Origin of the sequence: Aestuariivirga sp., from assembly GCF_047600585.1 — a bacterium.
In the GTDB taxonomy this organism is placed as follows: domain Bacteria; phylum Pseudomonadota; class Alphaproteobacteria; order Rhizobiales; family Aestuariivirgaceae; genus Aestuariivirga.
In genome coordinates this window covers 2,585,367-3,040,200 of sequence record NZ_JASGKP010000001.1, presented here as the reverse complement: position 1 = coordinate 3,040,200, position 454,834 = coordinate 2,585,367, and the positions used below count along the sequence as shown (strand labels likewise).

Annotated in this window: 411 protein-coding genes, 5 tRNA genes, 1 other RNA gene and 5 pseudogenes (2 of these 422 only partly in view); 250 read left to right on the top strand and 172 right to left on the bottom strand. The window is 63.4% G+C overall.

The annotated features are described in order from the left end of the window. The 4 genes in view from yihA to rpmH are tightly spaced (at most 18 nt apart) and all read right to left on the bottom strand, a layout consistent with a single transcriptional unit that may run on beyond the window. A protein-coding gene (gene yihA, locus QM801_RS14990; protein WP_415020015.1) for a ribosome biogenesis GTP-binding protein YihA/YsxC crosses the window boundary here: on the bottom strand, positions 1-330 show its 5' portion. 309 nt of this gene lie to the left of the window's left edge; only the first 330 of its 639 coding nucleotides appear in the window; its start codon is at positions 328-330; its stop codon lies off the left edge, out of view. Positions 331-335: 5 nt separating this feature from the next. After that, a complete protein-coding gene (yidC, locus tag QM801_RS14985; protein WP_415020014.1) occupies positions 336-2,147 on the bottom strand; it encodes a membrane protein insertase YidC in 1,812 nt (603 codons plus the stop codon). Continuing rightward, positions 2,144-2,500 (bottom strand): ribonuclease P protein component, encoded by a 357-nt coding sequence (gene rnpA, locus QM801_RS14980; RefSeq protein ID WP_415020013.1) that lies wholly within the window; start codon positions 2,498-2,500, stop codon positions 2,144-2,146. The genes yidC and rnpA overlap by 4 nt, the downstream gene beginning before the upstream one ends. Positions 2,501-2,518: 18 nt before the next feature. Beyond that, the gene (rpmH, locus tag QM801_RS14975; RefSeq protein WP_415020012.1) at positions 2,519-2,653 is read right to left on the bottom strand and encodes a 50S ribosomal protein L34; all 135 of its coding nucleotides are present in this window, start codon (positions 2,651-2,653) and stop codon (positions 2,519-2,521) included. Between the two features lie 265 nt (positions 2,654-2,918). On the opposite strand from rpmH, the gene QM801_RS14970 reads away from it, so the two are divergent. The 4 genes from QM801_RS14970 to QM801_RS14955 all read left to right on the top strand — a co-directional run bounded on the left by QM801_RS14970 (position 2,919) and on the right by QM801_RS14955 (position 6,761). Next, positions 2,919-3,698, top strand: a complete 780-nt coding sequence (locus tag QM801_RS14970; protein WP_415020011.1) for a TVP38/TMEM64 family protein — start codon at positions 2,919-2,921, stop codon at positions 3,696-3,698. Then, complete coding sequence (locus QM801_RS14965; protein WP_415020010.1) at positions 3,695-5,101, top strand: dihydrolipoyl dehydrogenase family protein; 1,407 nt, start codon at positions 3,695-3,697, stop codon at positions 5,099-5,101. The genes QM801_RS14970 and QM801_RS14965 overlap by 4 nt, the downstream gene beginning before the upstream one ends. Before the next feature lie 12 nt (positions 5,102-5,113). Then, entirely contained in the window at positions 5,114-6,580 is a 1,467-nt protein-coding gene (locus QM801_RS14960) for a sensor histidine kinase (RefSeq protein WP_415020009.1), read from the top strand. Positions 6,581-6,683: 103 nt separating this feature from the next. Then, a tRNA-Arg gene (locus tag QM801_RS14955) sits at positions 6,684-6,761 on the top strand. Positions 6,762-6,918: 157 nt separating this feature from the next. Here the strand turns inward: QM801_RS14955 and QM801_RS14950 are convergent. After that, a complete protein-coding gene (locus QM801_RS14950; protein ID WP_415020008.1) occupies positions 6,919-7,137 on the bottom strand; it encodes a hypothetical protein in 219 nt (72 codons plus the stop codon). Between the two features lie 380 nt (positions 7,138-7,517). Between QM801_RS14950 and QM801_RS14945 the strand changes: the two genes are divergently transcribed. Next, positions 7,518-9,119 carry a tetratricopeptide repeat-containing sulfotransferase family protein gene (locus QM801_RS14945; RefSeq protein ID WP_415020007.1) on the top strand — a complete coding sequence of 534 codons (1,602 nt, stop codon included), beginning with the start codon at positions 7,518-7,520 and terminating at the stop codon, positions 9,117-9,119. A 142-nt stretch (positions 9,120-9,261) separates the two neighbouring features. On the opposite strand, the gene QM801_RS14940 is transcribed toward QM801_RS14945, so the two are convergent. Further along, positions 9,262-10,548 carry a porin gene (locus tag QM801_RS14940; protein ID WP_415019789.1) on the bottom strand — a complete coding sequence of 429 codons (1,287 nt, stop codon included), beginning with the start codon at positions 10,546-10,548 and terminating at the stop codon, positions 9,262-9,264. Positions 10,549-11,175: 627 nt separating this feature from the next. Here QM801_RS14940 and QM801_RS14935 point away from each other — a divergent pair. Further along, entirely contained in the window at positions 11,176-12,069 is an 894-nt protein-coding gene (locus tag QM801_RS14935) for a LysR family transcriptional regulator (RefSeq protein WP_415020006.1), read from the top strand. Here QM801_RS14935 and QM801_RS14930 read toward each other — a convergent pair. Beyond that, complete coding sequence (locus QM801_RS14930; protein WP_415020005.1) at positions 12,066-13,205, bottom strand: serine hydrolase domain-containing protein; 1,140 nt, start codon at positions 13,203-13,205, stop codon at positions 12,066-12,068. The genes QM801_RS14935 and QM801_RS14930 overlap by 4 nt on opposite strands. Positions 13,206-13,564: 359 nt before the next feature. Here QM801_RS14930 and QM801_RS14925 point away from each other — a divergent pair, with 359 nt between their 5' ends. After that, positions 13,565-15,385 (top strand): methyl-accepting chemotaxis protein, encoded by a 1,821-nt coding sequence (locus tag QM801_RS14925; RefSeq protein ID WP_415020004.1) that lies wholly within the window; start codon positions 13,565-13,567, stop codon positions 15,383-15,385. 123 nt (positions 15,386-15,508) lie between these two features. On the opposite strand, the gene QM801_RS14920 is transcribed toward QM801_RS14925, so the two are convergent. Then, positions 15,509-16,942, bottom strand: coding sequence for an NCS1 family nucleobase:cation symporter-1 (locus QM801_RS14920; protein WP_415020003.1), 1,434 nt, complete (start codon positions 16,940-16,942; stop codon positions 15,509-15,511). 167 nt (positions 16,943-17,109) lie between these two features. Here QM801_RS14920 and QM801_RS14915 point away from each other — a divergent pair, with 167 nt between their 5' ends. Beyond that, positions 17,110-17,994: a DMT family transporter gene (locus QM801_RS14915; protein ID WP_415020002.1), complete on the top strand. Its 885-nt coding sequence runs from the start codon at positions 17,110-17,112 to the stop codon at positions 17,992-17,994. Between the two features lie 17 nt (positions 17,995-18,011). Here the strand turns inward: QM801_RS14915 and QM801_RS14910 are convergent, their stop codons facing one another. Continuing rightward, positions 18,012-18,236: a hypothetical protein gene (locus QM801_RS14910; RefSeq protein WP_415020001.1), complete on the bottom strand. Its 225-nt coding sequence runs from the start codon at positions 18,234-18,236 to the stop codon at positions 18,012-18,014. 307 nt (positions 18,237-18,543) lie between these two features. Between QM801_RS14910 and QM801_RS14905 the strand changes: the two genes are divergently transcribed. Continuing rightward, complete coding sequence (locus tag QM801_RS14905) at positions 18,544-18,687, top strand: hypothetical protein (protein WP_415020000.1); 144 nt, start codon at positions 18,544-18,546, stop codon at positions 18,685-18,687. A 424-nt stretch (positions 18,688-19,111) separates the two neighbouring features. Continuing rightward, positions 19,112-20,014 (top strand): helix-turn-helix domain-containing protein, encoded by a 903-nt coding sequence (locus tag QM801_RS14900; RefSeq protein ID WP_415019999.1) that lies wholly within the window; start codon positions 19,112-19,114, stop codon positions 20,012-20,014. On the opposite strand, the gene QM801_RS14895 is transcribed toward QM801_RS14900, so the two are convergent. Continuing rightward, the gene (locus QM801_RS14895) at positions 20,004-20,354 is read right to left on the bottom strand and encodes a hypothetical protein (RefSeq protein WP_415019998.1); all 351 of its coding nucleotides are present in this window, start codon (positions 20,352-20,354) and stop codon (positions 20,004-20,006) included. The genes QM801_RS14900 and QM801_RS14895 overlap by 11 nt on opposite strands. Positions 20,355-20,727: 373 nt before the next feature. Between QM801_RS14895 and QM801_RS14890 the strand changes: the two genes are divergently transcribed. Continuing rightward, positions 20,728-21,858 carry a SagB/ThcOx family dehydrogenase gene (locus QM801_RS14890; RefSeq protein ID WP_415019997.1) on the top strand — a complete coding sequence of 377 codons (1,131 nt, stop codon included), beginning with the start codon at positions 20,728-20,730 and terminating at the stop codon, positions 21,856-21,858. Positions 21,859-21,923: 65 nt separating this feature from the next. Beyond that, on the top strand, positions 21,924-22,280 hold the full coding sequence (locus tag QM801_RS14885) for a hypothetical protein (protein ID WP_415019996.1): 357 nt from the start codon (positions 21,924-21,926) through the stop codon (positions 22,278-22,280). Between the two features lie 6 nt (positions 22,281-22,286). Here the strand turns inward: QM801_RS14885 and QM801_RS14880 are convergent, their stop codons facing one another. Next, positions 22,287-23,987, bottom strand: a complete 1,701-nt coding sequence (locus QM801_RS14880) for a glycerol-3-phosphate dehydrogenase/oxidase (RefSeq protein ID WP_415019995.1) — start codon at positions 23,985-23,987, stop codon at positions 22,287-22,289. 274 nt (positions 23,988-24,261) lie between these two features. Between QM801_RS14880 and QM801_RS14875 the strand changes: the two genes are divergently transcribed. The 7 genes from QM801_RS14875 to QM801_RS14845 all read left to right on the top strand — a co-directional run bounded on the left by QM801_RS14875 (position 24,262) and on the right by QM801_RS14845 (position 31,875). Then, positions 24,262-25,800, top strand: coding sequence for an FGGY-family carbohydrate kinase (locus tag QM801_RS14875; RefSeq protein ID WP_415019994.1), 1,539 nt, complete (start codon positions 24,262-24,264; stop codon positions 25,798-25,800). A 42-nt stretch (positions 25,801-25,842) separates the two neighbouring features. Beyond that, positions 25,843-26,946, top strand: a complete 1,104-nt coding sequence (locus QM801_RS14870; protein WP_415019993.1) for an ABC transporter ATP-binding protein — start codon at positions 25,843-25,845, stop codon at positions 26,944-26,946. Between the two features lie 9 nt (positions 26,947-26,955). Next, positions 26,956-28,026, top strand: a complete 1,071-nt coding sequence (locus QM801_RS14865; RefSeq protein ID WP_415019992.1) for an ABC transporter ATP-binding protein — start codon at positions 26,956-26,958, stop codon at positions 28,024-28,026. A gap of 3 nt (positions 28,027-28,029) precedes the next feature. Then, positions 28,030-28,896 carry a carbohydrate ABC transporter permease gene (locus tag QM801_RS14860; RefSeq protein WP_415019991.1) on the top strand — a complete coding sequence of 289 codons (867 nt, stop codon included), beginning with the start codon at positions 28,030-28,032 and terminating at the stop codon, positions 28,894-28,896. Between the two features lie 8 nt (positions 28,897-28,904). Further along, positions 28,905-29,786: a carbohydrate ABC transporter permease gene (locus QM801_RS14855; protein ID WP_415019990.1), complete on the top strand. Its 882-nt coding sequence runs from the start codon at positions 28,905-28,907 to the stop codon at positions 29,784-29,786. A 12-nt stretch (positions 29,787-29,798) separates the two neighbouring features. Then, entirely contained in the window at positions 29,799-30,080 is a 282-nt protein-coding gene (locus QM801_RS14850; protein WP_415019989.1) for a DUF2160 domain-containing protein, read from the top strand. A 73-nt stretch (positions 30,081-30,153) separates the two neighbouring features. Continuing rightward, positions 30,154-31,875 carry an ABC transporter substrate-binding protein gene (locus QM801_RS14845; protein ID WP_415019988.1) on the top strand — a complete coding sequence of 574 codons (1,722 nt, stop codon included), beginning with the start codon at positions 30,154-30,156 and terminating at the stop codon, positions 31,873-31,875. A gap of 90 nt (positions 31,876-31,965) precedes the next feature. Here QM801_RS14845 and QM801_RS14840 read toward each other — a convergent pair whose 3' ends face one another. After that, positions 31,966-32,883 carry a MurR/RpiR family transcriptional regulator gene (locus tag QM801_RS14840; protein ID WP_415019987.1) on the bottom strand — a complete coding sequence of 306 codons (918 nt, stop codon included), beginning with the start codon at positions 32,881-32,883 and terminating at the stop codon, positions 31,966-31,968. A 476-nt stretch (positions 32,884-33,359) separates the two neighbouring features. Here QM801_RS14840 and QM801_RS14835 point away from each other — a divergent pair, with 476 nt between their 5' ends. The 6 genes from QM801_RS14835 (at position 33,360) to QM801_RS14810 (ending at position 39,631) form a co-directional block, all read left to right on the top strand. Then, positions 33,360-34,346, top strand: a complete 987-nt coding sequence (locus QM801_RS14835; protein WP_415019986.1) for a thiamine pyrophosphate-dependent dehydrogenase E1 component subunit alpha — start codon at positions 33,360-33,362, stop codon at positions 34,344-34,346. A 23-nt stretch (positions 34,347-34,369) separates the two neighbouring features. Further along, positions 34,370-35,374: an alpha-ketoacid dehydrogenase subunit beta gene (locus QM801_RS14830; protein ID WP_415019985.1), complete on the top strand. Its 1,005-nt coding sequence runs from the start codon at positions 34,370-34,372 to the stop codon at positions 35,372-35,374. Positions 35,375-35,397: 23 nt separating this feature from the next. Beyond that, a complete protein-coding gene (locus QM801_RS14825; RefSeq protein ID WP_415019984.1) occupies positions 35,398-36,618 on the top strand; it encodes a transaldolase family protein in 1,221 nt (406 codons plus the stop codon). A gap of 14 nt (positions 36,619-36,632) precedes the next feature. Next, positions 36,633-37,943 carry an acetoin dehydrogenase dihydrolipoyllysine-residue acetyltransferase subunit gene (locus tag QM801_RS14820; protein WP_415019983.1) on the top strand — a complete coding sequence of 437 codons (1,311 nt, stop codon included), beginning with the start codon at positions 36,633-36,635 and terminating at the stop codon, positions 37,941-37,943. A 69-nt stretch (positions 37,944-38,012) separates the two neighbouring features. Next, complete coding sequence (gph, locus tag QM801_RS14815; protein ID WP_415019982.1) at positions 38,013-38,693, top strand: phosphoglycolate phosphatase; 681 nt, start codon at positions 38,013-38,015, stop codon at positions 38,691-38,693. Between the two features lie 11 nt (positions 38,694-38,704). Further along, on the top strand, positions 38,705-39,631 hold the full coding sequence (locus QM801_RS14810) for a sugar phosphate isomerase/epimerase family protein (protein ID WP_415019981.1): 927 nt from the start codon (positions 38,705-38,707) through the stop codon (positions 39,629-39,631). 119 nt (positions 39,632-39,750) lie between these two features. Here the strand turns inward: QM801_RS14810 and QM801_RS14805 are convergent, their stop codons facing one another. Beyond that, positions 39,751-40,110 carry a type II toxin-antitoxin system PemK/MazF family toxin gene (locus tag QM801_RS14805; protein ID WP_415019980.1) on the bottom strand — a complete coding sequence of 120 codons (360 nt, stop codon included), beginning with the start codon at positions 40,108-40,110 and terminating at the stop codon, positions 39,751-39,753. Next, positions 40,104-40,346 carry an AbrB/MazE/SpoVT family DNA-binding domain-containing protein gene (locus QM801_RS14800; protein ID WP_415019979.1) on the bottom strand — a complete coding sequence of 81 codons (243 nt, stop codon included), beginning with the start codon at positions 40,344-40,346 and terminating at the stop codon, positions 40,104-40,106. The genes QM801_RS14805 and QM801_RS14800 overlap by 7 nt, the downstream gene beginning before the upstream one ends. 144 nt (positions 40,347-40,490) lie before the next feature. Here QM801_RS14800 and QM801_RS14795 point away from each other — a divergent pair, with 144 nt between their 5' ends. The 9 genes from QM801_RS14795 (at position 40,491) to QM801_RS14755 (ending at position 51,528) form a co-directional block, all read left to right on the top strand. After that, positions 40,491-41,513, top strand: a complete 1,023-nt coding sequence (locus QM801_RS14795) for a LacI family DNA-binding transcriptional regulator (RefSeq protein ID WP_415019978.1) — start codon at positions 40,491-40,493, stop codon at positions 41,511-41,513. Positions 41,514-41,546: 33 nt separating this feature from the next. Continuing rightward, positions 41,547-43,007 (top strand): xylulokinase, encoded by a 1,461-nt coding sequence (gene xylB / locus QM801_RS14790; protein WP_415019977.1) that lies wholly within the window; start codon positions 41,547-41,549, stop codon positions 43,005-43,007. Continuing rightward, a complete protein-coding gene (gene xylA / locus QM801_RS14785; protein WP_415019976.1) occupies positions 43,004-44,311 on the top strand; it encodes a xylose isomerase in 1,308 nt (435 codons plus the stop codon). Before xylB (QM801_RS14790) ends, xylA begins: the two co-directional genes overlap by 4 nt. 27 nt (positions 44,312-44,338) lie before the next feature. Continuing rightward, positions 44,339-45,397, top strand: coding sequence for a sugar phosphate isomerase/epimerase family protein (locus QM801_RS14780; protein ID WP_415019975.1), 1,059 nt, complete (start codon positions 44,339-44,341; stop codon positions 45,395-45,397). Positions 45,398-45,408: 11 nt separating this feature from the next. After that, positions 45,409-46,578, top strand: a complete 1,170-nt coding sequence (locus QM801_RS14775; protein WP_415019974.1) for a Gfo/Idh/MocA family protein — start codon at positions 45,409-45,411, stop codon at positions 46,576-46,578. 444 nt (positions 46,579-47,022) lie between these two features. Further along, entirely contained in the window at positions 47,023-48,618 is a 1,596-nt protein-coding gene (locus tag QM801_RS14770; protein WP_415019973.1) for a phytoene desaturase family protein, read from the top strand. A gap of 244 nt (positions 48,619-48,862) precedes the next feature. Then, complete coding sequence (gap, locus tag QM801_RS14765; RefSeq protein ID WP_415019972.1) at positions 48,863-49,876, top strand: type I glyceraldehyde-3-phosphate dehydrogenase; 1,014 nt, start codon at positions 48,863-48,865, stop codon at positions 49,874-49,876. A gap of 84 nt (positions 49,877-49,960) precedes the next feature. Beyond that, positions 49,961-50,629 carry a ribulose-phosphate 3-epimerase gene (gene rpe / locus QM801_RS14760; RefSeq protein ID WP_415020934.1) on the top strand — a complete coding sequence of 223 codons (669 nt, stop codon included), beginning with the start codon at positions 49,961-49,963 and terminating at the stop codon, positions 50,627-50,629. Positions 50,630-50,928: 299 nt separating this feature from the next. Next, positions 50,929-51,528, top strand: a complete 600-nt coding sequence (locus tag QM801_RS14755) for a L,D-transpeptidase (protein WP_415019971.1) — start codon at positions 50,929-50,931, stop codon at positions 51,526-51,528. Between the two features lie 194 nt (positions 51,529-51,722). Here QM801_RS14755 and QM801_RS14750 read toward each other — a convergent pair whose 3' ends face one another. Both QM801_RS14750 and QM801_RS14745 read right to left on the bottom strand, forming a co-directional pair. Further along, positions 51,723-52,703: an alpha/beta hydrolase gene (locus QM801_RS14750; protein WP_415019970.1), complete on the bottom strand. Its 981-nt coding sequence runs from the start codon at positions 52,701-52,703 to the stop codon at positions 51,723-51,725. Positions 52,704-52,789: 86 nt separating this feature from the next. Then, entirely contained in the window at positions 52,790-53,362 is a 573-nt protein-coding gene (locus QM801_RS14745; RefSeq protein WP_415019969.1) for a GcrA family cell cycle regulator, read from the bottom strand. A 337-nt stretch (positions 53,363-53,699) separates the two neighbouring features. Here QM801_RS14745 and QM801_RS14740 point away from each other — a divergent pair, with 337 nt between their 5' ends. From QM801_RS14740 to QM801_RS14730, 3 genes are read left to right on the top strand one after another with little or no spacing between them, the layout of a single operon-like run. Beyond that, the gene (locus QM801_RS14740; protein WP_415019968.1) at positions 53,700-54,881 is read left to right on the top strand and encodes an aspartate aminotransferase family protein; all 1,182 of its coding nucleotides are present in this window, start codon (positions 53,700-53,702) and stop codon (positions 54,879-54,881) included. Between the two features lie 20 nt (positions 54,882-54,901). Then, positions 54,902-55,822: an ornithine carbamoyltransferase gene (gene argF / locus QM801_RS14735; RefSeq protein WP_415019967.1), complete on the top strand. Its 921-nt coding sequence runs from the start codon at positions 54,902-54,904 to the stop codon at positions 55,820-55,822. Next, positions 55,819-56,751 carry an Hsp33 family molecular chaperone gene (locus QM801_RS14730; RefSeq protein WP_415019966.1) on the top strand — a complete coding sequence of 311 codons (933 nt, stop codon included), beginning with the start codon at positions 55,819-55,821 and terminating at the stop codon, positions 56,749-56,751. Before argF ends, QM801_RS14730 begins: the two co-directional genes overlap by 4 nt. A 70-nt stretch (positions 56,752-56,821) precedes the next feature. On the opposite strand, the pseudogene QM801_RS14725 reads toward QM801_RS14730, so the two are convergent. The 3 genes and pseudogenes from QM801_RS14725 to apaG form a co-directional block, all read right to left on the bottom strand. Continuing rightward, positions 56,822-57,217 (bottom strand): annotated as a pseudogene (locus QM801_RS14725) (YccF domain-containing protein); the annotation flags it as partial. Positions 57,218-57,542: 325 nt separating this feature from the next. Continuing rightward, positions 57,543-58,694 (bottom strand): acetylornithine deacetylase, encoded by a 1,152-nt coding sequence (gene argE, locus QM801_RS14720; RefSeq protein WP_415019965.1) that lies wholly within the window; start codon positions 58,692-58,694, stop codon positions 57,543-57,545. 8 nt (positions 58,695-58,702) lie between these two features. Beyond that, the gene (gene apaG / locus QM801_RS14715; RefSeq protein WP_415019964.1) at positions 58,703-59,095 is read right to left on the bottom strand and encodes a Co2+/Mg2+ efflux protein ApaG; all 393 of its coding nucleotides are present in this window, start codon (positions 59,093-59,095) and stop codon (positions 58,703-58,705) included. Between the two features lie 88 nt (positions 59,096-59,183). Between apaG and QM801_RS14710 the strand changes: the two genes are divergently transcribed. Beyond that, on the top strand, positions 59,184-60,317 hold the full coding sequence (locus QM801_RS14710; RefSeq protein WP_415019963.1) for a 2'-deoxycytidine 5'-triphosphate deaminase: 1,134 nt from the start codon (positions 59,184-59,186) through the stop codon (positions 60,315-60,317). Positions 60,318-60,330: 13 nt separating this feature from the next. After that, positions 60,331-60,405, top strand: a tRNA-Gly gene (locus QM801_RS14705). Positions 60,406-60,411: 6 nt separating this feature from the next. Here QM801_RS14705 and QM801_RS14700 read toward each other — a convergent pair. Then, positions 60,412-61,797, bottom strand: coding sequence for a PLP-dependent aminotransferase family protein (locus tag QM801_RS14700; protein WP_415019962.1), 1,386 nt, complete (start codon positions 61,795-61,797; stop codon positions 60,412-60,414). A 101-nt stretch (positions 61,798-61,898) separates the two neighbouring features. Here QM801_RS14700 and QM801_RS14695 point away from each other — a divergent pair, with 101 nt between their 5' ends. Together QM801_RS14695 and QM801_RS14690 are read left to right on the top strand one after the other, a co-directional pair. Continuing rightward, a complete protein-coding gene (locus tag QM801_RS14695) occupies positions 61,899-62,768 on the top strand; it encodes a DMT family transporter (protein ID WP_415019961.1) in 870 nt (289 codons plus the stop codon). A 114-nt stretch (positions 62,769-62,882) separates the two neighbouring features. After that, on the top strand, positions 62,883-64,532 hold the full coding sequence (locus tag QM801_RS14690; RefSeq protein ID WP_415019960.1) for a dihydroxyacetone kinase subunit DhaK: 1,650 nt from the start codon (positions 62,883-62,885) through the stop codon (positions 64,530-64,532). Here the strand turns inward: QM801_RS14690 and hemW are convergent, their stop codons facing one another. From hemW to rph, 3 genes are read right to left on the bottom strand one after another with little or no spacing between them, the layout of a single operon-like run. Then, positions 64,533-65,672: a radical SAM family heme chaperone HemW gene (hemW, locus tag QM801_RS14685; protein WP_415019959.1), complete on the bottom strand. Its 1,140-nt coding sequence runs from the start codon at positions 65,670-65,672 to the stop codon at positions 64,533-64,535. Beyond that, complete coding sequence (gene rdgB / locus QM801_RS14680) at positions 65,669-66,283, bottom strand: RdgB/HAM1 family non-canonical purine NTP pyrophosphatase (RefSeq protein ID WP_415019958.1); 615 nt, start codon at positions 66,281-66,283, stop codon at positions 65,669-65,671. Before rdgB ends, hemW begins: the two co-directional genes overlap by 4 nt. 11 nt (positions 66,284-66,294) lie before the next feature. Beyond that, positions 66,295-67,011 carry a ribonuclease PH gene (gene rph, locus QM801_RS14675; RefSeq protein ID WP_415019957.1) on the bottom strand — a complete coding sequence of 239 codons (717 nt, stop codon included), beginning with the start codon at positions 67,009-67,011 and terminating at the stop codon, positions 66,295-66,297. An 82-nt stretch (positions 67,012-67,093) separates the two neighbouring features. On the opposite strand from rph, the gene hrcA reads away from it, so the two are divergent. The 5 genes from hrcA to QM801_RS14650 all read left to right on the top strand — a co-directional run bounded on the left by hrcA (position 67,094) and on the right by QM801_RS14650 (position 70,276). Continuing rightward, positions 67,094-68,182 (top strand): heat-inducible transcriptional repressor HrcA, encoded by a 1,089-nt coding sequence (hrcA, locus tag QM801_RS14670; RefSeq protein WP_415019956.1) that lies wholly within the window; start codon positions 67,094-67,096, stop codon positions 68,180-68,182. A 1-nt stretch (position 68,183) separates the two neighbouring features. After that, positions 68,184-68,780, top strand: coding sequence for an NAD(P)H-dependent oxidoreductase (locus tag QM801_RS14665; protein WP_415019955.1), 597 nt, complete (start codon positions 68,184-68,186; stop codon positions 68,778-68,780). A gap of 101 nt (positions 68,781-68,881) precedes the next feature. Continuing rightward, entirely contained in the window at positions 68,882-69,460 is a 579-nt protein-coding gene (gene grpE / locus QM801_RS14660) for a nucleotide exchange factor GrpE (protein ID WP_415019954.1), read from the top strand. A 4-nt stretch (positions 69,461-69,464) separates the two neighbouring features. Beyond that, entirely contained in the window at positions 69,465-69,854 is a 390-nt protein-coding gene (locus tag QM801_RS14655) for a GFA family protein (RefSeq protein ID WP_415019953.1), read from the top strand. Positions 69,855-69,970: 116 nt separating this feature from the next. Further along, complete coding sequence (locus QM801_RS14650) at positions 69,971-70,276, top strand: DUF1508 domain-containing protein (protein WP_415019952.1); 306 nt, start codon at positions 69,971-69,973, stop codon at positions 70,274-70,276. Between the two features lie 297 nt (positions 70,277-70,573). On the opposite strand, the gene QM801_RS14645 is transcribed toward QM801_RS14650, so the two are convergent. Both QM801_RS14645 and QM801_RS14640 read right to left on the bottom strand, forming a co-directional pair. Next, the gene (locus QM801_RS14645; RefSeq protein ID WP_415019951.1) at positions 70,574-71,149 is read right to left on the bottom strand and encodes a DUF4893 domain-containing protein; all 576 of its coding nucleotides are present in this window, start codon (positions 71,147-71,149) and stop codon (positions 70,574-70,576) included. Positions 71,150-71,169: 20 nt separating this feature from the next. After that, positions 71,170-71,793 carry an alpha-ketoglutarate-dependent dioxygenase AlkB family protein gene (locus QM801_RS14640; protein WP_415019950.1) on the bottom strand — a complete coding sequence of 208 codons (624 nt, stop codon included), beginning with the start codon at positions 71,791-71,793 and terminating at the stop codon, positions 71,170-71,172. A gap of 53 nt (positions 71,794-71,846) precedes the next feature. Here QM801_RS14640 and QM801_RS14635 point away from each other — a divergent pair, with 53 nt between their 5' ends. The 12 genes from QM801_RS14635 to QM801_RS14580 all read left to right on the top strand — a co-directional run bounded on the left by QM801_RS14635 (position 71,847) and on the right by QM801_RS14580 (position 91,187). Beyond that, entirely contained in the window at positions 71,847-72,218 is a 372-nt protein-coding gene (locus tag QM801_RS14635; RefSeq protein WP_415019949.1) for a cupin domain-containing protein, read from the top strand. Positions 72,219-72,415: 197 nt separating this feature from the next. Beyond that, positions 72,416-74,341, top strand: coding sequence for a molecular chaperone DnaK (gene dnaK, locus QM801_RS14630; protein WP_415019948.1), 1,926 nt, complete (start codon positions 72,416-72,418; stop codon positions 74,339-74,341). A gap of 161 nt (positions 74,342-74,502) precedes the next feature. Continuing rightward, the gene (dnaJ, locus tag QM801_RS14625; protein WP_415019947.1) at positions 74,503-75,669 is read left to right on the top strand and encodes a molecular chaperone DnaJ; all 1,167 of its coding nucleotides are present in this window, start codon (positions 74,503-74,505) and stop codon (positions 75,667-75,669) included. A gap of 164 nt (positions 75,670-75,833) precedes the next feature. Then, positions 75,834-76,445 (top strand): SCO family protein, encoded by a 612-nt coding sequence (locus tag QM801_RS14620; RefSeq protein WP_415019946.1) that lies wholly within the window; start codon positions 75,834-75,836, stop codon positions 76,443-76,445. A 188-nt stretch (positions 76,446-76,633) separates the two neighbouring features. Continuing rightward, positions 76,634-77,863, top strand: coding sequence for a polyhydroxyalkanoate depolymerase (locus QM801_RS14615; protein ID WP_415019945.1), 1,230 nt, complete (start codon positions 76,634-76,636; stop codon positions 77,861-77,863). Positions 77,864-77,870: 7 nt separating this feature from the next. Next, complete coding sequence (locus QM801_RS14610) at positions 77,871-78,620, top strand: M48 family metallopeptidase (protein WP_415019944.1); 750 nt, start codon at positions 77,871-77,873, stop codon at positions 78,618-78,620. A gap of 587 nt (positions 78,621-79,207) precedes the next feature. Beyond that, positions 79,208-80,182, top strand: coding sequence for a hypothetical protein (locus tag QM801_RS14605; protein ID WP_415019943.1), 975 nt, complete (start codon positions 79,208-79,210; stop codon positions 80,180-80,182). An 18-nt stretch (positions 80,183-80,200) separates the two neighbouring features. Further along, positions 80,201-84,949 (top strand): beta strand repeat-containing protein, encoded by a 4,749-nt coding sequence (locus QM801_RS14600; RefSeq protein WP_415019942.1) that lies wholly within the window; start codon positions 80,201-80,203, stop codon positions 84,947-84,949. Beyond that, complete coding sequence (locus tag QM801_RS14595; protein ID WP_415019941.1) at positions 84,946-88,401, top strand: TonB-dependent receptor; 3,456 nt, start codon at positions 84,946-84,948, stop codon at positions 88,399-88,401. The genes QM801_RS14600 and QM801_RS14595 overlap by 4 nt, the downstream gene beginning before the upstream one ends. Positions 88,402-88,505: 104 nt before the next feature. Continuing rightward, on the top strand, positions 88,506-89,756 hold the full coding sequence (locus QM801_RS14590) for an L-lactate dehydrogenase (protein WP_415019940.1): 1,251 nt from the start codon (positions 88,506-88,508) through the stop codon (positions 89,754-89,756). Further along, the gene (locus QM801_RS14585) at positions 89,756-90,340 is read left to right on the top strand and encodes a hypothetical protein (RefSeq protein WP_415019939.1); all 585 of its coding nucleotides are present in this window, start codon (positions 89,756-89,758) and stop codon (positions 90,338-90,340) included. The genes QM801_RS14590 and QM801_RS14585 overlap by 1 nt, the downstream gene beginning before the upstream one ends. A gap of 1 nt (position 90,341) precedes the next feature. Next, positions 90,342-91,187, top strand: coding sequence for a fumarylacetoacetate hydrolase family protein (locus tag QM801_RS14580; RefSeq protein WP_415019938.1), 846 nt, complete (start codon positions 90,342-90,344; stop codon positions 91,185-91,187). A gap of 476 nt (positions 91,188-91,663) precedes the next feature. On the opposite strand, the gene QM801_RS14575 is transcribed toward QM801_RS14580, so the two are convergent. Next, positions 91,664-91,924, bottom strand: a complete 261-nt coding sequence (locus tag QM801_RS14575) for a DUF1127 domain-containing protein (protein ID WP_415019937.1) — start codon at positions 91,922-91,924, stop codon at positions 91,664-91,666. Positions 91,925-92,038: 114 nt separating this feature from the next. Here QM801_RS14575 and QM801_RS14570 point away from each other — a divergent pair, with 114 nt between their 5' ends. Beyond that, the gene (locus QM801_RS14570) at positions 92,039-93,427 is read left to right on the top strand and encodes a PLP-dependent aminotransferase family protein (RefSeq protein ID WP_415019936.1); all 1,389 of its coding nucleotides are present in this window, start codon (positions 92,039-92,041) and stop codon (positions 93,425-93,427) included. Here the strand turns inward: QM801_RS14570 and QM801_RS14565 are convergent. Further along, complete coding sequence (locus tag QM801_RS14565; protein WP_415019935.1) at positions 93,411-93,911, bottom strand: MarR family transcriptional regulator; 501 nt, start codon at positions 93,909-93,911, stop codon at positions 93,411-93,413. The two genes, QM801_RS14570 and QM801_RS14565, sit on opposite strands and share 17 nt — an antisense overlap. 365 nt (positions 93,912-94,276) lie before the next feature. Continuing rightward, on the bottom strand, positions 94,277-96,241 hold the full coding sequence (locus tag QM801_RS14560) for a hypothetical protein (RefSeq protein ID WP_415019934.1): 1,965 nt from the start codon (positions 96,239-96,241) through the stop codon (positions 94,277-94,279). Between the two features lie 136 nt (positions 96,242-96,377). Here QM801_RS14560 and ffs point away from each other — a divergent pair. The 5 genes from ffs to QM801_RS14535 all read left to right on the top strand — a co-directional run bounded on the left by ffs (position 96,378) and on the right by QM801_RS14535 (position 100,618). Then, positions 96,378-96,477, top strand: an RNA gene (gene ffs / locus QM801_RS14555) — signal recognition particle sRNA small type. A 91-nt stretch (positions 96,478-96,568) separates the two neighbouring features. Beyond that, positions 96,569-98,278, top strand: a complete 1,710-nt coding sequence (locus tag QM801_RS14550; RefSeq protein WP_415019933.1) for a DNA polymerase III subunit gamma/tau — start codon at positions 96,569-96,571, stop codon at positions 98,276-98,278. After that, the gene (locus QM801_RS14545) at positions 98,262-98,585 is read left to right on the top strand and encodes a YbaB/EbfC family nucleoid-associated protein (protein ID WP_415019932.1); all 324 of its coding nucleotides are present in this window, start codon (positions 98,262-98,264) and stop codon (positions 98,583-98,585) included. The genes QM801_RS14550 and QM801_RS14545 overlap by 17 nt, the downstream gene beginning before the upstream one ends. A gap of 10 nt (positions 98,586-98,595) precedes the next feature. Next, positions 98,596-99,198: a recombination mediator RecR gene (recR, locus tag QM801_RS14540; protein WP_415019931.1), complete on the top strand. Its 603-nt coding sequence runs from the start codon at positions 98,596-98,598 to the stop codon at positions 99,196-99,198. Between the two features lie 166 nt (positions 99,199-99,364). After that, a complete protein-coding gene (locus QM801_RS14535) occupies positions 99,365-100,618 on the top strand; it encodes a vWA domain-containing protein (RefSeq protein WP_415019930.1) in 1,254 nt (417 codons plus the stop codon). 7 nt (positions 100,619-100,625) lie between these two features. Here the strand turns inward: QM801_RS14535 and QM801_RS14530 are convergent, their stop codons facing one another. Together QM801_RS14530 and QM801_RS14525 are read right to left on the bottom strand one after the other, a co-directional pair. After that, positions 100,626-101,783 (bottom strand): DNA recombination protein RmuC, encoded by a 1,158-nt coding sequence (locus QM801_RS14530; protein ID WP_415019929.1) that lies wholly within the window; start codon positions 101,781-101,783, stop codon positions 100,626-100,628. Between the two features lie 168 nt (positions 101,784-101,951). Further along, on the bottom strand, positions 101,952-102,635 hold the full coding sequence (locus QM801_RS14525) for a winged helix-turn-helix transcriptional regulator (protein WP_415019928.1): 684 nt from the start codon (positions 102,633-102,635) through the stop codon (positions 101,952-101,954). Positions 102,636-102,804: 169 nt separating this feature from the next. Here QM801_RS14525 and QM801_RS14520 point away from each other — a divergent pair, with 169 nt between their 5' ends. Next, positions 102,805-103,635: a class I SAM-dependent methyltransferase gene (locus QM801_RS14520; protein WP_415019927.1), complete on the top strand. Its 831-nt coding sequence runs from the start codon at positions 102,805-102,807 to the stop codon at positions 103,633-103,635. 333 nt (positions 103,636-103,968) lie between these two features. On the opposite strand, the gene QM801_RS14515 is transcribed toward QM801_RS14520, so the two are convergent. Together QM801_RS14515 and pip are read right to left on the bottom strand one after the other, a co-directional pair. Next, complete coding sequence (locus QM801_RS14515; protein WP_415019926.1) at positions 103,969-104,094, bottom strand: hypothetical protein; 126 nt, start codon at positions 104,092-104,094, stop codon at positions 103,969-103,971. An 83-nt stretch (positions 104,095-104,177) separates the two neighbouring features. Beyond that, complete coding sequence (pip, locus tag QM801_RS14510; protein WP_415019925.1) at positions 104,178-105,155, bottom strand: prolyl aminopeptidase; 978 nt, start codon at positions 105,153-105,155, stop codon at positions 104,178-104,180. Between the two features lie 44 nt (positions 105,156-105,199). On the opposite strand from pip, the gene QM801_RS14505 reads away from it, so the two are divergent. After that, the gene (locus QM801_RS14505; protein ID WP_415019924.1) at positions 105,200-105,886 is read left to right on the top strand and encodes a response regulator transcription factor; all 687 of its coding nucleotides are present in this window, start codon (positions 105,200-105,202) and stop codon (positions 105,884-105,886) included. A 2-nt stretch (positions 105,887-105,888) separates the two neighbouring features. Here QM801_RS14505 and QM801_RS14500 read toward each other — a convergent pair whose 3' ends face one another. Continuing rightward, positions 105,889-109,431, bottom strand: a complete 3,543-nt coding sequence (locus QM801_RS14500; RefSeq protein WP_415019923.1) for a NahK/ErcS family hybrid sensor histidine kinase/response regulator — start codon at positions 109,429-109,431, stop codon at positions 105,889-105,891. A 199-nt stretch (positions 109,432-109,630) separates the two neighbouring features. On the opposite strand from QM801_RS14500, the gene mscL reads away from it, so the two are divergent. The 3 genes from mscL (at position 109,631) to QM801_RS14485 (ending at position 112,450) form a co-directional block, all read left to right on the top strand. Further along, positions 109,631-110,053, top strand: coding sequence for a large conductance mechanosensitive channel protein MscL (gene mscL, locus QM801_RS14495; protein ID WP_415019922.1), 423 nt, complete (start codon positions 109,631-109,633; stop codon positions 110,051-110,053). Positions 110,054-110,121: 68 nt separating this feature from the next. Continuing rightward, a complete protein-coding gene (locus tag QM801_RS14490; protein ID WP_415019921.1) occupies positions 110,122-111,327 on the top strand; it encodes a pyridoxal phosphate-dependent aminotransferase in 1,206 nt (401 codons plus the stop codon). Positions 111,328-111,727: 400 nt separating this feature from the next. After that, entirely contained in the window at positions 111,728-112,450 is a 723-nt protein-coding gene (locus tag QM801_RS14485; protein WP_415019920.1) for a hypothetical protein, read from the top strand. Here the strand turns inward: QM801_RS14485 and QM801_RS14480 are convergent. Both QM801_RS14480 and acs read right to left on the bottom strand, forming a co-directional pair. Next, positions 112,440-113,063, bottom strand: a complete 624-nt coding sequence (locus QM801_RS14480) for a MarC family protein (RefSeq protein WP_415020933.1) — start codon at positions 113,061-113,063, stop codon at positions 112,440-112,442. The two genes, QM801_RS14485 and QM801_RS14480, sit on opposite strands and share 11 nt — an antisense overlap. Positions 113,064-113,579: 516 nt before the next feature. Further along, positions 113,580-115,523: an acetate--CoA ligase gene (acs, locus tag QM801_RS14475; RefSeq protein WP_415019919.1), complete on the bottom strand. Its 1,944-nt coding sequence runs from the start codon at positions 115,521-115,523 to the stop codon at positions 113,580-113,582. Between the two features lie 105 nt (positions 115,524-115,628). Between acs and QM801_RS14470 the strand changes: the two genes are divergently transcribed. Then, positions 115,629-116,531 (top strand): DMT family transporter, encoded by a 903-nt coding sequence (locus QM801_RS14470; protein ID WP_415019918.1) that lies wholly within the window; start codon positions 115,629-115,631, stop codon positions 116,529-116,531. Here QM801_RS14470 and QM801_RS14465 read toward each other — a convergent pair. Genes QM801_RS14465 through tsaD form a run of 5 tightly spaced genes read right to left on the bottom strand, consistent with a single transcriptional unit; the run spans position 116,500 to position 119,873 of the window. Next, a complete protein-coding gene (locus QM801_RS14465) occupies positions 116,500-117,150 on the bottom strand; it encodes a class I SAM-dependent methyltransferase (protein WP_415019917.1) in 651 nt (216 codons plus the stop codon). The genes QM801_RS14470 and QM801_RS14465 overlap by 32 nt on opposite strands. Then, positions 117,147-117,581: an EVE domain-containing protein gene (locus QM801_RS14460; RefSeq protein WP_415019916.1), complete on the bottom strand. Its 435-nt coding sequence runs from the start codon at positions 117,579-117,581 to the stop codon at positions 117,147-117,149. Before QM801_RS14460 ends, QM801_RS14465 begins: the two co-directional genes overlap by 4 nt. Beyond that, positions 117,581-117,865: a YciI family protein gene (locus tag QM801_RS14455; RefSeq protein WP_415019915.1), complete on the bottom strand. Its 285-nt coding sequence runs from the start codon at positions 117,863-117,865 to the stop codon at positions 117,581-117,583. Before QM801_RS14455 ends, QM801_RS14460 begins: the two co-directional genes overlap by 1 nt. 14 nt (positions 117,866-117,879) lie before the next feature. Next, the gene (locus QM801_RS14450; protein ID WP_415019914.1) at positions 117,880-118,782 is read right to left on the bottom strand and encodes an NAD(P)H-dependent glycerol-3-phosphate dehydrogenase; all 903 of its coding nucleotides are present in this window, start codon (positions 118,780-118,782) and stop codon (positions 117,880-117,882) included. Beyond that, positions 118,779-119,873, bottom strand: a complete 1,095-nt coding sequence (tsaD, locus tag QM801_RS14445) for a tRNA (adenosine(37)-N6)-threonylcarbamoyltransferase complex transferase subunit TsaD (RefSeq protein ID WP_415019913.1) — start codon at positions 119,871-119,873, stop codon at positions 118,779-118,781. Before tsaD ends, QM801_RS14450 begins: the two co-directional genes overlap by 4 nt. Positions 119,874-119,947: 74 nt before the next feature. Between tsaD and hemC the strand changes: the two genes are divergently transcribed. From hemC to QM801_RS14420, 5 genes are all read left to right on the top strand, one after another. Beyond that, positions 119,948-120,868, top strand: coding sequence for a hydroxymethylbilane synthase (hemC, locus tag QM801_RS14440; protein ID WP_415019912.1), 921 nt, complete (start codon positions 119,948-119,950; stop codon positions 120,866-120,868). A gap of 5 nt (positions 120,869-120,873) precedes the next feature. Beyond that, complete coding sequence (locus QM801_RS14435) at positions 120,874-121,584, top strand: uroporphyrinogen-III synthase (RefSeq protein WP_415019911.1); 711 nt, start codon at positions 120,874-120,876, stop codon at positions 121,582-121,584. A gap of 11 nt (positions 121,585-121,595) precedes the next feature. Next, positions 121,596-122,768 carry a COG4223 family protein gene (locus tag QM801_RS14430; RefSeq protein WP_415019910.1) on the top strand — a complete coding sequence of 391 codons (1,173 nt, stop codon included), beginning with the start codon at positions 121,596-121,598 and terminating at the stop codon, positions 122,766-122,768. A 2-nt stretch (positions 122,769-122,770) separates the two neighbouring features. Further along, on the top strand, positions 122,771-124,216 hold the full coding sequence (locus tag QM801_RS14425; protein WP_415019909.1) for a heme biosynthesis protein HemY: 1,446 nt from the start codon (positions 122,771-122,773) through the stop codon (positions 124,214-124,216). Positions 124,217-124,275: 59 nt separating this feature from the next. Then, positions 124,276-124,351, top strand: a tRNA-Thr gene (locus QM801_RS14420). 37 nt (positions 124,352-124,388) lie between these two features. Here the strand turns inward: QM801_RS14420 and QM801_RS14415 are convergent. The 5 genes and pseudogenes from QM801_RS14415 to epsC all read right to left on the bottom strand — a co-directional run bounded on the left by QM801_RS14415 (position 124,389) and on the right by epsC (position 130,412). Continuing rightward, a complete protein-coding gene (locus QM801_RS14415) occupies positions 124,389-125,720 on the bottom strand; it encodes an FAD/NAD(P)-binding protein (protein WP_415019908.1) in 1,332 nt (443 codons plus the stop codon). Positions 125,721-125,732: 12 nt separating this feature from the next. Continuing rightward, entirely contained in the window at positions 125,733-126,926 is a 1,194-nt protein-coding gene (locus QM801_RS14410) for a trans-sulfuration enzyme family protein (protein WP_415019907.1), read from the bottom strand. A gap of 70 nt (positions 126,927-126,996) precedes the next feature. After that, positions 126,997-128,676 (bottom strand): annotated as a pseudogene (locus QM801_RS14405) (family 2A encapsulin nanocompartment cargo protein cysteine desulfurase); the annotation flags it as partial. Beyond that, complete coding sequence (locus QM801_RS14400; RefSeq protein WP_415019906.1) at positions 128,615-129,532, bottom strand: family 2A encapsulin nanocompartment shell protein; 918 nt, start codon at positions 129,530-129,532, stop codon at positions 128,615-128,617. The gene QM801_RS14400 and the pseudogene QM801_RS14405, both read right to left, overlap by 62 nt. Further along, the gene (gene epsC, locus QM801_RS14395; RefSeq protein ID WP_415019905.1) at positions 129,522-130,412 is read right to left on the bottom strand and encodes a serine O-acetyltransferase EpsC; all 891 of its coding nucleotides are present in this window, start codon (positions 130,410-130,412) and stop codon (positions 129,522-129,524) included. Before epsC ends, QM801_RS14400 begins: the two co-directional genes overlap by 11 nt. A 261-nt stretch (positions 130,413-130,673) precedes the next feature. Here epsC and QM801_RS14390 point away from each other — a divergent pair, with 261 nt between their 5' ends. The 6 genes from QM801_RS14390 to QM801_RS14365 are packed head-to-tail and all read left to right on the top strand — an operon-like array spanning position 130,674 to position 136,220. Further along, entirely contained in the window at positions 130,674-131,717 is a 1,044-nt protein-coding gene (locus QM801_RS14390; RefSeq protein ID WP_415019904.1) for an isopenicillin N synthase family dioxygenase, read from the top strand. Positions 131,718-131,741: 24 nt separating this feature from the next. Further along, positions 131,742-133,085 (top strand): O-acetylhomoserine aminocarboxypropyltransferase/cysteine synthase family protein, encoded by a 1,344-nt coding sequence (locus tag QM801_RS14385; RefSeq protein ID WP_415019903.1) that lies wholly within the window; start codon positions 131,742-131,744, stop codon positions 133,083-133,085. Between the two features lie 20 nt (positions 133,086-133,105). Continuing rightward, on the top strand, positions 133,106-134,140 hold the full coding sequence (locus QM801_RS14380) for an ABC transporter substrate-binding protein (RefSeq protein ID WP_415019902.1): 1,035 nt from the start codon (positions 133,106-133,108) through the stop codon (positions 134,138-134,140). 10 nt (positions 134,141-134,150) lie between these two features. Next, positions 134,151-135,143, top strand: a complete 993-nt coding sequence (locus tag QM801_RS14375; RefSeq protein ID WP_415019901.1) for an ABC transporter permease — start codon at positions 134,151-134,153, stop codon at positions 135,141-135,143. Beyond that, positions 135,140-135,910: an ABC transporter ATP-binding protein gene (locus QM801_RS14370; protein WP_415019900.1), complete on the top strand. Its 771-nt coding sequence runs from the start codon at positions 135,140-135,142 to the stop codon at positions 135,908-135,910. The genes QM801_RS14375 and QM801_RS14370 overlap by 4 nt, the downstream gene beginning before the upstream one ends. After that, a complete protein-coding gene (locus QM801_RS14365; protein WP_415019899.1) occupies positions 135,894-136,220 on the top strand; it encodes a hypothetical protein in 327 nt (108 codons plus the stop codon). Before QM801_RS14370 ends, QM801_RS14365 begins: the two co-directional genes overlap by 17 nt. A gap of 52 nt (positions 136,221-136,272) precedes the next feature. Here QM801_RS14365 and QM801_RS14360 read toward each other — a convergent pair whose 3' ends face one another. Together QM801_RS14360 and QM801_RS14355 are read right to left on the bottom strand one after the other, a co-directional pair. After that, positions 136,273-136,839 (bottom strand): CHAD domain-containing protein, encoded by a 567-nt coding sequence (locus QM801_RS14360; RefSeq protein WP_415019898.1) that lies wholly within the window; start codon positions 136,837-136,839, stop codon positions 136,273-136,275. Next, positions 136,778-137,869 (bottom strand): CYTH domain-containing protein, encoded by a 1,092-nt coding sequence (locus QM801_RS14355; protein ID WP_415019897.1) that lies wholly within the window; start codon positions 137,867-137,869, stop codon positions 136,778-136,780. The genes QM801_RS14360 and QM801_RS14355 overlap by 62 nt, the downstream gene beginning before the upstream one ends. Before the next feature lie 197 nt (positions 137,870-138,066). Between QM801_RS14355 and QM801_RS14350 the strand changes: the two genes are divergently transcribed. The 5 genes from QM801_RS14350 (at position 138,067) to QM801_RS14330 (ending at position 144,294) form a co-directional block, all read left to right on the top strand. Beyond that, positions 138,067-139,278 (top strand): MFS transporter, encoded by a 1,212-nt coding sequence (locus QM801_RS14350; protein WP_415019896.1) that lies wholly within the window; start codon positions 138,067-138,069, stop codon positions 139,276-139,278. A gap of 11 nt (positions 139,279-139,289) precedes the next feature. Then, the gene (locus tag QM801_RS14345) at positions 139,290-139,958 is read left to right on the top strand and encodes an adenylate/guanylate cyclase domain-containing protein (RefSeq protein ID WP_415019895.1); all 669 of its coding nucleotides are present in this window, start codon (positions 139,290-139,292) and stop codon (positions 139,956-139,958) included. Between the two features lie 76 nt (positions 139,959-140,034). After that, the gene (locus QM801_RS14340; RefSeq protein WP_415019894.1) at positions 140,035-140,751 is read left to right on the top strand and encodes an ABC transporter ATP-binding protein; all 717 of its coding nucleotides are present in this window, start codon (positions 140,035-140,037) and stop codon (positions 140,749-140,751) included. Beyond that, complete coding sequence (locus tag QM801_RS14335; protein ID WP_415019893.1) at positions 140,748-143,111, top strand: ABC transporter permease; 2,364 nt, start codon at positions 140,748-140,750, stop codon at positions 143,109-143,111. The genes QM801_RS14340 and QM801_RS14335 overlap by 4 nt, the downstream gene beginning before the upstream one ends. 1 nt (position 143,112) lies before the next feature. After that, on the top strand, positions 143,113-144,294 hold the full coding sequence (locus tag QM801_RS14330) for an efflux RND transporter periplasmic adaptor subunit (RefSeq protein WP_415019892.1): 1,182 nt from the start codon (positions 143,113-143,115) through the stop codon (positions 144,292-144,294). A gap of 6 nt (positions 144,295-144,300) precedes the next feature. Here the strand turns inward: QM801_RS14330 and QM801_RS14325 are convergent, their stop codons facing one another. The 3 genes from QM801_RS14325 to QM801_RS14315 are packed head-to-tail and all read right to left on the bottom strand — an operon-like array spanning position 144,301 to position 146,103. Further along, on the bottom strand, positions 144,301-144,930 hold the full coding sequence (locus QM801_RS14325; RefSeq protein ID WP_415019891.1) for an SOUL family heme-binding protein: 630 nt from the start codon (positions 144,928-144,930) through the stop codon (positions 144,301-144,303). A 58-nt stretch (positions 144,931-144,988) separates the two neighbouring features. Next, the gene (locus QM801_RS14320; protein WP_415019890.1) at positions 144,989-145,402 is read right to left on the bottom strand and encodes a GFA family protein; all 414 of its coding nucleotides are present in this window, start codon (positions 145,400-145,402) and stop codon (positions 144,989-144,991) included. 14 nt (positions 145,403-145,416) lie between these two features. Continuing rightward, the gene (locus QM801_RS14315) at positions 145,417-146,103 is read right to left on the bottom strand and encodes an aspartate/glutamate racemase family protein (protein ID WP_415019889.1); all 687 of its coding nucleotides are present in this window, start codon (positions 146,101-146,103) and stop codon (positions 145,417-145,419) included. A gap of 427 nt (positions 146,104-146,530) precedes the next feature. Here QM801_RS14315 and QM801_RS14310 point away from each other — a divergent pair, with 427 nt between their 5' ends. From QM801_RS14310 to hydA, 12 genes are all read left to right on the top strand, one after another. Continuing rightward, the gene (locus tag QM801_RS14310; RefSeq protein ID WP_415019888.1) at positions 146,531-146,983 is read left to right on the top strand and encodes a spore coat protein U domain-containing protein; all 453 of its coding nucleotides are present in this window, start codon (positions 146,531-146,533) and stop codon (positions 146,981-146,983) included. Between the two features lie 92 nt (positions 146,984-147,075). After that, positions 147,076-147,543, top strand: a complete 468-nt coding sequence (locus QM801_RS14305) for a spore coat protein U domain-containing protein (protein WP_415019887.1) — start codon at positions 147,076-147,078, stop codon at positions 147,541-147,543. An 82-nt stretch (positions 147,544-147,625) separates the two neighbouring features. Beyond that, positions 147,626-148,351, top strand: a complete 726-nt coding sequence (locus QM801_RS14300) for a molecular chaperone (RefSeq protein WP_415019886.1) — start codon at positions 147,626-147,628, stop codon at positions 148,349-148,351. Further along, positions 148,317-150,965 (top strand): fimbria/pilus outer membrane usher protein, encoded by a 2,649-nt coding sequence (locus QM801_RS14295; protein ID WP_415019885.1) that lies wholly within the window; start codon positions 148,317-148,319, stop codon positions 150,963-150,965. Before QM801_RS14300 ends, QM801_RS14295 begins: the two co-directional genes overlap by 35 nt. Further along, positions 150,956-151,909, top strand: coding sequence for a spore coat U domain-containing protein (locus QM801_RS14290; protein ID WP_415019884.1), 954 nt, complete (start codon positions 150,956-150,958; stop codon positions 151,907-151,909). Before QM801_RS14295 ends, QM801_RS14290 begins: the two co-directional genes overlap by 10 nt. Positions 151,910-152,098: 189 nt before the next feature. Continuing rightward, entirely contained in the window at positions 152,099-153,091 is a 993-nt protein-coding gene (locus tag QM801_RS14285) for an ABC transporter ATP-binding protein (RefSeq protein WP_415019883.1), read from the top strand. A 47-nt stretch (positions 153,092-153,138) separates the two neighbouring features. After that, positions 153,139-154,428 (top strand): ABC transporter substrate-binding protein, encoded by a 1,290-nt coding sequence (locus QM801_RS14280; RefSeq protein ID WP_415019882.1) that lies wholly within the window; start codon positions 153,139-153,141, stop codon positions 154,426-154,428. An 80-nt stretch (positions 154,429-154,508) separates the two neighbouring features. Continuing rightward, positions 154,509-155,393, top strand: coding sequence for an ABC transporter permease (locus QM801_RS14275; protein ID WP_415019881.1), 885 nt, complete (start codon positions 154,509-154,511; stop codon positions 155,391-155,393). Positions 155,394-155,395: 2 nt separating this feature from the next. Beyond that, complete coding sequence (locus QM801_RS14270; protein WP_415019880.1) at positions 155,396-156,268, top strand: ABC transporter permease; 873 nt, start codon at positions 155,396-155,398, stop codon at positions 156,266-156,268. Positions 156,269-156,272: 4 nt separating this feature from the next. Further along, complete coding sequence (locus QM801_RS14265; RefSeq protein WP_415019879.1) at positions 156,273-157,004, top strand: aspartate/glutamate racemase family protein; 732 nt, start codon at positions 156,273-156,275, stop codon at positions 157,002-157,004. 12 nt (positions 157,005-157,016) lie between these two features. Beyond that, entirely contained in the window at positions 157,017-157,856 is an 840-nt protein-coding gene (locus QM801_RS14260) for a GNAT family N-acetyltransferase (RefSeq protein WP_415019878.1), read from the top strand. A gap of 4 nt (positions 157,857-157,860) precedes the next feature. After that, positions 157,861-159,306, top strand: coding sequence for a dihydropyrimidinase (hydA, locus tag QM801_RS14255; protein ID WP_415019877.1), 1,446 nt, complete (start codon positions 157,861-157,863; stop codon positions 159,304-159,306). 3 nt (positions 159,307-159,309) lie between these two features. On the opposite strand, the gene QM801_RS14250 is transcribed toward hydA, so the two are convergent. Continuing rightward, positions 159,310-160,071, bottom strand: coding sequence for an IclR family transcriptional regulator (locus QM801_RS14250; protein ID WP_415019876.1), 762 nt, complete (start codon positions 160,069-160,071; stop codon positions 159,310-159,312). Positions 160,072-160,162: 91 nt separating this feature from the next. Here QM801_RS14250 and QM801_RS14245 point away from each other — a divergent pair, with 91 nt between their 5' ends. From QM801_RS14245 to QM801_RS14230, 4 genes are read left to right on the top strand one after another with little or no spacing between them, the layout of a single operon-like run. Then, positions 160,163-160,999, top strand: a complete 837-nt coding sequence (locus tag QM801_RS14245; protein ID WP_415019875.1) for a cyclase family protein — start codon at positions 160,163-160,165, stop codon at positions 160,997-160,999. Continuing rightward, complete coding sequence (locus QM801_RS14240) at positions 160,999-161,349, top strand: cupin domain-containing protein (protein ID WP_415019874.1); 351 nt, start codon at positions 160,999-161,001, stop codon at positions 161,347-161,349. Before QM801_RS14245 ends, QM801_RS14240 begins: the two co-directional genes overlap by 1 nt. Continuing rightward, entirely contained in the window at positions 161,346-162,149 is an 804-nt protein-coding gene (locus tag QM801_RS14235; RefSeq protein ID WP_415019873.1) for an SDR family NAD(P)-dependent oxidoreductase, read from the top strand. Before QM801_RS14240 ends, QM801_RS14235 begins: the two co-directional genes overlap by 4 nt. Beyond that, on the top strand, positions 162,146-163,042 hold the full coding sequence (locus tag QM801_RS14230) for a 3-hydroxyacyl-CoA dehydrogenase family protein (RefSeq protein WP_415019872.1): 897 nt from the start codon (positions 162,146-162,148) through the stop codon (positions 163,040-163,042). The genes QM801_RS14235 and QM801_RS14230 overlap by 4 nt, the downstream gene beginning before the upstream one ends. Positions 163,043-163,046: 4 nt before the next feature. Here QM801_RS14230 and QM801_RS14225 read toward each other — a convergent pair whose 3' ends face one another. After that, entirely contained in the window at positions 163,047-163,826 is a 780-nt protein-coding gene (locus tag QM801_RS14225; protein WP_415019871.1) for an IclR family transcriptional regulator C-terminal domain-containing protein, read from the bottom strand. Positions 163,827-164,070: 244 nt separating this feature from the next. Here QM801_RS14225 and QM801_RS14220 point away from each other — a divergent pair, with 244 nt between their 5' ends. The 14 genes from QM801_RS14220 to urtE all read left to right on the top strand — a co-directional run bounded on the left by QM801_RS14220 (position 164,071) and on the right by urtE (position 179,438). Then, on the top strand, positions 164,071-165,330 hold the full coding sequence (locus QM801_RS14220) for an ABC transporter substrate-binding protein (RefSeq protein ID WP_415019870.1): 1,260 nt from the start codon (positions 164,071-164,073) through the stop codon (positions 165,328-165,330). Positions 165,331-165,384: 54 nt separating this feature from the next. After that, entirely contained in the window at positions 165,385-166,104 is a 720-nt protein-coding gene (locus tag QM801_RS14215) for an ABC transporter ATP-binding protein (protein ID WP_415019869.1), read from the top strand. Beyond that, on the top strand, positions 166,097-166,801 hold the full coding sequence (locus tag QM801_RS14210) for an ABC transporter ATP-binding protein (protein ID WP_415019868.1): 705 nt from the start codon (positions 166,097-166,099) through the stop codon (positions 166,799-166,801). Before QM801_RS14215 ends, QM801_RS14210 begins: the two co-directional genes overlap by 8 nt. A gap of 6 nt (positions 166,802-166,807) precedes the next feature. Then, positions 166,808-167,674 (top strand): branched-chain amino acid ABC transporter permease, encoded by an 867-nt coding sequence (locus tag QM801_RS14205; protein ID WP_415019867.1) that lies wholly within the window; start codon positions 166,808-166,810, stop codon positions 167,672-167,674. Beyond that, complete coding sequence (locus QM801_RS14200) at positions 167,671-168,684, top strand: branched-chain amino acid ABC transporter permease (RefSeq protein ID WP_415019866.1); 1,014 nt, start codon at positions 167,671-167,673, stop codon at positions 168,682-168,684. Before QM801_RS14205 ends, QM801_RS14200 begins: the two co-directional genes overlap by 4 nt. Continuing rightward, positions 168,681-169,712: a maleylacetate reductase gene (locus tag QM801_RS14195; RefSeq protein WP_415019865.1), complete on the top strand. Its 1,032-nt coding sequence runs from the start codon at positions 168,681-168,683 to the stop codon at positions 169,710-169,712. The genes QM801_RS14200 and QM801_RS14195 overlap by 4 nt, the downstream gene beginning before the upstream one ends. A 13-nt stretch (positions 169,713-169,725) precedes the next feature. Beyond that, entirely contained in the window at positions 169,726-171,480 is a 1,755-nt protein-coding gene (locus tag QM801_RS14190; protein WP_415019864.1) for an FAD-dependent oxidoreductase, read from the top strand. A 98-nt stretch (positions 171,481-171,578) separates the two neighbouring features. Continuing rightward, complete coding sequence (locus QM801_RS14185) at positions 171,579-172,445, top strand: intradiol ring-cleavage dioxygenase (RefSeq protein WP_415020932.1); 867 nt, start codon at positions 171,579-171,581, stop codon at positions 172,443-172,445. Then, entirely contained in the window at positions 172,442-173,281 is an 840-nt protein-coding gene (locus tag QM801_RS14180; RefSeq protein ID WP_415019863.1) for a 3-keto-5-aminohexanoate cleavage protein, read from the top strand. Before QM801_RS14185 ends, QM801_RS14180 begins: the two co-directional genes overlap by 4 nt. Positions 173,282-173,499: 218 nt before the next feature. Then, the gene (urtA, locus tag QM801_RS14175) at positions 173,500-174,798 is read left to right on the top strand and encodes an urea ABC transporter substrate-binding protein (protein WP_415019862.1); all 1,299 of its coding nucleotides are present in this window, start codon (positions 173,500-173,502) and stop codon (positions 174,796-174,798) included. Between the two features lie 65 nt (positions 174,799-174,863). Beyond that, on the top strand, positions 174,864-176,810 hold the full coding sequence (gene urtB / locus QM801_RS14170; protein WP_415019861.1) for an urea ABC transporter permease subunit UrtB: 1,947 nt from the start codon (positions 174,864-174,866) through the stop codon (positions 176,808-176,810). Position 176,811: 1 nt separating this feature from the next. Next, positions 176,812-178,002 (top strand): urea ABC transporter permease subunit UrtC, encoded by a 1,191-nt coding sequence (gene urtC / locus QM801_RS14165; protein ID WP_415019860.1) that lies wholly within the window; start codon positions 176,812-176,814, stop codon positions 178,000-178,002. Further along, positions 177,999-178,739, top strand: a complete 741-nt coding sequence (urtD, locus tag QM801_RS14160) for an urea ABC transporter ATP-binding protein UrtD (RefSeq protein WP_415019859.1) — start codon at positions 177,999-178,001, stop codon at positions 178,737-178,739. The genes urtC and urtD overlap by 4 nt, the downstream gene beginning before the upstream one ends. Before the next feature lie 3 nt (positions 178,740-178,742). Continuing rightward, positions 178,743-179,438, top strand: a complete 696-nt coding sequence (urtE, locus tag QM801_RS14155; RefSeq protein ID WP_415019858.1) for an urea ABC transporter ATP-binding subunit UrtE — start codon at positions 178,743-178,745, stop codon at positions 179,436-179,438. On the opposite strand, the gene nikR is transcribed toward urtE, so the two are convergent. The 9 genes from nikR to QM801_RS14110 form a co-directional block, all read right to left on the bottom strand. After that, positions 179,435-179,974: a nickel-responsive transcriptional regulator NikR gene (gene nikR / locus QM801_RS14150; RefSeq protein ID WP_415019857.1), complete on the bottom strand. Its 540-nt coding sequence runs from the start codon at positions 179,972-179,974 to the stop codon at positions 179,435-179,437. The genes urtE and nikR overlap by 4 nt on opposite strands. A gap of 18 nt (positions 179,975-179,992) precedes the next feature. Beyond that, positions 179,993-180,853, bottom strand: a complete 861-nt coding sequence (locus QM801_RS14145; RefSeq protein ID WP_415019856.1) for an energy-coupling factor ABC transporter ATP-binding protein — start codon at positions 180,851-180,853, stop codon at positions 179,993-179,995. Next, positions 180,850-181,647, bottom strand: coding sequence for a cobalt ECF transporter T component CbiQ (gene cbiQ / locus QM801_RS14140; RefSeq protein ID WP_415019855.1), 798 nt, complete (start codon positions 181,645-181,647; stop codon positions 180,850-180,852). The genes QM801_RS14145 and cbiQ overlap by 4 nt, the downstream gene beginning before the upstream one ends. Before the next feature lie 5 nt (positions 181,648-181,652). Beyond that, on the bottom strand, positions 181,653-182,711 hold the full coding sequence (cbiM, locus tag QM801_RS14135) for a cobalt transporter CbiM (protein ID WP_415019854.1): 1,059 nt from the start codon (positions 182,709-182,711) through the stop codon (positions 181,653-181,655). Positions 182,712-182,851: 140 nt separating this feature from the next. After that, on the bottom strand, positions 182,852-183,913 hold the full coding sequence (locus QM801_RS14130) for an ABC transporter ATP-binding protein (protein WP_415019853.1): 1,062 nt from the start codon (positions 183,911-183,913) through the stop codon (positions 182,852-182,854). After that, entirely contained in the window at positions 183,913-184,701 is a 789-nt protein-coding gene (locus QM801_RS14125; protein WP_415019852.1) for an ABC transporter permease, read from the bottom strand. The genes QM801_RS14130 and QM801_RS14125 overlap by 1 nt, the downstream gene beginning before the upstream one ends. Then, a complete protein-coding gene (locus QM801_RS14120) occupies positions 184,698-185,597 on the bottom strand; it encodes an ABC transporter permease (protein WP_415019851.1) in 900 nt (299 codons plus the stop codon). The genes QM801_RS14125 and QM801_RS14120 overlap by 4 nt, the downstream gene beginning before the upstream one ends. Before the next feature lie 51 nt (positions 185,598-185,648). Then, positions 185,649-186,767 carry an ABC transporter substrate-binding protein gene (locus QM801_RS14115; RefSeq protein ID WP_415019850.1) on the bottom strand — a complete coding sequence of 373 codons (1,119 nt, stop codon included), beginning with the start codon at positions 186,765-186,767 and terminating at the stop codon, positions 185,649-185,651. Between the two features lie 365 nt (positions 186,768-187,132). Beyond that, positions 187,133-187,843 carry a hypothetical protein gene (locus QM801_RS14110; protein ID WP_415019849.1) on the bottom strand — a complete coding sequence of 237 codons (711 nt, stop codon included), beginning with the start codon at positions 187,841-187,843 and terminating at the stop codon, positions 187,133-187,135. On the opposite strand from QM801_RS14110, the gene QM801_RS14105 reads away from it, so the two are divergent. Continuing rightward, entirely contained in the window at positions 187,842-188,105 is a 264-nt protein-coding gene (locus QM801_RS14105; RefSeq protein WP_415019848.1) for a hypothetical protein, read from the top strand. The genes QM801_RS14110 and QM801_RS14105 overlap by 2 nt on opposite strands. 174 nt (positions 188,106-188,279) lie before the next feature. On the opposite strand, the gene QM801_RS14100 is transcribed toward QM801_RS14105, so the two are convergent. Beyond that, the gene (locus tag QM801_RS14100) at positions 188,280-188,648 is read right to left on the bottom strand and encodes a hypothetical protein (RefSeq protein ID WP_415019847.1); all 369 of its coding nucleotides are present in this window, start codon (positions 188,646-188,648) and stop codon (positions 188,280-188,282) included. A 166-nt stretch (positions 188,649-188,814) separates the two neighbouring features. Between QM801_RS14100 and QM801_RS14095 the strand changes: the two genes are divergently transcribed. The 6 genes from QM801_RS14095 (at position 188,815) to menA (ending at position 193,953) form a co-directional block, all read left to right on the top strand. Next, positions 188,815-189,651 (top strand): UDP-2,3-diacylglucosamine diphosphatase, encoded by an 837-nt coding sequence (locus QM801_RS14095; RefSeq protein ID WP_415019846.1) that lies wholly within the window; start codon positions 188,815-188,817, stop codon positions 189,649-189,651. Between the two features lie 145 nt (positions 189,652-189,796). Beyond that, positions 189,797-190,693, top strand: a complete 897-nt coding sequence (locus tag QM801_RS14090; RefSeq protein ID WP_415019845.1) for a LysR family transcriptional regulator — start codon at positions 189,797-189,799, stop codon at positions 190,691-190,693. A gap of 327 nt (positions 190,694-191,020) precedes the next feature. Beyond that, positions 191,021-191,242: a hypothetical protein gene (locus QM801_RS14085; RefSeq protein ID WP_415019844.1), complete on the top strand. Its 222-nt coding sequence runs from the start codon at positions 191,021-191,023 to the stop codon at positions 191,240-191,242. A gap of 175 nt (positions 191,243-191,417) precedes the next feature. After that, positions 191,418-192,278 carry a bile acid:sodium symporter family protein gene (locus QM801_RS14080; protein WP_415019843.1) on the top strand — a complete coding sequence of 287 codons (861 nt, stop codon included), beginning with the start codon at positions 191,418-191,420 and terminating at the stop codon, positions 192,276-192,278. After that, the gene (locus tag QM801_RS14075) at positions 192,275-193,048 is read left to right on the top strand and encodes a ubiquinone/menaquinone biosynthesis methyltransferase (RefSeq protein ID WP_415019842.1); all 774 of its coding nucleotides are present in this window, start codon (positions 192,275-192,277) and stop codon (positions 193,046-193,048) included. The genes QM801_RS14080 and QM801_RS14075 overlap by 4 nt, the downstream gene beginning before the upstream one ends. Then, entirely contained in the window at positions 193,045-193,953 is a 909-nt protein-coding gene (gene menA, locus QM801_RS14070) for a 1,4-dihydroxy-2-naphthoate octaprenyltransferase (protein ID WP_415019841.1), read from the top strand. The genes QM801_RS14075 and menA overlap by 4 nt, the downstream gene beginning before the upstream one ends. A 67-nt stretch (positions 193,954-194,020) precedes the next feature. Here menA and QM801_RS14065 read toward each other — a convergent pair whose 3' ends face one another. Continuing rightward, complete coding sequence (locus QM801_RS14065; RefSeq protein ID WP_415019840.1) at positions 194,021-194,227, bottom strand: hypothetical protein; 207 nt, start codon at positions 194,225-194,227, stop codon at positions 194,021-194,023. A 630-nt stretch (positions 194,228-194,857) separates the two neighbouring features. On the opposite strand from QM801_RS14065, the gene QM801_RS14060 reads away from it, so the two are divergent. Beyond that, complete coding sequence (locus tag QM801_RS14060; protein WP_415019839.1) at positions 194,858-195,604, top strand: Crp/Fnr family transcriptional regulator; 747 nt, start codon at positions 194,858-194,860, stop codon at positions 195,602-195,604. 15 nt (positions 195,605-195,619) lie between these two features. Here QM801_RS14060 and hemN read toward each other — a convergent pair whose 3' ends face one another. Together hemN and QM801_RS14050 are read right to left on the bottom strand one after the other, a co-directional pair. Then, the gene (gene hemN / locus QM801_RS14055) at positions 195,620-196,984 is read right to left on the bottom strand and encodes an oxygen-independent coproporphyrinogen III oxidase (RefSeq protein WP_415019838.1); all 1,365 of its coding nucleotides are present in this window, start codon (positions 196,982-196,984) and stop codon (positions 195,620-195,622) included. Next, positions 196,981-197,466: a hemerythrin domain-containing protein gene (locus QM801_RS14050; protein WP_415019837.1), complete on the bottom strand. Its 486-nt coding sequence runs from the start codon at positions 197,464-197,466 to the stop codon at positions 196,981-196,983. Before QM801_RS14050 ends, hemN begins: the two co-directional genes overlap by 4 nt. Positions 197,467-197,642: 176 nt before the next feature. Here QM801_RS14050 and ccoN point away from each other — a divergent pair, with 176 nt between their 5' ends. From ccoN to irrA, 9 genes are all read left to right on the top strand, one after another. Further along, positions 197,643-199,265, top strand: a complete 1,623-nt coding sequence (ccoN, locus tag QM801_RS14045; RefSeq protein WP_415019836.1) for a cytochrome-c oxidase, cbb3-type subunit I — start codon at positions 197,643-197,645, stop codon at positions 199,263-199,265. A 14-nt stretch (positions 199,266-199,279) separates the two neighbouring features. Continuing rightward, complete coding sequence (ccoO, locus tag QM801_RS14040; protein ID WP_415019835.1) at positions 199,280-200,026, top strand: cytochrome-c oxidase, cbb3-type subunit II; 747 nt, start codon at positions 199,280-199,282, stop codon at positions 200,024-200,026. Positions 200,027-200,037: 11 nt separating this feature from the next. Then, entirely contained in the window at positions 200,038-200,190 is a 153-nt protein-coding gene (locus QM801_RS14035; protein WP_415019834.1) for a cbb3-type cytochrome oxidase subunit 3, read from the top strand. A 4-nt stretch (positions 200,191-200,194) separates the two neighbouring features. Continuing rightward, a complete protein-coding gene (gene ccoP / locus QM801_RS14030) occupies positions 200,195-201,076 on the top strand; it encodes a cytochrome-c oxidase, cbb3-type subunit III (protein ID WP_415019833.1) in 882 nt (293 codons plus the stop codon). 32 nt (positions 201,077-201,108) lie between these two features. Next, on the top strand, positions 201,109-202,683 hold the full coding sequence (gene ccoG, locus QM801_RS14025; protein ID WP_415019832.1) for a cytochrome c oxidase accessory protein CcoG: 1,575 nt from the start codon (positions 201,109-201,111) through the stop codon (positions 202,681-202,683). Next, positions 202,680-203,159 carry a FixH family protein gene (locus tag QM801_RS14020; protein WP_415019831.1) on the top strand — a complete coding sequence of 160 codons (480 nt, stop codon included), beginning with the start codon at positions 202,680-202,682 and terminating at the stop codon, positions 203,157-203,159. The genes ccoG and QM801_RS14020 overlap by 4 nt, the downstream gene beginning before the upstream one ends. Positions 203,160-203,181: 22 nt before the next feature. Next, positions 203,182-205,485: a heavy metal translocating P-type ATPase gene (locus QM801_RS14015; protein ID WP_415019830.1), complete on the top strand. Its 2,304-nt coding sequence runs from the start codon at positions 203,182-203,184 to the stop codon at positions 205,483-205,485. Then, positions 205,482-205,634, top strand: coding sequence for a cbb3-type cytochrome oxidase assembly protein CcoS (ccoS, locus tag QM801_RS14010; protein WP_415019829.1), 153 nt, complete (start codon positions 205,482-205,484; stop codon positions 205,632-205,634). The genes QM801_RS14015 and ccoS overlap by 4 nt, the downstream gene beginning before the upstream one ends. A gap of 69 nt (positions 205,635-205,703) precedes the next feature. Beyond that, the gene (gene irrA, locus QM801_RS14005) at positions 205,704-206,111 is read left to right on the top strand and encodes an iron response transcriptional regulator IrrA (protein WP_415019828.1); all 408 of its coding nucleotides are present in this window, start codon (positions 205,704-205,706) and stop codon (positions 206,109-206,111) included. Positions 206,112-206,366: 255 nt separating this feature from the next. Here irrA and QM801_RS14000 read toward each other — a convergent pair whose 3' ends face one another. Continuing rightward, positions 206,367-206,990, bottom strand: a complete 624-nt coding sequence (locus QM801_RS14000) for an SH3 domain-containing protein (RefSeq protein ID WP_415019827.1) — start codon at positions 206,988-206,990, stop codon at positions 206,367-206,369. 174 nt (positions 206,991-207,164) lie between these two features. Between QM801_RS14000 and QM801_RS13995 the strand changes: the two genes are divergently transcribed. The 5 genes from QM801_RS13995 to QM801_RS13975 all read left to right on the top strand — a co-directional run bounded on the left by QM801_RS13995 (position 207,165) and on the right by QM801_RS13975 (position 212,350). After that, the gene (locus QM801_RS13995; RefSeq protein WP_415019826.1) at positions 207,165-208,154 is read left to right on the top strand and encodes a 2-hydroxyacid dehydrogenase; all 990 of its coding nucleotides are present in this window, start codon (positions 207,165-207,167) and stop codon (positions 208,152-208,154) included. Positions 208,155-208,255: 101 nt separating this feature from the next. Further along, on the top strand, positions 208,256-209,455 hold the full coding sequence (locus tag QM801_RS13990; protein ID WP_415020931.1) for an ABC transporter substrate-binding protein: 1,200 nt from the start codon (positions 208,256-208,258) through the stop codon (positions 209,453-209,455). A gap of 27 nt (positions 209,456-209,482) precedes the next feature. Continuing rightward, the gene (locus tag QM801_RS13985) at positions 209,483-211,099 is read left to right on the top strand and encodes a hypothetical protein (RefSeq protein ID WP_415019825.1); all 1,617 of its coding nucleotides are present in this window, start codon (positions 209,483-209,485) and stop codon (positions 211,097-211,099) included. Continuing rightward, complete coding sequence (locus tag QM801_RS13980; protein ID WP_415019824.1) at positions 211,066-211,743, top strand: ATP-binding cassette domain-containing protein; 678 nt, start codon at positions 211,066-211,068, stop codon at positions 211,741-211,743. The genes QM801_RS13985 and QM801_RS13980 overlap by 34 nt, the downstream gene beginning before the upstream one ends. Beyond that, complete coding sequence (locus QM801_RS13975; protein ID WP_415019823.1) at positions 211,736-212,350, top strand: CDP-alcohol phosphatidyltransferase family protein; 615 nt, start codon at positions 211,736-211,738, stop codon at positions 212,348-212,350. The genes QM801_RS13980 and QM801_RS13975 overlap by 8 nt, the downstream gene beginning before the upstream one ends. On the opposite strand, the gene QM801_RS13970 is transcribed toward QM801_RS13975, so the two are convergent. Continuing rightward, complete coding sequence (locus QM801_RS13970) at positions 212,339-213,202, bottom strand: DUF817 domain-containing protein (protein WP_415019822.1); 864 nt, start codon at positions 213,200-213,202, stop codon at positions 212,339-212,341. The two genes, QM801_RS13975 and QM801_RS13970, sit on opposite strands and share 12 nt — an antisense overlap. Positions 213,203-213,591: 389 nt before the next feature. On the opposite strand from QM801_RS13970, the gene QM801_RS13965 reads away from it, so the two are divergent. Beyond that, positions 213,592-214,725, top strand: coding sequence for a type III PLP-dependent enzyme (locus QM801_RS13965; protein WP_415019821.1), 1,134 nt, complete (start codon positions 213,592-213,594; stop codon positions 214,723-214,725). Between the two features lie 105 nt (positions 214,726-214,830). After that, on the top strand, positions 214,831-215,361 hold the full coding sequence (locus QM801_RS13960; RefSeq protein WP_415019820.1) for a GNAT family N-acetyltransferase: 531 nt from the start codon (positions 214,831-214,833) through the stop codon (positions 215,359-215,361). On the opposite strand, the gene QM801_RS13955 is transcribed toward QM801_RS13960, so the two are convergent. The 6 genes from QM801_RS13955 to QM801_RS13930 form a co-directional block, all read right to left on the bottom strand. Continuing rightward, the gene (locus tag QM801_RS13955) at positions 215,358-216,776 is read right to left on the bottom strand and encodes an FGGY family carbohydrate kinase (RefSeq protein ID WP_415019819.1); all 1,419 of its coding nucleotides are present in this window, start codon (positions 216,774-216,776) and stop codon (positions 215,358-215,360) included. The genes QM801_RS13960 and QM801_RS13955 overlap by 4 nt on opposite strands. After that, the gene (locus tag QM801_RS13950) at positions 216,773-217,669 is read right to left on the bottom strand and encodes an FAD-dependent oxidoreductase (RefSeq protein ID WP_415019818.1); all 897 of its coding nucleotides are present in this window, start codon (positions 217,667-217,669) and stop codon (positions 216,773-216,775) included. The genes QM801_RS13955 and QM801_RS13950 overlap by 4 nt, the downstream gene beginning before the upstream one ends. Next, on the bottom strand, positions 217,656-219,014 hold the full coding sequence (locus QM801_RS13945) for an NAD(P)/FAD-dependent oxidoreductase (RefSeq protein ID WP_415019817.1): 1,359 nt from the start codon (positions 219,012-219,014) through the stop codon (positions 217,656-217,658). Before QM801_RS13945 ends, QM801_RS13950 begins: the two co-directional genes overlap by 14 nt. Positions 219,015-219,085: 71 nt before the next feature. After that, entirely contained in the window at positions 219,086-220,816 is a 1,731-nt protein-coding gene (locus QM801_RS13940; RefSeq protein ID WP_415019816.1) for an amino acid permease, read from the bottom strand. 271 nt (positions 220,817-221,087) lie between these two features. After that, positions 221,088-221,855: an SDR family NAD(P)-dependent oxidoreductase gene (locus tag QM801_RS13935; RefSeq protein WP_415019815.1), complete on the bottom strand. Its 768-nt coding sequence runs from the start codon at positions 221,853-221,855 to the stop codon at positions 221,088-221,090. Then, on the bottom strand, positions 221,852-223,402 hold the full coding sequence (locus QM801_RS13930; RefSeq protein WP_415019814.1) for an amino acid permease: 1,551 nt from the start codon (positions 223,400-223,402) through the stop codon (positions 221,852-221,854). The genes QM801_RS13935 and QM801_RS13930 overlap by 4 nt, the downstream gene beginning before the upstream one ends. 229 nt (positions 223,403-223,631) lie before the next feature. Between QM801_RS13930 and QM801_RS13925 the strand changes: the two genes are divergently transcribed. The 4 genes from QM801_RS13925 (at position 223,632) to QM801_RS13910 (ending at position 227,544) form a co-directional block, all read left to right on the top strand. Then, positions 223,632-224,528: a LysR substrate-binding domain-containing protein gene (locus QM801_RS13925; protein WP_415019813.1), complete on the top strand. Its 897-nt coding sequence runs from the start codon at positions 223,632-223,634 to the stop codon at positions 224,526-224,528. Between the two features lie 94 nt (positions 224,529-224,622). After that, complete coding sequence (locus QM801_RS13920; RefSeq protein ID WP_415019812.1) at positions 224,623-226,173, top strand: trimethylamine methyltransferase family protein; 1,551 nt, start codon at positions 224,623-224,625, stop codon at positions 226,171-226,173. A gap of 107 nt (positions 226,174-226,280) precedes the next feature. Next, entirely contained in the window at positions 226,281-226,823 is a 543-nt protein-coding gene (locus QM801_RS13915; RefSeq protein ID WP_415019811.1) for a L,D-transpeptidase, read from the top strand. 76 nt (positions 226,824-226,899) lie between these two features. After that, positions 226,900-227,544 carry a L,D-transpeptidase gene (locus QM801_RS13910; protein ID WP_415019810.1) on the top strand — a complete coding sequence of 215 codons (645 nt, stop codon included), beginning with the start codon at positions 226,900-226,902 and terminating at the stop codon, positions 227,542-227,544. Here QM801_RS13910 and QM801_RS13905 read toward each other — a convergent pair. Further along, positions 227,531-228,301 carry a helix-turn-helix domain-containing protein gene (locus QM801_RS13905; protein ID WP_415019809.1) on the bottom strand — a complete coding sequence of 257 codons (771 nt, stop codon included), beginning with the start codon at positions 228,299-228,301 and terminating at the stop codon, positions 227,531-227,533. The two genes, QM801_RS13910 and QM801_RS13905, sit on opposite strands and share 14 nt — an antisense overlap. Positions 228,302-228,399: 98 nt before the next feature. Here QM801_RS13905 and QM801_RS13900 point away from each other — a divergent pair, with 98 nt between their 5' ends. Continuing rightward, the gene (locus QM801_RS13900; RefSeq protein ID WP_415019808.1) at positions 228,400-229,338 is read left to right on the top strand and encodes a dihydrodipicolinate synthase family protein; all 939 of its coding nucleotides are present in this window, start codon (positions 228,400-228,402) and stop codon (positions 229,336-229,338) included. A 3-nt stretch (positions 229,339-229,341) separates the two neighbouring features. Further along, positions 229,342-230,274 carry a proline racemase family protein gene (locus QM801_RS13895; protein ID WP_415019807.1) on the top strand — a complete coding sequence of 311 codons (933 nt, stop codon included), beginning with the start codon at positions 229,342-229,344 and terminating at the stop codon, positions 230,272-230,274. A gap of 166 nt (positions 230,275-230,440) precedes the next feature. Here the strand turns inward: QM801_RS13895 and QM801_RS13890 are convergent, their stop codons facing one another. Continuing rightward, positions 230,441-231,178, bottom strand: a complete 738-nt coding sequence (locus QM801_RS13890; RefSeq protein WP_415019806.1) for an extensin family protein — start codon at positions 231,176-231,178, stop codon at positions 230,441-230,443. An 81-nt stretch (positions 231,179-231,259) separates the two neighbouring features. Here QM801_RS13890 and sdhC point away from each other — a divergent pair, with 81 nt between their 5' ends. The 4 genes from sdhC to QM801_RS13870 are packed head-to-tail and all read left to right on the top strand — an operon-like array spanning position 231,260 to position 234,687. Further along, the gene (gene sdhC / locus QM801_RS13885; RefSeq protein WP_415019805.1) at positions 231,260-231,667 is read left to right on the top strand and encodes a succinate dehydrogenase, cytochrome b556 subunit; all 408 of its coding nucleotides are present in this window, start codon (positions 231,260-231,262) and stop codon (positions 231,665-231,667) included. Next, positions 231,664-232,056 (top strand): succinate dehydrogenase, hydrophobic membrane anchor protein, encoded by a 393-nt coding sequence (gene sdhD / locus QM801_RS13880; protein ID WP_415019804.1) that lies wholly within the window; start codon positions 231,664-231,666, stop codon positions 232,054-232,056. Before sdhC ends, sdhD begins: the two co-directional genes overlap by 4 nt. After that, positions 232,056-233,900 carry a succinate dehydrogenase flavoprotein subunit gene (gene sdhA, locus QM801_RS13875; protein WP_415019803.1) on the top strand — a complete coding sequence of 615 codons (1,845 nt, stop codon included), beginning with the start codon at positions 232,056-232,058 and terminating at the stop codon, positions 233,898-233,900. The genes sdhD and sdhA overlap by 1 nt, the downstream gene beginning before the upstream one ends. A 10-nt stretch (positions 233,901-233,910) precedes the next feature. Next, positions 233,911-234,687 carry a succinate dehydrogenase iron-sulfur subunit gene (locus QM801_RS13870; protein ID WP_415019802.1) on the top strand — a complete coding sequence of 259 codons (777 nt, stop codon included), beginning with the start codon at positions 233,911-233,913 and terminating at the stop codon, positions 234,685-234,687. A 12-nt stretch (positions 234,688-234,699) separates the two neighbouring features. Here the strand turns inward: QM801_RS13870 and QM801_RS13865 are convergent, their stop codons facing one another. Continuing rightward, entirely contained in the window at positions 234,700-235,254 is a 555-nt protein-coding gene (locus QM801_RS13865; protein WP_415019801.1) for a hypothetical protein, read from the bottom strand. 253 nt (positions 235,255-235,507) lie between these two features. Here QM801_RS13865 and acnA point away from each other — a divergent pair, with 253 nt between their 5' ends. The 5 genes from acnA to QM801_RS13840 all read left to right on the top strand — a co-directional run bounded on the left by acnA (position 235,508) and on the right by QM801_RS13840 (position 242,483). Next, the gene (gene acnA, locus QM801_RS13860) at positions 235,508-238,249 is read left to right on the top strand and encodes an aconitate hydratase AcnA (protein WP_415019800.1); all 2,742 of its coding nucleotides are present in this window, start codon (positions 235,508-235,510) and stop codon (positions 238,247-238,249) included. A gap of 101 nt (positions 238,250-238,350) precedes the next feature. Further along, positions 238,351-238,668 (top strand): hypothetical protein, encoded by a 318-nt coding sequence (locus QM801_RS13855; RefSeq protein WP_415019799.1) that lies wholly within the window; start codon positions 238,351-238,353, stop codon positions 238,666-238,668. 36 nt (positions 238,669-238,704) lie between these two features. Further along, positions 238,705-239,433, top strand: a complete 729-nt coding sequence (locus QM801_RS13850; protein ID WP_415019798.1) for a DUF1223 domain-containing protein — start codon at positions 238,705-238,707, stop codon at positions 239,431-239,433. Between the two features lie 152 nt (positions 239,434-239,585). Continuing rightward, entirely contained in the window at positions 239,586-240,131 is a 546-nt protein-coding gene (locus QM801_RS13845; protein WP_415019797.1) for a fasciclin domain-containing protein, read from the top strand. 279 nt (positions 240,132-240,410) lie between these two features. After that, positions 240,411-242,483, top strand: coding sequence for an FAD-dependent oxidoreductase (locus QM801_RS13840; RefSeq protein ID WP_415019796.1), 2,073 nt, complete (start codon positions 240,411-240,413; stop codon positions 242,481-242,483). A 133-nt stretch (positions 242,484-242,616) separates the two neighbouring features. Here the strand turns inward: QM801_RS13840 and QM801_RS13835 are convergent, their stop codons facing one another. The 3 genes from QM801_RS13835 to QM801_RS13825 are packed head-to-tail and all read right to left on the bottom strand — an operon-like array spanning position 242,617 to position 244,973. Then, a complete protein-coding gene (locus QM801_RS13835) occupies positions 242,617-243,312 on the bottom strand; it encodes a formylglycine-generating enzyme family protein (RefSeq protein ID WP_415019795.1) in 696 nt (231 codons plus the stop codon). A 5-nt stretch (positions 243,313-243,317) separates the two neighbouring features. Next, a complete protein-coding gene (nirK, locus tag QM801_RS13830) occupies positions 243,318-244,466 on the bottom strand; it encodes a copper-containing nitrite reductase (protein ID WP_415019794.1) in 1,149 nt (382 codons plus the stop codon). Positions 244,467-244,493: 27 nt separating this feature from the next. Next, positions 244,494-244,973 (bottom strand): plastocyanin/azurin family copper-binding protein, encoded by a 480-nt coding sequence (locus tag QM801_RS13825; RefSeq protein WP_415019793.1) that lies wholly within the window; start codon positions 244,971-244,973, stop codon positions 244,494-244,496. A gap of 124 nt (positions 244,974-245,097) precedes the next feature. On the opposite strand from QM801_RS13825, the gene QM801_RS13820 reads away from it, so the two are divergent. Next, positions 245,098-245,535 (top strand): RrF2 family transcriptional regulator, encoded by a 438-nt coding sequence (locus QM801_RS13820; protein ID WP_415019792.1) that lies wholly within the window; start codon positions 245,098-245,100, stop codon positions 245,533-245,535. A gap of 58 nt (positions 245,536-245,593) precedes the next feature. On the opposite strand, the gene QM801_RS13815 is transcribed toward QM801_RS13820, so the two are convergent. Continuing rightward, the gene (locus tag QM801_RS13815; protein WP_415019791.1) at positions 245,594-246,631 is read right to left on the bottom strand and encodes an aspartate-semialdehyde dehydrogenase; all 1,038 of its coding nucleotides are present in this window, start codon (positions 246,629-246,631) and stop codon (positions 245,594-245,596) included. Between the two features lie 469 nt (positions 246,632-247,100). Here QM801_RS13815 and QM801_RS13810 point away from each other — a divergent pair. Together QM801_RS13810 and QM801_RS13805 are read left to right on the top strand one after the other, a co-directional pair. After that, positions 247,101-247,190, top strand: a tRNA-Ser gene (locus QM801_RS13810). A 150-nt stretch (positions 247,191-247,340) separates the two neighbouring features. Then, positions 247,341-248,612 carry a tyrosine-type recombinase/integrase gene (locus QM801_RS13805; protein WP_415019790.1) on the top strand — a complete coding sequence of 424 codons (1,272 nt, stop codon included), beginning with the start codon at positions 247,341-247,343 and terminating at the stop codon, positions 248,610-248,612. Between the two features lie 92 nt (positions 248,613-248,704). On the opposite strand, the gene QM801_RS13800 is transcribed toward QM801_RS13805, so the two are convergent. Continuing rightward, positions 248,705-249,991, bottom strand: coding sequence for a porin (locus tag QM801_RS13800; RefSeq protein WP_415019789.1), 1,287 nt, complete (start codon positions 249,989-249,991; stop codon positions 248,705-248,707). A 603-nt stretch (positions 249,992-250,594) separates the two neighbouring features. Between QM801_RS13800 and QM801_RS13795 the strand changes: the two genes are divergently transcribed. After that, on the top strand, positions 250,595-251,491 hold the full coding sequence (locus tag QM801_RS13795) for a LysR family transcriptional regulator (RefSeq protein ID WP_415019788.1): 897 nt from the start codon (positions 250,595-250,597) through the stop codon (positions 251,489-251,491). A gap of 38 nt (positions 251,492-251,529) precedes the next feature. Here QM801_RS13795 and QM801_RS13790 read toward each other — a convergent pair whose 3' ends face one another. After that, positions 251,530-251,718, bottom strand: a complete 189-nt coding sequence (locus QM801_RS13790) for a ribbon-helix-helix protein, CopG family (RefSeq protein ID WP_415019787.1) — start codon at positions 251,716-251,718, stop codon at positions 251,530-251,532. 117 nt (positions 251,719-251,835) lie between these two features. On the opposite strand from QM801_RS13790, the gene QM801_RS13785 reads away from it, so the two are divergent. From QM801_RS13785 to QM801_RS13755, 7 genes are all read left to right on the top strand, one after another. After that, positions 251,836-252,153, top strand: a complete 318-nt coding sequence (locus tag QM801_RS13785; protein WP_415019786.1) for a hypothetical protein — start codon at positions 251,836-251,838, stop codon at positions 252,151-252,153. 50 nt (positions 252,154-252,203) lie between these two features. Then, positions 252,204-252,689: a hypothetical protein gene (locus tag QM801_RS13780; RefSeq protein ID WP_415019785.1), complete on the top strand. Its 486-nt coding sequence runs from the start codon at positions 252,204-252,206 to the stop codon at positions 252,687-252,689. Positions 252,690-252,786: 97 nt separating this feature from the next. Then, a complete protein-coding gene (locus tag QM801_RS13775) occupies positions 252,787-254,637 on the top strand; it encodes a hypothetical protein (RefSeq protein ID WP_415019784.1) in 1,851 nt (616 codons plus the stop codon). 118 nt (positions 254,638-254,755) lie between these two features. Continuing rightward, positions 254,756-254,947, top strand: coding sequence for a helix-turn-helix domain-containing protein (locus QM801_RS13770; RefSeq protein ID WP_415019783.1), 192 nt, complete (start codon positions 254,756-254,758; stop codon positions 254,945-254,947). Between the two features lie 199 nt (positions 254,948-255,146). Beyond that, the gene (locus QM801_RS13765) at positions 255,147-255,701 is read left to right on the top strand and encodes an HNH endonuclease signature motif containing protein (protein WP_415019782.1); all 555 of its coding nucleotides are present in this window, start codon (positions 255,147-255,149) and stop codon (positions 255,699-255,701) included. Further along, the gene (locus QM801_RS13760) at positions 255,698-256,492 is read left to right on the top strand and encodes a hypothetical protein (protein WP_415019781.1); all 795 of its coding nucleotides are present in this window, start codon (positions 255,698-255,700) and stop codon (positions 256,490-256,492) included. The genes QM801_RS13765 and QM801_RS13760 overlap by 4 nt, the downstream gene beginning before the upstream one ends. 208 nt (positions 256,493-256,700) lie before the next feature. Beyond that, positions 256,701-257,219, top strand: a complete 519-nt coding sequence (locus QM801_RS13755; RefSeq protein ID WP_415019780.1) for a hypothetical protein — start codon at positions 256,701-256,703, stop codon at positions 257,217-257,219. 327 nt (positions 257,220-257,546) lie between these two features. Here the strand turns inward: QM801_RS13755 and QM801_RS13750 are convergent, their stop codons facing one another. Then, a complete protein-coding gene (locus QM801_RS13750; RefSeq protein WP_415019779.1) occupies positions 257,547-257,876 on the bottom strand; it encodes a hypothetical protein in 330 nt (109 codons plus the stop codon). Between the two features lie 353 nt (positions 257,877-258,229). On the opposite strand from QM801_RS13750, the gene QM801_RS13745 reads away from it, so the two are divergent. From QM801_RS13745 to QM801_RS13710, 8 genes are all read left to right on the top strand, one after another. Further along, positions 258,230-259,117: a hypothetical protein gene (locus QM801_RS13745; protein ID WP_415019778.1), complete on the top strand. Its 888-nt coding sequence runs from the start codon at positions 258,230-258,232 to the stop codon at positions 259,115-259,117. A gap of 15 nt (positions 259,118-259,132) precedes the next feature. Further along, the gene (locus tag QM801_RS13740) at positions 259,133-260,527 is read left to right on the top strand and encodes a class I adenylate-forming enzyme family protein (protein WP_415019777.1); all 1,395 of its coding nucleotides are present in this window, start codon (positions 259,133-259,135) and stop codon (positions 260,525-260,527) included. 700 nt (positions 260,528-261,227) lie between these two features. After that, a complete protein-coding gene (locus QM801_RS13735; protein ID WP_415019776.1) occupies positions 261,228-261,935 on the top strand; it encodes a GNAT family N-acetyltransferase in 708 nt (235 codons plus the stop codon). 84 nt (positions 261,936-262,019) lie between these two features. Further along, entirely contained in the window at positions 262,020-262,358 is a 339-nt protein-coding gene (locus QM801_RS13730) for a YciI family protein (protein ID WP_415019775.1), read from the top strand. A 295-nt stretch (positions 262,359-262,653) separates the two neighbouring features. Then, positions 262,654-264,279 carry a tetratricopeptide repeat-containing sulfotransferase family protein gene (locus QM801_RS13725; RefSeq protein WP_415019774.1) on the top strand — a complete coding sequence of 542 codons (1,626 nt, stop codon included), beginning with the start codon at positions 262,654-262,656 and terminating at the stop codon, positions 264,277-264,279. Beyond that, positions 264,279-264,626: a hypothetical protein gene (locus QM801_RS13720; RefSeq protein WP_415019773.1), complete on the top strand. Its 348-nt coding sequence runs from the start codon at positions 264,279-264,281 to the stop codon at positions 264,624-264,626. Before QM801_RS13725 ends, QM801_RS13720 begins: the two co-directional genes overlap by 1 nt. After that, complete coding sequence (locus QM801_RS13715; protein ID WP_415020930.1) at positions 264,623-264,985, top strand: zinc-binding dehydrogenase; 363 nt, start codon at positions 264,623-264,625, stop codon at positions 264,983-264,985. The genes QM801_RS13720 and QM801_RS13715 overlap by 4 nt, the downstream gene beginning before the upstream one ends. Positions 264,986-264,996: 11 nt before the next feature. Next, entirely contained in the window at positions 264,997-266,589 is a 1,593-nt protein-coding gene (locus tag QM801_RS13710) for a tetratricopeptide repeat-containing sulfotransferase family protein (protein ID WP_415019772.1), read from the top strand. A 178-nt stretch (positions 266,590-266,767) separates the two neighbouring features. Here QM801_RS13710 and QM801_RS13705 read toward each other — a convergent pair whose 3' ends face one another. Together QM801_RS13705 and QM801_RS13700 are read right to left on the bottom strand one after the other, a co-directional pair. Continuing rightward, positions 266,768-268,360, bottom strand: coding sequence for a sulfotransferase (locus tag QM801_RS13705; protein ID WP_415019771.1), 1,593 nt, complete (start codon positions 268,358-268,360; stop codon positions 266,768-266,770). A gap of 184 nt (positions 268,361-268,544) precedes the next feature. After that, positions 268,545-270,152: a tetratricopeptide repeat-containing sulfotransferase family protein gene (locus QM801_RS13700; RefSeq protein ID WP_415019770.1), complete on the bottom strand. Its 1,608-nt coding sequence runs from the start codon at positions 270,150-270,152 to the stop codon at positions 268,545-268,547. A 564-nt stretch (positions 270,153-270,716) separates the two neighbouring features. On the opposite strand from QM801_RS13700, the gene QM801_RS13695 reads away from it, so the two are divergent. Further along, positions 270,717-271,124: a hypothetical protein gene (locus QM801_RS13695; RefSeq protein WP_415019769.1), complete on the top strand. Its 408-nt coding sequence runs from the start codon at positions 270,717-270,719 to the stop codon at positions 271,122-271,124. An 83-nt stretch (positions 271,125-271,207) separates the two neighbouring features. On the opposite strand, the gene QM801_RS13690 is transcribed toward QM801_RS13695, so the two are convergent. The 9 genes from QM801_RS13690 to QM801_RS13650 form a co-directional block, all read right to left on the bottom strand. Next, on the bottom strand, positions 271,208-271,456 hold the full coding sequence (locus QM801_RS13690) for a hypothetical protein (protein ID WP_415019768.1): 249 nt from the start codon (positions 271,454-271,456) through the stop codon (positions 271,208-271,210). A gap of 111 nt (positions 271,457-271,567) precedes the next feature. Further along, on the bottom strand, positions 271,568-271,909 hold the full coding sequence (locus QM801_RS13685) for a hypothetical protein (RefSeq protein ID WP_415019767.1): 342 nt from the start codon (positions 271,907-271,909) through the stop codon (positions 271,568-271,570). Between the two features lie 117 nt (positions 271,910-272,026). Continuing rightward, positions 272,027-272,731 (bottom strand): VIT family protein, encoded by a 705-nt coding sequence (locus tag QM801_RS13680; RefSeq protein WP_415019766.1) that lies wholly within the window; start codon positions 272,729-272,731, stop codon positions 272,027-272,029. A 100-nt stretch (positions 272,732-272,831) separates the two neighbouring features. Then, positions 272,832-274,163 carry an ankyrin repeat domain-containing protein gene (locus QM801_RS13675; RefSeq protein ID WP_415019765.1) on the bottom strand — a complete coding sequence of 444 codons (1,332 nt, stop codon included), beginning with the start codon at positions 274,161-274,163 and terminating at the stop codon, positions 272,832-272,834. Beyond that, positions 274,150-275,445: an NAD(P)-binding domain-containing protein gene (locus tag QM801_RS13670; protein WP_415019764.1), complete on the bottom strand. Its 1,296-nt coding sequence runs from the start codon at positions 275,443-275,445 to the stop codon at positions 274,150-274,152. The genes QM801_RS13675 and QM801_RS13670 overlap by 14 nt, the downstream gene beginning before the upstream one ends. A gap of 6 nt (positions 275,446-275,451) precedes the next feature. Further along, positions 275,452-276,987, bottom strand: coding sequence for a c-type cytochrome biogenesis protein CcmI (gene ccmI, locus QM801_RS13665; RefSeq protein WP_415019763.1), 1,536 nt, complete (start codon positions 276,985-276,987; stop codon positions 275,452-275,454). A gap of 2 nt (positions 276,988-276,989) precedes the next feature. Beyond that, positions 276,990-277,475, bottom strand: coding sequence for a cytochrome c-type biogenesis protein (locus QM801_RS13660; protein ID WP_415019762.1), 486 nt, complete (start codon positions 277,473-277,475; stop codon positions 276,990-276,992). After that, positions 277,472-278,011 carry a DsbE family thiol:disulfide interchange protein gene (locus QM801_RS13655; RefSeq protein WP_415019761.1) on the bottom strand — a complete coding sequence of 180 codons (540 nt, stop codon included), beginning with the start codon at positions 278,009-278,011 and terminating at the stop codon, positions 277,472-277,474. The genes QM801_RS13660 and QM801_RS13655 overlap by 4 nt, the downstream gene beginning before the upstream one ends. Before the next feature lie 3 nt (positions 278,012-278,014). Continuing rightward, positions 278,015-280,009: a heme lyase CcmF/NrfE family subunit gene (locus QM801_RS13650; RefSeq protein WP_415019760.1), complete on the bottom strand. Its 1,995-nt coding sequence runs from the start codon at positions 280,007-280,009 to the stop codon at positions 278,015-278,017. 301 nt (positions 280,010-280,310) lie between these two features. Here QM801_RS13650 and QM801_RS13645 point away from each other — a divergent pair, with 301 nt between their 5' ends. From QM801_RS13645 to QM801_RS13615, 7 genes are all read left to right on the top strand, one after another. Then, positions 280,311-281,183 (top strand): hypothetical protein, encoded by an 873-nt coding sequence (locus QM801_RS13645; protein WP_415019759.1) that lies wholly within the window; start codon positions 280,311-280,313, stop codon positions 281,181-281,183. A gap of 70 nt (positions 281,184-281,253) precedes the next feature. After that, positions 281,254-282,564 carry a cytochrome c3 family protein gene (locus QM801_RS13640; RefSeq protein WP_415019758.1) on the top strand — a complete coding sequence of 437 codons (1,311 nt, stop codon included), beginning with the start codon at positions 281,254-281,256 and terminating at the stop codon, positions 282,562-282,564. Between the two features lie 262 nt (positions 282,565-282,826). Next, positions 282,827-287,044, top strand: coding sequence for a hypothetical protein (locus QM801_RS13635; RefSeq protein ID WP_415019757.1), 4,218 nt, complete (start codon positions 282,827-282,829; stop codon positions 287,042-287,044). 140 nt (positions 287,045-287,184) lie between these two features. After that, positions 287,185-289,380 (top strand): hypothetical protein, encoded by a 2,196-nt coding sequence (locus QM801_RS13630; RefSeq protein ID WP_415019756.1) that lies wholly within the window; start codon positions 287,185-287,187, stop codon positions 289,378-289,380. 56 nt (positions 289,381-289,436) lie between these two features. Beyond that, the gene (locus tag QM801_RS13625) at positions 289,437-290,840 is read left to right on the top strand and encodes a sensor histidine kinase (protein ID WP_415019755.1); all 1,404 of its coding nucleotides are present in this window, start codon (positions 289,437-289,439) and stop codon (positions 290,838-290,840) included. Between the two features lies 1 nt (position 290,841). Beyond that, a complete protein-coding gene (locus QM801_RS13620; protein ID WP_415019754.1) occupies positions 290,842-291,504 on the top strand; it encodes a response regulator in 663 nt (220 codons plus the stop codon). Between the two features lie 313 nt (positions 291,505-291,817). Continuing rightward, entirely contained in the window at positions 291,818-293,854 is a 2,037-nt protein-coding gene (locus QM801_RS13615) for an EAL domain-containing protein (protein WP_415019753.1), read from the top strand. 12 nt (positions 293,855-293,866) lie between these two features. Here QM801_RS13615 and QM801_RS13610 read toward each other — a convergent pair whose 3' ends face one another. Both QM801_RS13610 and QM801_RS13605 read right to left on the bottom strand, forming a co-directional pair. Beyond that, positions 293,867-294,112: a hypothetical protein gene (locus QM801_RS13610; protein ID WP_415019752.1), complete on the bottom strand. Its 246-nt coding sequence runs from the start codon at positions 294,110-294,112 to the stop codon at positions 293,867-293,869. 141 nt (positions 294,113-294,253) lie between these two features. Then, complete coding sequence (locus QM801_RS13605; protein ID WP_415019751.1) at positions 294,254-294,487, bottom strand: hypothetical protein; 234 nt, start codon at positions 294,485-294,487, stop codon at positions 294,254-294,256. 356 nt (positions 294,488-294,843) lie between these two features. Between QM801_RS13605 and QM801_RS13600 the strand changes: the two genes are divergently transcribed. Together QM801_RS13600 and QM801_RS13595 are read left to right on the top strand one after the other, a co-directional pair. Then, positions 294,844-295,566 carry a Crp/Fnr family transcriptional regulator gene (locus QM801_RS13600; RefSeq protein ID WP_415019750.1) on the top strand — a complete coding sequence of 241 codons (723 nt, stop codon included), beginning with the start codon at positions 294,844-294,846 and terminating at the stop codon, positions 295,564-295,566. Between the two features lie 112 nt (positions 295,567-295,678). After that, positions 295,679-295,945 (top strand): hypothetical protein, encoded by a 267-nt coding sequence (locus QM801_RS13595; protein ID WP_415019749.1) that lies wholly within the window; start codon positions 295,679-295,681, stop codon positions 295,943-295,945. 4 nt (positions 295,946-295,949) lie between these two features. On the opposite strand, the gene QM801_RS13590 is transcribed toward QM801_RS13595, so the two are convergent. Continuing rightward, positions 295,950-296,159, bottom strand: a complete 210-nt coding sequence (locus QM801_RS13590) for a hypothetical protein (protein ID WP_415019748.1) — start codon at positions 296,157-296,159, stop codon at positions 295,950-295,952. A 343-nt stretch (positions 296,160-296,502) separates the two neighbouring features. Between QM801_RS13590 and QM801_RS13585 the strand changes: the two genes are divergently transcribed. After that, the gene (locus QM801_RS13585) at positions 296,503-297,192 is read left to right on the top strand and encodes a DUF2268 domain-containing putative Zn-dependent protease (RefSeq protein WP_415019747.1); all 690 of its coding nucleotides are present in this window, start codon (positions 296,503-296,505) and stop codon (positions 297,190-297,192) included. A gap of 15 nt (positions 297,193-297,207) precedes the next feature. Here QM801_RS13585 and QM801_RS13580 read toward each other — a convergent pair whose 3' ends face one another. Both QM801_RS13580 and QM801_RS13575 read right to left on the bottom strand, forming a co-directional pair. Beyond that, positions 297,208-298,521 carry a TRAP transporter large permease gene (locus tag QM801_RS13580; RefSeq protein WP_415019746.1) on the bottom strand — a complete coding sequence of 438 codons (1,314 nt, stop codon included), beginning with the start codon at positions 298,519-298,521 and terminating at the stop codon, positions 297,208-297,210. A gap of 15 nt (positions 298,522-298,536) precedes the next feature. Further along, a complete protein-coding gene (locus QM801_RS13575) occupies positions 298,537-299,025 on the bottom strand; it encodes a TRAP transporter small permease (protein WP_415019745.1) in 489 nt (162 codons plus the stop codon). Between the two features lie 463 nt (positions 299,026-299,488). Between QM801_RS13575 and QM801_RS13570 the strand changes: the two genes are divergently transcribed. Together QM801_RS13570 and QM801_RS13565 are read left to right on the top strand one after the other, a co-directional pair. Further along, complete coding sequence (locus tag QM801_RS13570) at positions 299,489-299,863, top strand: hypothetical protein (protein ID WP_415019744.1); 375 nt, start codon at positions 299,489-299,491, stop codon at positions 299,861-299,863. 67 nt (positions 299,864-299,930) lie between these two features. After that, entirely contained in the window at positions 299,931-301,043 is a 1,113-nt protein-coding gene (locus QM801_RS13565; protein WP_415019743.1) for an NAD(P)/FAD-dependent oxidoreductase, read from the top strand. On the opposite strand, the gene aroQ is transcribed toward QM801_RS13565, so the two are convergent. The 6 genes and pseudogenes from aroQ to QM801_RS13535 form a co-directional block, all read right to left on the bottom strand. Continuing rightward, positions 301,029-301,466 (bottom strand): type II 3-dehydroquinate dehydratase, encoded by a 438-nt coding sequence (gene aroQ / locus QM801_RS13560; RefSeq protein WP_415019742.1) that lies wholly within the window; start codon positions 301,464-301,466, stop codon positions 301,029-301,031. The genes QM801_RS13565 and aroQ overlap by 15 nt on opposite strands. Before the next feature lie 24 nt (positions 301,467-301,490). Next, entirely contained in the window at positions 301,491-302,222 is a 732-nt protein-coding gene (locus QM801_RS13555; protein ID WP_415019741.1) for a peptidase, read from the bottom strand. Between the two features lie 22 nt (positions 302,223-302,244). Further along, positions 302,245-302,868 carry a transglutaminase-like domain-containing protein gene (locus QM801_RS13550; RefSeq protein WP_415019740.1) on the bottom strand — a complete coding sequence of 208 codons (624 nt, stop codon included), beginning with the start codon at positions 302,866-302,868 and terminating at the stop codon, positions 302,245-302,247. A 115-nt stretch (positions 302,869-302,983) separates the two neighbouring features. After that, positions 302,984-303,055: pseudogene (locus tag QM801_RS13545) on the bottom strand (hypothetical protein); the annotation flags it as partial. A gap of 11 nt (positions 303,056-303,066) precedes the next feature. After that, positions 303,067-304,014: an alpha-E domain-containing protein gene (locus QM801_RS13540; protein WP_415019739.1), complete on the bottom strand. Its 948-nt coding sequence runs from the start codon at positions 304,012-304,014 to the stop codon at positions 303,067-303,069. Next, complete coding sequence (locus QM801_RS13535; RefSeq protein WP_415020929.1) at positions 304,014-305,408, bottom strand: circularly permuted type 2 ATP-grasp protein; 1,395 nt, start codon at positions 305,406-305,408, stop codon at positions 304,014-304,016. The genes QM801_RS13540 and QM801_RS13535 overlap by 1 nt, the downstream gene beginning before the upstream one ends. 192 nt (positions 305,409-305,600) lie before the next feature. Here QM801_RS13535 and QM801_RS13530 point away from each other — a divergent pair, with 192 nt between their 5' ends. The 9 genes from QM801_RS13530 (at position 305,601) to QM801_RS13490 (ending at position 314,241) form a co-directional block, all read left to right on the top strand. After that, complete coding sequence (locus QM801_RS13530) at positions 305,601-306,299, top strand: HAD family hydrolase (protein ID WP_415019738.1); 699 nt, start codon at positions 305,601-305,603, stop codon at positions 306,297-306,299. Beyond that, positions 306,289-307,245, top strand: coding sequence for a sugar-binding transcriptional regulator (locus QM801_RS13525; protein ID WP_415019737.1), 957 nt, complete (start codon positions 306,289-306,291; stop codon positions 307,243-307,245). The genes QM801_RS13530 and QM801_RS13525 overlap by 11 nt, the downstream gene beginning before the upstream one ends. A gap of 167 nt (positions 307,246-307,412) precedes the next feature. Next, the gene (locus QM801_RS13520; protein ID WP_415019736.1) at positions 307,413-308,714 is read left to right on the top strand and encodes an ABC transporter substrate-binding protein; all 1,302 of its coding nucleotides are present in this window, start codon (positions 307,413-307,415) and stop codon (positions 308,712-308,714) included. A 95-nt stretch (positions 308,715-308,809) separates the two neighbouring features. Continuing rightward, positions 308,810-309,718 carry a carbohydrate ABC transporter permease gene (locus tag QM801_RS13515; protein WP_415019735.1) on the top strand — a complete coding sequence of 303 codons (909 nt, stop codon included), beginning with the start codon at positions 308,810-308,812 and terminating at the stop codon, positions 309,716-309,718. Positions 309,719-309,721: 3 nt separating this feature from the next. Continuing rightward, entirely contained in the window at positions 309,722-310,552 is an 831-nt protein-coding gene (locus QM801_RS13510) for a carbohydrate ABC transporter permease (RefSeq protein WP_415019734.1), read from the top strand. A gap of 1 nt (position 310,553) precedes the next feature. Next, positions 310,554-311,555: an ABC transporter ATP-binding protein gene (locus QM801_RS13505; RefSeq protein ID WP_415019733.1), complete on the top strand. Its 1,002-nt coding sequence runs from the start codon at positions 310,554-310,556 to the stop codon at positions 311,553-311,555. Further along, positions 311,555-312,325: an L-iditol 2-dehydrogenase gene (locus QM801_RS13500; protein ID WP_415019732.1), complete on the top strand. Its 771-nt coding sequence runs from the start codon at positions 311,555-311,557 to the stop codon at positions 312,323-312,325. Before QM801_RS13505 ends, QM801_RS13500 begins: the two co-directional genes overlap by 1 nt. A 4-nt stretch (positions 312,326-312,329) precedes the next feature. Then, the gene (locus QM801_RS13495; RefSeq protein ID WP_415019731.1) at positions 312,330-313,799 is read left to right on the top strand and encodes a mannitol dehydrogenase family protein; all 1,470 of its coding nucleotides are present in this window, start codon (positions 312,330-312,332) and stop codon (positions 313,797-313,799) included. Positions 313,800-314,037: 238 nt separating this feature from the next. Beyond that, on the top strand, positions 314,038-314,241 hold the full coding sequence (locus QM801_RS13490; protein WP_415019730.1) for a DUF2892 domain-containing protein: 204 nt from the start codon (positions 314,038-314,040) through the stop codon (positions 314,239-314,241). On the opposite strand, the gene QM801_RS13485 is transcribed toward QM801_RS13490, so the two are convergent. Continuing rightward, positions 314,242-314,544: an ArsR/SmtB family transcription factor gene (locus QM801_RS13485; RefSeq protein ID WP_415019729.1), complete on the bottom strand. Its 303-nt coding sequence runs from the start codon at positions 314,542-314,544 to the stop codon at positions 314,242-314,244. A 68-nt stretch (positions 314,545-314,612) separates the two neighbouring features. On the opposite strand from QM801_RS13485, the gene QM801_RS13480 reads away from it, so the two are divergent. The 3 genes from QM801_RS13480 to QM801_RS13470 are packed head-to-tail and all read left to right on the top strand — an operon-like array spanning position 314,613 to position 320,174. Beyond that, a complete protein-coding gene (locus QM801_RS13480; protein WP_415019728.1) occupies positions 314,613-315,611 on the top strand; it encodes an efflux RND transporter periplasmic adaptor subunit in 999 nt (332 codons plus the stop codon). Further along, positions 315,608-318,874: an efflux RND transporter permease subunit gene (locus QM801_RS13475; RefSeq protein WP_415019727.1), complete on the top strand. Its 3,267-nt coding sequence runs from the start codon at positions 315,608-315,610 to the stop codon at positions 318,872-318,874. The genes QM801_RS13480 and QM801_RS13475 overlap by 4 nt, the downstream gene beginning before the upstream one ends. A 10-nt stretch (positions 318,875-318,884) precedes the next feature. Next, on the top strand, positions 318,885-320,174 hold the full coding sequence (locus QM801_RS13470) for an NAD(P)/FAD-dependent oxidoreductase (RefSeq protein ID WP_415019726.1): 1,290 nt from the start codon (positions 318,885-318,887) through the stop codon (positions 320,172-320,174). Between the two features lie 83 nt (positions 320,175-320,257). Here the strand turns inward: QM801_RS13470 and xsc are convergent, their stop codons facing one another. Continuing rightward, positions 320,258-322,036, bottom strand: coding sequence for a sulfoacetaldehyde acetyltransferase (xsc, locus tag QM801_RS13465; RefSeq protein ID WP_415019725.1), 1,779 nt, complete (start codon positions 322,034-322,036; stop codon positions 320,258-320,260). 203 nt (positions 322,037-322,239) lie between these two features. Here xsc and QM801_RS13460 point away from each other — a divergent pair. Next, positions 322,240-322,316, top strand: a tRNA-Arg gene (locus QM801_RS13460). A 65-nt stretch (positions 322,317-322,381) separates the two neighbouring features. Here QM801_RS13460 and mgtA read toward each other — a convergent pair. The 4 genes from mgtA to QM801_RS13440 all read right to left on the bottom strand — a co-directional run bounded on the left by mgtA (position 322,382) and on the right by QM801_RS13440 (position 327,530). Then, on the bottom strand, positions 322,382-324,961 hold the full coding sequence (gene mgtA, locus QM801_RS13455; protein WP_415019724.1) for a magnesium-translocating P-type ATPase: 2,580 nt from the start codon (positions 324,959-324,961) through the stop codon (positions 322,382-322,384). A gap of 161 nt (positions 324,962-325,122) precedes the next feature. Then, the gene (locus QM801_RS13450) at positions 325,123-325,500 is read right to left on the bottom strand and encodes a c-type cytochrome (RefSeq protein WP_415019723.1); all 378 of its coding nucleotides are present in this window, start codon (positions 325,498-325,500) and stop codon (positions 325,123-325,125) included. A gap of 204 nt (positions 325,501-325,704) precedes the next feature. Continuing rightward, on the bottom strand, positions 325,705-326,775 hold the full coding sequence (fba, locus tag QM801_RS13445) for a class II fructose-bisphosphate aldolase (RefSeq protein WP_415019722.1): 1,071 nt from the start codon (positions 326,773-326,775) through the stop codon (positions 325,705-325,707). 95 nt (positions 326,776-326,870) lie between these two features. Beyond that, the gene (locus QM801_RS13440) at positions 326,871-327,530 is read right to left on the bottom strand and encodes a DUF3750 domain-containing protein (RefSeq protein ID WP_415019721.1); all 660 of its coding nucleotides are present in this window, start codon (positions 327,528-327,530) and stop codon (positions 326,871-326,873) included. Positions 327,531-327,684: 154 nt separating this feature from the next. Here QM801_RS13440 and QM801_RS13435 point away from each other — a divergent pair, with 154 nt between their 5' ends. Together QM801_RS13435 and QM801_RS13430 are read left to right on the top strand one after the other, a co-directional pair. Continuing rightward, entirely contained in the window at positions 327,685-328,947 is a 1,263-nt protein-coding gene (locus tag QM801_RS13435; protein ID WP_415019720.1) for an aconitase X, read from the top strand. Next, on the top strand, positions 328,944-329,351 hold the full coding sequence (locus QM801_RS13430; protein ID WP_415019719.1) for an aconitase X swivel domain-containing protein: 408 nt from the start codon (positions 328,944-328,946) through the stop codon (positions 329,349-329,351). The genes QM801_RS13435 and QM801_RS13430 overlap by 4 nt, the downstream gene beginning before the upstream one ends. Here the strand turns inward: QM801_RS13430 and QM801_RS13425 are convergent. Together QM801_RS13425 and QM801_RS13420 are read right to left on the bottom strand one after the other, a co-directional pair. Next, positions 329,341-330,552, bottom strand: coding sequence for a hypothetical protein (locus tag QM801_RS13425; protein WP_415019718.1), 1,212 nt, complete (start codon positions 330,550-330,552; stop codon positions 329,341-329,343). The two genes, QM801_RS13430 and QM801_RS13425, sit on opposite strands and share 11 nt — an antisense overlap. A gap of 8 nt (positions 330,553-330,560) precedes the next feature. Beyond that, positions 330,561-331,016, bottom strand: a complete 456-nt coding sequence (locus tag QM801_RS13420) for a GyrI-like domain-containing protein (protein ID WP_415019717.1) — start codon at positions 331,014-331,016, stop codon at positions 330,561-330,563. 220 nt (positions 331,017-331,236) lie between these two features. Here QM801_RS13420 and ffh point away from each other — a divergent pair, with 220 nt between their 5' ends. From ffh to QM801_RS13390, 6 genes are all read left to right on the top strand, one after another. Further along, positions 331,237-332,844: a signal recognition particle protein gene (ffh, locus tag QM801_RS13415; protein WP_415019716.1), complete on the top strand. Its 1,608-nt coding sequence runs from the start codon at positions 331,237-331,239 to the stop codon at positions 332,842-332,844. A 34-nt stretch (positions 332,845-332,878) separates the two neighbouring features. Further along, the gene (rpsP, locus tag QM801_RS13410) at positions 332,879-333,247 is read left to right on the top strand and encodes a 30S ribosomal protein S16 (RefSeq protein WP_415019715.1); all 369 of its coding nucleotides are present in this window, start codon (positions 332,879-332,881) and stop codon (positions 333,245-333,247) included. A 113-nt stretch (positions 333,248-333,360) separates the two neighbouring features. Then, positions 333,361-334,458 (top strand): pyridoxal phosphate-dependent aminotransferase, encoded by a 1,098-nt coding sequence (locus tag QM801_RS13405; RefSeq protein ID WP_415019714.1) that lies wholly within the window; start codon positions 333,361-333,363, stop codon positions 334,456-334,458. A gap of 88 nt (positions 334,459-334,546) precedes the next feature. Continuing rightward, positions 334,547-336,529 (top strand): putative bifunctional diguanylate cyclase/phosphodiesterase, encoded by a 1,983-nt coding sequence (locus QM801_RS13400; RefSeq protein WP_415019713.1) that lies wholly within the window; start codon positions 334,547-334,549, stop codon positions 336,527-336,529. Between the two features lie 131 nt (positions 336,530-336,660). Continuing rightward, entirely contained in the window at positions 336,661-337,308 is a 648-nt protein-coding gene (gene upp / locus QM801_RS13395; RefSeq protein ID WP_415019712.1) for a uracil phosphoribosyltransferase, read from the top strand. Positions 337,309-337,412: 104 nt separating this feature from the next. Beyond that, entirely contained in the window at positions 337,413-338,207 is a 795-nt protein-coding gene (locus QM801_RS13390; protein ID WP_415019711.1) for a response regulator, read from the top strand. A gap of 127 nt (positions 338,208-338,334) precedes the next feature. Here the strand turns inward: QM801_RS13390 and QM801_RS13385 are convergent, their stop codons facing one another. After that, positions 338,335-338,493 carry a hypothetical protein gene (locus QM801_RS13385; protein ID WP_415019710.1) on the bottom strand — a complete coding sequence of 53 codons (159 nt, stop codon included), beginning with the start codon at positions 338,491-338,493 and terminating at the stop codon, positions 338,335-338,337. 272 nt (positions 338,494-338,765) lie between these two features. On the opposite strand from QM801_RS13385, the gene QM801_RS13380 reads away from it, so the two are divergent. Together QM801_RS13380 and QM801_RS13375 are read left to right on the top strand one after the other, a co-directional pair. Next, positions 338,766-339,224, top strand: coding sequence for a c-type cytochrome (locus QM801_RS13380; protein WP_415019709.1), 459 nt, complete (start codon positions 338,766-338,768; stop codon positions 339,222-339,224). Between the two features lie 44 nt (positions 339,225-339,268). Continuing rightward, on the top strand, positions 339,269-340,144 hold the full coding sequence (locus QM801_RS13375) for a c-type cytochrome (RefSeq protein WP_415019708.1): 876 nt from the start codon (positions 339,269-339,271) through the stop codon (positions 340,142-340,144). A gap of 180 nt (positions 340,145-340,324) precedes the next feature. On the opposite strand, the gene mutT is transcribed toward QM801_RS13375, so the two are convergent. Genes mutT through QM801_RS13360 form a run of 3 tightly spaced genes read right to left on the bottom strand, consistent with a single transcriptional unit; the run spans position 340,325 to position 343,009 of the window. Further along, positions 340,325-340,723 carry an 8-oxo-dGTP diphosphatase MutT gene (gene mutT / locus QM801_RS13370; protein ID WP_415019707.1) on the bottom strand — a complete coding sequence of 133 codons (399 nt, stop codon included), beginning with the start codon at positions 340,721-340,723 and terminating at the stop codon, positions 340,325-340,327. Continuing rightward, positions 340,723-341,958, bottom strand: a complete 1,236-nt coding sequence (argJ, locus tag QM801_RS13365; RefSeq protein WP_415019706.1) for a bifunctional glutamate N-acetyltransferase/amino-acid acetyltransferase ArgJ — start codon at positions 341,956-341,958, stop codon at positions 340,723-340,725. The genes mutT and argJ overlap by 1 nt, the downstream gene beginning before the upstream one ends. Before the next feature lie 31 nt (positions 341,959-341,989). Next, entirely contained in the window at positions 341,990-343,009 is a 1,020-nt protein-coding gene (locus QM801_RS13360; RefSeq protein ID WP_415019705.1) for a peptidylprolyl isomerase, read from the bottom strand. A 354-nt stretch (positions 343,010-343,363) separates the two neighbouring features. On the opposite strand from QM801_RS13360, the gene secA reads away from it, so the two are divergent. Both secA and QM801_RS13350 read left to right on the top strand, forming a co-directional pair. Then, a complete protein-coding gene (secA, locus tag QM801_RS13355) occupies positions 343,364-346,117 on the top strand; it encodes a preprotein translocase subunit SecA (RefSeq protein WP_415019704.1) in 2,754 nt (917 codons plus the stop codon). A gap of 184 nt (positions 346,118-346,301) precedes the next feature. Continuing rightward, entirely contained in the window at positions 346,302-347,195 is an 894-nt protein-coding gene (locus tag QM801_RS13350) for a B12-binding domain-containing protein (protein WP_415019703.1), read from the top strand. A gap of 18 nt (positions 347,196-347,213) precedes the next feature. Here the strand turns inward: QM801_RS13350 and QM801_RS13345 are convergent, their stop codons facing one another. Beyond that, entirely contained in the window at positions 347,214-348,980 is a 1,767-nt protein-coding gene (locus QM801_RS13345) for an EAL domain-containing protein (RefSeq protein WP_415019702.1), read from the bottom strand. 310 nt (positions 348,981-349,290) lie between these two features. Between QM801_RS13345 and QM801_RS13340 the strand changes: the two genes are divergently transcribed. After that, the gene (locus QM801_RS13340) at positions 349,291-350,133 is read left to right on the top strand and encodes an FkbM family methyltransferase (protein ID WP_415019701.1); all 843 of its coding nucleotides are present in this window, start codon (positions 349,291-349,293) and stop codon (positions 350,131-350,133) included. Between the two features lie 15 nt (positions 350,134-350,148). Here the strand turns inward: QM801_RS13340 and QM801_RS13335 are convergent, their stop codons facing one another. The 3 genes from QM801_RS13335 to QM801_RS13325 all read right to left on the bottom strand — a co-directional run bounded on the left by QM801_RS13335 (position 350,149) and on the right by QM801_RS13325 (position 352,020). Next, the gene (locus QM801_RS13335) at positions 350,149-350,451 is read right to left on the bottom strand and encodes a putative quinol monooxygenase (protein ID WP_415019700.1); all 303 of its coding nucleotides are present in this window, start codon (positions 350,449-350,451) and stop codon (positions 350,149-350,151) included. A 58-nt stretch (positions 350,452-350,509) separates the two neighbouring features. Next, positions 350,510-351,247, bottom strand: coding sequence for a phytochelatin synthase family protein (locus tag QM801_RS13330; RefSeq protein WP_415019699.1), 738 nt, complete (start codon positions 351,245-351,247; stop codon positions 350,510-350,512). Between the two features lie 95 nt (positions 351,248-351,342). Next, positions 351,343-352,020 carry a gamma-glutamylcyclotransferase gene (locus QM801_RS13325; RefSeq protein WP_415019698.1) on the bottom strand — a complete coding sequence of 226 codons (678 nt, stop codon included), beginning with the start codon at positions 352,018-352,020 and terminating at the stop codon, positions 351,343-351,345. A 174-nt stretch (positions 352,021-352,194) separates the two neighbouring features. On the opposite strand from QM801_RS13325, the gene crcB reads away from it, so the two are divergent. Further along, entirely contained in the window at positions 352,195-352,575 is a 381-nt protein-coding gene (gene crcB, locus QM801_RS13320) for a fluoride efflux transporter CrcB (protein WP_415019697.1), read from the top strand. A 1-nt stretch (position 352,576) separates the two neighbouring features. Here crcB and QM801_RS13315 read toward each other — a convergent pair whose 3' ends face one another. Continuing rightward, positions 352,577-353,686, bottom strand: a complete 1,110-nt coding sequence (locus tag QM801_RS13315; protein WP_415019696.1) for a phosphatase PAP2 family protein — start codon at positions 353,684-353,686, stop codon at positions 352,577-352,579. A gap of 169 nt (positions 353,687-353,855) precedes the next feature. Between QM801_RS13315 and mbfA the strand changes: the two genes are divergently transcribed. Next, positions 353,856-354,812: an iron exporter MbfA gene (gene mbfA / locus QM801_RS13310; RefSeq protein ID WP_415019695.1), complete on the top strand. Its 957-nt coding sequence runs from the start codon at positions 353,856-353,858 to the stop codon at positions 354,810-354,812. Between the two features lie 69 nt (positions 354,813-354,881). Here the strand turns inward: mbfA and QM801_RS13305 are convergent. Next, a pseudogene (locus QM801_RS13305) lies at positions 354,882-357,852 on the bottom strand (NAD(P)-dependent oxidoreductase). A 149-nt stretch (positions 357,853-358,001) separates the two neighbouring features. Further along, positions 358,002-359,279, bottom strand: coding sequence for an NAD(P)/FAD-dependent oxidoreductase (locus tag QM801_RS13300; protein WP_415019694.1), 1,278 nt, complete (start codon positions 359,277-359,279; stop codon positions 358,002-358,004). Between the two features lie 96 nt (positions 359,280-359,375). On the opposite strand from QM801_RS13300, the gene QM801_RS13295 reads away from it, so the two are divergent. Together QM801_RS13295 and QM801_RS13290 are read left to right on the top strand one after the other, a co-directional pair. Next, positions 359,376-360,725: a glutamine synthetase family protein gene (locus QM801_RS13295; protein WP_415019693.1), complete on the top strand. Its 1,350-nt coding sequence runs from the start codon at positions 359,376-359,378 to the stop codon at positions 360,723-360,725. 50 nt (positions 360,726-360,775) lie between these two features. Beyond that, the gene (locus QM801_RS13290; protein WP_415019692.1) at positions 360,776-362,383 is read left to right on the top strand and encodes a L,D-transpeptidase family protein; all 1,608 of its coding nucleotides are present in this window, start codon (positions 360,776-360,778) and stop codon (positions 362,381-362,383) included. A gap of 7 nt (positions 362,384-362,390) precedes the next feature. Here the strand turns inward: QM801_RS13290 and QM801_RS13285 are convergent, their stop codons facing one another. From QM801_RS13285 to QM801_RS13265, 5 genes are all read right to left on the bottom strand, one after another. After that, the gene (locus QM801_RS13285; RefSeq protein WP_415019691.1) at positions 362,391-363,554 is read right to left on the bottom strand and encodes a GNAT family N-acetyltransferase; all 1,164 of its coding nucleotides are present in this window, start codon (positions 363,552-363,554) and stop codon (positions 362,391-362,393) included. Positions 363,555-363,677: 123 nt separating this feature from the next. Further along, positions 363,678-364,607, bottom strand: coding sequence for an SRPBCC family protein (locus tag QM801_RS13280; RefSeq protein ID WP_415019690.1), 930 nt, complete (start codon positions 364,605-364,607; stop codon positions 363,678-363,680). An 11-nt stretch (positions 364,608-364,618) separates the two neighbouring features. Then, entirely contained in the window at positions 364,619-365,449 is an 831-nt protein-coding gene (locus QM801_RS13275) for a phosphoenolpyruvate hydrolase family protein (RefSeq protein WP_415019689.1), read from the bottom strand. Further along, the gene (locus tag QM801_RS13270) at positions 365,446-366,657 is read right to left on the bottom strand and encodes a Tm-1-like ATP-binding domain-containing protein (RefSeq protein WP_415019688.1); all 1,212 of its coding nucleotides are present in this window, start codon (positions 366,655-366,657) and stop codon (positions 365,446-365,448) included. The genes QM801_RS13275 and QM801_RS13270 overlap by 4 nt, the downstream gene beginning before the upstream one ends. Before the next feature lie 3 nt (positions 366,658-366,660). Further along, positions 366,661-367,509, bottom strand: coding sequence for a sugar phosphate isomerase/epimerase family protein (locus QM801_RS13265; RefSeq protein ID WP_415019687.1), 849 nt, complete (start codon positions 367,507-367,509; stop codon positions 366,661-366,663). Between the two features lie 107 nt (positions 367,510-367,616). Between QM801_RS13265 and QM801_RS13260 the strand changes: the two genes are divergently transcribed. The 3 genes from QM801_RS13260 to QM801_RS13250 are packed head-to-tail and all read left to right on the top strand — an operon-like array spanning position 367,617 to position 370,339. After that, positions 367,617-368,372, top strand: coding sequence for a type 1 glutamine amidotransferase domain-containing protein (locus tag QM801_RS13260; RefSeq protein ID WP_415019686.1), 756 nt, complete (start codon positions 367,617-367,619; stop codon positions 368,370-368,372). Between the two features lie 31 nt (positions 368,373-368,403). Then, entirely contained in the window at positions 368,404-369,750 is a 1,347-nt protein-coding gene (locus tag QM801_RS13255; protein ID WP_415020928.1) for an ActS/PrrB/RegB family redox-sensitive histidine kinase, read from the top strand. 37 nt (positions 369,751-369,787) lie between these two features. Further along, positions 369,788-370,339, top strand: a complete 552-nt coding sequence (locus tag QM801_RS13250; protein ID WP_415019685.1) for an ActR/PrrA/RegA family redox response regulator transcription factor — start codon at positions 369,788-369,790, stop codon at positions 370,337-370,339. 5 nt (positions 370,340-370,344) lie between these two features. Here the strand turns inward: QM801_RS13250 and QM801_RS13245 are convergent, their stop codons facing one another. From QM801_RS13245 to rpmB, 3 genes are all read right to left on the bottom strand, one after another. Continuing rightward, the gene (locus tag QM801_RS13245) at positions 370,345-370,809 is read right to left on the bottom strand and encodes an MmcB family DNA repair protein (RefSeq protein ID WP_415019684.1); all 465 of its coding nucleotides are present in this window, start codon (positions 370,807-370,809) and stop codon (positions 370,345-370,347) included. Further along, the gene (locus QM801_RS13240; protein WP_415019683.1) at positions 370,799-371,449 is read right to left on the bottom strand and encodes a DapH/DapD/GlmU-related protein; all 651 of its coding nucleotides are present in this window, start codon (positions 371,447-371,449) and stop codon (positions 370,799-370,801) included. The genes QM801_RS13245 and QM801_RS13240 overlap by 11 nt, the downstream gene beginning before the upstream one ends. 67 nt (positions 371,450-371,516) lie before the next feature. Continuing rightward, complete coding sequence (rpmB, locus tag QM801_RS13235; RefSeq protein WP_415019682.1) at positions 371,517-371,813, bottom strand: 50S ribosomal protein L28; 297 nt, start codon at positions 371,811-371,813, stop codon at positions 371,517-371,519. A gap of 707 nt (positions 371,814-372,520) precedes the next feature. On the opposite strand from rpmB, the gene QM801_RS13230 reads away from it, so the two are divergent. The 4 genes from QM801_RS13230 to QM801_RS13215 all read left to right on the top strand — a co-directional run bounded on the left by QM801_RS13230 (position 372,521) and on the right by QM801_RS13215 (position 377,434). Continuing rightward, positions 372,521-375,598 (top strand): helicase-related protein, encoded by a 3,078-nt coding sequence (locus QM801_RS13230; RefSeq protein WP_415019681.1) that lies wholly within the window; start codon positions 372,521-372,523, stop codon positions 375,596-375,598. Next, entirely contained in the window at positions 375,577-375,906 is a 330-nt protein-coding gene (locus QM801_RS13225) for an RNA-binding S4 domain-containing protein (RefSeq protein WP_415020927.1), read from the top strand. Before QM801_RS13230 ends, QM801_RS13225 begins: the two co-directional genes overlap by 22 nt. Positions 375,907-375,942: 36 nt before the next feature. Next, on the top strand, positions 375,943-376,278 hold the full coding sequence (fdxA, locus tag QM801_RS13220) for a ferredoxin FdxA (RefSeq protein ID WP_415019680.1): 336 nt from the start codon (positions 375,943-375,945) through the stop codon (positions 376,276-376,278). Between the two features lie 289 nt (positions 376,279-376,567). After that, entirely contained in the window at positions 376,568-377,434 is an 867-nt protein-coding gene (locus QM801_RS13215) for a CarD family transcriptional regulator (RefSeq protein WP_415019679.1), read from the top strand. 71 nt (positions 377,435-377,505) lie between these two features. Here the strand turns inward: QM801_RS13215 and QM801_RS13210 are convergent, their stop codons facing one another. The 3 genes from QM801_RS13210 to QM801_RS13200 all read right to left on the bottom strand — a co-directional run bounded on the left by QM801_RS13210 (position 377,506) and on the right by QM801_RS13200 (position 382,591). After that, positions 377,506-380,601, bottom strand: a complete 3,096-nt coding sequence (locus QM801_RS13210) for an efflux RND transporter permease subunit (RefSeq protein WP_415019678.1) — start codon at positions 380,599-380,601, stop codon at positions 377,506-377,508. 8 nt (positions 380,602-380,609) lie between these two features. Beyond that, on the bottom strand, positions 380,610-381,800 hold the full coding sequence (locus QM801_RS13205) for an efflux RND transporter periplasmic adaptor subunit (RefSeq protein WP_415019677.1): 1,191 nt from the start codon (positions 381,798-381,800) through the stop codon (positions 380,610-380,612). A 125-nt stretch (positions 381,801-381,925) separates the two neighbouring features. Continuing rightward, entirely contained in the window at positions 381,926-382,591 is a 666-nt protein-coding gene (locus QM801_RS13200) for a M15 family metallopeptidase (protein WP_415019676.1), read from the bottom strand. Positions 382,592-382,862: 271 nt separating this feature from the next. Here QM801_RS13200 and groES point away from each other — a divergent pair, with 271 nt between their 5' ends. Continuing rightward, complete coding sequence (groES, locus tag QM801_RS13195) at positions 382,863-383,150, top strand: co-chaperone GroES (RefSeq protein ID WP_415019675.1); 288 nt, start codon at positions 382,863-382,865, stop codon at positions 383,148-383,150. A 55-nt stretch (positions 383,151-383,205) separates the two neighbouring features. Next, complete coding sequence (gene groL / locus QM801_RS13190; RefSeq protein WP_415019674.1) at positions 383,206-384,840, top strand: chaperonin GroEL; 1,635 nt, start codon at positions 383,206-383,208, stop codon at positions 384,838-384,840. Positions 384,841-384,905: 65 nt separating this feature from the next. On the opposite strand, the gene QM801_RS13185 is transcribed toward groL, so the two are convergent. From QM801_RS13185 to QM801_RS13170, 4 genes are read right to left on the bottom strand one after another with little or no spacing between them, the layout of a single operon-like run. Beyond that, on the bottom strand, positions 384,906-385,637 hold the full coding sequence (locus QM801_RS13185) for an ABC transporter permease (protein WP_415019673.1): 732 nt from the start codon (positions 385,635-385,637) through the stop codon (positions 384,906-384,908). Then, on the bottom strand, positions 385,634-386,338 hold the full coding sequence (locus tag QM801_RS13180) for an ABC transporter permease (protein ID WP_415019672.1): 705 nt from the start codon (positions 386,336-386,338) through the stop codon (positions 385,634-385,636). Before QM801_RS13180 ends, QM801_RS13185 begins: the two co-directional genes overlap by 4 nt. A gap of 6 nt (positions 386,339-386,344) precedes the next feature. Then, on the bottom strand, positions 386,345-387,139 hold the full coding sequence (locus QM801_RS13175; RefSeq protein ID WP_415019671.1) for a transporter substrate-binding domain-containing protein: 795 nt from the start codon (positions 387,137-387,139) through the stop codon (positions 386,345-386,347). Positions 387,140-387,191: 52 nt separating this feature from the next. Further along, entirely contained in the window at positions 387,192-388,502 is a 1,311-nt protein-coding gene (locus QM801_RS13170) for a flavin monoamine oxidase family protein (RefSeq protein WP_415019670.1), read from the bottom strand. A gap of 89 nt (positions 388,503-388,591) precedes the next feature. Here QM801_RS13170 and QM801_RS13165 point away from each other — a divergent pair, with 89 nt between their 5' ends. Next, positions 388,592-389,872 carry a DUF2130 domain-containing protein gene (locus QM801_RS13165; protein ID WP_415019669.1) on the top strand — a complete coding sequence of 427 codons (1,281 nt, stop codon included), beginning with the start codon at positions 388,592-388,594 and terminating at the stop codon, positions 389,870-389,872. Between the two features lie 72 nt (positions 389,873-389,944). On the opposite strand, the pseudogene QM801_RS13160 reads toward QM801_RS13165, so the two are convergent. The 9 genes and pseudogenes from QM801_RS13160 to QM801_RS13120 form a co-directional block, all read right to left on the bottom strand. Next, positions 389,945-390,661: pseudogene (locus QM801_RS13160) on the bottom strand (sulfate/molybdate ABC transporter ATP-binding protein); the annotation flags it as partial. A 15-nt stretch (positions 390,662-390,676) separates the two neighbouring features. Next, the gene (cysW, locus tag QM801_RS13155) at positions 390,677-391,549 is read right to left on the bottom strand and encodes a sulfate ABC transporter permease subunit CysW (RefSeq protein WP_415019668.1); all 873 of its coding nucleotides are present in this window, start codon (positions 391,547-391,549) and stop codon (positions 390,677-390,679) included. After that, positions 391,542-392,399, bottom strand: a complete 858-nt coding sequence (gene cysT / locus QM801_RS13150; RefSeq protein WP_415019667.1) for a sulfate ABC transporter permease subunit CysT — start codon at positions 392,397-392,399, stop codon at positions 391,542-391,544. The genes cysW and cysT overlap by 8 nt, the downstream gene beginning before the upstream one ends. A gap of 10 nt (positions 392,400-392,409) precedes the next feature. After that, a complete protein-coding gene (locus QM801_RS13145) occupies positions 392,410-393,444 on the bottom strand; it encodes a sulfate ABC transporter substrate-binding protein (protein ID WP_415019666.1) in 1,035 nt (344 codons plus the stop codon). Between the two features lie 287 nt (positions 393,445-393,731). After that, complete coding sequence (locus tag QM801_RS13140) at positions 393,732-394,166, bottom strand: RrF2 family transcriptional regulator (protein ID WP_415019665.1); 435 nt, start codon at positions 394,164-394,166, stop codon at positions 393,732-393,734. 27 nt (positions 394,167-394,193) lie between these two features. Then, positions 394,194-395,324, bottom strand: a complete 1,131-nt coding sequence (locus QM801_RS13135) for an ABC transporter permease (protein ID WP_415019664.1) — start codon at positions 395,322-395,324, stop codon at positions 394,194-394,196. After that, positions 395,321-396,253, bottom strand: coding sequence for an ATP-binding cassette domain-containing protein (locus tag QM801_RS13130; protein WP_415019663.1), 933 nt, complete (start codon positions 396,251-396,253; stop codon positions 395,321-395,323). The genes QM801_RS13135 and QM801_RS13130 overlap by 4 nt, the downstream gene beginning before the upstream one ends. Continuing rightward, positions 396,250-397,218: an HlyD family secretion protein gene (locus QM801_RS13125; protein WP_415019662.1), complete on the bottom strand. Its 969-nt coding sequence runs from the start codon at positions 397,216-397,218 to the stop codon at positions 396,250-396,252. Before QM801_RS13125 ends, QM801_RS13130 begins: the two co-directional genes overlap by 4 nt. Further along, positions 397,215-397,844 (bottom strand): TetR family transcriptional regulator, encoded by a 630-nt coding sequence (locus QM801_RS13120; RefSeq protein WP_415019661.1) that lies wholly within the window; start codon positions 397,842-397,844, stop codon positions 397,215-397,217. Before QM801_RS13120 ends, QM801_RS13125 begins: the two co-directional genes overlap by 4 nt. Positions 397,845-398,026: 182 nt before the next feature. Between QM801_RS13120 and QM801_RS13115 the strand changes: the two genes are divergently transcribed. Continuing rightward, positions 398,027-399,109 (top strand): hypothetical protein, encoded by a 1,083-nt coding sequence (locus QM801_RS13115; protein ID WP_415019660.1) that lies wholly within the window; start codon positions 398,027-398,029, stop codon positions 399,107-399,109. Here the strand turns inward: QM801_RS13115 and QM801_RS13110 are convergent, their stop codons facing one another. The 6 genes from QM801_RS13110 to QM801_RS13085 are packed head-to-tail and all read right to left on the bottom strand — an operon-like array spanning position 399,110 to position 402,335. Beyond that, positions 399,110-399,589 carry a VOC family protein gene (locus tag QM801_RS13110; RefSeq protein ID WP_415019659.1) on the bottom strand — a complete coding sequence of 160 codons (480 nt, stop codon included), beginning with the start codon at positions 399,587-399,589 and terminating at the stop codon, positions 399,110-399,112. Between the two features lie 24 nt (positions 399,590-399,613). Further along, on the bottom strand, positions 399,614-399,970 hold the full coding sequence (locus QM801_RS13105; RefSeq protein ID WP_415019658.1) for a GFA family protein: 357 nt from the start codon (positions 399,968-399,970) through the stop codon (positions 399,614-399,616). A 24-nt stretch (positions 399,971-399,994) separates the two neighbouring features. Continuing rightward, a complete protein-coding gene (locus QM801_RS13100) occupies positions 399,995-400,450 on the bottom strand; it encodes an SRPBCC family protein (protein WP_415019657.1) in 456 nt (151 codons plus the stop codon). A gap of 55 nt (positions 400,451-400,505) precedes the next feature. Further along, positions 400,506-401,264 (bottom strand): VOC family protein, encoded by a 759-nt coding sequence (locus QM801_RS13095; protein ID WP_415019656.1) that lies wholly within the window; start codon positions 401,262-401,264, stop codon positions 400,506-400,508. A 40-nt stretch (positions 401,265-401,304) separates the two neighbouring features. Next, the gene (locus tag QM801_RS13090; protein WP_415019655.1) at positions 401,305-401,709 is read right to left on the bottom strand and encodes a VOC family protein; all 405 of its coding nucleotides are present in this window, start codon (positions 401,707-401,709) and stop codon (positions 401,305-401,307) included. A 5-nt stretch (positions 401,710-401,714) separates the two neighbouring features. Next, complete coding sequence (locus QM801_RS13085) at positions 401,715-402,335, bottom strand: TetR/AcrR family transcriptional regulator (protein ID WP_415019654.1); 621 nt, start codon at positions 402,333-402,335, stop codon at positions 401,715-401,717. Between the two features lie 213 nt (positions 402,336-402,548). Here QM801_RS13085 and QM801_RS13080 point away from each other — a divergent pair, with 213 nt between their 5' ends. The 3 genes from QM801_RS13080 (at position 402,549) to QM801_RS13070 (ending at position 406,036) form a co-directional block, all read left to right on the top strand. After that, entirely contained in the window at positions 402,549-403,586 is a 1,038-nt protein-coding gene (locus QM801_RS13080) for a substrate-binding domain-containing protein (protein WP_415019653.1), read from the top strand. Positions 403,587-403,701: 115 nt separating this feature from the next. Next, positions 403,702-405,108 (top strand): sugar ABC transporter permease, encoded by a 1,407-nt coding sequence (locus QM801_RS13075; protein WP_415019652.1) that lies wholly within the window; start codon positions 403,702-403,704, stop codon positions 405,106-405,108. A gap of 169 nt (positions 405,109-405,277) precedes the next feature. Beyond that, positions 405,278-406,036: an ATP-binding cassette domain-containing protein gene (locus QM801_RS13070; RefSeq protein ID WP_415020926.1), complete on the top strand. Its 759-nt coding sequence runs from the start codon at positions 405,278-405,280 to the stop codon at positions 406,034-406,036. An 85-nt stretch (positions 406,037-406,121) separates the two neighbouring features. Here the strand turns inward: QM801_RS13070 and QM801_RS13065 are convergent, their stop codons facing one another. Genes QM801_RS13065 through QM801_RS13045 form a run of 5 tightly spaced genes read right to left on the bottom strand, consistent with a single transcriptional unit; the run spans position 406,122 to position 414,521 of the window. Continuing rightward, on the bottom strand, positions 406,122-406,880 hold the full coding sequence (locus tag QM801_RS13065; RefSeq protein WP_415019651.1) for a hypothetical protein: 759 nt from the start codon (positions 406,878-406,880) through the stop codon (positions 406,122-406,124). Next, entirely contained in the window at positions 406,877-408,187 is a 1,311-nt protein-coding gene (locus tag QM801_RS13060; RefSeq protein WP_415019650.1) for an aspartate aminotransferase family protein, read from the bottom strand. The genes QM801_RS13065 and QM801_RS13060 overlap by 4 nt, the downstream gene beginning before the upstream one ends. Before the next feature lie 9 nt (positions 408,188-408,196). After that, positions 408,197-410,599, bottom strand: coding sequence for a GcvT family protein (locus tag QM801_RS13055; protein ID WP_415019649.1), 2,403 nt, complete (start codon positions 410,597-410,599; stop codon positions 408,197-408,199). Further along, positions 410,596-412,989, bottom strand: a complete 2,394-nt coding sequence (locus QM801_RS13050; RefSeq protein ID WP_415019648.1) for a GcvT family protein — start codon at positions 412,987-412,989, stop codon at positions 410,596-410,598. Before QM801_RS13050 ends, QM801_RS13055 begins: the two co-directional genes overlap by 4 nt. Next, positions 412,989-414,521 carry a trimethylamine methyltransferase family protein gene (locus tag QM801_RS13045; protein WP_415019647.1) on the bottom strand — a complete coding sequence of 511 codons (1,533 nt, stop codon included), beginning with the start codon at positions 414,519-414,521 and terminating at the stop codon, positions 412,989-412,991. Before QM801_RS13045 ends, QM801_RS13050 begins: the two co-directional genes overlap by 1 nt. Before the next feature lie 95 nt (positions 414,522-414,616). On the opposite strand from QM801_RS13045, the gene QM801_RS13040 reads away from it, so the two are divergent. Next, a complete protein-coding gene (locus QM801_RS13040) occupies positions 414,617-415,606 on the top strand; it encodes a LysR family transcriptional regulator (RefSeq protein WP_415019646.1) in 990 nt (329 codons plus the stop codon). Between the two features lie 6 nt (positions 415,607-415,612). On the opposite strand, the gene hutU is transcribed toward QM801_RS13040, so the two are convergent. The 6 genes from hutU to hutI are packed head-to-tail and all read right to left on the bottom strand — an operon-like array spanning position 415,613 to position 423,137. Further along, complete coding sequence (hutU, locus tag QM801_RS13035; RefSeq protein ID WP_415019645.1) at positions 415,613-417,295, bottom strand: urocanate hydratase; 1,683 nt, start codon at positions 417,293-417,295, stop codon at positions 415,613-415,615. Between the two features lie 12 nt (positions 417,296-417,307). Next, the gene (locus QM801_RS13030; RefSeq protein ID WP_415019644.1) at positions 417,308-418,468 is read right to left on the bottom strand and encodes an acyl-CoA dehydrogenase family protein; all 1,161 of its coding nucleotides are present in this window, start codon (positions 418,466-418,468) and stop codon (positions 417,308-417,310) included. Beyond that, positions 418,465-419,604 (bottom strand): CaiB/BaiF CoA transferase family protein, encoded by a 1,140-nt coding sequence (locus QM801_RS13025; protein WP_415019643.1) that lies wholly within the window; start codon positions 419,602-419,604, stop codon positions 418,465-418,467. Before QM801_RS13025 ends, QM801_RS13030 begins: the two co-directional genes overlap by 4 nt. Beyond that, entirely contained in the window at positions 419,597-420,400 is an 804-nt protein-coding gene (hutG, locus tag QM801_RS13020) for an N-formylglutamate deformylase (protein ID WP_415019642.1), read from the bottom strand. The genes QM801_RS13025 and hutG overlap by 8 nt, the downstream gene beginning before the upstream one ends. Continuing rightward, positions 420,397-421,935 (bottom strand): histidine ammonia-lyase, encoded by a 1,539-nt coding sequence (gene hutH, locus QM801_RS13015; protein WP_415019641.1) that lies wholly within the window; start codon positions 421,933-421,935, stop codon positions 420,397-420,399. Before hutH ends, hutG begins: the two co-directional genes overlap by 4 nt. Continuing rightward, positions 421,932-423,137, bottom strand: coding sequence for an imidazolonepropionase (hutI, locus tag QM801_RS13010; protein WP_415019640.1), 1,206 nt, complete (start codon positions 423,135-423,137; stop codon positions 421,932-421,934). The genes hutH and hutI overlap by 4 nt, the downstream gene beginning before the upstream one ends. A gap of 87 nt (positions 423,138-423,224) precedes the next feature. Here hutI and QM801_RS13005 point away from each other — a divergent pair, with 87 nt between their 5' ends. From QM801_RS13005 to QM801_RS12965, 9 genes are all read left to right on the top strand, one after another. Continuing rightward, positions 423,225-425,306 (top strand): formimidoylglutamate deiminase, encoded by a 2,082-nt coding sequence (locus QM801_RS13005; protein WP_415019639.1) that lies wholly within the window; start codon positions 423,225-423,227, stop codon positions 425,304-425,306. 71 nt (positions 425,307-425,377) lie between these two features. Continuing rightward, entirely contained in the window at positions 425,378-426,346 is a 969-nt protein-coding gene (gene deoC, locus QM801_RS13000) for a deoxyribose-phosphate aldolase (protein ID WP_415019638.1), read from the top strand. Positions 426,347-426,355: 9 nt separating this feature from the next. Beyond that, complete coding sequence (locus QM801_RS12995) at positions 426,356-428,749, top strand: aldehyde dehydrogenase family protein (protein WP_415019637.1); 2,394 nt, start codon at positions 426,356-426,358, stop codon at positions 428,747-428,749. Further along, positions 428,746-430,479 carry an adenine deaminase gene (ade, locus tag QM801_RS12990; protein ID WP_415019636.1) on the top strand — a complete coding sequence of 578 codons (1,734 nt, stop codon included), beginning with the start codon at positions 428,746-428,748 and terminating at the stop codon, positions 430,477-430,479. Before QM801_RS12995 ends, ade begins: the two co-directional genes overlap by 4 nt. An 85-nt stretch (positions 430,480-430,564) precedes the next feature. Beyond that, the gene (locus QM801_RS12985) at positions 430,565-432,214 is read left to right on the top strand and encodes a Na/Pi cotransporter family protein (protein WP_415019635.1); all 1,650 of its coding nucleotides are present in this window, start codon (positions 430,565-430,567) and stop codon (positions 432,212-432,214) included. Between the two features lie 163 nt (positions 432,215-432,377). After that, positions 432,378-433,949, top strand: a complete 1,572-nt coding sequence (locus QM801_RS12980) for a sugar ABC transporter ATP-binding protein (protein WP_415019634.1) — start codon at positions 432,378-432,380, stop codon at positions 433,947-433,949. Beyond that, a complete protein-coding gene (locus QM801_RS12975; RefSeq protein ID WP_415019633.1) occupies positions 433,946-434,926 on the top strand; it encodes an ABC transporter permease in 981 nt (326 codons plus the stop codon). The genes QM801_RS12980 and QM801_RS12975 overlap by 4 nt, the downstream gene beginning before the upstream one ends. Next, positions 434,923-435,864 (top strand): ABC transporter permease, encoded by a 942-nt coding sequence (locus tag QM801_RS12970; protein ID WP_415019632.1) that lies wholly within the window; start codon positions 434,923-434,925, stop codon positions 435,862-435,864. Before QM801_RS12975 ends, QM801_RS12970 begins: the two co-directional genes overlap by 4 nt. Before the next feature lie 69 nt (positions 435,865-435,933). After that, the gene (locus QM801_RS12965; RefSeq protein ID WP_415019631.1) at positions 435,934-437,037 is read left to right on the top strand and encodes a substrate-binding domain-containing protein; all 1,104 of its coding nucleotides are present in this window, start codon (positions 435,934-435,936) and stop codon (positions 437,035-437,037) included. Between the two features lie 62 nt (positions 437,038-437,099). Here the strand turns inward: QM801_RS12965 and QM801_RS12960 are convergent, their stop codons facing one another. The 5 genes from QM801_RS12960 to QM801_RS12940 all read right to left on the bottom strand — a co-directional run bounded on the left by QM801_RS12960 (position 437,100) and on the right by QM801_RS12940 (position 442,260). After that, the gene (locus QM801_RS12960; RefSeq protein ID WP_415019630.1) at positions 437,100-438,158 is read right to left on the bottom strand and encodes an ABC transporter ATP-binding protein; all 1,059 of its coding nucleotides are present in this window, start codon (positions 438,156-438,158) and stop codon (positions 437,100-437,102) included. Positions 438,159-438,165: 7 nt separating this feature from the next. Beyond that, positions 438,166-438,993, bottom strand: coding sequence for a carbohydrate ABC transporter permease (locus QM801_RS12955; protein WP_415019629.1), 828 nt, complete (start codon positions 438,991-438,993; stop codon positions 438,166-438,168). Next, complete coding sequence (locus tag QM801_RS12950) at positions 438,993-439,910, bottom strand: carbohydrate ABC transporter permease (protein WP_415020925.1); 918 nt, start codon at positions 439,908-439,910, stop codon at positions 438,993-438,995. Before QM801_RS12950 ends, QM801_RS12955 begins: the two co-directional genes overlap by 1 nt. 158 nt (positions 439,911-440,068) lie before the next feature. After that, entirely contained in the window at positions 440,069-441,325 is a 1,257-nt protein-coding gene (locus QM801_RS12945; protein WP_415019628.1) for an ABC transporter substrate-binding protein, read from the bottom strand. 32 nt (positions 441,326-441,357) lie between these two features. Then, positions 441,358-442,260, bottom strand: coding sequence for an N-acetylmuramic acid 6-phosphate etherase (locus QM801_RS12940; protein WP_415019627.1), 903 nt, complete (start codon positions 442,258-442,260; stop codon positions 441,358-441,360). A 145-nt stretch (positions 442,261-442,405) separates the two neighbouring features. On the opposite strand from QM801_RS12940, the gene QM801_RS12935 reads away from it, so the two are divergent. The 8 genes from QM801_RS12935 (at position 442,406) to gndA (ending at position 451,172) form a co-directional block, all read left to right on the top strand. Continuing rightward, entirely contained in the window at positions 442,406-443,290 is an 885-nt protein-coding gene (locus QM801_RS12935; RefSeq protein ID WP_415019626.1) for a BadF/BadG/BcrA/BcrD ATPase family protein, read from the top strand. Further along, complete coding sequence (locus QM801_RS12930; RefSeq protein ID WP_415019625.1) at positions 443,287-444,057, top strand: GntR family transcriptional regulator; 771 nt, start codon at positions 443,287-443,289, stop codon at positions 444,055-444,057. Before QM801_RS12935 ends, QM801_RS12930 begins: the two co-directional genes overlap by 4 nt. Further along, positions 444,054-445,055, top strand: coding sequence for an SIS domain-containing protein (locus tag QM801_RS12925; protein ID WP_415019624.1), 1,002 nt, complete (start codon positions 444,054-444,056; stop codon positions 445,053-445,055). Before QM801_RS12930 ends, QM801_RS12925 begins: the two co-directional genes overlap by 4 nt. After that, positions 445,055-446,185: an N-acetylglucosamine-6-phosphate deacetylase gene (gene nagA / locus QM801_RS12920; RefSeq protein ID WP_415019623.1), complete on the top strand. Its 1,131-nt coding sequence runs from the start codon at positions 445,055-445,057 to the stop codon at positions 446,183-446,185. The genes QM801_RS12925 and nagA overlap by 1 nt, the downstream gene beginning before the upstream one ends. After that, on the top strand, positions 446,182-447,246 hold the full coding sequence (locus tag QM801_RS12915) for a Gfo/Idh/MocA family protein (protein ID WP_415019622.1): 1,065 nt from the start codon (positions 446,182-446,184) through the stop codon (positions 447,244-447,246). Before nagA ends, QM801_RS12915 begins: the two co-directional genes overlap by 4 nt. After that, a complete protein-coding gene (locus tag QM801_RS12910) occupies positions 447,243-448,094 on the top strand; it encodes a protein phosphatase 2C domain-containing protein (protein WP_415019621.1) in 852 nt (283 codons plus the stop codon). Before QM801_RS12915 ends, QM801_RS12910 begins: the two co-directional genes overlap by 4 nt. Before the next feature lie 90 nt (positions 448,095-448,184). Further along, complete coding sequence (gene xylB, locus QM801_RS12905) at positions 448,185-449,657, top strand: xylulokinase (RefSeq protein WP_415020924.1); 1,473 nt, start codon at positions 448,185-448,187, stop codon at positions 449,655-449,657. Between the two features lie 114 nt (positions 449,658-449,771). Beyond that, entirely contained in the window at positions 449,772-451,172 is a 1,401-nt protein-coding gene (gndA, locus tag QM801_RS12900) for an NADP-dependent phosphogluconate dehydrogenase (protein WP_415019620.1), read from the top strand. A 6-nt stretch (positions 451,173-451,178) separates the two neighbouring features. Here the strand turns inward: gndA and QM801_RS12895 are convergent, their stop codons facing one another. Then, on the bottom strand, positions 451,179-452,084 hold the full coding sequence (locus tag QM801_RS12895) for a LysR substrate-binding domain-containing protein (RefSeq protein WP_415019619.1): 906 nt from the start codon (positions 452,082-452,084) through the stop codon (positions 451,179-451,181). 105 nt (positions 452,085-452,189) lie between these two features. Between QM801_RS12895 and katG the strand changes: the two genes are divergently transcribed. After that, complete coding sequence (gene katG, locus QM801_RS12890; RefSeq protein ID WP_415019618.1) at positions 452,190-454,355, top strand: catalase/peroxidase HPI; 2,166 nt, start codon at positions 452,190-452,192, stop codon at positions 454,353-454,355. Positions 454,356-454,644: 289 nt separating this feature from the next. Here katG and QM801_RS12885 read toward each other — a convergent pair whose 3' ends face one another. Next, positions 454,645-454,834 carry the end of a cytochrome-c peroxidase gene (locus tag QM801_RS12885; RefSeq protein WP_415019617.1) on the bottom strand. The gene runs 956 nt beyond the window's last position, so the window shows 190 of its 1,146 coding nt (coding positions 957-1,146); the start codon falls outside the window, past its right edge — the gene reads right to left on this strand; it ends in the stop codon at positions 454,645-454,647.

The following is a 454,834-nucleotide window of genomic DNA, read 5'->3' as shown; positions in this document are numbered from 1 at the left end:
ATCCTGCCACTGCTTCACCTCGGCCTTGGGCGCCTTGGCATAGCCATAGCCCGGCATGTCGACGAGGGTGATGCGGCCGTCCACATCGAAGAAGTTGAGTTCGCGGGTGCGGCCCGGGGTGTTGGAGGCCCGCGCCAGTCCCTTGACGCCGGTGAGCGCATTGATGAGTGACGACTTGCCGACGTTGGACCGGCCGGCGAAGGCCACTTCCGTGCCCTTGAGCGGCGGCAGCTGTTCGAGCTTCGCAACGCCCAGCCGGAACGACGCCGGGGCGGAGAACAATCTCCGCCCCGCCGTCAGTTGATCGTCGCTGTAGCGGGCCTCCGCCATCCGGATCAGGCCTTCTTCTTGAGGAAGGGCAAGCTCTCGCGGATGTTGCCGAAAAGCGAGATGTCGGCGCCGTTCCGCTTCATGATGTAGCTCTGCTGGATGATCGAGAGCAGGTTGCTCCAGGTCCAGTAGATGACGAGGCCCGCCGGCATGGTGCCCAGCATGAAGGTGAAGATGAGCGGCATCCAGTTGAACATGGAGGCCTGCACCGGATCGGTGGGCGCGGGGTTGAGGCGCATCTGCACCCACATGGTGATGCCCATCAGGATGGGCCAGATGCCGAGCATCAGCATGTGCGGCGGCGTCCACGGAATGAGGCCGAAGAGATTGAAGAGGCTCGTCGGGTCTGGCGCAGAAAGATCGTGGATCCAGCCGAAAAAGGGCGCATGGCGGAGATCGATCGTCGTCAGGATCACCTTGTAGAGCGAGAAGAAGATCGGGATCTGGATGAAGATCGGAAGGCAGCCGGACAAGGGCGAGACCTTCTCCTTCTTGTACATCTCCATGATTTCCTGCTGCTGCTTCATGCGGTCGTCGGGGAAGGCCGCCTTGATGCGTTCCATCTCCGGCTGCAGCTTCTTCATCTTGCTCATCGAGGCGTAGGACTTGTTGGCGAGCGGGAAGAGCACCAGCTTCACAAGCACCGTGACGAAGAGAATGGCGAGACCGAAGTTGCCGAGGAAGCCGTAGGCAAAGTGCACGAGCTTGTACATCGGCTTGGTGAGGAAATAGAACCAGCCCCAGTCGATCATCAGGTCGAACTTGTCGATGCCGTACTTCTCGCCAATCGCATACATGCTGTTGACGATCTTGGCGCCGGCATAGATGTGATCGGTGGTCGAGGTGGAGGAGCCGGGCGCAACCGTCACCGCATCCTTGCTCAGCCAGTCCACCTGGAAGGCATCGCGCTCGCCGATCTTGAAGTGCTGGTAGGTGGCGGTGAGGTTCCGCGTCTGGTCGGGAATGAGCGCGGTGGCCCAGTACTTGTCGGTGAAGGCGATCCAGCCGCCCTTCGAGTCCTTGGTGATCTTGCCGTCGTCCTTGGCCACGTCCTTGTACTTGGCTTCGGTCAGCGTGCCGTCCTGCACGCCCAGCATGCCTTCGAAGAAGACGTAGAAGCCCTGCACATGCGGCGTATCCTGGCGCTGCACGCGGGCATAGGGCACCAGCGAGACAGGCGCCTGCGACTTGTTCTCGACGCTCTGCTTGATGGTGAAGACGTAGTCATCCGAGAGCGAGATCTCACGGCTGAAGACAAGGCCCTCGCCATTGTCGAAGGTGAGGGTGACGGGCGTGGTGGCCGTGAGGGTAGAGCCTGAAGCCAGCGTCCACACCGACTTCGAATCCGGCAGCTTCACCGTCGAGCCCGGCGTGGCGACAAAGCCCTGCTCGGCGAAATAGGCATTGGGTGCGCCCGAGGGCGTGAGCAGCGTGATGATCGGGCTCGTCTTGTCGGTGGTCTCGCGATACTGCTTGAGCTTCAGGTCATCGAGGGCCGCGCCCGTCAGGTTGATCGAGCCTTCGAGGAAGGGCGTCTCGATCGTGACGCGCTGGCTGTTGGCGATGGCCTGCTCGCGGGTGACTGCACCTGCCGTTGCGGGGTTGCCCGGAACCTGGGCGCCGGCACTGCTCTGGCCCGGTTGAGCCGTCGTCTGGCCGCCGGTTGTCTGTTCGGTGGTCTGCTGCTGCGCCGCCTGCTGCTTCAACTGCGGCGTGACGAAGAAGTACTGCCAGACGAAGATGATGGCCATGGAGAGCACGATCGCCAGAATGAAATTCTTGCTGTCGGGCTTCATGGGATTCTGGTTGGGAGTCATTGGCCGGTCCTGGTGTCGCCCGCGGCTGGCGCGGCGTGAAGTTTGGAGACTGCGGATATAATGTCGTTCTGCAAGGCGTCAAAGCCGCGCGTTGCGCTGGCTTCGCGGCCGATCAGCACATAGTCGAAACCGCTGCGGGCGACGCCGGGCAGGACAAGCCGTGCGGCTTCCTTGAGGCGGCGGCGGATGCGGTTGCGGACCACGGCGTTGCCGAGCTTCTTGGTGCAGGTGAAGCCCACCCGTGGCGGGTTGCCGTCGCGGCGGTCGCGGGCCTGGAGAAGCACGCCCGCCTGCGGCACAAAACGGCCCTTCGCCGCGGACAGGAAGTCACGCCGGCGCAGAAGCCGTTCCATCGATGAGACCTGTCTGGCTTAGGCGCTGAGGCGCTTGCGGCCGCGGGCACGGCGGCGGTTGATCACCTTGCGGCCGCCGACGGTGGCCATGCGCGCACGGAAACCATGGCGGCGCTTGCGGACAAGCTTGGAGGGTTGATATGTGCGCTTCACGTGCGATCTCCGTAAGGTTTTTCTGACAGACCCAAATATTTGATTTTAAACATCAAATACCCGTCCGGGGCAGGCTCTACTGCCCCCGGAATGGCGGGGGATGTCAGGAATTTGACGGGCTTATGCGGAATCCCCCGGCAAAAGTCAACGGCAGCGGGAGAGGACGGGGCACAAGAGCCTCACGGGCCGGGCACGGCCCATGAACCCTTCTCAACTCCGGGTGAGGCCCGATGTAAAGCAGGGAGCACTGGCGTATGGGGAGAGGATGAGCGATCCCGTCACCCCGCAACCACCCGGCAGTAACAGGCTGCGGCGCTGGCTTGCGCCCGTGGTGATCGTGGCGCTGATGGCGGCGGGCTATGGGCTCGGGCTGCACCGCTACCTCTCGCTTGATTCGCTCGTCATCCACCGGGAAGAGCTGCGCACCTTCACCTCCGTCCATACCGCAGGAGCACTTCTCATTTTCATTCTCATCTATGCGGCGGCGGTGGCCCTGTCCTTCCCGGGCGCAACCGCGCTCACCGTGGCGGGCGGCCTGCTCTTCGGCTGGCTGGAAGGCGGACTTGCCGCCGTTGTGGCAGCGACACTGGGCGGCATGGCGATCTTCCTCATCGCGCAGTCGTCCTTCGGCGAGGCGCTGTCGCGGCGGGGCGGTGAACGGCTGCAGAAGCTGCGCCGCGGCTTCACCCGCGATGCCTTCAGCTATCTCCTCTTCCTCCGGCTGGTGCCGCTCTTTCCCTTCTGGCTCGTCAACCTCGCCTCGGCGCTGACCGGCATGCGGCTCGGCACCTTCGCGGCGGCAACCGCCATCGGCATCGTGCCGGGAACCTTTGCCTTCGCCTTCCTCGGGCAGGGGCTCGACAGCGTGATTTCGGCCGAGGCCAAGACCTACGGCGACTGCGTTCTCGCCCAAGGGCCAGAAAATTGTCATGTTGGCTTGTCAGTGCAGAGTCTGGTCACCACCGAAATGCTCGTTGCCTTCGCAGCGCTCGGGCTCGTAGCGTTGATTCCGGTGGGATTGAAGACGTGGAAGGGGAACGAATGACGTTTGACATCGCGGTGATCGGGGGTGGCTCCGCGGGATTGTCGGTGGCCGCCGCCGCCGCACAGTTCGGCCAGTCCGTGGTGCTGTTCGAGAAGGACGCCATGGGCGGCGACTGCCTGAACACGGGCTGCGTGCCCTCCAAGGCCATGCTGGCTGCGGCCAAGGCAGCCGAATCCCACCGCAAGAGCGACGGCTTCGGCATCGCCGGCCACGAGCCCGGCGTCGATTTCGCCGCCGTCATGAATCACGTGCAGCGGGTGATCGCCTCGATCGCGCCCCATGATTCCCAGGCCCGCTTCGAAAGCCTTGGCGTGAAGGTTGTGCGCGCCCATGCCAAGTTCATCGGGCCGCAGACGGTGGAAGCAGGCGGCGATACCTACGAGGCGCGCCGCATCGTCGTCGCCACCGGCTCACGCGCCGCCGTGCCGCCCATTCCGGGGTTGGAGGCCGTGCCCTTCTTCACCAACGAAACCATTTTCCGCAACACCGTTCTGCCGAGCCATCTCATCATCATCGGCGGCGGGCCGATCGGCCTCGAACTTGCGCAGGCGCATCGGCGGCTGGGCGCACAGGTGACGGTGCTCGAGGCGCAGGAGCCGCTCGGCCGCGACGATCCGGAACTCGCCGCCGTCGTCATCGAGGCGCTGAAGCACGAAGGCGTTGCCGTCAAGGCGCAGGCCCGCATCGAGCGCATCGACAAGGCGGCGGGCGGCGTGCGCGTGCAGCTGGCGGGTGACGAGCGCATCGTGGGTTCGCATCTTCTCGTGGCGGCAGGCCGCAGGGCCAATGTCGATGGCCTCAATCTCGAGGCGGCGGGCATCGCCTTCACGCCCAAGGGCATCACCGTCGACAGCCTGCTGCGCAGTTCGAACCGTCATGTCTATGCGGCGGGCGACGTGGCGGGCGGCCTGCAGTTCACCCATGTGGCGGGCTATCATGCGGGCCTCATCATCCGTCACATCCTGTTCCGGCAGCGCACCAAGGCGCGCGACGACATCATTCCGTGGGTGACCTATACCGACCCGGAACTGGCCCAGGTGGGCCTCACCGAGGCGCAGGCACGGGCCAAGCTGGGGCGTCGCGTGAGCGTGCTCCGCCAGGATTTCGCCGGCAACGACCGGGCCCAGACAGGCCGCGAGGCGCGTGGCTTCGTCAAGGTGATGGCGGGCCCGAGAGGGCGCATCGTCGGCGCCAGCATCGTGGGGCCGCAGGCCGGCGAGCAGATCGCCTTCTGGGCCCTTGCCATCTCGCAAGGCCTTTCGCTTTCGGCAGTGGCCCAAACCGTGCTACCCTATCCGACATTGGCGGAAGCAGGAAAGCGTGCGGCCATCTCGCATTATTCTGGCCTCGCCAAGAACAAGCTGGTGCGCGGCGTCATCGCTTTCCTGAAACTGTGGGGATGAAATCGGTCCGGCATGGCTGAGAAGGGCACAGGCGCAAAAACCCGGAAGAGGCTGCGGTTCCGCACCAGCCTCTCGGGCAAGGTGCTGGCCCTCACCATCGTCTTCGTCATGCTGGGCGAAGTGCTGATCTTCCTGCCGTCGATTGCCAACTTCCGCATCCAGTGGTTCAAGTCGCGCATCTCGCAGGCGGAGATCGCAGCACTCGCTGCCGAGGCCGCGCCCGACCGCATCGTCAACGATGACCTGCGCACCGAGATCCTCAAAGGTGCCGGCGTCTCCGCCGTCTCGCTCAAGAAGGGCGAGAAGCGCCAGCTCATGCTGCGCGACGACAGCCTGCACATGGTGGAGGAGACCTTCGATCTCCGCCCCGGCATGTATTACAACACCGTGCTTGATGCGCTCGCCGCCCTGGTGCGGAGCGAGGACCGCACCATCGGCGTTATTGACGTGCCGCCCAACATGTCGGGCGACCTGATCGAGATCGCGCTCCACGAGAAGCCGCTCTCGGAGGCGATGCGCAGCTACGCGCTCCGCATCCTCCTGCTCTCGATCGTGCTGTCTCTGATCGTCGCCGCCTTCATTTTTGCTGCACTCAGCCGGGTGCTGGTGCGGCCGATGCAGCGGCTTTCCTCCAACATCATGCATTTTGCCGGTAACCCGGAAGACGCCTCGCGCATCATCGTGCCGTCGAGCCGCAGCGACGAGCTGGGTCAGGCGGAGCGCGAGCTTCACGCCATGCAGACCGAGCTGCACGCCATGCTGCAGCAGAAGAATCGTCTCGCCGCACTCGGCCTTGCGGTGAGCAAGGTGAGTCATGACCTGCGCAACATGCTCACCTCCGCGCAATTGATTTCCGACCGCCTGGGCGAGGTGAAGGACCCGCAGGTGCAGCGCTTTGCGCCGAAGCTGATCGGCTCGCTCGACCGCGCCATCGGCTTTCTCAACCGCACGCTCAAATATGGCCAGGCCCGCGAGCAGGCGCCGCTCCGCGAGGCGCTCTCGGTGCGCGATCTTGCAGGCGAGGTGCTGGACACCTTTGCGCTGGGAGCAGCGGCGGGCTTGCGCTTCCGCAACGAGGTGCCGGCTGCACTGGTGGCGGATGCCGACCGGGAACAGGTGAGCCGCATCCTCACCAATCTCGTCCGCAACGCCGTGCAGGCGCTGGAACAGATCGGCGGACGGGGCGAGATTCTCGTCACAGGCGCCCGCCAGGGCAGCGTCACCGTGATCGAGGTGAGCGACACCGGGCCGGGCATTCCCGAAGTGGTGCGCGACCGGGTCTTCGCCGCCTTCCAGTCTGCCGCCAAGAGCGGCGGCACGGGGCTGGGGCTCGCCATCTCGGCGGAACTGGCCGAGGCCCATGGCGGCAGCCTGAAGGTGGCCCGCACCGGGCCTTCGGGCACCACATTCACCCTGACACTGCCCGACCCGCCGGTGCAGCTGGCCAGCCGCCAGGCGCGGAAAACCAACGGCCCTTAAGGGCTTGCAGGCGGCGGGGACGGGCCGGAATTCCCTGCTTGCCTTTGTCCGCCCGAGCAGATAATGACACGCCGTTTCCGCCACTTCGGCGTTGAAACACAAAGCGCCCGTAGCTCAGCTGGATCAGAGCACCAGACTACGAATCTGGGGGTCAGAGGTTCGAATCCTTTCGGGCGCGCCATTTCTTTCATTTCAAGATCAGGCCCGTTTCGCCGCTTGTTGCGCAAGGCGAACAGGGCAAGGCACCCGCCGGCCCGCGCCGTCCGTTGGCGTGCAGCGCCCAGAACGAAAAAAGGACCAGAGCTGAGCTCTGGTCCTCGTCAGCAAAAAACCGTCGGTTATTTGTCGACGTTGGTAGTTTCGGTTTCCGGGCGGGTCTCCTTCGGCTGCGAATAGTTCTGGCCCTGCTGGTTGTTCGAGTTCTGATCGACAACGGTGCAGGTGGTCTTCGAGCCGTTCATCCAGTTCTGGACGGCGGGATTGCAGACGGTGGCGGCATTGGCACCGACGGAAATGGCAGCAAGGGTGGCGGAAGCGATAATGATGGTCTTGAACATGGTGTGTTCCTTTCGAAGAGGTTGGTATCCCCCGTTTGACGCCTGCCACTATGGTAAATTTTGTCTTAATCCGCGCTGAACCCGTCTTTCATCTGGCGTTCATGTGCAGACGGAGGAAATTCTGGAAATTGTCCCGCACCGAAGGCTTCCGCGCGGGCCCAACGCTGAAGGGCAAGGCGACCGTTGCCGACATCCGCAACAGCGTCACTCGTGGAGCGGCCTCAACCATTCCAAGCCATGGCCAACGTGATCAGGGCTGTTGGGTGAAAAGAGAGAATGACCAGGTTTGAAAGCGCTTTCTGCCCTGGTTATGCCGGCTTGCACCACGGCATGCGCCTGAGCTAACGACTCTTCAGCCTGGAACGAGGAGAACCAAAAGGGTGGATCCCAAAAGTCTGGAAGCTGAAATCCGCGAAATCTTGCGGCTTTATCAAATCGGCCAAGCGGATTTGGGCCTCAAGAAATCAAAAGTTGTTCATCGCTCAGCACCACAGCTGGCGATCACCAATTATTGCGTCGGCCATGGCTTTGCTGCGTTGAAGGATCCTGCAACAGCCATAGGCTATTTTCTGAAAGCCGTTGAGCTCGCGCCCAAGAATGGCGAATATCTCGTCAAGCTGGGGCTCACCTATCTCGATCTGGGAGACGTTTCCGCAGCACAAGCGTCCTTCTCGAAGGCACAGAAGATCAATCCGAACCTCGTCAATGGACAATGGGCACTCGGAATATTCTATGCCTCGATCGACCGTTTCGACGAGGCGGCTAAGCTGTTCAAGAACGTGATCGCTGCCAGTTCAACCGGAAATGTTCCAGCGGGCGCATTTCTCGATTGGTGCCGGGCCCTTGTTGGCAGTGGCCAGTTGGATGAAGCCAAGAAGATCTTGAGGGAGCTTCTGAATCGCCCAGAAACACGACCGAAAGCTCTGGCCTCGCTCGCCGACATCGAGCCATTTCCCCTCGATAGTACCGAATATCTACAGATCGACCAGGAGACAGCCAACAGGACTCTGTCGGATGGGGTGAAGGGAACACTGCTGACGGCAAAAGCGAGATGCCTGGGGGCTGCCAAGGCGTACGAGGAAGAATTCAGGTGCTTGGCTGCGAGCAAGACGGCCCGCGGCAGTATCTTCAAACCCGCCGAATTTGAAACCCGCATCAGCGAGATCATCCGAATGTTCGACGCCGGTGCACTCGATAGAGCGCGGCGAGTGTTTGGTCTCAGCAATTTCAAGCCGATTTTTGTCGTGGGCCTGCCAAGGTCGGGCACCACATTGACGGAACGAATTTTGGCGCGCCATGGCGAGGTGGGGGGCGCAGGCGAACTCTCGGTCATAAGTCTGTTCCTGGGCGGGTGCCTCGGGAACAATCGGCATGATCAGTTGATCGAAATGATTGAGAAGAGAAGTGCAACAGAAATCCGCACACTGGTAAAACGTGTTGAAGAGACCATGCGATACCTCTGTCCTGGAAAGGAGAGAATCGTTGACAAGATGCCCGACAATTTTCTCCACATTGGCTGGATATTGGCGCTGTTCCCGGAGGCCCGGATTGTTCACTGCTACCGGAATCCGGCGGATAATTTTCTCTCGGGTTTCAAGGCCTCGCTCAGTTCGTCCCATTCCTACTTCGACAAGCCCGAGTGGTTTTCATTTTACTACAGGCAGTATGTGCGGTTGATGCGCTACTGGTACGGCCTGTTGCCGGGCAGGATCCACTCACTGCGTTACGAGGATCTGGTCACCTATCCGGAAAAGACGATACGAGGGCTGCTCGCACACTGTGATTTGCCTTGGCAGGAGGCGTGTCTGGAGCCAGAGCAGAATCCGTCCCGGATTCAGACGGCAAGTGTCCTGCAGGCCCGAGCTCCCATCAATACAAAGTCGGTGGGAGGGTGGAAGAGGTATTCCTTTCAGCTTCAGCCTGTTCAGGACGAGCTGGGCGATATGATGCCTATACTCGAACCATCGTCCGGTTCCGAATAGCTGCAAATCCCTTGTTGGGCATGGGGACCAGAGCCTTCATTTGGGTCTGCCTGGTATTGCAGGAGCCGAAAGCCCGACAGCGAGGTCAAAAAAATACGGCCCGCCGAAGCGGGCCGTACGGAAGAAACCAATCCTGTATGGATTAGAAGTTCCACCACGTAACCCAGGCAGCCCTGGTTTCCGTGCTGTTGTAGTCGTAGGTGGTGTCGCGATGCGTGTAGGATGCCTGCAGACCGGTCTTCAGCTGAGAAACAGGCGACCAGTAGATACCACCGGCAACTGCGGTCGTCTTGGTGGTGTCGTCGTAGTATTCGCCCTTATACTTCGAGTAACCGGCACCGACTTCTGCAGAGATCGAGTCGGACAGTGTCGCCACGATGGCGGCGCTGACTTCCCAACCGTCACCCACGTTGATCGTGGACGGGCTGATCGTGTAGAACACGTTGTTGCCGACGCTGCCGGCCACCGACACGTCGAACATGTCAGAGAGCTTGGCACCGAGGCCGAGGCCGATCTGCGACTGCGTATACTTCTCGTCGTAGAGACCGGTGTCACGGACGAAGCCCGCGAGTTCGGCGTTGAACATGTCGCCAGAGTAGGTCACTTCAGCAGCAACGCCCAGCGGGCCGCCCTTGATGTCCGCGATCGGGGTCCCGGCGAGGTCGTCATAGTTACCGCCTTCATCCGTGTGCTCGAGAGCGACAGCGATGCCGATCGGGCCGGAATTGTAGGACAGACGGAGCTGCGTGAAGTCGCCGCCGTCAACACCCACGCTGCCGCGGGAGATGTAGGCGTCGTTGATTTTGCGAATGCCGTAACCGATCGTGGCGAGCGAGCCGTTATAGCCGCCGGCGAACGTCAGTTCCGGGGTCATCTTCCACCAGCCCCAGGCGTAGTCCATCTTCACCGTGCCAGACTGGCTGGTGAAGCCGGTGTTGGTGGTGGAGGTCTGCGTGTTGTCGATGTCGGCGTAGATCGACATGCTGGCGCCAACTTCGCCAACGGCGGTGTCGGTCGTGCCGGTCACATCGAGACGGCCACGTGCCTTGATGTGCAGCGTGTTTGCCTCGTAGTCATCGGTGTAGTAGTTGCGATCATAGTAGGCCAGAGCGGCGCGGACGCTGCCCGACCACTGGATCACGGTCGAGGCCGGAACGTCAGCCGTCGGCAGAACGCCGATGGTGGTGACCTTCTTGGCGTACATGTTGTTGTCACGGACTTCGAGGCCCGGAACAACAATGCGATCGCCTTCCGAGACGGTCATCAGCGAGAAGCCAGCCGGAACAGCAGGAGCAGCCTGGAGGGCAGCAACATCAGCCTGGAGGGCTTCGATCTGGGCCTTGAGGGCCGAGAGGTCGTCAGCGCGGGCGCTAACCGACACAGCAGCGAGAGCCGCCGTACCGAGAAGAGCAAGCTTCATAACTTTCATTTGGTTTCTCCCAAATCTGATTTAGGTTTCAATGCGTGCCCCCAATCCCCTGCAGGAAAATGCGTGCACTCATCAGACGAACTGGAATTCAGTTCACGCATGAGTCCCATGCGAATTTGCTTAATCACAAATAAGCAGTTTCAATTTGCGTCCTCGCAGATTTCTCGCGCGTGGCTTTTAAAACACTGAGATTAATAAGAAAAAGGCAGTGACGCAGTGGATGAGCAGACAGCGGTTTTACCGCGTTCGGGGTGAAAATGCCTGCTGTGTTGCGCATAAGACACAAAATTGAACGGCCAGATTATGAGGAATGTGTAAATGCGACAGCCGCAAGGGGCTCTGCCGTTAACCAAATCCGGCCATTGAATTGATTCGGACTTTTTCCGGGGGTCGAAGGGCACAATTGATTCCGCCGCGGAAGACAAAACCAGGATCATTCGGCGGATCTTGCTGAGCAGATGCGATCATGGGGACTACAATTTCGCGATTTTGAAGTGCAGGACGGAAAACGCACCTGCAAAACAGCCCGGGAATGCCCGAATCTGCTTAAGTTCGATTGAGTTAGGTGCAATTAAGTAGTTTAATCCGCCCTGACGGGACAGCGTTTGCCCGGATCAGGGTGCAGAAATGGGACTATCATCAAAATCGCCGGGGCGGGCCGTCCTCACGCTCGGCATGATCCGCGCCGTCACGGTCGCTCTCCGCACGAAGAACATGAAGGAAGCGGCGCTCATCCTGGGCATATCCCAGTCGGCCGTGACCCAATATGTCAACAAGTTCGAGCTCATCACCGGCATCAAGATCCTCACGCGGGTGGGCAATTCGCTCTTCGTCGAGCGCTCCGACATTGCCGAGGTCATGGAAAAGATCACCGACCTCAGCCAGCAACTGGACCGGCTTGTCCTTGCGCGGGCGCCGAAGCCCACGCTGGCGCTCCCCTATGCGCTGGGCGCCCTCGTCGCCACCCACGCTGAACTCGCGGGCTGGATGAACGAGCGCTATCATTATGAGGTGCTGACTTTCCGCGAACTTGCGCGGCAGAGCAGCCAGAATTCCTTCGATTTTGTTGTACGTCCTCTCCGCGACCGGGAATCGGAAGTGGATTACCAGTTCAGCTGTCTCTTCCAGTTCATGAAACCGCCAGCGGCAATCGATGCCGGCGCCAAGCCGGGGCCGCTTCCCGTGATGCTGCCCGGCGGCGAATGCCCCACCCATGCCGCAGCGGTTGAGGTTCTCGACGCCAACAGCCTCGACTATGCCGAGGTCGGCCGCTCGGAAGATGTGAACTTCCGCGCCATGCATCTGCACCTCGGCCTCAGCGCCACCGTGCTGCCCAGCGGCTTTGCCAACCACAGCCCGCTCTACCACAATTTCGAAAGCTGCGTTCTGATAGGCGAACCCTTCAGCGTGCGCTTCGGTCTCATCGCGCTCAAGCATTCCTCCGAGACGACGAACGCAATGGCCTTTCTCGACCAGTTCTGCGGCAAGCTGCAGGACCACGGTGTGGTCAACGGCGTCTAGCGCCCTGCGCAAATCTCCGAGAGCATGGCGATCACCGGCGGATAGAAGCCGCTGTCATAACCATCCTCGTTCTGCAGCACCGAGAGATAGCAGGCCACGCGGCCCGTCTCCGGATCGGCCACCAGATATTGCCCGCCATAGCCGCCATGCCCCAGCCACGTGCCGTTGGTGTTGGTCTGGTTAGAATAGCGGAGGTGCTGGCGGGGCGGCGCCAGCGGCACGCCACCATTGCGCGTTTCCGCGATGAAGGCCGCCGATCCGAAGGCCGCACCATCAATGCCGTGGCCTTCCCGCGCAAACATCGCGCCATAGCGGCAGAGGTCGCGCGCGGTGAGGCAGAAGCCGCCGTTCAGCAAAGGCATGCCGGTGCGGTCGGTGAGAACATGCAGCATGCCTTCTACGCCCATGGCATCGGCGAGGTCTGCCATCCACGCGGACAGCGGGCGTCCACCACGGGCCTCGATGACGAAGCCCAGCACATCGGTGTTGGCGCTCTTGTAAAGACAGTGGGGAAGCGTGTTCCGCGTGTCAGCTGTGCCAGTTGCGAGGCCGATGCTGGCGATGAAGTCGCGGTTGCTCTGTTCGGTGCCGGTGGGCAGCCGCGCACCCGCCGCCGCCTCGTGCTGAAAGACCATGGCGTCCGGGTTGAGGTAATCCTCGTCATAGGCATTCTGCACATTCATGTTGAGCACATCGGCGAGGCGGGCGTTGCGGTAGCCCGCACCGATCCACGGCAGGATCTCGCCGATCGTCTCGTCCAGCTTCACCTTTCCTTCGTGCCACAGCCGCCCGATGATGAGGTTGGTGCTCATCTTGGTGATCGACATGATGGAGTGGGGCTGGTGGGGGCCGAAATCGGGTGCGTAGCATTCGTGGAGGATGCGGTTGCCCTCGCATACCACCATGGCGGAGAACCAGGGCATGGCGGTGTGCTGGCGCACATCGGGCCGGGCTGCGATGGAAAGATCAGCTGAAAGCCGGAGGTCCATCAACTGCGCGGCCCGGAAGCCCTGCGCATAGCGGTTGAGCACATGGAGATTGTGGAAGCCGTGGCGGCGGTGCGGGGCGGAGTTCCAGCGTGGCCTGCGGTCTGGACCCAGGGCCAGATCGGGATTGGGGTGGCTTGCCGTCGTCATGTCGTGATCGGTCCCGGATGTGATGATGCAAGGAGAGCCTAGGACGCGGCAGCGCGGGCGGGCAACAGGAAGAGAAAAACACGCAAAAAGGACGGGTTTCTCGACGGAAGGGGGGTCGGCCTCAACCCGCTGTTCACCATCGCGGGTTGCATTGGTCCAGTTGTTGCCGCGGCCTCGTTCCAAACCGGAAAAATTGAATGAAATGATGCCATGAAGCGGAAACGCTGGCCCCAACGCGGGTCCAGTTTGGAATAAAAATCCAGCTTCAGTCCAGATTGCCATCGCAGAAGTTGCGTCCGGCGGCCGAGTTCGCAAGGGTGCGACTCTCTCTTGAAGCCCGCCGGGAAGTGAAAGAGAAAATGTCCATCCACGTTCTGAAGAAGCCGGGCTCCGCTGCAGCACAGACAGCAGGGCTCTCGATTTCACGCATGATGATGATTGCGGCCATCACCATCATCGGCATGGTGGCCGCGTTCTCGCTCTACAATGAAAAGACCTTCCTCGAACACCGGATCGGCAGCGACCGCTTCGAGCGCATCACCAACGGCCACGACTTCATCGCCGACTATCTGCCACCGCCGCTTCTGCCCTACGAGGCCTTCACGCTCGTCCACCTCACCCGCGACACCGCCGATGGCGACGTGAACAAGCAGGTCGAGAAGTGGAAGCAGCTGCACAACGATTTCAATGACCGCCTGAAACACTGGGATGGCGTGATGGCCGAGACGCCCTTCCTGCCACTTGAGAAGTGGAAGCCCTTCCGCGACGGAATCGCCGAAAACGGCAAGGCCTTCTATGATCAGCTCGAAGGCAAGGTGATCCCCGCCCTCCAGGCCAAGGACATGACGCGCGCCGATGCCGCGATCGGCGAACTCACCGACCACTTCGTGAAGTTCGAGAAATTCGTCCAGGACAACCAGGCCTTCGTGGACGAGACGATGAACCAGGACGAAGCCGCAAGCCGCGATGCCTCCGACGTCGCCATTACCACCGGCATCGGCATCGCTGTGGCACTCTGTGTCGTCCTCGCCCTCATCTTCTTCCTGGGCCAGCGTTTCGTGGTGCGCGCCATCGCGCAGATCTCGGCCGTGATGTCGAAACTGGCGGAGGGAGATCTCCATGTCGCCATCCCCCACGAGGGCCGCAAGGACGAAGTGGGCGCCATGGCCCGCGCCGTCGCCGTCTTCAAGGTTCAGGCACAGGACAATCACGCCGCCAAGGCTGCCAATGAATACGTCATCGAGAAGCTGGGCGCTGGCCTCGACAAGGTCTCCAACGGCGATCTCACCACCAAGATCACCGAGGACTTCCCGCCCACCCTCGATGCGCTCCGCATCAGCTACAACGCCACGGTCGACGCCCTGCAGGGCATCATCACCAGCGTCCGCAGCGGCGCCGACGGCATCTCGTCGGGCTCGGCGGAAATCTCGCTGGCCTCCGACGACCTGTCGCGCCGCACCGAGAACCAGGCCGCAAACCTGGAGCAGACCGCGGCCGCCGTTGCCGAAATCACCAACAAGGTGAAGGAGTCCGCGGCCGGTGCCGTGCATGCCCGCAACATCGTGGCCATGGCCAAGGATGATGCGGACCGCTCGGGCGACATCGTCAACCGCACGGTTACGGCCATGAAGGCGATCGAGGACACCTCGCGCAAGATCAACCAGATCATCAGCGTGATGGACGAAGTGGCCTTCCAGACCAACCTGCTCGCCCTCAACGCCGGCGTCGAAGCCGCCCGTGCAGGCGAGGCAGGGCGCGGCTTCGCCGTCGTCGCATCGGAAGTGCGGGCGCTGGCCCAGCGCTCCGCCGAAGCGGCGAAGGAGATCAAGACGCTCCTGATGTCATCGCAGTCGGCGGTGGAGGACGGGGTTCACCTCGTCGCCGAAACCGGCACCTCGCTCCGCTCCATCATCGAGCGCATCGGCGAGATCAACAGGATCGTCTCCGAAATCGCCGCCAATGCCGAGCAGCAGTCCCATGGCCTGCAGGAGGTCAACACCGCCGTCGAACAGATGGACATGGTCACGCAGCAGAACGCAGCGATGGTGGAAGAAACCACCGCCGCGACCCGCACGCTGACCCAGCAGTCCAGCGATCTCGCCAGCATCGTGGCGCGCTTCACGCTCGCCAACATGGCGCGGCAGAAGCCCGCCAGACAGGAAAAGCGCCTCGCGGCTTGATGCGGGGTTGCCGGGGTCTCCAACTGACCCAAAACATGGAGGGCGGTCGAGGCACCAGACCGCCCTCCAATTTTTTTGAACGCGCCCGGCCATTGAGGACCGGGCGCGTCGCGATGTTTGTCGTTACTTGCGGCTCATGCTGCGGAGCACGTAGTAGACCGCACCACCGATACCCACGCCGAAGAACCAGCCGTAAGTGCCCCACCATGCGGGAAGAACCGTGGTGAAGGTCGGCAGGATCGAGGAGAACAGGCCGCCGACCGCAAGCGCGATGAGCGCGTTGACGTTCCAGCCGCCCTGGAAGCGGAATTCGCCATTCTCCTGATAGAGTGCGGCGACATCGAGCCGGCCCTTCCGGATCAGGTAGTAGTCAACCATCATGATACCGAAGATCGGGCCCATGGTGGAGCCGATGAAGTTGACGAAGTGCGCTGCCCCCGTCTGCCACGGCGCCCAGGGATAGAGGATGAGCGCGATCGCCGCGGCGATGTAGCCGCCCCGCTTGAAGTTGATCTTGCTGGGGAAGACGTTGGCAAAATCGAAGGCGGGCGAAACGAAGTTCGCCACCACGTTGATGCCGAGCGTCGCCACCGCGAAGGTGATCGCCGCAAGGGCCGCGAGGAAGACGGAGTCGAACTTGGCCGAGATCTGGTCGGGGTGCAGAAGCACCTCGTTGTAGACCGTGAAGGCTGCGGTCGTCGTCACGCCGGCCACAAGGCAGAAGGCCAGCAGGTTGATGGGAAGGCCCCACAGGTTGCCCTTGCGCAGTTCCGCTTCGCTCTTCGCATAGCGCGAGAAGTCGCAGAAGTTCAGGTAGAGGGCGGCGAAGTAGGTGATCCAGGTGGCGGCCACACCGAAGAGGGCCGTGACCGAGCCCGGTGTGCCGGGCACGCCCGCATCGGCCGTTGCCTTCAGCAGAACATCCTGCGGAATTTCGCTGCCGAAGGAGAAGGTGCCGGACTTGACCAGAAGATAGGTGGCTAGAAGTAGCATCATGATCCACACGGCAGGACCCGCCCAATCCTGGAACTTGCGCACCGTTTCCATGCCGCGCTGGATGATGAGCAACTGCAACGCCCAGACGATGACGTAGCAGATCACCTCGAGTGTGGAGTGGCCGAGCATCTGGCTGTTCTGGTGGAAGGCGAGCAGGCTCTCGTTCCGCACCAGCAGCGCCACGATGGCGCCCGAGGCGGCGGAGGTCTGCGCGCCATACCAGAAGCAGGCGACGATGGCGCGCACGATGGCCGGCAGGTTGGCGCCCACCGTGCCGAAGGAGGCGCGCGCCAGCACCGGATAGGGCACGCCCGTCCGCACGCCGGCATTGCCCACCAATGACATCAGGAAAAAGATGACCAGCGAGCCAAGCCCGATCGCCAGCACGAAGTTGATGAAGTTGCCGCACATGAGGAAGAGGCTGGCCGCGAGGAAATATCCCCACAGGCTGTGCACGTCCGATGTCCAGACATTGAAGATGCTGAAGGCGCCCCACTTCCGCTCGGTCGCAGGCGCCAGGTCCTCATTGTACAATGAGGGTGACGGGTTGTTGATTTGCATTGTCGTTCCCTTTGTCGTGTTCCCATGCTGCCGTCTTGTCGCGGCAGCGGCGGTATTATGCGCCTGATTCGAATGTATTGCCTAATTTTAGCGCAAGGCTGCTGAAGTCTGAGGCAGCAGGCGCTGGACACGTTGACCGGGACTGCCTGATCTGGCAGCAGGCGCGCATGTCCGCCCACCGCCCCCAAGCCATCGCAGCGCTGCTCGCCACCATGGTGATCTGGGGCACCTCGGCGGTGTTCATGCGCACGACGGCGCTGACACTGACGCCGGAAAATGCACTGGCGCTGCGCTATGTGATTCTGCTGCTCATGGTGGTGCCGGGCCTCTGGCTCACCGGGAGCTGGCGCATCGCCCGAAGCGAGTGGCCGCGCATGTTCGTGACGGGCGTGGGCATGTTCGGCTCGAGCTGGTTCACCATGCAGGGCTTTGCCCGCGTGCCGGCGGGGCAGGGCACCATCTTCGCCATGATCGAGCCGATCATCATCGCCCTTCTCGCCTGGCTGGTGTTGCGCGAGCCGCTCTCTCCACGGATCTGGGCCGGGCTTGCGGTGTCGCTCGCCGGAGCGGCGATCCTGTTCTGGCCGGACATCACCGCAACGGCGGCAAGCCCCGCAGACCCGCTCGGCATCTTCTACCTGCTGCTCGCGCCCACAAGCTGGGCCATCTATACGATCGGCGCCAAGCCGCTGCTGCAGAGCCATTCCGGCTTCGCCATCTCCGGCTGGTCGATGGTGATTGCAGCACCCGTCATCTTCCTGATGGCGAGCAAGCCCTATGCCGAGATCGCCGCTGCCGCGCCGCTCCGCACATGGGCGGAGCTCTTCTATCTCGCGGCCTTCAACTCACTCGCAGGCTCGGTGTTGTGGAACGTGGGCGCCCGCCATTTGCCGGGCGCAGTCGCGGGCTCGTTCCTCTATCTCGTGCCGGTGATTGCGGTCGCTGCCGGCTGGCTCATCCTTGATGAACCGGTGACGCTGTGGCTGCTGGCAGGTGGTGTGATCATGTTGGCCGGCGTTGCCCTGGCGCAGTCGGGTGCGCGGGGGCACTAGCCGCAACGCGCTCGCGTTTACTGATCGATGTGCAGCGAGAGGTGGGAGACGAAGCTCACCAGCTGTTCCTGGCGTGTCACGATCCAGTCAAGGAGATCGCTGACCGCCCAGTGCGCACCATCTTCGGAAACGGGTTCGGGGAAGCCCAACTGCCTGAGGTGGGCCAGCACTTTTTCCAGCTCCTCAACTGAAGTGTTGAGAGCCTGCGCCACATCCTCACGGCCTATCAGTCGGCTTCGCATACCTTTCATCCCCGAAAGCTGCGCTCTGTTTGTGGATCACGGATGCGAGCACCCGCGTGGCGCATTGGCGGACCACGGCGAACCGGGTTTCCGATGGGGCCGCTCCATACACCAAAAGGAGTAGTTTGGGAAATTCAAAAGGCGGACAGCTACATTGCTCAAAGCAGCAGCAAAATGTCACATTTGACATTCCAAATTTAGGGAACCTCTGCTACAGTTGCATTCCTGTTCATCGCCAAGCACGATTGTTCTGGGGCCCGTGCTGAGCGAAATTCAGGCAACATCAGTTTCTCAGAAACAGGAACAGATGGCACGCGAGGGCAACACGACAGGGGCGGCCGGGCAGCCGTCCCTCTATGACCATTCCGACGCGTCTCGCCTCAGCGAGCTTGATCCGGAGGTGGTCGCCTATTGCGTGGCCCAGAAGCTGCTGCGCCCCGTGAACTCGTGACGGCACCAACTGGTACACCGCCTCCGACATCCTGAAGCTCAAACTGCTCCGTACCCTTCTCCTCAGCCGCAAGCTCTCCGCCGCACTGGACAATGCCTTCCTGCAGATCGGCCGGGACCTGATGGACGAGCGCTCCGGCGTCACCGACATGAAGGGCAACGACCTTGCCGACATCGTTCAACAGTTGCTGGGCCGGTTCCAGAAATGACCGGGAGATCAGCTGGGGAGATCACTTGAAGTTGTATTTGCTCCCGGCTTTCGGCCAAATATGACTCGGGCGATTTACTGAAATCCAATCTGTCCTAGAAATAGCTGCAAGAATTGCCTAGGTTCAGCGTGCAATGTCTTGCTACTTCTGGCAGTGGCAGAGGGATACGGGTGGGACGCGCGGAACGAGGGTCTAACGCCGAGCAAGGGGTGCGATATGGGTATTCACGATATATTCGCCGCAAACCTCCGGGGTTTGTGTGAAAAATTCGGATCGATATCGGAAGTTAGCCGTCAGGCCGGCATCAACCGCCAGCAGTTCAACCGCTATCTCTCCGGGCAGAACATCCCCAACCGCCGCACCATCAGCCGCCTCGCCAAGTTCCTCGGGGTTGAAGAGGCGCGCCTCTTCAGTTCCTCCCAGGAAACACCACGGAAATCATCCCCAGCCACGAGCGGTGACCTGCTGACCGACGGCATTCATATGCCGGCCCCGCGCGAACTCGCCCACGAGGGCGGAACGCAGACCATGCTGCAGCCCGGTTTCTACTGCTGTTATTTCCCCCTGCAGGGCAGCAACCAGTTCCTGGTGAAGTCGCTGATCAAGATCGCCGCCAAGGGCAACTGCAAATACTTTCTCCGCCGCACCGTCTTCCGCTCGGCTTCGTCACAGAAGGCAACACTGGCGCAGGGCCGCCACCGCGGCATCATTCTGGCCAATTCCAGCGATGTTTATCTCGTCGGCATCAACACGCTCACGCCGCATCATCTCAGCATGATCGTGCTCGAACGCCAGCAGATCGCCGGCAGCACCGTCCTGCAGGGCCTTTCGATCACCCGCGGCACCACCGCGCACTTCGCCTCGCGTGTTTGCCTCGAGCGCCTCGGCACCGGCGTGAGCGTCATCAAGCGCCATGTGAAGACGCTCGGCATCGTGCCCACCACCGCGCCTGACCTCAACCCCACGATCGCCTTGCTGATGACCCAGCAGCAGGAGCCGCGCGCGGCGCAGATCGGCCTGCCCTACTTCGAGGAACTGATGCTGTCGCAGCACCAGGACTGGCCGGAGCTGAAGACCGCCGACACGAAGGCGCCGCAGCTTCACAAGGCTATTGTATGATTTCTTCCTTCGCCTGACCGGGCAGTGCCGCAGGCGTTTCGAAGAGCTCTTCCCAATCCACAGTGTCGGGAAGGGTGTCCTTCGGCTTCGAGCGGCCGTTCAGATAGGCCGAGTAGAACAGCAGTTCCGCCAGCTTCTGCACGCGGTCGAGATTGGTGTGGCTCGCCACCAGGAACAGGGTCTTGGCCTTGCGGGCGATGTAGCGGGCCACTTCGCGCTCATCGAGTTCCCAGTCGCCGAGATCGTCCACCAGGCGCGGGTGCTTCGAGACCTGTGCCAGGAATTCGCGGGTCTCGGCGAGGGTCATTCGGGGTCTGGCGGCTGTGCGGCTCTTGCTCATTCTCCGGCTCCACGTCGCGTGTGATGTGACGCATTTGCCCGTGATGAAGTGCGCTTGACCAGTTCGTAGAATGAGCAGCACATGAAGCGAAATCCGCGTCAGTGACGCTCGCGTCATGCAACTGCAAGTGCATTAATCCTTCACCACTCCGGTGACACGCTGGCCTCACCGGAAGACCCGGAGCAACCATGAAAAGGAGATGTTTCATGAAGAAGACCGTCACCAAGCCGTCCAAGGTCGAAGCTTCCGCCGCTGGTTTTGGCAAGAAGGGCCTTTGCTACAACAAGACGTAAATTGCGTCTTTGGGGGAGACGCCAGCGGCGTCTCCCTCAATTCGTTCCGGAAGCAGAGTCCCATACGGGAGGACAGGCACATGTCTTATGGCAATCAGAGACTGATCGTTTCCCCCACACTCGTGATCGTTCCCGCACCAGCCAGCGGCGCAACGCAGAACGCCTTTGCCGTCTTCGATTACCTGAAGAAGGCTTTTGCCTATTACCCGTGTGAGACCCTGCACTGGATGACCTATTTCCGCGAGCTTCACACCTTCAAGGAAGCCCGCCGCGCCCATCCGCACTGCCCCTACGAAACCCTCTGCGCCGAGATCGACGATCTCGTGGACGCGGGCTTCCTCATCACCGAGGAGGAATACAACGGGCCGCTCTATGGCGCCTACCGGCAGAAATGGAAGTGGGACCTCACGACCGCGCTCTTCCACTTCACCGTGACCGACAACGACTTCCACAGCGAGCAGGATGCAAGCGAGATCGTGGCGGAGAAGGTGGCCGCGGTGCCGCAGCCGCCACTCGCCTGGCCCAACCCGTCACCCACCGTCATGCTGCCGCCCTTGCCGCAGAGCCTCAACGAGCCGCTCTACTCCACCATCATCTCGCGGCGGACCAACCGCACCAGCACCGGACACCAGATCACCGCGCAGCAGCTGAGCAAGTGCCTGTTCTCCGGCCTCGGCATCACCGGCGAAGTGGAAACGCCCTCGGGCTGGCTGCCGCTCGGCGTCACGCCATCAGGCGGTGCCCGCAATCCCTTCGAGGCCTATGTCATCATCCGCCGCAGCAGCGAGATTTCACCCGGCATCTATCATTATTCGGCGGTCGAACATTCGCTGGGCCGGGTGGACCAGGACCTGCCGGAGCGCCTCAACCACCTCTTCGCCAACCAGGAATGGGTGGACGACATGTCGGTGATCGTGGTGCTGACCGCGATCTTCGAGCGCACCATGTGGAAATACGAAGACCCCAACGCCTATCGCGTGGTGCTGATCGAGGCGGGCCACATCGCCCAGAACATCATGCTTGCCGCCACCGACCAGGGACTGAGCGCCTGCCCGACGGCGGCGCTCTCCCACACCGGCCTCCGCGATCTCTTCGGCCTCGAGGAGATGACCCACGTGCCGCTCTATGCCCTGACGCTGGACAAGCCCATGCCCTATCCGGACAAGGTTCGCGCAGGCAAGGCGACACATCAGGTGAACATGGAAACCTAGTGGACGGCAGGCGTCCGGCATCTTCCAGATGCCCGGCCGGTTGCTGATCCTGGAAGCGATGGACAATGACAACCGGCACACCAACATCCTCCGTCACGGACTGGTCCCAGGCCATGGACGAGCAGGATGTCGCCAGCGAGACGAAGCTCCCCCTCGACGTGATCCGCTTCTGCGTCCGCAAGGGCATCGTGACGCCGCGCCAGACGGAGGGACGCCTGCTGTTTCCGCCCTGCGATGTACTGCACCTCAAGCTCTTCCGCTGTGTCCTTTACTCGCGCCACCTGAGCCGGGAACTGGAACGCTGCTGGCGCAAGGCCGGTGAGGACGCCATGGCGGAAAGCAAGGCATTGGGCGAGAAGTTCCCCCGCCGGCTGATCGACACGGCGGAAGAGGCGTTGCGCAACTTCCACCCGATCGCCTGAGACGGCCTAAAGCCCCTGCACGCGATTGCGCTGGACGAGGTGGTCGGTGACCGCCTGCACCTCTGACTTGGCGCGCGCCGTATCCCAGCCCAGTTCCTCTGCCGCCACGGCGGCAATCGCCGCGATGAGACCGGGCGTGGCCGTGCCTTCGAAGGGGATGAGCGTGCGGCGAAGCACGATGTCGGCAAGGCGCGTCACCCGCTCGTTGCGGATGATCCAGCGGATCTCGCTCTCAAGATAGGCGCTGCCGGCGAGGGGCCGCGTGCCTTCCGCTGAAATGGTGGCGGCGACTGCTTCGGCAGTGGTGCCGTAGCGCTTGAGAAGTGTGGCGGCGCGCGCGGCATCGAGCTTCGCACTGCGGGCGATGCTGGCGGCAAGCGCCGCACGGCCCGTCTCATCCCCCGGAAGGGATGCACTGCCGCCGATCACCGCATCAAGCGTGCTGCGGCTCCGCTTCTTGCCGAGGCGTGAGAGCACCGCATCGGCAATCTGCTCCGCGCAGGCGCGATATGTCGTCCACTTGCCGCCCACAAGCGTGAGCACCGGGAAGGGCCGCGCGCCTTCCGCTTCGAAATCACGGAGCGCATGATCGCGGCTGATGGCGCCGGTCGCACCCTCGCCGCTCCATGGCAGGGGCCGGATGCCGGCATAGGCGAAGACGATCTCGTCCCGCTTCGCCTTGCTGCCGGGCAGCACTTCCTCGAGCACGCCGAAGAGATAGTCGATCTCCGCGTCGGAGCAGCGCACCATATCCGGGTTCTCGTCGCGGATGTCGGTGGCGCCGAGAATGATCAGCTCGCTGTCGAGGGCATAGACAAGGCAGGCGCGGAAGTCGTGGGTTTCGAAATAGAACATGCCGTTGCCGAGCTGGCGGGCGATGTCGGGGCGGCGCATGACGAGGTGCGAACCGCGCGTGCCGCCCATCAGGCGCTGATCAATGCCGAGGCCGCGGTTGACGTGGTCCGCCCAGGCGCCAGCGCAATTGACCACAAGGCTGGGCGTGATGCTGAAGCTCTCGCCCGTTTCCTCATCGCGCAGTTCCGCCTTGCCGTCCTTCAGGCCGGCAAGAGAGACGTAGGGAAGCGCCATGGCCTCGGGGCAATCGCGCTCGGCATCCTTGATCAGGTCAAGCGCAAGCCGCTCCGGGTGGGTGAGGCGGGCGTCATAGTATTCAGCAACCGCGGTGACCTTGGGCGAGAGGCCGGGCCAGCGGGCGCGTGCCTCCGCCATGGGCACGATGCGGTGGCTTGGCATCACCTGTGTCGCCTTGCCGAACCAATCGAAGAACATGAGGCCGAGCTTGACGACAAGGATGCCCTTGGCGCCCGGCGTGCGGGTGAGCTTGAAGAAGCGCAGCACGGCGGACATCGCGCCCCCGAGCCAGCTGTAAGCAGGCACCCAGACGGGCAGGGGCTGAACAAGATGCGGCGCATTGCGGAGCAGGTGATTGCGTTCGATCACGGACTCGCGCACGAGGGCGAACTCGCCCGTCTCGAGATAGCGCAAGCCCCCGTGGATGAGGCGCGAGGGGGCTGCCGTCGTGCCCGAGGCGAAGTCACCCTTCTCCACGAGGATCGCCGGAATGCCTTGCAGGGCAAGATCGCGGAAGAGGCCGATGCCGTTGATGCCGCCCCCGGCGATGAGAACGGGCGTGCCGCTCGCCACCCTGTTGCGCAGGCGTCGGATGAGGCTTTCACGGCTTTGCACGGCTGCGGTCTCCGCTCTTCGGAATGGCTTCTGATACGTTTTTCTCCATAATGGCAGTTTATTACTTTTGGAACCTTGGTTTGCACGATTTTTTCGCAGCGCTGAAAAAGAACGCAATAAAATCAGCGATATGGCTTTGAAAAAAATTTTCTTATCAGGCTCATTGACAAATCCTCTCAGTCAAATAGCCTGCCCGAAATTCGATAGGCGGGGACCCTGAGCGGGGTTCAAATGACTGCGCCAAAGCAGCGGTTGCCGGTCGACGGGAGGAACGATGAAGCAGCGGCTGATCGGCATTGATGCCGGCGGCACGATGACAAAAGTCGTGCTGTTCGATTTGCAGGGCAATGAACTGGCCTGTGAACGTCAGTCGAATGACGTCGTGCTGAAGCATCCGGGTTGGGTGGAGCGGGATGGCGAGGCCATGTGGCATGCCGTCTGCACCAACCTGAAGGCGCTGCTCGAAAAGACCGGCACGTCACCTTCTGACATTCTTGCGATCACCCCTTCGGGCTACGGCGGCGGCGTCTATCTCGTCGACGGCGACGGCGTGAACGTGCGGAACGGCGTCATCTCCGCCGATACGCGCACGATTCCGCTGCTCGAACGCTGGCGTGCCACAGGGCAGGCCAAGCAACTCATTCCGGAAATCGAATCCAATCTCTGGCCGGGTCAGACACTGTCGCTGCTCGCGTGGGTGAAGGAGAACGAGCCCGAGACCATGGCGCGCACGGCCCACGTGCTGCCCACCAAGGACTTCCTCCGTATGCGCCTGTGCGGCGACATCTCCACCGACTTCAGCGACGGCGGCTGCGCCGGCATGATGAACGTGACGCGGAACGATATCTCGAAGACCGCCTTCGACATTCTCGCCATGAAGGAGTGGCTTCCGAAACTGCCGCAGCCGGCCATAGCGACGGAAATCGTCGGTGGCGTTTCGGCCCGTGCGGCGCGCGAAACGGGGCTGCGCGAAGGCACGCCTGTCTGCCGCGGCGTCTATGATGTTGTGGGCTGCGGCCTTGCCACCGGTTTCGAGAGCGCCAACCAGCTTGCGGTTGTGGCGGGCACCTTCGCCATTCATTCCACGCTGCACAAGAAGCCGACGCTCAATCCGCTGCCGACGATCCAGAACCGCTATCCGGTCGATGATCTCGTCATCGCCACCATGGCAACGCCCACCTCGGCGAGCAATCTCGAGTGGTTCGTGAAGACCTTCATGACGGCCGAACGCCAGGCGGCAAGCGCCCGGGGCATGAGCGTCTACGACCTCTGCAACGAACTCGTCGAAGGCACGATGGCGAAGCCGAACGACATTCTCTTCTTCCCCTTCCTGCTCGATGGCCCGCGCGGTGCGCCTGCGGGTTTCAGCGGCATGACCGTTGCAACCGGCATGGCCGACATGCTGCGCGCCATCTACGAAGGCGTGGCCTGCATCCACCGCTACGACATGACGACCCTGCTCACCGGGCCCGATGCCGCGAAACCGAACGTGATGCGCTTTGCCGGCGGCCCCTCGCGCAGCAGTGTCTGGGCGCAGATCTTCGCCGACTGCATGGGCCTGCCGCTCGAGATCACCAATGGCGGCGAACTGGGTGCAAAGGGTGCCGCCATGTGCGGCGCGGTTGCAGCGGGCGCCTATTCCAGCATGAGTGATGCGATGAAAGGCATGGTCAAGCTTGAGCGGCGCTTCACGCCGGACACGTCGCGTGCCAAGGTTCTTCTCGCCAAGTACGACCGCTTCCTCGCCGCCATCCACGCCAACGTGGCGGAATGGCAGCGCCAGCAATCCGCAGCGAAGGCCAACGCCGCATGAACAACTGCAATCCCAACACGTCTTCAGGAGTTCCGGGCACCCATGCTTGAACTTGTCAACGCCAGCAAGGTCCAGGGTGGACAGGTGCACATCCACCCGACGACGCTCACCCTCGAGCGCGGTACTCTCAACGTGCTGCTGGGGCCGACGCTCTCCGGCAAGACCACGCTGCTCCGCCTCATGGCCGGCCTCGAAAAGCCGACGGAAGGCCGCGTGCGCTTCGACGGCAAGGACGTGACAGGCGTTCCCGTGCAGCAGCGCAACGTCGCCATGGTCTATCAGCAGTTCATCAATTATCCGGCGATGTCGGTCTACGAGAACATCGCCTCGCCGCTCCGTGTCGCGGGCGAAAGCAACGACGTCATCGACCGCGAGGTGAAGAAGGTGGCGGAGCTGATGCGCCTCACGCCTTACCTCGAGCGCACCCCCTTGAGCCTGTCGGGCGGCCAGCAGCAGCGCACGGCGCTTGCCCGCGCCATTGTCAAGAAGGCGAGCCTCGTGCTCCTCGACGAGCCGCTCGCCAACCTCGACTACAAGCTGCGCGAGGAACTGCGTGAGGAACTGCCAAAGATCTTCGCCGCCTCCGGCTCGATCTTCGTCTATGCCACGACGGAGCCGTCGGAAGCGCTGCTGCTTGGCGGCAACACGGCAACGCTCCATGAAGGCCGCGTCAGCCAGTTCGGCAAGACCATCAGCGTCTACCGCAACCCGAACGACCTCATCACCGCCCGCACCTTCTCCGATCCGCCGATCAACACCCACAGCGCGGTGAAGGAGGGCAAGTCCTTCGTGCTCGCCGAGAAGGATCCGGGCGGCAAGGGCAAGCCGCACCGCATCACCATCCCTGTGCCCCAGCATCTTGCCGGCGTGGCCGATGGCCCGGTGACGCTTGGCGTGCAGCCCCATCATCTTTCATTGGAAGAGCCCTTCGAGAAGGCGCCCGCCCTCAAGGTCCGTACCCAGGTCTCTGAAATCGCCGGCTCCGAAAGCTTCGTGCATGTGCTCTTCGGCGACAAGCGCTGGGTCATGCTCGCCCACGGTGTGTGCAATCTCGATCCGGAACTCGACATCGACATCCATCTCGACACACGCCACCTGATGGCCTTCGGCACCGACGGCACGTCACTTTCGAGAAACGCAGGCTGAGGGGACGACATGGCCAGGATCAATCTCGACCACATCCGCCACGCCTACGGCATCCGCCCGACCTCGCCGCAGGACTATGCGCTGCGTGAAGTCCATCATGAATGGGCCGATGGCGGCGCCTATGCGCTGCTGGGGCCTTCGGGCTGCGGCAAGACCACGCTGCTCAACATCATCTCGGGCCTCGTGCGCCCCTCCGAGGGCCATATCCTGTTCGACGGCCACGACGTCACGCAGCTGCCGACGGAAGCCCGCAACATCGCCCAGGTGTTCCAGTTCCCGGTCGTCTACGACACCATGACGGTCTACGACAATCTGGCCTTTCCGCTGCGCAATCGCGGCGTACCGGAAGACCAGGTGGCAAGCCGTGTGAAGAACATCCTCGAGATGCTGGAACTCACGGACCGCGCCCAGAAGAAGGCCCGCGGCCTCACCGCCGACCAGAAGCAGAAGATCTCGCTCGGCCGCGGCCTCGTGCGCTCCGACGTCAACGCCATTCTCTTCGACGAACCGCTGACCGTGATCGACCCGCACCTGAAGTGGGTGCTGCGCTCGCAGCTGAAGAGCCTGCACCGCCAGTCGCGCTTCACCATGGTCTACGTCACCCACGACCAGACGGAAGCCCTCACCTTCGCCGACAAGGTGGTGGTGATGTATGAAGGCCAGATCGTGCAGATCGGCACGCCCGAGGAGCTCTTCGAGAAGCCGAAGCACACTTTCGTCGGCTACTTCATCGGCTCGCCCGGCATGAACGTCTTCCCCATCTCGGTCGACGGCAAGAAGGTCCGCCTCGGCGGCGAGGCCATCGACCTCGGCTACGCGCCGAAGATCAACCAGGGACAGAAGGCCGAACTCGGCATCCGGCCGGAATTCATGGACATCGGCAAGAAGGGCCTGCCGCTCTCGGTCCGCAAGGTCGAGGACATCGGCCGCCAGAAGATCGTGCGCGGCGAAATGGCCGGTCAGCCGGTCTCCATCGTCGTCAAGGAAGACAAGGAAATCCCGTCGGAACCGCGTGTCAGCTTCCAGGACAAGGGCATCAACATCTACGCCGACTCCTGGCGCGTCGGACGGGAGGCATAAGCCATGAACAAGACCTGGAACAACAAAGCCTGGTTCATGATCCTGCCGGCCATGGTGATGGTGATGATCTCCGCCGTCATCCCGCTCATGACGGTCGTCAACTATTCGGTGCAGGACACCTTCGGCAACAACGAGTTCTTCTGGAACGGCACCGCCTGGTTCCAGGAAGTGCTGGATGATGACCGCTTCTGGGGCGCGCTGATGCGAAACTTCGCCTTCTCGGCCACCATCCTGGCGATCGAGATTCCCCTGGGCGTGTTCATTGCGCTCCACATGCCGCGCAAAGGCCCCGGCGTTTCGGTCTGTCTGGTGCTGATGGCGCTGCCGCTCCTCATCCCGTGGAATGTGGTCGGCACCATCTTCCAGCTTCTCTGCCGTACCGACATCGGCCTCGTGGGTTATGCCATCACCAGCCTGGGCATTCCCTATAGCTATGCAGCGAACCCGCGCGATGCCTGGATCACCGTGGTGATCATGGACGTCTGGCACTGGTCCAGCCTTGTCGTGCTGCTGGCCTATGCCGGCCTCGTCTCCATTCCGGATGCCTATTACCAGGCGGCCCGCATCGACGGCGCCTCGCGCTGGTCGGTGTTCCGCTACATCCAGCTGCCCAAGATGAAGCGCGTGCTCATCATCGCCTTCCTGCTCCGCTTCATGGACAGCTTCATGATCTATACCGAGCCCTTCGTGGTGACGGGCGGCGGGCCGGGCACGGCCACCACCTTCCTCTCGATCGAGCTCGTGAAGCGCGCCATCGGCCAGTTCGACCTGGGCTATGCCGCCGCGATGTCGATCATGTACTTCCTCATCATCCTGCTGGTGTCGTGGATCTTCTACACCGTCATGACCAGCAACGACGAAACGGCCTGAGGTCATCCATGAGCACCGCAACCGACACGCAAGCCGCCGCCAAGCCCGCCGACACCCCGCACGTGAGCCTCGCGCACACGGACGAGAAGCGGAACTGGGGAAGCGCCATCATCCTCACCGTCTACATCATCTTCCTGATGGTGCCGGTCTACTGGCTGATCATCACCAGCATGAAGGACAACCTCGAGATCATGACCCAGTTCTCGGTCGTGCCCGAGGTCTGGACCTTCAAGAACTACCACAAGATCTTCACCGATGAATCCTGGTACTCGGGCTACATCAACTCGGCCCTCTACGTGGTGATGAACACGGTGATCTCGATCGTGTTGGCGCTGCCTGCGGCCTATGCCTTCTCGCGCTACCGCTTCCTCGGCGACAAGCACGCCTTCTTCTGGTTCTTCACCAACCGCATGTCGCCGCCCGCGGTCTTTGCGCTGCCCTTCTTCCAGCTCTATTCGGCCTTCGGCCTGATCGACACGCACATCGCCGTGGCGCTCGCCCACTGTCTCTTCAACCTGCCGCTCGCCATCTGGATCCTCGAAGGCTTCATCTCGGGCGTGCCCAAGGAAATCGACGAGACGGCCTACATCGACGGCTACAGCTTCCCGAAGTTCTTCGTGAAGATCTTCATTCCCATGATTGCCTCGGGGATCGGCGTCACCGCCTTCTTCTGCTTCATGTTCTCGTGGGTGGAACTGCTTCTTGCCCGCACCCTCACCACCACGGTGGCCAAGCCGATCGTCGCCACGATGACGCGTACGATCTCGTCCACCGGCGTGGACTGGGGCCTGCTTGCCGCGGCGGGCAGCCTCACCATCATCCCGGGTGCGCTGGTCATCTGGTTCGTCCGCAACTACATCGCCAAGGGCTTTGCCCTGGGCCGCGTCTGAGGAGAAAACGTCATGGACTTCTCATGGATGGCTTGGACACTGCCGACGGCGCTGTTCTTCGGCATCATCTTCCTCATGCTGATCGGCATGGGCGTTTGGGAATACTACTCGCCGGGTGGCGCGCCGCGCGTCGGCATCCTGCGCATCGAAACGACCAGAGGCGACCGTCTGTTCATCTCGCTTCTGGGCGCTGCCTACATTCATATCGCTTGGCTGAGGTTGTCTGACCTCAACCTGTGGTGGGCTCTGGCCTTGTCGGTTGTCTACGCCATCGGCGTATTCAAATTCGTCTAGGCCTGAACCAAGGGGCAGCCCGGCGGCAACCGGGCTGCTTGAAGACTGCAATCGCAACACCGAGGAGGAAATAATGCGAAAGCACCTACTGATGACGAGCACGCTGCTTGCTTTGGCAATGTGCGGTCCGGCCTACGCCGGAATGGATGAAGCAAAGGCGTTCCTGGACAAGGAGATCAACGGCCTGTCCTCGCTTTCGCGCGCTGACCAGGAAAAGGAAATGCAGTGGTTCGTTGACGCTGCCAAGCCGTTCGCCGGCATGGAGATCAAGGTCGTTTCCGAAACGATCACGACCCACGACTATGAATCGAAGGTCCTTGCTCCGGCCTTCACCGCCATCACCGGCATCAAGGTGACGCACGACCTGCTCGGCGAAGGTGACGTCGTCGAAAAGCTGCAGACGCAGATGCAATCGGGCGAAAACATCTATGACGGCTACATCAACGACTCCGACCTGATCGGCACCCACTGGCGCTACCAGCAGGCCCGCAACCTGACGGAATGGATGGCCGGCACCGGCAAGGACGTGACCAATCCGATGCTCGACGTCGATGACTTCATCGGCAAGTCGTTCACCACCGCTCCGGACGGCCAGCTCTACCAGCTGCCCGACCAGCAGTTCTCGAACCTCTACTGGTTCCGCTACGACTGGTTCAACGACGAGAAGAACAAGGCCGACTTCAAGGCCAAGTATGGCTATGACCTCGGCGTGCCGGTGAACTGGTCCGCCTACGAAGACATCGCCGAGTTCTTCACCGGCCGTGAAATCGACGGCAAGAAGGTCTTCGGCCACATGGACTACGGCAAGAAGGACCCGTCGCTCGGCTGGCGCTTCACCGATGCCTGGCTCTCCATGGCCGGTAACGGCGACAAGGGCATTCCGAACGGCCTGCCCGTCGACGAATGGGGCATCAAGGTCAACGAGAAGTCGCAGCCCGTCGGCTCGTGCGTGGCCCGCGGTGGTGACACCAATGGCCCGGCCTCGGTCTACGCCATCGCCAAATACCTCGAGTGGCTGAAGAAGTACGCGCCGCCGGAAGCCCAGGGCATGACCTTCGGCGAAGCCGGTCCGCTGCCGGCCCAGGGCACCATCGCCCAGCAGATGTTCTGGTACACCGTTTTCACCGCCGACATGGTGAAGGAAGGCATCCCGGTGGTGAACGCCGACGGTACGCCGAAGTGGCGCATGGCTCCCTCGCCCCATGGCGTGTACTGGAAGGAAGGCATGAAGCTCGGTTATCAGGACGCCGGTTCATGGACGCTCCTGAAGTCGACGCCGGACGACCGCGCCAAGGCCGCCTGGCTCTATGGCCAGTTCGTCGTCTCCAAGACGGTGGACGTGAAGAAGTCGGATGTGGGTCTCACCTTCATCCGCCAGTCGACGCTGGATCACCAGCACTTCACCGACCGTGCGCCGAAGCTTGGTGGTCTGATCGAGTTCTACCGCTCGCCGGCCCGCCTGCAGTGGTCGCCGACCGGCACCAACGTGCCTGACTATCCGAAGCTGGCCCAGCTCTGGTGGCAGAACATCGGTGACGCTTCTTCCGGCGCCAAGACGCCGCAGGAAGCCATGGATGCGCTCTGCGCCGACCAGGAAAAGGTGCTTGGCCGTATCGAAAAGTCCGGCGTGCAGGGCGACATCGGCCCGAAGCTGGCTGAAGAGCACGATCTCGCCTACTGGAACGCGGATGCCGTCAAGAACGGCCACCTCGCTCCGCAGCTGAAGATCGAGCCCGAGAAGGACAAGCCGATCACCGTCAACTATGACGAGCTGATCAAGTCCTGGCAGAAGTAATCACTTCGCCTGAATGAACGTGCGCCGCCCGGAGGAAACTCCGGGCGGTTCTCTTTTGGGGATGCTGCGAGAAGGACGGCCAGGCAACCTTTAGCCCTTGCCGCGGTCCTTGCCCTGATGCAGGTAATGCTTCTCGAGCGCAGTGCCGGTGAGGCGGAGGTTGTGCGCCGTCTTCTCGCCTGCGCGGAAGAGAAGCCCGACATAGAGAAGATCGACAAGGAAGAGCTGGCTCAGGCGGCCCTCGAGAAAGTCGCCGTGAAGTGGCACGACCTGCTGCGTGGCGCTCCAGGTGGTGAGGCAGACATTGGCCGCCTTCGCCACTTCCGACTCCGCATCGCTGGTGATGGCGATGGTGGTGGCGCCATTTTCGCGCGCCAGCAGCATGGCATCCGCCACCGTGTGGGTGGTTCCGGTGTGGGAGATGCCCACCATCACGTCTTCGGCGGTGAGCTTCGCGGCGATGATCGTCTGGGTGTAGCCGTCACGGTAGCTGGCGGCTTCGAAGCCCGCCTTCATGAAAAGATGGGCCGCCTCGTCGCAGATCGCGGCACCGCCGCCCACGCCCACGAAGATGATGCGCCGCGCGTGGCTCATCGCCTCCACCGCCTGTTCGAGACGCTGCGCATCGAGCATGCGCTGGGTGCCTTCGAGGCCTGCCATGAGAAGCGAGAGCAGCTTGCCGCTGGTCTGGATCAGGCTGTCATGGACATCGATCTCGACCGGGATGTTGGCGAAGGTGCCGCGGGGACGCGCCCCTTCTGCGACCGAGAGCTTGAGATCGGGATAGCCTTCGTAGCCGAGCGCACGGCTGACACGGCTGATGGTGGCTTCGCTCACGCCAAGGCGGCGGCCGAGTTCGGTGATGGAAGAGTCGAGGCGCTGGCCCGCGTGATCCCGCAGATAGTCGGCCACCACGCGCTCGGATTTGCGCAGGATGCCATAGCGTTCCTGGATGCGCTCGAGCAGGCTGCCGTCGAGCGGGGGAAGGGTATCGGTGCTTTCAGTCATGGACCTAGGGCTCTGGTGGGAGGAGATGTTGTGAATGTTTATTCAGAGGAGAGGCCGGATTTACTCTGTCACATCCGGAGAAAAGTTCCACACATATCGCGAGGTTTTGCAACGGGGCGGCGGGCAGCCGGTCCGGGGAGGTGATACCATTGCGGCGGGCGGCGGCGGAATGTGTCGGTTTGCCACTTTCAGGAGCCGCTTTTGTGCGTGGCAATAATTTTCAGGGAATCATGGATACCAAGCGGTCCAGAACCAGGGGAGGGGCGCCCGGTCCTGCGTCACGAGTTTGTGGACAGGGGGCGGGCGGCAAGTATAGGCCATATGGAACAATGGAATAGAAGGACCTCCGTCGCTCGAGAATGCGCCGGTGGCGGCCGAAACGCAGCCATGAAGAAAATTTTACTCGACAGCCGAAAATCCCGGTGTTAGTGACACTTCAATCACTCCACCACCGCCACCAAGAGGACCGGAAATCCATGTCTGCATCAGCCAAGGGCGCCAACGCTCCGTCCCGCGAGTTGTTGGAAAAACTTTTCAGGACTGCCTACAAGATCCGGATCTTCGAATCCGAAGGCATCAAGCTGTATCGCCAGGGTCTGATCCGCGGCTACTTCCATCCCTATCTCGGCCAGGAAGGCATCGCCACCGGCGTCTGCGCCGCGCTCAAGGAAGGCGACTACATCGCCTCCACCCACCGCGGCCACGGCCACTGCATCGCCTGGGGCGCCGACGTGAAGCGCATGGTCGCCGAACTCCTGCAGAAGGAAACGGGCTACTGCCGCGGCTACGGCGGCTCCATGCATATTGCCGACATCTCGCAGGGCAACCTCGGCGCCAACGGCATCGTCGGCGCCGGCACGCCGCTCGGTGTGGGTGCAGCGCTTGCCAACCAGATCCGCGGCAGCGATGCCGTCACGGTCACATTCTCCTCCGACGGTGGCGCCAACAACGGCACCTTCCTCGAATCCCTCAACCTCGCGGCCATCTGGAACCTCGCCTTCGTGCTGGTGGTGGAGAACAACCACTACGCCGTCTCCACCCGCATCGAGGAATCGACCCGCGACACCGACCTCTACAAGCGCGGCCTGGCGATCGGCGTCGAGAGCTATCAGGTGGACGGCAACGATCCGCTCGCGGTCTATGAGCTTACCCGCATGGCGGTCGAGAAGTGCCGCGAAGGCAAGGGCCCGATCCTGATCGAGGCCAAGACCTTCCGCCACATGGGCCACCACGTGAACGATCCTGGCAAGTACATGCCGGCCGAGGAACTGGCCGCCTGGAAGGCCAAGGACCCGGTTGACCGCGCCCGCAGCGCCCTCACCGAAATGACCGGCATCGATGCGGCACAGATCGATGCGATCGAGGAAGAAATCCGCAAGGAGTTCGAGGACGCAGTGGAGTTCTCCAAGAACAGCCGCGAAATCACCCTCGACGAATTCCAGCAGTTCATCGCCGCCTACTGAGCAGCAAGAGAGAGCCCACGACAATGACCCGCGAAATCATGTACCGCGATGCGCTCAGGGAAGCGATCGACGAGGAAATGGCCAACAACCCGCTCGTCTTCATCATCGGTGAAGGCATCGCCGACCGCGGCGGTTCCTACAAGGTGACGGAAGGCCTGCTCGGCAAGTATGGCCCGAAGCGCGTGCGCGACACGCCCATCGCCGAGGCCGGCATGATCGGCGTCGGCGTCGGTGCGGCAATTGCCGGTGCCCGCCCCATCGTCGAAATCCTCTACGTCGACTTCGCAATGCTCGGCATGGACATGCTGGTGAACCAGGCCGCGAAGTTCCGCCTCATGACCGGCGGATCGGGCCGCGTGCCCTTCATCATGCGCACCCAGGGCGGCACGGGCGGCGGCGTTGCCGCGCAGCATTCGCAGAGCCTCGAGGCGCTCTTTTACCACATCCCCGGCCTCAAGGTGGTGATGCCCTCGCAGCCCGCCGACGCCAAGGGCCTGCTCAAGTATGCGCTCCGCCAGGACGACCCGGTCGTCTTCCTCGAACACAAGCATCTGTACATGACCAAGGGCCCGGTGCCCGAAGGCGAATACGTGATCGAGTTCGGCAAGGCCGACATCAAGCGCCCCGGCAAGGACGTGACCATCATCGCATGGTCCAACATGGTGCCGCGCGCCCTCGAAGCCGCCGCCAAGCTGGCGGAAGAGGGGATCGATGCGGAAGTGCTCGACCCGCGCACGCTGGTGCCGCTCGACAAGGAGGCGATCCTCGCCTCGGTCGCCAAGACCAATCGCGTGGTGATCGTGCAGGAAGCCGTGCGCCGCGGCGGTGTCGCCTCCGACATCTGTTCGATCATTCAGGAAGAAGCGTTCTATTCGCTCGATGCGCCGGTCGAGATCGTGGCCGGCCTCAACATTCCGGTGCCCTTCAACCTCGAACTGGAAAAGGCCAGCGTGCCCCAGGTGCCGGACATCATCTCCGCCGTCCGCCGCACGCTCCATCTCCAGCCGCGCGCCATCGCCGCGCAGTAACGCCGCCAGAATCGGGAAATCCAATGTCACTTCACGTTCTCGAAAAGCTCGCCGCCACCAATCCGGAATGTGAGATCTGGTGGGATTCCTCGCCGCTCGTCTATGCGGGCTGGAAGGAGAGGGTGCTGAAGGATGCGCCCCCCGAAAAGAAAGAGGCCTGGCGCGAACAGCTGACCCGCCTCTTCGACGAGGAGACGGTGAAGAGCACGGGCACCATGGGCTTCCGTGGCGTGACAACCAATCCGCCGCTGTCGCTGCAGGCCATCCAGGTGAACCCCTCCTTCTGGGCCGAGGAAATCCGTGCGATCGCCGCCCGCCACAAGAACAACGACGTCGAAGCCGTCTACTGGGAAACCTATCTCGACGTGGTGCGCCGCGGGGCGGCCATGATCCGCAAGGTCTATGACACCTCGGGCGGCAAGTACGGCATGGTCTCGGGCCAGGTCGATCCGCGATTCGTGACCGACGGCGAAGTGATGCTGGCCCAGGGCCTCGAACTCGCTGCGATTGCGCCTAACGTGATGGTGAAGATCCCGGGCTCGAAGGAAGGCTACGAGGTGATTGAAGAGCTCACCGCCCGTGGCATTTCCACCAACAACACAACCTCCTTCACCGTGCCGCAGTACATCGCCTGCATGGATGCCGTGTCGCGCGGTCTTGCCCGGGCGAAAAAGGCGGGCGTCGATCTCTCGCGCTGGCGCTCGGTCATCACCCACATGTCGTCCCGCCTCGGCAATGTCGGTGACCTCAAGGCCCAGGCCGATGCACGCGGCATCGCGCTTTCGCCGGAAGACATTCTCCATGGCGAAATGGCGGTGCTGAAGCGCGCTTATTTCCATGGCCGCGCCACCAACCACCCGAGCAAGATGCTGCAGTGTTCGATGCGCGTGACCGACACCGGCCCCGGCGGCACGGCGTCGAGCTGGCACATTTCCAAGATCGCGGGCGGAGATTTCGTCTACACCTGCCCGCCCGGATACATCCTGCAGCTCATGCAGGCGGAAGACCGCCTGCCCGCCTTCGATGCCAGGGCGATCGACGAGGAAGCGCCGAAGGCCGTCATCGACAAGCTGATGCGCATTCCCTACTTCCGCCAGGCCTATGAGCCCGATGGCATGAAGCCGGAGGAGTTTGCCCGCTTCGGCGCCTTCGCCGCCACTGCAACCGAATTCGCAGGCGCAACCCGCAAGACCGTGGACTTCGTGGCCCAGGCCGTGGAAGCCGCGCAGCAGCGCGCCGCCTGAGGGAGAAACTGATCATGGCACGTCCCATTCTCATGCCGCAGGTCGGCCAGGACCTCACCGAAGGCAAGGTTGTCGCCATCAAGGTGAAGGTCGGCGACAAGGTGAAGAAGGGCGACATCGTCGCCGAAGTGGAATCGGAAAAGGCCTCCTTCGATGTGGAGTGCTTCGAGACCGGCACCATCATCGAGATCCGCCACAAGGTGGGCGACACCGCAACCGTGCTCCAACCCCTCATGATGGTGGGTGACGCAGGCGAGGCCACCGCCTCGGCCCCCGCAGCAGCTGCGGCTCCTGCCGCCGCACCTGTTGCCATCAAGGCACCCGTGCTCGCCGCCGTGGCGTCTGCTCCGGCACCCGTTGCAGCACAGGCTGCAACAGCCTCCGGCCGCTCCTCTCCCCTTGCCCGCAGGCTTGCCAGTGCTGCAGGCCTCGACATCCGCCAGATCCAGGGCACCGGCCCCGGCGGCGCCGTGGTCATGAAGGACGTGGAAGCCTTCCGCCAGACGGGCACGTCTCAAGCCACCGTACTCAGTTTCCCAAGTTCCAATGCCGCGGCCGGGGGCACAGGCCAAGGCATCAAGTCGCTTCAGCAGGGTGCGGGCGATCCCGTGCTCTTCATCCATGGCTTCGGCGCCGACCTTTCGTCCTGGCGTCCCTTCGTCCTGCAGATGAATGCGAAGAACCCGCTTCTCGCCCTCGACCTGCCGGGCCATGGCATCAGCCAGGATGGCAGCGTTGCGGGCTTTGCCGATCTCGTGGCGCAGGTGCTGCGCCAGATCGAGGCGGCGGGCCTCACCCGCCTGCATCTCGTCGGCCATTCGCTGGGTGCCGCGGTCGCAGCAGAACTTGCCGGTGGCGGATCGCTCGATGTGCGCTCCCTCAGCCTCATTTCGCCTGCAGGGCTCGGCCCCAAGGTGAACGGCGATTTCGTCGATGGCTTCCTCGCTGCCGCCAGTGAAGCGCCGCTCAAGGCCTGGCTCGATGTGCTGGTGCATGATCCGGCAAAGCTGCCGGGCGCCCTTCTCCGCGCCACGCTGGCCGGCCGCGAGGGCACGCGCCTCGCCGCCCAGCAGCGCAAGCTCGCGGACGCGGTGTTCGCAGGCAGCACGCAGCTCTTCTCCATCCGTGAGGCACTGCAGCGGTATCAGGGTCCGCTCCGCGTCATGGTGGGTGACAACGACCGCATCATCCCGGCGGATTATGCCCAGTCGCTTCCCGCCCATGTGGCGCTGCACCGCCTGCCGCAGGTGGGTCACCTGCCGCAGCTCGAGGCCGCAAGCCTCGTGGCAAGGCTGGTCAGCGACACGGTCCGCAGTGCGGGCTGAGCCATTGCGGCGGCATCCGTCCCTCGCTAAGGCTCTGGCCCGACCGCAACAACAGGGTGCTGCTCCATCATGACGTCATCTTCCCGTGGCACGCTGATCTTCGATCTTGACGGCACGCTCGTCGACAGCGCCGGCGACATCGCGGGCTCGCTCGACACGCTGATGACGGAAAAGGGCTATGCCCCCTTCGGCCTCGAACAGGGCCGCAAGCTCATTGGCCACGGCATCGCCAATCTGGTGAAGGGCGCGCTCCGCCAGCGCGGTGTGACTGATGTGGATGCGGCGGCTCCCGGCCTCATCGCCCGCTTTACCGAAATCTATGGCAGCCGCCTCACCCAGATCACCCGGCCCTATGACGGCGTGCCGGAGACGCTTGCAGCCCTTCATGCGGAGGGCTGGAGCATGGGCGTGTGCACCAACAAGCGCGAGATGTTCGCCCGCAAGATCGTCGCCGATCTCGATCTCGTCCGCTACTTCGTGTTTGTCTGCGGCCCCGACACCTTCAACGTCAGCAAGCCCGATCCGCGCCAGCTTCTCGAAACCGCCAAGGCGGTGAAGGGTGGCGATCCGCTGGTCTTCGTGGGCGACTCCGAGGTTGACGTGGAGACCGCGAAATCCGCCGGTTGCCCGGTCATCGCCATGGCCTATGGCTATACCAAGAAGCCGCTCGCCGATCTGGCGCCCGACGCCATCGCCGCGCATTTCTCCGAGATTCCGGCGGCGCTCCGCCGCATCCTTGCCCTTGCCTGAAGGACTCTGACATGCCGCTTCGCCTCTCGCTCAACGTCAATCCGCTGGTCAACCGCTTCGCCGACGTGGACGACCTCTGTGACACGATCGCGGGGCGGATCAAGGCAGGCTACATCCAGCTGGTGCCGGAGTTCCTCAATCCCTCATGGCCCTCCGCCGTCATCGCCAAGCGCGAGCGCCAGTTCCGCCAGGCCTTCGCGCGCAACCACATGCGCGCCACCTCGGTGATGACCAGCACCTTCTCGCGCCTCAACCACATGGGCCATCCCGATCCCGATGTGCGGCGCTACTACGTGAACTGGTTCAAGACGCTGGCCGACATCGCGGGCGCGGTGGGCGCGGAGTCCATGGGCTCGCAGTTCGCCATCTTCACGATGCAGGACTGGAACGACGAAAAGCGCCGCAAAGACCTGATCAACATCGTCATCGACTGCTGGCGCGAGGTGGCGGAGCACGCCAAGGCGGCGGGCCTTAAGTATGTCTTCTGGGAACCCATGTCGGTGGGCCGCGAATTCGGCCACACCATCGCCGAGTGCCGCCGCTTCGACAAGCAGCTGGCGGACGCGAAGCTGGCCATTCCCTTCCGCATGATTGTCGATATCGACCATGGCGACGTGACTTCGCCCAATCCGGATGACACCGACCCTTATGCCTGGGCCGCCGCCTTCCCGGTGGAGTCACCCATCATCCATGTGAAGCAGTCTTCCATGAACAAGGGCGGCCATTGGCCCTTCACGGCGCAGTACAACAAGGACGGACGCATCCAGCCCGCGAAGCTGATCGAGACGGTGAAGAAGGCGGGCGGCCACGACACCGAGATCTGCATGGAGCTGTCCTTCCGCGAACGCGAACCCACCGACAGCAATGTGGTGGAGATGATCCGCGAGTCGGTGGCGTTCTGGGAACCGCACATCGACACGGGGATGAACGGGCGCTGAGGGCACCGCCCTGCCTCACCCTGAGGTGCGAGGGCAGCGCCCGAGCCTCGAAGGGTGCGCCCCACGACACATGCTTCGAGGCATTTCTGTCGCAATGCACCTCAGCATGAGGGTTCAACTCACGGATCGAGATCAAGCCGCAGGATGGCCTCGAGACGGGCAGTGACCTCGACCACCACCTCTTCAGGCGCGCGGCTGATGAAGTCGGCCTTGCGCTCGACCCAATCCAGGCTGCGCAGATGATCGGAGAGGACAACCCCCACCAATCCCGCACCTCTCGGGATCGCCACCTCGAAGCTTCCGCCCTTCACCTGTGACGTCACCGGGCAGGCGAAGGCGAGACCCGTTGCGATGTTGAAGGCCCGTGGAGAGAGCACGAGGGCTGGGCGGCGTCCGGCCTGTTCCGTTCCGGCCTGGGGCGTGAAATCGAGCCAGATGAAATCACCACGCTCCGGCTGGTAGAATTGCTTTGCTACCACTCTTCCTCTCCCACCGGTTTGCCCCAATCGGTCTCGGGATGATTCCTGTCTTTCCCGTGATTGGCCAACAAGTCGGCGAGCTTGTATTTCCTGCGCGCTGCCTTCACGACGAGCGCATTGTCCTCAATGGAAAGCGACACCGTTGCTCCCTCAGCCAACTGCAGATCGGCCGCCACGTGTTGCGGCAGGCGGAGGGCGAGACTGTTCCCCCATTTCCGGATGACGGCGGTGTGCATGTTCAGCGCTCCGAGTTCTGTAGGTATCTACATAGTAGATACCGCGAGAAAGTCAACGAAACATCAGCTTTCTTGCTGCATTGCAAACTGACATGCGCCTCTCAGTTCTTGACAATATCCTGTCCATGGGATTCAGTCTTGTCCATGGGAAAGGCCACCATCGAGGATGTTGCGGCGCGCGCCGGCGTAAGCGTGGCCACCGTCGATCGCGTGCTCAATGCCCGTGCCACCGTGCGGCCCTCGAACCTCAAGCGCGTCGAGGCCGCGATCCGCGCCCTCAATTATCATCCGGACCGGCTCGCAGCCCGGCTCGCCCGTGGCCGGGAGTACCGCTTCTGCTTCGTGCTGCCGGAGGGCGACAACGTCTTCATGACCGGGCTCGAGCGCGAGATTGCCGCCCACACGCAACACCTCGCCGCTGATCGTGTCATCGCCGACGTCACCCACACCGATGTCTTCGATGCGGCACAGCTCGCCCGCACGCTGGATGGCATCGAGGGCTATGATGGTGTCGCCGTGGTGGCGCTCGATCACCCCCGCGTGCGCGAGGCGGTGAATGGCCTCGTCGCCCGCGGCACGCACGTCGTGACGCTGGTTTCGGATGTGCCGGGTGCTTCGCACTCGCATTTCGTCGGCATCGACAATTCCGCCGCGGGCCGCACCGCCGCCACGCTGATGGGCCGCTTCCTTGGCAACCGCAAAGGCAAGGTGGCGGTGATCGCCGGCGCACTCGCTTTGCGTGATCATGCCGAGCGCCACTTCGGCTTCCTGCAGGTACTGGGCCAGGAACATGGTCACCTGCAGCTTCTGCCGGTGCGTGAGGAACGCGACAGCTCGCCCCGCGCCGCACAGGCCACGCGCGAACTCCTCAAGCAACATCCCGATCTCGTCGGCCTCTACAATGTGGGCGCCGGCACCGATGGCATTATCACCGCCTTGCGCGAACAGAAGCACCGGCGCGACCTCGTGGTGATCGCCCATGAACTGACCGAGGCCTCGCGCGCCGCGCTGATCGATGGCACGCTCTCCGCCGTCATCGCCCAGGACCCCGGTCATGAAATCCGCAGCGCCATGCGGGTGCTGATGGCGCGCTGCGACCGCCAGCCCCTCATTGCGGCGCAGGAGCGCATTTCCATCGACATCTTTCTCAGGGACAACCTGCCATGACCAACCGCCACCCAACCATGATTGTGAGGTCACATGTATCTCGGTCTTGATTTCGGAACTTCCTCCGTCAAGGGCGTGCTGATCGATGCGAAGCAGAAGATCATCGCCACCGCCTCCTCGCCGCTCAAGGTCTCGCGCCCCCATCCGGGCTGGAGCGAACAGAACCCCGACGATTGGTGGAAGGCCGCCAACAAGGTGATTGCAGCGCTGCGCAAGATGAAGCCCAAGGCCGTTGCCGCGGTCGAGGGCATCGGGCTCTCGGGCCAGCAGCATGGCGCCACACTTGTCGACAAGGACGGCAAGCCACTGCGCGACTGCATCCTGTGGAACGACGCGCGCTCCTTCAAGGAGTGCGAGGAGATCATGGAGGGCGAGCCCCGCGCCGTGCCGCACTCGGGCAACATCGTGCTCGCGGGTTATACCGCGCCCAAGCTCGTCTGGGTGAAGAAGCACGAACCCAAGATCTACGACAAGGTGGCGAAGGTGCTGCTGCCCAAGGACTACGTGCGCCTCCGCATGACCGGCGACTATGCCTCCGACATGTCGGACTCGTCGGGTACCTACTGGCTCGACATCGGCGAGCGCAAATGGTCGGACCTTCTCCTCAAGGCGGGCGGCATGCGCCGCGACCAGATGCCGGAGCTCTTCGAAGGCACCGATCCAACGGGCCGCCTCACGCCCTCGGTGGCCAAGGCCTGGGGCATGCCGAAGCGCCCGGTGGTGGCGGGCGGCGGCGGCGACAATGCGGCCTCCGCCTGCGGCATCGGTGCGGTGACCGATGGTGCAGGTTTCGTCTCCATCGGCACCTCGGGCGTGATCTTCGTCTCAAACGATAAGTGGAGCCCCAACGCCAAGCGCATGGTGCATGCCTTCTGCCATGCCACGCCCAACACCTGGCACCAGATGAGCGTCATCCTCTCGGCAACCGCGAGCCTCGAATGGCTGGCGGGCGTGCTGCAGACGCCGGCGCCGCAACTGACAAAGGCGCTGGGCATCAAGCTCAAGGGCCCGTCCTCCACGCTGATGCTGCCCTATCTGTCGGGCGAGCGTTCGCCGGTCGGAGACGCGCAGGTGCGCGGCGTGATGATGGGCCTCGGCCACGAGACCGAGCGCAACACGCTGACACACGGCGTGCTCGATGCGCTCGCCTTCGCCTTCAAGGACAACATGGAAGCCCTCGAGGAGGGCGGTGCGAAGATCAATCGCCTGATGGCGGTGGGCGGCGGCACCAAGTCGGAACTCTGGCTCAAGATCATCGCAACCGTGCTGGGCATTCCCATCGATCTTCCTGCGGCGGGCGACGTGGGTGGCGCCTTTGGTGCGGCGCGCATGGGCCTCGTTGCGGCCACGGGCGAGGATTTCCGCAAGGTCTTCACCAAGCCCAAGGTGGCCCGCACCATCACGCCGGAAAAGGCGGCCAAGGCTGCCTATGACGACCAGTTCCAACGCTACAAACAGATTTACCCCGCGATCAAGGAGATCAAGCTGTCATGACATTCTTCAGCGCCAAGAAGGCGAAATTCGAAGGCCCCAAGTCGAAATCCGAACTGGCCTTCCGCCACTATGACAAGAACAAGAAGGTCTTGGGCAAGACCATGGCCGAGCAGCTGCGCTTCGCCATCTGCTGGTGGCACTCCACCTGCTGGCCGGGCAGCGACCCGTTCGGTGGCGACACCTTCCTGCGGCCGTGGCACCATTCCTCCGACGAAATGGCGGCGGCGCGCGAGAAGGCCGACGTGATGTTCGACGCCATGGACCTTACCTCAATCGACTTCTTCTGCTTCCATGACCGCGACATCGCCCCCGAAGGGCAGTCGCTGAAGGAAAGCAACGCCAACGTCACGGCGATTGCCAACTACATCGAGAAGAAGATGGCGAAGGGCAAGAAGAAGTGCCTGTGGGGCACGGCCAATCTCTTCTCCAACCGCCGCTTCATGGCGGGTGCCGCGACCAATCCCGATCCGGATGTGTTTGCCTACTGTGCCGCGCAGATCAAGCACTGCATGGACGTGACCAAGGGACTGGGCGGCGCCAACTACGTGATGTGGGGTGGCCGCGAAGGCTACGAGACGCTGCTCAACACCAACATCGGCCACGAGCTGGAAGCGGCAAAGCGCATGCTGGCGCTGGTCATCGAGTACAAGCACAAGATCGGCTTCAAGGGCCCGATCCTGATCGAGCCCAAGCCGCAGGAGCCGACAAAGCACCAGTACGACTATGATGTGGCGACCGTCTATTCGCTGATCTCGTCGCTGGGTGCCCAGAAGGACGTGAAGGTCAACATCGAGCAGAACCACGCCATCCTCGCGGGCCACACCTTCGAGCACGAGATCGCGCTTGCCTCCGCCCTCGGCATCTTCGGCTCGATCGACCTCAATCGCGGCGACTACCAGTCCGGCTGGGACACCGACCAGTTCATCGTCGACGTGCCGGAACTGACGCTTGCCATGTACGAAATTTTGAAGGCCGGCGGCTTCACCACGGGTGGCATGAACTTCGACGCCAAGATCCGCCGCCAGTCCATCGATCCGGATGATCTCATCCACGCCCATGTGGGCTCCATGGATGCCTGCGCCAAGGCTTTGCTCAACGCCGCCGCCATGATCGAGGACGGCGTGCTGAAGGGGATGGTCGACGAGCGCTATGCGGGCTGGTCAAGCCCGAAGAACAAGGCCATGCTTCAGGGCAAGGAAAGCCTGGAGCAGATCGCCGCCCGGGTGGAGAAGAACAACATCAACCCGCAACCGAAGTCCGGGCGGCAGGAACGCCTGGAAAACCTCATCAACCGCTACTGCTGAAAACAAGAGACACGGGAGGATCACACCATGGCAACAGACATCAAGGGACCGGGCATTTTCCTCGCCCAGTTCGCGGGCGACGCCGCCCCCTTCAACTCCTTCGAGGCGATCACAAAGTGGGCGGGCTCGCTCGGCTACAAGGGCGTACAGATCCCCTCGTGGGATGGCCGCCTCTTCGACCTGAAGAAGGCCGCCGAGTCCAAGACCTACTGCGATGAAGTGAAGGGCATCGCCAAGAAGAACGGCGTGGAGATCACCGAACTCTCCACCCACTTGCAGGGCCATCTCGTCGCCATTCATCCGGCCTATGACGAGGCGGTTGATGCCTTTGCCCCGCCGCAGGTGCACAACAATCCCAAGGCCCGGCAGGAATGGGCGGTGGAGCAGGTGAAGCTGGCCGCCAAGGCGTCAAAGAACCTCGGGCTGCACCGCCACGTGTCTTTCTCCGGCGCCCTCGCCTGGCCCTTCCTCTATCCCTGGCCGCCGCGCGCACCCGGCGTGGTTGAAGAAGCCTTCAAGGAACTGGGCAAGCGCTGGACACCGCTCCTCGATGCGATGAAGGACAATGGCGTCAAGGTGGGCTTCGAGCTTCACCCGGGCGAAGACACCTTCGACGGTGCCACCTTCGAGATGTTCCTCGCCGAAACCGGCAATCACGAAAGCTGCGGCATCAACTACGATCCCTCGCACTTCCTGCTGCAGCAGATGGACTATGTGGAGTTCATCCACATCTATCACGAGCGCATCTTCGCCTTCCACGTGAAGGATGCGGAGTTCAATCCGAACGGCAGGCAGGGCGTCTATTCCGGCTTCCAGAACTGGACGAACCGTGCCGGCCGCTTCCGCTCGCTGGGCGATGGCCAGGTGGATTTCTCGGCGATCTTCTCGGCCCTGGCACAGCACAACTACGATCACTGGGCCGTGCTGGAATGGGAATGCTGCCTCAAGGATGCGGCACAGGGTGCGAAGGAGGGCGCGCCCTTCATCGAGAACCACATCATCAAGACCACGGCCAAGGCCTTCGATGACTTTGCCGCCGGCAACAAGGACACCGGCAAGGCCCGCCGCATGCTGGGTCTGGAATAAGGGAGGGCATCATGGTTTCCGGAACACGCGAAAAGAAAACGGGCAAGATCCGCCTCGGCATGGTGGGCGGCGGGCAGGGCGCCTTCATCGGCGCCGTGCATCGTCTCGCCGCACGCATGGATGACGAATACGAATTCGTCGCCGGTGCGCTTTCGGCCGATGCCGCCAAGGCCAAGGCCTCGGGCCAGGACCTGGGGTTGGCGCCCGACCGCATCTACACAAGCTACGAGGAGATGGCGAAGGCGGAAGCGAAGCGCCCCGACGGCATCGAGGTCGTCTCGATCGTCACACCCAACAACGTCCACGTGCCCGCAGCCAAGGCCTTCATCAATGCCGGCATCCACGTCATTTGCGACAAGCCGCTGGCCCTCTCGCTCAAGGAAGCGAAAGGCCTCGAGGCACTGCTCGCCAAGCGCAAAGACGTGATCTTCGCGCTCACCCACAACTACTCGGGCTATCCCATGATCCGCCACGCCAAGGCCATGGTGAAGGCGGGCGAGCTGGGCGAGATTCGCGTGGTGCAGGGCGAATATCCGCAGGACTGGCTGACGACGGCGCTGGAAAAGACCGGACAGAAGCAGGCGGCGTGGCGCACCGATCCGAAGCGCTCCGGCGCGGGCGGTTGCGTGGGCGACATCGGCACCCACACGTATCAGCTGCTCTGCGATGTCTCGGGGCTTGCGGGCGAGGAACTGGCGGCCGACCTCACGAGCTTCGTCAAGGGCCGTGCGCTCGATGACAACGCCCACGTGATGCTGCGCTTCAAGGGCGGCGCCAAGGGCATGATCTGGGCCAGCCAGGTGGCGCCCGGCAACGAGAACGGCCTCAAGATCCGCATCTACGGAACGAAGGGCGGGCTTGAGTGGAAGCAGGAAGACCCCAACTACCTCTGGTACACGCCCTTCGGCGAACCGAAGCGGCTGATCACCCGCGGTGGTGCGGGCGCAGGGCCCGAGGCAGGCCGCGTTACGCGCGTGCCGCCCGGCCATCCGGAAGGTTATCTCGAAGGCTTCGCCAACGTCTATACGGAGGCTGCACGCGCCATCAAGGCTGCGCGGAGCGGCAAGAAGGCCGACAAGGACGTGGCTTTCCCCGGCATCGCCGATGGTGTGGCCGGCATGGCCTTCATCGAGGCCTGCGTGAAATCCTCCCGCGCCAACGGCAAGTGGACGAAGCTGTAGAGAAGGTCCGTCACCCCCGCGAAGGCGGGGGCCCAGCTTCATCATTTGCAATCGTGATCCGCCAAAGCTGGATTCCGGCTCGCGCGCGACATCTCGCTGTCGCTCGATCAAGGCGCGCGTCCGGAATGACGGAGGTGGGGAGGTCTGGTGACACGCTTCGTCCATTCCACCTCCATGGCCGGGCTTGACCCGGCCATCCAGTGGTTCCGTCACGCTATGCTGGATGCCCGGCTCAAGGCCGGGCATGGAGAAAATATAGCTACCTTCACCCCCGCGGAGGCGGGGGCCCAGCTTCTTCATTTTCAACCTCGATCCGCCAAAGCTAAGTGCCAGCCTTCGCGGGCATGACGAAATGAGGGGCGGGCGCACCCCACCACGCTGGGGCTTCCCTTCGCCCCGCCACCCGTGCTTTGGAGAGCGCACTTCAGGATCACGGGATTTTTCATGTCTGACATCATCGTCATCGGCGCGGGCCACAACGGGCTGGTCTGCGCCTTTTATCTGGCGCGCGCCGGCCACCGGGTCACGGTGCTGGAAAAGCGCGACGTGGTGGGTGGTGCCGCCGTCACCGAGGAATTCCATCCGGGCTTCCGCAATTCGGTGGCCTCCTACACGGTGTCACTGCTCAACCCCAAGGTGATCGCCGACATGGACCTCGCCCGCCACGGCCTCACCGTGGTGGAGCGCGAGATCTCCAACTTCCTGCCGCTCGATGACACGCGCTACCTCAAGGTGGGTGGCGGCAAGACGAAGCAGGAAGTGGCGAAGTTCTCTGCCCGCGATGCAGATCGCCTCGATGCCTATGGCGAGCGCCTCGACGTGGTGGCCGATCTCCTGCGTGACCTCGTGCTCGAAACCCCGCCCAATGCCGTCTCGGGCCGCGGTCTCCTCAGCGTGCTGCCGCAGCTCTTCAAGGCGGGCAAGCTCGGCCGCCGCATCGCGAAGCTTCCCGCCGCCCTGCAGCAGGAGGTGCTCAATCTCTTCACCCAGTCGGCGGGTGATTATCTCGACCAGTGGTTCGAAAGCGATCCGATCAAGGCGGCGTATGGCTTCGACGGCATCGTCGGCAATTACGCCTCGCCCTACACGCCGGGCTCGGCCTATGTGCTGTTGCATCACGTCTTCGGCGAGGTGAACGGCAAGAAGGGCGCCTGGGGCCATGCCATCGGCGGCATGGGCGCGATCACCCAAGCCATGGCGCGGGCCTGCGCCGAAGCGGGCGTGGTGATCCGGACGGGCGCGGGCGTGAAGCGCGTGCTTGCCGACAAGCTCGGCGTCACCGGCGTCGAGACCGAAAAGGGCGAGGTGCTGAAGGCCGCAACCGTCGTCTCCAACCTCAATCCGAAATTGCTCTTTACACGGATGATTGAGCAGGGCCACCTGCCGGAACCCTTCGCGGAGCGCATGCAGAACTGGAAGTGCGGCTCCGGCACCTTCCGCATGAACGTGGCACTCTCGGAACTGCCGAGCTTCTCTTGCCTGCCCGGCAAGACCCGCGCCGAGCACCACACCGCCGGCATCATCATCGCGCCGAGCCTCCGCTACATGGAAGACGCCTACATGGATGCGCGCCGTCACGGCTGGTCGAAGGCGCCGATCGTCGAGATCCTCATCCCGTCCACGCTCGATGACACGCTGGCGCCCAAGGGTGCCCACGTGGCCAGCCTCTTCTGCCAGCACGTGGCGCCGCAACTGCCGGATGGAAAGTCCTGGGACGATCACCGCGAGGAGGTGGCCGACCTGATGATCAGGACGGTCGACCGCTTTGCGCCGGGCTTCAAGAAGTCCGTCATTGCGCGGCAGATCAATTCGCCGCTCGATCTCGAGCGCACCTTCGGTCTTGTGGGCGGCGACATCTTCCACGGCGCGCTTGGCCTCGACCAGCTGTTCTCGGCGCGGCCCATGCTGGGCTATGCGGACTACCGCACGCCGGTGAAGGGCCTCTACCAGTGCGGCTCCGGCACCCATCCGGGCGGCGGCGTCACGGGCGCGCCCGGACACAACGCAGCCCGCGAGATGCTGCGGGACCTGCGGGGGTAGGGGCACTTCTGGCCGGACGTCTTACGATACCCTCATGCTGAGGTGCATTGCGCAGCAATGCCTCGAAGCATGGCCATGAAACGCACCCTTCGAGGCCGCTGCGCGGCACCTCAGGGTGAGGATAAAGGGGCCTCCCGAAGCACTTTCCTCATGCTTTGAGGTGCGCCCACATTGCCCCTTCACAGGCCCGCAGGAGGGTCTATAAGGGCGCCCATCTCACCCACGAAAGGATCTGGAGAACGTCATGGCAAAAGTCCGCGTCGCAATTAACGGGTTCGGCCGCATCGGCCGCAACATCGTCCGCGCCATCTATGAATCGGGCCGCAAGGACATCGATGTGGTGGCCGTGAACGATCTGGGCCCCGTCGAAACCAACGCCCACCTGATGCGCTATGACTCGGTCCACGGCAAGTTCCCGCACGAGGTGACCGTCAAGGGTGACGCGATCTCGATCGGCTCCGACACTTTCAAGGTGACGGCGATCAAGGATCCCTCGCAGCTCCCCTGGAAGGATCTCGGCATCGACATCGCGCTCGAATGCACCGGCATCTTCACGGCGAAGGACAAGGCCTCGGCCCACCTCACCGCCGGCGCCAAGCGCGTCATCGTCTCGGCCCCTGCCGACGGCGCCGACTACACGGTCGTGTACGGCGTGAACCATGCCGGCCTGAAGAAGGAGCACATGGTGATCTCGAACGCCTCGTGCACCACCAACTGCCTCGCCCCCGTCGCCAAGGTCCTGCACGATGCCATCGGCATCGAGAAGGGCATGATGACGACGATCCACTCCTACACCGGCGACCAGCCCACCTTGGACACCATGCACAAGGATCTCTATCGCGCCCGCGCCGCGGCGCTCTCGATGATCCCGACCTCGACGGGTGCCGCCAAGGCCGTGGGCCTCGTGCTCCCTGAACTCAAGGGCAAGCTCGACGGCTTCGCCATGCGCGTGCCGACGCCGAACGTCTCGGTCGTCGACCTCAAGTTCATCGCCAAGAAGGCGACGACGAAGGAAGAAGTGAACGCCGCGATCAAGGCTGCCGCCGATGGCCCGCTCAAGGGCATCCTCGGCTACACCAACGATCCGAACGTCTCGATCGACTTCAACCACAACCCCCATTCCTCAATCTTCCACATGGACCAGACCAAGGTCATGGAAGGCACGCTGGTCTCGATCCTCTCATGGTACGACAACGAGTGGGGCTTCTCGAACCGCATGGGCGACACCGCCGTGCACTTCGGCAAGCTGATCGCCTGATCCAGCCGCCATTGCGACATCCCGACACCCCGGACATCGTGCCGGGGTGTTTTTGTTTCCACCCCCCGCTATAGTGGGATCATGATGAAACACCGCCCGCTGCTCATTTCGCCCTCCATTCTCGCCGCCGACTTTTCCAAGCTCGGCGAGGAAGTCCGCGCCATCGAGGCAGGCGGCGCCGATTGGGTGCACATCGACGTGATGGACGGGCACTTCGTCCCCAACATCTCCTTCGGCTTCCCGGTGATGCAGTCGCTCCGTCCGCACTCGAAGCTGCCCTTCGACGTGCACCTGATGGTGGCGCCGGTGGACCCGTATCTCGCCCAGTTCGCCGCTGCCGGTGCCGACATCATCACCGTCCACGCCGAGGCAGGCCCCCATCTCCACCGTTCGCTGCAGGCGATCCGGGCCCTGGGCAAGAAGGCGGGGGTTTCGCTCAACCCGGCAACGCCGGTCTCGGTTCTCGAACATGTCATTGACCAGATCGATCTTCTCCTCATCATGACGGTCAATCCGGGCTTCGGCGGGCAGAGCTTCATCCCCGCCATGCTGGACAAGATCCGCCAGGCCCGGGCGCTGATCGGCGGCCGCGACATCGACCTCGAGGTCGACGGCGGCGTCACCGAGAAAAATGCCGGCGAAATCGTCCGCGCCGGGGCCAATGTGCTTGTTGCCGGCTCCGCCATCTTCAAGGGCGAGCACGGCAAACAGATCAAGGCGATCCGCTCGGCTGCAACATTGACGATGGCATGATCTACTTTCCTCCCTTCCCCTTGCGGGGAGGGCCGGGGTGGGGGTCGGGAAACCTCTGAAGGATTTGCTCCGAACCCACCTGTTTGACGCCGTCGCGACCCCCACCCGCTCGCAGGCGCTCGCGACCTCCGCGCAAGGGGGAGGTGAAAGTGATTGGAAAAACAATCACTTACGTGGCAGTCCGCCTTGGGGACACTGATGTCCAATCTGAACGCCAGATAAATTCCGCCCTCAGGAACGGTTCAGCCCCGCTCCCCTAGAAAGGCACCATCAAATGCTTTTCCAGAGGGAACACTCAAATGAACACGATCCTGAAAGCCGCCGCCGCCGTCCTGGCCGCCGCCTTCATCTCCACCGCCGCCCAGGCTGACGACAGCCTCTATGGCAGCGACACGGGCGCCGTGATCGTTCCGGCCTCCACCAATTCCACCGAGGTTGACGCTTCGGCCATCTTCCCGACCGTGCAGCGCGGCAAGATCGTCACCTTCCAGACCAGCAAGAAGCGTGGCTCGATCGTGATCTCGACCCAGAGGAACGAGCTCTACCTCGTGCTCGGCTACAACAAGGCCGTGATGTATCGCGTCGCCACCGCCCGCAAGGGCTTCGAATGGGCCGGCGTGCACAAGGTGACCGCCAAGACCGAATGGCCGGACTGGCGCCCCCCGGTTGAGATGCGCGCCCGTCACCCCGAACTGCCGGCCTACATGGCCGGTGGCCCGAAGAACCCCCTTGGCGCCCGCGCCATGTACCTCGGTTCGTCGATCTACCGCATCCACGGCACCAACGAGCCGAAGTCGATCGGCAAGGCTGCGTCCTCGGGCTGCATCCGCATGCTGAACGCCGACGTGACCGAACTCTACACGCTGGTGAAGATCGGCGCCGAAGTGACGGTGAACTAACGCATCGTGCGAGCAAGTGGTGTCCACTTGCGAAGCGAAAGATGCGATTGAAAAAATACTTGGCGCAACTTTCCTCTCTCAAATCGTTCCGATTTGATCGTCCGTTGCGCAGTCGAGACACCTTGCTGGCGTCAACGCCCCCGCCGCCAGCAGGGTCAAGCTCCGGTCAGGCCAAAACCTGACCGGAGTTTTTTTTATGCGGCAGGCCCGCGTCCTTCGGCCAGCGACTGAAGCGCCCGGGCAATGGCCTTGAAGCCCTCCATGGCAGGGGCCGAATGATGCCGCGCCCGCATGTAGGAATGGGCCAGCACCGGTTCCTCGCGAAGGCCGACGGGCACGCCCGCAAGCTTCAGCTTTTCGGCGAAGATCACGCCGTCGTCGCGCAAGGGATCGTGCGCGGCAACGGTGATGAAGGTGGGCGGAAGATATGACACGTCGCCCGCCAGATTGGGTGCCGCCTTCGGATCATGCCAGGCGGCACTGCCCTCGGGGCCGAGGCAGCTCCGGAGATAGAAGCCCATCTCGTCGCGGGTGAGGCACGGCGCATTCGCATTGCGGATGTAGGAGGGCGTGGTCATGTCGGCGCCCAGCACCGGATAGATCAGAACGAGGCCCTGCAACTGCGGCAGTGAAAGTTCCTGCAGCGCCATGGCAAGCGCCACCGACATCTGCCCGCCCGCACTGTCGCCCGCAGCGATGAGGTTGTTCGCGTCGATGCCATGGGCCGGCCCCTGTTCGCGGGCCCAGCGCCAGACCTTGAGACTGTCTTCGAGCTGCGCAGGAAACGGGTTCTCGGGTGCGAGGCGGTAGTCGATCAACAGCACCGCCGTGTTCGTGGCGGCGGAGAGTTCGGCGCACATGTCGTTGTGGGTGGCGGGTCCGCCCAGCACCCAGCCGCCGCCGTGGCCATAGATCACGCCGGGGACGGCATTCCTCGCATCCCTCGGACGGTAGGAGCGGCAGGGCACGCCGTTGCAGGTGACGTCGCTGACGGCAACGCTCTCGGGCAGTGGCGCCTGGAAGGATTGGCAGAGCGCGTTCCATGCGGCGCGCTGCTGGTCGAGCGGCCATGTCTCCGCACCGGGCGGTGTTGCCTCGCTCAGCTTCTTGTAGAAATGGCGCATGCCCGCATCGAGCGAGGCGTGCGGGTCATCTCCGCCAACAGGTTCAGCCATGAAAAACCCTCCGTGACAGTCGCTGTATCACGGAGGGTTGAAGGTTCGCCAGAGTGGCGGTGCGCAGGCCTGCAGCTGCAGGAGGATCAGCCCGCCCTGCGCATACGCCGGTCTTGCGCCGGTTGATAGGCAATGCGCGCGTGGTACTCGCAGTAGGGCGATCCATCGCGCGGGTTGTGCCCGCAGAAACAGAAATCTTCGTGGGTCGGGTCACCGATCGGCCACTTGCAGGTCTTGTCCGAGAGATGAAGGATGGTGATGCGGCCATCCTTCGGCAAATCGACAAGGCGGAGCGGCTTCGGCTCCGGCAGCGGGGCCGGGCGCGGCGTAAGCTGCGGCGCGGCATAGGCCTTGAGAGCCGTGCTTCCCGCTGTCGGCATGGAAGGCGTACCGGTCGGGCGTACGCCCGGTGCGCTCGGCTCGCGCGGACCCTTGCGGGCTGCACGCGGCGCTGCAGAGCGCTGCACGGGCTGGCGGCCGGAGAGGTTGAGACGGTGCACCTTGCCGATCACGGCATTGCGCGTGACGCCCATGCCGAGGCGGGCAGCGATCTGGCTGGCGCTCAGTCCGTCGGTCCAGAGTTTCTTGAGAAGTTCGACACGCTCGTCGGTCCAGGGCATCTTGTCGGTACCGGCGGCTGTTTGCACGAGATCGCTCAAAACCTGAATCCTTCTTCCTTCGCGGGAATCCAAAACTCCCGCGTCCAAATCTTTACGCTGTACAGAAACGCTACATCTCGTAGCCCGATGCGTTACTGACTACTATGTCGGGTGACTCCACCGCAACAATGAGGGCCATCTTTCGGCGGGTTTTCCCCAGCTTTGGACGGGTGCCACATGGTTAACGAGACGTTAAGCCTCGGCTGACTCCCGCGTCCATGCGCTGTTTTGACTCAGGTGTGGATTCTGGTGCAATTGACCGGTGGGTAAGTGCACTTTATAGTTTGAGTGTTGCGCGCCGGTCTCACCCGACCGGCGTTTTTCATTTGGGTTTCACATGATCACGCCTGTTCTGCCGACTTACAACCGCGCCCATGTTTCCTTTGTGAGGGGTGAAGGCGCGCGCGTGTTCACCGAAGATGGCACCGCCTATCTCGATTTCGGCGCCGGCGTTGCCGTCACAAGTTGTGGTCACGCGCATCCGCACCTCGTCAAGGCATTGACGGAGCAGGCGCAGAAGCTCTGGCACACCTCGAACATCTATCAGATGCCGGGCCAGGAGAAGCTGGCGAAGCGCCTGATCGAGAGCACGTTTGCCGAGACGGTGTTCTTCTGCAATTCGGGTGCGGAGGCGCTCGAGTGTTCCATCAAGATGGCGCGGCGTTATCACTTCGTGAACGGTGCGCCGGAGCGGAACCAGATCATCACCTTCGAAGGCGCCTTCCACGGCCGTACGCTGGCGACGATCTCGGCCGGTGGCCAGGAAAAATACCTTGAGGGTTTTGCACCCCGCATGCCGGGCTTCGTGCAGGTGCCCTTCGGTGACGCGAAGGCGCTCGCCGCAGCGATCACGCCCGAGACCGCCGGCATTCTCATCGAGCCCGTGCAGGGTGAAGGCGGCATCCGCCCGCTGCCCCATGCCGAACTGAAGGCGCTCCGCGATCTCTGCGACAAGCACGGCCTGCTCCTCATCCTCGATGAAGTGCAGACGGGCGTGGGCCGCACCGGCAAGCTCTTCGCCCATGAATGGGCGGGGATCACGCCCGACATCATGGCGGTGGCCAAGGGCATCGGCGGCGGCTTTCCGCTGGGCGCCTGCCTTGCCACGGAAAAGGCGGCGAAGGGCATGACGGCGGGCACGCACGGCTCCACCTTCGGCGGCAATCCGCTGGCAACCGCCGTCGGCAACGCCGTGCTGGACGTGGTGCTGGCCGATGGCTTCCTCGACCATGTCCGCGATACCGCGCTCTATCTGAAGCAGAAACTGGCCGGTCTGAAGGATGCGCATCCCGCCGTCATCGAGGACATCCGCGGCGAAGGCCTGATGCTCGGCATCAAGTGCAAGGTGCCCAACACCTCGCTCCAGGCCGCGGCCGTTGCCGAAAAGCTTCTCACCATCGGCGCGGGCGACAATGTCGTGCGCCTTCTTCCGCCGCTCGTCATCACGCGGGCCGACGTGGACGAGGCGCTTCAAAAGCTCGACCGGGCCTGCAAGGCGGTGACGCCTGCAGCCGCGTGAATTCAGTACTGGGTAAGATCATGCACTTCCTCGACCTCAATGATTTCGACGCCAAGACGCTGCGGGGCATTGTCGATACCGCCCGCCGCATGAAGGAGGCGCGCAACGGCAAGCCGCGCGGCTTCCGCGAGAAGGACGAGCCGCTCAAGGGCAAGGCGCTGGCGCTGATCTTCGAACGTCCCTCGACCCGCACCCGCGTCTCCTTCGAGATGGCGATGAAGCAGTTGGGCGGCGAGGTGATCGTGCTCTCCGCCAACGACATGCAGCTGGGCCGCGGCGAGACCATTGCCGATACCGCCCGAGTGCTGTCGCGCTATGTCGACGGCATCATGCTGCGCGCTGCAAAGCACTCGAACCTGCTTGATCTGGCGGAACACGCCGCGGTGCCGGTCATCAACGGCCTCACTGATCTTTCGCATCCCTGCCAGGTGATGGCCGACATCCTGACGCTGGAAGAGCACAAGGGCCCGCTGCCGCAGCAGCACGTGGCCTGGGTGGGCGACGGCAACAACGTCGCCGCCTCGTGGATCCATGCCGTGGGTGTGATGGGCGGCAAGCTCACGTTGGGCTGCCCCGAGCAGCTCAATCCCACCCGCGAGGTGATGAGCTGGGCGAAAAAGGCGAATGCCGACGTCACCCTCACGACATCGCCCGAAAAAGCGGCGAAGGGCTCCGACTGCGTCATCACCGATTGCTGGGTGTCGATGCACGACAAGGACGGCGAGACCCGCCACAACCTTCTCAAGCCCTATCAGGTGAACAAGGCGCTGATGGCGCACGCCAAGGCCGATGCCATCTTCATGCATTGCCTGCCCGCCCACCGCAACGAGGAGGTGACTGACGAGGTCATGGATGGCCCGCGCTCGGTCGTCTTCGACGAGGCCGAGAACCGCCTGCACATCCAGAAGTCCATCCTGCTGCATTGCCTGGGCGGGACATGACGGCCGACAAGCTTCCCGATTTCGTCCTCCCCTTCGAAGTGAAACCCCTCGGCATCCGCGGCCGGGTGGTGCGGCTGGGGCCTGTGATCGACGACATTCTCTCGCGCCATGACTATCCGCCCTCCGTCTCGGCGCTGCTGGCGCAGGGGGTGGCGCTGACCGCACTCCTTGGCTCGGCCATGAAGTTCGACGGGAAGTTCATCCTTCAGACCAAGACCGATGGTCCGGTGTCGATGCTGGTCGCGGACTACGTGGCGCCCAACGGCGTGCGCGGCACGGCCCGCTTCACAAAGGAGCAGACGCTGGAAGGTTTGGGCGAGAAAGAGCTTCTCGGTGCAGGCTACCTCGCCATGACGGTGGACCAGGGTGCCAACATGGAACGTTACCAGGGGATCGTGCCCTTGGGTGACAACACGCTCGCTGAAGCCGCTCACACCTATTTCATGCAGTCGGAACAGATCCCGACGCGCCTTCGCCTCGCGGCAGGTCCGCTCTCGCTCAAGGGCGACAAGGCGGCCCACTGGCGCGCGGGCGCGATCCTGATCCAGCATCTGCCGCGCGAAGGCGGCATGTCGCCCATCCAGTATTCATCGGGTGACGTGCCCGAGGGTTACGACGACACGGTGACCGAGCACGATGACTGGGTGAAGGCCAAGCTGCTGCTCGACACGGTGGAGGATCACGAACTGCTCGATCCCACACTTTCAGCGGAAGAGCTGCTCTACCGCCTCTATCACGAGGATGGCGTGACGGTGTATCCGGCGGCGCAACTGGCGCGGCACTGCACCTGCTCAGCGGCGGCGGTGGAGACGATGTTGAAGAACTTCACGGCGGAAGAGCGCGCCGGCATGGTGCAGGATGGCGAGATCGCCGTCACCTGCGAGTTCTGCTCGACGCGCTATACCTTCAGCCCTTCACAATTTGATTGAGTGGCCGCGCCGCGACCGGTGAGCCGGTGCCCATGACGCCACTCATCGGCGTCAGGATGCGGTCCACGCTCACCACCGTCTTGCCGATGGGGAAAAGCGAGGCAATGGCAAGCTTCACATGCTGCCAGGCGAACGGAATGCCGATGATGGTGACGGCATAGGCAATGGCCGCCGAGATGTGGCCGATCGCCAGCCACCAGCCCGCGAGCACGAACCAGATGATGTTGCCGAGCATGCCAAGCGCACCCGTGCCCATGTCCTCACGGCCATAGAGCCGGTCGCGGGCGACGATGTCATAGCCGAAGGGCCAGAACGAAAAGCGCGCCAGCATGAAGCAGGAGCGGGCCCAGGGCAGGCCGATGATGGTAATCGCCATCAGGATGCCAGCCAGCGTCCAGGCAAGACCGGCGATGACGCCGCCTGTCACGAACCACAAGACATTGAGAATGAAGAGAATGATGGGCATGTGCGTGTCCCTCCGGTTACGGACTATGTGGGGAGGGTAAGGGCGGTTTTCAATCGGGAGGCGATTATCTCCCGATTCCGTCATGCCCGCGCAGGCGGGCACCCAGCTTTGGCTAATCATGGAAACGAAAAAAGAAGCTGGGCCCCCGCCTTCGCGGGGGTGACGGCCTGTTTTGCTGGAGGGAAAAAAATGATCGTCATTCCATGCGAGCGATGCGGAAGCGTCGCGAGACATGGAACCCAGCTTTGGTTGCCTCAGGTAAGCGGGGTTCCATCTCGCGCGGCACAAGCGTGCCGCTTGGATGGAATGACGGTGAAGCCTGGTGTCAACAGCACTTCGCCGCAAGCCGCGACATGAAGGCCTCGCACTTGCGCAACTGGTCGACCGCGATGAACTCGTCCGGCTTGTGGGCCTGCTCGATGGAGCCCGGACCGCAGACCACGGCGGGAATGCCGATCGACTGGAAGTGCCCCGCCTCGGTGCAATAGGACACCGTGTGGGTGGAATTGGCGTGGGCGCAGTGAAGCGCCAGCACTTCCGCCGGTGAATCCTGCTCGGGTGCAAGACCCGGCACATCGGTCATCTTCTCTGTCGAGATTCCCGCAACCGCCGACACCTTCTTCATCGCAGGCTCGAGCTTGCGCGAGAGGGCCGCGATGCGCTTCGGTACGGCCTCGCGGTCGGCGGTGGGCAGAAGCCTCGTCTCCCACGAGAAGCTGCAGCTCTTGGGCACGATGTTGTTGGCGGTGCCGCCCTTGATCACGCCCACGTGGATTGTCGAGTAGGGCGGGTTGAAGCGCCCGGTGGAGTCGCCCTCGGCGATCAGGTCCTCGCGGATGCGGTTGATCTCGGAAATGATCTCGGCTGCCACCATGATGGCATTGACGCCACGATCAGTGAGGGCCGAGTGGGATTCATGGCCCGTCACTTCCGTGCCATAGCGCACCGCGCTCTTGTGGGCATTCACCACCTGCATCGAGGTGGGCTCACCCACGATCACGGCGGCGGGACGCTTCAGGTGATCGCGCATGTGTTCGACCAACGGCACCACGCCGCGGCAACCCACTTCCTCGTCGCAGGAGAAGGCAAAGTGGATCGGCACCTTCAGCTTCGCCTGCTGGAAGGCGGGCACCATGGCGAGGCAGACGGCGATGAAGCCCTTCATGTCGCAGGTGCCGCGGCCATAGAGCAGCCCGTCGCGCAGCGTCAGCGCAAAGGGATCGCTGGTCCAGGCCTGGCCATCGACCGGCACCACGTCGGTGTGGCCGGAGAGCACGATGCCGCCTTCAACATCGGGCCCGATGGTGGCGTAGAGATTGGTCTTCTTCCCTTCCTCGTAATCCACGCGAAGATGCGGCACGCCATGGCCGTCAAGAAACTCCTCGATCCAGGCAATGAGCGGGATGTTGCTCTCGCGGCTCGTGGTGTCGAAGGAAATGAGCTTTGCGAGAATGTCTTCGGAGGTGGCAGGAAGCATGTGACCGGTCAGTTGAAGGTGGGCCGCTCGTGCGGTGAATCGAGCGAGAAGGCGGGAATGTCGATGGCGAAGGCATGCCCGTCACTGCCGAGCATGTGATAGCTGCCGACCATCATGCCCGACGGCGTGGTGAGCGGGCAACCGGATGTGTACTGGAAGCTGTCACCGGGCGCCACGGTGGGCTGTTCGCCGACCACGCCTTCGCCGATCACTTCCTGCTTGTGGCCGCGGGCATCGGTGATGATCCAGTGCCGCGAGATCAGTTTGGCCGGTTTTGAGCCGAGGTTCTCGATGGTGATGGTGTAGGCCCAAACGTAGCGGTCCTCGTCGGGTTTCGATTGCCCTTCAAGGAATTGCGGACGTACCGTGACACGGAAACGGTTGCTGATCGCCTGGTACATGATGCCAATTTAGGGGATTATCCCGGGTTTTCCACTGTCCTTTCGGGCGCACTTGCGCGTGGCGGTGCAAAACCGCCAAAAGGCCCATATGTCCGCAGCTTCCACCCCGCCCGACCTTGCCCTTCCGCCGGGCATTCTGCCCGCCCGCGTCATCACCGACTTCTGTGCGAAGGGTCTGATCGGCCTCGAGCGTCCGCTCGATCAGGACCAGGTGCAGCCGGCGAGCCTCGACCTCCGGTTGGGTCCGGTGGCGTGGCGGGTGCGCGCTTCTTTCCTGCCGGGGCCGAAGCTCCGGGTGGAAGAGAAGCTGAAGCAACTCTCGCTTCATGAAATCGATCTCCGCGCGGGCGCCGTGCTCGAGACGGGCTGCGTCTACATCGTCAAGCTGATGGAGAGCCTGCGCCTGCCGAAGGGTGTTGCCGCCGCGGCGAACCCCAAGAGTTCGACCGGCCGCCTCGACATCTTCACCCGTGTCATCGCCGATCAGGCGCAGGAATTCGACAAGGTGCCGGAGGCCTATGAGGGTCCGCTCTACGCCGAAATCTCGCCGCGCACCTTCCCGATCCTGGCGCGGCAGGGCTCGCGCCTCTCGCAGATCCGCTTCCGCTCCGGACCGTCACTGGCCAACGATGCGCTCATTCATGCGCTCCACGCCGCTGAGCCGTTGATCGCCGAGGGCGAGGCCAACATCGACGGCGGGCTTGCGCTCACCGTCGATCTTTCGCCCATGGTGCCGGGCGGGCCTGTGGGCTTCCGCGCCAAGCGGCACTCCGCGCTTGTCGATGTGGACAAGAAGGCCGCCCTCGACGTCCTAGACTACTGGGAGCCGATCTGGCAGCGGGGTTCGCTCATCCTCGATCCCGACCAGTTCTACATCCTTGCATCCAAGGAAGCGGTGCGCGTGCCGCCCACCCACGCCGCCGAGATGGTGCCCTTCAATCCGCTGGTGGGCGAATTCCGCGTCCACTACGCGGGCTTCTTCGATCCTGGCTTCGGACATTCATCCGGTGCGGGCGAGGGTGCGCGCGCCGTGCTCGAAGTGCGCTCCCACGAGGTGCCCTTCATCCTCGAGGATGGCCAGATCATCGGCCGCCTCGTCTACGAGCCGCTCACCGAGCGGCCGCAGCAGGTCTATGGCCAGCTCGGCTCCAATTATCAGAAGCAGGGCCTGAAGCTCTCCAAGCATTTCAAGCCTTTTGACCCCGGCGCAAAGCTCGGTTAGTCTCAGGGCGAGCGCGGGCGTAGTTCAGTGGTAGAACTCTTGCTTCCCAAGCAAGATGTCGTGGGTTCGATTCCCATCGCCCGCTCCAACTCTTTCAGCTGAGGACCGAACGCAAGACCGTGATCAATCGTGGATCGAGGGATTGCGAGACGTTGAAGCGCATGTAGTCCGTCGCAGTCCGGGCCGGGCTGAAGACATTTCCGGGCGCAAGGACGATCTTTTCGGCGAGTGCTGCACGCGCAACATCAGCCGCATCCGCACCATTGGGAAGCCTGCTCCAGAGAAAGAGACCGGCCTGCGGTTCGATCCACGGCGTGATGCCGATTGTCTTCAGGCGGGACGTCACGGTCGCCATGGCGCGCGCAAGTTTCTGCCGGAGCATGTCCACGTGCCTGCGGTATCCGCCATCGCTCAGCACCGAATGCACCAGCGCCGCATTCAGGCTGCTTCCGCCGAACGATGTTGCGATCTTGAGGTTCGTGAGTTCCTCGATCCAGTCGGGCCGTGCCACCACATAGCCGCAGCGCGCCGCCGCCGTGAGCGTCTTGGAAAAGCTGCCGATGTGGATCACCCGGTTGAGGCCGTCGAAGGCGGCGAGGCGAGGGGCCGGCGCATGTTCGAAATCGGCGAAGATGTCGTCCTCGATGATGGTGAGCGCGTGCTGCTCCGCCAGCTTGAGAATGCGGTGCGCGGTCACCGGGGCGAGCACGGCGCCTGTGGGATTGTGGACGGCGGAATTTGTGATGTAGAGGCGCGGGCGGTGGGCCGACAGCACGCGCGCAAATTCATCCGCATCCGGTCCCGTGGCTGTATAGCGCACGCTCACCACCTTGGCGCGGTGGGCCCGCAGAATGGCCTGGAAGTTGAAGTAGCAGGGATCATCGACAAGAACGGTATCGCCGGGCTCAAGCAGGAAGCGGCAGACGAGATCGATGGCCTGCGTGCCGGACTCGGTGAGGATGACCTGCGCGGGCGAAACCCCGATGCCGTGCTCGGCAATGCGGCGGGTGATGAACTGGCGGAGCGGCGCGTGACCCAGCGGCGAGTCATATTCCATCAGCCGGGCCACCGGTCCGCGCGCCGCAACGCGCACGGCCTTGCGCAGGCTTTCCTCAGGCAACCAGGCAGGCGGCAGCCAGCCGCACCCTGGCCGGAGATCAGCTTCGCCCGCTTCCAACGATTGCCGCGACACCCAGAAGGGATCGATGGCGCGATCCACCCGCGGCCCCATCTCGGCTAGCGACAAGGGCACGGCGGCGCGCGCCACGTAGAAGCCGGACCCGGCCCGCGAGGCGATCACGCCCTCCGCCTGAAGCCGGGCATAGGCTTCCGCCACCGTGGAGGGCGAAACCGAAAGCTGTTCGGCGCAGTGCCGGATGGAGGGAAGCCGCGCGCCCGGCAGCAGCGTGCGGGCGGCAAGACGCTGGCGGATCGACGACATGACCATCTCGACGCGGTTTTCGGTGGGCTTCCCGCTCATCTGTATTGAAACTCCATCCATACAGTTCCGCCAAACTGTACCGCACTGTCTCTGGCGGCTCCAGCGCTTTCCGGCGACAGGAGTGGGCAAGGAGCGCAGTCATGCACAGCAGCAGTGCCGGCCTTTCGGGCTGGCTGAACGGTCTGGCCGGGGTCATCATCTTCAGCGGTTCGCTGCCGGCCACCCGTGTGGCGGTGGCGGAGATCGATCCCGTCTTCCTGACGGTGGCGCGCGCAGCAATCGCAGGGCTGATTGCACTCGTCCTGCTGGTGGCGTTCCGGTCGGCGAGGCCCCAGAGGAAGGACATGGTCCCGCTTGCCGTCGTGGCCCTCGGCGTGGTCGTCGGCTTTCCGTTGCTCACGGCGCTGGCCCTGAAGCACGTGACCTCGGCTCATTCCATCGTCTTCATCGGTCTCCTGCCACTCGCAACAGCTGCCTTCGCCGTGCTGCGCGGCGGGGAGAGGCCGCGCGCCCCTTTCTGGTTCTTCTCGCTTCTGGGCAGCGCGCTGGTCTCGGGGTTTGCCTATGCGCAATCCTCCTCGGCCGCTTCGGTGGGCGATCTGCTCATGCTGGCGGCGATCGTGGTGTGCGGTCTTGGCTATGCCGAAGGGGCGCGCCTGTCGCGCCGGCTGGGGGGCTGGCAGGTGATCTGCTGGGCGCTGGTGCTGTCGCTTCCCGTGATGCTTCTCCTGGCCGTCATGGAAGCGCCCGCAAGCTGGGCGAATGTCGGGGGCGCGGCCCTGGCCGGGCTCGCCTATGTCTCGCTCTTCAGCATGCTGATCGGCTTCGTCTTCTGGTATCGCGGCCTTGCCCTGGGCGGCATCGCAAGTGTGGGGCAGCTCCAGCTTCTGCAGCCCTTCTTCGGGCTGGCGCTTGCCGGACTTGTTTTGGGTGAACATGTCTCGGGGCTGATGCTGGCCGTCACTGCACTCGTCATCCTGTGTGTTGCCGGTGCCCGGCGCTTCGCCTGAGACGCCGCCCGCATAATTATCCATCGGCTCCGGATTGATGCACCACCCTTGCCAATCCCATGCGCTTGCGTAGAGTTGCGCCCGCTCAACGCAGAAGAAAATGGGAAACGTCCGATGTCCACGCACGCGCTCAAGTCAGCGGTCCAATTCATCAACAAGAAGGAAAGCCTCGTCGTCGATGCGCTGGACGGCCTGCTCCGCGCCAGCGGCGGCGCCAACCTTGCCCGCCTCGATGGCTATCCCGGCGTCAAGGTCATCCTCCGCACCGATCACAAGCCCAACAAGAACGTGGCAATCATCGCAGGCGGCGGCTCCGGCCATGAACCGGCCCATGCGGGCTTCGTCGGCAAGGGCATGCTCACCGCCGCGGTGTGCGGCGATGTCTTCGCTTCGCCCGCGATCGATGCCGTCTTCGCCGCCATCATGGCAGTGACGGGCAAGGCCGGCTGCCTCGTCATCTTCAAGAACTACACGGGTGACCGCCTCAACTTCGGCCTTGCGGTGGAGCGGGCCCGCGCGCTCGGCAAGAAGGTGGAGGTGGTGATCGTGCGCGACGACATCGCCCTTCCCGACATTCCCCAGCCGCGCGGCATCGCCGGCGTCATGTTCGTGGAAAAGGTCGCAGGCCACTACGCCGAGAAGGGCGCCAACCTGAAGACGGTAGCCGCCATGGCGCAGAAGGCGAGCGATGGCCTGGTCTCGCTCGGCATCTCGCTCTCCTCCTGCACGCTGCCGGGCATCGGCCGCGAAGACCGTGTGCCCCACGGCAAGGCGGAACTGGGCCTCGGTCTCCACGGCGAACCGGGTGTCGATCTCGTCAATCTCGAAAGCGCCCGACAGGCCGCCCTCATGGTGGCGGACCGTCTCTTCGCGGCAGCCAAGCCTGCCAAGAGCTATGCGCTCCTCGTCAACAACCTCGGCTCCACCACGGCGCTGGAAATGAGCCTGCTCACCAATGAAGTGCTGGCGAGCAAGCACGGCGCCAAGATCAAGCTGGTGCTCGGCCCGGCGATGCTGGTCTCGTCGCTCGACATGCACGGCTTCTCGCTCAGCCTGCTGCCGCTGACGCCAGACTTCGAGAAGGCGCTGCTCTCGCCCGCAAGCCCGCTCGTCTGGCCGCCGATCCGCGGCCATGTGAAGCCGAAGCTCGTGAAGCTGCCCAAGGAGATGAAGTCCAAGGGCTACAAGCCGAGCAAGAATGCAGCGTTGGCGGCCCTCGTCACCAAGGCCTGCGACATCCTTGTCAAGTCGGAAGCAACCCTCAACGCGCTCGATGCCAAGGTGGGTGACGGCGACACGGGTTCGACCATCGCCACCGCCGCCCGTCACGTGCAGACGGCGCTGCCGCTCATGCCGCAGGCGAAGCTCGACCAGTTCTTCGCCGCCACAAGCGATGCGCTCACCCGCACCATGGGTGGCTCGTCCGGCGTGCTGCTGGCGATCTTCTTCTCCGCCGCAAGCCAGGCGGCTGCAGGCGGTGCCAACTGGCAGAAGTCGCTCGTCGCCGGTCTCGACAAGATGATGGCCTATGGCGGCGCCAAGCCCGGTGACCGCACCATGATCGATGCGCTGATGCCCGCTCTTGCGGCGCTCCCCAAGGGTGTTGCAGCGGCGGCAAAGGCGGCACGCGAGGGCGCAGATGCAACGGCGAAGATGAAGTCGGCCCGCGCCGGCCGCTCCACCTACGTCTCGGCGTCCAATCTCTCCGGCGTAACCGATCCGGGAGCGGAAGCGATTGCGCTGCTGCTCGAAGGATTGGCCTAATCAGTCGGCAAGTTCGGCGATCACCGCATTCAGGATGCGACGCCCGGCTTCGGTGGCCCGAAGCCGGGTTTTTTCCTGCGTGACCAGGCCAAGCTCGCTGAGCGCCGCGATCTTCTCGGGCGCAATCGGCCGGTTGGAGAGCCGCGCATGGGCGGCAAGGTCGATGCCCTCGGTGATGCGGAGCCCCATGAGCAGCATTTCGCGGGCCTGCGCTTCGGCCGCCACGATTTCTTCGCTCACGATGCCGTGGCCCTGCGCGGTCACCAGCGCGCGCCACGTTTCCGGATGCTTCTCGGCAATGAGGGCGATGCGGTTGCTGCCCTCGGCCAGGCGGCTGTGGGCGCCGGGACCCACGCCGGCATATTCGCCGTAGCGCCAGTAGAGCAGGTTGTGGCGGCTCTCGTCGCCCGCCTTCGCGTGGTTCGAGATTTCATAGGACGGAAGCCCCGCCGCCGCGGTCATCTCCTGCGTGAGGTCGTAGAGGTCGGCGGCGAGATCGTCTTCAGGAATCGTGAGCTTTCCGGCTGCGTGAAGATCGGCGAAGCGCGTCTCGGGCTCGATCGTCAGCTGATAGAGCGACATGTGGCCCTGCTGCTCGGTGAGCGCGCGGGCCAGTTCGGCGCGCCACGCCGGGAGCGATTGTCCGGGCCGCGCATAGATCATGTCGAAGGAAACGCGCGGAAAGATTTTCGCGGCAAGGCGGAAGGCGGCGAGTGCCTCCTCCGGCGTGTGCTGGCGGCCCAGTGCCTTGAGATCAGTCTCATCAAGCGACTGCACGCCCACCGAGACGCGGTTGACGCCCGCCGTGCGGTAGCCGCGGAAGTTTTCGGCCTCCACGCTGGTGGGATTGGCCTCAAGCGTGATCTCCGCATCGGGTGCGACAGGCCACAGCGCCGCGATCGTGTCGAGCACATGGGCGACGGCGGCGGGTGGCATCAGTGAAGGCGTGCCGCCGCCGAAGAAGATGCTGCTCACGGTGCGGCCCGGCGTGCGCTGCCGCATCATCCGGAGTTCGGTTGCAAGGGCTGCGGCAAAAGAATTCGTATCCACCTCTTCATGGCGGACATGGCTGTTGAAGTCGCAATAGGGACACTTGGCCTTGCAGAAGGGCCAGTGCACGTAAACGCCGAAGGCGCTCACAGAAGCTCCTTCATCAGGAGATCAAGCGCGCGGGCGCGGTGCGAGATGGCGTTCTTCTCGTCGGCTGTAAGCTCGGCAAAGGTCCTGCCGTTGCCGCCATCGGGCACGAACATCGGGTCGTAGCCATGACCAAGCTGCCCGCGCGGCGGCCAGGTGAGGTATCCCGGTGCCTGGCCCACGAAGATGCGCTCGCTGCCGTCGGGCCAGAGCACCACGAGGGTGCAGTTGAAGGTGGCGCGGCGGGCGGCGGGCGTGGTGGCGCCCTTCGCCTGCAGCTTTTCCTCGACGGTGCGCATGGCCATGGTCCAGTCGCGCGACGGTCCGGCCCAGTCGGCGGTATAGACGCCGGGCGCACCATCGAGCGCATCAACGCAGAGGCCGGAGTCATCCGCGATGGTGATGAGTCCCGAGGCTTCCATCGCTGCCGTTGCCTTGATGCGGGCGTTGCCGATGAAGGTGTTCTCCGTTTCGGCGGGCTCGCCGAGGCCGCGCTCACCCGCACTCGTGACCTCAACGCCGCGTGGCCCGAAGATCTGGCGGAATTCCTCGAGCTTGCCCTTGTTGTGCGTGGCGATCAGGAGTGTTTCGCCCTTCAGTGTCTTTGCGCTCATCTCAGGTCCGTTCATCCCGCGATGGCAAGTTTCTGCAGCGCCACGAGTTCCGACACGCCCTGACGGGCGAGCGCCAGAAGGTCATGCAGTGTGGCTTCGCTGAAGGGTTCGCCTTCCGCCGTTCCCTGGATTTCCACGATGCCGCCCTTGCCGGTCATGACGAAGTTGGCGTCAGTGCCGGCGGTGGAATCTTCCGCATAGTCGAGATCGAGCACCGCCTGCCCGCCGTGGACGCCGCAGGAGATGGCGGCCACATGGTCGAGGAGCGGCGAGGCTGAAAGAAGGCCGCGCTTCACCATCACGCCGAGGCAATCATGGAGTGCAATCCAGGCCCCGGTGATCGCCGCCGTGCGGGTGCCGCCATCGGCCTGCAGCACGTCGCAGTCGAGGGTGATCTGGCGTTCACCGAGCGCCTTGAGGTCGACGACGGCGCGCAGCGCCCGGCCGATCAGGCGCTGGATTTCCTGGGTGCGGCCGGACTGCTTGCCGGCGGCCGCCTCGCGGCGGGTGCGCTCGTGGGTGGCACGCGGCAGCATGCCGTATTCGGCCGTCACCCAGCCCTTGCCCTGGCCCTTGAGCCACGGCGGCACCTTCTCGTCGACGGAGGCGGTGACCAGCACATGGGTGTCGCCGAACTTGACGAGGCAGGAGCCCTCGGCATGCTTGGTGAAGCCGCGCGTGAAGCTGACGGTGCGCAGTTGGTTGGCTTTCCGGCCGGAAGGGCGCATTCTGGGTCTTTCCTTTGTGTTGAGCGCGGGGGTTCATACTCCGGACATTGACCCCCGCCAACCCGCTTTCTATCTTTTGCCCATGACGCTCCTTCCGGCCAAACCTCTGGACGAAAAGCTGCCCGGCATCGCCGGGCTGGACCAGCGCAGCCGCGACATCTTCCGGCGGCTGGTGGACACCTACCTGGAAACGGGTGAGCCCGTGGGCTCGCGCACCATTTCCAAGGTCCTGCCGAATACGCTCTCGCCCGCGTCCGTGCGGAACGTGATGAGCGACCTCGAGGAAGCGGGCCTCATCCATTCGCCCCATACCTCCGCTGGCCGTGTTCCCACCGAAGTGGGCCTGCGCTTCTTCGTGGACTCGCTTCTCGAAGTGGGCGCCATCAGCGAATCCGAACGCGCCTCCATCGATGCCCAGATCCGCGCTTCGAACCGTCAGCGCCGCACCGAGGATGTGCTGGGCGAGGCGACGACGCTGCTCTCCGGCCTCTCGCAATGCGCTGGTGTGGTGCTGACGCCGAAGCTCAACACCAAGCTGAAGCATATCGAATTCGTGAACCTCGGCTCGGGCCGGGCGCTGGTCATCCTCGTGGGCGAGGACGGCACGGTCGAGAACCGCGTCATCGACGTGCCGCCGGGGCTTCCGGCCTCGGCCTTCCTGCGCGCCACCAATTATCTCTCGAGCATGGCCCAGGGCCGCACGCTGGACGAGGTGCAGAGCCTGATCGCCCAGGAGATGCAGAAGCTCCGGGCCGAGCTGGACGAGCTTTCAGCCCGCCTCGTGCAGGACGGGCTTGCGATCTGGGGTGGCGACGGGGCGAGCGACAACCGTTCGCTCATCGTGCGCGGGCAGGCGAACCTGCTGGAAAACGCCAGCGCCATCACCGACCTCGAGCGCATGCGCCGCCTCTTCGACGACATCGAGAACAAGCGCGACCTCGTGGATCTCCTCGGCCTTGCCGAGAACGCCGACGGGGTGCGGATCTTCATCGGTTCGGAAAACCGGCTGTTCTCGCTCTCGGGCTCTTCCCTCGTGGCCGCCCCCTTGCGCAACGAGAAGGAAAAGATCGTGGGCGTGCTCGGCATCATCGGGCCCACACGGCTCAACTACGCCCGCATCATTCCCATGGTGGACTACACCGCCAAGGTGGTGGGAAAGCTGATCGGCTGACATGAAGACGCTGCTCGTGCTGGCGCATCCGCTGCCCGACAGCCTCAACGCCGCGCTGGCACAAGCCGCGGAGGAGGAGCTTCGCCGCTGTGGCCACGACGTCAGGCGGCGTGACCTGTATCGGGACGGTTTTGCCCCCGCCCTCACGGCGCATGAGCGCCAAACGCAATACACCCGCTTCGATGCTTCCGCCGTCTCGGCCGAAACGGAGGAGTTGCTGTGGGCGGACGCCATCGTGCTCGTCTTCCCCACATGGTGGTTTGGGCTTCCGGCCATCCTGAAAGGCTGGATCGACCGGGTCTGGGCGCCGGGTATCGCCTATGATCATGCCCCCGACATGGGGCCGTTGCGGCCCAGGCTTCAGGGTCTCCGCCACATGCTGGTGATCACCACGCTGGGTTCGCCCTGGTGGGTGGACTGGCTTATTCTGAATCGCCCGGTGACGCGTGTGCTCAAGCGGGCCGTGCTCGGGCCTTGTGCGCCGGGAGCGCGATTTTCGGCCCTGTCCTTCTACGGTTGCGAGAAGCTCTCGCCTGCTCGGGTGGACGAGATGAGGGCAAAAGTGCGGGCCCGGATCGCCGCTCTGCCGGTTGGTTAAGAGCAAGCTGACGCTCGTCAACCGAACGGCTTGATTTTTGCGCCGCAAACCCCGATATGCGGGCCATAAATCCCAAAAATCCAAATCATCCGGTTGAAGACATGAGCGATAACCCTGCACAGGCCAACGCCGACCTTGAGGCTGCGGCGGACGAACTTCTTGCCAAGGCCGAGGCCGACACGCTGCTCGAGCCCGAGCTTGATCCGCGCGATGCCGAAATCGCCGCGCTGAAGGAAGAAGTGGCGGCGGGCAAGGACCGTCTGCTCCGCTTTGCCGCCGAGTCCGAGAACACCAAGAAGCGCCTCGAGCGCGAGAAGGCCGAGGCGACGCTCTATGCCGCCAGCAATTTCGCCCGCGACCTGCTCTCGGTGGCCGATACCCTGTCGCGTGCCCTCGCCACCTTCGACAACCGCGACGGCATCGACGACAAGACCCAGAAGTTCATCGACGGCATCGAGATCACTGAGCGCGAACTGCTGTCCGTGTTCCAGCGCCACAACATCCGCAGGCTGGAGACGGTGGGCGCCAAGTTCGACCCCAATTTCCATCAGGCCATGTTCGAGGTGCCCACCAGCGAAAAGCCGCCGGGCACGGTGATGCAGGAAATCCAGGCGGGCTATGCCGTGGGCGAACGCTGTCTGCGTCCGGCGCTTGTCGGCGTGGCGAAGGCCGCGGGCTGATCCCATGGCGGCGCGGGGGCCCCTCACGGGTGGATGCCTCTGTGGCCACATCCGCTTCGAGGCGGAGGGCGAACCCGGCAAGCCGCACACCTGCTCCTGCCGCATGTGCCAGCGCCACACCGGCAGCCTGACGGTCAGCTGGGTCGAGTTTCCGAAAGACAAGGTGACGTGGACGGGTCCTGGTGGAGCGCCGGCAACCTTCCGCTCCTCGGCCATGTCGTCACGCGCCTTTTGCCCGAAGTGCGGCTCGTCTCTCGGAGCGATCGACGATGCACCGGTGGTGGCGCTGGTCACGGGCGTGTTCGACAAGCCGGCGCTCGTGGCGCTCAAGCCCGTGGCCCATTCCTTCAAGGGTCAGCGGCCACGCTGGTGGCACGTGGATGCCGGCGGTTGAGGTCCGCCTCCTGATGCAAATCTCCTGTTGAGAACACTGTCCGGCACTGGACAGACTCCGGGTCATGGTTCCAGCAATGGTGGTGGAGAGGGTCCACACATAACTGGGGTTTGACCATGTCTGACTACAAGCTTGAGATCTACAAGGACAAGAGCGGCGGCTTCCGCTGGCGCCGTACCGCCTCCAACGGCGAGATCGTCGGTGCATCCTCCGAGAGCTACGCCGCCAGGAAGGATTGCGAAGCCAACGCCAATCGCGACACTGCCGCCGACAAGTGGGAATTCTACAAGGACAAGTCCGGCAAGAGCCGCTGGCGCTGCTTCTCCACCGCGAACGGCAAGCAGGTGGGCAAGAGCACGGAAGCTTTCTCCTCCCCCGCCGCCGCCAAGAACAACGCCAAGATGAACGGGTGGAAGGGGTAAGTCAGGCGCTCCACGTGAAGCGCCGGTGGCGCTTCACCGCCTGACGCACGCGCGGGAGGTGCCGCAAGGCACCGGGCCCCGCGCCGGGAGAGACGCATCCACTTTCTCTCTCCACGACCGGGCTTGACCCGGTTGTCCACGTCAGTCGCTCAACTGGATGCCCGGCTCGAGGCCGGGCATGGAGAGTTTGGGACATCTCGCTTTCGCTCGATCAAGTGTTGCGCGTCCGGAATGACGGATTGGAGAATGAGCGCGAGTGCTCAAGGCCGGGCATGGAGAGTTTGGGAGATCTGCGCCCTACCTCTCCAGCACCAGCAGATCAAAGTCGGACTCGTAGGCCGGTTTGGGGAACTGCAGCACGAGGCGGTTCTTGCCGAGCCGTTCCACCACCGCCACCTGGTTTTCCTTCAGGTCGTCGCCGTACTTGCGCGGCGGCTCGTCCCAGATGTGGCCGGCGCCGAGATAAATCATCCGCGTGGCTGACTCCGTATAGAAGCGGCCCTGGGTGCGCTGCGAGCCTGACGTCTTCTTCAGGAACCAGCCCGAGCCATCATCGCTGATCGCGCACTTGAACGGCGCATAGACGGTGAGCGGCAGGCCGCCGCCCATCTTGATCGTCCGGCATTTCCATTTTCCCTTGGCATCGAAATCACCCTCGACCGCCATGGGCGTGCCCGCCAGTGCCGCCTCCAGCACCTTGACGTCGGCGGCGGCACCCTGCGCCCGCGCATCGGCGAGCGCCTTGGCCTTCACCGCATCGAACTGCTCGAGGCGCGCCTTGTCGTCCGGCGTGATCAGCGATTGCAGCGCGCCATCGGCCCTTGCGGGAACGGCAAGCAGCAGGACGGCAAGGACGGAAAGAACGAGGCGCATGGGACACTCCATTGGTCAGTTCAGGTGGACGGCTTTGTCACGCGCCGCAGGGTGAGGTTGATCCGCCCGCCATCCTTGAGCAGCGTCGAGGTGCCGGGATAGATACGGTCGATGCCGTGAAAGCAGAGCCGCGCCGGACCGCCGAAGGCGAGCACATCACCGGAAGCAAGCTTCAGCGATTGCGTCTTGCCGCCGCGCTCGTTGCCGCCGATGCGGAAGAGTGCGGTATCGCCGAGCGAGACGGAAACCACGGGCGCATCGAGGGCCTGCTCGTCGCGGTCCTGATGCAGGCCCATCTTGGCCGAGCCGGAATAGAAATTCACGAGGCAGGCTTCCGGCGGATGGGCATAGCCCGAGACATCCCGCCAGAGCGCAAGCAGCATCTCCGGCATCGCGGGCCAAGGCTCGCCCGTGCCCGGATGGGTCGCCTGGTAGCGGTAGCCGCGCGCCTGGTCGGAGACCCAGCCTAGCGTTCCCATGTTGGTCATGCGCACGCTGAAGGGCTTGCCCGTCTTGGGCATTTCCGGCGTGAACAAGGGCGCGGCCCGTGCCGCGGCGCGGATCGCCTCCACCAGGGCTGCCTGGGCGCTTGCATCGAAGTACTGGGGAAAAAAGCTGATCCCCTCCCGGATTGTCGTCACCATATGCAAATGATAGGGACCCTGCCCACGGGGCTCAAGCTTGGATGAGGTATGGGATGAAAGACTGCAAACTGGTGCGAAGCGGCGAAGCCTTCCATGGCAAGCAGGGCCTCGACTATTTTTCCGGGATCTCGGCCGAGACGGCGGGCTCGACCGGCATCTGCATGCACATGCTCACCATGCCGCCCGGTGCAAAGGCGAAGCCGCACTATCACGAGTCCCACGAAACGGCGATCTTCATGCTGGAGGGGGAAAGCGAGATGCTGTACGGCCCCAAGCTCGACCAGGTCATGCGGGTGAAGCAGGGGGACTTCCTCTACATTCCGCCGGGGATGCCGCACCAGCCCTACAACCCCACGGACAAGCCCGCCCGGGCGGTCATCGCCCGGACCGATCCCAACGAGCAGGAGAGCGTCGTCCTGCTTTAAGGATGCGGCAGAATTGCCCGCTCCGGGGACATTCACGAATCCTTGATAGGCCCGGACGGCCTCACTATATACGCCCCGAACGCCGGAATGACGCGGGCAAAACCCAGCCGTTTTCCGGGGCTTTTTGAACATCGGAGGCGGCACCGGACGGAGGCCCGAAGGGGCAGTTCACAGCCGTCTGCCACAGGAGGACTGAAATGGCTAAAGTGATCGGCATTGACCTTGGCACCACGAACTCGTGCGTCGCGGTCATGGAAGGCAAGAACCCGAAGGTGATCGAGAACGCGGAAGGTGCACGCACCACTCCCTCGATCGTGGCCTTCACTGCAGACGGCGAAAACCTGGTGGGCCAGCCAGCCAAGCGCCAGGCCGTCACCAACCCGGAAAACACATTCTTCGCGATCAAGCGCCTCATTGGCCGCCGCATGGAAGACCCCATGGTGGCCAAGGACAAGAAGCTTGTTCCCTACAACATCGTCAAGGCCGACAACGGCGACGCCTGGGTGGAAAGCCGCGGCAGCAAGTTCGCGCCCTCGCAGATCTCCGCCTACACCCTCACCAAGATGAAGGAAACGGCCGAGCGCTATCTGGGCGAGCCCGTGACCCAGGCGGTCATCACCGTTCCCGCCTACTTCAACGACTCCCAGCGCCAGGCCACCAAGGACGCCGGCAAGATCGCCGGCCTCGAAGTGCTCCGCATCATCAACGAGCCGACGGCGGCGGCACTCGCCTACGGCCTCGACAAGAAGGAAGCCGGCACCATCGCGGTCTATGACCTCGGCGGCGGCACCTTCGATATCTCCATCCTCGAAATCGGCGACGGCGTCTTCGAAGTGAAGTCGACGAACGGCGACACCTTCCTCGGCGGTGAAGACTTCGACATGCGCATCGTCGACTACCTCGCCGACGAGTTCAAGAAGGAGCAGGGCATCGACCTCCGCAAGGACAAGCTCGCCCTGCAGCGTCTGAAGGAAGCGGCCGAAAAGGCCAAGATCGAGCTCTCGTCCTCGATGCAGACGGAAGTGAACCTGCCGTTCATCACCGCCGATGCCTCGGGCCCGAAGCATCTCACCATGAAGATGACCCGCGCCAAGCTCGAAGCCCTTGTGGATGACCTCATCCAGAAGACGGTCGAGCCCTGCCGCCAGGCCCTCAAGGATGCCGGCGTCACCGCAGGCCAGATCGATGAAGTCGTTCTGGTGGGCGGCATGACCCGCATGCCCAAGGTCATCGAGGTGGTGAAGCAGTTCTTCGGCAAGGAGCCGCACAAGGGCGTGAACCCGGACGAAGTGGTGGCCATCGGTGCCGCCATTCAGGCCGGCGTGCTCAAGGGCGAAGTGAAGGACGTTCTCCTGCTCGACGTGACCCCGCTGTCGCTCGGCATCGAAACGCTGGGTGGCGTGTTCACCCGCCTCATCGACCGCAACACCACGATCCCGACCAAGAAGAGCCAGGTGTTCTCGACCGCTGACGACAACCAGACGGCCGTGACCATCCGCGTCTTCCAGGGCGAGCGTGAAATGGCGGCCGACAACAAGATGCTCGGCCAGTTCGACCTCATGGGCATTCCCATGGCGCCGCGCGGCATTCCGCAGATCGAGGTCACCTTCGACATCGATGCCAACGGTATCGTGAACGTGTCCGCCAAGGACAAGGCCACGAACAAGGAACAGCAGATCCGCATCCAGGCCTCGGGTGGTCTCTCTGACGCCGAGATCGACAAGATGGTCAAGGAAGCGGAAGCCAACGCCGCCGAGGACAAGAAGCGCAAGGATCTGGTGGAAGCGAAGAACCAGGCCGAAGGCCTCATCCACTCCACCAACAAGACGCTCGCCGATCTGGGCGACAAGGTCTCCGACGCCGACAAGTCGGCTGCCGAGGCTGCCATTGCCGATGTGAAGGCTGCGATCGAAAGCGGCGATGCCGCCGAGATCAGCAGCAAGACCACCGCACTGGCCCAGGCTGCGATGAAGCTCGGCGAGGCCATGTACAAGCAGGCCGGAGCCGCCAACGCTGATGGTGCCGACGGCGCGTCTTCTGGCAAGTCCTCGGGCAACGCCGCGGATGAAGATGACGTGCTCGACGCCGACTTCGAAGAAGTGAAGGACGACGACAAGAAGTGAATGTAGCCGGACCCCGGCTGCCGCCATCCCGCTCCCCTTAGGGCGGGCCGGCGGGGCCGGGGGCTGGTGCAGGCGCTTCATTCAGCTTATGGGTCACCCCCGACCCTCCCCTCTGATCCCGCGCCCGGCCACCGGGCCGGGAGAGAAGACCAAGCAACACCATGGCCAAGCGCGACTATTACGAAGTTCTGGGTGTCTCGAAGAACGCCGATGAAAAGGCGTTGAAGACCGCCTTCCGGAACATGGCCAAGAAGTTCCATCCCGATGCCAATCCGGGCAACAAGGATGCGGAAGCCAAGTTCAAGGAAATCAACGAAGCCTACGACGTTCTGAAGGACCCGCAGAAGAAGGCGGCCTACGACCGCTTCGGTCATCAGGCCTTCGAGAACGGCATGGGCGGCGGGCGTGGCCCCGGTCCCGGCGGCGCCGGCTTCGGCCCCGATTTCTCCTCCTCCATGTCCGACATCTTCGAAGACCTCTTCGGGGATTTCATGGGCGGCGGTCGCGGACGCCAGCAGCGCGGACGCGGTGCGGGCGGCGCCCAGCGCGGCTCAGACCTGCGCTACAATCTCGAGATCAGCCTCACCGAGGCCTACACCGGCAAGACCGCGCAGGTTCGCGTGCCCTCCTCTGTCGCCTGTGAAGTGTGCAAGGGTTCGGGCGCCAAGCCCGGCACCGCGCCCAAGCAGTGCGGCACCTGCGGTGGTGCGGGCGTTGTGCGCTCGCAGTCGGGCTTCTTCACCGTCGAACGCGCCTGCCCCACCTGTCAGGGCCGGGGCCAGGTGATCAGCGATCCCTGCACCGCCTGCGGCGGCCAGGGCCGTGTCACCAAGGAGCGCACGCTCTCGGTCAACATTCCGATCGGTGTCGAGGACGGCACGCGCATCCGTCTTGCCGGTGAAGGCGAAGCGGGGCTGCGCGGCGGCCCGGCGGGCGACCTCTACATTTTCCTCTCGGTGCGTCCGCACGAGTTCTTCCAGCGCGATGGCGCGGACCTTTACTGCAAGGTGCCGATCTCCATGGCGACGGCGGCCCTCGGCGGCGAGATCGAAGTGCCGACGATCGACGGCAAGAAGGCGCGCGTGAACATTCCCGAAGGTGCGCAGAACGGCAAGCAGTTCCGCCTGAAGGGCAAGGGCATGCCGGTGCTGCGCTCGTCGCAGTCTGGCGACATGTACATCCAGGTGGCGGTGGAAACGCCGGTCAACCTGACGCGCCGCCAGCGCGAGCTTCTTGCAGAGTTCGAGAAGGAAGCGCGCAACAACTCGCCGGAGTCGGAAGGCTTCTTCGCCAAGGCCCGCGCCTTCTGGGATGGGTTCGGGGGATAGGTCTCTCCACCCTCATCCGCCCTTCGGGCACCTTCTCCCGCGAGCGGGAGAAGGCGAACGGCCTTCGCCCTCGCCCCTCTGGGGAGAGGGTCCGCGGAACGCGGGGGTGAGGGGACGCCGTCTCCACCTGTGATCCCCATTCCCAACGCGCTATATCCGCACCCATGAGCACCCACGCCACCACCCGCCGCATTGCCTTCGCCGCCGTCACGCTTCTCATCGCGGTGGCGATCGGCGTCTATGCGCTCATGTCCTCGCCACAACAGGGACAGCGCTCCTTCGGCGAGGCGCTTGTGGGCGGGCCCTTCACCATGGTGAACCAGAAGGGCGAGACCGTTAGCGAGAAGAGCTTCGCCGGCAAGCCCATGCTGCTCTTCTTCGGCTACACCTATTGCCCTGATGTCTGCCCCACCGAACTGCAGGTGATGGCGGAGGCGCTGCGGCAGCTGGGTGACAAGGCGTCAGACATCCAGCCCATCCTCGTCTCGATCGATCCCGCCCGCGACACCCCGCAGGTGCTGGCGGACTATGTGGCGAACTTCGGCCCGCAGTTTGTGGGCCTCACCGGTACCCCGGAGCAGGTGAAGGCCATGGCCGACGCCTACCGGGTGTTCTACGCCAAGGTCGAGAACAAGGACGATCCAAAAGCCTATCTGATGGACCATTCATCCATCATCTATCTCATGGGCCCTGACGGCAAGTTCCTGAAACACTTCACCTATTCGACCGATGCAAAGGCTCTGGCCGAGGGCATCGCAGCAGCACTGGGGCGCTGAGGGAACGGACGGGGCAGCAGGACGTTCCACACCATGCGTTCACTGCATGGCAAATCCGCCACCTTTGCCCTCAACGATGGTCCAATCCCGCAAGCCATTGTTAATCCGCACGCGCGAGGATATCGTGCACTGCATCATACCGGCGTAGGGCGCATTGTTCTGGGGGCGCCCCAACAAGGGCCACACCTATGCTCTATCACTTCTATGAAATGAACCACGCCGCAGTTGCCCCCTGGCGGACCGCCTTCGAGGCCGGCCGCGCCTATTGGGACAATGCTTCAAACCCCCTCGCGCAAACGGTTTTCGGCCGCTCTGCCGCGGCCTCCCTGCACCTCTTCGAGCGCCTCACCCGGCGCTATGCCAAGCCCGAGTTCGGGATCAGCGAAACCTTCGTGGGCAAGCGCCAGGTGGCGATCCACCAGGAGGTGGTCTGGCAGAAGCCCTTCTGCAACCTGATTCACTTCCGCAAGGACGACGATGCCGGCGTGAAGAAGCAGGAAAAGCTTCTGATCGTGGCGCCCATGTCGGGCCATTACGCCACGCTGTTGCGCAACACCGTGGAAGCCATGCTTCCCTCGCATGACGTTTACGTCACCGACTGGGCCGATGCCCGCAACGTGCCGCTGGGCAGCGGCACCTTCGACCTCGACGATTACACCGACTACGTCATCAACATGCTGCATCACCTGGGCGAGCGCGCCCATGTGATGGCCGTCTGCCAGCCTTCGGTGCCGGTGATGGCGGCGGTCTCGCTGATGAGCGAGCGCGAGGATGCGCTGGTGCCCAAGACCATGATCCTGATGGGCGGGCCCATTGATACGCGCCGCAACCCCACCGCCGTCAACAAGCTTGCCGAGAGCAAGGGCGTGGAATGGTTCCGCAACAACGTCATCATGACCGTGCCCTTCCCGCTGCCGGGCATGGGCCGCGCCGTCTATCCGGGCTTCCTGCAGCTCACCGGCTTCATGACCATGAACCTCGACCGCCACATGTCGGCGCACCGCGAGCTGTTCTGGCACATGGTGGAAGGCGACGGCGACAGCGTCGAAAAGCACGAGGACTTCTACGACGAATACATGTCGGTGATGGATCTCAATGCAGACTTCTATCTGCAGACGGTGGACCGCGTCTTCGTCCACCACGATCTGCCCAACGGCACCTACGCCTATCGCGGCCACCGCATCCGCCCGGAACTGATCAAGCGCACCGCATTGCTCACGGTGGAAGGCGAGCGTGACGACATCTCCGGCGTGGGCCAGACCTATGCCGCCCACACCATTCTCGCCGGCCTTCCCGCCGAGATGAAGCACCACCACCTGCAGCTGGGCGTCGGCCACTACGGCGTCTTCTCGGGCTCGCGCTTCCGCAAGGACGTGGTGCCGGTGATCTCCGGCGTGATCGCCCGCTACAAGGCCTGACGCCCGCATGCGTCTCTTGCGCGCCTTCACGGACCGCAAGAAAAGCCCGCTCCCCGAACCGGTGAGCGAAATGCTGCTGGTGGCGGGTGAAGAGGTCAGCCTCACCTTCAAGCGCCACGCCGCCGCCCGCCGCTTCACCCTGCGTCTCTCCCGTGACGGCAAGGGCTTTGTCATGACCATGCCGCGCCGCGCCAGCATGATGGATGCGCGCGCCTTCGCCCGCAAATCGCAAGACTGGATGGAGCGCGCCCTCTCCCGCCGCACCAAACCGGTGGAGGTGGAGGAGGGGGCCGTGATCATGCTGCGCGGTGTCGAGCACCGGATCGTGGCGACGGGCAAGGCGCGCGGCCATGTCGTTCACGATGCGGAGGCGAAGCTCATCCATGTGCCGGGTGCGCCCAACCACATGCGCCGCCGCCTGCTCGACTGGCTGAAGGCGGAAGCGGCCCACGACCTCGATGTGGCCTCGACCAAGTATGCCCTCGCCATGGGCACCAGCTTCCGCAAGCTCAACGTTCGCGACCAGAAGAGCCGCTGGGGCTCCTGTTCCACCGACGGCGTGCTGAACTACTCCTGGCGCCTGGTGCTGGCGCCCGGCTTCGTGCTGGACTACGTCGCCGCCCACGAGGTGGCGCACTTGCGGGAGATGAACCACTCCTTCCGCTTCTGGCGCCTGGTGCTGAAGCACTGCCCGGACAGCCACAACGCCAAAGTGTGGCTGAAACTCTACGGCAACCGCCTCCACGCCCTCCGCTAGCCGTTAAGCAATCCGCACGTGCGGGCAGGCCCTGCTGCGTGGCCTCGCGCGGGCCTTTTCCTGACCGTTTTCCGATCCTCCCGTTCGCCGCCAAGTGCTTAATGCATTGGCCCTTTTTGGCACATGGTTAACCCAACATTAACCTCTGAAACCTAACCCTAGTTTAACTTCGTGAACCAGCTTTGTTTGCTGATTGCGTCCGAAGTGATCGGGGCAATTGCGTCGTTCGGAGAGCTCTCGCTCCCGCCTCCTGATCTCCAATAACTGTTTGTTATTACGTGAGTTTTTGGAGAGAAAAGGTTTTGACGCGTGGTCAACGCACAATGAGGAATCTCCTCGGTGCAACCTCCAAAGGTTGTGCCGTGGAAGAAACACGCGCGAAGGGTGGGGCAAGCTCGACAGCTGGGAGGCCTGCGACCCACCCTTCGTTTCCCGTTGACCCGACGTCAGCCCCCGGCCGCGGACGGACCGCCGCGACCGGGAAACGCAGAACCAGCCGCAGTCCGGCGCTCTCCGTCCACCCCTGTGTTCAACCCAGCCCATCAAAACCAAGAAACGCGTTTTGCAACTCTCGACGGAGAATTGAAATGGACTCTCGAAACCTGCCGCGCCAGTTCGCGCGGTTCGGGCCAAGGCCGCAGTTGCGGTTGAGGCTCTGGGGATCGACGGCACTTGCCGCCATCCTCGCCGCTGCACAGGCCTCTCCGGCCTATGCAACGATCAACAACACGGCGACTGCATCCGGTACGGCCGGAAGCACGCCGGTGACCGCTTCCGACACCGTCGCCGTTGACGTGGTCAATGCGGCACCCGCCACCACGGTCACCAAGACCTGGGCACTCACCACCGACCTCAACGGTGACGGCAATGCCGACATCGGTGACGTGGTGACCTACACCTATGTCGTCACGAACTCCGGCAACGTCACGATCCAAGACGTGAAGCTGACGGACGCTCATGCCGGTGCAGGCGCAGCCCTGGTCTTCACCAACCCCACGGCCGTCACCACGGACTTCAAGGTCCCCGGTGACATCGCGGGCACGACGAACGACTCCACCAACGTCAACTTCACCGACAATGACTGGGACGTTCTGGGCCCCGGCGACGTGCTGACCTTCCGGTCAACCTACACGATCGTCTCGGCGGACTACACCGCACCCGGTGCATCGGACGGCGATATCGACAACACGGCTTCGGTCAACGCGACCTACAACAGCGTCGCTGTTGCAACGTCGACGTCCTCTGCCGCCGTGCCGCTCGATCTCGCGCCGCGCATGACGGTGGCAAAGACGGCCGACGATACGACCGACCGTCTGGTGGGCGATGTGGTGGCTTATACCTACACCATCCGCAACACCGGCAACGTGGCGATCACCAACGTGACACTGGCGGACGTGCAGAACGGTTTCGGTACTCTCGTGGGCCCGACCTTCGGCAGCTTCACCGTCACCAACGGCTCGACGCGCACCGGCAATACCATCAACACGTTCAACCCGGGATCGGTCGCCGTCTACAACGCGACCTATACCGTGAAGCAGCGTGACGTGGACCTGTTGCAGTAACGGCAGCCCGACGCGCTGATGACACACAACGCCCCCACGCGGTTGCCCGGGACAGAGGGAAGCAGGCGCAAGCTTGCCGCTCTCTTTGTCTCGTTTGCACTCGCGTGGGGCCTCGCTTCCTCGGCCGACGCGGCACTGGTCAATACCGCGACGGTCACAGGCGACTACAACGGCCAGCCGGTGACGGCGACCGATACCGTGAGCGTCGACCTGATCGACGCCGCCCCCGGACTCACCGTGGTGAAGAGCGCCGTCCTGAACAACGGTGGCGACGGCCGCGACGATCCGGGCGACACGATCTCCTACACCTTCACCGTCACCAATACCGGCAATGTCTCGCTCGCCAACGTGGTGCTGGGCGACCCGATGGTGACGCTCTCCGCCCCCACCCTGACCGACCAGGGTGAAGCGGGCGACTCCAGCGACGGCCTTCTCTCCAGCGGCTGGGACGTACTCGGCCCCGGCGACACGCTGACCTATACCGCCACCTATATCCTTGGCAGCGGCGACGTGAACGCGGGGCAGGTGGTGAACACCGCCACCGCCACCGCCGCCACCCTGCAGGGCGCACCCGTGACGGCGAGCGACACGGTGACGACGCCGCTCAATGTCGTCTCCACCATCTCTCTCGCCAAGGTCGCGGCGGTGAACGACGGCGGCGACGGCGTGGTGAATGCGGGCGACACGATCTCCTACACCTTCACCGTCACCAACACCGGCAATGTCGTGCAGAACAACGTCTCGGTGTCGGACCCGCTGCTCAACGTGGCCGAACTGCCGGGCCGCGCGCAGGCCTATCAGATGATGGCGGCGGCCGCCGCCGGCGCCGATCCGATGACCACGGCCTCCACCGGTGCCGCACCCTTCGATCCGGCGCAGATGTTCGAAGGCCAGATGATGGCCTATGCGCCCAATGCCACCGCCTATGCCGCCCACCTCGTGCCGCGCGATGTGCCGCAGTTGCCCGTGGGCCTCGCGGTGCAGCGCAAGCTGGTGATGCTGTCGGGTGATCCGGGGGCGCCGAAGACCGGCGATCTGCTCGGCATCTACTTCGAACTCGTCAACACGGGCGAGGCTCCGCTCACCGGCATCACTGTGGACCAGCAGGGTGCCGAGGCCTACGGCAGCGCGCTCGATGTGCTCGCCCCCAACAGCAAGGATGCGGCCTCGATCATCTTCTCGCGTCCACTGACCGAAGAGGATATCGCCAGCGGCCTCATCAGCTTGCCCGCCATCGTGCGGGCCAAGGCGCGTGGGCAGACCGTGCAGTTCGCCGTGGTGGAGGACATGCTGCTCGCTGCCATGTCCGGCATGGAGGAACTGGCCACCGCGACCATCTCGCCCGCCAATGTGCCCACCCTTAATCCCGGCGCCAGCGCCACCTTCAACGCTACGCTGGTGCTGACCCAGGCCGACATCGATGCAGGCGTCGTCAACAACACTGCTGTCGCCACCTCGACGGATTCACTCGGTGCCACCATCACGGCGAACGGCAGCGCCTCGACGCCCATTCCGCCCATGCCCGCGATTGCCGTCATCAAGGAAGGCACAGTCAATCCGGGGCCCGACGCCATCGTCAATGTCGGTGACACCGTCACCTATGCCTTCAGTGTGCGCAACACCGGCAACGTCACGCTCTCGAACATCACCATCACCGATCCGCTGCCGGGCGTGGTGCTGGCGGGCGGCCCCATCGCCTCGCTTTCGCCCAATCTGGTGGATGGCACCACCATCACCGGCACCTACACCCTGACCCAGGCGGACATCGACGCAGGCCACGTGGACAATCAGGCGCAGGTGTCGGGCACGGCACCCGGCGTGGGTGGCGCGACGGTGACCGATCTCTCCGACGACACCTCAGACACCGAAGACCAGCCCACCGTCGTGCCGCTCGCCGCCGCGCCCAAGATCGCGCTGCTGAAGTCGCTCGACACCTCGACCTATGCCAACGCGGTCGAAGACGTGAACGCCAACGGCCTCAACGATGCGGGCGACCGCGTCCACTACGCTTTCGAGGTCCATAACGTCGGCAACGTCACGCTGAACAACGTCTATATCCAGGACCGCAACCCGGCGATCATCACCACGCCGCTGCCGCCCACCGGCATCTCGCTGGCGCCGGCGGGTGTCGACACCACGAGCTTCGCCGCGATCTACACGCTCACCCAGGCGGACGTGGATGCGGGCCACTTCGACAACACGGCGGATACCTTCGGCACCGATCCGAACGGCACCATCGTGCAGGATGAATCCGATCCGGGCGTGCTCACGCAGAACGCCCCCACCATCCTCACCATTCCGCCGCAGCCCGGCCTCTCGGTGCTGATGTCCGTCGCCTCCGTCACCGACGTCAACAGCAACGGCATCAACGATGAAGGCGACATCATCAACTACGTCCTCACCGTCATCAACAACGGCAACGTGACGCTGAACAACCTCACGCTCACCAATCCCAATGCGGCGATTGCAGGCGGTACGCTGGCCACGCTGGCGCCGGGCACCTTCGACAACACCCACTTCACTGCCACACATGTCATCAACGCGGCCGACATGCTGGCCGGCCGGGTGACGACGCAGACCACCGCGACGGCCCGCACGCCCGCCAACGCCATCGTCACCGATCTTTCGGACACCTCGGACCCGAGCGAGAACGACCCCACCATCACGCCCACGGTGATCCAGCCCGGCATCGCCGTCATCAAGCAGGTGGATGGCATCACCAATACCAACGGCAACGGCCTCGTCGATGCGGGCGACACCATCCAGTACCGCTTCACCGTGCGCAACACCGGCAACGTCGACCTGAGCAACGTCACCCTGCAGGACTCGCTCCCCGGCGTCACCGTTGTGGGCGGGCCCATCGCGCTGATGGAAGCTGGCGACACCGACACCACCACTTTCACGGCGAGCTATGTGATCACCCCTGCCGACATCACCGCTGGCCAGGTGGTGAACCAGGCCACGGCACGGGGCACAGCCTCCAATGCCGCCAACGTCTCCGACCTCTCGGATGAATCCGACTTCAATGGCAATGACCCGACCGTCACCTATCTCGCCAATGCGCCGTCGATCGGACTTGTGAAGACGGTCTCGTCGATCACCGACACGAACGGCAACAGCCTCAATGATGCGGGCGACGTCATCAACTACACCTTCACCGTCATCAACACCGGCAATGCCGCGCTCTCCAACATCACCATCAGCGATCCCAACGCCACGGTGACGGGCGGGCCGCTGGCCACCCTCGCCGTGGCGGCGACCAACGGAACCACCTTCTCCGGCCAGCATGTGATCACGGCGCAGGACGTGAACGCCGGCGGCGTCACCAACCAGGCGACGGTGAATGCGACGGGTCCCACCGGACCCATCCGCGATCTCTCGGATGAATCGGATCCCGCCGACAACGACCCGACCTTCACCTCGCTCACCCAGGTGCCGCGCATCGCCCTGATCAAGACCGTGTCCAACGTGCAGGACGTGAACGGCAACGCCCTTGTCGATGCAGGCGACATCATCCACTACGCCTTCGCCGTCCACAATCTCGGCAACGTCACGCTCACAAACATCAGCCTCACCGATGCCAACGCGACGGTCACGGGGCTTCTCATCCCGTCGCTCGCCGCTGGCGCCATCGACTCCACCACATTCACCGCCACCCATGTAGTGACACCGGCCGACCAGGATGCAGAGCAGGTGCTGAACCAGGCCAGCGTGATTGGCACCGATCCCCTGGGCGGCACGGTGTCCGATCTCTCGCATCCGAGCGATCTCCTTGCCGATGGCGACACGGTGCAGGCCGTCGCCGTGCCGCCGCCCGGCTTCACCAAGACGGTGGCGAAGTCCGAAATCTATCGCGGCGAGCGGGTGGAATACACGATCACGGCGACCGGCCTCCGCGATGGTCCCTATGACATCGCCGACATCATGCCGCCCGGCTTCAACTTCGTGGCGGGTTCCGCCAGCGTGAACGGCACGGCCTTCGTGCCGGTGGCGAGCGGCAACGTGCTGACCTTCGCCAACCTCACGCCGGACACGGTCAACGACCGCCTGATCATCAAGCTGAAGCTGGTGGCACCCGCCTCCCTCAACACCGGGCGCTACATCAACCGTGCCCGCATCATCGACACGGCAACGGGCGGCATTCTCGCCACCGCGCAGGTTGCCGTCACCATCAAGGAAGAGCACGTCTTCGATTGCAGCGATGTCATTGGCCGCGTTTTCGATGACGTGAACGCCAACGGTTACGCAGACGAAGGCGAACGCGGGCTCCCCGGCGTGCGCGTGGTCACGGTCAATGGCCTCCTCGTCACCACCGACAAGGAAGGCCGATTCCACGTGCCCTGCGCCGATGTGCCGAACGCGGCGATCGGCTCCAACTTCGTGATGAAGCTCGATACCCGCACCCTGCCGGCGGGCTATCGCCTCACCTCGGAAAATCCGCGCGACGTGCGCCTTACCCGCGGCAAGATGACCAAGCTCAACTTCGCCGCCGCCCGTGACCGCGACCTCGAGCTTGAACTCCGCCGCGATGCCTTCGTGGGCGAGAGCGCCGACCTGCGCGACGAATGGCGCTCGGGCGTCGACCGCCTCGTCAACCTGCTGGCCGAGGGCAGGGGCGGGCTCAACATCATCTATCGCTGCAACAGTTTCGCGCCGGTGGCGCAAGATCGCGTGCAGATGGTCAAGGACCTTGTTGCCAGCCGCTGGCAGGAGGCAGGCCATGGCGCGCCGCTGAAGATCAGCAGCCGCGTGGAGTGTGCGCCATGATGAAGCGCCATCTCCTTCGCATTCTCGCCGCCGCCAGTCTCGCGGCGCTGGCCCATGCGCCGGTCTTCGCGCAAGAGGCCGACCAGCCCTTCCAGATCACGGTCGATGGCCAGGTGGTGGCGGGGGACACGCTGCCTGCTGCCGCCGACAGCGACAAGGTGCAGGTGGATGTGAAGTTCGACGGTCTTGGCGTCCGGCCCATGCTCAATGTCTCGACTGTGCCCATGCGGGCCAGCTTCAAGGCAGGCGATACGATCGGCTTCCTCGGCTCGCTCAACTATGCGGCGTGGATTGCCAGGGGCGAGATCCGCATTTCGAAGGCGGGCGATACCTCGCAGGATGGCCTTGTCGCCGTGCTGCCCATCTCCGACATGGCGACGGCCGAGTGGGTGATGCCCGCCGATGGCCCCGCCGATCTGCAGTATGTCTTCCGCGTGTATGACGACAAGGGCCGCTTCGACGAAACGGAGCCGCTGCCGCTCTCGCGTACCACGAGCGATCTGCCCACCCATGACTTCGGCGAGAAGGTGACCGCCCCCGGCTATTCGGAAGACCGCACGGCGGTCCGCAACATCGATGTGCACGGCGGCGCCGTCACCGTGCATGGCCGCAACGTGCCACAGGGCCACGAAGTGACCGTGATGGGCGAGCCGGTGCCGGTCGATCCGGACGGCAGCTTCATCGTCGAACGCATCCTGCCGCAGGGCACGCACGATGTTGCGGTGAAGGTGAACGACGGTGGCGAAGGGCTTGATTTCACCCGCAGCGTCACCATTCCGGAGAACGAGTGGTTCTACGTAGGCCTGGCCGACTTCACCGCCGGCATGAACCTGAAAAGCCACGTCGAAAACCTGAGCCCCGACGACTTCAGGGACGATGTCTATACCCGCGGCCGTCTCGCCTTCTATCTCAAGGGCAAGATCCAGGGCCGCTACATCCTCACCGCCGCTGCCGACACGGGCGAGCAGAGGCTGAGCCAAATCTTCAAGGGCCTCGACGGCAAGGACCCGCGCGCCTTCCTGAAGCGCATCGACCCCGACGACTATTATCCTGTCTATGGCGATGACTCGGTTGTGGCAGAGGATGCTCCCACCAAGGGCAAGTTCTACATCCGCCTCGACAAGGGGCCGAGCCACGTGATGTGGGGCAACTTCAAGTCCAGCATCACCGGCACCTCGTTCCTCCGCCACCAGCGGGCCCTCTACGGTGCGCAGGGCGTCTACAAGTCCGAGACGCCCGCACCCGATGGCGGGGCCGCCACTGACATTCAAATCCATGCCGCCATGCCCGGCACCGTGCCGCAGAAGGACGTCTTCCGCGGCACCGGCGGCTCCGCCTATTTCATCAAGCATCAGGACGTGACGCCGGGGTCCGACACGGTGGAGATCGAAGTGCGGAACGCCATCACCGGCTGGGTGGTGGAGCGCCGCACGCTCACCTACGGCACCGACTATGATTTCGACTACGTGCAGGGCGTGGTCATCCTGCGCACGCCGCTCTCGTCCACCAACGCGGCGGGCACCGAGAACTTTCTCGTCATCAACTACGAATACACGCCCGCTGCCCGCGACGTGAAAGGCTATGTGGAAGGCGGCCGGGCGCAACAGTGGTTTGGCGATCATGTCCGCGTCGGCGTCACCGGCCTGAAAGAGAAGACCGAGGATGCCGACCAGCTGATGTATGGCGCCGATGTCCGCGTGCAGCATTCCGAAGGCACCTGGCTCGAGGGCGAGGTGGCCCGCTCGGAAGGCCCGGGCTTCGGCTCGTCCTATTCCGCCGATGGCGGCCTCACCATCCAGAACAACGCCTCATCCGGTGTTGCGAACAAGACGGCGGAGGCCTGGCGCGTGGAAGGCCGCGTAGCGCTCGAGGATCTCACCGATTCCGCCAAGGGTCATGTGGGCGCCCGCTACGAGCACCAGGGCAAGGGCTTCTCCTCCCTTGAGGTCGATGCCGACAAGCAGAAGCGCCTGATGGGTGTCGATGCCGATGTCGAAGTCACCGACTCCATCTCGGCCGCCGCCAGCTTCAGCGACGAGAACGTGAAGGGCGGCCAGCACACCTCGGAAGTGCTGGCGAAGGTGGCGGTGAAGACGGGCGAGAACATCACCGTGCAGCCTTATGGCGTCTACACCCGCAAGACCGGCACCACGTCGACCACGGTGGAGCAGGGCAAGCGCGCCGATGCCGGCATCAAGATCCTTTATGCCTGGGATGACGATCAGGAAGCCTTCATCTTCGGCCAGGGCACGGCAGTGCAGACCGGCACCATGCACCGGGATGACCGTGGCGGCGTGGGCGGCAGCTACCGCCTCACCGAGAAGATCAAGGCGGAAGGCGAAGTCTCGGGCGGCAATCTCGGCCTCGGTGTGCGCGCAACGCTGGCCTACGAGCCCACCGCGGATGACCGCTACTACATCGGCTACACCCTCGACCCCGCCCGCGACCTCGCCGAGAACTGGCCGTTCCAGCTCGTCGGCCAGGACCACGGCACAATCGTGGGTGGCGTGCGCCACCGCTTCAACGACCAGTGGATGGTCTATGGCGAAGACAATTTCGATGCCTTCGGAGCGCACCGCTCACTCACCCAGGTCTATGGCGTGACCTATACGCCGGATGCTGCGTGGAACATCACGGCGGGCACTGAAGTGGGCCAGGTCTTCGACAACACCTTCGACCCCGGCACCGGCAACAAGAACCCGGACTTCGACCGGATCGCGCTCTCCATGGCGGTCGAGTACAAGAACGACAGCGGCCTCGATGGCAAGGTGAAGGGCGAATACCGCATCGACGACAGCGAGGACGACACCCGCGACATGCAGGCCTATCTCCTGCAGGCGAGCCTGGGCCTGAAGCTGGACGAGGACTGGCGCGCACTCGCGAGCTTCGACGGCGTCTTCACCGATGCCACCGACTCCACCCGCGAGGGCGATTATGCCGAGGGCTCGCTGGGCTTCGCCTACCGCCCGGCCACGAACGACCGCTTCAACATGCTGGCCAAGTATACCTACCTCTACGACCTACCGGGCAAGGATCAGGTCAGCGTCGACGGCACCACATCGAGCCCGGCCCAGCGCTCCCACATCGCCTCCATCGATGCGAGCTACGACGTCATTCCGCAGCTCACCATCGGGGCCAAGTACGGCGTCCGGATCGGCGAGACCAAGGACCGCGACCCGGGCTCCGACTGGGAGACCTCGCAGGTCCACCTCGGCATCATCCGGGCCGACCTGCACGTCGTGAAGGCCTGGGATGCCGTGCTGGAGGGCCGGGTGATGTGGTCGCCCACCACCGACCAGAAGGATTTCGGCGCGGTGGCCGCCATCTACCGCCACTTCGGCGACAACGTGAAGGTGGGCATCGGCTGGAATTTCGGCCAGTTCAGCGACGACCTGCGCGACCTCACCCAGGACGACCACGGCATCTTCATGAACGTGGTGGGCCGCTTCTAGACGGGCTTGCCCGTAGCCTCCGCTCAGCCTTGCGAACTCCGCCCTTTTCGGGAACTGTTATATCAGCTAGAGGGTGCCCACACATTTCCACGGGACCCTTCCTGATGCTCAATCCGACGCAAGCCCCTGCCATCGCCGACCTGTACGAACTCTACCGCCGCCGCGTGCCGCGCATGTTCCACGACTACTGCGAGACGGGCTCCTATACGACCAGCACCTTCATCGACAACACGGCGGCATTCGCCAAGTACAAGCTGCGCCAGCGGGTGGCCCGCAACATCGACAACCGCAGCACGGCGTCCGAGATGATCGGCGAGAAGGTGGCGATGCCGGTGGCGCTCGCCCCCGTCGGCCTCACCGGCATGCAGCATGCCGATGGCGAGATCCTCGCCTGCCGTGCGGCACAGAAGTTCGGCCTGCCCTACATCCTCACCACCATGAGCATCTGCTCGCTGGAAGACGTGGCTACCAACAACGACAAGCCCTTCTGGTTCCAGCTCTACGTGATGCGTGACCGCGGGTTCTCGAGCGATCTCGTGGCCCGCGCCAAGGCGGCGAAGTGCTCGGCTCTTGTCCTCACCCTCGACCTGCAACTGCTGGGACAGCGCCATCTCGACATCAAGAACGGGCTGAGCGCACCGCCCAAGCTGACACTCGCCAACATCGCCAACATGATGACCAAGCCGCGCTGGGGCCTCGGCATGCTGGGCACCCGGCGCCGCACCTTCGGCAACATCGTGGGCCACGTGAAGGGTGTCGACAACATGGCGTCGCTGTCGGAGTGGACCAACTCGCAGTTCGACCCCACGCTCGACTGGTCATCGGTGGAATTCATCCGCAAGCAGTGGGGCGGCAAGCTCATCCTCAAGGGCATCAACGATGTCGATGACGCGCTGATCGCGGCGTCGCTCGGCGCCGATGCCATCGTCGTCTCGAACCACGGCGGCCGCCAGCTCGATGGCGCAGCAGCGACGATCGACATGCTCGGCCCCATCGTCGATGCGGTGGGCGACAAGGTGGAAGTCTACATGGATGGCGGCATCCGCACCGGCATGGACATCTTCAAGGCGCTCGCCATGGGCGCCAAGGGCACGCTCATCGGCCGCGCCTATGTCTATGGGCTGGGTGCTGCAGGCGAGGCGGGTGTGAGCCATGCCCTCGGCATTCTGCAGAAGGAACTCTCGGTCACCATGGGTCTCTGCGGCGAGCGCGAGATCGCCGGCATCGGCCGCCACAACCTGCTCATGCCGCCGACACCCTTCACCATTCCGCCGCCGGAAAAGCCTGCTGTCGCGGCCAAGGCTGCGAAGCCTCTGAAGGCTGCCGCCAAGACGGCTGCCAAGACCCGCCGCTGATGACGCTGGAGAACCGCGTCGATCCCTGGGGTGCGCTCGTGGCCGATCCGGCCCGGGGCACGCTCATGGGCAATCGCGGGGGCCGCATTCATGATGCCGCACAGAAGCTGGGAAAGCGGCGCTGGGTCAGTCCGCGCTGGATCGCGTGCGAGATGTCCTTCAAGGGCCGGCATCGCACCGTCTGGGGCGACAGTTATTCGGAACTCTTCTTCCTCGATGAGGTGACGGCACTCGCCGCCGGTCACCGCCCCTGTTTCGAATGCCGCCGTGCCGAGGCCAAGGCCTTCGTGGCTGGCCGTCCGCTTGCTGCATTCGATGCCCAACTCCATGCCGAGCGCACCGGCGAGAAGCCCGAGGTGCTGCTCTCCGCCGTGCCCGATGGCGCGATGGTGGAGATGGCAGGTGCTGCCTTCGCCCGCCGGGGCAACCGGCTGCTGCGCTGGAGCTTCGGCGGCTACACTGCGCCCGAGACCATCAATCCCGATTTCCGGGTGAAGCTTTTGACTCCACCCATAATCACCGCCATTTTGCGAAATGGCTATCAACCCCGCTGGCACCGATCAGCACAACAATGGGACGACTGACATGAAACTTCTGCGCTATGGACCCGTGGGCAAGGAAAAGCCGGGCATGCTGGATGCCGAGGGCAAGATCCGCGACCTGTCCAAAGTGGTGTCTGACATCGGCGGTGATGTGCTGTCGCCCGCCAGCCTTGCCAAGCTCCGCAAGCTCGATCCCAAGAAGCTGCCGCTGGTGAAGGGCAGCCCGCGCATCGGCCCCTGCGTTGCCAACCCGCAGAAGTTCATCGCCATCGGCCTCAACTATTCCGACCACGCCGCCGAGAGCAATCTGCCGGTGCCGCCGGAACCCGTTGTTTTCACCAAGCAGGTCTCGTGTCTCTCGGGCCCCAATGACGACGTGACCATCCCGCCCAAGTCGAAGAAGTCGGACTGGGAAGTGGAGCTGGGCGTCATCATCGGCACCCGCGCCAAGAACATCAAGAAGAAGGACGCGCTCAAGCACGTCGCCGGCTACTGCACCATCAACGATCTCTCCGAGCGCGAATTCCAGGCGGAGCGCGCCGGCCAGTGGACCAAGGGCAAGTCCTACGACACCTTCGGTCCTGTGGGTCCGTGGCTCGTCACCTCGGACGAGGTGAAGAACCCGCAGAACCTCAACCTCTGGCTCGAGCTCAACGGCAAGCGCGTGCAGGACGGCAACACCAAGACGATGGTCTTCGGCGTGGCCCACATCGTCGCCTATCTCTCGCAGTTCTTCACCCTGATGCCGGGCGACATCATCACCACCGGCACGCCGCCGGGTGTCGGCATGGGCATGAAGCCGCAGCGCTTCCTCAAGCCCGGCGACCGCATGGTGATCGGCATCGACGGCCTCGGCGTGCAGCGCCAGGTGGTGCGCCGGGACAGGTAAAACTTTTCTCCCTCCCCCTTGCGGGGAGGGATCAAGGGTGGGGGTCGCGCTGACTGCTCAGCACGCGCACCCGCCCAATTTCATTTGCAAGATCTCCAGACCCCCACCCCAACCCTCCCCGCAAGGGGGAGGGTGACGTGGACGTGTCATTCGCACATCCCATGCTTCGAGGCTTTGCGTGCCGCAAAGCACCTCAGCATGAGGGGATGTCGGGCTCTTGTTCTCCTCACCCTGAGGTGCCGCGCAGCGGCCTCGAAGGGTGTGCGGATGCATCCGTCAGCGCGACAGGACTCTTGTTTTCCCTCCCCCTTGCGGGGAGGGATCAAGGGTGGGGGTCGCGCTGAACTCAGCACGCGCACCCCGCCCAACTTCGTTTGCAAGATCTCCAGACCCCCACCCCAACCCTCCCCGCAAGGGGGAGGGTGAAGTGGACGTGTCGCATGACTTCGAACGCGCCCCAGACCTGAGAGGGTGGATCACTCCACCCGGGCGCCGGTGTGGGTGGCGATCAGCCGGAGCCGGTCCGCCTCCCACTGCATGTCCATGGTGAGGGGCATGCGGCGCATGCTGGCGATTTCCTCGCGCGACAGGCCGATGTCCTTCAGCAGATAATCATCGAGCGACGTGAGTTGGCGCAGCTGGCGGCGGGCGCGCCAGTTTTTGACCACGCGGACGAGCATCGAAAGGGCGCCGTAGGGCAGCCGTGACTGAGCCTGATCCAGAATGTACTCGCGCATGGTAAACCTCAATTGTATCTATTGTTTCTATGTTTGTGCAGCAATTACCCCTTGATTCCTGCTGAGTGATAGATACAATAACAAACAATCAGCATCAATCGGAACATTGTCACCATGACAATTTGGACTCCCGTCCTCGACCGCTCCAAACCGCTCTACCTCGCCATTGCCGATGCCATTGCCCGCGATGTGGAAGGGGGCACGCTCTCACAAGGGGCGCGCCTGCCGCCGCAACGGGAACTGGCCTGGAAACTCGGCGTGACCCTCGGCACCGTCACCCGCGCCTACAAGGAAGCGGAGGAGCGCGGCCTGCTCGCCGGTGAAGTGGGCCGCGGCAGCTATATCCGCCGCCCACGCGAGCGCGCGCCCATTCCGCCCACGCAGACCGAACAGGACGGCATCATCGATCTCTCCCATGCCATCGCGCCGCCTGTTGTCACGGCGGAGGAATTCGATGCCGCGATGCTCGCGGTGATGCGCGATCCCAACAAGCTCAACCTCCTCGACTACGCCCCGCCCGAAGGCTTCCCGCAGCACCGCGCCATGGCGGCGGACTGGCTGAAGCGCAGCGGCATCGAGGTGTCGGACCAGCATGTCTTCATTTCCGCAGGCGCGCATCTCGGCCTCGTCACCGTGCTGCAGGCCATTGCTGCGCCGGGCGAAAGCATCATGGCGGAAGAGGTGAACTACGCGCTTCTGCCGCGCACCTTCGAGAACGCCATGCTCAACACCGTGCCCATCGCCATGGACGATGACGGACTCATTCCCGAGGCCCTCGACAAGGCGGCGCGCGAGACCAAGGCGCGCTTCCTCTATCTCGTGCCGTCGCTCCAGAACCCCACCACCAACACCATGAGCCGCCGCCGCCGCGATGCTATCGTGAGCGTGGCGCGGGCCCGCGACATCACCATCATCGAGGATGACATTTTCCGCCTCGTGGACGAGCGCATGCAGCCGCCCACCTTCTATGCGCTGGCGCCGGAGCGCACCTATCACGTCACCAGCCTGTCGAAGGCACTGGCGCCCGGTCTTCGTGTCGGCATCATTGCAACCCCGCCGGGGCAGGAACGCATCCTCCGCACCTTCATGCGCAGCATGGCCTCGCGCAATGTCGGCCTGTCGGGCGAACTGGCGCGCTTCTGGATCGAATCCGACATGGTGTCGGCCATCCTCACCCGCGCCCGCAACGAACTCGCGGCGCGCCGCGCCACCTTCATCGAAGTGTTCAAGGACAGCAATTTCCGCTGCGAGGTGGCCGCACCCTTCGCCTGGCTCGAACTGCCGCAGCCGTGGACATCGGGCCGCTTCGCCGGCGCCATGGCGGCGCGCCAGGTGCGGGTGACGCCCGGCACCTCGTTCCATCTGGTGCCGGGGCGGCAGAGCCGCCACATCCGCGTCTGCTTCGGCGGCCCCAAGGCCAGTCACCAGGCCCGGCGCGGCTTCGAGATCATCCGTGAACTGATGAATTCCGAACCGGAAGAGGATTTCACGCCGGTGGCGTGAGGCCGGCGCCGTTGCGGTGCTTCTTCTTGGTGTGGTCGATCAGCACCAGAAGCGTCTTGCGCAGGGTCTCGAGGCCCTCGCTGCCGATCACTTCGCTGATTTCGGATTCGAGATTGAAGATCTGGCGGTTCGCCATGGCCATGGCCTTGCGGCCTTCCTCGGTGAGGACGATCGCCATGTCGCGGCGGCTGTTCTGCACCACCTGCATGTCGATGACGCCGTGGTCCTTCAGGCGCTGTGCCGACATGTGGACGGCCTGGCGGGAAATGCCGAGGCGGCGCGCGATGCCGGAAATGCTGCCGCCGCCATCGGCGGCGTGGACGAATACCCGGATGTCGGAGGCTCGCACGGCTTCATAGCCGGAGCCCTCGCGGAGCGCCGTGATGCGCTCGTCCAGCTCCTGGCCGAAGAGATAGACCAGGGTGCGGATGTTGTCCCGCACCAGGCCGGAGGGAAGCGGATTCGGCGCTATTTTATCAACCATAATTGACGCTAACTTGAACGGACTGAACAGTCAAGGCACGGAAATCAACTGAAAAACCGCAGCAATCATTCAAAAACAGAAAAAATCTCACATTTTTCCTGTGATGCAATTGACTTTACTGCTGCGGTGCACCATATGCAGTTTGTCAACTCGAGTTGACCTAAAGATGCTTCCTCAAGCTCCGAGCCGCGCGCGCTGCCGTCCCCAGAAAACGGCAGTAGTGAGTGGCTTTTGCGCGGGAAAGCATCCCGGTTGCCGGCTTGAGGGGGCGCACTGAAGCCGGCGTGGGCCGGCGGTGTTTCTGCTCGTACGGAAATGCTGCCGGCTCGACCGTGAGCCCGCCCCCATGTCCTCGCCAAATCCTATCAGTTGTCAGTGCCCAGAATGCGCGCAACGTCCTTGCGGGCATCGATCAGGATGGCGTCCGCCATGGCGGCGTGGCCTTCCGCCGAGGGGTGCATGGCGCCCGTCGTTTCCACGAAGACGGCTTCCGAGGCGCTGGCATCGATGTAACCTTCGCGGGTAATGACCTTCTGGTTGATTGTGAGGTAGGCATCGTTGAAGGTGCGCACCCAGCGCTGGCGGAGCGCATAAGGATAATTCTCGGTGGCCGGGTTGAAGGGCCGCCAGTCGCGCTGCTTGCCCGACCAGCTTTGCGTGCAGGTGGCCGTGGGCCGCTCCGACTTGCCGACACAGGGCATCATCAATTGTTCAGCCGGATCATCGCCCGCCGTCGCATTGCGCGCACAGAAGCCGTGACCGCGGAACGGGCGGTCCTCATAGGCGCGGCCGGCAAACTTCCAGCCGTGGTCCTCCGCCAGTTCGCCCATGCGCTTGTGAAGCGCGGCGAGCTGTTCATGCGCCGCAGTGAGGCGCTTCGGCGTCACCACCAGCCACGACGACCAGACATCGAGCGACTGGTTGGCGGCATAGAGGTCTTCATCCTGGCCTTCCTCACCCGCGGGGCAGACCTGACCGGTCTCGTCTTCCAGAATGTCGGGATAGGCCGACAAGATGACGCGTGAGGCATCGAAGCCCACCTCCGGATCGTTGAGCGGGACAGCGAGTTCGATGGCCTTGGCCAGGCGTCCGTAGTCACCCGGCAGATTGTCCTTCATGTTCGCGGCAAAGCGGGTGGGCGAAACAGTGGCCCCGAAATATTTGGCGATCTTCGACGTGATGTTGTCGCGCAGCGTGGCCCAGGTCACAAGCTCGGAGAAACCGATGTCGTTGCCGCCGATCGAGAGGAACAAGAGGTCGACGTTGCGGCGGTACTGGTTGTCCGGGCAGATCCAGAAGCCGTCCTTCTGCGCGGGCTTGACGGCACAGATGTCGCGCAGCAGCCAGCGCATCTGCGTATCCTTGCGGCCGCCCGAGACGACCGACACCTGGCCGTCGCGGCTTTCATATTCCACGTGTTCCTGCGGTCCGAGGATGCCTTCCGACACCGAGGCGCCGGAGCAGGAGTAGCCGAGGAAGGTGACGGCGCTGTGCGGGTTCTCGATGGCGATCTGCAGGGCCGCGCGCAACTGATGACCATAGAGCGAGCGGTGGCAGGTTTCGTCCATCCACTGGGCGCTGCCGCCATTGTCGTTCCGCGCACGGCGCGGATAGAGATTGCGGTAGCGCGCGTCGGCCGAGAAAGCGACCGGCACATCGGGGTTGCCTTCGCCCGAGGCGAAGCTGTCCCCCAGGCCAGCGATCAGCAGATCCTTCACCACGATGTCGGTGGAAATGCCCGTCTCGCCATCGACCGCAACCGACACCGTGGCGCCCTTGGGCCAGGGGATGTCGAGGGTGACCGGCTCGTCGCACGGCGCGGTTTCGGGCGCGGCATCATTCACCCGCCAATTGCAGTTGTATTCTGAAACGAGGCTGTTCTTGTCGCGCGGTGTCAGCCACACCTTCACCCGGTGGCTTTGCGGCACGACATAATTCTCCGCCCCGCCGCAGGCGGCGTGGCTGCGCGATTGCGGATCCCAGCACAGGCGGCCCAACATGCCCGCGGCCCAGCCCTTCCAGTCGTAATTACGGCGGAGGATGCGGGTGAAGGGAATGTAACGGTCGTTGAGCACATGCTCGGCGCCGATCACCGATGTGCCCGCCACCATGCGGCGTGTCTCGTCCTCGCCCAGGTGCTGGTTGTCGACGTGGATCAGGTACTGCTTCCAGGCGCGCTCGTGCATCTGGAAATCCTTGGGGTCGCTGAACAGGCGGAAGCGGTTCTCCACCTGCCAGTTAATCTGGACATTGGAGGTGTTGAGCGTCTGCGCCGCCGCCACCTGCAGCGTGGAGAAAAGGATCAGGACCGAGAGAAGTGCCGTTCGCAACTGTGCCACCGTCGTTGGAATCGAGAAGCCCCGAGCCTTACCAGATGCGGCAAGGCAAGAATTTGACGAAACTGCGTTTATTGGCCTTTTCCACCCCGTGCTTGCCTTTTCCGCCCCTTTCCCCCATATGCCGCCCCGGGAGGTTGGCGGCAGGCGTTATGCTCGCCAACCGGGTCAGGACCGGAAGGTAGCAGCCCCAACGAGATTTTGACGGGTTGCCTGTCAGCCTCCCACTTCGCCACTGCCCTTCTGGGCGCGGCCCGATGCCGTGCACAGCGGCCCATCCAGCGCTTTCATATCCTTGCGAAAGTGCCTAAATCACCCCCGATGGCTTCTCCAGAACCCGCGACGCCCGCCTACCGCGTGCTGGCCCGGAAATACCGGCCCACCGACTTCTCCGCCCTGATCGGGCAGGAGGCGCTAGTGCGCACCCTGACGAACGCCTTTGCCACGGGCCGCGTGGCGCAAGCCTACATGCTCACGGGCGTGCGCGGCGTCGGTAAGACAACCACCGCGCGCCTCATCGCCCGCGCCCTCAACTATCCCTCCGGCCCCACCATCGACATGCCGGAGATGACGGCCCAGTGCGAGGCCATTCTGGAGTCGCGCCACATCGACGTGATCGAGATGGACGCCGCCTCCAACACCGGCGTCGACAACATGCGCGAGATCATCGACTCGGTGCGCTATGCACCCGTGCAGGTGCGCACCAAGGTCTACATCATCGACGAAGTGCACATGCTCTCGAAGAGCGCCTTCAACGCGCTGCTGAAGACGCTGGAAGAACCGCCGCCGCATGTGAAGTTCATCTTCGCCACGACCGAGATCCGCAAGGTTCCCGTCACTATCCTGTCGCGGTGCCAGCGTTTCGACCTGAAGCGCCTCGACGCCGCGCTGCTGATGCAGCACTACGGCAGGATCGCGAAGCTGGAGAATGCCGACATCGAGGAAGAAGCGCTGCGCATGATCGCACGCGCCGCCGAAGGCTCGGTGCGCGACGGTCTTTCGCTGCTCGACCAGGCCATCGCCTATGGCGACGGCAAGGTGAAGGCTGACGATGTCGCCAACATGCTGGGCCTCATCGACCGCAGCCGCGTGATCGAACTCTTCGATGCCGTCATGGCCGGCGATCCGCCGCGCGCGCTCAAGGAACTGGCGCTGCAGTTCGACGGCGGCGGCGATCCCGAAACCATTCTCACCGACATGGCCGATTTCGTGCATTGGGTCACGCGCCTTCGCCTCGTGAAGGACAGCGCCATGATGGATGGCTCGCGCACCGAGGCGGAAAAATCGCGTGGCGCCGACTTCGCCGCGAAGCTCACCGTGCCGGTACTGTCGCGCGCCTGGCAGATGCTGCTCAAGGGCATTCAGGAAACGGCGTCTGCCTCGAACCCGATGCAGGCGGCGGAGATGGTGCTGATCCGTCTTGCCCATGCGGTTGACATGCCGCCCGCCGATGAACTGGCGCGGATCGCAAAATCGGGTGCGGCCCCGGCATCGAACGTGAAGCCCATGCCGCTTCGCAGCGAGAGCACATCGCCCCAGGCCATGGGCGGTGGAGCGGCAGTTGCCGCAGCCCTTGCCCCACAATCGAGCCAGCAGGCACCTTCGGCGCCCGTCCGCGAGCCGGTGGCCTTTTCCGATTTCGCAGGCCTCGTCGCTTTCGTGGGCGAGCGCCGCGACATCAAGCTCAAGGGCGAACTCGAACGTTTCGTGCGCCCCATCACGGTGAGCGAGACGCGGATCGAGATCGCGCTTGAAAAGGAAGCGCCCGCCGGCCTCACCAACGAGCTGATGCGCAAGCTCGAGGCCTGGACGGGCCGCCGCGTGCTCGTCACCGTGGCGCGCGAGGGCGGGGCCGAACCCCTGCTGAAGCAGCGCCGCTCCGCCGAGGCCGTGGCCCTGCAGGAAGCCCGCTCCAATCCCACGGTGCAGGCCGTGCTCAAATCCTTCCCCGGCGCCGAGATCATCGGCGTGCGGGAACCGCAACTCCTCCCAACCCCTACGCCGGAAGACGCCGATGAAGAATCTCGCTGACATCATGAAACAGATGCAATCCATGCAGTCGCGCATGAGCGACATGCAGGAGAAGCTCGAGGGCCTCACCGTCACCGGCCAGTCGGGTGGCGGCATGGTCAAGATCACCATGTCGGGAAAGGGTGTGCTCAAGGGCCTCGACATCGATGCCTCGCTGATGAAGCCCGAGGAGAAGGACATTCTCGAAGACCTGATCGTCGCCGCCCATGCGGATGCCAAGGCGAAGGCCGAAGCCGCTGCCGCAGAAGAGATGAAGGCCGTCACCGGCGGCCTGCCGCTGCCGCCCGGGCTGAAGCTGCCCTTCTGATCCATCACCCATGAAGCGCCAGGCCGGGCCTGAACTCGAAAAGCTGATCCAGCTCCTGGCGCGCCTGCCGGGGTTCGGCCCGCGCTCGGCCCGCCGTGCCGTGCTGCATCTCATCAAGAATCGCGAGAAGCTGCTCGATCCCTTGACGATGGCGCTGGAGGATGCCCGTCACAAGGTGAAGCAGTGTTCCTCCTGCGGCAATGTCGATACGGTCGATCCCTGTTCCATTTGCAGCGACCCGCGCCGCGACCAGTCCCTCATCTGTGTCATCGAGGACGTGGCCGACCTCTGGGCGCTGGAGCGGGCAGGGGCATGGCCCGGTCTTTACCATGTGCTGGGCGGCACGCTCTCGGCGCTGGGCGGCGTGCGGCCCGAGGACCTCTCCATCGGCCGCCTGATCGACCGCGCCACCGATGGCCAGGTGAAGGAAGTGGTGCTTGCCACCAATGCCACCGTCGAAGGCCAGACCACGGCCCACTACATCACCGAGCGCTTGAAGGAAAAGAACATCGCCACCTCGCGGCTGGCCCATGGCGTGCCGGTGGGTGGCGAACTCGATTACCTCGACGAAGGCACGTTGACCCAGGCGCTGCGGGCCCGCCGTCCATTGTAGACTGCGGCCTGAAACCCGCTTCACGCATCACTTCGGAACAGCCCGTTAAGACTTTCTAAACCCTCGCTTTCAACTGGCACGGGCGCACCCCGCTGTGGGACCGCCGCTTGCTCCTTGTCCATCAAACCCCCGGCCCTTGTGCCGGAATGGAACAGGAGCAGAAGACATGTTCAACATTCGCAAGGCCCTCCGCCGCTTTACCCGCAGCGAACGTGGCGACACCGCGATCATGTTTGCCTTGACCGCCATCCCGGTGATCCTCGCCGCCGGCGCCGGCGTCGACTATGCCACCTACGCCGCCGCCAAGACGCACCTGCAGGCCTCCCTCGACAGCGCCGCCCTTTCGGGTGCAGCGGCGAGCGGCAAGACCGATACGGAACGCGCCGCCATCGCCCAGGCCACCTTCACCGCCAACATGAGCGCGGGCGCTGCCGCTGGCTACACCCTCACCAGCGACTTCCGCGTCGACAACGGCACCTTCATTGCCTCGGCCAAGGTTGAAGTACCGACTTCGCTCATGAAGCTCGCCGGTATCAACAACATCGAGGCGAACGGTTCCGCCGAAGTGGGTCTCGCCGCCATGAAGAAGGCGGAGATCGCCATGGTGCTCGACTACTCGGGCTCCATGGGCGACGTCTCGGGCACCAAGGTCAAGTACATCGCCATGCGCGAGGCCGCGACCAAGCTCGTCGATGATCTCACCACGGCGAGCCCCGGCAAGGTGAAGTTCGGCCTCGTGCCGTTTTCGCACCATGTCTACGTGACGCTGCCCAAGGCCTATGTGAAGGGCGCCACCGGCACCGGCACCTGGACGGGCTGCACCCAGGACCGCAAGTATCCCTACAACCTCACCGCCGCCACGCCCACCAGCAACGTCGACACCAAGTGGAACCAGCCGATGGCGCCGGACCACGCCTCCGACGGCTGCAGCGGCTATGCCCCCCGCAGCCTGATCGTGCGCCCGCTCACCACCGACAGCGCCGCCGTCAAGGCGCAGCTCGCGGCGATGAAGCCCTACGCCTGGACGCACATCGCGCTCGGCGTGGAGTTCGGCTACCACATCCTGATGGACAACCTGCCCTTCGACCAGGGCGCGCCCAAGTCCGACACCGAGACCCAGAAGTTCATGATCGTGCTCACCGACGGCATGCAGACGGAACCGGCCTTCGGCCCGGGCTCCTCGCGCAATGTCTCGCAGGGTGAAAAGAACCTGACGCAGCTTTGCACCAACGCCAAGGCCGACGGCATCCGCATCATCACGCTCGCCTTCGACCTCGACGACACCACCACCCGCGCCCGCCTGAAGAACTGCGCCAGCGATGCCGACAGCTTCTTCATCGCCAACAGCGACACCGACCTCTCCAAGGCCTTCGAGGAAATCAAGACGGCCGTTGCCAGCGAGATTTACCTGAAGAAGTGACGTTTCTTCACTGCACCAGACGCGGGCGCTGCTCTCCGGGCAGCGCCCCGTTCGTTTCGGGCTCCACATCAACACTGCCGATGCGATGGCCGCGCTTCACGATCCGGTCGGCCGAGGTGCCGAGCTTTTCCAGATCCGTGTTGGCCATGTCGAAATGGCGGCGGAGATCGGAGGCGCGCTCCTTCAGACGGTCCACATCTTCGAGCAGGCGCACCACTTCGCCCTTGATCACATGGGCCTGCTCGCGCATCGCCACGTCCTTGACGATCGCCTGCATGGTCTGCACCAGCAGCATCAGAACATTGGGCGAGGCGAAGATGACGCGCTGGCGGTGGGCCTTCTGCACCACGTCCTCGAACTTCTCGTGCAATTCGGCATAGACCGATTCCGACGGCACGAACATGATGGCCGTGTCGTGGGTCTCGCCGGAGATGAAATACTTCTCGGCAATGTCCTTCACATGCTTGAGCACATCGCCCTTCAGGCGCTGTTCGGCTGCCTTGCGCAGCGTGTCGTCGCGCGCCTCGGTAAAGGCGGTGTAGGCCTCGAGCGGAAACTTCGCATCGATCACCAGCTTCTGCGGCGATTCCGGCAGGGAGATGAGGCAGTCGGGCCGTGTGCCGTTCGACAGCGTGGCCTGGAAGCTGTAGGCCTTCGCCGCGAGATTGTCGCGGATGATGGCTTCCATGCGGCCCTGGCCGAAGGCGCCGCGCGACTGCTTGTTGTTGAGAATGTCCTTGAGCGAAATCATCTCGCCCGAAAGCGAGGTGAGGTTCTTCTGTGCGGCATCGATGACGGCGAGCCTCTCGTTCAGCTGGTTGAGCGAGAGCGTGGTCTTCTCCGCCTGCTCGGTGAGGCCGTGACCGACGCGGCTGCTCACCGTTTCGAGGCGCTCGTCGATCACCCGCTGCAGATGGATGTGATGGCTCTGCGATTGCGCCGCAAAGCCCTGTAGCGCGCCCGAGAGTTCCGCGAGGCGGATTTCCATGTCTGCGGTGCGGCGCTCGGCCTCCTCGCGCTCCTGCCGCCGCCCGGCCTGGGCGCGGAAGGCGAGGATCACCGCCAGACACAGCAGGACGAGGGCAAGTGCCGCCGCGGCAAGCAAAGCGTCGAGCAACGTGACGGCATGGCCGCCGATGATGAGCACGGTCGAGGACAGGTCCATCGCCTGCTCATATCATTGATTCGCGTTTTGTTCTATTCGGGTGGGGAGGGTGTGTTTAGCCGTCATGCCCGCGAAGGCGGGCACCCAGCTTTGGTGGATCACACGGCCGCAACAAGAAGCTGGGCCCCCGCCTTCGCGGGGGTGACGTGCTCCAAAAACATCGATGCCTCACGCCGCCGCAAAGCGGCTGCGCACCATCCAGTCGCCGATCGAGTTGATCAGCATTTCGTCGCCCACAAGGCTGATCTTGTCGCGGGCGAGTTCGGCCGGGAGCGTCGAGTGACCCATCCAGGCCGAGGTGAGCGCCCTGAGGTCGGCGGTGATGTAGAGGTCCACGTCCACGCCCGGATCGATGACGCAGAGGTCGGCCTCCATGCCGGGGCGGCCGATGATCCAGTAGTTGCGCTGCTCCTCCGGCAGTTCCGGGAAGATGAACTGGATCACGCTCTTGCGCCGTGCCGGCAGCACCGCCGTGTTCACCTTGCGCCGCATGTTCCACATGAGAACGCGGGCATCGAGCTTCTCGAGGCAGACACTCGCGTCGACGTTGCGGTGGGCCCAGTCGCCGAGCGCCTCGATGATGGGCGCAAGCTCCTGGGTGAGTGCCGTGGGCCGGTAGTGGATTTCGCCCGAAATGCCGTGCTTCTCGCGGCTCAGGAGACCGTTTTTCTCCATCTCCTTCAGCCGTTTCGACAGCAGTGTCGGTGACATCGAGGGAATGCCGCGGCGGATGTCGTTGAAGCGGGTGTAGCCGTTCAGAAGCTCGCAGAGCACGAGCATGGTCCAGCGCGGCTCCAGGATCTCGCAAGCCTTCGCGACTGGGCAGAAGTGATGGTAACTGTCCTTGGACATGGGATGATCTCCGATGCCCCCCGATGCCTTTCTCCATGCCAAAGTTTCAGGAGGCGGGCTAGTCCTGAATCTGTACCAGCTTTGCTCCATTCCGAGGACTCAACGGCGGCCATGCCCTCTCCTATCTCGGCAGGTGTTCGGGGGGCTTCCCAAACACAGGACATCAGACATGTTGAAATCAGTAGAACAGGCACCCGCCGCCGCAGCGCCGGACTTTGCCGCCATCAAGCAGAAGCAGCAGGCCACCTGGGGCTCCGGCAATTATGCGGTTGTGGGCACCACGCTGCAGATCGTGGGTGAAGAGCTGTGTGAAGCCGCCGACGTGAACGCCGGCGAGCGCGTGCTCGATGTGGCGGCCGGCAACGGCAATGCCACACTTGCGGCCGCCCGCCGCTATGCGCTCACGACCTCGACCGACTATGTGGCCGAGCTTCTGGAGCAGGGCCGCCGCCGCGCCGAGGCGGAGGGCCTGAAGGTGACTTTCAAGACCGCCGATGCCGAGGCCTTGCCCTTCGCGGACAACAGCTTCGATGTTGCGCTCTCCACCTTCGGCATCATGTTTGCGCCGAACCAGCAGCAGGCGGCGAAGGAAATTTCCCGCGTCGTTCGCAAGGGCGGGCGCATCGCCATGGCGAACTGGACGCCGGACTCGTTCATCGGCGCCATGTTCAAGGTGATCGGCCGCCACCTGCCGCCGCCCGCAGGCCTTCAGCCGCCGGCCCTCTGGGGTGACGAGAAGCACCTGCAGATGCTCTTTCCCAGCCATGCCGTGAAGGCGGCGCGCAAGACCTACAACTTCCGCTACGAGTCGCCGGAGCACTTCGTCGCCGTCTTCCGCACCTTCTACGGGCCCACCCACAAGGCCTTCCTCGCTCTCGATGAGGCCGGCCGGGTGGCGCTGGAGAAGGACCTGCTGGGGCTGATCGGCCAGTTCCGCCGCAAGGATGCGGTGGCGCTGGTCGTCCCGGGGATTTACCTCGAGGCCGTGATCACCAAGTAAGCTGCTGAAAGGCCGCCCAAAAAGACAAAGGCCCGTTCCCGCCGACTGGGCAGGAACGGGCCTCCAATCCGCTTTGAACTCGGGACGGCGACAGGAGCCCAAGGCGGATAGATCTTACCATGTAGGGAAAGGGCAAAGAGGCCGAAATCTCGGAGCCGTCTTTATCTGCGCCGTTTGGTGGCACCCGCCGATCCCCCGCTGGATCGAGTGTTAAAGTGCCGTCCAATTGGGGCTGCAAGAGTTCCCAACCACGAAATTTCGCGGGTCATTTTCAGGCGTTTTTTGGGGCAAAAGCCCGCTCAATTGTGGCAATTGAAAAAAAGGCCAACAATATCAGCGTTTGATTGTGGCGCTGGCGGGAAAAACGGCACGTGCCGTAAAATCATTACGGCGTTCAAAGGTGTAACCGACCCCCTGGGACAGGCCGACAAAAATGTTCTTGAGCGTGCGGATGACCATGATGCGTAAACCTCGTGTTGCAGCGCATATGGGGACGAAATGTGAAAATATCTTTGCAATCCGGGGTTTGCGCCGCAGGGGAGCTATGCACCCTTCGCATGTGCGAAAGAATCGGTCGCTCGAATCAGGGCATCCAACGTTCCGGGCTCCGCCGCGGCGTGTCCGGCATCGGGAATCACCTCGAAATGCGCCTCCGGCCAGGCCTGGTGCAGGGCAAAGGCGGTGGCGGGCGGGGTCACCACGTCATAGCGCCCCTGAATGATCACGCCGGGAATGCCGCGGAGCTTGGGCGCATTGGCGAGCAGCCAGCCGTCTTCCGGGAAAAAGCCCTGGTTGACGAAATAGTGGCACTCGATCGAGGCGAAGGCGATGGCGAACTGATCCTCGCCGAAGGCCGCCTCGCGGGCGGGATCGGGGAGGAGCGAGAGCGTCGATCCCTCCCATTGCGACCAGGCCCGGGCCGAGGCCATCCGCTGCTCGCGGTCCTCGCCGGTGAGGCGGCGGTAGTGGGCCGACACCAGGTCGCCCCGTTCGGCTTCGGGGATGGGGGCGATGTAGCGCTCCCACTGCTCCGGAAAGAGCATGGAGGCACCGTGCTGGTAGAACCAGTCGATCTCGGACTTCCGCACCGTGAAGATGCCGCGCAGGATGAGTTCCTTCACCGGCGCCGGATGGGTGAGCGCATAGGCGAGCGCCAGCGTCGAGCCCCAGGAACCGCCGAACACCTGCCAGTTCTCGATCCCGAGGTGGAGGCGCAGCATTTCCATGTCCGCGACGAGGTCCCAGGTGGTGTTCTGCTCGAGCGAAGCGTGCGGCGTGGAGCGCCCGCAGCCGCGCTGGTCGAAGGTGACGATGCGGTAGTGGGCGGGATCGTGGAAGCGCCGGAGCGTGGGCGAACTGCCGCCGCCCGGCCCGCCGTGCAGCACCACAACGGGTGCGCCCGCCGGATTGCCCGCTTCCTCGAAGTAGATTTCGTGAATGGAGGAGACCTTGAGGCGGCCCCGGTTGAACGGCTCGATCTCGGGATAGAGGCCGCGCTTCCTGTCTTGAACTATGGTCATGTTGGGGCCCATACAACAGTTGTGGCAATCTTGCGAGGAAGTGAATGTCCGAACGGAAGTCCAAGCCGGTGCAAAGCGTCAACAACCGCCAGATCGTCATCATCGATGACCACCCCCTGTTCCGCGATGCCATGAAGGGCGCGCTGGCAGGCGTGCTCACCAACGCTACGGTGCGCGAGGCCTCGAGCCTCGACGACGGCATCAAGATCCTCGACGACGACCGGGATTGCGACCTCGTGCTGCTCGATCTCAAGATGCCGGGCGTGCAGGGGCTCTCGGGCCTTGCCTATCTCCGCGCGCAGTTTCCCTCCGTGCCGGTGGCCATCGTCTCGGGGCAGGAAGAGCCCGCCGTGATCCGCAGGGCGCTGGCGCTGGGTGCCTCGGGCTTCATTCCGAAATCGACGCCTGCCGAGGAGATGCGCCGCGCCGTCTCCGCCATTCTCGAAGGCGAGATCTGGGCTCCGCTTGTGGCCAAGCAATTGACCGACGAGGAGCGTGAGATCGACGATCTCTCCAAGCGCCTCGCCACCCTCACGCCCCAGCAGGTGCGCGTGCTGATGATGCTGCGGGCAGGTCTCCTCAACAAGCAGATCGCCTATGAGCTCGATGTCTCCGAGGCGACGGTGAAGGCTCATGTCTCGGCCATCCTGCTCAAGCTCAACGTCGACAGCCGCACCCAGGCCGTGATCGCGGCGGGCAAGATCGACGGCGAGAGCATCAGCGAAGGCTGAGCTCATTCCACTGCGGTGCGGCTCACCGCAATCTGCGAGAGGCTGGCGCGCAGCGACGCGGGCTTCACGGGCTTCCGCAAGTATTGCAGGCCGGCCGCCTGGGCTTCGTCCTGCACCCGCTTGCTGCGGTCGGCGGTGATCAGGATTGCGGGGATGTGCCGGTCGGCGCGCTTGCGCAGCGCCTGCACGAGCGCAATGCCGTCCTCGCGGTGGATATGATAATCGGCGAGGATCGCATCGACCTCGCCCTTGTGGGCTTCCAGTTGCTCGACGGCTTCGGCGGCACTCGTCGCCGGAATGACGCACACCTTCCAGTTCTGCAACAGCGCCGTGAGCCCTTCGACGATCGAGGTTTCGTTGTCGACGGCGAGCACGCGCAACCCGGCGAGCGGCTGGTGCGATGGCGGAATGGGTGTCGACACCGCCTCGCGCACCACCGCCTCGCGCCCGGCGGGCACGGTGATGGCGAAGGCCGAGCCGCGCCCCACTTCCGAAGACAGCGCGATCGGGTGGCGCAGCACCTTGCACAGGCGGTCGACGATGGAGAGGCCAAGGCCAAGACCTGGCTCGTTGTGCTTGTCTCGGCCGAGGCGTTCGAACTCGCGGAAGACGATGCGGAGCTGTTCCGCCGGAATGCCGAGGCCCGTGTCCAGCACGGCGATCTGGTAGCCCGAACCCTTGCGCCGCACGCCCACCAGCACGCGGCCCTTCACCGTGTACTTGATGGCGTTGGAGACGAGGTTCTGGAGCACGCGGCGCAGCAACTTGCGGTCCGACTTCACGATGGCGGAGGTCGGCATGAAGCGGAGCGAGAGGTGCTTGTCGCTTGCCTGCCGCTCGAACTCGCGGGCAAGCGTGTCGAAGAGTTCCTGCACCGGGAAACTCTCGATCTCGGGCTTGATGGCGCCGGCATCGATCCGCGAAATGTCGAGCACGGTGGAGAGAATGTCCTCCACCGCTTCGAGCGCGGCATCGACATTGCGCACGATGGTCTTGTTGCCGGCAGCGGCGGGTCCTTCCACCAGCGTGCTGGTGAACAGGCGGGCGGCATTGAGCGGTTGCAGAATGTCGTGGCTTGCGGCGGCGAAGAAGCGGGTCTTGCCCTGGTTCGCGGCATCGGCCTCCGCCTTGGCCTTGGACAGTTCGTCGTTGAGCTTGGTGAGTTCCGCAGTGCGCTCGGCCACGCGCATTTCAAGGGTCTCGTTGGCCAACAGCAGCGCGTCGGCGGCGGCCACCGTTTCGGTGACGTCGGAGAAGGAGACAACGATGCCGCCGTCCGGCAACCGCCCGCTGTGGATGTCGACGATGCAGAGCGGCTCCACCAGGCGCTGCCGCCAGTTGGCGCCGCCGGTGAAGAGCTTGTGACGGCGGAGTGCAATCGCCTGCGGCTGCGTCGCCTCGGGCTCGAGGGTGCGTGCGCCCACATAGGCGAGAAGGTCATCGATACGGGTGCCCACCTTCAGCATGGACGCGGGGAGGGCGAGCACGTCCTTCACCGCCGCGTTCCAGGAGACGAGCGCGCCGCCGTGATCGAAGACGGCAATGCCCTGCGGCACGTTGTCGATTGCCGATTGCAGCACGCTGCGGCTGTGTTCGATCGCCGTCGAGGCATCGTCGAGCAACTGGATGGCGTCGCGCGAACCCTTGGCGTGACGCTCGAGCAGCAGCGCCATGACAAGCCGCGACGAGGCGGGGCCGATGGCGGACGCGAGCAGGTGTTCGCCGAAATTGAGAATGCCGATATCGGCTTCGATGCCGGGGTCATTGGCAAGGCCGCGCATCTTCACCATCCCGGCGAAGGCCTCGCGGGTGCGTTCGACGCCGAGGTAGCGGGCGACCGTGTCCTCGACCTGCCCCATGGTGACGCTGGAACGCCACAGCCGGAATCCGGCCAGGCCGCGGCTTGCCCGCTGGTCGGGCAGGAAGGCTTCCGCCTGCAGGGCCTCGAGCCGGCTGGGCGGGCGCAGCGCCGAAACACCGATATAGGCGGCGATGTTGGCGGCAAGGCTCCACAGGATGCCGTGGGTCAGCGGATCGAACTCGATGCCAAGCAATTGCCGGGGCCTGAGCGCCGCGATACCGAAGGGCCCGTCATGGAGGAGTGCGGCACTGAGCCAGCCGCTGTCGATGAAGCTGGGGATGAGGAGCGTGTAGGCCCAGAGTGCGAAACCCGCGAGGATGCCGGCCGCAGCACCGCGGGCCGTGCCGTTCCGCCACATCAGGCCACCCAGGAAGGAGGGCGCGAACTGGGCGATGGCGGCGAAGGAGATGAGGCCCGTCTGGGCCAGCGCTGCGGCGTTTCCGGCGAGCCAGTAGTAGAGATAGGCGAGAAACAGGATGCCGCAGATCGCCATGCGGCGGATGCGCACCAGCACCGGGCTCGGCGTTTCGCCCTCATGCTGCTGGAACATGTTCTGTTCGCCGCCCTGGCGCAGCAGGATGAGCGGCACCACGATGTTGTTCGAGACCATGATCGAGAGCGCGATGGTCTCGACGATCACCATGGCGGTGGCCGCCGACACGCCACCCACGAAGGCGACCGTGGTGAAGACATAGGATTGCGAGGTGTAGGGGAGCGCCAGCACGTAGGTGTCGGCATCGGCACCCGGCAGCATCTTGAGGCCGGTGATGGCAATGGGCGCCACGAAGAGGTTGATGGCGACGAGATAAAGCGGGAAAAGCCATGCGGCGCGGCGGACATCGCTGCCGTGGGCGTTCTCCACCACCGCCACATGGAACTGCCGCGGCAGCAGCAGCACGGCAAGCGCCGAGACCAGCGTGACGCTGAGCCAGCGTCCGCCATCGGGCGCATGATCGAAGACGGCGCCGATCGCGGCGTCGTTGCGGATCGTGTCGAGCAATCCGCCGAAGCCGCCCGCCAGCGAATAGGTGACGAAGAGACCGACCGCCACGAAGGCGACGAGCTTGACGACAGATTCCACCGCAATGGCGAGGATCATGCCGTCCTGGTGTTCGGTGGTGTCGATGTGGCGCGTGCCGAAGAGAATGGCGAACAAGGCCATCGCCACCGTGACGAGAAGGGCGATGTCACCCGCCAGCGGCAGGGGTAGCGAGGTGAGGCCGAACTTCGCCTCGTTGTGCATCAGGGTTTGCAGCGAGAGCGACAGCGCCTTCAACTGGATCGAGATGTAGGGCACGACGCCGATGACGGCGATTACGGCAACAAGCGCACCCAACGCCTCGTTCTTGCCGTAGCGGGCCGAGATGAAGTCGGCGATCGAGGCGATGTTCTGCGTCTTGGCGATCATCACGATGCGGCTGATCAGCGGGTAGGCCAGCGCGAAGACGAGGATGGGGCCGAGATAGACCGGGATGAAGTCATAGCCCGTGTGGGCGGAGATGCCGACGCTGCCGAAATAGGTCCACGAGGTGCAGTAGACGCCCAGCGACAGGGCATAGATCAGGGGGCGGGGACGGCGCTGGAACTTGCGGCGGGTGGCAAGGCGGTCACCCCATGTGGCAACCGCAAAGAGCAGCCCCACATAGCAGATGCCGGCCAGCACCACGGTCCACGCCTGAAACACACCCGGATCCTCCCCCTCGGTTGCCTATCATGACGGGGGAAGGGGGGCCATTCAAGCCTGCCAGGAGCCCCGGAATTCCTCCAAAAGTTAATTAATTCGGGCTTCAAAATCACCTCGGGTTGCAATAAAACCCGTCCCCGGTTGCTGGCATGAGGCCAGAAAACCGAACTTTCTTCGATCCTGTAAAGGGGGACTTACAATGTGGACCGAATTCAAGAATTTCGCCTTCAAGGGCAATGCCTTTGATCTCGCCGTCGGCGTGATCATGGGCGGCGCGTTCGGCAAGATCGTCGACAGCATCGTCAACGACCTGATCATGCCGGTGGTCGGCGCCGTCTCGGGTGGTGCGGACTTCAGCAACTACTTCCTTCCGCTCAACAGCGCCGTGAACGCCACCAACTACGCCGACGCCGTGAAGCAGGGCGCCACGCTGGGCTATGGCAACTTCATCACGGTGCTGATCAACTTCCTGATCCTTGCCTTCATCCTCTTCCAGATGGTGAAGGTGTCGACCCGCCTGAAGAAGGCCGAGCCACCGGCGCCGCCGCCGCCCGCCTCGACCACCGAGACGCTGCTCGCCGAGATCCGCGACGCGCTCAAGGCCGACGCCAAGAAGAAGTAAGCTTTCCGCAACGGAGGCATGTGGCCCGGGTGCTGGACACCCGGGCCTTTTCTTTGCAAGGGAGCGGCATGACACATGCTCTTTCGCCCGAACAGCTCCTCGCCCGCCTCACGCAGCCTGCCCAGCGCGAGCCCGACAGCGGCATCGTCAACGTCGCCATGTACGGCATGGGGCGGCCGGGCATCATCGCTTTCTGGTCTGGCGAAGGAAACCTGCCGACGCCACGCGAATTCTGCACGCCGGTGATCGAGAGCCTGCTGCAGGGTGAAACCTTCTACACCTGGCAGCGCGGCATTCCCGAATTGCGCCAGGCGCTGGCGGATTATCACACCCGCCACTACGGCCGCGAATTCAGCCCGGAGAATTTCTTCGTCACGGGCGGCGGCATGCAGGCGATCCAGAACGCCATCCAGATGGTAGTGGCCGACAGCGAGGATGTTCTGATCCCGGCACCCGCCTGGCCCAACTATGCGGGGCCTCTTCGCCTGCAGGGATCGAAACCCATCGAAGTGCCGATGAGCTTTGCCAATGGCGCCTGGGCGCTCGACCTCGACCGCCTCTTCGCTGCGGTCACGCCGCGCACCAAGGCGATCCTCCTCAACTCGCCCTCCAATCCGCTGGGCTGGACGGCCACGCGCGCCGATCTCATCGCCATCCGCGATTTCGCCCGCAAGCACGGCCTGTGGATCCTCGCCGACGAAGTCTATGGCCGCTTCTATTTCGGCAAGGATGGCGAAAAGCGCGCGCCCTCCTTCCTCGACATCTGCGACACCGAGGAACAGCTCATCCTCTGCAACACCTTCTCGAAGAACTGGGCAATGACCGGCTGGCGCCAGGGCTGGGTGCAGGCGCCCAAGGCGCTGGGGCCGATGTTCGAGCGCTTCATCCAGTATAACACCTCGGGAAGCCCGGTCTTCCTGCAGCGCGGCTGTGCCGCGGCACTCAATCTCGGTGATGCCTTCGTCGACCAGCAGGTGGCGACCGCCCGCAAGAATCGCGACATCGTCGTCGAGGCGCTCTCGAAGCATCGCAACATCCGCTTCCAGGTGCCGGACGGGGCCTTCTACTTCTTCTTCGCCATCGACGGGATGCGCGACTCACTCGCCACGGCCCGTCGGCTGGTGGACGAGGCCAATGTGGGCTTTGCCCCCGGTGCCGCCTTCGGAAGGGCCGGGGAAGGCTTCCTCCGCATGTGTTACCTGAAAGACGAGGACAAGCTTCGCGAAGGCCTGGACCGCTTCAGCCGCTGGCTGGAAAACAGTCAGCCCAGCTAAGTGCTGCCTTTTTGGGTTTTGCAGTGCACAATCGTGCGGCATGACGCTCTTTCCGCGTCATGACAGGATTGCAGCCATGATGAGATAAGCTTTTGGAATTTATATATTAAAAAATTTTCTTCGCGATCCGTAGGAAGTGGCATTGCACTTGCGAAGTGAATGGCATCGCAAGACCTTCTCGGATCCTCCCATTTTCGAAGCATTGTCTTTCGCGGTTGCCGGCAGAGCCCGGCAGACTTGGAGGCGGCGGGATACAATCCCTCCGCCTCCCTTTTTTTGACAACATTCCTGCCCCACTTCTGCCACCCGCATTGACAAGTTTGGTTAACAAGGCGGCGCGTCACGACAGAACATTCAGCACACGGAGCAATACCGTGGGCGTGTAACGCGGGGTTACGCCATGGATTATTCTACCCTTGTCACCAACGTGCAGGTTGCGGGTCTTGTCATCATGGCGGCGTCGGCCGTCGGACTCCTGCGGCTTGTCGTCGTTCATTACGTGCAGCGTAACTGGTGGGCCGAACAGATCCACTCGATGAACATCATCACCAGCTTCATGGCGGGCGGCCTGCTGCTGCTGGCCTTCGCCGGCGGCGGCCATCTCGCCGCGCGCCTCTTCGAAACCAACCAGATGCCGAACCTGCCGCGCCTTGGCCTGCAGGCGGTGCTCATGACGCTGCTCGCCAGCAGCGTGATCTTCCTTCACGTGATCGCGGCACCCTGGCTCGCCCGCATCGACGGACGCCGGCGTGAGGCCCGTCCGCTGGTGCTCGATCTCAGCGCCCACAAGACGCTGGCCATGACCCTGGGCTTCGCCATCTTCGCCTCGGCCTGGACGCTGTGGCTGGTGATCGCCACCTCGGATGTGGCGCCGCAGACGGCCTCGAGCCTCTCGGCCCTCACCTTCATGACCATGGTGTTCTGGGCGCTGCTTGCCATTCCGGCCCTCACGCTCCGCATCCTGGCGGTGCGCGCCATGTCGGGCGACGAGCCTGAGATGGCCGCCGAGCCCGTGCCTGTGCATGTGACGCCGGATGTGCCGCAGCCGCGCTTCGCCCATGTTCCGGCACCGCGGGCGCCGCGTCCGAGCCTTCTGGCCCGCGACGACAGCTTCAACGGCTGAGGGCGAGAACGCCGTCGATCACGAACTGCACGGCGAGTGCGGCAAGAATGATACCGAGGAGGCGCGAGATCACGGCGCGGCCCGTGATCCCGAGCGCCTTCGAAATCGGCACTGCGATGCGGAAGCAGGAATAGCAGGCCAGCATCACCGCGCCGGCGACGGCATAGAGGGCGAAGAGCCTGCTCCAATCGCCCTCCGCCCGGCCCGCAAGCAGGATCATTGCAGTGATGGCTCCGGGCCCCGCCATCAGCGGAATGGCGAGGGGGAAGGCGGCGATGTTGCGGACGTGATCGATGGTGATCGCAGATTTCGCAATGTCCTCGCGGCGCTGGGCCCGGCGGTCGAAGACCATTTCCGCCGCCGACCAGAGCAGCAGCAGGCCGCCCGCAATGCGGAAGGCCGAGAGCGAGATGCCGAGGAGATCGAGCAGCTTCGCTCCGCCCAGCCCCGCCACGAGCAGGATACAGAAGGCGATGACGGCGCCGCGCAGTGCAACCTCGCGGCGCTGCTCCTCGCTCATGTCCGATGTGAGGCCGAGGAAGAGGGCGCTGAGGAAGATGGGATCCGCCACGACCAGAAGCGTGGTGAGGGCCGAGAGGATGTAGTTCTGCATGGCGGGATGATAGCGGACGGCGGCCTTTACCACCACCGTCACCCTCCACGCATGTGGAGGACGATTCTTTGCCGCTGGCACCGCACTTCACAACCGTCATTCCGGACGCGCGCCTTGATCGAGCGACAGCGAGATGTCGCGCGCGAGCCGGAATCCAGCTTTGGCGGAACATCATGACAGGAGAAGAAGCTGGGCCCCCGCCTTCGCGGGGGTGACGAACACTTGGAATATTCTCCATGGCCGGTCTGGATGCCCGGCTCAAGGCCGGGCATGGAGAGTGGGGCCGCGTGTCACCGCGTGCGCATCCTTCGAGGCTCGGCTTCGCCTCGCACCTCAGGATGAGGGTAAAAAACAATCCTCATGCTGAGGTGCCGCGCAGCGGCCTCGAAGCAAGTGCGGCAAGTTCTCTCTGACCGCATCTCGCCCCCGCCTGCGCGAGGGTGACGGCAGAATGGCAATAAAAAAAGGCCCGTGTTGCGCACGGGCCTTGGGAGTTTGGGAGGATCGGGCTTGCCGCTACTGGCGGCGGTTCTGGCGGTTCTCGATCAGGTCGTCGACCACGGTGGGATCGGCGAGCGTCGAGGTGTCGCCCAGCGCGCTGAACTCGTCCTCGGCGATCTTGCGCAGGATGCGGCGCATGATCTTGCCGGAACGCGTCTTGGGCAGGCCGGGCGCGAACTGGATCTTGTCGGGTGTGGCCAGCGGACCGATTTCCTTGCGCACGTGGGCCACGAGTTCCTTGCGCAGGTCGTCGTCGCCGTTTTCGCCCTTCATCAGCGTCACGTAGCAATAGATGCCCTGACCCTTGATGTCGTGCGGGTAGCCCACCACGGCGGCTTCCGACACCTTGGCGTGGGAGACGAGTGCGGATTCCACTTCCGCCGTGCCGAGACGATGTCCCGACACGTTGATCACGTCATCGACGCGGCCGGTGATCCAGTAGTAGCCGTCGGCATCGCGGCGGCAACCGTCACCGGTGAAGTACATGTTCTTGTAGGTGGAGAAGTAGGTCTGCACGAAGCGCTCGTGGTCGCCATAGACCGTGCGGGCCTGGCCCGGCCAGGAGTCGAGGATCACGAGGTTGCCGGAGTTCTCGCCTTCGAGGAAGGCACCCTTGTCGTCGACCAGCGCCGGCTGGCAACCGAAGAAGGGCCGTGTCGCCGAACCGGGCTTGAGCTTGGTGGCGCCGGGCAGCGGCGTGATGAGGATGCCGCCCGTTTCCGTCTGCCACCATGTATCGACGATGGGGCAGCGCTCGTCGCCCACCACGCGATAGTACCATTCCCACGCTTCCGGATTGATCGGCTCGCCGACCGAGCCCAGAAGACGGAGCGACTTGCGCGAGGTGTGGGTGACGCTGTCGTCGCCCAATTGCATCAGGGCACGGATCGCGGTGGGCGCGGTGTAGAGGATGTTCACCTGGTGCTTGTCCACCACATCCCAGAAGCGCGAAGCGGAGGGATAGTTGGGCACGCCTTCGAACATCAGCGTGGTGGCGCCGTTGGCGAGCGGGCCATAGACGATGTAGCTGTGGCCCGTGACCCAGCCCACGTCAGCGGTGCACCAGTAGATGTCGCCGTCATGATAATCGAAGACGTACTCGTGGGTCATGGCGGCATAGACGAGGTAACCGCCGGTCGTGTGCAGCACGCCCTTGGGCTTGCCGGTGGAGCCGGAGGTGTAGAGAATGAAGAGCGGGTCTTCCGCCTTCATCTTCTCCGGCTTGCAGTCAGCCGAGGCGGTGGCCATTTCCTCGTGGTACCAGATGTCACGGCCCTTCTCCCAGGCGACCTGGCCGCCAGTGCGGCGCACCACCAGCACCTTGGCGGAGGAGCCGGTCTTGGCGAGGGCTGCGTCCGTGTTGGCCTTGAGCGGCACCTTGCGGCCACCGCGCAGGCCTTCATCGGCGGTGATGATGAAGTGCGACTTGGCGTCTTCGATACGTCCCGCGAGGCTTTCCGGCGAGAAGCCGCCGAAGACGATGGAATGAACCGCACCGATGCGGGTGCAGGCGAGCATGGCATAGGCCGCCTCGGGGATCATCGGCATGTAGATGGTGACGCGGTCACCCTTCTTGACGCCGTGCTTCTTCATCACGTTCGCAAGCTTGCACACCTGGGTGTGCAGTTCGTTGTAGGTGATCTTCTTGTCGTCGTAGGGATTGTCGCCTTCCCAGATGATGGCGACCTGGTTGCCGCGCTTCTTCAGGTGGCGGTCGATGCAGTTGTGGGAGACGTTGAGAACGCCGTCCTCGTACCACTTGATCGAGACCTTGTCGGGGGCAAAGGTCGTGTTCTTAACCTTCTTGGGGGCCTTGAACCAGTCGAGGCGCTTGGCCTGCTTGGCCCAGAACTTGACGGGGTCCTTGACCGACTCCGCGTACATGCGCTTGTAACCGGCCTCATCAACCCAGGCGCGCTTTTTCCACGCCGCCGGAACCGGATAGACTCTCTCGGACATAGGCGTCATTCCTCCCATTCATGCCGGATTATGTCATGCTTATCGGCTTTCGGGTCTATAGCGTGCAATCCGACTCCTGTCTAAGGCCCGAGGTCCCCGTTTCCCATGCTGGCGCTCCGCCACGTTCTCTATTTCGTTGCCCTCGGCATGTTCTGGGGAATCTCCCCAAGTCTTTACAAATACTGGGGCGAATCCGGCGTGCCAGTGAGCCATGTGATCAGCTACACGGGCTTCGGGCTGGCGATCTTCCTGTTCCTGATGGCAAGGCTGAAGGAGGGCGCCTGGACGGTGAGCGGCCCCCTGTTCCGCTACGGGCTTGTTTGCGCCACGCTGATGAACGTGCCCTTCGCCTGGTCGCTGACGCTGGCCCGGCACGTGCCCGCGCCCGAGTTGGCAATCGTCTTCTCGGTCTCGCCCATCGTGAGCTTCATCGTGGGCGCGGTGACGGGCCGTGACCCCTTCACGGCGCGGCGCGTGCTCGCCATTGCCTTCGGCTTTGCCGCCTCGACGATCCTGGTGCTCACCCGCGAGGGCATGCTGAGCGGCAAGGTCTCGTGGTGGCTGATCGCCGCCTTCATCAACCCGCTGCTCTGGGCCACCTACAACTGGTATGCCCAGACCAACTGGCCGAAGGAGGGCACGACCTTCTCGGTGGGCGCGGCGGAGTCGCTGCTCTCGGGCCTGCTGGCGCTGCCCTTCGTGCTGGTGATGGCGCCGCCCTGGGCCACCACCTATTCCAGCACCGCCTGGTGGAGCCTCGTCTTCGCCACTGCCATGTGGCTAGCCGAGCGCGTCTCGTTCTTCACCCTCATTCGCGAACGCGGTGCGAGCTACACCTCGCAGGCGGTCTATCTCTCCTCGCCCGCGGCGGTGTTCATCGCGATGTATTTCTTCGGCGGCGCGGGCGACGTGTGGCTGTGGTTCTCGCTCGGGCTCCTGATGGTGGCGCTCTATCTCAACAACTCGGGCCAGCCGATCAGGCGAGACGCCATACCGCAGTCTTCTTGATCTCCGCATCCTCGAGATCGCGCGTCACCGGCACGGAATAATTCGCGATGGCGCGGAGCCTGTCCTTGGGAAGATAGCTGCGGCCGGGATCGCCGACGAGAACGGTTGAGCCTTGGGCCTGCGCCCGCTCGAGCCAGGCATAGCATCGGCCCGCAAGCGATTGTTCGTAAAACAAATCCCCGACGAGCACGACGTCCGCATCAGGGGGTGGTGCGGCCAGAAGATCATCGGTCGTGACGGCCATGGTGACGCCATTGAGGTCCGCATTGATCACGATGGCCGAAGCCGAGAAGGCGTCGATGTCGGCGGCGAGCACCGAGGCCGCGCCGACCTTCAGCGCGGCGATGCCGACGAGGCCCGAGCCCGAGGCAAGATCGATGACGCGCTTTCCTGCAACGAGCGTGGGATGATCGAGTACATGGCGCGCCAGCGCCTGACCGCCCGCCCAGGCGAAGGCCCAGAAGGGCGGTGGCAGGCCGATCTCGCCCAGCTCTTCTTCCGTCTTCTGCCAGATGGGCAGCGCCTCATGGGCGAGGTGCAGCTTCACCTCCGGCACGAGGGGCGGGGAGAGGATTTCGGTATTGGCGCGGACGAAGCGGGCGCGGTCGTCCGGCGTCATTTCATTATCTTGGCAGGATCGAGTCCGGCGAGTTTGCAGATGTGCGCAAACTCCTCGGCCGTCACCGGCTGCACCGAGAGGCGCGAGTTGTTGACCAGCACCATCTTGGCCAGCGGCTTCTCCAGCTTGATCTCGTCAAGGGTGACAGGCTTTGCCGCAGCCGCGACGGCGCGCACGTCGACGCATTCCCAGGTGGGGTTGTCAGCGGTCGAATCCGGATGCACTTCGCGGCAGACCTCGACCACGCCGACGACGGCCTTGCCGATGTTGGAGTGATAGAAGAAGCCGCGCTCACCCAGCTTCATCGCCCGCATGTTGTTGCGGGCCTGGTAGTTGCGCACACCTGTCCACTCTTCGCCCGCCTTGCCCTTCTTCACGAGGTCATCGAAGGAGAAGACGTCGGGCTCCGACTTGAAGAGCCAGTAGGCCATCACTTCGCCTCCGGATTCTTGATGAGCCACTTCCACGGGCGGATGTCGACCGAGGCAAAGAGGCCGGCCTGGGCATAGGGATCGGCGGCGGCGATGGCCTTGGCGTCGGCAAGGTCCTTGGCCTCGATGATGACGAGGCTGCCGTTGGGATTGCCGGCGTCGTCGATGAAGGGGCCCGCACCCTTGACCGCGACCTTCTCGAGATAGGCGAGATGGGCAGGCCGCGTGGCCATGCGCAGGTCGAGGCTGTTGGGCTTGTCGGTGCAGATGATGACAAAGAGCATGTGGATCTCCAGCTTCAGATTTCGGATTTGAGTGGCCGCGCCAGCAGCCGGTTGATTTCCTCTTCGGGTGATGAGCCCTGGTCGAGAATGGCGTGAACGGCCGCGATGATCGGCATGTCGATGCCGTGGCGGCGGGCGAGATCGACGGCGACGGCAGCGGTGTAGGCGCCTTCGACAGTGCCCGCCGTTCCGGCAATCGCATCCCTGACCGATGCGCCCTTGCCGATCCTGTAACCGGCAGAATAGTTGCGCGACTGCGGCGAGGTGGAGGTGAGCAGCAGGTCACCGAGCCCCGAGAGGCCCATGAGCGTATCGCTGCGCGCACCCAGTGCCCGGCCGAAGCGTTGCAGTTCGGCAAAGCTGCGGGTGATGAGGGCGGCGCGTGCGCTGTCGCCGAGGCCGCGGCCATCGGAAATGCCGCAGGCAATGGCGAGGACGTTCTTCATGGCGCCGCCGATGGCAACCCCCGGGAGATCGTCAGAACCATAAATGCGGAAGTGCGGCAGGCTCAGCGCCCTGGCCCAGGTGTTGGCCGTATCGATCTGCGACGCTGCGAGTGTGACCGCCGTGGGCTTACCCGCCAATACGTCGGCGGCAAAGCTGGGGCCAGAGAGAATGAGCGCGGGATTGCGGGGCGCCACCGCCTGCACCACCTCGTGCATGAAGGCGCCGCTGCCGCGCTCGATGCCCTTGGCGGAGATGATGATCGCGGCGGCAGAAGGAATGGCGACGTCCGCGAGAACCTGCCGGACAGCCTGCGCCGGAACCGCGACGATGAGGGCTTCAGCGGTTGCAGCAAGGCGGTCGTCAGGGTTGGAGCGGCTCCATATCGCGACGTCATGGCCCGCAGCACGGGCCAGCTGTGCGAGCGCCGACCCCCAGGCGCCGCCGCCCAGCACCCGGATGGCCTGGCTCATGCCTTGGCTCCGAGGCGGCCGCGGCCCACCATGGGAGCAGAGACGGTATCCAGCGGCCAGCGGGCCCGCGCGGCAGCATCGAGACCGTCGCTGAGGCCAAGGACGAAGCGCTCGGCCCCGGCCCAGGCGATCATCGCGGCATTGTCCGTACACAGATGAAAAGGAGGAACTATCAGGGTGAAGCCCTGCGATGAGGCGACCATGGTGAAGGTGGCGCGCAGCCGGGCATTGGCAGCAACGCCGCCCGCCACGACAAAGGCAGGCGTCCCGGTGTCGGGGCAGGCCTCGCGGAACATCACCATGGCGCGGCGGGTGCGGTCGGCCAGGGTCTCGCTGACGGCAAGCTCGAAGGAGGCGCAGATGTCGGCGCGCAGTTGGTCCGTGATGCTGCCTTGCGCCTGCACGATCTCGCGCACCGCGGTCTTGAGGCCGGAGAAGGAGAAGTCGCAGCCGGGTCTGCCCTTGAGCGGCCGGGGCAGGTCGAAGCGGCGGCTGTCGCCCGTCTTTGCCAGCGCTTCCACCTGCGGCCCGCCCGGATAGCCGAGGCCGAGAAGCTTCGCCGTCTTGTCGAAGGCTTCACCCAGAGCGTCATCAATTGTGGTGCCAAGGCGGGTGTAGTCACCCACGCCGCGCACCAGCTGGAACTGGGTGTGGCCACCGGAAATGAGGAGCAGGAGATAGGGGAAGGGGCAGGGACCGAGGAGCCGGGGCGTCAGCGCATGGCCCTCAAGATGATTGACCGCGATGAAAGGCAGGCTCTGGGCAAGGGCAAAGCCCTTGCCAAAGGTGTGGCCCACCAGAAGCCCGCCGACGAGCCCCGGGCCCGCCGTTGCGGCCACCGCAGTGAGGTCGGAGGCTGTCAGATTGGCGTCTGCCAGTGCCTTTTCCGCGAGGTGGCCCAGATGCCGGATATGGGCGCGGGCCGCCACTTCCGGCACCACGCCGCCATAGGGCGCATGGTCCTTCACCTGGGAGAGGACGACATTGCTCAGGATCTCGCCCCGGCCTTCTTCATCCCGGCGCACCACCGCTGCGGCGGTCTCGTCGCAGGAGGTTTCGAGGCCAAGAATGAGGGTTGGGGCTGCGGCCATGAATCCGGCTGGCTTGTGGACAGGGAAATGAGGTAGGGATTGCCGCTGTAGCATCCGGAACTTAGACTTTGCAAATGACCAAAATACGTATCGGCACCCGCGGCTCACCCCTTGCTCTGGCTCAGGCCCACGAAACCCGCGAACGTCTTGTGAAGGCCCATGGCCTCTCCCCGGATGATTTCGAGATCACCGTCATCACCACGACCGGAGATCGCATCCGCGACCGGCCACTGGCCGAGATCGGCGGCAAGGGCCTCTTCACCAAGGAGATCGAGGAGGCGCTCTTCGCCAAGACCATCGATCTTGCCGTGCATTCGATGAAGGACATGCCGGCGGTACTGCCGCGGGGCCTCGCCTTCGCCGCCACACTGCCGCGCGAAGACGCCCGCGACGCGCTGATCAGTCTCACGGAAAAATCATTGAAGTGCATGAAGCAGGGCGCGGTGCTGGGGTCGTCCTCGGTGCGCCGTTCGGCCCAGGCGCTCCGCATCCGTCCCGACCTGCAGGTGGTGCAGTTCCGCGGCAATGTGGAAACGCGCCTGCGCAAGCTCGCCGATGGCGTGGCTGATGCGAGCTTCCTTGCCGTTGCCGGCCTGCGCCGCCTCGGCCTCACCCAGCACATCGCGGCTGTCATTCCCATGGAGGAGATGCTGCCCGCGATTGCCCAGGGTGCGATCGGCATCGAAATCCGCGAAGGCGATGAGAAGATTGCGAAGCTGCTTGAACCGATCAATCACGGCGAGTCCGCCACGGCCATGGCCTGCGAGCGCGCCTTCCTTGCCGCGCTGGACGGCTCCTGCCGCACGCCGATTGCGGGCCATGCCCGCCTCGCCGACGGACGCCTGCATTTCCGTGGCGAGACGCTCACCCTCGACGGCAAGAAGGTCTTCACCGCCGAGCGCGTGGGTTCGCCTGCCGATGCCGCCCGCATGGGGGCCGATGCCGCGGCGGAGGTGAAGGCAAACGGCGGCAGCCTCATCGTCGGCGCAAGCTAACGCCCATGCGCCTCATCCTCACGCGGCCCGAAAAGGATGCCAGGCCGCTTGCGGACAAACTGCAGGCGCTTGGACATGCATGCATCCGTGTGCCGCTGATGGAGATCGTGCCGCGCGAAAGTGCGGTCGTTCCGCCGGCGCGCTATCAGGCCATCTGCATCACCAGCGCGAACGGACTCGCCAATTCCTCCCTTCTGGCCGGCTTGCGCGACACGAAACTCCTCTGCGTCGGCCCGCAATCGGCGGCTGCGGCGACGGCGGCGGGTTTCACCGACGTGACGGCAGCGGGTGGCGATGTCGTTGGTCTCACCGCCTACATCGTTTCGCACCTCAGGCCGGCTGACGGGCCGCTGCTCTATCTCTCGGGGGTCGCGACGTCGGGTGACCTCGAGGGCCGGTTGCAGCGTGAAGGCTTCAGCGTGGCGCGCGTGGTGAGCTATGATGCCGTGTCGACCACCCCCGATGATCTTGCCAAAGCGGTAACCTCGGCGGATGCGGTTCTGCTCTATTCGCCGCGCACGGCAAAGCTGTGGGTGGAGCAAATTGAAAAGGCGAAGCTCGCCCACCATATGGCTGATATGATTCACCTTTGCCTGTCCCAGGCGGTTGCAAACGCGCTGCCGGAAGGCTGGCCGCGGAAGGTTGCGCGCACACCCGACGAAGCTGCCATGTTTGCGGTGCTGGAAGGTCTTGAACCTTCGAACGAACAGGAATAGCCCTAGTCATCATGAGTAACCTTGGTAACGATGCCGATCCGTCACCGGTCAAGCCGACGGTGATTGATCTCGATCCAGAAGACGTGACGGTGGATGCGGAGCCTGGCGACAAGCGGGAACCCGACTCTGCGAAGGCGCAGGAGGCCGCGGGCGAAACGCCGCCGCCCTCATCTTCCACTCCGGCACGCGAAACGACATCCTCCTATCGCACGGCGGCCTTCGTTGCGGCGCTGGGCATCGGCGTGGTGGCGGGCGGCTGGGCCTATCGTGACCTGATCTCGTCCTACTTCCCCAGCGACAATGTGAAGGCGCTCGCCGAGCGCGTGGACATTCTGGGCAAGGGCCACGAAGAGATCGCCTCCAAGGTGCAGGGCCTCGAGCGGTTGACCACGCAGCTCACCAGCGACGTCAACGAGTTGGAAGCCTCGGCAACCGCCACAGCCACAAACTCCAAGACGCTGGCCGATGACATTGCGGCAACGAAGGCGAGCCTCGCCTCGCTGCAGTCGGCGCTCGATGAAACGAAATCCGCTGTCGCGGCGATCAGCACGCAGCCTGCTGCTCCGGCAGATGGCGCGTCATCGTCGGCGGGTGTTCCCGCGGATGTGGCGGCCCGGCTTGCGGCCCTCGAACAGGATGTGGCGGCGCTGAAGGCCCAGAAGACGGGCGAGGTCGACAAGACGGCGCTCACTCAGACTGTTTCCGATCTCAAGGCCAAGATCGAGGCGGGCACATCCTTCGCCGACGAGGCCGACCGCATCGCACGCCTTCTGCCGGCGGCGAGCGGTCTTGACGTGATCGCAGCCCACGCAGCACAGGGCCTGCCCAATGCCAAGGGCCTTGCCACCGAACTCTCGGCCCTGAAGCCCGAGTTGCCCACGCCCGAGGTGAAGATCGTTCCGTCTGAACCCGGGATCTGGGACCGGATCGGCGAGATGCTCTCCTCCGTCATCACCATCCGCGATCTCGATGCGGTGAACTGGCAGCAGGTGGCCGACAAGGCCATTGCCTTCGCCGAAGCGGGCGACCTGCCGCAGGCGGTGGCGGCGGTAGACGAACCCGAAGCCACCATTCCGCCGAAGTTGCAGCAATGGCGCGACCGCGCGGCGGCCCGCCTCTCCCTTGAAACGGCGCTTGCCTCCGTGACCTCGGCGGCAGAGCGCGTGCAGAACGCGAGTCCCTGACGATGATCAGGATGCTCTGGCGCTTCGCTCTCCTCGTTGCCGCCGCGGCCTTCTTCTCGTGGCTGGCCGGGCGGCCGGGCACGCTCACGGTGACGTGGCTCGGGCGCCAGTACGAGATGAAGCTCTTCGTGGCGGTGGCGATCGCCATTGCCCTCATCATCTCGCTGTCGTTCCTGTGGTCGCTTCTGCGCCGCATCTGGCGGAGCCCCGCCGCGGCGCGGGAGTTCTGGCGCTTCCGCAAGCACCGCAAGGCCTATGAGTCTCTCTCGAAGGGTATTGTCGCGGCGGGTGCCGGCGATGCGCAGGGTGCCTCGCGCCATGCGGCGATTGCCGCCAATGTTCTCTCCGACGAACCGCTGGTCAATGTGCTGGCCGCGCAGGCGGCGCAATTGAAGGGCGACCGCGAGAGCGTGAAGCGCATCTTCGAGGCCATGGCGAAAGATCCAGAAACCGAATTGATGGGGCTGCGCGGCCTCTTCAACGAGGCGCGGCAGTCAGGCGATCTCGTCGCCGCTCTTCATCATGCGGAGAAGGCACTGGCCCGCAATGCACGATTGCCCTGGGCCTCGACGGCAGTGCTGCAGGTGCAGGCGGCGCGCAAGCTCTGGCTGCCCGCAGCCCATACGCTCGACATGCAGGGCCGCTCCGGACTCTTGAGCCGCGACGAAGCGGCGAAGAAGAGGGCCGCCCTCATCACCGCGGAAGCGCTCTCGATCGAAGACGAGAACCGCGACCGCGCCCTCGAACTCGCAAGCGATGCGCTGAAGCTCGATCCCGCGCTGGTGCCTGCGGCTTCGGTCGCGGCGCGCTGCCACATCGCCAAGGGCAATGCCCGCAAGGCGCAGAAGATTCTCCGCGCCACCTGGGCGATTGCTCCGCATCCCGATCTTGCTGAACTCATGGCCCGCTCGGTGACGGGTGACGGGCCCGAGGCGCGCTATGAGCGCGTGCGCGATCTGGTGGGCGCCACTCCTGACTCGCTTGAAGGCGCCTGTGCGCTGGCCAAGGCGGCCCTTGCGGCCCGCCGTCTCGACGTGGCGCGGGCAGCTCTCACACAGCATATCGATGAGCGCCCACCGGCGCGGGTCTGCGCTCTCATGGGCGAGATCGAGGACGCCGAGGGCGACAAGGGGAAGGCGCGGGAATGGTTTGCCCGCGCCATCCATGCGCCGCGTGATCCCATGTGGGTGTCGGACGGGGTGGCGAGCCCGCGCTGGATGCCGCTCTCTCCCGTGACGGGCGAGATCGTGCCGTCGGAATGGAAGGTGCCCTTCGACATGCTGCCTGCGGCGGAGCCCGAGCCGGAGCTGTCCCGGGAGGCCGAAAACCTCCCCCAGATCACCATCAAGGTGCCGGAAAACAAGCAGGTTTCCGAGCCCGCCAAGGCGCTGCCCTTCGACCGTCCGCCCGACGATCCCGGGGTGGAAGCCGACCGCATTGATGGTTGAATTGTTAACCGAAACCGTCTATCCCCCGCCCGTCCAGAACAGCGGCCTCGCGCCGCCGGGCCGCTTTAGCTCAGTTGGTAGAGCACATCATTCGTAATGATGGGGTCGCGTGTTCGAGTCACGCAAGCGGCACCAGTTTCCCCCGCAGTCATTCCATTCAGCAATTCAATCGCTAGGGCGCCGCGAAGCGTTCCGCCAGTCGGCGCGCGAGGTAGAGGGCCTGCACGCGGATATCGGGGACGGCGATGATTTCCCAGAGGCCGGCCTTGGTGATGGGGCCCACGCCGAAGATGGACGGATGCGGCACCCCATCGGCACTGATCAGCGCGCATTCGTCATTGAACTCGAGTCCAAGCCCGATCGCGTCCCTCCGGCCAAGACCCTGCTGCAGAAGCGACTTGACCAAGGGGTCCTGTGACAGTTCCGGATCGCTGACAAGGCCCGTGCAGTCGATGATGTGATCGAAGGCTTCGCTCCGCTGCGCGTTGTGTCCGCGCTCCCGGATGAAGACATGGCGCTGGCCCCCATCGGCCTCGAAAGCGAGAATGTTGCCGGCCACGATCCGCAGCTGGCCTGCATCAATAGCGGCCTGGATGCGATTGGACGCCTCGGGCGCCATCCGGTGACGCACAACATCCCACCAGGGGCGGGCGTGGCGCAGGAAGCGTTTCCGCTCAACAAGTGAGAATGACTTCCAGAGCGTCTGGGTGTGCGGCCTCATGCCGTCGATGACGCTCCGCCAGCTCACGCCCTCCGCTTCGGCGCGTGTGATCTCCCGCCGGAGGAAGCGCAGCACCGCATTCACGGACGGCGTCTTTCCGAGTCCCGACAGATCGAGGGGCCAGGCCTGTGTGGGGCCGTGACTGTTGGACAGCAGACCACGCCGCGACACGGCTGTGATCGGGCCCATATGGCCGCGGTCGAGAAGTTCGAGCACATAGTCCACCATGCTCAGGCCCGTTCCCGCAATCAGGATGCGGTCATCGGCTGCAACAGGTTGGCTGAGGTGCTGTTCCCACGGGTTCTCGAAGGAGGGATGGCGCGTGCTGTCGTGGCCTGTGGCGAGAATGATGGCCTCACCGGCCATCCTGCCATTCTGTTCCAGTTTCACCTCCACGCCATCTTGCGTGAGCGACAGCGCCACCGCACGGTCATGGATAACCGAGAGCCTGCCACCGTCCAGATCATTACCGATGAGGCCCGCGATGTATTGGCCGTAGAGGCGGCGGGTGGTGAAGCCGTCGGGGCGCGGCGCGGAGCCGGGCAGGGACGCCAGCCAGTTCAGGAAATGGTTGGGCTGCTCGGGGTCGGCACTCATGTTGGAGTTTCGCACATTGAGCAGGTGCGAGGCGCTGCTCGTGCCATAGGCGAGGCCGAAGCCCAGTTGCCGCGACGACTCGATGATCACCACCGGCCGCGCCACCGTGTCGGCTTTCAGCAGTTGATAGGCCAGCAACACGCCCGATGCGCCGCCGCCGATGATGATGAAGGGACGCGTGCTCACCCCGGGTTCTCCTCACACGGCTGTCAGGGCCTGATCGAGATCATCGACGAGGTCTTCGGTGTTTTCGAGCCCGACCGACATGCGGATGAGGCCATCGGAAATGCCGTACTTCGCCCGCTCCTCGGGCGAATAGGCGGCATGCGTCATGGAGGCCGGATGCTGGATCAGCGTTTCTGCGTCTCCCAGGCTGACGGCGCGGTGGATGAGTTTGAGCGCATTCATGAAGCGGCGCCCCGCCTCGATGCCGCCCGCAAGTTCGAAGCTGATCAGCCCGCCGCCCTGCGACATCTGCCGCTTGAAGACGTCAACCGCGGTCCCTTTCGACAGCGCCGGATAGGAGAGGCTGGAGATATGCCTGTGCCCCGCCAGAAAGCCGCTGATCGCCGTTGCGGAATGCGAATGCTGCTTCATGCGGAGTTCGAGGGTCTTGAGGCCACGCATCACCAGGAAGGCGGTGAGCGGGCTCAGCGTTGCGCCTGTGAGATAGCGGAGCCCGTGCATCCGCACCTCCTTCACCAGCTCCGCCCTGCCGACCACGAGGCCGGCCAGCAGGTCGCCATGCCCGCCCAGGTATTTGGTGGCGGAGTGGATGACGAGATCGGCGCCATGTTCGATGGGCCGTTGCAGCACCGGCGTGGCGAAGGTGTTGTCCACGATGGTGAGGGCGCCACTCCGCCGCGCCACGGCCGCCGTTGCGGCAATGTCGATGAGACGCAGGTTCGGGTTGGCAGGCGTCTCGAAGAACACGGCATGAAATGGCCGCTCCGCCGCCCGTGCCAATTGCACCGGATCTGTGAGATCGACGAAATCGACCTTGACGCCGAACTTGGTGATGCCGCGCGAGAGGAAGGCATAGCTGTTGCCATAGAGGATCTTGTCGGCAATTACCCGGTCGCCCGCCTTGAGATGCGACCAGAAGGTGGCGCTGATCGCGCCCATGCCGGAGGCAACCGCAAGCCCGGCCTCTGCGCCTTCCAGATCAGCAACGCGCTGCTCCAGCAGTGCTTGTGTGGGGTTCTTGGTGCGGCCGTAGATGAAGCCTTCGCGATTCCCTGCAAAAAGCTCTGCGCCCTGTTCGACGCTTTCGAAAACATAGGTCGAGGTCTGGTAGATGGGGGGCGAGAGCGCGCCCTGCGCCGTGGCCGGATCATATCCGAGGTGAATAGCCCGTGTGGAAAGGCCCTGTTTCTTGTTGGGCTTGCTCATGAAGGTCTCCTGTTTCCGTGCGCCGCCGGAGACCGGTTCTCACCGGTGTTCTCCAGGCCGTCACTGAACCTCAGAATGCGCCGGAACCGAGGATGTTGTAAGACACCGCGTCAATGGCCGGGACGGAGCGGCCCGCCGTGAGCCTGTGCAGCACCGCGATCATGTGATCGACCTCGGCGCAGGTGTTGTAGAAGGCGAGCGAAGGCCGCACCGTGGCCTCCAGCCCGAAGCGCCGCAGGATGGGCTGGGCGCAGTGATGCCCGGCACGCACCGCGATTCCCTCCTTGTTGAAGGCCGAGCCCACCTGTTCGGTGGTGAAGCCGTCGAGCACGAAGGAGAGCACGCTCGCCTTGTCGGGCGCGGTGCCGATCAGCCGCAATCCCTTGATCTCGCGGATGCGCTGCGTCGCGTAGTCGAGTAGGAAATGCTCATACTGCTGGATGGCCGGCAGCCCGATCCGCATTACGTAGTCGAGGGCCGCACCAAGGCCCACGGCATCGGCGATGTTGCCCGTGCCCGCTTCAAAGCGCGCGGGCGCATTCTGGTACTGCGTCTTCTCGAAGGTGACATCGGCGATCATGTTGCCGCCGCCCTGCCACGGCTGGGTGGCATTGAGGATGTGCTCCTTGGCGTAGACGACGCCGATCCCTGTTGGCGCAAAGACCTTGTGACCTGAGAAGACGAAGAAATCCGCATCCAGTCCGCGCACGTCAACCGGCATGTGGGAGACGGATTGCGCGCCGTCGACAAGCGCCAGGGCGCCCGCCGCATGGGCGAGATCGATGATCTGCTTGACCGGCACCACCGTGCCGAGCGCATTCGACACCTGCGTGACCGAGACAAGCTTGGTCCGCGGCGAAAGCAGGCGCGCATACTCCTCGAGCCTCACCTGGCCGCAGTCATCGACCGGGATGACCTTCAGCTTGGCGCCCTTTTCGGCGCAGAGCTGCTGCCACGGCACGATGTTGGCGTGATGCTCCAGCCAGGAGACGATGATTTCGTCCCCTTCGCCGATGTTCTCGCGACCCCAGCTCTTGGCCACGAGGTTGATCGCTTCGGTGGCACCGCGAACAAAGACGATCTCGTTCGTGGAGGCCGCGTTGAGGAAGCGGCGCACGGTTTCGCGCGCACCTTCATAGGCGTCGGTCGAACGGGCCGCCAGTTCATGGGCGGCGCGGTGGATGTTGGAGTTCTCATGCTCGTAGAAATGCTTGAGCCGCTCGATCACCTGGCGCGGCTTCTGCGTCGTCGCGGCATTGTCGAACCACACAAGCGGCCTGCCGTTCACACGTTCGTTGAGGATCGGAAAATCCCGGCGGATGGCATGAACGTCAAGCGGGGCAGCCGATGGCGCCGCCTCTGACAGGAAGTAGTACTGCGGGCTCGCCGCATCATGCGGAATCTGCGCGGGCGAAAACCCGCCAAGGGACATGCCTCCCGGCGAGACGCCGCCAGGCGAGGGCCGGCTCGAAGAAAGTCTGGAAGGCGAGGTGGGTACGCCGCCTGCCAAGCCATGCGCCAAAGCGGGCGAGGCAAGCGATGGCTGGTGGACCGCCGGTGCATGAGGCGCGCCGAGGCTGGTGACCGCTGGCGCAGCCGTCACCGGACCGGCCTCTCCCGTAGCCTGACGGAACAGCACATTGGCAAGTTCGGCCAGCGCCTTCACATCGGGAAGATGCGCCGTGGGATCACTTGTACTCATGGTACTTGCCGGTATCCGCGTTATCGAGGACGGCGATGGCATCGTCGGTCAGCACGGCGAGCGAGCAATAGAGCGACACGAGATAGGAGGCGATGGCCTTGTGGTTGATGCCCATGAAGCGGACGGAGAGGCCCGGGCTTTGCTCGCCCGGAAGGTTTGGCTGATAGAGGCCGACGACGCCCTGACGGCTCTCGCCGGTGCGCACCAGAATGAACTTTGTCTTTCCGCCATCCAACGGCACCTTGTTGCTGGGGAACAGCGGAATGCCGCGCCAGGTGAGGAACTGGCTGCCGTACAGCGATACGGTGGGCGGCGGCACGCCGCGGCGGGTGCATTCACGGCCGAAGGCGGCGATGCCGGCAGGATGGGTGAGGATGAAGCCGGGCTCCTTCCACACCTTGCTGATCAGTTCATCGAGATCGTCGGGCGTGGGCGCACCGGTGCGCGTGGTGACCCGCTGGGCCGGCGAGACGGAATGCAGCAGGCCGTATTCCTTGTTGTTGATCAGTTCGCTTTCCTGGCGCTCCTTGATCGTCTCGATGATGAGACGGAGCTGCTCGCCGGTCTGGCTGTAGGGGCTGCTGTAGAGGTCGGAAACGCGGGTGTGCACATCGAGCACGGTGTTGACCGCGCTCAGCATGTATTCGCGTGGGTTCGCTTCATAGTCCACAAAGGTCTGCGGCAATTCGCGCTCGTCGCGCGCCGAACATTCGACGTCGATGCTGGTGCCTTCCTTCACCCGGTTGAGGCGGTAGATGCCGGCCTCGACGGGAACCCAGTGCAGCAGCTTGGTCAGCCAGCGCGGCGTGATGCTCCCCATCTGCGGAATGGTCTTGGTGGCATTGGCAAGTTGCCGGGCGGCGACATCGCCCAAGGCTGTTTGCGGTGTCGTGTCAGCGGCCATTCAGGGTCTCCTGGTCAATCTGTTGGGTCTTGGCTTGTGTGATGTTGCTGAAGGGCGGCACGCTGTGGGTGAGCCACACGTTGCCGCCGATGCTGGAGCCCGTGCCGATGGTGATGCGGCCGAGGATGGTGGCGCCGGCGTAGATCACCACGTTGTCTTCGATGATGGGATGCCGCGGCTCGCCCTTGACCAGTTCGCCATTGGCGAGTGCGTTGAAGCGCTTCGCCCCCAGCGTCACGGCCTGATAGAGGCGCACGTTCTCGCCGATGATGGCGGTCTGGCCGATGACAACGCCCGAGCCGTGGTCGATGAAGAAACTCCCGCCGATGGTGGCGCCGGGGTGAATGTCGATCCCTGTCGCGGCCTGCGCGATATCTGCGATGAGCCGTGCGATGAGGCGGGCGCCCTGCACATAGAGCGCATGGGCGAAGCGGTGATAGATGATGGCGATGGTGCCGCGGTAGCACAGCACGATTTCGGCAATGCTCTCCGCTGCGGGATCACCGCGATAGGCGGCGCGGAAGTCGCTCACCAGCACGCCGCGGATATCCGGCAACTGGTCGGTGAAGGCGGCCACGATCTGTTCGGCCCTCTGGCGCAACTCGTTGTCGTCGCTGCAGTCCGGAAGATCGAACTGCAGGCTCCGCTTCACCTGTTCCAGCAGGCGGGGCAGGGCCTCGTTCAGGCAGTTGGAGACAAAGAGGTCGATGCTTTCATTGGCGAAGAGCGCCTGACCGAAATGCGTGGGAAAGAGTGCGGCACACAGCTTGTCGAGCACCTGCTGCAATGTCTCGCGTGACGGCAGTTCGCGGACCAGACCCTTGTGACGAATGTTGTGATGAACCTCACGCGAAGCGCGCAAGCGGTCGATCACGTTCATTTCACGCCATCCCTTTCTCGGTGGTCTTGCAGGGAATTTCTCGATGACTGCGGACATTGCACGCCCCCTTTGACCTTCAGATCATTAGTCAAAGTCCGGCACTGTCTGTGCCCTCTGAAAACTCAATCGGGAATTGAGAATTTCTAAATCTTTTAGCTTCTGCGCGATCACCTCAGGATTTCTCAACAGCGCGCGCAAAGGAGATCAATTGTTGTTGTGACCTGCCGCGCGAATACTCCACCGAAACAGTGGATATTCGAAATGCCCTATTCAAAACTTCCGACACTCTCGCTTGCATCCGGTCTTGCATCACCCGAAGCGAAGCAGGCCTTCCTCGAGGAACTGCGCGAAACGGCGCGCGGTCTTGGCTTCTTCTATCTCAAGGATCACGGCATCGCAGCGGATCTGATTGCCGATGTCCTGAAGCTCACGCGCTCCTTCTTCAGCCTGCCGGAAAGGGACAAGCTGGACATCCAGATGGTCAATTCCCCCTACTTCCGGGGATATAATCGGGCCGGGCTCGAGCACACCCGCGGCAAGCCCGACTGGCGTGAACAGGTTGACATCGGACCCGAGCAGGTGCCGCTCAAAGTCACCTCTTCGTCGCCCACATGGCAGCGACTCATCGGTCCGAACCAGTGGCCGAAGGCCTTGCCGGACCTGAAGCCGGTCATCCTGAAGTATCAGGCGGCGGTGACGGCGCTCGGTATTCAGCTCACGGAGTTGCTCGCCGAGGCGCTGGGCCAGAGGAAGGATGTCTTTGCGCCGGTTTACACACCGACGCCGAACCAGCTCATCAAGATCATCCGCTATCCCGGCCGCAGCAGCGGCGAAAGCAACCAGGGCGTGGGCGCCCACAAGGACTCGGGCTTCGTCACAATCCTGCTGCAGGACAAAGTGGGCGGCCTTCAGGTGGAAGGCGAGAACGGCTGGATCGATGCGCCACCCGTTCCCGGCACCTTCATCATCAACATCGGCGAACTGCTGGAGCTGGCCTCGAACGGATATCTGCGCGCCAACGTCCATCGCGTGGTCTCGCCGCCGTCCGATACCGATCGTCTGTCGGTGGCCTTCTTCTTCGGCGCGAACCTCAGCGCCACTGTCCCTGTCCTCACCCTGCCTGCGGCATTGCAGGCGCAGGTGCGGGGGGTCACGCAGGACCCGAACAATCCGCTCTTCAGTGAAGTGGCGAAGAACTTCCTGAAGAGCCGTCTGCGCAGCCACCCGGACGTGGCGCAGCGCCACCACGCCGATCTTCTCGAGGCCAAGGACCGCACCGGGCCTGTGACCGCATCTGCCTACTGATCTTTTTCAACGCTGGAGACTTCAATGACGACGAACAGCAAGAATGCCGAAACACTCGCCCTTCACGGCGGCACGTTCCGCTCCGACCCCGTGACGGGCGCGGTGGCGGTGCCGCTCTACCAGACCACCTCCTACCAGTTCCAGGACACGGGCCATGCCGCGCGCCTCTTCGCGCTGGAAGAACTCGGCAACATCTACACCCGCGTGCAGAACCCGACGCAGGATGCCTTCGAGCAGCGCATTGCTGCCGTCGAGGGCGGTGTGGCGGCACTTGCCGTGGCCTCGGGGCAGACGGCCTCGGCTTACTCGCTTCTCAACCTCGCCCAGTCCGGCGACAACATCGTCTCCTCCACCGACCTCTACGGCGGCACGGTCACGCTGCTGTCGCAGACCCTGAAGCAGTTCGGTGTCGAAGTGCGCTTCGTCGATCCGTCGGATCCGGAGAACTTTCGCCGCGCCACCGACGCCAAGACCCGCGCCTACTACGCCGAAACATTGCCGAACCCGAAGCTGCATGTCTTCCCGATCGGTGAAGTGGCGGCAATCGGCCGGGAGCTCGGTGTGCCGCTCATCGTGGACAACACGGCGGCCCCGCTGATCGTGAAGCCCTTCGAGCATGGCGCGGCAGTGGTCGTTCACTCCGCAACGAAGTACATCGGCGGACACGGCACCACCATTGGCGGCGTCATCATCGACGGCGGCAACTTCCCATGGGAAAAGCATGCCGAGCGCTTCCCGCTGCTCACCCAGCCGGATGAAGCCTATCATGGCGCCATCTGGACGGAGGCTGCAAAGCCCCTCGGCCCCATCGCCTACATCCTCCGCATCCGCGTGAAGCTGCTGCGTGATCTTGGTGCGGCCATCTCGCCCTTCAATGCCTGGCAGTTCATCCAGGGCCTCGAGACGCTGCCGCTCCGCGTGCGCCAGCAGAACGAGAACGCCGTCAAGATCGCCAACTTCCTTTACAAGCACCGCCAGGTGAAGAGCGTGATCTTCCCGGGCCTGCAATCCGGCAAGCAGAAGGCGCGGGCCAAGAAGTACCTGAAGGGCGGCTTTGGTGCGCTGGTGGGCTTTGAGCTGAAGGGCGGTGTCGAGGCTGGCAAGGCCTTCATCGACTCGCTCAAGCTTCTCTATCACGTCGCCAACATTGGTGATGCCCGCTCGCTCGCCATCCATCCGGCTTCGACCACGCATCAGCAGCTGTCGGAGAAGGAGCAGCTCGCCGCGGGTGTCACGCCCGGTTACATCCGGCTTTCCATCGGCATCGAACATCCCGACGATATCATCGAAGACCTGAAGCAGGCGCTTGATGCGGCCAGCAAGGCGTCGGCCGGTGACGGACTGAAAATTCTGAAGGCAGCCGAGTAATCCGGAAAAGGAGAACGACCATGACGACATCACAGTCTTCAACCAGGACGGCGCTGTCGCGGCGTCGCGTCCTCAAGCTCGCAGCGGCGGGCGGTGCCGTGGCCTCGACCGGCATCGCCGCCGGAAAGGTCTTCGCACCTGCCATCGCAGCGCCTGCGGCCAAGGTCCGCCTGGCGTGGACGGAAGTGGCCGCCTGCCATTCGCCGCTCGGCTTCGGCGTGGCCAAGGGCATCTATGCCAAGCATGGCGTCGATGTTGAACTCTTCTATCAGGGCGCGAGCGGGCAGACCCTGATCCAGGCGCTGGCGACGGGCAAGGCCGACGCCGGCGCAGGGTTGATCGGCGACTGGCTGAAGCCGCTGGAGCAGGGCTTCGACGTGAAGCTCTTCGTGGGCTCCCACGGCGGTTGCCAGCGCCTGCTGGCGTCTGAGGCCTCCGGCGTCAAGGATCTCGCCGGGGTGAAGGGCAAGACCATCGCCACCTATGGCATCGGCGCGCCGCCGCAGGTCGCCTTCCAGGTGACGCTGGCCAAGGCGGGCATCGATCCGGAGAAGGACGTGACGTGGAAGGCCGTGCCCTTCGAACTCGTGGGCGATGCGGTGAACCGGGGTGATGCGGATATCGCTGCCCATCTCGATCCCTGGGCTTATTCCATCGAGAAGAAGTTCGGCTTCACCAAGATCGCCGATACGCAGACCGGCGTCTATGAAGGCCATACCTGCTGCGTTCTGGGCGCCAACGGCCCGTTCTACGAAGCGAACAAGGATGCGATCCGCCGTCTCGCCGAAGCAAACATCGAGGTTCACGAATACACCGCCAATCATCCGGATGAAGTGGCGGACTGGTATCTCAAGGAACTGAAGCCCGCAGGCCTCAGCTTCGAGGACCTCAAGGCGGTGATCGGCGGCCTCGTTGCCCACAATCACCCGATCGGCCCGCAGCTGGTGGAGCAGATCCAGAGATCGGCCGAAGACCTGAAGCTCGTCAAGGTGCTCGACGCATCGACCGATCCCAAGGCCTTCGCCGAACGCATCACCGTCAATCTCCTGGCGTGAGGCGTAATCCATGAGCAGCAGTCCGGCGATCGGCCTGTCCTCGGAGACGGTGAACTGGGAGCAGAGGCTTTGGCTGCATGGCCTCGTCGCTTCACTGTTCTGGGCCGCCACGGCTGCTGTCACACTGGTGCTTCCTGATGTCGTTCCCTGGGGAAGCGCCGGGTTCTTCGCAGGGCTTGCTGCTGCCACAGCGGCCCTGCTTTTTCTTGCGGGAGTTGCGGGCAAATCCGCCGGCCTCATCAAGGGAAGGCTGTTGCGCGCCGGGCCGTGGCTCGTGGCACTCGGCATCTGGTTCTTTCTCTGGGAACTGTTCACCGCAAAGTTCGGCTGGCTGCCCAAGCCCTTTTTCTCGCCGCCGCAGGGCCTGCTCAATGTCTATGTGGAGGACGGGCCGCGGCTTCTGATCTGCATCGCCTATACCTTGCGGCTCTGGGCGCTGGGCTTCTTCTCCGGAATCGCCGTCGGCTATGCGGTGGGGATTGCGCTCGGCTGGTCGGCGCGGTTCAGTTACTGGGGCATGCCGCTCCTGAAGCTCATCGGCCCTGTGCCGGCCTCGGCGTGGATCCCGGTCACCTTCTATTTCTTCCCGACAACCTTCGCCGCCAGCATCTTCATCGTGGCGCTGTCGGCAGGCATTCCCGTGGCCATCCTCACGTCGTCCGGCGTCAGTTCGGTGAACACCGCCTACTATGACGTCGCCCGCACGCTCGGCGCCAAGACGTCCTATCTCATCCGCAACATTGCGATCCCTGCGTCGCTGCCCCATGTCTTCGTCGGGCTCTTCATGGGCCTCTACTATTCCTTCGCCGTGCTGGTGGTCGCCGAGATGCTGGGCGCGAAGTACGGCCTCGGCTGGTACATCCAGTTCCAGACGGCCTATTCCGCCTACGCCAATGTCTATGCCACGCTCGTGATCATGGCCCTCATCTGCGCAGGCCTTGTGAAACTGCTCTTCGTCCTGCGGGCGCGGCTGATGAAGTGGCAATCCGGATTCATCAAATGACCACGCAGGCTGCTGTTCCCGCACTCGCCATTTCCGGCGTCAACCACGCCTTCACACTGGATGGCGAGGACCTTGCTGTCGTGAAGAACTTCAGCCTCACCGTGAAGCCCGGCGAATTCGTTTCGTTGCTGGGTCCGTCCGGCTGCGGCAAGTCCACATTGCTGCGGCTTGTGGCCGGCTTGGACAAGCCGAGCGACGGCCGCATCGAAGCGGATGGCAAGCTTGTCACCGAACCCGAACCCTCGCGCATCCTTGCCTTCCAGGACGCCACGCTCTTTCCCTGGGCCACGGTCTGGAACAACGTGGCGACAGGTCTTGCGGCCAGGGGCGAGCTGCCCGCCAAAAGGTCCAAGGTGGACGAGGCCATTTCGCTCGTGCAGCTCGATGGTTTCGCCAATGCCTATCCGCACCAGTTGTCGGGTGGCATGGCCCAGCGGGCCGCCCTGGCGCGGGCGCTGGTCAATGACCCGCATCTGCTGCTGCTGGACGAACCCTTTGGCCGTCTTGATTCCCTCACGCGCATGGCACTGCAGGAAGAACTGCGCAGCCTCTGGCAGACGAAGCGATTCACCGTGCTCATGGTGACCCACGACATCGAGGAAGCGCTTCTGCTCTCCGACCGGATCGTGGTGATCAGCAACCGCCCCGCGACCATCGTCGAAGACATTCCGATCAGCATCCCGTATCCGCGCCACCGCGATGACAAACGCATCGTGAGCCTCCGAACCCGCGTGCTGGAAAAGCTCGGGCTTGGCTCGTTCCATTGAGACGATGGCCATGGTGATCTCGCGTCAGGTGACGGCACGTCGGGCACTTGCCGTATCAGCCACGCTCTTCTGCCTTGTCACGCTGGTATGGTGGGGCGTGGTCTTCTACGAGCTGATTGCCGGCGGCTATCTCAGCCTCTTCGCAGCAGCGCAATGTGGTGTGTGGAACTCGGTCGTTTGTGAATTGGCCCAGTCGCTCTGCAAGCAGTACCATGTCCTCGGGATCAAGTGGTATTCGCCCGTGGCGTTCTGGGTCGCTCTGGGCCTTGCCAATCTATGGTTGACCGTGAACCTGATTGGCGGCGATTGAGTGCATCGAAGCTGCGAATGTGCGACCGGCGCAACGCACGCAGTCCGAGCCGCTAATCCCAGAATGGTCGCATCGCCTTGAACGCCTTCCAGGCATCCTTGAGGTGCGTGTCATTGATGGTGATCTCGTGGGCATGCCAGCCGATCAGATAGCCCGCGGCGTGTGCGGCTTCGCTGCCCCGGCCATCGGCGAGGTGGCGGACCAGTTCGTCCACGGCCACGGCATCGTTGTGCTTGCCCAGGATATCCTGCAGTTCGCTGGCCGACGTCAGCAATCTCTGGCGGCGCCTGGGGTGATCGAACAGTGTGCCGAAGAATTCCATGGCGTAGCGCAGGTCCTTGAGGGCGATGCGGAGCGTATGGCGTTCGGCATCGCTGCGCCGGCCAAGGCCGCGTCCACGCTTCAGGGCGCGGGTGCGCAGCCGGTCCAGCATGACACGGGCTGCACCTCGAATGGGCTTGGAGAGGAGCGCCGCTTGTGCTGACGGCAGATGCGCCTGCCAGCGTCGTTGCGCCAGCAGGCATTGCAGGTCGAGGACGAAGAGCGTGCTGCGGCGGTCATTGATCACCGCGCGGGCCGTTTGAGAGTGCTCGTCGCGTAAGGCGCGGGCAGCTGCCATCAGAACTCTCGCAACCGGGAGGCTTTTCCCGCGGCTGCAACGCGCCCGCCTCCACAGCTGCGATGAAGCTGTCGATTTCACGGGCAGGCCCGAGTCCTCCGGCGATGTGCCGCGCCTCTTCGCGCAGTGTCTCGAACACTTCGGTTTGAAATGCATGGCGCAACATCTTGAAGCCGCTGCGCATGCGGCGGAGCGCAACGCGAAGCTGGTGGATGGATTCAGGTGCATCCGTCTCCCGCAGCGCCGTCCAGTTGCCGACAAAATGATTGAGCGTATTGGACAGGATGGCATCGATGCAGTCGCCCAGCGTCTGCCGCCGCTTGAGGAGAAGCGGCGTCGATTTCCGGGGCACACGGGTCTCCGGGTGAAGAAGCGCGAAGCCGCGGTCTGACTTGCTCTGGAATTCCAGCGTCACCGCGATCCGCCCCGCCATGAGCCGCGCCAGATCGAAGAGATCGCTGTCGCGCCCATCCTTCAGTTCGAGCTCGATTTCCCGAAGGGGTTGCGAGCGCCCGTCAGGGAGCGCGATCTCGCCCTCGTCGAGCACCACTTCCACCACGGAGATGCCGGCGGCCACCACCCAAACGGTGCGGGTGATGCGCGTTTCGAAGAGCGGCACGAGGGGCTTGCGCTGACGCAATCGCTCAAGCCTCCTGACAAGATCAGGCGCAAGACTGTCGAACTGCGGTACTGCGTCTGCAACCTCCGTCTCGATTTCACCCCGGCGGAAAGGCCCGCCCGCGGTGTCTCCGGCAAACTTGATGCCCATGCGGTAAGGCGGCGTGCCATCCCCGCGGAGACGCAGCGTGATCCCGCTCTTCCACAGATCATGATCCGCCGTATCGAAGTAGACGGAGCGCAGCTCCTTCTGCTTCGGGCGGTGGCGCGGCCAGACATTGAGGGCGCGCTGCAGATTGGCGACATCACCGTCATAGCGGAACTTGACCTCGGTTTCCCACGGATGCCCGGCCGCCTGGTCCGGGCGCGAAGCGAAGGAGGAATTTGGCCGTTCCCCGACAATGCCCTGCACGATCCCACACTCCGCTGACTGACCGGACACTCTTGCTTCTGCAGCATAAGGAATAGACCAAAAAGGGCCCCATGCCCACCGTCCCGCGACAGGCTGTCATGAAGGGGACAATCCGGCTTGTTCCCCTGCAGCGGAATTGGTAGCGGTTGGCGAGAGAGAGTGCCCGGGAAGCGCCGGAGGAGAGCCGTCACGCGATCATGAAAGAGCCCTCCACAAAAATTGCCGCACGCCAATTGCCGTCGGGAATCTGGGCCCTCGGCTTCGTATCCATGCTGATGGACATCTCCTCCGAGATGATCCACGCCCTCCTGCCGATCTATCTTGTCACCGTGCTCGGCACCTCCACACTGACAGTGGGCGTCATCGAAGGCATTGCCGAAGCCACCGCATCAATCACCAAGATCTTTTCAGGCGCGCTCAGCGACTGGCTGGGCAAGCGCAAAGTGCTGGCGGTGATCGGCTATGGCCTCGCGGCCGTCACGAAGCCCATCTTTCCTTTGGCAACGACGATCGAGTGGCTTGTGGCGGCGCGCTTCATCGACCGGCTGGGCAAGGGCATCCGTGGCGCTCCGCGTGATGCGCTTCTCGCCGACATTGCCCCGCCGGACGCACGTGGAGCGAGCTTCGGGCTGCGGCAGGCGCTCGACAACATCGGCGCCTTCTCCGGTCCTCTGATCGCCATTCTTGTGCTCTGGCTTCATCCCGGCGATTTCAGCTTGGTCTTCTGGATCGCGGTGCTGCCCGCCTTCCTGTCGGTATTTTTCCTCATGGCCTTTGTGGAGGAACCGCCGCGCCCTGCGGCCCTGCGCAAGGTGAAGATGCCGCTCAGCCGGAGCGAGATCAGCCAGTTCGGTGCGGGGTTCTGGTCGGTGATTGCCGTGGGCGTGGTCTTCACGCTTGCCCGCTTCAGCGAGGCGTTTCTCATCCTGCGGGCCCAGCAATCGGGAATGCAGGCCTATCTCATCCCCGCGGTGCTTGTGGTGATGAACATCGTCTATTCGCTGGCGGCCTATCCTGCCGGGGTCCTCTCCGACCGCATCGGACGCGGCGGCATTCTGGCGGCGGGGCTGGTGCTGCTCGTCATGGCCGACCTTGCGCTCGGACTTTCAACGACGCTTCTGGGCGTGATGCTCGGCGTCGTGCTGTGGGGGCTGCACATGGGGCTGACCCAGGGCATCCTCTCGTCGATGGTGGCGGACACCGCTCCGCCCGAATTGCGCGGCACCGCCTTCGGCGTGTTCAACCTGCTTACCGGCATTGCGACACTCATCGCCAGCGTGGTTGCCGGCGCACTCTGGGACAGCGCCGGATATCAGGCGACTTTCCTAGCGGGCAGCATCTTTGCCGCACTTGCGCTCGCCGGGCTCGGATTGTTGAAGATGATGGGCGGGACGCCAAAGACGAAGTGAGGATCATGCTCATGCCCGCAGCCCTTGACGCGGATGACACAGCGACAGTGGCGTTCATCGATCTCGCCGGCTTCAGCGCCATCACTGACGTGTATGGCGATACGGCTGCCGTGGCCATGCTCCAGCATTTCGAAGGACTGGTCAGAAAGGCGCTCGGCGCGCAGTCCCAGCCAGTCAAATGGATTGGCGATGAAGTGATGCTTGCCTTCACGGAGCCGCGTGTTGCCATTCGCACCTTGGGCGAGCTTCTGTCGGCCTGCCGGACTGATGAACGCCTGCCGCTGACGCGCACCAGCCTGCACCATGGTCCTGTCGTCCGGCGCGACGGCGATCTCTTCGGCGCCACCGTGAAAATCGCCGCCCGCCTTGCAGCGCTCGCAGCGCCCGGCCAACTCATTGCAACCCAGGTCGTCGCCGATGCTGCATCGGCCGAGGGCATCGCCATCACGGCGCTTGGCGCAAAATCCCTGCGCTCGCTCCGCGAGAAAATGCAGCTCTATGAAATCTGCCTGACGCACGGAGCTGATCCGGCGTGGATCGATCCGGTCTGCAAGATGCATGCACCCTATGAAATCTACCAGCGTGCCGAGCCTGTAGGTCCGTGGTTCTGCTCCAAGCAGTGCGGAGCGGCCTATCACGCCTCACCGGAGACCTACGGATCACCACGAGACAGTCGGTAACGCCTGAAATCCCGGTTCGCGGCCGCTTTTGACGCATATCAAGGCAGGGCTTAGCCTTGCCCCTATGCAAGAAAGAATGGAAAGCGGCCCCGCTCCTGTCTTTCATGTCAGGGACCTGTGCAAGACCTACCGGACCGGCGAGGTGGAGGTGCAGGCCCTGCGCGGCGTGAACTTCGAAGCCCGGGCGGGCGAATTCATCGTGATTCTCGGGCCTTCGGGATCGGGCAAGTCCACCTTTCTCAACATCATCGGCGGCCTCGACCGCGCCACGTCGGGTGAAGCCCGCTTCCGCGATCACGATCTCACGGGCGCCAGCGAAGCCGCCCTCACGCGCTACCGCCGCGACCACGTGGGCTTCATCTTCCAGTTCTACAATCTGGTGCCCAGCCTCACCGCCCTTGAAAACGTGCGGCTGGTGACCGAAATTGCCAGCGCCCCGATGCGGCCTGAAGCGGCGCTGGCGCTGGTCGGCCTCGAAGACCGCATGGGTCATTTTCCGGCCCAGCTCTCGGGCGGCGAGCAACAGCGCGTGGCGATTGCCCGCGCCATCGCCAAGCGGCCTGACGTGCTGCTTTGCGACGAGCCGACGGGCGCACTCGATTCCAAAACGGGCGTCCGGGTGCTCGAGGCCCTCACCCGGGCGAATGCCGAAACAGGCGCGACGACCCTTGTGATCACCCACAATGCCGCCATCGCCGAGATTGCCGACCGTGTCGTTCACTTCGCCAACGGCACGATCGCGCGGGAACTGACGAACACGCACCGCAAGCAACCGTCGGAGGTGAGCTGGTGATCCGCGCTCTCGACAGGAAGATGCTGCGCGATCTCCGCCGCCTCTGGCCGCAGGCGCTGGCCATCGCGCTCGTCATGGCGGCGGGCGTTGCCACCCTCATCCTCGGCGTCGGGGCATATGAGTCCCTCTCCGCCACGCGGGAGCGCTATTACCAGACCAATCAGTTTGCCGATGTCTTTGCGGGTCTCACGCGTGCGCCCCTCACGCTGAAGCGCGACATCGCCGCGATCGACGGGGTTGCAGCCGTGGAAACGCGCATCGAAAAGGTGGCGCTGGCAGATCTCCCCGACATGGCGGAACCCGCCTCTGTTCTCCTGGTCTCGCTGCCGGACACGGGCAGCCAGGTGCTGAACCGCCTGGTGTTGCGGAGCGGCCGTCTTCCGGAGTCGCAAGCCAGCGAAGCGGTGGCAAGCGCTGGCTTTGCCAAGGCCCACCGGCTGGCGGGTGGTGATATCATCCGTGTCCTGATCAATGGCCGGCTGCGCGACATCCGCGTCAGCGGAACGGCGCTCTCGCCCGAATTCATCTATACCCTCGGCCCCGGCGCCCTGATGCCCGACGGGCGCCGCTTCGGCATTCTCTGGGTGCCGGAAACGGTGCTGGGGCCCGCCTATGATCTCGATGGCGCCTTCAATTCGCTCGCCGTCAGTCTTGTGAAGGGCGTCAACCCGGCGAATGTCATCGCGGCGCTGGACAGCCTTCTCGACCGCTATGGCGGGCAGGGCGCCTATACGCGGAAGGACCAGCAGTCCCACGCCTTCCTCGATGCCGAGTTACAGCAGCTTCGCTCCATGAGCCGCATCCTGCCGCCCATCTTCCTGCTGGTGTCGGCTTTCCTCGTCAACATGACGCTGTCACGGCTCATATCATTGGAACGCGAGCAGATCGGCCTGCTCAAGGCGATGGGCTATTCCTCCTTTGCCGTCGTGCGCCACTATGCCGGCTTCGTCACGCTGATCGCACTTGCCGGAATTGCCATCGGCCTCGTGGCGGGGGTCTGGCTGGGTGTCGGCATGGCGAAGCTCTATGCCAGGTTCTTCAGCTTCCCGTTCCTCGTCTTCACCCGCGATCCTGCTGTCTATGCCATCGCTGCCGGCGCCACCTATGCCGCGGCCCTGCTTGGTGCCGTGAATGCGGTGCGCTACGTGGCCTGGCTCTCACCCGCTGTCGCAATGTCGCCGCCCGCGCCCCAGCGCTATCGCAAGCTGCTCGGCGGGTTGCCGGAGCTGCGCATCCGCTTCAGCCAATCCACCGTGATGGTGACGCGCCATCTCACCCATTGGCCGCTCAGGACGGCAACCAGTATCCTCGGCGTTGCACTCTCCGTTGCCATTCTCGTGGGCTCGCTCTGGTCCTTTGGCTCCATCGACCACATGATCGATATCACCTTCCGGCGGAGCGACCGGCAGGATGCGTCCATCACCTTCACGGGTGCGCGGCCAGCATCGGCGCTGCAGGAGATCAAGCGCCTGCCGGGTGTCATGCAGGCCGAACCCTTCCGTGCTGTTGCGGTCAAGCTCAGGAACGGGGCGGTGGAGCGGCGCGTATCGCTGGTCGGGCGGCAGAAAGGGGCAACACTTTCCCGCGTGCTCGATGGCGATCTCCGCCCCGTGACGCTGCCGGAGACCGGTGTCGTCATCTCTGAGAGCCTTGCACAACTCCTCAGGCTTCGGACCGGCGACAAGGTGACGGTGGACGTGCTCGAGGGCCATCGCAAGAGCCATGAGGTGCCGGTGTCGGCGATTGTCACGGGCTTCATCGGCCTTACGGCGTTCATGGACATCGACAGCATGAACAGGCTGCTGGAAGAGGGCCCGGTGATCAGCGGCACCTATCTGGGGCTCGACATGAGCGAGCGGAACGAACTCTTTGCGGCCCTCAAGGCGACACCGGCCGCCAGCTTCATTTCGCTGCAATACATCGCACTTCAGAAATTCCGCGAAACCCTGGCGCAGAACGTCAACATCATGATCAGCGTCTATGCCACGCTGGCCGCCATCATCGCCTTCGGCGTCGTCTACAATTTCGCCCGTATCTCGCTCTCGGAACAGGGCCGGGAAATGGCCAGCCTGCGCGTGCTCGGCTTCACCAAGGCGGAAATCTCGAGCCTGCTCCTGGGGGAACTGGCGCTGGTTGTCCTGCTGGCGCAGCCCTTGGGTTGGGCCATCGGCTATGGCTTTGCCTATGTGATGACGGAGGGCTTCCGCACCGAGCTCTACCGCGTGCCGCTGATCGTCAACTCCAGTGTCTATGCCTGGGCGAGCCTGATCGTCTTTGCCGCCGCAGCGGTGTCGGGACTCATCGTCCGCCGGCGCATCGACAGACTGGACATGATAGAAGTCTTGAAGACGAGGGAATGACATGCTCCGCCGTATCGTCACGTTCGTGATTGCAGTGCTCATCCTGGGGGCACTCGCCTGGGCGCTGTGGCCGCGGCCCCTGGCCGTGGAAACAGTGGCAATCGGTAAGCGTGACATCACCGTGACCGTTGAGGAAGAAGGCAAGGCCCGCATCCGCGAGGTCTATACGGTGTCGTCGCCCATCGCCGGGCAGACCCTGCGCATCGACCGTCACGCCGGAGACGCCGTCGCGAAGGGCGAAGCAGTCGTGTCCATCCGCCCCGTGGCGCCCGGCCTTCTCGATGCGCGCCTGCGCCGTGCGGCGGAAGCCGCGGCGGCCTCGGCCCGAGCCGGTGTTGACCTCGCAGCGGCGGACGTGAAGCAGGCCGAGGCACAACTCACTTACCTGCGGACCGAACTCTCCCGCGCCGAACGTCTCGCGAGCCAGGGCACGATATCGGAAAGCGCACTCGACAAGGCGAGGCTTGCCGTCGATACCGGTGCGGCCAATCTCGACAGCACAAAGGCCTCGCTCAGTGTCCGTGAGCGCGAGCTGGAGCGGGCGGAAGCCGCCCTGATCGAAACAGCCGTGAGCGACAGCACCTGCTGCACCGATCTCAAGTCGCCCGTATCAGGCCGCATCCTGCGGGTGCTGGCGGAAAGCGAGCAGGTCGTTCAGGCGGGAACGCCACTCCTCACCATCGGCAATCCCGCCGATATCGAGGTCGCCGCCGATATCCTCTCGCACGATGTGACGGAAATCCGGCCGGGGTCCGCCGCCGTGATCGGGAATTGGGGTGGTCCGCCGCTTGCCGCGCGCGTGCGCCGCATCGAACCGTCAGCCATCACCAAGACATCGGCGCTCGGCATTGAAGAACAACGCGTGCCCGTGATCCTCGAACTGGCCTCGCCGCCGCCGCAGGGGTTGGGTGACGGTTTCCGCGTCGTGGTGAGCATTACCGTCTGGCAGGGGCATGATGTGCTTGCCGTGCCTGTCGCAGCATTGTTCCGGCAGGGCGATGCGTGGTCTGTCTACCGCAACGTCAACGGCGTGGCGAAACGCCAGGACGTGACGCTCGGGCGGCGCAACAATGATGATGCTGAAGTGCTGTCCGGCTTGACGGAGGGAGATAGCGTGGTGCTCCATCCTTCGGACGACATCCAGGACGGCACGTCCATCGCCTCCACATCAGGCGCTCAGTGACACGGCTTACTGCGCTACCGAAATCATGATCTCGTTGCGGCGCAGAGGCCCCAGCACCCACGGCGGATTATAGAAGGCGTAGCGCGGTTCGCCCGCTGCCGCGAGCTTGCGGCTCTCCATCGCGGCCTTCAGTTCCGCGGTCTTGCTGGCGAGCAGGGCATCATCGGCAACACCGGAAAAACGGATGACTGCCACGCGCTCACCCGCAATCGTCCTGATCTTCACCTCGGGATTGTTCGGCTTCGGCAGCGTTTCCAGTGTGTATTGTGCCGGCATGATGAATTGCACGGTCCACGCATCGCCCGAACCCTGCTGCTGTACCGGCGCCGTCATGGCGATCTTGGCGCTGGCCTGCTGCTGCACAGGCGCCGTCATGGCAACCTTTGCTGCGGCGGTGTTGTTGCCGAAGATGAAGTCCGCGATCATCTGGAAGCCCTTTCCGATGGCGGCAGTGCGCTCGCCCGTCACCGAAACTTCGGCCACGATCACCGGCGGATAGTCGCGCAGCTCGAAATTACCGTCCTTCGCGGCAAGGGTGAATTTCGGTTCCTCAACGAATGACATCTGGCTCCACACGCCCCCTGCCAGCACTGCCACGCCCAGGGCCAGACCGATCCATTTCCACACTGACAGCATGGCTCAGCACTCCTGTACTCCAGGTGTTTACGGCCACCGACGCCCGTCAGATTGCCGATCATGCCACCGGCGGCGGCTGGCCCTTCCACTGCGGCAGGCTCTCGTCGATGCAAGCCCAGGAGGGCGCCTCGGCCGTCCAGATCACGGCTGCGGGCTTTGCAAGCTCCGGATCATCAAGCGTTCCCGCGCGTACAAAGACAAGATGCGGCCGGACCTCCGCTTCGCTGAAGAGATGCGTTCCGCAGCGCGGGCAGAAGCGGCGGTGCATGACATTGCCGCTGTCGGCGATGCTGGTGAAATCCCGTGTCTCGCCAGTCACCTTCATTCCCCTGGTTTCGAAGCAGACGCTCACCGCCGCATTGCCCGTCGCGATGTATTGGCAGAAGCGGCACCAGCAGAGGCGGGTGATGATGGGCTCGCCCGCCATTTCATAACGCACACTGCCGCACAGGCAGCCTCCTGTTACCGGCATGTCGGCATCCTCCTTCAGGTGCGTGGGCCAGACGGCGCAGCCAGAAGCTCCGCCAGCACATCCACATGGACATCAAGCGCATCGATCACGGGATACCCCGTCTCCGCGCCATCGAATGCTAGATTGAGATCGGTTCCCGCCAGCACGATTGCCTCTGCGCCGGCTTTCATCATGCGGCGCCCGGCATCGATGAAGAGCCTGCGCTGCTCCGGCGTGCAGACGCCCGACACGGCGACATCCTGATAAGTCTGCCCAAGCATCTCGATCTCGTCATCGAGGGCGATGGCGCGCGTCGCCTCGAGCTGGCCGAAAAGCCTTGTGCGCATCACCACGCGGGTGCCGAGAAGGCCGATGCAGCGAATGCCCTTCGCCGCGAAGAAGGTATCGAGCGGCGCCACGGCCGAAACCAGCGGCAAAGGCGAGACCGCTTCCAGTTCTGAAAAGCAGAAATGCGCCCCGAGCGAGGTGAGGGCGGCGCGGTCGCAGCCGGCCTGCTTCAGCCGCTGCAGCAACGGCAGGAAGGCCTGTGCCTGTTCCGCGCGCCTGTCGGCGAGGTTGTTGCGGATGAGCTCCTGGATGTCGCCGTGCACGATGGTGAGGTCGAAGGGGCTGAGACCGCGGAGGGCGGCGGCCTTCGCGAGACGCTGGTAATAGACGACCGTCGCTGCGACGCCGATGCCGCCGATCAGACCGATATGCATATGCCTCACTCCCTTGCAGGCATCCTAAGCGCGGGCTTTGACGAGGTGAAGCCTGCGATGTTTAGAATGCAACTTCAGGTGGGCAACACACTATCAATCATGTTGCAACTCTGCGCCCACGAGCAGCAACCAGTTTCATCATCTACGAGGCCCGTCACGGTGAAGCCAGTGATTCACGCGGGATGTCAGGAAACCTGTCTTTCCCCCGGAATTTGCGGAGAAATTTGCGCCTGGCCTCCGACGAAACCAAGGCCGGCGGAGAGATCTGATTCAATTCGAAGCATCTGCGAGTCAGGCCGTTAACCAACTCGATAAACGCAACCGCAACTCGATTAAACTAACTTCACATACCGACGGCGAGGTTGTTGGCTAAACCAAGTGAGGCTTCGCTCGACAAAAACGAGTTTAACAGAGGTGAGTGAGTTTCATGCGTAAGTATCTTGTTGCTGCAGCCGGTATCGCGATGATCGCGTCTGCCAATGGCGCCTTTGCCGCCAGTGCCACGTCCAACTTCAACGTCCGCGTCACGGTCAGTGCGGCTTGTACCGTGTCGGCGGGCGACATGGTCTTCGGCCCCTATTCCGGTTCCATTCCGGCCGGCGCCACCGCCACGACGACGGCCAACGTGTCCTGCAACAACGGCACGTCCTACGCCCTGTCGTTCAATGCCAGCACCTCGCAGGGTACCGCAACCGCGACAATGGTGAACCCGGCTCCGGGCGCCACCTCTATCCCTGCAAACCTGACCGTGGCGACCACCTCAAAGACCGCCACGGGCGGCGTTGATGGCACCCCGATCAACGGCGTGATCACTGCCGGTGTCAACAACCCGGTTGTCGGCACCTACACGGTCGCCCAGGCGATCTACGTTCTCTACTAAGAGCAACCGCTCCATCGCTTCACGACATTGACCCCGGGCGCCGCGTGCGCCCGGGCCACTGACAACGCGCGACCTTGCGAGGATTGAACAGGATGAAGAAGGCGGCAGCAGTTCTGATTGTCGGGGTGATTGCCGCCGCGCCGACCTCGCTTGATGAAGCCCGGGCCGCAAGTGCCGGCACCAGCTTCAACACGAGTGTCGTGGTGAACAGGGCCTGCACGGTGGCCGCAACCGACATGGATTTCGGCACCTTTACCGGCTCCATTCCGGCGAACCGCACGGCCACGTCCACCGCCACGGTCTCCTGCAACAGGGGAACTGCATACGCCTTGTCGTTCACGGTGGGTGCGGGTCCGGCGAATGCCACGGGCACGGCCACCGTCAACATGGCGAACGGCACGAATCCGACCATCCCCGCCAATCTCACGATGTCGCGGGCAACACGGACGGCGGGCACCGGCAGCGCCTCGTTCACGATCAACGGCCGCATCGTCAACGCGGTCACACGGCCCGCGATCGGCACCTACACGGTGACGCGCGCGATCTACGTCCTCTACTGAGAGAGAACGCATCACAAGATGCGCCCTCGGCAGAGAAAGGAATTCAGGGAAGGCGTCTCATGCCTGTTATTTGGAGTCGTACATGAGACGGAATATCGGAAGTAGCATCAGGGCCCTGGCCATCGCGCTGGCGGCCATGAGCACGTTGTCAAGCCTCGCCGAGGCCGGCACGCTGCAGGTCAGCCCCATCAACATCGAAGTCGCGGGCGGCGGAAACACCGCCGTCCAGAATCTGGAGAACAAGGGCACGAGCGTGATCAACGCCCAGGTCCGTGTGTTCAAGTGGATCAACGAAAACGGCAAGGACAAGCTTGTCCCCACCAAGGATGTGGTGGCAAGCCCGCCCGCCTTGAAGATCAAGCCCGGGGCCAAGGCCACGGTCCGCATTGTCCGCCTGCTGAAGACGCCAGTGGTGGGCGAGGAAACCTACCGCCTGATCATCGATGACCTGCCGCCGCCGCCGGACGGCAACGGCGGCACGGTCTCCTTCGCCGTGCGCCATGCCATTCCGGTCTTCTTCCAGGCCGCCGGCATCCGCAGCGACGTGAGCTGGACGGCCGCGATGAACGGCCCGGCGCTCGTGCTTACCGCCTCCAACAGCGGCCAGCTTCACTCCCGCATCACGCAGGTGCAGCTCAGCAAGGGCGGCACCGCGGTCGGCAGCATCGATGGCCTCGCAGGCTATGCGCTCGCCGGTGACTCGATCTCGTGGAAGATGAAGATCAAGGGCGTCGCTCCCGGAACAACCCTGGCACTCAAGGCTGTCACCAACGATGGCAATGTGGCCACCACGATCACGGTCAGATGAACGGCGCTGGCCGGCACTGCTGGCCAGATCGCTCGTCGCTGCTGGCCTGTGGCTGTTCGGCGGACTTTCTGCCCGCGCGCAGGATGATCTGCCGCCGCCCGGCCATCTGAATGACCCGCCGCAGACGGCAGAAACCCTTTCCGCAGGCGGGAAGGGTGATGCCTTGCCGTCTCCTGATGCATCGGGCGGGGCGCAGATGGCGTCTGCCGATACCGGTGCCGGACAGACGACGGACGACCTTCCGCCTCCGGGATCGCTCGTAGAGACAGAGAACCCGGATGCCTCAGCGCAGGCGGACACTGCTGTTGACGGCGCTGCCGCAGCGCCGGCGAGCCTGCAGCTCGACGTCTCGATCAACGGCTACAAGATCAACATGGTCGCAGGCTTCGAGCACGCGTCCGACGGCGGCTTGTCATCCACCCGCTCGGAGTTGCGCGAGATCGGCATCAAGGTTCCAGGCACGGGTGCCGACGCGGAAGTGATCCTGCTCTCCGCCATCCCCGGACTGACCTACAGCTTCAACGAGACCGACCTGACGATTGACCTCATCGCTTCGGACGAAGCCCGCCTGCCCAAGGCCTATGACATCCTCCCGCAGGAAGACATGTCGCCGGCGCTCGCCGACTACGGACTGGTGCTGAATTACTCCGCCTATGCCGCCAGCAGTGCGCTGGTGAAGAACCTGAGCCCCGACTTCGGTGGCGCCTCGCTCAATCTCGACGGCCGCGTCTACGCGCCCATCGGCGTGCTGCAGCAGACCAGCATCATCGACACGGACAAGTTCAGCGATTTCGGCGTCACGCGCATGGACACGACATGGACATCGTCCAGCCAGAAGCGGGCTGAGACCTATCGCATCGGCGACCTGATCAGCAGCGGCATGAACTGGTCCCGCCCGGTGCGCATGGGTGGGGCACAGGTACAGCGCGACTTCGGCGTGCGCCCGGATCTCGTCACCACGCCACTCGCCAACCTGAAGGGCTCGGCCGCCGTGCCTTCCACACTCGATGTCTACATCAACGGCACCAAGACATTCTCGGAGCAGGTTCCACAAGGACCTTTCGAGATCAACCGCCTGCCGGTGATCTCGAGCCAGGGCACGGCCCAGATCGTGGTCACGGACCCCACGGGCAAGTCCACCGTCAGCGAGCAGCAGCTCTATTCCTCGCCCATGCTGCTGGGGCCGAAGATTTTCGACTATTCCGTCGAAGTGGGGCTGGCGCGGCGCAACTATGGCATCTCCAGCTTCGACTACGACGAAGACATCATGGCGATCGTCGGCGGGCGCTATGGCATCACCGACCGCCTGACGGGCGAGTTCCACGCCGAGATCATGCAGGACCTGATCGACGTGGGTGCAGGCGCGGTCGTGCAGGCGGGCCCTCTCGGCACGTTCAATATCGCTGGCGCCGTTTCGCGATACAATGGAGACATCGGCTTCTTCGGCTATGGGGCGTGGGAATGGAGTTCCGACAGCCTGATGATCCGCGCCTCGTCGGCGCGCACCTGGGGCAACTTCACCGATATTGCCGCAGCGACCGCAACCCAGTCTTCGGCCATCCTGGGCCTTGATACCACGGCGTTTCTCTCGGGCGGCGTGCCCAAGACCATCGATCAGCTCGGCGTGTCCTGGGGATGGGACCGCATGGATGCCACGCTCGGCCTCAATCTCGTGCATTATGTGCCAGCGGCGGGTGACACGTCCTTCCTTCTCAGCGCCTCCGCCACAAAGTCCGTCAACGAAAAGTTCACGCTCTTTGCCGCGGCCTACAAGGATTTCGCGCAGCCCGACAATTATGGTGCACAGCTCGGCTTCTCCATGTCCTTCGGCGGCACCGGCAGCAACACCTCGATCTCGAGTTCGGTGCTCTATGAGGATACCGGCTATTCGGTGCAGGCCAGCGCCCTGAAGCCCATGGACACGGGTTACGGCTCCTATGGCTGGCGGGTGAACGCGTCCCGTGAAAACGAGAACCATCTTGCGGCGGCAGGTTCCTATCGCGGGCAACATGCGGTGGTCTATGGATCAGTCGAGAACCGGGGCGACAACGTGCGCGGCGACGTTCGCGTCGATGGATCGCTGATCGCGGCAAAGCCCGGCGTGTTCCTCAGCAATCCGGTGACGGATTCCTTCGTCGTGGTCGATACGGGCGCGGAAGGCGTGGGCGTGGAATACGAGAACCGTTATGCCGGCAAGACGGGGAAGAGCGGCAAGATCGTGCTCACACAGGTTCCGTCCTACCGGCCAACCAAGGTCAGCATCGATCCCATGACGCTGCCGCTCAACTCGAACGTGACGGAAGTCGACAAGAAGGTTTCGCCGCGCGCCAAGAGCGGTGTCGTGGTTGACTTTGCGGTGAAGACGGAAACAAAGTCCGCCCTCGTGATTCTGAAGGATGCCGGCGGTGAATTCGTTCCTCCCGGAACAATGGTCACGCTGGAAGGCCAGGCGGAGCCGGTGCCCATGGGATATGACGGCGAAGTCTACCTGACCGACCTTGCGGACAAGAACACGATCCGGGCCGACGTTCACGGCCAGGCCTGTTCGGCCAGCTTCGACTACAAGGAAGACGATTCAGTCCAGGTTGTCATAGGTCCGGTTACGTGCGGTTGATTCTTCTTGCCATGCTCACCCTGCTGATTGCCGGCGCGCGCCTGCCGGTACAGGCGCAGTCGTGCAGCTTCGCCATTGCCAACGTGAACTTCGGCAACATCAACATGGGGCCGGGCGGCACGCCGTCGACCACCAGCACCTTCACGGCGACCTGCTCCGGGCTTGCCAACCGCACCATCACGATCTGTCCCAACATCGGCGACGGCACGGGCGGCTCAACTGCCGGCTCTCCCCGTCTCCTCACCAACGGCACGCGCACGATCGGTTATGACCTGCTGCAACCGAATGGCGATGTCTGGGGCTCATACGTATGGCCCTATGCGGCGCGGCCCCCGGTCCTCTCCCTCACCCTCAACGGCTCCGGCAGCGGAACCCTGAGCCGGACCATCCAGGCCGTCATCTCGGGGTCGATCGCGGGCGCAAATCCTGGCCTTTACACCTCGTCCTACACCACCTTCCACACCCTCATCGACTATGGCTATGCGCCGGGCCAATCGTGCTCCACCGTTTCAAATCGTGCCGCACAGGCGCCCTTCACCGTGCAGGCCAACAATCTGGCAACCTGCAACGTCACCACCACGCCCATGGATTTCGGCACTGTTGCCGATCTCAGCGCGGCGCAGTCCGCCACAAGCCAGCTCGGCATCACCTGCACGCGCGGCACGAACTATACCGTCGGCCTCAGCAACGGCATCAACGGCGGCACCTCTCCAACCAACCGCAAGCTCGCCAGCCCGTCCGCGCCGGGCAGCAGCATCACCTATGGCATCTACAGGGACACCGCCTTCAGCCAGCCCTGGGGGCAGACGGTGGGCAGCAACACGGTCTCGGGCGTGGGCACGGGAACACAGCAACTGGTGACGGCCTACGGCCGCATGCCGGTGCAGGCGAAGCCTTCACCTGCAAGTTATTCGGACACGATCGTCGTCACCGTCAGCTACTGATTCTGGACAAATTTTGTGCGGGCGCTTCGCGTCTGCGGAAAATTGCGGCAGTTGTTCTGCCACGCCATTTTTCAGGCACATCTCCGTAAGCACCTCTAATCGCTGGGAAAGACATCACACGCGAGCGTTGTGAGAAAGCTGGCACGCGGATTGCGCATCCATTCGCGAACCCGTGGGAACTCAGGTTGGATGTTGGCGAACAGTGAAGTCGAATTGATCGGCGTCTCGAAGCAGTTTGGAACGGCTGTGGCGGTCGACCATATCGACCTGAAGATTCCCTCCGGCAGTTATTGCTGCCTGCTTGGACCCTCGGGCTGCGGCAAGACCACGACGCTGCGCATGATCGCAGGGCACGAGACCGCGACGCGCGGCGACATCATCCTCGGCGGTCAGAACATCACAGAGCTTCCGCCCGCACAGCGCGGGACGGCCATGATGTTCCAGGCCTATGCGCTCTTTCCCCACCTTTCCGTGCTCGACAACGTGGCCTTTGCGCTCAAGATGCGCGGCATCGACCGCGAGACGCGGCACAAGGAAGCGATCACGCTTCTCGAACTCGTCGACATGGCGAAATACCAGGACCGCCTGCCTGCACAACTCTCGGGCGGGCAGCAACAGCGCGTGGCGCTGGCGCGGGCGCTGATCACCAAGCCGCAGGTGCTACTGCTGGACGAGCCTTTGTCCGCACTTGATCCGTTCCTCCGCGTGCGCATGCGAACCGAACTGAAGCGGCTGCAGCGCGAGCTTGGCATTTCCTTCATCCACGTCACCCATGGGCAGGACGAGGCCATGGCCCTTGCCGATGTAATCGTGCTGATGAACGGCGGAAAGATCTCGCAGGTGGGCACGCCGCGCGATGTCTTCAATCAGCCAGCGGACGAATTCGTTGCCCGCTTCATGGGCGGCCACAACATCATCACCCACAAGGGCCGGCGGATTGCCGTGCGCGGCGATCATCTCAAGCTCGTCGCCAAGAAGCCGAAGGCCCCTGCACCCCACCTCTCCGGCACCGTTTCCGGCATCGAATACCAGGGCAATGCCTTCGTCGTGACGCTGAAGAGCGAGGACGGGCAGGACTACGTGCTGCAGATGACCGAAGGCGAATTCGACGCGGCGAAAATCGCCTCCGGCACGCCCGTGCAGGTCACATGGAATCCCACACTGGCTCATGCGCTGAGCTGATGTGGTCCGACAAACAAGCGCAGGAACAACAGGGAACAGGACAGACCATGACCAACGACATCAAGCAGACCGGCGTATCGCGCCGTACATTCATCAAGGGTGCTGCCGCAGCCGCAGGCGCTGCCGTGGGCACGGGCGCCATCACCGGCTTTCCGGCCATTCACTCTGCCGAACCCAAGGTGCTGCGCTACCTCGGCACGGCCGTGAACCAGGCCGACGACATCAACAAGAAGCTCTTTGAAGACACCGGCATCAAGCTTGAATACATCACCGCCACGACCGACGACGTGACCAAGCGCGTCATCACCCAGCCAAACTCCTTCGACGTGCTCGACACCGAATACTTCAGCCTCAAGAAGCTCATTCCGTCGGGCAACATCCTTCCGCTCGACGCCAAGAAGATCAAGGAATTCGACAACATCACGCCCGTCTTCACCAAGGGCGAACTGCCCAACGGCAAGAAGATCGGCGACCAGGGCACTGCGCCGAAGAAGGTGATGTTCCTTGAAGGCAAGGACTCGACCACCTTCGCAACCGCGCCGACCGAATGGGTGACGCTGATCCCCACCGTCTACAATGCCGACACGCTGGGCATCCGCCCCGACCTCATCAAGCGCCCGATCGAATCCTGGTCCGAACTTCTCAATCCCGAGTTCAAGGGCAAGGCCTCGATCCTCAACATCCCCTCGATCGGCATCATGGATGCCGCCATGGTCGTCGAAGCCTCCGGCATCCACAAGTATGCCGACAAGGGCAACATGACCAAGGAAGAGATCGACCTCACCACCAAGGCGCTGACCGAAGCCAAGAAGGCCGGCCAATTCCGCGCCTTCTGGAAGGACTTCAACGAATCCGTGAACCTCATGTCGTCGGGCGAAACGGTGATCCAGTCCATGTGGTCGCCCGCCGTCACCAAGGTTCGCTCCATGGGCATCCCCTGCGTCTTCCAGCCGCTCAAGGAAGGTTACCGCTCCTGGGCCTCGGGCTTCTGCGTTTCCAAGGGCGTGTCGGGCGAGAAGCTCGACTGGGCCTATGAATTCGTCAACTGGTTCCTCTCGGGTTATGCCGGTGCCTACCTCAACCGCCAAGGCTACTATTCCGCCGTTCTCTCCACCGCCAAGGCGGCGATGGAACCCTACGAATGGGCCTACTGGATGGAAGGCAAGCCCGCAGAGAAGGACATCAAGGCCCCCGACGGCTCGCTCCTCGAGAAGGCCGGTGCAGTGCGCGACGGCGGCTCCTACGACGACCGCATGGGCAACGTCGCCTGCTGGAACGCCGTGATGGACGAGAATGACTACATGGTCCGCAAGTGGAACGAATTCATCGCCGCCTGAGGCGGGGATGACCACATGATCACCCGCGCCGGATCCTCCGGCGCGGGACTTTCACCTCTTCACGCGCTTCCCGGTCCTTCATGATCTCTTCCCGCGGCTCATCCTTCGTCAGCTGGCTTCAGGCCGGGCCGATGATGCTCGTCTTTGCGCTGTTCTTCATCCTGCCGCTGGTCTTCGTCTTCATCGTCAGCTTCTGGGACTACAATGAATACCAGATCATTCCCGCCTTCGTGACGCGGGGCTACGTCGAGAGCTTCGAAGGCTGCCTCACGCAGCTGCCCGATCTCTGCACCATGCTGGCAACCTACGCCAAGACACTGAAGCTCTGCTTCCTCGTCTGGCTCATCACGCTGGTGCTGGGCTTCACCATCGCCTATTTCCTGGCCTTCCATGTGCGCTCGCAGACCTGGCAGATCGGCCTCTCGCTTCTCTGCACCATTCCCTTCTGGACCTCGAACGTGATCCGCATGATCGCGTGGATTCCGCTCCTAGGCCGCAACGGCCTCGTCAACTCCACGCTCATGGGCATGGGGCTCACACAGGAGCCGGTGGAATGGCTGCTCTATTCCGAGTTTTCGGTGGTGCTGGCGCTCGTCCACCTCTTCACCTTCTTCATGATCGTGCCGATCTTCAATTCGCTGATGCGCATCGACCGCCGCCTGATCGAGGCCGCATATGATGCCGGCGCCAGCGGCTGGCAGACCCTGTGGAACGTCATCATCCCGCTGGCCAAGCCCGGCATCGTCATCGGCTCGATCTTCGTCATCACCATCGTGATGGGTGACTTCGTCACGGTGGGCGTGATGGGCGGCCAGCAGATCGCCGCGGCGGGCAAGATCATCGAAGTGCGCCTCAATGCGCTGCAATTCCCGGCAGCGGCGGCCAATGCCGTCATCCTGCTCGGCATCACCTTCCTGATCATCGTCATGCTGACGCGGATCGTCGATATCCGGAAGGAGCTGTGAGCATGAACGACCGCAGCCCTGCTTTCTACATCCTCGCTGCAGTCTTCGCGCTCTATGTGCTGTTTCTCTATGGGCCCATGCTGGCGATCTTCGTGCTGTCCTTCCAGGGGCCCTCGGGCGGCCTCACCTTCCCGATGAACGACGTTTCCCTGCACTGGTTCAACAAGCTCTATGAGGGGAACGGCATCGTCGATCTGGGCTCGGCCTTCCGCCGCTCGCTGGCGCTGGGCGTGATCGTGATGGCGGTCACGGTTGTGTTTTCGGTCGCTGCAGGACTTGCCTTCCGCAAGAAGTTCCGCGGCTCCTCCATCCTCTTCTATACCGCCGTCGCCAGCCTGATCGTACCCTCCATCGTTACCTCGCTGGGCATCGCGCTCGAATTCCGTCTGGGTGACGACCTCATCCGAAACTACCTCTTCGACTGGTGGGAAACGGGCATGGGGCTTTTCACCTCGGGCCTGGGCGCGCACCTGACATGGACACTGCCCTTCGGCCTTCTCATCATGTTCGCGGTCTTTAACCGCTTCGACCACCGGCTGGAAGAAGCGGCCCGCGATCTCGGCGCCACTCCGTGGCAAACTTTCTGGCATGTGGTGCTGCCCATCATCCTTCCGAGCGTGATCGGCATCGGGCTCTTCGGCTTCACGCTCTCGTGGGATGAACTGGCGCGCTCGAGCCAGGCCATCGGGCCGGTCAACACTTTGCCGCTCGAATTGCAGGGCCTGACCACGACCGTCACCAACCCGGACATTTATGCGCTGGGCACCGCCATCAGTGCGGTCTCCTTCATCGTGATTGCCGCCTGCCTCGGCTTTGTCTTCTGGCTGCAGAAGCGCCGCGCCCGCCTCGGCAGCGATGCCGGCAAGGGAGTCTAGGCCCTTGCGCATCCACATCGTCAATCCCAACACCACGCGGGCTTTCACCGAAAAGATCGCCCGGGCGGCAGCCGCGGTGAAGCTGGCGGAGACAGAGCTTCTCGTCACCCAGTCCGCCATGGGGCCGGTCTCCATCGAAGGTTACTATGACGAGGCCTTTTCCGTGCCCGGCCTGTTGCAACAGGTGCGCGAGGCGGAGGCCAAGAGTGTGAGCGGCCATGTCATCGCCTGCTTCGACGATACGGGCCTCGATGCGGCGCGCTCCATCGCCAATGCGCCGGTCATCGGCATCGGCGAGGCAGGCTATCATGCCGCCAGCATGATTGCCGGGAAGTTCTCGGTGGTGACCACGCTCTCCCGCTCCATTCCGGCGATCGAGCACAATCTCGTGCGCTACGGCCTGATGAGCCGCTGCGCGAGGGTGCGCGCCTCCGAGGTGCCCGTGCTCGATCTCGAGGATGCGAAGCCGGATGCCCTCGCCATGATCTCCAACGAGATCGCCCGCGCCAAGGAGGAAGACGGCGCCGAGGCCATCGTGCTCGGCTGCGCCGGCATGGCGGACCTTGCCGCGAGCATGGCGAAAACCCACGGCCTTCCCGTCATTGATGGCGTGACGGCGGCGGTGACCCTGATCGAGGCGCTGGCCCGGCTCGGCCTCAAGACCTCCAAGCTCGGTGGCTATGCGGCGCCCCGGCACAAGTCCTATACGGGGATGTTCTCATCCTTCGCACCGTGACGAGCCCCTAAGATGCTGGAGATCCGCACCGCCCACCTTGATGACATGGCCGTCTTCCTTGATTGGGCGGCGGAGGAAGGTTGGAACCCCGGTTATGATGACGGTTTTCCCTTTCATCAGGCGGACCCCGGCGGTTTCTTCCTTGGCTGCGTCGATGGTCAACCCGCCGCCGCCGTCTCGGTGGTGTGCAGCGGTGATGACCACGCCTTCCTCGGTTTCTATATCTGCCATCCCCTGCATCGGGGGCAGGGCCACGGCATGGCCATCTGGAAGCACGGCCTCTCTCACGCAGGCCCGCGCAGCGTCGGCCTCGATGGTGTGGTGGCTCAGCAGGCCAACTATGGGAAATCGGGCTTCGTGCTGGCCTGGAACAACGTGCGCTATGGCGGCGTGCTGCGCGGCTCCGGCGCTCCGTCCCCGCTTGTGCGCGACGTTCGGGCCACCGATCTGCCAGCGCTCATCGACTATGACGCCCCGCGCTATGGGGCACGCCGCGAAGCCTTCCTCTCGTCGTGGCTGCATGGTGCGGCCACACGGCACAGCTTCATGATCGAGCGCGATGGCCGCATCGCCGGATACTGCACGCTCCGCCGCTGCCGCAACGGGATCAAGATCGGGCCGCTCTTCGCTGAAAGCCGTGCAAATGCTGAAGCGTTGCTCGACACCGCCACGACGTATGCGGATGGTGCGGAGATTTTCATCGATGTGCCGCAGGCGAATGCCGAGGCCGTGACGCTGGCGGAAGCGCGCGGCCTCACGCCCCGCTTCGAGACGGCGCGGATGTATCGCGGTCCGGCGCCTGCCGTGCCGCTCAAGCTCATCTTCGGTGTCACAACCTTCGAATTGGGGTAGCCTCATGCACGACTTCGACATTGCCATCCGCGGCGGCACCATTGTCACGGCCAGCGACAGCTATCGCGCCGATGTCGGCATCAGGGCGGGCAAGATCGTCGCCGTGGCGGAGCGCCTGACGAGTGCGGCGAAGACCATCGATGCCAGCGGACTGCTGGTCATGCCGGGCGGCATCGACAGCCATGTGCATCTCGCGCAACCCGCTTTCGGCGGCCCGATGATGGCCGATGGCTTCGAGACCGGAACGCGTTCGGCACTCGCGGGCGGGAACACAACCGTCATTCCCTTTGCTTTGCAGCCGCGCGGGCAATCGCTGCGCGCCGCCGTTACCGACTATCACAGGGAGGCGGACGGCATCTCGCTTTGCGACTACGGCTTCCATCTCATCATCACCGATCCCACGCCGTCCGTGGTGCAGCAGGAACTGCCGAGTCTCGTGGGCGATGGCTATTCCTCCTTCAAGGTCTTCATGACCTATGACGACCTGGTGCTGAACGACCGGCAATTGCTCGAGGTCTTCTCCGCGGCGCGGCGCTGCCAGGCGCTGGTGATGGTCCATTGCGAGGGTTACGACGCCATCAAGTTCCTGACCGAAAAGCTGGAGCAGGAGGGCAAGAAGGCGCCTTACTATCATGCGGTCTCGCGCCCCGAGGTGGTGGAGCGCGAAGCCACTCACCGCGCCATCAGCCATGGCGAACTGATCGACGTGCCGATCATGGTGGTGCACGTGTCGGGCCGCCAGGCCATGGAACAGATCCGCTGGGCCCAGCAGAAGGGCCTCAAGGTCTATGGCGAAACCTGCCCGCAATACATTGCGCTCACGGCCGATGACATGAAGGGCCTGAACATGGATGAGAGCGGCGGCAAGTATGTCTGCTCGCCTCCACCCCGCGATCACGCCGCGTGGGACGCGATCTGGGAAGGCCTAACGGGCGGCGTGTTCCAGACCTTCTCGTCCGATCACTGCCCGTTCTTCTATGAAGGGAGCCAGGGCAAGAAGAACCCCAAGGCCCGCACCTCCTTCAAGTGGGTGCCGAACGGCATTCCGGGCGTGGAGACGCGCCTTCCCATTCTCTTCTCGAAGGGCGTTGCCGAGGGCCGCATCACGGCGAGCGAGTTCGTGGCTCTCACCTCCACCAACCACGCAAAGATGTATGGCCTCTATCCCGAGAAGGGTTCGATCGGCGTGGGCTTCGATGCCGATCTCGTGCTCTGGGACCCGAAGCGCAAGGAAGTGCTGCGCCAGGAGATCATGCATCACGGCGCCGACTACATTCCCTATGAAGGCATGCAGGTCACGGGCTTCCCGGTGATGACGCTGCTCCGGGGCGAGATCGCCATGGAGGAGGGGAAGGTGCTGGCGCAGCCCGGGCAGGGCAGGTTCCTCAAGCGGCGGATTTCTCCTTACGCGCTGCCGGCGAGCGGACGCGCTGCGGCCAGCGCCGCCTGAAGCTCAGTTCATCAGCACCCGCTGCAACGCCTCTCGCTCCTTGTTGAGGGCGCGCTCGCAGCGCGCGCGGCACTGGGCAAAGCGGACGGACGGCACCGGAATCGAAATGGCATAATACTGGTGCGCCTTGTCGCGCACGGCGATGCCGATGGCGCAGATGCCGATCGAATGCTCCTGCGCATCGACGGCAATGCCCTTCGCCCGGATCTCGGCGAGGTGACCGGTGAGCAGCTTGGCTGTGACGATGGTGTGCGGCGTGAAGCGCTTAAGCGGGCGCATCAGAAAACTGTTCAACTCGCTCTCGGGAAGTTCCGCCAGCACAGCCTTGCCGTTCGCCGTGCAGTGCAGCGGGAAGGTGTCACCCACGGCGGAGACGGCGCGCAGCCGCTGTGATCCCGTCATCTGATTGACGAAGACCATATGATCGCCGTTGAGGCGCGAGAGGTCCACCGTCTCGCCCGTCTCGGCGGCAAGCTTGCGCAACAGCGGCTGTACCCGCTCCACCACATTTGTGGCGGCAGTTGCGCCGATCGAGAGGATTTCGGGCCCCAGCGTTATGGACCGCGCCGTACCGTCGCTCGCCAGCAGTCCCTCCTGCACCAGCGTCTGCACGATGCGCTGTACCGTCGAGCGGGGCAGGGAGAGATGGCGCGCAAGATCGCCCAGGCTCAGGCCACCGCCCAGGGTCTGGCAGGCCTTGAGAACGCGGGCGGCCTTGGCAACGACATTCACCTGTCCGGGCATCTGTCCGGGCGTCTTCTGCATCGCATAACGGTACACCCCACTGGCCCCCGGTGCAATTGCGGCCTCATTCTCCTGAAACAACACAAAACCGGACAAGGATGGGAGACGCCTCATGGTCAAAGTGCGCGGCATCGAATTTCAGGACAATCTCGACAACCCGATGGGGCTTCAGTTCGTGAACCTCTCGCACCGCTGGGGGTATCAGTGCCCGAACTGGCCCTACTTCCAGGACGTGAAGATCGAACGCATCCATTACATGGCGAAGTCCGGCGTGCTCTCGCAGCGCATCACCACCTCGATGCATTCCACCACCCACATCGATGCCCCAGCCCACGTGGTGCAGGGCACGCCCTTCATCGATGAGGTGCCGCTGCCGCACTTCTTCGGCTCGGGCATCGTCGTCTCGCTGCCCAAGAAGAAGTGGGAGTCGATCACCGCCGATGATCTCGAGAAGGCCTGCGGCAAGGTCATCCGCCCGCACGACGTGCTGATCATCAACACCGGCTGGCACAAGGTCTATGAGGATGGCGACTACTTCGCCTATTGCCCGGGCTTCGTGCCGTCGGCAGGCCACTGGATGGTCGACAAGCAGGTGAAGGTCGTAGGCCACGACACCCAGGCCAACGATCATCCGCTCGCCACCGCCATCGGCCCGCAGAGGAACGGCCCGCTGCTGCCGCACCTCGCCAAGGAATACAAGGAATGGTCGGGTGGCCGCGACTGGGCTGACGACTTCCCCGAGTGGGAGCCGGTGCACAACATCCTCTTCAAGAACGGCATCCTCGGCATCGAGAATGTCGGCGGCGATCTCGACGCCGTCACGGGCCGCCGCTGCACCTTCGCCTTCTTCCCGTGGAACTGGGACCGCGGCGACGGTTGCATCATCCGCCTCGTCGCCATCACCGATCCCAAGCAGCAGTACCGGATCGAGGCAGGGGAGCGCTTCTGATGCATGTGAAACGCTTCGCGGAGGCCAAGCCCTATGAAGCGCCCAATCATCGCGGCGTCACAGGGCTGCGCCTGCAGGGCTTTGAAGAGCAGGGGCCGAAGAACCAGTGGGTGGGCTATTCGCAGTTCCTGCCCGGGGGCGGTGCGGGGCCGGATTCGACGCCCTTCGAGAAAGTGTATGTCGTCCTCGAGGGCGAGATGACGGTGATCATCGACGGCAAGGAGACGGTGCTGAAGCCGCTCGACTCCTGCACCATCTGGGCGAACGAGGTGCGCGAGATCGTCAACCGCTCGAACCATGTCTGCAAGATGCTGGTGGTGATCCCCTATCCGCCGGGCGTGAAGCCATGACTGACACCAACGATGACTGGCTGAAGAACCCGCTGCAACTCTTTGATGTGAAGGGCAAGGTGGCGGTGATCACCGGTGCGTCGGGCGCCTTCGGTGCACTCGCCGCCCGCGTGCTGGCAGGGGCAGGCTGCAAGCTCGTTCTCACCGCAGGCAAGAAGGCAGAGCTGGATGCGATCGTTGCCGAATGCGGCAAGGACGCCGTCGGCGTCAACGTCCGCCCGAACAGCGAGGCCGCCTGCAAGAGCATCATCTCCAAGTCGGTCGAGAGCTTCGGACGCGTGGATATTCTCGTGGTGGCCTCCGGCAAGAACGATGTATCTAAGATCACCGAGATGGCGCCTGAGCGTTTTCTCGACGTCATGGACGCGAACGTCACCCAGAGCTGGCTCATGGCCAAGGCCGCCACCGAACAGATGCTGAAGCAGGGCGAGGGCGGCAAGATCGTGCTGATGTCGTCGGCCCGTGGTCTCCTTGGCCATCCCGCCGGCTATACGGCTTATTGCGCCTCGAAGGCGGCGGTGGACGGCATCACCAAGGCACTGGGCTGCGAACTCGGCCCCACCGGCATCACCGTGAATGCAATCGCGCCCACGGTGTTCCGCTCGCCCCTCACCGCCTGGATGTTCGCCGACGATGAGAAGGCGAAAACGGTGCGCGCCGGCTTCCTCGCCCGCGTGCCCAAGGGACGGCTCGGCGAACCGGCTGATCTTGCGGGCCCGCTGCTCTTCCTCGCCTCGCGGGCCTCGGATTTCTACACGGGCCACGTGCTCTATGCCGATGGCGGATACACCTCGGGATGAACGAGCGCGTCACCATCGTCGGGGCAGGACTGATGGGAGCAGGGCTTGCCGCCGTCTTCGCGCGGGGCGGCCATGCCGTGACGGTCACCGATCCCATAGATGCGGCCCTGAAAACGCTGCCGGAGCGGGTTCAGCAGATTCTCGCTTCCATCGGCGCGCCCGCCCGCGATGCGGACCGGGTTGTTGTCGCGGCGTCGCTGAAGGACGCCGTGTCCGGTGCTGATCTGGTAATCGAGGCCGCACCTGAAAAGTTGGAACTGAAGCAGCAGCTCTTTGCCGAGATCGAAGCGGCCGCACGGCCCGACTGCATTCTCGCTTCCAATACCTCCGTCATTCCCATTGGCCGCGTGATGGCGCGGGTGAAGGGCAAGCACCGCGCACTCGGCACCCACTGGTGGAACCCGCCTTATCTCGTGCCGCTGGTGGAAGTGATCCAGACGGCGGAAACCGATCCCGCCATCGTCACCCGCATGATCGACCTGCTCGCGAAGCTGGGCAAGGTTCCGGTGCATGTAAAGAAGGATGTGCCGGGCTTCGTCGGCAATCGCCTGCAGCATGCCCTGTGGCGCGAGGCCATCTCGCTCGTCGAGAATGGGGTCTGCGATGCGGCGACCGTTGATCTCGTGGTGAAGAACAGCTTCGGCGCCCGCCTAGCGGTGCTGGGCCCGCTTGAAAATGCCGATCTCGTCGGCACGGACCTCACGCTCGACATTCACAAGCAGGTGCTGGGTGACCTCGAAGACAGCCATGCGCCAAGTCCCTTCCTCGAAAATCTGGTCGCCGGGGGAAAGCTCGGCTTCAAGTCCCATGAGGGCTTCCGCAGCTGGACCGATGCCGAGATCGCGGACCTCCGCGCCCGCATCGTCGCACACCTGAAAAAATCCTTCAGCTGATTGCCTACACCAGCAGCGGCTTGATCGCCTGCTGCACGGCGATGAGGCGGGGGTAATAGAGCGTCTTCAGCTCGTTTGCCTGCTTGTGCACGGCGGCCACGCCGACGTTGATCGCAGCCACCACCCTGTCGCGCGAGTCGTAGATGGGAACGGCGATGGAGCGGAGCCCGATCTCGATTTCCTGGTCCGAGATGGCAAAGCCCTCGCGCCGGGCCGCGGTGATGCGTTCGAGAATGGCGGGGGACGTCGTGAGTGTGTGTTCGGTGTGGCGCACCGGCGGGTGGCGCTTGAGAATGTCGCGCACCGCCTCGTCGCTCTGGCCCGCCAGCAGCACGCGGCCCATGGAGGCGCAATAGGCGGGCAGCCGGCTCCCCGGCATGAGGTTGATCGACATCACCCGGCGCTGCGCGGCGCGCGCCACATAGACGATCTCCCAGTCATCCAGCACAGAGACCGATGTGCTCTGGCCGATCGATTGCGAGAGTTCATCGAGCAGCGGCTGCACGATCCGCGGCAGCGGCATGGTGGCAAGGCAGGAGGTGCCCAGCCGCAGCACCCGCGGCGTGAGGCTGAAGAACTTGCCGTCGTAGCTGGCGTAGCCGAGGTCCGAGAGCGTGAGGAGGCAGCGGCGCGCCGTGGCGCGGTCAAGCCCCGTGCCCGCCGCCACATCGGCAATCGACAGGCGCGGCCGTTCCGCCGTGAAAACCTCGATCACGGTGAGGCCCTTGGCAAAGCCGCCCATGAAGTCCGTCTGCTTGCGCGCGCTGTTCGAAAGTTCAACCATTGAACAAATCTCAATTAGTGAACAATTAGCTTGACGCTGTCCCGTTGCCAAGCAAGGAATGCAGCAACAAGAAAAAGCCCGTCACGCTCCGGCTGAAAGGCCGGGGCGGCAGAAAAAATCGGTACGGCTGCATTGCTTCATGGGACACTTCGCCAGACGCGAGATGCCGCCGCCGCTAAGGTCGGGCCAAGGATCCACAAGCGGTCCTGCACACAAGAACGCGGAATTTGGAGGAAACCACACAATGTCTCGCATTCTCAAAATCAATCGCCGCAAACTGATTGCCGCCGGTGCAAGCCTTGTCGCTGCACCCGCCATCCTGCGCCATGCCTATGCCCAGGAGGTCTTCAAGATCGGCAAGGTGGGCCCCGTCACCGGCCCCATCGCCGGCTTCGGTGAAGCCACCGCCTGGACGATCTCGCAACTGAAGGACGTCTTCGCGAAGCTGCCGGTGCAGGTCGAGATCATCGAGAAGGATTCGCAGTCGAACCCGAACCGCGCCGCCGAAGTGGCAACCGAGCTGATCGAGAAGGAAGGCGTCAAGCTGCTGCTCGCCAAGGGCACGCCCGACACCACCAACCCCGTCGCCGACCAGGCCGAGCTGAACGGTGTGCCCTGCATCACCGACGACGCACCCTGGCAGCCCTATTTCTTCGGCCGCGGCGGCAACCCGGCAGAAGGCTTCAAGTGGACCTATCACGCCTTCTGGGGCCTTGAGGATGTGATCGCCAACTTCGTCGACATCTGGAATTCCTCGGGTGCGGCGAAGGTCGTCGGCGGCCTCTTCCCCAACGATGCCGACGGCAATGCCTGGGGCGATCCCAAGCTCGGCTTCCCGGCGCCGCTCGCAGCGGCGGGCTACAAGCTCGTCGATCCGGGCCGCTACCAGCCGCTCAACAACGACTTCTCCTCGCAGATCGCAGCCTTCAAGGAAGCAGGCGTCGAGATCGTCACGGGCGTGATGATCCCGCCGGATTTCGCCACCTTCTGGAGCCAGGCCGCACAGCAGGGCTTCAAGCCGAAGGTCGTCACCGTCGGCAAGGCGCTGCTCTTCCCCTCGTCGGTGGAAGCGCTGGGCGACCGCGGCGACGGCCTCACCACGGAAATCTGGTGGTCGCCGAGCCATCCCTTCAAGTCGAGCCTCACCGGCCAGACCGCGAAGGAACTCTGCGATGCCTACACCGCCGGCACCGGCAAGCCGTGGACGCAGCCTCTCGGCTTCGGTCACGCGCTCTTCGAGATGGCCTTCGACGTGATCAAGCGCACCAAGGACGTGAACGATCCGGAATCGATCCTTGCGGCCCTCACCGAAACGCAGCTCGACACCATCGTCGGCCCCGTCTCGTGGAAGGGCGGCCCCAACAACCCGGTGAAGAACGTGAGCAAGACGCCGCTTGTGGGCGGCCAGTGGACGAAGACCGACAAGGGCTTCGACCTCGTCATCACCAACAACCCGCAGCACCCGGAAATTCCGGTGGGCGGCAAGCTCCGCACCCTCGGCTGATCCCACGTCTGGACATGGGGGCAGCATGTGCTGCCCCCTTTTTTCATGAGCGCCATGTCCCTTCTGCGGCTGCACACCCTGAACAAGCGCTACGGTGCCCTGGTGGTGACCGACGGCGTGAGCATGGATGTGGCGAAGGGCGAGATCGTCGGCATCCTCGGGCCCAATGGTGCCGGGAAAACCACGCTCTTCAATCTCATCGCCGGCACGGTGAAGGCGGACAACGGCCTCATTCATTTCAAGGGCGACGACATCACCCGCACCGGTGCCGCGGAGCGCTGCAAGCTCGGCATTTCCCGCTCCTTCCAGGTGCCCCATCCCTTCAACGGCATGACCGTCTTCGAGAATATTCTCGTGGGTGCTGCCTTCGGGCGCGCCGCCGAAGACCCTGAAGCCCATGCCCTCAAGGTGATGGAGCTCACCGGCATGAAGGGCAAGGCGAACCAGCTTGCCGGTTCGATCACGCTTTTGGAACGCAAGCGCCTCGAGATGGCCCGTGCCCTTGCCACCGAGCCCGAACTTCTGCTGCTCGATGAAATCGCAGGCGGCCTCACCGAGCGCGAATGCCAGTCTCTGCTTGCAGCGATCCGCGACGTGCACGCCTCGGGCGTCACCATCGTCTGGATCGAGCATGTGGTGCATGCGCTGCTCTCGGTGGCGGAGCGTCTCGTCGTCCTCAACTTCGGAAAGCTCATCGCCGATGGCAAGCCGGACGAGGTGATGAACAGCAAGGATGTGAAGAGCGTCTATCTCGGCGAGGACGCCCATGTCTGAGCCGATCCTCTCCGTCGAGAACCTCGAGGCCTGGTATGGCGACGCGAAGGTGCTGCACGGCCTCGGCTTCGCGCTGAAGCAGGGCGAGGTGCTGTCGCTCATCGGCGCCAACGGGGCAGGGAAGAGCACACTGCTCAAGTGCATCTGCGGCCTCTTGCCGAAGAAGTCGGGCAGCATCAGCTTCAAGGGTGAGGCCATTCACGGCTTCAGTGCAAACGAGATCGTGGCCAAGGGCATCGCGCTGGTGCCGGAAGGGCGCAGGCTCTTCCCCTCGCTTTCGGTAGAGGAGAACCTGATCCTCGGCGGTCAGGTCAATCGCCCGGGGCCGTGGAACCTCGAGGCCGTCTATGGCCTCTTCCCCATCCTGAAGGAGAAGCGCAACGCGCCCTCCACCTCACTCTCGGGCGGGCAGCAGCAGATGGTCGCCATCGGCCGCGGTCTCATGTCGAATCCCGATCTCATTCTTCTCGATGAATTGAGCCTCGGCCTCGCGCCCATCGTCATCAAGGACATCTATGCGCTGCTGCCGCGCATTGTCGGCAACGGGCTCTCCGCCATCCTCGTGGAGCAGGACGTGACCCGCGCCCTCGACTCCGCCCATCATTTCCTCTGCCTGCAGGAAGGCCACATCTCGCTTGAAGGATCGCCCAGGGCGTTCACCAAGGACGAGATTTCGGCCGCCTATTTCGGGATGTAGGCGGGCATGATCTGGGTCAACATCATCATTCAGGGCGTTCTGGTGGGCGGGCTCTATGCGCTTTTCGCCGCCGGCCTGTCGCTGATCTTTGGCGTCATGCGCCTCGTCAACATCGCCCATGGTGATCTCATCGTGGCGGTGGCCTATCTCGCCTGGTCGGTTGTCTATGTCACCGGGCTGCACCCGCTTGTCAGCCTCCTCATCGTCGTCCCCATCGCCATGGCCTTCGGCTACGCCCTGCAGCGCGGCATTCTCAACCGCACGCTGGGCAAGGACATCCTGCCGCCGCTGCTGGTGACCTTCGGCCTCTCCGTCATCATCCAGAACGGGCTGCTCGCCGCCTTCACCGCCGACAGCCGCAAGCTCAATGCCGGCACGCTCGAAACCGCGTCTTTCCCGCTGCTGCCGGGGGTCGACATCGGCTACCTGCCGCTTCTCCAGTTCGTGGTGGCGATTGCCGTCATCCTCGGCCTGCAATACCTGTTCTACAGAACGGCTTTGGGCCGCGCCTTCCGTGCCACCTCGGATGATTCCGAAACGGCGCTGCTCATGGGCCTCGACAAGCGCAAGGTCTATGCTTCGGCCATGGCGCTCTGTCTTGGTGTGGTTGCCATTGCCGGCGTCTTCCTCGGCGTGCGCGCCAATTTCGATCCGGCGATCGGCCCGGGCCGCCTCATCTTCGGCTTTGAAGCCGTGATCATCGGCGGCCTCGGCAATCTCTGGGGCACGCTCGCAGGCGGCGTCATCCTTGGCGTGGCGCAGGGCATCGGCGCGCAGATCAATCCCGGCTGGCAGGTGCTGGCCGGGCACATCGTGTTCCTGATCGTGCTCGCCATCCGCCCGCGCGGCCTCTTCCCGAGGATGGACGGATGAGCGCCGCCATCACCCGCGCCACACAGGCAAGCCGTATCGCAGGTGTGGCGGCCCTCGCGCTCATCGTCATTCTCATCGCCGCGCCCTGGTGGGGTTCGACCGCCACGCTCCGCCTCATCGGCGAGATGATGGTCTATCTGGCGCTTGCTTCACTGTGGAACCTGCTCGCGGGCTACACCGGCCTCGTCTCGGTGGGGCAGCAGGCCTATGTCGGGCTCGGCATCTACACCGTGGTGGCGGCGGCGCTTCTTTTCGGCATTCATCCCTATCTCGCCATTCCGGTGGCGGGTCTGCTCGCGGTGATCGTCGCGCTGCCGGTGGGCAAGCTCGTGTTTCGTCTTCAAGGGGCCTACTTCGCCATCGGCACCTGGGTGGTGGCGGAGGTCTTCCGCCTGCTCGTGGCGCAGCTTGGCGTGATCGGCCTCGGCGGCGGCTCCGGCATTTCGCTGCCCGCCAAGGTGATGCAGACGCTCGCCACCTCGAAGTTCTGGCGCGAAGCCCAGATCTACTGGCTGACCCTCGTGCTCGGCGTGGGCGCCCTCGCCATCATCTATGTGCTGCTCCGTTCGCGCATCGGCCTTGCCCTCACCGCCATCCGCGACAGCGAAGTGGCTTCCTCCAGCCTCGGCATCAACATCCGCCGCATCAAGTATGCCGTCTATGTCTCGGTTGCGGGCCTCACCGCCATGGTGGGCACGGTCGTGGCCTTGCAGAAGATCCGCGTCTCGCCGGATGCCGCCTTCAGCGTCAACGACTACACCGCCTTCGTCATCTTCATCGTGGTGATCGGCGGCATCGGCACCATCGAGGGCCCGATCATCGGCACAATCGTCTATTTCCTGCTGCGCGAATTCCTCGCCGACCTCGGCACCATCTATCTCCTGTTCCTGGGTGCGCTCGCCATCATCATCATGCTGGTCGCACCCAAGGGCATCTGGGGCTATGTCGCGCAGCGCTGGAACATCTCGCTTTTCCCCACGGGATATCACGTCAGGGAGGATCGCACATGAACCCCTTCGTCTATGCAGCCCTTCCCATCCGCGTCGTCTTCGGGCGCGGCAAGGTGAGCGAGGCCGCCGCGGAAGCAAAGCGGCTCGGCATCACCCGGCCGCTTGTCATCACCACCTCGCACCAGGCAGACTCCGGCAACAACATCGTGAAAGCCACGGGTGGCGTGGGCTTTGCGGGTGCAGCCATGCACACCCCCACCGATGTGACTGACAAGGCAATCGCCGTCTTCAATGCGGAACGCTGTGACGGCACCATCGCGCTGGGCGGCGGATCGTCCACCGGCCTTGGCAAGGCCATCGCCTTCCGCACCGATTGCCCGCAGCTGGTGATCCCCACGAGTTACGCCGGTTCCGAGATGACCAACATCCTCGGCGAAACGGCAGATGGCGCCAAGGTCACCAAGCGGGATGCGAAGATCCAGCCGGAAGCGGTGATCTATGATCCCGATCTCCTCGGCACCTTGCCAGCGCAGTTCGCTGCCACTTCGGGCATGAACGCCATCGCCCATGCGGTGGAAGGACTTTACGCGGTCGATGGCAACCCCATCGTCTCGCTGATGGCGGAAGAGGGTATCCGCGCGCTGGCAACGGCGCTCCCCAAGGGCAAGCCGGGGCAGGACGAAGCGCTCTATGGCGCGTGGCTCTGCGGCGCGGTGCTCGGCTCCGTCTCCATGGCGCTGCACCACAAGCTTTGCCATGTGCTGGGCGGCACCTTCAACATGCCACACTCGGAAACACACACAGTGATCCTGCCCCATGCCACGGCCTACAATGCCGTGGGCGCCGATGACGCCATGGCGCGGATTGCCCGAGCACTCGGCAGCAAGAGCGCGGCAGGGGGCCTCTTTGATCTGGCGCAACGCCTCGGTGCCCCCCTGTCGCTCAAAGTGCTGGGCATGACGGAAGACCAGCTCGACAAGGCGGCGGAGATTGCCGTCGCCAATCCTTATCCCAATCCGCGGCCGCTCGACCGCGCCGCGATCCGCATACTTCTCGACAATGCATTCAACGGGCGCAGACCCGCATAGACCGGAGGACAGAATGGCCGACATCACCACAGACGTCATGATCATCGGAACCGGCCCCGCCGGAAGCGCCACGGCGGCGCTGCTCTCGAGCTACGGCATCGAGAACTTCATGATCAACCGCTACCGCTGGCTGGCCAACACGCCGCGCGCCCACATCACCAACCAGCGCTGCATGGAAGTGTTCCGCGACCTTGGCCGCGAGGTGGAGGACGAAGTCTATCTCTACGGCACCGAGCAGGACCTGATGGGCGAGAACGTCTTCTGCGTCTCGCTGGCGGGCGAAGAGCTGGGCCGCATGAAGAGCTGGGGCACCTCGCCCACCTCCCGCGCCGAACATGAACTCTCCTCGCCCTGCAAGATGAACGACCTGCCGCAGACCTTCAGCGAACCGATCCTGTTCGAGACGGCCTGTTCGCGCGGCACCCAGGCCCGCATGTCCTGCGAATACCTGAGCCACGTGCAGGACAAGGATGGCGTCACCGTCACCTGCCGCGACAAGCTCACCGGCAAGGACTTCACCGTGCGCTGCAAGTATCTCGTCGGCGCCGACGGCGGCAATTCGCTCGTCGCCGAAACCGAGAAGCTGCCCTTCGAAGGCAAGATGGGCGTGGGCGGCTCCATGAACATCCTCTTCCGCGCCGATCTCTCGAAGTATGTGGCGCACCGCCCCTCGGTTCTCTACTGGGTGATGCAGCCCGGTGCGGATGTGGGCGGCATCGGCATGGGCCTCGTGCGCATGGTGCGGCCGTGGAACGAGTGGCTGATCGTCTGGGGCTACGACATCAACCAGCCGCCGCCGCAGGTTGACAAGGCCATGGCGACGAACGTGGCGCGCCAGCTGGTGGGCGATCCCAAGCTCGAGATCGATCTCATCTCCGCCAACACCTGGACGGTGAACAACATGTATGCGACCCAGCTGCAGAAGGGCCGTGTCTTCATCATGGGTGATGCTGCACACCGCCACCCGCCCTCCAACGGCCTCGGCTCCAACACCTCGATCCAGGACGGTTTCAATCTCGCCTGGAAGCTCGCCATGGTGATTAAGGGTGCCGCCACACAGAAGCTGCTCGACACCTACACGGCCGAGCGCGCACCCGTGGCCAAGCAGATCGTCACCCGCGCCAACAAGTCCATCGCCGAATTCGGTCCGATCTTCGAAGCGCTGGGCATGGATGGCGGCGTCGATCATGCCAAGATCCAGCGCAACATGGATGCCCGCTGCGATACCAGCGATGCCGCCGAGAAGCAGCGCGAGGCGCTGCGCAAGGCGATCGCATTCAAGAAGTACGAGTTCGATTGCCACGGCGTTGAAATGAACCAGCGCTATGCCTCAAGCGCCGTCATCCCCGATGGAACGACCGCGCCGGGTGCGGGCATCGACATGGAACTGCACTATGTGCCCACCACGCACCCGGGTGCCCGCATTCCCCACGCCTGGGTCTTTGACAAGCTGGGCGGCAAGCATTCGACGCTCGATCTCTGCGGCCACGGCAAGTTCACGGTGCTCACCGGCATCGGCGGTGAAGCCTGGGTGGCTGCGGCGAAGGCGGCAGGCAAGGCGCTCGGCCTCGAGATCGAGACCCGCGTCATCGGTCCCCGCCGCGACTACGAAGACTATGTCGGCGACTGGGCCCGCGCCCGCGAAATCGCAGATGCCGGCTGCCTGCTCGTCCGTCCCGATCATCATGTCGCCTGGCGCGCCATGACGGCGAGCAAGACCGCCGAGAAGGATCTCATGTCGGCACTCAAATCAGTCCTGGGGCATTGATCATGGCCAAGACAGCAAAAGCGAAAGCCGGAAAGCCTGCGAAGAAGGCAGCCGCGAAAAAGTCAGCCAAGAAGGCTGCGAAAAAGCCAGCGCGCAAGATGAGCTACTACTTCACGGTGAAGGATTCCGTGAAGGTGGTGCAGGGCCGCGTCGGTCCCAAGGCCAACAAGCGCGCCAAGTTCCTGCTCGATACGCTGGTGAAGCACCTCCATGCCTTCATCAAGGAAGCCCGCCCCACCATGGACGAGTGGAACTACGGCATCAACTTCCTCACCCGCACCGGGCAGATCTGCAACGAGTGGCGGCAGGAATACATCCTGCTCTCGGATGTGCTTGGCGTTTCGATGCTGGTCGAAAGCCTCAATCACGAGAAGATGTCAGGCGAAACGGAATCGACGGTGCTAGGACCCTTCTACATTCCGAATGCGCCGCAGTATGAGTATGGCGCAAACATCTGCCTTGATGGCAAGGGTGAGCCCGTCTGGGTCTTCGGCAGGGTGATCGACAACAAGGGCCGTCCCATTCCGGGCGCCAAGCTCGAGGTCTGGCAGGCGAACGAGGACGGCTTCTACGACGTGCAGCAGAAGGGCATCCAGCCCGAGATGAACCTGCGCGGCATCTTCCATTCCGACGAGAAGGGCCGCTGGGGCTTCCGCTCTGCCTATCCGCGCTATTACCCCATTCCCTTCGATGGCCCGGTGGGCGACCTGCTGGTGGCGCTGGACCGCAACTACAATCGCCCGGCCCACCTGCACTTCATGGTCTCGGCACCGGGATACGAGAAGCTCATCACCCACATCTTCACGCCGGATTGCCCGTGGCTTGCCGATGACGCCGTGTTCGGCGTGAAGGAAAGCCTGATCGCCGACTTCAAGATGGTGGATGATCCCGCCCGTGCAGCAGAACTCGGCCTGCCCAATCCCTTCCGGCAGGTGGAGTGGAACGTGGTGATGGCCAAGGCATGAGCAACACCCCCTGCATCATCTGCGTGGCCATCACGGGCTCTCTCCCCACCAAGGAGAACAATCCCGCCGTGCCCATCAGCATCGCCGAACAGATCGAAAGCACGCAGGAAGCCTTCGAGGCGGGTGCCTCGATCGCCCACTGCCACGTGAGGGACGACGACGGAAAGCCGACGTCTGACCCAGAGCGCTTCGCCCGGCTGAAGGAGGGGATCGAGAAGCATTGCCCCGGCATGATCGTGCAATTGTCCACCGGTGGCCGCTCCGGTGCCGGCAAGGCGCGGGGCGGCATGCTGCCCTTGCGTCCGGACATGGCCTCGCTCACCGTCGGCTCCAACAATTTCCCGACCCGTGTTTACGAGAACCCGCCGGACCTCGTGGACTGGCTCGCCGGCGAAATGATCACCTACGGCATCAAGCCCGAGATCGAGGCGTTTGACCTCTCCCACATCGTGCAGGCTGCGGCCATGCTGAAGGACGGCCGCCTCAAGGGGCCGCTCTATGTGCAGTTCGTCATGGGCGTGAAGAACGCCATGCCCGCTGACGAGCGCATCTTCGATTTCTATATCGAGACGCTGAACCGCCTTGCCCCCGGTTCGCAGTGGTGCGCCGCCGGCATCGGCCAGGCGCAGATCACCATCAACGAGTGGTGCATCGCCAAGGGCGGCCACACCCGCACCGGCATGGAGGACAATGTCCGCCTCGACCGCGAGACGCTGGCGCCCTCCAATGCCGCACTGGTGAAGCGGGCCGTCGATCTCTGCGCCCGCTACAACAGGCCCGTAGCAACCTGGCAGCAGGCGCGACAGGTTCTAGGCTTGAAACAGCCTGCCCATTAATTGGGCTCGCACAAGAGTAAGGCAGGCCATCGCCGCAGCGCACAAAATCCAGTCAGCGCAATCGCTCAGCGGGGTGATGAATTGTCCATCAACCCTTTCTTAACAATTTGAAATCGCCATCGAATCTCTCTGGTCTGCCACGCGTGCAGAATCTGGCATGAGGGCTGCAACTTCCTACCGCGGTGCACAGGCACACAAAAACAGGAAGGGACCGTCCAATGAACAAGATTTCTCGCCGCTCGCTGCTGAAGGGAATTCCCGCAGTCATCGCCGGCACCGCACTTTCGTCTCCCGTCTTTGCCGCCGACGACACGATCAAGATCGGCATTCTCCACTCGCTCTCCGGCACGATGGCCATTTCGGAAACGACGCTGAAGGACACCATGCTGATGCTGATCGAGCAGCAGAACGCCAAGGGCGGCGTGCTCGGCAAGAAGCTGGAAGCGGTCGTCGTCGACCCCGCCTCGGACTGGCCGCTCTTCGCCGAAAAGGCCCGCGAACTTCTCACCGTCAACAAGGTCGCCGTCATGTTCGGCTGCTGGACCTCGGTCAGCCGCAAGTCCGTGCTCCCCGTGATCGAAGAACTGAACGGTCTTCTCTTCTATCCTGTGCAGTATGAAGGCGAGGAAAGCTCCAAGAATGTCTTCTACACCGGTGCTGCGCCAAACCAGCAAGCCATTCCCGCGGTCGACTATTACCTGAACGAACTCGGCGTGAAGAAGTTCGCTCTCCTCGGCACCGACTATGTCTATCCGCGCACCACCAACAAGATTCTCGATGCCTATCTGAAGTCGAAGGGCATTCCGGAATCCGATATTTTCGTGAACTATACGCCCTTCGGCCACTCCGACTGGTCGAAGATCGTCTCCGACGTGAAGGCGCTGGGCGCCGACGGCAAGAAGGTGGGCGTGGTCTCCACCATCAACGGCGACGCCAACGTGGGCTTCTACAAGGAACTCGCCGCGCAAGGCATCAAGGCCGAGGACATTCCGGTCGTCGCCTTCTCGGTGGGTGAAGAAGAGCTCTCCGGTCTCGACACCACCAACCTCGTCGGCCATCTCGCCGCCTGGAACTACTTCGAAAGCGCCGATACGCCCGAAAACAAGGCCTTCATCGCCGAGTGGAAGAAGTTCATCAAGAACGACAAGCGCGTCACCAACGACCCCATGGAAGCCCACTACATCGGCTTCAACATGTGGGTGAACGCCGTCACTGCCGCCAAGACCACCGACGTCGATCCGGTGATCGATGCCATGGTCGGCCAGAAGTTCCCGAACCTCACGGGCGGCACTGCCGAGATGCTGCCGAACCACCATCTCACCAAGCCGGTGCTGATCGGCGAAATCAAGGCCGACGGCCAATTCGACATCATCAGCAAGACCGATCCGGTTCCTGGCGACGCCTGGACCGACTTCCTGCCGGAATCGGCCGTGCTCGAGTCTGACTGGAAGACCTTGAAGTGCGGCATGTACAACAAGGAAACCAAGACCTGCGTTCAGTTGAAGTCCAACTACTGAGCCTCGCATCACGACGGGGAGAGTCTTCGGGCTCTCCCCGCTTTTCCCCCACGCGCGGAGTGCTGATGCGGTCTTTTCTGATGGCGGTCCTTCTGCTGCTCTACTGTGCCGTGCCCTCATGGGCCCAGGCCGAGGGCCTTGAAGCGTTGCTGGCAAAGAACCAGGCAGCCATCGCCAAGCCCTCCCGCGCCACCGCCGAAACTGTCATCAAGGACCTGCTCGCAAGCGGTGCAGAGGGCGTGCAGCCCTTCCTCGAGAAATGGGGAAAGCGCGAGGTCTGGGTCCGCAAGGCAGACGGCGCATTTTTCACCGTCGAGAAAGACGGCGAGAATTTCAAACTGATCGACATCGCCACCGGCAAGGAGGCGGGCACGGCCCAGAAGGGCGAGATCGATCAGGTCAAACCCAATGCCGGCGTGCAGGCGCTCGTTACGGGTGCGCTCGTGCAATTCCAGTTGAGCGATGCCGACCCGGCCCGCCGCGCGGCGGCCCTTGCCGATCTCGAACGCAAGGCCGATGCGGCACAATTGGCGCCCTTGCGCGCCTCGATCGAAGGCGAGACGGATGCGGTGCTGAAGCAGCGCAAGGAACGGTTGGCCCGCCTTCTCACCATCCGCTTCGGCGCCACGCCGGACGAGCGCGTGGCCGCCATCAAGAGCTTCGAGGGCGACATTGCGGTTGACGTGCGCTCCGCCCTCAATCCGTTGCTCGCCACCGAGCGCAAGGCCGCCGCCACCGTCCCGAAGGACGTGAACATCGCCCGCCAACTGAAGGTGGGCGCCGACATCACCACCAGCGAGGCCTATGATCTTCTCGTATCAGCGCAACTGGCGCCGCCCCGCGTGCTGCCCGCCGAGCGCAACACGGCGCTTGCCGCCAACATGAAGGATGGCGCGGTGGGCGGCCTTCGCCGCGACCAGCTCAATACCGAAGAAGCCCGGGACAAGGCCTATGCCGCGCTGGTGCAGCAGGGCGTGGTCAAGCCGTCACCCACGACCGCGGAGCAGGCCAGGGCCGTCACCGCAAATGCCTTTTATGAGCAATATGCCGAGCCGTCCTTCCCGGTGACGCAGGCTGCCATCGCCACCCTCGGCTCCATCTCGCGCAGCGTCGCAGTGAACCAGGTCTTCGATCTCTCGCTTGATGCGCTGTCGCTTGCCTCCATCTACTTCCTCGCCGCCATCGGCCTTGCCATCACCTTCGGCGTGATGGGCGTCATCAACATGGCCCATGGCGAGTTCATCATGATGGGCGCCTACACGGGCTATGTCGTGCAGCTCTGGATTCCCGACTACACGGTCTCCATCATCGTCGCCCTGCCGCTCGCCTTTTGCGTCACCTTCTTGGCAGGGGTCGCCATGGAGCGGCTGGTCATCCGCCATCTCATGCACCGGCCGCTGGAAACATTGCTGGCCACCTTCGGCATTTCAATTGCGCTCCAGCAGATCGCCAAGAACATCTTCGGCACGCAGGCCCGGCCCCTCACCGCGCCCGCCTGGCTCGATGGCTCGTGGGTGGTGAACGACATCGTCTCCATCAGCTACATCCGCATCGCCATCTTTTTTCTCGCCCTCATCTTCCTCGCCGTGCTGCTCCTCATCCTCCGCCACACACGGCTTGGCCTCGAGGTGCGCGCGGTGACGCAGAACCGCCGCATGGCAGCCTCCATGGGCATCAATCCCAACCGCATCAACATGCTCACCTTCGGGCTTGGTTCCGGCATTGCCGGCATCGCGGGCGTCGCCATCGGCCTCTTCGCGCAGGTCACCTCCGAGGTTGGCTCGAACTATATCGTGCAGAGCTTCATGGCGGTGGTGGTGGGCGGTGTCGGCAACATCTGGGGCACGCTCGCCGGCGCCAGCCTGATCGGCATCCTCCAGAAGATCATCGAGTGGTTCAACCCGTCCAATACGCTGGCGGCACAGACCTACATGATCATCTTCATCATCATCTTCATCCAGTTCCGGCCGCGCGGCATCATCGCGCTGCGCGGACGTGCGGCGGGAGATTGAGATGACGGATGTGACACCGGCGAAGCCCCGCTTCCTCCTCATCCGCGAACCCTCGGTGATGATCTTCATCCTGGCGCTGGCGCTGTTCACCATCGTGGTGACGGTGATGTCTGATGCGGCGGGTGCGGGTCTCATCTCCACCAGCTTCGTGAAGACCCTGGGCAAGACGCTCTGCCTCTGCCTCATCGCCGTCGCCATGGATCTGGTCTGGGGCTATTGCGGCATCCTCTCGCTCGGCCATTTCGCCTTCTTCGGCCTGGGCGGCTACATGATCGGCATGTGGCTCATGTATGCCCGCACCGAGGACATCGTTCTCGCCTCCATGGCCCAACAGGCCCTGCCGCCCACCGCGCAGGAAGTGCGCGACGCCATCGGCACCCAGATCTTCGGCGTGGTCGGCGGGGCGGAGATTCCCTTCGTCTGGCACTTCGCCGGAAGCCTCACCATGCAGCTCATCCTCGTGCTGCTGGTGCCCGGCCTCCTCGCCCTTGTCTTCGGCTGGCTTGCCTTCCGGTCGCGCGTGACGGGCGTCTATCTCTCCATCCTCACCCAGGCCATGACGCTGGCGCTCTCGCTCTATCTTTTCCAGAACGACAGCGGTCTCCGCGGCAACAACGGCCTCTCCGGTTTGCAGAACATTCCGGGCCTCGATGACGTGCCGCAATCCATCGTCTCGCTCTGGTTCCTCTGGGCCTCGGCGCTGGCGCTGGGCCTCGGCTATCTCTTCGCGGCCTGGATGGTGAGCGGCAAGTTCGGCAACATCATCCGCGCCATCCGCGATGATGAACCGCGCGTGAGGTTCCTCGGCTATGCGGTTGAAACCTATAAGCTCTTCGTCTTCACGGTGACCGCCCTCATCGCCGCCATCGCGGGCGCGCTCTATTACCCGCAGGCCGGCATCATCAACCCCGCCGAAATCGCGCCCATCGCCTCCATCTATCTCGCCGTCTGGGTGGCGATCGGCGGACGCGGGCGTCTCTACGGCGCGGTGATCGGGGCCGCCGCGGTGTCGCTGCTCTCGAGCTGGTTCACCGGCGGGCAGGCGCCCGACATCCCGCTCGGCTTCTACACCATCCAGTGGGTGGACTGGTGGCAGGTGCTGCTCGGCCTCGGCTTCGTGCTGGTGACACTCTTTGCCCCCAATGGTCTTGGCGGTCTTGTCGATCTCTTCGTGCGCAGGGTGAAGCCATGAACTCGCTTCTGGAAGTGGCCGGCATCTCGGTGTCCTTCGATGGCTTCAAGGCCATCAACAATCTCTCCTTCTCCATTGCCGAAACCGAGATGCGCGCCGTGATCGGACCCAATGGTGCCGGCAAGACCACCTTCATGGATATCGTCACAGGCAAGACGAAGCCTGACATCGGTGAAGTCATCTGGGGTTCGCCTCCGGTCAGCCTGCTCTCCATGTCGGAAAGCCAGATCGCGCAAGCGGGCATCGGCCGCAAATTCCAGCGCCCCACCGTGTTCGAAATGCAGTCGGTGCGCGACAACCTGATGATGGCGCTGAAATCGAAGCGCGGTCCCATTGCCTCGCTGCTTCACCGGGAGCGGCCGGACATTGACGAGAAGATCGGAAGCATTGCCGCCGAGGTCGGCCTCAGCGCCGAACTGCCGCGCCGTGCGGGCGAACTTTCCCACGGCCAGAAGCAGTGGCTGGAAATCGGCATGCTGCTGGCGCAGGAGCCGCGTCTCCTCCTGGTAGACGAACCCGCCGCAGGCATGACGCCCGCCGAGCGCGAGCACACCACCGATCTCCTCAAGCGCGCCGCCAAGACCCGCGCCGTGATCGTGGTGGAGCACGACATGGAATTCGTGCGCCGCCTCGAGTGCAAGGTGACCGTGCTGCACGAAGGTTCGGTGCTGGCCGAAGGCACGCTCGATCACGTCACCTCCAACCAGCAGGTGATCGATGTCTATCTGGGGCGCTGAGCGATGCTGACCGTCAAGGACCTCACGCTCCACTACAAGCAGTCGCAGATTCTGAACGGCGTCTCGCTCTCCGCCAATGTCGGCAAGGTCACCTGCGTCATGGGCCGGAACGGTGTCGGCAAGACGAGCCTGCTCAAGGCCATTGCCGGCGTGCATCACCGGTCCGGCGGCGAGATCGCGCTGGATGGCCGCACCCTTGCAAAGCCGGGGGCGGACGAACTCGCCCATCTCGGCGTCGCCTATGTGCCGCAGGGCCGCGAAATCTTCCCGCTCCTCACCGTGCGCGAGAACCTCGAAACCGGCTTCACCTGCCTGCCGCGCAATGCCCGGAAGATCCCAGACGAAATCTTCGAGCTCTTCCCGGTGCTCAAGGAAATGCAGCGCCGCCGCGGTGGCGATCTTTCGGGTGGGCAGCAGCAGCAGTTGGCCATTGGCCGGGCGCTGATCATGCAGCCCAAGCTTCTCTTGCTGGATGAACCGACCGAAGGCATCCAGCCCAACATCATCCAGCAGATCGGCCGGGTGATCCGCTATCTCCGCGATCAGGGCAGGATGGCGATCGTGCTGGTCGAGCAATACTTCGACTTCGCCTACGACCTCGCCGATGAATTCGTGGTTATGGAGCGGGGCGCGGTCACGCTGAGCGGCGAGAAGTCATCCGTCTCGAAGGACGAGGTTCTCCGGCGGGTATCGGTCTAGCGAGGCTTCGCTGGCTTGAGCGCCACATCCTTCAGCTCGTAGCTGGCGCGCTCGCCGAAGCTGCTCTGCACCTTCGTGTGCGAGTGTTCATGTGGCGCGCCGCCGCCGTGGCTGTGCACGTGGCGGGTGGACTTGTCCTGCGTCACGGGAATGAGGCCGAGCGTGCCGTGCACCACGCCACGCTCCAGGAACAGGCTCTCGGCAAACTGCTGCACATCGGTGACCCGGCCCTTCATCACTGTCACCTCGATCGAGGTGGAGTGATCAAGCGGCACGGAAAGCGCGGCAATGGTCTGGTCATGGTGGTCGAGGCGGCTCTGCGGCACGCGCGAGGAGAGATTGCGCACCGACTGGTCCACCGCGCAGGAGATGACGCCATAGCACCCGGCATTGCGCGGCGCTTCGGGCCGGGACGAGAGTCCGCGGCGCACCAGGTCGCGGATCACCTCGGAGCGATTGGCGCCGCCCGTTGCTGCCATGAAGCCGTCGAGTTCGCGGGTGAGATCGTCGTCAAGCGTGATGGTGATGCGCTGCATGGACCGGGTCTCCTTGCGTCAGGCCTTGCCGTCATGATCGAAGGCGAAGGAGGGGCCTTGCGCCTTGTCCTGCGTTGCTGGCTCGTGAATGTGGGAATGGCTCTTGCCATAGGGTCCCGCCTTGGGGTGGCTGTGATGGTGCGCGAAGACCAGATGGGTCCGCTGCAAGAGCCCTGTGTCATGGATGATGTCGAGCGTGGCGCCATCGGCGGCAATGCTGCCCCGGTCCAGCACGATGGCGCGGGACGAGATGTCTTCGACGATGTCGAGGTCGTGGGTGGCCGTGATCACCGTCTGCGTTTGGCCAAGCTCGCGCGCGAGGAAGGTGACGAGATCGGTCTTGCTGGCGGGGTCGAGGGCCGCCGTCGGCTCGTCGAGCAGCAGCACGTCAGGCTTGCTGATCAGCACCGAGGCGATGGCAACCCGCTTCTTCTCGCCGCCCGAAAGGCGGTGTGGCGGGCGGTCCTTGAGGTGGGTGAGATTGAACCGCACCAGCATCTCCGCGATGGCGCGCTTCACCTCGTCGGTGCTCCAGCCCAGTTGCAAGGGCCCGAAGGCCAGTTCATCTGTGACGGTGGGGTTGAACATCTGCACGTCCGGATTCTGGAAGACGAGGCCCACCCGGCGGCGAAAGGCGATGTTGGTGTCCTGATCGGCGAAGGCATTGGAAGTGAGCGGCGTGCCGAAGGCGGTGGCCGTGCCCGCGCTGGCAAAGCACAGGGCATCCATCAGGCGGAGCAGGGTCGACTTGCCGGAGCCGTTGGCGCCGAGCAGCGAGATCTTCTCGCCGGCACGCACCTCGAGAGTGATGTCCTTCAGTGCGGGGGCGGACCCATAGGCGTATCCCACGCCGGAGAAGCGGAAGAGGGGCTCGTTCACAGGCTCAAGCCATAAATGGATGCGGGCACCAGCAGCGTGGCGGCGAGAAAGAGCCAGTCCCGCCCGCGCGTGCGGAAATCGTTGAGAAGCCGCACCTGCCCACGATAGCCGCGCGCGATCATGGCGGTGTGGACGTCCTGCGCCAGCGCCAGCGACTTGCCCAGCAGCGCACCGAGCGTGGTGATCAGCAGGCGGCGGCGGGCGCTCCTGTCCATGCGCGACATGATGCGGCTGCGCCGCGCCTCCATGATCTCGCCCGCTGTGCGCAGCAGCACGAAGATGTAGCGGTAGGTCATGCCGAGCACGGCGACAATGGCATCGGGAACGCCAAGGCTGCTCAGCGCCTTCAGCACATGGGGCCACGGCGTGGTCAGAACGAGAAGAGCCGCGAAGGTGGCGGAGGTTTCCGCGCGGCCCAGCAGGAAGGCGGCACTTCGCACGCCCTGCGCCGAAATTTCCCAGCCCAGAAGCGGCAGACGCGCGATCGTTGCACCCGGCACAAGGAAAAGCGAGGGCAATGCAATCGCGCCTGTGAACAGCAGCACGCCGAGCCACACCTGCCGCGCCAGACGGAACACAGAGACGTTCGACGCAAGCCCCAGCAGCACGGCAAGCGCAAAGAGCGCAGACAGCGTCAGCAGCGAGTGCGTTGCGGTTGCCGCAATGACGAGCGCCAGCAGTCCGACAACCTTGATGCGTGGCTCGAGGCCCTGCAGCAGGCCCGGCCTCTCCGTCGTCCGTTCGGCGTCAAGCGCGTGGCGCTCCACATCGTCAAGGCTGTGGAAGAGGCCCATGGGCGTCAGCCGCGCGGTGCGGCGGAGAGGCGCGCGCGCAATACACCCACCGCGAGGAAGCCGAGAATGATGAGCCCCGTTCCGATCATGGCGGAGAGAATGTAGCCCAGCCCCTCATGCTGCAGGAAGGCGGGCGCATAGTCCGGAATGGGCGCACTCCACAGGCTCGAGAGTTTCTCCAATCCCTGAGGCACGCCATCGGGCGGATGGACATTGCCCGACGCCGCGGCGATCTCGTGGCGGGCGGCGGGGTTGGCAAAATCCTCGGCACTCCATTCGCCCCACGCGGTGCCGGCAGCGAGCAGGCCGAGCGGACTCAGCAGCATGATCGCGGCAAGTCCGGCCCAGAGCCTGCGCGTGGTCCACCACGATGCAGTTGCCGCGGTTGCGGCGGAGCGTTGCAGAAGCTCAGGCTCCTGGCGTTGCAGGATGGCGACGAGGCCCGCCGTTGCGAAGGCCTCGGCTAGGCCTGCGATGGTGAGGTGCCCGATCATCATGGCGGGGACTGCGATCGACAGCGGATAGGGCGCATAGAGCGGCGCGCCGGTTGCATCATGGAACAGCAGGGGCTGCACGCCGAATTCGATGGCCGCGGCAAGGGCCGCCGCGTTCATGCCGATGTAGCCTGCTGCCGCTGCGGCAATCACGCGCCGCATCGACGTGACATCGGACGATCCCGAAGGAAGCCGGTAGACGCCATAGGCCACGAAGGGGCCGATCACCGCCATGTTGAAGCAGTTGGCACCAATCGCGGTGATGCCGCCGTCGCCGAAGAATACTGCCTGGATGGCGAGGGCCACCGATATGGCCAGCACCGCAGCCCAGGGTCCGAGCACGATCGCCGCAATGCCTAGCCCAACCGCATGGCCCGTGGTGCCGCCCGGCAGCGGCAGGTTGAACATCATGACAACGAAGGAAAAGGCCGAGACCAACGCCATCAGCGGCACGGCCCGGGTGTGCAGTTCCTTCTTCACTTTCCGCGACGCGACATACCAGAAAGGTGCGGCCGCCGCGAAGGTGAGGGCACAGGTGCTGGGGGAGAGATAGCCGTCCGGAATATGCATGTCATGAGTCCTCGCTGGAGAGGACTACGCTAGGAACCCTGCGGGCGGACTGTCAACGAGAATATGAATTTCGTCAAAAAATATCATACTGCCGCAAACGGCGGGAATTGCCGGTTCCCGCCTGCTACCGGTGCGCCGTCCTACTGGATCAGGATGAGGTCGGTGGGGTCGAAGCTGATCACCGTCTTGCCGCCGATCACCGGCGGCTTCTCGGTGGAGCGGTTGAAGGTATCGAGCGACATCACCTGATCGCCGAGCCGCACCCGCAGGCGGATGACCGAGCCGAGGAAGTGCACATCCTCCACCGTGGCGGGAAGATTGGCGGCAGGGGCCGCCTGTTTCCCCACATGCAGCGCCTCGGGGCGAAGGCCGAGCTTCACCTCGGTACCGCTGGCAAGGCCGAGCGGCTGCACCTGCGGCACGGTGATGGCCGTGTCATTCACCTGGATCACGCCCTTCTTCCCGTCGCTCACACGGGCGCTGAAGGCGTTCAATGTGCCCACGAAATTCGCCACGAATTCGGTTGCGGGCTTGTTGTAGATCTCGTGCGGGCTGCCGATCTGGTCGGCGCGGCCCTTGTTCATCACCACCACGCGGTCGGAGATGGAGAGTGCTTCTTCCTGATCGTGGGTGACGAAGATCGTTGTGATGCCAAGCTCGCGCTGGATGTCGCGGATCTGGTCGCGGAGCGAGACGCGGATCTTCGCATCGAGTGCGGAAAGCGGCTCGTCGAGCAGCAGAACGCGGGGGCGCACGGCAAGGGCCCGCGCCAGCGCCACGCGCTGCTGCTGGCCGCCTGAGAGCTCGAAGGGATAGCGCTCGCCAAGATCGGGCAGGCCGATCAGCTTCAGCATGTCCTTCACACGTGTTTCGATTTCGGCTGCGGGCTGGCGCGCCACCTTCAGGCCGAAGGCAATGTTGCCAGCCACGGTCAGGTTGGGGAAGAGCGCGTAGGACTGGAACACCAGCCCCACATTGCGCTGGCTGGGGCGAAGGCCCGTCACATCCGAGCCATCGATGATGATCTGACCCGATGTCGGCGATTCAAACCCCGCCACCATGCGGAGCACGGTGGTCTTGCCACAGCCCGAAGGCCCGAGCAGCGAAACGAACTCGCCCCGCGCCACGTCGAGGTTGAACTCCTGCACCACGCGCACGGGGCCGAACGACTTGATCAGGGATTTGAGTTGGAGAAAGGCCATCAGCGTTTCTTGCTCGTGTGTTTCTGGAAGCGGGTGAGAAGCTGGATCAGGCCCATGCAGGCCCAGGTGATGGCAAAGGCGATGACGGCGAGGGCCGCAGGCTCATAGGCCTTGTTGCCGCCCATCCAGACCATGTAGGGGCCGAAGGCCGGGCGGTTGAGGAGTGCCGCCAGCACGTATTCGCCGATGACGATGGCGAAGGTCAGGAAGGCGCCCGAGAGAATGGCGACCAGCACATTGGGCAGCACCAGCCGGAGGATGATTGTCGTCCAGCCTGCGCCCAGGCTTTGCGCCGCTTCGGTGAGCGTCACGAGGTCGATGCTGCGAAGGCCGGTGTCGACGGCGCGGTACATATAGGGCAGCGACAGCGTTGCATAGCCGCACATCAGCAGAAAATCCGTGCCGCGCAGCGAGGCCGTGAGCGGCAGATAGCTCGCGGTGTTGTAGAGCCGGATATAGCCGAAGACGATGACGATGGGCGGGATCACCAGCGGCAGAAGCGTGATGAATTCGATATAGGGCCGCAGCCGCGGCAGCTTGAGCCGCACCCAGAAGGCCGTGGGCGTGACGATGACGAGGCCGAGCACGATGGTGAGGAGCGCCATCAGCACCGAATAGGAGAGCGTATCGCGGAACTGCGGATCGGCCAGCACCGAGCGGTAGGCATCGAAGGAATAGACACCACGGCGGGCGCGCATGGAGAATTCGAAGGTCGCGATCAGCGGCAGGAAGAAGTAGATCGCACCCGCGATGAAGATCACCCAGGACCAGATGGTGCTCTGCTTCATTTCAGCCACCGTTCGGCGCGGCTGCGCAGGATGATGTAGATCAGGTTGGCGATGCCGGTGATGAAGATCATGCCGAAGGCGATGGCATAGCCGAGGTGCGGATCCTGCAGAACGTCGCCCCGGATCTGCGCGAAGAGAATGATCGGAATGATGGAGAGCGACGAGCCGGTGAGCGCCATGGCCGTTGCCACCGCACCGAAGGCATTGGCGAAGAGCAGGGCGAAGGTGCCGAGCAGCGATGGCCACAGCACCGGCAGCGCCACCCGCCGCCAGTATTCGAAGCCTTCCGCGCCAAGACTTTCGGCGGCCTCGCGCCATTCGCGCTTCAGGCCGTCGAGCGCAGGCGCGATGATGAGCAGCATCAGCGGGATCTGGAAATAGAGGTAGGCCAGCGTCAGGCCGGTGAAGCTGATCAGGTTGAAGCCGAGGGCGGCGAGATTGATGCCGAAAAGATCGCGCAGCAGCAGCGTCACGATGCCGAGGCGGCCCAGCGTGGCGATGAAGGCGAAGGCGAGCGGCACGCCCGCGAAGTTGGAGGCGACACCGCTGAAGGTCATGGTGGCGTCACGCAGAACCGACGGCAGCCCGCCGCGGATCACGGCAATGGCGATGGCAAGGCCGATGATGCAGCCGCCGATCGCCGAGATGACGCTGAGCTTGATCGAGATCCAGGCGGCATGGAGGATATTGGGTTCGGCCAGGCCTGCAATGTTCTTGAGCGTGATCGCGCCGTCCGGCGTCTGGAAGGCGCCGAAGACGATCTGGATCGTGGGCAGGATGAGGAAGAGCAGCGCGAAGAGCGCAAACGGCAGCACGCCAAGCCAGTTCCAGCTCCAGCCGGGAAGGGCGAGCCTGGGGCGCGGTGCGGCGGTGTCGCTGTGGGGAAGGGCTGTCATGGAGAGAGAAAGCCCCCGCGTCTGCAACGACGCGGAGGCTCTTGAAGTGTCTTACTGGACGTTGGCGCCCACGACCTTGTCCCAGCCGCCGGTCACGGCAGCCTTGTTGGCAGACTGCTGGTCAACGGTGGGGAACACGGCCTTGGCATAGGCGTCAGCGGGCGGCAGCTTGGCGAGAAGGTCTGCCGGGATCTTGCCCGCCGCCGACATGGCGTTGAAGCGGGCGGGGTGGCAGTAGCCCTTCAGCCAGCCGAGCTGACCTTCATCCGAGTACAGGTATTCCATCCACAGCTTGGCAGCGTTCGGGTGCGGCGCGTAGGCCGAGATCGCCTGCACATAGACGCCGGCGAGCGAGGCCGATGACGGGATCACCACGTCCATCGGCGGGTTGCCATTCAGGCTGTCACGCCAGGCGAGCAGGTTGTAGTCCCAGGCGGCGACGATCGGCGTCTGGCCCTGGGCGATAGTGCCCGACTTGCCCGAGACCGGAACGAAGTTGCCGGCCTTGTTCAGTTCGGCGAAGAACTCCAGGCCCTTCTCGCCCGAAGCGGTGCCGGGTTCGGCGCCACGCGACATGCCGGCCGACATGATCGCGAGGATCGCCTGGTTGGAGGCGCGCGGATCGCCGGTCAGGGCGAAGGAGTTGGCATATTCGGGCTTGAGAAGGTCGGCCCAGTCGGCAGGCGCGGTCTTCACCAGGTCCTTGTTGATGCCGAAGGCCATCACGCCATAGTAGTCGGCATACCAGGAGCCGTCGGCGTCCTTCACGTTGTCCGGAATTTCGGCCCAGGTGGCAACCTTGTAGGGCTGGATCAGCCCTTCCGTCTTGGCCTGCGGTCCGAAGGCGAGGCCGACGTCGATCACGTCAGGCGCCTGCGGGCCCTTGTTGTCCTTGTTGGCGCGGATGGCTTCCAGCTCGTCGGCAGAACCCGCGTCGGGGTTCAGTTCGTTCACGGTGATGCCGGGATACTTCGCCTTGAAGCCCTCGATCACGCCACCATAGCCGCACCAGTCGTGGGGCAGGGCGATCACGGTCAGCTGGCCTTCGGCCTTGGCTGCGGCTTCGAGGTCAGCCATCGCATCGGCGCGCGCCAGCGATGTCATCGCGGTGGAAAGCGTGAGCGCGGCTGCCAGTGACGCCTTGACGATGGAGGATGTTGATTTTTTCATCTTTGTCTCCTGTTGGGGATCGGTCTGCCATGACGTTCCTATGACAAAACGATGACGGACTATTGCACGTTTGGGATGAGCGTCAAATCAGGTCGTTGCATAAGAATAATGACCACGCATGTTGCGACGCAACACTGCCCGGCATTTGGTGCACTGACGCGATTGCCGCCCGGCTTGATGATATTCCCGGGCTGAACTCCAGCAGGGTCTGCCCGCCAGAGTTGCCTGAACATCTCAGACCATGACGTCTCTCTTGCAACCCAGTGTAACAGGTGTGCGACAACGGCGTGTCGGTCTCATGTGACCGCGAAAAAGGGCGGACCCGCCTGAGCGGGCCCGCCTGAATGTGTGGAAGATCCTGCAGATTACTGCGCTGTGGAGACCTGGGTGGTGAGCGAGGTATCGACCTTGCCGTCGAGCATCTGGTCAACGATCGCACGCACCTCCGGCGTCACGTCCTTGTTGGCCGCAGCCTGGAGTGCAGTCACCGCTTCCGTTTCCTGAAGTGCTGCCTCCTGCACCGCTGCATCCGCCAACGCCTGCGCATCGGCCACGGTCTGCTCTTCATCGCTGGTGCTGGCGCCAGCGAGCGCCGCCTGCTCATCGCTCAGGCGGGTTTGCGCCGCGCCGAGCGCGGCCTGCGCATCCGTCACCGCCTGCTGGGCACCGGCGTATGAGGGATCATCCGCAGCAAGATTGGAAAGTGCTGTCTGTGCATCCGTCAGTTCCTGTTCCCTCTGCTGCACCGTAGTGGTGGCATCGGTCACCGCCTGCTGCAGAGTGGCCTGCTGTTCCTGCGCCGCCTGCAGGGCGGCTTGTGCATCCGCCAGATCGGCCTGTGCGGCGGCCGCAGCTTCAGCGGCCTGCACCGACTGGGCATTCTCGATGGCATAGGTGCGGAGCTTGCCGACGCGGGAGTTCGGTGCCGCCTTGGCGAAGGCCTGCGCCGATGCGTTGGCCGCGTTCAGCGCACCGAGCTGGCTGGCAATCGAACCCATGCCCTTGTTGGGCGAGACAGCTGCGACCGCAGTGGTCTTGCCCTTCTTTTGCGATGTCCGCTGGGCCGTAACAACCATGTTCGATTTTCTGATGGAGGATTTTCCGGGCGCCGAGACCGGAGCGGTTTGTGCCGCGGATGCAGACCTGACTGACCCGGCGGAAGCTGATCCTGCTGAAGAGGAATTGCTGTTTCCGCCACCATTGCCGTTCCCGTTTCCGCCACCGTTGCCGTTGCCGCCGCCGCCACCGTTGCCGCCGCCGTTGCCACCACCGTTGCCGCCGCCGTTGCCATTGCCGTTTCCGGCGAAAGCCTTGCCGCTGTCGACGCTGATCACGTGATCAAGCACCGGCACGAAAAGCAGCGCGGCAGCGATAGAGAAAGTGGTGGTAAATTTGCCCAAACGCATTTTGTTGCTCCCTCGATTGGATAAGGAAGCGTAACCAGCTACTGCTAAGCGGCTGCTAAGAATGCCTGCGGCTATTGTTTCAAATGCGAGTGGAAAGCTTGCGCCTTCACTTCTTCGCGTGCAGCGAAAGCGCGGCCACCTGCTTCACGTTGTCGGGCGATGTCGTGACATGCAGCTTGAGTTTTCCGGCGATCGCGGCCGCGAGGAGCTGCGCCGTCACGGTGCTGGCGAGATTGCCGGAAAGGGTGAAGTCATGCGCCTTGCCGCGCTTGTCTTTGAGCGCAAGAGAGAGGCTGCCATCGCCTTTGACGGCGATCTCTTCGAGACGGCCGGAAAAGGATGTCTTCGGCGCCTTGTCCTTCTCGGGCTTTTCCTTGGCCGCCTTTTCCTTCGCCGGCTTGTCGGCGGCTGCCTTGGCGGGCTTTTCGGTCTTCTCGGGCTTCAACTCGATGACCCCATCAACCTGATTACTCATGACAAAGTTCTCCATCATACGTGACGGAAATCAAGTTCACGCCCTTGTCACAATCAAGGCCATTTTTGTGACGTTTGAATGACAGTTGCATGACAAGACGCCGCGTCCTGGTTGTCATCACGCCTTCATGCAAATCGGAGAGGCGGAGAGAGCACAGGAAACCAGAATGCTCGACCGTCCCCACCTGCAGAAACGCTACCGCGCCATCTTCGTGTCTGACATCCACCTCGGCACGCGGCGCGCGCAGGCCGAGGCCTTGCTCGACTTCCTGAGGCAAACCGAGTCGGATTATCTCTATCTCGTGGGTGACGTCGTCGACTCCTGGTCGCTCCGCAAGACCTGGGTTTGGTTGCAGAGCCACAACGACGTGATCCAGAAACTGCTGCGCAAGGGTCGCAAGGGCACCAAGCTCATCTACATCCCCGGCAATCACGACGAGAACTTCCGGGACTTCGTCAATCTCAGGTTCGGCAAGGTCGCCATACTGGAAGAGACCATCCACACCAGCGCCAAGGGCAAGCGCTACCTCGTGCTGCACGGCGACAAGTTCGATGGTGTCGTCTGCTTCGCACCATGGCTCGCCAAACTGGGGGACAGCGCCTACGAGGCCTCGATGTCGCTCAATGCCATCATAAACCGCGTGCGGCGCTTTTTCCGCCTGCCCTACTGGTCGCTGTCTGCCTATCTCAAGTTCAAGGTCAAGAAGGCGGTCGAGTTCGTTTCCCGCTTCGAGGATGCGGTGGTGCGCGAGGCCCGCCAGCGCAACTGCGATGGCGTGATCTGCGGCCACATCCACACTCCCGACAACCGCATGATCGGCGGCATCCATTACCTCAATGACGGCGACTGGGTGGAGAGCTGCTCGGCGCTGGTCGAACACTTCGACGGCACATTTGAAATCATCCACTGGCATGGCAGCCGTGAGCCGGCCGAAAACCTGCGGGCCGGCCCGGTTGTTCCCCACACAGGCGATCCCGTGGCGATCACGGCCATGGTGTGGTGATATTGCAACAATGGAGAGTACAATTGCATCCGGCGCATGGCCTGCGCGTTGAATGTTCCCACCCGGCTTCCTAACTTTCTGGAATCGCAGATGTTGCGCCTCTCGGATGGGCAACGTTTCCTGCCGTGAAATGATGGGATGCTGATTGGATAGTTTATTGAGCTTGCGTGTCCTCGGGGCCGTGGCCGACCTGAAGAGCTTTTCCGCGGCCGCGAACCGGCTCGGGCTTTCGCCTGCCATGGCCACCAAGCATGTGCAGCACGTGGAAGCGCGGATCGGCGCCCGCTTGCTTAATCGCACCAGCCGCAACGTCAGCCTCACCGAGGCGGGCACCATCTACCTCGCCCGCATGCGTCCGTTGCTCGAGGGGCTCGATGAGGCAGAGGCCCAGATTTCCCAGACGGCAGTCAAGCCAAGCGGCAGGCTGCGGGTCAGCGTGCCGGTCTGGATGGCCAATCCTCCGTTTGCAGCCCTCGTTGCCCGCTACAACCAGCGCCACCCTGATGTGACGCTCGAGCTCGATCTGACCCCGCGCATCATCAATCTCGTCGAAGAGGGATTCGACCTGGCCTTGCGCGTTTCCTCCGCGCTCGAATCCGGACTGATCGCGCGGCGGCTCGGTGACATGCATTTTCGGCTCGTGGCATCACCGAACTATTTGGAGCGGGCCGGCCGCCCTCAATCACTCGCCGATCTGCAGGGCGCACCGTTCCTCGCCTACACCCCTGTGGCCCGCGACGGCCGCATGAGCATCCGCACCGCGAAAGGCGAAGAAGAGATCCAGTTCAAACCGGTTCTCCTCAGTGGGAATGAATCGTTGCTCATGTTCGCGGCGCGCGAAGGCATGGGCTACAGCTTCATGCCGCACTGGCTGGTGGATTCTGAACTGAAGAAGGGCAGGCTCGAGCAGGTGCTGCCCGATGTGGCGCGGCCGTCGGTACCGCTTTACGCGGTCTATCCGGACCGCAGCTATCTGCCTGCAAAGGTCAGGAGCTTTCTGGACTACCTTCTCGAGTGTGGCTTTCCCAACATCGGCGATTGACCACCACGATTTCCCCAACGTCCTTGTTAAGTGGTTGAGTAAGACTCCACCTGCGCAGCCATGCGCTTCAGTATGTCCTCAGATTTTTTCAAGTCACGGGATGTTGAATCACATCCTTGTGAGCGCGATTTGACTGAGAAACGACTTGCCGTCCTGCCAATGATGGCAAAGTGCGGATGGATCTACAGAAGCATTTCGTCATCGGAAATGCATCATTGAATACAACGCCAATGTTGAACGTCGATCGCATGCCCATCTCCGGTTCATCAGGCTGACTGACGGTCACAACCGCAAGGCAGTTTGAAAATCAAACTTTGGAGAATTCACATGAAGAAGATTTTTGTTTCGCTCGCCGCCGTTGCGGCTCTCTCGACTGCTGCAATCGCTGCTGACGGCCCTGCCGATCGCAACGCCAGTGGCGCTGGCTACGAGCAGCGCGTTGTGCCGACCAACAATGCGCCGACCGGCGTGGTGCTGAAGAAGTCGGCCGGCGCCTCCGAGCAGGCGATCTACAACCTCAACAATCAGCGCGACAAGTCCAGCGACTAATCGCACCGGTTTCTCCCGCAACTCCCTCTCCCCATCCCGCCGGGGAGGGGGAGTTTTCCTTTTCCGGGCATCCACATATGGCGTGACAAAAAATCCTGCAATTCGGCGGTGCATTGATCTCTGTCAGTTTGTCCTGACGCTTATACGTGTACAGGAGTGGCCGTGGAGGTGTCCCATGGCTGCGATCATCCTGCCGGTTTCCCTTGCTTTTCTGATGTTTACGGTGGGCTTGCGGCTGTCGTTCGGCCATCTCGCGGGCACCGCCGCAAGACCCGGACCTTTGCTGGCCGGGCTCTTCGTTCAGATGCTGGTTCTTCCCGCCCTTGCCTGGGGGATCATCCACCTGTTCCGGCTGCCGCCCGAGGCGGCCCTGGGGCTGATGATCATCGCCGTCTGCCCGGGTGGCATCACCTCGAACTATGTCAGCCTGCTGGCGGGAGCGGATGTTGCGCTTTCCACCGCCATGACGCTGGTGACCAGTCTGGCAGCGAGCCTTTCCATTCCGCTTCTCCTCGGCCTCAGCGGCATCGAGGTGGGCGCCACCAGCCTCGTGCGGATGGCAGTGGTGATGACGGCGGTCACAGCCGTTCCGCTTTTCCTCGGCATGGCGCCGCGCGCCTTCGCGCCGGCCACCGCCGAGCGGATCTCGCGCGCCACCGACAAGCTGGCCAAGGCTGTCTTCGCCGGGATCGTGCTCGCCACCTTCTGGCAGAACCGCGACGCCTTGATCGCCAGTGCCACGGACACCGGCCCTGCCGTTGTGCTCCTCAACGTGACCGCCGTCCTCATCGCCCTCGCCACGCGCTTCCTGCCCGGCGTGTCCAAGCCGCAATCCCTGGCGATTGCCGTCGAGACCGGGCTGCAGAATGCCGCCATCGCCATCTTCATCTGTTCAAGTCTCCTGGGCCGGCCCGAGCTTGCCGTTCCGGCACTCATCTATGCCGTGGTGATGAATGTCACCGCACTGGTGCTCGTCGCCGTTTCGCGCAGGCTCGGCGCGCAGAATGATTTCGCCATCGGGAGGCCTGCAACGTGACGGAAGACCCTTCCCTCGACCGTCTGCAATCCCTGGCACCCCTGGGAGAGACTTTTGGCGCTGCACGGGTCGAAGCCGGCACGCGCCGCACTTTCGTACGCGAACTCTTCGATCAGGTGGCGCCGCGCTACGACCTCATGAACGATCTCATGAGCTTCGGCCTGCACCGCCTGTGGAAGCGCGTTGCCGTTGCTGCGGCGGCGGAGACAGAGGGAGCTGCAACCGGAACCATCGTGGACCTTGCCGGCGGCACCGGCGACCTCGCCCTTGCCCTGCGGAAGCGTTTGCCCATGGCGCGCATCATTTTGGCCGATGCCAGCCCCGGCATGGTCCGCGTGGCGGAAGCCCGCGCCGCGGGACGGATCGAATGCCGTGTCGCAGAGGGCGAGCACATGCCTTTCGAAACACGATCGGTTGATGCGGTGATGCTTTCTTTCGGTCTGCGCAACATGACCGATCCGCCTGCCGCGATCCGTGAAGTGGCGCGCATACTGAAACCGGGCGGCCGCCTTGTGCTGCTCGAGTTCTCGAAGCCGAGCGCCTGGTTTGCGCCTCTCTACAACATCTTTTCGCGCTTCGTGATTCCGGCCCTGGGCGCGATGGTCTCGGGCAACCGCGGCGCCTACCGCTATCTGGTGGACTCCATCCGGCTGTTTCCGGATGCCGAAAGCATCACCCGCGAATTGAAGACTGCCGGATTTGAAAACGTGACGCTGCGCCGCTTTGTCTTTGGCGTCGCTGCCCTTCACGTTGCGGAGATTGCCGAATGAGTGTGCGTGATCAAACATTCGAACATCTGCGCCGGTTGCCGGTTGCGCGGCGCTGGGTGCTGGCGGCGCGGCTGAAAACCGTCGGCCTGTCGCTGACACCCGTACTCTGCGGCACCTGGATCGCCAGCCATGGCCACGGCGTGAACGTGGCGCTGGCCGTCTGTGCGGCGCTGTCGGCGCTTGCCATCCAGGTCGGCACCAATCTGTGGAATGATGCGGCCGATGCCGAACGCGGAACCGACACGGACGAACGCCTTGGGCCGCCACGCATGACCGCGCTTGGCTTGCTCGATGCATCGCAGGTGAAGTCGGCCGCCCATCTCGCCTTCGCCACCGCCATCATCGCCGGCCTGCCGCTAGTCTCGGCCGGCGGCTGGCCGATCGTCGCCATCGGTCTTGCGTCGCTGCTGCTGGGCTATGTCTATTCCATGGGGCCGCTGCCGCTTTCGCACACGCCGCTGGGCGAACTGATCGTGGTCATTTTCTTCGGCGTCATCGCGGTCACCGGCACCGCCTATGTGATGGGGGCCGATCTGACGAAGCAAGGCATCGTGGCAGGCCTGATGATGGGGCTTCCCTCGGGCGGCGTGCTGCTCCTCAACAATCATCGCGACCGCCGCACCGACGAAGCGGCGGGCCGCATGACGCTTGCGATTCTCGCGGATGTGCCCGGCGCCAAGATCATCTATGGCGCGATGCTGTTCGGTTCTGTTGCCCTGTTGCCCGTGCTTGCCGTGCGCGACACACTGTTGCCGGCGGTGATTTCGCTTCTCGGACTGATGGCCGCGGCTTTGTCCTATGGCGTGTGGCGCACCCCTGTATCGGCGGAGATCAACCGCTTCCTGCCGCTCACCGTTCTCTTGCAGTTTGCACTCTTCGTAGCGCTGGTGATCAGCGGCGGCTGAATCAAAAGAGAAGGCACCATGTCTGGTGCCTTCCTTCAGAGCAATGAAATGTGTGAGGTCGGAAGAGTTACCCGATCCTATCCGTCTCCGGCTCGGAGTTCTGCTGCTTCTGCGGAGTGGCCTGGCGGGTGTGATTCTGATCGGTGATCGAGCAGGTGGTCTGCGAACCGTTCACCCAGTTCTGCTGGGCGGGATTGCAGCGCTCGGTGCTGTCGGCAAAGGCAGCGGTGGCCGAGAGGAGCGAGAGGGCGAGGGCGATGGAAAGACGCTTCATGGGATAAATCCTTGTGCTGTCGAGTTGGAGTTGCAGCACCTTCATCTCCCACGCCCCGTAAGAGATGAACCTGCTGCAGCACCGGTTGCGGTGCTGGTCAGGAAATGGGGGCGGGGCGGGTGCTTTCAATTCGACAAAACCTGGGGCAAGGCATGCGCCGCGGAGCCACCGCTGTTCAGTAACCATTCATTAACCCAGGAGTCGGGTGCAGGATTAGGTGCCGCGAACCTCTTCACGCGCGCAAATTCATCGCAGCAAGCCATTGAACTGATTTGCAGATTAAAGAGATCGTCGATACGCTTGGGTTGACCGGGGGCGGTCAACCAATGCTCTGCCTGTTTCTGAACGGCGCAGAGTGGAGTTCCTCGCTCGATCCCCAGTTACCCATACTACGGGCGAGGAACTCCTTCTCTTTCTGCTCGCTGAACGCGCGCAGTTGCAGGCCCAACGCCACGCGCATCGCATCACATCATATCCCAAGAGTCGCACTGACAATTCGTCACTCAACTTATCCGGGAACTCAGGGCATGAAGGCGACGCTGTTGCGAAGCCATTTTGAATTGCCGCGTTTGGGCCCTATAAGGATGTCAGACTGGCACTTCGACAAGAGTGCATCTGAGTGGGTGAGCCGTGCTCAAGAACAACGACCGCAAAGACGTCCATAACTCCGACATCCCGGTGGTCTGCCGCTCCTGCGAGTCGCGCCACCGCGGCATCTGTGGTGCGCTCTCGCCGGAGCAACTTCTCGAACTCAGCAAGCACACCACCAAGATGGTTTATTCCGCCGAGAGCGAAATTGCCCCGGCCGGACAGCGCGTCTCCCGCCAAGCCAATATCCTGAGCGGCGTCGTCAAGCTGAGCAAGCTCACCGCCGATGGCCGCCAGCAGATCGTCGGCCTGCAATTCGCGCCCGACTTCATGGGCCGGCCCTTTGCCCGCAGCAGCGACGTGACGGTGGAAGCGGCGACCGACGTGAAGGTCTGCGCTTTCCCGGCCTCGACACTCGAAACCCTGATTCGTGAAACGCCCGATCTCGAGCACCGTCTTCATGAGCAGACGCTCAAGGAACTGGACGAGGCCCGCGACTGGATGCTGACCCTCGGCCGCAAGACAGCGTCTGAGAAGGTGGCAAGCTTCCTCTATCTCATCGCCACCCATGCCGACCCGGAACTGGATTCGGCCGAAGGCGCCATCAGCTTCGACATTCCCCTGAAGCGCTCGGACATCGCCGACTTCCTCGGCCTCACCATCGAAACGGTGAGCCGGCAGCTGACCAAGCTCCGCCATGCGGGCGTGATCAACATCCACAACAACCGCACCATCGAGGTGCCGAACCTCGACCGCCTGCGTGAAATGACCGAGCAGGACACCGCCTGAGCAGGCTGCGTATTCCTAGACAGCTTTCGAATATTGACGCGGCGCCAGTTCCAGCCAGGCATCGAAGCGCGATGCGATGATGCGCGCGAAGGGCCAGGCGTCCGGCTCGATCTTGAAGAGGCCGTCGGAGACTTCGCAGAGGCCGTCGCGATCATCGTGGGCAATACGCTCGGCAAGCTCCACCAGGCCTTGCGAGCGGTGCCCGAAGCGCTCGGCCAATTCCGAGAGGCAGAAGGAATAGTCGCACATCAGCCGCTCGATCACCCAGGCGCGCATCTTGTCGTCGGCAGAGAGGCCGATGCCGCGCGTGAAGGGAATCTCGCCCGCAGCCACCTTGGCATTGTACTGGCCGGTGGCCGGTTCGTTCTGCACATAGCCGTCGGCAAAGCGGCCGATGGACGAGGGCCCGAGCGGCAGCAGAATGTCGGCCTGGTCGTCGGTGTAGCCCTGGAAGTTGCGATTGAGCCGGCCTTCGTTTGCGGCAATGGCCAGCGTGTCGGAGGGGAGCGCGAAGTGGTCAATGCCGAGGGCCTCGTAACCGGCATCGGCAATCATCTTCGCGGCCATGCGGGCCTGCGCGTAACGCTCGCGTGAATCTGGCAGATCCTCGTCCTTGATCATCCGCTGGTGCGTCTTCAGCCAGGGCACATGGGCATAACCGAAGAGGGCGATGCGGTCGGGCGCGATCTCGATCACCTGCGAAATTGTTTTCGTCAGCCGTTCCATGGTCTGCAGCGGCAAGCCATAGAGAGCATCGATATTGATCGACTTCACGCCCGCCGCACGCAGCTGCTCCACCAGATCGCGGGTCACGTCATATCCCTGCGGGCGGTTGATCGCGGCCTGCACCACGGGATCGAAATCCTGCACGCCGATGGAAGCCCGCGTCATGCCGAAGGCGAGGAGGGCCGGGATGCTCCCCTCCTTGATGTCGGACGGATCAAGCTCGATGCTGATCTCGGTGCCGCCATCAATCACGAAGGCGGTGTCGAGCGCCTCGCGCAGCCGTTTCAGGTCGTCGGGCTGCAACAGGCTGGGGCTGCCGCCACCCAGATGCAGGCGCGAGAGGCGGGGCTTGCGGGTGAGCTTGCCCTTCCACAGGGCGATCTCGTCGATGAGCGACGACACGTAGGATCGGACGGGATCATAGCGTAGCGTCTGCTTGGTGTGGCAGCCGCAGAACCAGCAGAGGCGGTCGCAATAGGGAATGTGGATATAGGCCGACACCGCATCGGCGCCATTGACGGCGGCGATGAATGCCTCGCGCAGGTCACGCCCGCCCGCAGGCTGGAAATGATTCGCCGGCGGATAGCTCGTGTAGCGCGGCAGGCTTTGCGGATACTTCGCGAGGATCTTTTCGGGATTGAAGACGCCACTCATGATGAATGCCTCTGGACAAGCGGCAGGATGTGTTCCCGTTCGAAGGCGATATGCCGTCTTACACTTTCGAAGAAGCCGCGCAGCATCCAGGCCAGGGATTCGACGTTCGTCGCACCGCGGTTGGTGACGAACTGCCGCAGGGAGGCGCCGAGGTCGCCGGCAAACTCCTCGTCGCCGAGATGCTCGAATTTCAGGCGTTCGATCGAGGACTTGAGGTCCTCTGAGGTGTCCGGCAGCGAGAGCAGCAGCGGATAGACGATGCGCTCCTCGAAATCATGGGCGCGCTTGATCAAGGGCACCACATTCTGCGCCATCAACAGGCAATCGCGCTCGTCGATGGCATCGGGCAGGCGGTCCGCCATCGTCTCGAGGCGGTCACAGAAGCGGGCCTGTTCCTGAAGATGATGCTGCAATGTCAAGGCAATGCCAGCCGGGGCCGGTTGCTCGGGCGAGGCCGTGGGGATCGGGGCTGCGTTGGTCATTGTCGGAGACATCCTGTTGCGGCAAATTGACCGGTGGGGAGCGCTGCGTCGTTGATCTGAATCAAGGTCACAAATTGACCACACTGTCACAACGCACGGTGCAAACGCGGGTCATCCCATTGGTTCCCTCCGACCTGTGTCTTGCAAACCAAGACTGGCTGGAAAGGTTCGCCACAATGAGAAACGGTACATCTGCAATCGCTGTCGCTGTGGCAGCCTTTCTGGCACTTTTGGGTGCTGCGCTAGGGCAGGACGCCCTGTTCAGAACCCAGGCCTGGATCGTCTTCACGCTCCTCGCCCTCGGTGCTGTCTTCCTTCTGCGCCGCGTGAGCTACGGCCCCGCTGGCGCAGTTGCCATGTCGGCCGACGCCTCGGCCTACAATGACGACGTGATCCGCTGGGGGGTGATCGCCACCCTCTTCTGGGGAACGGCAGGGCTTCTGGTCGGCGTGATCGCCGCAAGCCAGCTGGCCTTTCCGGAACTGAACATTCCCCCCTTCTTCAATTTCGGCCGCCTGCGCCCGCTGCACACCTCTGCAGTGGTCTTCGCCTTTGGTGGCAACGCGCTGATCGCCACTTCATTTTATGTGGTCCAGCGCACCTGCCGCGCCCGCCTCTTCGGCGGCTGGCTGCCGTCCTTCGTGTTCTGGGGCTACCAGCTCTTCATCGTGCTGGCCGCGACCGGTTACCTTCTGGGCATCACCCAGGGCCGCGAATACGCTGAACCCGAATGGTACGTCGATCTCTGGCTCACCGTGGTCTGGGTCGCCTATCTCCTCGTCTTCCTCGGCACGCTGGTGAAGCGCAAGGAACCCCACATCTACGTGGCGAACTGGTTCTATCTCTCGATGATCGTGACCATCGCCATGCTCCACCTCGTGAACAACATGGCGGTGCCGGTATCCTTCCTCGGCGTGAAGAGCTACTCCGCCTTCTCGGGCGTGCAGGATGCCCTCACCCAGTGGTGGTACGGCCACAACGCGGTGGGCTTCTTCCTCACCGCCGGTTTCCTCGGCATGATGTACTACTTCGTGCCGAAGCAGGCCAACCGCCCGGTCTATTCCTACCGCCTGTCGATCGTGCACTTCTGGGCCCTGATCTTCATGTACATCTGGGCCGGCCCGCACCATCTCCACTACACCGCGCTGCCGGATTGGGCACAAACCCTCGGCATGGTCTTCTCGGTGATGCTGTGGATGCCCTCCTGGGGCGGCATGATCAACGGCCTGATGACGCTCTCCGGCGCCTGGGACAAGCTCCGCACCGATCCGGTGCTCCGCATGATGGTGATGTCGATCGCCTTCTACGGCATGTCCACCTTCGAAGGCCCGCTGATGTCCATCAAGTCGGTGAACGGTCTCTCGCACTACACTGACTGGACCATCGGCCACGTCCACTCCGGCGCTCTCGGCTGGGTCGGCATGGTCTCCTTCGGCGCCATGTACTTCCTCGTGCCGAAGCTCTGGAACCGCAAGCAGCTCTACAGCCTGCGTCTCGTCAACTGGCACTTCTGGCTCGCCACCCTCGGCATCGTTGTCTACGCCGCCGTCATGTGGGTGTCCGGCATCATGCAGGGCCTGATGTGGCGCGAGTACGACAGCCAGGGCTTCCTTGTGTACAGCTTCGCCGAAACCTCGGCCGCCATGCACCCCTACTACGTCATGCGTATCCTGGGTGGCGCCCTCTACCTGCTCGGCATGCTGGTCATGCTCTACAACGTCTACAAGACGATCCGCGGCGACGTGCGTGCGGAAGTCCCGATGGGCGCTGAAGCGCCCGCCCTCAAGCCTGCCGAATAAGGAGCAACTCCACTATGGCTACCAACAACGCACCTGCGCTCGGCTTCCACAGCAAGATCGAACGCAATGTCACGCTGCTCCTTGTTCTCTCCCTTCTGGTGGTGACCATCGGCGGCATCGTGGAAATCGCTCCGCTGTTCTGGTTGCAGAACACCATCGAGAAGGTGACGGGGATGCGTCCCTACTCACCGCTCGAACTGGCGGGCCGCAACATCTACATCCGCGAAGGCTGCTATGTCTGCCATTCGCAGATGATCCGCCCCTTCCGTGACGAGGTGGAACGCTATGGCCACTACAGCCTGGCGGCCGAGTCGATGTTCGATCACCCCTTCCAGTGGGGCTCGAAGCGCACCGGTCCGGACCTCGCCCGCGTGGGCGGCAAGTACTCCAACGACTGGCACGTGCAGCATCTCACCAACCCGCGTGACGTGGTGCCGGAATCGATCATGCCTCCCTACGCCTTCCTGGCGAAGAACGAGATCGATCCGTCCACGATCGCGGCTCACCTGAAGACGCTGACCGTGGTGGGCGTGCCCTACACCCAGGAAGATATCGACAACGCGGCGGCCGACATGGCGGCGCAGGCCAATCCCGATGCGGACAGCACCGGTCTCATGGCCCGCTATCCCAAGGCCAATGTCGGCGCCTTCGACGGCAATCCCGCCAAGCTGACCGAGATGGACGCCCTCGTCGCCTATCTGCAGGTGCTCGGCACGCTGGTCGATTTCTCCGCCTACAAGCCTGAAGAAAACGAACGCTGAGGAGCACGCTCATGGACCTCGACTATCACACCATGCGCGCCTTCGCAGACAGCTGGGGCCTGCTCTTCATGTTCATCTTCTTCATCCTCGTGATCTGGATGGCGCTGCGCCCCTCGGCCCGGCAATCCCACGATGACGCTGCCAATATCCCCTTCAAGGAGTAGACCCATGTCCGGCAACAAAGATATCGACCAACTGTCCGGCGTGGACACAACCGGCCACGAATGGGACGGCATCAAGGAACTCAACAATCCGCTGCCGCGCTGGTGGCTGTGGACCCTCTACCTGACGATCATCTGGGCCATCGGCTACATGGTGGTCTATCCCGCCATCCCCGGCCTCTGGGGATCGGAAGGCGCCACCAAGGGCATCTGGGGCTGGGGCAGCCGCGCTGACCTCCGCAACGAGATGACCGTTGTCGACCAGGGCCGCCAGGCCATGAGCGACAAGATCGCCGGGATGGACATCAACGCCATCATGGCGGATCCGGAAGCCCGCACCTATGCCATCTCGGCCGGCGCTTCGCTCTTCAAGGTGAACTGCGTGCAGTGCCATGGCTCGGGCGCCCAGGGCGGCCCCGGCTATCCCAACCTGAACGACGACTCATGGCTGTGGGGCGGCAAGCCCGAGCAGATCGTGGCGACGCTCTCGAACGGCATCCGCGTGGTCGGCAACCCCGACACCCATGACAGCCAGATGCCCGCCTTCGGCAAGGACGGTCTCCTCGAACCCGAGAAGATCAACCAGGCCGCGAACTACGTGCGCAAGCTCGCCAACCTCGAGCATGACGAAGGCCTGGCCACCGCCGGCGCCACCGTCTTCTCCGAGAATTGCGCGGCCTGTCACGGCGAAAACGGCCAGGGCAACCAGGACGTTGGCGCGCCGCAGCTGAACGATGCGGTGTGGCTCTACAACAGCAGCCTCGAAGCCATCACCGCGCAGATCACCAATCCGCGTCATGGTGTCATGCCCGCTTGGAAGGCCAAGCTGGGAGACGCTAAGGTGAAGGAACTCGCGGCCTACGTCCTGTCACTGGGTGGCGGTCAGTAACGCCATCAGGTGAACAAGGTACAACCCCCAAAGTGAATACGCATACGATCATCGACAAGCAGGACGCCAAGGCCGTCAATACCGGCGCCAAGGCACAGAGTTCCCTCTACGCGGCACACGAAAAGGTGTTCCCCAAGCGTGCCGAGGGAACCTTCCGGAAGCTGAAGTGGATCATCATGGCGGTCACTTTGGGGATCTACTATCTGACCCCCTGGCTCCGCTGGGACCGCGGGCCCTTCGCGCCCGACCAGGCCGTGCTGCTCGACATGGCGCACCGCCGCTTCTACTTCTTCTTCATCGAGATCTGGCCGCAGGAATTCTATTTCGTCGCCGGTCTTCTCGTCATGGCGGGCGTGGGGCTCTTCCTCGTCACCTCTGTCGTGGGCCGCGCCTGGTGCGGCTACTCCTGTCCGCAGACCGTGTGGACCGATCTCTTCATCAAGGTCGAGGAACTGGTGCAGGGCGACCGCAACGCCCGCATCCGCCTCGACAAGGCGCCGTGGTCTCTGCGCAAGGTCTCGCTCATCGGCTTCACCCACCTGATCTTCCTGCTCATCTCCGTGGCAACGGGCGGCGCCTGGATCTTCTATTTTGCCGACGCGCCAACACTGCTCAAGGATTTCGTCACCCTGCAGGCGCCCTTCGTCGCCTACGGCACCGTCGCGGTCCTTACCGCCACCACCTATCTCCTCGGCGGCATCATGCGCGAGCAGGTGTGCATCTACATGTGCCCGTGGCCGCGCATTCAGGCTGCCATGCTGGATGAGGATTCCCTCGTCGTCACCTACAACGACTGGCGCGGCGAGCCGCGCTCGGCCGGCACCAAGAAGGCCGCTGCGGCGGGCCTCGCCGTGGGCGACTGCATCGATTGTAACGCCTGCGTTGCCGTCTGTCCAACCGGCATCGACATCCGCGACGGCCAGCAGCTGGAATGCATCACCTGCGCGCTCTGCATCGATGCCTGCAACGGCATCATGGACAAGATCGGCAAGCCGCGCGGCCTGATCGGCTATTCGACGCTCCGCGACTACAACCACAACATGGACATCGCCTGCCCGGATGCGACCGACGACGTCTGGGGCCGCATCGATCCGGCCCGCGTGCACAAGCCCGGCGGCGGCTTCATCGACGGCCTCAAGCATTTCGACTGGAAGATCTTCTTCCGCGCCCGCACCCTCATCTACATGGGCATGTGGTCGCTCATCGGCATCGGCCTCGTCTTCCTGCTGCTCACCCGCGACCGCCTGGAAGTGAACGTGCAGAAGGACCGCAACCCGATTGCCGTGAAGCTGTCGGATGGGTCCATCCGCAACGGCTACACCATGAAGATCCTCAACATGATGCCCGAGCCGCGCACCATCACCCTGATGATCGATGGTCCTCCCGGCGCCTCCATGACGATCAACGAGCTCGAGGGTGTCGTGGGCCGCAGTGCAGACATTCCGGTGGAGCCGGACAAGCTCCGCGCCCTCCATGTTTTCGTCACGGTTCCGGGGCAATTGGCCCAGAAGGGCCGGACGGATTTCCGCATCGTCGTGACGGACAAGCAGTCTTTCGAGACCGACACGTACAACGCAATCTTTGAAGTTCCGGAGAACATGCAATGACAGGCAACGGCACCATGCGCGAATTCACCGGCAAACATATGCTGGCGATCATGATCGCCTTCTTCGGCGTCGTCTTCGCCGTCAACTTCACCATGGTCTATTTCTCCCGCCACAGCTGGACGGGCCTCGTGGTCGAGAACTCCTATGTCGCAAGCCAGGAGTTCAACGAGAAGACGGCGGCCATGGAAGCCGATGCCGCGCTCGATGTGCATCCGAGCCTCACGCTGGAGCAGGGCGTGCTCAAGCTCTCGCTTCACACCAAGGCAGGCGATGCCGTTCCCGCCACCGCCGTCAAGGTGAGCCTCGGCCGCCCGTCGGATGATGGCGAGGACTTCACGGTCGAACTCGCCGCCACCACGCCCGGTCATTTCGAAGTGCCGCACGACCTTGCCAAGGGCCAGTGGACCGGCACCGTCTCGGCTGATCTTGCCGGCCACGGCACGTGGTCGCGTCCGATCCGCATCGTGCTGAAGTAGCAGGCGGCGGGAGGGTCATGCCATGTCCTGCTGTGCCGCCCCGCTGATCAGTGACGCCGCCCGCGAGACCCTGTCCGCGAGCCGCGTCGCCCTGCTTGAAGACCTCCGCGCCAACAGCAGGCAGCTGGTGGATGGCCGCGTCAGCTATCTGCTCTCCGCCCCTGCCATGCATTGCGGTGCCTGTATCTCGACGATCGAGGACAATGTCTCGAAGCTCGAAGGCGTGAGCGATGTGCGCGCCAATCTCACGCTCCGCCGCGTCTCGCTCACCCTCGATGATCCGTCACGCAGCGTGCTCCCTGTGGTGCAGACGCTGGAAAACCTCGGCTATGCCACCCAGTCGATTTCGGCCGAGGAAAGCGGCGAGGGCGATCCCGAGTTCAAGGTGCTGCTGCGCTCGCTTGCCGTTTCGGGCTTTGCCGCCGCCAACATCATGCTGCTCTCGATCCCGGTGTGGAACGGCGCTGATGGTGCCACCGAGTCGCTCTTCCATGCAATCTCGGCCCTGATCGCCATTCCCGCCGTGGCCTTTGGCGGCATGCCCTTCTTCCGCTCGGCGGCGAAGGCGCTCCGCACCCGCCGCGTCAACATGGACGTGCCGATTTCGCTGGGCGTGCTGCTCGCCACCGGCATGTCGATGTACGAAAGTTTCCTCGGCGGCGGTCACGCCTATTTCGACGCCGCCACCTCATTGCTCTTCTTCCTCCTCATCGGCCGCGTGCTCGATCACATGATGCGCGCCCGCGCCCGCAACGCCGCGAGCAACCTTGCGCGCCTCTCCAGCAAGGGCGGCTTCGTGGTGAGCGAGACGGGCGACGTCACCTACATGGCGCTTGATGCCATCAATCCCGGCATGCGCATCCGCGTTGCGGCAGGCGAGCGCTTCCCTGTCGATGGCACCATCATCGAAGGCATGAGCGATGTGGACCGCGCCCTCGTCACCGGCGAAAGCGATCCGCAGCGCGTGGTGGAAGGAATGGGCGTCGAGGCCGGCACGCTCAACCTCACCGGCCCCGTCGACATGATTGCAACACGGCCGGCGCGCGAGTCCTTCCTTGCCGAAGTGACTGAGATGATGGCGGCGGCCGAAAAGGGCCGCTCGTCCTACGTCCGCATCGCCGACCGTCTCGCCCGCATCTATGCCCCCATGGTGCACATCCTCGCCTTCACTTCCTTCACGGGCTGGATGCTGTGGACCCATGGCGACCTGCATCAGTCGCTCACGGTTGCCGTTGCGGTGCTGATCATCACGTGCCCCTGCGCGCTGGGCCTTGCCGTTCCCGTGGCGCAGGTGGTGAGCGCCAGCCGCCTTTTCTCGAATGGCGTGCTCCTCAAGGATGGTTCGGCATTGGAACGCCTTGCCGCCATCGATGGCGCGGTCTTCGACAAGACCGGCACGCTGACGACGGGCGAACCGGCCGTCTCGTCCTGCAGTATTCCGCCGGGCCGGGTCACGGCCATCGCCAAGGCGCTGGCCCAGCGTAGCATCCATCCGGCGGCGCGGGCGCTTGCCCGTGATCTTCCGGGCCAGCCGGAAGCGCTGGTGAGCGAACTCCATGAAGTGCCGGGGAACGGTGTCGAAGGCCGCGTCGGTGACGCGCGCGTCCGCCTCGGACGCACAAGCTGGGTGGCGGAGATTGCCGGAAACGCCCAGTCACCACAGGGACACGGCGTCGCCTTCGCCATCGAGAGCGAAGCGCTTTATCTCACCACGCTGGCCGAACGGGTGCGCCCCGGCGCCGGCGAAATGATCGCTGCCTTCGCGTCCCGCCACCTGCCGGTCACACTGCTCTCCGGAGACGGCCGCGCCCAGGTGACGGCGATTGCTACAGGCCTCGGCATTTCCGATTTTCGCTCCGAACTGAAACCCGGCGACAAGCTCGCCTATCTCACCGAGGCAGCCGAAAAAGGCCGCAAGCTGCTCATGGTGGGCGATGGCCTCAATGACGCGCCCGCGCTTGCTGCCGCTCATGTCTCCATGGCGCCCGCTTCTGCCTCGGACATCGGCCGCACTGCCGCCGACTTCGTCTTCACCAGCGAGTCGCTCGCCTCGGTGAGCTTCGCCTACCGCGTCGCGAAGGCCACGGGCCGCGTGGTGCGCGAGAACTTCGCGCTCGCCATCGTTTACAACATCCTCGCTGTGCCGCTCGCCATGGCGGGGCAATTGAACCCGCTCATTGCCGCCTTGGCCATGTCGTCCTCTTCCATTATCGTCGTGGCCAACAGCCTCCGGCTCCATCTGCTGAAACCGTCCGCCAGCGATGGCGTTCAGGCTGCAGGGGAGCGGGAGGTCCGCCGCCCCGTGGCCAAGGAGGCCGTCGCATGACCATGCTCGTTGTCCTGATCCCGGTCGCCCTCGGCCTTGGCGCCCTGGGCCTCGGCGCCTTCCTCTGGAGCCTGAAAAGCGGGCAGTACGAGGATCTGGATGGCGCTGCCGTGCGTATTCTCGGCGACGATGACGCGCCCCGCAAGTAACCCGGTCGTTAAGGAGCTTACGGGACGTTGATTTGCAAGATCGGCCCCGGCCCGCTATATTGAAACCCCATGGAAAACCGGAAACAGCTCGTTGAGAAATTGCGCGCCGTTGGGCTTCGCCCGACGCTGCAGCGCATTGCCCTGGGCGAATTGCTGTTTTCCAAGGGCGACCGCCATCTTTGCGCCGAAGACCTGCATGCCGAAGCCCGTGCCGCCCATGTGCCGGTGTCGCTTGCAACCGTCTACAACACGCTCAACCAGTTCAAGGCGGCGGGCCTTCTCCGCGAAATTGCCATCGAGGGCGACCGCAGCTACTTCGACACCAACACCTCGAACCACTACCACTTCTTCGACGACGAGAAGCGGCAGCTGATGGATATCGAGATCGGCGAGCTCACCGTCATGGGCCTGCCGGAAGCCCCCGAGGGCAAGGTCATCGACCGCATCGACGTGATCGTCCGCTTGCGCGACGCCTGAGGGGCGTCAGATACACTTCTCTTTGATTCACTCTCCAGTCTTTCCGTCACGCTGATCTGGATGCCCGGCTCAAGGCCGGGCATGGACAGAAAACAATATTCGTCACCGCTAGCGAAGGCGGGGGCCCAGCTTTCCGCTGCCGTAACATCTGAAGCTGGATTCCGGCTCGCGCGCGACATCTCGCGTGCGCTCGATCAGGGCGCGCGTCCGGAATGACGGTGATGGGGTGTGAAGTGCGCGATCGCCCGCGGCGGCTCAGTCCACCACTTCGCCGGGGTAGACGCCCCACAGGCGGGACTGTTCGGCATAGCCCTCGTAATCGCCCGCCGTCACGTCGCACCACGTGCCGTCACAGGTGCTGATGGTGGCGAGAACGCCGGGCGAGAGCCGTGCGGTAATGCCGCTCTGGCTCTTGGGCGCGGTGTGGAGATCGATCGGCTTCACGTTGCCGTCCCAGCCCGCCACATAGGCATTGCGCCGGCCCGACAGCATGCTCTGCAGGATCCAGCCTTCGGCGCCATCGCTGTCGCGGATCTTGCGCCAGTTCTCGAATTCGGCGGTGATTTCGACCGGCATGCCCTTGCGCTGGAAGACGAAGGCGACCGGATGGTCGCTCGACGGCCCGCGGCGGACGTTGACCTTGTCGGCCTTGAGGGTGACGAAGCGCGGCAGGGGAAGCCCGGTCACGGCCTTCTTGTCCTTGGCGGGGTCGGCGGGGCTGACCGAGGCGGTGATGTCGGCGGAGGCGGCATCCTTGCTGGCCACGCTGGCCCGGAACTCATGGACAAGGTTCACCAGGCCGAAGGAAGAGGACCCGCTCAGGAGGGCAAGGCCCAAAAGACCGCCGACGGCGAGTGCAGGACGGAAACGCGGTGACATCACTGACAAACAGACCCTTGCAGAGAGGCCAAACCCGGCCACTGGCGCCAAAGGAGGGGCGGGAACGCGATTGAGCGAACTTCAATCTTGTAGTCACCTCAGCCTTTGGGCTACTCCCTTAATGCCCACCGCAGGGTTAAGATTGCGTCAATACTGCTGTTTTCTGGATTCCGGATGCCCGCCGCCAAACCCACTGTCATCGTCACGCGCAAGTTGCCGGAACCCGTCGAAGCGCGCATGGCCGAACTGTTCAAGACCCGCTTCAACGCGGCCGACACGCCGATGAGCCATGCCGATCTGGTGCAGGCGGTGAAGGACACCGACGTGCTGGTGCCGACCGTGACCGACCGCATCGACAAGTCGGTCATCATGCAGGCAGGGCCCCGCCTCAAGCTCATCGCCAATTTCGGCAACGGCGTCGACAACATCGACGTGGAGACGGCGCTTGCCCGCGGTATCACCGTCACCAACACGGCAGGCGTCCTCACCGAGGATACCGCCGACATGACCATGGGCCTCATCATCGCGGTGTCGCGCCGGATGATGGAGGGTGCCCGCGCCATCGGCGACTCGTCGCAATGGAAGGGCTGGTCGCCCACCTGGATGCTGGGCAACCGCATCTGGGGCAAGAAGATCGGCATCATCGGCATGGGCCGCATCGGAACCGCACTCGCCCGCCGGGCCAAGGCCTTCGGTCTCTCGATCAACTATCACAACCGCAAGCGCGTCCACCCCAAGACCGAGGAGGAACTGGGTGCCACCTATTGGGAAAGCCTCGACCAGATGCTCTCCCGCATGGACATCATCTCGATCAACTGCCCGCATACGCCGGGCACCTTCCATCTGCTCTCGGCCCGCCGCCTGAAGATGATGAAGAAGGACGCGATCCTGGTGAACACGGCCCGTGGCGAAGTGATCGATGAGAATGCCCTTGCCCGCATGCTGGAAGCAGGCGAACTCGCCGGCGCCGGCCTCGACGTCTTCGAGCACGAGCCGGCGGTGAACCCCAAGCTGCTCGCCAACACCCGCGTCGTCCTTCTGCCCCACATGGGCTCGGCCACCATCGAGGGCCGCATCGACATGGGCGAGAAGGTCATCATCAACATCAAAACCTGGGCCGATGGCCACAAGCCGCCGGACCGCGTTCTCCCGGGCATGCTCTGAATTTCATCACTTCACGAAGTTCTGACCGGACGCGGCCGAGCCGTGACTTCCTTGCGGTGCCGCATGTCCTATGACAGTCTTGCCACAACCGGAGTGACATGATGCTGAACCGCCGCCATTTTCTGCTCTCGTCTGCCGCGGGGCTGATCCTGCCCGCCCTCGCACAAGGGGCGCAGGCGGCGGACTGGGCGGCGACCGAAGCCGCCGCCAAGGGCCAGACCGTCTACTTCAACGCCTGGGCCGGCTCGGAGCCGATCAACGCCTACATCGCCTGGGCCGCAGGCGAGATGAAGTCGCGCTACGGCGTCGCGATCGAACACGTGAAGATCAGCGACGCCGCCGAAGTGGTGAAGCGGGTCCGTGACGAGGTGGCGGCGGGCAAGCAGGATGGCTCGGTCGATCTCGTCTGGATCAATGGCGAGAACTTCCGCGCCATGAAGACCGGGAAGCTGCTCTTCGGGCCTTTCTCGGAAGCGCTGCCGAACTATGCCCTCGTCGATACCGAGGGCAAGCCCACCACGAAGCAGGATTTCGCCGAGAGCGTCGATGGCCTCGAAAGTCCCTGGGGCATGGCGCAGCTCACCTTCTTTGCCGATGGTGCGAAAGTGCCGGAACCGCCGCGCAGCATCGCCGCCCTCACGCGCTTTGCCGCCGCCAATCCGGGCCGCGTCACCTATCCCGCACCGCCTGATTTCCACGGCACCACCTTCATCAAGCAGGTGCTCATCGAAAGCGCCATTAGCCCCAAGGCCTTCCTCGGCCCCGCCGACCAGATGCTCTTCTCCTCCTACCAGCCGGTGTGGGAGGCGCTGCTCGATGCGCTCCACAAGTCCCTCTGGCGCGAGGGCAAGCAGTTCCCCAAGTCGCAGGCCGAGGTGACGCAGATGGTGGCGGACGGTGAATTGCTCATGGGCCTCACCTTCAATCCCAACGAGCCCGCCAACCTCGTGGCGGCGGGCACGCTGCCCCAGAGCACCATCGCCTGGCAGAACGAGAAGGGCACCATCGGCAACACTCACTTCGTGGCGATCCCGGTCAATGCCAAGGCGAAGGAGGGTGCACAGGTTTTCGCCAACTTCCTGCTCTCACCGGAAGCGCAGGCCCGCAAGAACGACATCAAGGTCTGGGGCGATCCCACCGTGCTCGCCGTGTCCAAGCTGCCGCCGGACCAGCAGGCCGCCTTCGCGGGCGCAAGCGTTCCGGGAAGTGTGACGCTGCCAGGACCGGCCCTGCTTGAACCCCATGCCAGTTGGGTGGCGCTCCTCGAAGCCGCCTGGCTCAGGCGCTACGGCAAGGGCTGAGACGGTGCAGCACGCGGAGCAGGGGAGATGACCGTTTCGCGTATCCTCGCGCTCCTGCCCTTTGCCGTTCTCTTCCTGCTGCCCCTGGCGGCGGCGCTTGCCTTCATTCTCCCCGGTTTGTTCGATGCCGCAGCCTTCGCGGCCTTGCTCGCCCATCCGCAATTGGGCGGCGCGATTTTTCTCACCGTCTTCACCGGACTCCTGAGCACGGCGGTATCAACTTTTCTCGCCTTTGCCATCGTCGCCGCGGCGGGTGGACGTGATCTCGCCCGCCGCAGTGCCGTCTTCCTCGCCGTGCCGCATCTGGCGCTGGCGATCGGCCTTGCCTTCGTCATCATGCCGTCCGGCATGCTGGCGCGCCTGCTGGCGCCCCTCTTCGCCTGGACCGCGCCGCCGCAATGGGTGACGACGCAGGATCCGTGGGGACTCACCCTCACGCTGGCGCTCATCCTCAAGGAAACACCCTTTCTCGTCTGGGCCATCGCGAGTCTCCTGAACCGTGACGACATGCGCCGCGCCCTCGAGGGCCAGACCTCCGTGGCGCGCAGCCTCGGCCATGGTCCCGCCTCCACCTTCCTGCGGGTGATCGCGCCGCAGATTTTGCCGCGGCTGGTGGGCCCGCTGATCGCCGTGCTGGCCTACTCCCTCACCGTCGTCGACATGGCGATCGTGCTGGGGCCGGGTCAGCCGCCCACGCTGGCGCAACTGGTGTGGACCGATCTCAACGATGCCGAGCCTGCCATGGCCGCGCGGGGCGGCGCCGGTGTTCTTGTGTTGAGCGGCCTCGTGCTGCTTGTCCTCTTTCTCGTCACCGCACTGTTGCCGCTGCTCCGGCCCCTGCGCCACGCGCTCTACACCGGCGCACCCCGGCAGGATGCCGCTGCCCTTGGCCTGCTGCGGGCGGTGTGGCCGCTATTCTTCGCCATCTATGCCGTGGTGATGCTGGTGATGCTCGCGCAGTCGGTGGCGGCGCAGTGGCCGTTCCCAGCCCTCGCGCCCACGCAGTTCACCGCCGCGGCCTGGCTCAGGCTGGTGCAGGAGGCAGCCCCCTTTCTCACCACGCTGGCGCTGGCGCTCGCCACATCGCTTGTCTCCCTCGCTGCTGCCGTGACGTGGCTGGAATGGGCCTCACCGCGGGCGGACCGTGTGGCCGTCTTCGCGGCGGTGCTGGCGCTTTGCCTGCCCTCGCTGCTGCTCGGTCTCGGGCAATACCGCCTGTTCCTCTCGCTCGGCATCACCGGCACGGCAACCGCGCTCTTCATCGCCCATGTGGTGCCGGTTGCGGCCTATGTCTTCCTGCTGCTGATGGGACCCTACCGTGCCTTTGATCCGCGCTGGCAGGCGGTCACGGCAAGTCTCTCGGCCAGCCGCATCCGTTACTTCCTCCGCATCAAGGCACCGATGCTGCGCGCACCACTTCTTGCCGCCACGGCCACGGGCTTCGCCGTATCCGTTGCACAATTCGTCCCCGCGCAACTGGCCGCAGCAGGGCGCTACTCCACGCTGCCCATGGAAGCCGTGACGCTCTCCTCCGGCGGCAACCGCCCGCTGATCGCCACCTACGGCCTCGCCCTCATGTTGCTGCCGCTCATCGTCTTCCTGCTTGCGGGATGGTTCGGCCAGCCGCGCTGGAGGCAGCGCTGATGCTCTCGCTCCGCCACATCGGCATCCTGCTCAATGGCCAGCCGCTCATCCGGCCCTTCTCCCTCGACGTGGCGCCGGGCGAGACGGTGACGCTCATGGGTCCGAGCGGCAGCGGCAAGTCATCGCTCCTCGCCTACATCGGTGGCGATCTCCCCGCCGCCATGGAAGGCCAGGGCGAGATCCTGCTCAACCTCAAGCCCCTCAACGCCCTGCCGCCCGAACAGCGCGGCATCGGCCGGATTTTCCAGGACGACTATCTCTTCCCGCACATGACGGTCGGCGAGAACCTGCTTTTCGCCCTGCCCGATGGCCCGCGGCAGGAGCGCATGATCCGCGTGGAGCAGGCGCTGACGGTCTGCGGCCTTGAGGGCTTCGCCGCCCGCCCGCCGCATAGCCTCTCCGGCGGGCAGCGGGCCCGGGTGGCACTGATGCGGGCATTGCTCGCCGCTCCTGCCGTGATGCTGCTCGACGAGCCCTTCAGCAAGCTCGACCGTCCACTCCGCGCCGCCATGCGGAGCTTCACCTTCGAGCACATCGGCAGCCGCAAGATCCCTGCCATTCTCGTCACCCACGACAGGGAGGATGCAAGTCCGGGTGGCCGCGTCTTCGCCATCCAGGACGACGGAACCCTGCGCCATGTTTGACCGCCAAATGCTCGCCCTCAGCAAGCCGGTGGTGGACTTTCTCGCGCGCAAGCTGGCCGAGGCCGGCGTCACTGCCATCCAGGTCTCGCTCACGGGCTTCGGCTTCGGCGTTCTCGCCGCCCTGCTGATCGCGGCAGACGAGATCGGCTGGGCCATCCTGCCGCTTCTCATCAACCGACTCTGCGATGGCCTCGACGGCGCCGTTGCCCGCCGCGGCACACCGACCGACCTTGGCGCGTTCCTCGACATCACACTGGATTTCTTCTTCTACGCCGGCGTGCCGCTCGCCTTTGCCTGGTGCGATCCCACCCGCAACGCGCTTGCGGCAGCGACACTGCTCGCCGCCTTCATCGGCACCGGCGTCACCTTCCTCGCCTACGCCATCATGGCGGAGAAGCGCGGCGAGAAGAGCACCGCCTATCCCTCCAAGGCCTTCTACTATCTGGGCGGGCTCACCGAGGGCTTCGAGACGGTCGTCTGCTTTGTCGTCATGTGCCTGTGGCCGGAGCACTTCCCGCTGATCGCCTACCTCTATGCCGCGCTCTGCTGCGTCACCATCCTCACCCGCATGACGGCGGGCTGGGAACGTTTCGGCTCAGGCCGCTGAGAGCCGCTCCACCCGCTTCGGGTGGTGGACGAGGTTCACCAGCACGAAGGAAATGATCATCAGCAGGTACCAGGAGGAGAGCTTGCCCAACGAGACCATCGACCAACCCGCCTGCTGGTTCGGATAAAGCCAGATGTGCGAGGCGGTGGCGATGTTCTCGGCGAACCAGATGAACAGCGAGACCAGGAAAAAGCCGAGCAGCATGTTCATGCGGTGGCGGAAGCGGAAGACCCGGTAGTGCACGGAGCAGCGCCAGAAGAGCAGGGCGGTCACGGCAAAGAGCCCGATCCGCACGTCGGTGACAAAATGGTGCAGGAAGAAATTGGCGTAGATCGCCACCGCAAGCACAACGGTGGCCCAGGTGGGCGGATAGTTCGAGAACTGGAAATCGAAGATGCGTGTGACGCGGGCGAGGTAGGAGCCCACCGCGGCATACATGAAGCCCGAGAACAGCGGCACACCGCCGAGACGGAAGAGGTTTGCCTCCGGATAGGTCCACGAACCGGCGCTGGTCTTGAACAGCTCCATGCCGGTGCCGACGAGGTGGAAGACAAGGATGACGATCGCTTCCTCCGGCATCTCCAGCCGGACGCCCAGCATGGCGCCCTGGATCAGGAGCGCGGCGAGGAAGAGCCCGTCGTAGCGGGCCAACGGCGCATCGTGCGGCCACCACAGGGCCGAGGCCATGATGAGGGCGAGAAGCACGCCGCCGAACAGGCAGGCCCAGGCCTGCTTCAGCCCGAAGACGAGAAACTCCACGCCTGCACCCGAGAGCCCGCCCTGCGGCAGGCGCGCCAGCAGCACGTGGGCCGCGTCATCGATTCGCTTCTCGACCGTGGTGAATGCCGTCACAGCAGGATCTCCGGTCACAATCGTAAACGCCAATGCGGCGTGATTACGAAGTCTTAAGAAAAAATACCCGTCACGGGGCAAAAAAAATCTTGATTGTGAAGAGAGATTCAATCATATGCCCATCCGTCCAATATCGCACGTGCCGCTAAGGTGATCCCTACCCAATAAAGGAGATCCCCAAAGTAACGACGGTGAGGGCTTCTCGTCTCTGCTGGTGTGTCCAAACGCCAGCGTAACTTGGGGCAAACACAAGTCTGCTCGATGTGCGATTGGGCCCATCCCAATCAATCAGAAGCGAAAAACCGGTCTGGTACCTCCAGTAGCGTCTCCATCGCGCACTCTCGGGTTACCGGTCTGGCATTTCAACATCTCCTGAAGGGATCACGGCCATGGCGACTGCAAAGATCATCGAATTCCTCCGACGCGAACAGCCCGAAGGCCCCTGCCTTGTGGTTGACCTCGATGTCGTGCGCGACAACTACATGGCCTTTGCCCACACCATGCCGGGCACCCGCATCTTCTACGCGGTGAAGGCAAACCCCGCGCCGGAAATCCTCTCGCTCCTGGCCTCCCTCGGCTCCTGCTTCGACACGGCCTCCGTTGCCGAGATCGAAATGTCGCTCGCCGCCGGCGCCACCCCTGACCGCATTTCCTTCGGTAACACCATCAAGAAGGAGCGCGACATCGCCCGCGCCTTCGCGCTGGGTGTCCGCCTGTTCGCCGTCGACAGCCACACGGAAGTGGAAAAGGTCGCCCGTGCCGCCCCCGGCGCGCAGGTCTTCTGCCGCATCCTGACCGATGGCGCCGGCGCCGAATGGCCGCTCTCGCGCAAGTTCGGCTGCGAGCCCGCCATGGCTGAAACCGTGCTGCTCTATGCCCATGCCCTTGGCCTCAAGGCCTATGGCATCTCCTTCCACGTGGGCTCGCAGCAGACCCGCCTCGACGCCTGGGATGTCGCCGTCGGCGAAGCCAAGGCGATCTTCGAGCGCATGCTCTCGCACGGCATCAAGCTGGAGATGGTGAACCTGGGCGGCGGCTTCCCCACCAAGTACCTCAAGGCCGTTCCCGGCCAGTCGAGCTATGCCAATGCCATCCACGAGGCGCTGACCAAGCACTTCGGCAACGCGCTGCCCGAGACGATCATCGAGCCGGGCCGCGGCATGGTGGGCAACGCCGGCGTGGTGAAGGCCGAGGTCGTGCTGATCTCCAAGAAGCACGCCAACGACAACACCCGCTGGGTCTATCTCGACATCGGCAAGTTCGGCGGCCTGGCCGAGACCATGGACGAAGCGATCCGCTATCCCATCACCACCGCCAAGGATGGCGACGTGAAGGAGCCCTGCGTGATCGCCGGTCCGACCTGCGACTCGGCCGACGTGCTGTACGAGAAGACGCCCTATCCGCTGCCGATCACCCTGTCGGTGGGCGACGAGGTGCTGATCGAGGCGGCCGGCGCCTACACCACGACCTATGCGGCCGTGGCTTTCAACGGCTTCCCGCCGCTCAAGGCCTACGTCATCTGACGCCGGGCCGGATTTCCTGAACAACCGCAGCAGGGGCTGCGCGGGGCCACGTCCCGCGCCGCCTGAAGTTGCTCCATCGCCTTCATGTCCTGTGGGAGACTTTCAATGGTCACCATTCGTCCTGAAACCGCTGCCGACATCCCCGCCCGCGAGCTGCTGCTGGATCGCGCCTTCGGCAAGGCGCGCCGCCGCAAGACCTCCGAGCGCCTGCGCGAAGGCCGGGTGCCTGCAGACGGCCTTGCCTTCACCGCCGTGGACGGCAAGGGCCGCCTCGTCGGCACCGTGCGACTGTGGAACGTGATCGCGGGTTCGGCTGGTCCTGCACTTCTTCTGGGTCCGGTCGCAGTTGACGCGCGCCACCAGAACAAGGGCATCGGCAAGAGCCTGATGGCGCATGCCATCAACACCGCCCGCGTGCTCGGCCATGGCGCCATCCTGCTGGTGGGCGATGCGCCCTACTACAGCCGCTTCGGCTTCGATGGCGGCCTCACCCGCAGCCTGCACCTGCCGGGCCCGGTGGAGCGTGCGCGCTTTCTCGGCCTTGAATTGGAGCAGGGCGCGCTGGACGGTGCCGAAGGTCTGGTGAGCGCTGCTGGCGTTGCAGCCGCGCCAGCCGAAGCAGTGGTGGCGGCTTAGGACCGCCAATTCCTGGCGCGGGTGACGGCCTCGGCGAAGCGTCCGCGCAGATCATCCGTGAGCGGATGATCGGGCCTGTGGATGCGCTGGGGCGAGGGGAGCGGCGGCAGGTCACCCGCGCCGAGGCCGCGCATGGCCATGCGGGCCGTGCCGAGGGCCGTGAGTTCGGTCGATGACGCCACCGTCACCGTGCGGTTCAGCGCATTCGCGAGGAAGCCCGCGAAGTAGGGGTTGTTGGCAAGCCCGCCATCGATGGAGATGGTGGCAGCGAGCGGCAACATTCCGGCCATGGCCTGCATCACCTCCGCCGCCCGAAGTGCAATCCCCTCCAGCATCGCCTGCATCATGTCGGCCTTGGTGGTGTCGAGGCCAAGCCCGATCCACAGGCCGGCGGCATTGCGGTCCCAGTGCGGGCAGGCAAGGCCCGACAGCGCCGGCACGAAGCAGAGCCCGCGCGACAGGGCCGAAGGGCGGTCGAAGCTGTTGATCTCGTCATACTGAGAGAAAAGCCCGATGCCACGGCCCCAGTTGATCGCCGAGGCGGCATTGTAGACGGCGCCATCGAGGGCGAAGTCCGCGCCCTTGCCGCCCACGCGCCACGCCACGGTGGCGGCAAGGCCGGAGGCATTGCGGGGCGGCCGCGCGGCTCCGGCGATACCAAGCGCGAAGGCGCCGGTGCCGAAGGTGATCTTGGCGTCGCCCGCCCTGGCACAGCCATGGCCGAACAGCGCCGCCTGCTGGTCCACGAGGCTTGCCGTCACGGGCAGGCGTTCATGCACGCCGAAGGGTCCGGTCGTGTCCCGGATCTCAGGCAGCACCTCGCGCGGCACACCGAACAGCTTCAGAAGGTCATCATCCCAGGCGAGCGTGTCGAGCGACATGAGCGAGGTGCGCGACGCCGTGGTGACATCGGTGGCATACTCGCCCGTCAACCGGTCCAGGAAGAAGGCGTCGCTGGTGGCGATGCGGAGGCGGCCCTGCTGCAGCAGCGCTTTCGCCCCGTCCACGTGATCGATGATCCAGCGCATCTTGGAGGCCGAAAAATAGGGATCGAGCGGCAGTCCGGCGCGGGCCAGCGTCAGGTCTTCCGCCCCCTCAGCCTTTAGCCGCTCGGTCACGTCCTTGGTGCGGTCATCCTGCCAGACGATGGCGCGATGGATGGGCTTGCCCGTGCCGGCATCCCACGCGACCAGCGTCTCGCCCTGATTGTCGATGCCGATCGCATCCACCGGGCCCGCCGCGGCGATGCAGGCCGTGACATGGGCGAGGAGTTCTTCCGCGTCATGCTCCACCCATCCGGCCTGTGGATAGTGCTGGGCATGTTCGAAGCCCGCCACCTTGGCGAAGTGCCCCGCCTCGTCCAGCGTGAAGGCCTTGCTGCCGGTGGTGCCCTGATCGATGGCGAGAACCTTCATCGCAATTCCTTCACGAGTGTTTCGGCGATGTGCCGCGCCTCGGCCACACAGCGGCCCGCTGTCTTGAGTTGTCCCTGCACGTTTCCGGCACGGACCGGACTTCCACACAAGCCGCCCGCAAGCAGTGTGTCCTCTGGCACGAACCTGCCGCTGACGATCACGCCATCGCAGGCGATGATACGCCGCGCGCCGCCCGTCTCCACTTCGACTCCCGTGACGTGCTCCGTGCCCTGGATGGAGACGAGCCGTGTCGCCTTGTGTACCGGCACGCCATAACGGAGGCGTGCGCCCACACCGAAAAGCCACGGCGCATCCAGCGACGCCTCTTCCACGATCATCGCAGCGGGCCGGATGCCCATGTGGGCGCAGGTCATGAGCGCCGAGAACGAGACCCATTCCCCGCCGATGATCACGGGCCGCGCGAACGGCTTCATGTGCTTGAGATAGACCAACTGCTGCAGCGTGCCGGTGTTCATCACCTCCGGCAGCCGGCTGCCGCCGATCAGCCGCGCCGCACGGCTCGACTCCCGCGCCCCCGTTGCCAGCACCACGCGCTTCGCCGCGATCTGCACGATGCCGGTTTCGGCCGAGTGCACGCGCATGGTGCCGGGCCCGGTGAAGGCGAGAACCGTATGCCCCGTCCGAACGTTTACATGCGACGCCTCTTCACGGAGCCGCGCGGCGTAGGCAGGCCCGCTCATCAGGCGACGGTGGCTTTCCCAGCCGAAACCCCAGTGGCCGCAGTGGCGGGGCACGCCGCCCGCCTCGGTCTCGCGCTCCAGAACAACGATGTCCTTGATGCCGTGCGCTTTCAGATGCGTGGCGACGGCAAGCCCCGCAGGCCCGCCGCCCACGACCACCACTTCGTGCTGCTCGCCGTTACGTGTCGCCATGACCGGCCTTCGCAAACAGGGCGCGCACTTCGGCACCGCAGTTGAATCCCTGGCAGCGCCCCATCATGGCGCGGGTGCGGCGCTTGAGGCCGCTGAGATCGCCGGCGGGAAGCGCGCCCTTCAATGCATTTTCGATTTCGCCCCGCGTCACCCATTCGCAATGGCAGACGATCTCGCCGCCGCTCCGATAAGGGCGGGGCTCGTGCTCGGCGAGCATGGGAACGGGTGTCCATTTGGGCTGAGGTGCCAGCGTGGGCAGCGAACCGAAATGCGTGGCGTAGAGTTGCTCCACATGCTGCGCGATGCCGAGCGAGCCCGTGAGCCCGGTCGAGCGGATGCCACCCACCGTGATCCAGTTCCGGTCGGGCAGGGCCTCGATCACGTAATCCTTGTGCTCGGTCGCCGGGCGAAGTCCGGCATAGATGGCATTGACGCCGATCCCAGCGAGCGCCGGCACCATCTCGATTGCCCGCGCCTTCAGCCGCTCGAGCGTGGCGGTGTCGCAGGTGCCTGCTTCGCGCTCGTCCGTCTCCTCCGCCGTGGGGCCGATTGCGAGATTGCCGAAGATGGTGCGGAACAGCACCACGCCCTTGGTGCGCTCGGTGGGCACCGGCAGGATGATCGCCTTCACGAGTTGGGAAGCAGGCTTGTCGAAGACGACGAACTGCCCCTTGCGCGGCTTGATGGTGAAGGGCGAAGGCCGCACGAAGCCTTCAATGATGTCGCCGAACAGTCCCGCCGCATTGATCACGATGCGCGCCGTCACATCGCCTGCAGGTGTCTTGAGGGTCCACGTTCCGCCCTCGCGCTCTGCTGCCGCCACCTCCGCCTTGCGGATGACTTTTGCGCCATGGGCGATGGCCTGCTGCGCATAGGCGAGCGGCGAAGACCACGGATCGATCACGTGCTCGCCAGGCACCAGCACGGCATCGAGCGCGCCCGCAGCAAGGCGCGGCTCGCGCGCCGTCATCTCAGCCTTCCCGATCAGCCGCACATCCGCAACGCCGTTGGCATGGGCCTTCGCGACGATGTCCGGCAGCTTGGCACGCTCTTCTTCCGACCACGCCACCACCAGCGCCGCGGTCTCGAGCAGCGGCAGCTTCAGCTTCTCGCGGATCGCGAGATATTCGGCATAGCCCTTCTGCATGCAGGCGAGTTCGAGGCTGCCCGGCGGCGCATCGAAGCCAGTGTGAAGGAGGGCGCTGTTCCCCTTGGAGGCGCCGGAGAGAATGTCCGCACCCTTCTCGAGCAGCACGCAGGACAGCCCGGCCATGGCGAGGCGGCGCAGGATCGCCAGACCCACAACCCCTCCGCCGATCACGGCAATCTCGAATCCATCACCCATGGGCTTGTCTTATGGCACGAAAAAAGGGGCGGCCCAACGGTCGCCCCTCGTCTCACGTGGCGTGAGAAAGATCAGGTTTCCATGGCCTTTTCGGCCACGGCAATATCCTTCTGGCGCTGGCGGATTTCCTCGCCCACCGGCGGGCCGTGGAAGCGCTTGCCGTTCAGCATGAAGACCAGCACGGCCATGACGGCGGTGACGATCACTGCGGCATAGGTTCCGAAGCTGTCGCCATCCACATGCCAGAAGTAGTAGACCGCAAGGCCAGTGATCACGGCGAAGATCAGGCCCACGATCATGCGGCCTTCCATGGACTGCCAGAAGCCGATCAGGGCAAGCAGCATCATGACGATCAGGTAGCCGACCTTTTCCTGCGGGGGCTGCACGCCCACGAAGATCAGGATGGCGCAACCGATGACCGCGAGACCGGCCACCAGCATGGAGGCGCCACCCAGGTTGAACGGACCCTTGTTGGTCCAGCCGCCGCTGGATTCCGACTTGAGGGCGGCCGCGATCGGCATCAGGTACGACAGGTACAGGAACACCGCGCAGCCCGTGGAAAGCACCAGGAAGGCGCCGCCGTAGAGCGTGGCGATGAAGGCCAGAACACCCGCCACCCAGATGGCCGGGCCCGGCGTGCGCAGGTGATGGTCGACCTTCTTCAGCGTTTCCGATCCGGGCACGCCGCCGTCACGCGCGAAGGCATAGAGCATGCGCGAGCAGGAGGTGAGGCCGGCAAGGGCGCAGAGGAAGTTTGACACCACGATGCCGATGATGATCACCGAGCGGAGAATGCCCGGCATCTGCACCTGTGCGATCAGCCAGTTGAAGGCGTTCCAGCCCTGGGCTGCACCGGCGGTAACGCCGTCCATGGTGACGGCGCCGGAAGCATCCTTCTGGTCCGGCAGGGCCAGAACCATGGCGGCCACCATGACGTAGCCGAAGACGAAGGACCAGAACACCGAGCGCAGCATGCCCTTCGGCACTTCGCGCTGGGCATTCATGGTTTCTTCCGAGGTGTGCGCCGAAGCGTCGAAGCCGGTGATCGTGTAGACCACGTGCAGCAGGCCGAGCAGGAAGACGTAGAGGCCGCTTGTCGCCAGAGGCCACACGCCGCCACCTGCGTCACCGGTGAAGTTCTTGAAGGTGAAGAGGCGGCTCACGTCATGGGAGTCCGCGAAGATCAGCAGCGACAGCGTCAGCACCACGGCCGTGGCGAGAATGATGTAGCCGCTCCAGTCGGTGAGCTTGGTGGTCCAGTGCAGCGAGCGCTGGTTGATCAGCGCCTGGATGATGGTGGCCACCGCGATGAAGATCGATTGCCGCCACCAGCCGCTGCTGAATTCGCCGGTGGAAACCCACGGCGTCACGTCCCAGCCGAACACCTGCGCGAAGAGCAGGTCGCGGGTGAGAAGGAAAAGACCCATGTTCACCGACGACACGACGAACATCAGGCCGAGCAGGTTGAACCATGCGGCGGCCCAGCCGTAGCCGCGCCCGCCGAGGAGCGAAGCCCAGTGATAGATGCCGCCCGCAGTCGGATAGGCAGAGGCGATCTGGCCCATCGCCGCAGCCACGATGAGCGCGAAGATGGAGCCCACAACCCAGACGACGCCGACGGAAATGCCGCCGCCGGCGCTCAGCGCCACCGGGAAGGCGGTGAGGCCGCCGGCCACGATGCAGATGATGGCGAAGGAAATCGCGAAGTTCTGGAACGCGCCCATGCGGCGTTGCAGTTCCTGGGCATAGCCCATTTGATGGAGGACCTTCTCGTCCTCTGTCAGTACGTGTTTGTCAGCCATAATGGCCTCCCGGCCGCTCCGGGGCGGAACGGCTTATGTTTGATTGATGATTGCCCTTGCTGTGTAAGCGCCCCCGCGCCAGTCACTCAGGACGTCCCCTGCGGACAGTGTGGTGGAAAGCCACGATTCAGTCAATCTGGCAGGCACCGGGCAAGGCGGGGTAAGCGGCTGTAATGCCGGAGGAATTTTCTTCACCGTGACCGGGCGGGGGAGCCGGGCAGCAAAAAGGGCGGCTTTCGCCGCCCTCCGGTTTGCTGATTCGGGGCTTTTTTCAGACCGCCGTGAAGCCGTTGTCCACGAAGAGATGGGCCCCGTTGACGAAGCTTGCTTCGTCGCTGGCGAGGAAGAGAGCGGCCCGCGCCACCTCTTCCGGCTCGCAGATGCGCCCCTGCTGCACGGCAAGTGCGGCATCGGAGGCATCCACGCCAAGCTTCTGCAGTTCCGCCACCTCGCGAAGTCCGTGCGGGGTGCGCACGAAGCCCGGACACACCGCATTGCAACGGATGTTCTTGTCACGGAACTCGACCGCGATGCCGCGCGCGAACATGTGGCAGGCGCCCTTGGTGGTGACATAAAGCACCTCCATGGGGGTTGCTGCCACCGCCGAGATCGACGAGGTGCAGACGATGGACCCGCCGCCTGCCGCGATCATCTGCGGCAGCACCGCCCTCGTCACCAGGAACATGCTCTTGACGTTGATGTCGGTGAGCCTGTCCCATTCGTCCTCGGTCGTCTCGAGGAACGGCTTGATGACGATCGAGCCCGCGTGGTTGAACAGCACGGTGATGGGGCCGAGCGCCTGGCGCACGGCCTCCACTGCCGCATTGACTTCCGCTGCCTTCGACACATCGGCCTTGGCGAAGAAGGCCTTGCCGCCTGCCCGCTCGATGTCGGCGACGGTGGCCTTGCCCGCTTGGGCGTTGATGTCGATGATGCCGACCTTGGCACCCTCGGCGGCAAACAGGCGGGACGCTGCCCCGCCCATGCCGGTGGCCCCGCCGGAAATCAGGGCCACCTTGTTGTTGAGCCGGCCGGTCACGATTCGCCGAACTTCGATTCGAGCTTGGCGATCTCGGCCTGGCGGCGCTTGATCTCGTCACCGATGGGCGGACCCTTGAAGCGGCGGTTCTCGAAGAGGAACCAGATCAGCAGCGACAGGATGATGAAGCCCACCGTGATTTCCAGCGCCCAGTCGTTGGGCGGCTGGATGCCGATCACGAAGAGCAGCACCATGGCCAGCACCGAGAGGATGGCGACGAACTTGTAGGTGCCGATCCCCATGTTCCACGGCCCCATCTGCGGCCACTTCGGCCCGCCGATGGCGAAGAAGCCAAGGGCGATCGGCACCGCGAAGGAGAGGAACAGGAAGATCACGGTGCAGGACACGACGATCGAGTAGGCGGGCGTTCCGGCGATGGTGATCGCCGAAGTGAACCACACGAACAGCACCGAGAGGATCGAGGCCGTCCAGATGGCCGCGACCGGCGTGCGGTGGGCCGTGCTCACCGAGGCCAGCGCCTTTGACGCGCCGGGAATGCCGCCGTCACGGGAGAAGGCGTAGAGCATGCGCGACGCGCTCGTCACCGTCGCAAGGCCGCACAGCCACTGCGAAACGAAGATGAGGATGTAGAGGATCTCCTTGAGCGTCGGGTTGACCTGCTGGTCCATGCCCCAGAAGAAAACGTTCCAGCCCTGCTTCGCGGCATCATCCATGTTCGGAAGCATGATGATGAAGGCCGAGAGGAAGAGCCAGCCGAAGATGCCGGACCACAAGACCGACGTCACCATGCCGTTCGGCACGGAGCGGGCGGCGTCATGGGTTTCCTCGGCGGTGTGGGCCGAGGCGTCATAGCCGGTGATCGTGTAGACGGGCAGCAGCAGGCCGAGGAGGAAGGCCATGAGGCCGCTCACTGCAACGGGCCACACGGCGGACGCGCCTTCCGTGCCGGTGTAGTTGGTGAAGGTCCACAGCCGCGAGATCTCGAAGCTGCTGGCCGAAGCGAGGCAGACCACAGTCAGCAGCACCGAGGTGCCGAGGATGAGGTAGCCCGAAAGGTCGGTGAGCTTGGCGGTGAGCTTGATGCCGTAGTGGTTCACGAGGGCCTGCAGGCCGGTGATGATGGCCACGAAGGCAACGCGGTGGGTGAGGGTGTCTTCAACGCCGAACGTGGGACCGAAGGCGCCGAAGAAGAAATAGAAGGTGCCGACGTTGATGGCGCCCAGAACGGTCACGAGGCCGAGCAGGTTGAGCCAGGCCGAAAGCCAGCCGGTGAAGCGGTTGCCGAGGATTGAGCCCCAGTGATAGAGGCCGCCCGCCGTGGGATAGGCCGAGGAAATCTGCGCCAGCGCCAGCGCGAAGACGCCGGAGATGATCACGCCCACCGGCCAGCCGATGCCGATTGCCGCACCGCCCACGCCCGAGGTTGCCTGGCCCAGCGAGTTGATGCCGCCCGACAGGATGCAGATGATCGAAAAGGAAATCGCGAAGTTCGAGAACTTGCCCATGCTGCGCGCCAGTTCCTGCGCGTAGCCCATGTCGTGGAGGATTTTCTTGTCCTCGCTCATACCGTGTTTGTCAGCCATCATGGCCTCCCGGCCGCTCAGGGGCGGAACGGCTTTATGTTTGATTGAATTGCCCGCTTGGCATGAGCGCCCCCGCGCTTGTCCCCTCGGACATCCCCTGGGGGGTATAGTGGTTGAAAGGGCCGGGGCCGTCAATCACGGGTAGGGAAACGCGGGAGCCTGCCCGCAACCGCCGTGCGAGGCCCTCGAATGAAGATTTCTCAACCGACGCGCGCCGTGTTAGGCCAGACCCATGGCCCGCCGCCCCTACAACTTTCCCTCGCTCAACGGTCTTGCCGCGTTTGAAGCCGCCGGCCGCCACATGAGCTTCACGGCGGCTGCCTCTGAACTCAACGTCACGCCCGGCGCCGTCTCCAAGCAGATCAAGCAGCTCGAAAGTGAAGTGGGCACGAAGCTCTTCGTGCGCCTGCACCGCTCGCTTGATCTCACGGCGGAAGGCGCGGTGTTGCTCGAGACGCTGCGCGACAGCTTCTCGCGCATCTCCGAAACGCTTGTCGGCCTCGATCCCGCCCGCAAGGTGAAGAGCGTCAGCATCGGCTCCACCAGCGCCTTCGCCCAGTTCTGGCTGATGCCGCGGCTCGGCGGCTTCTGGAAGGAGCATCAGGACATCGTCGTCGATCACGTGATTTCGGACCGCGCCCACGACCGCTGGTCAACCCGCGTTGATCTGCGCGTACGCTACGGCACGCCGCCTTTCGAAAACGAGGAGGCGAGCAAGCTCTTCGACGACCGCATCATCGCGGTGGCGGCCGAATCCTATCTCGCGGGCCGCGAGGTGGGAACACTCGCCGACCTCGCGGCGCGCCAGCTTCTCTCGGTGGAGGGCGTCGACTGGACATGGACGACCTGGGCCGATTTCTTCCGCGCCAACGGCAGCAGGCCCGGGCGCCTCAACATCCGCCGCTTCAACAGCTATGTGATCGCCGTGCAGGCCGCCCGTGACGGGCAGGGGATCGTGCTCGGCTGGGAGCGGCTGCTCGCGCCACTGCTCACCGACCGCACCCTCGTGCAGGTGGGGAATTTCGCCATGGCGGCGCCTGAGTCCTTCTATCTGTGCAGCGCCCCCACGCTGCAGCTTGCTCCCGAGGCCAAAGTGCTGCGGGATTGGCTGCTCGGCCACATCGGTTGAGTTAAACTCATCCGAAGCATGCCCCTTTGGGCCGTTGCCGCCCCTCCTCGCGCGCTCCATAACAGGCGCGAGACCCAAGGGAAGAACCGCCATCATGAGCGACACCGCAACCGCCGCCACCCCGCCTGCCGCCCGCCGCGCCGGAGGCCGTGATGGCCGCCGCGCCATGCGGGGTGCCCCGCAAATCTCTTTCCCCACCCTGGTGCGCGAAATTCCCACCTACGAGATCCTGCCGGACGAGGCCGTGGAACTGATCCACGACGAATCCCTCAAGATCCTCGAGGAGGTGGGCTGCGAGTTCCGCGACGATCAGGCGCCCGCCCTGTGGAAGAAGGCCGGAGCAGACGTGCAGGGCACCCGCGTGCGCATCGACCGTGGTCTCCTGATGTCGCTCATTTCGAGCGCACCGCCGGAGTTCACCCTGCATGCGCGGAACCCCGAGCGCACCGTGCAGGTGGGCGGCAGGAACCAGATCTTCATTCCGATGTACGGCGCGCCCTATGTGCGCGACCTCGACAACGTCCGCCGCTACGGCTCGCTCGCCGACCTCAACAATTTCCACCGCCTGGCGCAGATGCTGCCATCGCTTCACTCCATGTCGTCGATCTGCTGCGAGCCCATGGAAATCCCGGTGCCGAAGCGCCACCTCCACATCATTAACTCGGCCCTCACCTATGGCGACAAGCCCTTCATGGGAATCGTCACCTCGAAGGAGCGCGCCGAGGACGTGATGAAGATGGCGGGCATTGTCTTCGGCGACAGCTTCGTCAAGGACAACACCGTGGTGGTTTCGATCACCAACTGCAATTCGCCGCTCGTGTGGGACCAGACGATGCTCGACGCCATGCGCGTCTATGCCTCCCACAACCAGCCGATCATCGCGGCCCCCTTCGCCCTCTGCGGCGCCTCGACCTCGGCCTCCTCGGTGGGCGCGGTGGCGCAGGTCAATGCCGAGGCGCTGGCGGGTGTCGCCTTCACGCAGTTGATCCGCAAGGGCTCGCCGGTGATCTACGGCCAGTTCATGGTGACGGTGGACATGAAGTCGGGCGCCCCCATGGGTGGCACGCCGGAAGCGGCGCAGATGATGTTCGTGATGGGCCAGCTTGCCCGCAAGTACAATCTGCCGTGGCGCACCTCCGGCTTCCATGTGGGCTCGAAGCTGAACGACGCGCAGGCGGGCTACGAAGCGAACATGCTCATGCATGCCGCCATCCTTTCCGGCGCCAACTATATCTGGCACGTGGCGGGCTGGCTCGAGGCGGGCCTTGCCTGCGGCTATTCCAAGTTCGTCACCGATGCCGAGCAGCTCGTCGGCTGGTACAAATATGCGGGCGGCCTGAAATTCTCCGACTTCAAGGAGGCCATGGCGGCGGTGCGCGAGGTGGGCCCGGGCGGCCACTTCCTCGGCACGCAGCACACGCTGGAGAATTTCGAGAAGGCCTTCTTCATGCCCTCGCTCATGGATTTCAACTCCTTCGAGCAATGGCAGGCGGAGGGAGCCAAGGACCACGACACCCGCGGCCGGGAAAAGGCCAAGTCGCTGCTGGCGGCCTATGAGAAGCCGAAGATGGACGAGGGCATTGCCGAAGGCCTCGCCGACTTCATCGCCCGCCGCGAGCGGGAGCTTCCCACCAGCATCGAGTGAGCGTTCTGCGCCTGCCACAATGACGCCAAGACTTCTGCGCATGTGACAGCGGCTCGCGCAACGGACGGTCAGATCGTGTCCGCACGCTGCGCTGGTCAGGCGAATCCATGGACAGACGGTCTTTTCTCATCTCTGCGTTCTCACTGGCGGCGGCCACGCCGGCGCTCGCGGCAAAGAAGAAGCGCAGCGCCTACACGGGCGCAGAGGTGGTGGAGTTCCGCACGCCGGAGCGCCGCGGCACGGTGATCGTCAACACCCAGGAGCGTTACCTCTATCACGTGATCGGGCGCGAGACGGCGATCCGCTATGGCGTCGCCGTCGGCAAGGCGGGCTTCGACTGGGCCGGCATCGCCCAGATCGGCCGTAAGGTGGAATGGCCAACATGGACGCCGCCCGCCTCCATGATCCGCCGGCGCCCGGAACTCGCCGAATGGGCCGATGGCATGCCGGGCGGGCCCGACAATCCCCTCGGCGCCCGCGCGCTCTATCTCTATGCCAAGGGCAAAGACACGCTGTTCCGCATCCACGGCACCAACGAGCCGTGGTCGATCGGCACCGCTGCATCTTCCGGCTGCATCCGCATGCTGAACGAAGAAGTCTCCGAGCTTTACGACAATGTGAGAATCGGAACCAAGGTCATCGTCTTGTAATCCGGTTCAACCCTTGGATATAAGCGCCCGCGTTTCTCACCGCCGGGGGGCGGGTGATTCGGACATAGGGATTACGATGCAACGCCGCGCTTTTCTGACCGCCATTTTCTCCGGGGCCGCCGCCCTCACCGTCACCGCTGACGAGGCCCGCGCCAGTTTCTTTGAAGACATATGGGCCAAGGAACGGGGCCGCAAGGTCTCGGGCGACAAGTCCGGCAAGACCCGCAAGCTCTCCAACGACCGCACCCGGCCTATCAAGTACAAGGGCCGCCAGACCGTCACCTTCGCCAGCAACGAGCAGCCCGGCACCATCATCGTCAAGACGAACGAGCGCGCCCTCTATTACATCCTCGGCAACGGCAAGGCCGTGCGCTACGGCGTGGCCGTGGGCAAGGAAGGCTTCTCGTGGTCGGGCACGGCGCGGGTCGGCATGAAGCGCGAGAACCCGCGCTGGACGCCGCCGCCGGAAATGATCGAGCGCACCCCGAAGTATGCCAAGTGGGCGAACGGCATGCCCGGCGGCATCCCCGAGAATCCCCTCGGTGTCCGCGCCATCTATCTCTTCAACAAGGGCGGCGACACGGGCTTCCGCATCCACGGCACCAATGCGCCGTCGTCGATCGGCACCGCCGCCTCCTCGGGCTGCATCCGCATGCTGAACCAGGAAGTGACCGAGCTTTACGACAAGGTGAAGGTCGGCACCAAGGTCATCGTTTTCTGAGATCAGGCGTGCCGCGCTGAAGGCTGCGGTATTGCAGCGGCGTCAATCCTGTTGATTGCCGGAACTGCCGGGTGAAGGCGGCCTGGTCGCTGTAGCCGCAGGCAAGTGCCACGGCGCTCACCGCCTCGCGCCCGCGCTGCAACAGCTGGCAGGCGCTGTTCATCCGTGTGCGGATGATGAACTGCGCGGTCGAAACGCCGAAAAGCTGCCGCACCCGCTGGTCGAGCTGGTAGGCCGAAAGCCCCGCCATGGCGGCAAGATCGGGAATGCGCATGGGCTCGGCCAGATGACGGTGGATGTGCTCGATCACGCGCGCGAGCTTGCGGTTCTCCGGCTTGACGACCGACCACGCCGGCAGGTCGCGTGACATGCCGGCGAGGCCCATGATGCGGCCCCGTTCGTCCGTCACGGGCATTTTCCATGTGAGGCACCAGCCCTCGCTGCCACCCGGATAGATGTGGAGTTCAAGAACGCCGCTGATCGCCTGCCCGGTGGAGAGCACCGCCTCATCCTGCGCGGCGTAGCGTTCCCCCAGCACGCCGGGGAACACGTCACGCGCCGTCTTGCCGAGGAGGGCGGTCTTGTGCGGCAATCCCAGCCGTGCCGCCAGCGTCTGGTTGGCGGCGCTGTAACGGCCAGTACCATCCTTGATGAAGAACACCGTGTCCGGCACCGCATCATAAAGCGCCTCCAGCCAGGGGGGCGGCGACAGGCCGGTGAGATCGGAAAGGGGAGGGGTGGGCCGCCGGGAGGTCATGCGTCCGATTTTGTGCCGATTTCGCAGTGGGCGCCAGCCAATCCTGCAAGACCCCTTCGCCCCGGGAGGCTAAGGTCAGCGCCATCACGGAGACACCCATGAACAAGACCGTTTTTACCGGAACCATCCCCGCTCTCATGACGCCCTGCAATGGTGCTGGCGCCCCTGATTTCGAAGGCCTCGTGCGCATGGGCAAGCATCTCTTCAGCGCGGGCATGTCGGCGGTCGTGTACTGCGGTTCCATGGGCGACTGGCCGCTCCTCACCGACGAGCAGCGCATGGAAGGCGTCGAGAAACTGGTGCAGGCGGGCGTGCCGGTCATCGTCGGTACCGGTGCACAGAATTCGCTCCGGGCCGCAGCCCTTGCCGCCCACGCCCGCAAGGTGGGTGCGGCGGGCCTCATGATCATTCCCCGCGTGCTCTCGCGCGGCACCTCGGTTGCGGCCCAGAAGGCGCACTTCGAAGCGGTGCTGCAGGCGGGCGAGGGCCTGCCCTCGGTCATCTACAACAGCCCGCACTACGGGTATGAGACGCGCGCCGATCTGTTCTTCGCGCTGCGCGAGCGTCACAGCAATCTGGTGGGCTTCAAGGAATTCGGCGGCGCTGCGGCGTTGCGCTATGCCGCCGAGCACATCACCGGGCACGATCCGGCCCTCACGCTGATGGTGGGTGTCGACACGCAGGTCTTCCACGGCTTCGTGAACTGCGGCGCCACGGGTGCCATCACCGGCATCGGCAACGTGCTGCCGCGTGAAGTGCTGCGCCTCGTCGAACTCTGCACCCGCGCCGCGAAGGGCGATGCCAGAGCCCGCGCGCTGGCGCTCGAACTGGAGCAGGCGCTCGGCGTGCTCTCGTCCTACGATGAAGGCACCGATCTCGTTCTCTACTACAAGCGGCTCATGGTGCTGGCAGGCTTCCCGGAATACGAGCGCCACTTCATCGCCAGTGACCGCCTTTCCGCCAGCCAGCAGCATTATGCCGACACGCAGTATCACCTCTTCAAGGCGTGGTACGCCAACTGGCCGGGCCGCGCCTGAGCCATGCGCGTCATCGACAGCCATACCGAGGGTGAGCCCACCCGCGTGGTGGTGACGGGTGGCCCCGATCTCGGCAGCGGGCCACTTTCGGAACGGCGGGCTTTGCTGGCGCGGGATCACGATGCCTTCCGCCGCCATGTCATTCTCGAGCCGCGCGGCCACGAGGCGCTGGTGGGTGCGCTGCTCTGCGAGCCCTTCGAGAAGGAGTGTGCTGCGGGCGTGATCTTCTTCAACAACGAGGGCATGCTCGGCATGTGCGGCCACGGCACCATCGGCCTTGCGGTGACGCTGGCCCATCTGAAGAGGCTTGCGCCCGGCTCTCATCGCATCGACACGCCGGTGGGCGTGGTGACCGTCGATCTCCTGAGCGACACGGAAGCCGAGATCGAGAACGTGCCGAGCTATCGCCAGGCCAAGGCCGTGGAGGTGGTGGTGCCGGGTCATGGTCCCGTCACCGGAGATGTTGCCTGGGGCGGCAACTGGTTCTTCCTCTGCAAGACCGCACCCATGCCGGTCGATCCGCAGCACCTCTCCGAACTCACGGCCTTTTCGCTTGCGGTCCAGAAGGCCCTGCGCGACCACGGCATCACTGGGGCTGATGGCGCGGAGATCGACCACATCGAGGTTTTCGGCCCGCCGCTCGACGGCGGCGACAGCCGCAATTTCGTGCTCTGTCCGGGTGGCGCCTTCGACCGCTCGCCCTGCGGCACGGGCACCAGCGCCAAGCTCGCCTGCCTAGCCGCTGATCGTGTTCTTCCATCGGGCAGGAGTTGGGTTCAGGAAAGCGTCACGGGCGGCCGCTTCGTCACGCGCTATCGCGCCGGGGAGGGCGGTGCCGTCATCGCCCGCATCCGCGGCCGCGCCTTCGTGGTGAAGGACGCAACCCTTCTCCGCCACCCCGATGATCCGTATACGGATGGTTTCCGGACGGTGTGAACATTCCAATAGACGTCACCCCCGCGAAGGCGGGGGCCCAGCTTTCCGCGTGCTTGATATCCAAAGCTGGATTCCGGCTCGCGCGCGACATCTCGCTAGCGCTCGATCAAGGCGCGCGTCCGGAATGACGGTGGGGGAGGTGCCGTGTTTGCAGCCGCAACCCCCGTCACCTGCACGTCCGGTACCAGCCCATGTCCACATGGAAGTGGTCGGCGTGGTCGGCGTTGTAGTCGGGCGAGAGCGTCACGTTGAACCACTGGCAGAGCGAGTCGCGCGCCGCACGCAGAAAGCGGGCCTGAGGACCATTGCCCTTCCAGTCCGCCTTCACCGATACCGTCTTGCCGCTCGCCAGCCGGAAGCCCGCGATGTCGAAAGCGTTCGCCGTGGCATGCTGGCTCATGCTGCTCTGCCCGCGAATCGGGCGGCAGCTGTAGGAGCCGAAATGCAGGATCTCCGTCACCGGCTCACCCAGCAGGCGCGCCGCCGCAGGTTGCAGGGCATGGCGCTCCCACATGTAGAGCCGTGCAGCCACCACACAGCGGGTATCCTCCGGGCGCAGGCTCGCCTTGGACAGGCGGGAGAGATTGACCGCACCCGAGACGACGCAGGCGCCGCTCCCCCGGTCGGGTTCGATCACGGCGGAAAGTCCCGCCCGCCGCAGTGCCACCGCACAGCCCTCGGGATCGGCCTCGGCCAGGCGCAGTTGCCAATCCGTGAGGAAATTGGGGGTCCGGTCGAGATCGGGCAGCGCCAGCGGGTCATAGGCCCGCGGCCAGTCGAACAGGCCGAGCCGTGCCGCCGGGTAGGCGAGTGCCGCCAAAATGAGCAGGGCGAGCAGCACCCGCCCCAGAACCCGCAGCGTTACAGAGCGCCGTGGACCGCCGACAGGGCCAGTTTGCCGCATGCTTGCCGTTCTACCTTCGCCGAATTTGCCATTGTGCAGCGCACCGGATAAAACCCCTGCCACAACAATCAGGACCACAAGATGGCTGAAACAAAGCAGGCGGCACGGGCCCAGCGGCCCCTCTCGCCGCACCTCCAGATCTACCGCCCGATGCTGTCGATGACGATGTCGATCACCCACCGCATCACCGGCGTTGCCCTCTATGCAGGCTCACTCCTTCTCGTCTGGTGGTTCGCCGCCGCGGCCCAGTCGGATGCCTATTTCGACCTCGTGCAGGCTTTCTTCGCACATTGGTTCGGCCGCCTCATCCTCTTCGGCTTCACTTGGGCGCTGATCCACCATGCGCTGGGCGGCCTCCGCCACTTCGTCTGGGACATGGGCAAGGGCTTCAAGCTCACCTCGGTGGAATGGATGGTCAGGGCCAACCTTGTGGGCTCCATCGTTCTCACCCTCCTGCTCTGGGCCGTCGCCTACGGAGTGAAGTCATGATCATCGACCCGGGCATGAAGACACCGCTCAAGAAGGTGAAGGGCTTTGGCGCGGCCAAGTCGGGCACCGATCACTTCTGGCAGCAGCGGGCCACCGCCGTCGCCAACCTGCCGCTCGTTGCCTTCATGGTGGGCTTCGTGATTTATCATCTGGGCTCCACCCGCACCGAGGTGATCGCCTCGCTGCATCATCCCGTCGTGGCGCTGCTGCTGATCATGGGCATGGCCTCCGTCTTCTGGCACATGCGCCTCGGCCTGCAGGTGGTGATCGAGGACTATCTCCACAGCCACCTCACCAAGTTCACGGCCCTTGCCCTCAACATTGCCTATGCGACATCGCTTTTCGCGGTTGCCGCGTATTCCATTCTCAAGATGAGCTTTGCACCCTGATGGCTGTTGCTGACACCAAGAAGAAGGCCCCCAAGACTGTGTCCGTCGGGGGCCGCGCCTATCCCATTACCGATCACACCTTCGATGTCGTCGTCGTTGGCGCTGGCGGCTCGGGTCTCCGTGCGGCATTGGGCGCCTCCCAGGCCGGCCTGAAAACCGCCTGCATCTCGAAAGTCTTTCCCACCCGCTCCCACACCGTCGCGGCACAGGGCGGCATCGCCGCCTCGCTGGCCAACATGGGCGCGGATGACTGGCGCTGGCACATGTACGACACGGTGAAGGGCGCCGACTGGCTCGGCGACCAGGACGCCATCGAATATCTCTGCCGCAACGCGCCCACTGCCGTCTACGAGCTTGAGCACTTCGGCATGCCCTTCTCGCGCACCGAAGAGGGCAAGATCTACCAGCGGCCCTTCGGCGGCCACATGATGAACTTCGGAGATGGCCCGCCGGTGCAGCGCACCTGTGCCGCCGCTGACCGCACCGGCCATGCCATGCTGCACACGCTCTATGGCCAGTCGCTGCGCTACGACACCGCCTTCTTCATTGAATACTTCGCCCTCGACCTGATCATGGAGAACGGCGCTTGCCGCGGCGTCATCGCCATGTGCATGGAAGACGGCTCCATCCACCGCTTCCGCGCCCACCAGACGGTGATGGCGACGGGCGGTTATGGCCGCGCCTATTTCTCCGCCACCTCGGCCCACACCTGCACCGGCGACGGCAATGCCATGGTGCTGCGCGCCGGGCTTCCGTGCCAGGACATGGAATTCGTGCAGTTCCATCCCACCGGCATCTATGGCGCGGGCTGCCTCATCACCGAAGGCGCGCGCGGCGAGGGCGGCTACCTCACCAATTCGGAAGGCGAGCGCTTCATGGAACGCTATGCGCCGTCCGCCAAGGACCTCGCCTCGCGCGACGTCGTCTCGCGCTCGATGACACTGGAGATCCGCGAAGGCCGCGGCGTGGGCAAGGAGAAGGACCACATCCATCTCCACCTCGAGCATCTTGATCCCAAGGTGCTGCACGAACGCCTGCCCGGCATTTCGGAAAGCGCCAAGATCTTCGCGGGCGTCGACGTCACCAAGGAACCGATCCCGATCCTGCCCACCGTGCACTACAACATGGGCGGCATCCCCACGAACTATCACGGCGAGGTTCTGGCCGGCGACAAGAAGGACCCGGAAAAGACCGTGCCCGGATTGATGGCTGTGGGTGAAGCGGCCTGCGTCTCGGTCCATGGCGCAAACCGCCTCGGTTCCAACTCGCTCATCGACCTCGTGGTCTTCGGCCGCGCGGCGGGCCTGCGCTGCGCCGAACTGGTGAAGCAGGAAGGCAAGACCCACGCCGATCTTCCGGGTGATGCGGGCGAGGCGGCGATCGCCCGTCTCGATGGCTTCCGCTACGCTTCGGGCGGCACGCCCACGGCGAAGCTCCGCGCCCAGATGCAGCGCGCTATGCAGGATGACGCAGCGGTGTTCCGCACCGGCGAGACGCTGGAGCAGGGCTCGAAGAAGATCAACGCCATCTGGAAGGGCCTGGAGGACATCGCCGTCACCGACCGGTCGCTGGTGTGGAATTCCGATCTCATCGAAACGCTGGAATTCGCCAACCTCATCATCCAGGCGGCGGCGACGGTGGACTCGGCGTCGGCCCGCAAGGAAAGCCGCGGCGCCCATGCCCGCGAGGACTTCCCCAGCCGTGACGACAAGACGTGGATGAAGCACACGCTCGCCTGGACCGACGGCGAGAAGAAGAAGGTCACCCTCGGCTACCGCCCGGTGCACGACTTCACGATGTCAACCGACATCGACTACATCAAGCCCAAGGCACGGGTGTATTGACGAGATCAACATGGCTGAATTCGCACTTCCAAGAAACTCCGTGGTCCAGACCGGCAAGGTGTGGCCGATGCCGCAGGGCGGCAATATCCGCACCTTCAGGATCTACCGCTGGAATCCCGATGACGGGAAAAACCCGCAGCTCGACACCTATCACGTGAACATGGACGAGTGCGGGCCGATGGTGCTCGACGCGCTCATCAAGATCAAGAACGAGCAGGACCCCACGCTCACCTTCCGCCGCTCCTGCCGCGAGGGCATCTGCGGTTCCTGCGCCATGAACATCGACGGCACCAACACGCTCGCCTGCCTCAAGGCTTGCGACGACGTGCGCGGCGACGTGAAGATCTATCCGCTGCCGCACATGCCGGTGGTGAAGGACCTCGTGCCGGACCTCACCCGCTTCTATGCCCAGCACCGCTCCATCGAGCCCTGGCTCAAGACGGAAACGCCGACACCGCAGGCCGAATGGAAGCAGTCGAAGGAAGAGCGCGAACTCTTGGACGGCCTCTACGAGTGCATTCTCTGCGCCTGCTGCTCGACCTCGTGCCCCAGCTACTGGTGGAACGGCGACCGCTACCTCGGCCCCGCCGTGCTGCTGCAGGCCTATCGCTGGCTGATCGATTCCCGCGATGAAGCCACCGGCGAACGCCTCGACAATCTGGAAGACCCGTTCCGCCTTTACCGCTGCCACACCATCATGAACTGCGCCAAGGCATGCCCCAAGGGCCTCTCGCCCGCGAAGGCGATTGCCGAGATCAAGAAGATGATGGTGGAACGGATGGTCTGATCCCGGAGGGGATCAGTTGCTGGCGTGCTGCTCGCCCGCGGCCGTGCCGTCGGTGCCGTCCGGCTTCTTGGGCTTCGGCTTGGGCAGTTCGAAGGGCACGATCAGCTTCGGATAGTTCTCGGCCGCCTGCGGTGTGGCGGCGAACTGGTTGGCACACTTCTCGAGTGAATCGATCAGGATCTGGCCCGCCTTCTCTGGCGCCATGGCGCTGCGGAGATCGCGGCGGCCCATCTTCAGCTCCTTGCGCTTCACCTTGCCGATATAGGCGGCAAAGCGGGCGTGGCCGGTGAGCTTGTCGTCCTTGAACAGGTTGGCGACGGTGGGCGCATGGCAGGCGCAGATTTCCAGCGGCACCTTGGTGAGCTGGACGGCCTTGTCGCCCTCGATGAAGATCGGCTTGCTGCTCTTCAGGTCCTTGGCGCAGGTCTGGAAGGCGGCGGTCTGCTGCTTCGACATGTGCATCTTGGCCGCCATGGCCTTGATTTCAGCCTCGTTGTTGCCGCAGGCGGCCAAAGCCACGGCCATGGCCGCAAGTCCTGCCCATTTTGCCATCACACGCTTGTTCATCGCACTTTCCCCGATTTCCGAACCCACACGGATATGCTGCCGGGTGTAGCGCAAAGACCTTGGGATACCGTCAGCAAGGGCGGCCAAATTGCGGGGAAGGGGGTAACCTTGCGCTAACCATGCCGGAGGCGCGAACGGTCCCCTTTTTCGGGGCTTTCGCCTTTCGATTGAATTGTTTGGCGGCGCAACATGGTCTATATGCGGCGCGCATTTCCGCGTTCGGATTCCCGGCGCTCAAGAAGAGGCCTTTCCCATGTCGCTTGACAGTTTCAAGTCCCGCAAGACGCTCAAAGTGGGCTCCAAGTCCTACGTTTACTACAGCCTGACGGCGGCGGAGAAGAACGGCCTGCCCGGCATCTCGAAGCTGCCCTATTCGATGAAGGTGCTGCTTGAGAACCTGCTGCGCAATGAAGACGGCCGCTCGGTGACGAAGAAGGACATCGAGAGCTTCGTCGCCTGGCTCGACAACCGCGGCAAGGGGCAGGCCGAGATCGGCTTCCGCCCGGCGCGCGTGCTGATGCAGGACTTCACCGGCGTTCCCGCCGTCGTCGACCTTGCCGCCATGCGCGACGGCATGAAGCTGCTCAAGGGCGATGCCCAGAAGATCAATCCGCTCGTTCCCGTCGATCTCGTGATCGACCACTCGGTGGTCGTCGACTACTTCGGCAACCCGAAGGCGCTCGCCGCCAACGTCAGCCGCGAATACGAACAGAACGAAGAGCGCTACAAGTTCCTGAAGTGGGGGCAGGGCGCCTTCCAGAACTTCCGCGTGGTGCCGCCCGGCACCGGCATCTGCCACCAGGTGAACCTCGAGTATCTCGCCCAGACCGTCTGGACCCGGACCGAGACCGTCACCAAGGGCAAGTCGAAGCTGAAGGTCACGGTGGCCTATCCGGACACGCTGGTCGGCACCGACTCCCACACCACCATGGTGAACGGCCTCGGCGTTCTCGGCTGGGGCGTGGGCGGCATCGAGGCCGAAGCCGCCATGCTCGGCCAGCCGCAGTCCATGCTGCTGCCGGAAGTGATCGGCTTCCGCCTCTCGGGCAAGCTGCAGGAAGGCGTCACCGCCACCGACCTCGTGCTCCTCGTCACCCAGATGCTGCGCAAGAAGGGCGTGGTGAACAAGTTCGTGGAATTCTTCGGCCCCGGCCTCCCGGGACTGACGCTCGCCGACCGCGCCACCATCGCCAACATGGCGCCGGAATATGGCGCCACCTGCGGCTTCTTCCCGGTCGATGCCGTGACCATCGACTACCTCAAGTTCTCCGGCCGCAAGAACGACCGCATCGCGCTGGTCGAGAAGTACGCGAAGGCGCAGGGCATGTTCCTCACCGCGAAGAGCGCCGACCCGGTCTTCACCGACACGCTCGAGCTTGATCTCTCCTCCGTGGTGCCCGCCATGGCCGGCCCCAACCGCCCGGAAAAGTTCTCGCCGCTGGGCGACATCAAGACCGGCTTCCTTGGCGCGCTGGAAACGCCGAAGGACAAGGGCGGCTTCGCCAAGCCCGGCGAAACCGCAAAGCGCGTGAAGGTCGAAGGCAAGAACTACGACATCGGCCACGGCGACGTGGTGATCGCCGCCATCACCTCCTGCACCAACACCTCCAACCCCTCGGTGCTGATCGGCGCAGGCCTCCTCGCCAAGAAGGCGGCATCCCTCGGTCTCACCGCGAAGCCCTGGGTCAAGACCTCGATTGCCCCCGGCTCGCAGGTCGTCTCGGAATATCTCGCCAAGTCGGGCCTGCAGAAGGAACTCGACAAGGTCGGCTTCTATCTCGTGGGCTATGGCTGCACCACCTGCATCGGCAACTCGGGCCCGCTTGATCCGGCGCTGTCGAAGGCGATCAATGACAACGGCATCGTCGCCTCGGCGGTGATCTCCGGCAACCGCAATTTCGAAGGCCGCGTCTCGCCCGACGTGCAGGCGGCTTATTTGGCCTCGCCGCCGCTGGTCGTGGCCTATGCGCTCGCTGGCTCCACCCAGATCGACATCACCACGGAGCCGCTCGGCACCGACAAGAAGGGCAAGCCCGTCTATCTCAAGGACATCTGGCCCTCCAACAAGGAGATCGATGCCTTCATCCGCAAGAACATCAATCCCAAGATGTTCAAGGCCCGCTACTCCGACGTCTTCAAGGGCGACAAGAACTGGCGCGCCGTGAAGTCCGGCAAGGGTGAGACCTACGGCTGGGACAACACCTCCACATATGTGCAGAACCCGCCCTACTTCCAGGGCATGACCAAGACGCCGAAGCCGGTCTCCGACATCGTCAGCGCCCGCGTGCTCGGCCTCTTCGGCGACAAGATCACCACCGACCACATCTCGCCTGCCGGTTCCATCAAGGCGGCTTCGCCCGCCGGCAAGTACCTCACGCAGAACGGCGTGAAGCCCATGGACTTCAACCAGTACGGCACGCGCCGCGGCAACCATGAAGTGATGATGCGCGGCACCTTCGCCAACATCCGCATCAAGAACCACATGGTGAAGGATGCCAACGGCAACGTGAAGGAAGGCGGCCTCACCGTGCACTATCCCTCGAACGAGGAAATGCCGATCTATGACGCCGCCATGATGTACCAGAAGGAAGAGGTTCCGCTGGTGGTCTTCGCCGGTGTCGAATACGGCAACGGCTCGTCGCGGGACTGGGCCGCCAAGGGCACCAATCTTCTCGGCGTCCGCGCCGTGATTGCGCAAAGCTTCGAGCGCATCCACCGCTCCAACCTCGTGGGCATGGGGGTCGTTCCCCTGCAGTTCCAGGACGGGCAGAGCTGGCAGACGCTGGGGCTGCGCGGCGACGAGCAGGTGACGATCCGCGGCCTTGCCGAAGGGCTGAAGCCCCGCGCCACGCTCACCGTCGAGGTGACCCGCGCCGATGGCACGAAGGCGAGCTTCCCGGTTCTCTGCCGCATCGATACGCTGGACGAGATCGACTACTACAAGAACGGCGGCATTCTGCACTACGTGCTGCGCAACATCGCCAAGGCCGCCTAGGTCCGGCATTCACGGAAACGGGATCGGGGCCGCAGCGATGCGGCCCTTTCCTGTTGGGCGGGAGCGTGCGAAGGTGATGGCCTCACGTCCAGGAGGCAGCCATGCGCGCACCTCTCCTTGCCGGCTTTTCGACCCTCGTCATCTTCGGCCAGGCCCTGGCCAATCCGGGCCTTGCCGCCGGAACCATCGCCCACAACTGCCAGTGCCTTGCCCGGGGCCATGCCTACGCTCAGGGCGAGATCGCCTGCATCGACGGCAAGCGCCTGCAATGCGCCATGAGCCAGAACGTCTCCTCCTGGAACCCGTTAGAGGGCCAGTGCCGGCCGGAAGATCTGAATGCTTCGTTAACGCCGCTTCTCCTGCCGCAGGCCCTCTCCCGGCCTTTGCCGGGGCAAATGCCGCCCCTCACCCCCATGTGATTGGCATGTGTATGTCCCAGTCTCCATAACGGTCCCATGAACACGAGTCTGACGCGCCGCGCTGCCATGGCCCTCCTCGCCGGAGGGGTTGCGGGCCCGCGTCTGGCCGCAGCCGAAGCGTCGGCTGCGCCGGTCCTGATCGAGCTTTTCACCAGCCAGGGCTGCGCCTCTTGTCCGCCGGCGGATTCCTTCGCCGGTGAACTCGCCCGCGACCCGCTCAACTTCGTCGTCTCGCTCAACGTCGACTACTGGGATTACCTCGGCTGGAACGACACCCTCGCCAAGCCGGAATATTCCAAGCGCCAGTTCGACTACGGCAAGTCACGTGGCGACATGCAAGTCTACACCCCGCAGATGGTGATGAACGGCCACTATCACGCCGTGGGCAGCAACCCCACCGAAGTGCGCAAGTTCATTTCCGAATGCCGCGAGGAAGGCCTGAAGGCGGAGATCACCCTCACCGTCACCGACACGGAAGTGAAGGCGGCCATCGCGCAGAATGCCGCCTTCAAGGGTGAGGCCACGCTCTGGCTCATGGCTGTGGAACCGGAAGTGAAAGCCGTGATCGAGCGCGGCGAGAATGCCGGCAAGACCGTGACCTATCACAACGTGGTCCGCAACATGGTGCCCGCTGCCCTGTGGAAGGGCGAGGCCTATGAAGGCCAGTGGATGCGCGAAGCCGTGATCCCCGCCAACTGCAAGCTCTGCATCGCCGTGCTGCAGAAGGACAAGACCGGCCAGGTCATCGGTCTCGCCCGCGCGTAAGGCGCGCAAACACGCCCTCTGGTTGATCGCTGACACATTCTCACGAGGCCGTGAGATTGCAAATTTTTCATCATCCGCCGATTTTGATCCTGCGTTTTCCCTCACACAGCGCGCCGCTCATTGGTGCCTGCAACACACGAGGGAGAACTGTTATGCGCAAGACCATCCTTGCCACGCTGGCGCTTGGCTTCATCACCACCGCGGCTTACGCCATGAACCCCATGGTGGGTGGCGCCGAGATGTTCCCGGAGAAGAACATCGTCGAGAACGCCGTCAATTCGAAGGATCACACCACGCTGGTTGCTGCGGTGAAGGCCGCGGGCCTCGTGGAAACGCTGCAGGGCGCTGGCCCCTTCACGGTGTTCGCCCCGGTCAATGCTGCGTTTGACGCGCTGCCCGCCGGCACCGTCGATACGCTGCTCAAGCCCGAGAACAAGGACAAGCTCGTCAAGATCCTGACCTGCCACGTGGTGCCGGCTGCGGCCTTCGCGGCCGATGTGCAGAAGATGATCACCGATGGCGGCGGCAGCGCCAAGGTGAAGACGGTGGGTGGCTGTGAGCTCACCGCCTCCGTCAAGGACGGCAAGGTGACGATCGCCGACGAGAACGGCACCGCCGCCACCGTCACCATCGCCGATGTGAAGCAGTCGAACGGCGTTATTCACGTGATCGACAAGGTCCTCCTTCCGAAGTCGTAACCCCGCCTATCGCGTGAATGCGAGCAGGGACGGACCCGCCTCCGTCCCTGTTTTCTTATGTGATCAATCCATACATTCGCGCATACCCTTACACCGTCATTCCGGACGCGCGCCTTGATCGAGCGAAGCGAGATGTCGCGCGCGAGCCGGAATCCAGCTTTGGATGTCAAGCACGTGGAAAGCTGGGCCCCCGCCTTCGCGGGGGTGACGAAGGAAAGGGATCAAGCCCCCCATCTCGTCCCCCTGTCATCCCGGCCGCCACTCAGGCTAAGGAGGGCCATGAGCCGCGATCCCCGTTACGACATCCTCTTCGAACCCGTCCGCATCGGACCCGTTACCGCCCGCAACCGCTTCTTCCAGGTCGCCCACTGCAACGGCTACGGCTGGACCCAGCCGCAGGCCCTGGCCGAAATGCGCGGCATCAAGGCGGAAGGCGGCTGGGCCGTGGTCACCACCGAGGAAGTGGAAATCCACCCCTCCGGCGATTGCGAACCCTTTCACGAGGGCCGCCTCTGGTCCGACGCCGATATCCCCGCCCTCGCGCTCATGGCCGAAGCCGTGCACTTCCACGGCTCGCTGGCGGCCATCGAGATCATGCATCACGGCCCGTCCTCGGCGAACCGTGGCACGCGCGAAGTGCCGATCGGGCCGTCGCACCGCCCGGTCACCGCCTATGATCCGGTCCAGGCGCGGCGCATGGACAGGCAGGACATCCGCAACCTCCGCAGCTGGCACCGCGATGCCGCACGGCGGGCCAGGCGCGCCGGCTTCGACATCGTCTATGTCTATGCCGGCCACGAACTCGGCATCCCCATGCACTTCCTCTCGCGGCGCATGAACGACCGCACGGATGAGTATGGCGGATCACTGGAAAACCGCGCCCGGCTTCTCCGCGAACTGATCGAGGACACCAAGGACGCGGTGGGTGACACCTGCGGTGTTGCCGTGCGCATCGCCGTCGATGAATTGCTGGGAGACGCCGGCATCACCTCGGACGGCGAAGGCCGCGACGTCATCGCCATGCTCGCCGAACTGCCCGACCTCTGGGACGTGAACGTCTCCTCCTGGGCCAACGACAGCGCCACCTCGCGCTTCCGGAAGGAAGGCTATCAGGAGGACTACACCCGCTTCGTCAAGCGGGTGACGACCAAGCCCGTGGTGGGTGTCGGCCGCTACACCTCGCCCGACAAGATGGTCTCGCTCATTAAGGGCGGCGTGCTCGACTTCATCGGCGCGGCGCGCCCCTCCATTGCCGATCCCTTCCTGCCGAAGAAGATCGAGGAAGGCCGCCTCGACGACATCCGCGAATGCATCGGCTGCAACATGTGCGTGACCAGTGACTTCACCATGACGAACCTGCGCTGCACCCAGAACCCGACGATGGGCGAGGAGTGGCGGCGCGGCTGGCATCCGGAGCGCATCGCCGCGAAGGAAACAGGGAAGAAAGTATTGGTCGTTGGGGCGGGTCCGGCGGGGTTGGACGCGGCCTTGACAGCGGCGCGGCGCGGCTACGAAGTGCATCTCGCCGAAGCCGGCACGGAACTGGGCGGCCGCCTCATTGCCGAGACGAAGCTTCCGGGGCTCGCCGAATGGATCCGCGTGCGGGATTGGCGCGTGGGTCAGTTGCAGCGGCTTGCGAACGTCACGATCTATCGCGACAGTGCGCTCACAGCCGATGACATCATGGGCTTCGAGGCCGATCACGTGGCGATCGCCACGGGTGCAAAGTGGCGGCGCGATGGCGTGGGTCGTGACAGCGGTTTCGCCATTCCGGGCTTCGATCATGCAAACGTGCTGACGCCGGACGACATTCTCGCAGGCCGCCTGCCGGAAAGGCCGGTCGCGGTCTATGACGATGATCACTATTACCTCGGCGGCGTCATTGCCGAGCGCTGCGCAGCAGCGGGGCTCGCCACGACTTACGTCACCACCGCCCTTCAGCCTTCTGCTTTCACGGTGAACACGCTCGAGGCCACCGCCATCGCCAAGCGGTTGGTGCGGGCCGACATCACGCTGGTCACGCGCGTCAGTGCGGCCCGCTTCACAGGCGAGGCGCTTGCCGTCACCGATCATCTTTCGGGCGAGACGCGGGAGATCGCCGCCAAGGGTGTGGTCACCGTCACAGCGCGCTGGCCGAACGATGATCTCTTCACGGCAACAGGCGAACGCCTGAAAGCGCAGGGCGAGACGGCCATGACCCTCCGCCGCATCGGCGACTGCAATTCTCCAAGCACCATTCAGGCGGCGGTCTATGCGGGTCATCGCTGGGCCCGGGAACTGGATGAGGAGGTGTCGCTCAATTATCCGCGTGAATTGCCGAAGGCGGAGCCGCTTCGCCGCTTCTGGAAATGAGCGTTCTGAAATGACAAGGGGCCGGATTGCTCCGGCCCCTCGCACGACTGTCCCGAGCCTGTTGGCGTTAGGCTGGCCACCGGTCCTGCCACGTCTGGTGATAGGCAGGCGCCCCCGGCTGCAGGTCAGTCATTCAGCTTTGTGGTTCACCCATGTCTTCCACAAGTCTGAATCCGATGTGGGTGGGCGGCTTGCCGGAGGAGCAGCCGCCCGCCGCAGGATTGCGCACGAACACCGAGACCGTGGCCGTGTGCGCCCCCATGGCCTTGAAGGCAGGGCAGCGGTCCGCAGTGACGCCCGCCTGCTGCGAGTCCATGCAGCTCGATGTCCATTCCCAGACATTGCCGTCGAGATCGCGCACGCCGTCCTTGCTGCGCGACCATGCGCCTTGCGGGCGCACCGGCCCGCCCGGCGTCTCTTCCTGTCCGTAGTTGGCGGCCCAGGCGAGACGCGGATCATCGAAGAGCGGCTTCTGCGGAGCGGGCTCCGCGATGCCGCTGATCGCCCGCCATTCCGTTGCCGTCGGCAGGCGCAGCTTGCGGCCGTGCTTGCCGTTGTACCATGTGATGTAGGCGTCGACGTCGAACCAGTTCACACCGGTCATGGGCGTGGTGCGAGGATCTGCCACCCTGGCGGCAATATCCTCGCAGGCCCCCGCCGCAACACAGGCATCCCATTCCGCCACCGTCACCTCGTAACGTGAAACATTGAGGCTCGTGCCGTCAGCTGCGACCGGAACCAGGTCAAGCGCCGTGGTGTGTGTTCCGGCGAGATGGAAAAGACCCGCCGTCAACACCACGAGAAGACCATTGGCTCCGGTGCGCAGCATCGGCCTTACCCCTGCTGCATCGGAGCAGGCTTGGACACCTGGCTCATCAGGTCATCGTTCCATTCGCCTTCCACCACCACATGCGCGGTGGCACCCAGCATCACGGCTTCGATCAGGTTGTGATTGACGTAGGCATAGACACCGGGCTGCCGGAACTTGTAGGCCATGGCACCGGCGGACCCGCCGCGGATGAACCATGTCTCGAGGTTGGTGTCGGGCTTGTCGTTGAAGGAGCCGCCTTCCCAGACATAGTCGCCGTGGCCGCCGATCAGATGGGGCCGCGAGTCGCGGTTGGCCTGGGAGTGGATGAAGAGGACGGTCTCGCCCACCTTCGCCTTGAGGGCGCCCTTCTCGGTCAGTGCACCCTTGGCACCGTTGAAGACCACGTGTGTCGGCGTCAGCGTGCGCATCACCTCCATGGCGTCCGACATGTTTTCGCCGGGCACTTCATACTTCTTGTAGTTCCCGTTCTGGTCGCGCGGGATGTAGAAGTCCTGTTCGCCGATGTAGTAGACGCGGTCGTAGGTGACAGGCTTGCCTTCGCCATCCTTGATGCCATCGCGCGGCAGCACCATCACCGCGCCGTTCATGCCGTGCACCACGTGATACGGGATCATCACGTCGCCCGGTGCGCAGTGATAGACGAAGACGCCGGGCTTGATCGCCTTCCAGCGCAGCACAACCTGTTCGCCGGGCAGGATCTTGGTGAGCGCGCCGCCGCCCAGTGCGCCGGTCGAGGCGTGGAAGTCGATGTTGTGCTCCATGATGTTGGTGGGCAGGTTCTGCAGCGTCACTTCGACATAATCGCCTTCGTGCGCCACGATCATCGGGCCCGGAACCGTGCCGTTGTAGGTGAGGGCCCAGACCTCGGTGCCTTCATCGTCGATCACCAGCTTCTTTTCCTCGATGGTGAGTGTGACTTCGATCACCTTGGGGCCGCCGTCGGCCACCTGCTTGTGCTCGGGCAGGAAGGGCGGTGCGACGAGCGTCTGCTTCACGCGCGGCAGCTTGGCGATGTCGGTTGCTTCCTCGGCGCGGGCCTCGGTGATGGAGAGCGTCGAGGCAGCGGCAGCGACGGTGGCAGCGGCGAGCAGTCCCCGCCGGGAGAAGCTGGGGGTGCCGAGGAGGGTTTTCAGGAGAGGGGAGGTAGACATGATGTCGTCCTTTTGAAGATTCGGTTGTTACTGAACGTCGACCACGGTCCACATGCCGGCCATGTAGTGCCCGGCGATGTTGCAGTAGAGCAGGTACTTGCCGGGGTTCAGGTTGAGCGTGAGGGAGACGGACTTGTTGGGGGCGATCTCGTTCACCGATCCCAGCGTGAAGAGCTGCTCGGCATCGACCTTGGCGCGGCTCTCGTCGTAAGGCAGCATCTGGTCTTCGCTGCTGATCTGGGCGACGATCACCTCGTGCACGATGGCGCTGGCGAGGTTGGTGACGTCGAAGCGGACGGCGCCGCGCTTTACATGGTTGGGGTTGGCATTCACGGCCATCTTGGCCTTGGACATGTCGGCGTTCATGCCCATGCCGAGGCGCAGGTTGCCGCCATCGGCTGCACCCGTCTTGTCGATGAGGGTCACCCGCACAAGGCTGTCGGCCCAAGCAGTGGCTGACATCATGGCGAGAGCGAGGGGCAGGGCCAGTAGGGTTGTCTTTTTCATCGTGTGCTCCTGTATTCGATGTATTTCGAATGCATGTTTACGACGCCGATTCCCGCTCCACCTTGATTTGAATCAAGGCTTGCACTGCCGCTACAAGCGCATGTTGTGGTCAAAGGACGATTGCATGCGGCTGACAAGTTTCAGCGACTATTCCCTGCGCCTTCTCATCCTCTGCGCCGCCCGTGCGCCGGAGCTGGTCACCATTGCCGAAGCGGCAACGATTTACGGAATCTCGCGCAACCACCTGATGAAAGTGGCCAATGAATTGACCAAGGGCGGCTTCCTGCGCTCGGTCAGGGGGCGCAATGGCGGCCTGCACCTCGCCCGGCCCGCCGAAGAGATCTCCATCGGCAAGGTTGTGCGGATGATGGAAGGTGGCGGGGAGTTCGTCGAATGCTTCGTGCCGGGAAACACCGGCTGCGTCATCGCGCCCGCCTGCGGACTGAAATTCCTTTTCGCCTCGGCATTCGAGGATTTCTTCAAGCGCCTCGATGGCGCAAGCCTTGCGGACGTGATCCGCAAGCCGGCCCAGATCAAGGCCCTGCTCACCCCGGCGGCATGACACGAAAAAGGGCGGGTAAAGAAGCCCGCCCTCTGCAATTCTGTCAGTGAAGGCCCGATTAGGCCGCCTTCTTCATCAGCCCGCGATTGATGATCGCTTCCGCGATCTGCACGGCGTTGAGGGCGGCACCCTTGCGCAGGTTGTCGGACACGACCCACATGTTGAGGCCGTTCTCGATGGTCTGGTCGTCGCGGATGCGGCTGATGAAGGTGGCATAGTCGCCGACGCATTCGACCGGCGTCACGTATCCGCCGTTCTCGCGCTTGTCCACCACCATGCAGCCGGGCGCCTCACGCAGGAGTTCACGGGCTTCCTCGGCCGAGAGCGGCTTCTCGAACTCGATGTTGATCGCTTCCGAATGGCCCACGAACACCGGCACGCGCACGCAGGTGGCCGTGACCTTGATCTTGGGATCGAGGATCTTCTTGGTCTCCGCCATCATCTTCCATTCTTCCTTGGTGTCTCCGGAATCCATGAAGACATCGATGTGGGGAATGACGTTGAAGGCGATCTGCTTGGTGAACTTCTTGGGCTCCGGTGCATCGGTGACGAAGATGCCCTTCGTCTGGTTCCACAGCTCGTCGAGGCCTTCCTTGCCCGCGCCCGAGACCGACTGGTAGGTGGCGACGACGACGCGCTTGATCGTCGCGGCATCGTGCAGCGGCTTCAGGGCCACCACCATCTGCGCGGTGGAGCAGTTCGGATTGGCGATGATGTTCTTGCGCTTGTTGTTGGCCATGTACTCGGTGAGGACATGGGCGTTCACTTCCGGAACGATGAGCGGAACTTCCGGATCATAGCGCCAGCAGGACGAGTTATCGATGACGATGCAGCCGGTGGCGCCGATCTTCGGCGACCATTCCGTCGAGACGGACGAGCCCGCCGACATCACGCAGAAATCCACCTTGGAGAAATCGAAGGTCTCGAGGTCCTTGCACTTCAGCGTCTTGTCGCCGTAGCTCACTTCCACGCCTATCGACTTGCGCGAGGCAAGGGCGTGAACCTCGTCTGCCGGGAACTGACGTTCCGCCAGGATGTTCAGCATTTCCCGGCCCACGTTGCCTGTGGCGCCGACAACTGCAACCTTGTATCCCATTGGGGTAACTCCTTGGTTTTCTCCGCCCCTGGAAGCCCGCTGGTGGCGTGCTCCGCTCACGGCATGATCGTTCCGGCCTTCCGCCCCCGCAGGGGTCAAGGCCGGGGGAGAAGGCTCACAACGTTTTCGTTTTCGTGAGTTTCGTCTGTTTGGCGAGGAAGCGCGCACGCGTCATCCCGCCCGGAAGGGCGCACACCGGGAAAAGGGTGGCAGGGGAGCGATACATGGTCAGCCTGTTCAAAACGGGGCGCTTCTAGCACCTTGGGCAGTCCAGTCAACCTGCCGTCGTGGCGGCCCGGGAAAATGGGGCGAAACGGCCGGAATGACGTCCGGCGGGGTACGAATAAGCGCCCCATCCGGCCGGCCGGCGGCGGCCCCAGGGACTTTGGCGGGTCTATCGATTTGGGGGTTGGCAGTGGCCAAAGCCTCGGCTAAGAGCGCGCCCACGACCACGGGGCAACCCGTCTGCGGAGAGGTGGCAGAGTGGTCGATCGCGTCGCACTCGAAATGCGAAGTACTCGCAAGGGTACCGGGGGTTCGAATCCCTCCCTCTCCGCCATACTTCCTCCCGCCGGCGTCCATAGCCAACCGTCACCATCCGCAAAACCAAGCGAAAGAAGTGGTCTTTTCACCGTGGCCGTCCGTCAACGTCCGTAGACGGTTGCCCAAAGCCACGCTAAATTTGGGGTCTGATTTGGGGTCTCGGACCATGGCGAAGGCTATAGGCAGCAAACACAAGCCCGGCGACGTCACCGCCCTGCAGGTCCAGCGCTTCAAGGGACCGGGCAAGCTCAAGATTGGCGCCGGCCTCTACCTTGTCGTGACGCCCACTGGTAACCGGCGTTGGGTGTATCGCTTCACGTTCGCTGGGAAGCCGTCAGAGCTGTTTCTGGGCCCTGAAGGTCGTCTGACCTTGGCAGAAGCCCGGGCCAGGTGCGCTGAGGCAAAGGCACTTGTCGATGCTGGCAAGGACCCGCGCCACTCCATGAATGCTGCCGCCAGGCGAGCGAAGCAGGCCAAGACTGCCGGCGTACCCGCATTCGGGGACCTCGCAGACGATTATATCGACAGCCTCGAGCCCACCTTCAAAAATGAAAAGGCCCGTCAGCCGTGGGAACTGTCACTGGTCACATATGCGGCTGCCATCCGAAAGATGCCGGTCAATGCAGTCACGACCGCCCACATCGCGGATCTGCTAAAGCCGATCTGGCACACAAAGCCGGAAACTGCCCGGCGGGTGCGCTGGCGGGTCGAGGCTGTGTTCAGCGAGGCCATCGCCCGCGGACACCGTGACAAGAACCCGGACGGCGAGCTCATCGTCCAGCGCAATCCCGCATCCTGGAAGGACAACCTCGACCGCACCAGCTTGAACCGTCGAAAGGCCACCAAGCAGCTTGTGAAGCACCATCCGTCGATGCCGTTCAAGGACGTTCCCGCCTTCCTCACTGAGCTCAGAAGCAGAGAGAGCCTGGCAGCCCGGGCGCTGGAATTGTGCATTCTAACCGCAACCCGCACCGCTGAGGTCAGCGGCGCCCGTTGGGCTGAGTTCGATCTCAAAGATGGGACATGGACCATTGCTGCTGAGCGCATGAAGGCAGGCCGGGAACATGTCATCCCATTGTCAGCGCCAGCACTAGCCGTCGTGAAGGCATTGCCGCGCTATGAGGGAAGCCCATTCGTGTTTCCGGGCCTCACCGGTGACAAGCACCTCTCGAACATGTCCATGGCCATGCTCTTGCGCCGCATGGGCCGGGAAATGGTCACGGTCCATGGCTTCCGGTCCACTTTCCGGGATTGGGCGGCGGAGACAACGCAGTTCCCGGCTGAGGTGGCTGAAATGGCGCTGGCTCATACCATCGCCAGCAAGGTGGAGCGGGCTTATAGGCGCGGCGACCTGTTTGAGAAAAGGAAGAAGCTGATGGCGGCTTGGGCAAACTATTGCGGAGCCGAATGTGGAAGCAACGTCATTGTGATGCGCTAGTCGCGCCAGTCACATAAATCTGAGACCGACGCTGGTCAAAAAAATACGGCCCGCCGAAGCGGGCCGTACGGAAGAAACCAATCCTGTATGGATTAGAAGTTCCACCACGTAACCCAGGCAGCCCTGGTTTCCGTGCTGTTGTAGTCGTAGGTGGTGTCGCGATGCGTGTAGGATGCCTGCAGACCGGTCTTCAGCTGAGAAACAGGCGACCAGTAGATACCACCGGCAACTGCGGTCGTCTTGGTGGTGTCGTCGTAGTATTCGCCCTTATACTTCGAGTAACCGGCACCGACTTCTGCAGAGATCGAGTCGGACAGTGTCGCCACGATGGCGGCGCTGACTTCCCAACCGTCACCCACGTTGATCGTGGACGGGCTGATCGTGTAGAACACGTTGTTGCCGACGCTGCCGGCCACCGACACGTCGAACATGTCAGAGAGCTTGGCACCGAGGCCGAGGCCGATCTGCGACTGCGTATACTTCTCGTCGTAGAGACCGGTGTCACGGACGAAGCCCGCGAGTTCGGCGTTGAACATGTCGCCAGAGTAGGTCACTTCAGCAGCAACGCCCAGCGGGCCGCCCTTGATGTCCGCGATCGGGGTCCCGGCGAGGTCGTCATAGTTACCGCCTTCATCCGTGTGCTCGAGAGCGACAGCGATGCCGATCGGGCCGGAATTGTAGGACAGACGGAGCTGCGTGAAGTCGCCGCCGTCAACACCCACGCTGCCGCGGGAGATGTAGGCGTCGTTGATTTTGCGAATGCCGTAACCGATCGTGGCGAGCGAGCCGTTATAGCCGCCGGCGAACGTCAGTTCCGGGGTCATCTTCCACCAGCCCCAGGCGTAGTCCATCTTCACCGTGCCAGACTGGCTGGTGAAGCCGGTGTTGGTGGTGGAGGTCTGCGTGTTGTCGATGTCGGCGTAGATCGACATGCTGGCGCCAACTTCGCCAACGGCGGTGTCGGTCGTGCCGGTCACATCGAGACGGCCACGTGCCTTGATGTGCAGCGTGTTTGCCTCGTAGTCATCGGTGTAGTAGTTGCGATCATAATAAGCCAGAGCGGCGCGGACGCTGCCCGACCACTGGATCACGGTCGAGGCCGGAACGTCAGCCGTCGGCAGAACGCCGATGGTGGTGACCTTCTTGGCATACATGTTGTTGTCACGGACTTCGAGGCCCGGAACAACGATGCGATCGCCTTCCGAGACGGTCATCAGCGAGAAGCCAGCCGGAACAGCAGGAGCAGCCTGGAGGGCAGCAACATCAGCCTGGAGGGCTTCGATCTGGGCCTTGAGGGCCGAGAGGTCGTCAGCGCGGGCGCTAACCGACACAGCAGCGAGAGCCGCCGTACCGAGAAGAGCAAGCTTCATAACTTTCATTTGGTTTCTCCCAAATCTGTTAGGTTTCAATGCGTGCCCCCAATCCCCTGCAGGAAAATGCGTGCACTCATCAGACGAACTGGAGATCAGTTCCCGCACAGAGTTCTCACGTGAAGATGCTTATTTACAAATAAGCTATAAGTCCTGACATGGATCATGCAGTCGCCGCGCGTCTCGATTAAGCTATTGCAATAAAATAAAAAAATGGCGTCGCTCAAGCGGTTATTCACGGCTTTCTTATTCGGCTCGCCTGCTAAAATGGAACCGGTGTTGCGTGGAAGCCACAAGTTTCTGGAGCGGTTTTCTTACGCAATTATGAACCATGCCCGGAAAACGTCTCCTGCCATTAACGAAGTTGCCCGCGTACGGCTTTGATTCGCGTTTTTGGGTCCCAGTCGTTCACCCGGAGTGGCTAGCACGCTCCATAGAGCACCGAGTTTCCCGGCTGACCATCCCAGAGGGCAAATAACCCGATTGTATCAACGTTCCGTTGGATTGATGGTTCTGGGAACGAGGGAGGATCCGGAATCGAAAAGCTATCTTGTTATTTGCAAATAATTCCTTGAAGAAGTCGTCAAGTTCTAGGGTGATGCAAAGGAGAGCATGATGGCTCGAGCGGGGCGGCGAAGTCGTGGCGCTATTCTGACGATCAGCATGATACGCGCGGTAACAACAGCGATTCGTGCCCGCAGTATGACTGAAGCAGCCTTGCTGCTCGGAATATCGCAGTCGGCGGTCACACAATATGTGAACAAGTTTGAGCTCATCACCGGGCTGAAAATCATTCGACGAGTGGGAAACGGCCTATTCGTCGAGCGCGAGGACATCGCGGAGATAATGGATAAAATCACCGAGCTCAGCGATCAAATGGACCGCTTGGTGCAGGCTCAGTCTTCGAAGCCCACATTAGCAGTCCCATACTCCATTGCGGCGTTAATAGGAATGCGCCCGGAATTGGTCCAATGGGGTTCGACGAAGTACAACATGGAGACGATGGCGTATCGCGAGTTAGCCAGACAATCTGGTCAAAACTCCTTTGACATAGTCGTCCGACCTTTACGGGTGCGGGAAACAGATTTCGAGCATCAGTTCACTTGTTTGTTCCAGCTTTTGCAGCCAACGACTTGGAGCGATGGATCGACAAAACAAGCACCTTTACCGGTCATTCTGCCCGACACGGCCTGCCCGACACACTCTGCGGCCATAGACTTTCTACAGTCTCGACGAATTGACTTCAGCGAAGTGGCACGGTCTGAAGACGTCGGTCAGCGAGCAAACTACGTAAAGGCTGGCTCTTGCGCCACCATCTTGCCGGTTGGCCTAATCCGGCATCACCCTGATTTTGCGGAAGCGAAAGCCGTGGAAACGATAAGCCCTCCGATAAGCGTACGGTTCACTATTGTCACGCCAGCGAGAAGCGCAGAGCGATCAAATCCCATGGCGTTCCTTGATGAGTTTTGCAGCAAACTGCAGGACTTTGGAGTTGCAAGCGACGCATGATGCGGCCCCTTGAATGCCGATAACAATTAGTCAGCAGTTCAAAGCAGACCTTTCCGCCTAAGATAGCCAACCAGCACTTCCCGAATTGCAGCAGCACGACTTTCGGCTCCCGTGGCCTCAACATGCTTGTCCAGCGCGGACATCAGGTCAGGCTGAATCCGAACCACCACTTGCTCGCCCTTGCCGGTCGGTTTCGGGCCGGGCCTCTTCCGCTCAACATTTTTCATCTGTGCTAGCACATTTCTATTGCGGTTGATAGTGAACCGTGCTAGCACAATAACAGGCCGGACGGAAGCGCGAACTTCCAATCCGGCCCTAACCACAAAGCAAAGGACCCTTGCATCATGGCTACCCAGCTCAATACCACGAACCGCTTCCACAACGTCAGCCCTGAAATGCTGGCTGACCTCATCGGCGACCTGGACCGCAAGGCCAAGGACGCCAGCGCCGAACTGGAAGCCGCCAAGGACGCCTTCAAAGCCCGTGGGCTTCTCATCGCGTCCGGTGAAAATCACTCTGTCATGGTGCAGAAGTCGATCCGCCAGACTCTCGACACCGCCAAGGTGAAAGCCGAAATGGGCCAGAACTGGTTCGACGACCGCTCCAAGCTTGCCGAGGTTATGACCCTCCGCATTTCCACCGCTGCCGCCGTCGCGGCCTGAGCCATCACCGGGAGGGCTGCCCCTCCTCCACCTCACAGGACAAGAACATCATGAACACCACAGGATTGGCCGTGGACAGCGAAGCCATGTCCGAACGTGAAGAAATCGAGGCTGCCATCGAGCAGCTGATTGCACTGCTTGACGCCATGGACGGCGACCCTGACCTGGAGCCCTCACTGGGTATGGGCGACGCTCACGGCGCCGACGACAGGGAAAGGGACGATGCCGACGACGAGGACTGCGGGGACAGCGAACCTTGGCTCGCCGCTCCGGAACGTCACCCGCCGCTCCCACCCGACCACAGTGTCAAGACAGCCATTCTTGCTCACCAGCGCCCCGACCTGTTCCGCTTTTCGCTGCCTGAGCGGACCGACAGAGGTCACCAGCTGGCCTGGGCAGATGGCGACTGCGACGACGGTGAAATCGACATTGACGATGAGCGCGAGCCGGATGGGCACGACGAGCTCTGGGAGCAGCCGCTCACCTTCGACCAGTTTTCCACAGAGCACTTGCCGGGGAGCACACGCCCTCGGTAAATTTCACATCGCCGGGCTACCTCGACGGAGGGAAAAGCGGACGCATCTCCGCCCGCCCGGCAGCCTCGCAAGATGCCAGCGCAAGGGATGCTAGCGCGTGAGCCAAACCAAAAAACCTCTCTTACGCTTGAATGAGCTTCATGCCCGCTACCTGTTAGCTATTGGGTACATCAGGCCGGGCGGCGGCCATTTGACCCAAAACCCGTTCGCCCAAGCCTTGGACAGGAAAATTGGAGAAATGCTGGACACGGACATTTCGTCAGCAGCATTTACTGGAAAGCTCAAATTCCAGGGCTCTCGCGACTTGAGCAGGGCAACAAATATGTCCGGAGCTAGCAGGAACCAGCGCAATCTGGAACCCGTGAGCGAAATCCCGCAAAGCTACTTTGCCATTCCAAGGGGCATATCACCTACCAAGCTACTTTCCTACAGCGACGCTCAAATGAGTGACGTTGGATTCGAAACACTTCACCCAAGCCCACGACACCCCGATTTTGAGATGGTGCTTGTGGACGGCGATACGGTTGACGACTTCCTTCTTACCGTGAAACACTTTGCCAGCGACTTGCCCGGAGTGAAGGCAATTTTGCCAGACTGGCCCAAATACAGTTTGTGCCAAGCCGTTACGGCTTTGGCACTAGGGCATCCGGTCGAGAGCTCAGGTATCGCTCAGTTCCTGGATCCCACTTACGAGGAGCGTTCTTCCTTGGCGCAATCTGCTCTCGAAGAAAGAGCTACATCCGAGCAGTATTCTCATTTTCCGGATGAACTTCCAACCACGGCAGTTGCCTACGTGCACTGTTTCATGGACGGCCGGGTTCCTAAACCGTGGCCTCCATCCGCTGAACGTTTACATCGTTTGGCGTCCAGCCAAGCCGAAAGAGAGCTAGCTGACGGTCGTGCCTTAGAGACAGCTTCAGCGGCAATTTATGGGGCGCTCCGTTTCGGCCGCATCTCAGCCTCGGGGAGGCGGAGCAAAGGCGGCAAGGTGGAGCAGATACCGCTTGAGCACTTCAAGCCGCTGCTAACCATTAATTGGCTTTTCGACACGATTCACCCAGCGGACATTTTTGCAGACAACCGATTTGAGTGGGAAGAAGTGGCGCTTGATGGGCCTAGCTATCGGCATTGGATGGATGTCGTAAGAGAGCAAGGCAATTCTCCAACTGAACGACGGGATTTCTCGACTGGTGCTAAAAGCGATGACGAAAACGCGGGTTCCAGTTTCAGCGATGAAGGTATGAAACAGAGCCGCTGGAGTCTCATAACAACCCTCGTGTGGATTTCTACAAGGGATGTGAGCCTAGCCAGCAAGACGATTGTTGAGCATCGGACACTTCATCGGACAGACATTCGTCTCGATCTAGTGGATCAATTTGCTCAGGCCAAAGGACTGACTTCGCCTGTGAGGAAAACGTTATCTGATGCATGGCAAAATGAGCTTGCACCAGCATTGGCGAAGTCGTCGCTGACCGGTTTCGCGACCAAGACAGAAATGATGGTTGCCGGCGGGGTTCAGTCCAGTGTTGCGGGCGTACCCTTTCCTCCAGAAAATCAGCGCGGACTGGCCCTCACGTATAGGCCTTTTGACGCTCAACCAGATGGAATCGGCGGCATTGTTCTACGTCCAGAGAACTATACCCTCGCACAGTCGTGGACGGAATATCGAGAGTTGAGCTTTGCCCGGGAAGAGATAGTTTCCATATGGCCCCCAACAATGGATGAAAAGCTGCCGGTGCCTACGTCTCCTACGGTGCCTGTAGTTTTGGCCCATAGGCGGCCAGATCAATTGAACGCGGCGCTTGCATATCTTGAGCGGGCAGACGCTATGCCTGCGGACAGCAAAATCACAGCGCTGGTGGAAGATATGAAAAGCAGAACCGGTCACAGCGTTTCCTTCGACACAATGAGGAGAGCGCGGCACAAGTTCATGAAGGCCGCCAACTAGCTTCACGCAAAAGGGTCGCAGAAGCTTCTGCGCCTTCTGCAAGTGTTCTGCGTGTTCCGTTTATGAAACTCTCCGATCAGCCGCATGAGTACAGCGGCGTCCACAAAAGGAGAGTAAAATGGAAATTGCTGTTCCCGTTCCCGAAGCCGCCCGCCGCGCTGGCGTCGGCCGCTCTAGCCTCTACGAAGCTATCAACCGTGGCGAACTGCCTTTGCGTAAGGCAGGCCGCCGTTCGTTGGTCCGCGTCGATGACCTGAAGGCATGGGTCGATGCCTTGCCGGTCGCCAACCCTCACAAAATCGCAGCCTGAAAAAAAGGCCCGGCCAGCGCACCATCGCTGAAACCGGGCCAAAGGACATAAGCTATGACTTATCTAGCCCCACGTAACCCTCGCCGCAAGCGTTGTTCGACTCCACCCATGGAAAACATCTCAATCCAGGAGGGTCATGTCTTTATTCGGCGCTGGGCCATCGACAAACACTGCAACTTGCTGAGCTTGGAGGTGCGCCGTGCGTGACGAGCCTCTCATCCGCTTTCAGCGTTTTTTCCAAACTCAACCCAACGGTTGCTGGGAATGGACCGGGCGCCGCGACCGGCACGGCTATGGCGTCTTCAGCCTCACCATGCCCGGTGCCAATGGCAAGATCTGCCGGCAGCATGGCGCCCATCGGGCAAGCTACTTTCTGCACCGGGGGGAAATCCCTCCCGGTCTCTATCTCGACCACCTCTGCCGCAATCCCGCTTGTGTGAACCCTGAGCACCTGGAGGCCGTGACGCCGAAGGAAAACGCGCTTAGGGGCATTTCATTCAGCGCAGTCAATGCGCGGAAGCGGTCATGCATTCACGGCCACTCATTCGATGATGCCAACACCTATAGGCACGGCGGAAGGCGCAGGCAGTGCCGCCGCTGCAACGCTGCAGCTGTAACCCGCTACAAATCGCGCAGCAAGGCCCGAGACCAGCTTCAGGGTCGCCAGCGCATTCAGCAGGCAAAAAACTCCGTCAGTCCTCCAGCGCGCCAATCTGGCGCTGGCAGCGGCACTTCTTACGGAGGCCAGCGTTGACCCGGAGGAAAGCGGACAAGATCGGCAGGTCAAAGGGAACCCTTGCAAAGTTTGTCGGGCTGGAAATCTTTCTGCTCGATAGCCCTGCATTTGACTCCCTGGGGCTCTGTGCACGTCAGGCCTATGTCGAAATTGCTCGCCTCTACAACGGCAGAAACAATGGCAGTCTCGCGTTGTCGGCGCGAGGTCTTGCCCAGCGTCTCCACGTCTCCAAGGCAACCGCTGGGAGGGCCTTGAGCGACCTTGAGGCGCGGGGCTTTATCGAATGCGTCAAGGCCGCTGGTTTCAACCTCAAGTCTGGAGCTCGCCGTGCTGCCGAATGGCGAATGACACGGTACAGATGTGACGTGACGGGGTCACCACCGACCAATGCTTTCATGCGCTGGCGGGCTTCACAAAAGCATTTCACGGTCTCACCACAGGCCCATAGCGGTCTCACCACAGGCCCACTCCGCAACAATGTTGCTGAAAAAGGGACAGCAGTGGGCACGACACGAGACCGGAATGGGGTTCTTGGGGGTCAATCCGGTCTCACCACGGGCCCCCATTTAGATATTTGCCATGTACCTACGCGCTCTCTCCACGCGCAGCAGGGCGCGGCCAATCAAAAGGCCAGCGCCCCTGCGAGCGTGAATAGCCCCAATCAACTCGATACCTTCACTACTATCCACGGTGCGGCACTTCGCAGCCTGGCCGAACTCTCGGATTTGCTCCCGGCAGACCTCCAAAGCTGGAAGCAAGAAAATATCGCACCCTCACAGCAATCAAAATTCGCCCACGCGGCGGAGTGAATAGAAGGCAGACGACAATGACAGAGATGAGTGCGCGATGAAGCCAAAACATTCTTCAAGAGTTGCAGAAGATGCCCGCACGGAACAGGAGCTGGCCAGCGTGTCTCCCCTGGCCCGACCTGACGTCCTAGCTATTCATTGCACTCCCGGCGCAAACCCCCTTGAGGCACAGTCTCGACAAGTCATAGGACCCCGTGTTGCGGCAGCGTTGACCAATGGGACCATTGCCAAGAGCCTTCTCAAATCGGATCTCGACCTTTCGGCAACTCGCCTGGCCCTCAGAGAGGCAGCTGACCGGATCAAGGCTGGCGACCTCAGCGATGCGGAGTCCATGCTCTACAGCCAGGCAACCAGCCTCAACCTGCTGTTCGCCGAGATGACCCGTCGCGCCATGAACAACTTCAATGGTGACGCCCGCTACTTCGAGGCCGCCAAGGGCTACATGGGAATCGCACTGAAGGCGCAGGCGCAATGCTCCCGGACACTCGAAGCTCTTGGTAGCCTCAAGAACCCGCAGACCATTTTTGCCAAGCAGGCCAACATCAATAACGGCGGGCAGCAGCAGGTGAACAACGATGCGGCTCCCGCGCGCGCCGCAAATCCGGAAAACCCGCCAAACAAACTTTTGGAGCAGTCTGATGAGCACCGCATGGACGGACCAGCGCAAGGCGAAGCAGGCGAAGGCAATTCAGCGCTGGCGCCCGTGGGAGAAGGCTACCGGACCTAAGACGCCGGCAGGAAGGGCAAAGGTCAGCAGGAACGCCTGGAAAGGTGGCTTCCGCCCTAGACTTCGGCAGGAACTCAGAGAGATGAGGGCCGCGCTGGCAGAATTAGTAGCGGTTTTGCACATGAAACCCTAGGTTTCAGCTGCTGCATTTTCACGAGTAGTATGGGTTCTTGCGCCACGCCAGGTAGTCCCGATCCGGTCCTTTTCGCGTTGTGAATGCTTGTTGAGGTGCGATGTCTGTAAGATGTTTAAGCCGCCCTGGTTTATCAGGACGGGGCGGCGTCTTGCGTGATACCCTGACTCTAGCCACCACTCGAGCCGCCGCCCTCAATCGCTGGCGAGAGCTTTGTCGCTTTGATTTCGGCGAGGGGCCTTGGGGGAGGCCTCAGCCGGAGCGTTGTCCTGCACGCCCATATGCACGATAAAGCGCGTCACAAACCGCTCCACCTCGATGACGAGGGCTTTCAGTAAATGTTGTTCGATCTGAAAATCGACCACGGTGCCTGGCTCGCAGTTTACTGAGGTGCGTATGAAACCCGCCCCGGAGACCTGCGATTTGCGCTGTGTCAGAACCAACCGGCCCTGCTCCTTGAATACTCGTCCATCGGGCAACTTAACTGTTACCAACCCCACCACTTCAGCCGTTTCGCTCATCATTTCGTCCCCTGCGGAGTCTGCCATACTGTCAGCGTTGGACGGTGGTTTCAATTGCCTCCGATCTGAAGACACGAAATTCACTTTTGACTGCTATTCTTTGACAAGCCTCCCATCTGTAATCCCCCCATTCGGGCGGATCGTACAGGACGCTTTCGTGCCAGGCGGATTGCCCCTAAGCAACTATAGGTAGCAGTGTGTCCTAAGGCGAAGTGAACTGGCGATCACGAACCAATCCAAGACCTCAGGCTACCGCTTGATGTTGCTATCGGGCAACATATTGTTGGTTTTCAGCCGGTGGTTTGCCAACTTCTGGGATCATGTTTAAAAGCGGGTTAGGGTCTTGGGAGGGTCACATGAGAGCATCGAAGATTTTTTGCGGGGCGCTCTATTCCAGCACCGTGATTTGTAGCCTCAGTGGCTTTGCTTTTTCAGCCGATTTGGACGTTTCAGGCAATCTTCCCGCCGTCTCTGCGGTGAACGGGAAGGTGGAGTTCTTGGGCGGCGGAGCAGATGCAGATGGCATCGATTCTGATGGTCTCTTTTATGGTGGCGCAGCGCTGAGTGTTCCTCTCGGTGAGACGTTCGGGTTCCAAGCCGACCTGACTGCCCTGAACACATTTGGCGATACGGCCTATGGCGGCGCTATGCACTTTTTCACCCGCGACCCAAATGCATATCTCTTGGGTGGTGTCGGCGGCTATGTCGATACGGGTTCGGGACACATGGTGTGGGGTGGTGGCGAATCTGAACTTTACCTCGGTAACTTCACGCTTCGTGCAATTGCAGGTGTTTCAGACACGAAAGTTTCTGGGTTCGGTCGCGATACCGATTTCCTCGGCATTGCGGAGGCATCGTTCTACGCGACGGACAATCTGCGGTTCTCGGCGGAGGTGTCCACGGTCACCCGTTTCGAAAGTGCAAACATCGGTGTGGAATGGCTGATGCAGGATCAGCTCAATATGCCCGTCGCGTTCCATGCTACAGCGGCCTTGGGCGAAGATGGGTACGTAGCTGCTGCTGCAGGTTTGAACTTCTATTTTGGCGGCAGCGAAAGCAACAAGTCGCTAATCCGTCGCCATCGCGAAGATGATCCGCGCATTGAGGCGTTCCCGGGAAGCGCCGTGAATTTCGGCGGGACGAAGCTGATGAATGGCGGCCCTCGATGCGTGCCTGACGCTGACATATTGGAGCAGTATAGCTACGATACCTGCATCGGCGACTACGTCGGAAACCCCGATTAAAGGGCCGACCCGGAGTTGGAGTCCTTCTCCATTGCCGACTATTTGACGGGTTCAGCATCGCTTGAACGGGTGGCTGTTCAATCCAAAGAGATAAGTCTCACTTACTCTGAGTTGGCTGACTATGTGCCTCATCTTGCGACTAACCTCGACCGTCTGGGCATACGCGCTGGTGAGACGGTTGGTTTGGCGACCAAAGATCCTCTCCGCTCATTTCTTCTCGCACTAGCTCTTGGGTGGCGCGGATGCCGTTGGTTTCGGGCAACGCGCGAGGCTGTCTTCAGTACCAGTTTGTTCTACGACCATGTTCTTTCTGACACTCACCGGTCTCGTCCACCGCAGGGACGTTTTCATTTGCTGGGTGATGTTCTGGAATGGCCAGGCGGTGGTGCGCCAAAAGACGCGTACCGGTTCAAAAAAGATGAAATCGTGCTCTTTGGTCAGTCCTCTGGGACGACCGGAGAACCAAAAATATTGCCCATGACCGCAGCACAACTAAATTCGCGCTCAAGGCCCGAATTGCTGCTCGATGACAGTGTAGTTCCAGGAGTCGCCAGCGGCTTCCATTCTCTGCACATGGTCAGCTTTTACACCTTTCTCAGGACCTTCCGTAAAGGTGGAATGGTCGTCTTTGACAAATGCAGCGAAAATACCACGCACATCTTACTGTCGCCCGTGATGGCTTCCGAGTTTGTGCAGCGCGCGCCACAATCAAGAGCAAAAATACATAGTTGTTGGATTGGAGGCGGCCCCCTTTATCCGGCTCTAGCCCGCAAGCTGCTCGATCGCTTTCAGAACGTGGTTTACACCTACGGATCGCAAGAAGCCGGCAACGCGTCCTATCGAAACATCACGAGCCCAAACGACATCGGCGACCAGGCTGACGTCGGACAGTTGGCGAGTGGAGTTGACCTGAAGGTAGTTCTTGAAGATGGAGGTAGCGTACTTGCGGGAGAGCCAGGGATCATCCGCTACCGGACAGATTCCATGATCAGTGGCTATCTCGGAGATTCTGAAACCGCCATGGTAGATGGTTATTTCCAACCCGGGGATCTCGGCATACTTCATTCCAGCGGTCGCTTATCAATCAGCGGCAGAATTGCCGAACAATTTAATTTAGGCGGCGTAAAGCTGAATGCCAATTGGATTGATGAGGTCGTTCTTTCTGTTGACGGTGTCACAGATGCGATAAGTGCCACCACCGTTGACCAAGGGGGGCGTGAACACCTCTTAATTGGCTATGCTTCGTCAGTAGCAGTTGCAGCAGTGGAAAAATCTATCCGAGATCAGTTGCGAAAGAAATTTGGCAACGTTGCCGACAATAAGCTCGTTATCAAGAGACTTGAAGCAATTCCGAGGAATGAGAACGGGAAGTTGGACAGGAGACGATTTGCTCGTTTCGTGCATGCGTGACCTGCATCTAAGAGAGTCCAGGTCGCGATAGCCAAGAGCGTGTGGTAGCTGCTTCAGTGCGCAGCGTTGGATGTGTTTCCACGATCATGGGCTCTGCTGCAGATGACGCCGCTCGGGTGGTATAGGTCAGCCTACGATGGGGTTGGCAGCAAAGCGAGTAAAACCAGATTTATTGCCCGCGGATGGGGCAAACACGCTACGGTTGGTGGGGGTTGCGTCTCCACTGGTCTATGGCACTTACACTATGGCAGTCGCTCCGGACCACGAGCTCGAACTCAAAAGGCTCCTATCGAGGAACCGGCCACTTAGGATTTGGCTGAATGGAATCCATGGTCTCGTCCGCAACAGAAGGGGTGCCACTGTGGTCGTTGGACTCAGCCCCTGTGAGACGATGGAGCTTGTCCGTCTTGAAACCCTGCAATTCGGAGAGGACAAGACATCTCCTTCAACGATAAGCACCGCAGAAATTGAAAGGTACAGCGAGCTGTTCCACAATGTTCAAGCGGCCCTGTCTCTCTGGTTCTCTGGTGGGTTTAGGTCCGCAGGACGATGCGACTACATACATTGAGGGTGTCGCTGACTAGGATGCGGCGCAGAGCAGAAGCTTCGGAGGACTGAAGTGTATATAACTGCTGCAAGAGACTCGGACGTTGAGCGAGCTGTAAATTGTCTGGTAGATGCCTTTGCGGACGATCCGCAGATGGCATTCTTCTTTCCCTCGGTTGCGCAGGAGCGCGCAAGGGTAGTGTCCAAGTTTTTCACCATCCTGATGGAAGCACGACTTTCGCTGGATATGCCTGTCTTGATGATGAAGGACCGCGACACTGTTGTGGGTGCGTTAATGGGCTACGACACGCGCAGGCCCGAGTGGAAACCCGAACACGCAAGAAAGTTTGCGGAATTTGAAACGGTAGATCATGGCCTGGCTTTGCGCCTGCAACAGGCCGACCAAATCATGGAAGCCTGCAAACCTGTGGAACCGCACTATTATCTCGGAGTGGTGGGGGTTTTGCCCCAGTTCCAAGGACGCAAAATTGGGCGACGCCTCATTTCCGAATTTTTGAGGTCTTCCGAGCGAGACCCTGTTTCCCGAGGGACCTTTCTGGAGACTGCCAATTCTCGTAACGTTGCATTCTATGAGGCAATGGGGTTTCGCACATCTGGCAGCGGTCGAATTGGTGAAACCGGTGAACTCTGTTGCATGTATCGGGCTCATGCTGGCGGAGAACAATCCGTCGCTCCAGCAAAGCGTGGTTCGATGGACGTTGCAGAGCAACTACCGAAACTGCTCAAGAAACATTATGACAATGTTCTTCACGAGCCGACGCCACCCAAGCTGCAGAAACTCGCGGAAGAATTGGACGACAAGCTGGCGAGAATTGCGCAAGAGCAGAAACAAAAGTTATAGATCTCTCCGGGCGGGGTTTCACCGATCCAAAGCCTCAGCCATTCTAGATTGACATCACCAGCCTAGTTTACCGAAGGAGGAATCGTGCCCCAGTTCTTGGTTTCCATTCATCATCCCGACGACTTTGATCCAGCTTCCGAAGACGCAGCAATGGCGCAAGCCATTGATCAGCTCAACGACGAGATGACGGTCGCTGGAGTCCGGATATTTGTTGGCGGCCTTCGTCCTGCGGGGGAAGCCAAATCAATTCAAGCTCAACAGAAGGGACAAGTGACTATCGCTGATCGTCCTTATCTTCCCACCAGTGAACACGTGGGCGGCTTCTGGGTATTGGAAGCTGGCAACCTTGACGAAGCACTGGCGTGGGGTCAGAAAGCGGCGATTGCATGCAGAGCCCCCGTTGAGGTGCGCCAATTCAATTGAAGCGTTGCAGGATAGAATTGGGGTCAAATCTGGGGTCTTTCACCCACTTAAAATAAGATTTTCTTCTTAAAACAAATATTTGGTGGTATTTTTTGAATCCCTCCCTCTCCGCCATACTTTCTTTCGCCGCTATCCGCAGATAGGTGACTACTCCTTCGACGCCGGCGGATATCTCAACCGCCACGAGTCCGGTGTGATCGGGCCAAGGTCGCTGGCGCTTGTCAGCGTCACCGGGCGAAGCAACTGAACAGAACTGAGACTTCCCTCGAACTGCTTTCTGTGGTCTTAAGCCACCATGAGCGGTCAATCAGGTCCGGTGGGTCAATTCCTTTCGCCGCAACAACTGGCGGATTTCAATCGCCGTGCCAATGTCTTGGCCGCGGGTGAATCAAGTACCCAGCTCGAGCGGTCGTGCCGCGATCTCGTGCGCGACTATCCCGGTAAAGCTCTGGGACATTTCCTGCTGGGGCGGTGTCTGTTCGAACTGGAGCGGCTCCCTGAGGCCTTTCCCCACATCGAGACTGCCCACCGACTTGAGCCGGCCAATGCCAACTATGCCTACTACCTTGGCTTGGCCTTCACGACGATGAACTTGCCCGACCGGGCCCTCCCGCTCCTGCGGACCGCATACGAAAAAGGTGGACCGAACGTCGCCTTGTACGCAGAGACACTCTCCGAATGTTATTTCCAAATGGGCAGGAGTGAACTCGCCATTCCCGCCGCGACAAAAGCTCTGTCATTGAGCAAGACTATTGAAGATGAGCTTCGTTGCCGAGAATTGCTGTGCCGGGTTCTTTTCAGAGCCAACCAGGCCGAACAGGCGAGACCGCACATTACCAGGCTGGCGTCTTCCGGTCCTCGATATACCGTGCAGGCCGCGACCTTTGAAGCCCGCATCTCGAAGGAGGGGGCATCATCGGCTGTCGGCGAGAAACTACGGTCTTTCCTGCGGGACAGCAAATTGAACACAGAAAACCGCAGCGAAGTCCTGTTGGCGCTTGGGCGGCTCCATGAGCGCGACAAAAATTATTCTGAGGCCTTCTCCTGCTGGCAGAAATCCCGGGAAATCGCACTTGCACACGCTCCGCCGGAGAGAGACCACGGGACTTATCTCGCCTCTATGAAGCGGCTCTATGCCAATTCCCTGTTCGACTTGAACGTCGGAAACCCCAGCAGGGAACCCGTCTTCATCGTGGGAATGCCGAGATCAGGCACCACACTCACTGAACAGATCATCGGATCGCATCCCGATGCCGTGGCGGTCGGGGAACTCACGAATATCACGTCATTGGCACGTTACGTCCAGAATGAAGTCAAATCCGGAGACGGCAATGAACTTCTCATCCAAGCGCTGAACAAGGGCGAGTTCCGGAGGGTTGCGGATGAGATACTGCAATTCTTGAAGGCAATGGCGGGACGCCCTGCGAAGCGGATCATCGAGAAGATGCCGCACAACTTCTTGTACGTCGGATTTCTGGCCCTGTGTTTTCCCAACGTGCGCTTCATTCACAGTCTAAGATCCCCGCTGGATGCATTCATCTCCTCCTACCAGAACAACATGACCTCGTTTCACTCCTACTCCTACAGCCAAGAAACATATGGAAGAGAATACATCGCCCACATACAGCTGATGGACTATTGGAAGTCGGTAATCGGCGATCGCATACTCACGGTTCAATACGAGAAACTTGTCCAGTCACCGGAAGAATGGGCACCAAGGATCGTGGAATTCGCCGGTTTGGACTGGCAAGAAGAGTGTCTGAAGTTCTTCGAGAAGGCTGGAACGGTGAGGACCTTTAGTGCCGACCAGGTTCGCCAGCCCATTCACTCTTTATCAGTTGAGCGGTGGCGCCGTTATGAAACCCAATTGGCACCGTTAAGGTCTTTTCTTGACGCACACGGGTTTCGCTATCCGGACTGATGGAACTGCACGACGACTGTCTGCCGCCAGATGAGTATTTCGAAAAGACACCTCAAATAGGAGAAACGCCAAACTCCCATGGGAACGGACGAGCCTGCGCCTACGCCCGGGTGGCGCCGAGCCGGTCGGCCGAAGGCTCCTTGACGGCGGCGTCGACATTGGCAAGAAATGCAATAAGCGAGGCGGACAGTTTGATCGATCATCTCGGACAGTGGTGCGACAAGGTGGCAAACCTGGCCTCCACAGACCTCCGTGATGAAGCCAAGGGCTCCGCCAGCTACAGTGTCCTGATGGGTAAGGCCCATCTCGACGACTGGATGACGTGGCGAAGCAAGTTCGCGAAATGACGCAAGGAGTGGAAGTGCCAATTGGCAATGACGGTCAGGGCATGCAGATTGCCTCGATGGACAGCCTGAGGACCCGGGGCCCATTGGCGAGTTTCTGCAATGCCTCTGGGTCAACGAAGGCACTGCACAGAAGACTGCGTTCGCAGCGAGGGACCACTTTTGTGACGCGTTCAATGATGATGTCACGAACATTTTCGAAAGAGAAACCGCAGGACGCTGCCGCGGAATTGCATAAGCTCTTCAAGTCCGGAAAGTTCAATATGACCATCAATCACTGCTATCTTCTCGCAGAGGTGGCGCATGCTCACCGCGACCTGGAGGCCCAGAAAACGACCGGCTCCAAAGTTCTAGTCCCCTGAGCATCAGGATCATGGCAGTGAATATCGAGCAGGAAGTCCGATCCATCATGGAGCTTTATTCCGAGGGCCGATTCAAGCCGGGCCTCGAGAGGGCCTTCGCCTTGCACAAGGTGGCGCCGGATCTGGCGATCACCAACTATTGCGTTGGTCATGGTCTGGGCGCCACGAGCCGACAACGTGAGGCACTCCCCTACCTGCGCAAGGCGGTGCAGCACGAACCGCGAAACGCCGATTATCTGATCCGCTGCGGCAGGACCCTTCTCGATCTCGGGCATATTCGTGACGCTGAGGCGCACCTGCTGCGAGCCAGGGATATCAATCCAAGCCTGTCGATCATTCCGTGGACGCTGGCGATCTTTTACACCTCAATCAACCGCTTCGATCTCGCGGTTCCTTTGTTCGAGACGGTCCTGAAGATCGGCCTCCCTCACAATGTTGCCCATGGCGGAAGGCTGGACTTCGCACACGCACTGATCGAGGTAGGGCGAAACGAGGAAGCAGAGCTCATCTTGCGCAGTATGCTCACAGACCCTCGTGCCCGGGGACCGGCCTTGGCCGATCTGGCGACGATCAAAGCGTTGCCGGTGGATAGCGCGGAATATGCCATGCTCGAGGAGTTGTTGAAGGTGGAGGGCATTGGCGGATCGGAGAGATTTGTCCTTCTCAGTGCCAAGGCCCGTAGTCTTTCTTCTGCCAAGGATTACGCGCGGGAGTATGAAACCCTAAAGCAGGCGAAGCTTGCAAGGGTAGGTAAGGACACCCTTCCGACCCTAACTCGCATGATCGATGATCTGATCCAAGGCTTCACGCCCGGAATGATGTCGGAGCTGACGGCAATTGTCAGCAACAGGAATTTCAGACCGATTTATGTGGTGGGCTTGCCGCGTTCAGGAACCACTCTGACAGAAAGAATCCTGGCGTCCCATAGTGAGGTCGGTGGTGCGGGTGAACTCTACCTGATAAAGGAGTTGGTCTTCGGCATTCTCGCTGACAAGCCTGCTTATGATTTCCTCGATCGGGTGCGCGTGTTGGGGCGCACAAAAGTATTGGAGAGGTTGGCTGACGTCGAAGCAAACATGCGGTTTCTCTGCCCGGGTAAAGAGAGGATCGTCGACAAGATGCCCCATAATTTTCTGCATTGCGGAGCCATTGGGGCGCTCTTTCCGTCAGCGCGCATTGTTCATGTCATCCGGTCGCCTGCAGACAATTTCCTGTCCGGTTTCAAGGCAAGCCTCAATTCTACTCACAGTTATTTCAACTCGCCGGAAGCCTTTATTCCCTATTACGAGCAATACCGGAAGATCATGGAACACTGGTACAAAATCATGCCGGAGCGGATATTCCCGCTTCACTATGAGGAATTGGTAACCGACCCCAACAAGAAAATTGCAGAACTACTCGCGTTTTGCGAACTCGGGTGGGAAGAGGACTGCCTTTATCCTGAGCGCTCGGAAGCGCGCATCAGCACCGCGAGCATCACGCAGGCGAGGAGGCCGATCAATGCGGGTTCACTCGGCGGATGGAAGAGATATGCATCCGAATTGCAGGTTATCGTGGATAAACTCGGTGATGGCAGGTTCTCTGCGCCGGCTGTGGCAGGCTGAGTTGTTCGCCTACTGACTTGCCATATGGTCGCAGTGTCAACCGATGCCCGTGACAGTGGCATGCACTGCTAAGGGCCATTTCACTGGTGGGATCAATGGAGGGAACTTGTCGGAACAGACCCCTCCGTTGCCCGGCCTAGCCTGGGTGCCTGCTGGTATTCTTCCTGTCCGGAAAATTTCAAATTGTGCTCGAAGCATAGTCATATCCGCGCTGTCGCAACTTGGCAAACAGAGGCCCGAGCCGTGACTCGTATCGCCGCCAGCGTTCCACCGACGACGAGTATACCGGTTGCCGGACCTGGGTACGGCTGAATGTTCGCACCGTGTTTTTGCGCTCATGGAAATTCAGGCATGCGTCATCCCACGGGAGATCACAGAAAGCAATCAGTCTGCGCGACAAGGTTTCTTGGTCGGCGACCATGTCTTCATAGCGGAGCTCGAAAATCTGATCGGGAAAAAGCTTTTTCCAGTACCGCATCATTTCTTCATGGGCGAGATAACGATCAACATACGTTTCCTGGCCATAGGAATAGTCGTGGCTTCTGTTCATATTGTGTTGGAAAGCCGACACGAAGTTATCTGCGGGATGCCGCCGGCAGTGGATGATTTTCACCTTCGGAAAAATGGCGTGAATGAAGCCCAGATTTTCGAAATTGAATGGCGACTTGTCAACCACGCGCTTTTTTTCGCCTTCTTCAAAAATCGAGAAAAACGCCTTGAATTCTGAGGCGATGCTCTTGAGCATACCTTTCTGGGCATCGCGAATGATGTCTGCATGATCCGTTTCCCGCCAATAGTTACGCCGGAACATCCGGTCATGACGGTGGAATCGATCATGCTCGCCAATGTTTATGCAGGTGGGATGAGCCGAGATGACCTGGGATGTCAGCGTGGTGCCCGAGCGTGGCATCCCAACAATGAGGATGGGATGACTCTCATGATCGCCGAAAGGCGCCACGCGGTCGATCAGCTCCTGAGGGTAAAACATCCTTGACTGCGTCATTTGGCGATCCAACCGTTCCATGGCGTGCCGCTTGATGCCTAGAATGGCCCTGGACTTACTCCAGCAGTCGAATGCTTCGGCGTGCTGCCCTTCCACATCTCGGCAGCGTCCGAGAGCGAGCCAGAAGTTCGCCCTGTCCTGTTGATTTGTGTCTGGCGCAACAGCACGAGTCGCAAGTTCGGTAATCAGCCATTCAGGCACAGGCTTTGAGACAGCCATTCCGCGTGCAAAGAGAGCATCAGCGTGATCAGGTCTGTGCTTTATGACATCATCCAGCAGCGTATCGGCCTCGTGGGAACGGCCAATAGCGCCCAAGCACTCCGAGAGGTCCATGCGCACCGTGATGGAGTCATTGTCCCAGCCCAGATCCTGGCTCGCTTTCTCGAAGTGAGGGAGTGCTTTGAAGCCTTTTTCCAGAAGCATGTAGCATCGGCCCATGGTGTAGTTCAGGCCGGCATCATTGGGTTTGCGCGACAGGGCATCGCCGAGCACGGGAAAAGCATATTCCGGCAGAGCAAGATCGACATAGATGTCCGCCAGAAGGGCTGCGGTATAGGGCGCCCCTTTGTCCAATTCGTAGGCTTTCTGGGCAGCGGACAGGGCGAGCTCCAGCTCCAGTTTCGCCAAATGAATCCGGCCCATCAGATAGTGCGCTCTCGGGTTGTCGGGTACCTGCTTGAGGATGGCCTGCACGCGGGAAGCAGCGGCATCCAAGTTGCCTGCCGAGATCAGAGCGTTCGACTGGAGAAGTTCTTCGGTGATGTCCATGGGTCTCGGCTAGCCGGGAACGGGAACGAAAACAAGCCTCGCCCGTTTTGCTCTGAGTACTGTAGAACACTGTATGATAGCGGCTCATTGGCCCCGTGATCAGGGTAAGGACAGACCAGACGGGACCCGATCACGAGCCGTTATCTTCAGATGAAATAGCCCAGGTTGCCAATGCCACACATGCCTAGATGCAGCTTGTCTCGTAGCTGTAGTTTAGTTCCTTCAATCGAGAGAACAATGGGCCAAGCCTGTTCCCGTAGCGACGCCAAGCTCCCACCGATGTAGAGTAAACGGGTTGCCGTACTTGCGACCGGCTGAAGGTGCGGATTGTATTCTTTTGTTCATAGAAGGTCATGCACGCGGCATCCCAGGACAATCCACAAAACTCCAGAAGTCGTCTTGTTACTCCTTCTTGGTCGGCAATTGTATCCTCATACCTCATTTCGAAGACTTGGCCCGGAAAGCAACTCCTCCAGTGACGCATCGTGCTTTCTTGATGCATGTATTGTTCGACATATGCAATCTGGTCGTATGCATAGTCATGGTTCCTGTTCATGTCGTTTTTGAAGGCGGACAGGAAGTTGTCAGCGGGATGCCGCCTGCAATGGACAATTCGCGCGTCAGGAAAGACCAGCTTGATGAATCCGACGGACTCGAAATGCAGAGGGGATTTATCAACGATGATTTTGTCGTTCTCTTCAGTAAAGACGGCAAAAAATTTCCGGAACTCGTTTGCCACCTTTAGCAGTGCACCACCCTTGAACTCTTCCACCATGTTGAGTTGATGGGTCGGTTCCGAGTACTCCTTTCGGAAGGCGAGATCGTAGAGTTTGAACCTGTTAGTCTCTCCGATGTTCACGCAAGAGCGGTGGGCCCCGAGTATCTGAGCTGTCAGGGTTGTTCCCGAACGAGGCATTCCCACAACAAAAATCGGGCTGCAATCATGTACTCCATAGGGCTTTGCCCTCTGAAAGAGATTGGCAGTATACAAGGCGAGTGTTTGCTCCAGCCGTCCCGCAATCCTACTCGATTGGTGTTTCTCCAACCCCAACAATGTGCGTGAGCTTGACCAGAGTTCAAATGCTTCATCATATTGCTGGTTGAGTTCCTTGCACCTTCCCAGTCTTAAGAGCGCACGCGCGCGGATTGATGGACTTTGGCGATTGTCATTTGAAATTTTCTGCAGGGCCGGTTCAAGCCACACCGGAACCGGCTGGCTCAAGTTGTTTCCGCGCAAGAGCGCAACTTCTGTCCAATCCGGATATTCCAGATGCAGCTTGTCTAGCAGTTGATTGGCACTCTCCGAGTCCCCGATGTCATAAAGGCAGCTGGCTAGCTCGAGAATCGCTTTCGCATGTAGCCAAGGGTGAACTTTCGCTGCGACCGCACTTTCAAAAGCTGTTCGCGCTAACTGCCCTTTTTCCATGAGCATGTAGCAGCGGCCGAGTGCCATGTTGAGGTGATAGTCTTGCGGTAGAAGAGTCTCTGCTTTTAACAAAAGTGGCAGCGCAAACTCCGGCAACCGGAGATCAACGTAAGCCTCAGCTAGGAAGGCCGAAATTTTGGGATGATCAGGCGCCAGTCTGTGAGCGCGGTTGGCGGAGTCCAGGCAGGCCCGCGTCTCGCCGCGCGACTTGTGAACGCGGGCCATGAGCATGTGGCCAGCGGCCACATTGGGGTGCGACTTGAGCAAATACGATATATGCGGCAAGGCACCATCGACATCATTTCTTCCTAAACTATCATCTGCAGCTTGTAGCGCCTGCTCAAACTGCTTGCGACTTTCATCCATTGGGTATCGCTAACTTCAATTCCCGTAACAGGCAAGACTTGTCACAAGGTAATGCAGGGGGAGGTGGGGCGCGGGGGAGAAGCAACACACAGCGGCAGCCAATTTCTCAGGGAACAGGCAGAACAATACCTTGAGACGCTGGAGGAACGATGAGTCTCGCCGGCAGCGTGCCGCCCCCATCTGGAGGATGTCGGGAATCCCCAAGACTATTGTCAATGTCGCCGATCTGCACGAGCCCGTATAGTACGCCAAACCTGAAGCAGGCCGCAGGGTGTAAGGGCGTTGACGCTGTATTCGGCAAGGCCTTTCGCTGTATCAGTTTTGCCGACAACTTGCGTCAACTCCTACAAGCTTAACCGGAGCTTGGAGTAGGGAAAACGTTCCCTCAGCAGATACTGAGGATTGCCAATCACTGCGGGGCATTGTTCTCACACCCAGTGTCACCAACCGTTTGAAACTGACAAAACGCTGACAAACAATGCAAGCAAATTGTCAGGAGAATCATTCCATTTCTTTAAACGTTCTGATTGTACAGTCGTCATGCCTTTGGAAATGGAGCCCTCAATGAAGAAAACCCTTCTCGCCTCAGCTGCTCTGATTGTCTGCCTTTATGGCAACGCGTCTGCAGCGTCGCTTGTCGATCTTGGTCCTGCCAAGCTAGTCCCCCACCACAACTATGTTCAGCTCGCCGATGATGAAGGCGGCGGTGGTTCTGGTGGTGGCGGTGGTTCCGGTGGCGGCGGTGATGACGGCGACGACCACGATGCGGGTGACGATCATGGCGGTTCTAGCGGCTCAGGCGCAAACAGCGGTCCAGGGAATTCGAATGATGACGAAGCTGACGATGACAGCAACGATGGCCCAGACGACAATGGTGTCGATGATGACAGCACCGATGACAACAGTCTGGCGTCGTCTCCTGCCTGTGCAGGCCGTGACGTAACCAACGCTTCGACTGCCTGCGGCGGCTAACCACTGGACCGATGACGATCAGGGGCCGAAGCTCTGACGAGCTTTGGCCCCACTTCATTCAAGGCAGGTCTTTTGCCGGTGTTTCACTCGATGCCGAGAACGTGAAACACGTCCCGGACCGCCGCGTCACACAATTCGAATTTGCCATCAAGCTTGTAGACCATGGCATCGCCGATGAGGCGTTCCGCATGGCGGCGGGTGCCGTGATCAAGTGACCTGCTCTGGACAAAGCCCTTGGCCTTGTTCAGGTCGGAAATGCATTCGACCGCAAAGGCCGGAGTGGCAAGTGCGGTCACTCCAACAATCCACACGGCGATAGAGATCTTTTTCATTTCAAGTCTCGCAATCTCAAACCGTCACTGTGCGACAAGCGCAAGCTTAACATGACTTTATCCCTGGGGGAAACGAGGCGCGAACGATTGCCGCCCGCGCCCCGGTGGCGATCAGGGGTTCGAATTGTTGTTGTTATTGTTGTTGTTATTGCCGTCGGTATTGTTGTTGCTCTTGTCCTTGGCGGTTTCGAGGCGGCGCTCAAGGTTCGTGCCGCCCAGCAGCTTGTTGGCGTTGGTCATGCGCAGCGTGCATTCTTCCATGTTGTTGGCTTTCATGGCCTCCATGGCTGCATCGACTTCCCGGCCGCCCTCATCCTTGGAGGAGCCGTCGAGCTGGCCGACTGCGGCGCGCATGTCATTCAGGTTGGCCTCATCACACTTCCAGTCATCGGCGAAGGCCGGAGTGCAAAGGCCAAGTCCGGCCAAAGCAGCCGCAAATGCAAGTTTCTTCATGAGGGTGTCTCCCATTTCAGATGTCGGGTGAAATACCTGCCACACCGACAACATCTGGGCAGGCTTATGGTTCCACGGAAGACAACCTCAGTTTATTGGCGTGCCGCAACACCCCCGTCAGGCGGCGATGCCGAACAGTTTTCCCACCCCTGCCGTCACCGCCATGGCGAACACGCCCCACATCACCACGCGGAGCGTGGCAGGCACGAGTGGTGCGGCACCCGCCATGGCGCCCAGGGCTCCGAGGATGCCGAGGGTGATGACCGATACCACCAGCACGACGGGCAAAATCAATCCTGCAGGTGCCAGCACCGCCGCGATCACCGGGATGGCGGCAGCGGCACAGAAGGTGACACCGGACGCAAAGGCGGCCTGCAGCGGGTTCGCCACATGGATGTCCGAAAGACCCAGTTCATCACGCACATGCGCTCCGAGGGCATCCTTGGCGGTCAGCTCCTGGGCCACGAGCATCGCAGTCTTGTCCGAGAGGCCACGCTCCCGGTAGATCGCCGCGAGTTCTTCCAGTTCCTCCTGTGGCGTATCCTTCAGGGCCTGGGTTTCGCGAGCGATGTCGGCCTTCTCGATATCGGACTGGGACGAGACCGAAACATATTCGCCGGCCGCCATCGACATGGCACCGGCCGCAAGGCCCGCCACACCGGCAATCAGCACCGCGCCGGGCTCGGGATTGGCGGCAGCAACACCCACAATCAGCGACGAGGTGGAGACGATGCCGTCATTCGCGCCGAGAACGGCAGCGCGCAGCCACCCGCTCCGCATCAGGTAGTGGGGGTCATCGGGGTGAGCGGACGGTGCAGTCATGGGTCAATTCTCCTTGGCGCCTGCCTAGCGTGGCCTCCGGCCGCAGGCATGGCAATTCTTGCCGCAGCGGCAAGGCGCAGTGTCGCAGGTTATGTCTTGATCACGGCTTGCGCAGACGCGCGAAGAGCTTGGCTGGCGTGTCACCGTTTTCATTGCGCGAGCCATCATTCGCACCCGCCTTGAGCAGGGCACGGATCGCCTCGGTCTGCCGTGTGCGCACGGCATACATGAGCGCGGTGTTGCCGGCCTCGTCCTTGGCGTTCACGTCTTCGCCTGTGGCCAGCAATTGCGCGAGGCAATCGGTGCAGCCGGAGGCAGCCGCCAGCATCAGGGGGGTCACGCCGTCCTTCGATGGGCCGGGCTGCGGCGCCGCCTTGAGGATGAGCGCAAGGCTTCCGGCATTCGCTCCCAACGCCGCCGCATGGGCTGATGTGAAACCAGCCGGATCGGGCGACAACGGATCGACACGCGCGGCAAGCAGCCAGGCAAGGGCGGACTCGCTTCCGCTGCGCGCCGCATGCCACAGGCTGTTGCGTCCTTCCGGATCCGTCACGGCCAGCAAGGCCGGATCGAGCAGGGCCAGAAGCGTTTCCGGGGCGGTACAGTTCTTCACCACATCAATGGCGGCTTGCGTGCTGGTGCCCTCCATCCTGAGATGGGCCGCCGCCAGCGCCTGCAAGGCGGTTGCGTTGCAGACTCGTGCGGCTGCATCGAAGGCGTCTGCCGCCGCCACCGGCGTGAGCTTCGCTGTCGCCGCAGGGGAGAGAAGTGAAGCAAGCAGCTGTTCGCGGCCGGGACGCACGGCGAGCGACAACGCAGTCTCGCGGCCCTTGACCGTAACGCTGCTGTCGGCGCCCGCTGCCACGGCGGCAGCCGCTGATGCTGGCCGGTTCGCCTCGGCGGCGGCAGAAAGGGCAAGGCTTGCCTTGTCCGGCGCAGCCTGAAGAAGGGCCGCAACCGCAGGCGCAAGATCGCGCGCGGCGGCGAGGGAAAGCCAATCCTGCGCCGGTGCCGAACGCCCGGGAAGCTGCGTGGGTGCAGCCCCTGTGGTCGCGGAAGTGCCGCTGCCGCTCTCACCATTGCGCAAGGCAAGCTTCTTCTCCGTGGGGGGAACCGCAACAGTCATCCGTTCCAGGACGCGCGCCGATTTTGCGTCACCCTGTGCAGCAGCCTTGCGGTACCAAAAAATTGCCTTTGCCCTGTCGGGATCAACACCGAGGCCGAGACGATAGAGCCCGGCAAGCTGAAACTGGGCCTTCACATCACCTGCTTGCGCTGCGTCAGCAAGAGCCTTGGCAGCCTTGCCATATTGCCGCTTCACCAGAAGCACCTTGGTCGGATCTGTCTTCGCTGCGGCAACAGCGTGGGGCGAAGCGAAGGCCAGGAGCGCCACAATCGCAGTGAGGGAAAACGTCCAGCTATGCTGTGCCATATTTCGTGTCCATGACGATACCGGCTGCCTTGAGGAATTCGGTTGGAAGAATGCCGCCCGCGCAGATGATCACTGCATCGTTGGGCATGCGCTCGACGCCTGAATCGGTCTTCAATTCGAGATCATGTTCACCGATGCCTTTCACCGTGGATTTCAGCATCACGCGAAGCCGGCCCGAGGCGGATTGTGATGCAAGCTTCTCGCGGTTCTTCGCCTTGGCGCGTCCGAAGGCTTCGCTGCGGTAGGAGAGCGTCACCGTCGTCCCCGGCTGTTCGGCGATGCTCGTTGCCGCTTCCAGGGCTGAATCGCCGCCGCCCACCACCAGCACATGCTTGCCGGCAAACTGTTGTGGATCGATCAGCTGGTAGACGACTTTTTTCTGGTCTTCGCCGGGCACGCCGAGGCGACGGGGCGTGCCCCGCCGGCCAATCGCCAGAAGCACGGCGGAGGCCCGCGTCTCACCCGCCTGCGAGGTGATGACGAAGCCCGAGCCTGTGGAATCGATCTTGTCCACCCGGTCGCGGTAGCGGATGTTCAACTGCTGCTGGCTCTCGATGCTGCGCCAGAACTCCAGCAGCTGCTCCTTCGATACCTCCCGGAAATTGGCCTGACCGACAAGCGGCAGCTTGACCGGCTGCGTCATCACCACCTTGCCGCGCGGATACTTGAAGACGGTGCCGCCCAGGTCATCCTGCTCGATGACGATGTAGCGGAGCTTTGCCTCCTTCGCGGCAAGGGCAGCGGCGAAACCTGCCGGCCCCGCACCGATGATCGCCACGTCATAGTCGTTGCCCTGCGCCGTGCGCGGCATCTTCTTGATGCTCTCCATTGCCTGCCGGCCCTGTTCGACGGCATTGCGGATGAGGCCCATGCCGCCCAGTTCGCCCGCAATGAAGATACCGGGCACATTGGTCTGGAAGTCGGGGCCGACGCGGGGAAGATCCACACCTCGCTCGGATGTGCCGAAAACGAGGCTGATGCCCTGCACGGGACAGGCCGTCTTGCAGGCGCCGTGACCGATGCAGTGGGTGGGCTCGATCAGCTCCGCCTTGCCGCCGATCACCCCCAGCACGGTTTTCTCCGGACAGGCCACCACACAGGTGGCGCAACCGATGCACCTGTCAATGTCGATCTTCGGATGAAGCGAACTGGGCTCGGTCAATCCCGCTTCGCGCGCCGCCTCGCGAATGGCGATCGCTTCCTTTTCCTTCCTCCGGCCTGTCAGGAAATAGAAGACGAGGATGGCGGCAACGAGGACGGCGTATGGCCAGAGATTGGTCATCCCTGCTCAGTCGATCCCGAGTTGCTTTGCCGCGCTTTCGATCTCGGTCTTGCGCACCGGATCGCTGGCGAAGGCCTGCAGGGCCTTTTCCTTTGCGCCCTTCGCGGCAGCCGGATCGTTGAGCACCATGTAGGACCGCATCAGGCGCACCCAGCCTTCGCTGTCGCCCGGTGAAGACTCGAGCCGGGCGGCAAGCTTGGCCACCATGCCGCGGATCACCTGCTGCTGATCGTCGGGCGCCAGCTGTTGAATGGCGGCGCGCGTGTCCTGATCCACGGTGTTGAGATCGGGCGCGGCGGCACCGGACATCATGGGCGGAAGAGCGCCACCTTGAGGTTGCGCCGACCCTTGCCCGGCGGTTTGTCCTGCCGCCACGGCCTTCAGCCCGGCGACCGTATCCGGATCATCCTTGAAGATGGCGAGCGCATCGGCGAGTGCCTTGTCGGCGCCGGCCTTGTCGCCGCGCACCGTCAGTGAACGGATCATCATCGCCCAGCCGTCTCGGTCCTTGGGATTGGCCGCAAGCTTCTGCGCAAGCTTGGCGATCATGCCGTCAACCATGGCGTTCTTCTCGGCCTGGCCGAGGGGAGCGGTCTGTTGCGCGGGCGGCAGGCTGGGCAGCGCCAGCGCAGCGGAAACGTCGCGCCCCGTCGCCTTGCCCAGGTCGGCAATGCGGGCCTTCACGTCTTCGCGCCAGCCGGCGTCGGAGGGCGCGTCCTGCAGCAGCGCCAGCCACTGGTCCAGCGCGACGGACTGGTCGCCGGCCTGTTCGCTCGCCAGCGCACCATAGAAACGGGCGCGGAATTCCTTGGGGTCCGCCGCAAGAACCTCGCTGATCAGCTTCTGCGCTTCGGGCGTGACACTGCCGTCGGCGGCCTGCACGAGCGCTTCAGCATAGGAAGACTTGTAGTCGATGTTGCCGGGATCAAGGGCAAGGGCGCGCTTGTAGGCGTCCGCCGACTGGGCATAGTTCTGCAGGTTGAAATAGGACCAGCCCAGCATGCGCCAGCCTTCGGCATCGTTCGGCTGGCTCTTCAGGCGCTCGGCAAGCTTGCTCACCATGTCGGTGACCTGTCCGGCTCCACCAGCCGCAGCTGCAGCATTATCAGCAGGCGTGGTGTTGACCATTTCGGCCTGTGACACGCTCGCCGTCGATGGCGCGCTTGCCACTGCAGGGCTGGGCACCGCATTGAGATCGGGGCGGCCCAACAGCAGGTAGAGATTGACCGAGCCCAGGATCAGCAGGCCGGCGGTGGAGGCGAGCGCCACGCCGCGCCACGGCGAGGGAACGGGCCGCTGGGTTTCGACCGTCTTCTGCACGGCCGCGAGCCTGCGCTGGATCTCGCTCTTCGCAAGCTCGGCGTCGCTGTCGCTGATGTTGCCGGCGGCGACATCCGTTTGCACTTCCGCCAACTGGCTTTCGTAGATCGCCGCCTCACGCTGCGCGCGCTGGCTGGCGGATTCAAAGCGGCGGATCAGTGGGTAGGCGAGCGCAACTGCGGCAGCACTGCACAAGATGGTGAGAACAGGCCAAACCTGCATCTTCAATATTCCTCGGGTCTGATGTCTGGAGAGGGTGTCGTTGTGCTGCCAGGCGTTTCGGCGCTGTCCTCAGCCACAGAGGACCGGCGCAGAAAATAGAAGCCGCTAACCGCAAGGGCGGCGGCGAACATGAGATAGGGCGCAAGCCAGAGAAGCGCGGTGTCCTTCTGGAACGGCGGCTTCAGCAGGACGTAGTTGCCATAGCGCGCCACGACATAGTCGATCACCTGTTCGTTGCTGTCGCCGGCGGTCAGCCGTTCGCGCACGATGATGCGCAGGTCGCGCGCCAGTGGCGCATTCGAATCGTCGATGGACTGGTTCTGGCAGACGAGGCAGCGCAGGTCCTGGCTGATGATGCGGGCGCGGCCTTCGAGTGCGGGATCGCTCAGCACCTCATCCGGATTGACCGCGTGAACCGGCAGGCTGACAAGCAGCGCCAGACCGAGAGCCTGCGCAAGCGACAGAATGGAGCGGAGAAGCCGGATCATGACTTCTTTTCCTTCTCGATCAGCGGCTCGATCTCCGTCCGCCAGATTTCGGGCGTCATCGGACCCGGCACCCTGAGGCGCACGCGGCCCTTGCGATCAATGACAAATGTTTCGGGCACGCCTGTGACGCCCAACTCAATTCCGGTACGGCCTGAGGGATCGCTGCCGATTTCCTGGAAGGGATTTCCGAACGTGGCGATGAAGCTCCGCGCATTGTCCGGTTCATCCTTCCAGTTCAGTCCCACGAGATGGAAGCGCTGGTCCTTTGCCTTGGCCATGAGGAAGGGATGCTCGAGGCGGCAACCGCTGCACCACGATGAGAAGACATTGATCAGCACGAGACCGTTGTCCGGCAGCTTGGCGCTGTCGAGCCCTGCGCCTTGCTGCTCGAGCGAGGGCAGGTGGAAGTCCGGCAGCTTGCGGTCGATCAGCATGGAGGGAATGACGCGGGGGTCGTTGCGCAGACCCATGGCAAGGGCGCCGCCCAGAACCGCGAAGGCAAAAACGGGAATGAGTGTGGCGATCCGCAGCTTCATGGCTCAGGCTCCGCTCGCAAGCGCAGGCCGGACCAGCGCCTGCTGTTTCGCCCGTTGTGGAATGCCGACGCGGAAGCGCCGATCGGAAAGCGAAATGAAACCGCCGAGTGCCATGCAGATGCCGCCGAACCAGAGCCAGGGCGCCAAGGGATGATAGTAGAGACGCACGGTCCACTTGCCCTGATTGTCTTGTTCGCCGATGGCGACATAGAGGTTCCACAAGAGATTGGTGTGGATGCCCGTCTGCGTGGTCTGCTTCTGTTGGACGCGGTAGAAGCGGCGCTCGGGCTCGAGGATCTTGAACACCTCGCCCCTGTCGGAGAAGGCGAAGCGGCCGCGCTCGGCTTCATAGTTGGGGCCCTGCATCACGTCGACCGAGAGAAGTTCGACCTGATAGCCGCCAATCCGCGTGATGTCGCCGGGCCGCATGGCGAGGATGTTTTCCTCCTGCCAGGTCATCACCGTCGTAATGGCGGCAACGACGAAGCCGAGTCCCATATGGCCGAGGACCAGTCCGTAAAACGCACCGGGCGTTGTGCGGATGAGGGTGAGCGTGGTTGCGAAGGGCACTGTGCCGAGCCGCACCCGCTGGATCAGAACCCAGAGCGAGCCGGCGATGATCCACACCGCGAATGCAAGACCCACGGCGGTGAAGACCTTGCCGATGCCGAAGGTGATGATGCCGCCCGCGAGGGCCGCAAGGCCAAGCGCGAGCGGAATCCGGATGCGTTTCAGCACTTCGCGCGCCGTGTCACGCTTCCAGCGCAGGAAAGGCCCGGCCGCCATCACCGCAAGAATGGGGAGGAAGAGCGGCACGAAGGTGCGGTTGTAGAAGGGAGGGCCTACCGAAATCTTGTCGCTCGTCATGAGGTCGATGAAGAGAGGATAGAATGTGCCGATGAAGACTGTGCCGCAGGCGGTGACGAGCAGCGCATTATTCAGCACAAGTCCGCCCTCGCGGCTGAACATGGCGAAGGGCGCGCCCTGCCGCACCGCCGACATGCGCCAGGCATAGAGTGTAAGCGCCGAGCCCGTCGCGCCGATCAGGATCGCGAGGATGAAGACGCCGCGCGCCGGATCGGTGGCGAAGGCATGCACGCTGGTCAAGACGCCCGAACGCACGACGAAGGTGCCGACGAGGCTGAGCGAAAAGGTGAGGATCGCGAGCAGGATGGTCCAGGTCACCAGCGCCTGACGGCGTTCGACGACGAGCGCCGAATGAAGAAGCGCCGTGCCGGCGAGCCACGGCATGAGCGAGACGTTCTCGACCGGATCCCAGAACCACCAGCCGCCCCAGCCCAGAATATAGTAGGCCCAGAAACTGCCGAGGGTGATGCCGAGGGTGAGGAAACACCAGGCCGCCAACACCCAGGGGCGCACCCAACGGGCCCAAGCGGCATCAACGCGTCCTTCGATGAGGGCAGCAACGGCAAAGGCGAAGGACACGGAGAAGCCGACATAGCCGAGATAGAGACAGGGCGGATGAAGCGCGAGACCGGGATCCTGCAGGATCGGGTTCATGCCGTTGCCGTCGCTGGGCGGCATGTCGAGCCGGAGGAACGGATTCGACGTGAAGAGGAGGAAGGCGAGGAAGGCCGCGGCAATCATGCCCTGCACGGAAAGAACGCGCGCCTTGAGGGGCAGCGGGGTGTTGCGGCCAAACACCGCAATCGCCGCAGCGAAGAGACAGAGAATGAGAGTCCACAGCAGCATCGAGCCTTCGTGGTTCGCCCATACGCCACTGAACTTGTAGATCAGCGGCTTGGCGATTTCGGAGTTCGCTGCAATGAGTCGCACGGAGAAGTCCGAGTGCAGGAACGACCAGGCGAGCGCGGCGAAGGACAGAGCCACAAGCAGGAATGATGTGACCGCCGCAACGCTGCCGAAGCGCATGAATGATTCGTCACCGCGATGGGCGCCGACAAGCGGAATGACCGACAGGCTCAGAGTGACGAAAAGCGCAAGGATCAGCGCGAAATGGCCGGTTTCCGCTATCATTTTAATCAAACCTCATTGCAAGAAGGCGCGCCATCAGTTCGCCGCTAACGATGAGAATACATAAAAATATAACACTCATCGTGCAATTGATGGAATGTTATCCTGTCAGTGTTTAGTCAGTTTCAGATGGGTAATATGGGCGTTTTCATTGAGGGGTTTGTTCGCTGTGCAACACGTTGAGGCCTTGCGGAGAACTGAAGGCCACGGTGGTGCGGCAGCGCCGAGGTATAACACCTCTTCATCGCATGGTGTGCAGCCGGTTAACGGCAGGGGCCATCCCGAACCACCGCGTTCACAGCCCATGGCTGACGATGAAACGACAACCGGTAGTGCCATTCTCAAGGTGCTGGCCCAGGTCTTCACCTTTGCCACTGTGGCCCTTCTCGTGACGGGATTTGTCATCCGCAAGCAGGACATCTTCGTTCCCTCGGAAGGCTGGGGCTATGTCCTCGGCATCATGGGCGGCATCAGCATGCTGCTGCTTCTCTTCTATCCCATGGTGAAGCGGATACCGTCGCTCGGCTTCCGTGATCACTCCGTGTTCTGGCTGAGAGCGCACATGGTGCTGGGCACGGTCGGTCCGCTGCTCATTTTCTTTCATTCCAATTTCTCGCTCGGCGCCACCAACAGCAACATCGCGCTCTTCTGCATGATCCTTGTTGCGGTAAGCGGCGTGGCAGGCCGCTATGTCTATACCCGTGTGCACCGGGGCCTGAGCGCCGTGCGCTTCGACCTCAACACGCTGCTGGCGGGCTCATCGCGCCTGCTTGCCATGATTGGCGAGGATACCGGCGGCAACAACGCCCTCGTTGCCCGTCAGATGGCGGACTTCGCGTCTGTTGCGATGCCGGCGAAGCGGAGCGTCATGACGTCGATCAGCACGGCCGTCATGCTGCCCTTGCGGGCGTCGTTCGCACGCAGCAACATGATGCACGAGGTGCGGCAGACGATTACACGAAACGCCGAACTCCAGGGTTGGAGCAAGGCCGAGAAGAAGGAACGGCTGCGCCACGCAAGGCAGCATGTGAACGAGTTCCTTTACTATGCCACCCGGGCATCGCAGTTGAAGTTCTGGGAACACATGTTCTCGCTCTGGCACATTCTGCATGTTCCACTTTTTTTCGTCTTGTTGGTCAGTGGCGTCATTCACGTGGTAGCGGTGCACCTTTATTAACAACGGTCTGGGGATGACTCGATTGCGGTGGGTGGGAATTGTGACGGCACTTCTGCTGGCGTGCCTCTGCATGCCCGCGTCTGCCGCGAATGTTCTGGAAAAGCTGATGATGCCGGGCGAACTTTCCGCCGCCCACGCGAAGCTCGAGGAAAACTGCTCCAACTGCCACGAGACCATGAATGAAAAGGCCCAGTCCGGCCTTTGTCTTGAGTGCCACAAGCCCATCAAGCAGGATTTCGCCGTAAACCGTGGATTTCATGGGAAAGATCCGGTTGTCCGCAAATCCGAATGCGTCAGCTGCCATGTCGAGCACCGGGGCAGGGACCGCAACATCGTGCCGCTGCAGCCGGTCCTCTTCAAACACGACCTCACCGAATTTCCGCTGGTGGGGAAACATGCCCTTGCCGATTGCGCGGGCTGCCACAAGACCGGCAATAAGTTCCGCGAGGCGAAGCACGCCTGCTTCGACTGCCACAAGGAGAGCGACGTGCACCGGGCGCAGCTCGGCAACGACTGCTCCACCTGTCACACGCCCGAGGGATGGACGGTGAAAATCGCCGCCTTCGACCATTCCAAGACGAAATTCCCCTTGAAGGGAAAACATGCGGAACAGCCCTGTGTCTCCTGCCACGTGGGCGAGGTTTACAAGAACCTGCCTTCGGGCTGCAATGATTGCCACGCGATCCAGGATGTGCACGCCGGCCGCTTCGGCCCTTCGTGCAGCGATTGCCACAGCATGGAAAGCTGGAAGACGGCGAAGTTCGATCACGGCAAGCAGACACGCTTCCCGCTCGCCGGCGCTCACGCCAAGGCCCAGTGCTCGGACTGCCATGGCAGCGATATCAAGGCGAAGATTTCCATGGCCTGCATCGATTGCCACAAGGCGCAGGACGTGCATGCCGGCAAGCTCGGCAAGGACTGCAGCGACTGCCACGACAGCGTGGCCTGGACGGACAAGGTGCGCTTTGATCATGGCCTCACCGATTATCCGCTCGTCGGGCTCCATCAGGTAGCGGCCTGCGAGGGCTGCCACGAATCGAGGCAGTACAAGGGCGTGAAGACCGCCTGCATCGGCTGCCATGCCGCTGACGATGCGCATGCCGGCCGATTCGCCACCGCCTGCGGAAGCTGCCATTCACCGGTGGGTTGGCAGAAAGTGTCGTTCAATCATGGCCGTGACACGCACTTCCCGCTGACGGGGGCCCACGCAAGATTGGGCTGCTATGACTGTCACACGCGGAAAAACGTTGCAGATGCGAGTCTTCCGACAGCCTGCATTTCGTGCCACCGCAAGAATGACGTGCACCGTGGCAAGTTTGGTTCTGACTGTGCCCGCTGCCACAGCACGGCCACATTCAAGACCGCCATCATCCGGCAATAAAATATTAACCTCCAACGGCTTAGAAGAGTTGTACACATAGGTGTAACACATAGTGCCGTTGTCAGCGTTCTGTCAGGCACCGTGATGCCTATTGCCCGTCAGTTGAGTTGTATGTTCACGATGTTTGCAGGCGAGGGACGCGTTTGCGGCATGGAAGTGTGTAACTTTCTGTTGCGGGGATTTGGGTCTGGCAACCGGCCCAACGCGGGATTTGTCGATACTTGGCATACGCACGGCACTGCGGGGCATCGTGGCTTTGGCCATGGTGGCGCTTGTCCTCTGCCTGCCGGCCTGGGGCCAGGGCTCCACGGATGCTGTCAAGGTTGACCTGAACTTCAAGCACGACTTCACCAGCTTCCCGCTGGAAGGCGCACACATCGCGGTGCCCTGCGAAACCTGCCACGAAGGTGCGATCTTCAAGGGCGTGCCCACCACCTGCTTCGGTTGCCACAACGGTGACATGGCCAAGGGCAAGACGGAAAAGCATCCGCAGACCTCGAACGCCTGCGGCGACTGCCACACCCAGGAAACGTGGACGGCGGTGCACGTCGACCATGGCGACATCACCACCAACTGCTTCTCCTGCCACGACGGCAAGACTGCCACGGGCAAGTCAAAGCTGCATGTGAAGTCCGGGAAGGACTGCGAAAGCTGCCACAACGTGGTGAGCTGGAACATCGCGCGCTTCGATCACGGCCAGACCACCGAAACCTGCGAAAGCTGCCACGACGGCCAGCAGGCCATGGGCAAGCCCTTTGACCACATCCGCTCGACCAATGACTGCGGCAGCTGCCACACCTCGATTGCCTGGAACATCGGCGTCTTCAATCACCAGGGCATCGTCGATGGCTGCTTCAAATGCCACAACGGCGTGGATGCCACCGGCAAGTCCGGCTCGCATATGGTGACGACCGACGTCTGCGAGGCCTGCCACACCCCGGTGAGCTGGTCGCGGGTAAAGTTCGACCATACCCAGGCGGGCGACATTTCAACCTGCGTCGACTGCCACGATGGACGCCGCGCCACCGGCCGCGCCTCGGCCCACTTCAAGACCACGAATGATTGCGAGAGCTGCCACACCACCGTTGGCTGGAAGCCGGCGAAGTTCGACCATGACCTGGCGCTCGACGTCACCAACTGCTTCTCGTGCCATAACGGCAACCGCCCGCCGGCCCAGGGCAAGAACCTCGCAACGCACGTCAAATCATCAAACGCCTGCACGGATTGCCATGACGCGGCGAACTTCGTCACCTGGGCGGGCGCCACCTTCAAACATGTCGACATCGTCGGCGGCTGCTTTGACTGTCACAACAAGACCATCGCCACAGGCAAGTCGGACACCCATCTCCCCAGCACGAACAGCTGCGAGAGCTGCCACGTCAGCAACGCCTTCGTGAACTGGAACACCTCGCGCTTCGACCACACGCAGTCCACTGGCGGCTCCTGCGTTTCATGCCATAGCGGCGCAAAGCAGATCACCTCGGGCCCCATCATGGGCAAGCTGCAGGGCCCAAGCGGAAAACACCTGGCCACGACCGACAACTGCGAGGCCTGCCACAACACCACGTCCTATGTTCCGGCCATGGCCTTCGATCACGACCAGACGAGCGTGACGACCTGCTTCACCTGCCACAACGGAACAGAGGCCACCAGCAAGGGTCTGCTCACCAGCAAGGCCAACGCGCCGCATCACATCGCCTCCGGTGACGACTGCGAAACCTGCCACAACACCTCGAACTGGCGGTCGGCGGCCTTCGATCATTCCAACATCGGTGCAACGCCCTGCGCCAGCTGTCACGACAACGTCCAGGCCCGCGGCCTCTCGCAGAACCATCTGGGATTCACGCCCGGCACGGATTGCGTCTCCTGCCACACCACGGTGTCATGGACGGCAACCCAGTTCGATCACTCGGTCGTCTCGACCACGTGCTTTGATTGCCACAACGGCACCACGGCCACGAGCAAGGGCAAGCTCACCACCAAGACCCAGAACCACATCACCTCCGGCACCGATTGCGAGACCTGCCACTCCACCACCACGTGGAAGACCACCTTCGAGCACGGCAGCATCGGCAGCCAGACCTGCGTCTCCTGTCACAACGGCCTCAACGCCACGGGCAAGCTCAGCCTCACCGGCAAGCACTTCCCCACCAACGACACATGCCAGAACTGCCACAACACCACCGCCTGGGCGCCCATCCAGATGATGGACCACACCTCTGCAACGGGCACCTGCTATTCCTGCCACGATGGCGCGCACTCCACCCGCAAGGGCATCGTGACGCCGCGGTCGCAGTCGCATCTCTCGACTTCCAATGCCTGTGCCAGCTGCCACACGACGACCAGCTGGTCGCCCCTCGTCGGCAAGTTCGATCACACGCAGGCTCTCGGAACGTGCTTCAGCTGCCATGACGGCAACCATGCGCCCGCGTCCAAGCGGTCCGACACCCACGTCATCTCGTCCACGGACTGCGCCGAATGCCACACCACCGTGGCGTGGACGCCGGCCGCTTTCAGCCACCTCGATTCAACTGTCGCCGCAACGCCCTGCGTGACCTGCCACGACGGCCACATCGCCAATGCGCCCAGCAAGGCAAGCGCGACAAGTCATCCGACGACCTCGGATCTCTGCACGGATTGTCACACCACGAGCGGCTTCAAGCCGGCGCGGATGAATCACGCGGATCCGGTCGTCGCCGGCCAGAACTGCACCAGCTGCCATCTCATGGACCGGCCGATGACACACGGGCCCGACAAGCAGGGCGAATGCAGCGACTGCCACAGCACCGTGAATTGGGCGACGACAGGCAAGCCCGCCAACCACGACACCCTGACGACCGGCTGCTTCACCTGCCACAACGGAACCTCGACGGCCCGCGCCAAGTCGCCCACACACTTCACCACCTCGACAAACTGCGAAGCCTGCCACAACACCACATCCTTCAGTCCGGCCCAGTTCGACCACACTGAGACCACCATCACCTCGTGCATCTCCTGCCATGACGGTGCGAAGAACCATGCACCTGCGCAGAGCAAGTCTTCGATCGGCAATCATCCCGTGACGTCGAACGAGTGTCAGAACTGCCACGCCGGCTTCAATACTTGGGCGGGTGCAGTGTTCGACCATGACGACCCCGTTGTCTCGGCTGCCTCGTGCTTCAGCTGCCACGACGGCAACCATTTACCGGCTGTCGGCCATTCGCCGAGCCACCTCAATACGACCACCTATTGCGCGACCTGCCACACCACCCTGAACTGGACCGCAAGGCGTCCGATCGACCATGCCGAGGTCCTCGGCACCTGCTTCAGCTGCCATGACAACACCCACGTCGCGGGCAAGAAGCAGAACCACCCGCCGACGAGCAATACCTGTGATGATTGCCACATCACCAGCGACTGGGCTGCGGTGAACTTCGACCATGCCAGTGTCGCCGGAACGGCCTGCTTCACCTGCCACAACAACACGCAGGCGACGGGCAAGGGGCCCACCCACTTCAGCACCAACAACACCTGCGACGACTGCCACACCACCAGTGGCTGGTCGCCCGCCAGCTTCGATCACGGCTCGGCGCTCTCGGTCACCTCGTGCGTGAACTGCCATGACGGCAAGCACGCGCCGGCCGATGGCAAGACCCAGACGCACCCTGCCACCTCGAACGATTGTCAGCTCTGCCACAACAGCTTTGTCTCGTGGGCCAATCCGACCTTCGCCCACGACGACCCTGTGGTTGCGTCAAAGACCTGCTACAGCTGCCATGACGGTGCCGCTACCCATGCGCCCGCCACCGGCAAGGGCGGGGGCCACTACCAGACGTCAAACGATTGCGCCGCCTGCCACGTGACAAATAACTGGACGACGGTCGCCTTCGATCACAGCCAGGCGCTGGGCACCTGCGTCTCCTGCCATGACGGCAAGCATCTGCCTGCTGAGGGCAAGAGCCAGAACCACCTCGATACGTCGAGCGCGTGCGACAGTTGCCATGTCACCACGACCTGGGCCACGAACATCTTCGACCACAGCCAGACCACTGCAAAATGCGAATCGTGTCACGATGGCGCGCACCCTCCCGCCGTCGGCAAGGGCCCGAAGCACTTCATCATTACTGGCTACCCCTCGGTGACCTGCGACCGCTGCCATACCACTCTGTCGTGGACGCAGACTTTGCCGTACACGCATGATTCCACTGCTTACGAAAACCACGGCAGCAACACGCCGACCTGCCTGAGCTGCCACAAGCAGAATAATGCCAAGATCACCTTTGCGCGGCCTGACCTGGCGCCTGATTGCGCCGCCTGTCACGCCAGCAAGTTCAAACCGGATTCACATAAAAAATACACGTCGCCGACAACCAAACTCTACACGGTTGACGAGCTGCGTGACTGCACGGGTGCGTGTCACACTTATGCAGATCAAACACTCGCAACGATAAAGACACGCAGGGCTGGGCCACAACATCGCGCAACAAAAGGTAGTTGGTAAGCGACATGCCCAAACATTTGTTCAGTACGTGCGTATCAATTCTGGCAATATCGGTTTTCGGACCACAGGCACTGGCCCAGGCGACGCTGGACCGGGTGCTGTCGACCGTGAGCGTGACCGGTAATGAGAATTGCAGCACGGTGGACGTCCGGTTCAACAGGGCAGCGGGATATCGTCATCATTCTCCGCGCTCCGGTGGACAAAGCGTCGATGTGACGATCGAGGTGCTGGGAACATCACAGACCGAAGCAGATCAGGAACTGGGTGACACGCCGCAGCGTGAGGCGGCCTCCGTGCCGTCGGGAAATCCGGCCGGACTGGAATCGGTTGTCCTCATTCCCCAGGCGGGGCGCGAGGCGGTCGTCCAGATCTCCTTCGCGCGGGCGGTGAAATACCGCGTCGTGATGGATACGAATTCACGCCATCTCCGGCTCGACGTGGCATCGATGTCTGGCGCCAAGAGCTGCCTCGGTGCTGCGGCGGGTGAGGATGAAGGTTCACCTGCATCGGACGAGGCTTCGAAGGGTGATGGTGTGCCGGGTGCGCGTGATCCCTCGGCGGCCTTGAAGGAAGGCAAGAAGCTGCTCGCCGCCAAGGAATATCCCCGCGCAATTGCGCTGTTCACCAAGGCGATCGATACGGGCAAGGGCGACACCCGCCGAGACGCCATGGAAATGCTCGGCCTTGCGCGTGAAAGATCAAACCAGCTCGCCCACGCCAAGGCGGTCTACGAGGATTATCTCAAGACCTTTCCCTCAGGGGAAGGCGCTGCACGCGTGAAGGATCGCCTTGCGGGCGTGCTTGCGGCCATGGACGAGAGCGCCCAGGGCCAGCTTGACGCCTTGCGCAGCAAGCGCGCGCCGGAAACGGTCCCCGACCTGAAGACCAACAATATCGGCGAGGAAGACCTTGCAGCCGCACCGGGCAAGGGTGATCCAGGCGTTGAGGACCCGGGGCTCCGCGCCTCGGGCAGCGGCATGGTGATCCGGCGCGAAGGCAAGGCTGCCGATCCCAATGCCTGGACCTGGGACAAGAGCGGCAGCATCGCGGAATACTATTACCGCAACGACAGCCTGCGCTCGTCCGATCCGCTGAAGCAGAACTATGGCCTGCATGAGGTCTTCCAGAACGAGCTGCTCTCCACCGCCGACGGTTATCTGCATGGCGAGAACCAGCATTACGAAGTCGAACTGCGTGCCTCGCTGTTCAACGAGAAGGGCTTCGGCCAGCAGTCGGACATCAACACCACCAGCATCGGCGCGCTCTATGCCGAAGGACGGATGAAGGACAACGGTCTTTCCGCCAAGGTGGGCCGGCAGAGCAAGAGCACCGGCGGCGTCTTCGGCCGCTTCGACGGCGCGGTGCTGGGCTGGGACCTCGGCAACGACGTCAAGATCGAAGCCTATGGCGGATCGCCGGTCTACCGCCGGGACGCCAAGCCCTTTGCCGATCAGCGCTACTTCTACGGCATGAGCCTCGACTACACCTTGCCGGGCGACAAGTGGGCGGGCGGCATCTACGCCATTGGCCAGGAGGTCGAGTCGATCATCGACCGCCGCGCCATCGGCGCCGAGCTCCGCTACAATGACCAGGCACTCACCGCCTACGCCGCGGGCGACTTCGACATCTTCTACAAGGAACTGAACAACGCCTACCTCAACGCCAACTGGCGCGTGCGCGACGGCACCACGATCTACGGCACCGTCGACTTCCGCCGCGTGCCCTTCCTGGTGACATCGAACGCCCTGATGGGCCAGACGGAGGACGATCTGCAAAGTCTCGTCGATGTCTTCGGTCTCGAGGATGTCTATCAGCTTGCCCTCGACCGAACCGCCACCGCCAAGACGGCAAGCCTCGGCATCTCGCAGGATATCACCGACAACTGGCAGGTGTCGCTTGACGCGATGGTGGCCGATTATTCCGGCACGCCGGCATCGGGCGGCGTGGACGCCATTCCGGATCCCGGCGTGGAGTTCTATGGCTCGGTACAGCTCTCCGGCACCGACGTCTTCGACCAGGGTGACAGCCTCAATCTCGGCCTTCGCTACTCCACCAGCGACTCCAGTAACTTCTATATGGCTGATGCCTATTACCGCTTCATGCTCAGCGAAAACTGGCGCCTGAGCCCGCGTTTGCGCGTCAGCCTGCGTGACAGCAAGACATCGGACCAGATGCAGTATGTGGTGAGCGGCAGTCTCGCCAGCCGCTACAAGCTCGACCGGCACTGGAGCTTCGAAACCGAGCTTGGCGCCCGCTGGGAGGATATCGCCACTTCGGCCAGCGACACCCGCTCCATCGATATTCTCGCAACTGCCGGATTTCGTTACGAGTTTTAGGTTAACAGCAGGCGCTGCATTGCCTTGGGCCGCAAAACTGGCCTAAGCCTTGCTGCATGATCGCTTCGCTCCGGGCCCTGTGGCAATCCCTTTCGCTGTCCAAGCAATTTGCCATCGTGGCCGTGATGGTGCTGCTGCCGGGTATGGCCGTAACCGGCTGGTGGATTGCCGAGAAGATCGGCGATGCGGTTGTCCGCAACACCGCAAGCGCCATTGCCATCTCGATGGATGGCCTGCTCGCGCCCTATGTGCCCGAACTGTCCCGCGGGGAGCAGATTTCCACCGTCTCGCAGCAGCGGCTGGACATGCTTCTCGAGCGGGCCCGCGAGAACAAGACCATCGTGTCCATGAAGATCTGGCACACCAACGGAACGGTGATGTACAGCACTTTCCCCAGCCTCGTGGGACAGAAATTCCCGCCGTCGAAGATTTTCCAGTTGGCGCTTGCAGGCGAGGTCGGTGCGGATTTCGATGACGAGCCGCACGACGAGGATATCAACGAACGGCTGCAGGGCGTGCCCCTTCTCGAAGTCTATGCGCCGTTGCGTGACCCCGTCACCCGCAAGATCGTCGCCGTTTCCGAGTTCTATGCCAATGGCGAGCAACTGGGCCGGGACGTCCGCAGCGCCGTCACCGAAAGCTGGCTATTCGTCTGTGGCGTCGCTGCGTTGATGATCGCCTTTCTCTCCGGCATCGCCGTCAAGGGCGGCCAGACCATCGCCCGACAGCAGGCCTTGCTGCGCGAGCAGGTGAACGAACTCACCGAACTTCTGCAGCTCAACGAAGGCCTGCGCGAGAAGTTGAGAGTCGCCAACGAGAATGTCTCCAGCGTCAACGAACAGGTTCTGCAACATGTAGGCGCTGATCTGCACGACGGTCCGGCGCAGCGTCTGTCCTATGCGGTGATGCGGCTTTCGGACTTGCGGCGCAGAACCCGCACCGTGGATGCGGCGAAGCCTGCAATCGACAGCCTGAAGGACATTCTCTCGGAGACACTGGCGGACATCCGCCGTCTCTCGGGGGGCCTCGCCCTGCCGGAACTGCAGGATTGCACGCTCGCCGAGGCAGCGGGCCTCGCCGTCAAATCCCACGAGGACTACACCGGAACGGTCGTCCAGAAGAGCTTCATGTCCGGTGATTTCGCCGGGAGCCTGGCGCAACGCAACTGCATTTACCGGCTTGTTCAGGAAGGTCTCAACAACTCCTACAAGCATGCAAAGGCCCGCGCCCAGAGCGTTTCCCTTGAGCGGGCGGGGAGTGCCATCGCGCTGCGAATCGCCGACCACGGGCCGGGTATTTCCAAAGCCTCTTCCGGCAGTGTAAAGGGGCTGGGCCTGCGGGGTATGCGGGCACGGGTCGATGCCTTGGGGGGCATGCTGACGATCACGGAAGCGGACGGGGGCGGAACTGTAGTCGAGGCAATCCTGCCGACAATCGATGGACAACAAGGCGACGGCTAAGATGATCAAAGTGGCATTGGTCGATGATCACCCGATGATGCGGCGCGGACTGCGGGACACGCTGCGCGAACAGGGCGATTTCGAGGTGGTGGGCGAAGGCGCCAGCGCCGACGAGGCGGTGGAACTGGCGCGCAGCGAAAAGATCGACGTCCTCATCATCGACGTCAACATGCCGGGCGGCGGCCTGTCCGCCGTCGAAAGAATTTCGAAGTTCGACAATCCGCCGAAGATGCTCGTCCTCTCCGTGTTCGATAATCTCGCAAATGTCCGGACGGCGATGGAGTGCGGCGCTTCGGGCTACGTGCTGAAGGGCGTCGAGGGCGACGAACTCGCCCGCGTGCTCCGCAACGTCTGCGAGGGCAAGAAGCATGTTGGGCCCGAACTGGCCGCGAAGCTCTTTGCCGAGCCGCAGCAGGAGGGGGCCGAGGACGTCCCCCAGGGCCCGCGCGACGAGCGGCTGGATTCGCTCAACAAACGCGAGCGGCAGATTTTTGATCTCATCTCGCAGGGCCTGAGCAACCGCGCCATCGCCAAGAAGCTCAAGCTCGGCGAAGAGACGATCAAGCACTACAACACCCAGATGTTCTCGAAGCTCGGCGTGAAGAACCGCACCGAAGCAGCGTTGCTGGCCCTCGGACGCAACGTCACATCGAAGAAGAACTAGCGCAACGGACGCTCAAATCGCATTGCCCGCACGATGCTGGAGTTGAATCGCTCCGGCCGATGCGCGGAGCAGCAGGTGGAGCAGGCTGCATCTGGTTGAACCATCGGCTAAGATGATCAGCTTCGGCTTATTTCGATGTTAGGAAATTGCCTCTAAGGCTTGCCTGATCTCATCGAGCGGGACAGTGAAAACCAAGGCGCCACGATACGTTTTCGTCCTCATTTTATTGCCGCTCCTTCTCACGACACTGGGTACAACCTTCGTTAGCCTTCGGATGCTCAATGGCATATCCGAGGCTGTGGACCGTCAGGAGATGCAGCGCAGCTGGGAGGCGGTGAATTCCGCTTTCGGCTCGGCCGGAGAAAAGATCTCCGCCCTGATCATCGACAACGCGCGCTGGGATGACGCCGCCGAGCACACCGCCAATGGCGTCGATCAGCAATGGGTCTTCGACAACTGGGGAACGACGACATCCGATCCGAATTACGACACCATGTTCGTCATCTCGCCGCAGGGCGAAGTGCTGTCCGGCTTCCACAACGGCAAGGTCACCGACATTGATCCGAGTTCCTATTATGGCGGCGCCTTCCGGCGGCTGATTGCGGCGACCCCGGCGCTGGCCGCGCATTTCCGCGTCATCACTTCGCTCGCCTGGACACGGGACGGGCTTGCGGTGGTCTCGGCCGCGCCGATCATCCCGTATTCGCCGGAGAACATCGAACCGGAGCGGCGCTACAACAAGCTGGTCATCTCCCGCACCATCGGCCCGCTGCAACTGGCAAAGCTGAGCCGGCAATACGTTGTCGACGATCTGAAGGTTCATCCGCTGGCGGCCGGCGTGAAGGGGGCGGTGCCCATCTTCGACAACTGGGGTGCCCCCGTCGCCACGGTGACGTGGAAGGCGCGCAATCCCGGTGACACCGCACGCAGCAGCTACACCTCGCTCGCCTTCTCGTCGGTGATCGCCATGATCCTGGTGCTGCTGCCCATCTCCATCGTCCACGCCCGCACCATGCGGCGCCTGCACGCCAACGAACGGCGCGAGCGCGAGGCCGCACGCTGTGACTCCCTCTCGAGCCTGCCCAACCGCCTGAGCCTGTCGGAAAAGCTTCATCAGGAACTTGCGTCCAGCCATGGCCTTCCCGTTTCCCTCCTCTTCATCGACCTCGACGGCTTCAAGACAATCAACGACGCCTATGACCACGAGACGGGCGACCGGCTGATCAGGGCCATTGCCGCCGGTCTGAAGGTTCTCGCGGGCGAGAAGCACTTCGTCTCCCGCCTCGGCGGCGATGAATTCGGCATCCTATTGGTCAGCGAGCAGGCTCGCACGCAGTCGGAGGAACTGGCGCGCCGGATCCTGGAGTTCGTCAAGGAGCCCTTCGAAGTGGATGGCCGCGTGGCTGCCATCGGCGCCAGCATCGGCATCTCCGACAATGTCCAGGATGTGATGGACCCCAACGAACTCATGCGCCGTGCCGACATCGCCATGTATGATGCGAAGGAGCGGGGCGGCAACTGCTTCCGCCGCTTTGTCCCGGCCCTCGACACAAGGCGGAACGAGAACCTCGACATCGCCTCGGAACTCCGAAGCTTCATCGAGAAGGGCGTGATTGGCATCGCCTTCCAGCCCATCGTCGATGCCAACACGCAAGCGATTGTCGGCGTCGAAGCCCTGGCGCGTTGGCCCGAAAACTCCCGCCGCATGATCGGCCCTGAACGCTTCATCGCAGTGGCCGAGGAGTTCGGTCTGATCGGCAGTCTGAGCAACCTCCTGCTGCGCAAGGCCTGCGTTGCGCTGGCCGGGCGGCCCGATCTCAATCTCTCGGTCAATATCTCGCCGTTGCAGGTGGGCGATGCGCGCTTCGTGCCCGATCTCCTGTCCACCCTGGAGCATCTCAACTTTCCCTGCAGCCAGCTGGAAATCGAATTGACGGAAGGCGTTCTGGTCAAGAACCCGAAGCGCACCCGGAAGGTGATCAAGGACTTGCAGGAGAGCGGAATCGTCGTCTCCCTCGACGATTTCGGCGCAGGCTACGCCAGCATCGGCTATCTCCGCGATTTCGAATTCGACAAGGTGAAGCTCGACCGCACCCTGACGCAAGCCGTCGCCAGGGATACAGCGGTCCAGCAGATCGTTCAGGGCACCGTGCTGATTGCAAGGGGCATGTCGGCCAGCATCGTCGCCGAAGGCGTCGAGACAGCAGAACAGGCCAGTCTCATGCGTCTTGCCGGCTGCGATCTGCTGCAGGGCTATTACTTCGGGCGCCCGAGCGCCCTGCTGCCGGGAGCCCGGCAGTCAGAAGCCCTGGCGCTGGAACGGCGTGCCCTGCTGCAAATGCCGTATTGAGGCGCAGGCCCTTCACGCGGCGGAAGATTGGCGCGTCTCGGTAATGTCCTCGATATCCGTTCCGATCTGCATGGGAAGATCGGACCCTGCGCCCATCAGGGCTGCCGCAATGTCCTCGAGTGCGACGTTGTCCTCGATATGCTTGAGGCGGATGCGTTCGGCCGTCTTTTCAACGTCGAGGATACCGCCGTCCTGTTGCGCCTTGAGAATCTCTTCGGCGATCGTGTTGCGCATGTTGGCGCTGAGATTGATTTGCATGTGAGCCTCCATCAGAAGCCCATCGTGCACGCTTTGCACGACGAAACAATCCGCACACCCGGCACTCTTGTCAGGGTGTGCGCTTGACCGGTTCATCACAGAAGGGGTGAAACGGCCCTTCTGAGCAGAGTGAGTAACGGCTCAGAAATCGTCGTTCTCGCCATCGGGAAGCGGCGTGTTGACCACGCCGTAACCATCCGAAGCCTGTCCCGGATTGGCGAGAAGGAATCCTTCGGCTGCCAGCCCGCGGCGCAGCAGTTCGCGCACCGCCGAAGCCCGGCTCGGCATGCGCTTGGAGAAACGCCAGTTTTCGATGACACGCATTTCCTCGTCATCGAGCATGATCTGCAGACGGATGATCCTGTCCCTTGCCATGACTGTGCTCCCGCCCTGAACGTGATGATGGAAAAAGGAATATTTCCTGAGTTAGTGATGTGAGTAAGTGGCGTCAAGATACGCCCCCGCAGCGCTTGTGATGAAACAGTGTTTTCAGCCTGTGATTGCGCAGGATTTACGCGGCCTGCGCCGTTTGATTGTTCTTCGCATCCTGGCCTGCCACCTCTCCGGGTATTGACGTAATCGTCCTTGCACGGAGGAAGTTCAGCCAGTGCGATGAAACCATGTGATGGAACCGGACGCGCGTCTGCGCCCTTACCAGTACTTACCTTACATCTTGCAACGGCACGGACGCCCTCCGGGACGCCGCGCCATGACTTGAAGGAAGTCCGGCCATGGGCCTTGCCGAAATCACCCGCAACATCCTGCTGTCGCAGCTTCATCCGGCCCTTCTGTCGGATGTCGCGCCACTTCTGCAGGCCGTCGATCTGCTGAATGGCGACCTGCTGCACAGCCCCAACACCCCCATCACCCACGCCTATTTCCCGCTCTCCGGCATCTCCTCCGTCATCGCCCGGTCCGCCACCAACATCCAGAGCGAGGTCGGCATCATCGGACGTGAAGGCTTCACCGGAACGTCGCTTGCCCTTGCGGCAGAGACATCACCCATGGAAGTGGTGGTGCAGTCTCCGGGCCGTGCCCTGCGCCTCGATGCGCGCATGTTCAGCCGCCTGCTGGACGATATCCCCGCCTTTCGCGACGTGGCGCTCAGGTTCATTCAGGCCTTCATGATCCAGGCGGCGCAAACCACGGTGGCCAACACGCAATACCGCCTCTCGCAGCGCCTCGCCCGCTGGCTGCTCATGTGCCAGGACCGGTCAGATTCACCCGGCATCCCCATGACCCACGAGTTCCTGTCGACGATGTTGTCGGTCCGCAGGCCCGGCGTCACCGACGCCCTGAACGAGCTGGAAGGGCTGCATCTCGTCAAGAATGCCCGCGGCCTTGTGACCGTTGTCGACCGTCCCGGACTCATTGATGTGGCCGGTGGCAGCTATGGCGTGGCGGAGCGGGAATACAACCGGCTCTTCCCGCAGGGGCCGATTGCCGGAGGTTGAGCACTGCGCCGCGCCCTCAACTGTCCTGTACCGCACGAAGTCTTGTTGGACCGACCACAAGTGGACATGAAACGGCAGATGCCCGTCCAGCAGTATTCAAGGGTCCGAGACAATGCCGAAGTTTTCTGCCGGATTCCCGCCCGGAGTGTTCACTGAGCACGAGGTTGCCCTGTTCTCGGAGGCCTTCGAGGAAGCCTGGCTTGCTGCGGAAGCGGCGTATCACGTGACGGGCGAAGCGGCGGATGAAGTTCGCGACCTGATCGGCAAGTTCATCATCAAGCTGGCAATGGAAGGTGAGCGCCGGAAGGATGTTCTGAAGGAACAGTCGCTGGCCTATGTTGCGCGGAAGCAGAACGCAGGGCCTTTCCCCCGGCGCTGATGGTTCAGGCGGCGCGGCAGCGCCAGCATCCGCCCGGCGTGCATTCCATTTTTGCGCCGTGGGTCGTCTTCAATTCCGCAATCTTGGCTTCAAGGCTGTCGAGGCGGGTGGTGAGGCAACTCAGGTCGCCTTCAGCGCATTTGCGTGTGGCATCGATGGATTTCTGCATGTCATCGAGCAGGGTGGATATCTTCTGATAGAGATCGACGCTCATGAGAGGTGTCTTTCACCGCGGGCAAAGTGCACGGGTATGAAGGTGTATTTCGGATACATCAAATCTGCTTTCATTGATCCAGAACAAGTGAAGGGAAGATTTGCTCTTCATCCGTGAATAAACGGCCCGCAGAAATCTGACAATGCTCCGTACGCTGAATGTTTATTCGTGGCAGCGGAGACACAAGTATTCGTTGGGGGCTGAATAAATATCCCGATGCTGTTGTTCATGCCTGCTGCTGATCTTCTTCATGCAAGACCAGATTGTATACTGATTGGCGCATTGATCCTTTATGTCCGACACATCTGCAGCCGACGTTTCGCAAGCAAAGGCGGACACTTGCATGAGGTTGCAGCTACATTTTCTCGAGGCGGAGGGTTCGTTGGCGGGGCTGCGGGATCAGCTCAGCGACGAGGTAATCGGTCTGGTTGAGCAGATCGACAGCTTCGTTCCGCCGCGTTTTCACAAACACACCATCGATGTCGTCATCCAGTCCGTGCCTGAGGATGGCGGGGCAAGTGTGACCGGCGCCTGCTTTCGCCGCGGTTTCATCACGGTGTCGGTCGATCCCGTAAGCTTCCGCCTGGCCGGCGATCTGGACGCTGGATTGTTCCGCCGGGTGCTCGCGCGCCAGCTTCACCATGCCATGCGCTGGGCCGTCTGGGGCCCTGCGATGACGCTGGGCCAGACACTCGTCTATGAAGGCCTGGCTGACATTTTTTCAGAGCTTGTTGCGGCAACCGAGTCACCACCGTGGAGCAGTGCGCTTGCCCCGGCGGATTGGCCAGCCGTGATCGCGCAGGCCGAGCAGGATCTCGAGAACGACCGCTATGATCACGCCCTGTGGTTTGTCGGAGCGGGCGCCCTGCCGCGCTGGGCGGGCTTTGCCCTCGGGTACAGATTGGCCTGCCACTTTGCCGAAAGCCACCCGAAGGCGGTGGCAAGCGGTCTCGTGGATGTGGCCCCGCCTGCGGTCCTTGCGGTGTGGGATGAGATGAGGTCGGTCGTGCTGCGGGTCCGGCCCCAGGTGTAAGACAGGCGCGGCCGGTTAAGCCCCGTGCACCGGCATCATCAGCGAAGGCAGCCAGGTGGCCAGGCCCGGCACCGCGATCAGGATGAACACCATCGCCAGCATGATCACGTGCATCGGCACCGACCACCAGCCCACCTTGAACATGTCGTGCCCGGTCATGGATTGCAGGACGGTGAGATTGAAGCCCACGGGCGGTGTGATCTGTGCCATTTCGACGACCAGCACCATGAAGATGCCGAACCAGATCATGTCGATGCCGGCATGGCGCACCATGGGCTCGACGATGGAGATGGTGAGGGCCACGCAGGAAATGCCGTCGAGGAAGTGGCCGAGAATGGTGTAGAGCGCCAGAAGCCCCATCAGCAGCCAGAAGGGCGTGAGCTGCAGGCTGTCCACCCAGGTGGCCAGCATTTCGGGCAGGCGGAGATAGCCCATGGCGAGCGACAGGGAGCCCGCCGAAACGAGGATGAGCGAGATCATCACCGACGAGCGGGTGGCGCTCATCAGGCTGGTCATGAACATGTCCTTGGTCAGGGTGCCCTGGGCCCAGGCCAGCATCAGCGCGCCCAGCACGCCGACGGCGGCAGCTTCTGTCGCGGTGGCAAAACCGAACATCATCGAGCCGATCACCAGGGAGAGAAGCAGCACCACGGGAATGAGCTTGCGCGAGGCATGGAGCTTTTCCCGCCACGAGGCCTCGGCCTCACGCACCGGGTTGTAGCCGGGCAGGGTGAGGGCCTTGAAGGCGACGTAGAGCGAGAACATGGCGGCCAGCACAAGTCCGGGCAGGATGCCGGCAATGTTGATCTTGGCGATCGATTCATTGGTGAGCGCGCCATAGACGATCATGATGATCGACGGCGGGATCATCAGTCCAAGCGTGGCGGGGCCAGCCAGCGTGCTGACGATCAGGTGCTCGGGGTAGCCGCGCTTGCGCAGTTCCGGAATGGTCATCTTGCCCACGGTTGTGAGCGTCGCCACGGAGGAGCCCGAGACCGAGCCGAACAGCGTGCAACCCATGACGTTGGTGTGAAGCAGGCCGCCCGGCCAGCGGCGCATCAGGGGCGAAAGGCCCTTGAACATGTCTTCGGACAGGCGGGAGTGGAACAGGATGTCGCCCATCCAGATGAACATGGGCAGCGCCGTCAGCATCCATGATGAGGAGGCCGACCACGCCGTGGTGGCAATCGAGGAACCGGCGGGCCGTCCCGCCATCACGTCAATGGCAACGGCGGCAACAGCCATCAGCACGGGCGCAATCCACACGCCCGCAGCGAGAAGCAGGAACATCAGGCCGAGAAGAAGGCTGACCGTCAGAATGGGATCCATGGTGGGCAGGCCTCGTCAGAGCGTTTCGGTGCTGGCCTGAATGCGGTGGTGGCCGGTCAGCAGCAGGGTCAGGAAATTGTCGAGAATGGCGATGGCGAACAGCACCGTGCCGATCGCCATGGTGGACTGCGGGATCCACAGCGGCGTGGCGTCGAGTTCCGAGCTTATGTCGTTCAGCACATAGGTCCAGTAGACCATGCTGCAGGAATACCAGGCAAACCAGACGGCGACGGCCGAGGCGACCGCGAAGGCGAAGAGGTCCAGCCAGTAGCGGTTCTTGCCCAGAAGCTTGCCGATGGTCTCGATCCTGATGTGCGAGCCCGAATTGAGGGCATGGGCCAGGCCGAGGAAGGTGGAGGCAGCCATCAGGTAGCCGGCATACGACGTGAGGCCGAGCACGGTGACACCCGCGGCCCGGGCGCCGATCTGCACCAGCGTGGTGAGAAGGATGAGGGCGACACAGGCGGCGGCGGCGAAGCCTGCGGCAAGATAGAGCGCGTCCAAGGCGCGTCTCACGACAGAGACGAAACCGGTGGCGGGCATTGGGGAGGAACTCTCAAGCGTGGAGGCAGACATGTCTTTCCGGGGGCCGTTGGTGTCGCGTCTCGAAGTGTTTCCGGAAACTACACGCGAGACCTTGAACGAATGTTCCCGCAGACGTTGTCAATGCCCTCTTGGTTAAGGAGTGGTGAAGGCCGGCCGGTCGCAATCGTGCGGAGGCGGGCGGTCCCGGAGGCCATGAGCGCGGGTTGCGTCTTTTGATTGCATATTCAACTCAAGGAATGCGGGTTTTGCATATATGATTGCAACCAAAAGTGTATGCGCCAAGAAATAAATGTGCTGTGAACGATCCGGAACGGGCCGCGTTGTATTGACCGTCAGGCGATGGAAAGTCATAGCCGGACCGAGACGGCACGACGGTCGTGGTGCCGCGATTCTGTGATTTGTACTTGCCGGAAAATCGGAAATGTCCCTGCCGCTCTTTGCCGAAGCCCTGATCCGGGAACTGGCCCTCGAGGCGGAGAAGAGGGTGGGTCCGGAGCGCTCGGCGATCGAGGCGCTTACAGGCGAGATCCGGACACTGGGTGAAACCCTCAATCTACTGGCCCGCAAGGAACTGCGCGAGATGGACCTCGCGCATGTCCTCTCGCGCATCAAGGCCGGGTTTGACGATGAGCAGGTGCTGGCCGCCACCCGCCGCGCCCAGGAGACCTGCGCCAGCTTCTTCAGCGCCGCCCGCTTGAAACGGCCGCCTGCCCCGGACCTGTTGCTCAATCAGTTGGTCACCGACATCGAAAGCGTGATGCTCTCGCTCGTCCACGCAGTCACCAAGTCCTTCTGACCCCTGCGCCGGAACAGCGCCCAAAAGCCGCTTTTCCCGCACCGTGGTGATGGTTTAGACAGCCCCCATGTCGGACAAGGTGGAAATCATCGTCGTTGGAGCAGGGGTCGTGGGGCTCGCGATTGCCCGTGCGCTCGCCACCCGTGGCCGCGAGGTGCTGGTCATCGAGGCGGAAGGCGATATCGGCACGGGCACGTCGTCACGCAATTCGGAGGTCGTACACGCCGGCATTTATTATCCGAAAGGGAGTCTCAAGGCCCGGCTCTGCGTCGAGGGCCGCGACAGGCTTTACAGCTACTGCGAGGCGAATGGTGTGGCGGTGAAGCGGCTCGGCAAGCTCATCGTCGCCACCTCGGCAGAAGAAGAAGCGAAGCTCAATGGCATCGCCGCCCATGCCAGCGCCAACGGCGTCAGCAATCTCGTCCGCCTCACGCGGGCGGAAGCGCAGGCGCTGGAGCCGGAGGTGAACTGCACCTCGGCGCTTTTTTCTCCCTCCACCGGCATTGTCGACAGCCACGGCCTGATGATGGCGCTGCTCGGCGAGGCGGAAGCCCATGGCGCGCTGCTCTCGCTCCGTACCCGGATGATTGCGGCGTTCCCAACGGCAGATGGTTTCGAGGTGCGGGTCGCTGCCGGTGACGATGGGGAGATGACGCTCGCCTGCGATCGTTTCATCAATGCGGCAGGCCTCGGCGCGTGGGATGTGGCGCGCGGCATTGCGGGGCTGCCGCCCGAACACATTCCGCCCCACCACCTCGCCCGCGGGGCCTATTGCAGCGTCTCCGGCAAATCGCCCTTTTCGCGTCTCATCTATCCCGTGCCGGTACCGGGCGCGCTCGGCATCCATGCCACGCTCGACATGCAGGGGCAGGTGCGGCTTGGGCCCGACATCACCTGGATCGACCGGGTCGACTACACCGTGCCGGAGAGTGCGGCGGAAAAGTTCCGCGCCGCCTGTCTGCCCTATTGGCCCGGGCTCGCGGATCGCGAGATCACGCCCACCTATTCCGGCATCCGCCCCAAGATCAGCGGTCCCGGTGAAGCCAACGCAGATTTCCGAATCGACGGCCCGGCGCAGCATGGCCTGCGCGGCCTCGTCAACCTGTTCGGGATTGAATCGCCCGGCCTCACCAGTTCGCTGGCGATTGCCGACTACGTGGCCGGATTACTTGACCAGTGAGCCCATGCGCCGCATGGCGAGCGCATAACCTTCCACGCCAAAGCCCGCCAGCACGCCATCGGCCCGCGTAGAGACATAGGAGTGGTGGCGGAAGGCTTCGCGCTTGTGCACGTTGGAGATATGAACTTCCAGCACCGGTCCGTCATAGGCATTGAGCGCATCGAGAATGGCGATGGATGTGTGCGTGAAGGCACCCGGATTGATGATGAGCCCCGCGGCCTTGTCGCGTGCCTCGTGGATCCAGTCGATGAGGTCGCCCTCGCGGTTCGATTGCAGCAGCTTCACCGCAAGTCCGAAACCCTTGCCCACCTCGGCACACGACGCTTCAACGTCGGCCAGCGTCTCCTTGCCGTAGATCTCCGGCTGGCGCTTGCCGAGCAGATTGAGGTTGGGTCCGTTCAGGATGTAGATCGTCTTGCTCATGGGGTGCTTATGGGGTGCGGTTGCTCAGATGTCGAGCGCCTCGATGTTTGCGAAGGCGGTGCGCAGGGCCTTCGACCATTCCGCGGACAGCATCTTGAAATAGGGATCGTCGGGACCGATGCGCTTGGTGTGTTCCACCTTCAGCGAACCGGACTCGTAGGTGAGAAGGTCGATGGGGAGGCCGACGCTGAGGTTCGAACGCAGCGTGGAATCGAAGGAGAGCAGCACCATCTTCGCGGCCTCACCCAGTTCCATGTCGCTCCGCGCCACGCGGTCCAGGATCGGCTTGCCGTACTTGTGCTCGCCGATCTGGAAGAAGGGCGTGTCGGGTGTCGCCTCGATGAAGTTGCCGGCGGCATAGATGTTGAACAGCCGCGGACGCTCCTTGCCGATCTGGCCGCCGAAGATGAAGCTCGCGGCAAAGGCTTCGCCGTTTGACGTCAGGTGCGCTTCGTCCACCGCCTTCACTTCGCGGATGGCATTGCCCACCACATGCGCCGCCTGGAACATGGTGGTGGCGGTCTTGAGCGTCTCGCCTTCTTCCGGCGGATGCAGTTCATGTTCGCTGAGCATGCTCACCACCGCCTGCGTTACCGCGAGGTTGCCGGCGGTCAGCAGCACGAACACCCGGTCGCCCGGATATTCCCAGGTGTAGAGTTTCTTGAACTTGCCGACGTTGTCGACACCCGCATTGGTGCGGGTGTCGGCGGCCATGACGAGGCCCTTGTCCAGCAGCATTCCGACGCAATAGGTCATGGGTGATTCCGAGCCGTTTCGGCTACTGTTGCGCAATCTCGACGCGAACTTCAACCGTCATCTGTTCGGTGCCGCTGCCGCCCCGGCGGAAGCCCCTGACCGGGGCCACGGCGGCGGCATCGAGGCCCGCGGCGATCCGCACATAGTGGTCGGTCGGGCTTTGGCCGTTGGCGCCGTCAAAGCCCACCCAGCCCAGGTCCGGAACCATGATCTCGGCCCAGGCGTGGGCCGCGGCGGAGGAGGCGCCCACCCCCGTCACCAGGTAGCCCGTCACATAGCGGGCCGGAAGGCCGAGGTGCCGCGCCAGCGTAATCATGATGTGGGCGTGGTCCTGGCAGACCCCGCGGCCATCACTGAAGGCTTCGGCGGCGGTGGTGTGAGCGTGGGTGGTGCCCACTTCGTAGGCCACGGCCTCATGCACCGCCCGCATGATGGAATGGGCCAGCTCGAGCGGCGGCAGCTTGCGGTCGAAGCGCGAAGCGAACTTCATCAGGTCCGGGCTGGCTTGGGTCGCCGGGGTCTGGCGCAGGTAGACCGCCTCGGGAATGAGATTGGGAATGCCCCGCACGACGCCCGCCGTGTCGGAGGTTTCGACCTCGCCCTCGGCCGCGATGGTGAGCACGCCGGAATGGCCGCGCACCGTCACGAGATGGGTAATGTTGCCGAAGCCGTCCTTGTGACTGAGGCTCGAACTCGATCCCCGGCGCCGAGATCGTCCAGGAGATCGTGCGCTGCCCTTCGAAGTTCACCGGCATGAGATAAAGCCGCTGCACCAGGTAGGAGGGTGCGGCGTCATAGGCATAGTGGGTGGCGTGCTGGATCTTGAGGCGCATCGTCCGTCCGCTCAGGGGAAGTTGTAGGTCGTGGCGATGTCACGCGACAACTGGTTGTTGCTCTGGATGAAGTGCTGCAGGTATTCATGCAGCCCGCTCTGGAAGATGTCTTCCATCCGCCCCTTGCGCAGGCCGTCGCGCGTCTCCTCAGCCTGGGCATGAATGTCGTAGCGCTTGCCGTGAAGCTGCGCGAGACCTGCCAATGCCGTGCAGATCCACGAATAGCTGAACAGCAGCGAGCGCGGCATCTCCTCGCGCAAGATCAGGAACTCGGCGACAAGCCATGCCTTGTAGCCGCTGTTGCGGTAGAACCAGCGATAGGCCCGGTGCGCCGAGACGCTGCGCAGGATCTGTCCCCACTGGTGCAGGTCGATGTCGCTGCCCACGTCGGTGGCCTTGGGCAGCAGGATGAAATACTTGACGTCGAGAATGCGCGCGGTGTTGTCGGCGCGTTCGACGAAGTTGCCGAGCTGGCTGAAGTAGTAGTTCTCGTTCCGGAGCATGGTGCCCAGAATGGCGCCGCGGAACGACATGGAGCGCTGCTTCACCCAGTCGAGGAAGACGGGCAGGCGGTCCGGCGTGAGTTCGGCGGGGTTCACCGCCACGAGATCGTTCCACGTGGTGTTGATGCTTTCCCACACGTCGCGGGTGAGTGCTGTCCGCACGGCGCGTCCGTTGTTGCGGGCAGTACGCACGACGGAGCGGATGCTCGAGGGATTGCTCTCGTCGAAGATCAGGAAATCCGCCACCTTCTGCGCCGTGATGGTGTCGTACTTGGCGGCGTAGGATTGGTCGCAGGCGGCGCTCAACAGGGTGGAGCGCCATTCGTCGCGATGGCCTTCGATGGCGCCGGGCATCAGCGAAATGCGATGTCCCACTTCAAGGAGGCGCGCCATGTTCTCGGCCCGCTCCATGTAGCGCGACATCCAGAACAGCGATGAAGCGGTCCTTCCGAGCATCAGTCCTCCAGCACCCAGGTGTCCTTGGTGCCGCCTCCCTGGCTGGAGTTGACGACGAGCGAGCCCTTCTTCAGCGCCACGCGGGTGAGGCCGCCGGGGGTGATGCGCACGCGGTCGCCGGAGAGCACGAAGGGCCTCAGGTCCACATGCCGCGGCGCCACGCCGGAGGACGTATAGGTCGGCACCGTCGAAAGCGAGAGCGTCGGCTGGGCGATGTAGTTCTTCGGGTTCGACTTGAGCTTGGCGCGGAAGGCCTCGATCTCCTTCTTGGACGAGGTCGGCCCGACCAGCATGCCGTAGCCGCCGGAGCCATGCACTTCCTTCACCACCAGTTCGGCGAGATGATCGAGCACGTATTTCAGCGACTGCGGCTCCGAGCAGCGCCATGTCGGAACGTTCTTCAGGAGCGGCTTTTCGCCCGTATAGAATTCGATCACGTCGGGCAGGTAGGTATAGATCGCCTTGTCGTCGGCAATGCCGGTGCCCGGCGCATTGACGATCGTCACCTTGCCGGCGCGATAGAGATCGAACAGCCCGGGCACGCCGATCGTCGAGTCCGGGCGGAAGGTGAGCGGATCGAGGAAGGCATCGTCGATGCGGCGGTAGACGACGTCGACGCGCAGCGGCTCCTGCGTGGTGCGCATGTAGAGTGCGCCATCCATCACGAAGAGATCGTCACCCTCGCAGAGTTCGGCTCCCATTTCATCGGCGAGGAACGCATGTTCGAAGAACGCCGAGTTGTGGATGCCGGGGGTGAGCACGACGATGGTGGGTTCGCCTTCGCAGGCGGGCGGCGCCACGCTTTCCAGCGTCTTGCGGAGCAGGGCGGGATAATTCTCGACCGGCGCCACGCGCTGGTGGGCGAAGAGCTCCGGAAAGAGATGCATCATCGTCTCACGGTCTTCCAGCATGTAGGAGACGCCGGACGGTGTGCGGCAATTGTCTTCGAGAACATAGAACTCGTTCTCGCTGATCCGCACGATGTCGATGCCAATGATGTGGGAGTAGATGCCGCGTGCCGGATTGATGCCCATCATCTCCGGCACGAAGGCGCTGTTCTGGATGATCACGTCAGCCGGAATGCGGCCTGCCCGCAGGATGTCCTGGCGGTGATAGATGTCGTGGATGAAGGCGTTGAGGGCGCGCACCCGCTGCTCGATGCCGGCCGAGAGGCGGCGCCATTCCGAGGCGGCGAAGACGCGGGGAATGATGTCGAAGGGGATGAGGCGCTCGGCGGCCTCCTTGTCGCCGTAGACAGCGAAGGTGATGCCCTGGCGGCGGAAACGGTTCTCCGCCTCCTTGATGGCCCGGTCCACATCCTTGCGCTTGAGTGTCTTCAGCCAGTCTTCAACCCGCAGGTAGGGGCTTCGCACCTGCCCCGACTTGTCCTGCATTTCATTGAAGATGTCTGCCACGCCAACGCCCCTTGTCCTGCCCATGATGGCGTCAATTCCAATGACTTGGCAAGTGTCGTGCTGCTGCAAATTAAGGCAGTTCTGCCGTCGATGCTTGCACCCGGCCCGGGGCTTTGGCATGTCCGGAGGCGGGAGACGAAAGTCGTGGGCACGGAAGCGCCGTTTACACACGTGATTTTTGACTGCGACGGCGTGCTGGTCGACAGTGAGGGTCTTTCGGCGGCGGTGCTCATGGGCATGATGGCCGAAATCGGCCTGCCCATCACCCCCGAGATCTTCCGCACCGACTTCCTGGGCCGCAGCTTCGCCAATGCCGCCGCGCGCGTGCTCACCCGCTTCGGCCGCCCCATGCCGGATGATTTCCAGACGCATTACCGTTCCCGCCTGCTCGACCGCATGCGGGCGGACCTCCAGCCCATGGCGGGCATTTTCCCCGTTCTGCAGAGCATGGCCGTGCCCTTCTCGCTCGCCACCAGCAGTTCGCCGCAGCGCCTTGCCGTCTCGCTCGAGGTGACGGGGCTCGAACCCTTCTTCCGTGGCCGCTGCAGCACCGCCTCCGAGGTCACGAACGGCAAGCCCGCGCCCGATCTCTTCCTGCTCGCGGCCGAGCGCATGTCTGCCGATCCTCAGCGCTGCCTCGTGATCGAGGACAGCGAAATGGGCATTCTCGCCGCCCAGGCGGCGGGCATGCAGGTCTGGCATTTCAGGGGCGGCGTGCACATCAAGGCGGGCTATGAACTGCCGCCCGGACTCGAACCCGACCGCCGCATCGCCGACATGGCGGAGTTGCTTGCGGCTTTCGCACGCGCTGGCATTTGTGCGCCACCCGCTGTAGCAGATGCGGGCGAGGAGAAGGCCCATGGCGCGTAAACCGGAACCAGAGAAGGAACGTCTTGACGACGCCGCGCGGGCTGGCTGGCTCTATTACATCGCCGGCAACACCCAGGACGAGATCGCGAAGAAGCTCGGCATTTCGCGGCAGACGGCGCAGCGTCTTGTCTCGCTTGCCGTCACCGAGCGCCTCATCAAGGTGCGCTTCGATCATCCGCTCGGCCGCTGCCTCGAACTCTCCGACAGGATGAAGGAACGCTGGGGCCTCGAGTCTTGCGAGGTCGTTCCCGCCGATCCCACAAGCACCTCCGAGACACTCGGCATCGTCGAAGCCGCGGCGGCGGAAATGGAATCCTATCTCGTCTCGCAGCATCCGGTGATCCTCGCCCTCGGCACGGGCCGCACCCTGCGCGCCGTCGCCGAGCAGATCAGCCCGATGGAGTGTCCGCAGCACAAGATCGTCTCGCTGGTCGGCAACATCGGGCCGGATGGTTCGGCCACGGTGTTCGACGTCGCCTCGCGCGTCGGAGACCGGGTGGGCGCGCCGCACTATCCCATGCCCTTTCCGGTGATCGCCGCCACCATCCACGAGAAGAACCTGCTCATTGCGCAGAAGTCGCTGAAGAACGTCATGGACCTCGCCGCCCAGGCGGACGTGACCTACGTCGGCATCGGCACCGTCGACGATACCGCCGCCCTTCTGCGCGATGGTTTCGTGCGTGCCGACGAGCTGCGCGCCATGGTGAAGGCAGGCGCGGTGGGTGAAATCACCGGCTGGAGCTTCGACGCCGACGGGCAGTTGGTGGAGGGTCTGGTGAACGACCGGGTGCTCAGCGTGCCGCTCGAATCCCCGGTGCGCCGCAAGGTCGTGGGCGTGGCCATGGCGCCCGGCCGCCTCAAGGCGATCAGGGGGGCTTTGGTGGGTCATCTGATCAATGGCCTGATCACCAACGAGACCATGGCCGAACAATTGCTAAAGAAATGAGCGAATGCTCAATTTGAAATCAGCGTTTAAAATCAATCTGTTGCCGCGTTGCGGAAAAGTCCGTTCGGCGCCGCAGCGACGAATCCGCCTTGACTCATTGGCAGCCTCGATGTGACATATTCCCGCGCCGTGAGCAAAAGCTCAGGTTGCACATGGGAGGTTCCAAAATGAAATCAATGCTGAAGGGCGTGCTTGGCGCGCTCGCCATCGCCGCGCTGTCCTCGACCGCGTTCGCCGAAACCAAGCTCACCATCGCCACCGTGAACAACGGCGACATGATCCGCATGCAGGGTCTGACCGACGACTTCACCAAGGCCAATCCGGACATTTCACTCGAGTGGGTGACGCTCGAGGAAAACGTGCTGCGTGAAAAGGTGACGACCGACATCGCCACCAAGGGCGGCCAGTTCGACGTTCTCACCATCGGCACCTATGAAGTTCCGATCTGGGGCAAGAAGGGCTGGCTCGTGCCGCTCACCCAGGTCGATGACCCGGCCGACCTGCTGCCCGCCATTGCCGGCGGCCTCACCGTTGATGGCAAGCTGATGGCTGCACCGTTCTACGGCGAAAGCTCCATGGTCATGTACCGCAAGGACCTCGTCGAAGCCGCCGGCGAGAAGATGCCGGATGCGCCCACCTGGGACGACATCAAGCGCATCGCCGACAAGATCACCAACAAGGACAAGGAAATCTATGGCGTGTGCCTCCGCGGCAAGGCCGGCTGGGGTGAGAACATGGCGTTCATCACCGCCACTTCCAACTCCTTCGGCGCCCGCTGGTTTGACGAGAACTGGAAGCCCCAGTTCGACAGCGCCGAATGGAAGGATGCGCTCACCTTCTATCTCGACCTCCTGAAGGCCGATGGCCCTCCCGGCGCGTCGTCCAACGGCTTCAATGAAAACCTCGCCCTCTTCAACGCCGGCAAGTGCGGCATGTGGATCGACGCCACGGTCGCTGCCTCCTTCGTGACGGGCAAGGATTCGACCGTTGCCGACAAGGTCGGCTTCGCTCTCGCCCCGGACAAGGGCCTCGGCAAGCGCGGCAACTGGCTGTGGGCCTGGTCTCTGGCCATTCCCGCCGGCACGCAGAAGGAAGACGCCGCCCAGAAGTTCATCGGCTGGGCCACCTCGAAGCACTACACCGAACTGGTGGCGGCGAAGGAAGGCTGGGCCAACGTTCCTCCGGGCACGCGCACCTCGCTCTATGCCAACCCGGAATACGCCAAGGTTCCGTTTGCCAAGATGACCCTCGACTCGATCAACTCGGCTGACCCGACCAAGCCCACCGTGAAGCCGGTGCCCTATGTCGGCGTGCAGTTCGTGGCCATTCCGGAGTTTGCCGGTCTTGCCACCACTGTGGGCCAGATCTTCTCGGCAGCGCTTGCTGGCGAAAAGACCGCGGATGAAGCACTTGCGGAAGCGCAGGATGCGGCGACCCGCGAAATGACCAAGGCCGGTTACATCAAGTAACGCCTTCCTCCCATGACGACTGGACTGCCCGGCGCTAAGCTGGGCAGTCATTTTCGCCGCGCTTCATGCGGCGCCTCGGTTCCAGGGTGGGCAACATGGCGACACAGCAATCACGTCAACTCGGCCGCCTCGCGGTGGCGCCTTCGGTGGTGGCACTCTTCCTGTGGATGATCGTGCCCCTGGCGATGACCATCTGGTTCTCGCTCTTGCGCTACAACCTGCTCGATCCGAACTACGCCTGCTCGCTGCTCACGCCAGGCCAGCTCTTCGACGAGGCGAACCGCTGTTTCGCCGGCACCTCGAACTACTACTACTTCCTCACCGATCCCGCCTTCTTCAAGGCCATGGCGAACTCGCTCATCCTCGTGGGTTGGGTGCTGCTGATTTCCGTGGTGGGCGGCACGCTGCTCGCTCTCCTGCTCGACCAGGCGATCATGGGCCGCAACATCGTCCGCCTGATGGTGATCGCACCTTTCTTCGTCATGCCCACCGTCTCCGCGCTGGTGTGGAAGAACATGATGATGCATCCCGTGCAGGGCTTCATCGCCTGGATCACGAAATCCTTGGGCTTCGGCGCCATCGACTGGTTCGCCCATTACCCCATGACGGCGATCGTCATCATGGTGGCGTGGCAATGGCTGCCCTTCGCCACGCTGATCTTGCTCACTGCACTCCAATCCTTCGACGAGGAGCAGAAGGAAGCAGCCCAGATGGACGGCACGCCGCCACTCTCCTTCTTCTGGTACATGATCGTGCCGCATCTGGCACGGCCCGTCACCGTGGTGGTGCTGATCGAGACGATCTTCCTGCTCAATGTCTTTGCCGAAATCTATGTTTCGGGCTCGGGCGGGCGCGCCGGCAACCTGCCGTTCCTCGTCTATCAGTACGGCCTGATCTCGAACGACATCGGTGGCGCATCCGCCGGAGGCCTCATCGCCGTGGTGCTCGCCAACATCGTCGCCTTCTTCCTGATGCGCATGATCGGCAAGAACCTGGAGGGCTGAAGCATGGCACGCGCAATCTCTCCCCGCCGCAAATGGTTCTTCACCATCCTCGCCTGGTCCGTGGCCTTCATCATCTTCTTCCCGATCCTCTGGACCTTCCTCACCAGTTTCAAGACGGAAGGCGACGCCATCCTGATCCCGCCGAAGTTCATCTTCTTCGACTGGACCACCGAGAACTATGGCATCGTCCAGGAGCGCTCCAACTACTTCAAGTTCGCCATGAACTCGGTGATCCTGGCGCTGGGCTCCACCTTCTTTGCGCTGCTGATCGCCATTCCTTCCGCCTGGGGCATGGCCTTCGCACCCGGCAGGAAGACCAAGGACCTGCTGATGTGGATGCTCTCCACCAAGATGATGCCGCCCGTGGGCGCCTTGATCCCGATCTACCTGATCTTCCGTGACTTCGGCCTGCTCGACTCGCGCGGCGGCATCATCACCGTGCTGATGCTCCTCAACCTGCCGATCATCATCTGGATGCTCTACACCTACTTCAAGGAAATCCCCGCCGAGATCCTCGAGGCCTCGCGCATGGATGGCGCCACGGTGTGGAAGGAACTCGTCTACGTGCTCACCCCCATGGCGGTGCCGGGCATTGCCTCGACGGTTCTGCTCAACGTCATCCTCGCCTGGAATGAAGCCTTCTGGACGCTGTCGCTCACCACCAAGGAAGCGGCACCCCTCACGCAGTTCATCGCCAGCTATTCCTCGCCCGAGGGCCTGTTCTGGGCCAAGCTCTCGGCTGCCTCCACCATGGCGATTGCCCCCATCCTCGTGCTCGGCTGGTTCGCCCAGAAGCAGCTTGTGCGCGGCCTGACATTCGGAGCGGTGAAGTAACATGGGAACGATCTCACTCAGGAACGTGCGCAAGGCTTTTGGCGATGCCACCATCATCCCCAATGCCAACCTCGACATCGGCAACGGCGAGTTCATCGTCTTCGTCGGCCCCTCGGGCTGCGGCAAGTCCACGCTGCTCCGCCTCATCGCGGGCCTCGAGGACCTCACCTCCGGCGTGATCGAGATCGACGGCAGGGACGTGACGGCGGCAGCACCCTCCGAACGCGGCCTCGCCATGGTCTTCCAGTCCTACGCCCTCTACCCGCACATGAGCGTGCGCAACAACATCGCCTTCGGCCTCAAGATGGCGGGCGTGCCCAAGGCCGAGATCGACGAGAAGGTGGCGAAGGCCGCCGCCACCCTGAACCTGACCGAATACCTCGACCGCAAGCCCCGCCAACTCTCGGGCGGCCAGCGCCAGCGTGTTGCCATCGGCCGCGCCATCGTGCGCCAGCCCAAGGCCTTCCTCTTCGACGAGCCGCTCTCCAACCTCGATGCGGCCCTGCGCGTCAACATGCGCGTCTTCATCATGCAGCTCCACAAGGACCTGGGTTCGACCATGATCTATGTGACCCACGACCAGGTGGAGGCCATGACCATGGCCGACCGCATCGTGGTGCTGAACCGCGGCAACATCGAGCAGGTGGGTTCGCCGCTCGAGCTTTACAACAATCCGGACTCGCTCTTCGTCGCGGGCTTCATCGGCTCCCCCAAGATGAATTTCATCACCGGTGCGGAAGCGGCAAAGCACAAGGCACACACGATCGGCATCCGTCCGGAGCACATCGAGATCGCGGCCGGGGCAGGGACGTGGACGGGCAAGATCGCGCTTGCCGAACACCTGGGCGCCGACAGTTTCCTGCATGTGGATGCCGGCCCCGCAGGCCGCCTCGTGGTGCGCGCGCCCGGCGATTTCCGCGGCAAGGATGGCGATGGCATTTCCCTCAAGCCTGACTTAAACCGTCTTCACAGGTTCGATGAGAACGGGAAGGTAATACGTTGATGCGATTGAAAGATAAGGTTGCGATCATCACCGGCGGCGCACGCGGAATCGGCGCTGCCATTGCGCAAGGTTATGTCCGGGAAGGGGCACGCGTCTGCGTCGCCGACATCGAATTCGAGGAGGCGCAGAAGACCGCCAAGGCGATCGGCGGCGGCTCCTTCGCCTTCAAGCTCGATGTCACAAACCTCGCCTCTGTTGCCGATTGCGTCGCCGCCGTCGAGAAGGAGGCAGGCGGTGTCGACATCCTCGTCAACAACGCTGCCATCTTCGACATGGGCCCGCTCGAGGAGATTTCCGAGAAGAGCTACGAGAAGGTCTTCGCCGTCAACGTGAAGGGCGTGCTCTTCATGATGCAGGCGGTGGCGCGCTCCATGGTCAAGCGCGGCAAGGGCGGCAAGATCATCAACTTCGCCTCCCAGGCCGGCCGCCGCGGCGAGCCCCTCGTCGCCGTCTACTGCGCCTCCAAGGCGGCGGTGATCTCGCTCACCCAATCGGCGGGCCTTGCCCTCATCAAGCACAAGATCAACGTGAACGGCATTGCCCCCGGCGTCGTCGATACACCCATGTGGGAGCATGTCGATGCCCTCTTCGCCAAATACGAGAACCGCCCGCTCGGCGAGAAGAAGCGCCTCGTCGGCGAGGGTGTGCCTTACGGCCGCATGGGCCTGCCCGACGATCACGTCGGCTGCGCCGTCTTCCTCGCCGGTGCCGAGAGTGATTACGTCGTCGCCCAGACCTTCAATGTCGACGGCGGACAATGGATGAGTTGAGACCATGCCCAAGCTTTCCCTGAGTTCCGTTCGCGGCCTGAATGCCACGGTGAGCACGCCGCATTATGCGCGTTCCGCCCTGAAGCCCGGCATCGTCCATTTCGGCGTGGGCAATTTCCATCGCGCCCATCTCGCGGTCTATCTCGATGACCTCTTCAACATGGGCCTCGATCAGGACTGGGCCATCATCGGTGCTGGTGTGCTGCCCTCCGACGAGGTGATGCGCCAGAAGCTCGAAGCCCAGGATTATCTGACGACCGTGGTGGAGCAGGAGGCCAATGTCAGTTCCGCTCGTGTCACGGGCGCGATGATCGACTTCATTCCGCCCGCAGACCGTGTGCGCCTTCTTGCCACGCTGGAAGACCCCGCCATCCGCATCGTCTCGCTCACCGTGACGGAAGGTGGCTACATGATCAATCCGGCGACGGGGAAGTTCGATCCCGCCCATCCGGCCATCGCGCGCGATGCTACCAATTCGAAAGACCCGACCTCGGTCTTCGGCCTCATCCTTGCAGGCTTGGCCCGCCGCAGGGCCAAGGGCATTCCGCCCTTCACGGTCATGTCGTGCGACAACGTTCCCCACAATGGCGTCGTCACCCGCAATGCCGTGGCGGGCCTTGCGCGCCTGTTTGATCCTGATCTTGCCGCCTGGGTTGAGGCCAACGTCGCCTTCCCCAATGCCATGGTGGATCGCATCACCCCTGCCACCTCCGATCGCGAACGCGCCCACGTGGAAGAAACCTATGGCATCACCGATGCCTGGCCTGTCTTCTGCGAGGAGTTCAAGCAGTGGGTGGTGGAGGATCATTTCCCGCTCGGCCGCCCGCAGTGGGAGAAGGTCGGCGCGCAGTTCGTGCCCGACGTCACGCCCTTCGAATACATGAAGATCCGCATTCTCAACGGCGGCCATGCTGTCATCGCCTATCCGGGCGGCTTGCTCGACGTGCATTATGTCCATGAGGCCATGCAGCATCCCCTCATCCGCGGCTTCTTCGCCAAGGTGGAGGAGGAGGAGATCATCCCCTCGGTGCCGCCGGTGCCCAATACTGATCTCGCGGACTACTACAAGCTCATCGACCGCCGCTTCTCCAATCCGAAGATCGGCGACACCGAGCGCCGCCTCTGCCTCGACGGTTCGAACCGCCAGCCCAAGTTCATCGTGCCCGTGATCGCCGACAACCTGAAGGCGGGGCGTTCGATCAAGGGTCTTGCCCTCGAGTCGGCGCTGTGGTGCCGCTACTGCTATGGCGTGAGCGAAGCAGGCAAGGTGATCGAGCCCAACGATCCGAGCTGGGACCGCCTGCAGGCCCTCTCGCGCAAGGCCAAGGATGATCCGCTGCAATGGCTCACCATGGATGACATCTATGGCGACGTGGCGAAATCAGAAACCTTCCGAACCGCCTTCGCTGCGGCTCTCGGCAGCCTGTGGAGCAGGGGTACGGCGCAAACGCTCACGGACTACGTGGGCGGGTGATTGCACAGTATTTGCTGCGGCGCGACACTCCGACCGCGTTCGCATGCTTCGAGGCCGCTGCGCGGCACCTCAGCATGAGGGAATAACTTACGTCCTCATCCTGAGGTGCGAGGCGAAGCCGAGCCTCGAAGGATGCACATCAGTCTCCACGCCCCCCATTGCCCCCTTGCAATCCCCAATCGCACCCTGTATATGCGTATATTAGAATTAACGCATGTTATAGAAAAGGAACCGAACCATGTGTCTCGACAAGGTCGTCATGAGGTTTGCAGGGGTGGTGGTGCTGGTCTCGGTGGCGCTGGCGCATTTCGTCTCGCCCTACTGGCTGCTGCTCACCGTCTTCGCCGGCTTCAACCTGATCCAGGCGTCGTTCACCGGCTTCTGCCCGGCGGCCATCGTCTTCAAGAAGCTGGGCGCAAAGCCCGGTCCAGCCTTCGAGTGATCACTTCGACGGCGGGCAGAAAAGATCGCTCAGCAGCCTGAGGGTGCGCGCCACGTTCTTGTCGGCGAGCTGATAGTAAATGGTCTGGCCGTCGCGCCGGGTTTTCACCAGGCCCTCGCGGCGCATCAGCGCAAGGTGCTGCGACGTGGCGCTCTGGTTGATGCCGATCGCATCCGCGAGTTCGCCCACCGGCCTCTCGCCCTCCATGATCAGGCAGAGAATGCGCAGGCGGTTGGGATTGGCGAGCGACTTCAGGAAGTCGCTGGCCTTCTCGGCGGAACGGTTCAATTCTTGTATATTCATATTTGCGTATCTTCTAAAATATACATATATAGGGACTTGGCAAGCGGAATTGGAAGCAGGGCAGGGACATGACGCGTATGAAACGGATAGCGGCTGGCATTGTGGGCCTTTTTGCATTGATTCAGCAAGGGCTTGCGGGCGAGATCAAGGTCACGCCAATGGCCGTGTCCGACTACAAGTCGGTCTTCGGCCAAGTGGAAAGCCGGGATGTTGTGCCCGCCCGCGCCCGCATCGGCGGCACCATCGTTTCCCTGGCGGTGGATGAAGGCTCGGCCGTGAAGGCGGGCGATGTCATTGCAACCGTGGTGGATGACAAGCTTGCCCTGCAACTCGAAGCCCTTGATGCCCGCATCGCCGCCCTTGGCGCGGAACTCGCCAACGCCCTCACGGAACTCGATCGCGGCAAGAAGCTCCTCGCCCAGGGCGTGGTGCCGAAGAGCAGGGTGGATACCCTGCAGACGCAATATGATGTGCTGAACCGCCAGGTCGAAGCCGCCAAGGCCGAACGCTCCGTGCTCGTGCAGCAGTCGACCGAAGGCCAGGTGATCGCGCCGGCGCCCGGCCGCGTGCTCACCGTGCCCGTCACCAAGGGTTCGGTCATCATGCCGGGCGAAACCGTCGCCCGCATTGCGGGCGGCGGCTATTTCCTCCGCCTGTCCCTGCCTGAGCGTCACGCCGCCATGATCAGGGAGGGCGACGTCGTCCGCGTCGGTGCCCGCGGCATGGGTGACCAATCCGCCAATGGCGCCCGCGAGGGCAAGCTGGTGAAGGTCTATCCCGAACTGGATGGCGGCCACGTCATCGCCGATGTGGAGGTGGATGGCCTCGGCGACTTCTTCGTGGGCGAACGCACCCTGGTCTGGGTGCCGGTTGAAACCCGCGAGGTGATCAGTGTCCCCGCTGCCGCCGTGAGCAACAGGCACGGCGTCGACTATGTCACGGTGAAGGGCGCCGATGGGCCCCTCGACGTCGCCGTCATCGTCGGCGGCATCACGCCCGGCGAGAACGGTCCCCAGGTTGAAATCCTCTCCGGCCTTTCCGCCGGCGATACGGTGATCACGCCATGAAGCTTGGAATTGCCGGCGGCCTCACGCGCTCCTTCATCGCCTCGCCGCTCACCCCTCTCTTTCTTCTTGCCGCCTTCATGGTGGGCCTCGTCGCACTCATCACGCTGCCGCGCGAGGAAGAACCGCAGATTTCCGTGCCCATGGTGGACATTCATGTCCATGCCGATGGCCTCAAGGCGGAAGATGCGGTGAAGCTCGTCACCGAGCCTCTCGAAACCATCATCAAGAGCATCGACGGCGTCGAGCACGTCTATTCCCAGACCCGCGATGACGGCGCCATGGTCACGGCCCGCTTCCTCGTCGGCACCAGCCCCGATGCCGCGATCCTGCGCGTGCACGAGAAGGTGCGCGCCAACATGGACCGCATCCCCGTGGGCATTCCGGAACCGCTGATCGTCGGCCGCGGCATCGATGACGTTGCAATCGTGGTCCTCACCCTTTCACCGAAGCCCGAGGCCGCCGCCCACTGGACGGCGGATGGCATCAGCCGCGTCACCCGCGAGCTACAGGTCGAACTCGCCAAGCTCGATGACATCGGCCTGTCCTACATTGTCGGCGAACAGACTGAGGAAATCCGCATCGAGCCCGATCCGGAAAAGCTCTCGCTCTACGGCATCACGCTGCAGCAGCTGGCTGGCAAGGTCTCGGGCGCCAACCGCTCCTTCGAGGCAGGCCAGGTCCGCGATGGCGGCAAGCAGATCTCCATCATGGCGGGGCAGACCCTGCAGTCGCCCGCTGAAATCGGCAACATCCTCATCACCGCGCGTGATGGCCGCCCGGTCTATGTGCGGGATGTCGCCCGCATCGTCCTCGTGGGCGACAGCAACGAAACCCGCGTCAATTCCATTGCCAAGACGGAGAGTGGCGTCACCTCGGTCCCCGCCGTCTCGCTTGCCATCGCCAAGCGCCCCGGCACCAACGCCGTGGTGATCTCCGAGCACATCGTCCAGCGCCTGGAAGAGCTGAAGGGCAGCGTCGTGCCGGACGACCTTCGCGTCGAGGTCACGCGCAACTACGGCGAAACCGCCAACGAGAAGGCCAACGAACTCCTCTTCCACCTCGGCCTTGCCACCATCTCCATCGTGATCCTCGTCGCTCTGGCGATCGGCTGGCGCGAGGCGCTGGTGGTCGCCATTGTCATTCCCACCACGATCCTGCTCACGCTCTTCGCGGCCCGCATCATGGGCTACACGCTGAACCGCGTCAGCCTCTTTGCCCTCATCTTCTCGATCGGCATTCTGGTGGATGATGCCATCGTGGTGATCGAGAACATCGCCCGCCACTGGGCCATGAAGGATGGCCGCAGCCGCATCGATGCAGCCGTGGATGCCGTGGCCGAGGTGGGCAATCCCACCATCGTCGCCACCCTCACGGTGGTGGCGGCACTGCTCCCCATGCTCTTCGTCTCGGGGTTGATGGGCCCCTACATGAGCCCCATTCCGGCCAATGCCTCCGCCGCGATGATCTTCTCCTTCTTCGTCGCCGTCATGGTCACGCCCTGGCTGATGATGAAGTTCGGCAGCGCCCATGGCCACGCAGCTCACAATGAACATGGCGGCGCCACGCCCGGCGGCGTCTTCGGCCGCGTCTATCTTGCCGTCGCCCGGCCTGTTCTCAAGAGCAAGGCGCGGAGCTGGCTCTTCCTCATTGCCGTGGGCATCGTGACGCTGGCGTCGCTCGTCCTCTTCTACACCAAGGACGTGACGGTGAAGCTTCTCCCCTTCGACAACAAGTCGGAACTGCAGGTCGTCGTCGATCTGCCGGAAGGCGCCTCGGTTGAAACCACCGATGGCCGCCTCAAGGAAATCGCCGCCAAGGGGCTGGCGCTCCCCGAAGTGATTTCGGTGCAGACCTATGCCGGCACCGCCGCGCCCTTCAATTTCAACGGCCTCGTCCGCCATTACTACGTGCGCAGCAATCCCGAGATGGGCGACGTGCAGCTCACCCTCAGCGGCAAGTCGGACCGGAGCCGCACCAGCCATCAGATCGCGCTTGATCTGCGCGAGAGGCTGAAGGCGCTGCCCATGCCGGAGGGCACGTCCGTCAAGGTGGTGGAGCCGCCGCCCGGCCCGCCGGTGCTCGCCACGCTGCTTGCGGAAATCTACGGCCCTGATCCGGAGACCCGCCGCGCCACTGCCGCAAAGGTGCGTGAAGCCTTTGCCAAGGTGCCCTTCGTCGTCGACATCGACGACAGCTACGGCGTGCAGAAGCCGCGCCTGCGCGCCGCCATCGACCAGGACAATCTCGAGTATCACAAGGTCGAGGAAGCGGATGTCTATTCAACCCTGCAATATCTCTTCGCCCAGACCACCGTCGGCTATTCCCATCGCGGTGGTGGCCGTCAACCCATCCCCATCCGCCTCAGCCTGCCCAAGTCGGAGAAGGTGCTGGACGAGCGCGTTCTCTCCACGCCCGTGCCTGCGAATGCCCTTCCCGGCGGCCGTGGTGTCGTCGAACTGGGTGACGTGGTGCGGGTGAAGCAGGAGCAATCCTCCTTCCCCATCTTCCGCCACAACGGCAAACCCGCCGAAATGGTGCAGGCCGAATTGGCGGGCGCCTTCGAGGCTCCCGTCTACGGCATGCTCGATGTGGGCCGCGCCCTCGACCAGGTGGACTGGACAGGCCTCGTCAAGCCGGAGGTCATTCTCCACGGCCAGCCGATCGATGAATCGAAGCCGTCGCTGCTGTGGGATGGCGAATGGGAAGTGACCTGGGTCACCTTCCGCGACATGGGTGCCGCCTTCGGCGTGGCGCTGCTCGGAATCTACATTCTCGTCGTGGCGCAGTTCAAATCCTTCAAGCTGCCGCTCGTCATCCTCACGCCCATTCCGCTCACCCTGATCGGCATCATGTTCGGGCACTGGATCTTCGGCGCGGCCTTCACCGCCACCTCCATGATCGGCTTCATCGCGCTCGCCGGCATCATCGTGCGGAACTCGATCCTGCTCGTCGATTTCGTGCGCCATGCCGACATGACCGGCCGCGACCTGCGCGACGTGCTGCTCGAGGCAGGCGCCATCCGCTTCAAGCCGATCCTCCTCACCGCCATTGCCGCGATGATTGGTGCTGTGGTGATCCTGGCCGACCCCATCTTCCAGGGCCTCGCCATCTCGCTGCTCTTCGGCCTTGCCTCGTCGACGGCGCTCACCGTCATCGTCATTCCCGCCATCTACATGGCGCTCCGCTACAAGGCGCCGCCGCCTGCGGCCACGCCCACATCTGTAACCGATACTGATCATCCGCAATCCGAAGTGCTGTCATAGGGAGGAAATCATGGCGCATATCGTTGTTCTCGGGGCCGGCTTGGGCGGCACCATCATGGCCTACGAGATGAAGGAAAAGCTCCGGCCCGAAGACACCATCACGGTCATCACCAAGGAGCCGAGGTACCACTTCGTACCGTCGAACCCCTGGGTCGCCGTGAACTGGCGGAAGCGCGAGGACGTGGAAGTCGATCTCGCACCCGTCTTCGAGAAGAAGGGCATCGCCTTCCGGCCCTCGCCCGCGACCAAGGTCGATCCCGCCATCAACGCCATCACGCTCGAGGATGGCTCCACCGTCACCTACGACTATCTCATCATCGCCACCGGCCCCGAACTCGCCTTCGACGAGATCGAGGGCTTGGGGCCCCACGGCGGCTTCACCCAGTCCGTCTGCCACGTCGACCATGCCCAGAAGGCGGGGCAGGCCTTCGAGGAATTCTGCAAGAATCCCGCCCCCATCATCGTGGGCGCAGTGCAGGGCGCTTCGTGCTTCGGTCCGGCCTACGAGTTCCTCTTCATCCTCGAAACGGAACTCCGCCGCCGCAAGATCCGCGACCGCGTGCCCATGACCTTCGTGACAGCCGAACCCTACATCGGCCACCTCGGCCTTGATGGGGTGGGCGATACCAAGGGCCTGCTCGAGGGCGAAATGCGTGGCCACCACATCAAGTGGTCCACCAGCTCGCGCGTCAAGAAGGTGGAACAAGGCAAGATGACTGTGGAGGAGGTGGGTGATGACGGCAGCGTCAAGGCCACCAAGGAACTGCCCTTCGGCTTTGCCATGATGCTTCCCGCCTTCCGCGGCATCGCACCCTTGCGCGGCATCGAGGGCCTGTCGAACCCGCGCGGCTTCACCATCATCGACAAGCACCAGCGCAACCCGACGTTCAAGAACGTCTTCGCCGTCGGTGTCTGCGTCGCCATTCCACCCATGGGGCCCACACCCGTGCCCTGCGGCGTGCCGAAGACCGGCTTCATGATCGAGTCCATGGTCACGGCAACGGCCCACAACATCGCCCTGCTGCTCCGCGGTGAGGAGCCGAAGCATCAGGCCACCTGGAATGCCGTGTGCCTTGCGGACTTCGGTGACTCAGGCGTTGCCTTCGTGGCCCAGCCGCAGATTCCGCCGCGCAACGTCAACTGGTCGTCGTCGGGCAAGTGGGTGCACGGCGCCAAGATCGGCTTCGAGAAGTACTTCCTCCACAAGATGCGCCGCGGCACCAGCGAGACCTTCTACGAGAAGCTGGCGCTCGATGTGCTGGGCATCGGCAAGCTGAAGGAAACCACGATCAGCGCCTGAGGTGCCGTCCAGCCGTTCTCGACAACAAAAAAGGAGCGCAGCCTGTGGCTTGCGCTCCTTTCCTCAGCTCTTCCTGAAACGGCTTACGCCACCTTCTGCGGGCGCATGTCCTTGGCATCGACGCCAGCCACCACCACGGGCTTCTTCATGGCGTCGCGGCGGAAGGGGTCGCCCAGTTCCTGGTTGATCATGGCTTCGATGAGCGTGGTCTTGCCGTGCTTCATCTGGTCCTCGATCGCCTTGGCAAGCGCATCGCGGAGCTGGTCCATGGTGCGGGCCTGCACGCCCTGAAGGCCACAGGCCTTGGCGATGCCGGCATAGGTCACCTCGGGGTCAAGCTCGGTGCCCACGAAGTTGTCGTCGTACCACAGGGTGGAGTTCCGCTTTTCCGCGCCCCACTGATAGTTGCGGAAGACGACCATGGTGATCGCCGGCCATTCCTTGCGGCCGATGGCGGTGAGTTCCGTGACCGCGATGCCGAAGGCGCCGTCACCGGCAAAGCCCACGACGGGCACATCCGGGCAGGCGATCTTGGCGCCGATGATCGACGGCAGGCCATAGCCGCAGGGGCCGAACAGGCCGGGGGCGAGATACTTGCGGCCCTCTTCGAACGAGGGATAGGCATTGCCGATGGCGCAGTTGTTGCCGATGTCGGAGGAGATGATGGCATTGCGCGGCAGCGCGCTCTGGATCGCACGCCAGGCCATGCGCGGGCTCATCCAGTCGGGCTTCGCCTTGCGGGCGCGCTCGTTCCACGTGGTGCCCGGATCATCGTTCTCGTGATCCATCGACGAGAGCTCCTGCGCCCAGCGCGACTTCGTGGTGGAGATCAGGTTCTTGCGCTCGGCGCGGCCGGCGTCGCCCGCCTTGGGCGAGAGGCGGGCCAGGATGCCTTCCGCCACGCGCTTGGCATCACCCACGATGCCCACGGCCACCTTCTTGGTGAGGCCGATGCGGTTCGGGTTGATGTCGACCTGGATCACCTTGGCGTCCTTCGGCCAGTATTCGAGGCCATAGCCCGGCAGCGTCGAGAAGGGGTTGAGGCGCGTACCCAGCGCCAGCACCACATCCGCCTGCTTGATCAGTTCCATCGCCGCCTTGGAGCCGTTGTAGCCCAGGGGCCCCGCGAACAGCGGGTGCGAGCCGGGGAAGGCGTCATTGTGCTGGTAGCCCACGCAGACCGGCGCATCGAGGCGCTCGGCCAAGGCCTTCGAGGCCGGGATGGCGCCACCGATCACCACGCCTGCACCGTTCAGGATCACCGGGAACTTCGCTTCCGACAGCAGCTTCGCAGCGAGCGAGAGCGAGTCGTCGCCGCCCGAGGGGCGCTCGAAATCGACAGGCACCGGCAGCTCGATATCGACCACATGGGTGAAGAGGTCGCGCGGCATGTTGATCTGTGCCGGCGCGGACAGGCGCTTGGCATTCATGATCACGCGGTTCAGCACTTCCGCCACGCGGTGCGCATCACGCACTTCTTCCTGGTAGCAGACCATGTCCTTGAACAGTGCCATCTGTTCCACTTCCTGGAAGCCGCCCTGGCCGATGGTGCGGTTGGCGGCCTGAGGCGTCACGAGCAGCAGCGGCGTGTGGTTCCAGTAGGCGGTCTTCACCGCGGTCACGAAGTTGGTGATGCCCGGGCCGTTCTGGGCGATCATCATGCACATGCGGCCCGAGGCGCGGGTGAAGCCGTCGGCCATCATGCCGCCCGAGCCTTCATGGGCGCAGTCCCAGAAGGTGATGCCCGCGCGGGGGAAGAGGTCAGAGATCGGCATGAAGGCCGAGCCGATGATGCCGAAGGCATTGTCGATGCCGTGCATCTGCAGAACTTTGATGAAGGCTTCTTCGGTGGTCATCTTCATGTGGGCGTGTCTCCGGAATGAGGGGTCCAGTTGAAAATATCCGGCTTGCTGGACCTATGCTAGGTCCAGATTGCCCGGTCCGCTGGAACCGTGGGGTGTAGAGCAGGCCTGCGGAGGATTTGCGACGGATTTCAGGATGATGGGGAGGGGGAAGCCGCGGCGATTGCGAAGCGAGCGGGCCCCATGGTACGAGGGACGGGCACGCGCCCGTAGCTCAGCAGGATAGAGCACAGGTTTCCTAAACCTGGGGTCACAGGTTCGAATCCTGTCGGGCGCGCCATCCCTTTTCATCGTCATTCCATGCGAGCAACGCGCTTGCGTTGCGAGTCATGGAACCCCGCTTCCTCACCTTCTTCGCCTGTGCACGCGCTTTTTCTCGTGCGCGAAGAACAGGCTCTTGGTCGTTTCCGACACCACCAGATAGCCCAGCGTGATCGCCAGCAGCGCCAGCATCACCGGGGCGGGCAGCGGCACGAAGCCGAACCAGCCCGCCCCCGGCAGATAGGGAATGGCCACCGCCAGCACCGCCACCGAGAGCGTCAGCACGGCGAGCAGCGTGCCCGGGCGGCTGCGGAAAGCGGCGCGCCGCGTGCGCACCACCAGCACGATCGCCAGCTCCGTGATCAGCGACTCCACGAACCACGCCGTCTGGAACACCGCCTCCGCCGCATTCACTACATAGATCAGCACGCCGAAGGTGATGAAGTCGAACACCGAGCTCACGAGCCCGAAGGTCACCATGAAGCGGCGGATGTAGCCGATGTCCCAGTGGCGCGGCGCCAGCGTCTCCTCCGCATCCACATGATCCGTGGCAATCGCCAGCGAGGGCACGTCGGAGAGGAAGTTGTTGAGCAGGATCTGCTGCGCGAGGAGCGGCAGGAAGGGCAGTACCAGCGAGGCGAAGGCCATGGAGATCATGTTGCCGAAATTGGCGCTGGTGGTGATGGCGATGTACTTCATCGTGTTGGCGAAGATGCTGCGCCCGTCGTCCACGCCCTGCAGCAGCACGCCCAGGTCCTGCTTGAGGAGAATGATGTCGGCGGCCTCCCGCGCCACGTCGACCGCACCATCAACCGAGATTCCCACATCGGCCTCGTGCAGTGCCGGCGCATCGTTGATGCCGTCACCCATGTAGCCCACCACGCGGCCGCGGCTCCGGAGTGCGGCAATGATGCGTTCCTTCTGGTTGGGGTCGATCTCGGCGAAGATGTCGGTGCGGTGCACCCGCGCCGAGAGCGCCTCCTTCGACAGTTTCGCGATGTCGCCGCCGGTCAGCAGGTTGCGGTGGGACATGCCGACAGCTTCGGCCAGATGCATGGCCACGTAGCGGCTGTCGCCCGAAATCATCTTGAGCTGAATGCCCCGCGCCGCCAGCGCCTTCACGGTTTCGGCCATGCCCGGCTTGGGCGGATCGAAGAATAGCAGGAAGCCCATCAGCGTCAGACCGGCCTCATCGGCCTGGCCGTAGGCGGGCTTCGGCGTGAAGCGGCGCACCGCCACGGCGATGACGCGGAAGCCCTGCATGCTCCAGTCTTGCACCCGCTGCTCGATCGCCGCCGAGGCCGCAGCATCGAGCGGCGTCTCGCCCGTTGCTCCCTGCATCGCCGTCGAGACCGCCAGCACATTGGCCACGGCGCCCTTGCAGATCAGCAGGTCGTCCGTCGCATCCTTCTCGCGCACGATCACCGAGAGGCGCTTGCGCACGAAGTCGTAGGGCACCTCATCCACCTTGCGCACCGCCGCGATGTCATCGGCTCCGGTCTTGGCCGCGGTGATTGCATCGTCGAGCGGGTTCGCCATGCCGGTTTGCAGCGTGGCATTGAGCAGCGCCAGGCGACGCACCGCAGGCGAGTCCGCACCGCCCGCATCGTTGCAGGCATCCAGCCGGATCGCCCCCAGCGTCAGCGTACCCGTCTTGTCGGTGCAGAGCAGGTCCATGCTGCCCAGGTTTTCCACCGCGTCGAGGCGGCGCACGATCACGCCGCCCGTCGCCATGGTGCGGGCCCCGCGCGCCAGCGTCACGCTGATGATGGCGGGAAGCAGCTCCGGCGTCAGCCCCACGGCAAGCGCCAGCGAGAAGAGAAGGGAGTCGATGGGCGGCCGCTGCAGCAGGATGTTGGCGAAGAAGATGACGATCACGATCCCCAGCATCACCTTGGTCATGAGATAGCCGAAGCTGCGGATCCCGCGGTTGAACTCCGTCTCGGGCGCTGCGTGGGCAAGGGTTGCCGCGATGCTGGCGAATTCGGTATGGCCGCCGGTCCTGACCACCGCCATGGTGGCGGTGCCGCTCCGCACCGAGGTGCCGGTGAAGACCACGTTGTTGCGTTCCGAAAGCTGTGCGGTGGCAGGCGAAGTGCCGGGGCTCTTCACCACGGGGAAGGTTTCGCCGGTGAGAGCCGCCTCGCTTACGTTGAAGTCGCGCGCCTGCAGCAGCACGCCGTCGGCGGGGATCAGGTTGCCGCCCGCAAGGCGAACGATGTCGCCCGCCACCACTTGGTCCACCGGCACGGCCGTTTCGGCGCCGCCCCGCAACACGGTGACTTTGCTTTCGATCCGCGATTTCAGCGCCTCCATGGCCTTCGACGCGCTATACTCCTGGGTGAAGGAGAGGGTGCAGCTGGCGAGCACGATGGCGCCGATGATGATCGCCTCGTTGCCTTCACCGACGAGGCCTGAGACGACCGCGGCGAAAACGAGGATCAGCACCAGCGGGCTGTAGAATTGGCGCAGGAACACCCGGAAGGGATTGTTGGCCGAAGCGGCGGCAAGGCTGTTGGCGCCGTCGCGCGCCAGGCGGGCGGCGGCTTCGGCGGCAGTAAGTCCGGCGGGCGAACTGCCAAGCTCCGTCAGCACCGCATCGGCAGGCCGCGCCCAATAGGCATCCTGGGGAAGGCCAGCCGTCGCTTCGGTCGCCACGCGCATGTGCAGGGGTCTCTGCCGGTGATGATCACGGAGTATGCGCCCGCCCCGCCCTGGCCACAACTGCTGACTGATGCGCGGCTGGCAACCCTGTCCGCCCCAAAACAAGAACGGCAGCACCCCTTCGGGCACTGCCGTCATTCATCCGTGAACGGACGATAGTCTTACTTCAGCGTCGCCAGATAGGCGATGAGGTCGGCGCGCTTGGTTGCGTCCTTCACGCCGCCGAAGGCCATCTTGCCCTTGGGCACGTCCTTCTTGGGGTTCTCGATATAGCTGTCGAGCTTGGCCTCATCCCAGGCACCGGCCTTGGCGGCATAGTCGAGGATGCTCTGGGAATAGCTGTAGCCCTCGACTGATGCGATGGGGCGGCCCACGACGCCAACGAGGCTCGGGCCCACCTTGGTCTTGGCGTCGGTCAGGCTGTGGCAGGCCATGCACAGCTTGGCGACCTGTTCGCCCTTGGCGGCGTCACCGGCCACGGCGGGGGCCGCCAGCAGCGTGAGGGCGGAAAGGGCGAGGAGGGGTTTTGCAAAAGTCATGTCTTCAGTCCTTTGTCACTGTCCGTAGGGTGTGCCAACGGCGTGGCCTGACGTTGACATGAGATGGCATATGCCACCAGCACGCCAGGGTTTCATCGCGGCAGCCTGTCACATCAACGAAAGAGAAAGCGGCGGGGTTCACCACCGCCGCCGCAAAAAGTTTTGTAACAATGAAGGTTGCAGGGCCCGGACAGGCCCACAGCCTCAGGCTGCGATCTTCTGCTTCAGTTCGCCCTTGGAATAGAGCTTGGCCATCTCGGAGAGCGGCAGCACCTTCTTGATCTTCGAGGCCTGGCCCGCCGTGTTGAAATCCTGGAAGCGCTGGGTGCAGAGCTTCGTCATCGCCTCCATGGCGGGCTTCAGGTACTTGCGCGGATCAAACTCCGACGGCTCTTCCGTCAGCACCTTGCGGATGGCGCCGGTCAGCGCCATGCGGTTGTCGGTGTCGATGTTGATCTTGCGCACGCCGTGCTTGATGCCGCGCTGGATTTCTTCCACCGGCACGCCCCAGGTGGGCTTCATCTTGCCGCCGTACTTGTTGATGATCTCCTGCAGGTCTTCCGGAACGGAGGAGGAGCCGTGCATCACGAGGTGGGTGTTCGGCAGCTTGCGGTGGATCTCCTCGATCACGTTCATGGCCAGCACCTTGCCGTCGGGCTTGCGGGTGAACTTGTAGGCGCCGTGCGAGGTGCCCATGGCGATCGCAAGCGCGTCCACATCGGTTTCCTGCACGAACTTCACCGCTTCATCGGGGTTGGTGAGAAGCTGGTCGTGGGAGAGCTTGCCTTCCGCGCCATGGCCGTCTTCCTTGTCGCCCATGCCGGTTTCGAGCGAACCCAGAACGCCCAGCTCGCCTTCCACCGAAACACCGCCCGAATGCGCCATCTCGACGACGCGCTTGGTGACACCCACGTTGTAGGCCCAGTCGCCCGGCGTCTTGCCGTCGGCCTTCAGCGAGCCGTCCATCATCACCGAAGTGAAGCCGAACTGGATGGCGGTGGTGCAGGTGCCCGGCTCGTTGCCGTGGTCGAGATGCACGCAGACGGGAATGTGCGGATAGATTTCGGTGACGGCATCCATCATGTGCTTCAGCATGATGTCGTTGGCGTAGGAGCGGGCGCCGCGCGAGGCCTGGATGATGACGGGCGAGTCCGTCTTGTCCGCCGCCACCATGATGGCCAGCGCCTGTTCCATGTTGTTGATGTTGAAGGCGGGCACGCCATAGTCGTGTTCGGCGGCGTGATCGAGCAACTGGCGGAGGGTGATGCGGGCCATGCGTGGTCTCCTGAGGGATGGCTGGTTCCGCCGCTGGCGTTAAAGGAAAAGGCGGAAAGCGTAAAGGGTTCTGAGGAGCGCACCTCAAAAATCTCCTAGGAGATCGCTTTGGGCATCAGATCGAACAGGCTCAGCCGCCCGAGGGCCGGCAGCTTGATGGCAAGGTCGCCGGGATCGATGCCGATGGTGGAGCCGAGCAGGTGCAGTTCCAGCCCCTCCCGCAGCGCCAGGGTGCCGCCGAACACGCCGGCAATGGAAAAGCTGTAGCCCGTCTTGCTGGGGGCGGGGGCTGCCCCCACCCAGCCCAGCCAGTCCTTGCCCACGGCGACAGGCGGCAGTTCCACCGCGAAGCCGTCGGTGTTGCGCACCACCCAGCTCACGAAGGTGTTGCTGTTGGGCCCGGGCCAGACCGTGTAGCTGCCGCGCGCCGCATTGGGATAGCGGGCGATGCTGGCCTCGATCTTCGGAATGAGGCGCGCTGCCTCGGCGCCGCTGATCCGCGTCACGATGCGGGGCGCATTGCCGTACCAGAAGGCGTCCGCCACATAGGCGTCCTTGCGCACCGGGTTGCCCCAGCCGACGACGTCATAACGCGTCCACTGCGCGGCCCCTTGCGGCTTGAGCACGATCGACATGTGTTCGGCGAAATGCTCTTCCACTGCCCGGTGCGCGACGAGAGCACCATCACGGTCGCCTCCGGCACATCCGCCGCAGCGGGCAGCACATGCGAGGAGCCCCAGTTTGCCGTCCGCCATGAACTGGGCCAGCCCCTGGCGTAGCCGATCCCCGCACCCACCGCGCAGGGCAGCAGGATCAGGAGGAACACGAACAGGCCGAGAAACTTGAGAAATCGCCGCATGCTGTTAGGAATGTCATTGTTTTGCGGCGGAATTGGGACAATAGGAATATATGCAAATAGACCGGGACGACGATGATCTGCTGGCGGGCAAGCGCGGCCCCGCCATGAAGCTCGCCATGGAACTGGTGCTGCAGGCCGGCCGCATCATGGGGGCAAAGCGCCTGCAGCCGGTCACCTTCGCCCATCTCGATGCCTGTTTCTACAATGGCCAGGCCCACATCGATTTCGCCCAGTATTGCCTCGATCACGGCGCCACCTTCGCGGTGCCCACCTGGGGCAACAACGGCGTCGTCAGCCTCACCCACCCGCATCTCTACGACGGCAACCCCGATCGCGAGATGGTTGACGGCGCGCGCAAGCTTCTCGAACTTTACGAGGCGCTGGGCTGCAAGCCGACCTGGACCTGCGCGCCCTATCACCTGCCCGGCGGCCCGAAGTTCGGCGACCAGATCGTCGCAGGCGAAAGCAATGCCGTGAGCTTCTACAATTCCGTCACCGGCGCCCGCACCAACAAGTACGGCGATTATCTCGATGTCGCCTGCGCGCTAGTGGGCAAGGTGCCCTTCGCCGGATTGCAGACGGACGAGGGCCGCATCGCGCAAATTCATCTGTCCACGGATGAAATTCCGGAGGAGTGGAAACGCCAGGACATTTTCTATCACCTCCTCGGCCATCACGTGGGCAGGCTCGCGGGCCGCCGCATTCCGGTGGTGAGTGGCTTGCCGAAGAATGCCAGCATCGACAACCTGAAGGCGGTGAGTTCCGCCGTCGCGGCATCGGGCGGCGTCGAACTCTGGCATGGTGCCGGCGTCACACCCGATGCGCCAACCCTCGAGAAGGTCTGGCGCGGCGGTGAAACCCACGTCCTCACCCGCCAGCATCTGGCCGAGGCTCAGGCCGTGCTTTCCTCCGGCCGTGATGGCCCGCTTGATGTGGTGGCGCTCGGCACGCCGCATTTTTCCGCCAGTGAATTTGCCGATGTGGTCACCCTGCTGCAGGGCCGCAAGGTGAAGCCCGGGCTCCGCTTCATCATCACCGCGGGCCGCTTCGTCATGGGGTACATCGAACAGAAGGGCTGGGCCGACATCCTGCGCAAGGCCGGCGTGGAGGTGGTGGGCGACATCTGCAGCTATTATGCGCCGGGCATCAACACCATGAAGGGCCGGGTCATGACCAACGCCGCCAAGTGGGCCTATTACGCGCCGGGCATGCTGCCGGTCGAAGTCTGCTTCGGCTCGCTGCGCGAATGTGTCGAAAGCGCGGTAAAGGGGGAAGTCTGGCGCGATCCCGCCTTGTGGAGCGGACGCGCATGAAGGTCCAGGGCACCATTCTCAATCCGGGCGAGGCCGCGGGGCCGACGCTTGTCCTCACCGAACCCGTGAGCTTCTGGGGCGCCTTCGATCCGCGCACCGGCAAGATCGTCGATACCCATCACGCCCAGTGTGGCGTGGCATTGGGCGGCCACATCCTGCTCCTGCCGGAAACGCGGGGCTCGGGGGGCACGCCGGGGGGCATTGCCGAGGCCGTGCGGCGCGGCACGGGACCCACCGGCATCATCCTCATCACGCCGGACATCAACCTCGCGGTGGGCGCACAGGTTGCCGCTGCCCTCTATGACCGGCAATGTCCGGTGATCGCGGTGAGTGCGGAAGATTATGCCTTACTGGTGCAGCAGCCGCATCTTTCCATCGCGCGGGATGGCAGCATCACGGTTTGAGTTCGGTGGTCAGCAAGGTCTGCCCGTCCTGCAGCCAGGGGCGAAGCTCCGTCCACGGAATAATCGTCGGGTTGAAGTCGGTGCCGAGGCAGACCGACGCCACGTGCGGGTAATCGGTGCGGAAAACCGCCAGCCCCTTGTCCGTGAAGAAGAGCGAGAAATTCTTTGCCCCGTCGGGAGCATCCTCGATCCAGCCCGTTGCGCAATCGGGGCCCATCTCCTTGTCGGCATCGGCGCCTGCCTTCCAGAGGCCAAGCGCGAATTTCTCGAAGGCGATGCGCTCGTCCGTGTTGGCCAGCTTCAGGATGCGGCCAAAGCCTTCGGGCGAGAGGTCGAGGTTCTCCGTGCCGCCGATGCGCGCAGGCGCCGTCAGGTCATAGGTGCTCGGAGTGGCATAGTTTGAGGGATGCGCGCCGCCGCAGAACACCGAGCCGGACTCGGTGAAGCTCAGAAGCGTGGGCGAGGCGTAGTTGATCTCGAACGACATCTCCACCGCGTTCTCCGGTTCCCAGTCGAGTGGAACGCCGTTCTTGCAGTCGCGGTAATCGCCCAGCGATTTGCGGATCGCCTTCATGAGGAGTGCGTTCGCCGCCTCCTTCCGCGCCGCATCGGGAAAAGCGCCCAGCACCGGATAGGTGATGCCGTAGGCGGAGTCCTTCAGCCAGCGCACCTCAATGGGGCCGAAGCTTTTCGCGAGCCCCGCATCGCTGAAGGTCACGGACTTCAGCCACAGGTCGTTGTAGGTGTCGCTCCAGATATTGAGAGCGGGGTCCGCCTCTTCCTCCGGAAGGTCGGGCACGCGGGTGAGCGCGATCGGCAGCTTCTTCTTGCCGTCGGGCGAGGCCCAGGTGCCCTTCGCCGTTTTGCCGTCCGCGGTGATTGTCCACTTGCCGGTGATCACCTTCTCGGCACCCTCGCCATTGAACTCGTAGAACTGCTGCGGTGTCTCGTCGAAGGCAAGCGTCTTTCCCTTCTTGGTGAGCACGGGGTTGAGGTCGCGCACCTTCGGCACATAGCTGTAGCGCGAGGTCTCGCGCTTGGTCTCGCCTTCCATGTCGTCGAGCGGCTCGACCAGTTGCACGATCACCTTCGCCTTGCCGAGCGTGCCCTGGTAGATGCCCTCCCAGTCGGCGGCAAAGCCGCGGCCGGGCAAAGGCACGGCAGAGAGCATCAGGAGAACAAGAACGGCAAACCGCTTCATGCAGCACCTCACGTGACGGGGATGTGGATGTCGATGATGCCCGGACCGTCGTCCGAGGAAAAGTCGTAGACCTCGAACTGCGGGCCGTCTGCCACGGTCAGCTTCGCCGCCGGAAGCCACTCCTCGAAGATCCGCCGCCACGTCTCGCTCAGGGTGGAAATGTCGCCCTCGTGGCGGAACACGGCCACCTTCCGGGTCGGAATGATGAGCGTATGGAGGTATCCCGGCACCTCACCAGCGTTCCCGACCTCGACCGCCGCCATGTAGTCCATGTGGCCCCTGCCATCGAAGCGGTGGCAGACGCCATAGGCCCGTGTTCCGATCTGGCCGGCAATCTTGCCGAAATCGGGCATGAACCGCTCCCACAACTCGCGGATGCCGTCCGAGGGGCCGATGGGGAAGGTGCCGTTCCGCCCGGCAAGGACGAGGGCGGGGGACTGGCGGAGGGCGAGGGTCGTTGTCATGGCAGCCTTCTGCCCGGATTCGCTGGCTGGGTCACCCGGGCCCCGCAGTTTGACTTCCCCGGCCAATTCCCCTATGGGACCGTCATCTCATTAACGTCTTGAACGTTACGAGGCCTCTGCACACATGGGGTTACTCCATTCCCGGGAGGTGCAGCGGCCAGCATCCGGCAGCGCGTCGCGCCCCCGGGTGTCGTTTTCGTTTGGGCCCACAGGATAAAGAATGTTTGAAACCCTCAGCGAACGCCTGACAGGCATCTTCGACAAGCTCACCGGCCGCGGTGCGTTGTCCGAGGCCGATGTCGACCAGGCCATGCGTGAGGTCCGCCGCGCCCTTCTGGAAGCCGACGTCGCGCTCGAAGTGGTGAAGACCTTCACCGAGAAGGTTCGCGAGAAGGCCGTGGGCGCCGAGATCGTCAAGTCGATCAAGCCGGGCCAGATGGTGGTGAAGATCGTCCACGACCAGCTGGTGGAAACCCTGGGTTCGGATCAGGCCGCCCTCAACCTCCGCGCCAGCCCGCCGGTGGCGATCCTCATGGTCGGCCTCCAGGGCTCCGGCAAGACCACCTCCACCGCCAAGATCGCCAAGCGCCTGCAGGACCGCGAGAAGCGCAAGGTGCTGATGGCCTCGCTCGACACCCGCCGCCCTGCCGCGCAGGAACAGCTCGAGATCCTCGGCAAGCAGGTGAAGGTCGACACGCTTCCCATCATCAAGGGCCAGACGCCGGTCGAGATTGCCAAGCGCGCCATGGGCGAGGCCCGCAAGGGCGCCTATGACATCGTCATGCTCGACACCGCGGGCCGCCTCCACATCGACGAGGAACTGCTCGCCGAAGCGGCCGCCGTGCGCGACATCGCCAAGCCCAAGGAAACGCTCCTTGTGGCTGATGCCCTCACCGGCCAGGACGCGGTCAACCTCGCCCGCGCCTTCGACGAGAAGATCGGCATCACCGGCATCGTCCTCACCCGCATCGACGGCGATGGCCGCGGCGGTGCAGCGCTCTCCATGCGCGCCGTCACCGGCAAGCCGATCAAGCTCATGGGCACGGGCGAAAAGCTCGATGGCCTGGAAGACTTCCACCCCAGCCGCATTGCCGGCCGCATCCTCGGCATGGGCGACGTCGTTTCGCTCGTCGAAAAGGCCGCCCAGGAAATCGACCACGAGAAGGCGCGCAAGATTGCCGAGCGCATGCGCAAGGGCGCCTTCGACATGAACGACCTTGCCGACCAGCTCCGCCAGCTCGAGCGCATGGGCGGCATGGGCGGCGTGATGAAGATGCTGCCCGGCATGGGCAAGGTGCAGAAGCAGCTTGAAGGCGTGGACCTCGACAAGGTGGTGTTCAAGCGCCAGCTCGCCATCATCGGCTCGATGACCAAGCGCGAGCGCACCACCCCGAAGATCATCGACGGCAAGCGCCGGAAGCGCATCGCCGCAGGCTCCGGCACCAAGGTCGAGGACGTCAACAAGCTCCTCAAGATGCATCTGCAGATGTCCGAGATGATGAAGCAGATGGGCTCCGGCAAGGGCATGTTCGGCAAGATGTTCGGCGGCAAGGGCATGCCGAGCGAAGCCGAGATGGAAGCCATGCAGAAGGAACTCGCCGGCATGGATCCCAACAGCCTGCCGCCGGAACTGCGCGACCTCGCGCAGGCAGGTGGAGCGGGTGGCGCTGGCGGTGGTGCATCGCCGCAGGTGCCCGACATTTCGAAATTGCTCGGCCCCGGCGGGCCGAAACTTCCGGGCCTTGGCGGCCTGCCCGGCATGGGCGGCCTCCCCGGTCTCGGCGGCAATCCCTTCAAGGGCCTTCCCGGCCTCGGAAAGAAAAAGTGATCAACCGTTTTCAGTCTTCAAAGGAGATACCAACATGGCACTGAAAATCCGCCTCGCGCGCGCAGGCTCGAAGAAGCGTCCCTACTACCACATCGTCATCGCCGCCGCGACCTCGCCGCGTGACGGCAAGTACATCGACGTGGTCGGGTCCTTCAACCCGCTCCTCGGCAAGACCGACGAAAACCGCGTGAAGCTCGATGCCGCCAAGGCTGCCGAGTGGCTCAAGAAGGGCGCCCAGCCGACGGACCGCGTTCTGCGCTTCCTCGACAAGGCCGGCCTCAAGAAGCGTGACGCCCGCAACAACCCGCAGAAGGCCCTGCCGGGCAAGAAGCGCCAGGAGCGCGAGAAGGCTGCTGCCGCTGCCGCCGCCGCTGCTGCCCCGGCCGAAACGCCCGCCGCATAACTTTAGAAATTCTAAAGACACGAAGCCGTCCCGTCATCCGGGGCGGCTTTTTGTTTTCGAAAGTCACGATGCGGCATTTGTTTTGAGCGCGCCCCCGCGCCTATAGTCCGGCCATGACCAGCTTCACGCCCATCATCGACACGCTTCCCTCCATCGTTCCCTTCGTCGGCCCCGAAGCTCTGGAGCGCCGCTCAGGTGCCAGGATCGCCGCCCGTATCGGCGCCAATGAAAGCGTCTTCGGGCCAAGCCCCAAAGCCGTCGCCGCGATGCAGGCCGCTGCCGCCGAAAGCTGGATGTACGGCGATCCCGAGAACCACGATCTCAAGGCCGCGATTGCGAAGTCACTGGGCGTGAAGCCGGAGAACATCGCCTGCGGCGGTGGCATTGATGGACTTCTCGGTCTTGTCGTCCGCCTCTTCATTTCACCGGGTGACACGGTGGCGACGTCGCTCGGCGCCTATCCCACCTTCAACTTCCATGTGGCGGCAGCGGGCGGGCATCTCGTCACCACGCCGTACGTGAATGACCGCGAGAATCCCGAGTCCCTGTTGACGCTGGCGCGCAGCGAGAAGGCGAAGCTTCTCTACTTCGCCAATCCGGACAACCCCATGGGCACGGTCTGGCCCGCCGCCGAGGTGGAGCGCCTGATCGCCGCCGTGCCGGAAGACTGCATGCTGCTGCTCGATGAAGCCTATGTCGAGTTCGCGCCCGATGGCACCGCTCCCCGGTTCGATACGGCGCGCAAGAACCTGCTCCGCTTCCGCACCTTCTCCAAGGCCCACGGCATGGCCGGCATCCGCGTCGGCTATGTGATCGGCGAGGCGTCGATGATTTCCGCCTTCGACAAGATCCGCAACCACTTCGGCATCAGCCGCATCTCCCAGGCAGGTGCCATTGCCGCGGTCGAAGACCAGGCGTGGGTCGCCCATGTGCGAAGCGAAGTCGAAAAGGCCCGCGCGCGGATCGGCGGGATCGTCTCCGCCTATGGTTTCCGGCCCCTTACCTCCGCGACCAATTTCGTGACAGTCGATTGCGGTCAGGATGGCGCCTTCGCCCGCAGCATCGTGGACGGGCTCCTCACCCACGGCGTTTTCATTCGCATGCCGGGCGTTGCGCCCCTCAACCGCTGCATCCGCATTTCCTGCGGCACGGAGAGGGAACTCGATCACCTCTCGCGCGCAATGCAACAGGTCCTGTCAAACAGGCGTTAACCTCCTCCCCATTCCGCGGCCGGGAACAACCTTCGCGAAATGGACGGTTAACAGGGGCCGGGGTAGCACGCTTGCCTGGGAAGGCATCGTGAAGCATTTGAAATCACTGCTGAGACTGTTTCAGGTGGACAGGGACAATCCAACCCTCGTCCTTGCGCAGTTGCGCGCCTTCTCGAAACAAATCCCGCTTCTCTACGCGATCCTGATCGCCAACACGGCCTTCGTTTCCCTCACCCATTTCAAGGTGGCGCCCTTCTATCTCACGGTGCTGCTGCCCGGCTTCTTCTGCTGCATCGCCGCCATCCGCCTCTATGGCTGGTGGCAGATGCGCGGCAGCAAGCCCACCGTCGATCAGGCCGCGCGGCGCCTCACCTCCACCGTCCTTCTCGCGGCGGGGCTGGGCATCGGTTTTTCCGTCTGGGGATTTGCGCTCTTTCCCTATGGCGATGTCTATGCCCGTTCGCACGTGATCTTCTACATGGCGCTCACCATGATCGCCTGCGTCTTCAGCCTGATGAACCTGCGTGCCGCCGCCTATGTTCTCTCCTGCGTGGTGATCGTGCCCTTCCTGATCTTCTTCAGCATGCAGGGCCACATGGTACTGACGGCGATTGCCGCCAACATGGCGCTCGTGACCGCGGTCATGCTTTTCATCCTCACCACCCATTCGCGAGACTTCGCGCTGATGGTGATGCAGCGTGAGAACCTCGAGAAGGTCAATCGCGAGACCCAGCGCCTCAGCGACGACAACCGGAAGCTCGCCCACCACGACAGCCTGACCGGCCTTCCCAACCGCCGCAGCTTCATCGCCCAGGCGGAAGCCCGCGTGGCCGAGTTCAATGCCGGAACGGGCCGCGGCTTCGCTCTTGGCATCATCGACCTCGACGGCTTCAAGGCGGTGAATGATCTCTACGGCCACGCCACCGGTGACGCTCTGCTCATCGAGGCCAGCCGCCGCATGCGCGACATTGCCGGCCCCGATGTCGCCTTCGCCCGCCTTGGTGGCGACGAGTTCGGCGTCATCGCCGGTGAAAAGGTCGATCTCCTCGCTTTCGGGCGCACCCTCTGCGAGGTGCTGCGCCAGCCCTATGAGCTGGATGACGTGATCGCCGAGGTCACATCCTCCTGCGGCTTCGCCGAATTCGGCAGCCATTGCTCGACCACGCATGAACTCTTCGAACACGCCGACTACGCCCTCTATCAGGCGAAAGACAAGGCGGGCGGCCAGACCGTGGTCTTCTCGGCGGCCCACCGCGACAGCCTGCGCCAGGTGCACGAGATCGACCAGGCGCTGCGCAATGCCGACATTGAGAAGGAACTGGCGCTGGTCTATCAGCCGGTGGTCGATACCCGCGACGGCAGCCTCGCCTCGGTCGAAGCGCTCGCCCGCTGGCGCAACGAGGCGCTGGGCAGCATTCATCCCGCCCAGTTCATCGCCGCGGCGGAAAAGACCTCGCTCATCAACCGCATTACCAACGTGCTGCTGCGCAAGCTGCTGCACGACCTGAACCAGTGGCCTGAGGACCTTACGGCCTCGTTCAATCTCTCGGCCCGCTCGCTCGCTTCGCCCGATGCCATGCTGCAGATCGTCAACATCATCCAGCGGAGCGGCGTCGATCCCCGCCGCATCGAGATCGAAGTGACCGAAACCGCCCTGATGATCGACTTCGAAGCGGCCCAGCGCTCGCTCGTGATGTTGCGCAATCTCGGCGTCCGCATCGCGCTCGACGATTTCGGCACTGGCTATTCGAGCTTGAGCCACGTGCACGAGCTTGCCCTCGACAAGATCAAGATCGACCGCAAGTTCGTGGGCGACATGAGCAACAGCAGCAAGGCGGCAAGCGTGGTCCGCACCGTCATCGACCTCTGCGGCAACCTCGGCCTCGTCTGCGTGGCCGAAGGCGTGGAGACGAAGGAACAGGCCCTCAACCTGGGCCGGCAGGGGTGCCACCTCGTCCAGGGCTTCCTCTACGGCAAGGCGGTTCCCGCCCGCGACGTCGCCGCCCTCTACGAGGCCCGCCGCCGGGAAAAGCCCAGGGCCGCCCGCAAGCCCCGTCCGACCTCCGCCTAAGGCACTGGCGGCAAAGCCCGATTCCACTCCCGATTGCGCCCCGGCACGTGACATCAAAGCGGTGGATGGCGCCGATCCGGTGCTTGTCGGAAAGGGCCGGTTGCAGCATGTAATCGGGCAGGAGACGTCCCATGCCCGCCTTTCAGAAGCCCGCCAATCTGACCGTCGTGGACCACCCGCTGGTGGTGCACAAGCTCACCCTGATGCGCGACAAGCACACGCCCTCTGCGGTGTTCCGCCAGCTGCTGCACGAGATCAGCCATCTCCTGGCCTACGAGGTCTGCCGCGACCTGCCGATCACCACCCAGACCATCGAGACGCCACTTGCGGAAATGGAAGCACCCATTCTCAAGGGCAAGAAGCTGGTGATCGTCTCGGTGCTGCGGGCTGGCAACGGCCTGCTCGAGGGCATGCTCTCGCTCATCCCCTCGGCCCGCGTCGGCCACATCGGCCTCTACCGCAATCCGGTGACGCTGCAGCCGGTCGAGTATTACCTGAAGGTGCCGGAGGATATTGCCGAGCGCCGCGTCATCGTCGTCGATCCGATGCTTGCCACCGGCAATTCCGTCTCGGCCGCAGTGAAGCGCCTCAAGGAAAAGGGCGCGAAGGATATCCGCCTCGTGACACTTCTCTCCGCGCCCGAGGGCGTCACCCACTTCCATGAAGAACATCCGGACGTGCCCATCTTCACTGCTGCGGTCGACAGCCATCTGAACAGCCACGGCTACATCGTGCCGGGCCTCGGTGATGCCGGCGACCGCATGTTCGGCACCAAGTGACGCGCTACACCAATCGTTAATCATGCGGTGAAGCTTTCAGACTCTGGTTACTTTCTGGCAGGCGTCCACCTTCTAGTTTGCCCGCAACAGGACGTGGGCACGATATGGGCGCAACTGCCGGATTGAAGGACAACTCTACTGCTGCGGCATCGGTCGCGCGGAGGCCGGATGGGCTTGCGCGGCGCGTGCTTTATGCCGAGGACCAGGTCTCCTCGCGCATCGTCACCAAGGCCATGCTGGAGAAGATGGGCTTCGAGGTCGAAGCCGTTGACGATGGCGAAGTCGCCGTCGAGAAGGCCCGCGAAGGCCGCTACGACATCATCCTGCTCGATATCGAGATGCCGGTCATGGACGGCGTCACTGCGGCGCGCATCATCCGCGACGAGATTGACGCCCACCGCAACACGCCGATCCTGGCGCTCTCGGCCTTCCTCGCCGACTCGACCGAACATTCCGACTGGCGCAACGCCTTCGACTCGGCCGTGCCCAAGCCCGCCAACAGCAACGAGCTGCAGCGCGCCATGGCCCGCGCCATCGCCCACCACATCATCACGCCCGACACGCCGTGCAGCCTGCCGAAGCAGGCGGAAGCGAAGAGCTCTGACAGTGTTTGGGACTCGATCCGCACCCTCATTCCGCGGCGGAACCTTGTCGCCCTCGTCAATTCCGCCTGCGAGGACATGCGCCACCTGGCACTCGCGCTTGCCGCCGCGCGCGAAGCGAATGAAGCAGAGCATATCCGCCACTACCGCCACGCCTTGGCCGGCCTTGCCCGCAATTTCGGTGTCGCGGAAATCGACCAGATGATTCACGAGACCCGCGAGTGCCCCCGCAGCCTGAACATCTCGGGCGTCTTTGCGGTGATCGAGGAATGGCAGAAGCAGCATACGCTGCATTAAATTTTCGTCACGATACCGGACGCGTCAAAAACAAGATGGCCGCCTCAAGGGCGGCCATACTTTTGTGTAGTGCTTGGGTGTTGTCTGCAGGTCAGGGCCGGACTCCGGCCCGCTTCACCCAGCCCTCTCAGCCCTTTTCGGACTGGCTCTTGATGGCGTTGGGATTGGCATCGAAAGAGGCCAGAATATGCAGCACTTCTGCGCAATCCGGGCTGATGCGGCGCGGGCGTTTCGGGAGAACGATCTTGGCTTGGGGTTCACTGGGGGTCATGACAATCTGGCTCATTTGCTTGTTCTCCACGGTGTGGCACCTTATTTCGACGAACTTAAGGAGACACTAAGCATCGGCGCCTGAATTCAGTCCGAATGGTTTATTCATGTGGCGTTCAGGGGAGCCGGAAGCGCGGTCATCAGCGATTCATCAGCCTCACCAAGATATGGACCCGCCCATCGAACACAGATTTGTGAATTTGTGTCAGCAGGGACAAAATGTAACGCTTCTGGTGGCAGCAGCATCTGCCTTTCCGGCAGACCAACTTAGACAGGAGAAAACCCCGAATGCAGTTCCTTCCGAAAACACTTCTGGCCGCCGCGGCTTTCGCCGTTCTGGCCGCCGCCCCGGCCTTCGCCGGCGCGGCCGACGACGCCATCACGGCCCGCCAGGCCTGCATGAAGGCCAACGGTGGCGCCATGGGCGCCATGGTCCCGATGATCAAGGGCGAGAAGCCTTTTGACGCGAAGGTCGTTGCCGATGCGCTCGGCAAGGCCGAAGCGGCCTGCGCCGGCTGGGCCGGCTGGTGGGGCGCTGACACGCAGAAGGGTGACAAGGTCGAAACCTGGGCCAAGGCCGAGATCTGGACTGATGCCGCCGGCTTCGAAGCCGCTGGCGCTGCCTACGGCAAGGGCTTCGCAGCTGTGAAGGCCGCCACCGATGACGCGAGCTTCAAGGCCGCCTTCAACGAGTTCGGCGGTTCCTGCAAGGGCTGCCACGAGAAGTTCCGCCGTCCGAAGGAATAAAGATCATTTCCGGATTCATCACACGCAAGGTTCTTCCGGTCCTGGTGCTGCTCGCAGCACTGGGGCTGGGAGGCTTCTGGCTCCTGTCGGCGCCGGTGCCACTCACCGCCGCTAATCTTCCCGCCCACCAGGGTGACCCCGTGAAGGGCGAGGTCCTGTACCACGCCGCCGGTTGCCACTCCTGCCATCTCCCCGGCCCCGACGCTGCAGGGATCGACTCCATCCTTCCCGCCGGCGGCGCACCGCTCAAGACGCCCGTGGGCACGCTGTATCCGCCCAACCTGACGCCCGATCCCGAAACCGGCCTTGGCACATGGACCGACCTCGAGTTCGTCAACGCCATGCAGCGCGGCATCGGCAAGTCCGGGCACAATCTCATCCCGGCCTTCCCCTATACGTCCTACGCCCACATGACGCGCGAGGACGTGCTCGACATCCGTGCCTATCTCGCCACGCTGCCTGCCGTGAAGAACCCGGCCAAGATGCACGCTATGGCGCTTGAGCCGATCGTCCGCCGCGGCATCGGCCTGTGGAAGCGGGTCGGCCTCGACACCACCATCACCCAGAACGATCCTGCCCAGTCGGAGGCGTGGAACCGCGGCCGCTACATCGTCAACGGCCCGGGCCACTGCAACGAATGCCACACGCCGCGCACGGCGATCATGACCAGCGACTTCTCGCGCTATCTCGCAGGCGGCCCCCATCCCGAAGGGGAAGGCAAGGTGCCGAGCCTCGTGGGCCTGATCGAGCGTGGCCGCTACAAGGATGCCAACGACATCAAGCTGGCGCTGCAGAACGGCGAACTCATGGGCTACGACAAGCTGTCCTCGGGCGGCATGGGCAAGGTCCAGAGCAACATCGCGCTTCTCCCCGATGCCGATGTGGGCGCCATTGCCGAGTATCTGGCGAGCTTGAAGTAACGCTTCCACTCATTCGTCATTCCATGCGAGCGATGCGGAACGCGTCGCGAGACATGGAACCCCGCTTTCTTCGTTTGCAAAGTCCGAAGCTGGATTCCGGCTCGCGCGCGACATCTCGCTGACGCTCGATCAAGGCGCGCGTCCGGAATGACGGCGATGGGGAGCGTGTTCGAGAACGCCCTACAGCAGCTCTTCCAGATGCGGGATGAGCGGCAGGTCGGCGGGTGGCATGGGATAGCTGCGCATGTCCTTCGCCCGCACCCATTTCAGCGCCTGTCCCTCCATGGCCTGCACCTGGCCCTTCCAGCGGCGGCAGACATAGAGCGGCATCAGCAGGTGGAAATCGCTGTAGGCGTGGCTGGCGAAGGTGAGGGGCGCGAGACAGGACTCGGCCACGTCGATGCCGAGCTCTTCCTTCAGTTCGCGGATGAGGGCCGTTTCCGGCCGTTCGCCCGCTTCGATCTTGCCGCCGGGAAACTCCCACAGCCCGGCCAGCGTCTTTCCCTCCGGGCGCTGCGAAAGAAGCACGCGGCCATCGGCATCGATCAGGGCAACCGCCGCGACGAGGACGAGACGCATCAGCTGCGGTAGGAGCCGTTGATGTCGATGTAGCGGTGGGTGAGATCGCAGGTCCACACCTGCGCCTTGCCCTTGCCGACGCCGACATCCGCCTCGATCCTGATGTCGCGGCCCTTCATGTGCGGCATGATTTCGGCTTCGACGTATTTGCTGTCCCGCATGCCCTTCACCGCCACCTGCACGCCGCCGATGCGGATGCGGATCTTGTCGCGGATCGCCTTCTCGCCCGCCTTGCCGATGGCCATGACGATGCGGCCCCAGTTGGCGTCTTCACCCGCAATCGCCGTCTTGACCAGCGGCGAGTTGGCAATGCTCATGGCGATGCGGTGAGCAGCCTTGTCGTTCTCCGCACCCGTGACAGTGATGTCGATCAGCTTCTCCGCCCCTTCGCCGTCCTTGGCCACCTGCAGGGCAAGATCGTGGCAGACCTCGTGCAGCGCCTTGGCGAAGCCCTTGAGGCGGGCGTCGGCGGCGGTCTTGAGGCCTTTCACCGGGCCCGCAGCACCGGTGGCGAAAAGCAGCACCGTGTCGGAGGTCGAGGTATCGCCATCGACGGTGACGCAGTTGAAGGTTTTGTCCACGCTCGCCGAGAGCAGGGCCTGCAGAACCTTGGGCGGAATGGCCGCATCAGTGAAAATGAAGCTCAGCATCGTCGCCATGTCCGGGGCGATCATGCCCGATCCCTTGGCGATGCCGTTGATGGTCACGCTGCGGCCGTCGAGCTTCACGGTGCGGGTCGAGACCTTGGGGAAGGTGTCGGTGGTCATGATGGCGCGGGCCGCCATGTCCCAGCCGTCGGCAACCGCAGCCTTTGTGAGTTCCGGGATGGCATTTACGATGAAGGATGGATCGAGCGGCTCGCCGATCACCCCGGTCGAGGCCTGGTAGATCGTCTCGGGTTTGCTCTTGAAGGCCTTGGAGGCGGCGGCGGCCACGGCCTTGACCGTGGCGGTGCCGGCCTTGCCGGTGAAGGCGTTGGCATTGCCGGCATTGACGAGGAGGGCGCGGGCCTTGCCGACCTTCAGCGCCGCCTTGCACCAGTCCACCGGCGCAGAGCTGGACTTGGAGCGGGTGAGGCACCCGGCGGCTGCTGTTCCCTCATCGAGGAGGGCGAGCAGAACGTCAGGCCGGCCTTTGTAGCGGATGCCGGTTGCCGCGGCGGCGAGCTTCACGCCCGCAATGACAGGAAGGCGCGGCTGTTCCGCCGGCGCCAAGGGTGAAACAGCATGCGCCATGGATCAGATCCCCGCCCCTCAGGTGTTGCGATCAGTTGCCGGTGTTGTTGGTGTCTTCGGGAATGAGAAGGTCGCCCTTGCCGGCACCGGCACCGTCTCCGGCATCACCGTCGCCGTCATTGGGCTGGTCGCCCGACGTGCCGACGTTGGCCTTCTTCATCTTCTCCTGCAGGGCGCGGCGCTGCTTTTCGGCTTCCGCCGCAACCGCCTTCAGGTCTTCGTCGATGATCTCGACCTTGGCCACGTCATGAAGGCTGGTCAGCGTCTCCTGCACCTTCTGGCGGACGAGCGCGTTGCGGATCGCTGCCTTCACCTGGTCGTAAGGCTGGGCGGCGCCCATCTTGCGATCCTCGAGACGGATGATGTGCCAGCCGAACTCGGTCTTCACCGGCTTCGAGGTTTCGCCCGGCTTGAGGGCGAAGGCCGCCTTGGAGAACTCCGCCACCATTTCCGGCGCGGTGAAGTAGCCGAGGTCGCCACCATAGTCCTTCGAACCGTCGAGGCTGTACTGCTTGGCAAGGTCTTCGAACTTCTCGCCCGCCTTCAGCTTGGCGAGAATGGCATTGGCTTCCTTTTCGCTGGCAACCAGGATGTGGCGGGCGCGGACGCGCTCCGTCTCGGTCACCTTCTTGGCTTCGTCGTCATAGACCTTGCGGACCTGCTCTTCGGTCACCTGGGGCGCGATCTTCTGGGCGAGGTAGCTGTCGCGGAGCGCCTTGGCCTGATAGGCGGCAAGGCGGCGCTTGTAATCGTCGGTTTCAGCCAGGCCGTCCTTGTTGGCGAGCTGGGCCAGCAGGTGGCGCTCGACCAGGAACTGGACCACGAAGGGGTAGCGCAGCTTCTTCGGAAGGTTGGGGAGCTGGCCGATCACGTCATCGAAGGCCATGCGTACTTCAGAGGCCTTGATCTCGTAGCCGTTGACCTTGGCGACGACCTTGTCCTCGCCCTGGAGAGCGACCGATTCATCCTGCGCCATGGCGGGCAGGGCGGAGAAAAGCATGAGACCGGCACCGACGAGGGCCGACGTGAAGGAGAGGCGGGTGCGAAGCATGGGGTCCAACTGTTCAGAACGGGTCAAACGGGGCGAAGCCGCTCCATGACGAGGAAAAAAGGCAACAATGTGCTTGCCAAAAGCGTTCCTGCCCGTCGGAGTCGTCCCATTTCCGGCGGACATTGGCTCTCGGAACAACCACTTGCAAGGGCTCCGACACCTCCCCCGGAACCTGTTGCGGCATTGCAACAGGTTGAAAACCGCAGCGGATCGGCCCATCTCGGGGGCGACACCCGCCTGGCCGTTGTTCCGTCGATTGAACTGCCCCCTGTTCTGGCAATTGTTCTTGGCCGCCAACTTGGCTAGACGTGCCACGAAACTGCGGTCACTCGACTGCAAGAGGATGCGAATCACATGTTCGGATTGAAGAAGCTGGCCCAGGCCGTTTTCGGCACGACCAATGACCGGAAAGTCACGACCTATGCCAAGCGGGTGCCTGCGATCAACGCGCTGGAACCGGAATACGCCAAGCTCTCGGACGAGGAGCTGAAGGGGCTCACCGCCAAGTTCCGCGCCGAGCTGGCCGCGGGCAAGACGCTGGACGACCTTCTGGTGCCCGCCTTCGCCGCGGTGCGCGAGGCCTCCAAGCGCGCCCTCGGCCTCCGCCACTTCGACGTGCAGATGATCGGCGGCATGGTGCTGCATGAAGGCCGCATCGCCGAAATGAAGACCGGTGAAGGCAAGACCCTCGTTGCCACCTTGCCGGTCTACCTCAACGCGCTTGCCGGTGAAGGCGTGCACGTCGTCACCGTCAACGACTACCTCGCCAAGCGCGACGCCGGCTGGATGGGCCAGGTCTATTCCGCGCTCGGCCTCACCACCGGCATCATCGTCCACGGCCTCGACGACCGCGAGCGCCACGCCGCCTACCGCTGCGACGTCACCTACGGCACCAACAACGAACTGGGCTTCGACTATCTCCGCGACAACATGAAGTACCATCTGGAAGAGATGGTGCAGCGTGGCCACGGCTTTGCCATCGTCGACGAAGTGGACTCGATCCTCGTCGACGAAGCGCGTACGCCGCTCATCATCTCGGGCCCCGTGGATGACAAGTCGGAACTCTACAACGCGCTCGACCGCTTCATTCCGGAACTGACGCCGGAAGACTACGAGCTTGACGAAAAGCAGCGCTCCATCTCGCTCACCGAAGCGGGCAACGAGCACCTCGAGCGCATCCTCGCCGCGGCCGGCATGCTGAAGGGCGACAACCTCTACGACGCCGCCAACGTCACCATCGTCCACCACATGCAGCAGGCGCTCCGGGCCCACAAGCTGTTCCAGAAGGACAAGGACTACATCGTCAAGGATGGCGCCGTCGTCATCATCGACGAGTTCACCGGCCGCATGATGCCGGGCCGCCGCTATTCGGAAGGCCTGCACCAGGCGCTGGAAGCCAAGGAACACGTGGCGGTGCAGCCGGAGAACGTGACGCTCGCCTCCATCACCTTCCAGAACTACTTCCGCCTCTACAAGAAGCTCTCGGGCATGACCGGCACCGCGTCCACCGAAGCCGAAGAGTTCATGGACATCTACAATCTCGATGTCGTGGAGATCCCGACCAACGTTCCCGTGGCCCGCAAGGACGAAGACGACGAGGTCTACCGCACCGCGCGCGAGAAGTATCAGGCGATCATCGAAACGATCCGCGATGCCCGCAAGCGCGGCCAGCCCGTGCTGGTCGGCACCACATCGATTGAAAAGTCGGAAGTGCTGTCGGGTCTGATGAAGGCGCAAGGCGTGGAGCATAACGTGCTGAACGCCCGCTATCACGAGCAGGAAGCACAGATCGTGGCCCAAGCCGGCGGACCCGGCGCCGTCACCATCGCCACCAACATGGCGGGCCGCGGTACCGACATCAAGTTGGGCGGCAACCTTGAAATGCGCATCGCCACCGAGCTTGCCGGCCTGGCGCCGGGTGCCGAGCGCGATGCCGCGATCGAGCGCATCAAGGCCGAGATCGAAGCCAACAAGAAGATCGTGACGGAAGCCGGCGGCCTCTTCGTCATCGGCACCGAACGCCACGAGAGCCGCCGCATCGACAACCAGCTCCGCGGCCGTTCCGGCCGTCAGGGCGACCCCGGCCGCTCGCGCTTCTATCTCTCGCTTGAAGACGACCTGATGCGCATCTTCGGCTCTGACCGCCTGGACGGCATGCTGCAGAAGCTGGGCCTCAAGGAAGGCGAGGCGATCATCCATCCGTGGATCAACAAGGCGCTGGAGAAGGCGCAGCAGAAGGTGGAAGCGCGCAACTTCGACATCCGCAAGAACATCCTGAAGTTCGACAACGTGATGAACGACCAGCGCAAGGTGATCTTCGAGCAGCGCATCGGCCTGATGCGTGGCGAGGAAATCTCCGAGACGATCGACGACATGCGCCACGACGTGATCGGCGAGGCGATTGCCCGCCACATTCCGGAGAACGCCTATGCCGAGCAGTGGGATGCGGTTGGCCTGCGCGAGGAACTGCGCCAGAACGTGGCCATCGACTTCCCCATCGAGGACTGGGTGAAGGAAGAAGGGATCGCCGACGAGGAGATCAAGGAGCGCGTCACCAAGGCCGCCGACGAGGTCTATGGCCAGAAGCGCGAGAAGTACTCCAAGACCATCATGGACCAGGTGGAGAAGGCGGTGCTGCTGCAGACGCTCGACCGCCTCTGGCGCGACCACATCGTGACGGTGGACTATCTCCGCCAGGTCATCCATCTCCGTGGCTATGGCCAGCGTGACCCGCTCAACGAATACAAGACCGAAGCCTTCAACCTGTTCTCGGCGCTGCTCAGCCAGCTGAAGCAGATCGTGACTGGCCAGATGATGCGGATCGAAGTGCAGACGAGGCCCGTCGATGAAAACGGCGACATGCTGCCGGACGAGGATGAGCTGCCGGTGATGGAGGCCCATCACATGGACCTGACCTCAGGCGAGGACGATGCGGCCGAAACTGCGAACGTGGCCGTGGCTCCGCCGCCTGCACCCCGCCGCAGCGCCAAGGCGAAGCCCGCACTCGATCCGAAGAATCCGGAGACCTGGGGCGACGTGGCACGCAACGATCCGTGCCCCTGCGGCTCGGGCAAGCGCTACAAGCACTGCCACGGCGCGTACGTTTAAGATTTCGCCCTTCTGATATCTGCCGATCCATGAAGCGCTGCCTGCTCTCAGGCGGCGCTTTTCATTTGTCGCGATCCTCAAGACTGTTGCACTGCAAAATCACTCTGCCGCACTGCGTCTTGATGCTCACGGGAGGCCAATGTAAAAAACCGGGCTAGAGCGGTTGGGGAAGGTCAAGAAGCCGATGTCTCACGTCAGCTTGCCAAACGGCGAAGATGAGCGCTCTGGCCGCATCATGCCTTCGGGACTGCCGCTTGTCATCGAGCCGCCGCTCACCATCGATGTCGAAGACGCCGCGTTGCGCCACGACAGGCTCGCAACACTGGTGGCCGAAAAGGTCGTTCCGCGGTTGCTCGCCCTGCATGCCCCGGCGCAGGATGCGTTGCGCGCCGAAACATTCCACGCCGGAACGATCGAGATCAACGAGCTGTCGCGTCTTGTGCTGGGGGCCGAGAATGCCGATGCCTTCGACTACATCACGGCATTGCGAGGGGCAGGCCTCTCGCTCGACAATCTCTATCTCGAACTTCTGGAGCCCACCGCCCGGCACCTGGGTGAATTGTGGGATGAAGACAAGGTGGATTTTCTGGATGTGTCCGTGGGCCTCATCCGGCTGCAGCGCCTCGTGCGCGTCTTCGCAGGTCTCGACGATGCGGCGCCCTATGACGAGAAGTGCCGGGCACTGATCATCGCAACGCCGGACGAGCAGCACCTCTTCGGCAACACCATCGTGCAGCGCTTCTTCCGCGCGGCGGGGTGGCATGTGGGCTGCGGGCCGGTGACAGGGACCGCCGATCTCGAGGCGATCGTGTCACAGGAATGGTTCGGCGTCGTCGGCCTGTCGATTGCGGCTGACCGGCACCTGGACAGCCTGCGCAGCGCAATCGCGGTCGTCCGGGCAAAATCAGTGAACCGGAACGTCGGCATCATCGTCGGCGGACCGGCCATCTTCGAACGGCCGGAGCTTGCGCGCGATGTGGGCGCCGATGGCACGGCCATCAATGCGCCGGCCGCCGTGGTGCTGGCCAAGAAGCTGCTAGTGCCCAGTCTGGTCGCACGCGACACCGCAGGGCGGTGAGCCGCCTGCTGCGTGCGCTCAGGCGGAGAGTGCGACGGGCACGGACGTTGCGGATTTGTCTGACGTGGCGAGAAGGCGGGTGATGCTGGCGAGGTCGGCGGGGCGGCCGGTGAAATAGCCCTGGGCCACGTCACAGCCGATCATCCGGAGCAGGTTGAGCTGTTCCGCATCCTCGACGCCCTCGACAACGACCTTGTGGCCAAGCCCGTGCGCCATGTTCACAACCGCCATCACGATGGTGCGGGAGTTGTGGCTGTGGGCAATGTCGGCGATCAACGAGCGGTCGATCTTCAGGCAGTCGTAAGGAAGCTTGGTGAGTTGCGCGAGGTTGGAATAGCCCGTGCCGAAATCGTCGATGGCGATTTCGAAGCCCGCGGCGCGCAGGGCCGTCAGATGTTCGTTCGCCTTGTCCACGTCGGTCATGGCGATCGTCTCGGTGACTTCCAGCTGGAAGTCCTTGGGTTCAACGCCAAGTGACGTCACAAAGCCGATGAGGTTCCGCGCAAAGGCATCATCGGCAAACTGGGTGGGGCAGACGTTGACGGAAATGCGCTGGCTGAAGCCCTTGTCGCGCAACAGGCGAATGTCACACGCGGCCGTGTGCATCACTTCGCGCCCGATCTTGTCGAGCGCACCGATCGAGCCCACCACCGGAAGGAACTGGGCGGGATAGAGCAGGCCGCGGGTGGGATGGCGCCAGCGCACCAGGGCCTCGAGGCCGCAGATGGCGCCATCACTCATGGAGATCTTCGGCTGATAGTGAACCACGAATTGCGAATGCGCGATTGCCGCAGGGAAATCCCGTTCCAGCTCGGCGTGATTGATGGCACTCAGGCGCATGGCCTCGTCGAAGAAGGCGATGCGGCCGCGCCCCTGCTTCTTCGCCTCGTACATGGCAAGGTCGGCGCGCTTGATGATTTCAAGTGCGTTCGCCGGCCTGTCGGCGAAGCTCACGATGCCGATGGAGGCGCCGATCTGGATGCTGCGGTCCTCGATGACAAAGGGTTCGTTCATCAGGCCGATGATGCGGGTGGCAAGTGCCGTGACATAGGCCTGGTCATCGTCGCCGAGGATCAGGGCCACGAACTCATCACCGGCAAAGCGGAAGAGCAGGCGGCATTCATGGTCCGAGACCGGAATCTGGTCGGGTGTCAGGCAGTTGCGGAAGTGGTCGGAGTTCATCTCGAGGCCTTCGACCAGCATGCGCTGGGCGGCCTTGCGGAGAAGCGTGTCGCCGATCTGGTGGCCGTAGATGTCGTTCACCTGCTTGAAGCGGTCGAGATCGATGAACATCACATAGCCCGACGTCTCCGGCAGGTTCTGGATCACCTCGTCGAGCACGGCGCGATTGGGAAGGCCCGTGACGCCGTCCTCGTAGGCGAGCGTGTTGATCTTGGCGACATTGTCGTTGAGGCGGGCGACCATTTTCCGGAAGCTGTCGGCGAGCCCGCCCACTTCGCAATTGCAGTCGACGGTGACGAGGGCGTCATAGTCGCCCTTGGCGATGGCCTCGGCACTGGCCTTCAGGTTCTCGATGGGCCGCGTGAGCTTGCCCGTCATGAAATAGGTGAGGGCAGCAGCGGCAAATGTCGCAAGCCCGATGACGGCAAAGCCTTCGCCGCCCAAATGATGCGTGACCGGCCCGCCCTGGCTTTCCAGCCAGTATTCCATCAGCCACGAGATCAGCAGGCAGGCAACGCCGATCATGATGGTGAAGCGCACGCGAAGACTGTTCAGTCCCCTTCCGAAGGAAACATTCTCGACGTGAATGATATCGCTTTTCATGAGACGGATGACCCGTTGGCCGTTGCCCAACATTTAGGCCCCGCGTCTGCGGGACCGCAAACAGATTGGTCCTGCATGCTTTCCGAATGATGATGAAAACGGGAAGCACTGCCCGCGTTGGATCACAACCAGGTTGAGAGGATTGAACCAACTTCAATGTTGTGACGCGGGCCAGAATACCGGTGACGCTGCGGCCCCAATGCTCCTAGGGTCGGTCGCAGCAGTGATTCGTCCGTGGAAGGATGATTGACGCGTGAGTGCCGTGACCGGGTAACAGCCGCCGCCATTTTTTCATCCTCCCGGAGACCGAATGCAGATCCTCGACGTCATACGCCCCAGCGAAAAGATCCAGATCATGGATGTGGGCGCCTCTGCCATCAACGAGCAACCCGTCTACAAGGTCCTGCTCGACAATGATCTTGCCCATCTCAATGCCTTCGAGGGCGATGACCGGCAGATCGAGGGCATCCGGCAGGCCTTCGGCGACAAGGCGACGGTGTTCCGCGAGTTCCTCTACGATGGCCGCGACGCCACCGTCTATTTCACCACGCCCGCGAGCGGCATGACCTCGCTGCTGCAACCCAATCCGAAGACGCTGAAGTTCTTCAATGGATTTGAAATCTTCGGTCGGGTCGAACGCACCGCGACCATTCCCACCCGGCGGATGGATGACATCGAAGGACTGCCGAACGTCGAATTCATCAAGATGGATATCCAGGGCGCGGAGCTTACCGTCCTGCAGAACGGCCGCGAACGGCTGAGGGATTGCCTCGCGATCCAGCTCGAGGTGTCCTTCGTCAACCTCTATCACGGGCAGCCGTCATTCGGCGAGGTTGATGTCTGGATGCGCTCGCAGGGCATGATCCCGCACCGCTTCCTCGGTATCAAGCCGTGGGTGATTGCGCCCACCGTCTTCAACAACAACTTCCGCATTCCCGGCAACCAGCTGATGGAGGCGGACGTGGTCTACATGAAGGACCCGCGCGAACTGAAGAGCTTCACCGACACGCAGATTCGCAAGGCCATCCTGCTTGCGCACTTCTGCTTCGGCAGCATCGATCTTGTCGTCCACTTCATTCTCGAGTTGGAGCGGCGCGGCAACGTTCCGGCGGAAACCCACCGCCACTACATGCAGAGCCTGCTGGCGAAGTGAAGTCGTGCTGCGCGGCTAGGCGGAGCGCTTCAGAACGATCTCGCCCGACCACGGCTCGGTGACGCCACGCCCGCCGCCCAGGTCTTCAAGGAGCGGCCGCAGCTTGTCGAGGTTGGCGATCATGGCGGGGCGTGCCGCGGCCATGGCATCGAGGGATTCCCACTCGCCCATGACAATGAACTGACGCTCGCCGGATTTGACCAGCGAGAAGGAGAGGGCGCCCTTCATCGCTGTCATGGGCATCTCCTCGTGGATGCGGATGAAGGCCTCCTCCTGGCCCGGCTTCACGCGCATGTGGACGACATTGGCTGCAGTCATGTTCAGTACTCCTCTGTGGGTGAACATCACGGTCCAGGTCCGGCGTTGCGCCGGAAATCTATTTCGCAGCGAGCAGGAGATAGCCCCGCGTGCGGTTGTCGTTGTCCTTGTCGGTCGTGTTCATGGCCTTGAACAGGTCTTCGGTGGCGACCCAGACAGGCGGATACTTGTAGCGGGCGACATCGAGGATGAGAAAGCGGTCGGTGTCGGCGTCATAGGCGGCAAGCGGCGAGATGTGACCGCCCTTCTCCTGCCCGATCGCCATGCGGAGATAGTTGATCACCACGAAGCGGCCGGGCTGCGACAGATGGGCGACAGCTTCCTTGCGGAAGGTCTCCACCGTGCTGTCCGCAGCATGGCGCACCGTCACGTTGACGGGAAAGGCACCGAACAACCCGCCGAGCTGGTCGAGGGTAATGCCCTGCTTCTTGATCGTCTCGACGGGGATCACCGCTTCGGTCTGCGGGTTGAGCACGTTGTCCTGAGTGAAGGTCTTGTAGGGATCGTATTCAGGCACGGCGGGTGCGGGCACGCCCATGGCGTTCAGCACCATCACCAGGCTGGCGACGCCGCAGAAGGCCTGGTTCTTCTGGGTGACGAAGTTGATGGAGAGCGGAAAGTAGGCCTTGCGGGCTTCCGAACCGAGGAGAAGCGCTTCCCCTGCATCGGAGGCCGCACCCACGAGGTTCTGCGGCAATGGCAGGGTTTCGGAACGAGCCGGTGCCGCCCACAGCAAGGCCGCCAGCAGGCAGAGCCCGGCACGCCGTTTCAAACCAAAGAGCGCGACGTCATCCATGGTTCAGCCCTCTTTCAGGCCCCCAGCTGGAGGCAAACGCTATTGCAGGACGCCGCCCGTGGCAAGATGCCCGGCCTGCTGCGCCCGCACGAGGATCAGCGGTTGTGCATCTTGCGGATCTCAGCCGCCATGAGTTTCTGGATGTGCCAGAGATTGCGGTCGCGGATGCCATGCTCTTCCAGCTTCGAGATGGTGTTGTAGGCATACTGCGCCGCGGAGCCCCAATGCCCGGCGGCGCGGGCGAGCACATGGGCCACATGGTGCAACGGCAGCTTGCCGGCATAGGCCGGGCCCTTGCGCGAGGCGACGAAGGCAAGCGCCTTCACGCGCCCCTCTGCGGTGGTGACCTCGACCCATCGCGCCACATTGGTGGGCGGATTGGCGTCCAGCTCCCGGTCCAGAAGCTTCATGATCTGCGCGTGGGTATTGCCGGCGGGAAGGCGGTAGGCCATGCCCACGCAGGTTCCGCCGCGATCGAGCGCCATCATCAGTGCCGGAAGTTCGCGGGTGCCGCGCCAGCGCGTGAGCTTGAAGCAGAAGGACCTGTGCCAGCCCGGAAGCACGGCCTTGCGCTGTTCAACGATCTCGAATTCGGGATTCCAGATCAACGAGCCATAGGCGAAAACCCAGAACGGGTCGGGCCTGTGCTCCGCCATGACCTGATGGGCCATGGCAGCGATTTCGTCTTCGGTGTGATCGCGGGTGCCCGGCTCGGGGCCGGGGTCAGGCAAGGTGCGTTCTGCCAGAGCAACAAGTTCGGCCGTCAGGTCCATGCGGTTCCACTCATGGTGCTGAAGCCCCCGCCGGAAGGATGGCACAGCCGCCGGAGCGTGCAAGGGGGTGCGCGTGGCCTTTGACCGCGCCCGGATTCTGCTTTAGCTCACGGACACTATCTTATCTGGCCCAAGGCCCGGCACAGCGCCGCGGGCACGCGAGGTTCTTTCACGATGTCCTACCTGATCGTCTTTCTCGGAGCGGGTGTTGGCGGCGCCTTGCGCCATGGCTTCAATATCGGGGCGGCGCGTCTCTTCGGAACCGGCTTTCCCTTCGGCACGCTGGGCGTGAACGTGATCGGTTCCTTCGTCATGGGCCTGCTGGCGGGCTACTTCGCCTTCAAGGGCGAGGCGTCGCAAACCTGGCGGCTGCTGCTCACCACCGGCGTGCTTGGCGGCTTCACCACCTTCTCCACCTTCTCGCTCGATGTGGCGCTGCTGTGGGAACGCGGCGACATCACCGGCATGACGCTCTATCTCGTCACCTCCGTGGCCTTGTCGATCGGCGGATTGTTCGCAGGCCTCGCGCTGGTGCGCCAGTTCGCCGGCGGCTGAGTCAGGCGCTGGCGACGGCCTTCAGGTCGGGCCTTGCCCAGTCGATGAGCTTGCCCGCCAGCCACCAGCCCGAAATGGCGATGGTGGCGCCGGCATAGCCATCAATGGCGTAGTGCCACGCGAGATGCACCGACCCCAGGAAGATCATCAGCGCAAAGGCCGAGAGCAGGTAGCCGAGCCAGCGCTTGCCCGAGGCAAAGCCGAGAATGGCAAACAGCACCGATGTGCCGACGTGCATGGAGGGCATGGCGGAAATGCCGTTCACCAGTCCGGTGCCGGTTTCGTAGGTCTTCCACAACTCATCCATGACGTTCAGTGACCAGATGGGATAGTGGCGGTTGGCTTCGGCAAGCCAGGCCATGGCAGGCGCGTAGGGGTCGTCGCCCGGCAGCAGGCGGCCATAGAAGCAGGGACCGACGGAGGAGAACACCGTTCCGAGGACACAAGTGCCAAGGAACCAGGTGAGGGTGAAGCCCAGAAGGAAGTGCAGGCGAAGCCGCGTGTCCTGTCCAGAGAAGCCCTGCCAGAACCACAGCGAGAACATCACGAAGAACCAGATGTTGTAGTTCACATTCAGGATGAAGGTGATGAGCGGAACGTCCAGGAACGACAGGAGTTCATAGGGGTTATGGCCGAAGTGGAGGGCCCGGTCCCAGGCAGCGAAGGCGCCGTCCCAGGAGAAGGGGTGCGCCGCGGGGATCGCCTTCTTGATGAAGGTGTAGCCCACCATGTAGGCGCTCATGAAAAGGAAGGCATGCACAGCGTTGCTGATGCGGAGGGGGGACAGGTAGTCGCCGAGGAGCTTGCGGCCGAGCGCTGCAGTGAGGCTGCCGTCGCTGCCGCTGCGGGCAAAGCGCACTGCTTCGGCGGCGAGCCCGAGCAGGATCATGATCACGAGGATGAGCAGCACCGGGCCGGTGAAGAGCTTCACCATCTGCAGGTCGAGCGGCAGGCCGAGGAGGCGGGCCTCGAGCGTGGCGGCGGCCATCACGAAGGCGGCAAAGGAATAAAGCAGGGCATGGCGGCGGAAACCCGACAGCACCGCATCCGCAATGGCGGAGAGGCGCGGCAGGGGGTTTGCAAGGCTATGGCCCGGGAGCGTGCTGGACATGCTTCCCCATACGGCAGGGCGTCTTAAGGGCAGTTTTGAAAACAGGGTTAACGGGGCGTCGAAATTTTAAGGAATATCAGGGGCTAACGCGGAGGGCGGGAATGATGGTGCAGCGCCGCAAGCCGCCGACTGATCTGGACAAAAATTAGAAGCGTTCTAGAAAGTTAGCATGAAGAGTTTTTCCGAATTGACCGAACAGGAAATCCTCGCCCTTGCCATTTCAAGCGAGGACGATGACGCCCGGGCCTACATGGGCTTTGCCAATGCGCTGATGGAAACCTACCCCGCCTCGGCCAAGGTTTTCATCGAGATGGCGGAGGAAGAGCACGATCACCGCCGCGCCCTGACAGAGCTTTACCGCAAGAAGTTCGGCGAGTTCATTCCGCTCATCCGCCGCGGCGACATCAACGGTTTCGTCCGCCACAAGCCGGCGTGGACGCTCTCCAAGCTGGGGATCGAAGCGATGCGCCAGCGGGCGGAAATGGTGGAGCTGGAAAACTACCGCTTCTACACCCAGGCCGCCGAGCGGAGCGCCGACCCGCAGATCAAGAAGCTGCTGGAGACCCTCGCCATGGCCGAGAAGGGGCACGAGTCCCTTGCCGCGCGCCTTGGAGCCCAGCATGTGACGACGGATGCCAAGGAAGCCGAAGGCGAGGCCGAGCGCCGCCTCTTCCTGCTTCAGGTGGTTCAGCCCGGCCTCGTCGGGTTGATGGACGGCTCGGTCTCGACGCTGGCGCCGCTCTTCGCCGCCGCCTTTGCCACCGGCAATACCTGGGAGACCTTCCTCGTCGGCACCGCGGCATCGCTTGGTGCGGGCATTTCGATGGGTCTTGCCGAAGGGCTGTCCGATGACGGCAAGCTCACCGGCCGCGGCCATCCGCTCATCCGCGGCCTCGCCGCCGGCATCATGACGGCGGTGGGCGGCATGGGCCATGCGCTGCCCTATCTCATCCCGGATTTCACCATCGCCACCTGGGTGTCCATCTTCATCGTCTTCTGCGAACTCTGGGCGATCTCGTGGATCCGCTACAAGTACATGGACACGCCCTTCCTCAAGGCCGCGTTCCAGATCGCGGTGGGCGGCTTCCTCGTATTCCTGACGGGCATCCTGATCGGAAGCGCGTAGAACTGCCGAGGACTCTCTTACACGCGTCACTCCGATGGAATGACGAAGTTTGAGAGACGGCTGTTGCGTTCAATCCCCGTAGTACGGACCTTCCAGCCCGAGCGCGCGGAGCCTTGTCTGCAGCGTGTTGGACGCCTTGAGCAGGGCCGCACCATGCGCCTCGATCTGCAGGCGCACCGCATCCGCCTGTGAGGAGGAGTCGAGGGCCGCGAGAATGGCCGCCACCTCTTCCGCAAGACCGCGCACCTCCGCAATCGCCTTCTTGTTGGCAACCGCTGCGGTGAGATCGTTGCGCGTGACCTTGCCCACGCCGCTCACCGTCGAAGGTCCGGCGTTGACATGGCCTTCCGGCAGATCACCCTTCAGACTGTGCACGCGCTTGTACTGGATCACGTCGAAGATCTGGTCCACCGCCTGCTTGGCACCTTCGACGCGCGAGACATGCTCGGTATCGGCGGCCGCATGGGGCAGGAGTTCGATGCGGCCCTTGTATTTCTTGGCAAGCGGCAGATAGGGCACGAGCGGCCCCGACAATTTCTTGCCGGACTTGAAGAGATCGGCATCGATCGCCGCGTAGCGCACCTGGCCCGACTTCATCGCCTTGTCGAGCGCCTTCACGTCGACGCATTCGCCACGGTCATAGTTGAGCAGGATGGCGCCGGGATTGAGCTTCGAGAGCACCGATGCCCCGATCACGCCGGCATTGGCGAAGGTCTTGGTCTTGGGATCAAGCGCGCCAAGCCCCGTGTGCACGCTGATCACGTCAGCCCCCGCCGCTGCATCCTCGGCGGTGGGCGCGAAGGTGAAACCTTCCGAACTCGATCCACACGCGGTGGCGCGGGCGGGCATGGACCTTCACATGCATGCCGAAGCAGGCGGCGAGATGCGCCACTTCGCGGCCGATGTTGCCATAGCCGATGATGCCCATGGTCTTGCCCTCGAGCTTCTCGGTGGGGAAGTCCTTGAGGTCCTTGCCGGTGTCGAAGCGACCGGTGGCAGAGCGCTTGTGCAGCGTTTCCACGTCGAGGTCCGGCAGCACCTTGAGCAGTGCCTTCATCGTCATCTGTGCCGTGGCGCGGCTGTTGAAGCTCGGCGTGTTCATGAGCGGTGCCGTTCCGCCCGTGCCGTTGCCGCCGCCCCAGCAGGCGCACTGCATGTTGCCGGTGCCGGCGCCGATGCGCACGCCCCCCAGCGGGAAATGCGCGTCCTTCGGCAGGAAGGTCGCGGCGGCGATCACCGCGTCATACTGGCCCTTGCTGGTGAGCGGCAGGATTTCCGCCTCGGTCGAGAGGTCGGGCATGTAGAAGAAATGAATCTTGCCGGGGGCATAGGCCTTCTTCTTGTCCTGCGGCCCATCGTGGAACTCGCCGCCCTTTGCAAGAACGTAGGCCTTCACTTCGCTTGCATCCGGCTTCTTCTTCTTGTCGAAGCGCAGGCCGACGAGATCGGCGATCAGCACCTTGTAGGCGCGTGCCGGATCGTCAACGCGCGGCAACTCGGCAGTGGCCTTGGTCCGCGGGATCTTGTGGCCGAGCTTCACCATCTCCTCTTCCAGCACCAGCGCCTTGGCGCGGAGATAGGCATAGGTCAGGTTCTCGGCGAGTGCGATCACGTCCTTCGTCTCGCGGATGCCGCCGATCCAGGCGCGATAGTCGCCGGGCGTGCCGGGGAAGGCGTTGACGTAGCGGGCTACATCAAGGCCGGGCTCACGTTCGCCGTTCGGGTGCGTGAGACCTTCGACGCCCAGCAACTGCTTGGAGCGGGCGATGATGCGGGCGTGAATGGCGGCATCGCTGATGTCGGGATCATTGACGCGGAGCAGCGTCACGGCAGCACCGCGGCGCTCGGGCTCGGCGACGCCAAGCTGGAGCAGGGACTGCTTTGCGATCCACTGGTTCAGCGCATCGCGGTTCTTGACCGAACGCGCGTTCATCTTCTCCACGGAGCCGATCATCTTCGCCACGCGCTGCAGGCCGAAGGTGGTCTCGGCGAAGGCGATGGTGGAGAAGGTGTTGATCACGCCACCCAGCATCTTGTCGGTGGCGGGATCGTAGAAGGGGCCGATGTTGACGCTGCGCTCGCCGGTGAGCGGCTTCTTCTGGTCGAGCGGTGTGGCGAGCTTGAGCTGGCGCGGAATGGCAGCAAGCGGCGCCTTGGCATTGCGCTCGACGAGGGCCAGTGCCTGCGGCGTGAAGGAGATGACGAAGTAACCGGAGACGCCGCCGATCGCCTTCTGGAACGGCATGAAGAAGCAGCACTTCTCCGTCACCTTCTTCACCAGGTCCTCGCCCCAGGGCATGGCGCCGAGAAGCGACGTGGCATCAAGCATGGCGTGATGCTCATCCGGGTTGCTCTCGATCCAGGCGAGAAGGTTCTCGATCTCGGCCTTGGTGTAGGTGGTCGCACCCGTCGTTTCGTGGCCCACGCCGAAGACCAGCTTCACGCCCATGGCGGAAAGCGTGGCGGCGGATGGAATGGCGCCTTCGTTCTCGGCGAAGTGCAGGCGCGATTCATCGCCCGACTTCGAGAGGCGCATCAGTTCGACGATCTGCGCGCCCCAGGACTGGCGGAAGAAGCCGCCTGCAGCACCCGCCTCGCTCTCGGGACGGGGCGTGTCGATGTAGACATGCTGGCCGGCATCCGCACCGATCAGGTGAAGGGCCGCCACGGTGAAGCCGGAGTGGCCGCCGCCAAGGCCCACGGCCATGCGGTTCGACTTGGGGAAGCCGAAGTAGGTGTGGATCTCCCGCATCATGTCGAGGATGAACTTGTCGGCGGGATAGCCGCGGTGCATGGAGCGGCCGATTTCCGCTGCGGTGAAGGGGCCGAGGTCTTTCCCCGTGTCGTCGAATTTGCGGTAGTTCTTTTCCAGCCAGTGCTCGAACTGGAAGCGGCTGCGGCGGGCTTCCACTTCGTCGGCGGCATTGTCGGTGATCGGGCCCACGCCGAAGAAGGGATTGCCGGTGCGGGCCGGCGGGCCTCCTGCGGTGGCGGCAAGAGCCGCGGCGTGCTGGCGCTTCAATGTCTCGATATCGGACATGGGTCTTCCCTCCGGTCGGCCTGCTGACGAGGCCTGGTCTGATCATCACTCCTGCGCAGTCTGAAGGGAAGGGGGCCGTCCGCCGCCGCCAACACTCCATCATTTTCCGACATGGCGTGCGATGACGAACGCCCTTCAGCCGTGCGGGGTCAGGAGAGAGCGTCCTTGATCCGGTAATAAAGCATCGCCGCCGCGAGGATCGGCGTCCGCACCGGACCACCGGGAAAGGGCAGGTGACGGAAGCGGGCGAGAAGGTCGAAGCGCTCCGCCGTGCCGCGAATGGCTTCCGCCATCAGCTTCCCGTACATCTGGGCTAGCGCCACGCCTTGGCCGGAATAGCCGTGGGCATAATAGGTGGTGGCCGAAAGCCGCCCGCAGTCCGGGATGCGGTTCGAGGTGATGGCGATGTAGCCGCCCCAGGCGTGCTCGATCCTCACGTCGGACAATTGCGGAAAGACGTTGAGCATGCGCGGCCGCATGTAGGCGCCAAGGTCGGCGGGCTCGAGCGTCGAATAGCTGGCGCGTCCGCCGAACAGCAGGCGGTTGTCTGCCGTGCGGCGGAAATAGTCTACGATGAAATTGGTATCGGCCACTGCCTCGTTGTCAAAGATCAGGCTTCTGGCGCGGGCTTCGCCAAGAGGTTCGGTGGTGATGATGTAACTCGTGACCGGCATGACCCGGCCCGAAAGGGCAGGCACTGTCTTGCCGAGATAGGCGTTGCCGCCGATCACCATGAACTTCGCCGAGACCTTGCCCGCCGCCGTGCGGGCCCAGGGGGCAGAGCCGGTGTTCACCTCGAGCACGCGGGATTGCTCGTGCAAAGTGGCGCCGGCCTTCACTGCCGCGGCGGCAAGACCCTTCAGATAATTCAGGGTGTGGAAATGCCCCGCACGGGGTTCGCGCAGCGCGCCATGATACAGGGTGGAGCCCAGCTTCGCCTGAAGGGCGTGCTTGTCCAGCACCTCGCAGCCGGAATAGCCGAGCGCCTCATACTCGTCCTGCCAGGCCTTCAGCATGCCCATCTGGGTGGGCTTCGGAATGCAGTGGAGGTACCCCCAGACAAGGTTGCAATCGATCCGGTGTTTGGCGATGCGGGCCTCGATCAGGTCCTTGGCTTCTTCGGCGATGTCGAAGCAACGCTTCGCGTCCGCCTTGGAGACCTGGGTTTCAAGCCGCGCCTGCCCGGGCGAAAAGCCGGTGCAGACCTGCCCGCCGTTCCGGCCCGAGGCGCCGGCCCCGATCCGACCTGCTTCCAGCACCACGACCTTCATCCCCGCCTCTGCCAGTTCGAGCGCCGCCGAGAGCCCGGTGAAGCCGCCTCCCACCACAACCACGTCGGCGGTCACGTCGCCCGCGAGCGAGGGATAAATCTCGTTCCGGTTGGCGGTCGCCTCGTAGTAGCTCTGGCTGGTCAGTGATTTCTTCATGCTTTCAACGCTCTAGGACGGGGCTCCGATGCCCCCTTCCGGAAACCTCCGAAACAAGGCATTATTGACCGAATATCAATAGCATAGCGATCAATCATGAGTCACCCCAAGTTCGAGGAATACATCACCAACAACCGGATCAGCGAGGTTGAATGCCTGGTCGCCGACATGTCCGGCACGGCGCGCGGCAAGATCCTGCCGCCCAAGAAGTTCCTCAAGGGGCAGCGCAACCGCGGGCTACGCATCCCCGAAGAAATCTTCACGCTCACCATCAACGGCCGCTACGTGCAGGAAACCCAGGCGGTTTCCGACAGCGCCATCGACATCTACATGGAACCCGATGTCGACACGGTGCGCATGGTGCCGTGGTACGCCGAGCCCACCGCCCAGGTGATCTGTGATGCCTTCCACCTGAACGACGAGCCGGTCTCGATCGCGCCCCGGCACGTGCTCCGCCGCGTGCTCGATCTCTATAAGGAGAAGGGCTGGCGCCCGGTGGTGGCCCCGGAACTGGAATTCTATCTCGTCAAGCGCAACCCCGATGCCGACTATCCGCTCGAGGCGGCGGTGGGGCGCTCCGGCCGCAAGGAGCCCGGCGGCCAGGCCTATGGCATCGACGCCGCCAACGACTTCGACCCCATCGTGGAAGACATCTACGATTACTGCGAAGCGCAGGAACTGGACGTGGACACGCTCTCCCACGAAAGCGGCCCGGCCCAGCTCGAGATCAACTTCAACCACGGCGACCCGCTGGAACTTGCCGACCAGGTCTTCCTGTTCAAGCGCACGGTGCGCCAGGCGGCCCTGAAGCACGACATGTATGCCACCTTCATGGCGAAGCCCCATGCCAACGAGCCGGGCTCCTCCATGCACATCCACCAGTCGGTGCTCGACACCCGCACGGGCAAGAACATCTTCTCGGGCAAGGATGGCAAGCCGTCGAAATACTTCCTCAACCACATCGGCGGCCTGCAGCGCTATCTCGCGGCGGCCCTGCCGCTCTGTGCACCGAACGTGAACTCCTACCGCCGCCTTGTGCCGGATTCGGATGCGCCCACCAACGTGCACTGGGGCGTCGACAACCGCACCGTGAGCCTGCGCGTGCCGTCGTCCGATCCGGCCAACCTGCGTCTCGAAAACCGCGTGCCGGGGGCGGACGCCAATCCCTACCTCGCCTTCGCGGCATCGCTGGCCTGCGGCTATCTCGGCATGATCGAGCGCATCAAGCCCTCCGATCCGGTGGAGGGCTCGGCTTACCGCTATGCCCACACGCTGCCCATCAACCTCGACGAGGCGCTGGACAAGCTGAACTACACCAAGCCGCTGAAGCAGGTGCTGGGGGAAAAGTTCGTGGAAGCCTATCAGGACGTGAAGTTCGAGGAGATGCAGAATTTCCGCCGTGTCATCAGTTCGTGGGAACGGGAATACCTGCTCCTCAACGTCTGAGTGTCATGCTATCTCTTTGATTCCCGGCGATTGAGGGCAGGAGTGTTCGGATGATGCGCAAGGTCTGGCAACGGTTGCTTCTCGCAGCAGCACTGGTGCTGTCCGTGCCGGTGCTGGCCGAAGCCGCAGCCCCGCCCGCCGCCGTGCGCTCTGCGGTGGTGAGCACGCTGTCAAGCAGCGACCGCCTGCCGTTGCCCATCGAGAAGGTGCGTCAGGCTCTTGCGGCCTTCTACATCAAGAACAACGCCCAGCCCTATTGGGTCGGCACCAACCACATGCAGCAGTTCCTGCAGCGCCTGCAGAACGCCACGCTGGATGGCCTCGATCCAAATGCCTACCCGATCGACTCGCTCCGCCAGCTGGCCGCCGACGCGCAATCGGGCGGCGTTGCCGAAGGGGCCAAGGCCGAGCTTTACTTCTCCTCCTTCTTCATCGCCTATGCTGCCGACCTGAAGATCGGCCGCGTGGCGCCGCAGAAGGTCGATCCCAATCTCTTCCGCAGCCGCAAGACCATCGATGCGCTCCGCGTCCTCTCGGACATGCAGAAGCAGCCGGATGCCGGCAAGGCGCTGTCGCTCTTCGAGCCGCGCAGCAACCACTACCAGACGCTGAAGCGCATGCTGCGGGCCTATACCCGCGTCATCAACGAAGGGCTGGAATGGCCGGTGATCGGCCAGGGCGACAGCCTGAAGCCCGGCGGCAACGATCCGCGCGTGCCGAAGATCCGCGAGCTCCTCACCTTCACCGGCGACTACGAAGGTCCGGACTCGGACTCGACCAAGTATGACGCACAGCTCTTCGAGGCGGTGAAGAAGTTCCAGGTGCGCCACGGTCTTGAGGCCAAGGGCCTGCTCGGCAAGCAGACCGTGACGGCGATGAACATCAAGCCCGCCGAACGGCAGCGCCAGATCATCCTCAACATGGAGCGCTGGCGCTGGATGCCCGATGATCTGGGCCAGGAGCATTTCCTCGTCAACATCGCGGGCTTCGAACTGGAATGGGTGCAGGGCAATGTGGAGCGGGAGCGCATGGGCGTCGTGGTGGGCGCGGTCGCCACCCAGACGCCGGAGTTCTCGCACGAACTGGAATATGTCGAACTGAACCCGACGTGGACGGTGCCCTATTCCATCGCCACCAAGGAAATGCTGCCGAAGCTGCGCGGCAATCCTTATGCCTACGCCGAGGACTTCGATGTCTTCGTGAACGGCAAGCTGTCCGACTGGGGCAGCATCAACTGGGGCGGCTATGGTACGGGCAACTTCCCCTTCACCTTCCGACAGAAGCCGGGACCGAAGAATGCGCTGGGCAAGGTGAAGTTCATGCTGCCCAACCCTTACAACATCTATCTGCATGACACGCCCGCCAAGGACAAGTTCGCCAACTCGACGCGCGCCTTCAGTCATGGCTGCATCCGTCTCTCGCGCCCGACCGACCTCGCCTACGAACTGCTCGGCGAAAAGCTCGGCATGAGCCGCAGCCTCATCGACAGCATCTGGGCGACGCAGAAGACGCAGAAGATCGTGCTGCCGAAGAAGATCCCGATCCACATCGTCTATGCCACGGCCTTTGCCTCGCAGCAGGGGATCGAGTTCCGCACCGATGTCTATGGACGTGACCGCAAGCTCGAGGCGGCGCTGTTCGGCCGCCCGGCAAGCTGATCGCCGTTTAGCGTGCCAGCGGCTTCCGCAGGCGGTTGAGGGTTCGGCGCACCGGCACCGGAACGCGGTGATAGAAATCGCGCATGGCGGGCCGCAGCTTCCGCGCCCAGACAGTGCCGTAGGCAGCCCCCATCATCGTCAGCGGCATGACGTAGCCTGCAAGATGCGTCTGGCGGTTGGCGAGACGCTCCTTGTAGCCGGAGGGATTGCCCATCATGTCGAAGGTCTCGATGCCGTGGTCGATGAGCCAGCGCATGGTCATGTCGATCAGCACCATGCCGGGCGAGAAGGCGCGCAGGCTCCAGTCGAAACCGGCGGTGTAGAGATAATACTGGCCGCGCTGCAGGAAGCCGATCTGGTAGGCGACGGCGACGTCGCCCGACATGAGCGCGAAGACGATGCCGCCCTCCAGCATCTGCGCGCCCGCAAGGGCGGAGAGGAAGTCTGCGTGGTGCTTCTGGCCGAGGCCATCGAGGTTGCGCGCCGTTTCGCTGATCCACACCATCTTCATGGCGATGCAGTCGCGGATCGCGGCGCAATAGCCTTCATCCGAGGGCTTCAGCACGCGGAGCGAGAGGGGCCCGTGCTTGCTCAGGTAGGTGTCGGCGCGGCGGCGCAGCTGGCGCAGCTTCTTGTCGGCGGCCTTGTCGTAGGAGGCCGCACAAGGGTGGGCCGACAGATCATATTGCAGCGAGACATTGCCGAGTTCGGGCGCCGTGCTGGCATCGGGCAGCACGCCGAGGAGGGGCGAGCCTTCCGGCACATAGTGGAAGAGCAGGAGGTCCACGTCAGCACTTGCAAGTGCCTGCTGCAGGGCAGCAGTTGCCTGTTCGGAGAGGCGGCCTGCTTCGGTGAGCAGGTTCGAATACTGGGTATGAGGGTCTCCCAGCGGACGGAGCACACGCACGCCCGCGCTCCGCGTGAGCATCATGGGAAGCACGGCGACCAGCTTCCCCCCTTCGCGCACCAGGAAGACGAAGGGCTCCTGACCCGGCAGCGACTGCCGGAGCCACCATTGCAGGCACCAGTCCATGGACTGGAAATAGACGAAGGGGGCATTGGAACGCTGGTCCAGGTCGCGCCACTCCGGCGCCACGGCGTTCAGGTCCGCGATCGAGCGCGCGAGCGAAACGGCACAATCCGATGTCTCAGATTGGGACCCTTCACGCACAAATCCTGTCGAAAAGTAATTCACGGTGATGCCACTACCTTTTCCTGAGGCAATGGCTGCAAGTTCGGTGCCTTGCGGGCGGCAAGGCCGGAGATGGTAAACCCGAATGGTTGACGGGCGCGCTCAGCCCTTCTTCTTGCCGAAGAAGTTCTTTTCCAGTTCGGCAAAGGCGCGCTGGTAAACGTTCTGCTCGGTGCGCGGAATGAGGATCAGGTCATCCTGGGGCGAGGCCTGCCAGTCGCCCGTCCACATGCCGAAGGTGGTGTTGTCCGCCGTCACCGGCCAGAGACGCGGGCCCGAGACATAGTTGATCCAAGGGATTTCGCATTTGGTGATGCGGTAGCTGAAGCTGCGGGTGATGTCGCAAAGGTGCAGCAGTTCCTCGTTGAGATGGCCCTCCCCGAAGTAGAAGTCGCGCACGCCCGACACCTTGTCGGAGCGCACCTTCTTCAGCATGTGCATCTTGGTGATGTCGCCATGCCAGGCGCCCATGCCGGCGAAGTCGCGCATGATCGCCCAGACCTTGTCGGCGGGCGCCTTGATGACGCGCGAGGTCCAGACCTTGTTGGGCTGTCCGCCCTTCCAGCGCACGGCACCGGCAGGGGCCTGCGGCTTGTCGCGCTTCACGATGGCGGCAAGGTTCTTCAGGTTGGCGGTGAAGACCTCTTTCGAGATGTGCTTTTCATACTTGCCTTCGTCACCCGGGCCTTCGTCGAAGGTCGCCGTCCATTCCGCGAAGGTCTGGTTCGTGTGGGTGACGGGATAGAGCTGCAGCGTGGCGAGATAGTTCCGCACCGGAAAGGCCGGCTTCTCGAAGTTGTAGCTGAAGCAGTAGCGCGCATCGTCCAGCATCAGCAGGCGCTCGCGGATGTGGCCGCCGTCATGGGTGTGGAAGGAGCGCACGCAGCCCACCACATCGGCATCGAGACCGCCCTCGATCTTCGACTTGGCGATGGCGGGTGCCCATTTGGGCAGCGCATTGAAATCCCTCACCAGCGGCCAGACCGCTTCGACAGGGGCATTGATCACGATGCTGGCATAAGCGCGCGCCATAGGATGTCTCCTCAGAAACTGATGGACTTGAAATCGCGGGTCTGCTGGGTGAGCGCCCGCTCGGTCGGCAGGCGTTCCATGGAGCTTGCGCCATAGAAGCCGTGAATGCCCTTGGTGTTGCGGAGAATGTAGGCGGCGTCTTCCGGCGACGAGATCGGGCCACCGTGGCAGAGCACGATCACATCCTTGCGCACGCGACGTGCGGCCTCCGCAATCTCGGCGATGAGCGGCACGCAGTCGGGCAGCTTCAGCGCCGTCTCGGCCCCGATGTTGCCGCCGGTGGTGAGGCCCATGTGGGCGACGATGATGTCGGCGCCCGCCTTGGTCATGGCAGTCGCTTCATCCGGGTTGAACACGTAAGGCGTGGTCAGCATGTCCTTGGCATTGGCTGCGGCCACGAGTTCGACCTCGAGGCCATAGCCCATGCCCGTTTCTTCCAGGTTCTTGCGGAAGAGCCCGTCGAAGAGGCCGACGGTGGGGAAGTTCTGGATGCCGGCAAAGCCCAGAGCGTTCAGTTCATCGAGGAAATGGCCGCGGATCATGAAGGGGTCGGTGCCGTTCACGCCGGCCAGTACCGGCGTGTGCTTGACGACGGGCAGCACCTCGCGCGCCATCTCCTTCACGATCTCGTTGGCATTGCCATACGCGAGAAGGCCTGCGAGCGAGCCGCGCCCGGCCATGCGATAGCGCCCCGAATTGTAGATGACGATGAGGTCGATGCCGCCTGCCTCTTCGCAGCGGGCGGAAAGCCCCGTGCCGGCCCCGCCGCCGATGATCGGCTTCTTCTGCTCGATCATGTCATGGAAGTGGGCAAGAAGGGCTTTGCGGGTGAGCTTGCTCATGAATTCTCCTCAGTGATCTCGCGGAAGGCCGCAACGACAGCGGCGGCAAAGGCGGGATCGTTGATGTGGGCGTCCAGCCTGATGAGCTTGCGCTGCGGGCCGGGCGTGAAGTTTTTCTCGATCGCAGCAAAGAGCGCCGCATCGGCAGCGGGATCGTGGAAGGGCTTGCCCTCGGCATCGATGGCGGAGACACCCTTCAGCGGCAGGAAGAAGCGCACCGGCCCTTCCATGCGGTTCAGGCGCTCGGCAATCCAGGTACCGATGGCCGTGTTCTCCTCGGGCGTCGTGCGCATCAGGGTGACGAAGGGATTGTGGATGTAGAAATTGCGGCCCTCGTAGCGGGCGGGCACGGTGTCGCGCGCGCCGAAGTTCACCATGTCGCAGGCGCCCACCGAGCCGATGTAGGGGATGCCACGCCGGATGATCGCGCCGAAGCGGTCATCGGTGCAGGGCAGCACGCCGCCGAACAGGAAGTCGGCGACCTCCGTCGTGGTGATGTCCACCGCCGACGTGAGGAGGCCGGAGTCGATCAGCTTCTCGAAGCACTGGCCGCCGGTGCCCGTGGCGTGGAAGACGAAGCAGTCGTGCGTCTCTTCCAGTTCGGTTCGGATCTGTGTGACCGCTGCCGTTGTGACCCCGAACATGGTGAGGCCCACGGCGGGCCGCGCCACATCGGGGAGAGGAATGTCGTTGAGCACCATGCCCGCCGCCGCATGGGCCGCATTGCCGATCACCTTGCGGGTGACGCTGTTGAGGCCGGCCACATCGGCAACCGCATGCATCATCATGATGTCGCTGGCGCCGACGAAGGGGGCGACGTTGCCGGAAGCCAGTGTCGAGACCATGATCTTCGGCAGTCCCACGGGCAGTGCCCGCATGGCGGTGGTGACGATGGCCGTGTTGCCCGAGCCGCCAAGGCCGAGCACTGCGCCCACGTCGCGCTGCGCCAGCAGATAGTGGGTGAGGGCGGTCGCCATGGCAGTGACGGCGGCACCCCTGTCGCCAAGGTCGAGCACGGCTTTCGCACCATCGGGGTGATGGGCCGCCACATCGGCTGCCAAAACGTCAGCACTGCCGGAATGGCGGGTGGTGGAGACATCAACGAGCCGCGCCCGTGCGCCCGCACTCCGCACCAGTGTGGCGGCGTAATGCAGTTCCTCCCCCTTGGTATCGAGGGTGCCGATCACATAGACCGTGCCCGTTGTCATGGCTCAGCGCGCCTTGGCCCAGCCGGTCTTCATGGTCTTGAGGCCGAACTTGTAGACTTCCTCCTTGGCGGGGAAGAAGTCGCGCCACACGCGGGTTGCTGCAGCAAGGGCGGGAATGGCGCGGCCGAAAGCTTCGATGGTCATCCAGCCATCATACTTGGCCACCTTCAGGCCCTTGAAGGTCTCCGCCCAGGGCACATGGCCCTTGCCCGGCGTGCCGCGGTCATTCTCCGAGATGTGCACGTGGATCATGTGCTTCTTGATCGTCTTGATCGCGGCCACCGGATCCTTCTCCTCGATGTTGGAGTGGAAGGTGTCATACATCGCCTTGATGTTGGGATGATCGACCTCGTCGAGATGATCGGAGAGCTGCTGCATGGTGTTGAGGAAATAGCATTCGAAGCGGTTCAGCGCCTCCACGGCAAAGCGCACGTTCTTCTTCGCGGCGTGGTCGCCGGCGCGACGGTGGAAGGCGACACCGCGCTTGTGCTCCTGCGCCGTGGCACCGCCACCGGTGAAGTAGCCGATCTCGGAGTGCATGGGTCCGGCGAGGATCGAGGCGCCGAGGGCTGCCGTGCAATCGACGGCCCATTTGGCGCGCTCAAGGGCGGCGGCCTGCTGCGCCTTGTCCGGCGACAGGGGGTTGTGTCCGGCGCCCAATACACTCACGGTTGAGCGCTCGAGGCCGATCTTGTCGAGGTGATCGCCCAGCCTGGCATAGTGCTCGGGAGTGCCTTCAAACAGCGGCAATTCCACGCCATCGTAGCCCGCCTTCTTGAGGGCCTTGAAGATCGGCACGTGCTCTTCCGTCACATGCCCCGTCCACAGCAGCAGGTTAAATCCGTACTTCATATTGCCCTCCCAAACTGATATAACAGTTTTTGCACAATCACTGGCGGTGTCAATCGCGCAACGCGCGTTTTTGCGGCGCCACCACAAAAACAATGGGAGACCGCATCATGAACAAGCCCCTTTCGCCGACGCCGCTGCAAGCCGCCGCCTTTCACCGCATGCAGCAACTGATGACGCAATCGCCTGTGCCGTCGATTTCGACCGAGCTTCTCTGCACGGCGGATGGCGAGCTCAATCGCGAGCTCAATGATTTCCTCTTCAGCCCGCCCGGCAACCGCGAACTGCTCAAGGGCAAGAAGATCGCCATCTGCTGCTCGAACGGCGTGGAAGAGGTGGAGATCCTGGGCGCCATGCGCTGGCTCACCGAACACGGCGCCACGGTGCATGTGGTCTCGCCGCGCATCGGCGAATTTCCTTCCACCCTCGGCCTCCGCTTCCCGGAGATGACCAAGACGCACGTGCTCGCCATTCGGCTGATGGAGAATGCGGGCTGGATCAAGATCGACCGCTACATGGATGAGGCGAAGATTGCGGACTATGACGCGCTGATCCTGCCCGGCGGCTGCTGGAACCCGGACGCGCTGCGGGCCGACAAGGACGCCCAGGCTTTCGTGCGCGACATGCATGCTTCGGGGAAGCCCACCTGCGCCATCTGCCACGGCCAGTGGGTGATGGTGAGCGCCCGCATCCTCAAGGGCAAGCGCGCCACCGCCGTGTGGAACATCCAGATCGACCTCGAAAACGCCGGTGCCACGGTGCTGGACGAGCCCTGCGTGGTGGACGGCAACCTGATCACCGCCCGCTTCCCCTATGACCTTCCCCGCATGGTGGAGCAGCTGGTGAAGCAGCTTGTGAAGGCCTGACCGGCTGGAGTAACAGCAGGGCACCTTGGCCCTGACAATCGACCCCGGCGAGATTTCCAGTTCCGGTGCAAGCCTGTTGCGCCTGCGCACCCTCGTGCGCCTGCGCTGGCTTGCAGTGATCGGGCAATCGACCGCCATTCTCTTCGTGGCGCTGGTGCTGGGCTATCCCATGCCCATGGGGCCATGCTTCGGGATCATCGCGCTCTCGGCCTGGCTCAACATCTTCCTCACTATCCGCTGGCCGGGCAGCCTGCTGCTGAGCCCGAAGATGGCGGGGTTGCTGCTCGCCTATGACACGGCCCAGCTTGCGGGCCTTCTCTATCTCACGGGCGGACTGCAGAATCCCTTCGCCTTCCTCTTCCTCGTGCCGGTCACCGTTTCGGCCACGTCGCTGCCGCTGCGCTCGACGCTGGCGCTGGGCTCGCTCAGCTTCGGCTGCGCCACGGCGCTCGCCTTCTATCATCTGCCGCTGCCCTGGCCGAAGGGCGAGACGCTGCAACTGCCGCCCAACTATCTTGCGGGCCTTTGGTTCTCCATCGTCTGCGGCACTGTCTTCGCGGCGATCTATGCCCGCCGCATCGCCGAGGAAGCCCGCCAGATGTCGGCGGCATTGGGCGCCACCGAAATCGTTCTCGCCCGCGAGCAACGCCTCTCCGCACTCGATGGCCTTGCCGCCGCCGCCGCCCATGAACTCGGAACGCCGCTTGCAACGATCGCTCTCGTCGCCAAGGAACTGAAGCGCGAGATGCCGTCGGACTCGGTACACGCCGAAGACATCGAACTCCTCATCAGCCAGACGGCGCGCTGCCGCGAAATTCTCAAGCGCCTCTCCAACCGCGACGAAGCCTCGGATGAGGTTTATGGCCGCCTGAAACTCTCCTCGCTGCTCGAAGACCTCGTGGCGCCGCTACGCGGTTCGGATGTCGAGATCGTCATAAACTGCAAGGCGGATGCGAAACACGCGAAGTCGCCCGAGCCTGTGTTCCGACGCAACCCGGCGATTGCCTATGGCCTCGGCAACATTCTCGAGAACGCCATCGACTTCGCCGACACGCAGGTCGTGGTCGATGCAACCTGGACCAAGTCGACCGTGCTCGTCACAGTGAGCGATGACGGCAAGGGCTTCGACCAGCAGATCTTCGACCGCCTCGGCGACCCTTACGTCACCACCCGCCCCGGTTACACCGAGGCGGCGGTGGCCGACGGCACCCACGAGGGCATGGGGCTCGGCCTCTTCATTGCCAAAACCCTGCTGGAACGGTCGGGTGCAACCGTGACGCTGACCAACCAGAAGCCGCCGGCCCAGGGCGCCCGCGTCGCCATGGCCTGGACCCGCAGCGTGGTCGACATTGGTCCAACGCCTGCGCAGCCCTCTTGACCCGATCCGCCACAGGGGCCATTGACGTAATCCGATCATGAACCAGCCCGCAGCAATGCCCGACGACAAGACCCTTCTTCTGGTGGACGACGACAAGCCGTTCCTCACGCGTCTTGGGCGCGCCATGGAAGCGCGTGGTTTTTCGGTCCGCATGGCGGATACGGTGGCCGAAGGCATCGCCGAGGTGAAACGCCAGGCGCCGGGCTATGCGGTGGTGGACCTGCGCCTTGCCGACGGCAATGGCCTCGACGTGATCGAGGCACTGCATAACGCGCGCCCCGATGCCCGCGTGGTGGTGCTCACGGGCTATGGCAACATCGCCACCGCCGTCACCGCCGTGAAGCTGGGCGCCATCGACTATCTGGCGAAACCTGCGGACGCCGATGCGGTCTATGGTGCGCTTGTCTCCGACGACAAGGACCATCGCCAGGCCCTGCCGGAAAATCCCATGTCGGCAGACCGCGTGCGCTGGGAACACATCCAGCGCGTCTTCGAGCTGTGCAACCGCAATGTCTCGGAAACGGCACGCCGCCTCAACATGCACCGCAGGACACTGCAGCGCATCCTCGCCAAGCGCGCGCCGAAGTAATCACGTCACATCATCAGTGGATCATAGAGTCCGTGCAGGCGCTGCGCGGCCACACGTCCAAACTGCAGGGTCACGGCCTTGCGGCGTGAGGCGTGCAGCGGGTGATCGTCGGTGACGCGCACGATCTCCGCGCCATATTGATCAGCGACGACGAGGCCCGCCTCCACCGGAATGATGGCGGCATCCATGGCAAGCGGAATGGCGAAGGAGAAGCGGTCACAGTAGTCGCGGTATTCGTTCCACTTCTGGTCGGCGCGATAGTCCTCGAGGCTCGACTTGATCTCGACGATCCAGATGAAGCCATCCTGCCGCACGCCGAAGACATCGGCGCGCCGGCCGCTGGCCAGCGAGAATTCCGTGATGACGGCAAAGCCATGCTCGCGCATCAGCCGGCAGACGCCGCGCTGCACCGCGAATGCGGTTTCCGATTGCCGGCCATCGACCGGCAGGATGAGCGGGCTACCCTCCATGGCGCTCCAGGAACTCCTCGATCGAAAGCTTGCGCATGTCATCGACGGCGGTCGCCAGGCGGTCGTGCTCCCAATCCCACCAGGCAAGCGAAATGATCCGTTCACGGATGTTTTCCTCGAAGCGCCAGCGGATGGTTTCGGCGGGAACGCCCGCCACGATGGCGTAGGCCGGAACATCGCGGGTCACCACCGCGCCCGCCGCAACAACCGCGCCATGGCCGATGGACACGCCCGGCATCAACACCGCGCCGTGGCCGATCCACACATCATGGCCGATCCGAACACGCTTGCCCTGCCGCTGGGCGCGGAAATCCTTGTCGATCTTGGCGCCGAGGAAATACTCGTTGGGGCGGTAGGTGATCTTGTGCTGCGAGATGCGCTCGATCGGATGTTCCAACGCATTGAGACGGGTATTGGAGGCAATGGCGCAAAACTTGCCGATGTCGGTGTAGATCGCTTCGGCGCCGCGCTCGACATAGGAGTAGTCGCCCAACGTGCACTCCGCCATCACCACGCGTTCGGCCACATCGGTGAAGCGGCCAAGCTCGCAATCGCGCAGGGAGGCGCTCGCATGCACGCGCGGCGTGCCATCACGAGTGGCCTTGGGAGAATGGCGCTTGGGCTGGCCTTCGGAATCCATGGGCGGAGGATAACAAAAAAGCCGCCCCCTGTGGGAGCGGCTTTCGAAAATCAGACTGAAGCCCGGATCAGGCGGCCTTCTGGCCTTCCAGCTTCTTGGCGATGGCGCGCTTCAGCTTCAGCGCCTTGGCCGAGAGTTCGTCGTTCTTGGCCTTGAGCAGGTAGGCATCGAGGCCACCGCGGTGTTCGACCGACTTCAGCGCGTTGGCGCTGATGCGGAAGGAATAGGAGTTGCCAAGGGCGTCCGACATCAGCGTCACGTCGCAGAGGTTCGGCATGAAGCGGGTCTTGGTCTTGTTGTTGGCGTGGCTCACCTGGTTGCCCGAAAGCCAACCCTTGCCCGTGAATTCACAGCGGCGCGACATGTTACTCTCCGTAATCTCAACGTAAGAAAGCCGGAAACTCCCGTTTCCGGCATGAATGTGAGTGGCTCCATAGCGAGGCGAGGGGGAGAGGTCAAGCGATCAGCGGGCCTCTTGCGCGTCAGGATGCGGCGTGGACCGTTCGGGCAGGGGATAGGGCGGCGCTGCATCAGGCGCAAGCCATCGCCTGACTGCCAATTGGAACAAAAGTCCCGAAGTGGGACAAGAGGTTAACGTCAACAGCTCGAATCCCGCCTCCACCGGGCAGTGCAAGCCGCTGACCCCCGCGTTTCTTGTGTTTTTTACGCGGGGACCCACTATGGATGGCGTGAACAAACAGCGAAAATCCACAATTCAGCGATTCGATCACAGTCTGTTCCGCCGAGGAACGCTTTCTTAAAATCGCGCCGACAATCAGAGGCTTATGGGTCAGCTTCCGTTAAAACTTTCCGCCAGTTCTTAATCCGGCGGGTGGCAAAACCCTGCTTTCGCGCCGGAAGGGCTCGGCAGGGGCCTTTCCAAATTTGTTCAAATGCGAGGAATTCCCAAGGAACAAAACGCGAAACCCGAGGTTTAACCGATTCGGGCGTGTTCCGTTCGCCATTGAATCCAGAGGTTAAGCCCCTGTGCCAAAAGCGTCTCAAAACCGGTCTCAAAACTGTCGCCTGACTGTTGTCATTCGGGTGCGATGACCTAAATCTCTGACTCAGATGACCTCCCTCCGCGCCAGCCAGCGCAGCAGTCCCGTCACCGCTGTTCTGGGCCCCACCAACACAGGCAAGACCCACCTCGCCGTGGAACGCATGCTGGCCCACGGCGGCGGCATGATCGGCCTGCCGCTCCGCCTGCTGGCCCGCGAGATCTATGACCGCGTGCGCCTCCGGGCGGGGGACCATGCGGTGGCCCTCGTCACCGGCGAGGAGAAGATCATTCCCGCCCAGCCGCGCTACTGGGTCTGCACCGTGGAAGCCATGCCGCCGGGCGTCGATGTGCCGTTCCTTGCCATCGACGAAATCCAGCTCGCCAACGATCTCGAGCGCGGCCACATCTTCACCGACCGCATCCTGCACCGCCGCGGCATTGACGAGACCATGCTGCTCGGCGCCTCCACCATGCGGGGCATTCTGGAGCGGCTCCTGCCGCGCACCAACTTCGTCTCGCGGCCCCGGCTCTCGAAGCTCACCTATGCCGGGCAGAAGAAGCTCACCCGGCTGCCGCGCCGCTCGGCCATCGTCGCCTTCTCGGCCGAGATGGTCTACACCGTGGCCGAACTCATCCGCCGCCAGCAGGGCGGCGCCGCGGTGGTCATGGGCGCGTTGTCGCCCCGCACCCGCAATGCCCAGGTGTCGCTCTACCAGTCAGGCGACGTGGACTATATTGTCGCCACCGATGCAATCGGCATGGGCCTCAACATGGATGTGGACCATGTGGCCTTCGCTTCCACCCGCAAGTTCGACGGCTTCCAGTACCGCCATCTGACGCCCGCCGAGCTGGGGCAGGTGGCGGGCCGCGCCGGGCGCTTCCTCAATGACGGCACCTTCGGCGTCTCGGGCGAGGCCGAACCCTTCGAGCAGGAAGTGATCGACCGGCTGGAGAACCACAATTTCGATTCCGTCCGCGTGTTGCAGTGGCGGAACCGGGAGCTGGATTTCCGCTCCCTCGACACCCTGCGCAAGAGCTTGGGTTACCTCCCCAAGCAGGAGGGCTTGACCCGGGCCCAGAACGCCGCCGACGTGGAGGCCCTCGAGGCCGTCTGCCGCGACGAAAGCGTTCGCAGCCTGGTCTCCTCCGCCACCGACGTGGAGCGGGCCTGGGAGGCCTGCCAGATCCCGGATTACCGCAATATCTCGCCCGCCGAGCACGCCCACCTGGTAGGCCGGGTCATCACGTTCCTGCAGAGCGGCAAGGGCTACATCCCCGAGGAGTGGTTCTCCCAGCAGCTCGCCCACTGCGACAATATCGAGGGCGGTATCGACACGCTCTCCACCCGCATTTCGCACGTCCGTACCTGGACCTTCATCGCCAACCGCTCGGACTGGCTGGAGGCCCCGCTCTATTGGCAGGGCCGGGCCAAGGAGATCGAGGACCGCCTGTCGGACGTCTTGCACGAACGCCTTACGCATCGTTTCATTGACCGCAAAACCAGTGTATTGATGCGGCGGCTGGCCAAGAAGGAAGGTTTGATGTCGAGCGTTGAAGAAGATGGCGTGATTGCGGTTGAGGGTGAGGCAATCGGCAAGATCGCTGGTTTGAGTTTCGTGGCGGACCCCGCCGTGGCAGGAAGCGAGACGCGCCTGCTGAAGACGGCTGCGGTTCAGGCACTGGCTGCCGAAGTGACGGCACGGGCGAAGTCGCTCTCGGCCACCGCCGATACCGAGCTGAAGTTGTCGCGCCTCGGCTTCATCGAATGGCAGGGCCATCCGGTGGGCCGCCTCGTTGCCGCCGATGCCCGTTTCCGCCCGCGCGCCGAAGTGATTGCCGACGATGTGCTGCCGCCCACCGACCGCGAACTGGTGCGCGAGCGCCTGCAGAAATTTGCCGAACGCCAGATCGCAGCGCTCATCGAGCCGCTGATGAAGCTGGAAGAGGCGGAAGGCTTCGAAGGTCTCACCCGCGGCATCGCCTACCGCCTGGCTGAGAACTATGGCGTGCTGCCGCGCGATGGCGTGGCCGGAGAGGTAAAGCAACTCGGCCAGGACGACCGCGCCAAGCTGCGCGCCCTCGGCGTGCGGTTCGGCGCTTTCACGCTGTTCCTGCCGGCGCTTCTGAAGCCCGCCGCCACCGATGTGCGCCTTGTTCTCTGGTGGCTCGAGCAGCAGAAGCAGGGCACCGTTTCGGGTGATGTGCCAGCGGCCCCCGCCAATGGCCTCACCTCCACCGCTGCCAATCCGTCCAAGCCCGAGGGCTTTTACCGCATGTGCGGCTACCGCCTGTGCGGGCCGCGCGCCGTCCGCGTCGACATGCTGGAACGGCTCTCCGACCTGATCCGCGACCGTGTGTTCTGGAAGCCGCGCATTCCGGAAGAGGCGCGTCCGCAGGGTGCCGTCGAGGGCGGTGGCTTCACCATTGTGCCCGACATGATGTCGCTTGTCGGTTGCTCGGGCGAGGAGTTCGAGGCGATCCTGACCAGCCTGGGCTTCCGCGCCCAGAAGAAGATGCTGCCGAAGGTGGCAACCCCCGGCGCCAAGGGCCAGCCGGCGGCTGCACCTGTGGCATCTGAGGCCGTTGCTGAAGCGCCTGCCGCAGAGGCTGTTGCCGAACCCGCACCTGTCGAAGCTCCCATTGCCGAGGCACCGGCTGCCGATGCACCTTCGGAACCGGCTCCGGCGGAGGCGGCTCCCGAGGCGGCTGCTGCGTCCGCCGCCGAGTCTGACCTCGTTGAAACCAATGTCTGGTGGCCGGAGGGCATGGGCCCGTTCCGCCAGCAGCGCCATCGCCCCGATCACCGCGGCAACCGCGAGGCCCGCCACGGCGGCAACCGGCGGGGTGGAGAACGCCCGGCCGGGGAGCAGGGCGGCGAGGCCCGTGTCGAGGGCGAAGGCCGGCCCGAGGGCAAGCGCCATCACCGCCACGGGAAAGAGCGTGACCAGAACCGGGACCAGAACCGCGAGAACCGGGGCTTTCGCGGCAAGGACCGCCGGGACGAGCGCAACGAGAGCCGGAACGAGAACCGGCGGGACGACCGCTCGCGCGACAAGGCCCCGCGCCGCGACCGCCCGGCGGACCCCAATTCGCCCTTCGCCGTTCTGGGCGCCCTCAAGGCCCAATTCGAAAAGGAAAAGACCTGAGCCAGCGCATCGACAAGTGGTTGGTCTACGCCCGCTTCGTGAAACACCGTGCGGATGCCCAGGCCCTTGTCGAGGCCGGCAACCTGCGCGTGAACCGGGTGCGGGTGAGCAAGGGAAGCCTGGCCATCAAGCCGGGTGACCATCTCACCATCGCGGTGGCAGGGCAGGTGCGGGTGGTCAAGGTGCTTGGAGAAGCCGAGAGGCGGGGCCCGCCCGCTGCGGCCCGGCAGCTCTATGAGGAGATCAGCGGGCAGACGCATGAGGGTGCGGCGCAAAAACAGGATGCAAGCCCGCCCCCCGTCTGCTAGAGCGGCCCGCGGAAAACGGATATCACAGGCCTATAGATGACCTACATCGTCACTGAGAACTGCATCAAGTGCAAGTACATGGATTGCGTGGAAGTTTGCCCAGTTGATTGCTTCTACGAGGGCGACAACATGCTGGTGATCCACCCTGACGAGTGCATCGACTGCGGCGTGTGCGAACCGGAATGCCCGGCCGAGGCCATCAAGCCCGATACCGAGCCCGGCCTCGAGCAGTGGCTGAAGCTCAACACGGAATATGCCACCAAGTGGCCCAACATCACCGTGAAGCGCGATCCGCCGCCCGACGCCAAGGAGCATGACGGCAAGCCCGGCAAGCTGGCGTTGTTCTCGCCCGAACCGGGGCAGGGTGACTGAGCCGTTAGGCTTTCCGAAACAGGGCGAAATTCCACGGTTTTTGCCCCGCTGCACTGCGGCAGCATTAACCATCTTCTTGGGCGGAGGGCAGAATTGCGCCGTACACGGAGCACTGTCGCTTTAATTTCCCTTAAAATTATGCTATGAGACCCCCATGTAGACATCATGGGGAATGAAGCAGGAACATCCGGGCGGAACGCTCGGATTTTTTTGCGCCCATTCCCACGGGATTGCGCGAAGAGGCCCCTGAACGAGCCCTTCCGCCAAGAACAGAAAAGGGTCAGGCAGTATGGTCACAAAGAAGAAAACAGCGGCAAAATCAAAGTCCAAGCCGGTCGCCAAGGCGAAGCCTGCGGCCAAGCCGAAGGCTGCCGCCAAGCCGGCTGCGAAGGCTGCGGCCAAGCCCGCCGCCAAGCCGGTTGCCAAGGCCGCTCCGAAGGCCGCCGTGAAGCCCGCTCCCAAGGCGGCTGCGAAGCCCGCCCACGCGCCCGCCAAGCCGGCCCCGGCCCACAAGCCGGTTGCCGCCGCCAAGCCCGCGCCTGCGCCTGCGGCGAAGCCCGTTGCGGCGGCTGCCAAGCCTGCCGTTCCGGCGGCGCCTGCGCCCAAGAAGATCATCTTCAAGGTGGGCGAGCTCGTCGTTTATCCGGCCCACGGCGTTGGCAAGATCTCCAACATCGAGGAGCAGGAAATCGCCGGCGCCAAGCTCGAGCTCTACATCGTGGACTTCGAGAAGGAAAAGCTGCGCCTGAAGGTGCCGACCAACCGGGCCGAGCAGAAGGGCATGCGCCACCTCGCCGACCGCGTGATGATCGAGACCGCCATGAAGGTGATCCGCGGCCGCGCCCGCATCAAGCGCACCATGTGGTCGCGCCGCGCCCAGGAATACGATGCGAAGATCAACTCCGGCGACATGATTGCCGTCGCTGAAGTGATCCGCGACCTCTACCGCTCCGAGCGCCAGCCGGAACAGTCCTATTCGGAGCGTCAGCTCTTCGAACAGGCGCTGGCCCGTTTCGCCCGCGAGCTTGCCGCGGTGCGCAAGGTCGATGAAGACCAGTGCATCAAGGAACTCGAAGACTATCTCGCCCGCAACGCCAAGCGCGGTGCTGCCCCCGGCGAGAAGACCGACGACGAAGCCGCCGACGAAGCGGCCTAAGACTTTCTCTCAAGGATCTCCTGCAGGATCACTGACACCGGGTGTTTCACCCGGTGTCTTTTTTTGTGCCGTCACTGGGCGGCGATCTTCAGTGGCTCGTCGTGCTGCGGTGCTGAGGGAACATCCTCGTCCGGGGCCTGATGCCCGTGCCTGCGGCCCATGATGGCGTAGACGCACGGCACGACGAAGAGCGTGAGCAGCGTGCCGAAGGTCATGCCGCCCACGATCACCCAGCCGATCTGCATGCGGCTTTCAGCACCCGCGCCTTCCGCCAGCACCAGCGGCACAGCGCCCAGCACCATGGCCGCCGTGGTCATCAGGATCGGGCGGAGTCGCAGCACGGCGGCTTCCACAACCGCCTTGCGCCGCTCCATGCCTTCTTCCTGGAGGCGGTTGCCAAATTCGACGATGAGAATGCCGTGCTTGGTGATGAGGCCGATCAGCGTCACGAGGCCGATCTGTGAATAAACGTTGAGCGTGCCGCCCGTGAAGTAAAGCGCGGCGAGCGCACCCGTGAGCGAGAGCGGCACACTGATCATGATCATCACCGGATCGCGGAAGCTTTCGAACTGGGCCGAGAGCACGAGGTAAATGAAGGCGAGCGCGAGGAGGAAGATGAAGGCGATGTTGGAGCTTGAATCGCGGAACTCGCGCGATTGCCCGGTGAGGTCGCTCACCACGTTGTCGGGGAGGACCTCCTTCGCGGCGACATCGACGGCCTGGATGGCCTCGCCCAGGGTGAAGCCCGGCGCCAGGTTGGCCTCGATGGTGACGGCACGAAGCTGGTTGAAGCGCTTCAGCTCGCGCGGCGCCACGTTCTCCTTGTAGCTCACCACGCTCGAGAGCTGCACCATGGTGCCGCTCGTACCGCGCACGTAGATCTGCGAGAGGATGTCGGGCGAGGAGCGGTCCTCGGGCGGCAGGGCCACGGTCACGTCATACTGCTCGCCGTCGATCTCGAACTTGGTAACGTTGCGGCCGCTCATCAGGGTTTCGAGGGTGCGGCCAATGACCGAGACATCGAGACCGGCATCCGCCACGCGGGCGCGGTCGATCTGCACCTCGACCTGCGGCTTGTTGAGGCGGAGGTCGGTGTCGAGGTCGGCAAAACCGGGATTGTCCTTGAGCCGCTCCACCAGTTTGTTGGCGATGGCATTCAGGTCTTCATAGGAGGTCGATGACTGCAGCACGAACTGGAAGGGCTTGCCGAAGCCGCGGGTGCCGAGCGAGGGCGGGTTGCTGGCCGAGGCCTGGATGCCCGGAATGGCGCGGAGCTTGGGCAGCACCGACTGCACGATTTCCTGCTGGCTGCGGCTGCGTTCGGACCAGTCCTTGAGGCGGCCAAAAGAGAGGATGCGGGTGACGTCGCCCGCGCCCACGATCATCAGCGCCGAGCGCAGCTCAGGCACGCCGGCGAGGATCGTTTCGATGTCGCGGGCATAGCGCTGGGTGTAGCCGAAGCTCGCACCTTCCGGCGCGCTGCCCTGGACCTGCAGCGTGCCGCGGTCTTCGGTGGGCGAAAGTTCCGACTTCACATGGGTGAAGAGCCAGTAGCCCGATCCCGCCACGCAGAGGGCGAGCACCATGACCAGCCAGCGGGCGCTGATTGCAGCAGCAAGGCCGGCGCGATAGGTGCGCTCGAGGAATTCGAGTGCACGTTCCACCCCGCGCATGAGCACGTTGGGCTTGTCATTGTGCTTGAGCAGCTTCGAACACATCATCGGCGTGAGTGTGAGGGCGACAAAGCCCGAGACGACCACCGCGCCCGCCAAGGTCACGGCGAATTCGAGGAAGAGGCGGCCGGTACGCCCTGGCGTGAAGGCGATCGGCGCATAGACGGCGGCAAGCGTGAGCGTCATCGCAACGATGGCAAAGCCGATCTCGCGTGCGCCCTTCAGCGCCGCCTGGAACGGCTTCATGCCTTCTTCGATGTGGCGGAAGATGTTCTCGAGCATGACGATGGCGTCATCGACCACAAGGCCGATCGCCAGCACGAAGGCGAGCAGGGTAAGCGTGTTGACCGACAACCCTGCGAGATACATGAGCGCGAAGGCGGTGACGAGCGACACCGGAATGGTGACGACCGGGATCAAGGCCGCCCGGAAGGAATGCAGGAAGACGAGGATGATCAGCGTCACCAGGATCACCGCTTCGATGATGGTCTGGAAGACATTGTGGATGGAGCGCTCGATGAAGACGGTGGAATCGAAGCCCACCTCCACCGTGGTACCCTCGGGCAGCGTGGCGTTGACGCGGGGCAGCACGGCGTTCACCGCGTTCGCCACGTCGAGCGGATTGGCCACCGCCTGCTTGACGATGCCGAGCGAGATGGCGGCATTGCCCTCGTAGCGGCTTTCGCGGCGGACATCCGAGGTCGAGAGTTCCACCCGCGCCACGTCGCCCAGCGTCACCTGCAGGCCACCGGCATTCTTCAGCTTGATCTCGCGGAACTGTTCGGGCGTGCCGAGCGCGGTGCGCGAGAGAACGGTGAATTCACGGTCGGTGCCTTCGATGCGGCCCGCCGGAATTTCGGCGTTCTGCGCGCGGATGGCATTCTCCACGTCCTGCACGGTGAGGCCGAGACCGGCCAGCTTCTGGTAGTCGATCCACACCCGCATGGCATAGGGGCGGTCACCGTTGATGCTGACGTCCGCCACGCCATCGAGATTCTTGAAGCGGTCGGCGACGAAGCGGCTCACATAGTCGGTGAGTTGCAGCGCATCCATTTTTGAGGAGCGCACGATGAGGAAGATGATCGGCTGGGCGTCGGCCTCGACCTTGGCGATCACCGGTTCGGTAATGTCGTCGGGGAGCGAGCGGCGCACACGGCTGACGCGGTCACGCACGTCGCTGGTGGCGGAATCGATTGCCACACCGGCGCGGAAGCGGATGGTGATGCGGCTCTGTTCAGAACGTGAGGAGGATTCGATCGTGTCGATGCCCTCGATGCCGGCGAGCGAGCCTTCCAGCACCTGCGTCACCTGGCTTTCGATGATTTCGGCAGAGGCGCCCGAATAGTTCGTCGTCACCGAGACCTGCGGCTCGTCGATGTTGGGATATTCCCGGATCGTCAGCCGGCTGTAGGCCATGAGGCCGATCAGCACGAGGATGAGGCTGAGAACGGTGGCGAAGACGGGGCGGCGGATGCAGAGTTCGGGAAGCGACATGGGCGACCTCACTCCGCCGTTGAAGGTGCTGCGACCTTCACAGGCGCACCATCGGCAAGGCGCGTGGCACCGGCCGAGACGACCTCCGTTCCGGCGTCAACGCCCGAGGTGATTTCCACCCACCCGTCGCGGCGCTGGCCTGTCGTGACGACCTGGCGCACGGCCTTGCCGTCCTTCACCGCGAAGATGACGCTGTTGCTGCCTTGCGGAACGATGGCGGCTTCCGACACGGTGACGGCATCGCGCTTGGCGCCCAGCACAGCAGCGCGCACCAGCATGCCGGGGCGGAGCGCAAGGGCCGTGTTGTCCAGCGTGGCCTGCACCTGCAGGGCGCGGCCGTTCACGTCGATGGCGGGATTTATGGCGGTGATCTCCGCCGTGAAGCTCTTGCCCGGCACGGCGTCGGAGGTGACGTCGACGCTCTGGCCGACGCTGAGGGCGGTAAAGTAGCGCTCGGGCACCGAGAAGCTCACCTTGAGCGTGGTGATCTGGTCGAGGGTGACGAGCGGCATCCCTGCCGTGACATAGGCGCCGACCGAAACCTGGCGGAACCCGAGATAGCCATCGAAGGGCGCACGCACGGTGAGGCGGTTCACCTTCTCCTGGGCGAGATCCTTGGCGCTCTGCGCCTGATCGAGTTCGGCCTTGGACTGGTCGAGGTTGCTTTGCGCCACGGTGTTGTTCTTGGCGAGGGTGCGGTTGCGGTCATAGGTCACCTGCGCCAGCCGCAGCCGCGCATCGGCATCTTTCATCTCCGCTTCGAGAAGTGCGCCATCAAGCTGGAAGAGCGGATCGCCCGCCTTCACTGCCGCGCCGTCCTTCGCAGAGACCGCAACGATGCGGCCCGAGGTATCGGCCGCCACCGTGACGGACTCCTGCGCTGCAAGACTGCCGATGACCGAGATGCTGTCCTGCAGGGTCTGCTTCTGGGCTTCGGCCACTTCGACAGGCGCAGGCCCGCGATTGCCGCCAGCACCAGCACCAGCACCGCCGCCAGCCTGCTGCGCACCGGGCTTCTTGCCCGTGCTGCCCGCCGCCGAGGCCTGATCCGCCGGCGCCTTTGCGCCAGAACCGCCGAGGCCCGGCACATGAGATTGCAGCCAGCCATAGGCCACGGGCCAGGTGCCGGTCACCTGCAGGCCAAGGCCCGCAACGGCGGCCAGCGCGATGAGGCCCAGAAAAACACGTCTCTTCGCCATGAAGCTTCCCTTGCAATCCGATCAGGACGGTTGGCGCTGCCGATTCCGTCGCTCCCCGGAGACTTTTCTTTCAGCGATCACCTGCAATTGCAAATGACAAAGGGGTCACATGCAGTGCCGGTCCTTCAATGCCCGTCGGCGGAAAAATGCTGGTAGTCCTTCGACGATTTCCAGGTTCCGCCCCATGTCCAGCCTTTCGCTGCAAAGGCCTTGGTGATGGCGCTCGTTGCGCTGATGAGGCCCGGCGCCGACGCGTGGGCCTCGCGTTCCTCCGGCGTGTCGAGATCCTCTCCCGCCGGCGGCGATGTCGTGCCTTCTCGTACGAAGGGATTGGTGCGGGGGTTCACGTCGATGGCGATGCCGCGCGCATGCGATGACAGTCGCGCAGAGCCTGCAGCGGCGCGGCAATTGTAACCGGAGGTGTTGTTGGCGGCCATGGAGGCATCGTCATCGCCGCCATAGGCATCGACCAGTTCCATGCGCGCGATGGCAAAGCTGTTGTCCGCGTAGAGTTGCACGAAGACCGCGCGCACAACCTCTGCAACATCGCGGTGCACGATCATCCGGCCCTGCTGCGTCTTGCCCTCATAATCTCGGTAGGGGAGGACGAGGAGGCGCAATTCATCGCGGCCCGCGCAGCCCTTAATGTCCGGGTTGAAGGACTTGCCCTGCATCTCCGCCCACACGGCATCGGGAACGGGCGAGATCGAGGAGGCGGGCGGGGAGGTGGCACCGGCGGGAGCAATGAGGAGAACGAGCCCCAGGCTGAAGGTGGCGAGGCGGGGGATCATGCCTGAAGTTGTACTGCCTTCCCGTGCTCCGGTCGCCCCCAAGCTGCGAGACGTGCCGGGCAAACGCGGTAGACCAGGGGCTCCGTCATTAACCATATGAATTTCATGGTGAATCTTTTGCGTTTACGCCCTCTTGACGAGCGAAAGGCCGCGTCCTATCTCACCGGGCAGCTGTTAGCACTCTCCATTCCAGAGTGCTAACAGGCGGGTGCAGGCCGGGAGGGTCTGCACACGTTTCAATAATCAAAACAATATTTTAGGAGCGTTTCGCATGAAGTTCCGTCCTTTGCACGACCGCGTTGTCGTCAAGCGGGTTGAAGAAGACACCAAGACCAAGGGTGGCATCATCATCCCCGACACGGCTCAGGAAAAGCCGATGCAGGGCAAGGTTGTTGCCGTGGGTCCTGGCGCCCGCGACGAAAACGGCAAGCTCGTGCCGATCGACCTCAAGAGCGGTGACACCGTGCTGTTCGGCAAGTGGTCGGGCACCGAAGTGAAGATCGACGGCCAGGAGCTGCTGATCATGAAGGAAAGCGACATCATGGGCGTGCTGGAATAATTCCAGACACGCTTTTTTTGTTCCGTACACAGACCAATTCAGAGGATAAAATCCAATGGCTGCCAAAGAAGTCCGTTTTGCCGGCGATGCGCGCGAGAAGATGCTCCGCGGCGTCGACATTCTCGCCAATGCCGTCAAGGTCACGCTCGGTCCGAAAGGCCGCAACGTCGTGATCGACAAGTCCTTCGGCGCTCCGCGCACCACGAAGGACGGCGTCACCGTCGCCAAGGAAATCGAACTTGAGGACAAGTTCGAGAACATGGGCGCCCAGATGGTGCGCGAAGTCGCCTCCAAGACCAACGACCTCGCCGGCGACGGCACCACCACCGCCACCGTGCTGACCCAGGCCATCGTCCGCGAAGGCGCCAAGGCCGTGGCCGCCGGCATGAACCCGATGGACCTGAAGCGCGGCATCGATCTCGCCGTCGCCGCTGCAATCGAGGACATCAAGAAGCGCGCCAAGAAGGTGAAGGGCTCCGACGAAGTGGCCCAGGTCGGCACGATTTCCGCCAACGGCGAAAAGGAAATCGGCGACATGATCGCCAAGGCCATGCAGAAGGTCGGCAACGAAGGCGTCATCACGGTTGAAGAAGCCAAGACCGCCGAAACCGAACTCGACATCGTCGAAGGCATGCAGTTCGACCGCGGCTACCTCTCGCCCTACTTCATCACCAACGCCGACAAGATGGTGGCCGAGCTCGAAGATCCCTACATCCTGCTGCACGAGAAGAAGCTCTCGTCGCTGCAGCCGATGCTGCCGATCCTCGAAGCCGTGGTGCAGACCTCGCGTCCGCTCCTCATAATCGCTGAAGACATCGAAGGCGAAGCGCTCGCCACCCTCGTGGTCAACCGCCTGCGCGGCGGCCTCAAGGTGTGCGCCGTGAAGGCTCCGGGCTTCGGCGACCGCCGCAAGGCCATGCTGGAAGACATCGCCATCCTCACGGGCGGCCAGGTTATCTCCGAAGACCTCGGCATCAAGCTCGAGAACGTGACCATCGACATGCTTGGCCGCGCCAAGCGCGTGAAGGTCGAGAAGGAAAACTCGACGATCGTCGACGGCGCCGGCAAGAAGGCCGACATCAACGCCCGCTGCGGCCAGATCAAGGCCCAGATCGAAGAGACCACCTCGGACTATGACAAGGAAAAGCTCCAGGAGCGCCTTGCCAAGCTCGCAGGCGGCGTGGCCGTGATCAAGGTCGGCGGCGCCACGGAAGTGGAAGTGAAGGAACGCAAGGACCGCGTTGACGACGCGCTGAACGCCACCCGCGCTGCGGTGGAAGAAGGCGTTGTTCCGGGCGGCGGCGTTGCCCTGCTGCGCGCCAAGAAGGCCGTGGAAACGGTCACTTCGAAGGTTGCCGACGTTCAGGCCGGCATCAACATCGTCTCGAAGGCGCTGGAAGCTCCGATCCGCCAGATCTCCGAGAACGCCGGTGTTGAAGGCTCGATCGTTGTCGGCAAGGTGCTCGAGAAGTCGGGCAACTTCGGCTTCGACGCCCAGAACGAAGAGTATGGCGACATGATCGAGAAGGGCATCATCGACCCGGCGAAGGTCGTGCGCGTGGCCCTGCAGGATGCGGCCTCCGTGTCCTCGCTGCTGATCACCACCGAAGCCATGATCGCCGAACGTCCGAAGGACAAGGCCCCGGCTCCGATGCCGGGCGGCGGCGGCATGGGCGGCATGGACTTCTAAGAAGTTCTGCACTCATTGTTAGAGAAACGAACCCCGGCGGAAACGCCGGGGTTTTTTGTTGCCGCCTACCGCAGCGCCGTCTCCGCGAGATCGTGCGTGTGGTGCGAGCGCTGGTGGCGGTAGAGGTGCGCCTCGAAACTGCGAAAGATCGCCAGCGTCAGATACGTCAGCAGCAGGTAGACCGCGCCGATGGAGATGAAGACTTCATAGGGGCTGAAGGTGCGGGCGATGATGACACGCGCAACACCCGTGAGATCAAGCACAGTGACGAGGCTCGCCAGCGATGTCGACTGCAGGATGAAGATCACCTCATTGGTGTAGGCGGGAAAGAGGATGCGGAGTGCCACCGGCAGCGTGATCCGCCGCAGCACCTGGGCGGGCGACATGCCCATGGCGCGGGCTGCTTCGATGTCGGCGAGCGGCACGTTGCGGATGGCGCCGGCGACGATCTCGATCGTATAGGCGGCGGTGTTGAGCACGAAGGCAATGAGGCAGCACCAGTAGCCCTCACGCAGCATGGGCCACAGCATGGAGCCGCGGATGACCTTGAACTGCGCCAGCCCGTAGTAGATCAGGAAGAGCTGGATCAGCATCGGCGTGCCGCGGAAGAAGTAGGTGTAGGCCCAGATCGGCCCGCGGATGAAGCGGTTGGGTGAATTGCGCAGGATGCCGAGCGGCAGCGAGAGAACGATGCCGCCGAGGATGGTGAGAAGCGTCAACTCGAGCGTGATCAGCAGGCCGTGGCCCAGCTCCGGCAGGTTGGCGAGCACCGGCGTGAAATCAAAGAGGCCGTTCATGCCGTGCCCCGCTTGAAGCCGGCTGAGGCCCACTTCTCAAGCCGGATGCGAAACACGTCGGAAACGGCTGTGAAGGCGAGATAAATCAGGCTCGCGAGAAAGAAGACGACGAAGGGCATCTTGGTCGGCGCCTTGATCAGGTCGGCCTGGCGTGCAAGCTCGGTGAGGCCGATGACCGAGGTGATGGACGTGGCCTTGAGCAGCGTGAGCCAGAGATTGCCAAGCCCCGGAATGGCAAGGCGCAGCGCCTGCGGCAGCATGATGCGGAAGAACTCCTGCCGCGGCGAAAGACCGAAGGCGCGCGCTGCTTCCACCTGACCCTTGGGCACGGCGAGAAACGCGCCACGGAAAATCTCCGTGGCATAGGCGCCATAGACGAAGCCGAGAACGAGGGTGCCGGCGAGGAAGGAGTTGATGTCGACGCGCACATCCTCGCCTCCGAGCGAGAGCAACGCCTGCAACAGCACTGTGCCGCCATAGTAGATGAGCAGCATCAGCACGAGTTCCGGAATGCCGCGCACAATCACCACATAGGCAAGGCCAAGGCGCTGCAGGATACGCGATGGCGACAGGCGGGCCAGCGCACCCGCCGCACCCAGGCTCAGGGCGACGGCGAGGGCGCAGATGCCGACAGCGAGCGAGAGGGCTGCCCCTTCAAGCAGAAGGTGACCATAGCCCTTCAGGTCGAAGAGGCCGCCCACGGCGGATCATTCGCCGTAGATGTCGAAGTCGAAATACTTGTCGTTGATCTTCTTGTAGGTGCCGTCAGCGCGCATGGCGAGGATGGCCTTGTCGACGGCGTCCTTCAGGTCCTTCTCGCCCTTGCGGATGCCGATGCCTTCACCCTTGGAGCCGAAGTCCTTCTCGCCCCAGACTTCGCCGATCCGCTCATAGTCGGCAGCGGAATCGGACTTCATGATACCGTTCTTGAGGACTATGTAATCGTCAAAGCGGCCATCAAGGCGGCCGCCCGTCATGTCGAGGTCGGCGCTTTCGGCTGAGTCATAGACGACGAGATCAGCTTTCGGCCACTTCTCCCGGGCAAAGCTTTCGTAGCCCGTGGCACGCTGCACGCCGATCTTCTTGCCAGCGAGGCTTTCAGGATCCACATGGCCGTCACCGCCTACCTTAACGCCGGAGGACTTGGTCATCACCAATGCAGTCGGGCTCTGGTAATAGGGGATGGAGAAATCGATCTTCTCCTCACGCTCGGGCAGGATGCCCATGGAGGCGACGATGAGATCGAACTTCTTCGCCATCAGGGCAGGGATCATGCCGTCCCAGTCCTGCTTGATGATGGTGCATTCGGCGTTGATCTTCTCGCACAGCGCCTTGGCGAAATCGACATCGAAACCCTGGAGCTCGCCGTTGGCATCGACGAAGTTGTAGGGCGGATAGGCGCCTTCGGTGGCGACAGTGAGCTTAAGCTTCTCGGCCGCGTGGGCCGCACCTGCGAGCACCGCCAGGGTGCAGGCAGCCAGCATCAATCGTCTTGTGAACATGTGCGATCTCCGGTTGAGAGACCGCCACTTAACGCCCAATTGTGACAATTGGTCAATGAGGGGGCGGGCTGCCGGAGATCACCCAGTCCGCCGCCCTCTCGCCCGAGATCACCGCCCCTTCGAACCAGCCGGCATTTTCGGGCGCGATATCGGAGGAAGCAAAGGCGATGCGGCCCTGGGGCGCCCAGGCCTCGGCGGTGAAGGCGTGGGCGAGATCGTAGGGCGTGGAGACCCAGGTGCCGCGAGCGTGGGGGTCGGCGGGCCAGTCGTGCCAGTCATAGCCGAGGAATTCAGTGTTGGGGCAGAGGCGGGCGAACTGGGCGCTCACCCAGGCGGCATCGGCCAATGGCGCATGTTCATCGTGAAGGCCGAAGCCGATCAGCAGGGTGCTGCCATCCGCAGCCGTGCGTTCCCCGAAGAGAAGCTGCACGCCCGTGCCATCGCCGGTGATCAGCCGCCCCACGGGAACGCCGCGCGCCTTGATCCACAGCTTGAAGGCGCGGCCTCTCTGCCCGCGCGTGACCGCTGTTTGGGGCAGTTTCGCGAGGGGCGGCGTGAAGGCGATCGTTCGCATCGGATTGATGCCGGTGGCGACGATCACGTGGGAGGCGTCGTGTATCCCGCCCGCAGCGAGCGTGACGCGCACTGCGGTGTCCGATTGCGCCACGCTGGCGACGGGGGAGTCCGTCACCACGGCGGCGCCGGAGGCCGCGATCATGCGTTGGGCCAGCGTATCCATGGAGGGCTCGACCGTGTGGGCCCAGACATTGATCATGTCCTCCGCGATGCCGGAGTCATAGGCGCAGCTGTGGAGGAATTCCCCCGCACTCGCTTCCGCCATGGGCGCACCACCCGAGACTGTCCACCAGGCATCCTGCAGCGCGCGCGTCGCAGGCGGCGGATCAAGGCGCGCCATGTATTGCGAATAGCTGAGGCCGGTGAGCGGCTCGCCCTTTTCGTTGTGCTGCAGACCGGCCTTGAGCAGCATGGCATCGGCGGCGATCCGCGCCAGCGCCCGTTGATGCGCCATGCGTTCTGCTTCGCTGTCGAAGACCAGCGGGGCAGGCCCGCTTTCGCGCAATGCCAGGCGCTCGCGGATGGGCGTGCGTGGCCGGAGCGTCAGGCCGAGTTCGCCGCAGAGGCTGCGGATGCGCTCATGCCAAGGCGTGATCCACGAGCCGCCATATTCGAGAAGCTCACTGTCACCCTCGTTCCGGAATGACCGCGCATAGGCCCGCCCGCCAAGCCGCGCCCGCGCCTCGATCACAAGGATGCGCGGCGTGTGCCTCGCGAGGCGGTAGGCCGCGGCAGCACCGGCAAGACCGCTGCCGATGATGATGACGTCGTGTGTTGGTCCTGACATGATCCGAACTATAGGGGCTGATGCAACCCCAGCAAGAGCGAGGATTTTTCCGTTGCCGGGGCACTGGCGGAATCGGCTAGTCTTGCACCATGGCCCAGAACACAGACCCCCAGATCACCTGTCCCCACTGCAAGTCCGAGATCAAGCTGACGGAGTCGCTCGCCGCACCTCTGCTGGCGGCGACCAAGGCGGACTACGAGAAGCGCCTGCAATCGCAATCCGAAATGCTGGCGAAGGAACGCGCCGATCTCCTGCAGCAGCAGAGCAAGCTTGCCCATGCGGCGGCGCATCTGGAAGAGCAGGTTTCGGAACGCCTACAGGCCGAACGCGCGCAGCTTGTGGCGCAGGAGCAGAAGCGGGTGCGCTCCACCGTCGAACTCGAGATGAAGCAGCAGGCGGACGCGGTGAAGGATTTGCAGGACCGTTTGAAGCAGCGGGACGAGAAGCTGGCCGCGGCACAGAAGCAGCAGGCGGAATTCATGGCGAAGGAACGCGCCCTTGAAGACCAGAAGCGCGAACTCGAGATCACCATCGCCGAGCGCGTGAAGGCGGACTCGGAAACGATCCGCCAGAAGGCGCAGGCCGAGGCCGAACAGGCGCTCCGCCTCAAGGTGGCGGAAAAGGACGAGGCGATCGAAGGCATGAAGCGCCAGATCGAGGAACTGAAGCGTCGCGCCGAGCAGGGCTCACAGCAGTTGCAGGGCGAAGTGCTGGAACTCGATTTCGAACAGCAGCTGCAGCACCGCTTCCCCATGGACCGGGTGGCGCCGGTGCCCAAGGGCGAGATCGGTGCGGATCTCGTGCAGGAAGTGCTGACCGCAACGGGCCAATCGGCCGGCACCATCATCTGGGAGCTGAAGCGCGCCAAGAATTGGAGCGAGGGCTGGCTGGCCAAGCTCCGTGACGATCAGCGCAGCTATCCCGCCGATGTGGCGGTGCTCGTCTCGGCGGCGCTGCCCAAAGGCGTGGAGCGTCTCGATGTGGTTGACGCCGTGCATGTGGTGCATCCCCGCGAGGCACTGGCGCTGGCCGCCATCATCCGCGCCCATCTCCTCGACATCGCGCGGGTGAAGCTGCAGCAGGTGGGGCAGGCGGGGAAGATGGAGCAGATGTACGACTATCTCACCGGACCGCATTTCAAGCACCGGGTCGATGCCATCATCGAGAACTTCCGCGCCCAGCAGAAGGAACTGGAGAAGGAGAAGGCCTTCATGCTGCGGCAGTGGGCCAAGCGCGAGAAGAACCTGTTCAACGTGCTGGAGGCGACCTCCGGCATGTATGGCGACATGCAGGGGATCGCCGGCAGCAGCATGCAGGCGATTGCCGCTCTCGACCACATGGCAGGCGAGGATGGCGAAGAAACGGAATAGTTATTGTGCGGCGCGCAGCTTCACGTCGCGCTGCCAGTTGATCGGCGGCGTCTTGAGGGACGAGAGTCCCACGTCGGCGACGAAATCGGCCACGAAGTCGGTGCCGGGGCGGCTGAGGATTTCAGCCGGCGTGCCCACCTGTTCGATGACGCCGTTGTTGAGGATGGCGATGCGGTCGGCAAGCTCGAAGGCCTCGTCCTGATCGTGGGTGACGAAGAGCGTGGTGTGGCCGGTCTTGTCGTGAAGCTGGCGAAGCCACTTGCGCAGGTCCTTGCGGACCTTGGCATCGAGCGCACCGAAGGGTTCGTCGAGGAGCAGCACGCGGGGTTCGATGGCGAGTGCGCGGGCAAGTGCCACACGCTGCCGCTGGCCGCCCGAGAGCTGGGCGGGATAACGCTTCTCGAGGCCTGACAATTGCACCAGCGAGAGAAGTTCGAAGACGCGGGCGCGGACTTCTGCCGCGCTGGGCCGTGTGGTGGCGGGCCTCGCGCGCAGGCCGAAGGCGATGTTGTCGAACACCGTCATGTGGCGGAACAGGGCATAGTGCTGGAAGACGAAGCCGATGCGGCGGTCGCGGAGCGACAGCGTGTCGGTGTTGACGTCATCGAAGAAGACCTCGCCCGAATCCTGGAATTCAAGTCCCGCCACGGTGCGGAGCAGCGTCGTCTTGCCGGAGCCCGAGGGGCCGAGCAGCGCCACCAGTTCACCGGGCTTCACATCGAGCGACACGCCGCGGAGCGCGGGAAAGCGCTGGAACTGCTTGGCGACATTGCGGATCGAGACGGACACGGACATGTGTTCCTCCTAGTGGCGCTTGGTGGCGGCAAGCTCTCCGGCGAAACGCCATTCGAGCAGCGATTTGAGAACGAGGGTGATGAGGGCGAGACCCGCGAGCAGCGTGGCGACCGCGAAAGCGGCGGTGAAGTTGTACTCGTTGTAGAGGATCTCGATCTGCAGCGGCATGGTGTTGGTGTAGCCGCGGATATGGCCGGAGACGACCGAGACGGCGCCGAATTCGCCCATGGCGCGGGCATTGCACAGCAGCACGCCATAGAGCAGAGCCCACTTCACGTTGGGAAGCGTGACGTGTCGGAAGGTGTGCCAGCCGGATGCGCCCAGCGTGAGGGCGGCTTCCTCTTCGGCCGTGCCCTGCGCCTGCATCAGCGGGATCAGTTCGCGCGCGACAAAGGGGAAAGTGACGAAGACGGTGGCCAGCACGATCCCAGGCACGGCGAAGATGAGCTTGATGTTGTGGGCCTCGAGCCAGGGGCCGAGCCAGCCTTGTGCGCCGAAGAGCAGCACATAGACGAGGCCTGAAATCACCGGCGACACCGAGAAGGGCAGGTCGATCAGGGTGAGCAGCAGGTTGCGGCCGACGAAGTTGAACTTTGTCACGGCCCAGCTTGCTGCAAGGCCGAAGACGATGTTGAAGGGAACAGCAATTGCCGCCACGAGAAGTGTGAGGCGCACCGCCGCCAGCGTGTCCGGATCGGTGAAGGCCGCGAAGAAGACCTCGGCACCCTTGCGCAGGCCCTCGCTGAAGACAACCGCGAGCGGCAAGAGCAGTACGGAGGCAAGGAAGAGCACGGCAACAGCAATGAGCAGCCACTTGATGAGGCTGCTCTCGCCGATCTCGCTTCTCCGCACAGGGCGGGCCGGGAGGACAAGGTCAGACATTGCCGAACCTCCTGCGTTGCCATCCCTGCAGGGCGTTGATGACCAGCAGCAGAACAAAGGAAATGGCCAACATGATGGTCGCGATCACGGTGGCGCCGGTATAGTCGAACTCTTCGAGCTTGATGACGATGAGGAGCGGCGCGATTTCTGAAACCATGGGAATGTTGCCAGCGATGAAGATCACAGAGCCGTATTCACCGACGGCACGGGCGAAGGCCAGCGCAAAGCCGGTGAGCAGGGCGGGATAGACGTGCGGCAGGATTACCGTGAAGACGGTGCGGAGGCGTGAGGCGCCGAGCAGCGCCGAGGCTTCCTCGATGTCGCGCTCGGTTTCCTCGAGCACGGGCTGCACGGTGCGGACGACGAAAGGAAGGCCGATGAAGATCAGCGCCAGCACCACGCCCAAGGGCGTGAAGGCGATCTTGAGGCCGAAAAGGGCGGCAACGGCGCCGAGCGGGCCGTTGGGGGCATAGATGGCGGCAAGCGCGATGCCCGCCACTGCGGTGGGCAATGCAAAGGGCAGGTCGACGGCGGCATCGAGGATGCGCTTGCCGGGAAAATCATAACGCACCAGCACCCAAGCGACGAGGAGCCCGAAGACGGCATTGACGCAGGCCGCAATCAGCGCTGCGCCGAAGGAGAGGCGGAGAGACGCGAGCACGCGCGGATCAGTGGCGACCGCGATGAAGCCCGCAGGACCGATGCTCGCCGCCTTCAGCACGAGGGCGGCGAGGGGGATGAGAACGACGAGGCCCAGCGCCAGAACGGCGAAGCCAAGCGTCAATCCGAAACCTGGAATGACACTTGGTTCGCGCAGTCTCTTGCCGTGGCCCAGGAGGACATTCGCCACGGGCAGGACCTCAGTTGGTGGGCTTGTAGATCTGGTCGAAGATGCCGCCGTCAGCGAAGTGCTTCTTCTGGGCCACGCCCCAGCCGCCGAAATCCTTGTCGATGCTCACCAGTTCCAGCTTGGGGAAGCGGGCGAGGTCGGCGGGATCAGCCGCAGACGGATCGGTCGGGCGGAAGAAGTGCTTGGCAGCCAGCTTCTGGCCGGTGGGCGAATAGAGGAAGTCGAGATAGGCCTTGGCCACCTCTTCGTTGCCCTTGGCCTTGGCGTTGGCGTCAACCACGGCAACCGGCGGCTCGGCGAGGATCGAGAGCGACGGCACCACGATGTCGAACTTGTCGGCACCGAATTCCTGCTGGACGAGGAAGGCTTCATTCTCCCATGAGATCAGCACGTCACCCACTTCGCGCTGGGCGAAGGTGGTGGTGGAGCCGCGGGCGCCGGTGTCGAGCACGGGCACGTTGCGGTAGAGATCGGCGATGAACTGCTTTGTCTTGTCTTCGTTGTTGCCGTCCTGCTTGCTGGCATAGGCCCAGGCCGCGAGATAGTTCCAGCGGGCGCCGCCCGAGGTCTTCGGGTTGGGTGTGATCACCTGAACGCCGGACTTCACGAGATCACCCCAGTCCTTGATGCCCTTGGGATTGCCCTTGCGGACGAGGAACACGATGGTGGAGGTATAGGGCGCGGAATTGTGGGGCAGGCGCTTGGCCCAGTCTTCCGGAAGCTTCTTGGTCGCCTTGGCGATCTGGTCGATGTCGCCGCCGAGCGCCAGCGTCACCACGTCGGCATCAAGGCCGTCGACGACAGCGCGGGCCTGCTTGCCGGAGCCGCCATGGGACTGGTTGACAGTGACCACTTCACCGTTGTGCTTGGCGGCCCAGTCGGCGGCGAAGGCGGTGTTGAATTCCTTGTAGAACTCGCGGGTCGGATCGTAGCTCACGTTGAGCAGGGTCTTGTCGGCGAGGGCAGGCGCGATGCCGATGCTGCTCACCAGGACGGCGGCGGCAGTGGCGCTGAGGAAGGTGCGGCGCAGGCGGGAGAAGGTCATTGGTCACTCCTTTCGTTTGAATGACCTCAATCTACACCGATTAAGTATAGATTCAAGCGGAATGTTCGGCAAACCGAACGATTTGGCACCATCCGTTCTGAATCAAGGATTTAGTTTTGCTCAATCGTTGAGGAAAACGGGGGATACGGCCACCCTCATCCGCCCTTCGGGCACCTTCTCCCGCCAGCGGGAGAAGGCGAAATTGCTATCGCCCTCGCCCCTCCGGGGAGAGGGTCCGCGAAGCGGGGGGTGAGGGGGCGCGATGACAGCCTTTGGAAACAAGCCCCTCACTTCCCCGCCTTCTGGTCCGACTGGGTCATCACCTGGGCCAGGGTGGTGTTCTCAAGCTCGGCGAGATAGTCGGCATAGGGCTTGTCGAAGGCGAGGCGGAGTTCGCAGGTGCTCTCCGTCTTGCAGTCGTCGCAGCGCTTGTAGGCGGTGCGCGAGAGGCAGTTGAGCGGTGCAATCGGCCCATCGACCAGGCGCAGCAGCGAGCCGACGTGGATCAAGTCGGCGGGCTTCAGAAGCTCATAGCCGCCATCGCGGCCGCGGCGGCTGGTGATATAGCCGGCCGAGCGCAGGGTGGAGAGGATCTGCTCGATGAACTTGCGCGGCAGCTTTTCCTGTTCGCACAATTCGCGGATATTGAGGCCGCGGCCGGGCGTGGCCCGGGCGAGGGCCACCATGGCCTTGAAGGCATAACGGGCGCGCTGGGAAATCATACTGCCAATGTAGGCATTCAGGCCTATTCAGTCCAGCGTCACGCGATAGCGGCTGATGGCGACGACCACGACGATGACCAGCATGAAGAGCATGACGGCGATCTCGTTGCCGATCTGGGGCAGGGTGGCACCCTTCAGCATGACGCCGCGGACGATGCGGATGAAGTGGGTGGCGGGCATCAGTTCGCCGATCACCTGTGCCCAGCCCGGCATGCCGCGGAAGGGGAAGGCGAAGCCCGACAACAGGATCGCCGGCATCAGGAAGAAGAAGGACATCTGCACCGCCTGCAACTGGTTGCGGGCGATGGTCGAGAAGGTGAAGCCGATTGCCAGGTTCACGGTGAGGAAGATCACCACGGCGCCGGTGAAGACGAGGGGCGAACCCACGAAGGGAACGCCGAACAGCACCTTCGCCGCAATCAGCACCACCAGCACCTGGGCGGTGCCGATCAGGACATAGGGCGCGATCTTGCCCGCCATCACTTCGATGGGGCGCACCGGCATGGCGAGAAGATTCTCCATGGTGCCGCGCTCGTATTCGCGGGTGACGGCAAGCGCCGTCATCATCACCATGGTCATGGTGAGGATGATGCCGAGTAGGCCGGGCACGATGTTGTAGCGGGTGATGCCTTCCGGATTGTAGCGGCGGTGCAGCCGCACATCGACGGCGGGTGTTCCCGCCTGGAAACGGCTGAAGGCGCCGGTCATCTCGCGGGCGAGCGTCTGGCTTACGGCTGCATTCACAGCGGAGAGTGCAGGCCCGATGGTGGCGGGGTCGGTGGCATCCGCCTCGATCAGCACGCTCGGCGTCTCGCCGCGCGCCACGTCGCGGGTGAGGTTGCGCGGAATGGTGAGGACGAACTGCACCTCGCCCGTCTGCAGCAGCGTGTTTGCGTCGGCCTCGGTTGCAGGCTCCTTCACGAAGGCGAAGTAGCCGGTGTTGCCGATGGCGCTGACGAGGGCGCGCGAGAGCGAGGATTGTTCATAGGAGATGATGGCGGCGGGCAGGCCCTTGGGATCGGTGTTGATGGCAAAACCGAAGAGAACAAGCTGCACGATGGGCATGACGAACATCATGGCGAAGGTCATGCGGTCGCGGCGGAGTTGCTGCGCCTCCTTCGTCATCATGGCCCAGAGCCTGCGGAGGAAGCCGCTCATGCCGCCACCGCATTGTCTGTGGCCTGCCCCATGAGATGGATGAAGACGTCCTCCAGCGTGGGCTCGGCCGCTTCGGCGCGAAGGCCTGCGTGCGCGGCGAGCACGCGGTTCACCGCCTCGCGGATCGCCGCATCATCGGGGCTGCACACATGAAGGGCGGTGCCGAAGGCGGCAGCCGCGGTGATCCCCGGCGCATCGCGGAGCAGGGGCGCCATGCGGTCGGCACCTGCCCCCGTCACCACCATGGCCTTGAGGCCGGAGTTGGCGATGATCTCGTCCGAGGTGCCGCGCGCCATCAGCTTGCCATAGGCGATGTAGGCGATCTCGTGACAGCGTTCGGCCTCGTCCATGTAATGGGTCGAGACGAGCACGGTGATGCCTTCCGCCGCGAGCGCGTGGATCTCATCCCAGAAGCTCCGCCGCGCCTTGGGGTCGACACCGGCGGTGGGCTCGTCGAGCAGCGGGATCTTGGGTTGGTGCATGACGCAGGCGGCGAGCGCCAGCCGCTGCTTCCAGCCGCCGGAGAGCGAGCCCGTCAGCTGGTTCTGCCGGCTTTCGAGGCCGAGGCGGGCGAGTGCATCGCCCACCTGCTGCGTGACGTTGGGCAGGCCGTAGACGCGGGCGACGAAGTCGAGGTTCTCGCGGATTGTCAGGTCTTCATAGAGGCCGAAGCGCTGGGTCATGTAGCCGGCCTGACGCTTGATGGAATCGCGGCCTGCAATGATGTCTTCGCCGAGGCAGGTGCCGGACCCTTCATCGGGCGTGAGCAGACCGCAGATCATGCGGAGCGTCGTCGTCTTGCCGGAGCCGTTGGGGCCAAGGAAGCCGCAGATACGCCCCGGCGCAATCTGGAGATCGACATGATCGACCACCGTGCGCTTGTTGAAGCGTTTGACGAGGCCGTGAACGTCAATGGCAAGCGCGGTCATGGCAGCGGCTCGATCTCGACGGGAAGGCCCGCCTGCAGATGCGGATCGGGAACCTGCGGCGTGGCTTCGACAAGGAAGACGAGTTTCGCCCGCGCCGATTCCGAATAGATGACGGGTGGGGTGTATTCCGGCGTCGCTGCCACACGGGTGATGAGGGCCGTGCCGCCCGCACAGCCATCGCAGTGATAGGTTACGCTGACACCCGCCGAGAGCTTGGCGCGTTCGCCTTCCGGCACATAGAAGCGCAAGGTCTCTTTGCCGGGTTGAAGGAGCGTGATCACCGGCTGTCCGGCGGAGACGACTTCACCCGGATCGAAGAAGACGTCATCGACGATGGCATCGCTTGCGGCGATCGCTTGGTAGTCCTTGAGCTTCTGCCGGGCCACGGCAAGTGCCGCTTCCGCTTCCGTCACGCGCGAGAGGGCGGCGGTGCGTTCGGCCTCGCGAGCAGGAAGCTGGGCGATCACCGCATTGGCATCGGCCTGCTTCACTTTCTCTTCGGCAACGGCAAGGGCGGCCTTGGCCTGATCGAACTTGTTCTCCGCGGCAACGCCGCGCTTCGCGAGATTGTTGGCGCGTGTGTAGTCAAGGCGGGCGAGATCGAGATTGGCTTCGGCCTCCGCCTTCTGCCGCGCGATGAGGGCAAGTTCCTCGGCGCGTTTGCCGGTATCGAGGTCGCGCGCGTTCGCCTTGGCGGTTTCGACCGCCGCGGCAAGCCGCGTGACGTCAGCCTGGGCCGCACTGTCGTCCAATTGGAAGAGAAGCGTGCCGGCCTTCACCGCGTCCCCCTTCTTCACGGCAATGCTGGTGATGCGGCCCGTGGCGGCGGGGCTGGCGTGCGAGGTCTCGCCCTCCACATAGCCGAGCCAGGCTTGCTGATCCGACCCTTGCGGCAGCCAGCGGTCGCGCAGCAGGAAGAGGGCCGCGGCAATGGCGACGACGAGGAAGGGAATGAGGCGTTTCATGGCCGGAGGCCTTTCAGGAAGATGTCGACGTGCTGGGTGATGAGGGCCCGCACATCCAGTTGCTCGGCACCGAGCGGCTCGAAGACCGAGCGCCACAGCGCACTCAACAGGAAGGGGCCCATGAGGGATTTGACGGCGTGGGCGGGATTGACGGCGCGGAACTCGCCCGTGGCGATGCCGCGCGCGATGAGCTTCTCCATCATCGGGATCGCCTGCAACACGACATTCTCGAGATAGAACTTGCCGATCTCCGGATGGGCCTGGCTTTCGGCGATGACGAGCTTGAGGATGAAGGGAAGTTCGGTGTCCTGTGCGCGGGCGGCCAGCGTGGTGGCGAAGTGCATGATGAGGGGCGAGACAGCGGTCTCCGCCTGGGCCATGGCCGAGGCCATGCTGATCTGGCCGCCCGTCGCTTGTGTCACCAGCGCCTTGAGCAGGGTCACCTTGTCCGGGAAGTAGAGGTAGAGTGCGCCCTTGCTGAGGCCGGCACGTTTGGCGATGTCCTCCATCCGGGCCTGTGAGAAGCCTTTCTTGGCAAACACCGACAAGGCAGCCGCAAGGATTTCCGCCGGACGGTCATCCGGGCGGCGCTGGCGCTTGGTTTTAGTTACTGACTGGTCAGTCATTAGCGTGGAATAGCCGGGCAGACGAACGCCGTCAAAGTCCAAACTGTCACACCGTCTGCGCGAACCTGCCCCGTTGCCCGCGTCCACCGCCATGTTACGGATATGCATGGGGATTCGGTGGGGAGGCCGGAATGTGGAGTAAGGTTTTTGCTGGGTGCCGCGCGGCGCTGCTGAGCGGGATCATGCTGACCGCAACCGGCCATGCGCGGGCCGAGGACACTTGGATGAGCGAGGTGATGACCTTCCGCATGGAGGGCGACCACATTCTCGCTGAAGGCACCTTTGCCCCCGATACCGCCGAGACCTTCCGCGCCTTCGTGGCTGCCAATGGCCCCGCCGAAGGTCCTTGGAACACCGCCCTCTTCATCCGCTCGCCCGGTGGCGCGCTGGTGGCGGGCGTCGAGATGGGGCGCTATCTCCGCGAGCGCGGAATTTCCGTTGTCGCCTTCGATCTTTGTGCCTCCGCCTGCACCTACATGATGATGGGCGGCCTCAACCGCGTGGTGACGCGCGAAGGCAAGTATGGCGTGCACCAGTTCTCATTCTCAGATGCCTCCGCCGATCCGGACAAGCCGGTCTTCACCGCGAAGGACGTGGAGACCCATCAGGCGATGGTGGGCGAACTCGCGGACTATGCCGACAGCATGGGCGTTGACCCGCGCGTGGTGGCGCTCGCCTCACGCACGCCGCCGGGCGATCTCACCATTCTCAGCCGCCAGCAGCTTGTGGATTTTCGCGTCGACAATGTGCCGACCGATGCGCCCGAGGGCCAGCCCAACGACAATGTGGTGATCCCCGGCCTTGCCCAGCAGCAAGCGAGTGCGGGCGAGAGCACTTCGATTTTCGAAAGCCTGCAGATCCTGCCGCACCGCATTTCCTCCACCATTGCGCTTGCGACCGCGCGCCGCCTTGTCATGGCGGAGACGCTGGACCTTGCCGGCATGGAAGAGGCGCTGGCCAACTCCTACGCCTTCAACGTGGAATACAACGGCCATGTTGTGATGAGCGGCGAGGATGTGGTGGCCGAGAAGCGCCGCATGGTCTCGGAGTGGGGCGTGCGCCGCCGCAGCATCGACGAGAACTCCCTCCGCGTGGAATGCGAGAAGGACGATCTCTACTGCACGGTCACCGGCGAATACGACTACGACCTCGGCGTGAGCGAAGGCGGCTTCATTTCCACCGCGCGCTGGCGCTTCACCATGGACGTGATGCTGCCGCTGGTGCTGCCGCGCGTCACCAGCGAGCGCATCAGCAAGGTGGAGTGATCAGAGTTTCGCCGCCCGTTCGATCTCCGCGATGTCGTACTTCGTCATCTTCATCATCGCGCCGAAGACGCGGGCCTTTACCAGCGGATCGTTGTTCATCAGCAATTCGAGGAAGCGCCGCGGAATGATCTGCCAGGAGAAACCCCACTTGTCCTTGAGCCAGCCGCAGGCCGAGGTCTGGCCGCCTTCCGAGAGGTGATCCCACAGCTTGTCGACCTCGTGCTGGTCATCGCAGAGCACCGCGAACGAAACGGATTCGTTGGGCCGGAAGGCGGGTCCGCCATTCATGCCGGTGAAGGCGTGTCCGGCGAGTTCGAACGACACTGTCATCACGCTGCCCACGGGGGCAGGGCCGCCCTCCGGATAGCGCTCGACCGTGAGGATGCGCGAATTGGGGAAGCCCCGCACATAATGCTGTGCCGCCTCTTCGGCATCGTCATTGAACCAGAGGAAGGGTGAAATCTTCTGGGAGAGCATCATGTCGGGAGTTCCTTGCTTCTGGGGTCAGACGCTGCGGCCATCGTAGCGGTGGGGGTGTAGGGCGCGCGGATCGACGCCCTCCAGCGTGTTGACGTTCACCATCACCATCTCGCTGCCGTCACGGCCCTTGCCCCGGGCAAAGCCCTGGATGCCGCAGGTCTTGCAGAAGAGATGATGAATGGCGTGCTTGTTGAAGAGGTATTCGGTGAGATTGTCCGCGCCGCGCAGGAGCTTGAAGTGATCGCCGCTTGCCGCCGACAGGACCGAGCCCAGCCTCTGGCAGCGCGAACAATTGCAGGTGATGGTCTGGTCGAGATCGAGATCGGCCTCGAAGGCGACGGCGCCGCACTGGCAGCTGCCGGAATAATGCTTGATGCTCATGGGCAGTCTCCTTGAGGCGGCGGTCTATGCCGAAGTCGCCGGCTGGGACGGAAGTTCCACGAACTGGGCCAGCTGCTTCATCGAGTCCTGCCAGCCGAGGTAGCACATCTCTTCCGGGATGATGTCGGGTATTCCCTGCTGCACGACCTTCACGTCCGTACCGCCCATCACCGGCTTGAAGGTGACCGTCACTTCGATGGCGCCGGCAAGATTGGGATCATCGAACTTGTCGGTGTAGCGCAGCTTCTCGTTGGGCACGATCTCGAGATATTCGCCGCCGAAACTGTTCGAATTGCCGGAGTCGAATTCGGTGAAGGACATGCGGAAGCCGCCACCCACCTTGGGTTCGATGCTGTGGACGGTGCAGGTGTAGCCCGCGGGCGCAATCCATTTCTCGAGACCCTTCGGATCGAGGAAGGCCTTAAAGACGCGCGCCGGCGGCGCCTTCAGAACCCGGTGCATGTTCACAGTATAAGGCATTGCACAAACTCCCATTTCATTCTTTCTGTTTTCGTGGCGCAGAGAGGCGAGACTCTCAGCGCTTCATGCTGAACAGCGAGAAGGCACCGCCCTGGGGATCGATGAGGCCGCAGGCAAAACCGCCGCCCGGCACTTCCATCGGCTCCATGATGGTCTTCGCGCCGCGCGCGGTTGCGCGCGTGACCGCGGCATCCATGGCATCGACGTTGATGTAGTAGTTCCAGTGCGGCGGGGAGGGGTCCTGCGGAGCCTTCGTCATCATGCCGCCGGTCTGGCCGGGGCCGGTCTGGAAGAGCTGGTAGGTGCCCATGGGTCCCATGTCCATTGCCTCGGTCTTGCTCCAGCCGAACAGCTTTTCATAGAACGCGAAGGCCTGCTGCCAGTTCCCCGACATGAGTTCGCGCCAGCCGAAGTGACCGGGGGTGCCATCGGGCACCGGCGTGGGCTGTTCGGTGGAATTGGGCTTGAAGGCGATGAAGGCGGCACCCGAGGGATCGGTGAGCACCGTGAAGCGGCCGACACCGGGAATGTCCTGCGGCGCCCTGAACACGCCGCCACCCAGTTCAGTGGCGCGCTTGGCATCGCGGTCCACGTCATCAGAATAGATGTAGCCGGTCCAGACGGGCGGCATCTGCATGTCGGGGGGCGTGGCCATGATGCCGCCGACCCCGATGCCGTTGGCAGAGAGCACGGTGTAGGGCGGTGCGCCGGGCATGCCGCTCTCCTGCATGGCCCAGCCCGCCACGTGGGCATAGAAGTCGGTCGACGCCTTCACGTCCGGCGTCATGAGATCGTACCAGATGAACTTCGACATGATAAACTCCGTGTACTGAGGGTTGGCGGGGGCAAATGGTCTAGGACTGGGGCGCCTGGCTCATATCCATGAAGAAGGGTTCCCAGCGGTGGCCGTCCGGATCGCTGATGGTGCGGTTGTACATGAAGCCCAGGTCCATGGCGGGCCGGGGCTCGGCGCCGCCCGCTGCAAGGGCCGCCGTTGCCGCTGCATCCACGGCTTCGCGGCTGTCGCGTTCGAGCGCGATCATGAGGCCGGTCTTGGTGTGGGCATCGGGAATGGGTGCGTTCGAGAAGCCTTTGAATTTCTCGTGGGTGAGCAGCATCACGTAATTCTCTTCGCTCACCACCATGCAGGCAGCGGTGTCGTCGCTGAACTGCAGGTTCTGGGTGAAGCCCAGTGCCTTGTAGAAGGCGATGGAGCGCGAGAGGTTGGTGACCGGCAGATTGACGAAGATCTTGGACATGGGTGTCAGTCCTCCTTGGCGTGGTGAAACAGGAGTTCGACGTAGCGCCGGAGGTGGAGAATGGAGTCCCGCGCGATCTCCATATCATTCTTCGCTTTGGCCAAAATGAAGGCACCCTGCAGCACGGCTTGCGTATGCAACGCCAGGCTTTCCGCGCTCCATGTTGCGCGCGGGGCGTGCCGTTCCTTCGCGGCGCGGATGATCTCCGCAATCGTCTCGGCATGTCCGGCGATCCCCGCAAGGCAGGCCTCGCGGATCATCGGATTGGTCTCGTAGGTTTCCTGCACCATGGTGCCGAGGAGGCAGGTGGCTTCGGGAAGGCTGCGGCCATCGAGAAGCTGGGCGCGGAAGTCGATGTAGGCGATGAGCTGGTCGAGCGGGTCTTCGTAGTCATGATAGGGCGCCGACGCGAAGAGGGTGCCCGTCATGGTTGACCAGTGCGCTGCTGCCGCCACCGCCAGGTCCTGCTTGCTCCTGAAGTGATGGAAGAAGGCGCCCTTGGTGACGCCCGCCTCGGAACAGAGATCATCGACCGCGGTCGCCTCGTAGCCGGAGGTCCGGATCAGCTTCAAAGCAGCGTTCAAAAGCCGGGATTTGGCATTGCCTGGTGACATGACCCGCAACATACCGACTGGTTGGTATGTCGTCAAGGCGAAATCGCGCTGTGGGCTTTTTCCTGCCGCTTGACTCCCCGCTCATCTTCGTGCAACCTTTTTTCGGGCGCCAAAATAAAACAACGAAACGCACGTCCACCTTCAATGTCCGGAATGACGACCGCCTTTGCTGGGCGGCTTTTGGCGTCCTGCGCCGGGTTGAGAAGGTACCAGGAGGATTTGAGAATGAAGCGCACTTTGATGACGATGATGGCTGGCGCCCTGATGATTGGCGTATCGGCTGTTGCGGCCAATGCCGGCACGGTTGCCGTGTCGTGGAAGACCTTCCAGGAAGAACGCTGGAAGACGGACGAAGCAGCCATCAAGGAAGTGGTGGAAGCTGCCGGCCACAAGTACATCTCGACCGACGCCCAGGGCTCGGCCCAGAAGCAGGCTGCCGACATTGAAGGCCTGATCGCCCAGAAGCCCGACGTGATTCTCGTCGTTGCCTTCGACTCCGACGCCATCCTTCCGTCGATTCAGAAGATCACCGAAGCCGGCATCAAGTCGATCGCCTATGACGTGCAGTTCGAAGACCCGAACGCCCTCTACATCACCTTCGACAACGTGGGCGTCGGCCGCCTGATGGCCAAGACCATGCTCGAGAAGGGCAAGTCGGAAGGCAACTTCGCCTTCATCAAGGGCGACAAGGGCGACCCGAACGCCACCTTCCTGTTCCAGGGCATCACCGAAGTGCTGAAGGATGGCCTCGACTCCGGCAAGATCAAGAACGTCTGCGAAACCTTCACGGACGGCTGGAAGCCCGACAACGCCCAGAAGAACATGGAACAGTGCCTGACCTCGCAGAACAACAAGGTTGACGCTGTGATCTCCGAAAACGACGGCATGGCCGGCGGCGTCGTTGCCGCCCTCGAAGCCCAGGGCATGGCCGGCTCGGTGCCGGTCACCGGCCAGGACGGCGACAAGGCCGCTCTGAACCGCGTTGCCAAGGGCACCCAGCTCGTGTCGATCTGGAAGGACAGCCGCGTCCTCGGCAAGAAGGCTGCTGAAGCCGCTGTCGCCATGATCGGCGGCACTGCCATGGACAAGCTGGAAGGCGTTGCCAAGTTCAACGGCGGCAAGAAGGGCGTCGAGATGAACTCGATCCTGATCCCGCCGAACCCGATCACCAAGGCCAACCTCGGTGACGTGATCTCGGCCAACTGGATCAGCAAGGACGAAGCTTGCGCCGGCGCCGCTGCCGACGTGGAAGCCTGCAAGTAATCTTGCACGGCACGCCGACTTGAAACATCATGGCCGCGTCATCCCCCCGGGGTGACGCGGTTTCCATAAGAAGAAGCGCCAAAGGGCGCCATGGCAACTCTTGGGAGGGGATAGAATGTCTGATCCGAACACGTCATCGGTGAATCCGGCCACCGTCAGCGAAGGTGCCGTCGCCCGCTTTTTCCGCGCCACCGAGATTGATACGCGCATGCTCGGCATGGTCGCGGCCATCATCATCGTCTGGTGCATCTTCGATATCTGGACTAGCTTCCGCATTCATGACGAAGGCCTGCTGGGCGGTCTCTTCCTGACGCCGCGCAACCTCTGGACCCTTCTCGTCCAGACCTCGCCCATCGCCATCATGGCCACAGGCATGGTGCTGATCATCATCATGCGCCAGATCGATCTGTCGGTAGGCGCCATGCTCACCCTGATCGCCACCGTATCCGCCGTTCTGCAGGTGCAGCACCTGGCGCCTGCGCTGGGTGTGGGCCACTGGTCCATCTGGATCATCGCCGTCGTCGTCGCCATCGCGGTCGGCGTGCTGGTAGGCGCCCTCAACGGCTATCTCACTGCCTATCTCGCGATCCCGTCCTTCGTGGTCACGCTGGGCGGCCTCATCGCCTATTCGAAGGGCATCGCCTTCTACATCTCCGAAGGCGTCACCATCGCGCCGCTCGATGCCACCTTCAAGCTCCTGGGCGGCAACGTCCCCTCCGCCTGGCTTGGACCGACGTGGAGCTGGGCCCTCGCCATCATCGCCTGCGTGCTGATCGTGCTCGCCATCCTGCGCAGCCGCCAGGAACGCAAGCGCGTGAAGTTCACGCTGCGCCCGGTCTGGGCCGAAGCGGTGCTCGTCGGCCTCGGCTTCATCGTGGTGCTGGGAGCGACCTATGTGGTCAATTCCTATCCCTGGCCGCCCAAGCTGATCGAGCAATATGCGCTCGCCCACAACATCACCATTCCGCCCGGCGTTGAAGACAAGGCCGGCAAGGCCGTCTGCATGGCGGGCGACAAGGTGGTGCGCTGCGTCGATGGCCTGATCTTCTACACGGGCTACGCCATCCCCGTGCTGATCACCCTGGCGGTGGGCCTGGCGATGACCTTCCTCGCCACCCGCACCCAGTTCGGCCGCTACGTCTATGCGATCGGCGGCAACCCGGAAGCCGCCGAACTGGCCGGCATCAACACCAAGGCCATGACGGTCAAGGTCTTCGCGCTCATGGGCCTGCTGGCGGCCATCTCGGCCATGGTGGCCTCGGCGCGCCTCGACGCCGCAACGGTGTCGCTGGGCGACCTCAACGAGCTCTACGTCATCGCCGCGGCGGTGATCGGCGGCACATCGCTGGCGGGCGGCATCGGCACCATCTACGGCGCCATGCTGGGCGCCCTGCTGATGCAGTCCATTTCATCAGGCATGCTGCTGCTCAACCTGCCGTCACCCTGGCAGAACATCGTCGTCGGCTCGTTCCTGGTGATCGCCGTCTTCGTCGACCAGATCTATCGCCGCCGCGTGAAGTAAGGAGAGGTTCATCATGGCAAAGACCACAAAGAAAGCCGCTCCCGCCCGCAAGGCCAGCCGCGCGGCAGGCAAGGCCGCCAAGGTCATGGAAGTGCATGACGCACCGGCCGCCGTCACGGGCGCGCAGCCCCACAAGAACCTGCGCGAGCGGGGCACGCCGCTGATCGAGATGCGCGACATCTCGATCGCCTTCGGTGGCATCAAGGCCGTCGATCACGCCACCGTCGATCTCTATCCGGGTGAAGTGGTGGGCCTTCTCGGCCACAACGGTGCGGGCAAGTCTACGCTCATCAAGGTGCTCTCGGGCGCCTACAAGCGTGACTCCGGCCAGATCTTCATCAACGGCCAGGAAGTGAACATCGACAACCCGCGCGATGCCAAGGGCCTCGGCATCGAGACGATCTACCAGACGCTCGCCCTTGCCGACAACGTTGACGCTGCCGCCAACCTTTACCTTGGCCGCGAGCTGAAGACGCCCTTCGGCACGCTGGACGACGTGGCCATGGAAGCGGAGTGCCGCAAGGTGATGCACCGCCTGAACCCGAACTTCCGCCGCTTCAAGGAGCCGGTATCGAAGCTCTCGGGTGGCCAGCGCCAGTCGGTGGCCATTGCGCGCGCCATCCACTTCAACGCCCGCATCCTCATCATGGACGAACCGACCGCGGCACTTGGCCCGGCGGAAACCGCCCAGGTGGGCGAACTCATCAAGCAGCTCAAGGCGGAAGGGATCGGCATCTTCCTGATCAGCCATGACCTGCATGACGTCTTCGACCTCGCCGACCGCGTGGCGGTGATGAAGAACGGCAAGGTGGTGGGCACCGCCCACACCTCCGACGTGACCCATGACGACGTGCTGGGCATGATCATCGCCGGCAAGTGCCCGCCCGGCGCCATTCCGGGCCCCGGCGCCATGCGCGAGGCTGCGTAACGCATCGTGCGAGCAAGTGGGCGCCACTTGTGAAGCAAAAGATGCGCACCAATCGAAAGGCCCGCTCCGGCGGGCCTTTTTTGTTTCAGAGGGATTGCGACGCCAGTGCCGCGTGGAAGGGCAGGTGGTGGGCGTAGTACATCGCGAAGTGCGGCGAACGCGAGACCAGCTCATCGAACTGGCGGCGGGTCTTCGCCACATCAGCATCGGTCCATGGCAGGATCGACCTGCTCGCCATCACGTCCTTGTGCCAGCCCGAGACCTGCTGCCAGTCCTTCGGCACATCTTCAGCGAAGGTGAGCGCCTGCGGCCGGTGGTCGAGCCCGACCGCCGCCCAATAGGCCTTCATCTGTCCTTCCGGATCGTTCTGCAGCTTCTCGCTCTGCACGATCACGGGTGCGCGGTCCGTGAGCCGCTTCAGCGCTTCCACATGCTTCGCTTGAGCTTCGAGCCCGATCTCGTCGAGACTGACGCCGGGATCGAGCTTGGCGTAGGAGACGATGGACGCCATGGGATCGCGGATCAGGAAGCTGTGGGTGATGCGGTCGAGGAATTCCGTGTCATCGAGGATGTGCGGCATCACGTAGTAGCTCATGTCCTTGAAGAAGACCGGCCGCGCTTGCGCCTTCTCAAGGATGGTGGCACGGATCTCGTCATAGGAGACGGGATGCTCAGCCTCTGCCTCGAAGTGCGGCATCACCTTGCGGGCCCGGTGGACATAGTAGTCGTACATGAAGGGCTCGTGCAGGCAATCGAGGTCGCCGCGCGAGCGCATGATGCGTTCGAAGGCCGTCGACATCGAACGCGGATGCGACCAGAGCGCGATGATCGGGTGCGCGCTCATGCGAGGCTTGAAAAGGCCTTGTCGAGGCCATCCGCCACCTGATCGACGTCGGCCATGGCAAGGCACATGGGCGGCACCATGCGCAGCACCGAGCGGTTGGGGCCGGACTTCGACAGGATGAGGCCCTGTGCGCGGCAATGCTCGAACACGGCTGCGGTCACGTCCGCATCCGGCTCCTTGGTCTTGCGGTCCTTGACCATTTCGATCGCCAGCATCAGGCCGCGGCCACGCACGTCGCCGATCGCCTTGTGCTTCTGCTGCAGGTCCTTGAGGCGGGCGAGGAGGGCGCCACCCACCGTCTTGGCATTGGCCTGCGTCTTCTCCTCGCGGATCACCTGCAGCACGGCGCGGCCCGCCGCACAGCTTGTGGGGTTTGCGCCATAGGTGTGGAACATGAACTTGTCGGCCATGACGTCGCCAATGGCCTTGCGGGCGACAACGGCGCCGAGCGGGAAGCCATTGCCGATGCCCTTTGCCATGACGACGATATCGGGCACCACGCCATCGGCCTCGAAGCCCCACATGTGGTCGCCGGTGCGGCCGAAGCCGGACTGTACCTCATCGGCGATGTAGAGGCCGCCCGCGGCACGCACGCGTTCGGCAGCGCCCGACATGTAGCCCGGAGGCATTTCGATGATGCCGCCATAGCCCTGCACACTTTCCACGAAGATTCCGGCCACCTTGCCTGTCGTCGCCGTGGCGATGACGTGTTCGATGTCATCGAGGTAGGGCTGCACGCCCGGGCCGAAGACACCGCGATACTGGTTGGGTTCGGCCACGAAGGCGACATTGCCGGGCATGCCGGGATGGCGGAAGGCGGCGATGCCGGTGAGGGATTGCGCCGCCGAGGTGGGCCCGTGATAGGCCGTGCGGAGGGCCAGAAGATCGAGATGGCCCGTGTAGGTGCGCGCCATCACCATGGCGAGGTCGATCGCCTCCGAGCCGGAGTTGGTGAAGTGCACCACCCACTCGTGTCCCTTGGGCATGGTGGCGGCCAGTTCCTCGGCGAAGTGTGCGGGCACGGGATGATAGAACATGGTGGTGCAATGGGTGAGCGTCTGCGCCTGTTCCATCGCCGCCTTCACCACCGTGGGATGGGCGTGGCCCACCGAGACGCAGACATTCATTCCGAGAAGGTCGGTGTACTTCTTGCCCTCGGAGTCCCAAAGGTACTGCATGGAGCCCTTGGCGAAAACGAGCGGCTCCTTGAAGGGCACGAACTTCTGCTGCGAGGCGGCGTAATAGCGTTTGCGCCGTTCTGCGGTTCCGGCCAGCGACCAATCGGTGTGGAGGGGGTGTCCGGTCATCGTATGCTCCTAGGCTTTCAGCCGTTCGTTTGCGGGATCGTAGGGCGGTGTTGCGAGAATGCGCGCAGGGCGCATCCTGCCCAGGATCTTCACACTCAAACCATCGCGCACCTGCGGCTCGCGCAAAAAGGCCAGTGCCAGCGTTTTTCCTGTCCTGTAGCCGTAGGCGCCCGAGGTGACGATGCCGACGGAACGTCCGTTGGCGAAGACCGCATGGGAGTAGAACGGGTCGGTATCGCCCCCCTCGATCTCGAGCAGCACCATTTCCCACGGCTTGTGTTTCGACAGCATGGCATCGCGGCCTACGAAGCTGCGGCCCTCCGCCTTCACGAAGGGTGCAAGGCCGGTTTCAAGCGGCGTGCGTTCGGTGGTGAGGTCGGAGCCCCAGCCGCGATAGCCCTTTTCGAGGCGCATGGAGTTCGCCGCATAGGCGCCATAGAATCCGACATGGAAGGGCTTACCCTCGCCTTCGAGGGACTCGAAGACGGAGACTGCATCCTCAGCCGCCATGTGAAGCTCCCAGCCAAGCTCGCCCACATAGGAGACACGCAGCGCCAGCACGGGCTTGCCTGCCACTTCGATCTCCTTGGCCGAAAGCCAGGGGAAAGTGGAATCAAGATGGGTCGACGTGAGGTGCGACAGAAGCTGGCGGGAGAGCGGCCCCATGACGCCGATCACGGCGCGCGCGCCGGTGACATTGGTGATGGTGACCGCGAAGCCCTGTGCTCGGGCGCGGAGGATGTCGAAATCCATTTCCTCGGCCGCCGCCGCGGAGGTGAGGTAGGCGTGTTCGGGCGTGATCACCGTGACGGTGAACTCGGAGGCAACGCCGCCTGCCGGCGTCAGCACATGGGTCAGGCCGATGCGGCCGGGCTTGGGCGCGCGGTTGGCGCCGAGCGCATCAAGGAAGGCAAGCGTATCCTTCCCCGTCACATCGAACTTCGAGAAGACCGAGAGATCGGCGAGCGCAACGCGGTTCGCAACCGCTTCGACCTCGTGCGCCACATGCTCAAACCAGTTGGCGCGGCGGAAGCTTTCATGCGCCACATCGCCCTGCCGGTTTGAGAACCAGTTGGGCCGTTCCGTGCCGTGGGCAAAGCCCATGACCGCACCTTGGCGCAGCATGTGATCGTGCAACGGCGAGAGGTTGATGTTGCGGCCGGCGGGGCGTTCCTCGAAGGGATAGTGCACGCCGAATTGCAGGCCGAAGCATTCGATGGCCTTCGCCACGCGATAGTCGCGGTCGGCCCAGGCGCCGAAGCGGCGCGGGTCCACGGCGAGGGCATCCATGGGTGGCGCGCCATGCACCATCCAGTGGGCGAGGAACTTGCCGGCACCGCCGCCTTCCATGACACCCATGGAAGAGCCGGTGAGCAGCCAGGCATTCTCCACACCATGGGCTGGGCCGATGAGCGGATTGGCATCGGGCGTGAAGGTGATGGGGCCGTTGATCACCGTCTTCACACCAGCGGAACCAAGGGCCGGGATGCGCGCCATGGCGGCTTCGATGATGTGTTCCACCCGTTCGAGATCGGGCGGCATGAGTTCTGCCCCGAAGGAGGGCGGCACGCCATCGACCGACCAAACCTGCGCGTTCTTCTCGTAGGGCCCGAGGATGAAGCCATCGCGCTCCTGGCGCACATACCAGCTCTCCTCCGGATCGCGAATGATGGGGAGTTCGGACTGTCCGGCGGTGATGCGGGCGGCGATGTCCGGCACCGTGTCGGTGACGAGATACTGGTGCAGCACCGGAACGGAGGGGACGTTGACGCCCATCATCCGGCCCACTTCGAAGCCCCAGGTTCCAGCGGCATTCACCACATGCCTACTGCGCAGCGTGCCCTTGGCCGTCTCAATGATCCAAAGGCCACCCTCGCGGCGGATCGACTGCACGGGATTGTAGCGCTGGATGGTGGCGCCATTCTTCACCGCAACCTGCGCCATGGCATTGGTGGCGAGTGACGGATCGACGTGCCCGTCATCAGGCTCATAGATGCCGCCGAGCAGGCCATCGAGCTTCGCCAGCGGGTGAAGCTGCGCAATCCGCTCCGGCGTGATCAGTTGCAGGTTGTAGCCGGTGAATTCCGAGAGGCCGACGACGTGTGCGAACTCGTCCATGCGATCGGGATTGCGGGTGATGCGCATGGCGCCGGACCGATGGAAGCCGCAGGATTGCCCGGTTTCCTGCGGGAGAATATCACGATAGAGCCTGACCGATGTGGCGCGCAGTTCCTGGATGGTGGCGTTGTGGGAGAAGTGGGTGCAGAGCCCCGCCGCATGCCAGGTGGAGCCGTGGGTGAGGTCGTTCTTCTCCACCAGCACGATGTCGCGCCAGCCGAGCTTGGCGAGATGATAGAGGAGCGACGTGCCCATCGCTCCGCCGCCGATGATGACAACCTGAACCTCGTTCACAGCTTCATCCTTTCACCTGCGGGATCATAGGGCGCTTTCGCCAGCGCCTTCGCAGGATAATCCCGGCCAGCCACGTGAATGATGAAGGCCCGCGCACAGGTCTGCGCCAATGCTTCGCCTTCCGCAATCCTCACGAGGCCGAGCGCCAGGGTTTGGCCGGTGCGCGCACCGCGTGCACCCGAGGTGGTCATGCCCACGACCACGCCGTTTTCGAGAATGGGTTCGTCGTGCAGCATGAGCGGATGCCCGCTGACATCGCACAGCACCATGCGGCGTTCGAGCCCCATGGAGCGCTGATGCAGGAGAGCGTTCCGTCCCCTGAAATCCTTCGACCAGTCGATGGTAAAGGAAAGTCCGGCCTCGAGCGGCGTGATGTCGGGGCCGAGGTCATGGCCCCAGTGGCGGTAGCCTTTCTCGATGCGGCAGGCGTCGAGGGCATAGTGGCCCATGGGCCTAGCACCCGCGGCGATGAGCGCATCGAACACAGCGCCCGCAGTAGCAACGGGGATCATCAGCTCCCAGCCCAATTCACCGACGAAGGAGAGCCGCGTGGCCAGGCATTGCTGCCCGGCGACGCTGACGGCACGTGCGGTGGAGAAGGGGAAGGCGGCCCAGTCGTCGCGCGATACGGCGCGCAGCACGTCGCGCGCGGCGCCGCCCATCACGCCGATGACGCAATGGTCCTCCGTCACGTCCGTGATCGTGGCTGAAAGCCCATGCGCGGCGCGGCGCAGGAAGGCCACATCCTTCTGCCGCGTGGCAGCACCGGAGACGACGCGGAAATGTGTGGCGCCGAGCCGCGTGACCGTAACATCGGCTTCGATGCCGCCGCGGTCGTTGAGTGCGAGGGTGTAGATGGCGCGGCCTGTCTCCACATCCATGTTGGCGGTAGCGCAGCGCTGCAGCAGCGCCAGCGCTTCCGCGCCCGTCACGTCGATCTTGGTGAAGGGCGAAAGATCGAGCAGCACCGCGCCATCGCGCATCGCCGCCGCTTCGCGCACCGCGATGCCGTACCAGGCCTGAGCACCCACGGAATAGGGGAGGTGGCGTTCGCTCTCGTCTTTCGCGTACCAGAGGCCGCGCTCCCATCCGGCCGTGAGGCCGAAGACCGCGCCCTGTTTTGCCCAGTGCTGGTGCAGCGCCGATGTGCGCAAGCCGCGCCCCGCCTTGGGCTGCTTGAAGGGCCAGTGCAGCGCAAAGAGATCGGAGACCGCTTCCTTCATGCGGGCTGCCATGTGTTGGGGTGAGGCAGTCTTCGGATCGACGCGGGCGATGTCGATGCCCCAGAGATCGGACGGCGCTTCGCCGGCGATCACCCAATCGGCCAGCACCTTGCCGATCCCCGCCGAACTCATGATGCCCACCGAGTTCATCCCGGCGGCGACAAAGAGCCCATCTACCTCCGGTGCCTGTCCGACCAAGGGCCGGGTATCGGCGGTGAAGCTCTCCGGGCCGTTCATGAAGCGCTGGATGCCGGTTTCGGCGAGCACCGGCACCAGCGCGAGCGCTGCCTCCATGAAAGGCGCGAACTGCTCCCAATCCTCCGGCAGTTCCAGGAAGGCGCGGTTGCCTTCGGGCCCCAGCGGGTTCCAGCACTTCGCATCGGGCTCGAAGCCGCCGATCACCAGACGGCCCGCGTCACCCTTCACATAGATGCCGGTGTCGAGGTCGCGCACCACAGGGAAGGGATTGGCGAGACCGGGAATGGGCTCGGTGACGATATACATGTGTTCGACCGGTTGCAGCGGAAGCGCCACGCCGATGTCATCCGCGAGATGTTTCGACCAGGCCCCGGCGCACAACACCACGCGCGACGCGGTGATGCGGCTGCCGTCCGCCAGTTCGACGCCCGTCACCTGTGTTCCTTCGCGCAGGATGCGCGTGACCTCGACGCCCTCGCGGATTACCACGCCACGCGTCTTCGCCGCGCGCGCATACACCATGCAGAGATCGACCGGATTGACGTTGGCATCTTCCGGCACCATCAGCGCACCGACATGCCCTGTAAGATCAAGCTGCGGCACATCTACCTTGTCCGTTGTCACAATCTCCGGCGTGAGGCCCATGTGGCGGCCCACCGCACAAATGCGCTGCAACTCGTCCATGCGTTCCGGCTTGCGCGCCAACCAATAGCCGCCGGTGTGGCGATAGCCCGTGCTCATGCCGGTTTCGGCCTCAAGCTGCGGGAAAAGGGTGAGCGCGTGCGAAGCGATCTGCGTCATGGCCGCCGTGGCGCGCAGGGGCCCCACGATTCCCGCCGCATGCCAGCTTGTTCCGGAGGTGAGCTGGTTGCGCTCCAACAGCAGCACATCCGCCTCGCCGCGGAGGGCGAGATGATAGGCCACGCTGAGGCCGACGGCGCCGCCGCCAATGATCACGATGTTCGGCATCAGAAGTAATTCATGTCCGGTTTCTCGGCCTTGCGGCGGGCGATGTAGTCGTGCAGGGCCTCGTCGATGGCGGGATCAAGCCCCGGGTCTTCATAGGCCTCGAGCTGCTTCTTCCACAGCGTGTTGGCGCGGGACGCCGCATCGCGCCCACCATCGGCGCTCCACTGCTCGAAGGAATTGTTGTCGGGGGTGAGCGGACGGAACAGGGCCGACATGAAGTTGGCGCGGGTGTGGTCGCTGCCGAGGAAATGCTGGCCGGGTCCGGTTGCCGCAATCGCCGCCATGGCCTGGGCATTTTCCGAAAGGTCGATGCCATCGAAGAAGCGCGCAACCTTGCCGCAAAGATCGGCATCGATGATCGTCTTCTCGAAGGAGGTGACGAGCCCGCCTTCCAGCCAGCCGGTGGCATGGTTGATGAGGTTGGCGCCCGCGAACATGGACATGAGCAGGCCCCATGTCGCCTCCTGCTGGCTCTGGGCATCGGGCAGCTTGGAGGAGGAGAGCGTGCCCACGGTGTGGAAGGGAAGGCCAAGGCGGCGCGCCAGTTGCCCGGCGGCGAGCACCATCAGCCCGGCCTCCGGCGTGCCGAAGGTGGGGGCACCCGATTGCATCGACATGGTGGAGGCGAAGCTGCCCATCAGGCAGGGCGCACCCGGCCTGACGAGTTGCACCAGCGCAAGGCAGGCGGTGGCCTCCGCAAGCACCTGCGCCAGCGTTCCGGCAACCGTGGTGGGGCTCATGGCGCCGGTAAGCACCCAGGGCGTGCAGGCCACGGGCTGGTTGGCGCGGGCATAGGTCTTGAGCGCGCCCGACATGTTGGCATCGAGCACGAGCGGCGCATTGGTGTTGGAGACGCAGTAGAGTACCTGGTTGTTCGCCACGAAGTCCGCACCGAAGAGGATGCGCGCCATGTCGATGGCATGGCCGGCGCGCTCCTCGCCGATGAAGGCCCCCATGAAGGCCCTGTCGGAATAGCGGATATGGGCATAGAGCATGTCGAGGTGGCGCTTGTTGGCGGGGAGATCGACAGGCTCGCAGACCACGCCGCCCGAGTGATGCAGCCACGGAATGGTGTGGTGCAGCTTCACCAGCGTCTTGAAATCCTCGTAGCTCGCATAGCGGCGGCCACGGTCGAGGTCATGCACGAAGGGCGGACCCCAGGAGGGACAGAGCACCGTGCCATCGCCGCCGATCTTCACCGTGTTGGCGGGGTTGCGGGCGTGTTGGACATAGTCTCGTGGTGCTGTCGCGGTGATGGTGCGGCGGCAGAAGCCGGGCTCAAAGCGAACCCGGTCGCCCTTCACGTCGCAGCCGGCCGCGCGGAAGATCGCGAGAATCTCCGGATCTCCGACAAAATCCATGCCGGTTTCCTTGAGGATCTGATCGGCATTGTGTTCGGTCAGCGAGAGGCCTTCCTCGCCCAGCACGTTGAAGGTGCCGAGCTTGCGCGTGATGTAGGGCGCGCGCGGCTGATCGGATTTCACCGGGCCGGATGCGGCACGCCTGCGCCGGGGACTGGAGTCGGTCGCCATGAAGGGCCTTGCGTTACGGGTGCGCGATGCTTTCCACGCGCCACCCTAAAACACAATTGACGGCGGCGACTATTAAGATTTCTAATGGTATCAACATGAAGAAACCGAAGCTCAAAAGTGCCATCCACTCCGGCTCCAACCTGCTCAAGGCGATGGAGGTGTTCGAAGCCGTCGCCGAATCCGGCCAGATGACGGCCGCGGCCCGCATGCTGGGCCTCACGCAATCGGCGGCCTCGCAGCACATCGCCGCTCTCGAGAAGGCCTATGGCGTGACGCTGATCGACCGCAGCGTGCGGCCTTCGCGCCTGACGCAGGCCGGAACGTTGCTCCACCGTCATGCAGCGCGCATCCTCAACGTCGTCGGCGATCTCGAGATGGAAATGCGCCAGCAGGGGCCGACACCGATCAGCGTGCTCCGCCTCGGCATCCTCGCCTCGATAGCAACGACGCTGACGCCCGGTCTCGTGGCGATGGCAAAAAAGGGCTTCGGCGTCCGCGACGTGACGCTGCATGCGGGGCAGAGCGGCGACCATGAAACGCTGCTTCGCACCAAGCGCGCCGACCTCGCCATCACCTCCAACCCGTTCTACGACATGGAGGGGCTGGAACGTCACGCCGTGCTGCAGGAATCCTTCCTGCTGGTTGTGCCGTCATCCTATCGTGGGCCGACCGACAGCCTCGACGCCGTGCAGCGCCGCCTTCCGCTCATCCGCTTTGCCGACTCGACCAGCGTGGGCCGGCAGGTGACGCAGCATCTGCGGCGTCTGCGCATCAACCCTCAGCAGGTGATCCAGGCGGACCGCTCCAGCATGGTGACGGCCTGTGTGTGCAACGGCATGGGTTTCACAATGCTCACGCCGACGCTGCTCATCGACGGCTTCGTCGAGCGCATGCCCTTGCGGGTGCTGCCGCTGCCCGCAGCGCGGCTCACGCGTACGATCACGGTCGTCGCGCGCGAACGCGAACTCGGGAACTTCCCGGCGCAGGTGGCGAAGCTCTCCCGCAAGACACTCGTGCAGGAGATCGCCCGTCACATGGAAAAGACCGGCAGCGAGGCGCTCAACCTGGAGCCGGACCGGGCCTGAACCCCGTCAGTTGCCGAGGATGGTGGGAAGCCGCAGGCCCTTCTCGCGGGCGCAGGCAATCGCCTCCTCGTAGCCCGCATCGGCATGACGCCAGACGCCGGTGGCCGGATCATTCCACAGCACACGCTCGAGGCGCTTCGCCGCAGCATCGGTGCCGTCGGCAACGATCACCACGCCCGCGTGCTGCGAGAAGCCCATGCCCACGCCGCCACCATGGTGCAGCGACACCCAGGTGGCGCCACTTGCGGTGTTGATGAGGGCGTTGAGAAGCGGCCAGTCGGACACGGCATCGGAGCCGTCCTTCATCGCTTCCGTCTCGCGGTTGGGCGAGGCGACGGAACCGGAGTCGAGGTGATCGCGGCCGATGACGACGGGCGCCTTCAGCTCACCGCTCTTCACCATCTCGTTGAACATCAGGCCGGCGCGGTGGCGGTCGCCGAGGCCGATCCAGCAGATACGGGCGGGCAGGCCCTGGAAGGCAATGCGTTCGCGCGCCATGTCGAGCCAGCGGTGAAGGTGCGTGTTCTCGGGGAAGAGCTTCTTCATGGCCGCATCGGTCTTGTAGATGTCTTCCGGATCGCCGGAGAGGGCGCACCAGCGGAAGGGCCCGATGCCGCGGCAGAACAGCGGGCGGATGTAGGCTGGCACGAAACCGGGGAAGGCGAAGGCATTCTCGAAGCCTTCCTCCTTCGCCACCTGGCGAATGTTGTTGCCGTAGTCGAGGGTGGGAACACCGGCGTTCCAGAAATCCACCATCGCCTGCACGTGCGCCTTCATCGAGGCGCGGGCGGCGTGTTCGACGGCCTTGGGATCGCTCTCCTGCTTGGCCCGCCATTCGGCCACGGTCCAGCCGGAGGGCAGATAGCCATGCAGCGGATCATGGGCAGAGGTCTGGTCGGTGACGATGTCGGGGCGGGGGCCGCCCGCCTTCATGCGCTTCACCAGTTCCGGGAAGACATCGGCGGCATTGCCGAGGAGGCCGACGGACTTCGCTTCGCCCGCCTTGGTCCACTGGGCGATGAGGGCGAGCGCCTCATCGAGCGTCTTCGCCTTGGCATCGAGATATTTCGTGCGCAGGCGGAAGTCGATGCGGGTCTCATCGCATTCGACGGCGAGGCAGCAGGCGCCGGCGAAGACGGCCGCGAGCGGCTGCGCGCCACCCATGCCGCCGAGGCCGCCGGTCAGGATCCACTTGCCCTTCAGGCTGCCGCCATAATGCTGGCGGCCAGCTTCGGCGAAGGTTTCGTAGGTGCCCTGCACGATGCCTTGCGTGCCGATGTAGATCCACGAACCCGCGGTCATCTGGCCGTACATCATCAGGCCCTTCTGATCGAGGGCGTTGAAGTGATCCCAGGTGGCCCAGCGCGGCACGAGGTTGGAGTTGGCGATGAGCACGCGCGGTGCGTCCGCATGGGTGCGGATGACGGCGACCGGGCGGCCCGATTGCACGACGAGGGTTTCATCCGCTTCAAGGGACTTGAGCGAATTGACGATGCGGTCGAAATCGCCCCAGCTCCGCGCAGCGCGGCCGATGCCGCCGTAGACCACCAGCTCATGCGGGTTCTCGGCCACGTCCGGATGCAGGTTGTTCATCAGCATGCGGAGTGGTGCTTCGGTTTGCCAGCTCTTGGCATTGAGCGTGGTGCCCGTCGGCGGGAAAATGTCGCGGCTGTTCTTGCGGTCTAGCATGGCTGTCCTCACTCAGGAAAAAACATGGGCGGATATGATGTTGCGTTGAACTTCTGAAGAACCTTCGTAGATGCGGAAGATGCGCGCGTCGCGGCAGTAGCGCTCGATGGGGACGTCACGCACGAAACCGTAGCCGCCGTGGATCTGGAGGGCGGCGTCGGTGACGCGGCCCACCATTTCGGAGCAGGCGAGCTTGGCGAAGGAGGAGGCAAGGGTGAAGCGCTGCCCCGTCTCATGGGCGGCCTGACGCTGGCGCACCGCATCGAGCGCAAGTGCGCGCGAGCGCGCCATGTCGAGCGCCATGTCGGCCACCTGCCAGCGGATGCCCTGACGGTTGGCAAGCGGTTCGCCGCCGATGACGCGCTGCTTGGCGTAGGCGACGCTGGCATCGAAGGCCGCCTGCGCAATGCCGAGTGCCATGGCTGCGACTTCGAGCCGGCCGTTGTCGAGCACCACCATGGCGGTCTTGAAGCCCTTGCCTTCGGTGTCTCCGAGAAGGGCATCGGCCGGGAGATGGCAGTCGAGGCTGACGCTGTGCACATGACCGCCGCGCAGGCCCATGGTGCGCTCGGGCGGACCGGCAGAGAGACCCGGCGTCGGTTTCGGCACGATGAAGGCGGAGATGCCGCGATGCTTGGCGGCGGGATCGGTGACCGCAAAGACGATGAGAAAGTCTGCCGCACCCGCATTCGAGATGAAGCACTTGGAGCCGGTGAGATGCCAGCCTTCGGCGGTGCGGGTGGCGCGGGTCTTCATGTCGGCAGGGTCTGACCCGGCAGTGGGTTCTGTGAGCGCGAAAGCGCCCAGCACCTCGCCCGCCGCAGCGCGGGGAAGCCAGTGCGCAATCTGTGCGGCATTCCCGCCGAGCAGGATGGCATCGGTTGCGAGATAATGCGCCGTGAGGGCCGAGACAGTGGAGCCGCAGGCCTGCGCCACCGTCTCGACAATGGCGAAGAGGGCAAGCGCCGAGAGGCCGGGGCCGCCTGCGCTCTCCGGCAGGTTCGCGCCCATCACGCCAAGCTCGGCAAGGCTCTTCAACTGGGTGGAGACGAAGCCGCCCTCGGCATCGGTGGCGGCGGCGCGGGGTGCGAGTTCGCGCTCGGCGTAGCGGGCGACGGTGTCGACAACGCCTGCGTCATCGGGAGAAAGGCCGGGCCAGCGTTCCATCATCATGCGATCCCCCTCAGGATGCTGTCGCGGTCGCCATCAAGCGCGGGTGCTGCGCGGGTGGCGGACGGTTTCGTGCCGTCGAACCACACGGGCTGCGGCACGCTGCGGGCTTCGCCCAGAACGGGATGCGGCAGCGGCTTCACGAGGTCGCGGGCCGTGGCTTGCGCACTGGCGGCCGCTTCGCCGAAGCTGCGGATCGGGGCCGCGGTCAATCCGGCGGCAGTGAGTTTGGCAACGGCTTCATCGGCGGAGAGGCTGCGGCTCCAGTCCTCGATGAGCGCCTTCAGAGCGGGCTCATTGGCCGTGCGGGCGCTGTCGGAGTTGAAGCGCGGATCGCGCTCGAGGCCAGTGTGACCGATCAGGGCGGCGAGCGTTGCGAAGTGCCGCTCGTTCAGAACGCAGAGGGCAAACAAGCCATCGGCAGCAGCAAAGCAGCCGAAGGGCGTGGAGAGCGGATGGCGGTTGCCGACGCTGCGGGGTTCGCGGCCGCCGTAGAACAGTTGTGCCTGCGCGGTCGGCAGAAGTGCGAACAGGGCATCATGCATGGCGACATCGAGTGTTGCGCCTTCGCCGCTGCGTTCACGCTTGAGCAGGGCCGCGAGGATCGACCAGCTGGCGAAGAGGCCGCCCGCGAGATCGGCGACGCTTTCACCCATCTTGAGCGGCTCGCCACCTTCTTCGCCGTTCACCGCCATGGCGCCGCTCAGCGCCTGGATGACGAGATCATAGGCGGGAAGGCCGGTCCACGGGCCGCTTTGGCCGAAGCCCGAGATGGAGGCATAGACGAGCGACGGCTTTTCGGCGCGGAGGCTCTCAGCATCGAGACCGAACTTCGCGGCGACACCGGGCCTGAAATTCTCGACCACGCAATCACACGAGAGCGCGAGCCTGCGGGCGATGAGCCGCTGCGCCTCGTCCTTGAGATCGAGCACGATCGACGACTTGCCGCGATTGACGAGCTGGAAGAGGGCGCTCTCGCCCGAGACGAAGGGACCGATGTGGCGGTACTCGTCGCCCTCCGGCGGCTCCACCTTGATCACCTCGGCGCCGAGGTCCGCGAGCAGCGCGGTGCAGTAGGGGCCCGCCAGCACGCGGGTGAGATCGAAGATGCGGAAACCGGTGAGCGGTCCTTCAGCCATGACGCGAAAGACTCCGTGCAACAGCTTCAATCTCTTCCAGAATCCGCTTCAGCGTAAGGCGGGTCTTTTCAGCCTTTGCGGTGTCATAGGCGAAGGGCGCGGCCTCGGTCTGCAGATAGGCAGATTGGGCGATTTCCATCTGGATGGCGTGGACGTTGCTATCGGGTGTGCCGTAGTGGCGCGTGGTCCATCCGCCGCGGAAGCGCCCGTTCAGAACGGAGCTGTGCGGCGAGGCGGCGGCGATCTCAGCTGTCACGCGCTCGATCTCCGCATCACAGGTCTTGCCGTTGTCGGTGCCGATGTTGAGGTCAGGCAGCACGCCCTCGAAGAGAAAGGGAATGCGCGAGCGGATGGAATGGCAATCATAGACGATGGCGATGCCGTGCTTCGCCTTCACCCGCGCCACCTCGGCGGCAAGCGCCGCGTGATAAGGGGCGTGGAACTTGCCGCGGCGTTCCTCGATGTCGGCAGCCTTCGGCTCCTGACCCTCCTTCCAGATCGACACGCCATCGAAGTCGGTGAGCGGGCAAAGCGTCGTCGTGTTCTGTCCGGGGTAGAGCGAATGGCCGGAGGGATCGCGGTTGGCGTCGATCACGTAGCGGTGGAAGGTCGCCTCCACGCGCGTCGCGCTCGCGAGCAGACCGTCATAGAGTCTCGCAATGTGCCAGTCGGTGTCGGCGAGGATCAGGCCGTTGTCATTGAGCCGCGCGCGGATCGCCTCCGGCACGTGGGTTCCACCATGGGGGAAGCCGAGGATGACTGGGCCGTCACCGGCGCTGACCGTGACCGGCGTCATGCAGCCACGTCCGGCAGGGCAAGGCCCGTCGATTGCGCGATGGCACCCGTCGCGACGAGGGCAGCAGCCTTCTCGAGATCAGGCGCAATGAAGCGGTCGTCGCCCATGGTCATCACATCCTGGCGGACGCGCTTGACCACCTTCTGCAGCGCGTCCGAGGTGGGGAGTGGCGCGCGGAACTCGATCCCCTGTGCGGCACAGAGAAGCTCGATGCCGAGGATGCGCTGCAGGTTGGCGTTCATTCGGAACAGGCGCCGTGCACCATGGGCCGCCATGGAAACATGATCTTCCTGGTTGGCGGAGGTCGGCGTGGAGTCGGTGACGCACGGCGTGGCGAGGTGCTTGTTCTCGCTCATCAGCGCCGCACTCGTCACCTCGGCGATCATGAAGCCGGAGTTGAGGCCGGGGTTCGGCGTGAGGAAGGGCGGCAGGTCGAAGGAGAGGGTGGGATCGACCATCAGCGCGATGCGGCGCTGGGCGATGGCGCCCACTTCCGAAATGGCGAGCGCCGTCATGTCGGCGGCGAAGCCCACAGGTTCGGCGTGGAAGTTGCCGCCGGAAACGATCTGCCCCGATGCGGTGAGCACCAGCGGATTATCGGTTGCGGCATTGGCCTCGATCTCGAGCGTGCGACCCGCCTGACGGAGAACGTCCATGGCAGCCCCCGTCACCTGCGGCTGGCAGCGGATGCAGTAGGGGTCCTGCACGCGGCTGTCGCCCTCGCGATGGCTTTCGCGGATCACCGAGCCGTCGAGCAGTTGCCGCATGGTGGCAGCGGCCTCGATCTGCCCGGCGTGACCGCGCAAGCTGTGAATCTCGGGCTGAAGCGGCGCTGTCGAGCCCATGATCGCGTCGGTCGAGAGTGCGGAGGTGACGAGCGAGGTGATGGCGCAGTCCCAGGCATCGAACAATCCGGCCAGCGCACAGGCCGTGGAAAACTGCGTGCCGTTGATGAAGGCGAGGCCTTCCTTCGGGCCGAGCGGAATGGGCGTGAGGCCGGCGCGCTTCAGGGCCTCCGCACCCGGCAGGCGCTCGTCCTTGTAGAAGGCTTCGCCTTCACCGATCATCGCGGCGGTCATGTGCGCCAGCGGTGCAAGATCGCCGCTGGCACCGACCGAGCCTTGCGCCGGAACGAGTGGTGTCACGCCCTTTGCCAGCATGCCCTCGAGCAGCTCGATCAGCGACCAGCGCACGCCGGAGGCGCCGCGCCCGAGGCTGAGCAGCTTGAGCGCCATCATCAGGCGCGTCACGGCCCGCGGCATGGCTTCGCCCACGCCGGCGCAATGGCTGAGGATGAGATTGCGCTGAAGCGTCGCCGTGTCGTTGGGCGCAATGCGCAGCGAGGCGAGTTTTCCGAAACCGGTGTTGACGCCATAGACGGGAGCATCACCCGCCGCAGCGGCGCTGATGATGGCGGCAGAAGCTTCCACCTGCGAGCGGGCGCTGCGGTCAAGCTGGGCCGGCAGTTCCTCGCGATAGAGGCGGCGAAGCTGGGCCAGTGTTGTTGCGCCGGGTGTGAGGGTGATGGCGGTCATGCGACGGTCCCGATGATGCGTTCGTGAAGGGGATTGAAGCCGATGCGGTAGGCCAGCTCGGCGGGATGCGAAGCGTTCCACACGGCAAAGTTGGCGACCTTGCCTGCGGCGAGGGTGCCATGATCAGTGAGCCGCAGCGCGCGGGCGGCATGCACCGTGGCACCCGCCAGCGCTTCCTCCGGCGTCATGCGGAAGAGGGTGCACGCCATGTTCATCGCCAGCAGCAGCGAGGAGAGCGGCGAGGAGCCCGGGTTCATGTCGGTGGAAACCGCCATGGCAACGCCATGCTTGCGGAAGAGGTCGATGGGTGGGGCCTGCTTTTCACGCAGCGTGTAGAAGGCGCCGGGCAGGATGGTGGCCACCGTTCCTGCCTTTGCGAGGGCCGCGACACCCGCTTCGTCCACATATTCGAGATGCTCGGCGGAGATCGCGCCGTAGCGGGCAGCGAGTTCCGCGCCATGTAGGTTCGACAGCTGTTCTGCGTGAAGTTTCACCGGCAAACCCAGTTCCTTCGCCACGTCGAAGACGCGGGCGATCTGTGCCGTCGAGAAAGCAATGCCTTCGCAGAAACCATCCACCGCATCGACAAGCTTTTCGGCGTGGGCAGCGCGGAGGGCGGGAATGCAAACGTCGTCGATGTAGGCGTCGGCCTTGCCCTTGTACTCGGCAGGAATGGCGTGGGCGCCAAGGAAGCTCGTCACCACCTTCACGTGGCGCTTCTTCGGAATGCGGCGGGCGGCGCGCAGCATGTTCAGTTCGGTCTCGATGTCGAGGCCATAGCCTGACTTGATCTCCAGCACCGAGACGCCTTCGGCAATCGCTGCATCGACGCGGGGCAGGGCCGCGGCGACAAGATCATCCACACTCGCCTTGCGGGTGGCCGTCACGGTGGAGACAATGCCGCCGCCGGCGCGGGCCACCTCTTCATAGGTGGCACCCTTGAGCCGCATTTCGAATTCGTTGGCGCGGTTGCTGCCATGGACGAGATGGGTGTGGCAGTCGATCAACGCCGGCGTGACGAGGCGGCCACCGAGATCATGGGTGGGAAAGGAGGCGTAGGCCTTGGGGCAATCCATGCGCGGGCCGATCCAGGCGATGCGGCCATCTTCGCAGGCAATCGCCGCATCGGCGATGAGGCCATAGTGCCCGGAGGCCATGGTTGCGGCCGTGCCGTTGATCAGAAGCGACGTGGTCCTGGGCATGTCTTTCACTCTCCGGCCTCACCGGGCTTTACAGGGTTCTAGTCTTCTGCGATTATTATGTCTAGACATAATATCGGAGCGCCGCCCATGGCCAACACATCGATCTTTGCCGCCCGCGCGCTGTTGACGAACGGCTGGGTGCAGAATGTCCGACTGGTTGTGGCACAAGGGCGCATCACTTCGGTTGAAGCCTTCGCCAAGCCCGAGGCGCGGGATGTGCAGGTGGATACGTTGCTTCCGGCGCTTGGCAATCTCCACTCCCACACCTTCCAGCGCGCCATGGCGGGCATGACCGAATATCGCGCCTTGGGTCGCGAAAGCTTCTGGACCTGGCGGGACATGATGTACCGCTTCCTCGATCATCTGACGCCTGAACACGTTGAGGCGATTGCCGCACAGGTTTTCGTCGAGATGATGGAGGCGGGCTATTCCGCCGTGGGCGAGTTCCACTACGTGCATCACCAGAAGGGCGGCGCGGCCTATGCCGATCTCGCCGAACTCTCGGCCCGCATCATGGCAGCGGCGCAGGGCACCGGCATCGGGCTCTGCCACCTTCCCGTGCTCTACACCTATGGCGGGGCGGAGAAGAAGCCGCTGGCAGGTGGGCAGTTGCGCTTCGGCAATGATGTGGAACGTTTTTCGAAGCTTGTTGAGAAGTGCCGTGTCATCGCCACGGGATTGCCTGCTGACACCGTTGTCGGCATGGCGCCGCACTCGCTTCGCGCCACGGCGCCGGATGACCTCAAGCGGACGCTTACGCTTTCGGGAAAACATCCGGTCCACATCCACGTCGCCGAGCAGCCGCGCGAGGTGGAGGAGATCAGCGCCTGGCTGGGTGCGCGTCCGGTGGAATGGTTGCTTGCCAATACGCCTGTCGGCGCGAATTGGTGCGCCATCCATGCGACCCACATGACCGCCGCGGAGACGGCGAGCCTTGCCCGCTCGGGTGCAGTGGCAGGCCTGTGCCCCATCACCGAAGCCAATCTCGGCGATGGACCGTTCAATGGACCGGGGTGGCTTGCCGCAACCGGTGCTTTCGGCGTCGGATCGGATTCGAACGTCCGCATCTCCCTCACCGAGGAATTGCGCACGCTGGAGTATTCGCAGCGCCTGCGTGACCTTGCCCGCAATGTGCTGGTGCCGGAGCAGGGTTCGGTCGGACACTTCCTCTATACCCAGGCCGCGAAGGGCGGCGCGCAGGCGCTGGGCCGTGGGTCGGGCGAAATCGCGCCGGGGCGGCTTGCCGATCTCGTGGCCATCGAACTCGCGCCATCTCTCGCTCTGCGCACTCAAGGAAGATCAGCTCCTCGATGGCCTGTGCTTCGCGGCACCCGATACGGTCGTGACCGATGTCTGGGCCGCAGGCCGCCATCAGGTGCGGGACGGGCGGCACGTGGCGCGGGAGGACGTGGCCCGCCGCTATCGCGCGGCCATCGCCGATCTCACGGGTCAGCTCTGATGAGCCTTGCCATTGCCAAAGGTGCGGAAGGCTATCGCGGCGTCAAGGAGACGCTGCTGCAACGCATCCGCACCAACCGCTGGCCGCCGGGAAGCCTTCTCCCCGGAGAGATCGAACTGGCGGGCGAATTCGGTGTCGCCCGTGGCACGGTGAACCGGGCCCTGAAGGAACTGACCGACGAGGGCTTCCTCGAACGCCGCCGCAAGGGTGGCACGCGGGTGCGGCAGGCGCCGCTTCGCGCCGCCCGCTTCGAAATCCAGCTTGTGCGTGCGGCGATCGAGGAGACGGGGGCCACTTACGCTTACGAACTGCTGCAGCGGCGCGAGGAGGAAGGTCCGAAGGACGTGCGCGACATTCTCGCGGCGAAGAAGAACCAGACCTTGCTTCGGCTCTTCTGCCTGCATCTTGCCGATGGCAAGCCCTATCAGGCGGAGGAGCGCTGGATCAGCCTTGCGGCCCTGCCGAAGGCGCGCGACGCCGACTTTACCACCCTCGGTCCCAACGAATGGCTGGTGCAGACGGTGCCCTACACGGAAGTGGAGATCCGCATCCTTGCCGCGCCGGCTTCGAAGCCGGTCGCCAAGGCCTTGCAGGTCGAGCCCGGCACCGCATTGCTCACCACCACCCGCACCACCTGGCTCGATGGCGTTCCGCTCACCCATGTGCGCCTCACTTTCCACGAAGGCCATGAGCTTGTGACCCGCTATTGAGTGGCCGAGTTTGCAAGTCCCGGCGGCTCGGGCCATAAGGTGGCCATGCGTTCTCTTTCAGGTTCAGTCGTATGAAATCCGGTCACAACAGTCTGCCGCGCAACCCGGGCACCGCCTTCACGCCGGAGTGGTTCGAAACCGCACAGGTCAACACCAGCGCCGCCGAGCGCCGGGCCGCAACCCTCACCACCCGCCGCAGCGTCAAGAAGGATTATCAGGCGGCGTGGCTCGTGAAGGCGCTGCAATGCATCGACCTCACTACGCTGGCGGGTGACGACACCGCAGGGCGCGTGCACCGCCTCTGCGCCAAGGCAAAGCGCCCCTTGCGGGATGATATCGTGGAGAAGCTCGGCCTCTCCGCAGCGCCGCCGCAGGTGGGGGCTGTCTGCGTTTATCCTTCCATGGTGCCCCATGCGGTGAAGGCGCTGGAGGGATCGGACATTCCGGTCGCCTCCGTCGCCACGGGCTTTCCAGCGGGCCTCACGCCGCTCGCCACCCGCCTTGCGGAAATCCGCTGGGCGGTGGAGCAGGGCGCCCGCGAGATCGACATCGTGATCTTCCGCGAGCAGGTGCTGACCCAGGATTGGCAGGCGCTTTACGATGAGGTGAAGGCGATGCGCGAGGCCTGCGGCGAGGCCCATCTCAAGGCCATCCTGGCGACAGGTGACCTGAAGACACTGCGCAATGTCTACAAGGCGTCGATGGTGGCGATGCAGGCGGGCGCGGACTTCATCAAGACCTCGACCGGCAAGGAAGACGTGAACGCCACGCTGCCCGTCAGCCTCACCATGGTGCGGGCACTGCGGGATTATGGGGAGCTTACCGGCCATGCCGTGGGCTTCAAGCCGGCGGGCGGCCTCCGCACCGCCAAGGATGCCATGAACTGGATGATCCTGATGAAGGAGGAAGCGGGCCGCCGCTGGCTGGAGCCCGATCTCTTCCGCATCGGCGCTTCGTCGCTTCTTGCCGATATCGAGCGCCAGCTCGAACACCACGTGACCGGCCGCTACGCCGCTCTCTCCCATCACGCCATTGCCTGAGGACCTGTGATGCCCAGCGTTTCCGACATTCTCGACAGCATGGACTACGGCCCCTCACCGGAACAGACGGACCATGTGAAGGACTGGCTTGCCCGCCACAAGGAGGGCTTCGGCCATTTCATCGCGGGTGCCTTCACCGGCGGCGCGTCACAGTGGATCGATGTCGACAATCCGGCGACGGGCGAGCGCCTCGCCCGTGTGCCGCAAGGAACGTCGGCTGACGTCGATGCCGCCGTGAAGGCGGCGCGCAAGGCCTTTCCGGCGTGGTCGAAGCTTCCGGGCCATGCCCGCGCCAAGCACCTCTACGCGCTGGCCCGCCACATCCAGAAGCGCGAACGCTTCTTCGCCGTGCTCGAAACCATGGACAACGGCAAGACCATCCGCGAGAGCCGCGATATCGACGTGCCGCTGGTGGCGCGGCATTTCTATCATCATGCCGGCTGGGCGCAGCTGATCGAAAGCGAGTTCCCCGGCCATGGTCCCGTGGGCGTGTGCGGCCAGATCATTCCGTGGAATTTCCCATTGCTGATGCTGGCGTGGAAGATTGCGCCTGCCCTTGCCGCCGGAAACACCGTGGTGCTGAAGCCCGCGGAATACACCCCACTCACCGCACTTGCATTGGCCGAGGCCTGCGTGGAAGCGGGTCTGCCCAAGGGCGTGGTCAACATCGTCACGGGCGATGGCGAAACGGGTGCGGCACTCGCCGCACATCCGGACGTGGACAAGGTCGCCTTCACCGGATCGACAGAGGTGGGCCGCCTCATCCGCCAGGCGACGGCGGGCTCGGGCAAGAAGCTCTCGCTCGAACTCGGCGGCAAGTCGCCCTTCATCGTCTACGAGGATGCCGATCTCGATGCCGCCGTGGAAGGCGTCGTCGATGCGGTGTGGTTCAACCAGGGCCAGGTCTGCTGTGCGGGCACCCGCCTTCTGGTGCAGGAAGGAATTGCGCCGCGCTTCCTGCAGAAGCTGCGGAAGCGCATGGAGACGCTGCGGGTCGGCGATCCCCTCGACAAATCGACCGACATGGGGCCGCTGGTGGCGCCGCAGCAGCTGCAGCGCGTCTCCGGCCTCGTGAAGAAGGGCGAAAGCGAAGGCGGCACGCTGGTGCAGGCGCCGGGCGCCCTGCCGCAGAAAGGCAACTATTTCCCGCCGTCGCTCTTCCTTGATGCCGAACCCGCCTCAACCGTGATGCAGGAGGAAATCTTCGGCCCCGTGGTGGCGGCCATGACCTTCCGTACGCCCGACGAAGCGGCGACACTTGCCAATCACACGCGCTATGGCCTCGCCGCCTCCATCTGGTCCGAGAACATCAACGTGGCGCTGGATGGTGCAGCCCGCATGAAGGCCGGCGTGGTGTGGATCAACTCCACCAACCTGTTCGATGCGGCCGCCGGCTTCGGCGGCTACAAGGAATCGGGCTTCGGCCGCGAGGGCGGGCGCGAAGGGTTGTATGAATATCTCACCGCAGACTGGCTGAAGGCACTGCCCAAGGATGCGTCCTCGCCGAAGGGCAAGCTTGCGGGCTCCACTGTGCGGGGCGAACCGCTGGCCCCCGATGCGATCGACCGCACCGCCAAGCTCTATGTGGGCGGCAAGCAGGCGCGTCCCGACGGCGGCTATTCCTATGCGGTCACCAACGCCAAGGGCAAGGTGATCGGGCAGGCGGGCCTCGGCAACCGCAAGGATATCCGCAATGCCGTCGAAGCAGCGGTGAAGGCCTCCGCGTGGTCGTCCGCCTCGGCCCACAACCGCGCACAGGTGCTCTACTTCATCGCCGAAAATCTGGGCGCGCGGCGCGACGAGTTCGCGAAACGGCTGGTGCAGGCGGGGCATTCTGCGCGGGACGCGGCACGCGAAGTGGAGGCGTCACTCGAGCGCATCTTCTTCTATGCCGCCCATGCCGACAAATACGATGGCCGCATCCACTCCACCAATGCCAAGAAGCAGACGACGCTCGCCTTCAACGAGCCCTACGGCGTGATGGCGCTGGTCTGCCCCACGGACGCGCCGCTTCTCGCCATGGTCTCGCTGCTGATGCCGGTGCTCGCCATGGGCAACCGTGCCGTGCTTGTGCCGTCGGAGGAGATGCCGCTCATCGCCACCGACTTCTATCAGGTGCTCGATACGTCGGACGTTCCCGGTGGCGCCGTGAACATCGTCACGGGTGCGCGCGATGAACTGGCGAAGACGCTGGCCGAGCACGATGAAGTGGCCGCCATGTGGTATCATGGGTCCACGCAGGGTGCGGCGATGGTCGAGAAGGCCTCTGCCGGTAACCTCAAGGCCACCTGGACCTTCGGCGGCCGCAAGGTGAACTGGTTCGATGCCGTGCAGGCGCAGGGCCACGAGTATCTCCGCCGCTCCGTGCAGGTGAAGAACATCTGGATTCCCTACGGCGAATGACGGCGATGAGCGACAGGACCGACAGCCTCAAGAGGTGGATCGACCAGGGCAAGGGCGCAAGCCCCGCCGATCTCGTGCTCAAGGGTGGCAAGTTCTTCGATCTGGTCACGGGCGATCTCGTTTCCTCCGACATCGCCATCTGCGATGGCGTGATCGTCGGTACCTACGGCCTCTACCGCGGTACGAAGGAGATCGACATCAGTGGCAAGGTGGTGGTGCCGGGCTTCATCGATACCCATCTTCATGTCGAGTCCTCGCTTGTCACACCGCTCGAATTCGACCGCTGCGTGCTTCCTCACGGCGTCACCACCGCCATCTGCGATCCGCACGAAATCGCCAACGTGCTGGGCGTTTCGGGCATCCGTTACTTCCTCGATTGCGCCGCCGAGACCATCATGGACCTGCGCGTGCAGCTTTCGAGCTGCGTGCCTGCCACGCACCTTGAAACATCAGGTGCGGAGATCACCGCCGACGACCTGCGCCCCTTCATCGATCATCCTCACGGCATCGGCCTTGCGGAGATGATGAATTTTCCGGGCGTGCTCTTCCACGATGCGGAATGCCTCGCCAAGCTCGCGCTGTTCGAGGGCCGCCACATCGACGGCCACGCGCCACTCCTTCGCGGACTTGATCTCAACGGCTACCTGTCGGCGGGGATCCGCACCGAGCATGAGTCGACGACTGCCGCGGAAGCGCTGGAAAAACTGTCGAAGGGGATGCACGTTCTCATCCGCGAGGGCTCGGTGTCGAAGGACCTCCACGCCCTGCTGCCGATCATGACCGAGCGGCACTCGCCGTTCCTTGCGCTCTGCACCGACGACCGCAATCCTCTGGATATTGCCGAGGAGGGCCATCTCGATTTCATGATCCGCACGGCGATTGCCCATGGCGTGGCGCCGATCGTCGCATACCGGGCCGCCAGCATTTCCGCCGCGCGGGCCTTCCGCCTGCAGGACCGGGGACTCGTGGCGCCGGGCTGGCGGGCCGACCTCGTGGTGCTGGACGATCTCGAAGCCTGCCGGGTGAACACGGTGCTGGCGCGGGGCAGGGTGGTGGACGATGCTCTCTTTGCCACCCGCAAAACCGTGGTGCCCGTGGGCTACAACAGCGTGAAGGCAAAGCCCGTGACGGCCGCCGCCTTCCGCATCGAAGGCCAGGGCCGCAACCTTTCGGTGATCGGCGTCGACCAGGGCAAGATCATCACGCAACATCTGCGCATGACGCTTCCAGAAAGGGATGGTGCGGTTCTCTGTGACCTGAAGCAGGATGCGATCAAGGTCGCGGTCATCGAGCGCCACGGCAAGAACGGCAACATCGGGCGCGGCTTCGTGCATGGCTTCGGTTTGAAGTCTGGCGCGATTGCCTCCACCGTCGGTCACGACAGCCACAATATCTGCGTGGTGGGCGCCAGCGAGGAGGACATGGCCGTGGCCGTCAACCGCCTGATCGAGATGCAGGGCGGCTTCGTGGTGGCGGGAGGTGGAAAGGTACTGGCTGATCTGCCGCTTCCAATTGCGGGCCTGATGAGCGACCGCCGCTTCGAGGATGTGCATGATGGGCTCATTCCGCTCAGGGCAGCTGCGAAGTCGCTGGGCACGGTGCTGCCCGAGCCCTTCCTGCAGGTTGCATTCCTGCCGCTGCCGGTGATCCCGCATCTCAAGATTTCCGACCGGGGCCTTGTCGATGTGGACCGGTTCGAGCTGATTTCCCGCCTGAACGACGCCCCCTGAAGGGCGCAGCCTCTTCCCTCAAGGTGTTTGATTTTCGCCGGAAACTGGCGCTTTGTTGAGAATCAACAATTCGCCGGAGTTTGAAATGCCCCTGTTGCTCCTCCTGATCCACCTCGGCGCAGCCGTGATGCTGCTGCTGTGGGCCGTCCGCATGGTCCGGACCGGGGTGGAGCGCGCCTATGGGGCGGGCCTGCGCGATGCCATGCGCCGGGCCCGGCGCGGCTCCGCCTTCATGGCCATGGCGGGCGTGGTGCTGGCGATCGTGCTGCAGAGCGCTACCGCGGTGGGTGTACTGGCCGCAGGCTTTGCCGCCTCGGGGGTGATCTCCACCGCCATGGGCATCGCCGCCCTGCTGGGGGCTGACTTCGGATCAGCACTGGTCGTCAAGATCCTGTCCTTCAATCTCTCGGAACTGGTGCCTATCCTGATCCTTGCGGGCACCACCATGTTTCTCAAGTTCGAGAACCGCATGGTCCGCCACTACGGCCGGATCGTGCTCGGCCTCGGCTTCATCCTGCTCTCGCTCCGCATGATCGGGCAGGCCACCGAACCGCTGCGTGAGAGCGCTGTGGCCCCGCAGATCATGGCTTATCTGGCGGGCGATCCGCTTACCTCCTTCATCGCCGCCGCGGCCATCGCCTGGGCGCTGCATTCCTCCGTCGCCACGCTGCTGCTGCTCGCAAGCTTTGCCGGTGCGGGACTTCTGCCGGTGGAGGCTGGCTTGCCCATGGTGCTTGGCGCCAATGTTGGCGGCGCGGTGATCGCCGCCTGGCTGACGCGAAGCGCGCCGCTTCCGGCACGGCGCATTCCCGCCGGCAACCTCGTCTTCCGCAGCATTGCCGCCGTCATCTGCCTCGGGCTTCTCCAGGTGGTGCCCATCCCCGTCACCACGCTCGGCAGCACGCCCGCCGTGCAGTTCGTGAACTTCCACGTGGCCTTCAACTTCGTGCTGATGCTGCTGGCGCTGCCGCTGACGAATGTCATGAGCCGCCTCACCGAACAGCTCCTGCCGGAACCTGTCGACCCCATCGCCAACCGTCTTGCCTTCCGCTCGGCGCTCGACCGCAGCGTCATCGGCCGCCCGGCACTGGCGCTGGCCAGCGCCCAGCGGGAGCTGCTGCGCATGGCCGAAACCATCGAGGTGATGCTGCGCCCGGTGATGGATGCCTTCGAGACGGGTGACCACGCCCACATCACCCGGCTGCAGTCGCTCGACCAGGAAATCAACCGTCGCCACACCGACATCAAGCTCTTCATAGCCGAGGTGAACCGCGGGCAGTTGAGCGAGGCGGAAATGCGCCGCGGCTTCGAACTGGCGAGCCTCGCCACCGATTTCGAGGCGATCGGCGACCTGATCAAGACGCTGCTGGCGCTGGCGGAGGAGAAGGCACAGCGCAAGGTCAAGTTCTCGGAGGAGGGCTGGCGCGAGCTGATCAGCCTGCACGACCGGGTGATGGCCAACATCCAGATGGCGATGAACGTGCACGTCTCCGGCGACCTCGACAGCGCCCGGCAACTGGCGGAGGAAAAGACCGTGATGCGCAAGCTGGAGCGGGAGAGTCAGGACAAGCATCTGGCCCGCCTCAAGGCCGGTCAGGCCGAAAGTCTCGAGACCAGCGACATGCATCTGGAAATCGTGCGGGCCCTGAAGGAGATCAATTCGCTCATCGCCAAGGTGGCCTATCCGATCCTCAAAGAAAGCGGACAGCTTCTGGATAGCCGCCTTGCCTCGTGATCCGGGGGCATGAGCGATTGTGATCACTTGAAATCATTACAGGAATTGCCCCGGCCCGGGGACATTCCTTCTTGACTCGTTTTGCCTCGCCGCCATTATCACGCCCTGACGAGAAGATGATCCGTGGATGGAAGTCTCCGAGCCGCGGGCACAGAAAGTACAGATGGGAACCGAAGCGCAGACAGGGCCCTCCGGCGGAGGACAGGACAGGCGTGACGCCACCGATCAGGCGTTGCCCGTCGAACTGCGCGCCGTCTCCAAATCCTTTGCCGGCATCAAGGTGGTTTCCAACGTCAGCTTCGACATCCGCCCCGGTGAAGTGCACGCGTTGATGGGCGAGAACGGCGCGGGCAAGTCCACCCTGATCAAGATCATGGCGGGGCTGCACCAGGCCGACGAAGGTGACATCCTCGTGAACGGCAAGGTGGTGAAGTTCGCTTCGCCCAAGGATGCCCATGCCGCCGGCATCGCAACCGTGCATCAGGAACTGCTGCTCTTCCCGGAACTGACCGTTGCTGAAAACATCTTCCTCGGCCAGACGCCGAAGACGGGGGCAGGGCTCATCGACTGGACGGCGATGCGGACCCGCGCCCGCGAACTGCTCAACTCCCTCGACAGCCATGACCTCGACATCGACCAGAAGGTGGCGAGCCTCTCGGTCGGCAACCGGCAGCGGATCGAGATTGCGCGCGCTCTCGCACAGGATGCCCGCGTTCTGATCATGGACGAGCCGACTGCGGCCCTGGCCGAGGCGGACGTGCAGCGCCTGATGGCGATCGTGCGCAATCTCTGCGCCCGTGGCGTAGCCATCATTTACGTCAGCCACCGCATGCCGGAAATCTTCGCCCTCGCCAACCGGGTGACGGTGCTGCGCGACGGCCAGCATGTAGGCACCAAGCCTGTTTCGGAAGTGGACGAAGCGAAGCTCGTCTCCATGATGGTGGGCCGCTCTATCGACCGGCTCTATCCGGCCAAGCAGGGCACGGATGGTGATGTCATCCTCGAACTCAAGAACGTCTCCCACAATCGCGTGGTGAGGAACGTATCGCTCAAGCTGCGCCGCGGCGAGATCCTCGGACTTGCGGGGCTCGTGGGCTCGGGCCGGACCGAAACGGCGCTCACCATCTTCGGCATCACGCCCGCCACCGCAGGCGAAATCCTGATCGATGGCAAGCCCACCACCATCGCCACACCGGAAGCAGCCCGCGATCTCGGCATTGCCTATGTGCCGGAGGACCGCGGCCAGCAGGGCCTGATCAAGGCCCAGACCATCGAGGACAACATCGCGCTCGCCAACCTGAAGCGGTTGATGCGCGGCTTCTTCGTCGATGCGAAGCGCGTGACCGAGGAGGCCACTGCGGCCATCGCCCGCTTCGGCATCCGGGCGCGCGGGCCGAAGCAGACGGTGCGGCAGCTCTCGGGCGGCAATCAGCAGAAGGTGGTGCTCGGCAAGTGGCTGGCCACCAACCCGCGCATCCTGATCATGGACGAGCCCACTCGCGGCATTGACGTGGGCGCCAAGGCGGAAATCCACCTGCTGATGCGAAAGCTCGCGGGTGAGGGCATGGCGATCCTGATGATTTCAAGCGAACTGCCGGAGGTGCTGGGCATGAGTGACCGCGTGCTGGTGATGAGCGGCGGCACCGTGACGGCCGAATTCGCCAAGGCCGACGCCACAGCGGAAGCCGTGGGCGCCGAAATGACCCGCACCCGCACGCCGGAGATTGCCGCATGAGCGCCGGCGCCACCATGTCCGCGCCCGGCCGCTCGGCCTTCCAGCGCTTCGTCAGCGGCTACGGGCAGGAGATCGTCGTCTTCCTGTCGATCATCTTCCTCTTCGTCGTGGTGGGCGCCATCAACCCGCGCTTCCTCTCCGACACCAACATCAACTCGATCTTCGCCGGCAATGCCTATATCGCGGTTGCCGCCATCGGCATGTCGATGATCATCATGGCGGGGCACATCGATGTCTCGGTGGGCGCCCTCATCGGCGTGATCGCGACAATCGCGGGCACGCTCGCGGTGAACGGCTATCCCATCTGGATCGCCTGGCTGGTGCCCATCCTCTTCTCCATGGCGGTCAACGCCGGCGTGGGAGCTCTTGTCGCCTACACCCGTATCCCGTCGATCGTGGTCACGCTTGGCATGCTGTCGATCCTGAAGGGCGGCCTGATCAGCGCCACGGAAGGCGCGTGGATCACCAACATGCCCGCCGAATTCATGATCGCCCAGATGCGCCCCTTCGGCATTCCCTCGGCGGTCTACTTCATGGTGATCCTGACGATCATCGCCTCCTTCTTCATCAAGTACACGGACTTCGGCCGCTCCATCTATGCGGTGGGCGGCAACATGGAAGCGGCGCGTGCGGCGGGCATCAACCCGGAGCGCGTCGTCGTCGGCGTCTTCGCCCTGCACGGTTTCTTTGCAGGCGTGGCGGGCATTCTCTTCGCAACGCAGTTGCAGGTGATCCAGTCCACCGTGCCGCCCAACCTTGAACTCACCGTCATCACCGCCTCGGTGATCGGCGGCGTGTCGATCCTCGGTGGCACGGGAACGGTGATCGGTTCGACGCTGGCCGCCATTCTCTTCGCCTGCATCGGCTCGGCCCTCATCTTCCTGAATGTCTCGGCCTACTGGCTCCGCGCCGTGCTGGGCCTGATGATCCTCGCCACGGTTCTTGCCGACATGGCGCGCCGCCGGAGGGCCAAATGACCGCCCGCCTGCTCCGCCACGAAACCATCCTCGCCATCCTCACGGTGATTGCGCTCTTCGTGCTCGCCATGCTCTCCGACAAGTTCTTCACCGGCGAGAACCTGCTGAACCAGGGCCGCCTGATGTCGGAAGTGGGCCTTGTGGCGCTGGCCATGACCTTCGTGATCGTGACAGGTGGCATCGACCTCTCGGTGGGCTCGATCCTCGGCCTTACGGCGATCTTGCTCGGCGTTTTCTGGAAGAACCTCGGCCTGCCGCTGCCGGCGGCCATCGTGCTCGCCATGGCCTGCGGCACCTTCGCGGGCTGGGTCAACGGCTGGATCATCACGCGCTTCAACGTCCCGCCGCTTATCGCCACTTTGGCCACATTGGCGCTGTATCGGGGTCTCGCAGAAGGCATCAGCGAGGCGCGCTCCGTGCGTGGATATCCCGAATGGTTCTTCTTCTTCGGCCAGGGCGAGGTGCTGGGCGTGCCGTTCCAGCTCTGGATCCTCGGCATCGCCACGGTGGTTGCGGCGGTGATCCTCGGACTCACGCCTTTCGGCCGCGCCACTTATGCGATCGGCGCCAACGAAGTGGCCGCCCGCTTCTCCGGCATCCGCGTCAATGCCACCAAGCTGTGGATCTATTCCGCCGCGGGCTTCCTCTCCGCGCTCGCCGCCGTGATCTTCGTCTCGCGCGTCACCACCACGCGCTCCGACATGGGCACCGGCCTCGAACTCGACGTCATCACCGGCGTGGTCCTTGGCGGCACCTCGATTTTCGGCGGGCGCGGCACCATCATCGGGACGGTGCTGGGCCTCATTCTCATTCAGGCCCTGAAAAACGGGCTCGCGCTTTCGGGCGTGAAGGGCGACGGCACCATCGTCGTCATCGGACTGGTCTTGATCGGCGCGATCCTCGTAGGCGCGCTGTTTGACAGGAACAGAGGCGGCTGATTTTCGGGAGGAACAGTTTCCGGCCCACCCGCCTGTGGGACAAGGAAACAACAAATGGGAGTTACAGAGATGAAGAAACTGACACTCGCTGCCTTGCTGGGCCTCGGCCTTGTGAGCGGCCACGCCCTTGCAGCCGGCTGGACCGGCGGCGACGACCAGAAGACCAACCCGCTGGCCTGCGACGGCACGCCTTCGGCTGCCGCTGCAATGCCCTATGACGGCGGCGCGCCCACCAACCCGCCCGACCGCAAGGGCAAGAAGATCACCGTCGTGGACGTGCCGAAGCTGATCGGCATCGGCTACTTCAACGCCACCTCGAAGGGCATCGCTGATGCCGCCGCCGAACTCGGCAACGTCGACGCCAAGACCGACGGCCCGACCAAGGCCAACATCGACGAGCAGATCACCTTCCTCGACAACTACATCACCTCCGGCGTGGACGGCATTCTCTTTGCCGCCAACGACCCGGTCGCCATCGCTCCGGTGCTGAAGAAGGCACTGGAGAAGGGCATCAACGTGGTGGGCTATGACGCCAATTCCACGCCCGACGCCCGCCAGTGGTTCGTGAACCAGGCCCAGTTCAACGGCATCGCCAAGGCGCTGGTTGACTCCATGGCCGCGGAAATCGGCGAGGAAGGCGGCTTCGCCATCGTGACCTCGACCTTCACCACGCCGAACCAGGCCCGCTGGATCGCCGAAATGTCGGCCTATGCCGAGAAGTGCCACCCCAAGATGAAGTGGCTGGAAACGGTGGAAGCCCAGGAAGACAACAACCTGTCCTTCAACCAGGCCACCACCCTCATCAACAAGTATGGCGACGAGCTGAAGGGCATCTTCGGCATGACCTCGGTTGCGACGCCCGCCTCGGCTGAAGCCGTGACCCAGGCCAACAAGTGCGGCAACATCGCCGTCGTCGGCCTTGCCACGCCGAACGCCATGAAGCCCTACGTCGAAAAGGGCTGCGTGAAGTCGGTGGTTCTGTGGAACCCGGTCGACCTCGGCTATGCCGCCATGCAGGTGCTCCGCGCCGTGGCCGACGGCACGCTGCAGCCGGGTGCGACCTCGGTGAAGGCCGGCAAGCTGGGTGAACTCCAGGTCATCAACGGCTCGGAAATCCTTCTTGGCGCACCTTACGTGTTCAACAAGGACAACATCGGCCAGTTCGACTTCTGATATGATCGCCAGAGAAACAGGAACGCCGTCCCACCCGGGGCGGCGTTTTTCTTTGCACCGCGCTACGTGCCGGCGAGGCGCGCGCCTTCGCCATCGAAGAGATGGAGATGTTCGGGCGCGGGCGCGATCTTCACATCTGCGCCTTGCTCGAGGCCTGGGTCGCCCTTCACCTCGGCGAGAATGGCGGACCCATCCGCCGTGCGGGCGTGGACATAGCCCGTCTCGCCCAGGCGTTCGACAAGCTCGACCTTGGCCGGAATGCCGCTTTTGCCGATGACGCAATGTTCGGGCCGGAAGCCTATGGTGATGGCGCCGCTGTTGCCCGCCGCAGTGGCAAGGGGCAGGCTGACACCGGCAACCGTAACCGTCTTGCCCTTGGCATCCAGCGACGCTGCGAGCGTGTTCATGGCCGGCGAGCCGATGAAGCGGGCGACGAAGAGATTGGCCGGCTTGTAGTAAAGCTCGAGGGGCTTTCCGACCTGTTCGACCCGGCCCTTGTTCATGACCACGATTTTGTCGGCGAGCGTCATGGCCTCCACCTGATCGTGGGTGACATAGACGATCGTGGCCTTGAGCAGCTTGTGCAGCTTGGCAATCTCGACGCGGGTGTTGATGCGGAGCGCCGCATCGAGGTTCGAGAGCGGCTCGTCGAAGAGGAAGACCTTCGGATGGCGCACGATGGCGCGGCCGATGGCGACGCGCTGGCGCTGGCCGCCGGAGAGTTCCTTGGGCCGGCGTTTGAGCAGCGGCTCAAGCTGCAGGATGCGCGCGGCCTCGTTGACGCGGGTGGCGATCTCGTCCTTCGGCACGCCTGCGAACTTCAGGCCGAAGGCCATGTTGTTCTCGACGTTCATGTGGGGGTAGAGCGCGTAGGACTGGAACACCATGGCGATCTCGCGCTGGGCGGGGGCCAGGTCCGAGACATTGCGTCCGCCGATCGAGATGGCGCCGGAGGTGATGGGTTCGAGGCCCGCGATCGAGCGGAGCAGGGTGGACTTTCCGCAGCCCGAGGGCCCCACCAGCACGACGAAGGCGCCGTCATCCACCTGCAGGTTGATGTCCTTCAGCACATCGACGGGGCCGAAGGACTTGTGGAGGTGTTCGATCTTCACGTCTGCCATGGCGAACTCATTTCACAGCGCCCGAGGTGAGACCCCGGATCAGCTGGCGGGAAAAGATGACGTAGAGCACCAGCACCGGGATGATGGCGGTGGACAGCGCGGCGAGAACGGCATTCCAGTCGGTGATGTACTGGCCGAGGAACTGCTGCACGCCGAGGGTGATTGTCTGCTTGCCACCGGTTGGCGCCAACAGCAGCGGGAACCACAGGTCGTTCCACACCGGGATCATGGTGAAGACGGCGACCGTCGCCATGGCGGGGCGGAGCAGCGGCAGGATGATGTAGAAGAAGATGTTGTATTCCGAGAGCCCGTCGCAGCGCCCGGCCTCGCGCAGGTCACGCGGAATCTGCTGGATGAATTCCGAGAGGATGAAGATCGCCAGCGGCAGGTTCTGCGCCACGTAGACGAGGACGAGCGCGGTCAGCGTGTTGATCAGGTTCAGGTCCGAGACGAGCTGGATGATCGACACCGAGCCGAGGCGGATCGGCACCATGATGCCGATCGAGAGGAAGATGGCGAGCGGCGTGTTCCAGCGGAACTTGTATTCGGTGAGCGCCCAGGCGGCCATGGCGCCGAAGAGCAGGGTGAAGAAGATCGTGCCCCCCGTCACGGTGATCGAATTCATGTAGTAGGTGGTGATGGCGCTGTCGCCGAAGACCTTGAAATAGCCGATGGGATCGACGTTCCACGGCATGGGCGGCGTCAGCGGCGTGTTGAAGATCGCCCGCTTTGCCTTGAAGGAATTCATGATCACGAGAATGATCGGGAACAGCGCCAGCGCCGTGTAGGCGGTGAGGATGGCGTGGACCGCGAAGGTGGAGACAGGCTTCCGCATCAGAAGGCATACCTCTGCAGGCGGCGCTGGATGAGGAAGAGATAGACCATCACGCCGCAGAGGATGATGAGGAACATCATGGTGGCGATGGTGGCGCCCATGGAGACGTCGCCCAGCTGCAGCTGGTTGCCGAAGAAGACGCGGTAGAAAAGCGTGCCCATGATGTCGGCGGAAAAGTTGGGGCCGGCGAGCGCGCCCTTCATGGCGTAGATCAGGTCAAAGGCGTTGAAGTTGTTGACGAAGGTGAGGACCGAGACGAGCCCGATCGTCGGCCAGATGAGCGGCAGCTTCACATAGAAGAAGGCCTGCAACTGATTGAGGCCGTCAACCGTGGCGGCATCGATCAGTTCATCCGGTATGGCGAGAAGGGCGGTGTAGATCAGGATCATCGGAATGCCGACGAACTGCCACACAGAGATGAGCGAGATGGTGATGAGGGCGGTTGATTCCTCGCCGAGCCAGGGGCCGAAGAGGTAGCCGAGGCCGAAGAACTGCAGGAACATCTTGGCGATGCCCCAGAGCGGCGAGAGGATGAGCTGCCAGGTGAAGCCGATGATCACGACCGACAGCATGGTCGGCATGAAGATGAGCGTGCGGTAGGCGGTGCGGAAGCGCAGCACCGGCAGGCTGAGCAGGGCCGCCAGCAGAAGCCCGATGGGGTTCTGCACGCACATGTGGATGAGGAAGAACTTGATGTTGTTCCGGAAGGCGTTCCAGAACGGCGCCGACCAGGTGGGGTCGGTGAGCAGGGTCACGAAGTTGCCGACACCGTTGTAGACGTACGAACCGTCGTTCTGCTTGGTGTAAAAGGAGCTGACGATGGTGTCGAGCAGGGGATAGACCGAGAAGAGCGTGTAGATGATCACGGCGGGTGCGAGGAAGAACACCAGCACGCGCGCATAGGCACCGGACGACATGCCCACGATGCCGTGCTGCTGCTGCACGCCTTTTGCCGCTGGAGTTTCCATGGTTCCCCGAGAGAGCTGTTCCGGTCTCGCCATCTTGGCGGGCGAGTTGCAGGAAGGTCCTTCCCGCGCGAACGCGGGAAGGAATTCTGTGTGCGGTCAGGCCGCGCTTACTTCTGGTGCGGCGCGTACCACTTCTTCAGCCCGTCTTCGAGCTGGGCCGCGGCCGCATCCGGCGTCATCGCGCCGTTGATCACCTGGGCAGAGACGTTCCACATCTCGTTCTCGAGATTGGGCGTGCCGCGCGAGAGGATCTGGTAGCTGTTGCGGATGGTGGACTTGCAGGTGCCGCGCCAGTTGACGAACTCCTGCGCCACGTCGTCGGTGAGGGTCACCTTGGCGTTGGACAGCGGGAAGAAGCCGGGGAGCGCGTTCGCATAGATGTTTGCGAACTCTTCCGAGCCCACCCAATCGAGGAACTTCTTGGCGTCTTCCTGGTTGGGCGACTTGGCGTTGAGGCCGATGCCGATGTCGGTGTGGTCCGAGATGTAGCAGTCGGAGGCGCCGGCAGGCGGCGGGGCCTTGAAGGCGCCCATGTTCACGTTCTGCGCACGGAAGGTGGAGATGTCCCACGAACCGGCGGCATAGATCGCACCCTTGCCCAGACCGAAGAGGTTCTGGCTGTCGGGATAGGTCTGGGCCTTGTAGCCGTCACCGAGGTAGGGTGCCCACTTGGCCAGCGTGGCCAACGTATCGACATAGGGCTTGTCGGTGAGCTTGGCCGAGCCGTCGATCAGCGCCTTGCGGCCTTCCTCGCCCTTCCAGTAGTTGGGGCCGATGTTCTGGAAGCCCATGGTGGCGGCTTCCCACTGGTCGTTGGTGCCGAGCACCAGCGGCGTGTAGTTGCCGTTGGCCTTGATCTTGTCGAGGACGGCGAAGAATTCCTCTTCCGTCTTCGGCGGCTCCACGCCCACTTCCTTGAAGATGTCCTTGTTGTAGATGAAGCCGTGGATCACCGAGGCCATTGGCACGCAGAAGGTGCTCTTGCCGTCGTCGGTGGTCCAGGCGCTCTTGGCCACGTCGGAGAAGTTGGCCATGGAGGGCAGGTCGTTCAGGGCAACGAGATGGCCCTTGTTGAAGAGTTCGAGGGACGCATCGAAAGGACGGCAGGTGATGAGGTCACCGGCGGTGCCGCCTTCCAGGCGGGCGTTGAGCGCCGCGTTGTATTCCTTGGGCGCGGTCGGCGCGAAATCGACCTGGATGTCCGGATACTTCTTGTTGAAGGCGGGGATGATCTTCTCTTTCCAGATCGTGGCGTCGTCGTTGCGCCAGCTTTCGATCGTCAGCTTGCCGGCCGACGCAGCACCTGCCATGGCAACGCTGGCGGCAGCCGCCAGAAGCAGGGTCTTGAGAGTTGTCTTGATCATGGGTCTTCTTCCTCCTGTTAGGTTTTTTGAGGCTACACCGGGCTTGAAACCTTCGACAAGGCCAGCCGGAGCTTTCCGCCGGATGCAGTCAGTATCTCCTGCGCTGCGGCAAGGTCTTTCGCACCCGCACAGAGCAGTATTGCCAGCTTCACGTCACCGCGGGTGCGGGCAAGGGCTTCGGCGGCGTCCTTCTCGGGCGCGCCGGTGATCTGGGTGATGATGCGGGCAGCCCGGCCCACAAGCTTGCTGTTGCCGGCCTGCACGTTGACCATCAGGCCATCGTGAACCGCGCCAAGCTTTGTATGGACAAGCGTCGAGAGCAGGTTGAGCGCCGCCTTCTGGGCCGTGCCTGCGCCAAGTCGCGTCGATCCCGAGATCACCTCCGGACCGGAGTCGAGGAGAATGACGTGATCGGCGGCCTCCGCCAGCGGTGAATTGGCATTGTTGACGACGGCGATTACGGCACAACCGCGGCCTCGCGCCACCTGTGCGGCGGCAATGGTGTACGGCGTGCGGCCGGAGGCGGCGACGGCGATCAGCACATCGCTCGCGCCGCATTGTTCGGCAGCGCGGCTGCCCGCTTCGAGATCGTCCTCGGCGTCTGCGAGGGTGTCGAACATGGCTTCGCGCCCGCCAGCGATGAGATAGAGAAGCTGCTCATCCTTCATGCCGAAGGTGGCGGGAAGTTCTGAGCCATCCTGCACGGCAACGCGGATCGATGTGCCGGCTCCGGCATAGACGAGCTTGCCACCGCCGGCGATGCGGGGTGCGATGATTTCCGCAGCCTTTGAAATGGCAGGGAGCGCGCGTTCAACGGCATCAAGCGCACGGCGCTGACCGGCAAGAAGCGTCTCCAGAATGCGCTGGTCGCTCCAGGTATCGAAACCCTGGAGGTCCGGCAGGCGTTGCTCTGTCGAGGCGCTGGTTGGCTGCATGGTGCGACAATACCAAAACATAACCACTTGTCCAGAGGCGATTTGAGGGATCGCTCAAACATCAACAGAAAAGCCCTTTTCACGACTCGGGAATCCCGCTGCATTTTGCACTTGCCGTGTGGTATTCTTTTGGTATTCTCACCGCATGTCCAGCGGCAGCACCTATTTTCTTGGAATCGACGGGGGCGGATCGAAGTGCCGTGCCCGCATTCGCGACAGCAACGGCGCACTTCTCGCCGAAGCCCTCGGCGGCTCGTCCAACATCTATCAGGATTTCGATGGCGCCCTTGCCAACATTCTCGCCGCCTCGCGCGAGGCCGCGGCGAAGGCCGGGATCAGGACCGAGGACATTCACGCGGGCCTCGGCCTTGCCGGCATCGTGACTTCCGTCGGGGCCGAGCGCATCACGCAAGCGGGACTGCCCTTCGCTTCGGTGACTGCCGATAATGATGCCTATGCCGCCTGCATCGGCGCCTTCTCCGGCAAGGACGGCGGCATGGTGATCGCCGGCACGGGATCGATCGGCTATGCGCTGGTGGGCGGCGAGCGTCACATGGTGGGCGGCTGGGGCTTCCAGTTGGGTGACCACGGCTCGGGCGCTTGGGTCGGTCATCACGCGGTGCGGCGCGCGGCCCTTGCCATGGATGGCCTGCTGCAGCCCACAAACCTCATCGAAGAAATATTGAAGCGCGTCGGCCGCACCCGGCAGGAGGTGTCGCGCTGGTCCGAGACGGCAACGCCACGCGACTATGCTGCCTTCGCGCCGCTTGTCTTCGAGATGGCAAGCCGGGCCGATGTGCAGGGCATGACCATCGTGATCGAAGGGGCCGCCGCCATTTCCAAGCTCGGCCATGCGCTCCTCGCCCGTGGCGCGAAGCGGCTGTGCCTGCTGGGCGGCCTCTCCCATGTCTATCCGCCCTATCTTGATGCCGATGTGCGCGCCGCCCTTGTGGTGCCCGAGGCGGATGCCATCGACGGCGCCATCATGATGGCCCGGCGCTCACAGGGCCTGCCGGAGAAATGGACATGATCCCGGCCCACCGCGTTTTCTCGCCGAGGCGGTTCTCGTCGCAGGATGCGGCACCGCTCTACATCCGGGTGAAGAAACTGGTGACGGCAGCCATCTCGAACAGCGAGCTGAAGCCGGGGGATGCCATTCCGAGTGAGCGCGATGCCGCGGAGCAACTGGGCGTGAGCCGCGTCACGGTGCGCAAGGCCTTCACCGAACTGGTGCATGAGGGCGTGCTGGTTCAGCGGCGCGGCTCCGGCACCTTCGTGCAGGACAATGCGGCGCGGCTTGAGCAGCCGCTCTCGCGCCTCACCAGCTTCAGCGAGGACATGAAGCTGCGCGGCCTCGCCACCGATGCCGACTGGCTGGACCGTTCCATCGGCCTGCCCACGCCGGAAGAGGCGATGAAGCTCTCGATTTCGCCCAGCGACCGGGTCTGCCGCTTCCACCGCCTGCGCCGCGCCGATGGCGTACCGCTGGCGATCGAGCATGCCGTCATCCCCGCGCGCTTTCTTGCCGATCCGCAGGCGGTGCAGCGTTCGCTCTATGCGGCGCTCGATGAGCGCGGCTTCAAGCCGGTGCGCGCCCTGCAGCGCCTTCATGCCACCGCGCTGTCGGGTCAGGAGGCCAAGCTGCTGCGCATGCCGGAGGGAAGCCCGGCCTTGTCCATCGAACGCATTTCCTATCTGCCCGACGGCCGCACGGTGGAATACACACAATCGCGATACCGCGGCGATGCCTATGACTTTGTCGCAGAACTGTCGCTGGCACAGGAGCAGAGACCATGAGCTTCATGCGCAGCGAGGCGAGCGAAGCGCCCGAGGCCATTGCCTGCTTCCTCGATCACAACAAGACGGCACTTCACGCGCTGGGCCGCCGCCTGCGCAGCATGGACCCGCCCGTTGTCCTCACCTCGGCGCGCGGAAGTTCCGACAATGCGGCGGGCTATCTCAAGTATCTGACAGAGATCGCGCTTGGCGTGCCCTGTGCGTCGGTGGGTGCCTCGGTCGCCTCGCTTTACGGCGCAAGCCTGCGGGTCAGGAACGGCCTCTCGGTGACGATCTCGCAATCGGGAAAGAGCCCGGACATCGTGGCGCTTCAGGAAGCGGCGCGCACATCGGGGGCGCTCACGGTGGCCATCGTCAACGTGGACGATTCGCCTGCCGCGAAGAGCGCCGACATCTGCCTGCCGCTCTGCGCCGGGCCGGAACAGAGCGTCGCTGCCACCAAGACCTTCATCGTCTCGCTCGTGGCCTCCGCAGCCATCGTGGCGGAGTGGAAGGGGGATGCCGCTCTCTCGAAGGCAATCGCAGAACTCCCCGAACAACTGGCGCGCGCCCGTGAATTGGAGTGGAGCAGCTTCATCGAAACCACGGCGCGGGCCGAGTCGCTTTACGTGCTGGGGCGCGGACCGTCTTTCCCGATAGCGTCCGAGACGGCGCTCAAGCTCAAGGAAACCTGTGCCATCCATGCGGAGGCCTATTCCGCCGCGGAAGTGATGCACGGTCCGCTCGAACTGGTGGAGGCGGGCTTCCCGGTGCTGGTGTATGCGCAGGATGACGTGGCCCGGCCAGCCACCGAGGCTGCGGTCGCACGGCTCAAGTCCATGGGCGCGGCGGTGGCCGTGGCGGGGGGCGATCTCCCCGTGATCGCGGCGGATCATCCCTTGCTCGCACCCATCCCGATGATCCAGACAGCCTATCTCGCCATCGAGACGCTGGCGCAGACGCTTGGCCGCAATCCGGACAAGCCGCGGCAGCTCAAGAAAGTGACGGAGACGGTGTGATGGTCTTCGCGCTGGCAGGGGCAACGGTCTTCGATGGTGAAACCTTCCACGACGGCATGGCCGTCACCATCGAAGGGCGGCAGATCCGCGCCATTGCGCCCCGGTCCGCACTTGCGTCGGGCATCAAGGTGATCGAGCTTGCAGGTGGCATCCTTGCGCCCGGCTTCATCGACGTGCAGGTGAATGGCGGCGGCGGAGCGCTTCTCAACGATCATCCTTCGCTCGAGGTGGTGCGCACCATCGCCGACTCGCACCGGCGATATGGCACGGTTGGCATGTTGCCCACCGTGATCACCGACGCGCCGGAGGTGACGGCGGCGGCCATCGCGGCGGTGAAGGCCGCGCGCGCGGCAGGCCTCGCCCATGTGCTCGGCATCCATGTGGAGGGGCCATTCCTCGATCCCGCCCGCAAGGGGGCCCATGACCTTCAGTTCATCCGCGCGATCACCTCGGACGATATCTCGCGTCTTGCGACGGCGGAGTGCGGAAAGCTGATGCTGACGCTGGCGCCAAACCGCGTGCCGCCGGACCGCATTCGTGACCTGGTGAAGGCCGGCGTGCTTGTGAGCCTCGGCCATTCGGATGCAGACGCGAAGGATGTTCACGCGGCCCTCGCGGCGGGCGCAACGTCCTTCACTCATCTCTTCAACGCCATGAGCCAACTCACGGGCCGCGAACCGGGAATGGTCGGTGCGGCCCTTGCCGATCACGACAGCTTCCTCGGTGTCATCGCCGACGGTCTGCATGTGCATGACACGTCCCTGCGGCTTGCCTTCGGCGCCACGCCGCTCGAGCGCTTCATGCTGGTGACGGATGCCATGCCGCCGGCTGCAGGAGGGCCTGACGTATTTCATTTGCAGGGCCGCGAGGTGAAGCGGATCAACGGCAAGCTGCAACTGGCCGACGGCACACTGGCGGGGTCCAACCTCACCATGGATGAAGCGGTGCGCTACGCCGTGCAAAAGCTGCACGTGCCGCTGGCGAGTGCCTTGCAAATGGCTTCGCGCAATCCCGCGCGGTTCCTTGGACTTCAGGATCATCTCGGCGTGATCAGGCCGGGCGCGTTGGCGAGTCTGGTGCATGTGAATGAAGATCTGCACGTGATACAGACATGGGTGGAGGGACAATGAAGAAGGTGCGCGTGCTGGTGGTGGGCGTGGGCAACATGGGGCTCTCCCATGCCCGGGCCTATGCGGCCAACGAGGGTTTCGAGATTGCCGGCCTGTGCAGCCGCGGCATTGACCAAAGAGCCGACATCAAGGCGGAGTTTCCGGGCATCGCTCTCTTCAACGACTATGCCGAGGCGCTGGCCGCCACGCATCCCAATGCCGTCTCGATCAACACCTGGCCCGATACCCATGGCGAATACGCCAAAATGGCGCTGAACGCGGGATGCCATCTCTTCATCGAGAAGCCGCTGGCAGCAACCGTGGAGGAGGCGCGCGCCATCGCGGCGCTGGCCAAAGACAAAAAGCTGAAAGTAGTGATCGGTTACATTCTCCGCGTCCATCCCTCGTGGATGAAGTTCGTGGAAGTGGGCCGCACCCTCGGCAAGCCTCTGGTGATGCGCATGAACCTCAACCAGCAATCCTCCGGTGCGCAGTGGCAGGTGCACAAGCAGCTGATGAATTCGATCTCGCCCATCGTGGATTGCGGCGTGCATTATGTGGACGTGATGTGCCAGGTGACGGGTGCCATGCCGAAAAGCGTGCATGCCGTCGGCGTGCGCCTCACCGATGAGGTGGGGCCTGAGATGTACAACTACGGCCAGCTTCAGGTCACCTTCGATGACGGGTCCGTCGGCTGGTATGAGGCGGGCTGGGGCCCGATGATGAGCGAGACGGCCTTCTTCGTGAAGGACATGATCGGGCCCAAGGGGTCCGTCTCCATCGCCATGGACGAGAGCAAGACGGAGTCCGCCGACGTCGACAGCCACACCAAGACTTCGGCGCTTCGTGTGCATCACGGCCGGCTGGGCAGCGACGGCAAATTCACGAGGAAGGACGACATCATCCGCATGGATGATGAACCGGGCCATCAGGAACTGTGCAACCGCGAGCAGGCGGTGTTCCTCGATGCCATCGTCAATGACCGCGACATGACCCGACACGTGGACGAGGCGATCAACTCGCTTCGGATCGTGCTGGCAGCCGATGAAAGCGTGCGCACCGGCAAGGTCGTCCAGCTTTGAGGCTGGCGGGCAGCGTCAGCGCGGGAAGCGGCGCCTGCAACGAGGATGCCGCCGGGCATGTGATCCGTGGCGGTGACGTCATCGCCGCCTGGGTGTTCGACGGCGTGACCGGGATCAACGGCCGCAACTATCTTCCCGCTGCAACCGATGCCGCATGGCTGGTGGAGCGGGCAGGGGCGCATCTGCAGGAGCTTGCACCCGCGGACATTTCACTTCCCCACCTGCTTTCGCAACTCGTGGACCGCCTGCAGCAGGACTGGCGCACGGCATCGGCAGGTCTGTCACTGCCTGATGGCTACGACATTCCCGCCGCCTGTCTGATTCTCGCGAAGCGTTATGAAGACGGCTGGCGCGCGCTCCGCCTCGGCGATTCCATGCTGCTGGTGGAGAATGAAGAGGTGCGGCTCATTCCGCCGCCGGGCAGCGACCTCCACACGCTGGAGACATATCTTCGCGAGGAAGCACGCCGCCGCCGGGCCCACGGGCTCTCTGATTTCCAGGCGCTGCTCAAGGAATTTCACCCGCGCCTGATGGCGAGCCGCAAGTCGCGCAACACCCAATCCAACCACTCCATCCTCGTGGCCGATCCGTCGTCACTCAATTGTCCGGAATACATCGAGATCGGTCATCCCCGGTCGTTGCTGCTCTGTACGGACGGCTTCTACCGGGCCGTGGATAATTATTCTTTGGTGGACGATGCCGGGTTGGTCTCAGCGTGCAAGCAGGTAGGCGGCGTGGACCGCGTGCTCGAACGCATTCGCGCCACGGAAGCCGCTGATCCGCATTGCGAAAAATTCCTGCGCTTCAAGCCCGCCGACGATGCCTCCGCGGTGATGCTGGTGCGCTGAGGGCCGCGTGCAGTCCGCCCGCCCTCTTGACATTCCCGCCCACGTTGCAAGTCTGTGACAAACAAGAACAATGACGTGAATGGGTGGACCATGTTCCTCGGCATCGACCTCGGCACCTCTGGTGTAAAATCGGTCATCATCGACGACAATCAGGCCTTCATCGGAGAAAGCACTTCGAAAAGCTTCGATGTGTCTCGCCCGCATTTCGGCTGGTCCGAGCAGGATCCCGCAATCTGGTGGGACGGCGTGTGCCAGACACTCGATGGCCTGAAGGCAAGCCACCCGAAGGAACTCGCGGCGGTGAAGGCGATCGGCCTTTCGGGACAGATGTATGGCGCCACCGTCCTCGATGCCGCGGACAAGCCGCTCCGCCCCTCGATCCTGTGGAATGACACGCGCACGGAAAAGCAGTGCGTGGAACTGGAGCGGCGCGAACCCAAGCTGCGGTCCATCGTCGGCCGCAAGCCCACACCCGGTGTCACGGCCGTGAAGCTGCTCTGGCTCGAGGAATTCGAGCCGGAGCTCTTCGCCAAGGTGAAGACCGTGCTGCTGCCCAAGGATTATCTCCGCCTCATGCTCTCGGGTGACAAGGCCTCCGACATGGCGGACTCGAGCGGCACCATATGGATGGACATCAGCAAGCGCGACTGGTCGGCAGAACTGTTGAACGCTTCCCACATGGACAAGGCGCAGATGCCGAAGCTCTATGAGGGTACGGAAGCGACGGGCAGGATCCGTCCCGAACTCGCGGCCCGCTGGGGCATGTCGCCCAACGTGGTGATTGCCGGAGGTGGCGGCGACAATGCCTGCGGCGCTTGCGGCACGGGTGTGATCGGCGAAGGCGAGGGAACGGTCTCGCTCGGCACTTCGGGCGTTCTCTTCGTCTCGATGAAGACGCCGCGGCCCAGCTATGAATATGCCATCGAAACACTCTGCCACTCGGTGCCCGGCACCTGGCATCAGATGTCGGTCATTCTTTCTGCCACCTCCTGCCTCAATTGGGTGGCCAAGCTCCTGAAGCGCAACGCCGCCGAACTGGTGACCGAACTGGGCACGGCGCTGACGGCGCCGTCTTCGGTTCTGTTCGTGCCCTTCCTCGATGGCTCGTGGTCGCCCCACAGCGACACGGAAATCCGCGGCGCGCTCTTCGGTCTGCAGCATTCCACCGACGATGCCGAGATGGCCCGCGCGGCGTTGCAGGGCGTGGCCTTTGCGCTCCGTGAATGCGCCGATGCCTTCCGCGCCACCGGCACCTCCATCGACCGGTTGCTCGCCATTGGCGGTGGCTCGCGGTCCGATCTCTGGCTGTCGATGATCGCAACTCTGTTCGGCATCGAACTGCGTGTGCCGGAATCGAGCGAGCTTGGGGCCGCCTTCGGTGCGGCCCGGCTGGCGATGATTGCCCACAGCGGCGCCAACCCGGCGGACGTTCTTACCCGCCCGAAGATCAACCGGACCATCGCGCCGAACACCGGGCTCAGCGTGGCCTATGACCAGAGCTACAGCGAGTGGCGCCATGCCATCGCCCAGATCCGCATGCGGGGCGTGGGCAAGACCCTCTGATCCTCTCTGCAATCCCCGGTCGCACCCCGGCTGCCTGCAAGCAGGTAGCATCTCTGCCATCACTTTGCTTTCATTGCCGTAAAGTGTCCGCAGGAATTGCGGGAAGGGAATCAGATGCAGGCAGATATCGGGCTCGTCGGCCTCGGCGTGATGGGCGGGAACCTGGCGCTCAACATGGCCGAGAAGGGCTTCACCGTGGCGGTGCACAGTCTCGACTGGCCGGCTGTGACGGCCTTCGTTGCGGGTGCGGGCGAACTTGCGCCCCGCATCCTGCCGGCAAAGACGATGAAGGAATTCGCTGACCTCATCCGCCCGCCGCGCCCGGTGATCCTGCTCGTGCCTGCAGCGGCGGTTGATGCGGTGATGAAGTCGCTGAGCGAAGTACTTGCGCGCGGCGATGCCGTGATCGACGCCGGCAACTCCGACTTCCACGAAACCGAGCGCCGCCAGCGCGACATGGTGGATGATGGCATCATGGTGCTGGGGGTGGGTGTTTCCGGCGGCCACGAAGGCGCACGCCACGGACCCTCGATCATGGCGGGCGGGCCTGTTCAGGCCTACCGCATGGCCGAACCCGTGCTGACTGCGATTGCCGCGAAGTACGAAGGCGAGGCCTGCTGCGCCTGGCTGGGGCCGGGTGGTGCCGGGCACTTCGTCAAGACCATCCACAACGGCATCGAATACGCCGATATCCAGATGATCGCCGAAATCTACGGGCTGATGCGCGATGGCCTTGGCATGAGTGCTGCCGAGATGGCGCAAGTCTTTGCAGAATGGAACAGGGGCAGGCTCAACTCCTATCTGATCGAAATCACGGCGCAGGTGCTTGAGACGGTCGACGATGCCACGCACAAGTCGCTTGTGGACCTGATCGTTGACCGGGCCGAGCAGAAGGGCACAGGCCGCTGGGCGGTGATCGAGGCGCAGCGCCTCGGTGTCTCGGCGGAAACATTGGAAGCTGCGGTCGGTGCGCGCGTGCTTTCGTCGCTCAGTCAGCAGCGGGCCACGGCGGAGAAACTCTATGACCTGCCGCGGCATCCGCTCGCGCTCGATCGTGCGGCAGCCATTCCGAAGCTGGAGCAGGCGCTCTTTGCCGGAAAGATCATGGCCTATGCCCAGGGCTTCGCGGTGATGGCGCATGCTTCGGAGCAGAATGTCTGGAACCTGCCGCTTGCCACCATCGCCAGCATCTGGCGGGCAGGCTGCATCATCCGCTCGCAGTTCCTCGATACCATCACCGAGACCTTCCGCGCCGAGGAGGGCATGCTCAACCTGCTGCTGGCGCCGCGCTTCGTAACCATGATGAAGGACAATCATCAGGGCCTGCGCGAAGTCGTCTCCCATGCGGCGCTTGCAGGGTTGCCGGTACCCGCCTTGTCGGCAGCACTTGCCTCCTTCGATGGTTATCATCAGGCGCGGGGATCGGCCAATCTCATCCAGGGCCTGCGCGACTTCTTCGGCTCACACTCCTTCGAGCGCATCGACAAGGTGGGCCCGCAGCACGGCATGTGGTGAGGCGGTTCAGCTTTTCCGGTTGAGGTCGCGCGCCGCCTTGCGGACGAGGGCTGAGACCTGCGCGAGGTGATCGGCGATGGGGCTTGTCCTCCGCCAGAGCATCCCGATCTTGCGGGCCGGACGGGGCGAAGGCAGCCGCGCGACAGTGACGGAGGCCGAGCGCGTTTCGATGCCTACGGCCATTTCCGGAATGAGGGTGACGCCGATTCCCGCCGCCACCATCTGCACCAGTGTCGAAAGCGAGCTTCCTTCCATCAGGCTGCGCGGCGCAGACGGCGTGAGCCGGCAATAGGAGAGTGCCTGATCGCGGAAGCAATGTCCTTCCTCAAGAAGCAAGAGCCGCATCTCCCGCAGGTGGGCGGGATCGGGCACGGGCTTTCGCGCATCAGAGGCTGGGCGCACCAGCAGGAACTCTTCATCGAACAGCGGCTCCTCATGGAGCGAGGGTTCGGAGACGGGCAGGGCGACGATGGCGGCATCGAGCTTCGCATCGATCAGGTTGGCGATGAGCTTCTGGGTAATCGCCTCGCGTGGCAGCACATCAAGTCCGGCATAACGCTGCGACAGCGCCTTGATGACGCCGGGCAGGAGATAGGGTGCAACCGTAGGAATGATGCCGAGTCGGAAGCGGCCAAGAAAGGGCCCGACGCGCGCCTGCGTGAACTCCGACAATTCATCGACGGCGCGCAGGATGTCGCGGGTGCGCACCGCGAAAGCCTCACCGAGGTCCGTGAGCCGCACCTGCCGCGCACCCTTCTCGACAAGCGGTGCACCGACGGCATCTTCCAGCGCCTTCATCTGCAACGACAAGGCAGGTTGTGAAATCGCACATGCTTCCGCAGCCCTGCCAAAATGTCCGTGCTGGGCGAGTGCCTCAAAATAGCGCAACTGACGGAGTGTAATGCTGTCCATTGGATAATCTTATCATTGGCATTTGAAAATGCGAATTCTAATTATGATTGAAAATGCTAGGATGATATCCGGGAACACAGGTTTCAGAACGTTACGGAGGTTCAGATGGATGGAAATGATGTGAAGACGGCGGGCAAGTGCCCGATCATGCATGGCGGCCACACCACGGTGGGCCAGTCGAACATGGAGTGGTGGCCGAAGGGCCTCAATCTCGACATCCTGCATCAGCACGACAGCAAGACCAATCCGCTGGGCAAGGATTTCAACTACCGCGAGGAAGTGAAGAAGCTCGACGTGGCGGCCCTCAAGAAGGACCTGAAGGCGCTGCTCACCGACAGCCAGTCCTGGTGGCCGGCCGACTGGGGCCACTACGGCGGCCTGATGATCCGCCTCGCCTGGCACTCCGCCGGTTCCTACCGCCTGGCCGATGGCCGTGGCGGTGGCGGCAGCGGCAACATCCGCTTCGCGCCGCTCAACTCCTGGCCCGACAACGTCAGCCTCGACAAGGCCCGCCGCCTGCTCTGGCCGATCAAGAAGAAGTACGGCAACAAGCTGAGCTGGGCGGATCTCATCATCCTCGCCGGCAACATGGCCTACGAGTCCATGGGCCTCAAGGTCTTCGGTTTCGGCTTCGGCCGCGAAGACATCTGGCATCCCGAGAAGGACACCTACTGGGGGTCGGAAAAGGATTGGCTTGCCGCCACCCGCTATGACGGGGAAGACCGCGCCTCGCTGGAGAACCCGCTTGCCGCCGTGCAGATGGGCCTCATCTACGTGAACCCCGAAGGCGTGATGGGCAAGCCCGATCCGCTCCGCACCGCGCAGGACATCCGCGTCACCTTCGCCCGCATGGCGATGGATGATGAAGAGACGGTGGCCCTCACCGCCGGTGGCCACACCGTCGGCAAGGCTCACGGCAACGGCGACGCCACCAAGATCGGCGCGAGCCCGGAAGGCGCCGACATCGAGCTGCAGGGCCTCGGCTGGGCCAATGGCAAGAACCGCGGCATCGGCCGCGATACCATGTCGAGCGGTATCGAAGGTGCCTGGACGCCGAACCCCACCAAGTGGGACAACGGCTACTTCCACATGCTCTTCAACTACGAATATCAGCTCACCAAGAGCCCGGCGGGCGCGTGGATCTACCAGCCCGTCAACGTGAAGCCCGAGGATATGCCGGCCGACGTCGAGGATCCGTCGATCCGCGTCATGCCGATCATGACCGACGCCGACATGGCGATGGTAAAGGACCCGATCTACCGCAAGATTTCGGAGCGCTTCTACAAGGACCACGACTACTTCTCGGAAGTCTTCGCGCGCGCCTGGTTCAAGCTCACCCATCGCGACATGGGCCCGAAGGTGCGCTACATCGGTCCCGACGTGCCGAAGGAAGACCTGATCTGGCAGGACCCGATTCCGGCCGGCCGCAAGGACTATGACGTTGCCGCCGTGAAGGCGAAGATTGCCGCCAGCGGGCTTTCCGCCAGCGACATGATCGCCACCGCCTGGGACAGCGCACGCACCTATCGCGGCTCGGACATGCGGGGCGGTGCCAATGGCGCGCGCATCCGCCTTGCGCCGCAGAAGGATTGGGAAGGAAACGAGCCCGCGCGCCTCGCCCGCGTTCTTGCCAAGCTGGAGCCCATCGCCGCTGCGACGGGTGCGAGTGTGGCAGACGTGATCGTGCTCGCCGGCAATGTCGGCCTCGAGCAGGCGATCACGGCGGCTGGCTTCAATGTGACGGTGCCGTTTTCGCCCGGCCGTGGTGATGCCACCGACGGCACGACGGATGCAGACTCCTTCAGCGTGCTCGAGCCTCTGGCCGATGGTTTCCGCAACTGGCTGAAGAAGGACTATGTGGTGACGCCGGAGGAGCTTCTCCTCGACCGCGCCCAGCTCATGGGCCTCACTGCCGCCGAAATGACGGCGCTGGTGGGTGGCATGCGCGTGCTCGGCACCAACCACGGCGGCACGAAGCATGGTGTGTTCACGGATCGCGTGGGCGCCCTCACCACCGACTTCTTCGTGAACCTGACGGACATGGCCTACACGTGGAAGCCGGCGGGCGGCCACTACGAAATCCGTGACCGCAAGACGGGCGCGGTGAAGTGGACGGCCACCCGCGTCGACCTCGTATTCGGATCGAATTCGATCCTGCGCGCCTATGCCGAAGTCTATGCCCAGGACGACAGCAAGGAGAAGTTCGTGAAGGACTTCGTCGCGGCCTGGACCAAGGTGATGAACGCCGACCGCTTCGATCTGGTGCATTGAGGCGGGCGAACGCTCAACTCCGCGTCAAAAAGGAAAGAAGCTGCGTCACCGCTCGCGACGGCGGAGACCAGCTTCTTTTTTTGTCTGCCTGTGAATGACCAAAGCTGGATTCCGGCTCGCGCGCGACATCTCGCTTCGCTCGATCAAGGCGCGCGTCCGGAATGACGGGAGTGGGGATTGCGCCTCTCTCTCGACCGTCACCCCCGCGGAGGCGGAGGCCCAGCTTCTTTCCTCTTGCGTCGCTTGATCAGGGTGCACGTCTGGAATGACGGTGGGTGGCGGGCGAATGTCACTTCGTCAGCAGCGGCTCGTAGCGCTTGTCGGTCAGGGCGCGAAGGAACGCCACCAGCGCATTGATCTCGCGGTCCTTGAGCGGCGGGCCGCTTTCCAGTTCCTTCAATGACAGCGTGCCCTCCACCTCGGGCGGGGCCCATGCAGCACCGGTCTCGGGGTTGATCTGCCGCTTCGGAGAGGTGCTG

Excerpts from the sequence above, each read along its gene's own strand:
- QM801_RS14850 (WP_415019989.1), top strand. The coding sequence starts at position 29,799 with ATGGACTTCTCATGGATGGCTTGGACACTGCCGACGGCGCTGTTCTTC.
- cbiQ (WP_415019855.1), bottom strand. The coding sequence starts at position 181,647 with ATGGGCCTCTTCCACAGCCTTGACGATGTGGAGCGCCACGCGCTTGAC.
- fba (WP_415019722.1), bottom strand. The coding sequence starts at position 326,775 with ATGGCCCGCATCACCCTCCGCCAGTTGCTCGATCACGCCGCCGAACAC.
- QM801_RS13510 (WP_415019734.1), top strand. The coding sequence starts at position 309,722 with ATGGCACGCGCAATCTCTCCCCGCCGCAAATGGTTCTTCACCATCCTC.
- QM801_RS13215 (WP_415019679.1), top strand. The coding sequence starts at position 376,568 with ATGGTCACAAAGAAGAAAACAGCGGCAAAATCAAAGTCCAAGCCGGTC.
- QM801_RS13625 (WP_415019755.1), top strand. The coding sequence starts at position 289,437 with ATGATCGCTTCGCTCCGGGCCCTGTGGCAATCCCTTTCGCTGTCCAAG.
- QM801_RS13185 (WP_415019673.1), bottom strand. The coding sequence starts at position 385,637 with ATGAACGGCCTCTTTGATTTCACGCCGGTGCTCGCCAACCTGCCGGAG.
- QM801_RS14275 (WP_415019881.1), top strand. The coding sequence starts at position 154,509 with ATGATCTCTTCCCGCGGCTCATCCTTCGTCAGCTGGCTTCAGGCCGGG.
- QM801_RS13800 (WP_415019789.1), bottom strand. The coding sequence starts at position 249,991 with ATGAAAGTTATGAAGCTTGCTCTTCTCGGTACGGCGGCTCTCGCTGCT.
- QM801_RS13715 (WP_415020930.1), top strand. The coding sequence starts at position 264,623 with ATGACGCAAGGAGTGGAAGTGCCAATTGGCAATGACGGTCAGGGCATG.
- QM801_RS12955 (WP_415019629.1), bottom strand. The coding sequence starts at position 438,993 with ATGCGGAAGCCTGTCTCCACCTTCGCGGTCCACGCCATCCTCACCGCC.
- QM801_RS14770 (WP_415019973.1), top strand. The coding sequence starts at position 47,023 with ATGTCTGACATCATCGTCATCGGCGCGGGCCACAACGGGCTGGTCTGC.
- argF (WP_415019967.1), top strand. The coding sequence starts at position 54,902 with ATGCACTTCCTCGACCTCAATGATTTCGACGCCAAGACGCTGCGGGGC.
- QM801_RS14925 (WP_415020004.1), top strand. The coding sequence starts at position 13,565 with ATGTCCATCCACGTTCTGAAGAAGCCGGGCTCCGCTGCAGCACAGACA.
- QM801_RS14635 (WP_415019949.1), top strand. The coding sequence starts at position 71,847 with ATGAAAGACTGCAAACTGGTGCGAAGCGGCGAAGCCTTCCATGGCAAG.
- QM801_RS13050 (WP_415019648.1), bottom strand. The coding sequence starts at position 412,989 with ATGCCGAACATCGTGATCATTGGCGGCGGCGCCGTCGGCCTCAGCGTG.
- QM801_RS13985 (WP_415019825.1), top strand. The coding sequence starts at position 209,483 with ATGACCGTTTCGCGTATCCTCGCGCTCCTGCCCTTTGCCGTTCTCTTC.
- QM801_RS14960 (WP_415020009.1), top strand. The coding sequence starts at position 5,114 with ATGGCTGAGAAGGGCACAGGCGCAAAAACCCGGAAGAGGCTGCGGTTC.
- ccoN (WP_415019836.1), top strand. The coding sequence starts at position 197,643 with ATGAGAAACGGTACATCTGCAATCGCTGTCGCTGTGGCAGCCTTTCTG.
- QM801_RS14855 (WP_415019990.1), top strand. The coding sequence starts at position 28,905 with ATGAGCACCGCAACCGACACGCAAGCCGCCGCCAAGCCCGCCGACACC.
- upp (WP_415019712.1), top strand. The coding sequence starts at position 336,661 with ATGCCCGCCTTTCAGAAGCCCGCCAATCTGACCGTCGTGGACCACCCG.
- QM801_RS13620 (WP_415019754.1), top strand. The coding sequence starts at position 290,842 with ATGATCAAAGTGGCATTGGTCGATGATCACCCGATGATGCGGCGCGGA.
- QM801_RS13790 (WP_415019787.1), bottom strand. The coding sequence starts at position 251,718 with ATGAAAAATGTTGAGCGGAAGAGGCCCGGCCCGAAACCGACCGGCAAG.
- QM801_RS13140 (WP_415019665.1), bottom strand. The coding sequence starts at position 394,166 with ATGATTTCCCAGCGCGCCCGTTATGCCTTCAAGGCCATGGTGGCCCTC.
- QM801_RS14435 (WP_415019911.1), top strand. The coding sequence starts at position 120,874 with ATGCGCCTCATCCTCACGCGGCCCGAAAAGGATGCCAGGCCGCTTGCG.
- QM801_RS14100 (WP_415019847.1), bottom strand. The coding sequence starts at position 188,648 with ATGAGTAATCAGGTTGATGGGGTCATCGAGTTGAAGCCCGAGAAGACC.
- menA (WP_415019841.1), top strand. The coding sequence starts at position 193,045 with ATGAGTGTGCGTGATCAAACATTCGAACATCTGCGCCGGTTGCCGGTT.
- QM801_RS14380 (WP_415019902.1), top strand. The coding sequence starts at position 133,106 with ATGACGACATCACAGTCTTCAACCAGGACGGCGCTGTCGCGGCGTCGC.
- acs (WP_415019919.1), bottom strand. The coding sequence starts at position 115,523 with ATGTCCGAGAGAGTCTATCCGGTTCCGGCGGCGTGGAAAAAGCGCGCC.
- epsC (WP_415019905.1), bottom strand. The coding sequence starts at position 130,412 with ATGAACGTGATCGACCGCTTGCGCGCTTCGCGTGAGGTTCATCACAAC.
- QM801_RS14310 (WP_415019888.1), top strand. The coding sequence starts at position 146,531 with ATGCGTAAGTATCTTGTTGCTGCAGCCGGTATCGCGATGATCGCGTCT.
- nagA (WP_415019623.1), top strand. The coding sequence starts at position 445,055 with ATGGTCTTCGCGCTGGCAGGGGCAACGGTCTTCGATGGTGAAACCTTC.
- QM801_RS14210 (WP_415019868.1), top strand. The coding sequence starts at position 166,097 with ATGTCTGAGCCGATCCTCTCCGTCGAGAACCTCGAGGCCTGGTATGGC.
- QM801_RS13095 (WP_415019656.1), bottom strand. The coding sequence starts at position 401,264 with ATGTCGAAGTTCATCTGGTACGATCTCATGACGCCGGACGTGAAGGCG.
- QM801_RS13910 (WP_415019810.1), top strand. The coding sequence starts at position 226,900 with ATGCAACGCCGCGCTTTTCTGACCGCCATTTTCTCCGGGGCCGCCGCC.
- QM801_RS13650 (WP_415019760.1), bottom strand. The coding sequence starts at position 280,009 with ATGATAGCGGAAACCGGCCATTTCGCGCTGATCCTTGCGCTTTTCGTC.
- QM801_RS13345 (WP_415019702.1), bottom strand. The coding sequence starts at position 348,980 with ATGAAAAGCGATATCATTCACGTCGAGAATGTTTCCTTCGGAAGGGGA.
- QM801_RS13815 (WP_415019791.1), bottom strand. The coding sequence starts at position 246,631 with ATGGGATACAAGGTTGCAGTTGTCGGCGCCACAGGCAACGTGGGCCGG.
- ccoS (WP_415019829.1), top strand. The coding sequence starts at position 205,482 with ATGACCATGCTCGTTGTCCTGATCCCGGTCGCCCTCGGCCTTGGCGCC.
- QM801_RS14860 (WP_415019991.1), top strand. The coding sequence starts at position 28,030 with ATGAACAAGACCTGGAACAACAAAGCCTGGTTCATGATCCTGCCGGCC.
- QM801_RS13125 (WP_415019662.1), bottom strand. The coding sequence starts at position 397,218 with ATGAAACGCCTCATTCCCTTCCTCGTCGTCGCCATTGCCGCGGCCCTC.
- apaG (WP_415019964.1), bottom strand. The coding sequence starts at position 59,095 with ATGTACCAGGCGATCAGCAACCGTTTCCGTGTCACGGTACGTCCGCAA.
- QM801_RS13390 (WP_415019711.1), top strand. The coding sequence starts at position 337,413 with ATGGGCGCAACTGCCGGATTGAAGGACAACTCTACTGCTGCGGCATCG.
- irrA (WP_415019828.1), top strand. The coding sequence starts at position 205,704 with ATGGAAAACCGGAAACAGCTCGTTGAGAAATTGCGCGCCGTTGGGCTT.
- ccoO (WP_415019835.1), top strand. The coding sequence starts at position 199,280 with ATGGCTACCAACAACGCACCTGCGCTCGGCTTCCACAGCAAGATCGAA.
- QM801_RS12945 (WP_415019628.1), bottom strand. The coding sequence starts at position 441,325 with ATGATCAAGACAACTCTCAAGACCCTGCTTCTGGCGGCTGCCGCCAGC.
- gndA (WP_415019620.1), top strand. The coding sequence starts at position 449,772 with ATGCAGGCAGATATCGGGCTCGTCGGCCTCGGCGTGATGGGCGGGAAC.
- QM801_RS13565 (WP_415019743.1), top strand. The coding sequence starts at position 299,931 with ATGTCGGACAAGGTGGAAATCATCGTCGTTGGAGCAGGGGTCGTGGGG.
- mscL (WP_415019922.1), top strand. The coding sequence starts at position 109,631 with ATGTGGACCGAATTCAAGAATTTCGCCTTCAAGGGCAATGCCTTTGAT.
- QM801_RS14695 (WP_415019961.1), top strand. The coding sequence starts at position 61,899 with ATGCACAGCAGCAGTGCCGGCCTTTCGGGCTGGCTGAACGGTCTGGCC.
- QM801_RS13075 (WP_415019652.1), top strand. The coding sequence starts at position 403,702 with ATGTCTGATCCGAACACGTCATCGGTGAATCCGGCCACCGTCAGCGAA.
- QM801_RS13030 (WP_415019644.1), bottom strand. The coding sequence starts at position 418,468 with ATGATGATGGAACGCTGGCCCGGCCTTTCTCCCGATGACGCAGGCGTT.
- QM801_RS13490 (WP_415019730.1), top strand. The coding sequence starts at position 314,038 with ATGTGTCTCGACAAGGTCGTCATGAGGTTTGCAGGGGTGGTGGTGCTG.
- QM801_RS14285 (WP_415019883.1), top strand. The coding sequence starts at position 152,099 with ATGTTGGCGAACAGTGAAGTCGAATTGATCGGCGTCTCGAAGCAGTTT.
- QM801_RS12975 (WP_415019633.1), top strand. The coding sequence starts at position 433,946 with ATGAGCGCCGGCGCCACCATGTCCGCGCCCGGCCGCTCGGCCTTCCAG.
- rdgB (WP_415019958.1), bottom strand. The coding sequence starts at position 66,283 with ATGAGCGCAAAGACACTGAAGGGCGAAACACTCCTGATCGCCACGCAC.
- QM801_RS14185 (WP_415020932.1), top strand. The coding sequence starts at position 171,579 with ATGAGCTACTACTTCACGGTGAAGGATTCCGTGAAGGTGGTGCAGGGC.
- QM801_RS13110 (WP_415019659.1), bottom strand. The coding sequence starts at position 399,589 with ATGATGCTCTCCCAGAAGATTTCACCCTTCCTCTGGTTCAATGACGAT.
- xylB (WP_415019977.1), top strand. The coding sequence starts at position 41,547 with ATGTATCTCGGTCTTGATTTCGGAACTTCCTCCGTCAAGGGCGTGCTG.
- argJ (WP_415019706.1), bottom strand. The coding sequence starts at position 341,958 with ATGGCGCATGCTGTTTCACCCTTGGCGCCGGCGGAACAGCCGCGCCTT.
- xylB (WP_415020924.1), top strand. The coding sequence starts at position 448,185 with ATGTTCCTCGGCATCGACCTCGGCACCTCTGGTGTAAAATCGGTCATC.
- urtD (WP_415019859.1), top strand. The coding sequence starts at position 177,999 with ATGAACTCGCTTCTGGAAGTGGCCGGCATCTCGGTGTCCTTCGATGGC.
- QM801_RS13580 (WP_415019746.1), bottom strand. The coding sequence starts at position 298,521 with ATGGATCCCATTCTGACGGTCAGCCTTCTTCTCGGCCTGATGTTCCTG.
- QM801_RS14260 (WP_415019878.1), top strand. The coding sequence starts at position 157,017 with ATGCTGGAGATCCGCACCGCCCACCTTGATGACATGGCCGTCTTCCTT.
- sdhD (WP_415019804.1), top strand. The coding sequence starts at position 231,664 with ATGATCATCGACCCGGGCATGAAGACACCGCTCAAGAAGGTGAAGGGC.
- QM801_RS13070 (WP_415020926.1), top strand. The coding sequence starts at position 405,278 with ATGCGCGACATCTCGATCGCCTTCGGTGGCATCAAGGCCGTCGATCAC.
- QM801_RS14485 (WP_415019920.1), top strand. The coding sequence starts at position 111,728 with ATGGATTATTCTACCCTTGTCACCAACGTGCAGGTTGCGGGTCTTGTC.
- QM801_RS14280 (WP_415019882.1), top strand. The coding sequence starts at position 153,139 with ATGACCAACGACATCAAGCAGACCGGCGTATCGCGCCGTACATTCATC.
- QM801_RS13570 (WP_415019744.1), top strand. The coding sequence starts at position 299,489 with ATGTCCCTGCCGCTCTTTGCCGAAGCCCTGATCCGGGAACTGGCCCTC.
- QM801_RS14390 (WP_415019904.1), top strand. The coding sequence starts at position 130,674 with ATGCCCTATTCAAAACTTCCGACACTCTCGCTTGCATCCGGTCTTGCA.
- QM801_RS14300 (WP_415019886.1), top strand. The coding sequence starts at position 147,626 with ATGAGACGGAATATCGGAAGTAGCATCAGGGCCCTGGCCATCGCGCTG.
- QM801_RS13850 (WP_415019798.1), top strand. The coding sequence starts at position 238,705 with ATGAACACGAGTCTGACGCGCCGCGCTGCCATGGCCCTCCTCGCCGGA.
- QM801_RS14565 (WP_415019935.1), bottom strand. The coding sequence starts at position 93,911 with ATGGTTGATAAAATAGCGCCGAATCCGCTTCCCTCCGGCCTGGTGCGG.
- QM801_RS14545 (WP_415019932.1), top strand. The coding sequence starts at position 98,262 with ATGAAGAATCTCGCTGACATCATGAAACAGATGCAATCCATGCAGTCG.
- QM801_RS14180 (WP_415019863.1), top strand. The coding sequence starts at position 172,442 with ATGAGCAACACCCCCTGCATCATCTGCGTGGCCATCACGGGCTCTCTC.
- nikR (WP_415019857.1), bottom strand. The coding sequence starts at position 179,974 with ATGCAGCGCATCACCATCACGCTTGACGACGATCTCACCCGCGAACTC.
- QM801_RS14700 (WP_415019962.1), bottom strand. The coding sequence starts at position 61,797 with ATGAGCGGGAAGCCCACCGAAAACCGCGTCGAGATGGTCATGTCGTCG.
- QM801_RS13785 (WP_415019786.1), top strand. The coding sequence starts at position 251,836 with ATGGCTACCCAGCTCAATACCACGAACCGCTTCCACAACGTCAGCCCT.
- QM801_RS13895 (WP_415019807.1), top strand. The coding sequence starts at position 229,342 with ATGCGCGTCATCGACAGCCATACCGAGGGTGAGCCCACCCGCGTGGTG.
- QM801_RS13915 (WP_415019811.1), top strand. The coding sequence starts at position 226,281 with ATGGACAGACGGTCTTTTCTCATCTCTGCGTTCTCACTGGCGGCGGCC.
- QM801_RS12895 (WP_415019619.1), bottom strand. The coding sequence starts at position 452,084 with ATGGACAGCATTACACTCCGTCAGTTGCGCTATTTTGAGGCACTCGCC.
- QM801_RS13525 (WP_415019737.1), top strand. The coding sequence starts at position 306,289 with ATGGCGCGTAAACCGGAACCAGAGAAGGAACGTCTTGACGACGCCGCG.
- QM801_RS14865 (WP_415019992.1), top strand. The coding sequence starts at position 26,956 with ATGGCCAGGATCAATCTCGACCACATCCGCCACGCCTACGGCATCCGC.
- dnaK (WP_415019948.1), top strand. The coding sequence starts at position 72,416 with ATGGCTAAAGTGATCGGCATTGACCTTGGCACCACGAACTCGTGCGTC.
- QM801_RS13605 (WP_415019751.1), bottom strand. The coding sequence starts at position 294,487 with ATGGCAAGGGACAGGATCATCCGTCTGCAGATCATGCTCGATGACGAG.
- QM801_RS13855 (WP_415019799.1), top strand. The coding sequence starts at position 238,351 with ATGCGCGCACCTCTCCTTGCCGGCTTTTCGACCCTCGTCATCTTCGGC.
- QM801_RS13335 (WP_415019700.1), bottom strand. The coding sequence starts at position 350,451 with ATGACTGCAGCCAATGTCGTCCACATGCGCGTGAAGCCGGGCCAGGAG.
- QM801_RS13265 (WP_415019687.1), bottom strand. The coding sequence starts at position 367,509 with ATGAAGTACGGATTTAACCTGCTGCTGTGGACGGGGCATGTGACGGAA.
- QM801_RS13330 (WP_415019699.1), bottom strand. The coding sequence starts at position 351,247 with ATGGATGACGTCGCGCTCTTTGGTTTGAAACGGCGTGCCGGGCTCTGC.
- QM801_RS13130 (WP_415019663.1), bottom strand. The coding sequence starts at position 396,253 with ATGACCGCGCTTGCCATTGACGTTCACGGCCTCGTCAAACGCTTCAAC.
- QM801_RS14240 (WP_415019874.1), top strand. The coding sequence starts at position 160,999 with ATGCATGTGAAACGCTTCGCGGAGGCCAAGCCCTATGAAGCGCCCAAT.
- QM801_RS13475 (WP_415019727.1), top strand. The coding sequence starts at position 315,608 with ATGAAGCTTGGAATTGCCGGCGGCCTCACGCGCTCCTTCATCGCCTCG.
- QM801_RS14740 (WP_415019968.1), top strand. The coding sequence starts at position 53,700 with ATGATCACGCCTGTTCTGCCGACTTACAACCGCGCCCATGTTTCCTTT.
- QM801_RS14840 (WP_415019987.1), bottom strand. The coding sequence starts at position 32,883 with ATGACTGAAAGCACCGATACCCTTCCCCCGCTCGACGGCAGCCTGCTC.
- QM801_RS13045 (WP_415019647.1), bottom strand. The coding sequence starts at position 414,521 with ATGGCGACCGACTCCAGTCCCCGGCGCAGGCGTGCCGCATCCGGCCCG.
- QM801_RS13175 (WP_415019671.1), bottom strand. The coding sequence starts at position 387,139 with ATGTTCACAAGACGATTGATGCTGGCTGCCTGCACCCTGGCGGTGCTC.
- QM801_RS14820 (WP_415019983.1), top strand. The coding sequence starts at position 36,633 with ATGGCACGTCCCATTCTCATGCCGCAGGTCGGCCAGGACCTCACCGAA.
- pip (WP_415019925.1), bottom strand. The coding sequence starts at position 105,155 with ATGACCATAGTTCAAGACAGGAAGCGCGGCCTCTATCCCGAGATCGAG.
- ffh (WP_415019716.1), top strand. The coding sequence starts at position 331,237 with ATGTTTGAAACCCTCAGCGAACGCCTGACAGGCATCTTCGACAAGCTC.
- QM801_RS14750 (WP_415019970.1), bottom strand. The coding sequence starts at position 52,703 with ATGGCTGAACCTGTTGGCGGAGATGACCCGCACGCCTCGCTCGATGCG.
- QM801_RS13820 (WP_415019792.1), top strand. The coding sequence starts at position 245,098 with ATGCGGCTGACAAGTTTCAGCGACTATTCCCTGCGCCTTCTCATCCTC.
- QM801_RS13100 (WP_415019657.1), bottom strand. The coding sequence starts at position 400,450 with ATGCCTTATACTGTGAACATGCACCGGGTTCTGAAGGCGCCGCCGGCG.
- QM801_RS13555 (WP_415019741.1), bottom strand. The coding sequence starts at position 302,222 with ATGACCTATTGCGTCGGAATGCTGCTGGACAAGGGCCTCGTCATGGCC.
- QM801_RS14085 (WP_415019844.1), top strand. The coding sequence starts at position 191,021 with ATGAAGAAGATTTTTGTTTCGCTCGCCGCCGTTGCGGCTCTCTCGACT.
- QM801_RS14490 (WP_415019921.1), top strand. The coding sequence starts at position 110,122 with ATGACACATGCTCTTTCGCCCGAACAGCTCCTCGCCCGCCTCACGCAG.
- QM801_RS14640 (WP_415019950.1), bottom strand. The coding sequence starts at position 71,793 with ATGGTGACGACAATCCGGGAGGGGATCAGCTTTTTTCCCCAGTACTTC.
- QM801_RS13945 (WP_415019817.1), bottom strand. The coding sequence starts at position 219,014 with ATGGGTGATGGATTCGAGATTGCCGTGATCGGCGGAGGGGTTGTGGGT.
- QM801_RS14035 (WP_415019834.1), top strand. The coding sequence starts at position 200,038 with ATGGACCTCGACTATCACACCATGCGCGCCTTCGCAGACAGCTGGGGC.
- QM801_RS13675 (WP_415019765.1), bottom strand. The coding sequence starts at position 274,163 with ATGGCACAGCATAGCTGGACGTTTTCCCTCACTGCGATTGTGGCGCTC.
- QM801_RS13440 (WP_415019721.1), bottom strand. The coding sequence starts at position 327,530 with ATGGCGGACGGCAAACTGGGGCTCCTCGCATGTGCTGCCCGCTGCGGC.
- xylA (WP_415019976.1), top strand. The coding sequence starts at position 43,004 with ATGACATTCTTCAGCGCCAAGAAGGCGAAATTCGAAGGCCCCAAGTCG.
- QM801_RS14650 (WP_415019952.1), top strand. The coding sequence starts at position 69,971 with ATGTCTGACTACAAGCTTGAGATCTACAAGGACAAGAGCGGCGGCTTC.
- QM801_RS14430 (WP_415019910.1), top strand. The coding sequence starts at position 121,596 with ATGAGTAACCTTGGTAACGATGCCGATCCGTCACCGGTCAAGCCGACG.
- QM801_RS14615 (WP_415019945.1), top strand. The coding sequence starts at position 76,634 with ATGCTCTATCACTTCTATGAAATGAACCACGCCGCAGTTGCCCCCTGG.
- recR (WP_415019931.1), top strand. The coding sequence starts at position 98,596 with ATGAAGCGCCAGGCCGGGCCTGAACTCGAAAAGCTGATCCAGCTCCTG.
- QM801_RS14595 (WP_415019941.1), top strand. The coding sequence starts at position 84,946 with ATGATGAAGCGCCATCTCCTTCGCATTCTCGCCGCCGCCAGTCTCGCG.
- QM801_RS14915 (WP_415020002.1), top strand. The coding sequence starts at position 17,110 with ATGTCCGCCCACCGCCCCCAAGCCATCGCAGCGCTGCTCGCCACCATG.
- QM801_RS13720 (WP_415019773.1), top strand. The coding sequence starts at position 264,279 with ATGGAACTGCACGACGACTGTCTGCCGCCAGATGAGTATTTCGAAAAG.
- rph (WP_415019957.1), bottom strand. The coding sequence starts at position 67,011 with ATGCGCCCTTCCGGCCGGAAAGCCAACCAACTGCGCACCGTCAGCTTC.
- QM801_RS14340 (WP_415019894.1), top strand. The coding sequence starts at position 140,035 with ATGGAAAGCGGCCCCGCTCCTGTCTTTCATGTCAGGGACCTGTGCAAG.
- QM801_RS13505 (WP_415019733.1), top strand. The coding sequence starts at position 310,554 with ATGGGAACGATCTCACTCAGGAACGTGCGCAAGGCTTTTGGCGATGCC.
- QM801_RS13865 (WP_415019801.1), bottom strand. The coding sequence starts at position 235,254 with ATGAACAAGCGTGTGATGGCAAAATGGGCAGGACTTGCGGCCATGGCC.
- QM801_RS14015 (WP_415019830.1), top strand. The coding sequence starts at position 203,182 with ATGTCCTGCTGTGCCGCCCCGCTGATCAGTGACGCCGCCCGCGAGACC.
- QM801_RS13260 (WP_415019686.1), top strand. The coding sequence starts at position 367,617 with ATGAACAAGCCCCTTTCGCCGACGCCGCTGCAAGCCGCCGCCTTTCAC.
- QM801_RS14580 (WP_415019938.1), top strand. The coding sequence starts at position 90,342 with ATGAAACTTCTGCGCTATGGACCCGTGGGCAAGGAAAAGCCGGGCATG.
- QM801_RS14295 (WP_415019885.1), top strand. The coding sequence starts at position 148,317 with ATGGCAATGTGGCCACCACGATCACGGTCAGATGAACGGCGCTGGCCG.
- QM801_RS14205 (WP_415019867.1), top strand. The coding sequence starts at position 166,808 with ATGATCTGGGTCAACATCATCATTCAGGGCGTTCTGGTGGGCGGGCTC.
- QM801_RS13350 (WP_415019703.1), top strand. The coding sequence starts at position 346,302 with ATGTCTCACGTCAGCTTGCCAAACGGCGAAGATGAGCGCTCTGGCCGC.
- QM801_RS13540 (WP_415019739.1), bottom strand. The coding sequence starts at position 304,014 with ATGCTCGGAAGGACCGCTTCATCGCTGTTCTGGATGTCGCGCTACATG.
- cysW (WP_415019668.1), bottom strand. The coding sequence starts at position 391,549 with ATGTCTGACCTTGTCCTCCCGGCCCGCCCTGTGCGGAGAAGCGAGATC.
- QM801_RS13295 (WP_415019693.1), top strand. The coding sequence starts at position 359,376 with ATGAGTCACCCCAAGTTCGAGGAATACATCACCAACAACCGGATCAGC.
- QM801_RS14065 (WP_415019840.1), bottom strand. The coding sequence starts at position 194,227 with ATGAAGCGTCTTTCCATCGCCCTCGCCCTCTCGCTCCTCTCGGCCACC.
- QM801_RS14130 (WP_415019853.1), bottom strand. The coding sequence starts at position 183,913 with ATGGCCTTTCTCCAACTCAAATCCCTGATCAAGTCGTTCGGCCCCGTG.
- QM801_RS13470 (WP_415019726.1), top strand. The coding sequence starts at position 318,885 with ATGGCGCATATCGTTGTTCTCGGGGCCGGCTTGGGCGGCACCATCATG.
- QM801_RS13995 (WP_415019826.1), top strand. The coding sequence starts at position 207,165 with ATGCCCGCCGCCAAACCCACTGTCATCGTCACGCGCAAGTTGCCGGAA.
- QM801_RS14885 (WP_415019996.1), top strand. The coding sequence starts at position 21,924 with ATGACAACCGGCACACCAACATCCTCCGTCACGGACTGGTCCCAGGCC.
- QM801_RS12930 (WP_415019625.1), top strand. The coding sequence starts at position 443,287 with ATGATCCCGGCCCACCGCGTTTTCTCGCCGAGGCGGTTCTCGTCGCAG.
- QM801_RS14235 (WP_415019873.1), top strand. The coding sequence starts at position 161,346 with ATGACTGACACCAACGATGACTGGCTGAAGAACCCGCTGCAACTCTTT.
- QM801_RS14190 (WP_415019864.1), top strand. The coding sequence starts at position 169,726 with ATGGCCGACATCACCACAGACGTCATGATCATCGGAACCGGCCCCGCC.
- QM801_RS13325 (WP_415019698.1), bottom strand. The coding sequence starts at position 352,020 with ATGGACCTGACGGCCGAACTTGTTGCTCTGGCAGAACGCACCTTGCCT.
- QM801_RS13495 (WP_415019731.1), top strand. The coding sequence starts at position 312,330 with ATGCCCAAGCTTTCCCTGAGTTCCGTTCGCGGCCTGAATGCCACGGTG.
- QM801_RS14870 (WP_415019993.1), top strand. The coding sequence starts at position 25,843 with ATGCTTGAACTTGTCAACGCCAGCAAGGTCCAGGGTGGACAGGTGCAC.
- QM801_RS13275 (WP_415019689.1), bottom strand. The coding sequence starts at position 365,449 with ATGAGCAAGCTCACCCGCAAAGCCCTTCTTGCCCACTTCCATGACATG.
- QM801_RS14780 (WP_415019975.1), top strand. The coding sequence starts at position 44,339 with ATGGCAACAGACATCAAGGGACCGGGCATTTTCCTCGCCCAGTTCGCG.
- QM801_RS14600 (WP_415019942.1), top strand. The coding sequence starts at position 80,201 with ATGACACACAACGCCCCCACGCGGTTGCCCGGGACAGAGGGAAGCAGG.
- QM801_RS14530 (WP_415019929.1), bottom strand. The coding sequence starts at position 101,783 with ATGGACCTGTCCTCGACCGTGCTCATCATCGGCGGCCATGCCGTCACG.
- QM801_RS14250 (WP_415019876.1), bottom strand. The coding sequence starts at position 160,071 with ATGCAGAAGACGCCCGGACAGATGCCCGGACAGGTGAATGTCGTTGCC.
- QM801_RS14105 (WP_415019848.1), top strand. The coding sequence starts at position 187,842 with ATGTTCGATTTTCTGATGGAGGATTTTCCGGGCGCCGAGACCGGAGCG.
- QM801_RS14450 (WP_415019914.1), bottom strand. The coding sequence starts at position 118,782 with ATGAGCCAGGCCATCCGGGTGCTGGGCGGCGGCGCCTGGGGGTCGGCG.
- QM801_RS14875 (WP_415019994.1), top strand. The coding sequence starts at position 24,262 with ATGAAGCAGCGGCTGATCGGCATTGATGCCGGCGGCACGATGACAAAA.
- QM801_RS14730 (WP_415019966.1), top strand. The coding sequence starts at position 55,819 with ATGACGGCCGACAAGCTTCCCGATTTCGTCCTCCCCTTCGAAGTGAAA.
- QM801_RS13700 (WP_415019770.1), bottom strand. The coding sequence starts at position 270,152 with ATGGATGAAAGTCGCAAGCAGTTTGAGCAGGCGCTACAAGCTGCAGAT.
- QM801_RS13165 (WP_415019669.1), top strand. The coding sequence starts at position 388,592 with ATGGCCCAGAACACAGACCCCCAGATCACCTGTCCCCACTGCAAGTCC.
- argE (WP_415019965.1), bottom strand. The coding sequence starts at position 58,694 with ATGCTTCCTGCCACCTCCGAAGACATTCTCGCAAAGCTCATTTCCTTC.
- QM801_RS13635 (WP_415019757.1), top strand. The coding sequence starts at position 282,827 with ATGGTGGCGCTTGTCCTCTGCCTGCCGGCCTGGGGCCAGGGCTCCACG.
- QM801_RS13795 (WP_415019788.1), top strand. The coding sequence starts at position 250,595 with ATGATGGCTCGAGCGGGGCGGCGAAGTCGTGGCGCTATTCTGACGATC.
- QM801_RS14245 (WP_415019875.1), top strand. The coding sequence starts at position 160,163 with ATGGTCAAAGTGCGCGGCATCGAATTTCAGGACAATCTCGACAACCCG.
- QM801_RS14350 (WP_415019896.1), top strand. The coding sequence starts at position 138,067 with ATGAAAGAGCCCTCCACAAAAATTGCCGCACGCCAATTGCCGTCGGGA.
- QM801_RS14900 (WP_415019999.1), top strand. The coding sequence starts at position 19,112 with ATGGGTATTCACGATATATTCGCCGCAAACCTCCGGGGTTTGTGTGAA.
- QM801_RS12950 (WP_415020925.1), bottom strand. The coding sequence starts at position 439,910 with ATGTCGTCCGGTGCCTATGCGCGCGTGCTGGTGTTCTTCCTCGCACCC.
- QM801_RS14800 (WP_415019979.1), bottom strand. The coding sequence starts at position 40,346 with ATGCACACCGCCGTCATCCGGAAATGGGGGAACAGTCTCGCCCTCCGC.
- QM801_RS13840 (WP_415019796.1), top strand. The coding sequence starts at position 240,411 with ATGAGCCGCGATCCCCGTTACGACATCCTCTTCGAACCCGTCCGCATC.
- rpe (WP_415020934.1), top strand. The coding sequence starts at position 49,961 with ATGAAACACCGCCCGCTGCTCATTTCGCCCTCCATTCTCGCCGCCGAC.
- QM801_RS14605 (WP_415019943.1), top strand. The coding sequence starts at position 79,208 with ATGGACTCTCGAAACCTGCCGCGCCAGTTCGCGCGGTTCGGGCCAAGG.
- QM801_RS14195 (WP_415019865.1), top strand. The coding sequence starts at position 168,681 with ATGAACCCCTTCGTCTATGCAGCCCTTCCCATCCGCGTCGTCTTCGGG.
- QM801_RS14930 (WP_415020005.1), bottom strand. The coding sequence starts at position 13,205 with ATGACGACGGCAAGCCACCCCAATCCCGATCTGGCCCTGGGTCCAGAC.
- QM801_RS14620 (WP_415019946.1), top strand. The coding sequence starts at position 75,834 with ATGAGCACCCACGCCACCACCCGCCGCATTGCCTTCGCCGCCGTCACG.
- QM801_RS13690 (WP_415019768.1), bottom strand. The coding sequence starts at position 271,456 with ATGAAAAAGATCTCTATCGCCGTGTGGATTGTTGGAGTGACCGCACTT.
- fdxA (WP_415019680.1), top strand. The coding sequence starts at position 375,943 with ATGACCTACATCGTCACTGAGAACTGCATCAAGTGCAAGTACATGGAT.
- QM801_RS14825 (WP_415019984.1), top strand. The coding sequence starts at position 35,398 with ATGTCACTTCACGTTCTCGAAAAGCTCGCCGCCACCAATCCGGAATGT.
- QM801_RS14570 (WP_415019936.1), top strand. The coding sequence starts at position 92,039 with ATGACAATTTGGACTCCCGTCCTCGACCGCTCCAAACCGCTCTACCTC.
- urtC (WP_415019860.1), top strand. The coding sequence starts at position 176,812 with ATGACGGATGTGACACCGGCGAAGCCCCGCTTCCTCCTCATCCGCGAA.
- QM801_RS13340 (WP_415019701.1), top strand. The coding sequence starts at position 349,291 with ATGCAGATCCTCGACGTCATACGCCCCAGCGAAAAGATCCAGATCATG.
- QM801_RS14375 (WP_415019901.1), top strand. The coding sequence starts at position 134,151 with ATGAGCAGCAGTCCGGCGATCGGCCTGTCCTCGGAGACGGTGAACTGG.
- QM801_RS13955 (WP_415019819.1), bottom strand. The coding sequence starts at position 216,776 with ATGAAGGTTCTCGCCATCGATCAGGGCACCACCGGCAGCAAGGCCTTC.
- xsc (WP_415019725.1), bottom strand. The coding sequence starts at position 322,036 with ATGAAGATGACCACCGAAGAAGCCTTCATCAAAGTTCTGCAGATGCAC.
- QM801_RS13950 (WP_415019818.1), bottom strand. The coding sequence starts at position 217,669 with ATGGCGACACGTAACGGCGAGCAGCACGAAGTGGTGGTCGTGGGCGGC.
- QM801_RS13005 (WP_415019639.1), top strand. The coding sequence starts at position 423,225 with ATGGCCAACACATCGATCTTTGCCGCCCGCGCGCTGTTGACGAACGGC.
- QM801_RS13725 (WP_415019774.1), top strand. The coding sequence starts at position 262,654 with ATGAGCGGTCAATCAGGTCCGGTGGGTCAATTCCTTTCGCCGCAACAA.
- QM801_RS12915 (WP_415019622.1), top strand. The coding sequence starts at position 446,182 with ATGAAGAAGGTGCGCGTGCTGGTGGTGGGCGTGGGCAACATGGGGCTC.
- QM801_RS14370 (WP_415019900.1), top strand. The coding sequence starts at position 135,140 with ATGACCACGCAGGCTGCTGTTCCCGCACTCGCCATTTCCGGCGTCAAC.
- QM801_RS12965 (WP_415019631.1), top strand. The coding sequence starts at position 435,934 with ATGAAGAAACTGACACTCGCTGCCTTGCTGGGCCTCGGCCTTGTGAGC.
- crcB (WP_415019697.1), top strand. The coding sequence starts at position 352,195 with ATGTCCTACCTGATCGTCTTTCTCGGAGCGGGTGTTGGCGGCGCCTTG.
- QM801_RS13835 (WP_415019795.1), bottom strand. The coding sequence starts at position 243,312 with ATGCTGCGCACCGGAGCCAATGGTCTTCTCGTGGTGTTGACGGCGGGT.
- QM801_RS14575 (WP_415019937.1), bottom strand. The coding sequence starts at position 91,924 with ATGCGCGAGTACATTCTGGATCAGGCTCAGTCACGGCTGCCCTACGGC.
- QM801_RS13905 (WP_415019809.1), bottom strand. The coding sequence starts at position 228,301 with ATGACCTCCCGGCGGCCCACCCCTCCCCTTTCCGATCTCACCGGCCTG.
- QM801_RS14610 (WP_415019944.1), top strand. The coding sequence starts at position 77,871 with ATGCGTCTCTTGCGCGCCTTCACGGACCGCAAGAAAAGCCCGCTCCCC.
- secA (WP_415019704.1), top strand. The coding sequence starts at position 343,364 with ATGTTCGGATTGAAGAAGCTGGCCCAGGCCGTTTTCGGCACGACCAAT.
- QM801_RS13450 (WP_415019723.1), bottom strand. The coding sequence starts at position 325,500 with ATGACTTTTGCAAAACCCCTCCTCGCCCTTTCCGCCCTCACGCTGCTG.
- QM801_RS14020 (WP_415019831.1), top strand. The coding sequence starts at position 202,680 with ATGACAGGCAACGGCACCATGCGCGAATTCACCGGCAAACATATGCTG.
- sdhC (WP_415019805.1), top strand. The coding sequence starts at position 231,260 with ATGGCTGAAACAAAGCAGGCGGCACGGGCCCAGCGGCCCCTCTCGCCG.
- QM801_RS13535 (WP_415020929.1), bottom strand. The coding sequence starts at position 305,408 with ATGCAGGACAAGTCGGGGCAGGTGCGAAGCCCCTACCTGCGGGTTGAA.
- QM801_RS14590 (WP_415019940.1), top strand. The coding sequence starts at position 88,506 with ATGCTCAATCCGACGCAAGCCCCTGCCATCGCCGACCTGTACGAACTC.
- QM801_RS13405 (WP_415019714.1), top strand. The coding sequence starts at position 333,361 with ATGACCAGCTTCACGCCCATCATCGACACGCTTCCCTCCATCGTTCCC.
- QM801_RS13845 (WP_415019797.1), top strand. The coding sequence starts at position 239,586 with ATGCGCAAGACCATCCTTGCCACGCTGGCGCTTGGCTTCATCACCACC.
- QM801_RS13115 (WP_415019660.1), top strand. The coding sequence starts at position 398,027 with ATGCTGACCGCAACCGGCCATGCGCGGGCCGAGGACACTTGGATGAGC.
- QM801_RS13205 (WP_415019677.1), bottom strand. The coding sequence starts at position 381,800 with ATGGCGAAGAGACGTGTTTTTCTGGGCCTCATCGCGCTGGCCGCCGTT.
- hemC (WP_415019912.1), top strand. The coding sequence starts at position 119,948 with ATGACCAAAATACGTATCGGCACCCGCGGCTCACCCCTTGCTCTGGCT.
- groL (WP_415019674.1), top strand. The coding sequence starts at position 383,206 with ATGGCTGCCAAAGAAGTCCGTTTTGCCGGCGATGCGCGCGAGAAGATG.
- QM801_RS13735 (WP_415019776.1), top strand. The coding sequence starts at position 261,228 with ATGGCATTCTTCTTTCCCTCGGTTGCGCAGGAGCGCGCAAGGGTAGTG.
- QM801_RS13315 (WP_415019696.1), bottom strand. The coding sequence starts at position 353,686 with ATGTCCAGCACGCTCCCGGGCCATAGCCTTGCAAACCCCCTGCCGCGC.
- QM801_RS13595 (WP_415019749.1), top strand. The coding sequence starts at position 295,679 with ATGCCGAAGTTTTCTGCCGGATTCCCGCCCGGAGTGTTCACTGAGCAC.
- QM801_RS14950 (WP_415020008.1), bottom strand. The coding sequence starts at position 7,137 with ATGTTCAAGACCATCATTATCGCTTCCGCCACCCTTGCTGCCATTTCC.
- katG (WP_415019618.1), top strand. The coding sequence starts at position 452,190 with ATGGATGGAAATGATGTGAAGACGGCGGGCAAGTGCCCGATCATGCAT.
- QM801_RS14795 (WP_415019978.1), top strand. The coding sequence starts at position 40,491 with ATGGGAAAGGCCACCATCGAGGATGTTGCGGCGCGCGCCGGCGTAAGC.
- QM801_RS13975 (WP_415019823.1), top strand. The coding sequence starts at position 211,736 with ATGTTTGACCGCCAAATGCTCGCCCTCAGCAAGCCGGTGGTGGACTTT.
- QM801_RS13380 (WP_415019709.1), top strand. The coding sequence starts at position 338,766 with ATGCAGTTCCTTCCGAAAACACTTCTGGCCGCCGCGGCTTTCGCCGTT.
- gph (WP_415019982.1), top strand. The coding sequence starts at position 38,013 with ATGACGTCATCTTCCCGTGGCACGCTGATCTTCGATCTTGACGGCACG.
- QM801_RS14080 (WP_415019843.1), top strand. The coding sequence starts at position 191,418 with ATGGCTGCGATCATCCTGCCGGTTTCCCTTGCTTTTCTGATGTTTACG.
- hutG (WP_415019642.1), bottom strand. The coding sequence starts at position 420,400 with ATGACGCCGGTCACGGTCAGCGCCGGTGACGGCCCAGTCATCCTCGGC.
- QM801_RS14835 (WP_415019986.1), top strand. The coding sequence starts at position 33,360 with ATGTCTGCATCAGCCAAGGGCGCCAACGCTCCGTCCCGCGAGTTGTTG.
- cbiM (WP_415019854.1), bottom strand. The coding sequence starts at position 182,711 with ATGCATATTCCGGACGGCTATCTCTCCCCCAGCACCTGTGCCCTCACC.
- QM801_RS13680 (WP_415019766.1), bottom strand. The coding sequence starts at position 272,731 with ATGACTGCACCGTCCGCTCACCCCGATGACCCCCACTACCTGATGCGG.
- QM801_RS13065 (WP_415019651.1), bottom strand. The coding sequence starts at position 406,880 with ATGAGCGCGCACCCGATCATCGCGCTCTGGTCGCATCCGCGTTCGATG.
- QM801_RS14125 (WP_415019852.1), bottom strand. The coding sequence starts at position 184,701 with ATGAAGCAGAGCACCATCTGGTCCTGGGTGATCTTCATCGCGGGTGCG.
- QM801_RS13425 (WP_415019718.1), bottom strand. The coding sequence starts at position 330,552 with ATGAAGCGGTTTGCCGTTCTTGTTCTCCTGATGCTCTCTGCCGTGCCT.
- QM801_RS14425 (WP_415019909.1), top strand. The coding sequence starts at position 122,771 with ATGATCAGGATGCTCTGGCGCTTCGCTCTCCTCGTTGCCGCCGCGGCC.
- QM801_RS14690 (WP_415019960.1), top strand. The coding sequence starts at position 62,883 with ATGTCCACGCACGCGCTCAAGTCAGCGGTCCAATTCATCAACAAGAAG.
- QM801_RS13270 (WP_415019688.1), bottom strand. The coding sequence starts at position 366,657 with ATGACAACGGGCACGGTCTATGTGATCGGCACCCTCGATACCAAGGGG.
- QM801_RS13515 (WP_415019735.1), top strand. The coding sequence starts at position 308,810 with ATGGCGACACAGCAATCACGTCAACTCGGCCGCCTCGCGGTGGCGCCT.
- QM801_RS13170 (WP_415019670.1), bottom strand. The coding sequence starts at position 388,502 with ATGTCAGGACCAACACACGACGTCATCATCATCGGCAGCGGTCTTGCC.
- QM801_RS14515 (WP_415019926.1), bottom strand. The coding sequence starts at position 104,094 with ATGGTCATCCGCACGCTCAAGAACATTTTTGTCGGCCTGTCCCAGGGG.
- QM801_RS13420 (WP_415019717.1), bottom strand. The coding sequence starts at position 331,016 with ATGACAACGACCCTCGCCCTCCGCCAGTCCCCCGCCCTCGTCCTTGCC.
- QM801_RS13300 (WP_415019694.1), bottom strand. The coding sequence starts at position 359,279 with ATGAAGAAATCACTGACCAGCCAGAGCTACTACGAGGCGACCGCCAAC.
- QM801_RS13825 (WP_415019793.1), bottom strand. The coding sequence starts at position 244,973 with ATGAAAAAGACAACCCTACTGGCCCTGCCCCTCGCTCTCGCCATGATG.
- deoC (WP_415019638.1), top strand. The coding sequence starts at position 425,378 with ATGAAATCCGGTCACAACAGTCTGCCGCGCAACCCGGGCACCGCCTTC.
- QM801_RS14400 (WP_415019906.1), bottom strand. The coding sequence starts at position 129,532 with ATGGCCGCTGACACGACACCGCAAACAGCCTTGGGCGATGTCGCCGCC.
- QM801_RS13930 (WP_415019814.1), bottom strand. The coding sequence starts at position 223,402 with ATGATGGCTGACAAACACGGTATGAGCGAGGACAAGAAAATCCTCCAC.
- yidC (WP_415020014.1), bottom strand. The coding sequence starts at position 2,147 with ATGACTCCCAACCAGAATCCCATGAAGCCCGACAGCAAGAATTTCATT.
- QM801_RS14505 (WP_415019924.1), top strand. The coding sequence starts at position 105,200 with ATGTCCGAACGGAAGTCCAAGCCGGTGCAAAGCGTCAACAACCGCCAG.
- QM801_RS13080 (WP_415019653.1), top strand. The coding sequence starts at position 402,549 with ATGAAGCGCACTTTGATGACGATGATGGCTGGCGCCCTGATGATTGGC.
- QM801_RS14330 (WP_415019892.1), top strand. The coding sequence starts at position 143,113 with ATGCTCCGCCGTATCGTCACGTTCGTGATTGCAGTGCTCATCCTGGGG.
- QM801_RS13430 (WP_415019719.1), top strand. The coding sequence starts at position 328,944 with ATGAAGGTCCAGGGCACCATTCTCAATCCGGGCGAGGCCGCGGGGCCG.
- QM801_RS13500 (WP_415019732.1), top strand. The coding sequence starts at position 311,555 with ATGCGATTGAAAGATAAGGTTGCGATCATCACCGGCGGCGCACGCGGA.
- QM801_RS14465 (WP_415019917.1), bottom strand. The coding sequence starts at position 117,150 with ATGACGCCGGACGACCGCGCCCGCTTCGTCCGCGCCAATACCGAAATC.
- QM801_RS13360 (WP_415019705.1), bottom strand. The coding sequence starts at position 343,009 with ATGCTTCGCACCCGCCTCTCCTTCACGTCGGCCCTCGTCGGTGCCGGT.
- QM801_RS13090 (WP_415019655.1), bottom strand. The coding sequence starts at position 401,709 with ATGTCCAAGATCTTCGTCAATCTGCCGGTCACCAACCTCTCGCGCTCC.
- QM801_RS12970 (WP_415019632.1), top strand. The coding sequence starts at position 434,923 with ATGACCGCCCGCCTGCTCCGCCACGAAACCATCCTCGCCATCCTCACG.
- QM801_RS13250 (WP_415019685.1), top strand. The coding sequence starts at position 369,788 with ATGAACCAGCCCGCAGCAATGCCCGACGACAAGACCCTTCTTCTGGTG.
- QM801_RS13040 (WP_415019646.1), top strand. The coding sequence starts at position 414,617 with ATGAAGAAACCGAAGCTCAAAAGTGCCATCCACTCCGGCTCCAACCTG.
- QM801_RS12960 (WP_415019630.1), bottom strand. The coding sequence starts at position 438,158 with ATGGCAGACGTGAAGATCGAACACCTCCACAAGTCCTTCGGCCCCGTC.
- QM801_RS13245 (WP_415019684.1), bottom strand. The coding sequence starts at position 370,809 with ATGGAGGGTAGCCCGCTCATCCTGCCGGTCGATGGCCGGCAATCGGAA.
- QM801_RS14970 (WP_415020011.1), top strand. The coding sequence starts at position 2,919 with ATGAGCGATCCCGTCACCCCGCAACCACCCGGCAGTAACAGGCTGCGG.
- QM801_RS13240 (WP_415019683.1), bottom strand. The coding sequence starts at position 371,449 with ATGGATTCCGAAGGCCAGCCCAAGCGCCATTCTCCCAAGGCCACTCGT.
- QM801_RS14320 (WP_415019890.1), bottom strand. The coding sequence starts at position 145,402 with ATGCCGGTAACAGGAGGCTGCCTGTGCGGCAGTGTGCGTTATGAAATG.
- QM801_RS12925 (WP_415019624.1), top strand. The coding sequence starts at position 444,054 with ATGAGCTTCATGCGCAGCGAGGCGAGCGAAGCGCCCGAGGCCATTGCC.
- QM801_RS14665 (WP_415019955.1), top strand. The coding sequence starts at position 68,184 with ATGAAGACGCTGCTCGTGCTGGCGCATCCGCTGCCCGACAGCCTCAAC.
- grpE (WP_415019954.1), top strand. The coding sequence starts at position 68,882 with ATGAGCGATAACCCTGCACAGGCCAACGCCGACCTTGAGGCTGCGGCG.
- QM801_RS14655 (WP_415019953.1), top strand. The coding sequence starts at position 69,465 with ATGGCGGCGCGGGGGCCCCTCACGGGTGGATGCCTCTGTGGCCACATC.
- QM801_RS13135 (WP_415019664.1), bottom strand. The coding sequence starts at position 395,324 with ATGAGCGGCTTCCTCCGCAGGCTCTGGGCCATGATGACGAAGGAGGCG.
- QM801_RS13025 (WP_415019643.1), bottom strand. The coding sequence starts at position 419,604 with ATGGCTGAAGGACCGCTCACCGGTTTCCGCATCTTCGATCTCACCCGC.
- QM801_RS14220 (WP_415019870.1), top strand. The coding sequence starts at position 164,071 with ATGTCTCGCATTCTCAAAATCAATCGCCGCAAACTGATTGCCGCCGGT.
- QM801_RS14755 (WP_415019971.1), top strand. The coding sequence starts at position 50,929 with ATGAACACGATCCTGAAAGCCGCCGCCGCCGTCCTGGCCGCCGCCTTC.
- QM801_RS13960 (WP_415019820.1), top strand. The coding sequence starts at position 214,831 with ATGGTCACCATTCGTCCTGAAACCGCTGCCGACATCCCCGCCCGCGAG.
- QM801_RS14645 (WP_415019951.1), bottom strand. The coding sequence starts at position 71,149 with ATGCGCCTCGTTCTTTCCGTCCTTGCCGTCCTGCTGCTTGCCGTTCCC.
- QM801_RS14940 (WP_415019789.1), bottom strand. The coding sequence starts at position 10,548 with ATGAAAGTTATGAAGCTTGCTCTTCTCGGTACGGCGGCTCTCGCTGCT.
- QM801_RS13685 (WP_415019767.1), bottom strand. The coding sequence starts at position 271,909 with ATGAAGAAACTTGCATTTGCGGCTGCTTTGGCCGGACTTGGCCTTTGC.
- QM801_RS12940 (WP_415019627.1), bottom strand. The coding sequence starts at position 442,260 with ATGCAGCCAACCAGCGCCTCGACAGAGCAACGCCTGCCGGACCTCCAG.
- QM801_RS13480 (WP_415019728.1), top strand. The coding sequence starts at position 314,613 with ATGACGCGTATGAAACGGATAGCGGCTGGCATTGTGGGCCTTTTTGCA.
- QM801_RS13640 (WP_415019758.1), top strand. The coding sequence starts at position 281,254 with ATGCCCGCGTCTGCCGCGAATGTTCTGGAAAAGCTGATGATGCCGGGC.
- QM801_RS13660 (WP_415019762.1), bottom strand. The coding sequence starts at position 277,475 with ATGATCCGGCTTCTCCGCTCCATTCTGTCGCTTGCGCAGGCTCTCGGT.
- QM801_RS13385 (WP_415019710.1), bottom strand. The coding sequence starts at position 338,493 with ATGAGCCAGATTGTCATGACCCCCAGTGAACCCCAAGCCAAGATCGTT.
- QM801_RS14115 (WP_415019850.1), bottom strand. The coding sequence starts at position 186,767 with ATGAAAAAATCAACATCCTCCATCGTCAAGGCGTCACTGGCAGCCGCG.
- QM801_RS14810 (WP_415019981.1), top strand. The coding sequence starts at position 38,705 with ATGCCGCTTCGCCTCTCGCTCAACGTCAATCCGCTGGTCAACCGCTTC.
- QM801_RS14325 (WP_415019891.1), bottom strand. The coding sequence starts at position 144,930 with ATGCTGTCAGTGTGGAAATGGATCGGTCTGGCCCTGGGCGTGGCAGTG.
- QM801_RS14710 (WP_415019963.1), top strand. The coding sequence starts at position 59,184 with ATGTCCGCAGCTTCCACCCCGCCCGACCTTGCCCTTCCGCCGGGCATT.
- QM801_RS13590 (WP_415019748.1), bottom strand. The coding sequence starts at position 296,159 with ATGAGCGTCGATCTCTATCAGAAGATATCCACCCTGCTCGATGACATG.
- QM801_RS14410 (WP_415019907.1), bottom strand. The coding sequence starts at position 126,926 with ATGAGCAAGCCCAACAAGAAACAGGGCCTTTCCACACGGGCTATTCAC.
- tsaD (WP_415019913.1), bottom strand. The coding sequence starts at position 119,873 with ATGGCCGCAGCCCCAACCCTCATTCTTGGCCTCGAAACCTCCTGCGAC.
- hutH (WP_415019641.1), bottom strand. The coding sequence starts at position 421,935 with ATGACCGCCATCACCCTCACACCCGGCGCAACAACACTGGCCCAGCTT.
- QM801_RS13705 (WP_415019771.1), bottom strand. The coding sequence starts at position 268,360 with ATGGACATCACCGAAGAACTTCTCCAGTCGAACGCTCTGATCTCGGCA.
- QM801_RS13600 (WP_415019750.1), top strand. The coding sequence starts at position 294,844 with ATGGGCCTTGCCGAAATCACCCGCAACATCCTGCTGTCGCAGCTTCAT.
- QM801_RS14830 (WP_415019985.1), top strand. The coding sequence starts at position 34,370 with ATGACCCGCGAAATCATGTACCGCGATGCGCTCAGGGAAGCGATCGAC.
- QM801_RS12935 (WP_415019626.1), top strand. The coding sequence starts at position 442,406 with ATGTCCAGCGGCAGCACCTATTTTCTTGGAATCGACGGGGGCGGATCG.
- QM801_RS13610 (WP_415019752.1), bottom strand. The coding sequence starts at position 294,112 with ATGCAAATCAATCTCAGCGCCAACATGCGCAACACGATCGCCGAAGAG.
- QM801_RS13890 (WP_415019806.1), bottom strand. The coding sequence starts at position 231,178 with ATGCGGCAAACTGGCCCTGTCGGCGGTCCACGGCGCTCTGTAACGCTG.
- QM801_RS14535 (WP_415019930.1), top strand. The coding sequence starts at position 99,365 with ATGTTCAACATTCGCAAGGCCCTCCGCCGCTTTACCCGCAGCGAACGT.
- QM801_RS14225 (WP_415019871.1), bottom strand. The coding sequence starts at position 163,826 with ATGGTTGAACTTTCGAACAGCGCGCGCAAGCAGACGGACTTCATGGGC.
- QM801_RS13290 (WP_415019692.1), top strand. The coding sequence starts at position 360,776 with ATGATGCGCAAGGTCTGGCAACGGTTGCTTCTCGCAGCAGCACTGGTG.
- QM801_RS14305 (WP_415019887.1), top strand. The coding sequence starts at position 147,076 with ATGAAGAAGGCGGCAGCAGTTCTGATTGTCGGGGTGATTGCCGCCGCG.
- QM801_RS13940 (WP_415019816.1), bottom strand. The coding sequence starts at position 220,816 with ATGGCTGACAAACACGTACTGACAGAGGACGAGAAGGTCCTCCATCAA.
- dnaJ (WP_415019947.1), top strand. The coding sequence starts at position 74,503 with ATGGCCAAGCGCGACTATTACGAAGTTCTGGGTGTCTCGAAGAACGCC.
- QM801_RS14315 (WP_415019889.1), bottom strand. The coding sequence starts at position 146,103 with ATGCATATCGGTCTGATCGGCGGCATCGGCGTCGCAGCGACGGTCGTC.
- QM801_RS14920 (WP_415020003.1), bottom strand. The coding sequence starts at position 16,942 with ATGCAAATCAACAACCCGTCACCCTCATTGTACAATGAGGACCTGGCG.
- QM801_RS13210 (WP_415019678.1), bottom strand. The coding sequence starts at position 380,601 with ATGTCGCTTCCCGAACTCTGCATCCGCCGCCCCGTCTTCGCCACCGTT.
- QM801_RS14525 (WP_415019928.1), bottom strand. The coding sequence starts at position 102,635 with ATGTCCAAGGACAGTTACCATCACTTCTGCCCAGTCGCGAAGGCTTGC.
- QM801_RS13980 (WP_415019824.1), top strand. The coding sequence starts at position 211,066 with ATGGTTCGGCCAGCCGCGCTGGAGGCAGCGCTGATGCTCTCGCTCCGC.
- QM801_RS14910 (WP_415020001.1), bottom strand. The coding sequence starts at position 18,236 with ATGCGAAGCCGACTGATAGGCCGTGAGGATGTGGCGCAGGCTCTCAAC.
- mbfA (WP_415019695.1), top strand. The coding sequence starts at position 353,856 with ATGAAGAGTTTTTCCGAATTGACCGAACAGGAAATCCTCGCCCTTGCC.
- hemN (WP_415019838.1), bottom strand. The coding sequence starts at position 196,984 with ATGAGTGGCGTCTTCAATCCCGAAAAGATCCTCGCGAAGTATCCGCAA.
- acnA (WP_415019800.1), top strand. The coding sequence starts at position 235,508 with ATGTCGCTTGACAGTTTCAAGTCCCGCAAGACGCTCAAAGTGGGCTCC.
- QM801_RS13745 (WP_415019778.1), top strand. The coding sequence starts at position 258,230 with ATGAGAGCATCGAAGATTTTTTGCGGGGCGCTCTATTCCAGCACCGTG.
- QM801_RS14230 (WP_415019872.1), top strand. The coding sequence starts at position 162,146 with ATGAACGAGCGCGTCACCATCGTCGGGGCAGGACTGATGGGAGCAGGG.
- QM801_RS14000 (WP_415019827.1), bottom strand. The coding sequence starts at position 206,990 with ATGTCACCGCGTTTCCGTCCTGCACTCGCCGTCGGCGGTCTTTTGGGC.
- QM801_RS14470 (WP_415019918.1), top strand. The coding sequence starts at position 115,629 with ATGCTGGCGCTCCGCCACGTTCTCTATTTCGTTGCCCTCGGCATGTTC.
- QM801_RS12985 (WP_415019635.1), top strand. The coding sequence starts at position 430,565 with ATGCCCCTGTTGCTCCTCCTGATCCACCTCGGCGCAGCCGTGATGCTG.
- sdhA (WP_415019803.1), top strand. The coding sequence starts at position 232,056 with ATGGCTGTTGCTGACACCAAGAAGAAGGCCCCCAAGACTGTGTCCGTC.
- QM801_RS13230 (WP_415019681.1), top strand. The coding sequence starts at position 372,521 with ATGACCTCCCTCCGCGCCAGCCAGCGCAGCAGTCCCGTCACCGCTGTT.
- QM801_RS12980 (WP_415019634.1), top strand. The coding sequence starts at position 432,378 with ATGGGAACCGAAGCGCAGACAGGGCCCTCCGGCGGAGGACAGGACAGG.
- QM801_RS13870 (WP_415019802.1), top strand. The coding sequence starts at position 233,911 with ATGGCTGAATTCGCACTTCCAAGAAACTCCGTGGTCCAGACCGGCAAG.
- QM801_RS14200 (WP_415019866.1), top strand. The coding sequence starts at position 167,671 with ATGAGCGCCGCCATCACCCGCGCCACACAGGCAAGCCGTATCGCAGGT.
- rpmB (WP_415019682.1), bottom strand. The coding sequence starts at position 371,813 with ATGTCGCGCCGCTGTGAATTCACGGGCAAGGGTTGGCTTTCGGGCAAC.
- QM801_RS13780 (WP_415019785.1), top strand. The coding sequence starts at position 252,204 with ATGAACACCACAGGATTGGCCGTGGACAGCGAAGCCATGTCCGAACGT.
- QM801_RS13105 (WP_415019658.1), bottom strand. The coding sequence starts at position 399,970 with ATGAGCATCAAGCATTATTCCGGCAGCTGCCAGTGCGGCGCCGTCGCC.
- mgtA (WP_415019724.1), bottom strand. The coding sequence starts at position 324,961 with ATGCGCGTGGCGACCGAAGCGACGGCTGGCCTTCCCCAGGATGCCTAT.
- QM801_RS13645 (WP_415019759.1), top strand. The coding sequence starts at position 280,311 with ATGGCTGACGATGAAACGACAACCGGTAGTGCCATTCTCAAGGTGCTG.
- nirK (WP_415019794.1), bottom strand. The coding sequence starts at position 244,466 with ATGTCTACCTCCCCTCTCCTGAAAACCCTCCTCGGCACCCCCAGCTTC.
- urtE (WP_415019858.1), top strand. The coding sequence starts at position 178,743 with ATGCTGACCGTCAAGGACCTCACGCTCCACTACAAGCAGTCGCAGATT.
- urtB (WP_415019861.1), top strand. The coding sequence starts at position 174,864 with ATGCGGTCTTTTCTGATGGCGGTCCTTCTGCTGCTCTACTGTGCCGTG.
- QM801_RS13615 (WP_415019753.1), top strand. The coding sequence starts at position 291,818 with ATGCAGCGCAGCTGGGAGGCGGTGAATTCCGCTTTCGGCTCGGCCGGA.
- rpsP (WP_415019715.1), top strand. The coding sequence starts at position 332,879 with ATGGCACTGAAAATCCGCCTCGCGCGCGCAGGCTCGAAGAAGCGTCCC.
- groES (WP_415019675.1), top strand. The coding sequence starts at position 382,863 with ATGAAGTTCCGTCCTTTGCACGACCGCGTTGTCGTCAAGCGGGTTGAA.
- QM801_RS14215 (WP_415019869.1), top strand. The coding sequence starts at position 165,385 with ATGTCCCTTCTGCGGCTGCACACCCTGAACAAGCGCTACGGTGCCCTG.
- QM801_RS14775 (WP_415019974.1), top strand. The coding sequence starts at position 45,409 with ATGGTTTCCGGAACACGCGAAAAGAAAACGGGCAAGATCCGCCTCGGC.
- QM801_RS13280 (WP_415019690.1), bottom strand. The coding sequence starts at position 364,607 with ATGGCGCGCGCTTATGCCAGCATCGTGATCAATGCCCCTGTCGAAGCG.
- QM801_RS14935 (WP_415020006.1), top strand. The coding sequence starts at position 11,176 with ATGGGACTATCATCAAAATCGCCGGGGCGGGCCGTCCTCACGCTCGGC.
- QM801_RS13990 (WP_415020931.1), top strand. The coding sequence starts at position 208,256 with ATGCTGAACCGCCGCCATTTTCTGCTCTCGTCTGCCGCGGGGCTGATC.
- QM801_RS13920 (WP_415019812.1), top strand. The coding sequence starts at position 224,623 with ATGAGCGACACCGCAACCGCCGCCACCCCGCCTGCCGCCCGCCGCGCC.
- QM801_RS13120 (WP_415019661.1), bottom strand. The coding sequence starts at position 397,844 with ATGACTGACCAGTCAGTAACTAAAACCAAGCGCCAGCGCCGCCCGGAT.
- QM801_RS13770 (WP_415019783.1), top strand. The coding sequence starts at position 254,756 with ATGGAAATTGCTGTTCCCGTTCCCGAAGCCGCCCGCCGCGCTGGCGTC.
- QM801_RS14460 (WP_415019916.1), bottom strand. The coding sequence starts at position 117,581 with ATGGCCTACTGGCTCTTCAAGTCGGAGCCCGACGTCTTCTCCTTCGAT.
- ccmI (WP_415019763.1), bottom strand. The coding sequence starts at position 276,987 with ATGCAGGTTTGGCCTGTTCTCACCATCTTGTGCAGTGCTGCCGCAGTT.
- QM801_RS13435 (WP_415019720.1), top strand. The coding sequence starts at position 327,685 with ATGCAAATAGACCGGGACGACGATGATCTGCTGGCGGGCAAGCGCGGC.
- QM801_RS13695 (WP_415019769.1), top strand. The coding sequence starts at position 270,717 with ATGAAGAAAACCCTTCTCGCCTCAGCTGCTCTGATTGTCTGCCTTTAT.
- QM801_RS14050 (WP_415019837.1), bottom strand. The coding sequence starts at position 197,466 with ATGACCAACGCAGCCCCGATCCCCACGGCCTCGCCCGAGCAACCGGCC.
- QM801_RS14095 (WP_415019846.1), top strand. The coding sequence starts at position 188,815 with ATGCTCGACCGTCCCCACCTGCAGAAACGCTACCGCGCCATCTTCGTG.
- mutT (WP_415019707.1), bottom strand. The coding sequence starts at position 340,723 with ATGCGTCTCGTCCTCGTCGCGGCGGTTGCCCTGATCGATGCCGATGGC.
- QM801_RS14270 (WP_415019880.1), top strand. The coding sequence starts at position 155,396 with ATGAACGACCGCAGCCCTGCTTTCTACATCCTCGCTGCAGTCTTCGCG.
- QM801_RS14480 (WP_415020933.1), bottom strand. The coding sequence starts at position 113,063 with ATGCAGAACTACATCCTCTCGGCCCTCACCACGCTTCTGGTCGTGGCG.
- gap (WP_415019972.1), top strand. The coding sequence starts at position 48,863 with ATGGCAAAAGTCCGCGTCGCAATTAACGGGTTCGGCCGCATCGGCCGC.
- QM801_RS14585 (WP_415019939.1), top strand. The coding sequence starts at position 89,756 with ATGACGCTGGAGAACCGCGTCGATCCCTGGGGTGCGCTCGTGGCCGAT.
- rnpA (WP_415020013.1), bottom strand. The coding sequence starts at position 2,500 with ATGGAACGGCTTCTGCGCCGGCGTGACTTCCTGTCCGCGGCGAAGGGC.
- hutU (WP_415019645.1), bottom strand. The coding sequence starts at position 417,295 with ATGCTAGACCGCAAGAACAGCCGCGACATTTTCCCGCCGACGGGCACC.
- QM801_RS13085 (WP_415019654.1), bottom strand. The coding sequence starts at position 402,335 with ATGTTGCGGGTCATGTCACCAGGCAATGCCAAATCCCGGCTTTTGAAC.
- QM801_RS14965 (WP_415020010.1), top strand. The coding sequence starts at position 3,695 with ATGACGTTTGACATCGCGGTGATCGGGGGTGGCTCCGCGGGATTGTCG.
- QM801_RS13710 (WP_415019772.1), top strand. The coding sequence starts at position 264,997 with ATGGCAGTGAATATCGAGCAGGAAGTCCGATCCATCATGGAGCTTTAT.
- QM801_RS13900 (WP_415019808.1), top strand. The coding sequence starts at position 228,400 with ATGAACAAGACCGTTTTTACCGGAACCATCCCCGCTCTCATGACGCCC.
- QM801_RS14845 (WP_415019988.1), top strand. The coding sequence starts at position 30,154 with ATGCGAAAGCACCTACTGATGACGAGCACGCTGCTTGCTTTGGCAATG.
- QM801_RS13485 (WP_415019729.1), bottom strand. The coding sequence starts at position 314,544 with ATGAATATACAAGAATTGAACCGTTCCGCCGAGAAGGCCAGCGACTTC.
- QM801_RS13200 (WP_415019676.1), bottom strand. The coding sequence starts at position 382,591 with ATGATCCCCCGCCTCGCCACCTTCAGCCTGGGGCTCGTTCTCCTCATT.
- QM801_RS14120 (WP_415019851.1), bottom strand. The coding sequence starts at position 185,597 with ATGACAGCCCTTCCCCACAGCGACACCGCCGCACCGCGCCCCAGGCTC.
- QM801_RS13060 (WP_415019650.1), bottom strand. The coding sequence starts at position 408,187 with ATGACCGGACACCCCCTCCACACCGATTGGTCGCTGGCCGGAACCGCA.
- QM801_RS14520 (WP_415019927.1), top strand. The coding sequence starts at position 102,805 with ATGTTGAAATCAGTAGAACAGGCACCCGCCGCCGCAGCGCCGGACTTT.
- hrcA (WP_415019956.1), top strand. The coding sequence starts at position 67,094 with ATGACGCTCCTTCCGGCCAAACCTCTGGACGAAAAGCTGCCCGGCATC.
- QM801_RS14385 (WP_415019903.1), top strand. The coding sequence starts at position 131,742 with ATGACGACGAACAGCAAGAATGCCGAAACACTCGCCCTTCACGGCGGC.
- QM801_RS14905 (WP_415020000.1), top strand. The coding sequence starts at position 18,544 with ATGGCACGCGAGGGCAACACGACAGGGGCGGCCGGGCAGCCGTCCCTC.
- hutI (WP_415019640.1), bottom strand. The coding sequence starts at position 423,137 with ATGCCCAGGACCACGTCGCTTCTGATCAACGGCACGGCCGCAACCATG.
- QM801_RS14550 (WP_415019933.1), top strand. The coding sequence starts at position 96,569 with ATGGCTTCTCCAGAACCCGCGACGCCCGCCTACCGCGTGCTGGCCCGG.
- QM801_RS14895 (WP_415019998.1), bottom strand. The coding sequence starts at position 20,354 with ATGAGCAAGAGCCGCACAGCCGCCAGACCCCGAATGACCCTCGCCGAG.
- QM801_RS13965 (WP_415019821.1), top strand. The coding sequence starts at position 213,592 with ATGGCGACTGCAAAGATCATCGAATTCCTCCGACGCGAACAGCCCGAA.
- aroQ (WP_415019742.1), bottom strand. The coding sequence starts at position 301,466 with ATGAGCAAGACGATCTACATCCTGAACGGACCCAACCTCAATCTGCTC.
- QM801_RS13670 (WP_415019764.1), bottom strand. The coding sequence starts at position 275,445 with ATGACCAATCTCTGGCCATACGCCGTCCTCGTTGCCGCCATCCTCGTC.
- QM801_RS13520 (WP_415019736.1), top strand. The coding sequence starts at position 307,413 with ATGAAATCAATGCTGAAGGGCGTGCTTGGCGCGCTCGCCATCGCCGCG.
- ade (WP_415019636.1), top strand. The coding sequence starts at position 428,746 with ATGACGGCGATGAGCGACAGGACCGACAGCCTCAAGAGGTGGATCGAC.
- QM801_RS13925 (WP_415019813.1), top strand. The coding sequence starts at position 223,632 with ATGGCCCGCCGCCCCTACAACTTTCCCTCGCTCAACGGTCTTGCCGCG.
- QM801_RS14455 (WP_415019915.1), bottom strand. The coding sequence starts at position 117,865 with ATGCTCTTTGTCATCATCTGCACCGACAAGCCCAACAGCCTCGACCTG.
- QM801_RS13585 (WP_415019747.1), top strand. The coding sequence starts at position 296,503 with ATGAGGTTGCAGCTACATTTTCTCGAGGCGGAGGGTTCGTTGGCGGGG.
- QM801_RS14360 (WP_415019898.1), bottom strand. The coding sequence starts at position 136,839 with ATGGCAGCTGCCCGCGCCTTACGCGACGAGCACTCTCAAACGGCCCGC.
- QM801_RS13750 (WP_415019779.1), bottom strand. The coding sequence starts at position 257,876 with ATGATGAGCGAAACGGCTGAAGTGGTGGGGTTGGTAACAGTTAAGTTG.
- QM801_RS14345 (WP_415019895.1), top strand. The coding sequence starts at position 139,290 with ATGCCCGCAGCCCTTGACGCGGATGACACAGCGACAGTGGCGTTCATC.
- QM801_RS13145 (WP_415019666.1), bottom strand. The coding sequence starts at position 393,444 with ATGACCTTCTCCCGCCTGCGCCGCACCTTCCTCAGCGCCACTGCCGCC.
- QM801_RS12995 (WP_415019637.1), top strand. The coding sequence starts at position 426,356 with ATGCCCAGCGTTTCCGACATTCTCGACAGCATGGACTACGGCCCCTCA.
- hydA (WP_415019877.1), top strand. The coding sequence starts at position 157,861 with ATGCACGACTTCGACATTGCCATCCGCGGCGGCACCATTGTCACGGCC.
- ccoP (WP_415019833.1), top strand. The coding sequence starts at position 200,195 with ATGTCCGGCAACAAAGATATCGACCAACTGTCCGGCGTGGACACAACC.
- QM801_RS13805 (WP_415019790.1), top strand. The coding sequence starts at position 247,341 with ATGGCGAAGGCTATAGGCAGCAAACACAAGCCCGGCGACGTCACCGCC.
- QM801_RS13655 (WP_415019761.1), bottom strand. The coding sequence starts at position 278,011 with ATGAAGCTGCGGATCGCCACACTCATTCCCGTTTTTGCCTTCGCGGTT.
- urtA (WP_415019862.1), top strand. The coding sequence starts at position 173,500 with ATGAACAAGATTTCTCGCCGCTCGCTGCTGAAGGGAATTCCCGCAGTC.
- QM801_RS14890 (WP_415019997.1), top strand. The coding sequence starts at position 20,728 with ATGTCTTATGGCAATCAGAGACTGATCGTTTCCCCCACACTCGTGATC.
- QM801_RS14110 (WP_415019849.1), bottom strand. The coding sequence starts at position 187,843 with ATGGTTGTTACGGCCCAGCGGACATCGCAAAAGAAGGGCAAGACCACT.